We start from the raw sequence: 342,500 nt of genomic DNA, 5'->3' as shown, positions 1-342,500 counted from the left end.
GTCCCGCCGTACTCAGGATCCACTCGGGAGGGAACGGAGTTTCGACTACAGGGTTGTTACCTTCTCTGACGGGCCTTTCCAGACCTCTTCGTCTACCCCGTTCCTTTGTCACTCCTTAATCGAGTGTCCTACAACCCCAAGAGGCACGCCTCTTGGTTTGGGCTGTTCCCGTTTCGCTCGCCGCTACTCAGGGAATCGCTGTTGCTTTCTCTTCCTCCGGGTACTTAGATGTTTCAGTTCCCCGGGTTGCCCTCCATACCCTATGGATTCAGGTATGGATACTGCCCCATTACGGGCAGTGGGTTCCCCCATTCGGACATCTCCGGATCGACGCTTACTTACAGCTCCCCGAAGCATTTCGGTGTTTGTCCCGTCCTTCATCGGCTCCTAGTGCCAAGGCATCCACCGTGCGCCCTTTCTAACTTAACCGTTTCTTCCTAACATGAGCGATCTATTCGTGAATGTCTTTCCGTTATCCAGTTTTCAAAGAACAATCAAGAAGGATATGATCCTTCAAAACTAAACAAAACGGAAAAGCGCACCCTATTTCAATGTATATATCCTTAGAAAGGAGGTGATCCAGCCGCACCTTCCGATACGGCTACCTTGTTACGACTTCACCCCAATCATTTGTCCCACCTTCGGCGGCTGGCTCCCGTAAGGGTTACCCCACCGACTTCGGGTGTTACAAACTCTCGTGGTGTGACGGGCGGTGTGTACAAGACCCGGGAACGTATTCACCGCGGCATGCTGATCCGCGATTACTAGCGATTCCGGCTTCATGCAGGCGAGTTGCAGCCTGCAATCCGAACTGAGAGTGGTTTTTTGGGATTCGCTCCACCTCGCGGTTTCGCTGCCCTTTGTACCACCCATTGTAGCACGTGTGTAGCCCAGGTCATAAGGGGCATGATGATTTGACGTCATCCCCACCTTCCTCCGACTTTTAGCCGGCAGTCACCTTAGAGTGCCCAACTGAATGCTGGCAACTAAGGTCAAGGGTTGCGCTCGTTGCGGGACTTAACCCAACATCTCACGACACGAGCTGACGACAACCATGCACCACCTGTCACCCTGTCCCCGAAAGGGGAACGCCCTATCTCTAGGGTTGTCAGGGGATGTCAAGACCTGGTAAGGTTCTTCGCGTTGCTTCGAATTAAACCACATGCTCCACCGCTTGTGCGGGTCCCCGTCAATTCCTTTGAGTTTCAGCCTTGCGGCCGTACTCCCCAGGCGGAGTGCTTAATGCGTTTGCTGCAGCACTAAAGGGTGGATACCCTCTAACACTTAGCACTCATCGTTTACGGCGTGGACTACCAGGGTATCTAATCCTGTTCGCTCCCCACGCTTTCGCGCCTCAGCGTCAGTTACAGGCCAGAGAGCCGCCTTCGCCACTGGTGTTCCTCCACATCTCTACGCATTTCACCGCTACACGTGGAATTCCGCTCCCCTCTCCTGCACTCAAGTTCCCCAGTTTCCAATGGCCGCTCGCGGTTGAGCCGCGAGATTTCACATCAGACTTAAGGAACCGCCTGCGCGCGCTTTACGCCCAATAATTCCGGACAACGCTTGCCACCTACGTATTACCGCGGCTGCTGGCACGTAGTTAGCCGTGGCTTCCTCGTCAGGTACCGTCAAGGTACCGCCCTGTTCGAACGGTACTTGTTCTTCCCTGACAACAGAGCTTTACGATCCGAAGACCTTCTTCGCTCACGCGGCGTTGCTCCGTCAGACTTTCGTCCATTGCGGAAGATTCCCTACTGCTGCCTCCCGTAGGAGTCTGGGCCGTGTCTCAGTCCCAGTGTGGCCGGTCACCCTCTCAGGTCGGCTACGCATCGTCGCCTTGGTGAGCCGTTACCTCACCAACTAGCTAATGCGCCGCGGGCCCATCCTGCAGTGACAGCTAAAAGCCGCCTTTCAACCGAAAACCATGCGGTTTTCGGTGTTATCCGGTATTAGCTCCGGTTTCCCGAAGTTATCCCAGTCTGCAGGGCAGGTTGCCCACGTGTTACTCACCCGTCCGCCGCTAACCTAAAGGAGCAAGCTCCCTTCGGTCCGCTCGACTTGCATGTATTAGGCACGCCGCCAGCGTTCGTCCTGAGCCAGGATCAAACTCTCCAAAAAAAGTTTGTCACCAAATGCTCTTGTCAGAATCAACAGGCACGCTTTTCGTTTTGTTCAGTTTTCAAGGATCATTTTGGAGCGGGTGATGGGAATCGAACCCACGACATCAGCTTGGAAGGCTGAGGTTTTACCACTAAACTACACCCGCGCGAAAATATTTGTTTTTCTATTTAAATGATAAACACGCATTTTCCATGCCTCTTCCTCTTCCTCTTCCAGCATTGTTCGAGGATGTAAATGCGTCGAGGCAACTCGCAGATTATTCATTGAAGTGTCGCTCGTGGCTGAGGTTTTACCACTAAACTACACCCGCATATCTTAATTTATTCATGCAATTTTGCTTTTAAGCCTATATTGATCAAAATCGGGAAGACAGGATTCGAACCTGCGACCCCATGGTCCCAAACCATGTGCTCTACCAAGCTGAGCTACTTCCCGTATATGGCGCGCCCGAGAGGAGTCGAACCCCTAACCTTTTGATCCGTAGTCAAACGCTCTATCCAATTGAGCTACGGGCGCATTCCACAGGTTTTTTATTGTAACTCACTTAAAATATGATGTCAATACTTTTTTTGGTGCGGTAGAGAGGACTCGAACCTCCACGGGGTCGCCCCCACTAGGCCCTCAACCTAGCGCGTCTGCCATTCCGCCACTACCGCGAATATGCGGGTGGAGGGACTTGAACCCCCACGCCGTAAGGCGCTAGATCCTAAGTCTAGTGCGTCTGCCAATTCCGCCACACCCGCATTAAATGGTGAGCCATGGAGGATTCGAACCTCCGACCCTCTGATTAAAAGTCAGATGCTCTACCGACTGAGCTAATGGCTCATAAAAAGTAATTTCTTCTAATCTGTTTTAAAGTCGGTCAGATGTCCCTTCCTCTTCCAGCTTTCTCAAGGTGCTGGATGCGTCGGGACAACTCGCTGCTTATTCAACGAAGCCTTGCTCGTTGCTCTACCGACTGAGCTAATGGCTCTTATTATTTTTATAATAAGTGGCTGGGCTAGCTGGATTCGAACCAGCGCATCACGGAGTCAAAGTCCGTTGCCTTACCGCTTGGCTATAGCCCATCAAAAAGTCACAAAATTTATTGTAACATTTTTTGAACGCTATGTAAAGACTTTTTGGTTTGGATTTTTTAAAGTTAGAAATAGGAAGTTTTTCAACTTCCTATTTCAGCGAATATGAATGACCCGTACGGGATTCGAACCCGTGTTACCGCCGTGAAAGGGCGGTGTCTTAACCACTTGACCAACGGGCCATTTTTCAATGGCGGAGAAGGAGGGATTTGAACCCTCGCGCCGCTTACACGACCTACTCCCTTAGCAGGGGAGCCCCTTCAGCCACTTGGGTACTTCTCCAAATTGGCTCCGCAGGCAGGATTCGAACCTGCGACCGTTCGGTTAACAGCCGAATGCTCTACCACTGAGCTACTGCGGAATGAAGAAAAAAATTGACGACTGTAACCATTGTAATGAGCATTTATAATTTTGTCAACAGTTCGTTATATATTGTTTTTCACTGCCATCCAATTAGCGACGGCTTTTATACTTTATCATATCTTTCTCCTTTTCGTCAACCATTATTTTTATAAAATTGAATTTTTCCTCCGCACTTTCCGCATAAATATCGTTCTGGGTTCATTTTTCTACGGCGAATAAAAGTGCTCATACATGATAGGCATTTATAAATATAAATAATATTATTTTTATTTTTTTCTCTTAATGGTGTGCAAAATCTAGGTGCACCTACTTTTTTTAAAAGCATTTTAAAGTCAGAGTCCCGATGCCGAAAACCTTTTCCTTCGATATGAAGATGGTAGTGGCAAAGTTCATGCTTAATAATCCCTATTAATTCGTCCATTCCGTATTGTTCATAATATTTTTTATTCACTTCAATATCATGGCTGTTTAATAAATATCTTCCGCCTGTTGTTCGAAGACGGTGATTAAAATACGCTTTGTGAACAAATTTTTTCCCAAAAAAGGATAGTGAAATTTGCTCCACAAGTTTTTGAAGCTGGTCATCATTCAATGTACTGCACCTACTTTAAAAACATGTTGAACAGGACAACAACTTAACGCATACAATAAATATTACTACATCTAATCGGACTCACATATTTTATTTTAGCATATGCTTTTTTTCTTGACCATAAAATGGCAAGCCAAAAAGAACAATACATCCAAGGAGGTATTAACCAATGCCGAATTGGCTTATAAATCAAATGAAGAAAGCATATTATGAAAAAAACGTTTATCAAATCAAGTTATTAAATCAATGCTGGTATTTCTATAGAAAAAAGCATTGCTCATAATTCAACAGCTCTCAAAGAACAGACTAACTTTTTTTCAAAATTTTTGGTTGATAGATCGTTGTTTGCTTCCATCAGCATGCAATATAAGGTTGATAAAAAATCAGCTGTCGACTTTGCCGACAGCCGTGATTTCTGTTGTTATTTATTTAACCATTGTTAAAGCGACTCTTCCTTTATCAACATCAACTTTTTCCACCCAGACTGTCACGATGTCCCCAACCGAAACAACGTCCAAAGGATGCTTTACATATTGTTTGCTTAATTTTGAAATGTGCACAAGTCCATCCTGTTTAACGCCGATATCAACAAATACACCAAAGTCTACTACGTTTCGAACCGTTCCTTGCAGCTCCATTCCTTCTTTCAAGTCTTCAAGCTGCAGCACATCTTTTTTCAAAAGAGGTTTTGGAACTTCATCACGAGGATCGCGCTCCGGTCTCATTAAAGCATCGCATATATCCTTCAATGTATATTCGCCAATATGCAAGGCTTTTGAAGTTTCTTGAATATTCAGCGATCTGATTTTATCTTTCAACAGTTCTGTACCGATATCATCGACTGTCAATGAAAGGCTTGACAGCAGTTTTCTAGCGTCTTCATAGCTTTCAGGATGAATGCTCGTCCTGTCAAGCGGATCGTCGCCGTCCAATATTCTTAAAAAGCCGATACATTGCTCATACGTTTTCTCCCCAAGCCGTGGGATGGATTTTAAATCGTTGCGATTCACAAATTTTCCAATTTCTTCTCTTCGTTTCACAATATTATGAGCCACTGTTTTTGATAATCCAGATACGTATTGCAACAGAGACGGCGAAGCAGTATTTACGTTGACACCGACTTGGTTGACAACTGTTTCCACAACAAACGTTAAAGAGTCATGCAATTTCTTTTGGGATACATCATGCTGGTATTGACCAACACCGATTGATTTAGGATCAATTTTCACCAATTCAGCAAGCGGATCTTGAAGCCTTCTAGCAATGGATACTGCGCTGCGTTCTTCGACTTCAAGATCTGGGAACTCTTCCCGGGCTAAATCAGAAGCTGAATAAACACTTGCTCCCGCCTCGTTAACAATTAAATAATAAATATCTTCTTTTAATTCTTTTATTACATCTGCAACAAATTGTTCTGTTTCTCTTGAAGCTGTTCCATTGCCGATAGCGATTACTTCAATTTGGAAGCGTTGAATAATATCGATCAGCTTTTGTTTTGATTTTTCTATTTCATTTTTTGGCGGATGAGGATAAATCACATCAATATAAAGAACTTTTCCAGTTTCATCGACTGCCGCAAGCTTGCATCCTGTACGGTAAGCCGGGTCGATTCCTAAAACGATCGTTCCTTTTAATGGAGGTTGAAGGAGCAGTTTTCTTAAATTTTCGGAAAAAACACGAATGGCCTGATCTTCAGCTTTTTCAGTCAATTCTTTTCTAATCTCCCGCTCAATCGAAGGCTGTATAAGCCGTCTATACGCATCCTCCAACGTTTCAATTAAAATATCAGCAGCAATTGTCCTTTGATCCGAAACAACTTTTTTCTTCAAATAGGCTACTATTTGTTCTGTCGGCGGCTCGATTGCCACCCTTAAAATCCCTTCCTTCTCCCCTCTGTTTAACGCCAAAACACGATGGGGAACGATTTTTTTGATCGGTTCTTCATATTGGTAATACATTTCGAATACTTTTTTCTCATCTTTTTCTTCGTCTTTACACGTTGAGACGACCATACCTTCTTTCAACGTTTGCTCCCTTATCCATTGCCGATAATTCGGATCGTCTGAAATCCATTCTGCAATAATATCTTTTGCACCAGAGAGAGCATCTTCAACCGTATGGATTTCTTTCTCTTCATTGATGTATTTTTCGGCTTCTTCTTCAATCGATCCCGCTAGCGGCAAGGAATATATCCATTTGGCTAAAGGCTCAAGCCCTCTTTCTTTTGCAATCGTTGCTTTCGTTCTTCTTTTTTGCCGGTATGGCCGATACAAGTCTTCAACTTGCTGCAATTTTTCAGCCGCTAGTATTTCATTTCGCAAAGATTCTGTTAGTTTTCCTTGTTCCTCAATTAACCGAATAATTTCTTCTTTTCTTTTTTCAAGGTTTTGTATGTATTGCCAGCGTTCACTAATGTTTCGTATTTCCACTTCATTTAAAGCGCCTGTTTGTTCTTTTCTGTACCGCGCAATAAAAGGAACGGTGTTGCCGTCTTCAAGCAATGCAATGACATTTTGAATTTGTTTGGTGGATATTGATAATTCGCTGCTTAACATTTGAAAAATTTTCTCATTATTTAACATTCTTTAGCCTCCACTACTATTTCCATCTACATAAACATTTTATCAAAAATTTTTTCAACATAAAAAGACAACCGTTATCCATCCGATTGTCCCAACAATTAAAAAAGCTGCCCGATTATATAAGTTAAATCATCTGTCCGATCGGAAAGAAATTTATTGAAGCCTTTCGCAATCTCGTGAATAGAAGAATGATCTTTTAACGCCGTTTTAATGTTTGAAGCATAAAGGCCATCAGTGTGAATAATAAATTTTGACCCTTTTTCATATGAAAAAGTGCGGATGCGATATTTCTTCATTTTACCAGGTAAATATCCAGCGGTTGGAATTGGATAAATGTATTCCCCAGAAGGCAAATATAAGATGAAACGAACGTTTCCTACCGAGCCGTATGTAATAGTTTTGTCTGCGAAATCCACTTTTAATATTCCGACTGTCGCGCCTCTTTTACCTTTTAATTTCTTATGGCACTGTTTAAAAATCTCATGTACAGTTTCCTGCTGGTATTGCTTCACCGTTTGGCATATGATTTCAGATGATTCACGCGCAGCTTGTCCACTTCCCAACCCATCTGCGACAACACAAACAAATCTATGCTCGTCCGTACAGGTGAAAAAACTGTCTCCACAATAAGCACTGCCTACTTTTCCAACCTGACATGTCAAAAATTGAATATGTTCAGTTTCTTGATATTGAATCATTGCCCTATCTCCATTGGATCAGCGTGAACAGCTTTTTTTAATTTTTTTAATGCTTGGCGCAATAGTCTGGAAACATGCATTTGGGAGATACCTAAAATTTCACCTATTTCTTTTTGACTGCGGTTATGATAAAAAGAATGTAGAATAATTTCTTTTTCTCTCTCAGTTAAAACGTGCATAATGTTTTCAATAGTCAGTTTTTGAAGAATGCGTTCAAAGCCCTCGTCTTTTTGTCCGACAAGATCTAAAATGGTGACCGCGGTTCCATCCGGTCCAGCTTCTATTGAGTGATCAACAGAAAGCGTATGATAGTTTTTGACCATTTCCATAGCTTCCAAAACTTCTTCCTCAGCTGCTCCTAAATATTCTGCTATTTCCTTGACCTTCGGAGAGCGCTCCAGCTGACTCGTCAACTGCTCCACCGCTGCATTTATTTTTGGTCCAAGTTCTTTCATTCTGCGGGGCACATGGACGCTCCACGTTTTATCCCGAAGATAGCGTTTGATTTCTCCAATAATCGTTGGAACAACAAACGCATCAAATGATTTCCCAACTGTTGGGTCGAAGCGATCAATCGCTCCCAATAAACCGATCATCCCGACCTGTACCAAATCCTCCTGATACATTTTCGAACTTGAGTACTTTTTTGCCAGTGCAACAACAATTGGCTGATAAAGTTCAATAATTTGTTCTTGTGCTTTTTCATCTTTATTTTCCTGAACTTGACGAATGAGTTCATGGATTTCGTTATTGCTTCGTTTTTGACCATGAGGTTTGTTCATTTCTCATTCGCTCCTCATTTAAAAGCTTGGACATCTTGACAGTTACTCCTGAGTTCATATCGATTGTCACTTCATCCATGAGCGTTTTAATTAGAAACAAACCTAAACCGCCCTCGCTCAATTTTTCAATCGGCATGGAAGGAGAATAAGGCCCGGTGTTTTCTTTCATTTTTGATAAATCGAAATTTTTTCCATCGTCTGAAACAGTGATCTCTAATCGATTTTCAAACAAGCTGAAGCCGATTCTCACTTCACCGTTTTCATTATGACCGTAGGCATGCTGCACCGCATTTGTACACGCTTCACTGACGGCAATCTTTAAATCTTCAATGTCATCATATGTGTACCCCATTCTATTGGCGATACCGGATAGAGTCAATCTGACAATCCCTATATACTCAGTTTTCGCAGGTATTTTCATTTCAATGTAATCAATACATTTATCCATTAATCCTCACCTTTTCTTGAAATCTCGATGATGCTGTCCAAACCGGTAATATGAAATAAGCGCTCCAGCCGCGGCGACAAATTTGTCAATTTCAGCTTTCCGCCTTGTTTTCTGACCGTTTTCAACAATCCGACAAAAACTCCTAATCCGGTTGAGTCCATATATTCAACATCTTTTAGGTTGACTTCAATAAAAGGTTCGCTTTCCTCAGAAATGGGCGCAAGTTTATTTTTTAGCGCTGGCGCAGTATAGGCATCAATCTCTCCTTTTAGATGCACATACGAAACCTTTTTTTCCCTTTTAATATCAATTTCAAGATTCATTCTGATCCCCCTCATAAAAGACAAAATCATCCATTCACTTATACCCTTTTTCGAAGCCGTTTAAACATTTTTTTTCATAATGATTAAGGTGAAATCATCCCGCAATTGAAAACCTTGCATTTTCTCAAAATCTTTATAAATATTTTCTACTATTTGCTGAGCAGGCAAATGTAAATGAGCTCGGATGGCGCTCGTCACTGCAGCTCTATCAATAAATCCTTCCTTCGTTCTTGTTTCAGTTACTCCATCTGACAAAAGAATAATCATATCGTTTTGGAAAAGATTTAATTCATATTGCTCATATTTCACTTGCCGGTCAACACCTAAAACAAGCCCTTTTGATTGAAGGTCATAAAAGTGATCCTCGCTGGCGCAATAATAAAAGCCCGGTTCATGTCCTGCAGATGCATATGTAATCTTATTCGTCCGAAAATCGTACTTACCAAAAAACATGGTAATAAACATATTGACATCGATGTTTTGTTCAACAACTCTATTTAAATTTTCTAATATGTAACTCGGATTTTGCCTTGATTCCAGGAGGCTGTCCATCGCATATTTAATCATTGATATACACAATGCTGCAGGTATGCCTTTGCCTATGACATCCGCAATCGCAACGCTCATTGTGTTTTCATGTTCTGCAAACTGGTAATAATCTCCGTTCATAATTTTGGCGGGAACGCTGATGACCCCTATGTCCAATTCTTCGACTTTTGGAATATTTGTTTGCAGCAGTGCCTGCTGTACGTTTGCTGCAATTTCAATTTCGGATTTCAGCTCAAGCTGCCTGCCCCTCAAAAATTGATGTTCTTGATAAGCCAGACCATAACCAACCATTACCTCCAATAAAAAGTCAAAGGAATCTAAAATCTTTTTTGGTATGTCTGGAAATAATTCTTTTAAAACTTTTAAATGGATGTTGATGATTTCCTCAGGCGGTATTTTATGTTCAATTGCTTTCCAACTGAAGCGCTGCCCTTCATATAAAGCTTGTTCGGTCAGTTCTTGAATGTAATTTGCTAACATCTCTTTATATTTCATTTGAATATCATCATCAAACGCCATAAAATCCTCCTAACGAAGCCATTTCACCACTTGTACAACGGTCCCTTCGCCTGTCTTTGAATCGATATAAAATTCGTCCATTAATCGCTTAACACCGGGCAATCCAGCCCCAAGTCCTCCTGACGTCGTAAATCCATCCTCCATTGCCTTGCGAATATCAGGAATTCCCGGCCCATGATCAGAGGCAGTAATTTTAATTCCTTTTTTTTCTTTTTCTTCAATTTTATCGATGTAAATTTTCCCACCATTTGCATAATGATAAATGTTCCTTGCTAATTCTGATATTGCGGTGGTAATCCGGGCTTGGTCCACTGCGCCGAATCCAAGTTCTTTCGCAGCATGACGACCCAATTGGCGGGCAGCCACAATATCCCATTCGTTCATAATCATTACACAGGATTGGCCATCCATTCTAATCCTCCAGCTCCTTAAGCAATTCCAGCCCTTTTTCCAAGTCAAGCGCAGTATGAATATCTTCCAGTTCAATGCCTAATTCGATCAGCGTAATAGCCACAGCAGGCTGAATACCTGTCAACACGACCGTCGCCCCCATTAACTTAGACATGTTGACACAGTCCCCTAAAATCTTGGCGATAAATGAATCAATGACATCAACCGAAGTTAAATCAATGACAACACCTGTTGCTCCTGTTTCATGAATTTTCTTTAATAAATCTTCCTGAAATTGCATCGCTGTTTTGTCGTCCAGCTCCCACTGTATTGAAATTAATAGATTATTATACAGTTTTAAAATAGGTATTTTTGACGTTTTCATCATCTGCGTTCACCCATTGAAACAATTTTTCGATTGGTCATTTCAAGCGCAGCTTCGATGCCTTTTTGAAGGGTATTTTTCGTCGTAATTTGACTTAAATCAATGCCTAGATTCACTATCGTTTGCGCAATTTCAGGGCGAATGCCGACAAGCAAGCTTTTTGCTCCTACAAGACGAACTGCTTCTGCAGCTTGTATAATGTGATGGGCTACCATCGTATCCACAACAGGCACACCGGTTATATCAATCAGCACCACTTCAGAACGATATTTAACGACCCCTTTTAATAAATTTTCCACAATTCTTTTGGCACGGTCCGTATCAATCGTTCCAATCAATGGCATAACAGTGATGCTATCAAAAACCGGAATCAACGGCGCAGACAATTCTTGCAGAGCCATTTTTTGGAGATTAATGGTTCTTTCATATGAAGAGGTATATTGCAGAAATACTTCCCGATTAACCGATGAGGTAACTTTCTCTATCTCCGATAATAATTCAAGCGGATCACCCGGTATTTGTTTCTCAAGCAATTTAGCAAATAATATTTTTTCAAAAGTATGTAAGCATTGAGCAATTTTGTCCATTGGCCAGTCAAGCTGGACAATCCGTTTTGAAAATTCATGAATTTTTCTGGAAAATTCATCTTCTTTGTTTTTGCTCCATTCGATGAGAATATTCACATATTCTGCAGCAATTGCTTGATCAATTTGATCAGACTCAGCGGAAATTGATTGGGCATCAGCCTTGTTGAAGCGATCAATCCAATCCTTCATAATCTCGTCTCGATGCATTCGGATAAATTCAACTATTTCAGAAATTTTCAGTGACATGTTGCATGTCTCCTTTCAAAAACTTTGCCTTTTCAACTTTTATAGAAAAATAAAAAAATTATAGATATGTTCCCATTTTTATCATTTTTCTTCCACAATATCTGCTAATGCTGTCGCATGCATTGCTTACAGCTATTTTATAAAGGGAATGCGGCAAATCTTCCTTTCGCTTCTCGATTATGGAAGATGCTGTTTTTAAATGCTTCGTCGTTTAAAAAAGCGAATGCAGCTTGTCAGCACGTCTGTTCATTTTTGCGCAAAAATCAAAAATACCACAGTTTCGCAACTGTGGACATTTTTTCAATCTTATTTATTTTAAACATTCTACCTGCAGGCAATCCTTTTGAAAAGATAGTTGAAATATACGTAAAAAATATTAGAAATCGATCAGCCCTAAACTGATTTGTAAGGCATCGTCCACTTTATCCATCATTTCATCATCAAGATGGGTAATTTTATCCGTTAACCGTTGTTTATCAATCGTTCTAATCTGCTCAAGCAAAATGACCGAATCCCGTTCAAATCCATATTTTTTCGCATCAATTTCAACATGAGTCGGCAATTTTGCTTTTTGAATTTGTGCTGTAATAGCGGCTACGATCACCGTTGGACTAAAACGATTCCCTATATCATTTTGGATAATTAAAACTGGACGAACGCCGCCTTGCTCTGAACCAACTACAGGGGATAAATCAGCAAAATAAACGTCGCCGCGTTTAACAATCAAAAGATTACCCCCCGCTAACTAAGCGTTCAACGGTGTGTTCAGCCTCATACTCTGCCAGAAAAGCCTCCGATGCAATATTTAGATTGATCTTCGCCATTTCCATATAACCGCGTCTCATTGACTCGCGAATTTGGCGTTTTTTACGCTCTCTCAAATACATTTTCATTGCTTGATAAATAAATTCACTTCTGTTTCCGTTTTCCTGTTTCACGATTCCATCTAATTCAGAAACAAGTGCTTGTGGCAATCGAACAATAATTTCCGTTGTTGAGCTGGATTCAGACACCAAAATACACCTCCACCGTTCCTACAAAGCCGAAATCATTTTATTCCAATATTAATATTAACATTTATATTCGTTGAAGCAAAGCCATTTTTTAAATAATTTCTTCAATATTATCGGCATTGAGATGAATATTTTATTCAAGTTTCTTCATTTTTCAGTAAGCAGAGGATTTCTTACGTTTGTTTTGCCTCCATTTCTTATATAGATCCGAGGAACCCGCCAATTGATCATGCATGGAATTTCATAATTAATCGTTTCCAGCCGTTTGGCCACTTCATCAACTGAAATCATGTCATTGCCTTGTGAACCGATAAGTGTCACTTTTGTCCCGACAGGTTTTTTTTCCGGAAGCTTAATCATCAGTTGATCCATGCAAATGCGCCCGATAATAGGAACGCGCCTTCCATCGACAAGAACTTCCGAACCAGTCAATTTTCGAATCCATCCATCAGCATAACCGATTGGAACCGTACCAATCCATTCCTCCTCTTTCGCTGCGTATGTTGCTCCGTAACTTACTTTTTCCCCTTTTTTTATTTTTTTAATATGAACAATCTTTGAGTGTAAAGAAAAGGCTTCATATAACGGAAAAGGCAGCGTGCTCTTGATAAATTCCGATGGCGCCAAACCATACATGGAAATGCCAAAGCGAACCGCATTAAAAGTTTTTGTTGGAAAGCGAAGAGTCGCAGCACTGTTTGCACAATGAATAATCAAACCGTCTGTATCCACGATTTGCAATAATTCCAGGAAACGTTCATATTGCTGTTCAAAATATGCTGTATCGTGTTCGTCTGCTGTGGCAAAATGAGTGAATATACCTTCTAATCGAAATAACTGCTGTCCCTTTATGAGCGAAATGGCTTGTTCGAGTTCTTTTTTATCTCTTATTCCGATCCGTCCCATACCTGTGTCTAATTTCAAGTGGATGTTGACTGATGTTTTCCCTAAATATTTTCCAGAACTTTCCAGCCATTCAGCTGAATAGGCAGTCACACTTATCCCATTTTCTCCTGCAACTGTAACATCTTCTGGTCTTACCGCTCCTAAAACGAGGATAGGGGCCTTTATTCCTGCTTGTCTCAATTTCAATGCTTCATCTAGAAAAGCGACTGCTAATTTAGCAGCACCTGCTGACAATGCTGCTTGGGCAACTTCCACATCTCCATGACCATAAGCATTAGCTTTCACAACAGCAATAATTTCAGTTTCATTCGGCAAATGTTCCTTTAATCCATGAATGTTCGCTTCAATATGATCTAAATTAATTTCTGCCCATGTATCTCGGAAATAGTTCTGCATCTTAATTTCATCTCCAACGATATCGTTTTGTTTATTTTATATCACTGTTTCTTTTTAAACAATAGTACATAAAAAAGGCGGCAGAAGATCGTTTCTTTTGCCGCTCAATTTTACTACTTCCCTGATTGGCTTTGTACAGAACGAGCAACTGCAATCATTTCTTCTTGTGTCAGTTCGTTTGAAGCGAGCATATAATCCACACCATTATATGTCCATGTTAAAGAATTGTCGGTCAGCGCTCCAACTGCAAACCCTAAGTCGACCAGCTCTCCGCTGACAAATTCTGAAGAGGTAACTGGTGAAACTTCCGCAAGCTCCTCAATAAGAGTAAATGATTTTTCGCCTCCGTAAGTTAATACTACTCGTTTTCCGCTATCTGTATTCAGCTCTTTTTCTTGGACGAGATCGACACCTTCCGGCAAGTCTTCCTTAAGCGGATAAAGAACAGCAAATTGTTTGTTCGCTGATTGAGCCAAAACAGGAATATCCACTTGGGCATTGGACATCGTTTTTTCTATTTCAAAGGCATTTTTATCAAATTTTGGATTCGATTCAAAATTGGAAAATTCAACAGAAACGAGCGCATTCCGATCAACATCCATCACTTTCACATATGAAGGTGTCAAATTTTTCTTATGAAATGCAATTTTTTGGTATGGGAGCATTTGATTGTTTTGATAATTGGTTTTTGTTTCAAATACATAGTTCTTTTCCCCGACTTCGAATTTCGCTTCTTTATCCTTCAATATATCTTGGACAAGCGATTCAAACAGGTAAGCTTGACTCGAATTTTGCGGCCAATTGCTTTGGAAACGGAAGCTTTTGTTCAAAGCAGGAGTCAGAACAAATACCCCATCATCATTTCTTAAAATAATCTGGCTTTGATCCCTGTCATCATTTTTTAATAGCACTCGATAATAATGGGGCTTTTTGTGCCAAATTTCCACTTCATACACATGCGGCTCTTCCGCTGTTTTGATCGTCATTTTGGCGTTCACCTTATAGCCTTTTAATTCTTCAATTTTTTTGTTCAATGCACTTGAAACGTCTTCTTTTGATTTTACGCCACATGCAGATATTAATCCCACAAAAAGCAAACAGACAATCACGAGCTTTACGCCTCTCGTCAAATTTTTCAACCCCTTTGCCTCAATTAGCGTCACTAGGAAGTTTTGAAGAGTCAGTGAACAATTTCTGACTTGTCTCCCCTACCGCATTACAACTATATGAGGCAAGGTCAGCAAATATGCAGACTAGCTTGACAGGCTTTCAATGATTACTTGTGCAGCAGCAAATTTTTTTGAATGAGTGATTGTCACAAACACCCGGTCTGGTGTAATATTTTGCACAATGATCGGTTTCCCTTTTTCATCATGTAAAATTTCAATATCTAAAAAGCCCACTGTCTTTCCGATTCCTGTCCCTAATGCTTTGCTAAATGCTTCTTTAGCGGCAAATCTGCCTGCCAAAAACTCCAATTGTCTTGAATCCCGCAATTTATTAAAGATTTCCTTTTCGCGAAACGATAAGATTCTGTCAATAATGTTGGATCTCCGCTCCATAATCTCTTTCATCCTGTCCATTTCAACGATATCAAGTCCAATCCCAACGATCACACCATCACATCCCTTTAATTTTCTACTGTACTATTTATAAATTGAAAATCATACAATGATTATAGAATACTTGTCCTGTTGAAAAGGAGAATTCACATGTTTCGCAGAACAGAAAGCCTTCACACTTTTATTCGCCTTTATCCTGCTGTCACGATCATAAGCTGCATACATGTTGTGTTATGGATTATGATGAAACTTTCTTTCCCAATATTTACGCTTCTATTTTCTTTTTTAACCGGATACAATGCAGGGGTTCATTCAGGGGAATGGTGGCGGCTCATTACACCAATTTTTTTGCATACTAGCTTTTCCCATCTTTTGTTTAATACAATCACACTTATTATTTTTGCCCCGCCGCTGGAACGAATGGTAAAGTCAATTTATTTTCTGGTCATTTACAGTGCATCAGGCATTATAGCCAACATTGCAACCTATTTGATCATGCCAATGGATTATTCTCATGCAGGAGCTTCAGGGGCGATTTTTGGCATTTTGGGCACGTACATGTTCATCTGTTTTTTCCGAAAGGAATATATGGATCAAAAAAACTCTCAAATGATCTTAACGGTTACAGCCATAGCTCTCGTACTGTCTTTTATTGATGCCCATATCAATGTAGTTGCACATGTAACAGGACTTCTGGCTGGATTTTTGCTAGGTAAAGTGTTTGTCCGCAAAAAACCAAGCTTCATTCATTATACGTATTATCATCAACCGGTTCGACAGGAAGGAATGAAATTATTTTTCAAAAAATGGTCGATATGGATTTTTGTTTTCGTTTTTATACTTGCGGCTATTTTATATGTGTTGTAAAAATTTAAATCACTCCCATCCACATGAGAGATGGGAGCTTCTAAACTTGTCCTTCACTTCTTCTTGAAAACCATTTATAAATTTCCATTCCGTCCTTTTCCTCGAGGTTTTTAACAGCAAAAAAGCTTCCAGTAGACTTGGAAATAATACTGCACTGAACAGAAGTCAGATCTTTTTGTCTCTGAAAATAGGATTGTTTCAATTCCAATGATTGAATCCGCTTTTTTTCGAAAAAGACGGTTGTCTTATTCAACACGCGGAAAGACAGCGTCAATTCTTTTCCATTTAAATACCAACCTGTATCTTTATATTGAAAATATCCGAGCACCAGTGCAAAAGGAATGAGAATAAGTGATAAGTAGCCCCATGGTTTAAAAAACAAGCATAAAGGGACGGCTATGAGAAGTGATAAAATCAGCATACGGAGCAAAAATCTGGACAGCGCACGCCGCGGAACCGGGTGCAGTGTCTCGTTTATCGTCAAATGAAAAAAGCTTTCAACCTTTTCTTTAACTTGTTTCTTCCGAATTAACGGAAACAAAATGGTCTCGACATCCTTGTCACTTCCGCCTCCCGCCGATTCAATATGTACAGTTGCATATCCAAAAGGCTGGCGCAGCCAATTTTCTGTTACTTTAATTGCTTGAATACGATCTATTGGTATAGAAATCTGTTTTTTTTCAAAAATGCCACTTGAAATAATAATCTGTCCGGCTTCTTCTCGAACTGTAAAATCTCCGTACTGGAGTAAAACCCCGATAAAGCTTATAATCCACGCAATGATCAAACCTATCAAACATAAGATGACAATCATCGTCACACTTGCATGGACAATCCATTCCAGCTTGTCAAATATTTTTTCGTACGGAATAATTTCATCAAATTGGCTTAAAAAGGCTACGATTGACAGAGCAACCCCTAAGCCGCTTGAAGTTGCTGCAGTAATAAGCAGTTCGTTAAAGCTTATTTTGTAAAGAACCTTTCCTTCTTCCAGTTTGTCTTGCTCTGCTTCTCCTTGTGCTATTTGTCTTTTTTGCTCCTTGATGATTGTCCGAATCTGTTCTGCCTCTTCTTTCCGTATGGCGCTAAGTTCAACCTCTGCTTCGCCCATGCCGCCCGCTGTTTCGATTTCAAGCTTCACTACACCGAAGAGGCGCTGGATGAAACCTGCGGTTACATTGATGGATTGAATTCTTTCAATCGGTATATATCGATTTTTTTTAAAAAAAACGCCCTGCTCAACACGAAATTCATTTTCTTCAATGCGATAAGTAAATTTCAACCAATTTAACACACTGGAAATGATCGTGAGTACAAGTGCTAGAATCGTTCCGATCAATAAAAACGACCGGATGTTTCCTATGTTTGTGACAAACAAGAAAATATTCGTTACTATAATTTCTTTAATCGCCTTCGCAATTTTCACTAAAACAGCTACGGGATGCAATCTTTTCTGATCATACATCATCCTTCGCCTCCCGTGCCAATTTCGAGATATAATCGCGAAGCTGATCCGCTTCTTCCATTTCCAGGGCAGGAATCTCGTGAACCGTTGCTGCAGTGGAAATAGTTACAGTCGCCAAGTTATATTTTCTTAAAATCGGCCCTTGTGAGGTATCTACATGCTGAACTCTCACCATTGGAACAAGCACACGGGTAACTGTAAACAATCCATGCTGCAAATCCAGTTCATTCTCATGAACTTCATATCGCCATATTTTCAACCGAATATTTGGAAAAATGAAAATGGAACAAATAGAAGACACCAACCAAATAATTGCCAATATAGGAATAATCCATTTCGGCCAGTTGAAAAAAAATATCAATAAAGATATGCCTATGATCACCAGCAACTCAACGATGCTCCAAATAGCCGCAGTGATCTTCCATACAGTAACAGCTTTAGGACTAATGCGATTTTGTGGTTCGCGCCGCAAGTTTTTCCCTCCCTTGTCTCCTTCTGTAAAAAATTACGTTTCATTTAGGCAAAAAGTTTCAAATATATAAAAAGGAGGCAGCTCCAAGTTTTGGAATGCCTCTTTTTCCATGTCTGATTATTCTTTTTCATTCCAATTATTTTGGGCTAGCCGATCCTTTTGTCGATCTTGCTGAATGAAAGGAGCGTTTCCGTCCAACCCGTTTGTTTTTTAAATCAAGCTTTCGTTTATTTCTGCTTTTTTCTTTCTTCATAGGGAGAGGAGGTTCCTCCGTCAATTTTACAGGTGTCGTATCCGGTTCCTTCGTTAACATTTTAATAGCTGCTGCAAGCAATGGGACGGAATCATATTTTTCCAATAGCTCCGCAGCAAAATTTTTATACTGATCTAAATTTTCAGTTTCCACTACAGAGCAAATTTTTTCGACCGTCATTTTTTGTTTTCCTACTAGTGCTTCATCTAAAGTAGGAGGACGCATTCGATCCATTTTTCTTTTTGTTGTATGCTCAATGGTTTCCAAAATACCGCGTTCCCTTGCGGTTATAAACGTCATCGCTTTTCCTGACTTCCCAGCCCGTCCTGTCCTTCCAATTCTATGCACATAGCTTTCAGGGTCTTGAGGTACATCAAAATTATATATATGGGTGATACCAGATATATCAAGCCCTCTGGCTGCTACGTCTGTTGCAACAAGTACATCAATGGCCCCATTTTTAAATTTGTTCAAAACAGATAAGCGTTTCGCTTGGCTTAAATCGCCATGAATTCCTTCTGCTGAATAGCCGCGGACATTTAATGCTTCAGAAAGTTCGTCCACTCGGCGCTTTGTCCTGCCAAACACAATCGCAAGCTCCGGTGATTGCAGATCAAGAAGTCTTGTCAAAACGTCAAATTTTTGTTTTTCAGGCACTTCTAAATAATATTGCTGCACATTTGGAACCGTTACTTCTTTCGCTTTTACACGGACATGAGTCGGATTTTTCATAAAGCGTTCTGCAATTGATTTAATTGGACCAGGCATTGTCGCCGAAAATAGAAGGGTTTGACGCTCCCTAGGAATATTTGAAAGAATGTGCTCAATATCATCAATAAACCCCATGTTGAGCATTTCATCCGCTTCATCTAAAACGACAGTGTGCACAGAATCAAGCCGCAGCGTATTGCGCCGTATGTGATCCAATAACCTTCCAGGTGTTCCAACAATGATGTGGGGAGGCTTCTTCAAAGCCCGAATCTGCCTGGAAATGTCCTGGCCTCCGTAAATCGGCAATACTCTTGTCCGTTTATCATAGCCGATTTTATATAACTCTTCTGATACTTGTATAGCAAGTTCCCGTGTTGGGGCTATCACAATCGCTTGAACAGCTGAATCATGAACATTAATTTTTTCTACTAAAGGGATGCCAAAAGCTGCTGTTTTTCCTGTCCCTGTTTGCGCTTGTCCAATGATGTCTTTATTGTTCAAGCCTAAAGGGATCGCCTGCATTTGAATGGGAGTCGCTTCTTCAAAGCCCATTCTTTTTATTGATTTTAACAGCTCCGGACTCAACCCGAACTGGTGAAACAAATTTGTCAATTTTTCCAAACTCCTTTAAGACTTTTATTAAGCGCTGCTGGATAAAAAGGCTCTTGTGCGTATTTTCTAGAAACTGTAAGCTTATCATAGTCGTGAGAATCAGTGTAAACTCCGATTTTTTGCTGGAAAGTACGCATAGGGATTTTTATCCATTCACCGCAGGTGTTATCATACCATTTCCATCAATCTATTTCAACTTACCGCACTATAGGTGAACTACTCGTAATTGAAATGACGAGCTTCCTGTTCTACGCAACGAACTGTTGTCCGTTAAACGTATACACAGTCGGCGTGTCCAACACCACTACTGATTGAGATAAAGCCTTAATCTCTTTCAGATACTTTTTGCTGATATTGATAGCACCATTCACATCCGCATTGATGGTTGTATGACAGTCGTTACATACATATAACCCTCGATGAATCCGATTACTCGGCTTTGCGTTTTCTTCACAAGGGAACATTTGGCATACTGAACATGCTTGAGAGGTGTATTCTTCGGTTAATAAACGAACATCTATTCCTTGCTCCTGCGCTTTATACCGTATCATTTGAATGATTTTCGCATACGGAAAACCATGCAATTTTTGATTCGTTTTCTTGTTGAATTTCGCTTGTTCTCGTATACCTGTAATGTCACCAATCACAATCGTTTCGACTCCTTGTTGCAGAGCAATATCAATCACTTTTCTTGTCATACAATGCAACATGTGATGCACTTGTTTTCTTTTCTTTTGATAAAGTTGTAACACACGTCTGGAAGGTTTCGGGTATTGTATTCCTTTAGCACATTGTTGAGCGAAACCAATCGCTTGAAAATGGGCGATTTGTTTATGAAAGTAGCGTTCAACGGATAGCCATTGCCTTCCTGAAATGATGTGTGCTTTTCCTTGATAATCATAACAAGTCATCGCATTGGCAATCCCTAAGTCAATCGATAAAAATTTCGTGCTATTCTTTTGTTTCAATGGTACATCTTTGTATTCTTGAATCAGATAAATCGTATATTCTTTTCGACTGATGGGTTTCACTTCAATCAGTTTTATCTTTTCGATTTCGATATGTTTCGGAATCGGGATATAAAGATAACTTTCTTCCAATCCATACGTTTCTTTTAAAAAGGCTTTTTGAGCCTTTGGAATGGGTAAACGAATTTTGGTATTGTTCTCCACCAATTTGAAACTGTTATTTAGAAAACGGACATTAAAGTTTTGATGTTTGAATCGTGGTGGTTGTGGATTATCTATTCCATTGCTTTCCTTTAGTTTGAAAAAAGACACCCACGCTTCTTGCAAGACTTTTAAGACCTCTTGTGCTGATTGAGCAGGTAATTGTTTATACCAAAAATGTGTTTTTAATCGTTTTTTCTGTTCATACCAATTCGGGAACGGTACACCTTGTTCTTTCGACCAATTCCGTTTTTCATAGTTCCCCACATTCCATAACTTACGACTGGCATAACACAAGTGATATAAGATGATTTGATTGGTTCGATTCGCTTTATAGGTGAAATACGATACCTTTTTCATTTAGTCACCACCTTTCTTTTGGTTAGCAATATAGCGTTTTATGACATCCTCACTAATAGAGCCAACGGTTTCAATATAATAACTAGAGTTCCATAATACTCCTTTCCATAATTTTTGTTTGATTTCAGGAAATTGCAGAAAAATTTTTCTCCCTGAAATCCCTTTTAACATTTTGACAATATAAGAAGGTGCTATTTTTGGATGAGCTGATACAAATACATGAATATGATCTTGTTCACCCACCTCTACCATCTGCAACAGAAAACCTTTTTCTTCTGCAATCTCTTTAAAAATTTTCTTGAGATATAACTCAACCTCTTGTGTCAAAACCTTCTTTCGATATTTCACAGACCATACAATATGATAATTAACATTATAAACACAAGTTCTTGCGTGAATTAAATTTGTTTTCTTCATACATATAGTATATCAAAAATATACAAAAAAACCAATTATTTCAATCTTTAATAAACCACATATAGTCTTTATAAAATATAAAAAAGCGATTCATCTCCCCTTTAAAAAGGGGAGGATTCTCGCTTGTCTATCCTAAGAAGAATAAGGTTCAATCTTACACGACTAAGTATACAAACGGAAATATAGCCATTATAGATAACAAAATTAAGCTACCTAAACTTGGTCTTGTTAAGTTTGCCAAAAGTCGAGAAGTAGAAGGTCGTATTCTTAGTGCGACTGTTAGACGAAATCCAAGTGGCAAATACTTTGTGTCCATTTTGGTTGAAACAGAAGTACAAGAGTTGCCGAAAACAGGTTCAGCCGTTGGCATAGATGTTGGCTTAAAGGACTTCGCTATTCTTTCTGATGGAACAAAATATACAAACCCTAAATGGTTTCGTAAGCTAGAAAAGAAATTAGCAAAAGCACAACGTATTCTTTCAAGACGTAAGAAAGGTAGTTCTAATTGGAATAAGCAACGAATTAAAGTTGCTCGCATCCATGAAAAGATTGCCAATACTCGTAAGGATTATTTAGACAAAATTTCAACCGAGATTGTCAAAAACCACGACATTATCGGGATAGAAAATTTGTCTGTTAGTAATATGCTTAAAAATGGTAATCTTGCAAAGGCAATCAGTGAAATATCATGGTCACAGTTCAGAACCATGTTAGAGTACAAAGCAAAGTGGTACGGAAAGCAAGTTGTAACGGTGGCGAAAAATTTTCCATCTAGTCAGCTTTGTTCGTGTTGTGGCTACCAAAACAAAGACGTTAAAAATCTTGCGTTGCGTGAATGGGAGTGCCCTAATTGTTATACCCATCATGACCGAGATATTAACGCAAGTATCAATATCAAAAATGAAGCCATAAGGCTTCTAACCGTAGGAACTACGGGGATAGCTTAGTAAATTAAGGTTCGTTAGAACCTTCTACCTAAGAATCCACTGCGGCTTTAGCCTAGTGGTAGTTCAATCTTTCATTAATGCATGAACAACATCTTCCAGCTTCATTCCTCTGGACGCTTTCACTAACACAAGATCTTTTGAGCCTAGAGCTTTCTTTAATTCATGAATGAGTTCATCTTTGTCAAAAAACACATGAATTTTTCTTTCATCTATAACTTTCTTTGCACCAACGGCAATTTCTTTTCCGAGTTTTCCAAATGTAAAGAGGTGATCAATTTCTTGATCAGACAGCATCATTCCTACTTCTTGATGAAGTTCAACTTCTCTTTCGCCAAGCTCCAGCATATCCCCTAAGACAAGAATTTTTTGCGAATATCCTTTTAGACCATGGACTAGATCAATGGCTGCTTTCATCGCTGTAGGATTCGCGTTATATGCATCATTTATGATGGACATACCGTTCTTCGTTTGAATCAATTCAAGTCTCATGTTTGTTATTTTCAAATCGCGAAGCCCTTTTTCAATACGATTCAGTCCGATCTTTAGGAGTTCTCCAACAGCGATCGCTGCCAATGCGTTTAAAACATTGTGACGGCCTAAAACAGGGATAAAAAAAGGCTGTTCAGCTATATTGGCGCGAAACCGTGTTCCTTCACCCAACAGCTCCATTGATGTCGGAAAAAGATTATTGTTTTTATTTTCTCCAAACGTTACGGTTTGACATGAATAGTCTTTTTTTAACAAAGGCTCATCACCATGATAAATGAGCGTTCCATTCTCTTTTAAACCCTTTATAATTTCAAGCTTTGCTTCCGCAATCCCTTCACGAGAGCCTAAATCTTGTAAATGAGCATCGCCGATATTGGTAATGACGGCTATATCAGGACGTGCAATTGATGATAATAATTCAATTTCTCCCTTAGCGTTCATGCCCATTTCTAATACGGCCACTTCTGTATCTTCAGGCATATCTAATATTGTTAAAGGCAGACCGATATGGTTGTTGAAATTCCCTTTCGTTTTATGCACGCGATACCGAGTGCCCACAACCGATGCGATCATATCTTTTGTCGTTGTTTTGCCATTAGAGCCTGTAATCCCTACTACTTTTGGGTTTACTGCCAACAAATAGTGAGAAGCAATCTGCTGCAATGCTGACAAGGTGTCGTCGACAATGATCAATGGTTTGTCTTGCGGCGGATTCGGGACTGATCTAGACCATAAGGAGGCATGAGCACCATTTTCGAACGCTTTCTCGACAAAGTCATGTCCATTAAACTTTTCGCCAATAATGGGTACAAATAAGTTTCCTTTACGGACATTCCGCGAATCAGTCGTTACTCCTTCGATGGTAATCTTCTCAAATTCCTCTTTTAATTCTGCGTTGTTTGCCATCTGCTTAATTGCTGATAATTGCCGTTTTATCATGCTTTTTTGTTCTCCTTTCAAAAGGCGGCTTTACACAGCCGCCCTAAGAACGATCTTTAAATAGTATACTTGATTCTCTGTTTTAGTTCATATCGCTCGATTCCAAGCTGAACCAATTTTTCAATCAACGCTGGATAATCGATGCCGCTGTGCTTCCATAAAAGAGGGAACATGCTAAACGGCGTAAATCCAGGCATTGTGTTCACTTCATTGATCAACGGTGTTCCGTCTTTTCTCAAGAAAAAGTCTGCCCGAACAAGTCCAGAACCATCGATAGCTTTAAATGCTTTCAGCGCCATTTTCTTGATTTGTTCATATTGCTCTTCCGTTATGTCAGCTGGAATAATGAGTTCCGTATCTCCGTCTTCATATTTCGCTTTATAATCGTAAAACTCTTTTTTCGGAGCAATTTCCCCAACAACAGAGCAGATCGGTTCATCATTTCCAATTACTCCGATTTCAACTTCCCTTCCATCAATACTTTCTTCAATAATCAGCTTCCGATCATACAGAAACGCTTCTTCAATAGATTGAATGAGCGATTGCCGATCTTTTGCCTTGCTGATACCTACGCTTGAACCGAGATTGGCTGGCTTTACAAAGCAAGGATATCCGAGCTGCTCCTCGACTTTTTGAAAAACCTCCTCTTTATCTTTTTCCCAGTCTTTGTTCGTAAACCAAACGTACTTTGCCTGAGCAAGTCCTGCTTGGGCAAATAAATTTTTCATAATGATTTTATCCATTCCTGCTGCTGAAGCCAAAACTCCATTCCCAACATAAGGTATATTCAGCAATTCCAGCATTCCTTGTATCGTTCCATCTTCACCATTCGGTCCATGCAATAGCGGAAATACGACATGGACTGGATCAGCGCTTCCTGGAGCGTTAAATAGTTCTTGACTGAAAGGTACCGGCAAATGTTCACCTTTTTCTCCAGCTTCGGAATTTCCCGCTAGAAACTTCAAGTCTTCTACACTTTCAACTGGACCGTTCAATTGCTTTCCTTTTACCCATTGCCCTTGCTCCGTAATATAAATTGGATATATGTCAAATTTATTTTTATCGAGAGCGTTTATTACTGCCCGAGCTGTTTGTAATGATACTTGATGCTCGGCAGATTTGCCCCCATATACAAGCGCCAGTTTGATTGCCATTTATTTTTTCCTCCCGTTTTGAAAAAAATCATCTGTTCTATTTTATCATTATATAGGTTGTTTTTGTTATCATTGCCGAACAATTTATTTGCGGGAGAAAAAAATTCACTTCTTCTTTACCATGAATTAAAATAAATACGAAGGAAGGAGGGGTTATCCAATGAAGCCAATAGAGACAGCAGAACAGTTTGAACAAGTGATTCAGAGCAATCAAGAAACCATCATCAAGTTTTTTGCCGATTGGTGCCCTGATTGCAAAAGAATGGACATGTTTATCGGCGACATTTTAGAAGAATACGGTCAATATGAATGGTATGAGATCAATAAAGATCAATTCCCCGACCTAGCTGAAAAATATCAAGTAATGGGAATTCCAAGCATTTTAATTTTTAAAAACAACGAAAAAATCGCTCATCTGCACAGCGCATACGCAAAAACACCTGAGGAAGTGAAAGAATTTTTAGGCTCGCATCTTAAATAAAGAAAAAGCCGCTGGGGGTGTCTAATAAGTCGTTTTTACGGCTTATAGACGCCCCCATGAATGTTTTAGAAACGTTGATATCGGTGTTTATGATTTTTTGTTTTCAATGGCGATTTGATTTTCTAAGACAGCCCTTTCATAAAAAGCACGAATCTAAAAAAACTGGACTTCGGATGTTTTTTCATCCAGTCCAGCCTCAATTCTTTTCCTATCAAAATATTTCTATTCCTTTTTTAAATCCTCTAAAACCGTCAATAAATCTCTTAATTGGCTGATTTCATAGTCTGGAGTGACTTCTCCGCTAAGCTCCAACTGCTTTCGATTAATCCAAACAGACCGGATATTTGTCCGTGATGCCCCAAGTATGTCAGTGCTCAGTTTGTCTCCAACCATTACCACTTCATTGCTTTGAACACCCATTAAGTTTAGTGCGTGTTCAAAAATTGACGGATCAGGCTTACCTTTGCCGAACTCACCTGAAATGACAATATGCTCAAAATACGATGAGAGAGCAGAAACACTAGCAATCTTTTCTTTTTGCAGGCTTGGATCCCCGTTTGTTAAAAGAAGCAAACGATAGTTTTGTTTCAGCTGTTCTAATACTTCAAATGTATCTTCATATACGAGCGGTCTTTTGCGCCGTTCTGCATGAAAAAGCTCAGCCAGCTTTTCCCCGAATTCAGCATCATCTATACCGACCGCCTTCAAACCGTTCGTCCAAGCATCTTTTCTGTAAACAGGCGCCAATTGATTAAGCTTCCCAAACTGTTCGTGCACGATTTCGCTAAAATTCGCCCAAAGGCCTTCAAACGGATTGATGCCAATCATTTTTGTAAATGGATATGTTTCATAAGATTCATACAATTTTCTCGCTTCTTGACGAACCGCTTCCTCAAGCTGTTTTGAATCAACCCCGTATTGTTCTTCGGCTGTGGTACAAACATATTGGAATGTGTCGCTGACGCTTTTTTCATCCCAAAGAAGTGTATCATCTAAGTCAAAAAAAACAGCTTTAATCAATCATCTATCTCCTCTCCATATTCTGTTCCATTCTTACCTAAAAACAATTTTTTGACACTGCCAATATTTCTGATTCGAAAGCAAATAAAGATGGATGGCACCTTAATAAATTTTATTTGAAATCAATATAAAATTGAATTATACCTCTTTCGTCCAGCCGAACTTGTCTTCCGCTTTTCCGTATTGAATGTTCGTGATCGTTTCATAAAGCTTTTTAGAAAACTCGCCTGTTTCAGAATTATTCAATAGCATTTTATGCTCATTCCATTTCAGCTCTCCGACCGGCGAAATTACCGCTGCTGTTCCTGTTCCGAAAACTTCTTCCAATTCCCCGTTTTTGTAGGCATTGAAGATATCTTCTATTGAAATGCGTTCTTCATGCACCGGTACTCCCCAATCTTTCACTAGCTGGATAACGGAGTCTCTTGTTATACCGCTCAAAATGCTTCCGTTTAATTTTGGCGTGTACACTTCACCGTTGATTTTGAAGAAAATGTTCATGCTTCCAACTTCTTCAACATATTTATTTTCTTTTCCATCGAGCCAGAGCACCTGATCGTATCCTAATTCCTCCGCTTTTTTTTGGGCGTATAAGCTAGCTGCATAGTTTCCGGAAGTTTTAACATGACCAACTCCTCCCGGTACAGCGCGAACATATTCATCTTCAACATAAATTTTTACAGGAACGAGCTGACGGCCTGAATAGTAAGCTCCAACTGGCGACAGGATAATCATAAACTTGTATTCGCTTGCTGGTCTAACTCCTAAATATGGTTCCGTTGCAATGATGAACGGTCTGATATATAAAGAAGTGCCTTCTTTATTTGGAATCCAATCTCTTTCCACTTCAACAAGCCGCACAATGGCTTCCAATACTAGATCAGGGTCAATGGGCGGAATACACATTCGTTCGCAAGAGCGGTTCAATCGCTCTATATTTTTATCCGGTCTGAATAACAATGTGCGGCCGTCATTCGTTTTATAAGCTTTCAGCCCTTCAAAAATTGCTTGCCCGTAATGAAATACCATTGCTGACGGCGAGAGCACCAACGGTTCAAACGGCACTATACGAGGGGAATGCCACCCTTGCACCTTATTATAATCCAATATAAACATATGGTCTGTAAAATGTTTTCCAAATCCTAACGATTCAAGATCAGGCTTTTCTTTTAACCGGTCCGATTTAATAAATTCAATAACTTGATTCATGTTCATCCATCCTTTCTCATTATTTTAATTTTATTGTGCGCTGCTGACTAGACCTATTGGGTTGCCAATTTTTATTGAATGCTTGATTGGCTAAATCGGGCTTTTCTTTTAGCGGGCAGCATGGCGAAATAGCCAATTAAAAAAACATGCCCCAGCAATCACCAACGCATAAAACATCGGTTGATTGCTGGGGCGAGATGCTTCGCGGTACCACCCAGCTTCTCTGTATTCCTCACAGAATACAGACTCAGCAAGTCACACATAGATGACTTTCTTCGTAACGGAAGATCCGTTGTTTTATACTTTGGCAAAAAGCCATTTCTAAAACAAGGCTCCAAGGCGATCTTCAAAGAGAGATAACGGCTGGCCTTTCAGCCTATGGGTCAGCTCTCTAATACGTCATCGCTCTCTTCTACTGCTCCTTTTCCTCACCTTTTTCATATGAAATTATCAAAATAAAAACTCGCCTCAATCCAAAAAGAAATATTGGATTGTTGAGGCGAGTTATTCGCGGTACCACTCAACTTTTCTGTATTCCTCGCGAAATACAGACTCAGCAAGTCACGTACATGACTTTTCTTGATAACGGAAGAACCGTTGCTTTATACTTTAGCTTGCGCTATTTCTAAAACAAAGCTCCAAGGTGACCTTCAAAGAGTGGTGAACGACTGACCTTTCAGCCTGCGGGTCAGCTCTCTATGCGCCACCGGCCTCTTTTACTGCTCCTTTTCTTTGCTTTTCTTATCTGAAAATAATTTATTTAGTAAATAATTTTGAAAATGATTATATAACCTCTTTCGTTTTAAGTCAATAAGAATTTAGTTTTTAACAAAAATTTGTTTCCGACACGTCTCGATTTCACCCAATTCATCACTTTTTCTCTATATCTGAATAAACTGACATAAGAAAAATGAAAGGTGGGATATTTGCATGTATGCTAATACACATTATGTAAACTACTATTATCCAGTTTACGACCACAGCTTCATTAGACAAAATAGAAACAACAGCTCCATTGACAATATACTGAAGGCTATCTTAAACGGAATTTCTTCTGAAGCAAGTGCTATTGATTTTTACACAAGATTGGCAAAGGCGGCGGAAACTTCTGAACAGAGACAGGCAATTGAACATGCGCTAGAAGACGAAAAAATACATTTACGAACATTCACGCAGCTTTATCAAACATTAACAGGAAAAAAACCGGTTTATCAAACAAAAATAACTCGATTCCGAAATTTCCAAGAAGGTCTGCGGATCGCTTATGAACAAGAATTGGAAGCATATGAGACATACCGCGATAATTATTTATCTACACAAGATCCAATGATTCGAGATGCTTTCTTTAGAGCCATGACTGATGAAATTGAACATGCGTTAAGATTTAGCCACGTACTAAACAAGAAGTAGTCGAAATCAATTTTTGCTTCCAGTCATATGAGCGGTCTCATTTGGGTCAAATGCTAAAGGGACTTTTGTAATTTTACTTGTTGTTTCATCAAGTGCGACAAGATCACTTTTGTTCACATCATGAACATTTGTTTTCCCTAAACCTTTGACAGCGACCTGTATTTCTTCCGAAAATGACGTTAAAAAATTAGATAAATAATATGCTGCCTCCTCTTTATTAAATTGATCCGCCATTCTTCCCCTATAAAAGGCCAATACCGTCGGTGGCTCAAATGGTATTGTTTTTACGACCTGTGTATGCGTCATTGCCCATAAAGCAGCAGTTCCTATATAAACAGCGTCTGCTCCAAGCGCCAAAGCCTTCAATGCATCCCCGGGTGTATTGATTCCGCCGCCAATCAATAAGCTCACTTTTCCTTTCATTTCTCTTTTTGTTATATAGTGGACAGCCCTAGTCAATGCATAAATCGTCGGCAATCCGAAATCATCTTGTATGATCGGCGCCGATCCTTTTGTACCTGCCTGACCGCCATCAATCGAAATAAAATCCACACCTGCCAAAAGTCCGTATTCAATATCTTCTTCAAGCCTGTTGCTTGCACAAATTTTGATTCCGATCGGGACTCCTCCAGTGAGTTGTTTTAATTCTTTTACAACCTTTCTTAAATCGTTCGGACTGTTCCATTCATTGAATCTTCTTGGAATAACTGCGGTCTCATCCGGTTTTAAACCTAATATATCACGGGCTTTTCCTTGCAAAAATTCAGGTGAAATTCTTGCCGGGACAGCAGCTGAAGCTCCTTGCCCAATATGGATTTCCACAGCATCTGCCTGTTTTAATACATCTGCATTTTTCCCCCAATTCGCAGTGTGGTATTGAACGATCAAATGCTTTGCCCGTTCACGTTCCTCTTGCAAAAATCCCCCTTCACCAATGTTACAGGCTGTTCCGACAACGGCCGTTCCCCAGGCTTGGGCAATTCGAACTTGTTCGCTTACGCCAAGACCGTATGCCATCCCGCCAAGCAAAACAGGCATATCAATTGTGAGAGGTTTTTTGGCCAAGGGACCAATAACCGTTTTCATTTCCACTTTTGCGTCCTCTTTTGCAGGAAAAATTGCAAGTTGAGCGGGTGAAAAGACGAGCCCGTCAAAATTAAGAAATTTTCGCGGGCTACCAAACGGGCGGTCAATAATTTTCCCTTCTGCAGCCCTCAAGCTGTTCTCAACGACAATCCTTGGACTTATCCGCGTAAAGGCACTGACCATTTCCCATACATTTTCCATATAGGGATCACCCATGAGAATTTTTGTAAACGATGAAGTAGCTCTTTTAATAAGAGGGCGAATAGTTAATAACACGATCACATATGTCAGCAAGGGACTTAATAATAATGCGCCTATTACCAAAAATTCATTCATCCTTCATCGATCCTTTTGAATAAGGTTGTAGATGCTTTCTTTTTTGCCATTTGCCGCGAATGGCTATGATCACCAGCAATATACAAGGAATAATAATTAAAATCGGCAGCTCAATGAACAATGGAAGCTTTTCCTTTAAAAGTTCTTTTTTCTCGATCTCATTTTCCGCACTTACAATTGCAATGACAAAAATCATAATCGCTGCAGGCAGTATAAAAGGCTGGTGCTTTTGTTTTTTAAACAGCTCCGCCATTCCTACAACTCCTGCATAAAAAAAAATATTTAATTTTATGAAAAGGCCGATAAATAAAGTTAAAATGACAATCGGATCCATTCTCTGAAAAAAGTCGCCGACATTGATTTTTTGGGCTGTATCAAGCAAAGGAAGATCGGCTAATTCCGTTCCGTACACCCCAAGCACTGCAATAGTTAATGCAAAAGTCCATGAGACGGCCAAACCGCTGAATAAAACCGATAACGTTCCAATTCGCACACCGTTCTGAGGTTTGTTTAAGTATGGAAGTATCATGAAAAAGACAACCATTTCGCTATAAGAAATGATAGACGGAAACACCGCTTTGATTAAAGGAAATAAGCCATCTTCTAAAATTGGCAAAAGATGTATCGGATCAACAATTCCGGAGGCAAACACTAAAAAATTTCCCATTATCCCTAGAGTGATCATGATAAAGAAAAGCAGCTGGGCAACTCTTGCGAACACTTCAATTCCTAAAAAGCATGAATAAGAAATAAGTAAAACTCCAATCAATAAAACCACTTCAATAGGCGTTTCAGGCAAAAGATATTTAATCATGTTATCCCCAGTATCCCGCAATATAAAGCCGGCGATTAAGATAAAATAAAAATTATATATGATTGAAAGCACTGTACCAACAATTTTCCCTGTGTTTTCCAAAAATATTCCTGTCAAGGTGAGGTTTGGAAAACGATTATAAATTGGCCCGTAAATCAATAAAATAAGGAGAATGTTAATTCCGGAAACAACTAACACGGCGATCCAATTATTTTGCTTTACTTCCAATCCTAGCCCTGTGACAATCAGACTTCCAAATTGAAACAAAAATATAAATGAAAACATCTGTAACCCATCGATTTTTGCTTTTTCCATATGAAATTCCTTCCATTTCCCTGCTCTCAATCCTCCAGCTTGTTAAGCGGAGGATTGTTGATCGTGCCTGTTCTTCGTATTTTGACATCAACAGTAGTTTTTATTGGAAGTTCAGTGAACGTTTCCTTCCAATGTTTTTTTATTTTTTTCCAATTTTTATAATCGTCCCGATACAACGCTTTTCCAAAACCGAAAGCATCGACTCGGTAATCTTGCTGAACATTCGAAAGAACTTTTTCAACTTCTTGTTTTATTTCTTCTTCCGTCTTTTTTTCTATCTTTCTTATCGTTTTTGTATTTGTTATTGTGAGATGCTTGCATTGTACATCCGCTACATTTCCTTGAGCCTCTATATGAACTTCACCAACGGGATTGCCTTTATGCATTTTTGTTTTTAGCTGGCTTTTTGCAGAAAAAATGTCAATGCTTATCTTTCCGTCATTCTTGCATGAAATTTCTTCGATCGTCCGATGCACTTTGCCGATAATATAATGAAGTCCTCTGCTCTGTTGTTCATCCAGCCAGCCTATTAATCGGTCTTGGTGAAACAAAGCGATTCCTTTAAATTTTAATTTTGCTTCAGGGTCAATTTGTTCATAATTGGCTTTCGTTTCACCGACTTGCTGATTGCCTTCTACTGATATTCCTGTCAGTTTCACTTCGATCCCTTCGCTGCTTAAATCCGATAACAATTGATCAAGAGTTACAGATATTGTCGGCGCCCATTGCTTATCTGATAATTCAAGAGAATTAAAAAGCTGGTTCGCCGGGATATCTTCTAACGCTGTTAAAACTTTTAAAATATCCCCTGCCTTGGCATCCTTTGCAACAGTTATATAAAAATCTGTTCTCATTTCATGATCGCGTGACAAAAGATCAAGCACCTCCCCAATTCCCTCTTTTGCTAATTCCTCACCGATTACTAAAATCCGCAAATGAGACGAGTAAATTCTCCTTGGAACAGCAGTGGTCATTCGCCGTATAGCTTCAATGATGGTGTGACCTTTCTCTTGATAAGTCATAACAGGAGTTTTATCCCCTTTACTCATCAGCATGGCAATTTGACTAGGGTTTACTATTTGCGAGGTCACCACATACTGGTCTCCTTCTTTATCGATCCCTAAACCCACTTGAATGGCAATCGTGTTTAATTCTCTTCGGTTCCAGCAGCCGGATAACAACAACAAAACAACAGCAAATAAAAGCATCTTTTTGAATTTCATTTTTGCTTAACTCCAGCATTTTTATTTCTTGTTAATATTTGCATTTTTCGTTTTTTTATTCTTAATGCAAGAAAAATTTGCACAAAAAAAAAAGACGCCAATGCGTCCATGTTCATGATCGATTTTTAATGAGCTGTCGTTATTTCAATTTGATTTCCGGAAGGATCGATCGTGTATATTTTTCCATCTTTTTCAGTTATACGTGCATTTATTTCTTTTAATCTCTTGATCACCTGATCTTTTTCTTCCTTATTCGGCAAAATGATTGTGAACCATTTAAGCCCGACACTATTCTCAGGAGGCTTTGGAGCCCCTATACCGTTCCAAGTATTTAACGCAATATGGTGATGGTATTTGCCGCTAGAAATAAATAATGCATGAGATCCATATTTTGATGTCATTTGAAAACCGAGGCCTTTACAATAAAATTGTTCTGCTTCATCTAAATAGGCAACATGCAAATGAACATGACCAATAATGGTTGCTTCAGGCATCCCTTGCCAGCCCTCTGGATCTCTTTCAGAAAATAAATCGTTTATATCTAACGGAATCGTGTCCATCACAACTTGATTTTGATTCCATTCCCAATTCGCCGACTTTCGATCAGCATAAATTTCAATGCCGTTTCCATCCGGGTCTGCCAAATAGACCGCTTCACTGACCAAATGATCGGAAGCACCCTGCAGCGGATAGTTCATTTGAATGAGATGATAAAGGGCATTAGCTAAATCTTTCCTTTCCGGCAATAAAATGGCAAAATGATATAACCCTGTCGTCCGGACTTGTTTTCTTATGACATTATCCGGTTGTTCGACAATCAATAGCGGCTTCTTTCCATCAGCAGAAAAAACGACTTTATTTTCCTTTTGCTCTAATATTTTAAACCCCAATAAATTGTGGTAAAACGCAATAGATCTCTTAAGATCCTCCACTTTGATCGATACTCCCCCGATATATTTATTGGGCGAACGATGAAATTCAAGCTCCATGTATTATCCAATCCCTTCTACAAGATTCTTTAGCTTTTGACAGGCAGTTTAATCTCAAATTTCGTTCCTTTGCCTTTTTTACTTGTCACGTTGATTTCTCCTTGATGCAGGAGCACTAACTGCTTCACAATTGAGAGTCCTAACCCGAATTCCCCGTATTTATTGTTTGTTCTTGACAGATCTGCTTTGTAAAATCTCTGCCAAATGTTTTCAATTTCTTTTTCGTCCATTCCGATCCCGGTATCTTCGATTTCAATGATTGTTTCCTTATATCCAGGTTTCCCACGCAAAAATATTTTTCCGTTTTGTGTAAACTGAATGCTATTTTTAACAATATTGATCAAAATTTGAATGAGGCGATCATAATCAGCATAAATGATTTCATTTTCATCCGCTTCAATGATCATAATGTTATTTTTCTCCTCAGCTTGTGAAAGAAGCTGTTCCTTCACAATTTCAAACACATCAATTAACTGTATAGGTTCTATATTTAGCTTTACTTGATTCGACCGAATTTTTTCATAGTCCAAATTTTCATTAACTAGCCGAATCAGCCTTTTTGCCTCTTGGCTTACTAATTGAATGCCTCTTTCTTTTTCTTCTTCAGGAATCATATCGCTTTTTAATCCTTCAATGACACCGCTGATCGTTGTAAGAGGAGTTTTCAACTCATGAGAAACATCTGCAATAAACTGTCTCCTTCTTTTTTCAAGCCTGTTTATTTCCTCCTGAGAAGCTTTAAGCTTTTTTACCATTTCATTAAAGTCGCTTGCCAGTTCACCAATTTCATCGATTTTGGAGGCATTCACCTGGACGTCATAGTTTCCAGATGACACCATTGACGTTGCTTCACGAATCCTCTGAATTCTCCGAACATGCAGCTTCGATAAAAGACCGCTTAGCAAAAATGAAACCGTCAACGAAATTAAAATTGTATAAAATAAAAACTGATTAATGTCGCTGATGGTCTCTCTTGAACCGCTTATCGGCGAAACTAGGAGAACTCCTCCCATCAGCTCCCCGTTCACGATGAATGGCAAAGAAACGAAGGATACCGCCTGATCAAACCGTTTTAAATCTTGCTTGACCACGACAATTTTGCCATCCTCCAAACTCTCCCATTCTTTTTCTGACATTGTGAACCGCGGGAAAAAGCCAGCTTCCGGATAAAAAATTTCGCCTTGTTGATTAAACACACTGAACATAATATTTCGTGTCCTCAGCACCTGCCGGTATTGATCCAAAATCCGGTTTCCGCCCCAATTATCGCGGCTATAATCATGTAAAATGTTTTGGCCGTAGGCAATCAATTCTTCTACTTTATTTTGATAAACATAGTTTTCAACATATTTTGCAAAGGAAAAGCTCAAAATCAAGAATGCAATGACTAAAACTCCTATATGGCTAATAAGCAGCTGATACATATATTTAAGTTTCATCGTGCTTCACCGATTCGTCGAATTTATATCCCACCCCCCAAACCGTGTGAAGGAAGTTTTGCGCTTCAGGCCCGAGCTTCTTTCTCAGCCTTTTCATGTGGACATCAACTGTTCTTTCATCCCCGTAAAATTGATACCCCCATATACTTTCCAGCAACTGCTCTCTCGTAAATACTTGGCGCGGATGTGTGAGAAAATGATAAAGGAGGTCAAACTCTTTTGGAGTTAGGTTATTAATCGATTGTCCTTTAAAATACGCTTCTCTTGCATCTTTGTCCACTTTAAAGTGTTTGGTTGTCACAATGTTTTTTTGACGAGGTTCTTGCTTGTTATATCTTCTCGCCACTGCCTTTATTCTCGCCATTAGTGCAATCGGGCTAAACGGTTTCGTGACATAATCATCGGCTCCCATTTCAAGTCCGATCACTTGATCGGATTCACTGTCTTTAGCGGTCAGCATGATGATCGGAACGGAGTGTTCTTCTTCTCTTAATTTTCTGCAAAGCGTGACTCCATCCATTCCGGGAAGCATCCAATCGATGATGAGCAAGTCCCAATTGCCACTCTTAGCGGATTGGTAGCCTTCAAGTCCATCATGGACAAATTCCCCTTCAATCCCTTCCTTTATAAAAAACATATTTAGCATCGAACAGACGCTTTCATTATCTTCGATCACTAAAATTTTCATTTCTCTTCCTCCCGCTAAAACAACTCTTATTTTCAAGATAAACGAGTAAAGAAAGGGAAGCAACTACTTCAACTTCTCTTTTAAAAAATTAAACTTTCGAACATAGATTTTTCATAAATTGTTCATATGTTTCCAATATGCTTATCGTTGACAATCACGAAGGAGGTAAGATTAGATGAATTTTTTTAAAAGGTCGTTGTTAAGCGTATGGGCTAGAAAAGGAAAGAGCCTTTTACAACTGTTTATTTTCACCATCATTTGCTTACTTGTCCTTTCCGGTCTGGCGATCGAAAGTGCAGCAAAGAAAGCCAGTGATTTAGCGAAGGAAAAGCTGGGAGGAGAAGTGACCTTGCAGATGGATATGGAAAAAATGCGGAATCAGCAGCAATCGGAAGGTGAACGGACGAGGTTTCAGCTTGAACCCATTCCGGTAAAATCGGCAGAAGAATTATCTACATACTCAGAAGTAAAAGGTTATAACTTATATTCGTCGACAAACGGAATTGCTGAAGACTTTGATCCAATTGAAAATGAAGACACAAGTGATTCGGATGAGGAAACAGAAAACAGAGGTCCCTTTGGGGAAAATGGAAATCCAATGTTTCAATCTGATGTCAGTCTGCAAGGCGTCGTTTTTACTGATGCTGTCGAAGAATTTATGAACGGAGATTCTACATTGGTAGAAGGTGAACATATTACCGATCAATCATTAGGAAAAAATGTTGTGGTCATCGAAAAAACATTGGCGGATGAAAACGACTTAACTGTCGGTGATACGATTACGGTAAAAGGTGCCAATGAAGAGGAAAAAACGATTGAATTAAAAATCATTGGCATTTATGAGACAACCACAAACGAACAAGATCAAGGAATGAATTTTTCTTTTATGAACCCTTACAACAAATTGTACGTTCCATATACTGTCGCGAACACACTGAAAGGTGAAGACTATGAAAATACCATTGACCGCGCTGTTTATTACATGAAAGATCCCGCGAAAATAGACTCGTTTATTCAAAAAGCGAAGAAAAATTCGAGCATAGACTTCGATACATTCAAGCTTGATGCAAATGATCAGCTATACAATCAAATGGTCGGACCAATCAACAATGTCGCGTCATTTTCAAAAAATGTCGTTTACTTAGTGACGATTTCAGGGGCTGTCATTCTTGGACTGATTGTCATGCTGTCAATCCGCGAACGGAAATACGAGATGGGTGTTCTTCTTTCTCTTGGGGAGAAAAGATGGAAGCTCATCGGTCAATTTGTCGCAGAAATATTGATTGTAGCCGTTCTCGCCATCGGAATTTCAAGCGCATGCGGAAATGTGGTGGCCGGCAAGATCAGCGATCAATTATTAGCGCAAGAGCTGGCCCAGCAAGAGCAGATGAATACACCTCCATCCTTTCGACCAGGTATGGGAGGCAGTGTAGGAATGAGAGGGCAAGCAGCTAACGTGGAAACAATTGATGACTTAGAAATCGCAATAACACCGAAAGATTTGGGCATGCTGTCGTCTATCGGAATGTTAATTGCCGTTTTATCATCATTTATTCCATCGCTGTCCGTTTTGCGGCTGCATCCGAAGGTGATTTTAACTAAACAAGACTAAGAAAAGAAGGGGATCAAATGAGTGCATTGTTGAAATTTCAAGATGTTAGCTATTGGTATAGCAGAGATCAAAAAAAAGTAGAAATCTTAAAAAAGATCAATATTGATTTTGAAAAAGGTACATTTTACACAATTACTGGTCCAAGCGGTGCGGGAAAATCCACATTTTTAGCTCTTGCCGGTGCTCTTGATTCTCCAAAAGAAGGGGCTATTTTATACGAGGGCAAGGATTTAAAAAAAATCGGCTATTCCAAATTTCGCAATCAATACGTCTCAATCGTCTTTCAATCATACAACCTGCTTCCTTATATGACAGCATTGCAAAACGTCGTTGCGGCAATGGAAATAACGAAATCCTCTAAAAAGCCATATAAACAATTTGCACTAAAAACATTAGAACAAATGGGGATTTCGCAGGACCAAGCAAAGCAAAAAGTACTGACACTAAGCGGAGGACAACAGCAAAGAGTTTCCATTGCCCGCGCTCTTTGCTGCGAATCGCAATTAATTGTCGCGGATGAACCAACAGGAAACTTGGATGAGCAAACATCTAAAGAAATCGTCCGCATTTTTCAAGATTTAGCACATCAAGAGGGAAAATGCGTCATCATGGTGACGCACGATTTAACAATTGCATCCATCGCCGATGTGAACATTCATTTATCAAATGGAACCTTCCAAATACAATAAAAAGCTTGGGGTTGTCCAAAAAGTCAATTCCCCATTGAAAACAAACAATCATAAACACCGATATATCAACGTTTCTAAAACATTAAAAGGGGCAGTCAATAAGCCGAAAAAACGACTTTGAACTGCCCCGGCTTTTTATTTAGTTTCTTTTTACACATACTTATTTCGTCCGGCATTCAATCCAGCAATGATCATCAAAACACAGACAGCAATAAACAATAAAATGGGCACCACCCACGAATGAGTTTTGTCATACAAAACGCCAATTAAAATGGGCCCAAAAGCAGCAAGCAAATAACCAATTGATTGCGCCATTCCCGATAAAGCGGAAGCTTGCTCGGAGCTTCTTGTTCTTAAACCAAATAGCGCTAATACGAGCCCAATGCTTGCCCCTTGTCCAATACCGATTAAAATAATCCAAAAGACAATCAGTAAAAGAGGCCCGCCATACAATAATCCAACGAGACCTGCTAAATAAATAGCTCCTAAAACCGCTACAATTCGCCTTTGATCTGCATATTTGTCCGACAGTGCCGGAGCGACAAATGTTGCCGGCAAGCCAGCAATTTGCACAAGAAACAGCATCCAACCAGCTGTTGAAGCACTTAATCCGTCCGCCTGCAAAATTTCAGGAAGCCATGCAACCATACTATAAAATAAGAACGATTGAAGACCCATAAAAAATGTGACTTGCCATGCCAGCGGCGACCGGAGCAAAAAACCATTTGAAATATGTTCAATTGGCGGTTTCGCGGATCTCTGTTTTCCACTAATTAATGGAAACCATAAACATATCGCCACAATTGCTAAAATTGCCCAAAATAATAAGGCATTTTTCCATCCAAATTTTAATCCTTCCGACAACGGAATTGCTAAACCGGAAGCGATCCCTGCAAGCATACCCATAGCTGTTGAATAAACGCTTGTCATCAGTCCGATTTTATCCGGGAACCGTTCTTTTACAATACCCGGAAGAAGCACATTTCCAATGGCAATGCCTACTCCAATCAATACAGTTCCTAAAAGCAGACCGATCATCGCTCCGAATGTTCGAATAATCATTCCTGCAAGAAGCACGACTAACCCAGCAAAAATCGCCGTTTCATTTCCATATCGGCTTGCAAATTTCGGAGCTAATGGCGAAAGAACCGCAAAAACGATTAACGGGATAGTCGTTAGTAAACCCGCAACCCCGTTGGAGATTCCGAGATCTTCACGAATATAACCGATGAGCGGTCCGACCGAAGTAATAGCAGGACGCAAATTAAAAGCAGCAAAGATGATTCCAACTATCAAGAGCATTTTTTTAATAGAAATTTCTTTTTCTGCCCTTACCGTATAGCGTTCCATACTCACCCCTCCTTTACCCCCTTGAACATCTTAAAAGTCAATTATTAATATACTAATCCCCATCGATGGGAAAATCAACCACATACCATGTATCGATCATTTGAGAAAACAGACAGCTTCTGGAATAATGTTAATAAACGATGTTTGAAAGGAGAGTCCGTTTATGGAAATTGTTGTAGTTGGCGCCAATGGAAAAATCGGAAAAATTCTTGTTCAGTTATTAAAAGAAAGCAACGAGCACACAGTGAAAGCAATGATTCGCAACGAAAACCAAAAAGAATATTTTGACTCGATCGGAGTCAAGACGGTTTTAGCTGATTTGGAAGGCACAGTCGATCAGATCGCCGAGGCGATCAAAGGTGCGGAAGGGATCGTCTTTACCGCTGGTTCAGGCGGACATACAGGTGCAGATAAAACTCTTTTAGTCGATCTAGACGGTGCCGTAAAAACAATTGAAGCAGCAGAAAAGGCAGGCGTTCAACGGTTTATAATGGTCAGCGCTCTGCAAGCCCATAATAGACAAAATTGGAACGAAAAGATTAAACATTATTATGTTGCCAAGCATTATGCCGACCGTTTCCTTGTCCAAAGCCGTTTAAACTATACAATTGTCCGGCCGGGGGCGCTATTGGATGAGAAAGGAACCGGAGAAATAAAAATTGCCGAAAATCTTGAAAGAGCCGCCATTCCAAGAGAAGATGTGGCTTCGGTTATTTTTGCATCAATAACGGAGAAAAACACTTTTCGCCGCTCATTTGATCTTGTCTCAGGAAACACCCCGATTCGCGAAGCATTAAAAAATTTTTAATATACGAAGAAAGGTTGGCGAATAATGCAGGTTAGCATTTTAGACCAAGCACCGATTTTGAACAACTCAACAGCAAAAGAGGCGTTGGAGCAATCCATTCAACTGGCCGTATTGGCGGAAAAACTAGGCTATACCCGCTACTGGATTGCGGAGCATCACAATCTTTCTGGACTTGCCTGCTCCGCTCCAGAAATTATGCTCCCAGTTATAGGGGCAAAAACAAAATCGATTCGCATCGGGTCAGGCGCAACGCTTCTCCCCCACTATAAGCCGTATAAAGTTGCGGAAATGTTTAATATGCTGGCAACATTATTTCCTAACCGCATTGATCTTGGGATCGGGCGCGCCCCCGGAGGAGACGCTCAATCAAGCATTGCGTTATCCGGCAATTATCTCGAAAATGTAAAAAACATGCCGAAAACCGTTCAAGAGCTGCTTCATTTTTTATATAATGACTATCCAAAAAATGAATTATTTTCGAGCATCTCAGCCTCTCCTTTGCCAAATATTCCTCCTGAACCTTGGATCCTTGGCACAAGCATAAAGAGCGCCTTTTTAGCAGCTGAAAACGGCATTTCCTATGCATTTGGCCAATTTATGAGCAATGAAGACGGGCGGCAAATTATTCAAACATATAAAAATCAGTTCCAGAAAAAAAGAAAACAGCAGCCAAAGACAATTGTCACAGTCTCGGCAATATGCGCTGAAACTAACGAAAAAGCGGAGCAAATTGCCTTCAGCAGCTTTTTATGGAATCTTCAGCATCATAAAGGAAAAACACTTGATTTTCCATTAAAAGAAGAAGCAAAGCAGCAATTGCTGAATTCAGATGAATTTCAACAGTTTCAAAAGAATATGATCATTGGCGATCCAACATTTGTCGTTCACCGTTTATATGAATTAAAAAATTGGTATGAAGCAGATGAAATGATGATCATAACAATAACTGGAAGCTATGAAGAACGCACAAAATCGTATCAATTGATAGCAGAGGAAATAAATAGAAAGAAATCTTATCGTTAATATCATCAATATGACCATGGATAAAATCGGTTTAACCTATATGGGAACCGATTTTTTCTTTTTCCAATCCCCCATTTCATATTGTATCCTCCTCTTTTTTTAAAAATTCCCTAACTTACAACTGTTTCAAATATTATATATATATATAATTTTATGCATTTAACAGTTGACGTTTTAATTATATTAAAATATTATTTAAAGAGCGGTAGGACGGTTATTTTTTATTTTCGGACAATTCAAAACATCTTAAAAATTATATAAAAATAATGGAGGTTTATTTTTATGATAACAAAAGAGCAGATTGTCCAAAGCCTTCCGCAAAAAGGTTTTTTTGGACATCCAAAAGGATTATTTACGCTGTTTTTTACGGAGTTTTGGGAACGTTTTTCCTATTACGGAATGAGAGCAATACTTCTTTATTATATGTATTATGAAGTTTCTAAAGGCGGTTTGGGAATAGATGAAGCTACCGCTGCATCGATTATGGCGATCTACGGTTCTCTCGTGTATATGTCGGGAACGATTGGAGGATGGATTGCAGACCGCCTGTTAGGGACAAGCAAAACTGTTTTTTACGGCGGAATTTTAATCATGCTCGGCCATATCGTCTTATCCTTCCCTGGAAATATTGAAGCTTTATTCATTTCCATGACGCTGATTGTTCTTGGTACTGGACTTTTAAAGCCGAATGTATCAAGGTCGGCGATCTTTATGCAGATAACGATGCCCGCCGCGATTCAGGGTTTAGTATTTTTTATATGGGTATTAATTTAGGTGGATTTTTAGCTCCCATTATTGTTGGAACTTTAGGACAAGGATATAATTTCCATCTTGGCTTTGCTCTTGCTGCTATTGGTATGTTTTTTGGGCTTTTGACATTTGTCCTAACAAAAAAGAAAAACCTTGGTCTCGCCGGAACACAGGTGCCTAACCCATTACAACCGGAAGAACGAAAAAAAGTATTCACTATTTTCGGCATCGGCGCTTTAGTAATTATCGCCTTTTTAGCTGTCACCATCCCTGCAGGACTTTTGACTATAAATAGCTTTACTATGATTGTCAGCATCCTCGGAATTGTAATACCTGCATGTTATTTTATATTTATGTACCGGAGTCCTAAAACAACAGAAGTGGAGCGTTCGCGTGTAATTGCTTACATTCCGCTCTTTATTGCCGCAGTAGTTTTTTGGGCTATTCAAGAACAAGGGGCTATTATTTTAGCCACTTATGCAGATAAGCGCACCCAATTATCCTATGCAGGACTTGAACTGCAATCATCATGGTTTCAATCATTGAACCCTTTATTTATCATCTTTTTGGCGCCGGTTTTTGCATGGTTTTGGGTGAAGCTTGGAAAGCGTCAGCCATCAACACCGAGCAAGTTTGCATTCGGACTTATTTTTGGCGGTCTATCATTTCTAGTTATGATCATTCCTGCTTATGTAAACGGTACTGAGTCATTAGTTAGCCCTTTATGGCTCGTACTAAGCTTCTTCCTTGTTGTAATCGGAGAGCTGTGCTTGTCCCCAGTAGGACTTTCAGCAACTACAAAGCTTGCTCCAGCGGCTTTTTCAGCGCAAACAATGAGCCTATGGTTTTTAACTAGTGCAGCCGCTCAAGCCATTAATGCCCAGCTTGTAAAATACTACACAGTTGAAACAGAAATTGTTTATTTTGGCATTATTGGCATGATTTCAATTATTCTTGGCCTTATTTTATTCTTCATGGCACCTATGATTAAACGTTTGATGAAAGATGTTCTATAATAAAGTCTTGCTGCATGATAAAAACCTGCCTGTTCAAACATAAACAGGCAGGTTTTTTGCCATATATGAAGTTTGTTTTTGCCAAAATCACTCAGCAAAAAATTTTGAATTTCTCTCCGCTTACTTTGATACTTTATCCAAAAGCTTCAATGATTCTCTATTAAATGCTTCTAAGTCAGCAGGTGTGCGGCTTGTAACCAATTGGTTTTGGCACACGACAACTTCTTCGTCATGATAGTTGGCGCCTGCATACTCCATATCTACGCGAATTGATTTATAGCCAGTTGCATCCCGACCTTCCAATGCTTTTGCCGAAATTAGCAGCTGAGGTCCATGACAAATAGCAAATACCGGTTTTTTCGCATCCATCATAGCTTTTACAAAAGAAACAAAACGGTCATCCGCACGCAAAATGTCCGGCGAGAAACCTCCCGGCAAAAGAAGTGCATCAAAATCGTCCGGTTTTACATCATCAATCGAATAGTCAATTTTAACTTCCGCTTCACCTTTTTTTCCTTTAACTTTTTTGCCAGCTTCTTTTTCAATTGTGACCACTTCATGACCTGCTGATTGAAATGCTTCTGCAGGACTTGTGAACTCACTGTCTTCGAACAAGTCTGTAATAAGAGTAGCTACTTTTGCCATGTGATCAACTCCTTTATTTTAGATTATCATAAAAAATTTTGTGGAAACATTTATTTGCTTCATATATTATTATCAATTACCTATATTACTAATCAAACGTTTGTTTAACAATAAATATGATTGCCAAAATCAGCAGTCTCGCAATGCGGCTGCCTTCATCGGCGTTTAGAGGCGGAATTTTTCAGATAAATCGAATCAACCGAGACAAAATGGACCAAGCAAGCTATTAAGCCTGTTTCATTTGTCTTCAATATAGAAATACTGTCAGCTTCAAGTCCTTGTATTTTGATGCTGAGTTCAGTATTCCAACCTCTTTCAGCTAATAAACCGAATGCGCCGGGCAGCGAAGCTTTGACATTACAGTTGAATTAGAAAATGAAAACGTTCGTTTATAAATTTATTTGAGAAGAGCGGGCTTTTAAATAAGAATTTCGGGGAGGGACGACAACTATCTTTTCTTTCTGGAAGAAAACATTTGATCGTTTGCACAATTAGGGAGTTGCAAGCTCTTAAAACGAAGGGAAACAGTTGTCTAAACCGAAAAAACTAACGGTTCTCAGTCCTCATCTTTTTTAAACATACATTTTTAATATGCGGTCTACTGCTCCACCATATGATTCCCCAAACAAATTCAGATGGACAAGCAAATAATAAAGCTGGTACAAAGGCTTGATTTCCTCATATCTTTCGGAAAGAGGGTAATATTCTTCATATGAGCGGTAAAAATCTTGGGAAAAGCCGCCAAATAATTCGGTAAAGGCAATTTCAAAATGGCGATCTCCATACATTACGGACGGATCAATTAAAAATGGTTCCCCATTCGGTCCAACTATCCAATTCCCTCCCCATAAATCGCCGTGTAAAAGAGAAGCCTCCACGTTTGCTGGAATCCATTCATGCAAGCGATTAAGGAGAGTTTCCAATCTTTTTCCACGTTCACCACGTATATAATTTTTCTTGATTCCTATTTCCATTTGTCCGCTTAAACGGTAGTCCCGATAGTATTCAAGCCAAGATGACATAAGGCGGTTTCTTTGAGGCAGCGTTCCAATATATGTATTTTTCGAATATCCGTGATATACAAAATGGCTTTTGTGTAAAGCTGCCAGCTTTTGGCCTAACAGCTTTTCTGTATTATCATCTTTTTTACCGTTCACCCATTCCATGATCAAAAATCCCTCGTTGGAATTCTCGGAGTAAGCAAACACCTTCGGTACGCGCACGGTGTTAGTATCCCTAATCAGTTGAAGCCCTTCCGCTTCCAGACGGAAAAAATCTTCGGGAGCTTCTAAATTGTACTTTAAAAAATACGTTTGGTTTTCTGTCTGTACAAAATAGCTTTCGTTAATATCACCTCCGCTTACTTTCCGAATGTTTTCGATTACTCCAAAATCTCCAGCAGTCCTTAATGCTTCCGCTATAATTTTTTTCATCCTGCCTCCTCTTTTTCTTTTTTTACTTATCTTTTCATAAATCATATATCTTTTGCAACGAAATCAACAAAGCAGCCTTTATTAATTGAAAAGTTATTTTTCTTTAGATTTCATTGTTCCAACAATAAAATATTCAAGAGCTTTTACATCTTCTATTAATTTTCTCCGTAATTGTTGATATGTTTCAAAAGATTGGTAGTCTAAATGATGATTTTCTTCAAACATTGTGCACAAATCGTTAAAGTTTTTGTAGATTCGGTCAAAATTTTTTTCCATCAGCACCAAAACATTTTTCATTCTCCTTTTCCTACTCCTTTTCCAAAAACCCCTTAAAAGAGACGGCGCAAAAATTCTCCTTATTTTATTTCGGAAAAAATAATTATATTTTCGACTCTTTCATAAATAATAGTTACTTCTCATACATTTTTAGTTGGAATCACTCATATCGTGTAAGGCGTCATTCCGACATTCATGATAAAATGGTAAAAAGGAAATCAGATACATTGGAGTGAATATTGATGACAAAACAAGAAATTGAACAAAGAATCGCCGAATTAAAATCTGACTATATCCGCATTCAAGGGGACATCGAAAAGCTTGAATCAGTCGGAGGAAATATAGAAAAAGCGGAACAGCAGCTTACGGAAATTGAAAACGAGTTGGCCAATCTTAGAACGGCGCTGAACAAGCAGCGTTAACACCAAGATCAAATTCCGCTGTCCGTTTCCTTTCATAATCATTTTCATTGATCCATTGGATGGGAAAAAAGAAGGTTCTGTGTGGTTTTATCCCCTCCAGGTGGAAAGTAAAAAAAGTGTTCTTAGGAGTCTGCCGGAGAGGGGATTTTTTATGGTGAAAAATCAAACATGTAACTCATATTCAGAAGATCTGAAGCGTGAATCGTTCGTTTGAAATGAAAGGAGGCTCCCTTATCGGCAACTTCATGAACATTTTGGAATTAAGCGGCATACGCAAAATTTAAGAAATGTCAAAATGTAGAGGCTTTTTGATGCGTTTTTACGATCGGCGGGAAGTATGAAAACACATGCAATTTAAAAGTTTAGAAGAAGAAAGCACAAGTCGATTTGCTTAAAAAGCGCCGTCCAAATCTATACGGGAAGAAGTGGCCCTAAAAGCCGATCGGTTTCATATTATTGATAAAGCATTTATGTTTGTTGCGATCATTTTTTAGGATTTCGTAAATGCTTTCATTTTTTCTAAGAAATCCATATACTTTCATCTCCAGATCCTTTTTTATTTCTAATTTACACGGCTAAGAGTATGACAGACAATGTGAACGACACAACGCTGTACGTCGCCTTTCGGATAAAGCGCTCCTCCAGTCCTGGCAATCATCGAATACGCTTAAAGCACTTCTTGACACCTCTTGTGTAAAGGTTTTACAGAATTTTGTCCACCTACGAAAAAATCCAAAATTTTGCGATATCCTTTTTCGTTTACTCCTAACACTACATAAATGACTTTTTTCAACCGTCGTAGTCCAAATATAAAACAGCATAACGCTTGGATAGTGGACGGTTGCTCCATTTTTGATGTCCTCTCTTTCTGGTCATACAACTGATCGTCAGGAGAATAGGGACTTTCCATCCACATGCTAATTTCCCGTGTCTTGATGATCGCTTCCTAAAGCGAGCCCGTATAATGTTTATAAAAGGGAAATTCGCGTTTGAAATTCCGAGTTTCGTTCTTAGCACCAAAAGGGCATCAGTCTAATCGATCTCCGGGTAAAGAAAACGCATGGAAGTTGTTTCGGCAGTTTGCATCGGAATAATTGAGTAAATTTTAAAAGAGAAGCCCGATCTTGAGTCTCGCCTTCATGAACCTAAGCAGTAATCGAAGTGTGATGTACACGATAAATACCATCCAACGAGCGATCAAGGAGATTCGGAAACGTCTAAAGCCGATGAACAGTTTAAGCAGTTAAGAATCCGCTGAAAAAGCATTATATTTGACCTTTCAAACTTTTAGCAGAACGAAAAGTTACGAAGATTTGCAGAAGCGCAGGAAGCCCTCCAGCGAAAATTCGAAGAACATAACAATTAATCATATATGGCAGATTAATTGTGTTTACTGCTTATTGATGCCTCTTTTTTATGGGTTAAAACGTTAATATTTTTGGAATTTGACTTTCTAGACAGTCTCCTGCAAAGGAAATCGGTTCCCTATCAATTCCAAACTCATTCAGAAATATTGTATCTGCCCCGCATTACATAAAATTTTTTAACAGTATACCCATTTATACCATTCTCTACTTTTGTAAAAAAATATGACAAGGTTTTTTATTTGGTTTTTGTAATTTTTTGTAGATTTTCGTAGATTTAATTTAATATTAATTTAAAATTTGTTAAATATTTTAAAAATTATTTACATATAGAAAGGAGGGGGTTGATTAATGATCATTTTCCGTGAAGTAAATAAACATTACGGAAAATTCCATGTTCTGCAAAATATCAATCTGCATATTAAACAAGGGGAAGTTGTCGTCATTATAGGTCCTTCAGGATCCGGGAAAAGTACACTCGTTCGTTGTATTAACAGGCTTGAAACAATTTCTAGTGGAGAATTAATAGTAGATAATGTAAAAGTTCATGACAAAAAAACAGATATAAATAAATTACGCCGCAACATCGGGATGGTATTTCAACATTTTCATCTTTATCCTCACAAAACCGTCCTACAAAACATTACGCTGGCTCCTATAAAAGTGTTAGGAGTTGCAAAAGAAGAGGCTGAAAGAACTGCAATGTACTATTTAGAAAAAGTAGGAATACCTGATAAGGCAAATTCCTATCCATCCTCTCTATCCGGAGGACAACAACAGCGTGTTGCAATTGCCCGTGGTCTTGCAATGAAACCAAAAATCATGTTGTTTGATGAACCAACTTCTGCACTGGATCCAGAAACAATCGGAGAAGTGTTAGACGTCATGAAAAAGCTGGCGAAAGAAGGGATGACCATGGTGGTTGTAACACACGAAATGGGTTTTGCCCGAGAAGTTGCAGACCGAATTGTGTTTATTGATCAAGGGAAAATATTAGAGGTTTCAACACCTGAAGAATTTTTCTCCAATCCAAAAGAAGAAAGAGCAAAAAATTTCCTAAACAGAATATTAAATCATTAAATATGAAGGGGGATGTTATATATGAGCTTTCGATCATTCTGTAAGAAAATACTTTCCATTTCTTTAATTTCTATTTTATGTATATCTATTTTGTCAGCCTGCGGCGGAAAAACTACTACTAATACTACTGCAGAACAAGAAAAAACAGAAAATTCTTCCGACAATCAAAATACGTTAGAAAAAATAAAAGAAAGGGACAAATTGATTGTCGGCGTAAAATATGATTTAAATCTTTTCGGACTTAAGGATCCTAAAACCGGAAAGGTGGAAGGGTTTGATATCGATATTGCTAAAGGTTTAGCTAAAAAAATATTAGGAGATGAAAATAAAATCGAACTGAAAGAAGTAACTTCTAAAACCCGAATTCCTCTTTTAAACAATGGCGATATCGACTGTATCATTGCCACAATGACTATATCGGAAGAGCGCAAAAAAGAAGTAGATTTTTCAGATGTTTATTTTATGGCCGGACAATCTTTACTTGTGAAGAAAGACAGCAAAATCAACGGTATTTCTGACGTCAAAAAAGGTGTAACCGTTTTAACGGCAAAAGGATCTACTTCCGCTCAAAATATTCGTGAAAAAACACCAGAAGCAACTGTATTAGAATTTGAAAATTATGCTGAAGCCTTTACTGCTTTAAAAGCTGGTCAAGGAGATGCTTTGACAACAGATAATGCTTTATTACTAGGAATGGCAAAGCAAGATCCTAATTTCCGAGTCGTTGATGAAACATTTACAGAAGAACCTTATGGAATTGCTGTCCGCAAAGGTGATACAGAATTTGTAAATACAATTAATGAATATTTAAAAGAAATTAAAGAAAACGGTGAATATGACAAAATTTATGAGAAATGGATCGGAGACGTACCAAAAAATGAAAAATAATTTGATAAACAGATGAGCGGTTTTTCACCCTCATCTGTTTCTTCCTGAAAGGAGTGATTATATTTGTTGAATTTTTCCATACTCATTGATCATTGGGATATGTATATAGAAGGCTTTTTTAATACAATAAAAGCTAGTGTATTTGCTATGATTGCAAGCTTAGTTGTAGGAACAATTATCGCTATTTTCCGTATAGCTCCCTTTCGACCACTCAATTGGCTTGGCACGATGTATGTGGAATTTATCCGAAACATCCCGTTGATGTTAATAGTATTTGTATTCTTTTTCGCTCCTTCCGCTTTGGGGTTACGCATTAATTCTTTTTTGGCAGGAACACTAGGTCTTACAACTTATACAGCCGCATTTATCGCCGAGTCGATACGTGCAGGTATTCAAGCAGTACCGAAAGGTCAAATGGAAGCTGCCCGTTCTTCCGGTTTAACATACGTACAAACGATGTGGTATATTATTTTGCCACAAGCAATTAAAATTGTTATCCCTCCATTAGGAAATCAATTTCTAAATCTTGTAAAAAACTCGTCTGTACTCGGTGTAATTGCTGGCTTAGATCTCATGTATTTCGGTGATTTAATATCTTCTGAAACATTGGTAACATTTGATGTATATATTTTTGTTGCTATGTTTTACTTGCTGTTAACTATTCCTTTAAGCTTAAGTGTCAGTTTTCTTGAACGCAGACTAGCAAAAAATAGATAAAGAGGATAGCCCTCTACCATGTAAATATATTGAATAAATTCAATTTGTATCCACTAACATGAGGTTAAGAATCTATAGGTGTTAAAGAATTGGGAGAAATTATAGAGGGAGGGGAAAACAAAATGGATTTTATTGGTGCTTATTCACCCAGTCATATCATATTTCTCTTGAAAGGATTTTCTGTCACCCTACTTGTTGCTTTTATATCCATTACCCTTAGTTTTATATTCGGCATCATGATCGGTGTATTGCGTTACACAAAAGTTCCGGTCATTAGTCACCTACTGGCCGTTTGGGTGGAAACGATTCGAAACTTACCGTTATTATTAATTATTTTCTTTACGTTTTTTGCTCTTCCAGAAATAGGGTTAAAATTAGATAAAATGGCCGCTGCCATTTTAGCATTAGTAGTTTTTGAATCTACTATGTTGTCAGAAATTGTTCGAAGTGGATTAAATTCCATTGAAAAAGGTCAAATAGAAGCTGCTCGTTCTTCTGGATTAAATTATTTGCAAACTTTATGGTATATTATACTGCCGCAAGCTTTACGCCGGATGGTTCCGCCAATTGTCAGTCAATTCATTTCACTACTAAAGGATACTTCTTTTGCTGTCGTGATCTCTTTACCAGAATTAATGAATCATGCACAAATCATTAATGGCAAAAATATCAACTATGTCATTCCGATCTTTATTTTAGTTGCTCTCATGTATTTTACTGTAAATTATTTATTATCATTAGTTTCAAGACGGTTGGAAAACAAATATATCTAAATAGACGTTTCGTAGGTTTCTGGCCATAATGGTATTATAATTGTCTATGAGGGAGAATGCGATGAATAACCGCCTTTGGACACTTGTTGTCCTTGTTTTCACTACTGCACTTCTGGGAGAAATGAAAATCAATCCTTTTGATAATTTTTTTCGATTTTCATTAGGAAGTGCAATTTTCTTCTTTGGATTACTATCTTTTCGATCTGCTCCTATCCTTGTAACTGGATTTAGTACTGGCATTTTTGTTTTGCTGTTTCGGATGATGATCGATCTTATATTAGGGCGAGTCTTTTGGATCGACAGTTTCTTTATCCATTTACCAGCTGCCTTTTACTATTTTAATTTTACTTTACTCGTTTATGTTACAAAAATTCAAAAATATTTAAAAACTCCCATTCGTGTAGGAATCATTGGAGCATGCATTGATTTTTCATCTAATATGGTGGAATTATCTTTTCGCATACTAATACAAGAACAATTTACCCTCACGTTAGAAACTATTTGGATGCTACTATTATTTGGGATTTTAAGAAGTTTTTGCGCAGTAGGGCTTTACAATATTTTAAATCTTTCTCAATTAAAAGCCATAAGCGAAGCGCGACAACATGAACTCGAACGTCTCGTTATGATCAATACAAGCCTTTATGAAGAAACATTTTTTTTGCGGAAATCAATGAGCCATCTAGAAGATATTACTAGAAAAAGCTATCAACTATATATGCGTTTAATGGAATTAGAAAATAAAGAGGCAAGTACAGCCCTTTATATTGCTGAACATGTTCATGAAGTGAAAAAAGATTCACAAAAGATTTTGGCAGGATTATCTAAACTAATGAGTCAAGAGCAACTAAACCTTCATATTTCCATTACAGATATTTGCGATTTAGTTATTAAAACAAATCAAAAATATGCAGAAGCTTTAGAAAAGTCAATTCAATTCCAAAAAAAATGTGATATTGACTCATGTACTAACCATGTATATGCTCTTCTATCTGTATTAAACAACCTTGTTTCAAACGCAGTCGAAGCAATACATCATTCAGGTTGGGTTGAACTGCGTGTAGTGGAAGATAATCACAGCATAAAATTTTTCGTAACCGACTCCGGTATTGGTATATCCGAGGAAGATCAAGACTGGATTTTTGAACCCGGATTTACAACAAAATTTGACAAAAACGGGAATCCATCAACAGGAATCGGTTTGACACACGCCCAAAAAATTGTACAAAATTTAAATGGTTCAATACAATTATCAAATGAAAAAGGACAACCTACTCAATTTATAGTAACGATACCAAAAGATCAGCTGTTTAAAACGCTTACATAGGTATTCCATAATAAAGAAAGGGGGGGAATGTGATGTACCTTCGCTTCTTCCTAATTGAAGACGATCCTGTTATTAGAAGAATGTTGGAAAAAATAATAACAGACAGCGGGCTTGGAAAAGTTATCGGACAAGCAGATGATGGGATTAACGTTTCAATCGATCAACTCAAAAATGTGGATGTTATTCTAATTGATCTATTGATGCCTCGACTAGACGGCATTCAAACAATGAAAAAATTGAGAAGCGAAGGATTCACCGGTCCCTTTATTATGATTTCTCAAGTTGAAAATAAAGAAATGGTCGGTGAAGCATACTTGCAAGGTGTCGACACATACATTCAAAAACCTATTAACAAATACGAAGTTGTTTCCGTTTTAAAACGAGTTGCCAACCATCTTGCCTTATCTTCTTCACTTATATCTATTCGCAATTTATTAGAAGTAATGGATGATAAAGATAAAGATCAGCAAACATTTTTAAAAGCTTCTACATATTCTGCAAAGCATTCGATTGAGGAAAAAGCTTGCCATCTCCTTCTGACTTTAGGCATTGCTGGCGAGACGGGAACTTCTGACATATTAGCAGTGATAAAATGGCTAGAGGCTCGAGAACAGAATGGAAAAAATATACACGACCTTCCTCAATTAAAAGACTTATACAAACAAATTTTGCTGCAATCTGGAAATCATTTTGATGAAGAATCTCTACAAAAGGAATTGCGTGCCATGGAACAGCGTATTCGCCGAATAGTTTTACAAACATTCACCAATTTAGCTTCAATTGGATTAACTGATTATACAAATCCTAATTTCGAACATTACGCCCCTCGTTTATTTGATTTTGAAGAAATCCGCCAACGAATGGAGGAACTAAAAAATGGAGAAAAGACAACAAAATGCCGATTGAGCATAAAAAAATTTATAACTGCACTTTATTTGGAGACAAAAGAAGAAATGAATTTTCACTAGTTTCTTACATATATAGTAAAAATTATTTTTCATCAGCATCTCTTGTCCACCTCCACCGATGAATTGGAATCTATTCCCGGCAATCTGTTGACACATGTTATATCTTAATCCTTTCTTTTATAAGGGAAATGATCCGCCGAATATAAAGTTGTAAGAAAGCAATGATCATCATACTATGTCTACTACACAATAAAAAACTGAGCCACCGCACGAATGATATGATACCCTTTATAGTTGACCGAAAAAAGAAAGCTCATGGAAGGGATTTTTATGCGGAAAGCCTTCGATAACATATAATACAACAATCGGTTAAGTCCAAATTTTTTTTGTAAATTTCCCTCTTTGATAGAAACATGGATCTGATGGCTTGACGTGGCAGGTAAATCCGGCAAGTCTTCCTGTCGGTCGTCTTCCCGGACAAATGATCATGTTGTCAAGGAACGTTGCGGCAGGGATCTTGCCCAGAATTCCACGTTCTCCTTGATACAGCGAATGAGTCATCGCCAGAGTTTTCGAATTCACCATTCGAGTTTCTTGCTCTTTCGTTTTCAACAACCACCTTTAGCTCCTGTCACTTTTCTGCCCTGCTACGACTCTTTATTCAATGCCTAACAGATTGGGTTTACGCATTTCAACTGGCTCTTTTTTTGACGGCAAAAAATTGATCGATCTTATTAGATCGATCTAAAAACATGTTTTCCATACCAATCATTTTACTTTTCTAATTTTTCCTGAGCAGTTGGTTTTGGACTCAATTTCGAACAAGGTCCTGCCTGAAGCATGTAGCTTCCTCCATCATGACCGAGCATGTTTCTTACATCTTTTGCAACGTCAATTATGCGATCTAAATGAATTCCAGTCTCAATCCCCATCTCTTCTAGTGAATGAACTAAATCCTCTGTTGCAATGTTACCCGTTGCTCCTGGTGCATATGGGCATCCGCCGAGACCTGCGACAGAACTGTCAAAATGGATGACACCTTGCTGCAAAGCGGCAACCACATTCGCCAACGCCATTCCGCGCGTATTATGGAAGTGCATGGAGAAAGTCATGTGAGGAAATTCCTTTTTTAATACGCCAAGATATTGATAGACTTGTTTTGGATTGGCCATTCCTGTCGTGTCAGCAAGCGAAACTTCAGTTATCCCCATTTTCTTATATCGATCTACAATTGTTACTATTTTTTCTAAAGGCACTTTTCCTTCGTACGGACATCCAAATGCAACGGAAATTGATCCTCCTACTTCAACATTATGTTTTTGCGCCAAATCGACAATAGGTTCAAATCCTCTTTGCGCTTCTTCCACAAGGCAGTTTGCATTTGATAAACTATGCGAATCTGTTGCCGAGAGCATAAGCTTCAATTTCTTTATTCCAGCCGCAATTGCTCTTTGGGCCCCTTTTACATTTGGCACTAAAGCCCGAAATTTAATATGCGTTAAATCTTCTATCCCTTTCACAACTTCCTCGGCGTCTTTCAACTGCGGAATTGCTTTCGGATGAACGAACGATGTCACTTCTATCGATTGAACTCCTGTGTTCGCAAGCGCACGGATAATTTTTATTTTTTGTTCAGTCGGAATCCATTGATCCTCTGATTGAAACCCGTCGCGCGGCGCAACTTCGCAAATGATGACCCTTGCAGGAAATATGGCATCACTCATTTAAATGACTCCTTTCTCTTTTAACTCGGCAAGCTCCTGTTTTGATAACCCTAATTTTCCGCCTAATATTTCTTCATTATGCTCTCCAAGCTCAGGAGCGCGGTAACGAATGGTTCCAGGAGTTTTTGAAAAATTAGGAACGACGCCCGGCACTTTTACTTTTCCAAGTCGAGGATGCTCAACTTCTACTATGTTTTTCCTAGCTTGATAATGTTCATTTTCAAAAATATCTTTAATACTTAAAATCGGACTGACAGGCACACCGTACAAATCCAATTTTTCCTGCAGCTCCTTCAGCGTAAACTGGCGTATCCAGTCAGAGACAATCTTTTGTACTTCATCGTCATGTTTTAAACGTTGTGAATTTGTATAATAACGTTCATCCTCAAGCATATCTGTTCGTTCCATTGCTTCTGCAAGCCGATTAAAAGTTGAATCAGTACTGCAAACAAGAACAACATATTTTCCATCCTTCGTTTCATATGTTCCTGCTGGACTTGAATGTCCGGCCAACCCGGGTGTTCTTTCTCTTACTATACCGTTTTGGTCATATTCAGCTACTAAAAATTCGAGCATTCGGAAAATCGATTCATATAATCCCATTTCGACTACTTGCCCTTCTGGATCATCAGTTTTATCACGGTAATATAATGCACTGACCGCAGCAAATGCAGTATATACACCAGTGATATAATCAAGCAATGAATAAGATGGGCTGACAGGCGGTCTGTCCGGATACCCTTGGATATAAGTATGGCCGCTGAAAGCGGTGCACGGAGTTCCGAACCCGGCTTTTTCGCGATACGGTCCTGTTTGACCGTAGCCCGAGATTCGAACCATAATCAATTTAGGATTTGCTTTTTTCAATTCTTCATACCCTAGCCCCCACTTTTCAAGAGTACCGGGGCGAAAGTTTTCAATTAAAATATCCGTATTTTTTATAAGTTTTTTTAAAATTTCTTTTCCTTCTTCTTTCCGTATATCTAAAGTAACTGATTTTTTGTTGCGGGCAAGCCCTGGCCATCTGAGCGGCTCATTCCCCTTCCAAGGGCCTACAGTCCGCAAAGTATCACCTTTATTGGGCAATTCAATTTTCGTCACTTCGGCGCCAAGGTCAGCTAACAGCGTTGCCCCAAAAGGAGCAGCGATCATAGTCGATATATCCAAAATATTTACTCCTGTTAACGGACCATATTTTCCTTTTTCCATCGTATCCCCCTCCAAAACATTAATTTTTCTCTGGCAGCATGCCTAATACATTGCTTCGCAAATTGCTTAAATGGACTTTCATCGCTTCCGATGCTTTTGCTTTATCTTTCTGTTTCACGGCTTCCAAAATCGCTTCATGTTCAAAAAAAGATTCAGAATAACGCGCTTGCGACTGCAACGTTTGCTTTCGCACTTGGCGGTATAAATTCAAATTCGTATCCATAAATGAGATGAACACAAAATTATGTGTCGCTTGGGCGAGAGATAAATGAAAGTTGCTGTCTGCATCTATTTCCTCTTCCGGATTTTTCAACTTTTCTTCCATTAATTTCAATGCCTTTTCCATCTTTTCTATATCTTCTTTCGTTGCCCTTTCGCATGCTATTTCAGCAATTTTTGGCTCCAATGCTTCCCGGGCCTCCAAAAATTGAATCACTGTTGTTTTTTCGAGTACATCAATAGGGTTGATCTGATATTTCAGAATCAAGCTTTGATCGACTTTTTGAACGAACCGTCCGCCGCCTGGTTTTGAAATAATGATTCCTTCCGATTCTAAAACTCTGCATGCTTCCCGCAAAGAAGTCCTGCTGCACCCGAGAATTTTCGCCAATTCACGCTCCGGAGGCAGGCGGTCATTTGGTTTTAGTTTTCCTTCTTCTATCAGCTGCTTAATTTGATCAACAATTTTTTCGTAAACTCTCGTATTGGTGAGCTCATTAAATATATTGGATTTCATAAACATGTTCCTTTCATTTTTTGGACTGTTGGGCAGTCCAATTTTATTAAAATTATAATATTCTGTCATTAAATCGTCAAGCCGCTGCACCATCGAACATGTAAAACACCGGAAGATATGAAGAGAAAAGCGTTCAATGCAAGATGTAAGATGATTTTTCTTATCCAGGGCATTTCATTTCTCATGTGGAAACCTTTCATTACACTTCTAAAGCAAGTGTGTGTTAACATTCCATCTATTCCTAAATTTCTTGAAATATATTATGATTAATTAATAGCAATCAATCATTGATTCACTTTTCCGAAGGAGGAACGCAATGTATAAGCAATATTTGCCTTTTGCGATAAAGTTAGCTAAAGAGGCCGGTGAATTGATTCGGCCGTATGCAGGAAAAGCTGGGCAGCAAACATTAAAGTCAGCAAAAGATTTTGTGACTGAAATGGATTTGAAAGCTGAAAAGCTGATCATTGATCGCATTCAGGAGACATATCCTGATCACCGCATATTCAGTGAGGAAGCCGGCAGCATTGGGGGAAAGGATGAATTTGAATGGGTGATTGACCCTATTGACGGGACCATCAACTACAGTTTCGGCGTTCCGCTTTACGGAGTTTCCATCGCCCTAACCTATCAAAATGATCCAGTCGTCTCTGCTATATCATTGCCTGCTTTTGGGGAAACGTATTGGGCAGCAAAGGGAGAAGGAGCCTATTTAAATGGAAATGCTATAAACATTCGAAATGCCAGCCTGGCGGAAGCTTTTATTTCCATTGGCGATTTTGCAAAGGACGCCAATAAACAAACGAATAAAGAGCGCATTTCATTGCTTGAAAACATTGTAAACGACGTTTACCGAGTCAGAATGATCGGAACAGCTGCTGTCACTTTAGCCTACATTGCTTGTGGCAAACTTGATATCGCAGTCTACTATAAGCCTAATTTTTATGATATTGCTGCTGGACAGCTGCTTGTGTGCGAAGCGGGCGGAGCTATACAAACGATCGGAAATTATACTGTCATTGCTGATCAAAAAATAATAGACGAGATAGCACCTTTACTGCCTGTTCAGCACACAACGGCATAAAAGCAGTCCGCAAGTCTAGACTGCTTTTATGCTTTTCTGCTGCCATATAATACAACGACATTTCCGTTTTCATGATGCTGGGCCCGTTCGTGAAATAACGTTTTGCTAACAAAAACCGGAACGATGATTCAAAAGATAAATCATTTAGCGATTGATTGTCCAGCCTGCTGGCTTAAAAGACGAAAAGCTTTTAAAAATCTATTAATGAACTTGCCCCTTTGCAATGCTTTTCATTTGGAGGCCAGACAGAAAGGTCGAACGGAAAATCGGAGCCAGGCACTACTCGATCTTCTCCCACTATTCGCACTAAATAGTCAATGCTTGCTTGCTCCCACAAAACATTGTCATACCAAAAACGCTTTAAGTATTCTTTCGGAGAGGATGTTAAATTTTTTGAAACCGCTTCCCATTCTTCGTATCCTTTTTCTATTCTGCCGATTTGGTAAGGCAAAAATCCTCCGCCATGGGCAAATAATATTTTCACATTTGGAAATCGATCAATCAATCCGCTTAATAAAAGATCTGTAGCACAAATCGTTGTTTCCCACGGAACACCGATTAAATTTGGCATCATTCTTCTTTTCAAGCGAGGATCTTCGCTCAATAACGGATGAATGAAAACAATCGCTTTCAACCGATCGGCTTCTTCAAAAAATGGGATAAAAAATTCATCTGACAGCATATGATTAGCTGCCCCAGGACCGATAATGGCTCCTTTTAACCCTTTTCCCATCGCATCTGTCAAGATTTGTGCAGCTTTATCCGGGTTATTTAACGGAACCGTTGCCAGCGCAGACAATTTTTCCGGGAACGATTGCACAAGCCGCGCTAATGAATCATTATACACGCCGGATAGTTCAGCAGTGATTTCTTCCGGAAACTCGTACATAAAAAGCTGCGGTATCGGTGAAATGACGGAATGATGAACTCCCGCTTTCAATTGTTCGTTTAAAAAAAGGGTTAAATCTAAAAAAGATTTTTTTAATTCAAATCCCCATTTTTGATTAACAATCAAAAACTCTTCCTTATCCTTTTCTTTTTTCACCCATTCAGCATGAATAGTTTCTTTATGTTCTTTTACCCATTCCATCACGCCTTCAGGGATGAAATGTGTATGAAAATCATACATCTCTCCACTCTCCCACCAAATTAAGAAAAATTCAAATACCCCATTCTTTCAGAAATTTCCTTGCTGGCTGCGATCACTTGTTTCGCCATCGCTTTAAGCTTGTAAGAATTGATTCGTTGTTTTGGACCGACTACAGAAAGTGCTGCAATAACCTTTCCGGTATAATCATAAATCGGGGCGGCAATGGAATTAACTCCCTCGGACAATTCTTCAATGCTAACGGCATACCCATTCTCCCTTACTTTTTTTAAATGATCTCTCAGCTTCTCAGGATCCGTAATCGTATTTTTAGCAAAACGCTTTAACCCTTTAGATATAATTTTTTCGACCGTTTCATTTTCCGAAAATGCAATTAAAACTTTTCCAGAGCTCGTGCAATAAGGCGGATTGCGTCTCCCGATATGGGTTAAAAATCTTACGGGGTGATTGCACTCTACTTTTTGCAAATAAACAACTTCTAAATTGTCCAATACAGAAATATGGGCAGTTTCACCGGTTGCTTCGACCAGTTTATTTAGTACAGGCTGCGATTCTCTGTAAATATCCATATTGCTGAATAGCACGCCGCTTAAAGATAAAATGGATAATCCCAATCTGTATTTCTTCGTTTCTGAATCTTTATAAACAAATCCTTCACTTGCCAACGTCTTCATTGTCCTGCTGACTGTGCTTTTATTTAATCCTAGAGAATTGGATAAATCGCTTATTTTTTTTTCTGGCTCTTCCATTGTAAAGCTTTTCAATATTTTCAGCGCATTTTTGATGGAAGAAAGCTGATTTTTCTCGTCTTTTCCATTCAATGTACACCCTCCCCCTCTACATCAATTTTCTTTATACGAGAATATATCAAATATATGAACAACTGAAAAGTAAAAAATTAAATATTTCGATATTTTTAAAAATTTTTATATTTGTTGCATATATAGCAATTTAGAAGTTGAAAGTGCAACATAGGGAAACTACCATTAAAGTCACAGTTGAAATTTATGATGATATTCGGGAGGGTGAATCATGCCAATCAACTCAAACGGAACGATTAACTGCTTGCATTTTATTAACGGACAATTTGTTGAATCCGATAACAAAAGGACCTTTGACAATATTAATCCTGCAACTGAGGAAGTAATCGGAACAGTCGCTGAAGGAGGAAAAAAAGAAGTCGACTATGCCGTTTCCGCTGCCAAAAGGGCTTTGAACGGCCCTTGGAAAAACATAACATTAACGGAGCGTTCAAAAATTTTGCGGCGCATTGGCGATTTAATCCAAGAAAGACAGGATGAGCTGGCACGATTGGAATCATTGGATACAGGAAAACCGCTATCTCTTGCAAAAAAAATTGACATTCCCCGTGCTGCCTATAACTTCCACTTCTTCGCTGACTACATCATTTCGATTACGAATGAAGCTTATCAGCAAGATGATCAGGCCATTCATTATGCACACAGGCGCCCAGTCGGAGTAGTGGGAATTATCAAGCCTTGGAATTTACCTCTTTTATTATTGACTTGGAAGCTGGCTCCATGTTTAGGAATGGGCAACACAGCTGTTATTAAACCTGCAGAGTGGACTCCTTTAACCGCTACTGCATTAATGGAAATTTGCAAAGAGGCCGGTGTTCCGGACGGAGTTGTCAACCTTGTTCATGGCTTCGGTCCAAACTCCGCTGGGGCAGCAATTGCCGAACATCCTGACATTGACGCCATTTCCTTTATCGGTGAACCGGGTACAGGAGCAGCCATTATGAAAGCAGCATCTAATTCCTTGAAAAAACTTTCATATGAATTGGGCGGCAAGAATCCAAACATTATTTTTGCCGATTCAGATTTAGATGAAGTCATTGAAACTACCATCAAATCAAGCTTTATTAACCAAGGCGAAGTTTGTCTTTGCGGTTCAAGAATTTATGTAGAGCGCCCAGCTTATGAAGAGTTTTTAGAAAAATTTGTAAAGAAAACAAAAGAATTAAAGATTGGCGATCCATTTGAAAATGGCACAGATGTCGGCGCACTCGTAAGCAAGGAACATTACGAACGCGTCAACAGCTACATCGACATAGCCAAGCAAGATGGGGCAGAAATTTTAACAGGCGGAAAGCGTCCAGACGGATTAGATAAGGGTTATTATCTCGAACCTACAATCATAACTGGTTTGGATCGAAATTCCCGCTGCGTACGGGAAGAAATATTCGGCCCAGTTGTAACTGTCTCTCCGTTTGACATGGAGGAGGAAGTTATAGCCCAAGCCAATGATACACATTACGGATTAAGCGCAACTATTTGGACAAATAATTTACGGCGTGCACACAGGGTGGCACATCAAATTGAAGCAGGCATCATTTGGGTCAACACCTGGTTCCTGCGTGATTTACGAACGCCGTTTGGAGGAATGAAGCACAGCGGAATTGGCAGAACGGGCGGCATGCACAGCTTAGATTTTTATACAGAGCTTTCAAACATAACGATAAAGCTATAATTTAAGGTGCCGTTGAAACATAAGGAGTATGTTAAAATAGCCTGCTTACCAAATCATTCTGTCTGAATGAGAAAGGAAGGAAAAAATGTTAACAACGAAAATTGCCAACTTTGCCAATCAACTGCAGGAAGCTGAAGCTTTAAACAGGGCGACAGATCCTCTTACTTCCGTTGATCCGAATCTGACTGCCGAAGAAGCTTATCTTATACAACTGGAAAATATAAAAAGAAAGGTCGATCAAGGTCAAAAAATTGTCGGAAAAAAAATCGGTTTAACATCTTTAGCAATGCAAAAGCTGCTTGGAGTCGATGAACCGGACTATGGACATTTATTAGATTACATGGTCGTTGAAAACGGCGGAAGCATTTCCATGAAAAAAGTTTTGCAGCCGCGAGTAGAAGCTGAAATTGCCTTCATTTTAAAAAAGGAGCTTAAAGGTCCAAACGTAACCGCTTTAGACGTGATCTTAGCAACTGACTATATTGTTCCGGCATTAGAAATTGTCGACAGCCGCATTAAAGATTGGAAAATCAAGCTGGCTGACACCATTGCCGACAACGCTTCATCCGGATATTTCTTATTGGGAGGAAAACCGGAAAAAATAGAAAATGTTGATCTCGAATTAATTGGAATGAGCTTGACAAAAAACGGGGAACTAGTCAATACCGGTGTCGGCGCAGCAGCATTAGGCAATCCGGCAAACTGTGTCGCATGGCTCGCCAACAGGCTGGCTGATTTTGATATTTCATTACGTCCCGGAGAAATCATTTTATCAGGCGCTCTATCCAGAGCCGCTGATGCACAAGCTGGAGACGTCTTTACGGCGCGGTTCGCTCATCTCGGGCATGTAACGGTATCATTTACAGAATAATAGATTGAAAGGAGAATTTTATGAATAAAGTAAAGGTTGGAATTTTAGGGTCCGGCAACATCGGAACAGATTTAATGTACAAAATCCGTCGATCAGATGTGTTGGAGCTTACAACGGTCATCGGAATTGACCCCTCATCGGACGGATTAAAAAAAGCAAAAGATTTCGGATATTACACGATTGATACCGGCATTAAAGGTTTTTTAGAAAATCCCGATCTAGCGGATATTCTATTTGATGCCACCTCCGCAAAAGCTCATATACGCCATGCAAAATTGCTGAAGCAAGCAGGGAAAAAAGTTCTTGACTTAACACCTGCTGCCGTCGGTCCGTCTGTCATACCTCCTGTAAATATTGATAAACATTTGGATGCCGACAACATTAATTTAATTACATGCGGAGGCCAAGCGACGATTCCGATCGTTCATGCCATCAACAAAGTTCAGCCTGTCAAATATGCAGAAATTGTGGCAACGATTTCAAGCAAAAGCGCCGGTCCCGGAACTAGAGCAAATATTGACGAGTTTACCGAAACGACAGCGCGCGGAATCGAGGAAATCGGCGGCGCTAAAAAAGGGAAGGCTATCATTATTTTAAACCCTGCTGAACCGCCGATTATGATGAGAGATACGATATATTGCCTTGTAGAAAATGATTTTGTCGATCAAAAAAAGATTACTCAATCCGTCAAAGATATGGTGGAAGTAGTCCAATCTTATGTACCGGGCTATCGCTTAAGACAAGAACCTCTCTTTGACGGAAATAAAATAACAGTTTTTATCGAAGTGGAAGGCGCTGGAGACTATTTGCCGACTTATTCAGGCAATTTGGATATCATGACAGCCGCAGCAGTGAAAGTGGCGGAGGAATGGGCGAAAAATATTACTTCTAAAGTGAATGTTTAAGGAAGGAGTGAATATCGTGGGAGAACGTAACATACTGATTACTGAAGTCGCTTTAAGAGACGGCAGCCACGCGATTCGACATCAATATACTGTGGATCAAGTCGTAGCCGTCGCAAAAGGGTTGGATGATGCCAATGTACCTTATATTGAAGTTTCGCACGGAGACGGTTTAGGTGGCTCATCTCTGCAATACGGACTTTCTTTAACAAATGAAATGGAATTGATCGAAGCCGCTGTATCTACTGTCACGAATGCCAAAATTGCTGTTTTGCTTTTGCCGGGAATCGGGACAATGAAAGAATTAAAACAAGCTGCACAGCTGGGGGTAAAAATGGCGAGAATCGCCACTCATGTAACAGAAGCGGATATTTCAGCACAGCATATTGCTTTCGCAAAAGAATTAGGATTGGAAACTGTCGGTTTTTTGATGATGGCCCATATGGTTCCAACAGAAAAACTGGTTGAGCAAGCAAAGCTTATGGAGAGCTATGGAGCTGATGTTGTATACGTTGTCGATTCAGCTGGCGCTTTTCTACCGCATGAAGTAAAAGAAAGGATTCAAGCTTTAAAAAACAGCTTGTCAATTGAAATCGGATTCCATGGCCATAACAATCTTTCCCTAGCAATGGCCAATACATTAGCAGCCATTGAAGAAGGAGCGACGCGGATTGACGGAAGCATCCGCTGCTTAGGCGCCGGTGCAGGCAACACTCAAACGGAAGTATTAATCGCGGTGCTCAACCGTTTAGGAATCAACACCGGAATCGATTTATACAAAATTATGGACGTAGCCGAAAACATAGTAGCCCCCATTTTGGAAAAGCCGCAAGAAATTACAAAAGATGGACTAATACTCGGATATGCTGGAGTATATTCAAGCTTCCTGTTGCATGCACAAGCTGCCAGCAAAAAATTCGGAATTGATTCGCGCGACATATTAGTTGAGCTTGGCAAAAGAAAGGTTGTTGGCGGTCAAGAGGATATGATTATTGATGTAGCTGCTGAAATTTCAAAACAAAAACAAACGGCACATACTTAAGGAGGATGCAGCAAATGGCTGGCGCAGATATAAAAAAAATTGCTGACTACTTAGTAACAGCGGAAAAGGAAAAACGTGAAGCAAAAAAGGTAACGGCCTCATTAAAACCGGATTTGTCCGTCGAAGAAGCCTACGCCATTCAACAAGAGATTGTCAATATGAAAATAAATGAAGGTCACCGTATCATCGGTCCAAAAATGGGTTTGACAAGTTTTGCTAAGATGAAGCAAATGAAGGTCAATGAGCCTATTTACGGCTATGTATTCGATTATATGGTGATCAATAACGGCGGAGCATTGCCTTTTCATGACTTAATCCACCCAAAAGTGGAGGCGGAAATCGCTTTTGTATTAAAAGAAGATATTGAAGGACCTGGTGTCAATGGTTCACAGGTGCTTGCGAAAACAGAATACGTGATGCCGGCTCTTGAGATCATCGACAGCCGATATGAAAATTTTGATTTTACGCTTCCTGATGTAATCGCTGACAATGCGTCAACATCCCGGGTTGTATTCGGAACGTCTTTGAAAAAGCCGGAAGGATTAGAACTTGATTTAGTTGGATCGACTCTTTCCATAAACGGCGAAATAAAAGAGTTAGGAGCCGGAGCCGCTGTGCTTGGCCATCCTGCCCATTCCGTCGCTCTGCTTGCCAATATGTTATCACGAAAAGGACAAAAGCTGCGTGCAGGTGATGTCATTCTAACAGGAGGAATCACGAGCGCCGTCTTGATAAACAAAGGCGACTATGTCACAGGAAAATTTGACGGATTGGGCGAAGTAAGCTTCCATGTTGTTTAAATAGCGAAAGAAAAAATTTCTTACCTGATAGGAGGGATGACATGCCTTTTGTTACTATTCAAATCATGGAGGGCAGGCCGCCAGAGAAAATAAAGGAGTTAATTCAAAATGTAACAAATACTGTATCGGAAACGCTCGATTCACCAAAAGAAAACATCCGCGTTTTAGTGACAGAGGTGCCAAAAACCCATTGGGGAATTGCGGGCAAACCCGCATCTGAAGTAAGAAAATAATTTTAAAGGAGGAGAAGTAGCGATGACGATTGAGCTGGCTATGTTAGCGCCTCATGTGCCAAGCATGTGCCATTTTGACCAAGTCCCCGACTTTCAAAAGAATATGGCCATTGAAATGCAAAAGATGTCAAAGACAATTTATGATTTAAAACCGGATGCCATCGTTCTTGTTTCCTGCCATTGGCCGTCGACTTTTTTCCATTATGTTGATTGCACTCCTGTCCATAAGGGCATTTTAACCGCTTTTGAATGTCCTGATTTAATTCGTGATGTTCCCTATGAATATCCCGGAGATAAACAGCTTGGTGATGAACTAGTAAAAATCGGTCAAGATGCTGGACTGCAAGTTGTAGGAATAGACGACCCTTACTATGTTTGGGATTACGGAACGGTTGTGCCTCTTAGATACCTTGTGCCGAATGAAGACATACCTGTTGTGAATTTGTCCGTGACGATGGCTGCCACTTTAGATGAAACGTATAAATGGGGACAGCTGATTGCAAAAGTATTAAAAGAAAGCGAAAAGAAAATTGTATTTGTTTCAAGCGGCGCACTTTCCCACAATTTAGTCCGCGGCAGACACAATAAACCGACCGCTTCAGAACATGCACTAGATAAACAATTCATTAGTTATATAGTAAACAAAGAATATGATGCAGCCTATCAAATGCTTCCTCAATACGCCCGTCTGGCAAAGGTAGAATCAGGAGGAAGACATCTCGCCATGCTATTAAGCATGCTTGAAGACGATGACCAACCGAAATATTGGGCAGACGGCCAATCTTCCGGCAGCTGGAACGCACTGATCACATTTGAGAAAGTAAGTCAGCCGGCAGCCCCAAAAGTTAAGAACTAAAAATTATCAATTGTTTCATATCAGTAGCGTTGCATAAAAAATAAAAACATTTTATGCAGAATTTTCTGAATAAAATATTTTATGATAAACGAAAAACAAGGCAGTAACCAACTAAAGGTGATCACTATCCATTTGGTAATAAATGTATTTGTTTTATTGTTACATGGCTACTGCGCTTCGCCGACTTTTTTCAACTCATTCCCGTTGAATTCGTTCCACCCACACGGTACTTGGTTTCCAAAGAAAAACGCGAAGCCAACGATAAATCTGGGTGAGAGAATGTTTCGATTTCATTTCAAGTTGAATAAGAATGAGTAAACAGTAAGAAATCAGAGCTAAGTAAACCTGATTTTCTACAGCTTCTGGACTCGTTCCATAAAGATGTTTGAGTGTTAAACGTTGCTTAATCCACTTAAAAAATAGTTCAATGGCCCATCGAGAACGATAGATATCACCAAGTTCTTCTGGATCTAGGTCGAATCGGTTCGTAATGATTCGAATTCGATTCCCGTCCGAATCGAATGTTTCGATTAATCGAAAGACATTTTCCGTTCGTTTTTGTGGTGTCCCAATGACCACCATCGAATCAGATAAAATAGAGGAATTGGATGGGACAGAGAACGATTCAAGAAATCGAACATAGGCATTCTTTTTCAGACGGGAGGCGAAAAAGAGGCCTTTATCACAGTAATAATCGAACTTTTCGTAGTCTACATAACCACGATCAAACACGTACATGGCATCTGTTTCGTCGATCAGTTGTTCCATTTGTGTTCGATCATTGTTCCCTGCTGGGGTCATGACCATTTTTTCCGGATAAACCGTATCTTCATTGACAAACACCAGTCGTAAATGAACCTTAATTCCCGACTTCGTTTTGCGAAACGTAGCCCATTGATATTTTTTCAGATTCAGTGAAATGGTCGTAGAATCCACGATTTTTAAGCCACTCACCTGACTGGAGGAATTCGTGGACATCTGGCGGATTTGATTCACTAAATCCAGAAAGATTTCTGCGAGTCATTCGGGTTTTACTTGGCGATGTTTTCGAGAAAGTTGTGAAGCACTAATAGATGTCAATCCTAATTCTCGCTGAAAATCATCCAGTAACGCATCATCGGCGATGGCGCGCAGTCCTTCTCGTTGTTGAAGTTGAGCATGCAAAAACAAAAGTAAATACGCTTTTGTGGTTAATTTTTTCGTATATTTATCTTGTTTCATCTCTTCAATTCTTTGTGTAAATTTAACAGAATTGAGAGGAGTGACCCATTTACCAAATGAAGAAAATAGTGTATCCTTGTCCATAGGCTTCATCCTTTATATTGGATTTGGACAGGGACCACCTGTACCATCCATTATAAAGGATTTTTTTATGGACTTTTTTCAATTCGGAATTTTCGAATTAAATTAATGCAACGCTAGTGGTTTCATATATAAGAAAAACGATATCGTTTTATAAAAAATGATCAAATAATATGTTTATTGATGCAAAAATATTTAAAACTTTCTGATTTGTAAGCGTTTACTGTTTATAGGGGGGGAAGATGTTGAAACACACTGCAAAAAAATATTCGTTCTTTTTCATTTTTGTTCTTTTGGCCATGCTAATATTTTCCGGATGTTCATCCAATTCCGCCGGTGGGTCTGACGAATCTAAAGGACCCGGCGAGTCTGGAGGGAAATCAATTGAATTCAAGATGGGGCATATGAACTCACCTGACCACGTACAGGATAAAGATTCTATGAGACCTTTCAGTGAGGAAGTTGCAAAATTAACCAATAATCGAGTGAAATTCAAAATTTATCCAGGCGGAGCATTAGGCGGACCTAAAGAAACATACGATAATATTGTCACAGGTATTATGGACGCAGGATGGGGCTTACAAGGGTATAATGCAGGTAAATTCCCTGTCCATTCAGTATTGCAATTGCCGTTCCTTCCAGACGGAAAAAGTGGTGCAGAATTAAGTGTTGTTGCGCAAAAGTTATATGATGAGTTTCCAGAAATTCAAAAAGAATATTCTGATGTAAAGCTGTTATGGGTACATGCTGCTGATCCATATGCGATCATCACAAAAGGAAAAGCGGTCCGCAGTTTTGAAGACGTAAAAGGTTTGAAGCTGAGAACGCCTTCTGTAGAAGCTGGCGAAATGATCAAATCTTGGGGAGCTACACCTGTCTCACTGCCTGCACCTGAAATTTACGATGCAATGCAAAAAGGAGTTATTGATGGCGGTGTACTTCCTGTTGCAGCAATTAAAGATTTCAACTTATTTGATGTAGTTGATTACGTCACTATTGGAAATTTCAATACGAGCATTTATTACGTTGCCATGAACAAGAACAGCTGGAATAAAATTTCGCCGGAAGACCAAAAACTCATTGAGAAAGAGCTGCTTGGTATTCCAATGGCTGAAAAATCAGGTAAAGCCTTCGATAACCAAAGAGCTCTTGCAGAAAAAGAAGCAAAAGAGAAAGGTACCGAATTTATTACTCTGCCAGACAGCGAATTGGAAAAGTTTAAAAAAGCATCTGAAGTTGTCACAAAAAAATGGCTTTCAGATGTAAAAGATAAAGGAATTGACAGTCAAAAGATTTATGATCGGGCTGTAGAACTAATTAAAGGAAATTAATTTTACTTGAAATACCTGTGTACGAATAGAATGACAGACTTTCAATTGAGCAAAACACGTGCACAGGTATTATATTTATCCAATTAATTATTATGGGGGAAAAATGAATGAACGCAGAAGAAAAAGGCAATCTTGTCACAGTCGACTCTGAAATTTCACATGAACAACCTATGTCTGTAAAAAGCGACTGGGTTGAAAAGTTAGATCGACTGATTTACAAGTTGAATAATATCTTACACTCCATTTCCAGCATTTTGTTGTTTTTTCTCATGATTTTAACAACAGTCGATGTAATTGGAAGATATTTTTTCAACAAACCGATTACCGGAACTTATGAAATTACTGGCTTGTCTCTGGCAATCATTATTTTCTTCAGCTTAGGTATGACGCAATTGAAAAAAGAACATATCGAAATCGACTTTCTGACAAACAAAATGCCAGCAACACTACAACATGTGCTTTATGCCATTAGCTCGTTGATTTTATTTATTCTTATTGCTTTAACAACTTGGCAATTATTTCAATACGGGAACAGAATTTTATTAGGTAATGAAACAAGCGGCGATCTCGGATTACCTTTATACATTTTTGTATTTACTACTGCTATCGGATCATTTTGTTTTATGCTGACATTTTTGCTTGACCTTTTGAAATCTCTCATCAAGGTGGTGAAATCATGAGCCCAGAAATGACAGGATTAATTGGAATTATCGTGTTAATAATACTGATCTTATTGCGCGTGTCAGTAGGTTTATCGTTATTTCTCGTCGGGTTTATAGGAATATGTATATTGTCAGGTTGGGAGGTTGGACTCTCTCAGCTTGGGACATCAGCTTTTGGTCAAGTAAATAATTATAGTTTAAGTGTCATTCCGCTGTTTATTTTAATGGGAATGTTCATGTCTAATACAGGACTTGGAAAAGACCTTTTTAATGCCGTCGATAAATGGCTTGGGCATTTTCGCGGCGGATTAGCTATAGCAACCATCGGTGCCAGTTCCATTTTTGCAGCAATATCAGGATCGAGCAATGCAACAACCGCTACATTAGCGAAAATTGCCATTCCAGAAATGAAACGTTATCAGTATAAAACAACCTTCTCGACCGCAGCGGTTGCAGCTGGCGGAACATTAGGGATTCTTATTCCACCAAGCGTTATATTAATATTGTACGGCGCCCTTACATCTGAACCAATCGGCCCATTACTAATTGGAGGGCTTGTACCTGGGATCCTCTTGACATTGTTGTTTATGCTCATGATTAACATTCAAGTGAGACTAAATCCTTCTATCGCACCAAGAAAAGAACAGAAAGCAAACCTAAGCGAAAAACTCCGCTCTTTAAAAAGCATTTGGCCATTTTTATTAGTTTTCATATTGAGTATTGGCGGAATATATTTTGGCGTGTTTACCCCTAGCGAAGCTGGTGGAATCGGCGCTATGGGAGCCTTCGCAATCACTTTGCTTTCAAAAAAACTAAGCTGGGCCGCTTTAAAATCATCATTAGACGAAACCCTTCGATTAACAGCTATGCTTTTCTTAATATTAATTGGCGCATCGTTGTTTGGAAAATTTCTAGCACTCAGCCAAATTCCAATGACTTTAACATCTTTAGTAGGTTCGTTAGATGTATCACCTTATTTAATCATGTCCTTAATCTTAATTGTCTATTTCTTCTTAGGTATGTTTTTAGAAGGAATAGCCATTATGGTATTAACTTTACCTATCGTTTATCCAATTGTAACCCAATTGGGCTTTGATGGGCTCTGGTTTGGCATTATTATGGTAATGGTCTTAAATATTGGCGTTTTGACACCTCCTTTAGGATTAAGCGTTTACATCATTAGTGGAATTGTGAAAGATGTACCAATCGAAAAAATTTTTAAAGGAGTTACACCCGCTATCATTACTATGATCATTTTCACTATTATACTTGTAATATTTCCTGAAATCGCAACGTTTTTGCCTAGTTTCATCAAATAAAAAGATCCTTAATTCTCCTAAAATCGCATCATACTAAAATTTTGTGAGGCTGTCCAGAAAGTCAAATCCCTATTGAAAACAAAAAATCATAAACATCGATATATCAACGTTTCTAAAATATAAAAACATACTAAGATTAGTAGGGGCTGTCCGAAAAGTCGATTGAATCGACCTTGGGCTCAGCCCTTTTTTCTGTTTTTAGGGTACAAAAAAATCGTCCTTTTTTATAGAATGAAATTGACCAAAAAACATTCTACAGAAAGGACGATTTCTTATGAATAATCAAATGACTATTCAAGAAAATTATAACACGCAATTAGAAATGACTCTAGAGGGTATTCAAAAAATAGAGGTTCAAAAGAATAAGAAACGCAAAAAACTAGTTTTCCAACCTTATTGCAATCGTCAAGTCATGAGCATTTTAGATATCGAAATGTATATTCCTGAAAATCATGTCGCCCGTTTAGTGGATGAAATGGTGGAATCGATTCCGGATGAAGTGTTGTATACTCATTATGTTGGTGGGGGTCGTGCACCCTATCACCCTAAAATGTTATTGAAAGTGATTTTATATGCGTACACTCAAAATGTTTATTCAAGTCGGAAAATAGCGCAAATGGTGAAAGAAAATCTTCCGATGATGTGGTTGGCGGGATTGCAAACCCCTGACCATCGCACAATAAATGATTTTCGTAGTGTTCGTATGTCAAACATGATGGATTCTGTATTTGAACAATTTGTCCTTCAACTAGTAGAACAAGGACTTATCGACCTCGACCATATTTTTGTGGATGGTACGAAAATAGAAGCGAATGCCAACAAATATACGTTTGTATGGCGAAAATCCGTAGAAAAATATGATCAGAAACTACGAGCCAAAATTCAATCGTTTCTACAAGAAGCGCACCAAATCGCCTTGGAGGAATTAAAAGAAGAACAATTAGAAGAAGAATTAGAAAAATCATCGGCACAACTTTCTGAGAGAATAGAAGCTTTGGAAAAAGATTATAAACAGGAAGAAGACAAAGAAAGAAAAAAAGAACTTCGCTCTAAAAAATCCCAACTCACCAAACAACTGAAAACGATTCAAACGGATTATCTTCCACGATTACGAAAATACAAAGTACAAAAACAGATTCTAGGTGAACGAAATAGCTACTCGAAAACCGACCATGAGGCCACTTTTATGCGAATGAAAGAGGACCATATGAAAAACGGCCAACTCAAGGCGGGTTATAATGTTCAACTCGCCACACAACATCAATTTATCGTGGGATTTGAAATTTATCAAAATCCAGGAGATACTCGCTGTTTCCAACCATTTATGGAAAAGTTATTGGAATCGATGCCGAAGGAAAAGAAACTCAAGTATGTCATTGCCGATGCAGGATATGCGAGTGAAGAAAACTATTTATATGCGATTGGCGAAGAAAAAGAACCTCGTTTTGAATTATTAGCCCCATACCAAACCTATTTGAAGGAACAAAGTAAAAAGTTTAAAAAGGATTTATCAAAAGTACAAAACTGGAAATACATCGAAGAAGACGATTGCTTTATCTGTCCGAACAATCGGAAAGTCGTATTCAAGTATTATCAAAAAAGAAAAAATGCATCTGGATACATACAAGATTTGAAAGTGTACGAGTGTGAAGATTGTACGGATTGCCCGTTGAAGAATGGGTGTACGAAAGCCAAAGGAAATCGTCGAGTATATTGGAACACGATTTATGAAGAAATGAAAGCGAAAGCCAAAGCAGCTCTTGGTGACGAACAAAAGGCAGCTCTTTATGCGAAGCGTAAAGTGGATGTCGAAAGTGTGTTCGGTAACATCAAGGGCAATTTGCGTTTCACTCGATTTCTGTTACGGGGGCTTCATAAAGTCCGAACAGAATTCGGGATTGTGGCAATGGCCCACAACATACTGAAATGGGCCGCAAATTCCCAAACCAATTTCAAAAATAAGGAAACAGAGCGAATGGAAAAACTCATTGTTTTCTCCATTCGCTCTGTTTTTATGGACTTTTTAGACAAGCCCTACTATTTTTTTATAGTAGAAGTGGAGAATAGGTCGTGACAGCCCCAGAACCTTGAGTTCGTAGTGAAAAACTGGCCTACTTCACTGCCCTTATAAGAATCGGTTTCAGTATGTTGGATCCTTGAGATCGTGTATAAGAAAAGGGAATCGATAAGGTGAAGTGAAGACTTCTACATAAAAATCAGGAGGAATGTATATGAAAAGCGTCATTGCTTTTGATGTCAGTATGGGAAAAAGTTATATGGTGATTTATAACGCTGCACGTTCTTGTATTTTTGAGGGGGAAATTTTGCATAATCGCCCCCATTTTGAACTGCTAAATAAACGAATCATCGATTTAGTACAAAAAGATGGACAAGTTCTGGTATTGTCGGAACCAGCATGTGGGATCGGATTGATGCAGCTATGGTTAAATATATGGGCTTGCAAAAAGGTGAAGCATTTAAAAAATTTGCAGAAGGCATTGCGTTAGGCTGTACACAAGAGCCTGAAGACGTAGCAAATTTCGTTTCTTATTTGGCTTCTTCGGATTCTGATTATATGACAGGTCAATCTGTTATAATTGATGGCGGTATTGTATTTAATTAAGATTAATAGTCTCTTTTATTAACCAACAGCGGCAATCGTACTTTTTGTACTAACATGCAAGAAGGATGATGGGAGCAAAAAATTTTGGACTCAACAGTAACATTTTGATTCTCGTTATCCGGTTTCAGTCAGTTTAACCGACCTTGTTTTAAATGACCTTATTTTTTTGTCAAGATAAGTGTAATCGATCCAGGTGGACAAGGACATCATGATGTGTACGTTTGAGGGGGTATCTTACCCTTTGCCGACCTTAAATAATCGCTCTACGAGGCGTACAGCCGCCTCTTACTTTTTTATAGTTGATTGATGATGACAGACGGCATGGCGTCACGCAGCTGTATGAAAAAAAGAAGGAGGATACGCGCTTCCTTCTTTTTGTTTTTTTCCTTACCTAACCTGTCCGGCCCCATCCAGACCCCGCACAACGTAGCCGCGCCTATCCCCGCCAGACCCCATCCGCCAATGCCATCTGCCAAAATACTAAACGAACTTGCTAACCAGTCATCTTTTTGATTCAACGTATAATAGACATCTTCCATCAGTGGCTCGAATCGGTTATAAATGATTCAATGCTTTAATAATAGTCTGGGTGTGGATTTTAAGGGATTTATTTCCCCTCACTAAGCTGAACCATCGTAATGTTCATATTCATACCTTGACCAGAGCCAAATTAAAAAATATACGTTCGTTCAATCACTTCCTGAATGGAGAGACGAAACATTTTCTGCTAAAGTGGCCAACACCCTCCCTGGTGCGACCACCTCACCCGGTTTTACATGAAGTGTTTCAATCCATCCACTGCAATCGGCCGTAATCTCAACGACATCGCTCTCTGTTTTTATTAAACAGACACTTTCCCCTTCATAGATATAGGAGAACTTACTACTCTGTACACTTACAATGATTCCATGACATGGGCTTATCATCTCATAACGTACTCTCACCCGTTACACCCCTTTTATTGTTTGGTTACGGACATTATGCTTGCTATTCACAACCGCATAGAGTTAAGGCTCACACAAAATGTGGAGTAGCTCAATGTGCTCATTCCACTCGGCCAAGAGCGCCAGTTCCGGATTCCGGTAAGTTCGCTGCCAATTGGATAAGTGCAATTGCCATGCCTTTTTAACCGGTTCCTTCGCAAAATTTTCGGAATCCTAATAATAGAACAAAGACATCTCAACAAGTTCTGCGAAATCGAGCGCAGATCGACTTTGTCTTTACTATTTATAATTTTTAATTTAAACTATTAATAAATAAAAGAATTTTACATAAGTGAAAGAGCTCCTGTCATTAGCGCTAAACCTGTGATAACTAATGATGTCAAAATAGCCCATTTGTAAGTAAATCGCTGAAATTCTCCAATATCTGTACCAACCATGCCTACTAATAAAATGGTTGAAGCCACAAGTGGGCTCATTAAATGTACAGGTTGTCCTAATATAGAAGCTCGAGCAATTTCTACAGGATCAATTCCATAAGAAGTAGCCGCCTTAGCAAGGATAGGAAGGACCCCGAAATAATACGCATCGTTCGATAATACAAACGTAAATGGCATACTCGTAATAGCTACAATTGTAGGGAAAAATGGACCTAAAGATTCCGGAATAATTGCAACTAAAGTTTTAGCAATTGCATCAACCATTTTGGTACCAGATAAAATTCCAGAGAAGACGCCAGCTGCAAAAACCAATACAACTACTGTTAAAGCATTTCCTGCATGTGCTAATATACGTTCCTTTTGCTCTTCTAGGTTGGGATAGTTAATTGTCAAGGCTATTACGAAACCAACCAGAAATAAAACCGGCGATGGCAACAATTCCATTACGAGAATGATCATAATGGATACAACTAAGAAGAAATTTACCCACAATAGTTTTGGACGCTTTATATCCATTTGTTCTTGTGCCGAAGTTAATTCCGCATTTACTAACGAATATTGTATATCTACAACTCCTATCCTTTTACGTTCTTTTTTTCCTAAAATAAAAGCTGTGAAAATTACCCATAAAGCACCCCCAACCATTGTTGGAAGAAGGGGGACAAAGAATTCTGTTCCATCAAGTCCCAAAACAGCAATTGCCCGTGTAGCTGGTCCTCCCCAAGGGGTCATGCCACTCATAATACTTAATGACAGCATAGAAACGGTTGCTAATACTAGTGGATTCATACCAATTCTTTTATAAAGAGGCAGCATAGCTGAAACAGTGATCATATAAGTAGTAGTTCCGTCGCCATCCAGAGCTACAATCAACGAGAGGATTGATGTTCCTATAGCGATTTTTACAGGGTCTCCTTTAACAATTTTCAATATTCTCTTAATAAGTGGATCAAATAAACCTGCATCTATCAAAATACCAAAAAATAAAATTGCAAATAGCAATAAAGCAGCTGAAGATGCCACCAGCTTAATTCCTTCTAACATCATTGATCCAACATCTTTACCAAAACCACCGATTACTGCAAATATAATTGGTATAAGTGTCAATGCTGCGATTGGTGACATACGTTTTGACATAATTAAAAACGTGAAGACTAAAATCATTGTAATACCTAAAATAAGTAACATAACAATTGGCCCCCTTCTTTTAGTAACGCTTTCAAAATGCGATAAAAAGTTTTTGGGTATTTAATTCTTAAAAGAAGTTGCATTCAAAAACACAGTGAATTTATACCTTAGTTAAGAAACACACACATTTTCGTGTGCGTTTCTTAACTTTTTTGTAAAACAGATACTGGAATATAAGCGTAACCTTCCATCAACCTTCTTGCTGTCCTTCCGATAGCAGCTCTGGAGACAATCCAATTGTCTCCCTCCCTCTCAACTGTTGTTTCAACATATAAAACTCCTGAAGGGTGTCCGATCCTAATACCAGATCCCACTGAAGAAACGAGCTGATTTGGGATGGTCCCTGGAATTTTTGATGCAGCAGAAAGAGCAATTGCTCCACTAACAGCATAAGCTCTATGCAATGATCCCATTGAAATATAACGCGCAACAATATCGATTTCTTCTTTTTTTATAAACTTATGGTCATTTGTCATATACTCACTTGGCGCAGATACCATGGCAATCTTCGGGAGTGCATGAGTAGTTTGATTAATGTTCTCTCTATCTTCTTCCTTGATGAGCCCAATCATGATACCAGATTCTATTCGAATTTCTTCTAATACATGTAAAAGCTCTCTATTTGCATTAATCTCATTATTAAGTTCAATACCTTGAAGCCCAAAATCTTGCGCCTTCACCATAACCACTACGTTGACACAATCAACAATACTTACTTCAAATTTACGTCCATCCATTAACCGTACAGTGTCTATTGGGTTACTTGTCGGTAATGTTTTTCCTGTAAAAGTTCCCCAGGAATCTAAAAAGTTTATCATAATTCTAGATGACGAACCTGGAACTCCATCAATTACAAAATCACCATTATATTGTATTTGTCCGTTTTTAACCGGTATTTCCGCAACAATTATTTTTTTCGTATTTGTATTGTATATATTGACGTATGTTACAGGATCCTTTAAAGGAACATAACCTTCTTCTGCTGCATAAAGGGCGACAGCTGTCACGAAATTACCGCAAGTAACGTTATAATCGATGAACTTTTTTTCAAGGCTAACCTGGCCAAATGTATAATCAATATGGGCCTTAGGATGTGATGGAGGACCTACAATTGCAAGTTTGCTGGATAAAGATGTCCCGCCTCCGAGTCCATCAATCTGATTGGGGTCAGGACTACCATAAATTCTTAAAATTACTTCATCTCGCAAAATTTGATTTGAAGGGAGATCCACCCTTCTTAATATCAATCCTTTGCTAGTTCCACCTCTCATAATAACAGTTGGAATTTTATAGTTCTGACCATAATCATACATTTGAACTTCCTCCATTTTGTTTCTGATACCGCCTGATAAATAAAAGTTAGCACGTTTTTTGCGATAAGAAAAATACATTTATTTAATTTAAATCAATAAAAAAAATTGATTCCTAAGGATCATTGCCTATAAAATAGTATGCAAGAATCGTTTGTGGGGGTAGGTGTATATGGAAGAAAAAGATTGGGTTTTATTACAAACTCTTTATGATCAACAAAATATAACGAAAACAGCTGAAATCTTATATGTATCGCAGCCATCATTAAGTTATCGGATACAACAATTAGAGAAGGAGTTTGGAATTACAATTTTACACAGAGGAAGAAGAGGTGTAGAATTTACCTCACAAGGCGAGTATCTGGTAAAATACGCAAAAGATATGTTGCGTCAATTGCAACAAACAAAAGAGTTTTTATTAAGCATGGAAAATAAAATCTCAGGTACTCTAAAGATAGGTACTGCTAGCAGTATGGCGCGTTATAAACTTCCTAATATTCTAAAAAATTTCCATGCTAAATATCCCGATGTAGAATTCAAAGTAACTTCAAGTAGGAGTTCGGAATTAGTAAATTCCGTATATAAGCGGGATGTACATGTTGGCTTTATTAGAGGAGATTATAAATGGCCGGAAGAAAAACATTTAATCATGACGGAAAATATTTGGATCGTATCAAAAAGAGAAATTTCGCTGGATGAACTGCCAAATTTGCCAAGAATCATTTACAAAACAGATTTGTCTTTAGAAAATGTGTTTGATAATTGGTGGAAGGAGAATTTCTCCGAACCGCCGACTATTACAATGGAAGTAGATAACATGGAAACTTGTAAAGAGATGGTATTAAGTGGACTTGGATATGCGATCATTCCTTCCATTGTATTAAGTAACAATGAAGACTTGTATCGTATTCAATTGAGAACTAGACGTGGAGAACCGATAATGAGAAATTCATGGATAATCTATCGCAAAGAATCCTTAAAAATACCTTTAATTAAAGCTTTTATTAATTTTACTAAAAATATGGAACTAATGTGAGGAACATTTGTTATTAAATGAATGGGGGGTCTTCGCTACATCCACCCCTAATAGGTGAAAAAAATGTAGGAAAAGGAGGGGCCTAACGGTGAAAAAAAGTGACGTAGAACTCGATGGTTTTAGAGCGTATCTTCTTGAAAAAGGAAAACGGGAAAAACGGTTGAGGATTAGTACGTCTTATAACCAATTTTCACAAGTGGCTACAATCTGAAGGCAATAATCTGGACAATTTGACCCGAATTCAGTTGATCGTAGTAATAAACTCGTCCAATGACACAACATAATTGATAATTATGTATGTATTGAATCGAAAGATAAGAAGCAAATTCCATTATCTCAAAGATGATCTGATGTCAGAACAAGATACTGGATCCGTATCATGACTGTCCTTCAGATTTTTTATCTTATCTGTCACATTTTCCGGTACGCATATGCTGGTATGTCAACACTAAACTAGACAATTTTTTTGAGGTGTTTCTCTTTGTACTCCACCGGGCTTAAATACCCAAGTGTTCCATGTATTCTAATATGATTAAACCAATGAACATAATCATCTAATTCCAGTTTCAATTGGTCTAAATTTTCGAAATATCTACCCTTAACAAATTCTGTTTTGATAATTTTAAAGGTTGCTTCAGCTACTGTGTTGTCATAGGGGCAGCCCTTCATGCTTAACGACCGATTAATCTGAAAAGTATCTAGAGCTTCATCAATTGTCTTGTTCTTGAATTCATTGCCTCTGTCTGTGTGGAATCATTGAATTTGCCGTAAATCTGCTTTCACGGTCGATAAAGCTTGGTAGACTAGCTGGGCATTTTTGTTTGGGCCTGCACTATGACCAATAATTTCTCGATTATAAAGATCGACAAATAAACAGATGTAATGCCAGCTTTTTTCTACTCTAACGTATGTTAAGTCACTAACCACAACTGTTCATTCTTTTTGTTGATCAAATTCTCGTTTTAACACATTTTCAACTTTTGATTCATTGCATTTATCTACATGAGGTTTAAACTGGGCAACCGTATAATTTGATACTAGCCCGTTTTCTTTCATGATTCTGCCAATTCTTCGTCTTGAGGCAATCATACCAAGCTTCTCTAATTCATGTTTGATTTTACGTGTACCATAGTTTTTTCGGCTTTTCTGGAAAATTTCCAGAATGGCGGCTGTCAGTTTATCTTCTGCATTACTTTTTTCTTTTGCTTCGTAATAATAGGTGCTTCTTGGAAGTTGTAGGACATCGCACATTGCTGATATCGAGTATTTGTGTCTGTTATTCTTGATCACATTTACTTTTGTCCTAGTATCAGCGCGGCTTGCTTTAAAATATCATTCTCCATCAATAAACGCTTGTTTTCTTTTCGAAGCTGGATCAATTCATTTTCTTCTGGAGAACGATTGTCCTTTTCCTTAAATGAACCGGATGTTTGGCTTTGTTTGATCCATTTGTCCAAGGCTGAAGGCGTTAAATCATATTCACGAATAATATCTTTTCTTGGTTTCCCATTTTCATAAAGCTTGACCATTTGAGCCTTGAATTCTACAGTGAATGTTCGTCTGTTTCTCATTTTTAAACTCTCCTTAACTGTGGTAGTGTTGAAGTAGACCACCAAAACAGTGGGTTTGCGACGAAACTTGACATGGAGCCTCTGCGGGCATGCTTTCCCAGCCAGGAAGTCAGATGATGTGTTCATCTGTCTCGCCGACAAGGCTAGCATCCCCGCCACTCCACGTAAAGTTTCTAGTACGGATCCTTTATGTTTAATAAGCAGTATACCCAAATTTGGTGTTTAGTCTACTTGACCTTAATTTTATTGTCCAGTTAAGTGTAGCCGATTCAAAGCTTTGTCAAGGAATCGAAGAGTACATCCTATTTTATAATCATGATCGACCCAAAAACGCTTAAACGGCCTCAGCCCTATGGAATTTAGGGCCGAAGCCGCTTAGATGATTTTTGTTATTTCCACTGTCTACTTGACAGGGACAGTTCAAAGCCGATAGCCTGTTTCGATCATCCGCAATTCAAAAACATCGTTGCTTTTATGATCACATAAAAAAATGCAAAAAACTTTTCTGAAAAAAGAGTCTGCCGCTGCTCAGATCTCTTCCCGAACTGAAAAAGTTAAACAGTAATGATAGTTGCCGAAAATAACATATTTAAAATAAAAGAACTACATTTCATTCTTTATCTCAGATAAAATACGGTACGAATGCACGCGAGCCGAATGGTCGTATATATATGAAACAACCATTATTTCGTCTACCTGAGTGTCATCCAAAAATTTTTGAAGCTTCTCTTTTATTGTTTGCTTAGATCCAACAAACGAAAAATAAAGCTGATGGCGTACCGCTTCTTTTTCAAATTCATTCCATTCTCCATCCATGCTTTCAACAGGAGGCTGCAACAATCTAGAAGTTCCTCGGATCACGCCCAAAAACATTTGATACAAGCTGGTTGCAAGATACTTCGCCTCTTCATCGGTATCTGCTGCCACGACATTCACACACGCCAACGCATACGGCTCCTTCAAATGTTCTGACGGCTGGAACTGGTCACGATATATTTTCAGTGCTTCATATAAGTGATTCGGTGCAAAATGGCTTGCAAACCCAAAAGGAAGTCCAAGCTTTGCTGCAAGCTGAGCGCTATACGTACTTGATCCAAGCAGCCAAACAGGAACATTTAATCCCTCACCAGGAACTGCGCGTACATATCCTTTCCGCTTCTCTTTCGGAGCAAAATAATTGATGAGTTCTTGGACGTCGTTTGGAAATTCTGATACTGACCCATGTAAATTTCTTCGCAATGCCATGGATGTCACCTGATCTGTTCCAGGAGCACGTCCTATCCCTAAATCAATTCGACCTGGATACAACGACTCTAATGTCCCGAATTGTTCAGCAATCACAAGAGGAGCATGGTTCGGAAGCATGACGCCTCCAGATCCTACACGAATCGTTTTCGTACCTCCTGCAATATAGCCTATTAATACAGAAGTAGCTGAGCTTGCGATGCCCTCCATATTATGGTGCTCTGCAAGCCAATAACGTTTATATCCAAATCGTTCAACATTTTGCGCAAGGTCTAAACTGTTTTTGAATGTGTCAGCCGGCGTTTTCCCTAATAAAACAGGAGCCAAATCCAAAACTGAGAATTCAATCTCTTCCAATCTTTTTTTCTGAGAATTCGTCATTTTTTCAACTCCTTTTAAACTCTCCTTATAAGGATTGTAAAAAACTGTTCAATGGTATTACAAGGAATTTGCCTGCCGCACAACTTCTCACAGTGAAAAATGCTTTTTGATTTTTTATGGTTCATTGACGTCTAACGTGAAAATCTGTCTTTTCCCATAAACGTTGAAAAAACACTTTTAAGTCTCGCGCTTTCAGTTTTCAATGCTTCTTCTGTTTTAAAGTTGAGATGTTGTTTGTTATACGCTTCCCTGACAGGCAAAACTCTCGTCTACTTCCCTTGTAAATGATCAGCCACTTAAAATTGCGAATGTCCTCTTTTTTTCACAAAATAAAACCTCACACCTACTATAAAAAAGAAGTGTGAGGCTTATTCATATAGTTCATCGAAATGGTTATATCTAGAGTTTTTAAAGTTTGGCAAAATAAGTCTTTAAAACATTGTAAAAAACAACAGATTTTCTGAGCAATTGGTCATTTATTCATTAATTCATAATTATTCTAACAGCGTTACAGACAATTGACCTACCGACTCATCTATTCATCATTATCCTAAATAGGCAGTAAAGTTCTTACAGATTTCAGACTCCAAATAAAAATGCATTGCTGGTTTGGTTTATTTTCTTTCATTCTCATTCCAAAGATTCAACGGCAATTCTAATAAAATTTTTGCCACTTGGTCGCGGGCGATATTATTAGATGGAGCCATTGGGATTCCTGCCCGGGCATCGCGGTAAAGCCGTTCAAAAGGTCCTTCAATATAGCCATAACCGCCCGCTACATCCATCGCAATTCGTGCAGCAAAATCTGCTGTTTCGGATGCTTTCACTTTAAATTCTATGACTTCGGATGCCAATGAGCTTATAGGTTGCCCTTCTGCCAGCAATTCATCATAATGTCTTGCTAAATCTATCTGCCATGCTTTTAAACCTGCAATTCTTATTTTCACTTCTGCCAATTTTTCACGAATGACTTGATGGTCAGCCAAACTATTATTAAATCCTTTGTTAACTGCGTTCTTAACATGTTTAACAGCCAGTTCTAGTGCACCTTGGGCAACACCGAGCCAAACAGATGCAATACCCAGTATATAAATAGGGTTTGCGCCTTCATCCATGATTTCTCTTCCTAACCCTTCGTATCCCACTAGATCGCGGCCGCTTACTTTTATATTGTTAAACGTAATTGGACCACTGTGGCTTCCTCTTACACCTAATGCATTCCATGGCTTTGCAACTATACCGTCATTATGGCCGTCAACGATAAAGAAGCTAATGTTACTAGGGTCGTCAGAATCAGGTGTTCTCGTTTGCAAAATATAAAAATCTGCTTGGCCTCCGCTTGTCGTAAAGGATTTTTCAGCATTAATGATATAATCGCTGCCATCGCGCTCAGCCTGGCTTAAGCTAAACCATACATGACCTCTTGTAGCTTTTTCACTAACAGCAAAGGTTCCGATCGCACCATCTCTGATAGGGAGCAGCCACCGTTTCTTTTGATCATCGTTTCCATATAAAACAATTACTTGTGCTGCTCCAACATGCATGGCATATACTAAAGCTGTTGACGCATCAACTTTCCCGATTTCTTCAGCCACGATGGAAAATCCTAAATATCCTAAATCTAATCCTCCCCATTTTTCAGAAAATGTTACTGAATTCCATCCTTCTTTCGCAAGGGCTAACAAACTTTCACGCGGGAACTCCCCACTCTTGTCAATTCGTTCAGCGCTTGGTTTAATGACTTCTTCAATAATTGGCTTAACTTTCTCCCTAATTTCCTCAATAAATGCTCTTGAATACTTTTTGTTAATTGTTTCATAGTTACTCATTTTTAAACGCTCCTTTTTATATATAAAATTTTTAAAACATCCTTAAAAGTAAACCTCTCTTATTGGAAGATCTGTACTGTTCACGACGTAGTCGCCAATAGCTCTAGCTTTGTAAACTGTTGGATTATGCGAAGCAAGAGTGCGAATATTACGCCAGTGACGGTCAAGATGTTTTGATTGTCTCGTTGCGGATGCCCCTCCAACCTCAAAAAGAAGCGTCGAGGCCTGTAAGGCAAGTTGATCTATAATAACCTTGGCCTGTGCAGCTCGCAGGGAAGCTTCATGGCTCAGAGAATAATCGATCACTCCATTAACTGCTGTTTTCAGAGCAGCATCAATTGCATCTGCGGCAGCTAGGACAATAGTTTCTGCGGTAAACGCGCTGCTTGAGAGCTGTCCAATGACATGCTGAAGTTGCGGATCTTGTCGAGGTGTATCCGCAGCAGCAAAACTGAATGTCCGTGATCTTCCATGAACTAAAGCTTTAGCGTCTGTCACCACATTCCGCAAGATGCCTGCTATCACTCCATGCAAATAGAGCTGCAGAAAAGAGTTGAAAGGCGTTTTGGAGCCATCAATATATGTTATTTCATCTTGATTGACATACACATTGTGAAGACGTGTAGTACCGCTTCCTGTCCATTTTTGTCCGATGCCGTCCCAGTCATCTTCAATGATGACACCTTCACGATTTGTCGGAATTATTACCGATGCAGACCTTCCTTCATGAGTTGATGCCGTAACAACTACCCAGTCTGCATACAGTGTGCCGGTACTAAAGTATTTTTTGCCATTCAATAGGAAGCCTTCACCATCCGGTGATAAAGTTGTTTCAAAAACCAAATTTCCAGCATTATTGGATGAAATTTCAGCAGAAGCATTGCCGATGATTTCTCCATTGGCTACTCTTTGCAGCCACTTTTCACGGAGTTTTTCATCCGTAAGCAGCAAAAATTTCTCCACTTGGGAAAAGTGTGAACGAAGGCTGTGTGCGACATCTGGATCAGCTTCCGCTAAACGTATTAAAATTTGAAAAAGATCACGAATATTTGCACCGCTGCCGCCAAGTTCAACAGGTAATCGCAATGCACCCAATCGAGATTTTCGGATTAAATCAAAGGCATAATATGGATGATCTTTACTCCCAGTACTTCTGCGTTTTTCAGCATCTTCTGCAATTGCAGCAATTAAGTATTCTAATTCTGGTGAATCAACTTTTACTGGGCTGGTAAAAGTTAGAGAATTTGATTCATCTTTATTTTTGAAGTTAATCCTTTGATTTAATGGTTTTTGGCTTGACATTCATCAAACACTCCTGTTTTGTTTTTTAAATTTACCAACCACATCTTTTTCGCGTATTACCGCAAAAAATAATGTGAAAGTTCAAACGTTCAACTGTTTCATCAATCCGTTTGTTTTACACCGCAGCTTACACCACGATTGTTTTGATTCAGGAAATGGATGTCCATTTACCAAGCTCTGATGTTCATCATTAGAATACTTAAGTCCACCATCCCGTAAGAAAAGATTGCTCCAACAGCTTTTCACAAATTGCCATTAAAGGAAAAGACAGCATAACCATTCTCTGATTTCAAATTTGTCAAAGTGTGAAATCGATTCTTATGCTAGATTTTTAAAACACTAGCACCGTTTCCTCTGGATTACTTTCTATATTTGCTAAATAAATCCTCATCTGGACTATGATCCGTTGGTAATGGAGGCTCATCTGACAATGCGGATATCTGTTCTCTTTCACTGGCAGTTAAAGGGATTTCTGCCCCAGCAATCGATAGGGCCAGTTGTTCCGGATTACGCGCTCCTATAATTGGAGCAGTTACAGCAGGATGATGTAATACCCATGAAACTGCTAAAGAAGCAGGATGATATCCAAATTGTTTCGCCAGCTCCGTAAATTGATGTGCAACAGTAAAATAATACTGATGACTATATCTTTTCTCATAATTCTTTTGTTCTACTAATCTTCCTTGCTCCGGCTTGTTTGTACTGTTATATTTTCCGGTTAATAAGCCTCCGCCGAGCGGACTGTAAGTTATGGCACCTAATTGCTCTGATTGAGCTAACGGAAAAATTTCTACCTCCGCTTGCCGTTTTACGAGATTATACATCGGTTGAATTAACTCAAATCGTGCTAGCTGTTTTCTTTCAGATATTCCTAGAGCTTTTGCAATTTGCCAGGCAGCCCAGTTACTTACAGCGGGGAATAAAATCTTCCCTTGTTTTTGTAAATCATCTAAAGCTCTAACGACTTCTTCAATATCTGTATACTCGTCAAACAGATGAACAAAATAAAATTCAATCCGATCAGTGCCCAATCTTTTTAAACTTTGTTCAACTGATAAAAAAAGATTTCTTCTCGATAAACCGCCGCTATTTAAATCTTTGCCTGTAGGCAAGCCTGCTTTAGAGGTTAAAACAATCTCATCTCGATGACCGGCAATACACTTTCCAAGAATTTCTTCAGCACGTCCATCATTATAAACATTCGCTGTATCAAAAAAGTTTATCCCGGCTTCTCGACATTGCTTATACATCATAATGGAAGTTTCTTCATCTGCAATGCCGCCGAATGACATTGTTCCAAAGCATAAATTTGAAACATGAATGCCTGTCCTTCCAACTGTACGAAATTCCATTATTACCTCCAACATTATGAGCTGAAGGAGAAGCAAACTTTAAAATTGTTAAAAATTCCGATATTTTGCACCTGTATGATCATCTGGCAGCAGCTTTTTCCCTGTACCAAACAGCTTCTCCCTCAGTGTTCCTTTCTCGTATTCTTTTTTATAGATTCCACGTTTTTGCAGCTCCGGAACAACGAAATGAATGAACTCTTCAATGCTTCCAGGCGTTATAAGATGTGCAAGATTATACCCGTCGATTCCAGTTTGTTCGATCTGGAATTGAATGCTGTCAGCTATTTCAACGGGATTGCCGACTAATACATTACTCCTTCCGATCGTTTCAAACTTGTTTAACACTTCTCGAACAGTTAATTTTCTTGGCGCATCTTTCGTTAATGAAGCAGCTCGAGACTGACCATGTTCCGTATGCTTATATTCAAAAAAAGCGTCTTTATCTTCATATTTAGATAAATCATAGCCTGTTGAACCGCTATATTGAGCTTTTGCCGCTTCAGCACTCCACAATCGATTGTATTCCTCATATTTTAATTCAGCTTCTTCTGTCGTTTCTGCCACAATGACATTTAAAAACGTAAATGCTTTAATATTATCAGGATTCCGTCCGTATTTTTCAGCCCGTTCTTTAATATCTTGAATATAAAATCTTAATTTTTCGGGCGTCGACCCGCCAACAAACACACACTCTGCATGCTTGGCGGCGAAATCTCTGCCGCGTTCAGAAGAACCTGCCTGAAAAATAACAGGTGTCCGCTGTGCAGAAGGATATGTTAAATGCGGGCCTTTTACGCTGAAATATCGCCCATTATGGTTTATTTCATGAACCTTTTCGGGATCAAATAAAATTTCATTTTCCGCATCGCCAACAAACGCATGCTCCTCCCAGCTGCCTTCCCAAAGCTTATAGGAAACCTCCATAAATTCATCGGCAATATCATAACGCTCGTCATGTTTAACAATTTCTTTATGGCCGTAGTTTTGCGCAGCATTTGGCAAATATGAGGTGACAACATTCCAGCCAATTCTGCCGTTTGTAAAGTGATCTAATGTGGAAAAACGACGTGCATTTGAAAACGGATGTTCATACGTTGTGCTGACCGTTACTACAAATGACAAATGCTCTGTAACAGCTGCCACCGCTGGTACAATAAAGGCCGGATCATTTAGCGGAACTTGAACGCCGTCTCGAATCGCAGCATCTTTACTATTTTGATAGACATCATACACTCCTGCTACATCTGCAAAGAAAATGGTGTCAAACTTCCCTTTTTCCAACAATTTCCCTAACTCAATCCAATAATGTAGATCATTATAATAAAGATGACGTTTATTTTGAGGATGCTTCCATAATCCGTGAGAATTATGCATAGCTCCTGCCATATCAAAAAGATTTAATATTATCTGCTTTGCCATATTTCTCACTCCAGCATCTTTTCAAAAGTACAAATTCCGATTCTATCAGTCGATTGTCATCAAATTCAAATGCAGCCTTGCTCGCAAATAAACAATTCCTTTCTTATGTTATTCTTTTCCTTGTTTTATATTTTCAACTAAGCGTTCTAATTCTTTTTGCAGTTCTGGTACTGGCACCTTTGTGACAATGCTTGCACCCTTCGTATCTTCTTCTACTGCTTTAGCTACTTCTTCTGTCTGATAAATTTCCGCAATGGTCTTATATGCCTCATTGTCTTTATTCTTTTCTAAAGTGGCAAAAACGTTAACATACGGCAGTGTATCTTTGCTGTTTGGATCATCATGAAAAATGGCATCTGCTAAAGTGTAACCGGCTTGACCAGCTATTCCGCCATTGATAATAGATGCGGCTACATCAGGCAGCACTCTAGGAGTCTGTTGGGCAACGACTTCTACTATTTCAATATTTTTTGGATTTTTAACGATATCTTTTACTGTTGGATAAAGACCGACATCTTCCCTTAACTCAATTAATCCAGCTTGCTGCAGAACCTTTAGCCCTCTGCCTAAATTAGCCGGATCATTTGGAACCGCAATTTTTGAACCATTTGGGATCTCGGATACATCTTTATATTTTTCCGAATACAATCCTAAAGGAGCAACAACAGTTGAGCCAATCGGCACAATATTCACATTATTTTCCGCGATAAATTGACTTAAAAATGCAAGATGCTGGAAGGCGTTCACATCTACCTCGCCATTGACAAGTGCAGTATTTGGCAGCACATAATCGGAAAATTCGACATATTCTACCTTAATATTTTTTTCTAACGCTTTTTTCTTAATGATGTCCCAATACTGTCCATCTGATCCGGTAATCCCCACCTTAACAGTAACGACTTTTTCTTTTTTATCACCAGATGCTGAATTGCTGTTGCAGCCTGCCAAGAGGCCAATCACCAAAATTGTTACTAGTAAATGGAATAGTTTGATTTTCATAAAATAATAATCCCCCTAATATATGATTGATCTATCTGCGTAAAAAGAAACGTGAAAGCATGTTGCCAATAAATTGAGCAATTTGAACAAGAATAATTAATATGACAACCGTAACAATCATGACGGATGTATCAAACCGCTGATAACCATATGTCATCGCAAGATCCCCAAGGCCCCCTCCGCCGACCGTTCCAGCCATGGCGGAAAAATCAATAAGTCCTACGGTGATAAATGTAATTCCTAAAATTAAAGGCCCTAATGCTTCGGGGATTAGTACCCCAAATATTATTTGAATGGGTGATGCCCCCATCGCCTTTGCAGCCTCGATAATACCTGGATCAATTGAGACTAAATTATTTTCTACCACCCTGGCAATGGCAAAAGCTGCAGCAATGGTCATCGGAAAAATAGCCGCTGTCGTTCCAATTGTAGTTCCCACAACGAATCGCGTAAGCGGACTGATGGCAACTAAAAATATGATGAACGGTATAGGTCGAATAATATTGATTAATAAATTCAAAAATGAAAAGATGAATCTATTTTCTAAAATATTGCCTTTACGGGTGACAAATAGCAGTAGTCCCATGATAATTCCTAAAATACTAGCAAAAATCAATGTGAAAATGACCATTGTAATCGTTTCACCTGTTGCTTGAAGTATTCTAGGCCAAAACGTCGTCCAATCAACTTTCACCGTTTGTGACCTCCCTTACTTCAACTATCTCTGTCAACTCTTTTAATACTTCTTCAATTTGAGAATCAGCTCCAATGAATTCCACGATTAAATTGCCAAACAATTGATTTTGAAGTTCATTGATGCTTCCGTAAATGATATTAAAGTGAATATTATGTTTAGCTGTTAATGTCGATAATATAGGTTGACTCGCAGTGTCTCCTGAAAATACAATTCGATAAAGCTTTCTTTCATGATCCTTCCTTAACTTTTCAAGCAAGCTCGAAGATAATTTTTCATTTACAACCGAACTGATAAAATTTTTCGTCGTTTTTTCTTGAGGATTTGAAAATATATTAAAAACCTCACCCTCTTCAATGATTCTCCCGTTTTCCATAACCGCTACGCGATTGCAAATTTTTCGAATCACGTTCATTTCATGTGTTATTAATAAAATCGTAATATTGAATTCTTCATTCACTTTTTTCAATAGATTTAATATTTCATTAGTGGTTTCTGGATCTAAAGCCGAGGTAGCCTCATCACATAACAGAATGTCTGGTGAAGTTGCAAGCGCTCGTGCAATCCCTACTCTTTGTTTTTGACCTCCAGACAACTGTTCTGGAAATTTGTCAGCTTTGTCTTCAAGACCAACAAATTGTAATAGCTCTGTAACTCGTTGGTGGATTTCCTCCTTCGATTTTTTCTCCAATTTTAAAGGGTAAGCAATATTGCCATATACCGTGCGAGAATTAAATAGATTAAATGTTTGAAAAATCATTCCAATTTTTCTTCTTAATTGCCGCAGATCTTTCGAAGATATGGAATTCAAATCATAATTATCGACTATAATATTTCCTTTTGTCGGACGTTCGAGTAAATTCACTAACCTAAGCAGTGTACTTTTTCCGGCTCCGCTAAAGCCGATGATTCCAAAAATGTCGCCTTTTTTAATGTGAAGCGAAACATCTTTTACAGCTTCTACTTTTTTCCCACCAGACTCGTATATTTTACTAACTCTCTCTAGCCTAATCATCAATTTCCTCCACCAACCGAAAATTTATCTAGATCTATATACAATATCCCCTTTGTTCAAAACGTTTAATGCGGGAACTACTCGAGTGTTTGGGGATGGTGCTTCTCCCATCTTAACTCTTTATGTTTAATTTAATTTGTTTAACTTGGAAAAATGGCGATGAACCATAATACTTTGACACATTTGTGCAATGCAAAAAATTTTTTTCCTTGTCATATTGTGAAAAAGAAAGGCCTTAATTTCATTTTTCATGAAATTAAGGCCTCTGGTGTTCCAGTCAGCAAATATTATGAACTTTTCTGCTCAGCAGCAGAAAATGCTCCCACAGTCTCCAGCATCCTCCTATTTAAATTGCACTTCTTTCAAGCTATTTCGATATTCTTCAATCACGGATTTCGAAACTTGACTCACGACCATGTCATTTAAAGGAGGATTATATAAACCACACTGAACATCCCTAAAATATCTTTCTAATGGCAAATCTTTCGATAACGAATGACCGCCTGCGATTCTCATAGCCAGCTCTACTATTTTGATCGCATTATTACATACTGTATATTTTGTAATAGAGACTTCATTGCTTAACTTATCTCGAACATGTAAATTTCGGTCCCATTTTTCAGCTAAACCGTATAACAGGTATCTTGATACAGCGATTAAAATTTCGATTTCTCCAATTTTATCCTGAACATGCGGCGCCTCTAGAATAACATCTCCTAGACTTGGTGAAAATTTCTCAGCCGCGTACTTTAATATAAAATCTCTGGCAGCAATCGCAATCCCTAAATAAATGGCTGGCAACTGCAGCGTGTAGGCACTGCTGTTGCCCTTAAAGCGGTTGTTCTTCCCCTTGTCAATGTAAGACAATAACGCCTCTTCCGGCACAAACACATCATGCAGTTCGATATCATGGCTGCCTGTTGCTCTCATTCCCAAAACATTCCATGTATCTATCAATTGTACCGAATCATTTTTTTTAATAAAAAATTCGGCCGTTTTATCTTCTTCTTCGACATATGCCAAAATCGTAAAATGCGACACAATTGGCGCCAATGTTGCAAATGCCTTTCTTCCTGAAATGATATATCCGTCTTTCGTTTTTCTCGCAATTGTTGATGGGGTTCCGCCTCTTACAATATTGCCTGATGTCCGCTCCGTGACAAAAACATTTAATAATGAACCTTCCTCAACGGCCTCTCTGCATATTTTCGCAAAAATTTCTTCTTTCCAAGACCGGAAATCCCTAAGGCTAAAGAATGCCATTAAATGCCATCCTATCGCCAGTGCCGTAGAACCACAGGCTTTCGCTAATCGTTCTTGTACAAGCAAAATTTCATATAATGAAAGTTCTTCACCGCCATATTCTTTAGGGATTGTTAGCTTATGATACCCCTCTTTTTTCAGGATTTCGATATGCTCAAACGGAAATTCTCCTGTTTCATCATATTTATCAGCTGTCTGTCGAATTTTCTCTGCAATGCGCTCCGCATATTCTACGAGCCTTGCATCTCGTTCATTTCGAATCGTCTGATTGCTTGCGTTAAAATCCATTGTGCATCCTCCAATAAAATCCTTAGAAGTAAACCTCTCTTATCGGAAGCTTCGTACCATTCACAACATAATCGCCAATAGCTCTTGCTTTGTAGGCTATCGGATTATGGGAAGCAAGTGTGCGAATATTGCGCCAGTGGCGGTCAAAATGCTTGGATTGTCTCGTAGCTGAAGCGCCGCCAACCTCAAAGAGAAGTGTAGCTGCTTGTAATGCAAGGTGATCGATAATAACTTTCGCCTGAGCAGCTCGCAGGGAAGCCTCATGACTTAAATCAAAGTCTATTTCTCCATTAACCGCCTCATTCACTGCTATGTCTAATGCATCTGCGGCAGCCAGCACAAGTGCTTCTGCGGCAAACGCGCTGCTTGAAAGCTGCCCAATAATTTGCTGAAGCAGCGGATCAGCCGCTGGCGTATCTGCCGATGCAAAAGTAAAGGTTCTGGATCTTCCATGAACTAAAGCTTTAGCGTCTGTCACCACATTCCGCAAAATACCCGCTATCACTCCTTGCAGATAGAGCTGTAAAAATGAATTGAAAGGCGTCTTCGTCTCATCAATAAATGTTACTTCTTCTCGATTGACATATACATTGTTTAAGCGTGTTGTACCGCTTCCTGTTAATTTTTGTCCGATACCATCCCAGTCATCTTCAATGATGACGCCATCACGATTTGTCGGAATAAACGCGGAAACAGGTTTTCCTTCAGGGGTTGATGCCATAACGATTACCCAGTCGGAATATATGGTACCGGTGCTAAAATATTTCGTACCGTTTAATCGGTACCCTTCGCCATCTTGAGTCAAAGTTGTTTCAAAAATCAAATGACCAACATTTTTTGATGAAATTTCCGTAAAGGCATTCCCAATAATATCTCCTTTTGCCACGATTCCCAACAATTGCTCACGTCGTTCTTTATCCGGATTTCGAAGTATTTCTTCTACTTGCCAATAATGGGCACGAAGGCTGTGCGCCACATCCGGATCGGCTTCAGCTAAACGGATTAGGACATAGAAAAGATCACGAATACTAGCTCCTCCACCGCCTAGTTCAACAGGCAGACGTAAAGCACCCAATCGAGATTGCCGAATTAAATCGAAGGCGTGATAAGGCAGTTCTTCACTGCCGGCATTTCTTCGTTCCTCAGCGTCTTTAGCAATTACATCAATCAATTGATCTAATTCAGGCGAATCAACTTTTACCGGACCGTTAAAAGTCAAAGAGCTTGCTTCATTTAATTGATTTTGAATTGACATCTTTTATGCACTCCTTTAATCGTATTTTAAATTTCACTATTCACATCTTTTTAGTAATATTTATTTGTAAAAAAAAGAGCCAAACAGCAATTACTAGCACCTCAGATCAATTTACAGGGCTTTTCGCTGCAAATGCACCTCGGTATTTTGCAGCAGGATGACGCTCATTGAGACGATCTGTCCCAAACAATTTGCGCCGCAATGTTCCTGGCTTTCCATATCCATTGCGCGCTAAACCTCGCTTTCGAAGCACAGGCATGACTTGATCAATAAATTCTTCATAGGAACCGGGAATCGTCGCATTGATGACATTGATGCCGTCAACACCTGCATCCCTCCAAAGCTCAAGCTGGTCTGCAATCATTTCAGGAGTGCCGACAATACGGTTTGTTTTGCTCCTGAGCCTAGCAAGATCTCTAACTGTAGGAGTCCTTCCCGGCGTGCTTTGCTTTAGCCATTCATATGTGCTTCTGATCCCTTCAGTTTTGATATCTTCCAATGGAGTATCTAAAGTAGCATTCCCTAAATCAATTCCCATCCCCCCAGCGGAATGAGCGATCATCATATCGAAATCAATCTTATTTTCAAGTTCATATTCTTTTTGCCGAGCTTCTTCCTCCGTCTTTCCGATCACAAAGTACAATCCCTGATAAAAGTGGATATCCTCACTCTTTCTGCCATTTTCAACCGCCAACCTTCGTGTTTCATCGATCAGCTTGCGGGCATTTTCAGGATCAGGTGCTCCAATGAAGATCGCTTCAGCATTGCGAGCCGAAAAATCTCTGCCAGTAGGGGACGAACCAGCTTGAAAAAGCAACGGTGTGCGCTGCGGTGATGGAGCCACTAAGTGCGGTCCTTCCACCTTGTAGCACTTGCCGACATGATGAATTTTATGGACTTTCGCCGGATCCGCATGAATTCCGCTTTCACGGTCCTGCAAAAGCGCTCCTTCATCCCATGAACCTTCCCAAAGCTTATATAAAACATCAACATATTCATCCAGCCACTCATATCGTTCATCATGCGGAACTAAGCCGTCATAGCCAAAGTTGCGAAAGGCATTTGCTGAGTAGCTGGTAACCATGTTCCAGGCAATTCGTCCTTTGGTGATGTGATCTAATGTTGATACACGGCGTGCAAAGTTAAAGGGAGGTTCTTGAACCGGAGCCGCCGTAAAAGCTAAGCCCAAATGTTTTGTATTTACTGCAAGTGCTGAAAGCAGTACCATTGGGTCATTACTAGGTACTTGCAAGCCATTTTCAATATGGAAATCCCATCCTCCTCGAAAGTCATTGTACAGCCCGACGACGTCGGCGAAAAAGATGACGTCAAAACCTCCCTCATCCAGCCGTTTCGCTAAAGAAACCCAAAGATTTACGTCATTAAAGTTAAGCTGATGACCTTCTTGATCACGCCACATCCCGTGAAGAATGTGAGAAGGTGTATTCATAACAAAAGCAGAAAATGATAATGGCTTTGTCATATTCCCCATATCTCCATTTATCCTAAAAATTTGTTTAACCAAAAAAAGAATTCATTTCATAAACGACTTAAAGGACTTATGAATCCGCAGCAAAATTGGCAACAAGTCAAATAAAGAGCAAAAGTAATACTGACTAACGACTAACCTACATTTTCCTTTTTTCAAGGCTGATCATACGAAGTTCAAAGCTTCTTTTGATACAAAAAAGTAAGGTTAATCCTGCAGTTGATAGCTTAAATTTCTATATTTAGCTCCAATATGGTCTTCCGGTAAACGGGACTGGCCTTTGCCAAACAATTTTTCCCGCAAAGTTCCTTCTTCATATTCTTTTTTCACGACTCCACGTTGTTGAAGCTCCGGAATGACAAGATCAACAAAATCTTTAAAAGTTCCCGGCGTTATTGCATAGGCGAGATTAAATCCATCGATATCCGTATCTTCAATCCATTCCTCAAACGTATCAGCTATTTGCTTTGGTGTTCCGACTACTACAGGACCCATTCCGCCTATTCCAGCAAAATTCGCCAGCTCGCGGACAGTCCATTTTTTATTTGGACTTGCTTTCGTTAATGATTCGAGCACTGATTTGATGGCGTTAGTATCAATGTATTCAATTTCTTGATCAGGATCATATTTTGAAAAATCAACACCTGACCAGCCGCCTAATAAAGAAAGGGCCCCTTCATAGCTGATATATTGCGATAATTCTTCATATTTCGCCCACGCTTCCTCCTCCGTCCGCCCAACAATCGGTGTGAACAAAGCGAATACTTTTATGCTTTGCGGATCCCTGCCAAATTCAGCAGCCTGGGCTCTTAAATTTTTAACATATGAAGCGATAGGCTCTTTTCCTGGCATCGAAACAAATGTGCACTCAGCATGTTTTGCTGCAAATTGACGCCCTCTCGCTGAAGCGCCTGCTTGATATAAAACAGGTGTTCTTTGCGGCGACGGCTCGCACAAATGAATGCCTGGCACATTAAAATATTTGCCGTGATGATTTATTTCATGAACTTTCGCTGGGTCTGTGAAAATTTTTCTATCTCTATCTTTTATAACAGCATCGTCTTCCCAGCTGCCTTCCCATAATTTATAGCAAACTTCCAAATATTCTTCCGCAATATTATATCGTTCTGAATGGAGGAACCGATCACCAATATCGATGTTTTTCGTTCCGCTTTCCAAATAGGAAGTAACAATATTCCAGCCTACTCGGCCCTTTGTTAAATGGTCTAAAGTCGACATTCTGCGTGCAAATGTATATGGATGCTCAAATGTTGTAGAGCATGTGATCCCAAAGCCTAAATGCTCCGTTGCATGCGCCATTGCAGAAACAAGTAAAATAGGGTCATTGACTGGAACTTGGGTTGCTTCACGTACTGCTGTTGTTTTATCATTTCCATACACATCATAAATGCCGATTACATCTGCAATAAATAATCCATCGAACCGCCCTTTTTCCAGTAATTGCGCCAGCTCAACCCAATATTCAATATCTTTATATCGGTATGACTGATCTTCAGGATGCACCCATAATCCCGGAGATTGATGCGCCACACAATTCATATCAAAAGCGTTTAAATAAATTCGCTTTTTCTTCATATGATTTCCTCCCGACTAACCGTAAATTTGACATTGTCGTTTAGTTATCATTCCATGGACCGATAATGTCTGTGATTCTATATATCAAAACTGAAATGGAGTGGGATCATTTTTGAAAGGTACGTGTCTCTTTCTCAAATACTTGTTGTTACATCTTTTTCTTCGTTTTATTTAAAGGTTTATAACGAAAAAAAACAGAGACTATCTTTGCAAGTACGAAACTTGCGATGATATGTCTCTGGTCGTCCAGTCAACATGATACATTTGATCGTATGAAATTTTTGCTAAAGTAATATATTTCCCTATACAAAGGTAAGAATTTTTTGGTTGGAATCAACGGCAGCTTAAGCAATTTATTGGCGACAGTTCTGGCACCATTATTTTTCATCTCCGTGAGCAGGATGAAACATCCTTTCTGTTCGGTGCAAACAATATATAAATCACTATTTTAATTGTTCAACTTTTAACCGGCTTAATAGATCATTCAATGATGTTTGTAATCTCGATTCTATTTCCGCATCAATAAAAGTAACCTGATCTTCGTGATAGCCAATTTGAGAATCTACGAAATACACTCCTTTTAAAATCTCCTGGCTGCCTAACACAGAAGCAATCGGCTTAATAGCATATTCCAATGTTAAAAGATGAGCTGCTGTTCCGCCGGTAACCACCGGGAGAACAACTTTATCAACGAATCCTTTTTCAGGAATGAAATCTAACAGGGCTTTTAACACCCCTGGATAGCTTGCTTTATATACAGGACTTACAATAATAACTGCCTGTGCTTGTTCAATCTGTGCTAAAACCTCTTGAATTTTTGGGCTGTTGAAGTTGGCAAATAAAAGATCTTCTGCCGGCAGGTCACGAACTGAAATGGTAGACGCATTCAGCCCTTCAGCCTTGATCCTTTTTTCTAAATAAGCAGAGATAGCTAAGCTTCTTGATGGTTTAGATGGACTTCCGGAAATAATCACGATATTTGACATAATGTCATCACCTTTCTTCAATTAAATTCGATCGTTTATACATTAAGAATACGGTGTAATCTCAGGCAATTTACCGTTAAGAGCCCATTCTCCGATATCACGGATTTTATATTCAATGGGATCATGCAACGTGTGAGTCCTTACATTTCGCCAAAAGCGGTCAAACCGATATTTTCCTAAAGTTGCCCTTGCCCCCATTACTTCAAACATACGGCTGGTAACCTCTAAAGCTGCTTTTGCTGTTGCAACCTTTGCAGTCGCAATGATAATTCCACACTCTCCACGTTCCTGTTCTGTTAATGCCCTTTCTTTATCCCATGCTTCTTGCAGAGCATTTGAAGCGTCTTGGGCCAATGCAGCTGCAGCTTTTAACTGCACATATAAATCTCCATACTGGCGAATCGTATATGGATCGCTCGTCGCCTGATCTACTTTAGAGGTCAGCCAAGGACGAGTGATATTTTTCGTATAGTTTTTCGCTTCTTCAAATGCTCCCTCCGCAATTCCAAGAAGAACATGAACTAAAATGGTTTGAGCAGTATGCGTCCTTATAGTAGGGAAAAAGCTTTCAGGTTCTTGTTCATAGAAATTTAATATCTCTTCTTCCTTCAGCAGTACATCTTGAAAAACAACAGTGCCGCTGTCCGTTTGCCGTTGGCCGAAGCTATCCCAATCATCATTAATGATTATTCCTGTCCGATTAGTAGGAATAACAGCAATAACAGGGCGATCTTGATTTGGACTTTTAGCTGATATAAGCAGCCGCTCTGAATCTTTAGCACCCGAGCAAAAGCTTTTTTTCCCAATTAGCTTTAACTGATCCCCTTCTCGCTTTACGAGCAAGCTTTCATCAAGAGGATTATAGGTATTTCCCCAAAACAAATTATTTTCAGCCGTTTCCTTATAATACTTCTCTTTCTGCTGAGGGGAACCGAATAGATGTACGGATGTCAAGCATAAGAAATGATAGCCGAATAAGTGAGCCAATGACCCGTCTACTTTTGCCAGCTCACGTGTAATTTGCAGCACAGCTTTCCAATCCTTCCCCAGTCCGCCTAAAGACTTCGGGATGATAAGTGAAAGTAATCCGCTTTTTCTAAGCAGGTCACGTTCTGCTTTTGCTGTTCCTCCTCGTTCATCCCTTTCAATTGCAGTTTTAGCAAACTCCTTTGCTAACTGCAAAGCTGTGTCAAGGTAATGACCTGTTCCTTCTGCAACACTCATCATTAGTTACCCCTTTGTCTTCTTTATCTAAATAATGTTTGTGATTAATAGTTTACTGACATAATCGTTCTATTGTTCCATTATTTCATTCATAAATTGATGAAGCTTCTTTGAAAGACCTCCGTTTCCAAAACGGATATATTTGCGTTTTTTAAAATCTGCATATTCTCTTTTGACAAATTCCAGAAAAGCTAAAATATAAATTCGACGATGAATAATAGAAACGACTCCATTTGTATAAAACCAATTGTCAATCGTATTGAAAACACCTTTATTTATCCGATAATTCTTTTGGCACCAAAGGAAAAATTGTAAATCCGGCAAATTCAAATATTCATTTTCTAACAAAGATTTTTGTTTTTCCGCTTTATAATCCAATATGTTCACATAACTATTTGCCACCGCTAATCCACCTTTCCATGTTTGTAAAAAAAGGAAAGAGACTCTCATTTCAAGAAATATGATCTTGAATTGAGAGCCTCTAGTTGTCCAGTCAGCATTCATCAAACTATTTTGTTTATAACTAAATTAATACATATTATTCCTATATGTCAAGTATTATTTAAAGAAAGAGACTCCTCATTTCTTGATGTTGAATGCCCAACATCATTCGTATTCATTTGTTAGTTGTTCCGAAAGCTTACTCATTTCGAGTCTTATGCTTCTTTATATTAGTTGGCTAGGATTCCCTCCAATTTTGCTTCTTTTTCTCTTACGAGCGGAATGACTTTTTCACCAAAGGCTTTTAAGTCTTCATCGTAATGTAAAAATCCTGTCAAAACAATATCGACTCCTATTTTTTTCAGCTCAATGATGCGATCTGCCACTTGTTCTGCCGTTCCAATCAAACCTGTTTTGAAACCGTCATTATATTGCACAAGATCTTCGAAGGTGGATTCCGCCCACATTCCTTCACCTTCAGGAGAGGCTTTCCCTGCGAATTTCACTTGACTTTCAAAGCCTTCCACAGCTTCTTTATCTGCATGTAAAACAATATCTTTTAAAACTTGTTTTGCTTCTTCTTCTGTATCACGAACAATCACGAAGCCATTAACACCGAATTGGATGTTTCTTCCGTTCGATTCAGCCAATGATTTCACATGATCAATTTGCTTTTTCAGATTTTCCAGCGAGTTTCCATTCATGAAATAAACATCTGAAACTCGTCCAGCCATTTCTCTTGCTGCTTTCGAGTTTCCGCCTTGGAAAATTTTCGGGATATTAATAGGTTTAGGCTTTAATGGCGCTTCATTTATACGATAAAAATCTCCTTTAAAAGTAGTGGTTTCCTTTGTCCACAAATCTCGTAGAACCTGTATAAATTCTTCAGACCGTCGATAACGTTCATCATGGTCTAACCACGGTTCCCCATAACCGATAAATTCATTTTTAAACCATCCGCTGACAATATTAATTGAAGCACGACCATTACTGATATGATCAATCGTTGAAATAATTTTTGCTATGACACCTGGATGCCAAAGACCGGGCAGCACAGCTGTAATAATGTTTAATTTTTTGGTACTAGCGGCAAGTGCAGAAGCAAGCGCAGCGGCTTCTAATTGTTTTTCAGCTCCGTAGCTGGCGAAAAATCTTGTTTGCAGCAGGACGTAATCAAAACCATTTTCTTCAGCTATTTGTGCATAACGTTTGTTATCCTCAAATGACCAGCCTGTTTTCTGTGGCAGATTAGAGATCACAAGCCCTCCACTAACGTTTGGCGCCCAATAAGCAAATTGTAAACCCATTGATTTTCCCTCCTTAAATTTTAATAAAAAAGGCTCATATCAGATCCCTAATATTAGGAACTGATATGAGCCTCTGGCGGTCCAGTGGGCAACCGGGTAAAAGTAAAAGATTTAAGTATGATATTAATTCCATTATTCCTATTTGTCAAGTATGTTTTTAAAAATTTCGACTTTTCTTGCTAGTTTTATTAGATCAGTCCTTAGAATTAGACATGAGGGAAAGGCAGAATGGAAAATGGGTCATGGAGCGAAAGGGAATATGATTATATATAATGGAGAAGGGAAATAAATAATTCTTTGTTGGAAAGCGTGGAGGATCGGTCAAAAAAAAGCCGAAGGAGCTTTCTCCGACAATTTTATTATGTAAAAATAACAAAAAACAGTATTGACGGATATTCAAGATTAAATGTCTAATCACAAGCCTTTTTCCATCATGATCAAGTCCTGAGGACAAAAACAGTTTCGACAAAGCATAAAACATAGAAAAGATGAAACCAATAATTGGTCTCATCCTTTTCTTTATAACGACATTGGTGTATCTGTCGGGTTCGCATAGCCTTCTTTGTATTTTTCATCTATATATTGGCGAATTTCTTTTACCGTTTTTCCATCTTGCTTCATTTTGATTGCTTCTGCTGCAATTTCTAAGCAGACGTTGCAGCGTGTTCCATGGTCATCCCATACAACAGAACCATTTTGATTTACTTGCTTAACAAAACAATTTAGACTGCTCCGATGTCCGGCATGATCGCCGCAGCCACAATAACAAGGAATCCATTGCAGCAGCTCCATTGATTTTCCGGCTGCTTGATAGATGATTTGAATGTTTTCGCTATATTCATTTAAAAAGGTCGGCAGTTCATCCCTTGAAGCAGTTGTTTCCCACAAGTCGCCATTCGGCGCGTGCTCCATGGTTGATTGTTCTTTATTTGAACTGCAAGCAGAAATGATTATTGTAATAAATAGTAATACCAATAATTGTTTGGCTTTCACAACGTCACACTTCCTTTTATAAAGTGTAATGAAATCCTTCTTTTCTGTTCATCAACTAATCACAAATTGCATTCAGCTGCCGAACATAGAACCATCTGGCGGCCGATGTTACCCTTACAATATATATTCCTATTTCCCTTCCTTAAAGGTTTTCTCTCAATTAATAAAGTCTAAAGAACGGCATACATCTTCAAAGCTTCTGATATCATTCCATTATATTGTAAAGGGGGTACTTCTAGCAGCTGCTAAATATCCTTTATTTTTAAATCCGAACTTGCGAAGGGTGAATAGACTTTAACCTCTACAAGAAAAATACCATAATCACTAAATAATAAAAAGAATCTTCCTTTAGTTTTAAAAAATTGTCAATGGTCAAGTTTGATCAAAAAAAGGAACCTTCCTTAAGAAAGTTCCTTTTTTATAGCTTACAAAAATTCAAACTATTCTTTCTATTATTATAATAGAACATTTTACGCTCTAACAGTTGATTTGGCCTGAACCCTTCCGACAATACCTGTAATAATAATGACAATGATCGCTGGAATAAACCAGCCGAGTCCTTGTTTATAAAATGGTAATATCTGTTCATAAAACGAAACAATTGGTACCATCCATCCGAAATAATCAATTCCAAGTGAATCACATAATGATTTCAAACCGTCAAAAATACTGATTAAAAATGTAACTCCAGTCGCTGAAACATATACAATGCGTGCGTGATGGAAAAGCGGCGACAAGAACGTTAACAAAATCAAAACAATCGCTAGAGGATAGATGAACATTAAGACAGGGATAGAAAATGAAATAATGTTTGTTAATCCAAAGTTTGCTATTACAAAAGTAAGTAAGCTAAAGAAGACAACCCACGTTTTATAGCCGATTTTCGGAATCAATTTATGAAAATATTCAGCATTCGCCGTTATTAAACCAATGGCAGTCGTTAAACATGCAAGAATGATAATAATAGCCAGCATAATTAAACCGAATGTGCCAAAATAATGTGAAGCCGCATTGCTGAGAACGGGTCCACCTGTTTTAAAAATTCCGAAAGCTTCTACACTTGTTGCTCCTAAATAAGCAATTCCAATATAAATCAGTGCAAGCAGTGAAATGGCAACAGTTCCTGATTTTGCTGTAGCTTTCAGAATATCTTTTTTTGATGTTACACCTAATTTGCGTATGGCATTGATCACAATAATGCCAAATACAAGTGATGCAAGGGCGTCCATTGTACTATAGCCATCTATAAAACCTTGGGAAAACGCATGAATTTTATACACGCCTTGCGCTGAACCAATATCCCCAATAGGATTCACAACTACCATAAATAAAAGTATGGCAAGAAGAATCACAATTCCAGGTGCTAAAAGTTTTCCAACATTATCGACAATCTTAGACGGGTATAAAGAAAACCAAAAAGTCACAGCAAAAAATAGCAGTGTATAAATAAACAATCCAACTTGATGAAATTCCTCAGCAACAAACGGCGTAATACCGACTTCATACGCAACAGTTCCAGTCCGTGGTGCTGCAAAAAAAGGACCAATTGTTAAATAGAGCAATGATGTAAGAAAGACGGCATAAGTCGGATGAACTCTACTAGAAAGCTCTTGCAAATCACTGCTTCCGGAAAAACTCATCGCTATAATCCCGAGAAACGGCAATCCAACTCCAGTAATGATAAATCCAGTCACAGCAAACCAAAGATTTTCCCCGGCATTTTGTCCAAGCTGAGCCGGAAATATTAGATTCCCTGCCCCAAAAAATAGAGCAAACAACATAACTCCAATGACAGCAAGCGAAGAAAATGATAGCTTTTGATCCATAATTTTTCGATCCCACCATGATGTAATTTTTTTAAATCGATTTATGAAAACAATTCACACGATTCATACAATAAATTATATTATACTATTTTTTTACAAAAATTTCAACGAATTCATACTTATATTATGAACATTCATTTGGATAAATATGCTAGAAGCAGACGGAAATGAACGCCTGCTTCAAATAATCGTAAGTCATCATCGCTTATTCTTTAAAATCTTGCTTCAACCTTTTGCCGAACAAAACTATTTTCTTATTTTTTGTCTCAAATAATAAAATTTGCAGGTCTTTTTAACCGAAACATTTTTCTTATAAAAAGTTTAGCCTCCATAATAAAAACCGGTTTCTTTCAATGTTAGCGGATCGCCTTCCCGGTGCACGCCGGCATTGATCACTTCACCGACGTAAATATAGTGGTCACCTTTTTCTATTTTTTCCACCACTTTACACTCAAAAAAGCTCAACGCATCTTTAAAAATCGGACATCCTGTTTCTTCGGTATAGAATTCGTATCCCGCCAACTTGTTTCCTTCCGGTTCAATGGATCGGAAAAAAGCAGTAACCATTTCCTTCTGCCCCGTCTCCAAAATATTGACGCTAAATACCCCGCTTTTGGCAATTTGTTGTTGTGAACGTGTACCCGCTTTTACAGCAACTGCAACTAAAGGCGGTTCAAAAGAGGTTTGAGTCAACCAATTTCCAGCAAATCCATTGGCACCGTTTTCATCTTTCGTACCAACAATGTACAAGCCATATGTAATTCCACGTAAAGCCGTTTTTTTCGCCTTTGCATCCATTTTGAACATCACCTTCCTTTGAAATCAATTTTTGGTTTGTTTTGGTATTCCTTTACCTTCATTTTAGGCAAACGATCATAATATGTCCAGTTTTTGCTTGTCGTTTACCTAGAATATCGGCCAATTGTTCCATACTGCTTCCAATTCTCTCATAATGACCTCAACTTAAAACGTCATATCATACAATAGAATGAAAATCAGCCTATTAATCGAGTAGGAGGGGGTGACTAACCCCCGACCTCTCACACCACCGTACGTACCGTTCGGTATACGGCGGTTCAATTAAGTTTGACGTAGTGCTTGATATCTTTCGAATAGACTTCTTAACCCTCGACGCTTCCAATAGGAGTTGTCGAGGGTTTTGTGTAGAATGGGACTGCAGGCAATCCGCCAATATTTCTTGCGTGTATTGCCCCATTCGAATGCTTTATGGCTTGGAACCCCTAATCCTCTGAGTTTCCGAATTCTTGTTTTCGGGGTTTTCCATTCTTTCCACAAACACATTCGAAGCCTTCGTCTAATCCATTCATCAAATTCTTTGAACTTACTTGGTGTTTCTGCCAAGGCAAAATATCCGCACCATCCCATTAAATACTTGTTCAGTTTCTCAATCCTTTTCTCCATTGGATACGGTTTCGACCTTGATGTAATTTCACGGATCTTGTTCTTCAAACGTTTCACACTTTCGTTCGCAATTCGTACCTTTGGAGTCTTATTGAGTGTGAAGCTGAAACCGAGAAACTTCCGTTTCCAAGGACGGTCTACCGCCGATTTCTCTTTATTTACCTTGAGCTTTAACTCCTTCTCGATAAAGTTCGTAATGGAATTCATGACACGAATTCCTGCTTTCTTTGTTTTCACATAGATGTTACAGTCATCCGCATACCGAACAAACTTATGTCCACGTTTCTCAAGCTCCTTATCCAATTCATGAAGCATGACGTTTGATAAAAGTGGACTAAGCGGGCCGCCTTGAGGCGTTCCCATGTCCGTTTCCATTACCACTCCATTGATCATCACGCCTGATTGAAGATACCGGCGAATTACCTTCAGTAGAATTTGATCTTTGATCGTTTTCGCCAAGATCCCCATCAGTTTGTCGTGATTCACCTTGTCAAAGAATTTCTCTAGGTCTATATCGACTACCCAACGATATCCTTCTTTGATATAACCCTTTGCTTCCCTAACCGCATCATGTCCCCTTCTGCCTGGGCGAAAACCATAGCTATGGTTCGAGAAGGTCGGATCAAAAATTTTCGTCAACACTTGGGCAATCGCTTGTTGGATGAAACGATCCGTCACGGTAGGGATCCCTAGAAGCCTTACTCCACCGTTCGGTTTCGGGATTTCGACTCGACGGACGGGTAAGGGCTTGTAGGTTCCTTCTCTCAACGACTGTCGAATGGAGTCCCAATTTTCGTAGAGGTGTTTTCGTAGGTCTTTTACGGACATGCCATCTACTCCGTGACTTCCTTTATTCTGTTCGACTCGTTTCAGTGCCGCCAGGAGATTTTCCCGTGACAAAATCATTTCCATCAACATTGATATCCTCTCCACGTGAACGAATTCTTCTATTTGTGCCATCTTCTGCTCCACCCTCTTGAAGTCCCCCGTGGGATTCACCACTTCCTCCTTCAAGTAAGTCCTATCGGATTGTCTGCTTCCACACAGAAGATGAACGCCTAGCGATTCGTTCTCCTTAATTGTTCAGTCCTTCCTCTTCCATCTCGAGCTTGAAAGAGTACTATGACTTCTGCTGACTTCTGACTGTTCAGCTATCTATCACTAGATAGGTTACCAAGGTTACTTGGCGTGCCAGCCAGACCTCCCCGGGTAAGAGTGTAATCTTTCCTTCCATCCATCTGCTTCATTTACTCTGTATCACCTTCGGCAGAAAGGGCTTTGTTTTGTTGTGCAAACTCACCCAGTGATACCTAGCCTCATATGAAGTTCGTGTTCCGAGAGACCCAAAGTTTGCCGCTCGCTTCCTTCAGATTCCGCGTCGCCACGGACACCCTTGCGTTAAGCTAACTGCTACTTCTGCCTTCGCAGCTCGGGACTTTCACCCTATAGATTACACCCATGCCGGGCGCACACATATGAAACGCTGGTATGCGGCGGGCATACCAGCGCTGAAGGTGATCTGATGCTTTTAAGGCTTAGCGGTACTCATTGTGTAAGTCTATATTTATATTGTATGAAAATTAAAGCAGCTAATATTTAGATCGTTCAAAATGTTCAATGTCACTCCATCACCAAAAATATCTCCATTGATCAACAATTCTTCCCATTGCCGAATCAGCCAATATACCGATAAAAATCGCAAACAGGAGGGAAAATATAGCAACATAGATAAAAAATGAGTATAAAGGATCTATTCCTTTTGAATATTTCGTTAGCAGTACACTTATCAAATAATATGGAATTAAAACGATCGCAAGCAAAAGTGAAATGCTCAGCACAATGTTTCCATAAACATGGGATTTTAACAAAACTAGCAATAACGCGATAAGCGAAACAATGATCGCGGTGGTAAGATGTGCTCCATATATAGCTGTTACCTCTTTAAAAGATGCACTTGATCCAAACAATTTATTAACAATGAACATACACAATAACACGAGCGCAACAATAAGAAAAACAAATATAAAAACATTAAAAAATACCGAAACATACGAAGGTCCATCATAAAACTCATTTATCAGTCCTTGAGTACCATGAATTGCCGATTTAAATAGATTGCGGACAAAAACGCTAACCGTTAGTGTGACAATGAACACAAATAAAATAATGCTGATAAAGCCATTCACCCATTCATTTTTTTCTTTGCCAAAAATGGATGACGGATGTTTCAAAAAATGAACGAAATAGCTTCCATACACTTTCGACTGCTTTTTAACCTTTTCTACATGTTCATTCATTTGCGTGGAAGCTGCTTGGCCATAAGACGGTTGGGGATTTCTGTTAATTGAAACCTGATCCCCGCCGCCTCCCGCTGTTTCTTGTAGATTTGGATCATTATTCAATTTTGCTCCGCATTTCCCACAAAAATTTCCTTTTTCTTGTTCATTTCCACATTGATGACAAATCATTTTCCTCTATTGTTCCTCCTCTATTTATTGGTATAACATGGGCAGCCGCCTACAATCGGCTTGCCCAAACATTGAATGAAGGTCTTCTACGAATTTAATTGAATCACTGTTCCTTTGTATTCATCCAATTTTCGATCAGTGTTTTATGCTCCTTGCTTCCAACTGTTTCTTTCGCATATTGCGGATCAACGATCGGATTTTGAATAGTGGATAATTTATGCATTAGCACTCTTGTCACCGCTTCGTTGATGCGTTTTTCTTGAATTTTTCCGTCTTTCACTGCTTTCACTAAGCCATTATAAACCTCCACTTGATGCTCATATTCATGGCAAACGAGCAGCAAATCCGCTCCGGCATTAATCGCTTCGATTGCCATATCTTCATATGAATAATATTTATTTACTGCGCCCATTTCAAGATCATCCGTGACAACAATTCCTTTATACCCCAGCTTTTCCCGAAGCAGCTTTTGAATCATAACAGAAGATAAACTTGCTGGTTTGCTAGGATCATAACTTGGATATTTAATGTGAGTCATCATAATGAAGAATTGATTGTGATCTGTATTTTCAATGAGCTTTTTAAATGGATAAATATCGGAATTCTCCAAATCCAATTTGTCCGCTTTTACAGAAGAAGTGTCAATATGCGGATCAACACTGCTTCTTCCGTTGCCGGGAAAATGCTTGAGCGTTGCTGTAATCTTCGCTTCATGCAATCCTTGAACCACTTTTGCACCATACGTATAGACCGCTTCCGGATTTGTACCAAAAGATCGGCTGTCAGTCTCTGACAAATCCAAAACGGGTGCAAAATTTAGATGAAATCCCATGGCAGCCAATTCCCTTCCGTTCAGAAGAGCAATATCGTACACCGCTTTTTCATTTGCAGCTTGCCCTAGCTTCTGTTGGGATGGGATAGGAGACACTTTTTCTCTCATCCGCAAAATGTCTCCCCCTTCTTGGTCCACTCCGATCATAAGCGGCACTCCAAACCGCTTTTTCAGCGCAAGCCTTTGCAAAGAATTATTTAATTGCGCAACTTGTTCCGGAGTCTCCATGTTGCGGTCAAACAAAATGACAGAACCGATATGTTTGTTTACGATTAAATCGGTTATTTCCTCGTCTTTTTCCGTGCTTTTAAAGCCCACCATCAAAAGCTGGCCGACCTTCTCGCCCAAAGACATATCATCCACTATTCTAGCTGCTTTTTCTTCGACCGTTTCTTCTTTCTTATCGTTTTTTTCTTCTTGCAAAGCTGCAACATTACCCGCTTCTTTTACTTCCGGTTCTTCATGCTGGTCTTGAATCTTTGTTTTTTGATTTTCCTGAAAGAGCGGCAATTTCGGGATTGATATAATGGCAAAAATACTCAAAATAAATATGGCGAAAATGAGAAGCAAAGATTTCCATTTCATTCCGTTCTAGTATTTAGCTTTTTAATTTCAGGCGTTGCTAATTTCCAGCCGTCTGATTCCTTCACTAAATACCATTTCCCTCCCCATTCTTGTACTAATGTGGAGCCGTCGTCCTGTTTGTCATAAGAAGTTAATTGAAAACTCACTGTCGCTTGATCATTTTCTATACTTTCCACACTTACATTCGTAACTTCATTTTTAAAATTGTTTTTTAGCCCTTTAGACCATTTTTCATAGCTAATTTTACTGCGACGGCTTGAGGAAAACAGTGCATATGCCGATTCGTAATCACCGCTTGAAATACTAGTATAATGGCTCATAATCACATTTTCGATCTCCGATTGTTCATCATGATAGTCTTTTAATGAATCTCCAATATCTTCGAAATCTTCCATTGGAATTTCTTGTTCAAATAATAGATCAATCGTTTCCCCGGCTTCTTTAATTGTCTTTTTATTGCTTTTCAACGTACCATCAGCAGTTTTGATTTCGGCATGAAGCGTCATCGAACCGTCTGTTGCAACTGGCCCAAACTCTTCTACATCCGAAATTTTTAAACCTGTGCTCTTTCCATTGACGAATAAAGTGGCATCTTCAATATTTGAATATAAATATACATAATCTCCAGTTAAATCAAAATTTATGTACACTTTATTTTCTTCTGCATCACTTGGCGAAACTTCTTCCACTTGCTTTACGTCTGCGTATTCTCCTTTGTATACTGCTTGTACTTTATGATTGATTGGCAAAAACGGCCCGTAAGTCCGTTCTTCGTCTTTTTTTATAGGTTCATATTTTTTCCCATCTATGTAAATATGGCTATCATGATTTGCCGTTACGACAATATATAAATTTTTAGGTATGAGTGCATAATAATCAAAAAATAACCATTTTTCCCCTAATTTATTGATCGAAATATCTGCATCAGTATGCTCAGGAAATGCCCCTTTTTCATAAATAACGGCTTCTTCATGCAAGCTATTTTTCAGTTCAGAAAATTCCGATGGGTTCATTTGATAATAGTCAATTAATTGTTTGGCCACTTTTTCATCTATTTTTATATCCGATTGCTTCGAGTTTAGTAAATGAGCCACTTTTTTTGCATCATGATTGTTGACAGCTAGAATAAAATTTTCCACAAGTTTTGTCGGTTTATAGATCGATTTTACAATAAAAAATGAACTTGCAATTACTAAAATTAATAGAACTCCAATACTTGCAAAAATCTTAGATTTTTTCGTTGCCAGCACCGGTCTTCTTGATCTTGATCCCTCCCCTGCCGTCATTACATTTTGTGATTCTACGACTTTCGCGCCGCAATTCGTACAAAATGTTTGATTTTCTTCTAATTGGTGTCCGCATTGTTGACAATAGTTCAATCATATCACCTGCTTTCTTCATAAATTTCAAGGAAATTATACCATTTCATAAGGCTTTTGATAGATTTTCTGAATAATTAGACATTAAAACAAACAGCACTCTTCTTTAGAGGTTTTTCAAACATTTTTTAAGCTTCTATCAATCGGAGTGGAGACTTTGAACAAAAGGTGTTATATTTGCCCCTTTTTTCATTAAGTATAGGAAAACCCCCGACTGAGTTGAAATTCATACATTTTACTTATATAAGAAATTTTGTTATAATATTTATTAGCAACCAGTAGGTTTGAGTGCTAACAATATACGCCACTTTCATTTTTCATTCATCCATCTGTTGTGAACTTCATAATCATAGACTAATGGAGGGATGACAAATGAAAACATTACTGTTAGCTGGTGGTTTAGGAACACGTTTACGCCCATTAACTGAAAATTTGCCGAAACCGATGGCACCCATTGCTAACCGGCCATGGCTCGAACACCTCATCACTTATCTTCGCGATCAAGGAATCAACCAATTCGTAATAGCCTCACATCACTGTTCAGATGTCATAAAAAATTACTTCGGAGACGGCAAACGTTTCGGTGTAGACATTGAGTACTCTGATGAAACACATCAAATGGGAACAGCAGGAGCTATCAAAAATGCTGAAAGATTTTTGAAGGAAAGATTTCTTGTTGTAAATGCCGACATTGTTCACTTGCCAAACTTGATTCCTCTTCTTGAATTTCATGAACAAAGCGGCGGGATCGCCACAATTGCACTGACGGAAGTAGATGACCCTTCTTCTTACGGTGTCGTTCAACTGGACGATTCCAGCCGGATTTTGCGTTTTGTTGAAAAGCCTCGTCGTGAAGAAGCACCATCAAATTTGATCAATGCTGGTTTGTACATTCTTGAACCAGAAGTAATGCGCTACATTCCAGCAGGACGTGAAGTTTCTATCGAACGTGAAACATTTCCCACCCTTATTCAAAAAAGCAAAAGTGTATACGGAAAAATAAGCAGCGGTTACTGGTTTGATATGGGAACACCAGAACGTTACCGGAAAATTCATTGGGACGTTCTTGAAAATCGGAACCCGTTGCCTACTCGCGGAAATCAAGTTCAACCGGGCGTTTGGTTAGGAAAAGACACCAAAATCGGATCTGGCGTCCGCTTTATCCCTCCTGTTTTAATCGGGGATAATGTCGAGGTAGGCGATCAGTCAGTAATTGGTCCGTTTGCAGTGATTGGAGATCATTGCCACATTGGCTCCAAAGTGCATTTTTCAAACTCTATTCTTTGGGATCAATCAAGCATAAGCGATAATATTCGTGTCAACAACAGTATTATGGCTTACAAGACATTCTTAAATGAAAGTAAAGTGTACGACAACTTGATCTTGAACCAATATGAGAGGGTGATGCAAGCATGAGTCGAATTGCATATGTCAGCACATATCCTCCGCGCCGCTGCGGTATTGCTACCTTCACTGAACATGTATTTACAAACGTAAGCGCTGCTGGCAAACGCGGTAATCGTGATCCAATCATTGTACTTTATAATGAAAATGATGACAGAAATGTATATGAAAATAATCCGAGATTTTGGCCTTTGCCAATGCAAGATCGTTCAGCTTATGTGAAGATGGCCAAAAGGGTCAATCGAAGCGATATTTCTGTTGTAGTTTTGCAGCATGAATTCGGTATTTTCGGCGGTGAAGCGGGAGAGTACATAGTCGACTTTGTACGCGCATTAAATAAACCGCTCGTCACGACGTTTCACACGATTTTCTCTGATCCTAAGCCGCCATATCGGCAAGTCCAGCAGGAAATTGCCGATTTAAGCGACGCTATAGTCGTCATGAATCGCAAGGCTGTCTCTTATTTAGTCCGAGCGTATAATTTGCCCGAAAATAAAATTATCTACATTCCACATGGATCGCCTAAACCTCGAGATAACGAGCGGGTTCAGCTTCGCCGCCAGCTGGGATTTGAAGGCAGAAAAGTATTGCTTACATTTGGATTACTGAATCGCGGCAAAGGAATCGAGTCTCTAATTTCAGCCCTCCCAGAAGTTGTCCGTGAAGTACCGGAAACTTTATATATTATCGCGGGACAAACGCATCCTGAAGTGAAAAAGCGGGAAGGAGAATCATACCGTGAAGAGCTGCAAAACATGATTCGTCAGCTCGGATTAGAAGAGAATGTCCGAATGATTGACCGTTACTTTAATGAAGAGGAGCTCGTCTCCTACTTAACAGCGTGTGACCTATATGTAACTCCTTATCCGGGCTTGCAGCAAATCACAAGCGGAACGCTGGCTTATGCCGTTGGAATAGGGCGTCCGATCCTCTCCACGCCATACGAGCATGCGCAAGATTTATTAAAAGGCTGTGAAGAACTGCTTCTTCCGTATGGCGACATCAAAGCATGGGAACAGCGATTAAAAGAGCTATTAATGGATGACAATGCATTGCACCAATGGGAAAATCGAATTCGGCAGATTGGAAAGGCAACCCATTGGCCAACTGTCGGGATGCAATATTTGAAGCTGTTTGCCAAAATCGGCGAAATGGACTTGGATGAGAAGGGTGTGAAAGAGCCGAACGAAAGCGTGGTGAAACACGTTGCACCAACCAAATATTAATTTTGATCATTTGGAACGTTTAACTGACGATACAGGGTTGATCGAGCATTGCCTCGGCCGGATTCCGCGCCGTAAAGAAGGATATTCAACAGACGACAATGCGCGCGCCCTTTGGCTATGTATTGAATGGATAGAGCTTCTTCAAGATGAACCGTCTGAATTGAAGAGACTCTACGGAATGCTTGATCGGTATTTAGCCTTTTTGCTTTGGGCTCAAAGGGATGATGGATGGTTTCATAATAACTTTTATTATGACCGAACACCTGAATCGGAAACTCGTTCTGAAGATTGTCTTGGTCGATCAGTTTGGGCAGTGACAATGGCCTATTTAAAACTTAATGACAATGCCCGCCGCTATGTGGCAGCAGAAATTTTGCGCAATGCCCTTTCTGCATGCCGCAAGCTTCGTTTTGCCCGCAGCCAAGCATGGGTGCTGGCCAGTTGCAGCAAACTGCTCATGGAAAAGAAAAACAGCATTTCCTCTCTTGGAATAGCAGAAGATGAACTTAAACAATTGGCAGAGACATGCGAACATAGTTTATTAACAGCATACAAAGAGCACCGAACGGAAGATTGGCATTGGTTCGAAAAACAAATGACATATGCCAATGGAATTTTGCCTTGGGGATTATTTTTATCCTATCGATACAACCGTCGCAATGAAACATTGCGAATTGCCAAAGAGAGTCTTGATTTTCTCATCGAAAAGATGGGCGGATTCAACAGCTCCTCCATTCGTCCAATCGGCAACCGGGGTTGGTGCAGCCGCCACAATCGCGCCGACTGGGATCAGCAGCCCATCGATGTTATGAAACTAGCTTTAGCTGCAAACGAAGCTTATCATATTTTGGATGATTCTGCTTACTTACAAGTTGTACTGCGCTGCCGAGACTGGTTTTATGGCGGGAATGACCATCACATTCCTTTAGTCGATCCTAGCGATGGCAGCTGCTGCGACGGTTTGAACTCCGATGGTCCTAACCAAAATCGGGGCGCGGAATCAACACTTTCCTATTTAATGACTGAAGCTTTAGCACATCCGCTAAAATTGGAAGTATTCGAAAAGATTTAATAAAAAATCTTTTTTTCAGTTGTTCAAAAAAGTGCATCCGCCTTTTCCTCTATTCTTCGGACGATATGGCGATTGCATTGGGGAGATCATCATCTCCCTAATTTTTTTGCTGTTTTCTTTTCCTCCAAGTTATTTCCTCGAGCTGGATCTGAAAACGTAAATGAATTTTTTGTTATTCCACAACCTTTTGCAATTTTTTTAAAATGTTCATCCAGCCATGATTCATCCGTTCACGAACAACAGAGCTTTTTTCATTTACTTTAGGCAGCACATCGTCAGGATGCTTCCATCCGCTGTGAATAAGAGTAAATTCAGTTTTATCCCCTAAATCCTTCAAAATAAATGAAACAACCCAGCCTTCTGTATCCCATGTGAAAGAGAGGCGGTAAGGCGGTTCAAGTTCTACCACTTTACATGGAGACGGCCCGAAAGGAGATTGCAGATGGAATTCATGTCCCAGCTTTGGCTGAAAATCATTTGGCATGAACCATGACGCAATCCCCTCTGGCGTAGCCGCCGCCTCCCAAACTTTTTCAATTAAGGCTTCTAATACAATTGATTGATGAATGTTTTGTAATGGATTTTGATGATTTTTTTCCATAGTCTTGCTCCTTTTTACATCATTTAGTTTCAAATTATATGAAACCACAAGGTATTATGTCAAATGCACTGACTCATGAAATAGAAATTCTTAGATATACATGAAAAAAACCGTTCCGAACTAGAACGGTTCTGTACCTTTGTAAACGCTGTCATTTTTTACATCAGTTTCAAAGGATCATAAAAACAAATCTTTATTAATGGGCAAATTATTTTTCTCGCAATAAGTTAAGTAATGATCGATAAACCAAAATACATCTACCATTTCAATGATACGGTCTTGATCATCGAGAAATTCAAGCGGTCCGTTTAAATGAAACACAGTTTCCATCCCTTCGTCGGAAACGAGTGTATGTGTCCTGCCCGGACTTTCGCGAATAAAATCTCCCGGTTTTGCGATCCAGTCGTATTCTTTGTAATACCAGCTTCCTTTAATCACATAACCAGTGACAGGACCGCGGTGGCGATGCCTGCCAAGCGTGCCGCCAGATCCAACCCGAAGAACATTGACGGAAGTATTGCTGCGAATATCAAAAGACAAATGGCGTATCCAGACGTTTTCTACAAACGGGACCCATGGCGAAGTTTCTAAAGAAGAATGGATATAACCTTCAGAAAGCGCAAATTGGTCTCGCCTCACATCAATTCTTTTTTCCACCTGTACATAATGATCCACAATATCCCCCCGCACCTTTTTATTTTTCTTTTAAAACAAGGTGAAAAAATTCACTAAATGTATATGATTTCTTCATCCAAATATGACAAATTCTTTTTAGTCTAGAAGAAGGAAAGGTACTGCTAAAATTTACAATAATTAACATATTTGGTTATAATCTAATATGAATAAAAATTATTCATCTTTATCATTTCGTTTAGTTCATTTTCTCCCCTGCTTTATGGGCATATGCAAAAATAAAGATCAAAACAGAGGTGAAAGCAAATGAGAATAAGCTTAAAAGCAAAAATGTTGTGCGGATTTCTTTTGCTGAACAGTCTGCAGCAGGAATTGAACAAACATCTGCCGCATACGAACAGACGAACAGCTCGATGGAGGATATTTCAGTAAATTCCATGAAGTTGGCAAATCTGTCAGAAGAGCTCAACGGGTTCGTTCAACAGTTTAAGCTATCTAACTAATTTCTAATACCAATTATTTCAAGCTGGTCGAATACGTTTCATGCGAATGGCATGCCAAAATACAAAAAAAGGACAGCCTTTGATTAAAGAGACTGTCCAAAAATCCGTAAACGCCCAAGCGATCGTGCTTTATTTTCCTTGTACGACGGCTTCACTTGAACTTCGGCGCCAGCAAATGATCCATTCCCGCACTGTTTAAAAAAGTTACGGGTTGGGATCAATTTTCCCAACGAGAATAGATTTTTACAAGCCTATTCATCTTGTCACTTCGGTCTAAAAAAGGTGATAAATAACAACAGTTCTTAGCGTTAACTAGACGACTTGGATTTGGCCAGTTTCGTATTTTTCAATGACTTGTTTTGCCAAAAGACAGTAATAAAAAGTGTAAACACTAATAAAATACATCCTAAAATGAAAGGATACAAAATTTGAATATCATATAATATTCCCGCCAACATCGGCCCCAATATATTTCCTATACTCATATAGGCGTTGTTTAACCCCATGGCAAAGCCTTGTTCATTTCCAGCCATCTTTGAAATAAGAGTGTTCAAAACAGGACGCAAGATGGATGTTGCAAGAAAAATCAAGAGGGTGATGACAAAAAACAGAGAATAGCTGTCGGCAAACAATGAAAGGAAAAATCCAATTGCAACTACGCCTAAAAAGAAATTTAAAACGGCTCCTTCCCCAAAGCGGCCGACAAGCTTATCGACCACAAACAACTGCACAATCACACTTATCAGTCCAGTTAATGTAACCATCCAAGCAATTTCTTGCGGTGTTGCCCCAAACTGATCATCCATATATAACCCGATGACAGATTCATAAGCCATTAAACCAAAGCTCATAACAAGAGTAATAATCAACAGCATAAAATAAGGCTTATGAGCGGACGAAACCAATTTTTTTAACATCGGCTCATCATTGATTTGCGTTTTTTGTTCCGGGGTATGTTGTTGTTCAACACTTTCTTTTAAAACTGTTAATGAAAAAATAACAGCAGCTAAAGAGACGATCGTTGCAACAAGAAAAGGCATTTTCAACCCAAAATCAGCAAAGAAACCGCCAACCCCTGGTCCTATTACAATCCCAAGCGACATGGCTGCTGATATGAAACTGTTGCCTTTAGCCCGCTGCTCAATTGTCGTAATATCGGCAATATAAGCAAAAATAGCGGGTACCAGAAGCGCGGAGCCTATCCCTCCGACTACACGCGAAGCGTACAGCCACCAAATGGAATCAAATGCGTAAAAGATAAACATAGAAACAGTTAAACCGATTAATCCTAAAACAATCATTTTTTTCCGGCCATACTGATCTGTCCATTTCCCTGCAATTGGAGAAAACACAAGCTGGGCTCCTGCAAATATTGCGACCATTAAACCAGCTGCCGTACCGCCTTGACCAATGGACTCCAAATAAGCAGGCAATATGGGGATAATAATGCCGAAGCTTCCAATAGTTATAAACATGTTAATCATTAAAATAATCATTTTTCTCCACTGAGACATTGACATAGTGAGTACCTACGCTTTCTTCCGGTCTATTTCAAGCACATAGAAAACCTGCTATTCTGTTTTCTGGACAGCAGGTTTATTCTACAGGCATACTGCGGTGATTTGTATTTAGCATTTTCAAACACATACTAATCCTATCCAGAAAATATATTCGCTTCCTTAAAAATGCAGCTTAAAGATAGAATTAGTTAGTCATATCCAAACCATCATCCTTCCGCTTTTTTACAGATTTATAATATCTTATAACATCAAACAAATCAAATAAAAATTTAAATTCAATGCAGGCAACATAATGCTGAAAAGGGAAAAAACAGAAATCCCGACCGAGAGCCTGAGGAAAAAATCCGAGCGTTGAAAAAGAAACTCGGCATAGACGGTACGAATGAAAGCAAAATGATGTGCCATCAACATAAAAACTAACGTATATTATAATCAATACAGGCATTTAAACTTAGCAGACGCACTATCCGGCATGCTTTAAGATCCGCTGTCTTTCATTCTACTTGAAGTAAAATGTATTCGCTTAGAATTTGAAGATCCAGCGAAAACTCAAAAGGGCAAAATACATGTGGTTTTGCATGATACCAACTTTTTCCCCGTTTTGTTCGGGGGCTGTCTATGATAATTCATTTGATGAAATAAAATCCTCTGAAATTGATTCATTTGAAACGAATTTTTAGCACATAAAAAAACCCCCTCAAAGTTGTGAGAGAGTTTAACCCCTTAAACAAACGTTTGATTAAAACCCTGCATGACTTAAAGTCCCAGCAAACTTACCTCCATAAACAGCGCTCTCATCAAATTTTGTATTTGGTCAATATTATCGTTTCATGGGCATGTTTGGACAATTTTATTATCGACATTTAAAATGAATATCCTACATGTTTTCATCTTCATCAAACGTTTAGATGCCCCACGATGAACACCTCCTAATTTAGAGCTGCCTTAATCTAAAAATGCCTTCCGCAATTTCTTCTTTTGTTAAATTTCCATATCCTAAAATAATTTTGTTTTGATGGATTCCTTTTTGAATAGCATGAACTTCTACAGGATAAATTTTCACTTTATGCTTCTTCATTATTTCATTTACTACTTGATTAAAAACACGATATTTTGAAATTCTGCGACTAAATGCAAACCGGTGGAATCGCCAAAAATTTTAACTGTGTCGCCAAATTGTTCAGTCAAACATTTTTTTACATAGTCACGCCGCGCTTTATATATTTTTTTCATTTTCCTGATGTGGCGCTCTAAATGCCTTTCATCAATGAAACGGGCAAGCGTCAGCTGCTCCAATGACGGGGTATGGAGATCTGTAAACCATTTTAAGTCCTGACAGCGTTTAATTAATGCCGGCGGAAGTATTAAATATCCCAGCCTTAAAGCAGGCGATAATATTTTGCTGAAGGTTCCGATGTATATCACTCTGTTTGGGTCAAGTCCTTGAAGGGAATGAATCGGCGCCCCTTGATGACGAAATTCGCTGTCATAATCATCCTCAACAATATAGCAATCAACTTTTCTAGCAAATTGAATTAACTGGATTCGCCGCTGTATTGGCAGTGTTCCTCCAAGTGGAAATTGGTGGGACGGTGTAACAAATATAAAGCTCGGTTTTCTATCCGAAGGAAGCAAATCCATTTTCATCCCCTGTTCGTCAACAGGAACAGGACAAATGACTGCACCGGATAAAGAAAAAATGGTTTGAATTTCTTTTGTAATAGGATCTTCAACAATTACTTCATCTCCCGGTGAAAGAAGCAATTTTGCTAGAAGAGAAAAGGCTTGTGTTGCTCCAGAAGTTATCACTAGTTGATCTGGGTGACATTCCACTCCTCTCGTTCTCTTTAAATATTGAGACAAAACATAACGAAGCTCGATTCTGCCTTCGGGATTATCATAACCCAAAATAGAATGGGCAGTTTCTGCACAAACTTGTTTAGCCATTTGCCCCCATTTTTGTCTTGGAAACATATTTAAAGCTGGGATGCCTGAACGAAAATCTATGATATCGTTAATTTCTTCTTTTATTTGCTGCCTTTCTAAAAACGATTGACTATCCGTTTTTTCCTGCTGATGCAAGTATGCTCCTTCAGCTACAAATGTTCCGGAACCTGGCCGTGTTTCGATATATCCTTCTGCCAGCAATTGCTCATAAGCTTCTAAAATGACATTTCTTGAAACCCCTAAATTGGAAGCTAATTCACGAGTAGGCGGAAGACACTCTCCAGCCGCAAGCTCGCCGTTCAATATTTTTGTTCGAATTTGCTCGTAAACTTGCCGTATTAAAGGGACGTCCAGCGTCCGATCAATCGATAGCCAAAGCATGCTTGCCCTCCTATTGCAAATTGGTACTATAAAAATTTATAAAAATTGACTATTATTCTACCATTTTAACATGATCGTTTTAAAAGGATATGATTGGAAAATAAGTATATACTGGGAAAAAGATTGGGTGGCTAGCCTTACGGACATCCTGTATCAAAAGGCTAATAAGCATGAAACTTGTATCAATAATAAACAGCTCTTGCACCAATACAAGCTGTTATGAAATCTTTATATTAAATTTTCAAAAAATTATAACAAAATGACAATTTATTTCTTACTTCGACATTATCGCTATGCTAAATTTTAAACAGTTATATTTTATTCCAATAATGACCATTTTTAATTGGAAGGAGATGGGATTATGGAGAAGCAAAAAAAACAGTGGGAGCCAACAGCTATCAAGGAACTGAAAAAGCCAGCAGGCACCTCGATTGTGAAAGCGGCTGGATGTATGAGCTGCTGGGCCTCAAAAAGTATCTCGATGACTAGAGTCTGCTGGCTCCCACATCCGGCAATGCGCCTGCTATAACCATTATATTCAAAAGGATTGCAATGGAGCAGTTTTTTAACTGCTCCCTAAAGTAAAGGAGTAGTGGCAGTGAAGCGCACCCATCCAATGTCATATATATACAGATTTGAGAAACAAAGTTAGAAAACGTGTCGAAAAAAAATTTTTTGACACCCCTTAAAATGGCTACAACCATTGATATATCAACATTTATAGAGGGAGGATTTTATGTCAAAATTGTTAGAAACGGCAACTAACACTTCACCAGAATTTGCGATCCACTTCCAACCTCATGGGGCCATTTTGCTTGACAGAAAAAGCATGTTCTATTTTAGACTTAGCGGCAGGGGAACAGAATTAGCCTTAATGCTTGCCAAAAATAACAGTGTTCAAAAAACGGCAAGAATTTGGGAGATTCTTTCAAAAGAAAAGGTAAGTGAGGAAGAATTAAATAACGAGCTAGATTCACATCCATTTACATCAGCGTGGAAAAAAGGCCTGCTAAATCACCCTTTGATGATCACCGGATCTACAGAGTACTATTTGCCAATCAGCTGCACCCTTCAATTAACAAATATGTGCAATTTGAAGTGTCCTTTCTGTTATGCAAGCTCAGGAAAACCGTATCCAGATGAACTATCATCTTCCCAATGGATAAAAGTGTTGCAAAAACTCGCATCTCACGGTGTAGCTGACATCACCATTACAGGCGGAGAAGCAAAGCTAACAAAAAATTTCTTGAAAATCATTGCCACAGCCAGTTCTTTATTTACGAACGTCAACCTTTTTAGCAATGGCCTAAATTGGCGCGACGATGAGATTGAACTGATCAGCCACTTGGGAAATGTCAGTGTCCAAATAAGTATAGATGGAAACAGCAGCACCCATGACAAGTTAAGAGGGAGAGAAGGAGGATTTTCCGAAAGCTTGAAAAATGCCGAACGTTTTGCTCAATCATCGGTTCCCGTCCTCATTGCTATGACTGTTAACCAACTCAACTACAAAGAAGTTTATGAAGTAATCGAAAAATCGGTGGAAGTTGGCGCAGTTGTATTTCGTGCGGGTCAAACTATTCCCGTAGGCAGAGCATCTGAATATCAAGACATGACAAGCGAAATGAAGGAGAAAGTAAAGCAGCAGTTGGCAGACGCCAAAAAAAGATGGAGTGATCAAATCATTATTATGGATTGGGAAGACCACCATCAAAATGATAGTCTTACAGATTTCTGCACGCCGGGATTTTTGTCATGGTATATTCGTGCGGATGGACAAGTTACACCTTGTCAAATTGAAGATACATCCCTTGGAAACGTCTTAAAAAACAGCATGCAGGAGATCGGTTCACCGGAAAGGCTAATGCAAGCGAAGCGACTTGCTAAACAATGTAGATGTATAGGAAAGATAGAATTACCTGAAGCCGATTTGCCTTTTACCATTCAAAAAGAAGCTGAGGTTAAACCATGATGACGACCATCATCCATTTATTATGGATCATCCTTCCTATTGCAGGAACCTTTCTGTTTTACAAATTCAAACCAAAAACGTACGAATCGCTATTATTACATAAAAAAGAAGCTCGGGAATTGGCAGTGCAATTCATTAAACGGTATTCCGGCATTGATGTATCAGATTGGGATTTTTATGCGATGTATTGGTACGACCGAAATACCGTCAATATGCTGCATCACCTAGGATTGTTAAACAAAGTTCGCCATATTTTATATCATTGGGGTTTAGTCGAATCATGGAGAATTAGATTCGTTCGAGAAAACCGATCAGTCATCATTGGCATCAATTCAAATGGAGAAATTACGTTTTACACCGCGAACCTGTCAAAGAAAGAAATGGCGAAACATAAAGGCGCTTTTTCCTCTCCGGAACAATTAAAAAAAGAGCTTGCCGTCTCAGATAATGGATTATGGGCTGCATCTCAATTCACAGGTGCAGGCAGAAAAGAAGAAGACTTGGAAAATATTGAAACGTACTGGTATATTGCCGAATCTCAACCAGTAAGAATGAAAATAACGGTTGAAATCCATAACGGGCAAATATTCTATATCGGTTCAGAACAAGAGATATTGACAGAAGACATCGAAACAGCGGTTAAGAAAGAGCAAATGGAATCTACCTTAAATATGACGGGAGTATTAGCGTCATGCCTGGCCGTTATTGCAGCGATCATCATCCTTATCAACCTTCGCCAAAATGCCGGCATCACTGCAAGCATCTTGCTGGGGGCGGTTCTATTCTTTTGTAACATCATAACAATAAAAGAAGACATTCAACTGAGCATCGTCAATACTTATGATTCCCGCCTCAGCATAAAAACGGTTTATGCTCTTGGAATCTTATCGGCAATTTTAGCAGGATTGGCCACAGGTTTCGTCGTATATATATGTTCATTGGCAGGGCACTCTTTGAGTAATGTTCTCCAAATAGCTTTTTTTGATAATGCTGTATGGCAGTTTTTCGTCGGCTTAAGTGTCGGCATCGGCTGCTTAGGTTTTTTTTCAGCAATTTTTTCATGGCTGGAAGAGAAAAATTGGCTGCGAATTTCTCCCGAGTTGTCCAATCGTACCATTTACTTGTCAGGCTTTACATTTAAACAAGGATTAAGCATCGGCCTGCAAAGCTCCATTGCAGAGGAAACAGTCTACCGTTTGTTGATCATTCCGACGATATGGTGGTTGAGCGGCAATTGGGCTTTGGCGATCATCATTTCCTCCATTCTATGGGCCATTATGCACCAAGGAACAGGATTTCATCCCAGATGGATCAGATGGATCCAATTAGTAATCTTTGGCATTATACTGGGATTCTTTTTCATCCAGTTCGGTTTTCTGTCCTCCTTAACCATTCATTTTATTTATAATTTTATTCTTGTCATGAAGCCGCTTTGGGATTACACTTTCCAGAAAAAATTGAAGGCCAGTGAAACCTTCAAACAACCCTCAGTATAACAATGGAGGAGAGGCATGAAGATCATCCAAGTAACCAATTTGAAGAAAAAATATCGTAACGGCGATGGTGTAGAAGATATAACTTTTTCCGTTCATTCAGGAGAAATCGTAGCCTTATTAGGGCCAAACGGGGCAGGTAAAACAACAACCATTAGGTGTCTCGCTGGATTATACACCCCTGATGATGGGACGATCAAAATTGCGGGGCATACCCCTGGTACGGTTGAAGCGCAGCAATCCGCTTCGCTAATTCCGGATCACCCATATTTGTACCCTACCTTAACCGTAGCGGAACATTTGCAATTTCGCGCCAGAGCCTTCAAAGTTGAAAAAAAAGACCTTCAAAAAAAAGTTTATGAAGCTTTAAAAGAGGTAAATATTGAATCGTTGGCGGATCGATTAAGCGGGCAATTGTCAAGGGGACAAAAGCAAAGGGTTATTTTGGCTGGCGCCATTATACAAAACGCTTCTATATATATATTGGATGAACCAACAATCGGTTTGGATATTTCTTCCAAACAATGGCTTGCCAACTGGCTTGTCCGTAAATCAAAACATCATAGCGCCATTCTCATATCCACCCACAGCCTCGAATTTGTATTGGAAACGGCTAACAGAGTTTTATTAATTCGAGAAGGCCGTATTGTAAAAGAAATGGCCGTACCAAAAAACAACGAAGAATATCCAGCCTGGAAGCAAGAAGTCATACGCAGTTTAGGGGATTGGTCAAATGATTAATATTTGGTCATTTTTGTTCCTTCAAGCGAAAAGAGAAATCGATAGCCAAAAACACGGGATAAAATTCTTTCTGTTCATTTTTGTTTTATTTATATGGTTTTTTCTGTTTCAACTTGAATGGGGGGCTAATTCCAGAAGTTGGGACATTGCCTATACAGGATGGATTTGCTCAGGAATTTTTATTGTCATGACCATTTTTGGGCTGCTTTCCAACCGCATACCTGGGCTCATGCAAGACGTCATATGGCTTTATACCGCCCCTTATTCTTTCACTAAAATCGCTTATTCCATATTATTATGGCGATTGTCTTGGAAAGGGTTGCTCTGTCTTCTCTCAGGAATCACAGCTGATGCCGTTTATTTTTTGGCAGGAAATCCATTTGGCCGGTTAACAGCACAATCAATCCGATTACTTTGTCTCATTGTTTTATTAGAATCATGGATAATGGCTATGTCCTGTGCCAGAACTGTAAAAGGAACAAAAATTGCTTTCTCCTTTGTTGCCTTCATTCTCACCGTTATATATGGTATTGCTCTCTATGGTTCTTTTTTTCAAGCCAATGAATTGATTTGGCAGAAGTATATTAGCTACCATATCGGCTTTATCGGCTATTTATTTACAAACAGCTTTTTGCTGCAAGGGTTTCTTGCCTTTCTAATCATGATCGCCCTTTCGTTCATGATTATTCGAATAACAACGAAAAAATCGGAATGCAAAGAAAAATTGGTAAAAGAAGCTGATTTTTGGGCGGAGTTTCAAGATCATCAAACCGATTTTTTTAAAAACAGCCTGAAAGAGATGCACACATGGTGGGGGCTGAAAGGATTAAACGGTATTTTTTCTTTCCTTTGGCTCGAAATATTGCTTGCCAAGAAATACATTTTTTTTCATGCTACTCATTTGTTTGTTCTTCTCATCTTAGTTCCCGTTTTCATTGCAAAAAACATTTATTGGTTTTATATTTTGGTCGTTTTTACAATCGGAGCTTTTTTCAGCAGTTCCTACTATTCAGGATTAATTAGACATGCAAAGTCTGGAGATCTTTTTTTGCTGCCGGGAAAACTATGGAAAAAAGCATTGCTGCTGGAAGGATCGAATACCGCTTGGATCTTTCTATTTTATCTTTATTGCGTGGGTATGTGGCATTTCCATTTCAACACTGCTTTTACAGATTTCCTTTCATTTAGTTTGTACGGGCTTGGAGGATACATGCTCATGCTTTCCATCCGCTGGGCGGCATTTGTTAGAACATATAAAAAAGACCCCTCTCTCAGCCTGATTTCATACTATAAAAATTTTGCTTTCATTTGTATGGGGAGCACCCTTTGTTACATCCTTTTGTTTTTTCTTTTCAAAAACCTTCTTTTCTATTGGCTGCCTCTTTTCATGATCGTGTTAAGCACGATTTTATTCTTATCTTTCTATCAATATGAACGTTGAATCAGAAGGGATTTAATACTTTTTCTTAAGGAGATGAATTTTCATGAGTTCAAATGAAATAATCTCTCAAGCCTTAACGAAACTAAAAAGCAGCGATGAAGCAACGGTATTTCAAGGAGTGAAAGAGCTAAAAAAAACGGGAAAAGCCGCTGTCCCAATACTCATAAAAGCCTTAAAAGATGAGAAATCCCTCCGAATGATTTCATCCGTTGTGCTGGGGGAATTTGGTGCAGATGCAAAGGAAGCAGTTCCCGAACTCGCTTCGCTTTTAAAAGATGACGACGAAGATATAAGAATGTCAGCTGCTTTATCCTTAATGAGAATCGGACATCACAGTCTGAACGCCCTCGTTGAAGTTGCACGAAATACAGAAGGAAAACCGCGTTTTTGGGCATCATGGGCAATCTCCTTGATCGATCCGTCTAAAATTGAACCTCTTATGTTGAAGTGTCTAAAAGAAGAACTGGATAAGCCGTCCGGAATGGTCAGTCCTTTTGCCGCGGAGGAAGCAATTGGTAAAATTATCGCTATGCAACTAAAGGATCAATGAGGAGGAACAGCACATGGATTTAATACAAACAATGACAAAAGACTTGCCGTGGCTGAACGTTCCAAAAAACGGCCATGATTTCCCATCATCCAATCGGCTTTTGTTTTATTTTTGGTCAATTAGCTGCCCGTATTGCAGTGAATTAACGGATCAGTTATTAGAAGAAACAGTTAATCTTGAAACCTTTCATGTCATTGCCGTTCATGTACCTTATACAGCTGAAGAGAAAGCGTTGGAGCTTGTGAAAACACGAGTAGAGGAAAAAAAGATTACAATTCCTGTAGTTTTAGATCAAAACTATGCAATCGCACAATCTTTTGGTATTCAAGGAATCCCTGCTTTTTGCCTAGTCAATCAACAAATGAAGAAAGAATTATTAACAATGGGAGAGGAAGGTTTTCACAAAATGATGAAAAAAATTAAACAGCTAAAGTAAAGTCTTACCGCTTTTTTCTTGACTTTTTCACTGTAAAAAGAATCGGTTTACCTTTTTCAAATATTTCTCTATTAAAATTTATGTTCAACATTCCGTTAACATTTTTCTTGGAGCAATAAATTGAGAGAAAAATTTTTGTGGTTCCTTTTGAAGTTCATTTATTTGCCTTTTGGAATAGTGACACCAATTCTTTCTTTATTCTAAAAACTCTTTTATTGTACATGATCCGATAAAACGGCAGCTAATCTATTAAGACCATCAAAAGGAACCTTTCCATATTCTGTTTCATTTTGCGCCCCCAAGTTTAAATGAAATTTTTTGAGGCTGTTGGAAATGCTATTCCCCAACTCGATGTACTTTTTAATGATAATACATTCCAATTGCTGGTGAACATAAATTGGAGCGTCGCTCATTCCTGATGTAACATAGGCACTATGAGTTATTGTGTTATGATCAATTTTTCTTATGGAGCCGGTACTCTGTACATATCTAGGAGAAAACAGCTTGTTTAAATTGTTCTTTTAATACATCGTTTCCGCTTTCTCTTGGATCAAAACGCTTTATAGAAAAAGAGTTCAAAACTAGATTCCGTCCTTCCTGTAAATTTGCAAGCTTTTTCTCCGCTATTAGCTGAATTAAAATATTTCCTACAGCCGTTGCTTCAGAGGGACCGGCAAAAACCGTTTTTCCGCTTACAGCAGCGGTCATTTCGTTTATGAAATCATTTTGCGAGCCGCCTCCGACAATATATAATGAATCGATTGTTCTGCCCGATATACTTTCAATTTCATCAATTGACAAGGAATATAGTATAGCCAGATTTGTAAATACACATCTCGCAATTTCTCCTGTTGATTGCGGCACAGGCTGAAGCGTTTCCCTGCAATATTTCTGAATTTCTTCTACCATATTGTCCGGATTAAAAAATCGCTGATCGTTAAAATTGATAAATTGTTTGCACGGAGGCGCCTTTCTTGCCTCATCAACCATTTGGGCAAAATTGTAATCTTTCGTTAAATATCTTCTCACTTCTTGAATAATCCACATGCCCATAATATTTTTTAAAAAACGGTATGTCCCAAACACTCCCCACTCATTTGTATAATTGTAAAATAATGATTTTTCTGTAATGATTGGCGCATCCGATTCAATCCCAATCAAAGACCAAGTTCCGCTGCTTAAATACGCCCAATTTTTTTCAGCAGCAGGTACTCCTGCAACTGCGGAAGCTGTATCATGAGAACCGACTATAATCACTTTTGTTTCGGGCAGATCGTAATCAGGAAAATATTCGTTTCTGACATATCCGAGCATGTCCCCGGGGTAAGAAAACGGCGGAAACTGCTCACGCTCAATTGACAGCAGCTGAAGCAAATCTTGATCAAAATCTTTTTCTTTCACGTTTAAAAGCTGAGTACAAGATGCGCTTGTCACTTCCGTCACTGCACATCCAGTCAGTTTGTATCCTAAGTAATCAGGAACTGTCATAATCATTTTCGTTTTTTCAAGATTTTCTTTTTTTTCTTCATATAACTGGTATAAGGTGTTGAAGGATAAAAACTGAATGCCTGTTTTTTCATATATATCTTTTTTGGAAATATGCTTCGTAATCTTCTCAATCGTCCGTTCTGTTCTTTTATCTCTGTATGCTATGACCTCTTGCACCCTTTTTCCTTCTTGATCGACCAGCACATAATCTGTAGCCCAAGTATCGATTCCAAGTGTACACCTTTTCACTCCCAATGTTTTGGCATATGCCAATCCCTTTACAATTTCCGTCAGCAAATGATCAATATCCCAATAATACGTTCCATTTCGTTCCGTAAAACCATTGGCAAATCGGTGTATTTCTTCAATTGTCAATTTCCCATTTTTTATATCCCCTATGACAAGCCGTCCGCTTGATGCACCGATGTCAACTGCGATATGTGTCATTTTATCCCTCCTAAAATTCACACAATCTATGAAGCTGCTAAATGTTTCGCTTAAAAATTAGGATAGCATTCCATAACTAGACATTTTCTTGCTGCTCATGCAGCAGGTCAAAATCTGAGTAAACATTTGCAAACAACTTTTCTTCCATTCTTCAAAAAATTCATTGGCAGTAACCATTAAAAAAGTTTTCCCTTTCCACAAAGCAAGAAAAATCTCTTTACGTTTCCTGCCAATAAAAATATTGATATTTTAGCCTTCACTTTTTCTGTGAAAATCAATTAACCATGGCTGAAGCGGTATACCCCACAATCAAATTGGATACCCTATTAACGACCAAAAAAAGGCAATAGGAAAGCAGAGCTACCTTATTTTTAGGTATCTCGTATATTTCTGAACCTTTTTGGTTATACTAATTTATTTACTGCTCTCGAAACGGTTCTTTTCGAGAAATGATGCAGTAAATGATGGTAAGCATTCGGTGCGCGATCGCAACGAGTGCTTTTTTCTTTCCCCTGCGTGCCGCCAATGACCAATATTTCGCTGCCAAACGTTGATTCCTACATCGAGACAAAGCCCAAGCCGCCTCACATAACGCCGATTTGATATGCGGATTCCCCTTCGTCGTTCGGGTACTTTTTCGTTTTCCAGCACTTTCATGATTTCCCGGCGCGACTCCCGCCCATGAAGCGAGGTGTTGAGACGTTGGAAATTGTCCCATATCGACTCCGATTTCAGCGATAATCACGGCAGCGGTTTCCTTCTTGATCCCCGGTATGGTCACAAGAAGCTCCATCTCTTGTTTGTATACTTGTAAGAGTTGGTCGATTCGTTCTTCGATGTCTCGAAGTAAACTTTCCAACGATTCGATGTGCTTCCACGATTGGCGAATCATGAACAGTTGATGGTTGGTCAATGTACCAAAGAGAGAATCCTGAATTTGTTGTTTTTTCCTCTTCATACTCCTGTGAATGCAAGCATCGACTTCGGTTTCTTCGATGTATCCCTGTTTCATTAAACGTTCCAGTAGCTTTCGCCCAGATACACCAAATACATCCGAAATCACGGAACTTAACTTGATATTGGAACATTCCAACACTTTTTGAATGCGGTTTTTCTCCGCGGTTAACTGCCCGATCCATTTTTTGCGCAAGCGAGTTAAATCCCGTAATTCTCGAATGTTCTCAGGAGGTACGAAACTCTTCTCGATCAATCCGTAACGCAACAATTTGGCGATCCATTCTGCATCGGAAACATCGGTTTTTCTCCCCGGTACATTTTTGATTCGCTGAGCGTTGGCAAGTGTAATGTCAAAGTAATCTTCCAAAATATTGAACACAGGTTTCCAGTAAACGCCCGTACTCTCCATCGCAATATGAGTGACACCACGATCTTCTAACCATTTCAGAAGACGAAACAAGTCTTTCGTGAAAGTAGGAAATGTTTCAACTTCCTTTTGAACGTGTTCTTCCTCTCCAAGAAGAGCACAAACGACAATTGTTTCGGCATGGATATCTAATCCTGCACAACGATGATAAAGAACATCCATGATTCTTACTCCTTCCATCGATAAATTCGCAAACAGGGAGTCCATTTGCACGTTAGGCATTTTTCTGTTCGTAGTCACCTTTTCACACGAAAAGGGCTGACAATGGGTGGAACACCAAATGGACTCAAACAGTTTTTATTACAGGGTCGAACCACCATTAAAGAGAACGTCTTTCAAAACTGTTTGCGTTCATATCCATTATGGGAAGGAATGATGGATTTTCATGCATGGGTGGGGAGTAAAATTACTCATGGATGTTTTTATTTCATCGCATATTAAGTTAAAAAATTAAAGGGGCTGTCCAGAAAGTCAGATCCCCATTGAAAACAAAAAATCATAAACACCGATATATCAACGTTTCTAAAACATTAATGGGGGCGTCAATAAGCCGTAAAAACGAATTATTAGACACCCCCATCACCTATTTTGTTAAATTTCTCCTTTTTAGCAGGTGAAACGCTTATAAGAAGTGAATTCATTGTATGAGAAAAAATGGCGGATAGCATATAAGGAGAGATATAATGAAATTTTTTACAAAAGAATGGTATGACGAAATGCAGAAGGCGCACCTGCTTACAATTCCCGAGTCTGATGAAGAATGGGTGGATTTTATCAAAAGCTTTGAAGAAGACGGCGAGGATGTTTACGACTATTTGCGGCAAAATCTTGAATCTATTAAAGACGAATTATTGCAAACATTGCCGGAAACATTTCATCCCTATATTCTGGACGGCACCATTAATCAGCCGACACTGCCAAAGGAAGTGCGGGACGAACTCATCATTTGGTTTAAGGCTAAAATAGAGGAATGCGAAAAAGTGTTAGATGAAGCGAATAATCATTTTGAACATATTCGCGAAAATCTGCCGGAAGAGCTGATCAGCATTTTGGAAGATGGATTACATGACGCAGAATTACAATATATCCATCGCGATCACGATGCACTCAGATTAACGTTAAATGGGGAAGGCAGTTTCAGCAAGGGGGATGCCATCGTTATTGAGATTACTGGAATCAAAGAGGAACAATCCGAAATACCTTTAACACCAGGTATGTTTTGGCTTTATGAAGAAGGGGATCTTAATAACAAAAGCTTCATCTTAAGTGTTTTATTTGACAATCCGATGACGGAATGGAAGGTAGCTGCAAAACAATTTTCCATTACCCATTTTTATAAAACACAAATTTTTCACCACGATCAGGAATTTGAGAAGGAAAATCATAGCCGCCATAAAGCAAAAAAAGAGAGACATAGTCTTCCTTACAAACTGCCGGATCAGTATGCGTCTTTCGTGACCGCTTTACACGAAGGAGAAGCGGAGAAAATGTATTTTTTAACGGAAAAGGAAGCTATAGAAATCGACCGCTTTTTATCTCTTGAGGAATTGAAATTAGAAGGCAGCGTCATCCCGATTGCAGTTTGTACCAATGGAAATATTGTACTTCACCTTGAAACTCAGAAAATATTGTATCTTGGTGCAAATACAGAGGAGCTAGCTGAAAACTTTGGAAAATTTTTAGAAGGACTTTATTCAAAACAGTTCGTGGATGAAATGCCCCTATTATCAGAGCCGTTACCGACGGAAGAATTGGAAAGCGCACTGTTCAGTGAAGACTTAGAGCTGATCATACGTGCATGGAACACCATTGTTCAAGAACCAGAAAAACATATACCATTAATAGAAAAAACTCTCCCATATTCTTTACAGCATGAAAATGAAGAGATACAACTAATCGGTGAAGTGTATATGGACCATATTCTTTCCTTCAACATTTTGTCTGAGCAATTCATCAATAAACTGAGAAAAAGCACTTAGGAACGAATGCTAAGGCAAGGCTCTTTCTAAATGATCCTGTTCCATACCCCATCGAATGAATTTGGACAACAAACTTATGGTCCCGGGGGTCATGACCTTTTCACCGCTTCTACTAATCGAGTAGGAGGGGGTGACTAACCCCCGACCTCTCACACCACCGTACGTACCGTTACTTCTGCCTTCACGGCTTGGGGCTTTCACCCTAGAGATTACACCCATGCCGGGCGCACAAATAGCAGCACAGACTTAGCCGTAGTCTGTGCTGCTAATCTTAATATGTTTTATTTAAAACGGATTTGGGGTGTGCTAAAAGTACGTTTTATTTGTTGATCAGTTACTATTTATTTTAAGTAGCAAGTGTCAAGTAATCTACTAATAGACAGCGTCCCGGATTATTTCAAACTGCGGTTCAAGAAAGCTTTCGTTCGTTCAAACTTCGGGTTTGTAAAAATCTCAGTCGGAAGTCCGGATTCGATGATTTCCCCGTTGTCCATGAAAATGACTCGGTTTGCAACCTCCTTGGCGAACCCCATCTCATGTGTCACCACAATCATCGTCATGTGCTCTTCAGCCAGCTGCTTCATTACTTGCAGTACTTCGCCGGTTAACTCCGGGTCCAAGGCGGAAGTAGGTTCATCAAACAGCAGGATTTCAGGGTTCATCATAAGCGCACGAGCAATGGCGACTCTTTGTTTTTGACCGCCCGAAAGTTTTGCAGGATAAGCTGATGCCCGATCGGAGAGCCCGATTTTCTTCAGAAGTTCTGTGCTGCGTCGTTCAATTTCCGCATTTAACTCCTTCTTTACTAGCCTAGGAGCAAGTTCCAAATTTTCTTTAACCGTGAGGTGAGGAAAGAGATTGAAATGTTGGAAAACCATTCCCATCTTAGAGGTGATCCGCTTAATCTCCTGCGGTTTTGAGTAAATCCCGTCCTTCACCAAATAATCCCCGGATATACAAATGCTGCCTCCGTCAATTTCCTCAAGATGGACCAGGCTACGGAGCATTGTACTTTTACCAGAGCCAGATGGTCCGATCACAGCAATTACGTCGTTCTTGTTAACATCAAATGTTATTTGTTTTAATACATCCAACTTGCCATATGATTTTTTGAGGTTGGATACTTCAATGAGAACCACACTCACTACTCCTTTTTAATCAAATTTGAACCGTCGTTCGAGCCACTTAAAGAGAACAGTTAATAAGAGCGTCATGATCAGATAAATAATGCCTGCGATGAAGAAAGGCACGATTGTAAAATCACGGTTCACAGCAGTCTGTGCATAGTGTAATAATTCTGGTACAGCAACAGCATAGAGCAGTGCGGTATCCTTAACTAGTGTAACCGATTCGTTAGCGACGGCAGGAAGTGCGATGCGGAACATTTGTGGAAGTATGATTCTCGTCATCGTCTGCCATTTATTCAAGCCTAGGACTTGTGATGCCTCATACTGACCTTTATCAATAGCCAGCAAACCGCCGCGGAAAATCTCGGCAAAATATGCAGCATAGTTCAATATAAAACCCAAACAAGCTGCGACAAAGCGGTCTAATACCAAATAATCTCCGATCACAGGGATCATCGGCAGTCCAAAACATATAAAAAGCAGCTGAAGCAGCAATGGGGTGCCCCGCATCACATATATATAAATCTGTGTAAGCCACGATAAAGGCTTAAACCTGCTTCTTACAGCAAGTGTTAGTATGAAGCCGAGCGGAATTGACAACACAATGACGATCAAAAACAAGAGAACCGTCATCTGTGCGCCTAGCAGCATCGGCTTAATGATTGAGTTGAAATAATCTACGGACATGAAAGAATTCCTCCAACAGCAAAACAGGGTTTCTCAAGGAAATCCAAGTTTGGTCTATTTTACTTTAATACCTTATTTTCGCCAAACCACTTTTGCGAGATTTCGGCGGCAGTGCCGTCCTCATTCAGCTCATCGAGAGCTTTTTGCAGTTTATTCAGCAGTTCCTCATTACCCTTTTTAACACCAATTCCATATTCTTCTTGTGCAAGGGATTCATCGAGCAGTTTATAAGTATCTTTTTCTTTCGACATGTAATATTTAATGACAACTTCATCAATCACTACTGCATCAACACGTTTTAGCTTTAGATCCTTCAATGCCAGAACATTGTCGGCATACTCCGTAACCGTCTTGATTTTCGATTTAATCGGATTTTTATCCAACGCATCGGCTGCAGAAGACAGAGATTGAAGACCAACCACTTTGCCTTCTAGATCATCAAGTTTAGAAATGTTTGAATCAGCAAGTGTGACCACAACTTGTGCATTTTTCATATAAGGCTTTGTAAAAAGAACCTTCTTTTTGCGCTCCTCCGTAATGGTATACCCGTTCCAAATGAGATCGATCCGTCCGCTGCTTAATTCAGATTCTTTTGTTTTCCAATCGATCGGCTGAAATTTTACCTTTGTTCCCATTTTTTCGGCAGCTGCCTTGGCGTAGTCAATGTCAAACCCTACAATTTCATTATTCTCATCCCGGAACCCCATAGGTGCAAATTTATCATCTATTCCAATTACTAGCGTTTTGTCTTTTTCCTCCGATTTGGAGCATCCTATCAGGAGCGAGAATAACGCTGCCATAGTTAGAATAAACATTGCTAATCGTTTCATACTGTAGATAACCACCTTTAATTTATTTTCATTTTGTTTTTAACCTATTGCATGTCCAAAAAATTTAAATGTCCCCCGCTACTAATCACAATTAAATCATCCGTAAATGCATCTGCAATAGTTCGGACAACATTTGCATCAAATAAGCTCAAAAAAGCATAACGATAATTGCTATAAAAACGCATCTATGAAGATATCTGCGAGTGTACTTTAATTCGATAATATATTAGAGTAATAAATTAACATAAAATAAAAATAACACAACATAAAAATGAATGTCAATGGATATTTTTAGTTCATTAGCATACTAAAGTATTTGAGAATCATAGTTTTCTATACGTATAATTGTATTGTTCAATGTTTGATTTGCTTTTTAAATCTCCACCATAAAAACAGGGCTCGAATGACTTGATCGATTACAATGGATAGCCATACTCCTGCTATTCCTAAATTTAATTGGATGCCCAATACATATACACCTACAATACGAATGACCCACATGCCGACCGCTGTACTGTACATGGGGCTTTTTGTATCTCCTGCTCCTTGTAAAGCTCCAGTCAACACCAATCCCATAGCTAATGCTGGTTGGGCAAAAGCATCAATTCTTAATGCCGTAGTAACCATCTCAATAGCCTGTTTATCTGTTGTAAACCAAGTAGCAAGCCAAGGAGAAAGGAAAAACAACAGAACACCTATTATAGACATAAATAACATGGCGATATAAGTCGTCAGCATCCCATATGTATAAGCCTCTTTTTCAAGCTTTGCCCCAATATGCTGCCCTACAAGTGTTGATGCTGCCGCAGCTAAGCCATATCCTAGCATATAGGAAAATGTTTCGATATTCCCGGCAATTGTATGAGCTGCATACGTTTCCGTTCCAATTCGAACAATTAATCCAAAGTAAAGCACTTGCCCTAAACGCATAATTAAGCGTTCAATTGCTGCAGGAGCAGACAGCCTCAAAATAGGCAATGTGAATTTCTTTATATCCAAAGAAGATTTCTGAAATAAAGAAAATGATATAGACGATTTTTGAATGTAATAATAAAGAGCGATGGCTCCCAGCACTCTTACAATGACTGTCGCCCAGGCTGCTCCTGCTAAGCCCAACCCGTGAAATCCCAATAAACCAAAAATGAAAAAGTAGTCCAAAACGATATGGATGATATTAATCCACCAGCTTACTTTCATCGGTGTTTTTGTATCGCCAGCAGCTCGTAAATATTTCCAAAGATAAACATTAAAGAAATAAAAACAGACGGGACAGCTACAATCCGAAAATAAACAGAGGCGTCTACTAAAACGCTTGGTTCTGCTCCCATAATACGAAGTAAAGGTTCTGTGAAAAATAAGGTGATAAAACCAAAAAATAAACCTATAAAAAAAGAAAGAATGGTTGACTGCTTAGCAACGGCTTTTGCTTGGCCAATATTACCAGCACCGACATGACGTGCGATCAAAGAAGAAGCTCCTACTCCAACTGCCAAGAAAATGGCGATATATACGGCTAGAACAGCATTTGCCACGCCTACTGCTGTGACTTCGTTTAATCCTAATTTTGATACAAAAAGTGTGTCTACAAATCCTACCACTGTTTGCAAAATATTTTCGATCATGGCAGGAACAGCTAATGCTAGGATGATCTTAATTTTTTGTTTTGTTGATCGCTCCTGACTGATACCCTCTGGAATCATCAAAAAAGTTAATCCCCTTATCGAATGAAATTCTCTAATGCTTTTTTTAAATCGTTTAATACTTGTTCCTCATTTCCTTGATGAACAGCATTTACTAGACAATTCTCCATATGATCAACAAAAATTACTTTTGCTGCGTTATCTAACGCTTTCCTTACAGCCGCAATTTGCAGAAGAATTTCAGGACAGTCTCTTCCTTCTATCGCCATTTCTTTAATGGAACGAACATGTCCCTCAATTCGCGCTAATCGATTAATGACCTGCTTGCGATATTTATGTTCATGATTTTGATGATGGTGGTTTTGACACATATTTCATTCCTCCTTATTATGATAGTATCCCCCCAGGGGGGATATGTCACTTTAAATTTTTTTCACCTTTTCAAAATATAAATATGTTGTTCAATCATAGTTAACATAATAGTCACAAAAACCCCTTTAGGCTCCAAGGGGTTTCTTATTGATGTAAACTTCGTTGATATTTACGTGCAACCAAGCACATCTTATATCTGCATAGAAAAAGCTGGATTTTAATATAGGGCGATATTGTGAGAGCAACTTTGTAAAGTATACAAGTCCTATGATCACTCTTCACAAAACATACTAAGATTAGTATGTTTTTTTGTCATAGAAAAACTCCCCTAGTGAAGGGGAGCAAATATTTTAAGACAGCCTTTACTTTTTCTTAAAAGATTATTATATCCATTCTTTTTGTTAGGATTATTGTTTTGCGCCAAATGATGACTTATTATGAGCGGGCCATGTTGCCCGTTTTTTATTTGTTGCAATGATGTAAACGGCGGCAACTGCGATCAAGACTGCAATCAAGGAACCGAGATTAAATATTCCCTTTTCGGAGTACCATACAATCGAGTATCCAATCGAACCGGCCATTAAAGCATAATACGTAAATGGGAGCAATGTTTTTCTAATAACTGCTCCTTCTTTTCCTACCAACCCGACTACTGCCGAAGCAGCGACGACATTGTGTACACAAATCATATTCCCAGCCGCACCACCTACCGCCTGCAGGGCAACAATCCAAGTGGGATCAACGCCAATTTGTGAACCTACATCGTATTGAAATAAAGAAAACATCATATTACTGACCGTGTTGCTGCCAGCTATAAAAGCGCCCAGTCCACCAATAAATGTGGAGAAAAAGGGCCAATAATTGCCCGCCAGCGCTGCTACTCCGTTCGCCAATTCAATTGGCATTTGATCATAACCTGCAGCACCGCCGCCTGAATTTAAAAACACTTGAACCATTGGAACGGTAAAAATTAGCGCGGTTGAAGCTGAGATCATCGTTTTCCCTGAATGCATCCAAGCACGTTTGTATGCGCTTCCATTCATACCGTGAATAAAAAAGGTAATCAGTGACACAACAATAAAAATTGTTCCTGGTGAATAAAGCGGTTGAAAGCTAGCCGTAATATTTGTTCCAAACATATTCCGAATCTCAATCGTCCACGCTTGCAGCCATCCGCCGATCGGAAGCGATTTCAACCTGGTCGCCACTAAAAACAGGCCAACTAAAATATACGGAGTCCAAGCGCGAATCATGCTCATCTTGCCGTTCTTGTGTGCGATATCTTTAATCTCAATTTTTCCTATCCAATCCGGATCCCATTTAGACTTTTCTTCAAAATCCCATACTTCTTCTTGAGATGGAATTAAAAAACCTTTTTTCGCAGCGGCAATAACGATTGCTAATCCGACCAAGCCGCCAACCATGGAAGGAAATTCAGGGCCAAGGACATTGGCAACGATGAGATATGGTATCGTCATTGTAAAAGCCGCAAACAAGGCAAATTTCCAAACTTTAATTCCTTCAGAAAACGACTTGTTTTTTCCAAAAAATTTGGTCATTAGGGCTACAACAAATAATGGAACAAGAGTTCCTGTTATCATATGAAGAATAGCAACTTTCGCTCCAATCAAAGTGACCAACGACAGCAAGTTATCAGTAATCGTTGCATCAGCGGATAATCCTGATTGTACGCCGACAAGAATCGGTGTGCCGACAGCACCGAATGAAACGGGTGTGCTTTGAATGACCATGCCCGCCACAACGGCTGCCATCGCTGGGAATCCCAATCCTACTAATAATGGAACAGCAACTGCAGCTGGCGTACCAAAGCCTGCGGATCCTTCAATAAACGAACCAAATAACCATGCGACAATAATTACTTGAATGCGCCGGTCTGGAGAAATATCGGTGAACCCTTGCCGGATTGTTTTAATTCCCCCACTTTCTTGCAAAGTATTTAAAAGCAAAATGGCGCCAAAAATGATGTACAATAGTGTAGCAGCTACAACCAAACCATTTATGGAGGCAGCTATTACATTGGCTGCTGATACTTTCCAAACAAAGAGCGCAAGTATGACGGCCACAACATATGAAATCGGCATCGCTTTGCTAGCTGACCATCGAAACCCAACCAAGAAAATTCCGACGATTAAAATTGGAAGAAGCGATAAAAAAGCCAACAATCCAGTACTCACAAGAGATTTTCCCCTCTCTTATTCAAAATGTAATTCACCCACATGAATGGAAAATCATTGTACACTCATTATATCTTTTATTTTTATAATTATCAATATTTTCTGAATTTTTTTATCATTAACTAATTCCTTTGTTATGTAATAATCAAACCCTTGCCCTATTTGAAAAGTTGGAGCGAAATCCAATTCAAATAAGGCGAAGGTATTACTCAAGCATATTCAACAAAACCAAGCCGAGCAGAAATTTGCTTTCCTATTTCAATCATCCGCGGCTTAAGTTGTTTGAGCCTCTCATCTGTCATTCGAATGGTTGGTCCTGATACGCTCACGGCAGCAATGACCTTCCCCAAATGATCAAAAATTGGGGCAGCAATACAACGAATCCCATATTCGTTTTCTTCTAAATCTAGTGCATATCCTTGTTGTTTTACTCGAATGAGCTCTTTCAAAAATGCATCCTTATTCGTAATCGTATTTTTCGTATGCATCGGCAACCCTTTTCTGTCAAGGATGTCTAAAACGACACTTGACGGCAAATTGGCGAGAATGGCCTTCCCTACAGAGGTGCAATGCATTGGGGCACGCTTTCCGACTTTTGAATGCATGCGCAGCGTTTCATTTCCTTCCAATTTTTCAATATAAACGACTTCTCCTTGGTCATAAACAACCAGATGGATGACTTCGTTCGTCTCATTTTCTAATTTTTGCAGGAAAGGTTTTGCTTCTTTGCGAAGATCAATCGATTCTAATAGTTTCGAACTGATTTCCAAAAATTTATACCCCAGTTTATATCGTCCTGTTTCGGAATCTTGTTCAATATAGCCGTACCGGGCAAGTGTAGATAAGATTCGATACACGGAGCTTTTGTTGATATCTATCTGATTGGCAATCTCTGTGACGCCTAAACCTTCTTTTTTTAAGCTGACAAGTTGAATAATGTCCAACGCCCTGCTTACAGACTTGACCATATTGTCTCTTTCCACAGCCGTTCACCTTCTAAAATCTTGGCGGAATTTGCTAGAGTGCAAATTCCGCCATATAAATTTTCTTGATTCCCTTATATTATGACAGGAAGAACAAAAACTGCCAAGTTCTTTCTGTTCCATTATTCACTTTATCATTTGAATACTAAGATTGTTTCCTTCATAACGTGTTAACACGTTTTTTTGCAGCAACAACGGTATTTTTTAATGTGCCGATTCCTTTCATTTCACATTCAATTACATCTCCTGCTTAAACAAAATCGGCTCCAACCGGACTTCCTGTTAAAAGGACATCACCGGGTTTAAGTGTCATGACAGATGATAAATAGGAAATCATTTTCCGAATGGAAATAATCATCAATTCCGTTGAACTATCTTGTTTTTTAACACCGTTCAACTTTGCTTCAACATGAATGCGAAATGTATCAAGTTCTGTTTCAATGACAGGGCCAAGGGGGGTAAATGTGTCAAACGATTTACCGATTGTCCAATGGCCATCTTCATGGAAAAACTGCGGCGCCGTCACGTCGTTGCCCACCGTGTACCCAAATACATAATTCAATGCTTCTGATTCCGGCACCATTTTCGTTTGTTTACCGATGACAATTGCCAGCTTAGATTCAAACTTTACCCTATCTATTCCCTCTGGAATAACAATCTGTTCTTCAGGACAAATAACGGATTTTTATGAACTTCCAGCGCCTTTTCCCGAAGGTTTTTCATACATTCAACTCCTTCATAATAAAACTTTTCATTCATAACCAAAGCCGCGCAACTAAAGATTTTGATCGGTTTTTGTGCATGGAAGATGTAGCTTTTAAATAGAAGGGGGTGTCTGATAAGTCGTTTTTACGGCTTTTTGACGCCCCCATTAATGTTTTAGAAACATTGATATATCGGTGTTGTTTTCAATGGCGATTTGACTTTCTGGACAGCACCTTCATGATGAGAAGTTATTGTTTTACAGCATATTTTGCTTTTGCTTCAAGACGGCGGCGATGCAAAATCGGTTCTGTGTAGCCGTTAGGTTGATCATAACCTTTAAATACGAGGTCACACGCAGCTTGAAATGCGACGGAACGGTCATAATCTTTTGACATCGGGCGGTAGCCAGGTTCATTTTCATTTTGCTTGTCGACTATTTTCGCCATCCGCTTAAGTGTTTCAAGAACTTGTTCTTTCGTAACAATGCCGTGATGCAGCCAGTTTGCGATATGCTGGCTTGAAATCCGCAACGTTGCCCGGTCTTCCATCAAAGCAATATTATTAATATCCGGAACTTTTGAACAGCCGATTCCTAACTCCACCCAACGAACAACATATCCTAAAATTCCTTGTGCATTATTATCTAACTCTTCTTGTATTTCTTCAGGGGTCCAATTCGGGTTTTCTGCAACCGGAATTTGTAAAATTTCATCACGGAGATCTTCAATCGTTTCAGCCAATTTGTTTTGGACATCTGTTACATTTACTTGGTGATAATGGAGAGCATGCAATGTAGCCGCTGTTGGTGATGGCACCCACGCAGTATTGCCGCCTGCTTTTAGATGGCCAATCTTTTGCCTGAGCATTTCCGCCATCATGTCCGGCATTGCCCACATGCCTTTTCCAATTTGCGCACGGCCTTGGAAGCCGCTTTGTAAACCGATATAGACGTTTGAGCGTTCATAGGCTTGCAGCCATTGAGATGTTTTCATATCATTTTTCCGAATCATCGGACCTGCTTCCATTGATGTATGGATTTCATCGCCAGTTCGGTCCAAAAACCCTGTGTTAATAAATACAACACGATCTTTTACTTCCCGAATACAAGCTTTCAAATTCAAAGTTGTGCGCCGTTCCTCATCCATCACACCAATTTTCAGCGTATTCCGTTTTAATCCCAGCAAATCTTCGACACAGTTAAATAGCAAGTTGGCAAACGCCACTTCCTCAGACCCGTGCATTTTAGGTTTTACAATGTAGATCGAACCTTTCCTGGAGTTTTCAAATTTGCCATTTCCTAAAAGGGAATGTTTAGCAATCAAACTTGTTACAACCGTATCCAATATTCCTTCTTGGATCTCTTCTCCCTCTCCAATGAGCACTGCACTATTTGTCATCAAATGCCCAACGTTACGAATGAGCATAAGTGAACGACCTGGGAGAGTGAACTTTTCTCCTGTTTTGGATGTGTATGTTCTGTCAGCATTAAGCGTACGTGTAATCGTTTTATCATTTTTTGTAAAAGTAGCTGTCAAATCTCCTTTTACGAGGCCAAGCCAATTGCGATAAACAAGCACTTTGTCTTCCGCATCCACTGCCGCCACAGAATCTTCGCAATCCATAATCGTTGTAACAGCCGCTTCCAATAGAATATCTTTAATTCCCGCATCGTCATGTTTTCCAATTGGATGGCTTCGATCGATCTGGATTTCAATATGAAGACCGTTGTTCTTCAATAAAATGGCAGATGGTTTATCCGACTCTCCTCTGTAGCCTACGAACTTTTCTCTTTCTTTAAGAGCGGTTGTCTTGCCATTCATTAAAGTGACAAGCAAATTCCCGTCTTCAACTGCGTATTGAACAGCGTCGCGGTGGAAATGTTCTTGCAACGGCACTACTTCATCAAGGAAGTTTTTCGAAAAGGCAATGACTTTTTCCCCGCGAATCGGATTATACTCTCCTTTTCGTTCAGCCCCATCTTCTTCGCTGATGACATCCGTTCCATAAAGAGCGTCATAAAGGCTTCCCCATCGGGCATTGGCGGCGTTAAGAGCGTACCGTGCGTTATTAATCGGCACTACTAACTGCGGCCCGGCTTGTAGAGCAATTTCGTCATCGACATTTTCTGTTGTAATCTTAAAGTCTTCCACTTCTTGTTCTAAATAGCCGATTTCCTGCAAAAATGATTTATAGGCTTCAAAGTTGAATTTGTTGCGATGTTCTTTGTGCCATTCGTTGATTTTTTGCTGGATTTCATCACGACGCTTAAGCAAATTTTTATTAATAGGTGTCAGTTCATAAACAAGGTTCTCAAACTGAAGCCAGAATTCATCTTTTTCCACACCGCTTCCCGGCAATGCTTCATTGTTGATAAAATCATACAAATTTTCAGCTACTTTCAAATTGCCGACTTTTACATAGTTTGTTTTCATGGGCACAATTCCTCCTTTAAATGTTATAATTTTTGTTTGTTATTACGAAACACTGTTTCGTAATTGTTTAAAAAAGGATAACATGATGATGGAATCATTTCAATAATTTTCTTAAAATTCTTTTTTATGATGCTGTAACAGATTTCCCCTCTTTTTTCACTTCCAAACAACGTCCCGGAGTTGGGAAGAGCTTCCCGGCATTTAATAAATTTTTCGGATTAAATACTTCCCGAATATCCGTTTGCGCCGCTATTTCTTCGTCGCTAAAAATGAAGCGCATCTCTTCTCTTTTCTCGATCCCTACTCCATGTTCACCTGTAATCGATCCGCCGGCATCTGCACATGCTTGCAAACAGGCGCTGCCAGCTTTTAAAGCCTTTTCTGTTTCGCCCGGTTTTCTGGCATCAAAAAGTACAAGCGGGTGCAGATTGCCATCGCCAGCATGAAAGATATTTGCGATGCGCAGACCATACTCTCGACTGATTTCGTGAATTCTGTTTAACACTTCGGGTAATTTGCTGCGGGGAATCACACCATCCTGAACTAAATAATCAGGAGAGATCGCCCCCATTGCGCCAAATCCAGTTTTGCGGTTTGCCCACCATCTAGCTCTTTCCTCTTCACTTTGTGCCACTTTTACTTCTCGAACATGATTTCTCTTGCAAACTTCTAAAATTTGATGGATTTGCTCGTCTATACCTGCGGATATTCCATCCACTTCAATGAGCAAAAGCGCTTCAATGTCTTTTGGATGGCCGACAGGAAACGCTGCCGCTTCAACCGCTTCTATTGCTATTTGATCCATCATTTCAAGGGCTGCTGGTACAATTCCGGCAGAAATAATGTCCGATACGGCTTGACTGCCATCCGCAACGCTGTCAAAATAAGCGAGCACCGTTTGCTTTGCTTCCGGGTTTTTTAAAATACGAACCGTTATTTTCGTCACAATTCCTAAAGTTCCTTCTGATCCTGTTAAAAGTCCTAATAAATCATAGCCCGGTGCATCAGGTATTCCATCCTTGCCTATTTCAATGACTTCGCCATTTGGCAATACCACTTCAAGCCCTAAAATGTGATTTGTCGTCACACCATATTTTAGACAGTGTGCACCGCCCGCATTTTCACCGACATTTCCGCCGATGGTGCAGCAATATTGGCTTGATGGATCAGGCGCATAATAATATCCTTTGTCCGAAATGGAGTTCGTCAGTTTTAAGTTGACAAATCCAGGTTCCACTACTGCACGCCTGTTTTCAAAATCAACACTTATAAGGCGTTTCATTTTTACAAGACTAATGATTACTTCCCCATTCAACGGGATCGCCCCGCCGCTGAGACCAGTTCCAGCGCCGCGGGCGAGGAACGGCAAATCATGTTCGTGGCAATATTTCACAATTTTTGCGACTTCTTCTGTATTATTCGGGAAAACGACTGCCCTCGGCAAACGACGATGAATGGTAAAGCCATCGCAATCATAAGCTAATAAATCTTCTTTTTTATACAAGATGGAACGGTTTCCTTCAACAATGTTTGCAAGGTTTTTTATATGTTTGTCATTTGTTCTTATCCCTTTTAGAGACATTCCTCTCCCTCCTTTAGCCGATCTTCTTTTTGATACGCCCAATCCAGCAGCTGTACGGTATGAACAATTTTTTGATTTCTTCCGTTTTTTTGAACACCCATCGCCATCTGCAGCATACAGCCGGGGTTTCCCATTACAATCATTTCTGCTTCTTTAGGGACATTCTTCATTTTGCTATCAAGCACTTCTTTAGCCATCTCCGGATTTGTTATATTGTAAATGCCAGCACTGCCGCAGCATCGGTCAGCATTCGCCATTTCAACCATTTCGACCCCAGGTATATCAAGAAGAAGGCTGCGAGGTTCGTCACGAATGCCCTGCCCATGAGCTAAATGGCATGCATCATGATAGACAACACGAGCCTTGATTTCGGCGATGGGCCTTTTATAACCAGTGTCATAAAGATACTTTGAAATGTCTTCCACCTTTTTTGAAAATGTTTCAGCTTTTTGGCGCCAAACGGGGTCTTCACGGAACAGCTCCGGATATTCTTTTAACATACATCCGCAACCGGCAGAATTTACAATTACTTTTTCAGCATGTTGGAATGCTTCAATATTTTGTTTCGCTAATTTTCTCCCCATTTCCCGGTCGCCTGCATGAACATGAAGAGCCCCGCAGCAAGTTTGATTTTGCGGAATCATAACGTCATTTCCATTTCGAGTTAACACGTTAATTGTTGCTTCATTAATTTCGCTGAACATGACATCCATTACGCAGCCAGTTAAAAACGCAACCGTACTCTTCGTTTCTCCTTTTGCTTTAATGACTTTTTCATGTTTGTACTTTTTCCGCACAGGCTTTTTCACTTCCGGCATGATCGCTTCCATTTCGGCTAAATGCTGCGGCATGATATTGATCAGCCCTGTTTTACGGACAAACGTTTGCATGCCGCTTTTTTGATACAATTTCAACACATTTCCTAACGTGTACAAGCGATTGTGGTGCGGAAACAAACTATGCAAAAACAGATGGCTGACCGCCTTTTTCCAGCCTTTTAACGGCATGGCTTGGCGAATTTGACCGCGCGCTTCTTCTATCAATCCCCCTACATCGACGTCCGCAGGACAAGCGGTAGTACAAGCGCGGCAATCAAGACAAGCAAAGACAGGATCCATAAAATGTTCGTTCACTTCAAGCTTTCCTTCTGCGACTGATTTAATCAAATGGACGCGTCCGCGGGGAGAATGCTGTTCCTGACCCGTGATCTCATAAGTGGGGCACGATTCTAAACACATACCGCAATGGACACAATCCGCCCATTTGTTTTCATCAGGCGGATCACTCCAAAGGTAATTGCTGAAGCTGTTGGTTTGACAGGCTGGTTCTTTGATAAGATCACTTTCATTTAATCCCATATTTAAATCCCTCCCACAAATCGCTTCGGATTGAGAATGTTGTTCGGATCAATCTTTGTTTTGATTCCTTTGAAAAGAAAGAAATATGGCGGATTTTCCCCCCAAACCTCTATTTTCTGGCGTAAAATAAACGGCAAATGTTTAATGACTGCATACCCATTGAGCTCTTTGACAAAATTCCTTAAATGCTGAATTGCTGAAATGACGTTTTCGCTGCCGCCTCTTAAAATGATTTGACACAATCCGTGGCCTAATCCACCGTGGGCTTCGATAAGCAAATTGTGCGTATCCTGTAATAAATGGCTTTCCCTAATAACTTTTAGGACATCTAAATTGACAACTCCGATTTTCAATACTGCTTCAGTCTCCCCTGTCTGATTAGACACCCTGCCATTCGGGCTGATTGTATAAAAAGATTGCCAAAACTTGCGCGCTTTCTCTTGAGCAAGAATGGTCATTTTCGTTTTAGGAGGCTGAATGCTTTTTAGAAAAGATTCTTGGTAATGAACCGAACTTTCATTATCTTCAAAACTAATGGCCAATGTATAAAATTTTTCACCCGTTAGCTTTTCAGCCAAAGACGGACTTATCAGTTCCAGTGAGACAGGTTCCATCTGCGAATCTAAAAACGCCGCGGCAAATGATCGCATTTCAGCAAAATCTCCTTCTGTAAATGATAAAAGAACATTGCTTTCATATTTTGGCAAAGGACGGAGTTTTAAAGTGATTTCCGTCAAAACCCCCAAAGTGCCCATGGAACCGACAAAAAGTTTGTTCATATCATATCCGGCGACATTTTTCACGACCTTTCCGCCTGTTCGGATGACCTTGCCATTTGGATAAACAACTCGAAGCCCGATGACTGCATCTCTGGCGGATCCATATGCCAAACGTTTGGGACCGCTTTCATTCGCAGCGATAATACCTCCGATGGTCGCATAATCCGGCCAAGCAGGATCTAGAGATATTTTTTGGTTATGTTCTTCTAAGTACTGTTGCAATTCTTGAAATGGTGTACCTGCTTTCACTGTTAATGTCATATCTCCCACTGTATGCTCGACGATTCCTTTTAGATTTGCTAAGGAAAGCAAAATATCAGCCGAATCAATTAGACCGCCAAACCCCCGCTTTGTTCCTCCGCCCACAATGGAAACGGTTTTCCCATTTTTGTTTGCATATTGCAAGATGTGTGAAATTTCGTTTTCAGTTTTTGGATAGACTGCGACTTTTCCGCCATTTCCAAGTGGATGACCTTCATTTTCCTTTACTTCCATTTGACTTTCGGGGAAAACATCTTTTAATTCTGTGTACAACTCTCCTTGGAGCAAATCAAGCACCTCCTATGTTTTGTAATAAGAAACACCGTTTCTATAAATGCGCAAAAGAGCAAGCGTTTTAAATCATTTTCTTTCAATCGACTGCAACACTTCTCTTATTACACATATTTGATATGTTATATGTTTACAATTATTAAAACACTCTTATGAAGATTTTTCAACGAATTTTTTGAATTTACAAAAAAATAAGAAAAATGAAATTCTATTAAACTTACCGTACGTCAAGATGATCTGATGTATAGCCCCCTATCTTTTTTCTCCCTGCCAATATCCTATCAACGAAAAAAAGAGACTGAATTGAAAAAGAATTTTTTATGGTCCTTTCCAAACAGCCTCTTTTGAACAAAAATTATTTTGTATCTGGAAGAAATATGGTACAAGCGGCAGCGGAAAATCTTATTATTCAGAATAGTCCAAAATGATAGCCCTCGGAAAAGAAATCCAGTTCTTGGGTAGAATAGCGCTTAAAACAACACTTAAACACGCATGCCTGGAAGTTCAAACGTTAGCTGTTTCAAAAGTACAATATATGTCATCGAACAAAGCAGCAAATTAATTGGATATTTAACAGCTGTTTATGGTTTCCACCCGTTTATACTAATGAAGAAAGGAACTAGAATACTACACAAGAAAATCCCAATCCCTACACCACTATAAAACAAACCGTTAAATATTTGCATATTATGCTTTTTCAATACTTGAAGCACTATACTAGAAACTAAGACAAAGACTACACCGCTGCTAAGGCCTGAAAAAAACCTGAACAGGTACCAAAATATATTATTTACTGACCATTCCCATGAGCAGAGTCGTAAAAATGTTCAAAGCTAAAAATATCTTTAAATAAATTGATTCATATCTTCTCAAATTAAAAAAGCTAACAAATAAAGTTCCAGCCAAATTTCCAGCCATCGATTTAGTTATATTCAAGTAGGGGAGGATAGGGGTATAAGCAAATCTTCTGATCCCCATTACAATAATCAATGCAATAATACCGCCGCATAAAGTAAGCCGCGGTTTCATAGTCATCCTTTTATTAATGGGAAGTTACTTATAATTTCTTCTATTTGATTGATGATTGTTTCGATCAGTTCGGCGGCATGCAAATTTTTGCTTAGTCGAGGATTTTGCCCGCACCAAAGCGACATCCACTCTTTATTTTTCTGTTTTGCAGCTTCTGACCGGATATCTTGGGTGAGCATATTTTGAATCGGATAAGCTGGCAAAGCATCTTCATGCTCTTTCATTTTGATGATAAATTCATTTTTTAATCCCCTTGCTGGCTTGCCGCTGAATGCTGAAGTGATTACTGCCTGTTCTTCGGTACCGTTTAATATTGCTTCTTTATGGAGTTCATTTGCTCCGCTTTCTATACAGGTAAGAAAGGCTGTTCCCATTTGAACCGCTTGCGCTCCCAATACAAGAGAAGCTAAAACTCCTCTGCCATCCATGATACCGCCAGCTGCAATAATAGGAATTGAAACATGATCCGCTACTTGCGGAATAAGGGCCATTGTTCCGATCATTGAATCATCAAAGGATCCTGCAAAACTGCCCCTATGCCCCCCAGCGTCACTGCCTTGAACGACAATCATATCCATCCCAGCCTCTTCATTCAATATGGCTTCTTTTACTGTTGTGGCTGTTCCAATTGTGACAATACCATTATTCTTTAATTGATGAATAATTTCTCTCTGAGGAATGCCAAATGTGAAGCTGCAAACGGGTACTTCATATTTTAAAACGATTTGAATTTGTTCATCAAAAACAGAAGTGTTGATTTGCGGAACATCATTCTTTTTTTCGATCCCTAACATTTGGCGGATAGGTTCCAGCAGTTGATTCGCTCTTTCAATTTCTTCTTGAATGACTGCCGGATGTTCAGGAACAAACAGATTGACACCAAATGGTTTTGAAGTCAATTCCTTTATTTTTTGAATATCCGACTCCAATTTTTCCGGCGTCATATAACCCGCCCCTATCATCCCTAGACCACCTGCATTGGATACAGCAGCAACAAGCTCGGGAGTCGTGATCCCTCCCGCCATTCCCGCTTGTATAATCGGAATTTTAATTGATAGTTTGTCTGTTATTTTTGTATGATTCCACATGCCATGTTCCTCCTTGCCTTATATACGTCAAATCTATAGGTTAACAATACAATAATCATAGCTGTTGGCATTCAATTAATAATGCCATTCATACGATTTGGTCAGCAGCAGAAAAAACGATCACCCAAAACTTAGTGAAACATCAGTTGTCCGGCTTTTTTATTTCTCTTGTTCCCATCCTTCCATCCTAAAATTCACATTATTGGACTGAAATCATGTTGTTCATTCAAGCTGCTTCTACATTCATCTGAAATTGACTTGTATAAAGATGAAAATTTATTTTTTTAATATTTCGCAAATTGTCTTCTATAAATAGTTTATGACCCCATTTTGATGGTGTAAAATAGAAAAAAATGATAATTGTTGTTATGAATCAATTTGAGTGATGGGGGAGAAATAATGTTTGAGCTACAAGATTTAAGAATCATTGCAACAATAGCAAAAAATAAGGGGATTACGAAGGCTGCAAAAGAGCTTGGATATGTACAGCCCAATGTTACGGCTAGACTAAATAAATTAGAAAGCTGTTTAGGTTTTCCATTATTTATAAGAACCAAAAAAGAGGTTATTCTCACACCGAACGGCAAAGTCTTTCTTAACTATGCTAATTTGATTTTAAATTTGTGTCGCGAAGCTGAAAAAGCAATGAATAAACTGGCAATCCCCGATGGAGAATTAAACATAGGCTCCATGGAAACAACCTCCTATGTACGTCTTCCCCACATATTAAAACAATATTCAGCTAATTATCCTAATGTAAAAATTAAATTGCAAACCGGTACCACAAAAGAATTAATAGATAAGGTCTTACATCATGATATAGAGGGTGCATTTGTTGCTGGACCTGTTAATCATCCGGATCTTATCGAAAACGTTATTTTTAAAGAAAGACTGGTACTTATCACCAATACTCCTGACAATCCTCTTAAAAACAAGGAATGCACTTTAGTTGTATTTAAAGAAGGGTGTTACTATCGAGAAGTGTTTACCAGAATCATGAACGACTATCATATAACGATTCAAAATGTCATAGAGGTAGACGCCGCACAAGCTATTTTAAATTGTGTTCGTGCAGGAGTTGGAATTTCTTTGATTCCCGAGTCTATGTCAAAATTAACAAAAAGTCTATACACATATCCCATTGATAAGGACTACGTAAACGTAGATACTGTGTTTATCACTCGTAAGTCACTTGCCAAAACATTAGCTTTTAACAAATTTGTTGAACTTTTAACTCTATAAAAATGAAGCAACAAGTTTTTTCAAGAAAATCATGAATGATTGAATTCATAAAATAGCTTTCTTTTCTTTTGATAAGTGACTCCTTTCCTCTTTCGATTTCAAATTTTTCGGTATTTTTTCTTTTTGTCAGATCCAATAACTTTTTTCGTGCTAATTGTTATTTGAAAAACTGTCGAGGACCGTGTTTCAGAATCAATGGGGTTTCTGTTTTTCTTCACAGCGGTAAAAAGGCCACATCATGCGGGAGAGGGAACATCTCTTAAATATCTATAGCTTATCAGCCTATTCAAGTAAGCAAAAAATTTTAGATGGATGAAATTCACAAACCTTGCAAAACCTTTTAGAGATTGTATTAACATCTTTTAATTCGAATTTTTAATTAATTGGATCAGCTGTTCATATTTTACGTGTGTGATCAACACAACTTTAATTTTGCCTCTCCTTTTGCACCAATTTTTACCTAAATCAATATTTGTGAAATGCAGTTTCAATTTTCTAATCTTGAAAGGGAACTGCCACGAATTTCCTGTCTTCCAAATATAAACACCACTCTGAACAAAATTTATGGTAATATATTGAATATTGCAGCATGTTTATTTTATAGCTACTGCACTATTTATCGCATAAGAGGCAGGATACTGCTACTCTAATCGAGTAAACGAAAGTCAAGAAGCAATAAATAGACAATAAAAGGTTTTGTTTCACTTTTCTCATAGTCACAGCAAAATCGTGATGCTCATCAACCAATAGCGAAACATTTTAAAAATATGGCTTGTACTCTATATAACACCTTGTCCATGAATCTTTGGCATTTTTCTCGATGGATGGCAAGCGGTTGAAGTCTAGACTTGCCGCTATTTTTGTATTATCAAAAATTGAGGTGCTTGTCTCGTTTTTTTGTGCACATTTTCACAAATAAATTCAGTTTGACTTGTTACATTAATTTTTGAAGCAAGGTTTCACTTATATTTTTTACACTTTTTCAACTGTGCCTTGCTTGTAATACTTGAACTTTGTTATTTTTTCTGTTCTTAAACAAACCGTGCCTTCATTACATCTGTCAATTTCCCAGCCGGTTGTAATAGAAATTGGCTGATTTCTCGGAGTATTTATTCGCGATTTTGCCTTACATGTTTGTAACCAGTAGTGCAGGAAAACTTGAATTAAATAGTTTATCTATAGGTTTATTTGATTCATAATAACGGAAGTAAGGAAAATGATTTGAACATTTTTCCTTTGTATCATTCAACAAATTGAACGTCTAAATTTGTCGTTTTATACAAAAAGAAATTGAAATATAGTATGATAAAATTTATTCAAATCTAAATGTAAGCGTCACAATTTGATTATCAAGAGGAGTTGCGGGGAATAATAACTTAAATTTTTCGATCATGAAATCTGACATATGATGACCTTCGCAACAGATCATTGAAAGGGATTTCATTTATAAACTTAAGGAGGAACGATCATGGAAAATCAGCTGCAAAGAGGTTTAAAAGAAAGACATATTACACTGATTGCATTAGGTTCTGCAATCGGAGTCGGGCTATTTTTAGGATCTTCAAGCTCAATCAAGCTGGCAGGTCCCGGTATAATGTTATCCTACCTTTTCTGCGGAATCATTTTATTTTTCATTTTAAGAGCGTTAGGAGAAATGGCTGTCCATCATCCCGTTGCCGGTTCATTCAGCCAATACGCCAATGATTATCTTGGTAATCTGGCAGGATATATTACAGGGTGGAATTATTGGTTTGTATGGGTCATTACTTGTATGACCGAGCTGACAGCCGTTGGAATCTATATGGAATTTTGGTTTCCGGAGGTTCCGCGATGGATTTGGATTCTGGCAGCATTAATCATCATGATGAGCTTTAACTTTCTTCAAGTCAGTGCTTACGGTGAGTTGGAATTCTGGTTTGCCCTAATCAAAATTATTGCGATTATCTTTATGATTATTATTGGCTTAGCCATGATTTTGTTCGGATTCGGCAATAACGGAGTTCCTACAGGAATCAGCAATTTGTGGGAGCACGGCGGCTTTCTTCCTAACGGTCTTGAAGGTGTCTTAATGTCATTTCAAATGGTTATGTTTGCCTTTCTAGGAATCGAAATGATCGGCGTAACAGCCGGTGAAGCAAAAGATCCGGAAAAAACGCTGCCTAGAGCCATTAATTCTACTTTACTTCGTATATTAATTTTTTATGTGGGTGCGTTGTTTGTCATTTTGTCCATTTATCCGTGGAATGAAATCGGGACAAGTGGAAGCCCCTTCGTTTTAACCTTTGACAAAATCGGTATCCCGGCCGCAGCAGGCATTATCAACTTTGTCGTTTTAACCGCTGCCCTTTCCTCCTGTAATACAGGAATTTTCAGTTCGGGACGTATGTTATACAACCTTTCCCATAATGGACAAGCTCCGAAGGCATTTGGCACATTAAACAAAAAAGGCGTTCCTTTTAGAGGGGTTATGGTTACATCAGCCGTTTTATTATTCGGAGTTCTGCTCAACTATTTAGTACCGGCTAAAGTATTTACTTGGATTGCATCTATCTCAACATTTGGCGCTTTATTGACTTGGTTTATTATTTTATTAGCACAATGGCGATTCCGAAAATCGATTACACCTGAACAACAAAAAAATATCAAATTTAAAACCCCGCTATACCCGTTATCCACTTTCATTGCAGGGGCGTTTCTCATATTTGTCGCAATTCTGCTCGGCTACTATCCAGACACAAGAATCGCCTTAATAGTCGGTCCGCTTTGGGTTGCCATTTTAGTCATTGCATATTACGCTGCCAACTTGAATAAAAGACAAAACGAAGCTGAAGTGAAAGAGACTTGATCGTTTTGGACAGCGGTTCGCTATCGAATATAGTATTTTCAAATGCTTATAAGTTGTTCGCTATCGCCAACCCCTTATCAATAGTTAAACATATTAAGATTAGTAGGGGCTATCTAAAAAGACCATTTTAAGGTAAAATACACCAAAATTAAAGCTCTAAGAATGCTGTAGCAACAACATTCTTGGAGCCTACTTTTAGATTTTGGGACGTAAATACCACTTTTCGGTCCGCTCTTTTTCGAAAATGATACACTATTTATAACAAAATAAAATGATTAAAGATAGAATCGAATTTTTTCAACAGAGAGGCTGTCCAGAAAGATTCACAATTTGGCTGCAACTTTTTCTTTCCAAGAACTCGCTGTCGTTTGAAGGACTTGATTGAGCTCCTCAATGTTTCTTCTACCTTCTGTTCTCATCCATTCTCTTCCTTTTTTTTCTCCTTCATTTGCAAATACTTTTACACCACTTTTCCAAGTTGCCCGTCCGCATAACACACCGTTAAATGTAGAGCCAGCTTCTTTAGCAAATTTTAACGTTTCCTGAAACAACTTCGCAGAAACGCCTGCGCTTAAGAAAATAAAAGGTAATGGGGTTACTTCGCTTTGTTCTTTGAAGAAACGCAGCGCTTCTTCACGTGAATACACAGTTTCTCCTTCGGAAAATCCTTCTACGAAATTCATATTTACCGGAACTTCTACTTTAAGGACATCCACATGATATTGTGATTTTGAAAATTCCTTCATTGCTTCAATGACTTTGTAAGGTTTCACCTTGGCATACTCTATTCCTTTTTCATCTTGGATAGCAGCATCATAAGTTACGATTTCAAGAAAAAAAGGAATATCTTCCGCCATGCATTCAGAACCAATCCGTTCAATGTAGACATGTTTGTACTCATTAATTTCCGCATCTTCATCTACGTCATAATAAAGCAAAAATTTTACGGCATCGGCTCCCTGTTCCTTTAAGCGTTTGACGGACCACTTATCAAGTAAATCTGGCAGGCGACCAGGTTGAGAGGCATCATATCCAGTTTTTTCATAGGCAAGAATTAAACCTGCATGTTCATTCCTTTTTCGGGATGCTGGCAACCCGTATTCAGGATCGAGTAATATCGATGTAGAGAAAGGGGTTAACTCCGCAGAAACGATTTCTTTAAACTTAATTATATCTTCATCGCCAGCTGATGTGTTTCCATGTGAAGCAATCATTTTTTTCAAAGAACCCCGTTGATCTATGGCTAATGCGCCAATAATATGATTTCCATTGGATAAACGTTCGAGTGCCTCAATTTTAGAGCGACTTAATGTAAGCATGAGTACCTCCTGTTTAATTCTCATTCATGTTATAGAGAAGTTTTATATGTTTTGAATCCTTTTCTATCATTTTTTGGAAAGGCTGTTCTTTATCTTCTAATTTGAATTCTCCGGTGATTAATGGCTGTACATTTATTTCTTTTTCAGCCATATATCTTATCCCACTTTCCCACTCATAACCAGGAAACGGGCTGCTGTAAGACATCCATGAACCTGTTATTTCTAATTCACCGCGGAGAATTTTCTCAAACACTTTTGGCGGAAAGAGGATGTCTTTGGTACATGTGCCAATATAGACGACTTTCCCTCTTTTTTTAACAAATTCAACAGCTTGAACTTGAGTCAACGCACTACCTGCTGTTTCATAAACGATTTCAGGCAGGTCATGAGTAGAAAAATAATCTTTTAAAGTTTGTTCCTTCGGATTAATCACTACATCTGCCCCGATTTGCTTTGCTATGCTGATCTTATGCGGATTTAAATCCACTACAATAATCTCTCCTGCACCTTTGGCACGGAGCGTAAGCAATGTAAGCAATCCGATTGTACCGGCCCCTAAAATTAAAACTTTGGCTCCTGAATGAAGATTGACTCGATCTACTCCATGGATAGCAACTGTCAATGGCTCAACCAGCGCAGCCTCTTTTAATGAAAGATGGTTTGGGATTTTTATACAATTCCTAGCCGGCACCTCAACATATTCTGCCATTGCACCGCTCTGTCTTGAGCCAATAAAACTGTAATGGGTACACATCGCAGGCTCCCCTTTTTGACAAAATTCACATTTTCCGCAAGGTACAAGAGGAGCAACCGCTACGCGGTCTCCACGACTTACAGATGTTACGTTTTCACCCACTTCCTCCACAATACCGGAAAATTCATGCCCCAATATTTGTGGAAATGAATGAACTGCGCCATTAAAATATCTCGGAAGATCTGATCCGCAAATACCGCAATAAGCCACTTTAATAACGACGTTTCCTAATCCAGCACGTGGTTTCTCCATTTCTTCCAGACTAAAAGTTTTGACATCTACTACACTTAGCGCTTTCAATTTGACCACTCCTAAAAGTATCTTGGGTGCTTATTTAATTACTATTCTCATCTGAATAGATGGTTTTCTTCTTATATTTCATAAATGTGTACCCGAAACAGAACGCATAAATGAGAAAGATGATAAAGAATCCTATTCCCATTTCCAGGCTAAACCCTTTGGCTAGCAAATAGGTAATGGGACTTCCTGATTGGTCTAGAGATGAAACACGTTCTCCGACATCCACCAAATTTACACTTTGCCCTAAAGCGGTTTGCAACGATATCATTTGGTTTGCAATCCAAATCGTAATAAACATAATAATGGAGCCGGAAATAAGTGTTCTAAAGAGGTTTCCTTTGTGAATTGCTACCGCCATCGCCACAAAGAAACCGATCGTTGCGAGATCACCGAAAGGTAACACTTGGTTTCCGGGAACAATAGCAGCAATTAAAACCGTCAACGGAACAAATAGCAAACTAGCTGATATGACTTGGGAATCTCCCAGCAGCAAAGCAGGATCCAAGCCGATTTTGTAGTTGCCGCCGCTAAATTTTTTGTCAAGCATTTGTTTGGCAGCATCTGAGATAGGTAATAAGCCTTGCATAATTAATTTTACAACCATTGGCATAAGCACCATGACACTGGCCATTTGTACAGCTAATTGCAGCGCTTGGCCGACAGGATACTTTGCTAATAATCCAATAACAAATCCAAGTATGGCACCAATGATGGTTGGTTCACCAAAAACACCTAATTTTTGTTCTATTTTTTCACCGTCAATTTTAATTTTGTTTATTCCCGGTATCTTCTCGATTAAATCATCAATTGGCGATGCAATAACTCCCATATATGCTGACGTTCCGTGCGGTATTGCAATTCCTTCCAAGCCGAAATAATTATCTGTGACTTGACCAAACATATCCCCCAATTTATAGGCAATAATAGCATGGACAATAATACCAATAATGCCGAAAGTGAAATTGTCGGTTGCCACATATACAATCGCCCCTGTAAAAGCCATATGCCAAATATTCCAAATATCTACGTTAACAACTTTTGTCATCCGTAAAAGAAGCATCACGATGTTAACAGCTATGGCAATCGGGATCGCAATTAATCCCATAGCAGAAGCCCATGCCATAGGCGATGTTCCCGGCCATCCTAAATCAACAACTGACAGCCCCAAATTGAAATTGTCTGCCATTGCTTGAGCTGCAGGTCCCAAGTTTTTATTAAGCAAATCAACGACTAGCCCAATTCCGACAAATCCGATTCCAATTGTTAAACCAGAGCGTAATGATTTACCGACACCTTGCTTTAACAGCAAACCAATTATAAAAATAATGATCGGCAGCATGACGCTAGCACCTAAATCAACAATATATTGGATAACAGCCATGTCAAATCCCCCATTTGGCAAGCATTTATTTAAGAATATCTAAAATTTGCTGTTCTGTTTTTTGAACGTTTACTCCTGAAATAAACGCCACTCCATGAACAACTGGGACGCCGAAATCTTTCGTTACTCTTGCAGTAGTAACGATTAAATCGGCTCCATCTTTTTTAGATTCAAGCTCATTCATTCTGCATTGTATAATTTCTGCATCTATATTTTCCTTTTTTAATAATTCTCTAATTTTTTCGGCAGCCACAGTAGAAGTTGCTACAGCTCCACCGCAAGCAACAATTATTTTCTTTTTCATATAAATTACCTCCATCCATTTATTTATAAAAATTTTTTAATGATCGTTTCCATCTCATCGGAATTTTTGCTATTAAACAACCCTTTGATAAATTCTTCTTTTTTGATCGAATCGATAAGCTGCCGCAAGGTTTCCAAATGTTTTTTTCCGTCTTTAATAGCCATCAAAATGACGATGTGGATGTCAATGATATTCTCATCGCTTCCCCCCATTTCAGCAAATGTTACCGGATTTTTTAAAGTTGCAAAAACTAATCGATCTTCATTAACTAGAGTTCCATCTGTATGAGGTATGGCTACTCCAGGGTTCACTGGTAAACCAGTGGGATATTCTTTTTCTCTCTTTAAGAGTGCTTCAATAAAACCATCCTTTACAATTTTATCCTCCATAAGAGCCTGTCCTATCGTTTCAAATAGTTCTTTTTGGTTGCTAACATCTAAATCTTTTATAATATACTTGGAATCAATCATCGTTTTCCTCACCCCCGGATGCTCCTTTTGCAATCACTACCTCAACATTATGCTTTAATATTTCCGATTTAATTTCTTCATCAATATCTTTATCAGTGATAATAATATCTACATCGGAAAATGTAGCAGTCTGGTTAAAAGCGGTTGTTCCGAATTTACTATGGTCTGCAAGAATAATTTTATTTTGGCAGTGTGACATCATTTCTTTGGAAATTTCAGTTTCTCCAATATGGTGATTCGTAATACCGCTAAAGCTGTCAATACCTCCGCAGCCAAAAAAACCAATATCAACATATATGTTTTTTATATTGTTTGAGGCAAATGGTCCATAAAGGGAATCTTCATTTTTTCTTACCATCCCCCCCAAAATCACTAAATTAACTGAATCACTCCGCAACAATAAATTAACGATTGGAATTGTATTCGTGACAACGGTGATATTTTTTAATTTTAATAATTCCTCCGCCAAGAGGTACGTTGTTGTACCATAATCGAGATAGATAATATCGCCGTCTTCAACATGTTTAGCTGCCTCTTTTGCAATGGCTCTCTTGGCTTCTAAATTTTTTGTTTTCCTTCTTTCATAATCTGATTCTTGATTAGGCAAATCCAAAACAGCTCCGCCATGAATTTTTTTGATTAATCCTTCTTTTTCCAATTCGTATAGATCTTTTCGAATTGTTTCCCTAGTTACTTTCAACATTTTGCTTAAGCTCAAAATCTTTACTGCTTTCTTTTCTTTAAGAATTTCAATTATTTTTTCTTTTCTTTCTGCTGCATTTAGCAATTTATCACCTGCTTTCCTGTAACCGTTTTCTATATTATAAGCCAATTTAGTCATAATCGCAATACTTTTCTTTGCATTTTTTTGCTTTTTTGATTAAAAAACCAATATTTTATTTGCATTTAGCCTTAATATATTGCTATTTTTCTTTGCAATTGCTAATATACTGATATAAGGAGAGTGTATTCCATGATCCATTTAATTTGTCCCAATCCGGCTATAGACCGAACACTATTAGTCAAAAACTTTTCTCCTTCCACCCCAAACAGACCATTTGAGGTGAAGGAATTCCCTGGTGGAAAGAGCTTCAATGTGGCATATGCTATAAAACAGGAAAATCCAATGGCCGAGGTTTGCATTCATACGATAATCGGCGGACATAATGGTAAATATCTATCTGATTTAGCCAAAAAACGCAAAGTAAATCTTGTCATTACAGAAGTTATGCAAAATACAAGAGTCTGTAATATTGTTGTAGATACGGAGAAAAAAGTAATCTATCCCATTTATGAAAAAGGTTTAAGCTTAACAAATGACATTTTGAAGACATTTAGCCAAAATATTGCAGCAAACGTTAAGGATAATGACATTATTGTATTTTCCGGTTCATTGATGAAAGGTATGCCTGACAATTATATTGCAGAGATTTCAAAAAAGTTAAAAAAGAGAAATGTCAAAATTTTTGTTGATACAAGCGGAAAACCTTTAGTAGAAGCATATAAAGAAAAACCATATATGATAAAAATCAATGACGAAGAAATTATGGATCTATTTCCGAAAAAAAAACTCAACACTATCCAAGACTACCATCAATTATTATCAGGTCAAACTAACATACCGTTTTTTATTATTACTTTAGGAAAAAAAGGTGTTATTGCCAAAATGGAAAATGAATTTTTTTATTTAAAAACAAAAGAAATAGAAGCGAAAAATCCAGTTGCATCTGGTGACTTTTTTTTAGGTGTCTTGACTAATTGCATTGATCAAAATATTCCGTATGAGGAATCACTGAAATTAGCAATTTCTTATTCAGCAGCCAATTGTTTAAACTGGTATCCAGAAGTAAGAAAAGAGGATGTTAAAGCAATTTATTCAACAGTGAAGGTGGAAAAATTGCCAAAAAACCCTTTGTCTTAATAAAGAGATAAATTTATTACTGCAAAGTTCTCTATCACGTAGCGAACAGATGAAAGATGTAAGATGGCTGGCAATCCAGACAAACAGAATCATGTTGAATATAAAACAGCAATTTTTCAGGAGACTGTCCAAAAAGTTAGGATTAACTGACTTTTTGAGCCCCGAGTGTAAATTAGCACATTATTTCAGAATCCCTTTTTCCAATTATTTCGGACGGATTCGGAAATAATGCGAATTATTCCAGATTTTGCAGATTATATCCGAACGTTTGCATATTATTTTGGATGATCAACTAGAATGAGGATAGAGTGGGATGGAACACAGCAGAGGCCGATCGGCCCCTGCTGTGTTAGTACCCTATTTCTTCGGCTGCCATACGCACGATATCTTCGTCAATCATATCTTTTTTCCATTGAGCGCCGTATAACAGGCAAGTAGTGGCGAGGTTGTTGATTGATCTGCGGCGATGGCCTGAACCCACCATAGGGCTCGTATGTATATGTCAACAAATGGCGAAACAGATTTAGAGATTAAGAGTCTTGAAGATTTACCAAAATTCAAACAACTAATGGAGCATTTGAAGATGAAAATAAATAAAAGTCAATTAGCAAGAGATCTGGGTGTAGATCGGAGAACCATAGATAAGTATTTAAAAGGGTTCGTTCCTAAACGGACACGAAAGAAGACTTCGAAAATTGATGAGTATTATGAAACGATCGCAGCCCTCCTTTCGGAGGATTCCAAGCAGTAATTTTATTATCGCCGTGTACTATGGCAGTACTTAAAAGATAATCATGGATTGGATTGCACAGCATCCACTTTCCGGGCATATATGCGGAAAAGCCAGAGTTTAAAGCTCTTTGAGGAGGACAAACGATTTCCTTCTCCAAAAGGTACTGCACGATTTGAAACACCGATAGGAAAACAAGCACAATTAGATTGGAAAGAGAGTATTCCTTTTGAAACAAAGGATGGTCAATTGGTTGAAATCAATGTAGTCGTATTAATTCTTTCCCATTTGTTTATTGCAAAATAAAAATACAGAGTTCTGCAACAAAAAAATGCAGAACTTGATTGCATAAAAAAAGGTTTGCCAGTTCCCAATATCCCCTCTACATGTTTAGGTTGTGTACAGACTTAAACAGGTGGAGGGAAAGAAAGGATGCTAGCAATGCCTGCAGTTAATTATATCAAACATTTAAGAGAAAACGAAGACTTGTCCATAAATGAAATTGCAAGAAAAACAGGACATAATTGGAGAACCGTGAAAAAATATGCGGATGGTGATTTATCTGAACAAGAAGTTGTGAAGAAAAAACGTGGAATAATGTATGAAAAAGGGTATGGAGAAATAGTGGATTGTTGGTTAGAGGAGGACATGAAACTAAATCGAAAAGATCGGAGAACAAATCTAGCGATTTTTGAGCAATTGAAAGAGGAATATGGGTTCGAAGGTTCGTATCGAACTGTCTAGAGTACCCTCCGGGTGAGGCACAGGGTGATTTTGGGAACATGACCACTGTGAAAGACGGGGCTTATAAAGACGTGAAAACGTTGATTTTAAGCTTTTCATACAGCAATGCAGCGTTTGCTTATCCTCTTCCTTTGAAAATACAGAGTGTTTTTTAGAAGGACTAAAACAACTGTTTCACCAAGCAGGAGGAATTCCAACGTATTTGAGAATGGATAATCTAGCTGCCGCCATTGTGACGGTAGGAAAAGGAGACCAATGGGAGTATACGGATGCCTTTCTACGGTTCCAAGCGCATTATGGGTTTAAAGTTCAACCGTGTAATCCGGCCAGTGAACATGAAAAAGGAAACGTAGAAAGAAAAGTCAGTTATGTACGGAATCACTTTTTTGTCACGGCTCCTATCATGGAGGACTTCAAACAACTAGCTGAGTGGCTGAAAAAGAAGATGATCGAAGATCGGAAACGCCTGCATTATGAAAAAGGTGTCAGCATCGAAGAATTATGGCAAGACGATCAAAAGAAGCTAAAAGTGTTGCCATTAAAAGATCTTCCAATCTTTTCAATCGATACAGTCAAAGTAAATAAATACGGTGAGATTAAGGTCGATGGGGAAAAGTTTGTGATTCATAAAGTCCGGATCAAGCAGTCCTTAGTGATGAAGAAAGAATGGGACCGATTTATCTGTTTTACCAACGATGGGGAAATAATTTTCCAAGAATTCCGTCCGTATATGACGCCCATATTATCGCCTTCACAGGAGAAAGTTATCGTTTAAGAAACGCCCTTTCTTCTGTGAAGAAATCAGATTCCAAATAATAGAAAATGAGCTTGCAAGCCTCTGTAAATTTTACTGCAATTATCTGTATTTTTTGCTTGCAAAAACAACTCAGCAAGCTGATTGACACTTTCATATGTTTGTTGTAGTACCCTTTTCATCCATTTCCGTTCAGAAAGAAACCCACCTAAGGCTTCACGGCTTCTCATCGCTTCTTCTCTTTTCTCTTTATCAGGCGGTATATACCATACTCCATTGCCTGAAGGAGCCGTCGCCCCGCTTGTGCCGCAATAACCTTTATCCACCAAGATAACCGTTGCCCCGTTCTTTTTGGCTGATAATGCAGCCCAAGCACCGGCAGGCCCACCGCCTATAACAAGAACATCTGCTTTAAAACTTACATCATATATTTGATTGATTAATTTTTCAGAATGATTGAATGCCATTTTATCCATCCCCTTTTCATCATTTAAAATCGTTTTTTACTTTTTTAAACTGAAATTCCCATAAAAAAATGAAAAGAGACTTCCATAAAATGAAGGAAGTCTCCAGTCGTCTGGTCAACTCATACTAAATCCCGTAATTTTCACTAATTGATCCACTTTGGAGCTGCTGTTTTCTGTAAAGCCAAACCTTTCCTTGCTGATGAGCTGCCCGCTTTCATACTGTCTTATTTCAAATTAAACATATTTATTTACTTTGGTTTTAACCAAAAAGAGCCGCTGTCCTCTATGTGACAGATGAAAATCTTTCTGCATCATCCTATAAGAGACATGATGGTTATCACCAATTAAAATCAAGCATCTTCACAATCCTCTTGTTGTCACCTCAAATTGTTTAATGAACCTGTTATTTCGCAACAGCCGATTTGATATCTCCTCCGAATGGGCTAAGGAATGTCTTCTGATGAGAAGTATCCTTTTTATCAATTGGAAGTTTCGGGAATAATAATTCCGCTGTTCTATAGGCTTCTTCTAAATGCGGATAGCCTGAAAGAATAAAGGTCTCAATGCCTAAATCAGCGTATTCTTTCATACGGGCAGCAACCGTATCAGGATCTCCTACTAGCGCCGTACCTGCACCGGTCCGTACCAATCCAACACCGGCCCAAAGATTTGGACTCACTTCTAATCTTGTACGATCACCTTCATGCAAACTCGTCATTAAGCGCTGGCCTTCCGAATCCATCCGCTTAAATACTTTCAACGCCTGCGCAATAGTTTCCTCATCCACATGTTCAATGAGCTTATTGGCAGCTTCCCATGCTTCCTCTTCTGTTGGACGGACAATGACGTGCAGCCGGATGCCGAATTTCACTGTTCTTCCTTGGGCAGCAGCGTACGCCCGCATTTTATTGATTTTTTTCTCCACTTGTGCCGGTGGTTCTCCCCATGTTAAATAGACATCGATATGCTTTGCCGCCACCTTCATCGCAGCAGGTGAAGATCCTCCAAAATATAGCGGCGGATATGGTTTTTGAACTGTCGGGTATGGCAATTGCCCACCTCGAATTCGTAAATAGTCTCCTTCTAAATCAACTTCTTCTTCTGTAAATAATTGACGCCAAATGGTTAAAAATTCATCTGTTAACTCATATCGTTCATCGTGATCTAAAAACACACCTTCTCCTGCAAGCTCGACCGGATCTCCGCCAGCCACCACATTAATTAATAACCGACCGTCAGAAAATCGATCCAATGTCGCCGACATGCGTGCTGCAAAGCTCGGTGACATTAATCCTGGCCGCACCGCTACAAGATACTTTAAATTTTTTGTTACGGGTGCAAGCGTTGAAGCGACAATAAAGCCTTCTTCACATGTTTTTCCTGTCGGAATTAACACGCCGCTATAGCCTAAATCATCGACAGCCTGTGCAATTTGTCTGCAATAGTTATAGGTTGCAGGACGTGAACCTTCTTGATGATTTAATTGACGAAAGTCGCCATTTGTGGGAATAAACCAAAAGATTTCCATTTATAATTCCTCCTTGAATATGGACGATTAAATATGTCTTGAGGTGCTTAAAATAAAAAAGGAGACTCCCTTAAAAATGAAAGGAAGTCTCCAGTGGTCTGGTGGACAAATGATTGTCATCACTTCATCAGCTTGCGATTGGACTTTATCATGTATCCATGCAAGATATGCTCAGATTTCCAATCAGTGATTATTTTGCTTCTTGTGCTGGTATGCTCTAAGGTTAAAGAATCGCCCAATTGATAAACAAATAAATCCAGATAGCTTTGCAAATTCGCTGTTCGACATGAATGAGATATTCCATTTCAAAGGGAACGGAACGTCTGAATGTATTTCCGAAAATTATGCAACCGAAACATAGTATTCCTAGTTGATTACTAGATATTATATAGCTTGGATTTTTGTTTTGTCAATAACCAATACGTGTTTTTTTAATGTTGCACAAGCAAAACGCAACAAGCCGAATAATCAATACGTGTTTTTTAAGGGAGAAAATGCACTTCTCCAAAAATACTTGGCGAATCGTATTAAAGTTTGTTTTGCCGGAAGCAATGTATGAGACTCAAAGAGTTAAACACTTATGACTCTTTCTCAACTTGATCCTTTCATCGCTTCAGGAGATTCTCCTGTGTTTCTATTGCTCTTCCTTGAGCTAATGGGAAATAGAGCTACTGCCGTATCACCGATTTTTTAGATTCAAGTGTTAATGATGTTTTATCGAATGAAACTGAAATTCCTTTATGATTCACCGTTTCATTACCACGAGGAAAGCGTATTTTTCAAATCAAAATATCGTTCCGTGATAGAAGGAAGGACTAAAATGGAAGATGCAGTTTTTTCAATTTCGATCCAATTCGAACCTGTTACACTAATGTCATTATTTATTTGCACCTACCAAAACGGATAGTTCGCTTGTAATGTTATGAGAAATTTATAGAGAAAAGTACAACCGAAACCAAACAACAAAATTCCGGCAATAATCGAAACAGTCATTATTGCTTTTTTATTCATTGCTTTTCGTGTAACCGAAATGATAGTAAGAAGTATAATGTCATGTACCAATATTCCTGATAAGATTCCTAATGCAGTAATAAAAAAATCAGCTGTATTCGCTTGAGAAAATGAATCTGTCAGCACTACACCAAAAATTGATATCCAAAAAATTAAATTACTTGGCGAGATTGCAACAAGTATACCATTTCGATATGTTTTTCCAATCGATTTATAAGTTGGTTCGCCAATCATTGTCATATCGTGATTTGCATTTTTTATCGAATCATAGGCTAAATAAAATAAAAAAACAGCGCCTAGCAGCCATAATGGAATTTGTATTAAAGGGGCCGATAATAGGGGAGCCAACCCTAAATAAATGGCAATAATTAAAAGAAAATCAACTGTCATCCCGCCTAACCCCACCGCCCAACCATGTAAAAAACCATGTTTAATCCCTTGTTTAGTCATTTCAATTGTGATGGTTCCTATCGGTAAAGCAATCGTTAACCCCATTAAAAAGTATTTCAAATATATTTCCATTTATATAGCCTCCTAACTTATTTTGAAAATAATTTTTTGTTTATAAGGAACAGTTTTTAAAAAATAAATATGTCAGGCAGGACAAATGGAAAAGTTAACCTTTTTATTGTAATGATACTGACTCGGTAACGTCAATAATTTTGTATAATGCAAGATAAATAAAGTACCTCTGATGGAAATTTAGAATAGAGGGCTGTTTTCTTCACACAATGCGGCTAAATTTTAAGTCTCCTGTACGGTCTTTTTGCAATAATGGTTCATTGCAACATTTACCAAACATTTGCTGAAAGACTTCCTTTGCTTCGGTACTTCTCTCTACTTTTGCTCTGCCCATTTCTCATGAAAGTTTATATCATCAAATATACAACTTTTCCCCACGATTTCTAAACTGCTCAAATGCCCTGTTTTTTGCAAGCAAAAAATACAGAGAATTGCAGTAAAAAATACAGAGGCTTGCAAGCTCATTTTCTATTATTTGGAAGCTGATTTTTTTACAGAAGAAAGGGCGTTTCTTAAACGATAACTTTCTCCTGTGAATGCAATAATATGGGCGTGATGGACAAGACGATCGACCAAGGCTGCTGTTAAGCGATTATCCCCAAATACTCGATTCCATTGTCCAAACTCTAACTCAAGTTTGACACCATTTCACTACATGTGGATAACAAAAGGTGATTATACCAATAGTTATCCACTTTTTTTATCGAAAATATAATCATTATGTAGTGTTATGTGGATAACTTTTGTATATCCAATAATATGTAATATATGTTATACTATTAGTGCTATGTATATTCGAATTAATAAGCAAAAAAATAAAAATGGTTCTGTTCGTCAATATCTACAAATATGTCGTACATTTCGTGTAGACAATAAAGTTCGGCAACAAACGCTTTGTAATCTAGGGAGGTTAGAACATTTATTAGAGAATGGCTCTGTCGATAACATAATCGAGGGATTAGCCAAATTTTCAGAGCGTTACTTTGACCGAATTCACGGGCAAGGCTCTTCCTCTTCTGTCTCCGTGCTTTGGACAAAAGAGTTTGGGCCGGTTTATCTGTTCCGAAAGGTATGGGAAAAGTTAGGGCTTGGTCGGCTATTACGTAAAATCATGGATGATTCCGAGGCTGCTTCTCGGTATGACGAAGCCATTTTTGCCATGGTGTTAAACCGTCTCATGGATCCCAATAGTAAGCATGATATCTTCAAACAATGGATCGACACGATTTATGCAGAAGGTCTTTCAGACATTCAACTCCATCACTACTATCGTGCATTAGACTTCTTAAGTGAACAAAAAGAAAAAATTGAGGAACAACTTTATGGACATTTAACCGATTTAACCTCATTAGAAGTAGATATCGTGTTTTACGACACGACAAGCACCTATTTCGAAGGAGAGGAAGCAGACGAACTGCTGGCTCACTATGGTTACTCCAAAGATCATCGTGGAGATCGAAAACAAGTCGTGATTGGCTTATTAATGACCAAAACAGGGATTCCGATTGGGCATCAAGTCTTCCCTGGAAACATGCATGATACGAAGACATTTGGCATGGTGGTTGGAGATCTGAAGAAGCGCTATCCTATTCAGAAAGTTATTCTAGTGGGAGACCGCGGAATGGTTAGTGAAGCCAACTTAGATCAAATTCGTGAACTGGGCATGGAATATATTGTGGGTGTCAAATTACGAAAGTCGAAGAAAGCCCAAGAGCTATTATCCATCCGTGGGCCATATAAGAAGGTTCTCCCGAATCTAAAAGTGAAGTCAAAGAAAATCGATGGCGAAACGTATGTACTCTGTTACAATCCGGACGCTGAAGAACGTGATCGAGCGAGTCGTCAAGTCGTGTTAGAAAACCTTCAATCGAAGCTTGATGAACTCGGTCCATCTGGACTCGTCAAAAACCGTGCGTATTCCAAGTTTTTAACGATAGAAAAAGCATCGGCCAAAATTGATGAAGAGAAGGTATCCAATGACGAAAAGTTTGACGGAAAGTACGCCATTCGGACCAACTCGTCATTAACGGATGAAGAGGCAGCACTTGCCTATAAAGAGTTGTGGAGAGTGGAACAAGCCTTTCGTAACCTGAAGTCGAATCTAGAACTTCGCCCGATGTACCATCGAGTGGAATCTCGTATTCGAGGCCATATCATGGTTTGTTTCCTTGCGCTTGTCATGGAATCCTTTTTGGCCTATAAGCTAAAAGAAATAGGATGCCAAACAAGTGTAAAGGATATTTTGCATGATGTAAGCCAGGTGAAGGCCTCGAAAATACGCGTGAATGGTGAAGAGCAAATCGTTCGTACAGAATTACAAGGTCAAGCAAATCTAGCATTTGAAGCACTTGTCACACAAGCGCCTCCTAGAGTATTAGAAAAAAACACGTGCCACTAACAAGTGTAGTGGTACGTGTTGTGGGTAAAGTCCAAAACACCAGTATTTTCGGGCTTTTCTTTAGTGTACTCTGTCAAACTTGAGCCATGGAAAAGAAGCTGAGATCAGAGAAACTGCTTTATGCGTACTTCACAGAATCAAAGCACTTGGGCGACCATGAAACACTTGCAGATATCGCAGAAGCAGTAGGAATAAAACGACAAGAAGTAGTAAAAGTTCTTGAGGATAAAAACGCTTATGCAAATGATGTACGCATTGAGGAAGCAATCTCGCAGCAATATGGCATTCGTGGGGGTACCGTATTTTGTCATCAACCAAAAATATGCGATCTCAGGTGCCCAGGCAACTGAAACATTTGTAAACGCACTTAATGTAGTATGGCAAGAGGAATTCTCTGCACCAAAATTCCAGGATCTCTCAGCAGAAGGAGTGGAAGATGCGAGCTGTATGGATGGCAACTGTGAGAACCAAATAGGCAGTCGAAAATCTGACAAGAAGATTCTTACAGGAATTGGAGCTATGCATATAATAAAAAAAGGACAACTTCACCAACAGGTGAAGTCTATCCAAAATCAATTAGAATTTACACATAAACTATTCGTAAATAGCTTCATGATAGAGAAGAAAGTGATTCAACCAGCTTCTATATTCCCGAAAATTTCTTTTTGCATTAGAACCGTAATTCCTGGTTGCTACCTTGGTCTACCACGAGTACACTGATAAAATTGCCTCTGGCGATTCACGCTTTAATTTTTCGTGTTATTATTCCATGCTGAGATGATTCCGAGGCTGCAGCTTCAATTGGTTCTAGATCTGTAAGCAGGAAAGTATAGCTCAAAATCCCAACCATTAAAATAGCTGCTGCTAACAGAAATGCGTACATAAAAGAGCCTGTGGCCTGAACGATAAATCCCGTGGCAATTGGCGCAACAATTGCCATTGAATTGTTTCCAAAGGTCAGAAGTCCTGTCAAAGTTCCTACACTTCCCTTAGGAGCAATAAAAGTAGGGATGCTATAGGCAACCGCCGACGTAACTACAAGACCACCAAGCGCCATTGAAATCCAAAATACAGCAATATTTGGGCTGTGGGTAAACGCAGCACCAATGATTGATAAACCGAAAAGCATTCCTGTTACTAAAAATATTTTGGTCACACGCGTTCTATTGTAGCCTTTATTGATGAGACGATCCACGAGCCAGCCACCAATGACAAGTTCTACTATTGTACCAACAATCCATGGAATCGCCGAGTACCAGCCGGATTTCAATATTGACATGTTCATCTCAGTTGCAAGGTATCCTGGAAGCCAGGTTAAGAATAAAAACCATGAATATCCATAGGCTGCAAATCCAATAATGACTGCCCAAACTTTTCGTTTTGTTAATAGGTAACGTAAATTTTTCATTACATTACCTGAAGTTTCTTCTGAACTTTGTGAACCACCTTCGGTAATATATTTATATTCTTCTTTTGTCAAACGTTTGTCTTCATGAGGTTCACGGTACCAGACCCAAAACACAATGGCATAGACCAAACTGAGAATGGCAGTTGCCAAAAAGCCGCCACGCCATCCCCATTCGGTAATGATCAAGGCTATCAGAGGAGCACCAATTGCATTGGAAAGTTTAGACTGCGAATCATAGGTAGCTATAGCCCTCCCTCGTTCATTTCGAGGAATCCAGTGACTGACTGCCTTGGCCGCAGATGGGAAATATGGAGCCTCTCCAACCCCCAATAAGACTCTGGATAATATAATTAATCCCCACCCATTAGCAACTGCAGTTAAAAGGCAAGCTACTGTCCATATAATTGTAGCTATTCGATTTACCCATTTAACTCCTATTTTGTCCAATAAAGGTCCCACAGGAAGTTGAAGAATGGCGTACGACCATGCAAAGGCAGATAAAAAAATTCCCATCTGACCTGCCGTCAAATTAAATTCCTTTTGCAATAACGGCATTGCAACTGACATGTTGATTCGATCAAAATAATTCACGACCACACCAATAGCAATTAAGATTACGATTGACCAACGATGTCTTTTCATACTTTTCCTCCATTCACCAAAATTATTTATCCAAATCATTCATAGGTATGCGCTTTCAATTATTGCAAAGCATTCGTATGTAATACGCTTCCGTTTAAAAAAAATAATCTAAAGTATAGTTTTAAGCTAAGAATATTTCCTAGTGCAGTTGCTGCCTTACCGAAGCCTCTGTCAAAGCTGACACGAAAACTTCACAGGCAATATGGTTGGTTAATCCAGTTGCTGTTATTAGCAAAGTGATAATTGGATTTGGATTTTGCGAAAAACTTAATTAGTAAATAAATCTTTAATATCGCCTTTATAAAATTAGTACGACCGGCTATAACGATCTAGTAGAACGATCTAATAAAATTCCAAAATCCGCATTTTTACGACTATCTATTATGTTTTGAAGAAGTATTCAACATAATATGTTTATTTTTAAACTCAAGTTCACAGAAAATAATGCAGAAAAGCTATCTCATTTTTTTACTTCAATTCTTAATGATTTTGATTTAAAAGCTACGAATCGCTCAGACGAAGATCTTATAAAGTGATTAATCTGTTTCTTTTGGGTATCGTTCAAAACTTTTACTTGGAACTAATGTAAACAACAAGCTTTTTCTTTTTCTATCTAATTTTCGGTAGAAAAATTTTCCATAATTTATCACCTTCCTTTGTTATCCAGTAACTTGATTCCATTTGCAAGAATACGGTTACATTATTCGGAACTTGAATTCAGTATACTTAATTAACTCACCTTTCGCAATAATATTTTTTTAATTTTTTCAAAATTCAATATTTGACAACGTTTAGCGCCCTAGTAAGCTGGTCGTACCCACCATCCATTATCAGGAAATCAATTTTAGAGTTTGTACAACTCTTTACTTGTTCAATTAATTGTGGTGCGACATCCCCATCGTTGATATGAGCAGGGGTTACTTCAATCGCCATTGGTAATTCACTTTTGGTGTCAACGGAAAGATGCATCTTATAGCCAAACCAAGTAATTTTATTACCGAAGGAATCAAACTTTGCCCCCCAATTGGCGTTGCCTGTTTGTTCACTTCGCTTCTTAGGCTGCTTCTTTTCGTAAGCATCAATGGCGGCACTGTCGATAGCCTGATGTTTTCCATCAATTACTCCTTCCTCTTGAGCTAACTGGACGAGATCTTGAAAGATTCTTTTCACGAGTCCAGTTTTGGTTAGTGAAGAAAATACTCGGCTAAGAGTAGAGATGGATGGTGCAGGCCTGCTAATATCTAAACCACATTGGTAACGAAAACGCAGGTCATTTTTCAATCGATTGTGAAGAGAAGTAAAAGTATCAATACCTTCTAATGGGGCAGCGATAAGAGCCCTTAATATCCCTTCTTTGGAATGTCCTTCAGCCCCTTGGGGTGAAGAACTTTTCAATTGTTTAGCATAAGGACGCAAATCTAGAGCACTAAAAAAGATCGGTAATTTCTCTTTTGACTCTAAAATTTGCAATTCTTCAAAGGAAAATAGACTTTCTTGTAGAATATACAAAGTGACTTCCTCCTTGTGGATTTTTGTGGTTTGGTCACTTCAAAATTCTACAAATAAGGGGTGAAGTCCTTTTTTATGCTTTAGAAAACCTTATGGCTCTTGGGTTGAAAAATGTGCAAAATGCCCGAATAAATAAACAGCAGAATTTTTTGATGAATATTACCAAATTATTTTAACAACGTCTACGATGTAAAGTTCCGAAAAAATTTTTAGAATATTTTAATAAATGGTATTGCGAATCTAAAAGGATTGTTATAAGATAATGATAACGTTTCCAATAGATGGGCCTTGGTTCTGGTATATGGAAACAATTTAGAATGATGATTTTGTAAGGAATAGGGGTGAAAACAAAAGAATAGCTTCTTCTCGCAGGGAATTCAAAAAGATCTTTTGTAGTTCCCGTTCAAGTCAATAGCGAGAAGATGAAAAAGTAGTTGGAAATCTTTATTCCGTAGCCATGTAGATATTTTTAACACCGATACCTGTAAAAAAGGACACATGATTTATTACATTAGATCGATCTAATATTTAATTCATTCTATATAAGATTGATCAAATTAGCTATCTTAAGCTCATTTAGAAAAAAGCTCAATTGGCTATTCTTGTAAGGGAGGTGGACTTCAGCTGCTACCGCCCTCATAATATACGTATTATTCTTACTATAACCAATCCACGGTTAAACTAAGAGGTTGGTAATATTACTTTAACATTTTAATTAGATCGATTTATTAGATTGATCTAACACGATAATTATTTCTATTTCTTCCTAAGTAGCTTAAATGCTTCAAAAAATGGAAGTATTTGTTTTGCGACTTCTATATATGAAGTGAATGGGAAAATGTCCTCCTAATATTCTCCATATTTACTATAGAAGCAACGAACCAGCTCAACATGAAATGGAAGCATTTGATCTTCCCTCATATTTCCCTCATATATAGATGTCATAGCTACATAAAAAGAGAAATCAATAAGTATTAGAACTTATCTTAACATGTATTCTAACAAGGCTATCTCAGGAATGTCCCCACATGTAAATATTTAATGGTTACTAATAATATTCAAAAAAGTTGGTGAAAAAATGATTAAAACGACTGTAAAAAGAGCACAGCCTTATGTTAATGGAAAATGGATTTCTTCGGAACGTGAAACCGTTTCTATCAAAAGCCCTTACTCTGGAGAAGTAATTGGTGAACAAATCCTAGCAACGCAAGATGATGTTGAAAGGGCTTTGGCATCTGCTTATAAAGCTAAAAAACACATTGCCAATATACCTTCTTATGAACGAGCTAAGATTTTAAAACGAGCAGCCATGTTACTAGAACAAGAGAAAAAAAGATTCGCTCAGCTTATTTCTCTTGAGCTAGGAAAACCGTTAAAAAACACGCTTGATGAAGTATCACGTTCCATCGAAACATTAGAGTTGTCAGGTGAAGAAGCGAAACGATTAATAGGAGAAACATTACCTGGTGATGCCTCTGAGAGAGGAACAAAAGCAATCGCTTCTACCTTCCGTGTACCAGTTGGTGTTGTAGCGGCCATTACGCCGTTTAATGCCCCACTGAACCTTGTTTGTCATAAAGTTGGCCCTGCCTTTGCAGCAGGTAATAGTGTGGTTTTAAAGCCAGCCCCTCAAACAACTTTAGTTGCCACTGAACTTTTAAAGCTGTTGTTGGAGGCAGGACTTCCTGAAAACGCTGTTAATATGGTTCTTGGCGGAGTGGAAGTTGGGCAGCAAATTGTAAAAGATGACCGCATCAATGTCATTTCATTTACCGGCGGAATAGTTGCCAGCAGAAATATATGCGAATTAGCCGGCATGAAAAAAGTACTTCTTGAGTTAGGTGGAAATGCCTCTACTATCGTCCATGAGGATGCTGATTTAAAGCGTGCCGCTAATATGTGTGCTAGAACAGGATTCAGTAATTCAGGACAAAGCTGCATTTCCGTACAAAGAATCTATGTGCATCAATCAGTTGTTCCGGAATTTATTGAGCTTTTAAAGGAAGAAGTATTAAAGCTTAAAATTGGAGATCCTTTATTGCCTGATACGGATGTTGGGTGTTTAGTAGATACAAATGCAGCGAAACGGGTGATGGAATGGATTGATGAGGCAGTCCATTTAGGGGCGACCATAATATGCGGCGGTAAAAGACATGGAGCAACCGTAGAACCAACTGTTCTATTAAATCCTCCTAAACATAGCAAAGTTGTTTGTCAGGAAGTGTTTGGACCCGTTGTAAGTATTATTCCTTATGAAACAATTGAAGAAGCAATTGCAGAGACAAATGACTCTTCCTTTGGACTTCAGGCAGGACTTTTTACGAATCAAATGGATTTAGCTTACAAAGTAGCTCACTCACTTGAAGTCGGCGGTGTGGTTATTAATGGAACTTCGAATTTCAGACTGGATCACTGGCCATACGGCGGCGTGAAGAATAGTGGAATTGGACGCGAAGGTCCTCGCTATGCTATTGAGGAAATGACGGAAACGAAAATGATCGTACTTCACCTTCCCGTTAATGAGTAAAGGAAGAGTGAACATCAAAATAATAGCATATAAGAAGATGGTAAATAATGGGTAAAAACGACTCGTTTGCGCCCTATTATCTGAAAGAAATTAGAGAGTAGTTGAACAGACTGGTGGTGAAGAAGATGCTGGGATTATATTTGAATAAACCAGGTGATTTAGAAATGAAAGTGCTTCCATCTTCATCTTTTTTGAAAGAGGATGAAGTGAAAGTGAAATTGATTTATGGCGGAATCTGTGGATCGGATATTGGGGCTTATAAAGGGAAACTTCCATATGTTTCTTATCCGATCCGGCCAGGCCATGAGTTGTTAGGAACGATTATAGAGGCAGGTAAAGACACGAATTATACGGTTGGAACGAAAGTAGTGATTGCGCCCAACTCATTTTGCGGGGAATGTGATTTGTGCGTGAAAGGTAAAACAAATATTTGCCGACACAAGCAATCGCTAGGTGTGAATACGGATGGAGGATTTTCAGAGGAGTTTGTGATTTCGTCAAAATACGTATTGCCTATACCTGACGGGCTGTCTGATGAGAGAGCCGTGTTGATCGAACCGTTTGCAGTGATTGTTCATGCATTTAAAAAGGTTGCGATCACAACAGGAACTTCTGTAGCCGTTATTGGCTGCGGTACTGAGGGAATGCTGGCTATTGCATTGGCCACTTATTTAGGAGCGCAGGTAACAGCCATCGATATTAGCCAGGAGAAACTAGATAAGGTAAAGAGTTTCGGGGACATCAGAACCGCACATCCTGGGGACATTCGAGATGAAACCTTCGAGGTTGTCATCGAAGCGGCAGGGGTCAAGCAATCAGTGGAACAGGCGATGGAAATAGCGAGTCCTGGCGGATCTGTGTTGTTAATCGGGCTAACACCCGAAGCGAATTTCCCTGTTGTGAGAGTGGTTAGAAATGAATTGACGTTATATGGATCGATCATTTATCACTTCCCAGCGGATTTCTCGCAGACGCTGGAATATTTAAAGCAGGATGATTTTTATGTAGAACCGATCATTTCGGAGATCATCTCTTTCAAAGAGTATAAACGGGCTTATGAAATGGCGGCTTCAGGAAAGTATGGAAAAATTATTTTGAGCTTTAAGGAGGAACATAGGCAATGAAAGATCTTATTTCCCATCAATTAGTCAAATATCTAGAAGATAGAGGAATTGAACACATTTTTGGTCTTTGTGGACATACAAATATTGCGGTGTTAACTGCTTTAGAAAATAGTTCTATTAAGTTTATTAATGTCAGACATGAACAAATCGCTGCTCATATGGCTGACGGATATGCCAGAGCAAAAAAGCAAACGGCAGTGGTATTGAGCCATTTGGGTCCGGGTTTAACAAATGCGGCAACCGGAGTGGCGAATGCAGCTTTAGACTCCATTCCGATGGTCGTCATTGCAGGGGACGTTCCAAGCCATTACTACGGAAAGCATCCACATCAAGAAGTGAATCTTCATGCGGATGCATCCCAATATGAAATCTACCGTCCGTTTGTGAAACGCGCTTGGCGTGTAGAACGTCCTGATCTATTCCCGGAAATTTTGGAAAAGGCATTCCAATTAGCAGAAAGTGGGAGACCTGGACCCGTTTTAGTATCCGTGCCGATGGACATTTTTTCAAAAGAAGTTGATGTGGAACGCTTTGAAAAGTTGAAGAATCATACAAAAAAATTGCACAAACCTTCCATTGATAACGAGACAGCTGTACAAATCATTGAAAGATTAGTCGGTGCTAAAAATCCTTTGATTTATGTAGGTGGAGGGATCATTCTAGCGAATGCATCCCAAGAATTAAAAGAATTGGTCGACCATCTGAGTATCCCTGTTGCTTATAGTTTAATGGGTAAGGGTGCCATTTCCGATGATCATCCGTTTACTTTAGGGATGACGGGCTTTTGGGGTACCGAATTCATTAATAACATGTGCCGAAATGCCGACTTGATTTTAGCTTTGGGTACACGCTTTGCTGAAGCTGATTGTAGTTCATGGGAAAACGAATATACGTTTAATATCCCAACTACAAAGCTGATTCACATCGATATCGATCCAAATGAAATAGGAAGAAACTATCCAGCGGAAATTGGAGTCGTTGCCGATTTAAAACAAGCCCTCACCGTGATCAACCGTGTTGCAAAAGACATCGTACCAAACGGAAGGCAAAATGAAGCATTAAAACAACAAATTGCGGCTAATAAAGAAGAGTTTAATAGAAAGAATCAAGAGCATATTCAAAATAACTCCTATCCGATGACACCGCAGCGGATTTTACAAGAGGTTCGCGAGGTATTGCCGAAAGATGCTTATATTACTACCGATGTAGGATGGAACAAGAATGGAGTAGGACAGCAGTTTCCTGTTTATGAAGCAGGAACCGTTCTTACACCAGGCGGATTTGCCACGATGGGGTTCGGTGCTCCGGCTGCCCTTGGGGCGAAAATTGCGCAACCAGATAAAGTGGTTATTTCATTAGTAGGTGATGGCGGTTTCGGTCAAAACCCAGCTTTCCTGGCCACAGCATTTGAAGAGAACATTCCGGTTGTTTGGGTTATCATGAATAACTACGCTTTTGGTACGATTGCCGGCTTGCAAAAAGCCCACTTTGGAACGACTCTAGGTACTTTGTTCCAAAAGGATGGCAAACCTTATTCGCCAGATTATGCCGCGATAGCAAGAGCATATGGGATTGAAGGGGTAAAAATTCAATCTGCTGATGAATTTAAGCCTGTATTAAAGCAAGCTATTGAATCAAATAAACCGTTTGTTATTGATGTTGAAATGCAGAATATTCCGACTCCAACCGCGGGACATTGGAATATCATGGATATTTATTCTCCGAATAAGAAGGTTCACCACGTAGCTGTTGAACTCTAAAGATCAACGCACGATTGGAGGAATAAATGAAGATGACAAGACAATTTTCCCTAGCCCACCTTACAGTGCTAGGCTGTTCACCGCCTGAGATGACTTATATCGCTGCGCGAGCCGGCTATGATTTCGTCAGCTTCAGACCCATCTACATGGGTCTGCCTGGCGAACCCAACTACGAGTTGGCTAAAAACAAGGAGATGCTACGGCAAACCAAAGCCGCACTTTCCGAAACGGGCGTCAAGCTTCTTGACATCGAATTGGCGAGGATCTACGATGGGGTCGATCCGAAAAGCTATCTGCCTGCCATGGAAGTCGCTGCTGAACTCGGTGGACGCCATGTTCTTAGTAGCATCTGGACTAACGATCGTAATTATTATATCGAGCGTTTTATCGAACTTTGCGAGTTAGCCAAACCTTTCGGACTGACAGTAGAACTGGAATTCGTTCCAATTGCTAGTGTCTCTAACCTTGCGGGAACACTTGACGTTCTTCGCACAGCAAAGCAGGAGAATGCCGGTCTTATGATAGATATACATCATTTCCACCGCTCAGGTGATAAGGCTGAGGATTTGGATGAGGTACCACGCGAATGGTTCCGTTATCTCCATCTTTGTGATGCACCTGCGGAAATTCCTACCTCGAAAGAAGAGATGACCAAAATCCTTCGTGAGGCACGTTTGTATGTAGGAGAGGGTGGTATTGATATTGCGAGCATCGTAAATCGGATTCCTGAGATTCCTTATTCGATTGAGCTGCCACACGCCAAACGCGCTAAGGAATTGGGTTTTGAGGAACATGCGCGGCGTTGCTTGCAAACGGCAAAAGACTATCTCGATGCTCATCCTCGTACGTAGCATATCTCTCAGCAAATGAAGGAAGAAAAATTACCCTTTGTCTGACATGATAACAGGTAAATGACACCATGAGTTCGCGTCTAAATATAAAGGCTGTTTCTATAGAGCCCACTTCGTAGCCAAAATCAACAATTAAATTAGGTCAAATTTGCGGATTTGGGGTCGAAAGCTATCTCCTTGGCCTGAGAGTAGCCGTAGCTCGATAGGATAGCATGATCATGTTGGGAATTGAAGGAAGCCGACTACTTGGTCATTCCAGAAGGAGAATATCATCAGCATGTAAACTTTGGTGATGAGCCGTTTTAGTTATTATGGTGGTACACTCCTAAAGGACAGTTGCCGAAAGATTAATGAATACGCTACTATGTTAGGAGAGTGGATAGATCTTCAGCTATCTGACTATCTTAAGCTTAGTGGTATTCAAATACACTTAACCGCAAGAAAATTGGACAGTTGATGTTTTTGTTACTAGTTATGTAATTGAAACTTATCGAAGGGTTTGTGGTATCCCTTTCATCAATTTGGCAATCTCTTTATCGAATCGTTTCACTTCAGCGATAGATGAACTGTCCTTTTTCATGAAATGGTCATGATGGGACTTCAAGCTTACGTCTAACCAACAAGCATTTGTGACTCCTCCTAGATGTCTTCCTCGTTATCAGCATCCAAGGAAAAGAAGCCCATTATGAGCTCTACACTCACTTCTTTCACATCAGCGCAACCAGTTAGACCTTCAATAATGAACCGTGAGTAGCAGGATTTTTAAGAATTACACCGAAGTTTCTGAAAAGAGGATAAGCTAGATCCCGATACGATCTTGTCGGTTCCTATTGTCCCAAAAGCAGGCCTGAATATCTATAAAAAATGACGGAGCTTGCGATGGAGCCTCCTTCATCCCCCGCCATTTACGATATTAATATTTTATAAGGTAATTTAAATAAGCAGTAGGGAACATCCCCTTTCGAAAGTAAATAACAATTACATCTTATCTTTCCTATGGCTTCCCCATCAAATGGGTAAAACAAAAAATTATTCGATGGGAAGCCAAAAGGCTGCCTAGTTAAAAAAACTATAGGGACCAAGAGAGATTTCAGAGGATCCGGATCAACTGGAAATTCTTCTAGAAAGAGCTCTTACTACTAATATACGAGGAGGTTCTATATGTATCCTGGTAATAGTGAAATATTCAGTGCTTTAGGTTATGATGCCTTAGATTTAATTTTTGGGATTAACTCAAAACTTTTATCGGAAGTAGAAAAGAGAGATTTAATACACTTAGCAGTGCTAGAAGACAAGAACGAAGAAATAAAAAACAGAATTCAAGATATTTTAGAAAGGGATATTGATGACACTGCGAAGAAAAATATGTTGCTAGAGTTGTTGTTAAAAGAGAAGAGGTAACTAAATCAGTGAGGAGGTAGTGGCGAGATAACATCTAGAAGGCGTACAAACAATGAAATTTCTTAAGATGACTGGTACCTTGGAAGTTACCCAATTAGGGGAAGAAATTTATCCATCTTGAATTTTAGGAGGACTTATGAATGTTTGATGAAAAAAAACTTCCATATATATGCACACCGTTAACAGGTAAAAGCACCGATGAAATTCTTGCTGAACTAACAAACATTGTACCTAAAAAGCCTGATTTGATTGAGTGGCGTGTTGATTTTTATGATGAGCTTATCAAGTTTGATAAGGTATTGTTTACTGCCCAGAAAATCTCTAATAATAGCAATGGTATTCCGATTCTTTTCACCATTCGATCCCATAAAGAAGGCGGCCAACAAATTTCTTTAACTGAAGACGAGAAGGTTGAGTTGCTTAGTGAGATATGTAAGAGTGATGCTATCGATATCATTGACTATGAAGTGTCGAATGAGCCTGAACATATTAGACATTTAAGAGAGGTTTCGAAGGATTATCGGAAAAAACTCATATTATCTTATCACAATTTTGAGTTCACACCTGAAAAGTCAGAAATATTTAAGCGCTTACTGATGGCGGAATTTTACGGTGCAGATATTGCAAAAACGGCGGTTATGCCTAAAAATAATAAAGATGTTTTAACTTTATTAGAAGTGACAAGAGAAGCAAAAGAAGTATTGAACATCCCAATTATCACAATGTCTATGGGGGAATTGGGTTCAGTAAGTAGAATGTTAGGTTGGGTTTATGGATCTGCAGTAACCTTTGCTGTCGGGGAAAAAAGTTCAGCCCCTGGTCAAGTCCCAATTGAAAATCTAAAAAAAGTGATTGAAGTAATAAAAGAATCTATGGGATATTAGTCAGATAAAGAACTCATATCAAAAGGGAATTATAAGTTTGGAGTAAACTAAAAATGAAATACATATCCGTTCCCTTCGGATGTTATCGTTTTTTTCAATTCATTTCTTATGGTTGTAGAAAGGTGGCAATTATTTGATTGCTAAAGCTAAACTGTAATGCACCCCTTTGTCAAGACACAAATTGATAATATTTAAGTTATCCATTCTCTCCTTTCGCTATGAATGTGGTGCGTGTGCAAAAAAGGCTTGACATGGAGCCTCTACGGGCACGATTTTTTGCGCTGGAGCGATGGACAGATAACATCGCATGGCTAAAACAGCCTATCATGCCCGTCTCTCCATATAAAGCCTCTCATCACGTTCGATGGTTAGGATGCTTGAGCCATCTTAGGTTGCTTGTACACTGTTGCTGGCGTCAAATAGTCCAAGGATTGGTGAGGTCGGTCTGTATTATAGAACGTAACATAGCGTCGAATGCCTTTTCGCAACTCTTTAGGATTCTCGAATTCATTGAGATAGATACATTCATACTTTAAAGCTCTAAAGAATCGTTCCGTACGACTATTGTCTGTTGCTCGTCCTTTGCCATCCATTGATACCTGGATGCCATACTCTTTCAACAGCCCGAGATAGTCAGCGTTTGTAAAATGGCTGCCCTGGTCACTATTGATGATGGCCGGCTTACCATGACGCAATGCCCGCTTCAGACAGTCGATGACAAATCCTTTCTCCAGCGTACTAGATAACTCGTAATCGATCACTTTGCGGCTGAACCAGTCGATGATGGTAAACAGGTACATAAAGCCCCGTCCCATACGAAGGTAGGTGATATCCACTCCCCATACATGGTTCGGACGGGTGATCTCCAATCCACGGAGCAGGTAAGGCCAGCAGTACTTGGCATGTAGCCTCTTACTAAGGTTGGGTTTAGGGTAAATAGCTTGTATACCCATAAGGCGCATGAGACGGCGTACGCGTTTATGATTCACATCAAATCCTTTCTCACGAAGTTTCGCAGTCATGCACATGATATTTATCAATGACGATACAGGCCTCTGGGAATATAGATTTAACAGCTTTATGGAAGGGATCCCACATATCCATAACAACGGTATGAACACATTTATTAGACAGAATCTTCTTGGCAAGTAAGATCTGAGTTGAACGATAACTCCGTTGATGTTCCATACCAAGCACACTCCCGGATTGGGTATCCATAAGAACTGTTTCATATCGGTGACCCTTTCGGACAGCGATCTCATCAAGGCTAAGGATTAATTCATTGTTTTCTAAAACACTTTCAAGAGTTTCTAAATGCTCCTTCTCTTTTTCTTTAGCAACGGAATAAAATATTCTTTCAACGGTTGTATAAGGTATTTTTTCCTTTCGACTCACTTCTTGGATAGTAGAGCCAATGCACATTTCGTACAGATATTCTCTGTACCGATTGGTCTGATGCTTATTAGGACTGATAGATTCAAATGTTTGTGAAAATACCTCATTACAGTTGTGACAACGGTATCTATACACTCTGACAAATAAGAAAAGGGGCTTACCTAATACGGACAAGTCACGAACCTTTCTTGTCCGCCAGTCATGGACATGACTAGAAAAAAAACCGCAGTAAGAACAGCGTTCTTCTGTAGTATTTTTCTCGACATGTAACAAATTGCAATCTTCAAGAAACACTTGTTTAACAACTTCAAATTCTGGCAAATCTAGTGATACGGAAAACACTTTAGAACCTCCTGTTATGTTAAGTCACGCTAACATTATTGCCAGGAATTCGTGAGTGTTTTCCTTATTTTTTGGGTTAAATCACAAAATGTGGTGATGAATCATAATTTTCAGCTCGATATCTGGATACAACTTATACCATTTGTCGCGTATTTTCTGTTCTTCTTCTTCGGCAAAAACAATTGTAATGGCTGTAATATCGTCTGAAATACTTTTTGCATATTGTACAGATTGATCAACGACTTTACTAATGCCTGAAATCGGGATGATCACCTTTGGAGTCACAATTTCTTTTGTTTCAGTCCGATCACTTTTATCCAATTTTAATTGCTGAGCTAATGTTTCATAATGAGCATGAATTTTGTTAAACAAGACAACGATCAATGGAATGGCTACAATCACTAACCATGCACCGTGTGTAAATTTCGCTATAACGGTAATGATCGTTACTAATCCTGTAGCAATTGTTCCAGTGATAATGATCGACAATGTGGCCATATTGCTTTTCGATTTTTCTTTCCATATTTTTTTAATCATACCGTATTGACCGATCGTAAAGGAAAGAAATACTCCGACTGCATACAGCGGGATCAGAGAATGTGTTTTACCATGGAATACGATAATTAAAATGATCGCTAAAATACTTAAGAGAATAATTCCATTGGAAAACACCAAACGATCTCCGCGCGCTGCTAAACTTCTCGGCAAATAACGGTCAGTAGCTATAATCGAAACAAGCTGCGGAAATCCGGCAAAACTTGTATTCGCAGCTAATACTAAAATTAACATGGTGATCATCTGAAAAATATAAAATAATATGCTATTGCCAAAGACGTGACTTCCAATTTGAGAAATGACAGTCTTATGTTCGGCTGGGGTCACTCCGAAGCCGGCACTTAAAATTGTAATACCTAGAAACATGAAGCCTAACAGTAAAGACATCCATCCCATTGTAATTGCAGCATTTCTGGAACTGTTAGGTCTAAACGATGGCACACCGTTGCTAATGGCTTCCACTCCTGTCATTGCTGAACAACCGGATGAAAAAGACCTTAATAAAATAAACACTCCGTATCCACTAGCGAAGAAATGTTCAGGTGTAGCGTGATTTGCATAATTAAAACCATGCCATCCTTCATTATATAATTTCCATCCTCCTGCAATAATGAGAACTAGTACTGAAATAATAAATAAATAGGTTGGATAGGCAAATACAGTGGCTGATTCGGTAATTCCTCGCAAATTTAAAATCATGAGCAATAATACAAGAGCGACGGCTATTTCCACTTTCCAAGTAAGCAATGCTGGAAAAGCAGAAGTAAGAGCCGCAACGGCTGAGCTAATACTAACCGCAACCGTAAGAACATAATCAATCATTAATGCTGCGCCTGCTACTAGGCTTGTGGTGGTATTGATGTGGTCTCTTGCCACTACATAAGCTCCGCCTCCTGATGGGAAGGCATAAATGATTTGTCTATAGGATAAAGTCACAATGACTAAAAGCCCTACAATCGCCAAAGCTATGGGTAAGGAATAAAAAAACACGCTGGTTCCTAATATCATCAATACTAATAATATTTCTTCTGTTGCATACGCTACGGAAGACAATGCATCCGAAGAAAATACTGCCAATGCTTTCCATTTTGGTAATTTTTCATGTTTCAATCGTTTCGTTTCCATTGGCGAACCGATGAATAACCGTTTCAAATAAGCCATTTTCAAGATTCCTTCTTTCTTAAAAGTATTAGGCTTTTTCCTCTCTTATAGCTTGATGAACTGTATGGACTTTTATGTGCATCTTCATAAACATAAAAAACCACTGAGGATGTACTCAGTGGCCAAAAAGACATCATTCAACTTACATCCCTCCCAAAACGCTTACGAGGTTAGCTGTCGGATTAGGACTATGAGAGTAGCCCCTCCTTTTTCAAGGATTCACCCCAAGTAACAAAACGTTACAAAATGGTTCCCCCGCTCCTCAAAAGGATTCAGCGATTTAATCATATTCAATTTTACAGAAATTATCTTACTCAGTTTATGAAAAGTTGTAAAGAGATAAATAATCGTTGCCATGTAAATGGGTAAGGCGTTAAAACTTTTATATCGCCCTGATTTTTAAACAATTATTATATATTTTTTAAACAGTTTTATTATTCGTGTACAAAATTGTCTAGTTTTGTAAAAAATTTTGATTAAATTTATACGGATAATCTTGGTAAACGAAAAAAGCGTGCAGTTTTAGAATTTATAAAACGACAATTTCAAGATCATAAGCTATATGGCAGCAGGAGACGAGAATATAGGGATGAAGGATTTTTTGTTGAATTTAATATTATATAATCAAAACCGTCTATGAATTGAATAAGGACAGGTATATTTAGAAGGCGGGAGTGAAATGTCTGAAATTACATTCTTAGCGTCATCTAAACCATTTGAAATTCCTGATGAAATTCAAGCATACAATAATCGTACTGTATTTGAACGAATAGAAGATTGGATGAGTCTAAGTGTTAGAGAAGTAGATACTTATGGATGGGATCACTAGCATTGCAGTAATTAAATCTGATGATTCAAAATACTAAGAATGTTCAATTTTTTATTGATTTCGAAACAAAAAAATCCTTTACAATGGAAGTACAGGTGGTTCCTGTCCAAATCCAATCGTAAAGGATAAGCGTTATGGACAAGAATACACTAATTTCATCATTTGGTAAATGGGTTTCACCCATAAATATTCAAAAACTTAGCGAACAAGTCAAAGAATTGAAACAGGACTATTACACAAAAAAGCTGACAACAGAAGCCTATATTAAACTTTTATTGGTAGCCCAGCTGCTCGAATTTAAGAGCTTAGAGGAAATGAGTGATGCACTTGTAGACGAAGATCTTCAAAAAGCACTCGGATTTGAATCGATAAGTGCCTCTCAGCTATCCCGAAAAAACAATCAGATCCACCCACTAATTCTTGCAAATTTGTTCTTGGATCTTGTTTGGAAAATTCAACGGTACCATTATAAAAACGGAAAGAATATGCCACTGAAAATCATTGATTCAAGTACACTCCCGTTGAACTTGACCAATTATAAATGGGCAAAATTCCGGAAAACAAAAGCTGGTGTAAAGCTACACTTACGGCTCGTTTTCATGGATAAAGACACCGTCTATCCTGAAAAAGCAGTGATTACGACAGCAAAAGAACATGACCGAAATCAACTCGAAGTCCTAGTGGATGATCAAGAAGCCATGTATGTGTTTGACCGCGGTTATGTGGACTATGAACGTTTTGACCGGATGACAGATGATGGCTATTTCTTCGTTTCAAGACTGAAGAAAAACGCAGTCATTCGTGAAGTCTATACATTTTCACTTCCTGATGATTGTCACGTTCTATCCGATAAAATGGTCTACATTGGTACCACACAAAATCGTACTGAAAATGTCTTTCGTCTACTAGAAGTTATGGACACAAAAGGGAACTTACTTCGTTTCATCACCAACCGATTTGATTTAAAACCAGAAGAGATAAGTGATATTTACCGATCTCGCTGGGCTATTGAACTCTTTTTCAAATGGCTCAAGCAACACGTAGAAATTAAGCACTTTTATGGAATGAGTGAAACAGCTATTCAAAATCAAATTTTCTTAGCCCTGATCACGTATTGCTTACATGTTCTCATTCAATTGGAGATGAAAAGTAAGAAATCCCTACTTCGAATTACTCGTTGGTTAAAGAGAGCTCTGTGGAAACCAGCTTATGTTTGGTTGCGAAAATTTGATGGGCGAGCCAGTCCATAATCTCCCTTTTGTCGTTGTCGCTCTGGTTTAACTGTATATATTTACCAAATGGGCAATGCCACCTTTCTTTAGGTTTTGTCTTTTTGGCACAAATTCACAAAAAATAATTAACAGAAAATTCTAACTATATTTATGCAATGCTAATGGGATGGGATGAATTTATAAAAAACCTTTTTAATCTTCCATACATTTACGAAATCTCTGGTGCGGGTAATCAATTATTTTTGTTATATCTTGAAAAATATATGGAAGTAGGAGATGTTTTAGAGCTTTTACATATTCCAAATCAACACGATTTCAAAATTTATCAGCAAAGATTAATGGGAAATCCCGAACCAATTGTAATTAATGTTGGTAGTTTAACGTATCAAGATATTTATGGCACCTATCAGTTAAATCCCAAAAAATGGGTAGAAGAATTAAGTTATAAAAATTATTTAACTGAATAGAATATGGAGTTACAACTATTGTTAAGTATTAATGGACTTATTGAGTTAAGTATCCAGTGAGATGGGTTTATCATGTTTTTTCGATAAACCTATTTTTTTACTTAGTGAGCTTTATAAGTTATTGATATTTTTTGGTATTTATCTGGTTCCATGTAATCAAATGCATAATGTATGAATAATTTATTCGGTTCTTCCCACTCTAATTTAAATGCTTTATTTGTGAATGGTTTAAATCCATCGTCCGTATTTATGTCAGCCAAATGTATCATGAATAGTTTAGAATCTGATAATTGGTAGAGTTCCCCATGGCCAGTTTCAATGATTAAGAATTTCTCCTTTTTATCTGGTGATGTAAAAGTAATATATTCTGCATCACTAGACATTATCCAGTTAAGTAAAGGGATAATCAATAAAAACAAACCAATTGCTGCGACAATACCTTTAAGTGCTTTATCTTTTTGCTTATAATTAATTAAATAAACGCCAGAAAAGACCGTTGTAAATATGAAGAGAAGATTGAGAAATTGATGACTAATTCCAACTGACGGGGTGCCCAACTGTATGTAAATCCCGTTCATAGATAGTAAAGTTAAAATGAACAAAAATATTAGACTACAAACTAAAATAATTTTTATGGATGTCTTCATTCTTTTCATCACCTCAATCATTCCTAATTTTGCAGTTTATTCCAGCTTTATTTATTGAGTGAATTTCAAAATTCCAAGTCCTTGTGGCCCAAGGGTTTCAAAATATAAAAAAGGAAGTACCTCCCCAAGTCTTGTATAATGGTAATTGACGAGAAAACCAAAAAAGACTGGAGGCTTACTCCCTGTGACCATTATACGACAAATGAGTTTGTTTGGCATCCAGCAATTATATGAGATGGAACCTACCCATCGATACGATGCCATTATTTCAGCTATAAATCTTGATAAAATCTGCTATTCAGTAACCAAGAAGTCCCATCTTGGACCTGAAGAATTAAACTAGGCAGCCATGGTGATTTCAGTTTTTGTGCGGTATGTTGAACGAATCCCAACCGTTAAAGATCTTGTGAAACGGTTGAATGAAGACATTGCTTTTAAGTTAAATTGCGGTTTTCTCGTATCAGATAACACGCCTTCTGAGGCCTCTTATTCCCGGCTTATTACCAAACTGAAAGAGTCGAACATTTTGGAAGAAGTACAGGAACAAGTGATCACCCAGGCGGTAGCCGAAGGGTTTATCACGGATGACACAGTTGCCATCGATGCCACTCATTTTGAGGCTCGTGACCAGGCGCCTCCAAAGGAAGAAAAGCCTAAAACCGAACCGAAAAAACGCGTAATATCCACCCCATACTTCTGTAACTCTCGATGAATCAACACTCTCACCATGTCAGAGCGCCACAACCGACTTGTGTTTAACACCACGACATACTTAATTTGGAGAGAAGAAAGGTGGGGCTAACATCTCTTGTAAGCCCACCCTGTCCACTTCCAACGCTTCTTCATTAATTTTTGCCCCGCTGATTCCTTCATCTCTAAAAATGTATTTCAAGTTCCATCCATTTGCTTTACAATACGTTTTAATTTCATCTTCTTGATACTTTAAACTATATCCATCTTTCGCTTGTCCTTGCGTCGAGACTCGTATATACCCGACAACATTTAACGTTACATCCCCCCCGTTACGAAAATTACAATTTATGTAACGCTTGTTAACAATGACGAGTATTATACGACCGTCTCTAGTGAAAATACAATACAAAAGTAATTTGCCAGCTTTTTATTGTCACAATCAGTTAAAAGTTTATACCCTCTTTCTTGCCACGAGAAAGCTTTCTCTCGTGTTTTAAAGCATACTCGAAGGGTATTAGTGTTGTTAATAGTTTCACCATGCATCACAGCCAAACTCATAGTAGGCGGAACCATTATGAAGTCAGAATTAAAATGTTGGAAAAAACGATATATAAATTTTCTCGTAATTGCACTTTATTATTTGATACATCTGTTAGTTTTAAAATAAAAACCTTGAAAGGCATAAAGCCAATCAAGTGAAACCTAATGTTTCTTTCGTTTACCGAAAGTAGCTTTCGATCGACCAGCGTTTCGCATAGTATTCAAGAATAGCCTGACCGCTCAGTTCCGTGTCTGTACTCAAAAAACAACGCAAATGTTCGCTCGTCATCGGTTGATTGGTTTTCCAACAAAACAATACCACTGCATTTGGAATGTCGTTCAATGCTCCTTCGTAGCGATACACTCGATACGTTTCCCCTCCCACGGTCACGAGGTGGGTATCGGAAACATCGATGTAACGGGCAAATTCTTTGGCGGATTGACGAATTCCTTGTGGATACAAGATGCGGTTGGTTTTCAGTGCTCGCGATGACATACCATCCTTTCGTTAGGCACGTTTCAATGAGCGATTTCGATGTATACCAAGAATCAAACAGAACATAGACACGATGGTTCCACCCATGGAGCGATTGGATCATTTGGCGTGCGAGAGCGATTTGACTAATTCCTGATGTCTTATCGTGTTTTTTGCAAAATAAAAGTGCAGAGAATTGCAAAATCCTTATGCAGTGATATGAATGGGGCTTTACATGGAAGAGGAGCCATGATAACCTTTTTTGGTTTTGCCAAAACTTGCTCCTCTTGCAATTTCATTTCTTGTCGGAGCTTGCATGATAACCTTTTTTGGTTTTGCCAAAACTGTTGAAGCTGGCGCTTGGCTAAAGAATCATGGCTACAGAGAATCCATGTCAAGCCCTTGATGGATAGATCACATACATATATGTATATTTATTCAAAATTTTGATAAAGATATACTGCAACACTCTGTATTTTTTTCTTGCAGAAAACAAACTAAACTTTTTGAGCTAGTAATAACTTTACAAAAATTTTATAAATCACCGTAAAAAAGATTAAATGAATTGTTTACTTTTTCCTGACTTTTTAAAGATTTTTACTATATTTTTCTCTTTTCTAAACAAAATAAGATTGAATTGTAAGTTAATAGAAAAGAAAGGAGAAAAGGAGAATGGATGAAAGAGTTTTAGAGGTTCAAAGATGACTGAATAAAACCTATGGCGGTAGAGCTGGTTTTAATGAAGTGACTGAAGACGGAATTACTGGGTGGAAAACGGTCTATCGCTTAATCCGGGCACTACAATTGGAAATGACAATTGTTTCTTCCAACGGCAATAAAGGAAACTGTTCTCCAATATCAACATAAAAATCAGAATATTCAGTTAAATAAAAGTGGTTTCGTTCTAAATCTGATAAAAACTCGTGCTGCCTATTCGTTTTAATTCCCTTTAAATGAGCAGAGCGATCTAGTAAAGGTCGTCTTGAATGTTTAACCAATGCCAATATCAAAACCTATACTTGAGCAACGATCTACTTAAATCAGCTTTAAATGTTCTTCTTTTGGACATAAAAACACCCCTTTAGACAATCATAATCTAAAGGGGTAAAACTGTGCAATTTTTTATGACTTTATTCAAAGCCACATATCCACTGCCCAATTGCTTTATTCGACTGTTACGCTTTTGGCTAGGTTGCGTGGTTTGTCGACGTCGCAGCCGCGGTGAAGGGCAGCGTAGTATGCAATGAGCTGCATTGGAATGACGGCAACAAGCGGAGTTAGATCTTCATGAACTTTTGGCAAGATGAAACGGTCATCATCTTCTTCAAGTCCTTTCATGGAAATAACGCATGGATATGCACCGCGGGCAACAACTTCTTTTACATTTCCGCGAATGCTTAAGTTTACATGCTCTTGGGTTGATAAAGCAATGACCGGTGTTCCGTTCTCAATTAACGCAATGGTTCCATGCTTTAACTCGCCGCCGGCAAATCCTTCCGCTTGAATGTAGGAAATTTCTTTTAATTTGAGCGCGCCTTCTAAGCAGACGTAATAGTCAACGGCACGGCCGATAAAGAAGCAGTTTCGAGCTGTCAAAAGATAGTCTCGGGCAATTTGTTCCATTTCATCCTTTTGGCCGCATAGTGTTTCCATTGCATTCGAAATAATGGCAAGTTCTTGCAATAGGTTAAAATCAAGCTTGATTCCTTTTGTTTCAGCTGCAACAGCTGCTAAAATGGCAAGAACCGCAATTTGTGCTGTATATGCTTTTGTAGACGCAACCGCAATTTCAGGTCCGGCATGAAGCAGCAGCGTATAGTCCGCCTCACGGGAAAGAGTTGAACCCGGAACATTCGTTATAGTTAATGCTTTATGTCCAAGCTCCTTCACTTGAACAAGCACCGCACGGCTGTCTGCCGTTTCTCCGCTTTGTGAAATGAAAATAAACAGCGGATTATTTGATAAAAGCGGCATATTGTATGAAAATTCACTGGCAACGTGCACTTCTGTCGGTACTTTTGCCCATTTTTCGATTAATTGCTTTCCTACAAGCCCTGCGTGATAGCTCGTTCCGCACGCTATAATATAAATGCGGTCCGCTTCATGAACAGCTTGAACAATTTCTTGATCAATTTTTAATTGATCGTGTTCGTCTTGATATTTTTGAATAATTTTACGTATAACAAGCGGTTGTTCATCAATTTCTTTCAACATGTAGTGAGGGTATGTTCCTTTTTCAATGTCGCTTGCATCAAGTTCAGCAGTATATGGAGCGCGTTCTATTACGTCCCCGTTTAAATTTTTGATTGTCACTTGATCACGAGTGACAATAACGATTTCTTTATCCATTAATTCGACAAATTGATTTGTTACTTGCAGCATTGCCATGGCGTCTGAAGCAACAACATTAAAGTCTCCGCCAAGTCCCACAAGAAGAGGGCTTTTGTTTTTCGCAACATAGATCACGTCTCGGTTATTTTCATCTAATAGAGCGATCGCATAAGATCCCTTCAACAAGGATAATGTTTGGCGAAATGCTTCTTCGACACTTAAACCTTTGTTGACAAATTGTTCAATTGTTTGAACAATAACTTCCGTATCCGTTTCACTTTTTAATTCAACATTTTGTAAATACTCACGCTTTACTTGCAAATAGTTTTCAATGACACCGTTATGCACAAGTGTAAAGCGTTTGGATGCACTTTGGTGAGGATGCGCATTTTCTTTGCTAGGCGCTCCATGAGTAGCCCACCGTGTGTGGCCAATTCCGATGGAAGCTGAAACACTTCTGTCCACACCTTCACGAAGCTCCGCAATGCGTCCTTTTTCTTTAAATACATATGTTCCTTCTCCGTTTAATACTGCAATACCTGCAGAGTCGTAGCCTCTGTATTCTAATTTTTCCAAACCGCGCAATAAAATTTCCTTGCAGTCTTGTTGTCCGATATATCCTACAATTCCGCACATAGTCTTAGTTTCCTCCCCATTTAAAGGGGACAAAAGAAGCCTGAACAACTGGGGACAGATCTCTTTCCAGCCATCAAAGCTTCTCTGTCCCCTCACACATGTTTTGTAAAATGTATCCCGTTATGTCACAGTCTTTTTGTGCAAAGAGTCGCCTCTTTGTTTTAAGACGTGACTTTACGGCTGTACGGGAAGGCAACCGGGAGGCATCCGCCGAAACTTCGATAAACCTCCTCCTCGTCAACTAAGCAGATGTCCGCTCCTGCTTAGTCCAGGCGCTTTACAATAAAAAATTTTCTAACTGCCCACCTTTCTATTCTAGAATGTGCTAAAACAATTTATATATTACAATATGGAAAAGCAGTTCGTCAATTCATTTCTGTCTTTCCATATTGTATTATATGATTTCAAGCGTTTCCTCGATACAATGAATATTCAATAAAGAAAGGGAGCTTGCCTCCCCACAACCTCCTGAAAGCAACCGGCATCCGCCAGCTACTTTCAGATAAAAATCGAAAAATAAATCGAGTAGGAGGGAGCGATTAACTCCCGTCCTCTCACACCACCGTACGTACGGTTCCGTATACGGCGGTTCAATTAAGATAATTGACGCAAGTCTTTATAACTTCCGTGAATAGCTGTTCTCTTTATGCCAGTGGTCACTCCACCCTCCAAGAGATCTCCCACGGGATTCACCGCTTCCTCCCTCAAGTGAGGTACTACGTTTTCTGTGTTCATCATGACTCACTGAATGCCAAGGGCTATTCTCTCTTAATTGTTCGGTCCTTCTTAGTTGTTCTAGACCAACTAATACTATGACCTCTGCTGACTTCTGACGGTTCAGCTATCTATCACTAGATAGGTTACCAAGGTTACTTGGCGTGCCAGCCAGACCTCCCCGGGTAAGAGTGTAATCTTTCCTTCCATCCATCTGCTTCATTTACTCTGTATCACCTTCGGCAGAAAGGGCTTTGTTTTGTCTTGCAAACTCACCCAGTGATACCTAGCCTCATATGAAGTTCGTGTTCCTCAGACCGGAAGTTTGCCGCTCGCTTCCTTCAGATTCCGCGTCACCACGGACACCCTTGCGTTAAGCTAACTGCTACTTCTGCCTTCGCAGCTCGGGACTTTCACCCTATAGATTACACCCATGCCGGGCGCACAAGCAAGTGGAGAAAAACGCATTGTTTTTCTCCACTTATTTATTTTAGAGACTTACCGGACAGCCCCGTCTCTTCATCATTCAACGCCCATTTCCGCTTTGATGACTTCCACAATTTTTTTCACGTACCGCTGGCATTCATCTTCCGTCGGCGCTTCGGCCATTACACGAACGAGCGGTTCTGTTCCGGAAGGACGTACGAGAATTCTTCCATTTCCGTTCATTTCTTTTTCTACTTCTTCTATAACAGCTTTTACTTTTTCATTTTCCATGACAGCCTGCTTGTCCTGCACCTTTACATTGATCAAAAGCTGCGGGAATTTTTTCATTTCACTCGCAAGTTCAGAGAGCTTTTTGCCTTTTGTCTTCATTATGTTGACAAGCTGAATCGCTGTTAAAAGACCGTCACCCGTCGTATTGTAGTCAAGAAAAATAATATGTCCGGATTGCTCTCCACCTAAATTGTAGTTGTTCTTCTTCATCGCTTCGACAACATAGCGATCGCCGACAGCGGTTTGAACGCTTTTTAGTCCATTTGCCTCCAAAGCTTTATAAAAGCCTAGGTTGCTCATAACTGTCGATACAACAGTGTCCCCGTTCAGCATTCCCTGCTCTTTTAAATATTTGGCGCAAATAAACATAATTTGATCCCCATCAACAATTTTTCCGTTCTCATCAATGGCAATCAAACGGTCCCCATCACCGTCAAACGCTAAACCTATATCTGCTTCTTTTTCTTTCACAAATTCCGCTAACGTTTCTGGATGAGTAGACCCAACCCCATCGTTAATATTCAGGCCATTTGGAGATGCACCGATTGTCGAAACATCTGCATCCAAGTCGGCAAAAAGATGTGTAGCTAGTGATGATGTGGCTCCGTGCGCACAGTCCAAAGCGATATGTAAACCAGTGAACTCTTCGTCAACCGTCTGTTTTAAATATTGCAAGTATTTTTGTACGCCTTCAAAATAATCGCTCACTTGCCCCAGATCAGAGCCGGTCGGTCTAGGAAGGTTATCTTCTTCTTGATCGAGCAGCGCTTCAATTTCTTCTTCTTGTTCATCGGAAAGCTTAAAACCATCAGGGCCAAAAAATTTTATTCCGTTATCTTGAACAGGATTATGCGAAGCGGAGATCATGATGCCTGCTTCGGCCCCTAATGCCTTTGTCAAATAAGCAACACCTGGTGTGCTAATGACTCCAAGCCTCATTACCTCGGCACCAATGGAAAGAAGCCCGGCAACTAAAGCACCCTCAAGCATATGACCTGAAATGCGGGTATCCCGGCCAATCAACACTTTTGGTCTATTTTTATCTTTTGTTAACACGTACCCGCCAAAGCGTCCTATTTTAAACGCTAATTCAGGAGTGAGTTCACTGTTGGCAACTCCTCTTACTCCGTCTGTACCGAAATATTTTCCCATGAATCATCGCTCCTTTTAAAAAATATCACTTAATTTGAAGCTTCTTCAGCAGACTTTTTCTGTTCAGATGGTTCAACTGAATCGTTATTTTCTTCTATTTGATTTCTTCTTTCATTATCTGCTTCTTCCAACGAGTTTTCTTTATTGGATAAGCGAATCTTCACTTTTTCACTCGATAAAACTGTCGAGAGGTTGTAACGGTTTTTGGCCTCCACATTTACTACATGTTCTCCTTCATCTAACCCTGCAACATTCACATACAATTCGATGTCAGATTCTTTTACGTTTTTCAAAACACTGTCTTTTCCTCGCAAAACAACATCCAGCTTTCCTGTATCCGGATCAATAAATTCAATTTCCTGATCGTTTCCTAAACCGATGACTTTGATCGGCACCTGTTTAAACGTCTTTTCTGCTCGTTTTTCAATATCTATTTTAATTTGAACTTTATTCGGGACAACGTTTGTCACTCCATCCGGAGCCGGAACATCAGCTTCAACTGTCGCATTTTCTTTGATTTTGCTTAAGTCGACCGATACATCATCAATAGACTCTATTTGCTCTAGCACATCCTTTGGACCATAAATTGTCACTTGGCTAGGGATCGATTGAATCGATGATATGCTCAGTCCATCAGAAAGCTTTCCTGTTGTTTTGATTTTTAAGGGTACAGATTTCGATTTCGTTGGGCTTTCTACCGGCACTGTGACGGTAACCGCTGACGGTTCGATTGTAACAGGCAGGATGTTCCCATTTGCATCGTATACTGTCACTTTTGACTTCTGTACAACTGTTCCATCAGCACCTTCCAAACTTACTGTTGCTTTCACAACAGCTACAGCATCAATATGCTCTTTTGCGCCTGTAATTTTTACACTGTCCGGTTTAACAATCGGACGCTCCGCAATGTAGCCTTCCTTCATTTTGTTTTTATTAATGACATCCACTTCAACCGGAAAATTTTCAGATACCTTTTCATGAATACCTACTGTAATGACAGCCGGATCAATGTCAACCTCCAATTGGTCAGACAAGTTTTTATGTTTCAAACGGACGCTGTGGGTGCCAACGGATAAATCCGTTAAATCTGCAAAAATTTCAAAGTCCTTGACTTGTTTTGTCGTAGTGACAATACTTTTGGGCCCTTCAATCGTAACGGTGACGGTTTGGGGAATACCGGTGACAACAAATGCACGGTCATCATAGTATACGTTTACGGGCACATCTGTAATTGTAGCTGTTTCGGTTGTGGATGGCGACTGAAATATATTGTATTTTTCTTCATTATTCGAAGCAGGCGATTCTATATTCACTGAAGCATATAGCATGAGCGCTAGCAACAATGCAATGATGCGCATAAACCAGTTGCTATTCATTAATTTATCCATTCTTTTTCACCCTCCATTGCCAGCGGCTAGAGGAAGCAGCTTTCGTACGGTTAAACTCAGCCAAGAGCATCTCCTTTAACGTTTCTGGAGTTAAATGTCTATGCAGCTCACCATCCTTGGCAATCGATATACCGCCTGTTTCTTCAGAAACAATGATAGTTATACTATCGGTTACTTCACTAATTCCCACTGCAGCGCGATGGCGTGTGCCCAGCTCCTTCGATATAAACGGGCTTTCGGAAAGCGGCAAATAACAGGCAGCAGCGGACACTTGATCTTTTTGTATAATAACTGCACCATCATGTAAAGGGGTATTGGGGATAAAAATATTAATTAATAGTTCAGCAGAAATATGGGCATTTAGCGGTATACCGGTCTCAACATAATCCTCCATTCCTATTTTTCGTTCAATCGAAATGAGAGCACCGATTCTCCTTTTCGCCATATACTCAACAGCTTTTGCTATTGCTTCGGTCATGTTTGTTTGCCCATCATCTTCCTGGCTAGCTGCCCTTGCAAATAGACGCCCCCTTCCTAATTGCTCAAGGGCTCTGCGAAACTCCGGCTGGAAAATAATGATGATAGCCAAAAAACCCCAAATCAACACTTGGTCCATTAACCATTGCAAAGTATTCAAGCCTAAATATTGGCTTAACACTCTAACGATAATGATTACGATAATTCCTTTTAAAAGCTGAACAGCTTTCGTTCCACGAATCACCATAATCAATTTATAGATAACGAACCAAACGAGGAGAATATCAATGACATCTATGAGGTAATGCAAAAGAGAAAAATCCCCTAAGGTCATATTGTTTTCCTCCAATAGTTCATCAAATCGCGATTGATCTATTCTAATCAAACTTCTAGGTTTGAAAATCTCTCTAATCAAAATTCCACTTTATTATATCATAACTTTTCCTAAATGCACTTAAACATAAAAATAGACCATCCTACTAAAGATGGCCTATTGTTTAAAAACCTCTGACAGAGTCGATTTTACTTCATACCACAGCCACTCAAACAATTCGTTTATTTCCTCAACCTCTCCGGTAACTTGACCAGCAGAAGCCAAATATTGGTCTCCGTTAATCACCGTTACATTTCCTTCAACTTTTCCTTCTATTTTAATATCACCGTTTTTAACAGTAATATCACCTTTCACCGTTTCTCCTTCAGGCACAATAACAGTACGGTTGTCAACAACCAAATTATCATACTTTGTTACGCTGAATTGGCTTTCTTCATAAGAAGCAAATAAACTTCCAGTCATTAGAATAACAAATAGTGCAGCGGCTGAAAAGAAAGGATGATTTCGGAACCAGCGTCTAGTTGAGACCGTACGCTTTTCTTTCGGCAATTTTTCTAACACCTTTTGCGTAAAATCTGTCGGTGCTTCAACATGTGAGATACTCTTGACAAACGCTACAGCTTTTTCCAATTCTTGATAATGTGCCTTGCAATCCTCACAAGATTGCAAGTGTTTTTTTAACTCACGGCCTTCATCCTCATGCAAATCCCCGTCCAAATACTTATGGATCATCTCCACTACATGCTTAGGACATTTCATCTTACTCACCCCAATCACAAATGCCTTAATTGTTTGCGTAAAGCCTCCCGTCCCCGGTGTATTCTTGTTTTAACTGTTCCGACTGGAAGTTCCAATATCTCTGCGATTTCTTGCAAGGATAGCTCCTCAATATATCTCAATACGATGACTGATCGATATTTATCCGGCAGTTTTAAAATTTCTTTTTGAATCGTTTCTTGCAGTTCAATTGCTTCAACTTCTTTTTCAGGCATTGCAATATCAGATGATACTTGGGAGTACATTGTTAAGCCTTCAGTCCCCGCAACTTCTGCATCTAAATAATAGTCGGGCTTCTTTTTCCGAATACGATCAATCGATAAATTGGTTGCAATCCGATAAATCCATGTAGAAAATTTTTTGTTCATATCAAATGAATGGATGTTCATATACACTCTTATAAATGCTTCCTGTGCTATGTCCTCAGCTTCATGGACGTTTCCCAGCATTCGATAACAAAGTTGAAAAATTTTATCTTTATATAATTCAACAACTTCTGCAAATGCATTTTGGTCGCCTTTTTTAATTTGTTTGATCTTTTTATTTATAAATTCTTCCATTTTTCTACCTCCGCAGTTGCGGGTACATCATGATACGAATTCGTTCCCCAAAGGTTTCATTTTTTTATAAATCTATTCTAGCAAATTTTAGGAATTTATGTTTTCATCTGCAAGAAAAATTTTTTCCTTTTGTAGCAAAAACCTTTCTTATTCCCATTTCTGGGCTTTTTATAAAGAAACGTCCAACTTGTCATAATGAAATATGACATTACAAATTTTTTCAGAGGGGTTGCACCTCACGCCGCGTTAGGTATTATGATCACAATAGGTTTATAAAGATAAGTATTTTGGGGGCGATGTTAAAGTGAAGGAAGAGTCTTACTTTACGATTGGCGAATTTTCTAAAAAGACGGGAACAACAATCCGAACATTGCATTATTATGATCAAATTGGACTGCTCAAACCGAAAAAAAATCCTCGTTCTGGACACCGATTATACTCTGCTCATGATGTATTGACACTTCAAAAAATAGTCAGTCTTAAATTTTTAGGATACAGTTTAGAACAAATCAAAGAGTTAATTAATGAAACCAACTTCGATTTAAACTTAAAGGAAACTTTACAGTTCCAAAAAGAAGCGCTTGAAGAACGAAAGGAACATATTGAAGAAGTGCTCAAAGCCATTAAACGAATTCTCACGATTTTAGAAGAAGAAAAAGAAGTGGATAGCAATGTTTTAATGAGTCTTATTCAGAGCATACAAACAGAAAAAGAACAGCGCAAATGGTTAGAACATTATACATCAAAAGAAGTAGCTGAAAAGCTTTTTGATCAGCCTGAAGAGGTAATGATCTCCCTTGACAAAGAATACATCCAATTATCCCAAGAAACAAAAAGATTGGCAGGAAGACCTGTCGATGATCCTGAGGTAGAAGCGTTAGTCGAAAAATATATGAAAACAATATTAGAATTTATCGGAGAAGAAACAATTAGTGCTATCGGGAATTTAGATGAAGCTGAAATTAAAACTATTGAAAATAAATTGGCATCTCCATTTACACAGGAGGAAGAGGAGTGGCTTCAGCAAGTGATGGAACATTATGCGATGAAAGCTGGGTTTCTCCAAGATGAAAATATTGACCGACTTTAGGCAAATGAAAAAACTTCACCTCCCCTTTTCCAATTGGGGAGGTCATTTTTTATCTTTGAATTACAGGATGATGGATATTCATTCAGCTCCCATTTTCCCGAAACCTTCCCCAAATTTTATCGAGTGAAGTGTTCCGCCGGAAGCCCAATTATCTCTTTCATATTCATCGAAAACTACTGTAACCCATTCTTCTTTCACGTTTAGTATTTGCGCTGCTGCTTTTGTTATTGCCTCAGTAAACTGCTGTTTCTGTTCTGCGGTTCTTCCTTTAGCCAGCTTTACGTTGATAAAAGGCATCGAATCACAACCCCTTTAAGCCGTTTGAATTTATAAATGGCGTCGAAATTTATTCGTCCTCATCCGGATCTGTGCTATTTCAAAAAATGAAACAAGACAGAAGTTTGTCGATATACTTCGTCACAACACCCGTAAAAACCTTTGCTGGGCAGTCCATTATGCAAAATGTTTTACACAAATCATCCTCTACAGCAACAATCTTCTGGAAAAGAGACTAATTTTTAAAATCTACCAAAAAATCATTTAGGTCATGGTTCCATTTCGGAACAACCGCATTCCCAATACTAAAAGGAAAAATACAATTCGACTTCAATGGTATATTCAAATTTAAAAGGCTGTTATGGGACTAAAAAGGCGAATGCTCCTGCATATAGTCTATTACATTATTTTGAGATTCAAAAGCGAGGATTAGATATAATCGAAGGGATTAGTAACATTTCAAATAAAAAAATCCTGACAATTTCTTGTCAGGAATTAAGTTCATCTTATTTTATAAAGTTTTCCCCGTTGAATTTAAAAAGCGGAAGACGGGACTCGAACCCGCGACCCCCACCTTGGCAAGGTGGTGTTCTACCACTGAACTACTTCCGCACAAATGGTGAGCCATGGAGGATTCGAACCTCCGACCCTCTGATTAAAAGTCAGATGCTCTACCGACTGAGCTAATGGCTCATAAAAAAATTTTTTTCTTCTAATCCATTTTAAAATTTGTCAGATGTCCCTTCCTCTTCCTGATCTTTCGAGGATGCTGGATGCGTCGGGACAACTCGCTGCTTATTCGACGAGACTTCGCCCTTTGTGAAATATAGTTAAATCTTACTTTCTATCTAACATTTTTACAAAAAAAAGAACAGACATGAACTGTCTTTTTATAATAAATGGCTGGGCTAGCTGGATTCGAACCAGCGCATCACGGAGTCAAAGTCCGTTGCCTTACCGCTTGGCTATAGCCCAATATCACCATTCATCTCTTGACTAATTATAGTGTACCAATAAAAAAATCACTTTATACAACATTTTGTTGTTTAATGTGATTTCAATGTTTCATAACATTCTTCGGCATGGTGGAGGGGGACGGATTCGAACCGCCGAACCCTAAGGGAGCGGATTTACAGTCCGCCGCGTTTAGCCACTTCGCTACCCCTCCGATTATTAAAAATGCCGGCGAGAGGAATCGAACCCCCAACCTACTGATTACAAGTCAGTTGCTCTACCAATTGAGCTACACCGGCGCAATAAATACTTTAAATCACACTCAGTTTTTACCTTTGTTTAAATTATTATACCAGTCTCATTAAGCCTGCTTAAGAAAAGCTTGTTTAGTACATGGTGGAGGATGACGGGATCGAACCGCCGACCCCTTGCTTGTAAGGCAAGTGCTCTCCCAGCTGAGCTAATCCTCCATGGTGACCCGTACGGGATTCGAACCCGTGTTACCGCCGTGAAAGGGCGGTGTCTTAACCACTTGACCAACGGGCCAATAACATCATTAGCAAAAAGACAAATTAAATTATATATAACAATTTGCTTTTTGTCAATTATAAAATCATTTTTCCTTCACAAGTTTTTTATTAAGCAATCGACGAGTATTAGTATAGAGAAAAAATGGTTTATTGTCAATATGAAGATTGAGCCAAGCATTTGCAGGAGGGATTCCATAATAAACGCATACAAATGATAAAGATAACCCCAAAGTAATTCCTAGTCCTACTTAATCTCTTCAATGCTTGATGGATAAGGGTTTTCACTTTATTTTTTAGGTACATGGTACGGGTCACGTGTGGCTTCGTTTATTGTTCTCGTGATCTTTTCGATGTATTGTTTGAATGGGCTTCTTGAGATTTTTTCCATCTTTCTACTTGTCCAATAAGCGTTTTGATGACTAACTTTTTCTAATGCTGCCACCAAGGCCGTCATCATCGCACCGGTACCTTGATCCACCCAGTTCCGCCCATTTTCAAATGTTTCGCAAACACACTCATCGTTCTTTCTGTACTCTCCATTGGACGCATTCCGGTCATGTCTATTCCTTTTTCTCTCAGCTATTTCTGGATTTGCTATAAAAAACCTCCTTATATCTATTCTTGAGGAGATTATCTCATAATCTTACAGAGTCTAGAAGATTGGCTAAATTTGACGCTTACTTTTAAGGGAAAACGTTCCAAAAAAGGTTAAAATTATAAAAATCAGAAACAATTCTGAGAGATCTGACGTTTTAATAAGTAGAAAGTCCTTCACTAGAAGTTATGTCCGATATTTCGAATTATCCATGTTTTTTAAGGCAACGAGCGTGAAGAGATGTGTAAAAAGAACAGACAAAAGGAGGTGTAAAAAGGTGCGTTATGAAAAAAATACGTGTACTGTTGATTGACAAAGACAAAGATGAGTTGTTAAAAATTTGCTCTAGCGTTAAAAATGAGACCGACATAGAAATAGTAGGAGTCACGTGCGAGCTGAAATGTTTAAGTGATTTTATTAACCGTATACATGTGAATATTGTACTAATGAATATCAGATTAGTAAAAGATACAGAAAAAATCAAAGTAATAAAATCTGTTACTGAAAAAACAAAAGCACAGCTGATTATTTTAAATGATCAGATTGACAATCGATTGATTTTTGAAGCTTTTATTGCCGGGGCAATCTGTTACATAGACAAATCCTATAATCATATTCCAAATGTAATACGCTTAGCGTATCAAAAATGGTCACTTAAAAGTGCTTATGTTGAATCTGTTATCCGTAAGGAGTTTTGTCGCTTAAGACAACTAGAGATCCACTATATGAAGGAGAGATTAACACAAACAGAACAAAAAATATTAAAGCTGATTGCTGAAGGCTATAAGCAAAAACAAATAGCAGAAATATTAATGGTAGAAATTAATACAATAAAAAAGCACATTACTAATATTTTGAAAAAGACGGGGGAAAAAAGAAGCAAAGAAGCAGCCCGAAAGGCCCGGGAATGGGGGTTAATTTAAAAGGTGGCAAGAAAATTTGGGACTTTTTTCAAATGTGGATTCTACTCTATCATAAGTTTAGGTGATCACCGTTCTGTATTGTTAGAAAATGTGAACTGTAAAAACAGGTAGCTAGCACCTTACTCGAAGGATTCTCGCGGGAATTCAGGAATTTTAATGCGGAAAAACGAGGAGGGTTTTATGTGAAAAAAAAATGGTTAAAAATTGCTTTAACTTCTATTCTAGCTGTAGGAGCATTAGTGCCTGTTGCATCAGCTGCTAACTACAAATTTCATTTTGATGTGACAACAAACTTTTTAACTGGACGTGCTTATACTAACTATGCATGGAAATTTACAGATAAAGAGAATCCAGTTGTTAAGATTACTAGTATAGATTCGAATTGGACAGCAGGAGTAAGAATGGAAAATTCGGAAGGTGCGAAAAGAAGTAGTAATCTTTATACTAAAAAGGCTGGTAATTACACATTAACAAATAATGGAGCTAAGGCCAGTTATAAGTACCGTTTGAAAATCTGGAAAGAAAAAGGAGGTAAATTTGACCGCTTTACGATGAAAGGGAAATGGAACCCAGATACGTATTAACTTAACTCTTTCAATTTCGATTCCGTAGCATATCGCATTTCTGCAATGTAGAAATGCGATATGCTTTTAAAGTAGTTTTGATAGTTATCAATCAGAAAGCGAGTGAAAGATGATGCTCTTACTGGAATTAAAAAGGGGTTTATTGAATAAGCGCATGTTAGTTTCCTGTATGTTTGCTCTTGTAATAATATTTTTGACAGCTTATGACAGGTATTTGTATGATGTTTTATTTTTTGACCCCGAAGCTCCTGATATACGAGGTAATCATCAAGCGATTCAAGATATTTTAGGTGAAATACACAACAAATATAATATTTGGGAGAGCAGTTTTTCATACATAGGTATATTTTTTCCTTTAATTGTTGTGTTTCCATATGCCGCTTCCTATTTAGAAGAAAAGAATCAGAAGTTTCATTACTTTATACAAACAAGGAAATCTTTTGACCATTATGTTAGGAACAAATTCTTGGCCGCCACTTTAACTGGGGGGCTTGCTATCTTCATCCCAGAGTTTATCTTTTACGCTATAATTTCTATTTTTTTTAATAATGATGCCGATTCCCCCTATCGACAACTGCAGGAAGAAGGCATATTCTACACATTGTTCAACACACAGCCTGAATTGTATATTTGGATCAAATTTTTAACGCATTTTTTGCTTGGGGCGTGTTTCGCCTGTATCGCTTTATGCCTTTCCACCTTCGTCAAGAAGAAAGCAATTGTATACGTTGGGCCATTTCTGATTTTCGGTATTTGGGAGATCACCGCAGGAGCCATTCTGGATCAATATCAGTTTTCTCCATCCACCTGGTATGATTTATGGCCTGAAGTTTCGCCATTCTATGTATACGGTTCAATGATCACGATTTTGATTACAGGTTATGTAATTTTTATTTGGAGAACGAGACGGGTGAGAATTGATGACTAATGCCAATCCCCTGAGCACTAAGACCATTCTTTTAAACTGTATGAAACACAAAGTGAAGCACGTAGTTCTGACTCGAAAAGCTGTTTTGTTTGTATTGCTCGTATGTTTAGCAACTTTTCTGGCCAATAGCAAATTAGCGCATATTGACAACCGTTTCCTCAATATGTGGGATTTAATCTTCGATATGCTGTATCATCCTTACTACCAATTGTTCTTGTTTTTGCTGTTCTTCCTGTTTGTGTTAAGTGATATTTGCGATGATCGGCCGATAACTCTCTATGTTCTGCTGCGTTTAAATAAAAAATCGACTTGGTTACTTTCCAAAATATTCCTAATACTTTTAATAAGTACACTGTACACGCTCGTATATCTTTGTATTATTACTCTAATTTCTCTTTTATTATACGGTTATAGCATCCATTGGAGTCCAGGATCCTCCAATCTTTACCACGGGGAGCTTATTGGGCATATACAACCAGTTACTGGTTTTATTCTGTTAGCTATACGATATGTCTTAAGTATTTGGTTTCTCAGCATCCTATATTTGTTTGTTTATGCGTCAGCAGATGGTTATCGTCAAAGCAGTATCGGTGACGGTGATGCTTCTTGTTATTAACCATTTATTTGCTTATAGGTTTTTTGTATCGTATGTTCCGTTTTTGTATATCCATAACGGTTATCTCGTGACGCTTAGGCTGAATGAAAACGGATTCCAATCGGCAATGGTGTTGAATGCAGCAGCCGTTTCTCCTATAGTTTTAATGCTTCTCGTCTTGTGGATGAGAAAATCAAAGCTGGAATTTGGGGGATCTTGAATATGATCAGAGAATGGAAAGCCCTTGTTCAGTTTAATATGCGCTACTTTACTTATCATCAGTGGCTTCTGGCGATCGCAGTGTTCGTCATCTCTAATTTGGTCACACTTCTATATTATGGAGATCTTGTCTCATCCACTATAGATGCATTCATCTTCCACTTTGCCGTGTTCGAGGGGGCGGATATTTTAACGATCATTCATACATTGCTCCCTTTTTTCGTATTAGCGTATATTGTTGACTTATACATGGAAAACAATTTTCATGAGAATTTACTGTATACTTTGCTGCGGATATCTAACAGGAACGCGTGGGCATTGTCCCATTTGACCGTCTTATTTGCCATTCATGTTGTGTACCTATTTTTTTATTACAGTCTGTCCTGGTTCATTTTGCATTCTATTTATAAGTCAGGTGATATTACAGTCCAGTATTGGGCAGGTAAATTATCGTCAAAAGATGTATATTCACAATGGTTATTTCTATTCCTTTCATGGATTATCCAGCTAATCGGCTCTTTTAGCATTAGTTTGTGGCAAGTATATATCAACCTCCTTACCCAAAAAAGCGGTTACGGGTACTTCTCTGCTGCTTTAATGTACATCATTCCTTTCATTTTGGGGAATGTGAATCTATGGATTGGAAGCCATGGCAGACTTGTAAACTATGACGTGTTGGCTCCAGGTAGCGGGAGTCATTCAATCGCTGGTTTTGTCATTTTTCATGTTTTATGGATTCTTCTGTTCATTTATTTGTCGTATCGCGTTATGACGCGACGTTAGATTGCTGAATTTTCAAGGAAAGGTGATAAACTATGGCAGTTGTATTGCAGGTAAGGAACTTGAGCAAAACATTTAAAAAGGAGAAAGTATTCAGTAATATAAATCTTGATATTGAAGAAGCAAAGATTTACGGGTTTGTCGGGCATAATGGGAGTGGTAAATCAGTTTTCTTTAAGATACTTTGCGGCATTTTACTCCCAGACCAAGGAGAAATTAAAATTTTTGGAAATATTTTAGGGAAGGATATTGACTTTCCCACTGAAGTTGGTGCTGTTATCGAGACACCAGGATTCTTGTCCGATTACTCCGGATTTAAAAATTTAAAATACTTAGCTTCTATACGCAATAAGATTAGTGATAAGGAGATTATAGAAGCAATCCAAAGTGTCGGTCTAGATCCGAACAGCAAGAAAAGTGTGAAAAAATATTCTTTAGGTATGAAACAAAGATTGGGTATCGCACAAGCAATTATGGAGAAGCCGAAAATACTCATACTAGATGAACCAATGAACGGTCTGGATAAAACAGGAGTCAAACAGATAAGAGAATTGCTGTTGTCATTGAAAAAACAGGGGACAACCATCTTATTGGCGAGTCATATCAGTGAGGATATTCACATACTATGTGATAAAGTGTACGAATTTGATAATAAAACACTTGTGGAAGTAAATAAACTCTAGATTTCACTTAATCAGCCATTCCGAAAAAGGGTTGAATGCATACATTCTACTTGAAGCACTTGAAAAGACAGTTCAATGGCTAAACGGCAGATGTCACCGAATTCTTTGGAACTCAAGTCAAAACGATTGGCATTTCCTAAAATTCGTTCGTTAAACTTGCTAATTTCACGTGTACTCATGTCATTTTGATACATCTTGATGATCGCTTCCTCGAGCCAGCCGGTATGGCGTTGGTAAGGGAGGGGGAACAAATGCGTTTGAAATTCTCCGTTCCGGTAATCCGACCGTATTGTGCATCTGGATTTCGTTGATAGTAGCCGTTTCTCATATTCGATGTTCCAGCTTGTTCAATCTCGAGGAAATGTTTCATTTCTTCCCACATAATCAGCTCTAATTTTTCATTCACAAACTGACGAATGGTACTTTCCTGTTGATTAGCCCAGTCACCATTCGGTATTCTTTTAGACATAGGTAGGGTTCTCTGGAATATTTGGCCAAATCAGAAAATACCCTACCTTATGCTTTACACAAAATTTTATACATCATCCTTTTGGCCGACATAAATTTTATCGAGGTCTTTTATATTTTTTTAAAAATAATATAAAAGATCTTATTGCCGTCAAAATGTTGTTGAAGAATAATATAAAAACAAAAAAAGGCTCCCTCGCACATCGAGAAAACCTTGTTATTTCAACGTTTTTCATCAAAGCTTCCAACCGGGCTCGAACCGGTGACCTCTTCCTTACCATGGAAGTGCTCTACCAACTGAGCTATGGAAGCATGGCTCCGCAGGCAGGATTCGAACCTGCGACCGTTCGGTTAACAGCCGAATGCTCTACCACTGAGCTACTGCGGAATATTTTAATAAACCATATTTTGGTTCACATACAGCTCAATCAGTATATCAAAATGACTTCAAAAGAATGTACTCTTGTATGGTTCTCTACAATAAGCCCAGCTTTCAAAAAGAATTTAAAGGCAGCCTGGCAGCGTCCTACTCTCACAAGGGACAAACCCTCACTACCATCGGCGCTGAAGAGCTTAACTTCCGTGTTCGGGATGGGAACGGGTGTGACCTCTTCGCCATTGCCACCAAGCAGCCTTTTCTGTTTTCCTTCCTGTTGTCAAATGACATCGGAATGTCATTCTTTCAAAACTAGATAACGTTTCTTTCACGAATAGATGCTCCTACTTGGTTAAGTCCTCGATCGATTAGTATCCGTCAGCTCCACGTGTCACCACGCTTCCACCTCGGACCTATCTACCTCGTCATCTTCAAGGGATCTTACTCGCTTCGAGCGATGGGAAATCTCATCTTGAGGGGGGCTTCACGCTTAGATGCTTTCAGCGCTTATCCCTTCCGCACATAGCTACCCAGCGGTGCCCCTGGCGGGACAACTGGTACACCAGCGGTGCGTCCATCCCGGTCCTCTCGTACTAAGGACAGCTCCTCTCAAATTTCCTGCGCCCGCGACGGATAGGGACCGAACTGTCTCACGACGTTCTGAACCCAGCTCGCGTACCGCTTTAATGGGCGAACAGCCCAACCCTTGGGACCGACTACAGCCCCAGGATGCGATGAGCCGACATCGAGGTGCCAAACCTCCCCGTCGATGTGGACTCTTGGGGGAGATCAGCCTGTTATCCCCGGGGTAGCTTTTATCCGTTGAGCGATGGCCCTTCCATGCGGAACCACCGGATCACTAAGCCCGACTTTCGTCCCTGCTCGACTTGTAGGTCTCGCAGTCAAGCTCCCTTCTGCCTTTGCACTCTCCGAATGATTTCCAACCATTCTGAGGGAACCTTTGGGCGCCTCCGTTACCTTTTAGGAGGCGACCGCCCCAGTCAAACTGCCCACCTGACACTGTCTCCCGCCCCGATCAGGGGCGCGGGTTAGAATGTCAGTACAGCCAGGGTAGTATCCCACCGTCGCCTCAGCGCAAGCTGGCGCTCACGCGTCTCTGGCTCCTACCTATCCTGTACAAGCTGTACCCACATTCAATATCAGGCTGCAGTAAAGCTCCACGGGGTCTTTCCGTCCTGTCGCGGGTAACCTGCATCTTCACAGGTACTATAATTTCACCGAGTCTCTCGTTGAGACAGTGCCCAGATCGTTACGCCTTTCGTGCGGGTCGGAACTTACCCGACAAGGAATTTCGCTACCTTAGGACCGTTATAGTTACGGCCGCCGTTTACTGGGGCTTCGGTTCGCACCTTCGCTTTTCGCTAAGCGCTCCCCTTAACCTTCCAGCACCGGGCAGGCGTCAGCCCCTATACTTCACCTTACGGTTTCGCAGAGACCTGTGTTTTTGCTAAACAGTCGCCTGGGCCTTTTCACTGCGGCTCATCATGGCTTATCACCTTGATGAGCACCCCTTCTCCCGAAGTTACGGGGTCATTTTGCCGAGTTCCTTAACGAGAGTTCTCTCGCTCACCTTAGGATTCTCTCCTCGCCTACCTGTGTCGGTTTGCGGTACGGGCACCTCTCACCTCGCTAGAGGCTTTTCTTGGCAGTGTGGAATCGGGAACTTCGGTACTTCCTTTCCCTCGCCATCACAGCTCAAGCACACGGCAAGCGGATTTGCCTGCTTGCCAGCCCTAACTGCTTGGACGCGCACATCCAGCCGCGCGCTTACCCTATCCTCCTGCGTCCCCCCATTGCTCAAACGGTGAGGAGGTGGTACAGGAATATCAACCTGTTGTCCATCACCTACGCCTTTCGGCCTCGGCTTAGGTCCCGACTAACCCTGAGCGGACGAGCCTTCCTCAGGAAACCTTAGGCTTTCGGCGGAGGGGATTCTCACCCCTCTTTCGCTACTCATACCGGCATTCTCACTTCTAAGCGCTCCACCGGTCCTTCCGGTCCGGCTTCGATGCCCTTAGAACGCTCTCCTACCGCTGACACCAACGGTGTCAACCCGCAGCTTCGGTGATACGTTTAGCCCCGGTACATTTTCGGCGCAGAGCCACTCGACCAGTGAGCTATTACGCACTCTTTAAATGGTGGCTGCTTCTAAGCCAACATCCTGGTTGTCTAAGCAGCTCCACATCCTTTTCCACTTAACGTATACTTTGGGACCTTAGCTGGCGGTCTGGGCTGTTTCCCTTTTGACCACGGATCTTATCACTCGCAGTCTGACTCCCAAGGATAAGTCATTGGCATTCGGAGTTTGACTGAATTCGGTAACCCGATGGGGGCCCCTCGTCCAATCAGTGCTCTACCTCCAAGACTCTTCCCTTGAGGCTAGCCCTAAAGCTATTTCGGAGAGAACCAGCTATCTCCAAGTTCGATTGGCATTTCACCCCTACCCACACCTCATCCCCGCACTTTTCAACGTGCGTGGGTTCGGGCCTCCAGCAAGTGTTACCTTGCCTTCACCCTGGACATGGGTAGATCACCTGGTTTCGGGTCTGCGACCTCGTACTATTTCGCCCTCTTCAGACTCGCTTTCGCTGCGGCTCCGCCTTTCGGCTTAACCTTGCACGAAATCGCAACTCGCCGGTTCATTCTACAAAAGGCACGCCATCACCCGTTAACGGGCTCTGACTACTTGTAGGCACACGGTTTCAGGTTCTCTTTCACTCCCCTCCCGGGGTGCTTTTCACCTTTCCCTCACGGTACTGGTTCACTATCGGTCACTAGGGAGTATTTAGCCTTGGGAGATGGTCCTCCCTGCTTCCGACGGGATTTCACGTGTCCCGCCGTACTCAGGATCCACTCGGGAGGGAACGGAGTTTCGACTACAGGGTTGTTACCTTCTCTGACGGGCCTTTCCAGACCTCTTCGTCTACCCCGTTCCTTTGTCACTCCTTAATCGAGTGTCCTACAACCCCAAGAGGCACGCCTCTTGGTTTGGGCTGTTCCCGTTTCGCTCGCCGCTACTCAGGGAATCGCTGTTGCTTTCTCTTCCTCCGGGTACTTAGATGTTTCAGTTCCCCGGGTTGCCCTCCATACCCTATGGATTCAGGTATGGATACTGCCCCATTACGGACAGTGGGTTCCCCCATTCGGACATCTCCGGATCGACGCTTACTTACAGCTCCCCGAAGCATTTCGGTGTTTGTCCCGTCCTTCATCGGCTCCTAGTGCCAAGGCATCCACCGTGCGCCCTTTCTAACTTAACCGTTTCTTCCTAACATGAGCGATCTATTCGTGAATGTCTTTCCGTTATCCAGTTTTCAAAGAACAATGCTTTTTCTTTCAATGAGCTCCCTTGCTGCTTGAGTTGCTTCGAGCCGAACATCCGATCCTTCGAATGGGCTCTCGCATAGGAGCAATGCTTCCAATATTCATCAAACTTATGGTGGAGCCTAGCGGGATCGAACCGCTGACCTCCTGCGTGCAAAGCAGGCGCTCTCCCAGCTGAGCTAAGGCCCCAGGATGGTCTTATTTATGGTGGGCCTGAGTGGACTTGAACCACCGACCTCACGCTTATCAGGCGTGCGCTCTAACCGGCTGAGCTACAGGCCCATCCTGTATTTTTTTATTCAGCTTCTATTCGCTGGGAAATCGACTTTGCGAATTCACCAGCAAACGGGGAAGGATGTGATCCTTCAAAACTAAACAAAACGGAAAAGCGTACCTTTTTCAATGTATATATCCTTAGAAAGGAGGTGATCCAGCCGCACCTTCCGATACGGCTACCTTGTTACGACTTCACCCCAATCATTTGTCCCACCTTCGGCGGCTGGCTCCCGTAAGGGTTACCCCACCGACTTCGGGTGTTACAAACTCTCGTGGTGTGACGGGCGGTGTGTACAAGACCCGGGAACGTATTCACCGCGGCATGCTGATCCGCGATTACTAGCGATTCCGGCTTCATGCAGGCGAGTTGCAGCCTGCAATCCGAACTGAGAGTGGTTTTTTGGGATTCGCTCCACCTCGCGGTTTCGCTGCCCTTTGTACCACCCATTGTAGCACGTGTGTAGCCCAGGTCATAAGGGGCATGATGATTTGACGTCATCCCCACCTTCCTCCGACTTTTAGCCGGCAGTCACCTTAGAGTGCCCAACTGAATGCTGGCAACTAAGGTCAAGGGTTGCGCTCGTTGCGGGACTTAACCCAACATCTCACGACACGAGCTGACGACAACCATGCACCACCTGTCACCCTGTCCCCGAAAGGGGAACGCCCTATCTCTAGGGTTGTCAGGGGATGTCAAGACCTGGTAAGGTTCTTCGCGTTGCTTCGAATTAAACCACATGCTCCACCGCTTGTGCGGGTCCCCGTCAATTCCTTTGAGTTTCAGCCTTGCGGCCGTACTCCCCAGGCGGAGTGCTTAATGCGTTTGCTGCAGCACTAAAGGGTGGATACCCTCTAACACTTAGCACTCATCGTTTACGGCGTGGACTACCAGGGTATCTAATCCTGTTCGCTCCCCACGCTTTCGCGCCTCAGCGTCAGTTACAGGCCAGAGAGCCGCCTTCGCCACTGGTGTTCCTCCACATCTCTACGCATTTCACCGCTACACGTGGAATTCCGCTCCCCTCTCCTGCACTCAAGTTCCCCAGTTTCCAATGGCCGCTCGCGGTTGAGCCGCGAGATTTCACATCAGACTTAAGGAACCGCCTGCGCGCGCTTTACGCCCAATAATTCCGGACAACGCTTGCCACCTACGTATTACCGCGGCTGCTGGCACGTAGTTAGCCGTGGCTTCCTCGTCAGGTACCGTCAAGGTACCGCCCTGTTCGAACGGTACTTGTTCTTCCCTGACAACAGAGCTTTACGATCCGAAGACCTTCTTCGCTCACGCGGCGTTGCTCCGTCAGACTTTCGTCCATTGCGGAAGATTCCCTACTGCTGCCTCCCGTAGGAGTCTGGGCCGTGTCTCAGTCCCAGTGTGGCCGGTCACCCTCTCAGGTCGGCTACGCATCGTCGCCTTGGTGAGCCGTTACCTCACCAACTAGCTAATGCGCCGCGGGCCCATCCTGCAGTGACAGCTAAAAGCCGCCTTTCAACCGAAAACCATGCGGTTTTCGGTGTTATCCGGTATTAGCTCCGGTTTCCCGAAGTTATCCCAGTCTGCAGGGCAGGTTGCCCACGTGTTACTCACCCGTCCGCCGCTAACCTAAAGGAGCAAGCTCCCTTCGGTCCGCTCGACTTGCATGTATTAGGCACGCCGCCAGCGTTCGTCCTGAGCCAGGATCAAACTCTCCAAAAAAAGTTTGTCACCAAATGCTCTTGTCAGAATCAACAGGCACGCTTTTCGTTTTGTTCAGTTTTCAAGGATCATATAACTACTTCGACGAAATAACATTATAACAAAACAATTATGTCCAGTCAATGCTTTTTATTTTTTCACAATGACTTTCATAATATATCATGGCGTCAAAATGTTTGTCAATACATTTTTTAAAACACTTAACAAACAGCGACGATTAATAATATATCAACTTTAAACTATTTCGTCAACACCTTTTTAAAATTATTTTTAATTCTCCATCCTTATTCATAATTAAAAGTTCAATTCATACAATTTTACAAGATAAGGACAAGGAGGAGCATCAATGAACCGTTTTTACATCATCCATATTAAAAAAATCAAACAATTACTTTTTTTAATCATAATCGCTTTTTTTACTGCTGTCTTTATGTACTTTCAAACAATACCAAATATCCCGGTTTTCACTACAAAGAACGGGCCGAAAGCAATTTATAAAGGAGACGGAAGCGGTAAGAAAATTGCCTTGACATTTGATATTAGCTGGGGAGATGAAAAAGCAATTCCAATTTTAAATACTTTGAAAAAATATGGACTAACCAATGCAACATTTTTTGTATCCGCCTCATGGGCCGAACGCCATCCTGAAGTAGTCAAAAGAATTATCGATGACGGTCATCAGCTCGGCAGCAAAGGATATGCTTATAAAAACTATACTGAGTTGGACACTAACGAAATTAAGCGTGATTTATCTTTAGCCCAGCATACATTTCAAAAGCTTGGTATCAAGGATATAAAATTGCTGCGGCCCCCAACCTGCCAATTCGATCAAAACGTTTTAAATATTGCTGAACAATATGGATTAACTGTCGTCCATTACAGTGTAAATTCAAATGACTGGCAAAACCCGGGAGTCAACAAGATTATCCAAAATGTTACGAAACACTTAAAACCAGGTGATATTATCCTGCTTCACGCATCAGATTCAGTTAAACAAACTAACCAAGCGTTGCCGGCGATTATTCAACATTTGAAACAAAACGGCCTTAAAAATGTAACCGTACAAGAATTAATTGAAAACAGCAATGCAAGAACGAAAGAACTATCATTCAAATGAAAAGAACTTTGGAAGTAAATTCAAACCAATCGTTTTCAATATTTTGGAAATCAATAAGCATTTTAAAGAGCTATAAGGAAAACTCCTTCAGCTCTTTTTTGCTTTTGGCGAGTCATTTGTCATTTTCGGCAAAATCAACAATTGGTAAGCATTGCAAATTAAAATTGGAAACAGCATTAAATACAGCCAATCTCTATCATTGACACGAAGGGCCGGCATCCACTCAATCACTGAAACAACAACCATAAAAAACAATGCAGGGACAAACGCATCTTTATTCGTCTGTTTTTGCTTAAAATAAGCAATTACAGCAGAAAACAACAAAATGACAACAGCTACTAAAATATACGGGACAATGGAATCTCCAGTTTGCGCAAAAAATTGATATCGAAAATAAACTAAATCAAACAACACAAAAATGATTAACAAGATTTGAACAGAGTTCCATAACGAAACTGAGCGAAAAATGCCTAGGCCAAACCTGTGCACAGTCAAATAAGCGAAAAAGCCCATTTGGCTGATGATGCTGAAAATAAAACCTACTCCGATCAACCAAAACAATACTGCAACAATTTCAACAATATTAAAAGACAAAAACAACTTTTCATACTCGCTCCATCTTAAGATAAAACCAACAATACTTGTCGCAACTCCACCTACAATGAGAGTAGAAAGGAAAAATCGTACCCAATTTCGGCTTTTCACTGCCAACCCCTCCATATTTCGTAAAATATCATATGATTTTATCAATCCAACTTGTATATTACCATATGGCAAAACTTTTTTCGCATAAAAAACAGTTGGTTTCTCAACATAATGGTAGAAGTTATTATTGAAAGGAGCTAAATGAAATATGAGAGGTAGAAATTGTTCGCTCCTCATCATGATGCTTATATGGATGATCGTTGCAGGATGTGCGGATCGGCAGCAAAGTGAACCAATGAATTATGATGAAACAAAAAAAATGGTTGTAGACATATTAAAATCTGACGAAGGAAAAAAAGCCGTTCAAGAAATTATGAAAGATGAAGAAGTTCAACGAAACCTCATTTTAGATCAAAAAACCGTCAATAATACGATTGAAAAAGCGTTAACATCAGAAAAAGGGAAGGAATTTTGGAAAAATACATTTGAAGATACAAAATTTGCGGAAGGATTTGCGAAAACATTGCAAACAGAACATGAAAAAGTGATCAAACGTTTAATGAAAGATCCGGAATATCAAGGAATGCTTATGGATGTGCTGAAAAATCCTCAAATGGAAGAAGAACTATTGAAGGTTTTAAAAAGCAAAGAATACCGCCAATATTTACAGCAGCAAATTACAGATGTTCTATCAAGTCCGCTCTTTCAACCGAAAATTGAGGAGGCGCTATTGAAGGCTGCTCAGCAAGCTCAAAGTAAACAACAAGGCGGGGGCAGCTCCGGAAACGAAGGCGGGGGCGGAGGCCAATAGACCTCCTCTCCCTTCCTTTACTTTTCTGTTATCTCAATCACTTTTCTTGCTATATCTAAATAAATTTTCCCTATTGGATGGTTTTCATTATAAACAGACGGAGCAAAGTCCTCTTCATCCCAGTCCGGCTGCTCAAGCGGAATTTGCCCTAATAGAGGGACCTGCAAATCCTCTGCAAGCTTCTGACCTCCGCCTTTCCCAAATACATACTCTTTTTGGCCTGTTAATTTACTTTCAAAATAGGACATATTTTCAATAACTCCTAAAATTTCGTGCTCCGTTTTAATGGCCATTGCACCAGCCCTTGCAGCAACAAATGCAGCTGTTGGATGAGGCGTAGTTACAATGATTTCTTTACTAGTTGGAAGCAATGTATGCACATCTAATGCAACATCACCTGTACCAGGAGGCAAATCAAGGAGTAAGTAGTCCAACGATCCCCATTCAACTTCTTGGAAAAAGTTATTCAGCATTTTTCCGAGCATCGGACCTCTCCAAACAACAGGCGCATTATCTTCAACAAAAAAAGCCATTGATATGACTTGCACACCAAACCGCTCAACTGGAATAATTTTATCCCCGCGAACGATCGGCCGGTTCATGATCCCCATCATATCAGGAACGCTAAAGCCGTAAATATCTGCATCAATAAGACCAACTTTTTTTCCTAGACGAGCAAGGGACACAGCCAAGTTGACAGATACGGTTGATTTGCCGACACCGCCTTTTCCGCTTGCTATTGCAATAAAGGTTGTTTTTTCATTCGATAAAATGGAAGAGCTTGTACTATCAGAATAATACTTTTGGACAATTTCCTTTGGAAGCTCCGAAAAACGCAGCCCAACAGTCTCGGCACCCGCTTGTTTAAGCTTTGCAACAATTTGCTGCTGGAGTGTTAACTGCTCGCTTGTTCCCGTTTTGGCAATTGCTATTTTTAAACTAATATGTTTTTTTTCGGGCTTAATTTTTATTTCTTCAATCGCATTCAATTCTTTTAAAGATTTATGTAAAAATGGATCTTCCAACTGTTCGACAATGGACCTTACATCTTCTTCCCGCATCGTATCCACAACCACCTTTTTTCCATAAGACTTTTAATAGTATATAGTATAACACATTTCCAACAGTCCATTGAAAATAGATGCCTGAGAAGAATCCATTTATTCCGGTATTTGCTGTTCATTGGAAAAATAACGCAAAACCCCGTTGTAAATGGCGGCTGCCACTTTTTTCTGATATTCTTCAGAAGCAAGAAGCTCTTCCTCAGAAGGATTGGATAAAAACCCCACCTCCACAAGCGCACCCGGTTTTTTTGCATGCTTTAGTAAATAGACACCGCTTATTGGCTTTGCTTTTCGATCTGTATTTCTTAAATTTTTCCTTAATTCATCTTGGATAAATTTCGCAATAGCTTCATTCTCCTGATATTTTCCGTCATAAAATGTTTGCGCTCCCCTCCATTTTGGAGATGGAATAGCATTTAAATGGATGCTTAAAAACAAATCGGCGTCTGATTCATCAATTAGGCGAACGCGCTTTCGAATATCTTCTGATTTTCTCCGGCTATATCCGTGTGTATCGTCCGAAGCCAAATCTTCATCTTTTTCTCTTGTCAATAACACTAACGCTCCCTGCTCTTGTAAATAATCTCGAGCAATATTGGCAATTTTTAAAGTTATATCTTTTTCCAGCAGTTTTTTTCCTACTGCTCCTCCATCGGGACCTCCGTGACCGGGGTCTAAGTAAATGATTTTTCCTGATAACGGAAGATTCCATGATTTCCATGAATTGAAAAGGGAGAATTGATATTGAATGATAAATACGAGAATTAGAAACCCAGCAATAAACAGTGCCCATTTCAGCTTTTTTTTCACTCCGCATCCCTCCTGCTCGTCCCTTCAATTCAATATATGGAAAAGCATAAGGATTTATGATTACTGCAATTTTAATTTATATCTCTTTTTTCCAGCCGATTCCCACCAGAAAATTGGCGCATTCAAAATTTAACTAATCTGCTCAAACTCGTCATTCTCCCCAACAGATAATATAGCTGTAGAAGCCGTCAACTTTCTGCCATACAGCTGTTTGTGCTTTAATGATAAATCGCCTTATCACTGTTCGGTCCTAGATATGAAGTTTAAATTAGGGGCAATTGGGGATAATGGAATGCTTCACTTGAAAATAAAATTGTATGTCTGATTCAGTTTTTTTACAGCGCTTTTTTTCAAAAAGAAACATTTTAAGAGTATAAAAAAAAGCTCCCGCAAATATGGGAGCTAAGATGAATGTTGCGTTTCAGTTATAACGAGACCGATCAGGCTGGCACGGTCAATTTTATTATTTGTATTTGACGGTAACTTTCGTGCTTTTTCCTACATTTCCAGCCTTATCTTTTGCATACACTAGGAGAACTGTTCCGGCTTTTTGTTTTTTGATTGAAACGGAGAAATTTCCGTTTTTATTCGCTTTGCCCGAACCGATTACTTTCTTTCCTGCTTTGACATACACCGTTGAATACGCCTCTGCTTTTCCTGTCACCGAGGAAGATTTTCTTGTCACTTTGTTCACTTTAGGAGCACCCGGCGGTATTTTATCGAGTACCGTCACTTTTCGCGCCGGACTCACATTCCCCGCTTTATCCGTCGCTGTTACGTAAAGAATTGTTCCGGCTTTTTGAGCCGTTTTTAACGAAATTGCGAATTTCCCATTTTTATCTGTCGTGCCGGTGCTCAATACTTTGCTGCCGGCCTTTATTGTTATTTTTGATCCTGCCTCCGCTGTCCCTCTGACCGTTTTATCTTTATTGCTGACCGAATTTACACTCGGAGTACGCGGCGGTGTTTTATCAATTACCGTCACTTTTCGCGCCGGGCTCACATTCCCCGCTTTATCCGTCGCTGTTACGTAAAGAACTGTTCCAGCTTTTTGAGCTGTTTTTAACAAAATCGTGAATTTCCCATTTTTATCTGCCGTGCCGGTGCTCAATACTTTGCTGCCGGCCTTTATTGTTATTTTTGATCCTGCCTCCGCTGTCCCTCTGACCGTTTTATCTTTATCGCTGACCAGGTTTACGCTTGGAATGCTAGGAGGCGTTTTATCGAGCACCGTTATTTGAACCGACTTGCTTTTATTTCCTTCCTGACTCTTGGCATATACGCTTAAGACAGTTCCAGCTTTTTGTTTACTGATGGAAATGCGGAAGGATCCATTACGATCAGCCGCTGCAGTCTTCAATATCTTTGAACCAAGCTGGACATAAACAGTCGTTCTTGGATTAGACAGGCCATTTATAAATGTATCCTGATCACTTACCGGGTTTACTATCGGTTTTGGAGGAGTGTAAGGATTTTTTTCATCTAAAAAAGTATAAGTGATGTCATTTCCTTTAGATGCAGGAACAGTTTCATTACCAACAGCCCGTTTTACTATGGCTCCGCCGCCCCGCAAGCTGGCATATTCTCCCGAAAATATTTTTGGAATTAATAAATTAAAGCCTTCTTCTCCTTTAAAGCCATATTTTCCCGTATCTTTCTTCAGTAAAAGGGCACTGCGGAAGTTCGTCATCAATTCTCCAAATGTAAGGGAAGAGTTGATATATTTTTTCGCTACATTTTCTACTGCTTTATAATCATTATGAGTATCTGTTAAAATCTCTTTGAAAATCTTGTTTCCTTGATTCGCTTGAATTCTGACATATTGTCCAAAAAGATAGGACAAGGAATAGTTAGACAAAGTATCGCCATAATAATTCCAATACAATAATGAATGACCATTTGTAATGGAGGTAGAAATATTGTAGTAATAAATGTAATTCGTTAAAGGTTTTCCAGTATACATGTGTTCAGCTGCCATTGACAATGCTTCATCTAGCCATGTATCCATTTGGGAGCCGTTTTCTATAAATACATTTTGGTTAAAATTCACCATATGTTGAAATTCATGTACCAATGTTTCGTATGCAGCACTTACATCCTTTTCCGTCCCTGTTCCCATTAAAGGATACGTATCAATATAAAAAATCTCTGATTTGTTGGAGTATGGAATATCATGCAAATCTCCTCCATAAAAGTAACCAGCAATATACCCCCCGAATCCTGCAAAACCATCTTGTATATCATAACAAAGAATGTGAATTTTCCCGTTTCCGTCCACATCGGATTCGCTGGCAAAATTTTGTGTGATGAGCGGATAAATTTTTTGATCAAATTCTTGCCCTAATTTTTGCGCATCAGCTTCTGTAATTTGATTATCATAAACCCATACGTTCGCTTTTGTACCTGAATACAGCAGCTTGGCGCTAATTTGTTTATCTTCATTGGTCGTAAAATCATGCACCCAAAATGTCTTAGTATCGCCAACTTTATTGAGAAACTTTTTGGAGAGAGATTTTTGTTGAAGTTTCTTGTCTTCATGTTTTTCTATATCAAAAGGTCTATTTACATCCAGTTTATAAGCATCCAATCCTATTTTTTTGTTTATCGTATATTGATCATTATTGATTTTGAACTTTCCAGTGGATTGAGGTTTATATACGTCGACGGACTCGTTGCTGATTAATATGTATTTATTTCCTCCAGATGCTGTGTCTGAACTTCTTTCCTGTGCAAAACCGCTAGCTGGCACCAATAATAAAAAAATAAGAACAAGGCATAGCGACTTTTTCAACCAACCCATTTCTCCACCTCTTTATTTATAAAAAATTGATAGAAATATTATAATGGATGATTTTGTATAAGGCACTAAAATTTTTTGAACAGTCACAAAAGTTTTAAGCCTATTCGCTTAAATGAAAAGTGCTAATAAAACTTTGTGGTGAAGAGAAAAGAAACGTGTCGAAGCTCAGCAAAAAAAGCCAAATAAAAAATAAAAGCTGATTTCCTCACCTGAGCTACATAATTGGAGGTTTGCTCGGCAAATGATAAAAACTTTTTCTATCTGCGAAAATCTGGAATCGTTGAAAAGACATTCATATCGAGATGAACATTTTGAAAACCGCAATTTTTGTTTTTAAAAGTTTTTATAACATAGCCACAGTGCACGGATGCTGTCCTTACGAGTAATATTTCACATAGGAAATAAAAAACCATTTTGCTTCATTCTTCCTTGCAAAAAATAAGCAGCACTGCCAATAAATCCTGAACTTTTCCTTTTTGAAATAAAAAAGCCAATCAAAAGACGAATTCAGTAATGGCCCCCGTCAAATCATTTTTTCACAAGCCGTTTTTAGGCATAAAAAAAGCCCGTTCCAACGAAGTTGAAATGAGCCATGCATGAACTGCTTTTAAAGCTTTAGTTTGTATCTCTTTTTACCAGCTAAAAACCCTTCTTCCCACCAATAATGAATAAAGTGCTGGCATGTCAAATAGATGGATTCCATAACAAAATCATCATTTGATTCCCTTGCCAAATAAAGAATATTGTCAAATAAATTGTTAATAAGCTCTTGTTCTTCCTGTATACAACGTGTATTGGCCTGCTCCATCGATTCTCCGTAATATCCGAACCGGCTGTAGGCCGCTCCCAACAAAAAAGATTCAATGGCCGAGTGGACACACTCTTCTTCCATTGCAGTTTTATGGAAGCGTTTTTGAAAAAAAGGATTAAACCATTCATCAATCATATTTTTCAACTTGCGAATTGCGAGATCTTTTAACATTTTTCGCTCAGTGAGAAGCTTTTTTTCCTGCCGTCTTTCATTAAAGTCTGTAATTACATTCATCAAAATCTCCTCCTTGTTTTTATTTTTTTCAGTTCACGCTGTTCCATTCAACCACTCCTTTCCAATTGCAAATAAAAAACCACAACGATTTGTTGTGGTTTAAGGTTCGAATCATTAACGTTTTGAAAATTGCGGTGCACGGCGTGCTCCTTTAAGACCGTATTTCTTACGCTCTTTTACGCGAGCATCTCGAGTTAATAAGCCTGCACGCTTTAACGTTCCGCGATATTCTGGATCAGCTTGTAAAAGTGCACGAGCAATTCCGTGGCGAATAGCGCCTGCTTGACCAGTGAAACCGCCGCCTCTAACATTTACTAGTACATCATAATTGCCAACTGTCTCTGTTAAAACAAGCGGTTGTTTAATATCTTCAATCAAAGCTTTTGTTGGAATGTAATCTTCAATGTTCCGTTTATTAATTACGATACGGCCTTCACCAGGAACTAACCGAACACGGGCAACAGAGCTTTTGCGACGACCGGTACCGTAGTATTGAACCTGTGCCAAAATGATAACCTCCTTATTAAATTATCCGCGAAGTTCATAAACTTCTGGTTTCTGTGCTTGATGAGGATGTTCGCTTCCTCTGTAAACATGCAATTTTTTAAACATTTGGCGTCCAAGGGAACCTTTTGGAAGCATTCCGCGAATAGCAAGTTCCAGCATTTTTTCAGGATAGTTGTTTCGCATTTCTAATGCAGTTCTTGATTTTAAACCACCAGGATGCTGGCTGTGGCGATAATAAATTTTGTCTGTTAATTTTTTTCCAGTTAATTCGATTTTTTCAGCATTAATAATAATTACGTGGTCACCTGTATCTACATGCGGTGTAAACGTTGGTTTGTGTTTTCCGCGTAAGATAGATGCAACTTCGCTTGCTAGACGTCCTAAAGTTTTGCCAGCTGCATCAACAACATACCATTTGCGCTCAACTTCATGCGGCTTTGCCATAAACGTTGTACGCATTGTTTTCCCTCCTTAATCGTTCATGTCGAAAAGTCTATTTCAAAAACACGATTATTTTCCGGGGCTAATCGTGGGGCTTGAAATACATACCATATGTTATCTTATCTTTTTAAGATATGAATGTCAAGAAAATGTTACACCTGGATTAGTTGTCATAATAAACTTTCCAAAGATATAGACCGCATCCAGAAACTGTTTTCCCGGCTCTTGATCTATCTTTGGCTGCGATAATTTGTTTTATTTCTTCCGGCTTGCGCTTCCCTTCTCCTACTTCAATCAATGTTCCGACTAAAATGCGAACCATATTGTAAAGGAAGCCGCTTCCGACAAAACGGAACGTAATTTCATCTCCTTCTTCCCATATATCCGCTTCATAAATAGTTCTCACTTTATTTTCCGTTTCTGTTTTAGAAGAGCAAAAGCTTGTAAAATCATGTGTTCCAATAATGAAACGGGAGGCAGTTCGAATCATTTCAATATTTAACGGATTTGGAAAATGGTATGCATAATGACGCCGGAACACATCTCGATGAAAACTGCGATACAAACGGTAGCGGTATTCTTTCTTCTTTGCAGAAAATCTAGCATGAAAATCTTGATCGGCAAGCTCTGCATTTTGAATGGAAATATCTTGAGGAAGCATCGTATTCAAAGCAATCGGCCATTTTTCCATCGGAATTTTGAGGCTTGTATCAAAATGAAATACTTGTCCAACAGCATGCACGCCGACGTCTGTTCTGCCGGAAGCAGTAATTTTTATCCGCTCCCCTTTGTGGATTTTCATTAATGCTTCCTCAATCTCTCCTTGTACTGTCCGGAGGCCGGGCTGGCGCTGATAACCGCTAAATCCTGATCCATCATACGAAACTGTGCATTTAATCCTCATTTTTAAAACTCCTAGGCACGCAATAGTAATAAAATAATTGATAACAGCAGGATAGAGGCCATCATAATGGAATCAATCGCTCCCCATTTCAGCTGCCTGATTTTCGTACGTCCTTCACTTCCGCGATACCCCCTGGCTTCCATAGCGGTAGCAAGCTCTTCCGCCCGCTTAAAAGCGCTGATGAAAAGTGGTACAAGCAAAGGAACGATTGCTTTTATTCGCTCTTTTACAGGCCCTGACGTAAAATCTACCCCTCTTGCCATTTGCGCCTTTAAAATTTTTTCTGTTTCCTCCAGCAGAGTCGGTATAAAGCGAAGAGAAATAGACATCATTAATGCTAGTTCATGGACAGGAAGTTTAAATTTTTTAAAAGGCTTTAACAGACTTTCCATTCCATCCGTTATTTCGATAGGCGTTGTTGTTAAGGTCAATGTCGTTGTCATAAAAATTAAGAAAATGAACCGAAGAGAGATAAAAAACCCTTGCCGCAAGCCTTCTTCATAAATGGAAAAAAAGCCGAAGCGAAACAGCATGTCCCCTTCTTTTGTTACTAAAATGTGCAGCAAAAATGTAAACCCAACGATCCATATAACAGGTTTTAAACCGTTCCATAAGAAAGAGAACGGAAGCTTCGTCAGCAAAATAATGATGAACGTAAATAATCCTAATAAAAAGTAAGTGATTCCGTTATTGGCAAAAAAGACGATAAAAACATATAAAAAAATCGTTAGCAGTTTTGCACGGGGATCCATTCGATGAATGACTGTGCTGCCAGGAACATATTTTCCGATGATGATATTATCGATCATATACGACACCTTCTTTTAAAAGGGCTTCAATGAAATCGGCCGTTTCCTCTAAAGTCAATGGCTTGTCTTCAACCGTTAAAGAAAATTTTTCTTCAAGCTTCATGACAAATTTAATTGATTCCGGCAAATCGAGCCCAAGCTGCTCCAGTTCCCCAGTCAACCGGAATATTTCCTTTGGCGCCCCTTTCATCTTTAATTCCCCTTGGTGCAAAACGGCAATTTCATCAGCGTACTTGGCTGCGTCTTCCATGCTATGCGTTACTAATATCGTTGTTAATTTTTTTTCTTTATGGAGACGATAAAAAAGCTCCATGATCTCATTTCGGCCTTTTGGATCCAATCCAGCAGTCGGTTCATCTAAAACGAGCACCTCCGGCTCCATCGCTAAAACACCTGCAATCGCCACTCTTCGCATTTGCCCCCCGCTTAACTCAAACGGGGATTGATGAAGGATTTCTTCTCCTAGACCGACAAGCGGCAGCACTTCTTTTACCTTTTTTTTCGCTTCTTCAAACGATGCGCCAAAATTCATTGGACCGAATGCTATATCTTTTTCGACGGTTTCTTCGAATAATTGATGCTCTGGGAATTGAAAGACAATTCCGACCTTTTTTCGGATAGATTTCAAGTTTTTCTGTTTTTCTCCTGCCTTAATCAGCCGGTCTCCAAGTTGAATAGAGCCTTTCGTTGGCAAAAGCAGGCCGTTTAAATGCTGCAAAATCGTTGATTTTCCCGACCCGGTATGCCCAATCACGGCCAAATATGTTCCTTCATGGATATCCATATTGATATCACACAAAGCGAGCCGTTCAAAAGGAGTGTTCATTTGGTAACGATGTTCTAATTGTCGGATTTTAATGTCCATAATTCGTCCACCAAGCTTTCTACATTAAGGTGTCGCGTCGCTAAAGGCACTCCTTTTTCAAGAAGCCGTTTGCTCAGCTTGTAAGAAAACGGAAGATCTAAACCGATGCTTACCAGCTCCTCTTCCAAGCGAAACACTTCTTTCGGAGTTCCCTCCACAAATTTTTTGCCTCCATTCATTACAATCATCCGATCTGCTTTGGCCGCCTCTTCCAAATCATGGGTGATGGAAATGACCGTCACAAGCCCTTTTTCTTTCAATGACCAAATGGTTTCAATTACTTCCCGGCGTCCAATTGGATCAAGCATTGAAGTCGCTTCATCTAAAACAATAATGCTTGGTTGAACAGCCAAAACGCCTGCAATCGCGACCCGCTGCTTTTGTCCGCCAGAAAGATGATGAGGTTCCCGTTCTAAAAATTCATTCATTTTTACAATTTTCGTCGCCCATTCGATTCGTTTTACCATCTCTTCTCTCGGTATACCTATGTTTTCCATACCAAAAGCGACATCGTCCCGTACAGTGGCGCCGACAAATTGATTATCTGGATTTTGAAACACCATTCCAATCCGTTTTCGAATATCCCAAATGGTTTTTTCTGATAATGTGATTCCTGATACAGTAACGGTTCCTTCGTCAGGCAGCAGCAGACCGTTTAGCATCCGGGCCAATGTTGATTTCCCTGATCCATTGTGTCCGACGATGGCCAGCCATTCCCCTTCATACACATCAAAGGAAACATCCGTTAGTGCAGGCTTTTCACTTTCTTTATTATAGCGGTATGTTACATGTTGAACTTGAATGATCGACCGTTCCACAGATGCCCTCCTCCCGCCTCAAGTACAGATGAAGTAAACGCGAATATCATGTCTATAAATATGAGATGCAGAGGCTGCCAAAAGAAAATCAATCCGCTTTGTAAAGTACTTGAAGATAAATAAAAAAGGGCATAGATGCAGTCATTACAACTGTCCCGCCCTTGAAGTTCATTTATATCTAAATTACACGAATTCAATGATAACCATTGGTGCTCCGTCACCACGGCGAGGACCCATTTTCAAAATTCGTGTGTAGCCGCCTTGACGATCTTGGTAACGTGGTGCCACTTCATCAAATAATTTTTGCAATGCATAGAAAGGTTTTTCTTTTTCCTTTCCGTCTTGGCCTGAAACTGTCACAGTTTTCGCAACCTCATTGCGAATAAACTGTGCTGCTTGGCGACGAGCATGCAAATCACCACGTTTACCTAAAGTAACCAGCTTCTCTACAACAGCACGAAGCTCCTTTGCACGGGCTTCAGTCGTTTCAATTCGTTCGTTAATAATTAAGTCCGTTGCTAAGTCACGGAGCATTGCTTTACGCTGCGCACTAGTACGTCCTAATTTTCTATAAGACATGTGATGTTCCCTCCTTTGTTGGAAGTTGATCTATATAGACTTTGAAAAATCAGTTAATCGTCTTTTCGTAAACTCAAACCAAGGTCTTCTAATTTTTGTTTTACTTCTTCTAGCGATTTGCGTCCTAAATTACGCACTTTCATCATGTCCTCTTCTGTTTTGTTCGCAAGTTCTTGAACTGTGTTAATACCTGCACGTTTCAAACAGTTATAAGAACGAACAGAGAGGTCAAGTTCCTCAATCGTCATTTCAAGCACTTTTTCTTTTTGGTCCTCTTCTTTTTCAACCATGATTTCAACATTTTGCGCTTCATCTGTTAAGCTAACGAAAATGTTTAAGTGCTCCATCAAAATTTTAGAGCCAAGTGCGATAGCTTCCTTTGGACCGATGCTTCCATCTGTCCAAACATCAATTGTCAGCTTATCATAATCTGTCACTTGACCAACCCGTGTATTTTCCACTTGATAAGAAACTCTAGAAACGGGTGTGTAAATCGAATCGATTGGGATGACACCTATTGGTTGATCTTCCCGTTTATTTTCCTCAGCCGGGCTGTATCCTCTCCCGCGCTTCGCCGTCATTCTCAGCCGCAAATGAGCATCTTTCGCAAGAGTTGCAATATGAAGATCAGGATTTAATATTTCAACATCGCTATCGTGAGTTATATCTGCTGCCGTAATGGGCCCTTCACCTTGTACGTCAATTTCTAGCGTCTTCTCTTCTTCTGAATAAATTTTCAGAGCAAGCTTTTTTAAATTTAAAATAATCGTTGTAACATCTTCGACGACACCATCAATTGTAGAAAATTCATGGAGGACGCCGTCAATTTGAACAGATGTTACAGCGGCACCAGGGAGTGAGGATAATAGGATACGACGTAAGGAGTTACCCAAAGTTGTACCATATCCACGCTCAAGTGGCTCGACAACGAATTTACCATATTTCGCGTCATCACTGATTTCAACCGTTTCGATTTTTGGTTTTTCAATTTCAATCATTCTAAATAAAACCCTCCTTCAAAACGTCGAAACCCCGGCTAGACAAAGAAGAGAAAACGCGTCTAACCGAAATTCCCCAATCATAAAGTCCCGAATGTGCACAAACAACATCTTATAAATGCTAGAATCTATAACTGTATCATAACCCATTATTGACAGGGTTACAAAATATATACAGATAAATTACACACGACGACGTTTTGGCGGACGGCATCCATTATGTGGAACAGGTGTGACGTCTTTAATAGATGTCACTTCAAGACCTGCTGCTTGAAGAGCACGAATCGCAGCTTCGCGGCCTGCGCCAGGTCCTTTTACAGAAACCTCTAATGATTTCATTCCGTGCTCCATAGAAGCTTTAGCAGCTGCTTCAGCTGCCATCTGTGCAGCAAACGGAGTTGACTTACGAGAACCTTTAAATCCTAATGCACCGGCACTTGACCAAGCAATTGCATTGCCGTGCACATCAGTAATAGTGACAATCGTGTTGTTAAAGGTTGATCGAATATGTGCGATGCCTGTCTCAATATTCTTTTTTACGCGGCGTTTGCGAGTATTTGTTTTACGAGCCATTTACAGTTAACCTCCTTTACTTATTTTTTCTTGTTAGCAACCGTACGGCGCGGTCCTTTACGAGTACGTGCGTTGTTTTTCGTATTTTGGCCTCGAACAGGCAAACCACGGCGATGGCGGATACCACGGTAGCAGCCAATTTCAATGAGACGCTTAATGTTTAGAGAAACTTCCCGTCGAAGATCTCCTTCCACTTTATAAGTGTCGACAATGTCACGAATTCTTCCTAATTCTTCTTCTGTTAAATCACGAACACGAGTATCTTCGGAAACTCCAGCTTCAGCTAAAATTTTTTGAGCTGTTGAACGACCGATTCCGTAAATATAAGTTAAAGAAATGACAATGCGTTTATCGCGTGGAATATCTACACCAGCAATACGCGCCATAATATGAGCACCTCCTTCAAAAATTAACCTTGTTTTTGTTTATGTTTTGGATTTTCGCAAATAACCATAACTTTTCCTTTTCTGCGAATGACTTTACATTTTTCGCATATAGGTTTCACTGATGGTCTTACTTTCATGTTTATCCAACCTCCTTAATAATCCGGAGTGCAAATTATTTATATCGATACGTAATTCTTCCGCGGGTTAAATCATATGGTGATAATTCAACCGTTACTTTATCACCCGGCAAAATACGAATAAAATGCATTCTAATTTTTCCAGAAACATGAGCCAGCACGGTATGACCATTTTCCAACTCTACTTTAAACATCGCGTTAGGCAACGTCTCAACAACGGTACCCTCTACTTCAATGACATCGTCTTTCGCCATTCAATTGTCTCCCTTCCTCAAATCAGTAACTTGTTCATTGACAAATCGGCTTATTGCATATCGAAGTTTGCCATTTGTCACACGGCCAGTTTCCAATATACTGTTCTGAACTTCCGGAGATACGCAATCAAAAAATTCAAGATGATGGATGTTTTTTTTCTTTGGAGAATGAAACTTTCGCTTTTCTCCATCGGCAATCAATACGAATCGATCATCGAGAATTTTCACGACAATCGCATATTTGCCAGCTTCTCTCCCTTTCGTAATCAAGACAAACTGACCTATTTGCGGACTCGACTCAGGATCACTCACGCACATCACCTTCACTTAGGGTGTTGTTAAAATTTCATAACCTGTATCAGTAATGGCAATTGTATGTTCAAAATGAGCACACATTTTGCCATCTACAGTCACGACAGTCCAATTATCAGCTAACGTTCTGACATAACGGCTTCCCGCATTGACCATAGGCTCAATCGCTAAAACCATACCGGGCTTCAGCCTTGGCCCTTTGTTCGGTGGACCATAATGCGGAATTTGAGGATCCTCATGCAAGTCTTGCCCTACGCCATGACCTACGTATTCACGAACAATGGAAAAACCGTGAGATTCGACGTAAACTTGAATGGCATGAGAAATGTTCGAAAGTCTTCCCCCTGGTTTTGCTTCTTCTAATCCTTTATATAAAGATTCTTTTGTAACATCAAGCAATTTCTGTGTTTCTTCGGAAATTGTACCGACAGGATAAGTCCATGCAGAGTCCCCGTGATAGCCGTTGTATTTCGCACCAATGTCAATACTAATAATATCTCCATCACGCAATACACGGTCTCCAGGTATTCCGTGAACAAGCTCTTCATTCACGGAAGTGCAAATACTGCCGCGAAAACCATTATACCCTTTAAATGAGGGGATTGCATCATGTTCACGTATAAACTTTTCAGCAATTCTGTCCAGTTCTTTTGTTGTAATACCAGGCTGAATATATTTCTGGAGTTCTTGGTGAGTTAAAGCAACAATCCGTCCAGCCTCGCGCATAATTTCAATTTCGCGCTTTGTTTTGCAAATAATCATTCACCCAAGCCTCCAAGCAAGTTGCAAATATCTTCAAATACTTTGTTAATCTCTTGCTGACCGTCAATATTTTTCAAATAGCCTTTAGATTTATAGAAATCAAGCAGCGGTTTCGACTGCTTCAAATTCACTTCCAAACGGTTTCCAACGGTTTCAGCGTTATCATCAGCTCGTTGATATAAATTTCCTCCGCACTTATCACAAATTCCTTCTTCTTTTGGCGGATTGAATACAAGATGGTACGTTGCACCGCAATTTTTGCAAATTCTTCGTCCTGTTAGCCGTTCCATTAAAATTTCTTGGTCAACATGAATGTTGATAACATAATCAATTTCTTTATTAAGCTCTTTTAAAATTTGCTCCAAAGCCTCCGCTTGAGCAACGGTGCGCGGAAAACCATCCAATAAAAAGCCTTTATCAGTATCATTCTTGCCTAATCTTTCCCGAACAATACCAATCGTAACTTCATCCGGCACTAATTCGCCTTTATCCATATAAGACTTCGCTTGTAACCCTAACTCGGTTCCATCTTTTATAGCTGCTCTGAACATATCTCCTGTTGAAATATGCGGGATGTTGTATTTTTCAACAATTTTTTCAGCCTGTGTTCCTTTTCCTGCCCCAGGCAGCCCCATTAATACTAAATTCATGGACTCTCCCCCTCAAACGCTTTTCGAGGGAATGGGACATTCATCGCCCCAAAACCTCTTATTTCATAAAACCTTTGTAATGACGTTTGACAAGCTGGCTCTCAAGCTGCTTCATAGTTTCCAAAGCGACACCGACAACGATCAAGAGACTTGTTCCACCTATTTGTGCTGAAGAAGGCAAGTCAGCAAATTTTATAAAAAAGACAGGAAGTATTGAGACAACTGCTAGAAAAATAGAACCGACAAATGTTAAACGGTATAAAATTTTCGTTACGTACTCTTGTGTACTTTTTCCTGGTCTTATACCCGGTATATAGCCGCCTTGCTTCTGCAAATTTTCAGCCATTTGCTCCGGGTTCACTTGAACAAATGTATAGAAATAAGCGAAAGCGATAATTAATGCAACGTAGATGATCATCCCGATAGGTTGCGTGTAATCAAATGTTTTTTGAATCCATCTTGTTACATCATTTGGTCCAAAGAACGATGCAATCGTAGTGGGGGTAACAATAAACGATACTGCAAAAATGACTGGAATGACTCCAGCAGAGTTAACCTTCAATGGGAGATGCGTTGAATGTCCCCCAACCGGACTTCTACCTGCAAGCCGCTTTGCATACTGAATCGGAATTTTTCGGAATGCTTGTTGAACGAAAATAACAGCTACAACAACTAATAAAACGGCAAGAACAAGCAAAACGACAGTTACAATTCTTAAAAATAGCTGATCGCCAACATCCGCAAATTGTTGAGCATAAATTTGGTTTACTGCCGTTGGAATGCCGGCAGCAATCCCAGCAAAGATAATAATAGAAATACCGTTCCCAACGCCTTTTGCGGTAATTTGCTCACCAAGCCACATTAAAAAGGCTGTTCCCGCAGTTAAAACAAGTGCGATCAACAAATAGTATCCAATGCCAGGGTTTATGATTAACAGACCGCCGGCCATATTATTAAAGCCATATGACATTGCCAGCGCTTGAATAAATCCTAAAATAATTGTTAAATAACGCGTGAATTGGGCAAGCTTTCTGCGGCCTACTTCACCCTGCTTCGACCACTCTGTAAATTTCGGTACAACGTCCATTTGCAGAAGCTGAACAATGATTGAAGCAGTAATGTAAGGCATAATCCCCATTGCTAAAATGGAGAAGTTTTGCAATGCCCCGCCTCCAAAAATGTTCAAAACGCCAAATACGTTCAATTGGTCTTGTGCTTTTAGTACGTCTGCGTTCACACCCGGGACAGGGATAAAAGTGCCGATCCGGAAAATTACCAGCATAAGAAGGGTGAACAAGATTCGATTGCGAATGTCACCCACGCGCATAAAATTGGAGATTGCCTTGAACATTAAATCACCTCAGCAGAACCGCCGGCGGCTTCAATTGCCTCTTTTGCTGAAGCAGAAAATTTGTGTGCTTTAACCGTTAATTTTTTCTCTAATTTACCGTCTCCAAGCACTTTAATACCTGCTTTCAGTTTGCTTACAACACCTGTTTCCAAAAGAAGCTCTGGAGTAATTTCCGTACCGTCTTCAAAACGATTCAATTTGTCCAAGTTCACAACTTGATATTCTTTGCGGTTAATGTTTGTAAACCCACGTTTTGGCAAACGACGGAATAGAGGAGTTTGACCGCCTTCAAATCCAGGCCGAACTCCACCGCCAGATCGGGCATTTTGTCCTTTTTGACCACGTCCAGCAGTTTTTCCATTACCTGAACCAATACCGCGACCAACACGATTCCGCTCTTTACGAGAACCTTCTGCCGGTTTTAATTCATGAAGCTTCATAACCTTGGCACCTCCTTATTTGATTATTGTTCTTCCACTTTCACGAGATGTGACACTTTATTGATCATTCCGCGAATTGCCGGATTGTCATTATGAACAACTGTTTGATGCAATTTCCGCAAGCCTAATGTTTTAACGGTTATTCTTTGGTCTTCAGGACGACCAATTACACTCTTTTTGAGGGTAATCGCCAATTTTTTTGCCATTGTCTTTCCCTCCTTATCCTAACAGTTCTTCAACCGTTTTTCCACGAAGTTTAGCAACATCTTCTACACGCTTCAGCTGCTTTAACCCGTCAACTGTTGCCCGAACCATATTAATCGGTGTATTGGAGCCTAAAGATTTAGATAAGATATCGTGAACACCTGCTAATTCAAGTACTGCACGGACAGGTCCTCCAGCGATAACCCCCGTACCTTCAACAGCAGGTTTCAAGAGAATCTTTCCTGCACCGAATTTACCGATTACTTCGTGTGGAATGGACGTACCTACAATTGGTACTTCAATTAAGTTTTTCTTTGCATCTTCAATTGCTTTGCGGATAGCATCAGGAACTTCTTGCGCTTTACCAGTTCCGAAACCTACATGACCGTTTTTGTCTCCGACAACAACAAGAGCAGCAAAACGGAAACGACGGCCACCTTTTACTACTTTTGCAACACGGTTTACGGTAACAACACGTTCTTCAAGTTCAAGTTTGCTTGGATCAATACGACGCATCACTTTTCCCTCCTTTGTCAATTAAAATTCAAGGCCAACTTCGCGAGCTGCATCAGCTAAAGCCTTCACACGTCCATGATATAAATATCCACCACGGTCAAACACAACAGATTTAATACCTTTTTCAAGCGCACGTTTTGCAACAAGTTCGCCGACCTTTTGAGCAGCTTCTACATTCCCAGTTGATTCCAAGTTAAGCTCTTTATCCAAAGTAGAAGCACTCACAAGCGTTTGGTGATTTGTATCATCAATCACTTGAGCATAAATGTGCTTGTTGGAGCGGTATACATTTAAACGCGGGCGAGCGGCTGTACCGGAAACCTTTGAACGCACGCGTGCATGTCTAGTTTTGCGAACCGCATTTTTACTAGGTTTTGTAATCATCTACGTCACTCCTTTCTTTCTTTATGCGGCATTACTTAGCAGTCTTACCTTCTTTGCGGCGCACATATTCTCCTTCATAGCGGATGCCTTTTCCTTTATATGGTTCAGGCGGACGAACCGCACGAATATTTGCAGCGACTGCGCCAACACGCTCTTTATCTGTACCTTTAACGACGATTTTTGTTTGAGAAGGAACGTCGATTTCAATGCCTTGTTCAGGTTCATATTCGACTGGATGAGAGTATCCGACATTCAATACTAGTTTCTTTCCTGATTTTGATGCACGGTATCCGACCCCGATCAGTTCTAAACTTTTTTCAAAGCCTTTGGAAACACCTTCAACCATATTGGCAAGAAGGCTGCGAGTCGTCCCGTGAAGAGCACGGTGCTCTTTATTGTCAGATGGACGAGTAACAGTTAATACTTGATCTTCAACTTTTATATCCATATCTGGATGAAATGTACGGGTTAATTCTCCTTTTGGTCCTTTTACTGTTACTGTATTTCCATTAATCGTAACAGTGACACCTGAAGGAATTTCAAGCGGTTTTTTCCCTACACGTGACATGAATGACACCTCCATTTCGTGTTAAAAAATTACCAAACGTATGCGAGCACTTCTCCGCCTGTTTGCTTCGCGCGCGCTTCTTTATCAGTTAAAACGCCTTGAGAAGTCGAAACGATTGCTATTCCTAATCCATTCAACACACGTGGCACTTCATTAGCTTTTGCATAAACGCGCAAGCCTGGTTTGCTGATTCGTTTAAGGCCAGTTATAACACGTTCGTTGTTAGGCCCGTACTTTAAGAAAATGCGCAAAATACCTTGTTTATTATCTTCAATATATTCATAATCGCGAATAAACCCTTCACGCTTTAAAATTTCAGCAATTTCCCGTTTAATTTTGGAAGCAGGAACTTCCAGTTTTTCATGACGAACCATGTTCGCATTGCGAATGCGAGTAAGCATATCTGCAATAGGATCTGTCATCACCATTATAAATAACCTCCTTCCCATTTATCGATACTACCAACTAGCTTTTTTCACGCCAGGGATCTGACCTTTGTAAGCAAGTTCACGGAAACAAATACGGCAAAGCTTAAATTTGCGGATGACTGCATGCGGACGGCCGCAGCGTTCACAGCGTGTGTATTCACGCACTTTAAATTTTTGCTTGCGTTTTTGTTTCGCAATCATTGACTTTTTAGCCACATTTTCGCCTCCAATCTAAATTAGCGATTATTTTGGAACGGCATGCCGAACAGAGTTAATAGCTCGCGAGCCTCTTCATCGGTTTTTGCTGTTGTAACGATTACGATATCCATACCTCTTACTTTATTTACTTTATCGTAATCAATTTCTGGGAAAATAAGTTGTTCTCTAATACCAAGCGTATAATTGCCGCGGCCATCAAATGATTTTTTAGATACACCACGGAAGTCGCGCACACGTGGTAAAGAAACGGAAATCAATTTGTCAAAGAAATCGTACATACGCTCTCCACGAAGCGTAACTTTGCAGCCGATCGGCATTCCTTCACGAAGCCGGAAGCCGGCAATGGATTTTTTCGCACGAGTCACTACAGGTTTTTGACCAGAAATGAGAGTTAATTCTTCAACAGCACTGTCCAGCGCTTTCGCATTTTGGACTGCATCACCGACGCCCATATTGATGACAATTTTTTCGATTTTAGGAACTTGCATAACAGATTTATAGTTAAACTTGTTCATTAGTGCAGGTATGATTTCTTTTACGTATTTTTCTTTAAGGCGGTTCATAAATAGACCTCCCTTCCAAATTATTTATCTAAAATTTCACCTGATTTTTTTGCTACACGCACCTTTTTGCCGTCCACAATTTTATAACCGACACGAGTCGGTTCACCTGTTTTTGGATCTAATGGCATTACATTTGATACATGAATAGGCGCTTCTTTACTGATAATTCCGCCTTGTGGATTATCTTGAGAAGGCTTCGCATGTTTTTTCACGATGTTCACGCCTTCCACAAGCACGCGGTTCTTTTTCGGATATGCTGCAAGGATCACGCCTTGTTTTCCTTTATCTTTTCCGGCGATCACCATTACTTTGTCACCCTTCTTAACATGCATCGATTACACACCTCCTTGGTAAGCCAAACTCATAATTAAAGTACTTCTGGAGCAAGAGAAACGATTTTCATAAAGTTTTTATCGCGAAGTTCACGCGCAACCGGTCCAAAAATACGAGTACCTCTTGGGCTTTTGTCTTCGCGGATGATGACGCATGCGTTTTCGTCAAAACGAATGTACGAACCGTCAGGACGGCGCACACCACGTTTTGTACGCACAACAACAGCTTTTACTACATCACCTTTTTTAACAACGCCTCCTGGTGTTGCTTGTTTAACCGTACCGACAATAATATCACCGATATTTGCTGTTTTACGACCAGATCCGCCAAGAACTTTAATTGTTAACAATTCACGTGCACCAGAGTTATCAGCAACTTTTAAACGAGATTCTTGTTGAATCATGTTCGTGACCTCCCTTCGGAATTTTTTTCATCCGAACCAAATTAAATAATAACTGCTTCTTCTACAATTTCAACTAAACGGAAACGTTTTGTTGCAGATAGCGGGCGAGTTTCCATAATGCGAACGATATCGCCGACTTTCGCTTTGTTTTGCTCATCATGAGCTTTGAACTTTTTAGAATATTTCACGCGTTTTCCATAAAGCGGGTGTTTTTTATAAGTTTCAACAAGAACAGTGATGGTCTTATCCATTTTATCCGACACGACGCGTCCAGTATAAACTTTGCGCTTGTTGCGTTCACTCATTTGGCAAACCTCCTCTCACGATTATTTGTTTGCAGCAATTTCTCTTTCGCGAATAATAGTTTTCATTCTAGCAATCGTTTTGCGTACTTCACGGATGCGGGCAGTATTTTCAAGCTGACCAGTCGCAAGTTGGAAGCGCAAGTTAAACAATTCTTCTTTTAAAGATTTCACTTTTTGTTCAATTTCGGCAGTGGTTAGATCACGAATTTCTTTAGCTTTCATTTGATTCACCACCAATTTCTTCACGTTTTACAAATTTTGTTTTGATCGGTAATTTATGAGATGCAAGACGCAGTGCTTCACGTGCAACTTCTTCAGAAACACCCGCAACCTCGAACAATACTTTACCCGGCTTCACTACGGCAACCCAGCCTTCAGGTGCCCCTTTACCGGAACCCATCCGTACTTCTAAAGGCTTAGCCGTGTATGGTTTAGACGGGAAAATTTTAATCCAAACTTTTCCGCCACGTCTCATATAACGCGTCATCGCGATACGTGCTGCTTCAATTTGTCTGTTGGTGATCCAAGCAGGCTCAAGAGCTTGAATGCCATATTCACCGAAATGAACTTCAGTGCCGCCTTTTGCACGTCCGCGCATTTTCCCGCGATGTTCTCTACGATATTTTACGCGTTTAGGCATTAACATAATTATTTGCCTCCTTCCTCATTGTTCTTTTTAGCTGGAAGAACTTCTCCACGATAAATCCAAACTTTTACGCCCAATTTTCCGTACGTTGTATCCGCTTCTGCAGTTCCGTAATCGATGTCTGCACGAAGAGTATGAAGCGGTACCGTTCCTTCACTGTAATGTTCAGAACGTGCGATATCTGCACCACCAAGACGGCCGGATACCATTGTTTTAATACCTAATGCACCTGCGCGCATTGCACGTTGGATCGCTTGTTTTTGAACACGACGGAACGAAGCGCGGTTTTCTAGCTGACGTGCAATATTTTCCGCAACAAGTTTTGCATCTAAATCAGCTTTTTTAATTTCTAAAATATTAATGTGCACACGTTTGCCAGTTAGTTGGTTCAAAGCCTTTCTTAAAGCTTCGACCTCTGTACCACCTTTACCGATAACCATTCCTGGCTTAGCTGTGTGGATAGTGATATTTAAACGGTTTGCCGCACGTTCAATTTCAATGCGGGAAACGGATGCATCGCTTAAACGTTTATTAATGTATTCACGAATTTTGAGGTCTTCATGTAACAGGTCTGCATAATCTTTTTCTGCATACCATTTCGATTCCCAATCACGAATGATGCCAATTCGAAGACCGACTGGATTTACCTTTTGACCCACTAATTATCCCTCCTTTTTTTCCGAAACAATGATCGTAATATGGCTTGTGCGTTTGTTGATTTGGCTCGCTCTACCTTGTGCACGTGGTCTAAAGCGTTTCAAAGTTGGTCCTTCATCAACATAAGCCTTTTCAATATATAAATTGTTTCCGTCCATGTCATAGTTATGCTCTGCATTTGCAACAGCCGATTTTAACACTTTTTCAATAATTGGTGAAGCAGCTTTAGGTGTATGGCGAAGAATGGCAATTGCCTCACCAACTTGCTTTCCTCGGATTAAGTCAATAACTAAACGAGCTTTACGAGGAGCAATTCGTACTGTTCTCGCAACAGCTTTAGCCTGCATCCTAAAATCCTCCTCTCATATTAGCGTTTTGTCTTCTTGTCATCGCCGGCATGGCCTCTGTAAGTACGAGTTGGAGCAAACTCTCCAAGCTTATGTCCTACCATGTCTTCAGTAATGTATACCGGAACATGTTTTCTTCCATCATAGACCGCAATGGTATGACCGATGAAAGATGGGAAAATAGTTGAACGGCGAGACCAAGTTTTGATGACTTGTTTGCTTCCAGTTTCATTTAATTTTTCGATTTTTTTCATTAAATGATCATCGCAGAATGGTCCTTTTTTTAAGCTACGACCCATAATGTTACCTCCCTTCGTGATTGCGCTACGGTTCTGATGAACCGTAGAACAACCCCGTTATTTTTTACGACGGCGAACGATAAATTTATCGGATTTGTTTTTCTTTTTGCGAGTTTTAAACCCAAGAGTCGGTTTACCCCAAGGCGTCATAGGAGATTTACGACCAATAGGTGCTTTTCCTTCTCCCCCACCGTGCGGGTGATCGCTAGGGTTCATAACAGATCCGCGAACTGTTGGACGTTTGCCTAACCAGCGGGAACGTCCTGCTTTACCAATATTAATTAATTCATGCTGCTCATTCCCTACTTGGCCGACAGTGGCACGGCAAGTTGCCAAAATCATGCGGACCTCACCAGAAGCTAAACGAACTAATACATATTTTCCTTCTTTACCAAGCACTTGAGCTGAAGTACCTGCAGAACGAACCAATTGTCCGCCTTTTCCTGGTTTTAATTCGATGTTATGAATGACAGTACCTACTGGGATATTTTGAAGAGGAAGTGCGTTTCCAACTTTAATATCAGCTGTAGGTCCTGACATTACTTCCATTCCTACTTTTAAGTTTTTAGGAGCCAGAATATAGCGTTTTTCTCCGTCAACATAGTTAATTAATGCAATGTTTGCGGAGCGGTTTGGATCGTACTCAATAGTAGCAACGCGTCCTGGTATTCCATCTTTATCGCGCTTAAAATCAATAATACGATATTGACGTTTATGGCCTCCGCCTTGATGACGAACAGTTAGCTTACCTTGGTTGTTGCGTCCTGCTTTTTTATGAAGCGGAGCAAGCAACGACTTTTCCGGCTTGTCAGTAGTGATTTCAGCAAAATCAGATACTGTCATGCCGCGGCGACCGTTAGAGGTTGGTTTATATTTTTTAATCGCCATCTCAGTTTCCCTCCTTCACTTTCAAAATTATGCTTCGAACAATTCGATTTCTTTGCTGTCTGCCGTTAATTTCACGATTGCTTTTTTACGGCGATTTGTCAAACCGCTGAACCGGCCAACACGTTTAAGTTTTCCTTTGTAATTCATAATGTTGACTTTTTCAACTTTGACATCGAAAATTTTTTCAATAGCGTCCTTCACTTCTGTTTTGTTTGCTTTCACATCTACTTCAAATGTATATTTTTTGTCAGCTACTAGATCCATTGAACGTTCAGTGATGATGGGGCGCTTAATAATATCTCGAGGATCCTTCATTATCCAAGCACCTCCTCTACTTTTTCCACCGCTGCTTTTGTAATAACAAGTTTATCATGGTTCAACACATCCAACACGTTGATTCCATTAGCCGTAACAACTGTTACACCTGGAATATTGCGTGCAGACAGGATTACATTTTCGTTTTCGTCTCCTGTTACAATCAGCGCTTTTCTGTCAACGGAAAGCCCTTTGAGAATTCCAGCCATTTCTTTCGTTTTTGGAGCTTCCAACACTAAATCTTCTAATACAACAATATTGTTCTCTTGAACTTTAGAAGATAAAGCTGATTTGATTGCTAAGCGGCGGACTTTTTTCGGTAATTTGTATGCATATGTGCGAGGTGTTGGTCCAAATACTGTCCCACCTCCGCGCCATTGAGGTGAACGGATGGATCCCTGACGTGCGCGTCCTGTACCTTTTTGACGCCATGGCTTACGGCCACCGCCACTAACTTCAGAACGGTTTTTTACTTTATGAGTGCCTTGTCTTTGAGAAGCTCTTTGCATAATGACAGCTTCAAATAATACGTGTTTATTCGGCTCAATACCAAAAACAGAATCATTTAATTCGATTTCGCCAACTGCTGATCCGTTTTGGTTATATAACGTAACTTTCGGCATTTTTCCGTTTCCTCCTTTCCTGTTGAAATTACTTCGCTTTTACTGCAGATTTAATAATAACTAATGATTTTTTCGGTCCCGGAACATTCCCTTTGATTAAAAGAAGATTGCGTTCAGCATCTACTTTTACAACTTCAAGATTTTGAACGGTTACGCGTTCACCGCCCATTCTTCCAGGAAGTTCTTTTGATTTAAAAACACGGTTTGGTGCAATGGCTCCCATTGAACCAGGACGACGGTGGTACCGTGAACCGTGAGACATTGGGCCACGTGATTGTCCGTGACGTTTAATCGCACCTTGAAATCCTTTCCCTTTAGAAATACCTGTCACATCAACAAGTTCCCCAGCAGAAAAAATGTCTACTTTAACCTCTTGACCAATTTCATACTCGTCTACATTAGCACCTCTAACTTCACGAATGAAGCGCTTAGGAGCAGTATTTGCTTTTGCAGCGTGACCTTTTTCCGGCTTGTTTGCAAGCTTTTCACGCTTGTCTTCAAAACCTAGTTGAATCGCATCGTAGCCGTCTGTTTCAACAGTCTTCTTTTGAAGAACGACGTTTGGGGATGCTTCAACTACAGTAACAGGAATTAATTCACCGTTTTCTGCAAATACTTGCGTCATTCCAATTTTTCTTCCTAAGATTCCTTTGGTCATGAGTCACACCTCCTAAATTTCAAATGTTTTAATCTATCGTTACAGTTTAATTTCAATGTCTACACCAGAAGGCAAATCTAAACGCATTAACGCATCAACCGTTTGCGGTGTAGGGTTGACAATATCGATTAAACGTTTATGTGTACGCATTTCAAATTGTTCACGAGAATCTTTATATTTGTGCACTGCTCGAAGAATTGTATAAACTGTTTTTTCAGTCGGTAGCGGAATTGGACCAGAAACATTTGCTCCCGAACGTTTTGCAGTTTCCACAATTTTTTCGGCAGATTGATCAAGGATTCTGTGATCATACGCTTTTAATCGAATTCGAATTTTTTGTTTTGCCATTATTTTCCCTCCTTTTCGCCTACTTTCCATAGACAATTCTCCACGAGAATTTCCTGTACGCCCGCCATGGCAAAGCGGCCGGGTGTATCAGCAACCTCCCGCTTCATCGCAGTCAAAGACCAACGGTATACATTATATAAAAAACAGGTGTCTAATGCAAGAAAAATTCAGGATTTCCTATAAAATTTAGTGTTGTTTCTTTAAAAGTTAATGCTTTGCAGACTTCATATTTATAATAAAAAAAGCGAGCCTATTCGACTCGCTTTTTTCAATTAGTCAAGGATAGCTGAAACAGATCCTGCACCTACAGTACGACCGCCTTCGCGGATAGAGAATTTCGTACCGTCTTCAATCGCAACTGGAGAAATGAGTTCAACAGTCATTTCAACGTTATCTCCAGGCATTACCATTTCTACGCCTTCTGGAAGAGTGATAATTCCAGTTACGTCTGTAGTACGGAAATAGAATTGTGGACGGTAGTTAGAGAAGAATGGAGTATGACGTCCACCTTCTTCTTTAGAAAGAACGTAAACTTGTGCTTTGAATTTTTTGTGCGGTGTGATAGAACCAGGTTTTGCTAAAACTTGACCGCGTTCTACTTCGTCACGTGCGATACCGCGAAGTAAAGCACCGATGTTGTCTCCAGCTTCAGCTTGATCAAGAAGCTTACGGAACATTTCAACACCAGTAACAGTTGTTTTCTTAGATTCTTCAGCTAAACCAACGATTTCTACTTCGTCACCAACTTTTACAACGCCGCGTTCTACACGACCAGTTGCAACTGTACCGCGACCAGTGATAGAGAATACGTCTTCAACAGGCATCATGAAAGGTTTTTCTGTATCGCGTTCTGGAGTTGGGATGTATTCGTCAACTGCGTTCATTAATTCAATGATTTTTTCTTCCCATTCAGCATCTCCTTCAAGTGCTTTAAGCGCAGAACCTTTGATAACAGGTACATCGTCGCCAGGGAAGTCATATTCAGAAAGAAGGTCACGAACTTCCATTTCAACTAGTTCTAATAATTCTTCGTCGTCTACCATGTCGCATTTGTTTAAGAATACAACGATGTAAGGCACACCTACTTGGCGAGATAAAAGAATGTGCTCACGAGTTTGCGGCATAGGACCGTCAGCAGCAGAAACAACTAGGATAGCGCCGTCCATTTGAGCAGCACCAGTGATCATGTTTTTAACATAGTCTGCGTGTCCAGGGCAGTCAACGTGTGCATAGTGGCGGTTGTCAGTTTCGTATTCTACGTGTGCAGTTGAAATCGTGATTCCGCGTTCACGCTCTTCTGGAGCACCGTCAATTTGATCATATGCACGAGCTTCAGCTTTACCTTGTTTTGCAAGAACAGTAGTAATAGCTGCAGTCAAAGTAGTTTTACCATGGTCAACGTGGCCGATTGTACCAATGTTAACATGTGGTTTAGAGCGTTCATATTTCGCTTTAGCCATAAGTAATTTTTCCTCCTTAAAAAAATATGTTTCATTTTAAATAAATATATAGAATACTTGGAGGCGGCGCAAGTGCATCCGCATCCAAGGGCTACATAAGTATTTATACTTGAACAATGGTTGAAAATCAATTATTCGCCTTTATTTTTTTTGATAATTTCTTCTGCAATGTTTTTAGGCACCTCTTCGTAATGATCGAAGTGCATCGTAAATGTACCGCGTCCTTGTGTATTGGAACGAAGTGCGGTTGCATAACCAAACATTTCAGCAAGTGGAACCATTGCTTTTACAACTTGTGCATTTCCACGTGCTTCCATTCCTTCCACACGTCCACGGCGTGAAGTGATATCACCCATGATGTCTCCCATGTACTCTTCAGGTACAATTACTTCAACTTTCATAATTGGCTCAAGGAGTACCGGGTTACATTTTTGAGCAGCATTTTTAAGGGCAAGTGAAGCGGCAATTTTAAACGCCATCTCACTTGAGTCAACATCGTGGTAAGACCCATCAAAAAGTTTAGCTTTAATGTCAATTAACGGATAGCCTGCAAGCACACCGTTTTGCATAGCATCTTCCAAACCAGCCTGAACCGCTGGGATGTACTCGCGTGGAACGACACCACCGACAATTGCGTTTTCGAATTCAAATCCTTTTCCTTCTTCATTTGGACTGAATTCGATCCAAACGTGACCGTATTGTCCGCGTCCGCCTGATTGACGTACGAATTTACCTTCAACTTGTGCGGATGAGCGGAATGTTTCGCGATACGCAACTTGTGGCGCACCTACATTACATTCAACTTTAAATTCACGTTTCATACGGTCAACGATAATGTCAAGGTGAAGTTCGCCCATACCGGCAATAATTGTTTGGCCAGTTTCCGGATCCGTATGCGATTTGAATGTTGGGTCTTCTTCAGATAGTTTTTGCAATGCTGTTGACATTTTGTCTTGGTCTGCTTTTGATTTAGGTTCAATCGCAACTCTGATAACAGGCTCTGGAAACTCCATCGATTCTAAAATAACCGGATGATTTTCATCACATAGAGTATCTCCAGTTGTTGTATCTTTTAAACCAACTGCAGCAGCAATATCACCTGCATATACCATTGGAATTTCTTCGCGGTGATTCGCGTGCATTTGTAGAATACGTCCAATCCGTTCACGTTTACCTTTTGTGGAATTGGATACGTATGAACCGGAACTTAATGTTCCTGAATATACGCGGAAGAAAGTTAATTTTCCTACATATGGGTCTGTCATTACTTTAAACGCCAATGCAGCAAATGGTTCATCGTCGCTTGATTTGCGAACTGTTTCTTCCTCTGTATCAGGGATGACGCCTTTTATCGGTGGCACATCGATTGGCGATGGCAAGTAATCAATTACCGCATCCAGCATTAGCTGCACGCCTTTGTTTTTAAAAGCTGAGCCGCATAAAACAGGATAAAACTCAACGTTACAAGTACCTTTACGGATAGCTGCTTTCAACTCGTCAACGGAAATTTCCTCTCCTTCAAGGTACTTCATCATCAATTCTTCATCAAGCTCTGCAACTGCTTCAATCAATCGAGTGTGCAGCTCTTCTGCTTGTTCTTTATACTCGTCTGGAATTTCACGAGCTTCCGAACGCGTACCTAGATCATCCAGATAGTAATATGCTTTCATTTCCACAAGGTCAATGATACCTTCAAATTGATCTTCTGCTCCAATCGGGAGCTGAATAGGGTGTGCGTTAGCCTCTAAGCGATCGTGAAGTGTTTTGACAGAGTATAAAAAGTCTGCGCCGATTTTATCCATTTTGTTAACAAATACAATGCGCGGCACTCCGTATGTTGTTGCTTGGCGCCAAACTGTTTCCGTTTGCGGCTCAACACCAGACTGAGCATCAAGAACTGCAACTGCTCCGTCTAGGACTCTCAAAGAACGTTCAACTTCAACCGTGAAGTCTACGTGCCCTGGCGTATCAATAATATTGATCCGATGTCCCTTCCATTGAGCTGTTGTAGCGGCAGATGTAATGGTAATACCGCGTTCTTGTTCTTGCTCCATCCAGTCCATTTGGGAAGCTCCTTCGTGAGTCTCCCCGATTTTGTGAATGCGGCCTGTATAGAACAAAATTCTCTCAGTTGTTGTCGTCTTACCAGCATCAATGTGCGCCATAATACCGATATTGCGAGTTTTTTCTAAGGAGAACTCTCTTGGCATCGGGTAATTTCTCCTTCCTTCATGGGTATTGATAAATATTATGTTTATTACCAGCGGTAATGTGCAAATGCTCTATTCGCTTCAGCCATTTTATGTGTATCTTCACGCTTTTTCACTGCCGCACCTGTGTTGTTTGCTGCGTCAATGATTTCAGCCGCAAGACGTTCTTCCATCGTTCTTTCACCACGAAGACGGGCATAGTTTACTAACCAGCGAAGACCCAAAGTTGTGCGGCGTTCAGGACGAACCTCTACAGGTACTTGGTAGTTTGCGCCCCCTACTCGGCGTGCACGAACTTCTAATACTGGCATAATATTTTTCAATGCTTGTTCAAACACTTCCATTGGATCTTTGCCAGTTCGTTCTCTCACGATATCAAATGCATTGTAAAGAATTTTTTGCGCTTTGCTTTTTTTACCGTCAATCATGATTTTATTAATCAGACGAGTTACTAATTTTGAATTGTAAATTGGATCTGGTAGTACGTCACGTTTTGGTACAGGTCCTTTACGTGGCATCACTAAATTCCTCCCTTCATTCTGTATTTATTATATTATCTTTTAGTTTTTAGGACGTTTCGTTCCATATTTGGAACGGCCTTGCTTACGGTTTTCAACTCCAGCTGTGTCAAGAGCTCCGCGTACGATATGATAGCGGACACCAGGCAAGTCTTTTACACGTCCGCCGCGGATTAGCACAACGCTGTGCTCTTGCAGGTTATGTCCGATCCCCGGAATATAAGCTGTTACTTCAATTCCGTTTGACAAGCGGACACGTGCATATTTACGAAGAGCTGAGTTTGGTTTTTTAGGTGTCATTGTTCCAACACGTGTACATACTCCTCGTTTTTGCGGCGAAGATAAATTTGTTTGTTCTTTTTTGAAGCTGTTGTATCCTTTGTTTAACGCAGGAGATTTTGATTTTACTACTTTGCGCGTGCGGCCTTTTCGCACTAATTGGTTAATTGTAGGCATATACATTTCCTCCCTTCAAACGTTTTTTCAAACCCACACATCCAGGCGGTTCATAATTTGGTAAAAACAATTGTTTTTGCAGAAATCTACAAAAACAATGTTTATTTTATAATTGCAACAGCTGCCGCTCCAACTTCTATTCCGCAAGCTTTTCCGAGCTTCTTCATAGAATCGACCTTAATTAAAGGAACTTCTTTCTCTTCAGCCAGCTGAACCACTTTGTTTGTCACTTTCGGGTCAGCATCCACTGCAATGATAACTTCCTTTACAGTGTCATTTTTCAGAGCTTTCACTGTTTGCTTTGTACCAATAATAATCTTTTCAGCCTGTGCTACTTTTTCATAAGACATATTTCATATCCTCCAAAGTGACAGGTGATATTTACACACCTTGATAATATTAACATTGGAAAAGATGGATGTCAACTGTGCATTTTACGGCATCCATCTTTTCCCCGACAATTATTCAACCGAAATCGTTTCGTCAACGGATTTTTTATTCATGACCGGTTTTATTTTTCTATAGAGCTGCATTCCTGTTCCAGCCGGAACAAGCTTACCGATAATAACATTTTCCTTCAAGCCTAACAGTTCATCCCGTTTTCCTTTAATGGCCGCATCCGTTAATACGCGTGTTGTCTCTTGGAATGATGCGGCAGACAAGAAGGACTCCGTTTCAAGCGATGCCTTTGTAATACCGAGCAATACCGGACGTCCTGTTGCAGGGCGTTTTCCTTCCAAAAGCACCTTTTTATTTGCTTCTGTAAATTGATGAACGTCAAGGAGTGTTCCCGGCAGAACATCCGTATCGCCGGAATCGATGACACGGACTTTCCGCAGCATTTGCCGCACCATTACTTCAATATGCTTATCGCCGATTTCCACACCTTGCATTCTGTACACTTTTTGCACTTCACGAAGCAAATATTCTTGAACGGCTAAAATGTCTTTTACTTTCAACAATTCTTTTGGATCTATTGAACCTTCCGTAATTTCTTGGCCGCGCTCTACACGGTCCCCCACAGCTACTTTTAAGCGGGCGTTAAATGGCGCCGTGTATGTGCGTGTTTCCACTTCACCGCGGACGACAATTTCTTGCTGCTTATCTCTCACTTCATTAATTTCAGCAACTACCCCGTCAATTTCTGAAATAACCGCTTGCCCTTTTGGATTACGGGCTTCAAACAATTCTTGAACACGCGGCAAACCTTGGGTAATGTCGTCGCCGGCAACCCCACCGGTGTGGAAAGTACGCATCGTCAGCTGTGTACCCGGCTCTCCGATCGATTGAGCTGCGATAATTCCTACCGCTTCGCCTACTTCGACATCAGTGCCGGTAGCCAAGTTCCGTCCATAACATTTTTTACATACACCATGTCTTGTATTACATGTGAATGCAGAGCGAATCCAAACTTCTTCTATCCCTGCATTGATAATTTGAGCTGCTATGTCTTCGGTAATCATTTCATTTTCCCTGACAAGCACTTCGCCCGTTTCAGGATGAATAACCGATCTTCTTGCATATCGTCCGATAATCCGTTCCTCGAGTTTTTCGATAACTTCTGAACCGTCTTTCAGCGCTCTCGCTAAAATTCCTCTGTCTGTTCCGCAGTCTTCCTCACGAATAATCACATCTTGCGCAACATCTACAAGGCGGCGTGTTAAATAACCGGAGTCAGCAGTTTTTAATGCTGTATCTGCCAGACCTTTTCTGGCACCATGGGTCGAGATGAAGTATTCTAACACTGTCAAACCTTCTCTAAAACTCGATTTAATCGGAAGCTCAATAATTCGTCCAGCAGGGTTAGCCATCAGTCCGCGCATTCCCGCAAGCTGTGTGAAGTTAGATGCATTTCCGCGAGCTCCTGAATCGCTCATCATGAAAATCGGATTCCGCTTATCTAATGAATTCATCAGCTTGCTTTGAATGGTGTCTTTAGCAGCACTCCAAATAGAGATAACACGATCGTACCGCTCATCTTCAGTGATTAATCCGCGTCTGAATTGCTTCAAGACATTGTCAACTTTAGCTTGCGCCTCTTTTAAAATTGCTTCTTTTTCCGCCAACACAACAATATCAGAAACACCGATTGTAATTCCGGCTTTAGTCGAATATTTAAAGCCTAAATCTTTTAAGCGGTCAAGCATTTTCGATGTTTCAGTAATATGGAATCTCTTAAAGACTTCGGCAATAATTTTTCCTAAAATTCCTTTTTTAAATGGCGGAATGATTTCTTGGTTTTTAATGTGCTCCCGCACATCTACCTGTGCCGGATCAACAAAATATTTATCAGGCGTGCATTCTTGAATGTTCTTAGTTGACGGCTCATTAATATACGGGAACGAATTCGGCAGTATTTCGTTGAATATTAATTTTCCTACCGTTGTGATCAGAAGCTTTTTATTTTGTTCTTCTGTAAATGTTTCGTTCTTTAAGGAACCGGCATGTACTGCAATTCGTGTATGCAAATGTACATGGCCGTTTTGATAGGCAATGAGCGCCTCATCAGGATCTTTGAAAATTTTCCCTTCTCCGATCGCTCCTTCACGTTCCATTGTTAAGTAATAGTTCCCCAACACCATATCTTGTGAAGGCGTAACAACCGGTTTTCCGTCTTTCGGATTTAAAATGTTTTGAGCCGCAAGCATTAACAGCCTTGCTTCTGCTTGTGCTTCTGCCGATAACGGAACGTGAACAGCCATTTGGTCACCGTCGAAGTCAGCATTATAGGCTGTACATACCAACGGATGTAGACGAATGGCACGCCCTTCGACTAACGTCGGTTCGAACGCTTGGATTCCTAATCTGTGCAAAGTCGGTGCCCGGTTAAGCAGAACCGGATGTTCTTTAATGACTTCCTCCAACACATCCCAAACTTCAGGATGGACGCGTTCAATTTTCCGTTTGGCGCTTTTAATGTTATGTGCCAGCCCTTTTTCAACAAGCTCCTTCATGACAAAAGGCTTAAAGAGCTCAAGCGCCATTTCCTTTGGCAAACCGCATTGATACATTTTCAGATTTGGGCCGACAACGATAACGGAACGTCCAGAGTAGTCAACCCGTTTTCCTAACAGGTTTTGACGGAAGCGTCCTTGCTTTCCTTTCAGCATATGAGAGAGTGACTTCAGTGGACGATTTCCCGGTCCAGTAACTGGACGACCACGGCGTCCATTGTCAATAAGAGCGTCAACAGCCTCTTGAAGCATCCGTTTCTCATTTTGCACGATGATACTTGGCGCTCCAAGATCCAACAGTCTTTTTAAACGATTGTTTCGGTTAATAACACGGCGATACAAATCGTTCAAATCGGAAGTTGCAAAGCGTCCGCCATCCAATTGAACCATCGGCCGCAATTCAGGCGGAATGACAGGAAGTACATCCAACACCATCCATGAAGGGTCATTCCCGGAATTTCTGAATGCTTCCATCACTTCAAGGCGTTTAATCGCTCTTGTGCGCCGCTGGCCTTGAGAAGATTTAAGCTCTTCTTTTAACGCTTCTACTTCTTTATCAAGATTGATATCTTGCAATAATTTTTTAATTGCTTCCGCACCCATTGATGCTTGGAAGGCATTTCCGTATTTCTCGCGGTATGTGCGATACTCTTTTTCAGATAAAAGCTGTTTCTTTTCAAGTGGTGTGTCCCCAGGATCTGTCACGACGTAAGAGGCAAAATAAATAACTTCTTCCAATGCTCGAGGTGACATGTCAAGAACTAGTCCCATACGGCTTGGAATCCCTTTGAAATACCAAATATGAGAGACAGGGGCAGCAAGTTCGATATGCCCCATTCTCTCCCGACGCACTTTTGCTCGCGTAACCTCAACACCGCATCGATCGCATACTACGCCTTTATAGCGAACCCGTTTATATTTTCCGCAGTGGCATTCCCAATCTTTTGTCGGACCGAATATACGTTCACAAAACAAACCGTCTTTTTCAGGCTTTAAAGTACGATAGTTGATCGTTTCTGGTTTTTTCACTTCACCATATGACCATGAACGAATTTTATCAGGTGAAGCAAGACCGATGTGCATATACTCAAAATTATTTACATCCAGCAAGGGGCCTACCTCCCTTTTTATCTTCCGTAGCAAAAAATTCCTTTACTCTTTGGCAACTGCATCTTTTTCTTCTTTATCAACAATTTCCTCTTCGATTGTATCAGTCGTTAAAGAGAGGCCATCTGACTGGGTGGAATTTACCTCATCTTCCAATTCTCTCATTTCGATTTCTTGTTCATCGCTTGAGAGAATTTTAACATCCAGTCCTAAGCTTTGAAGCTCCTTAATTAATACTTTGAAAGATTCAGGAACTCCAGGTTCAGGCACATTTTCGCCTTTTACGATTGCCTCGTATGTTTTTACACGACCGACAACATCGTCTGATTTTACAGTAAGGATTTCTTGCAATGTATATGCTGCTCCATAGGCTTCTAAAGCCCAAACCTCCATTTCTCCGAACCGCTGTCCACCGAACTGTGCTTTACCGCCGAGCGGTTGCTGTGTAACAAGCGAGTATGGACCTGTGGAACGAGCATGCAGTTTATCGTCAACCATGTGCGCCAGTTTGATCATATACATGATTCCGACAGACACGCGATTATCGAAAGGTTCCCCAGTGCGGCCGTCGTAAAGGACCGTTTTCGCATCACGGGCCATCCCAGCTTCTTCAATTGTTGACCATACATCTTCTTCTGTCGCACCATCGAATACCGGAGTTGCAACATGAATGCCCAGCTTCTTAGCCGCCATTCCTAGGTGCAATTCCAATACTTGCCCGATGTTCATCCGGGAAGGTACTCCTAATGGATTTAACATGATGTCAACTGGTGTTCCATCCGGCAAAAACGGCATGTCCTCCTCAGGAAGAATTCGGGAAATAACCCCTTTGTTTCCATGGCGGCCTGCCATTTTATCCCCTTCAGAGATTTTACGCTTCTGTACAATGTATACACGCACCAGCTGGTTGACACCTGGAGGCAGTTCATCTCCGTCTTCACGGTTAAACACTTTTACATCAAGAACAATACCTCCGCCCCCATGCGGAACACGAAGTGATGTATCACGAACCTCACGTGCTTTTTCTCCAAAAATAGCGTGCAATAATCGTTCTTCAGCAGTCAGTTCTGTAACTCCTTTTGGCGTTACTTTCCCAACAAGCAAGTCGCCGTCTTTAACTTCTGCTCCAATGCGGACAATGCCTCGTTCATCCAAGTTGCGAAGAGCGTCTTCTCCGACATTTGGAATATCACGAGTGATTTCTTCCGGACCCAATTTTGTATCACGGGACTCAGACTCATATTCTTCAATATGGATGGAAGTATAAACGTCTTCTTTTACAAGACGCTCGCTCATGATGATGGCATCTTCATAGTTATATCCATCCCATGTCATAAAGGCGACAAGTACATTTCGGCCTAAAGCAAGCTCTCCCTTTTCCATGGAAGGACCGTCAGCTAAAATTTCGCCTTTCTCGACTTCGTCTCCAACAGATACAATTGGGCGCTGATTGTAGCACATTCCTTGGTTGGAACGGACGAATTTCAACAATTTGTACTCGTCGAGATCACCTTTAACCTTTTGGCCGTCCACTTCTTCATAACGGCGAACTAAAATTCTGTTGGCTTCAACTCGTTCGACAACGCCTGCGTGCTTGCAGATGACAGCTGCTCCAGAGTCTCTAGCCGATACATACTCCATTCCGGTACCAACAATAGGCGCTTCTGGTTGAAGCAAAGGAACAGCTTGGCGCTGCATGTTCGCACCCATTAATGCACGGTTGGAGTCATCGTTTTCCAAGAACGGGATACAAGCTGTTGCTGCTGATACAACTTGCTTAGGCGAAACGTCCATGTAGTCGACACGGTCTTTTTTCACCACTATGTTTTCCCCGCGGAAACGGGCAACAATATTATCTTCTAAAAACGTTCCATCCTCTGCTACTGGCACGTTAGCCTGAGCAACAACATAGTTATCTTCTTCGTCAGCTGTCAAATAGTCAATTCGGTCTGTTACCTTCCCTGTTTCAGGGTCAACTCTTCTATACGGCGTTTCAATAAAACCGAAACGGTTTACTTTTGCATATGTTGATAATGAGTTAATCAATCCGATATTTGGACCTTCAGGCGTTTCAATTGGACACATGCGTCCATAATGGGAATAATGGACGTCGCGAACTTCAAAGCCTGCTCGTTCACGTGTGAGTCCGCCAGGTCCCAATGCAGATAAACGGCGCTTATGCGTCAGTTCTGCAAGAGGATTGGTTTGATCCATGAATTGGGACAATTGGGAGCTGCCAAAAAATTCTTTAATGGCCGCAATTACTGGACGGATGTTGATTAATTGCTGCGGAGTAATCGTATTGGCATCCTGAATGGACATTCTTTCCCTCACAACACGCTCCATCCGTGAAAGTCCGATTCGGAACTGGTTTTGCAAAAGCTCCCCTACCGAACGAAGACGGCGGTTTCCTAGATGGTCAATATCATCTGTATTTCCTACTCCATATAGCAAATTAAAGAAGTAGCTGATGGACGCAATAATGTCTGCTGGCGTAATGTTTTTTACACTTTCATCAATGTTTGCGTTGCCAACAACGTTGAGAATTTTTTCTCCATCCGGATCGTTTGGAGCATAAATTTTAATAGATTGGTACGTGATGTCTTCATCAACTACTCCACCATCAGGAGTGAATTTTTTAAACCCTATTCCTTTTTCAAGGTAAGGCAAAATTTTATCCAGCGTTCTTCTATCAATAATAGTTCCTTTTTCAGCAATGATTTCTCCAGTTTCAGGGTCGACTAGAGTTTCTGCTAATCGTTGATTAAAGAGTCGGTTTTTGATATGAAGTTTCTTGTTAATTTTATATCTGCCGACACTTGCTAAATCATATCTTTTTGGATCAAAGAAACGGGAGATCAATAAGCTTTTTGCATTTTCAACTGTTGGCGGTTCACCAGGACGCAGGCGTTCGTAAATTTCAAGAAGCGCCTTTTCTGGGCTTTCGGTATTGTCTTTATCCAACGTATTTCTTAAATATTCATTTTCTCCGAACACATCGATGATTTCTTGATCAGAGCCAAACCCAAGGGCACGTAAAAGAACCGTAACTGGTAATTTGCGAGTGCGATCAATGCGGACATATATAACATCTTTTGCATCTGTTTCGTACTCTAACCAAGCGCCACGGTTTGGAATGACGGTAGCTGTAAAGCCCTTCTTACCGTTTTTATCAATTTTGTCGCTGTAGTAAACACTAGGTGAACGGACTAATTGGGAAACAATTACTCGTTCTGCACCATTGATCACAAATGTGCCGGTTTCCGTCATAAGCGGAAAATCGCCCATAAATACATCTTGATCTTTCACTTCGCCTGTTTCTTTATTAATTAGGCGCACTTTTACCCGCAGCGGGGCAGAATAAGTAACATCGCGTTCTTTTGCTTCTTCAACGGAGTATTTCGGTTCACCTAAGCTGTAGTCAATAAACTCAAGCGAGAGGTTACCAGTGAAATCTTCGATAGGAGATATGTCTTGAAACATTTCACGAAGACCCTCATCAAGAAACCACTGATACGAAGAGGTTTGGATTTCAATAAGATTAGGTAATTCCAACACTTCTTTAATACGCGCATAACTTCTGCGTTGGCGGTGTCGTCCGTACTGAACTAGTTGACTTGTCAACTGAGTCACCCCTCAAATCAGCATAATAATATCTTGTAAATAGCATTCCATGTTTTATATAATAAAATAAATACTATTACAAGTAAAAAGAAAAAGGATTTTCTTTATGAAAAAAGAAAACCACTGCGCAGAAATAGTTGATTTTATTATTTTTTCCTTAATGGATTGGTTCTATACATCCAAGAAAAAATTTAGCTACAAATGGAAATTAATATATTGGCATTTTATAATGTTAACATATCCTGGATTGCAGGTCAATCTTTTTTTGCTTTAAAAATATAATAACCTTTTTTTCTCTCTGCCACTTCTACCGAACGAAACAGAGTCTCCAGCTTTTGTTTAGCGGAAGGAGCCCCCTGCTTTTTTTGGATAACGATCCAAAGCTCTCCATGGTCTTTTAAATGATCAAAGCTTTTTTCAAATATATGATGGACGACTTGTTTTCCAGCCCGAATGGGAGGGTTTGCTAAAATAGCAGCATACCATTTCCCTTCCAGCTTTTCAAACAAATTGCTTTGAAACACACGGACATTTTGAATGTTGTTTATTCGAGCATTCAGTTCTGCAAGTTCGACTGCCCTTTCATTTATATCGATCATATCAATCATTCTATCGGGTTTCGATTTTGCAATTGACAATCCGATCGGTCCGTATCCGCAGCCTACATCCAAAATATCTCCTGGAATTTCGGGAGCAGCGAAAGTTTCAATTAATAGCTGCGTTCCAAAATCAACCTCCCGTTTTGAAAAAACTCCGCGGTCGGTCATGAACGCAAATGGATGATTTCTCAACGTGCACTCAATTTTTCTCCTATTGCTTTCCACTTCCGGTTTTTCTGAAAAATAATGTTCGCTCATTTTCTGCACCCCTTTTTTAGGAGTATTTTCTACAGGCAGAAATTCATACATAAAAGAAAAGCCCGCCAATGAATCAGCGAGCTTTTCTATTTATTTAACAGCTTTTACTTAACTTCAACTTCTGCTCCAACTTCTTCAAGTTTTGCTTTAAGTTCTTCAGCTTCTTCTTTAGATACGCCTTCTTTTAATGGTTTTGGAGTGTTGTCAACTAATTCTTTTGCTTCTTTTAAGCCAAGGCCAGTGATTTCACGAACAACTTTGATAACTTTAATTTTTTGTGCACCTGCATTAGCAAGAATAACATCGAATTCAGTTTTTTCTGCAGCAGCTTCACCGCCGCCAGCGCCACCAACCACAGCAACAGGAGCAGCAGCAGTTACGCCAAATTCTTCTTCGATTGCTTTTACTAAGTCGTTAAGTTCAAGAACAGTCATTTCTTTTATCGCTTCAATAATTTGTTCTTTTGTCATTTGTTTTTCCTCCTTATGTTTTAAATTGCTAATAGTTTCATACGAAAATTTGCTTTAAGCGCCTTGCTCTTCTTTTTGATCTGCAACTGCTTTTGTTGCAAGTGCAAAGTTGCGAATAGGAGCTTGCAGTACAGAAAGCAACATAGAAAGCAAGCCTTCGCGAGATGGAAGGTCAGCAATCGCTTTAATTTCATCAACTGTTGCAACATTGCCTTCGATGACGCCAGCTTTAATCTCAAGCGCTTCATGCTCTTTTGCAAAATCATTCAAAATTTTAGCAGGCGCCACGACATCTTCAGTGCTAAATGCGATAGCGTTTGGACCAGTCAGCACTTCTTCTAATCCAGAAATTTCTGCTTGTTCAACAGCACGGCGAGTTAACGTATTTTTGTAAACCTTGAACTCTATATTTGCTTCACGAAGTCTTTTGCGCAATTCCGTTACTTCCGCTACATTAAGACCGCGGTAATCTACGATAACAGTAGAGACGCTTTCACGGAATTTGGCTGCAATTTCTTCAACGATCTGTTTCTTCTTTTCAATTGCGCTGCTCATTTGTTTACACCTCCTGCAAATTGAAAATGAACACTTATACCGCCGGTGAAATGAAATACCTCCATGCCCGCAGACATGGAGGTATCGTACAAATAAGCAAACGTTCCGCTTAATCTATATCATACACCTCGGTAGGATATTAAGCCTTTCGGCACCTACTGTCTACGGTATAAATGAATTCTATTTAATTACACAACATTTTTATTTTACTAAAATACACCCTGCTTGTCAAACCGGTTTATTATTTCACGACAAAGCTGGAAGGATCTACTTTAATTCCAGGGCCCATTGTAGACGTTACAGAAACGTTTTTCATGTAAGTGCCTTTTGCCGCTGCCGGTTTTGCTTTTAATAGCGCATCGTAGATTGTTGTAAAGTTTTCAACTAATTTTTCACTGTCAAAAGAAGTTTTTCCGATTGGAACATGAACGTTCCCAGCTTTATCTACACGGTATTCAACTTTACCAGCTTTAATTTCTTTGACAGCTTTTTCAACTTCAAATGTTACCGTTCCTGTTTTAGGGTTCGGCATTAAACCTTTAGGACCTAAAATACGTCCAAGTTTACCGACTTCACCCATCATATCAGGGGTAGCCACAACAACATCGAAGTCAAACCAGCCTTGTTGAATTTTATTGATGTAGTCGCTGTCGCCGACATAATCCGCACCAGCAGCTTCCGCTTCTTTTGCTTTTTCCCCTTTAGCGAACACTAATACACGTTGTGTTTTACCTGTACCGTTCGGCAGCACAACAGCCCCGCGGATTTGCTGATCGTTTTTACGAGGATCAACGCCAAGGCGGAATGCAACTTCAACTGTCGCATCAAAGTTTGCGATATTCGTTTTCTTTACTAATTCAATTGCTTCTTTTACGTCATAAGCTTTTGAACGATCAACAAGCTTTGCAGCTTCTAAATATTTTTTACCTCTTTTTGCCATATCATTTTCCTCCTTATGTGGTTTTAGCGGAATAACCTCCCACGAATAAAGGTTGCGAACTTGAATAAACAAACTCGCAACCTACTACACCAATGCATATTGATTAGTCTTCGATCACAATGCCCATGCTTCGGGCTGTGCCTTCAACCATACGCATTGCTGCTTCAACGCTAGCTGCATTTAAGTCAGGCATTTTCGTTTCGGCAATTTCGCGAACTTTATCGCGTTTAATTGTTGCCACTTTATTACGATTCGGTTCACCAGAACCCGATTCAATTCCAGCTGCTTTTTTCAAAAGAACGGCAGCAGGCGGAGTTTTCGTAATAAATGTAAATGAACGGTCTTCAAATACCGTAATTTCAACAGGAATAATTAAGCCAGCTTGATCAGCCGTGCGAGCGTTGAACTCTTTACAGAATCCCATGATATTAACCCCAGCTTGACCGAGAGCAGGTCCTACTGGCGGCGCAGGATTAGCTTTACCTGCAGGAATCTGCAATTTCACGATTTTAATCACTTTTTTAGCCACGAGACACACCTCCTTAAGTCCGTGATGTGGTAATAGGGTAAAACCCTCCCACTCATGCAACATCCTTCTTTATATGAATGAGAGAAAGATTAATGCATCATTCAGTCTCTTTCAGAGACATATCGACTTAAGAAATATTACCATTTTTAATTAATGATTTCAAGTTTGTTTTTCTACATTTTACAATTTGGAAACTTGGGAAAAATCTAGTTCAACTGGTGTTTCACGCCCAAACATATTGACGAGAACTTTGACTTTTTTTCTATCTGTATCGATTTCTTCGATAACGCCCGTGAAATTAGCAAACGGGCCGTCATTTACTTTTACCGTTTCTTTTAATTCAAAATCAACTTCCACACGAGCCTCTTCTATTCCCATGCGTTTGAAAATTGCCTGTACTTCTTCCGGCAAAAGCGGAGTTGGTTTAGATCCAGACCCTGCAGAGCCGACGAATCCGGTAACTCCGGGAGTGTTGCGAACCACATACCATGAATCATCCGTCATGATGAGCTCTACTAAAACATACCCAGGGAAAACCTTTTTTTTCGTCACTTTTTTCTTTCCGCTTTTCATATCCATTTCTTCTTCTTCAGGGACGATCACACGAAAAATTTTGTCCTGCATGCCCATTGACTCTACGCGTTTTTCTAAATTCGCTTTTACTTTATTTTCATAGCCGGAATATGTATGCACAACATACCAGTTCTTTTCCATATCAGAGGACCTTGTCCTTCCCTCCCCATTTCATTTTTAGGCAATGAAAAAACCCGTTTACCGGGTTTACTGACGGACTTATGAATAATATCTATTATATCATGGATAAAAGGCTTTTATTCAAGAATAAGCCTTAATAACTCAGAAATTCCTAAGTCGACAATAGCAAAAAATATAGCAAAAAAGGCTACCGTTGTAATGACCGTAATCGTATAGCGAACCAATTCCTTTCTTTTCGGCCAGCTGACCTTTTTCATTTCTTTTACGACATCTCGAAAAAATCCAGTCAAGCGCTGCATTTGTTTACCTCCAGAAATCCAAGAATCGTGCAATTTACTTTGTTTCCCGATGAGTGGTATGAGCTTGGCACGTTTTACAAAACTTTTTGATTTCCAACCGTTCTTCGATCGCCTTTTTCATCGTTGAATAATTTCGGCTGCCGCATTGAGAACAAGCTAGAACTATTTTTTTTCTCATATTACACCTACCGATACTTACTCTATTAAACAGTAACATAATGGCAATTTTTATGTCAATGAGTTATGAAGTAAATTCCCTCAGCTCCAAGTATCTTTCTAGCTTTCTTTTCACCCGCTGCAAGGCATTGTCAATAGATTTTACATGCCTGTTTAATTCTTCTGAAATTTCTAAATAGGAACGACCTTCCAAATAAAGGGACAACACTTTCCGTTCAAGATCAGATAATATTTCCCCCATTTTCAATTCTATATCATCAAACTTTTCCTGGTTAATGATGAGTTCTTCTGGATCCATTACTTTTGCTCCAGATATTACATCCATCAGTGTGCGATCTGACTCTTCATCATAAATGGGTTTATCCAATGAAACATACGAGTTTAGAGGAATATGTTTTTGACGGGTAGCAGTTTTAATGGCAGTAATCATTTGGCGGGTAATGCACAACTCGGCAAATGCCTTAAAGGAGGTAAGCTTGTCCTCTTTAAAGTCACGAATCGCTTTATATAATCCAATCATCCCCTCTTGAATTATATCCTCACGATCCGCCCCGATGAGAAAGTAGGATCTTGCCTTGGCCCGCACAAAGTTCCGGTATTTTGTGATCAAGAAATCCAATGCAGCGCTGTCGCCTTTGTGGACGAGCTCTACAATTTGTTCATCTTCAAGCTTCTGCAATTTTTTTATTTTTTCCCCCTTGTTGTCTTGAACACTCATGCAAATCACCCCGACCGCGCATACAATTATTAGAAATATTATACTGTAAGATTTCCATAAACGTCAACTTATGTCAAAATTACGATAAATCTCCTCTTCTCCATTTTTCGAACCTTTCGGCAACTTCATAAGAAAGGCGAATCTTCGAAGCGGGGCGCTCGCCCTGAATTTGCTGAATTTTTTTTCGAATGCTTTCTTCAATAGACACCACTTCGTTATATAGCTCGCGCGCCGATTTTCTCAAAGCTCCCTGGGAAAAAATCGTCCATTGTTCTATATAGTCGGATGTTGCTACATAAATTTTCGTCTTAATATTTTTTAATGTTTTGGCCAGCTTTTCAATCCGTTCATCAGCGGTTTCATTTTCTCTCGTGAAAATGATTTCCACACGATTATCCAAATATTTTTTTTCAATTCCTTTCACTAAATGAGCATCAAAAACGACAATCACCTTCATCCCCGTGTATGCTTGATATTCGGCCATCTTGTTGATCAGGATCTTCCTTGCATCCTCCAAATTGTTTTCATCTTTTAATTTTTGCAGATCAGGCCAAGCACCAATAATGTTGTATCCATCGACTAATAAAATATCCATTGGCTACTCTCCTGATGGCCGCCGTTTACGAAAAACTTCATACATTAATAGACTGGCAGCAACGGAGGCGTTCAAAGAAGTAACATGACCAACCATCGGGATTTTCACAAGGAAGTCGCACTTTTCTTTTACTAAGCGGCTGATTCCTTTCCCTTCACTGCCGATTACTAATGCAACGGGCAGTTTCCCGTCAATTGTCCGATAATCGTCTTCCCCTTTTGCATCAGTGCCGTAAATCCATATACCTCTGTTTTTCAGCTCGTCAATCGTGCGTGCCAAGTTTGTCACACGGACTACGGGAACATATTCAATTGCTCCCGTTGACGTTTTTGCCACTACATTGGTTAAACCGACCGCCCGGTTCTTTGGAATAATAATGCCGTGTACTCCAACAGCATCAGCTGTTCTCATAATCGAGCCGAGATTTGCCGGATTTTCAATTTCATCTAGAATCAGAAAAAAGGGCGCTTCCCCGCGTTCGTCAGACAATTTGAACAAATCTTCAAAATCCGTATACTTATATGCAGCAACTTGCGCAATGACTCCTTGGTGGCTGCCCGAAACGATCTGATCGAGCTTTTTCTTTGGAACGAATTGAACTGCTACCCCTTTATTTTTCGCCAGCATTATAATTTGCTGCGCTTGTTTAGTATATGAATTTTCCGCAATAAACACTTTGTTAATATCCCTGTTCGATTTCAATGCTTCGATAACCGAATTCTTCCCGTATATATATTCATCCGCCACGTTCAACTCCCCCTTTCTCGTATGTTGCAGCGATTGCAGCATCTATGACGTCGTTTAGCCGATCTTGATCACCTGTTAAAAAAAGATAGCCGATTAAAGATTCGAAAGCCGTGCTGTATCGGTATGTTTGTACATCGGTATTTTTCGGCACCGTGTTTGATTTGGCATTTCGCCCTCTTTTCATTATTTCCAGCTCTTCTTCATTGAAAAAGCCGTTGTCAGTTAATGTTTTTAAAATCGCTGCCTGCGCTTTGGCCGAAACAAACGACTTCGCCAATTTATGAAGCTGGCCCGGTTTGACAGTTCCTTTTGATAACAGATGATGCCTGACAAATACTTCATATACAGCATCGCCCATATATGCTAAAACAAGACCGTTAAGCTGCCGTGCTTCTTTTATTTTTTCAAGCTCAATCATATTTATCCTCTTTTCCACCTTGTTCCTTGAGGCGTATCTTCCAATATAATGTTCATTTCCTTGAGCTGATCTCGAATTTTGTCGGCTAAAGCAAAATTTCTTTCTTTTCTAGCTTGATTTCGCTCGTTTATCAGCCTTTCAATGTCTTCGTCCAGCAGCTCTTGAACATCAAATGTCAAACCTAATACATCGCCAAATTCATTAAATAGCTGCAAAAATGCCTTAATTACTTTTTCGGAGGTGTTTTTTCTTTCCAAATAATAGTTTGCATGTTTCACTAAATCGAAAATGACAGATATAGCATTCGCCGTATTGAAATCGTCGTCCATTTCATGAATAAATTCCTTCTTTAGCCGGCTGATTTCTTCCAGCCATTTTTCATCATCATCAGTGAGATTCGCACTACTTTCCAGCCGATGCTTTAAATTGATATATGAGGTGCGGATTCTTTCCAATCCGTTTTTTGTACTATCCAAAAGTTCTTTCGAATAATTGATAGGATGTCGGTAGTGTACAGACAGCATAAAAAATCGAAATACTTGTGGGTCATACTGCTTTAAAACGTCTTGAACAAGAATAAAATTTCCGAGTGATTTAGACATCTTCTCATTGTTGATATTAATATAACCGTTATGCATCCAATATTTCGCAAAAGGTTTGCCGGTAAGCGCTTCGGATTGTGCGATCTCATTTTCATGATGCGGAAAAGTTAAATCTTGGCCGCCTGCATGAATATCAATTGTATCCCCTAAATATTTTCTTGCCATTGCGGAGCATTCAATATGCCAGCCAGGACGTCCTTTTCCCCAAGGGCTATCCCATGAAAATTCCCCTTCTTTTGCTGCTTTCCAAAGTGCAAAATCAAGCGGATCTCTCTTTTTTTCGCCAATTTGTATTCTGGCACCGGCATGAAGCTCATCTATTGATTGATGCGAAAGCTTTCCGTATTCCTTAAAATACCGTGTTTTATAATACACATCTCCGTCGACTTCATAGGCATAATTTTTGTCAATGAGAGCTTGGATGAATTCAATGATTGTCTCCATATTTTCCGTTACACGAGGATGAACATCCGCTCTTTTGCATCCCAGTGCATCAATATCAGAAAAATAGGCCTTAATAAATCGTTCTGCAATTTCCGGAACCGTTTCGCCCAAATCATTTGCAGCTTTAATCAATTTATCATCCACATCGGTAAAATTCGACACATATTTCACATCGTACCCTCTGTACTCCAAATATCGACGAACTGTATCATATACAATGGCTGGTCTAGCATTTCCGATGTGAATATAGTTGTAAACGGTAGGACCGCAAACATACATCTTTACCTTGTTGTCCTCTAAAGGAATAAATTCTTCCTTTTTCCTGGATAATGTATTATAAATTTTGATACTCATTGAACGCCCTCCTTTTTTTTCAGATTATCTAATTCTGCCTTTAATTTTCCTATTTCTTTTTCAAGCTCTTTTAATTTATCTGAAATAGGATCCGGCAAATCTCTATGATTTAAATCTTTTCTCACCTTTTTCCCGTTTTGCACAACAACTCTCCCCGGAATGCCTACAACAGTCGAATTATCCGGAACATCGCGCAAAACGACGGAACCTGCGCCAATTTTCGAGTTTTCTCCAATCGTAATAGATCCTAATACCTTCGCGCCAGCTGCAATGAGAACATTATTTTTGATGGTAGGATGCCGTTTCCCCTTTTCTTTACCTGTTCCGCCTAATGTAACTCCTTGATATACAGTAACATTATCGCCAATTTCACAAGTCTCGCCAATAACGACACCCATGCCATGATCGATGAAAAAACGACGACCGATTTTGGCACCAGGGTGGATTTCAATTCCCGTGAAAAAGCGGCTTATTTGCGAAATGACCCTGGCGATAAAGTATAATTTCCGTTTGTAAAACGCATGCGCCAACCGATGAGCCCATATGGCGTGAAGGCCTGAATAAGTTAAGATCACTTCTAAATAAGATCTCGCAGCAGGGTCTTGGTCAAAAACGACTTCCACATCTTCTTTTAATATTTTCCACATATTTTTCTCCCTCCCATAAAAAGTAATCATAATACCCTACTGAAAAAGAAATGCGCCTCTGTAGATACAGAGACGCAAATAAGCGCGGTTCCACTCTGTTTAGGGAAAAGTATAGCTTTTCTTTTCCCTCAACTTTAACTCTTATAACGGTGAGTCTCCGCTTTTGTCTACTCCCGCTGGTTTCGACAAAAGACTCGAAGGGGCATTTCAGAAAGCGCGTGCTTAAACCTCTTTCAGCCAAAGGAGGTTCTCTCTGAAAAGCCGTTTGCTTTCTTACTTCTCCTTCTCAACGTTTTTCCGTCATCTGTTCATCAATACTATATTACAATTTTTTTAAAAAGTTAATCTAGTGCTTTTTCCAGCCTTGTGATAATCTTTTCTTTTCCTAAGAGCTCAAGGGCAAGCGGCAGCTCAGGACCGTGTGTCTGCCCGGTCGTCGCAACGCGAATCGGCATGAACAATTTTTTCCCCTTTTGACCTGTCGCCTTTTGAACTGACTTAATCGCTTTTTTGATTTCATCTGCTTTGAAATCTTGAATTGCTTTCACTTCTTCCAAAAATGCGCTTAACACGGAAGGAACTTGTTCTTCTTGAAGCACAAGCTTTCCTTCTTCATCGATCTCTATCTCTTCCTTAAAAAACATTTCGCTTAATTCGACAATTTCTGCACCGTAGCTCATTTGCTCTTGATACAGGGAAATGAGACGTTGCACCCAATCTCTTTCATCTTCTGACATATTTTCACTGATGCGCCCGGCTTTTACAAGGTGGGGCAGCGAAAGGTCGACTACTTTTTCGAGATCAAGCTTTTTCATGTACTGATTGTTCATCCATTTTAATTTCAGTGTATCGAAAACAGCAGGTGATTTTGATAATCGGTTTGGATCAAAAATTTTAATAAACTCTTCTTTGCTGAAAATCTCTTCTTCCCCAACAGGAGACCATCCTAACAAACCGATAAAATTAAAGAGCGCTTCAGGCAAATACCCTAATTCAGCATATTGTTCAATAAATTGAATGATGCTCTCATCACGCTTGCTTAATTTTTTTCTGTTTTCATTGACGATTAACGTCATATGACCAAAAACAGGCGGCTCCCATCCAAAAGCTTCATAAATCATCATTTGCTTCGGTGTATTGGAGATATGGTCTTCTCCGCGCAACACATGACTGATTTCCATTAAATGATCGTCGACGGCGACGGCAAAATTATAAGTCGGTGTTCCGTCTTTTTTCACGATGACAAAATCCCCAAAATCATCGGACTCAAAAGAAATATCTCCTTTTACGATATCGTTCCATTTATATATTTTTCCTTTTGGAACCCGGAAACGAATGCTTGGTTTCCGTCCTTCTTTTTCGAGTGCCTCTTGCTGTTCTTTAGAAAGGTGCGCGCATTTCCCTGAATATCTTGGCATTTCACCGCGATCGATTTGCGCTTGACGCTCGTTTTCAAGCTCCTCTTCCGTACAATAACATTTATACGCCAAGTCTCTTTCCAAGAGCTCTTCATAATATTTTTTATAAATGCTTGTCCGCTCCGATTGTCGATAAGGACCGTAATCTCCGCCCTTGTCTATGCTTTCGTCCCAATCAATTCCAAGCCATTTTAAATAAAAAAGCTGGCTTTGTTCTCCTCCTTCGATATTCCGCTTTTGATCGGTATCTTCAATTCGGATAATAAATTTCCCATTTTGGCTTCTAGCGAACAAATAATTAAATAATGCAGTGCGTGCGTTTCCAATATGTAAATGCCCCGTCGGACTCGGTGCATAGCGAACCCGTATTCCGTTGTCAGCCATATTTTGTCCCTCCAATAATCAAACCGTAATTCTTTAAAATATTGTACCACCAAACCATTGATGTTCAAAGATTACTTTTTCTTTTGCAATAAAACGATTGACTGTGCAGCGATTCCTTCCCCGCGTCCTGTAAACCCAAGCTCCTCCGTCGTCGTTGCTTTAACATTCACTTGGTCAAGTTCAGCCTCCAAGAGCTCCGCAATTCTAGTACGCATTTGATGGATGTAAGGCGCCATTTTTGGTTTTTGAGCAATAATTGTACAATCCGCATTGCCTAATATATAGCCTTTCTCCTTTACCAAGTTCCATACCTCTTGAAGCAATTTCGCCGAGTCAATATCTTTATATGCAGGATCCGTATCAGGAAAATGCTTGCCGATATCTCCTTCTCCAATCGCTCCCAAGCAGGCATCTGTCAATGCATGAAGAAGAACATCAGCATCAGAATGTCCAAGCAATCCTTTTTCATAAGGAATGTTGACTCCACCGATCACAAGCGGTTTTCCTTCCACAAGCTGATGAACATCAAAACCTTGTCCAATCCGAATCATTCCCTTTCCCCTCTTTCACTCTCTAAAATCGCACGGGCAAAAATCAAATCTTCAGGGGTTGTAAGCTTTATATTTGAATAATCCCCATGTACAATACAAACTTTTTCGCCAATTCTTTCTACAAGACTTGCATCGTCTGTTCCTACAAATTGATCCCTATTGGCCGCTTCATGAGCTTTTAATACGATGGAAAGACGAAAAGCTTGTGGCGTTTGAACTGCCCACAAGCTAGAACGTTCAACAGTATCAATGACTTCCATATTACGAACTCTTTTCACAGTATCCTTTACAGGAACGGCTACAACCGCTGCGCCCTCTAAATGAGCCTTTTCAACAAGCTGATGAATGGTTTCCCTGCGAATGAAAGGCCTTGCACCGTCGTGAATTAATATTATACCATCTTCTTCAACAGCTTTTAACCCGTTGTAAACACTATATTGGCGTTCCTGTCCTCCGGGAACTAGTTTTTGCACTTTTTTTATTTTATATTTTTTCAGTAAAGAAAGAAATTCTTCACGCTCTTTCTCGTTTATGACTAGAACAATTTCGGTGCATTGAGGATCTTTTTCAAACACCATTAAAGTATGAACAATCACAGGTAAAGAATTAAGTTTGATAAACTGTTTATTTTTTCCTGCCCTCATTCTTTTCCCTTGCCCTGCAGCTGGTATGACAACCCGATATTCCATCTTCTTTCTCCCTTATTACAATGCTTTTTCCAGCAGCTTTGGCTTTGCAAAAATCATTCGTCCGGCAGATGTTTGAAGAACGCTTGTAACGAGAATATCAATATTTTTCCCGATATAGTCCCTTCCGTCCTCGACAACAATCATCGTGCCATCATCAAGATAAGCAACACCTTGGTTATGCTCTTTTCCATCCTTAATTACTTGGACATTTAACTCTTCCCCTGGTAGTACAATCGGTTTTACCGCATTGGCTAAATCGTTGATGTTCAAAACAGAGACGTTTTGGAGCTCACATACTTTATTTAAATTGAAATCGTTTGTGACCACAACGCCTTGAATGATTTTTGCCAGTTTTACAAGCTTGCTGTCGACTTCTTGTATATCTTCGAAGTCGCCTTCCCATATTTCCACTTTAATGTCCAGCTCTTTTTGGATTTTATTTAAAATATCCAGACCTCTTCTTCCTCGATTTCTTTTTAGCACATCTGAAGAATCCGCTATATGCTGAAGTTCCTCCAACACAAATTGAGGAATAATAATGGTCCCTTCTAAAAAACCTGTTTGACAAATATCTGCAATCCTGCCATCTATAATAACACTTGTATCTAATATTTTTAAGCTTTTCTTTTCAACATTTTCCTCTTCTTCTTGAGAGGCTTTCTTCTTGCTGATTCTTGCTGTAATCGAAAACAAGTTCAACAGTTCGTCGCGCTTTTTATATCCGATTTGAAAACCTAAATATCCTAAAATTATGGTTAAAAAGATCGGAACAATGTTATTGATAATTGGGTATGGAAGTTCAGATAATGAAATTCCAATCAAATAAGCAATAATCAGACCAAAAATTAATCCTAAACTGCCAAATAATACATCCGTAACCGGAGCTTTCACTAATTTCTCTTCTATAAATTTTATCCAATTCACCACATAATCCACTAGCCAGAAGGAGGTTATATAAAATAAAATTGCACCTAATATCGCCAATGTATATGGTGTCATCAGAAATGGAACATCATCAAGATTTAAGAGAAATAATAATTCCGGTATAAACAAAACACCTAACGTTCCGCCAACAAAAAAGAAAAATATTTGAACAATTCGTTTTAACATACCTCCACCTCCTTTATTTCATTATATACACTTTCAAACCTTTCAAACATCTAAAAACATGGATTGTAAAAATATTGATAAATTACTGTAAAGGATGTGTTAGAGCTCCCTTGCAATGTTATACTGATCTTGGAGGCGCCTTAATCCTTCCTTAATTTTCCTCGCCCTAACTTCACCTATTCCTTCCACTTCATCAAGCTTTTCTACGGTAGCATTTGCAATTTGTTTCAAATTTTCAAAGGTTGTCACTAAATTTTCAATAATAACGGAAGGAAGCTTTGGTATTTTATGCAAAAACCGGTAACCTCGAGGAACAACAGGTTCATTCATATTGGTAAAATGAGAATATCCGAGCAGCTTCAATAAAACCGCATCATCTAATAATGCTGAGCTGGACAATTCTTGCAGCTGCTTTAATACAGGAATAGGATCATTCAGCCGCTCCATGCTGTAATCTTTGATAAGCATAGCCGCTTCTTTTTCAATATCTGCTAAAAGCTCGGTCATCTGAAGCTGAATCAGCTGCCCTTCTGTACCGAGTTCGTAAATATAATTAATAATTTCACTCTTAATTCGCAGCACCATTTCGATTCTATGTAAAACTTGGATCACTTCATCGATCGTGACTAAATCTTCAAACTCTAAAGATCCTAAATTATTAATGGATTGGTCAGTGGCAGATTTATACTTTTCCAACGTCCGCAAAGCTTGATTGGCCTTCGTCAAAATGACGCCGATATCCCTCAACGCATAGCGGGAATTGCCAAAATATAATGTGACGACATTTCTTCTTTCAGAAATAGCAATTACGAGATTTCCTGTTTGCTTTGCTACTCGTTCAGCTGTTCTATGCCTCATGCCTGTTTCTCTTACCTCTATGCTCGTATCCGGAACGAGCTGTGCGTTTGCGTATAAAATTTTTTGCCCTGAGTCGCTTAAAATAATGGCTCCATCCATTTTAGCTAGTTCATATAAATAGGCGGGGGAAAAAGGGCAATTGATATAAAATCCCCCGTCTACAATTTGTTTGATTTTTTCGTTATATCCCACAACAATTAGCCCCCCGGTCTTTGCGCGCAGCACGTTTTCAATTCCTTCCCGGATTGGTGTGCCTGGGGCTACAAATTGCAAGATTTCCTTAAGCGATTTTTCTTGTTTCATAGCTTATCCCCCTATTGCAAGTTCGAGCGCTTCTGAAATGTTTTGCACACCGACAATTTCTATATCTTCCGGCCATTTCCAACCGCCCAGATTGGCTTTCGGTAAAAAAATCCGCTTAAATCCCAGTTTGGCAGCTTCTTGTACACGCTGTTCAATTCGTGAAACCCTTCTAATTTCTCCTGTTAAACCAACCTCACCTACAAAAACATCATAAATGTTCGTCGGAACATCTTTAAAGCTTGAAGCTATACTGATGCAAATTGCCAAGTCAATTGAAGGCTCGTCTAATTTCACCCCGCCGGCAACTTTTAAGTAGGCATCTTGGTTTTGGAGCAATAAACCAACACGTTTTTCCAATACCGCCATCAACAAAGAAACACGATTATGATCAATCCCATTTGCCATCCTTCTTGGGTTTCCAAAGCTTGTCGGGGTGATTAAAGCTTGTATTTCGACTAGAACAGGTCTTGTCCCTTCCATGGAAGCGACTACTGTTGAACCAGATGCCCCTTTTGCACGCTCTTCTAAAAACACTTCTGACGGGTTGAGCACTTCTTTCAGACCTGCTTCCTTCATTTCAAAAATTCCTATTTCGTTAGTGGATCCGAACCTGTTTTTAACTGCCCGTAAAATTCGGTACGTATGGTGTCGATCACCTTCAAAATACAATACAGTATCAACCATATGTTCTAAAATGCGCGGCCCTGCAATTGTGCCGTCTTTTGTTACATGACCGACAATAAAAATCGGAATTCCTTTTGTCTTTGCCAATCTCATTAATTCAGCCGTACATTCTCGAACCTGAGATACGCTTCCAGGAGCAGAAGCAATTTCACTGTTATAAATCGTTTGAATGGAATCAATGATGACAAAAGCCGGTTCAGTTTCCATTATGGATTGAATGATGATTTCTAAGTCCGTTTCAGAAAGCACGAAAAGTCTTTCGCCTTTTACCCCGAGTCGGTCGGAGCGAAGTTTTGTCTGTTTTAAAGATTCTTCTCCCGAAATGTATAAAACATCGTTCCCTCTCTCTGCCAGCTGTGAGGAGACTTGCAATAAGAGAGTGGATTTTCCAATTCCAGGATCCCCTCCAATTAAAACGAGAGACCCTTTTACAATTCCGCCTCCCAATACGCGGTTAAACTCATGAAGTCCTGTAAGCATTCTAGGTTCTTGCGCAGCTTGGATTTGATGAATTGGAGAAGGTTTGCTGACAGTGGATGATTCGGAATGACTAAAAGCAATGCGGTGTTTTCCCTTTGGCTTGATAACTTCTTCAACCATTGAATTCCATGCGCCGCACCCTGGACATTTTCCCATCCATTTCGGCGATTCATATCCGCACGATTGACAAATATATTTTGATTTGATCTTTGACATTCGGTTATTCCCCACTTTGTTCAATCGATAAACGACAATAGAATGAAAGAGAGGGGCATACGTGAAGCAGTATGCCCATTGGATTATTGAACCTTTTCTGCAGTTTTTACGACAAATTCATTATTTTGCACGTCCAATACAACTTTTTGACCTTGCGAGATCGTACCTTTCAATAATTCCTCTGATAAGCGATCTTCGACATATTTTTGAATCGCTCTCCGCAACGGACGCGCTCCATATTCTAAGTCAAAGCCCTCTTCAGCCAGCTTTTCTTTTGCACGATCCGTTAATTCGAGTTCTATATCCTGTTCTTTTAATCGTTTTGTCAGCTGATCCGCCATCAGCGAAACAATTTCTTTCAAATGTTTTTTCTCTAAAGAGTGGAACACAATAATTTCGTCAATCCGGTTCAAAAATTCAGGACGAAATGCTTTTTTCAGTTCATCCATCACTTTGTTTTTCATATCTTTATAATTTTCATTTTCGTCTTGAACATTAAAGCCGACATATTTATTCCGTTTTAATTCGCTTGCCCCTACATTTGAAGTCATAATTAAAATCGTATTTCGAAAATCAACGGTGCGCCCTTTTGAGTCTGTGAGTCTTCCGTCTTCAAGCACCTGCAGCAAAATGTTAAACACATCTGGATGAGCTTTTTCAATTTCATCCAATAATACGACTGAGTATGGCTTGCGGCGCACTTTTTCCGTCAATTGTCCTCCCTCTTCATAGCCTACATATCCAGGAGGCGAACCAACGAGCCTTGACGTAGAATGCTTCTCCATATATTCTGACATATCGATTCGAATCATAGCATCTTCGTCACCAAACATTGCTTCAGCTAATGCACGGGCTAATTCCGTTTTCCCTACACCTGTCGGTCCTAAGAAGATAAATGAACCGATCGGACGCTTCGGATCTTTTAAGCCTGCACGTGCCCGTCTGACAGCTTTTGCGACTGCAGTGACAGCTTCTTCTTGACCAATAACGCGCGAGTGTAAAATTTCTTCGAGATTCAAAAGCCGCTCTGATTCTGTTTGGGCAAGTTTAACAACCGGAATTCCCGTCCAGCTTGAAACAACCATTGCAATATCCTCTACGGTCACTTCAGAATTTTCTTGACCTTGTTTTTCCTTCCATGATTTTTTCGTTTCCTCTAATTCCTCTCTGAGCCGCTGCTCTGTATCTCTTAATGAAGCTGCTTTTTCAAATTCTTGGCTTTGGACTGCAGCTTCTTTTTCTTTTCGCACTTCTTCTAATTTTTGCTCCAATTCCTTTAAATTCGGAGGTGTTGCAAATGAACGAAGACGGACTTTGGAGCCTGCTTCATCAATCAAGTCAATTGCTTTATCAGGCAGGAACCGATCGGAAATATACCGATCTGAAAGTTTAACAGCAGCTTCAATCGCCTCATCGGAAATGGATACCCGGTGGTGTGCTTCATATCGGTCTCTTAATCCTCTTAAAATTTGAATGCTCTCTTCAATGGACGGTTCGTCGACTTGGATTGGCTGGAAGCGCCGTTCAAGTGCAGCATCCTTTTCAATATATTTACGGTATTCATCCAAAGTTGTTGCCCCAATACATTGCAATTCTCCCCGAGCCAAAGCAGGTTTTAAAATGTTGGAAGCATCAATTGCACCTTCCGCCCCGCCTGCGCCGATCAGTGTATGAAGCTCGTCAATAAATAAAATGATGTTTCCTGCTTGGCGAATTTCATCCATTACCTTTTTAAGGCGGTCCTCAAATTCCCCTCTATATTTTGTGCCAGCTACAACTGTTCCCATATCAAGGGTCATAACGCGCTTATCTCTCAAAATTTCAGGAACCTCATTATTCACAATTTGCTGAGCAAGTCCCTCTGCTATGGCAGTTTTCCCAACACCAGGTTCACCTATTAAAACAGGATTATTTTTTGTTCTTCGGCTCAAAACCTCGATGACACGCTGAATTTCTTTGCTTCGGCCGATGACTGGATCAAGTCCGCCCTCCCGTGCAACAGCCGTTAAGTCCCGCGCAAGACTATCAAGCGTCGGAGTATTTGCGTTTGTCATCGAACTTCCTTGGTGGCTTGAGGATACTTCATTGCTGCCTAACAACTGTAAAACTTGCTGACGCGCTTTGTTCAAGCTTACTCCGAGATTGTTTAAAACACGCGCAGCAACTCCCTCGCCTTCTCGAATTAATCCCAATAGGATATGTTCTGTTCCGACATAAGAATGTCCTAATTTTCTTGCTTCATCCATTGACAGTTCAATGACTTTCTTTGCTCTCGGTGTGTAATGGATCGTTTGTGAAATTTCTTGCCCCCGTCCTATCAGGCTTTCCACTTCATTTTGGATTTTTTCTGGACTTAATCCTAAAGCGTGAAGCGCTTTAGCGGCAATTCCTTCTCCTTCGCGCACGAGCCCAAGCAATATGTGCTCTGTGCCGATATTGTTATGTCCGAGTCGTACAGCTTCTTCCTGAGCTAAAGCAAGCACTTTTTGCGCCCGTTCCGTAAATCTCCCAAACATCATTGTTCATCATCCTCCCTTTGCTTCCTTTCTAATTGAAGCCTTTCACGAATTAATGTTGCCCTGCGAATATCCCGTTCATTCGGCCGTAGAACTCCTCCTGAATATTGTTGCAGAAATCCGGGCTGAATTAAAATCATAAGCTCATTTAAAACACTGCGTGGAACATTTTGAATAATTCCTAGGTCAATTCCTAAGCGCACATCTGATAAACATTGAATTGCTTCTTTCGATGGAATAATCCTGCTGTATTTGAGAGTGCCGTAGGAACGATATACACGGTCTTCTAGATGATGCGGATTCGTTTTATATAAAGCATCTCTTGCAGCCCGTTCTTGAGCAATTAATTGCCCGACAACACCTATTAAATCATCGACAATATCATCTTCTGATTTGCCTAGCGTAATTTGGTTCGAAATTTGGAATATATTACCTATCGCTTCACTTCCTTCTCCGTACCGACCTCTCACAACCAATCCTAATTGATTGATAGCAGGTATAATTTGGTTAATCTGCTGTGTTAAGACAAGTCCTGGAAGGTGCATCATCACGGAAGCCCGCAAGCCGGTACCGACATTTGTTGGACAGCTAGTTAAGTAGCCCCTATGTTCATCAAATGCATAATCTACTTTTTCCTCAATCCAATCGTCAAGATTCATTGCCATTTTCAACGCTTCTTTTAGCTGAAGGCCCGGGAACAAACATTGAATTCTAATATGATCCTCCTCGTTTATCATAATGCTCACTTCTTCGTTTTCAGATAAAAGGCACCCTCCAAGTGCTGATTCTTCCATTAAATAAGGACTAATCAAATGCTTCTCTACAAGTACGCGTTTTTGAATAGGCTGAAGTTCATTCATTTTCAGCAGCACGAATGTCCCTAAACCGTCAAACACTCTTTGTGAAAATGATTCTTCAAATGTATTTAAAACAGCCAAGGCTTCTTCATTCGACATAATGGTAGGGAAGCTGATATTTTCTATATTTCGCGCCAATCTGACTCGGCTGCTCAGCACAATATCGGAATCAGGTCCTTCTTGATTCATCCAAGGGCTCATGGCTGAACGAATAAATTTTTGAAAGGACATGTCATACTCCCCTTTCGTTCCGTCCATTTATCTTCGCTTCAATGGACCGAATTTCATCCCGAACTTGAGCTGCTCTTTCGAATTCCTCTTTCGCAATTAATTCTTGCAGTTCCTGTTTAAGCATTTTCAGGCGCTTTTTCAAATGAATACTTCCACCGGTCCGTTTCGGTACTTTACCGCCGTGAGTTGTATTCCCGCCATGAACACGTTTTAAAATCGGAGTAATTTGGTGATAAAATGTTTTGTAACAATGGGAGCACCCGAATTTACCAATTTTCGTAAATTGATCAAACGTCATATTACATTTCTCACATTGAATGACCTGATTTTTCTTGAAAACATTTTGCCCTTGGCTGCTAATGGCGCTGTCCATATTTAATAATCCGGACAATAAGTTGTTTATAGAAAAGCCTGGATTCATATTGAATATGAATACATCACTTTTTTCCTGTGCACATTTTTCACATATATGCACTTCAGTCTTTTCGCCGTTGATAATTTTTGTAAAGTGGAAAGTAGCGGGCCTTTCATGACATTCTTGACAAATCATCGTCCATCACATCCTCACTTATATTTTAACGAGGTGAGCATCGCCTTCATCATCCTTGCCCTCAATTCGTCTCGATCAGGCAAATCAATATATAAAACAGACCGATCAATTACGCTCAACATAATTTTCGCTTCTCTTTCTGAAATAACCTCTTCATCAGCCAATCTCAAAATAATATCCTCCGCCGACGATTGTGACAGCCTTTTACCAATGGCATTTAAAATTTGATTGATCAGCTGGATACGGTCATTGATTCGAATTTTCATAATTCGGATATAACCGCCTCCACCCCTTTTGCTTTCGACAATGTAACCCCGTTCAATTGTAAAACGAGTGTTGATCACGTAATTGATTTGCGATGGAACACATTGAAATTTATCCGCAATTTCACTTCTTTTAATTTCAACAATTTCTTTTCCGCTAGAATCTAATACATGCTTTAAATATTGCTCGATAATATCAGATATATTCCGCACCTCGAAAAACACCTCCTTCAACTTTTTGATTGGAATTGCAAAACGCTCAAGAAATGTGCAATATCCTTGAGGGATAGGAGGCAAGATGTTTACGTAATGCTTATTTCCTAAACGATAACAACTAGTCACTTGACTTTGACTATATTTGACCTTAATTATAATATAAATTTTTTTTTGTGTCATTTCAACAAAAAAGCTCACTAATAATATTGCCATTTACAATATGGAAAAAACCCGCTCTTTAAAAAACTTTTTTAACTTCTTGAAATTTCAATAATTCGTTTATGATTTCAGGCATTTCATCTTTTGGAAGGCCAATTTCAAGTAAATATGAACGCTTCGCATGTTTAGTTTCTTTTGGCTTTGACAATGTAAAATGAATTTTATAAACAGAAATATTTAATTGTTCAAGTTTCCGAGTAAATTCCACCAAATCATCTTCTGGAAGACTAACTTGTATCCATTTTTTGCTTGACTTCTCAGCAAAAAAAGCCTCCACCTTATTGAGAAAGATCAAACTCAACAATACAATCAAGGTAGAAAAAATCGCCAACGGATACATTCCTGCCCCAACAACAAGGCCAAGTCCTGCAACAACCCAAATCGAGGCTGCCGTCGTTAATCCTCTTACCGTAACCCCTCTCACTAATATCGTTCCAGCACCTAAAAAACCAATGCCGCTAATGACATAAGAAGGAATTCTTGCTGGGTCAAAACGAATATTTTCATAACGATCCATATATTCTTCAAAGCCATAAAGAGACAGCAGCATCATCATGCAGGAGCCGACACCAACTAACAAATGCGTGCGAAAGCCTGCTGGATGCCGTTTAAATTCTCGTTCAAGGCCAATAAATCCACTTAAAATGACTGCTAAAACAATGCGAATCAACATAATTTGCCATTCCTCAGGCATTATCATTCCTCCTTACCATCCAAATGACTTTTTCTGTTTTGGCCATATATGAATTTTGAAATGATACAGTATTATACTTTCCCATTATATGCGATGAACAGTGCTCAATATTCAATTGTTCTTGAGTATGAGACTAAGAATGATATGAAACAAAAAAGCACTTTTAGAGCTGGCTTTAAAATCAAACGAAGCTTTCACTGCTCATATGCTTCAAGAATGGAACAGTTTATGCTTCTGAAGTAGCGATCAATTAATTATACTCCGATTGAAGGTTTTAAAGAAAGCGAGCTTGATTGCAATAGATGCGGAGGATCTTCAGAAGAAGCGAGCTCTTAGTTGTTCGTAAATTTGTCGTTTTTGTTCGTTCTGTTTTAAGCTGTTTTGTCTGTTTGTTGTAAATTTCCATTTACAAGAGGATAAAAGAGGCTTGAGCTTCTCAAACCGCATTGCAGCGAATAATCGTTTCGTCCATACTTTTTTACATGAGCATTTTGTACATTTTTCAACCCAAGAGCCATAAGGTTTTCTAAAGCATAAAAAAGGACTTCACCCCTTATTTGTAGAATTTTGAAGTGACCAAACCACAAAAATCCACAAGGAGGAAGTCACTTTGTATATTCTACAAGAAAGTCTATTTTCCTTTGAAGAATTGCAAATTTTAGAGTCAAAAGAGAAATTACCGATCTTTTTTAGTGCTCTAGATTTGCGTCCTTATGCTAAACAATTGAAAAGTTCTTCACCCCAAGGGGCTGAAGGACATTCCAAAGAAGGGATATTAAGGGCTCTTATCGCTGCCCCATTAGAAGGTATTGATACTTTTACTTCTCTTCACAATCGATTGAAAAATGACCTGCGTTTTCGTTACCAATGTGGTTTAGATATTAGCAGGCCTGCACCATCCATCTCTACTCTTAGCCGAGTATTTTCTTCACTAACCAAAACTGGACTCGTGAAAAGAATCTTTCAAGATCTCGTCCAGTTAGCTCAAGAGGAAGGAGTAATTGATGGAAAACATCAGGCTATCGACAGTGCCGCCATTGATGCTTACGAAAAGAAGCAGCCTAAGAAGCGAAGTGAACAAACAGGCAACGCCAATTGGGGGGCAAAGTTTGATTCCTTCGGTAATAAAATTACTTGGTTTGGCTATAAGATGCATCTTTCCGTTGACACCAAAAGTGAATTACCAATGGCGATTGAAGTAACCCCTGCTCATATCAACGATGGGGATGTCGCACCACAATTAATTGAACAAGTAAAGAGTTGTACAAACTCTAACCTGAATCCGTGACAAAACATCTTTACAATGGTCGCAAACCGTTGATACGATAAGGGAAAACGACGTTGACGATTCTTCATCAAGTAGGTGATGTGATGAAAGATTTCCCGATTCGGTTTGTATTGACAGATGAAGCGATTACCCCAAGTGCTGGGCTTGCTCTCGTTGGCTACTTACTCCATCGAACGAAACTGGATAAACGGGTAAACGCACTTCGGCTTCCAACGGTTCGTCGAGAAGTGCACATTTCCCATAGCGATGTCATTCGCTCGATGATTGGCTTGCTTGCCACAGGAAAAACGGATTTCGATCATATCGAAGCGTATCGTCAGGACGATATCTTTTCGGCATCGATGGGGATTCAGCACGTGCCTTCCTCTCCAACCTTGCGACAACGACTCGATCAGCTCGCTTGTCTTCCGATGACCGAAACGATTCTTTGGGAGGAGTCCATACGTCTGTTGATTCAACGACATGCCACTTTGTCCCCTTGTTGGACCAAAGGAAAGACGACATGGCTTCCCCTTGATATAGATGGTTCCCCATTTGACAACTCCGATACGAAAAAAGAAGGAGTCAGTCGAACGTATAAAGGATTTGACGGTTTTACACCGTTGTTTGCGTATGCAGGGAAGGAAGGGTATCTCGTTCATGCCGAGTTGCGTCCAGGGAAACAACATGTGCAAGACAACATGCCCTCGTTTTTAGTCACCGCTATCCGTCGAGCTCGTCAACTGACTTCATCTCGTCTGCTTGTTCGCATGGATGCAGGAAACGATGCAGAAGCGAATGTGCACGTATGCCTAAAGGAAGACGTGGACTTTGTCATCAAGCGAAACTTACGCCGAGAATCGACAGCGCTTTGGTTCCAGATCGCTTCGCAAAAGGGCAAACGTGTCGATGATGGACAAAGCGAAGGAGTACAAACCTATGAGCTATGCCTTCCACAGAAGGCAGCGATCGATGGAAACACGTATACGTACGTTCAAGTCACCCAAGTGACGGAACGGACGATGGAACGCAATGGACAGCTGATGCTCGTTCCTGATTATGAAGTGGAAAGCTATTGGGTGCGGCTCAAAGGATACGAGCATGTTCGAATGAGCGATGTGCTCGCGTTGTATCATGACCATGCGACATGCGAACAGTTTCATAGCGAACTGAAGAGCGACTTAGATTTAGAGCGGCTTCCATCTGGGAAGATGAAAACGAATGCGCTCGTGTTGGTCATGGGAGCCTTCGTTTACAATCTTCTTCGTCTGATTGGACAAGATCTATTAAGCGATCCGAGACATCCGTTGCACCACAAAGTGAAACGCCGCCGCATCAAGACGATTATTCAGACGGTGATCACGATGGCAGGGCGACTCGTCCGTCGATCACGACAGATCTGGATGAAACTGACGCGAAGGAGTGGCTATAGCGAGCCCCTACTGAACGTCTATCAGAAATGGAGAGAGGCAAGATAACGAACGAATGTTCGAGCGCTGATGTCCAACGTCACTCCCTGTGCTTTTTTGTCTATTTTTTTGGTTCGTATACCTAAAAAAGAGATTTGTTCCATTTTCGGAAATAGAGATGACATAGGTCATAAGCATAAAAAGGGTTTTATGGATTATCAATCCATCAAAATTACAACAAAATCAAAGTCGATTTCAATTCATCACGGATTCAGGTCATCAGAAACAAATAAGGAATCGCAAAATGGTAAAAACAGCCCTAAATACTAATGTACGAGGAGTTTGGCAATGGTTTTCGTTTACCTTTTTTTCTTTGTTATCGGAATCATTTTCGGGTCTTTTTTTAATGTTGTCGGTCTTCGCATCCCGAAAAAACGCTCAATCGTTCAGCCGAGGTCGCACTGCCCGCATTGTGGCCATTTCTTATCCTGGTATGAATTAATACCCATCTTTTCATACTTGCTTCAAAAAGGAAAATGCCGCAGCTGCCGTGTTCCGATTTCGGCTATTTACCCAGTGATGGAGCTGATCACAGGTTTACTATTTGTTTTTAGTTTTTACAAAATTGGATTTAGCAAGGAGCTTTTAGTAGCACTACCCTTTGTTTCACTTCTTATCATTATTACGGTGAGTGATTTATCTTACAAATTGATTCCGAATCGAATTTTAATCTTTTTCTTCGTTCTATTTATTTTCCTGCGGATCTGGATTCCGCTTCATCCTTGGTATGATTCGATAATTGGAATGACTGTCGGTTTTATCCTTCTTTATATCATTGCCATTGTAAGCAATGGCGGAATGGGAGGCGGAGATATTAAACTATTTGCTGTTTTAGGATATGCTTTAGGTCTTAAAGGAGTGTTATTAGCTTTTTTCCTGTCTACCTTGATTGGTGCATTATTCGGTCTATTTGGCATCATCGCGAAACAATTAAGCCGTAAATCGGCGATACCATTCGGACCTTTCATAAGCATTGGAGCCGTGCTTTCATATTTTTATGAAACGGAAATTTTCCATTGGTATATTCAGTTAATCATATAATGGACAAAAGAGAACAGGTCTGACTTTTCTTTTCTTTTGATATGAAGCCAAAGTATTTTTAACAGAGCCTAGCGAGCTAAACGGCCTTTTTCAAAATCTTTACAATGGTGATAATGTCATCCATAACAACGATAAATGTTAATTAATCGGTTACACGCTCTCTTTTCTTGTTGAATATATAAACACTCAAAGCTTGCAGAAGGAATATATACGCTAAATATATGGCAATGGAAAATAATATGTTATATCCCTTATCAATTCCCGAAGACGGCAAATGGAAATAAGAAGAAATATCTAAATGATTGAATATAACGTAATCAAAAACAGCAAATTTACGCAGAAATGCAAAAACCGCAATTTTGGCAATCTCCACAACAAAAAGTATGGTAAAAATAAACATATACTTTTTGAATAGAACAGCCAAAAACATAGATCATGTTACATAAAAAATTGCGGTATAGGACTTCGCAATAAGTAATAACAATGCATGATAAAAAATATCATGATGAAATCCATAAAGTATGATAACGATTATGCTAGTCGATAATACAATGATTCCGTTGCAAATAAATACGAACAAATAAGAAGCGTATATTTTATGTAAAATCATTTTACGGGTGCTTTTATTTTTTTCAAAAACTCCATCTTTCATGATTGAAGCAGCAGAGCAAAAAATATAATATAGCAAGGCAATTAGGGCAATGATATCGACAGAGAAGCTTTGGAAAATCAATGACTCCGATTCTTCCGATAAAGCATCCTGTACAGACTTCATATTCTCATTGCTAAGTATGAAATATTGCAGTCCGCATCCTATCATGATTGCAGCAAGTATAACATAAATTGGTTTGTGATGAGAAAAATACATTTTTATTTCATTACCCATTTTCCTATCCTCTCATATATTCAAGAATGAAGAAAATTTTATCCAAGTTCCTCTGAATCGTTTTTTATAGTGAATTGAAATTAATGAATAAAACTAGAGCATTTATTACGATTAAAAACATACACAATAATAGCGCCTTTTTGGAATCGATGATATTTTTTTGATTCATCACCACTTTTTGTGATTTTGGCAAAAAAGAAGAAAACACTTACGAAAACCTGGCAATAATGTTAGCTACCAGACAAACATAAGGAGGTTTCGTAAGTGCTTTCTATATCACTAGAATTGCCAGAGTTTGAAGTGATTAAACAACTTTCTTTCTCCAATCAATATTTTGTTCATGTTCAAAAAAAGTGTCATGAGGAACGTTGTCCTTATTGTGGATTTATGACTTCTTATGTCCATGACAGGAGGACAAGAAAGGTTCGTGATCTTCCTATTCTCAATCATTCTGTGTGTTTATTTGTGCTGGTCAAACGATATCAATGCCAAAATTGTCAATCGGTATTCTCGGAGCCTTATGAGTCGATTCAACCTAATAAACACCAAACGAATAGGTATCGTGAATACTTGTTTGAATTATGTCAGGATACAACTATACAAGATGTAAGTCGAAAACAAAAGATTCCGTATTCGACCTTAGAGAGAATTTACTACTCGGTCGCTCAAGAAAAAGCTGCCCTTCATCAAAAACAAATTCATGAAGCTTTAGATAAGGATGAACTGGTTTTAAGTTTAGATGAGGTGTCTGTACGAAAAGGTCATCGATACGAAACCGTTTTGACAGAGGCGAAATTAGGCTGTGTCATCGGAATGCATAAAGACCGAGATTGTGATTCCACCATTCAACTATTCCATCAGAATGTCCTTTCCTCCCAAACGGTTCAAACCATCGTTTTGGACATGTGGGAGCCTTATCATAAAGCGATTCAATCCGTCTTTCCTTTAGCGACGATCGTCATTGATAAATACCATGTTGTTCAAAAAGTCACACAAGCCTTAGACAAAGTTAGAAAAGGATTTGCAAAACTAAAAAAAGCAAGGTTCCTCCTGTTGAAAGGATATGAATCACTACAGGATCATCAGAAAGCACGCTTGGAAGAAATCTTAGAAGAGTACCCAGAACTTGCTTGTGCTTACTATTTAAAGGAACTATTTCGAGATTTCTATAAGTTGACCGATTACGATGATGCCCATGATCTTTTAGACCTATAGTTCATGTACATGCCGGGCGCACATAAAAAAAAACCTTAGGAATCTCCCTAAGGTTCAGCGGATTATTGGAATTGGTTGTATAAATAAATATTTGGATGGAGCCTAGCGGGATCGAACCGCTGACCTCCTGCGTGCAAAGCAGGCGCTCTCCCAGCTGAGCTAAGGCCCCTTTAAATTCCTGGTCGGGAAGACAGGATTCGAACCTGCGACCCCATGGTCCCAAACCATGTGCTCTACCAAGCTGAGCTACTTCCCGTATATGGCGCGCCCGAGAGGAGTCGAACCCCTAACCTTTTGATCCGTAGTCAAACGCTCTATCCAATTGAGCTACGGGCGCCAATATGGTGCCGAGGACCGGACTTGAACCGGTACGGTAGTCACCTACCGCAGGATTTTAAGTCCTGTGCGTCTGCCAATTCCGCCACCCCGGCAGAGAAAAGCGGAAGACGGGATTCGAACCCGCGACCCCCACCTTGGCAAGGTGGTGTTCTACCACTGAACTACTTCCGCATATGATGCGGGTGGAGGGACTTGAACCCCCACGCCATAAAGGCGCTAGATCCTGATTCTAGTGCGTCTGCCAATTCCGCCACACCCGCGTCAAAATGGTGAGCCATGGAGGATTCGAACCTCCGACCCTCTGATTAAAAGTCAGATGCTCTACCGACTGAGCTAATGGCTCATAAAAAATTTTTTTCTCCTAATCCATTTTTCATTTGTCAGATGTCCCTTCCTCTGCCAGTCTTTTCGAGGATGCTGGATGCGTCGGGACAACTCGTCGCCTATTCGATGAAGCCTTGCTCGTTGCTCTACCGACTGAGCTAATGGCTCATAAAAAATTTTTTTCTTCTAATCCATTTTTCATTTGTCAGATGTCCCTTCCTCTGCCAGTCTTTTCGAGGATGTTGGATGCGTCGGGACAACTCGTCGCTTATTCGATGAAGCCTTGCTCGTTGCTCTACCGACTGAGCTAATGGCTCATAAAAAAACTTATTCTTCTAATTCATTTTAAATTTGTCAGATGTCCCTTCCTCTGCCAGTCTTTTCGAGGATACTGGATGCGTCGGGACAACTCGTCGCTTATTCGATGAAGCCTTGCTCGTTGCTCTACCGACTGAGCTAATGGCTCATGATCAAAAATATTTTTTCAGCTGTCTCTTCTGTCTTAACTATTTGGAGGACGATCAATGACATCAGGGCAAAACAACCTGTCACAAATTTGATGAAGCATTGCTTGTATAACAACTGATTGAAAGACATATTCATAATAAAACAACTAAAATGATGCCGGCGAGAGGAATCGAACCCCCAACCTACTGATTACAAGTCAGTTGCTCTGCCAATTGAGCTACACCGGCATAATAACAACTTCAATACTCAGTTTTTGCCTTTGCTTAAATTGTTATTCCAATGAAAGTAAGCTTGCTTAAGAAGAATCTCAATGTAGTACGCTGAAGTATAATCAAAGAAGACAGAACATGCTCTCCAATTGAGCTGCACGAGCATGCAAGATGGTGGAGGATGACGGGATCGAACCGCCGACCCCTTGCTTGTAAGGCAAGTGCTCTCCCAGCTGAGCTAATCCTCCTAAAAACAATTAAATAAAGGCAGCCTGGCAGCGTCCTACTCTCACAAGGGACAAACCCTCACTACCATCGGCGCTGAAGAGCTTAACTTCCGTGTTCGGGATGGGAACGGGTGTGACCTCTTCGCCATTGCCACCAAGCAGCCTTTTCTGTTTTCCTTCCTGTTGTCAAATGACATCGGAATGTCATTCTTTCAAAACTAGATAACGGTTCCTTCACGAATAGATGCTCTTACTTGGTTAAGTCCTCGATCGATTAGTATCCGTCAGCTCCACGTGTCACCACGCTTCCACCTCGGACCTATCTACCTCGTCATCTTCAAGGGATCTTACTCGCTTTTAGCGATGGGAAATCTCATCTTGAGGGGGGCTTCACGCTTAGATGCTTTCAGCGCTTATCCCTTCCGCACATAGCTACCCAGCGATGCCCCTGGCGGGACAACTGGTACACCAGCGGTGCGTCCATCCCGGTCCTCTCGTACTAAGGACAGCTCCTCTCAAATTTCCTGCGCCCGCGACGGATAGGGACCGAACTGTCTCACGACGTTCTGAACCCAGCTCGCGTACCGCTTTAATGGGCGAACAGCCCAACCCTTGGGACCGACTACAGCCCCAGGATGCGATGAGCCGACATCGAGGTGCCAAACCTCCCCGTCGATGTGGACTCTTGGGGGAGATCAGCCTGTTATCCCCGGGGTAGCTTTTATCCGTTGAGCGATGGCCCTTCCATGCGGAACCACCGGATCACTAAGCCCGACTTTCGTCCCTGCTCGACTTGTAGGTCTCGCAGTCAAGCTCCCTTCTGCCTTTGCACTCTCCGAATGATTTCCAACCATTCTGAGGGAACCTTTGGGCGCCTCCGTTACCTTTTAGGAGGCGACCGCCCCAGTCAAACTGCCCACCTGACACTGTCTCCCGCCCCGATCAGGGGCGCGGGTTAGAATGTCAGTACAGCCAGGGTAGTATCCCACCGTCGCCTCAGCGCAAGCTGGCGCTCACGCGTCTCTGGCTCCTACCTATCCTGTACAAGCTGTACCCACATTCAATATCAGGCTGCAGTAAAGCTCCACGGGGTCTTTCCGTCCTGTCGCGGGTAACCTGCATCTTCACAGGTACTATAATTTCACCGAGTCTCTCGTTGAGACAGTGCCCAGATCGTTACGCCTTTCGTGCGGGTCGGAACTTACCCGACAAGGAATTTCGCTACCTTAGGACCGTTATAGTTACGGCCGCCGTTTACTGGGGCTTCGGTTCGCACCTTCAGCTACAGCTTAAGCGCTCCCCTTAACCTTCCAGCACCGGGCAGGCGTCAGCCCCTATACTTCACCTTACGGTTTCGCAGAGACCTGTGTTTTTGCTAAACAGTCGCCTGGGCCTTTTCACTGCGGCTCATCATGGCTTATCACCTTGATGAGCACCCCTTCTCCCGAAGTTACGGGGTCATTTTGCCGAGTTCCTTAACGAGAGTTCTCTCGCTCACCTTAGGATTCTCTCCTCGCCTACCTGTGTCGGTTTGCGGTACGGGCACCTCTCACCTCGCTAGAGGCTTTTCTTGGCAGTGTGGAATCGGGAACTTCGGTACTTCCTTTCCCTCGCCATCACAGCTCAGCCTTCCGGCAAGCGGATTTGCCTGCTTGCCAGCCTAACTGCTTGGACGCGCACATCCAGCCGCGCGCTTGCCCTATCCTCCTGCGTCCCCCCATTGCTCAAACGGTGAGGAGGTGGTACAGGAATATCAACCTGTTGTCCATCACCTACGCCTTTCGGCCTCGGCTTAGGTCCCGACTAACCCTGAGCGGACGAGCCTTCCTCAGGAAACCTTAGGCTTTCGGCGGAGGGGATTCTCACCCCTCTTTCGCTACTCATACCGGCATTCTCACTTCTAAGCGCTCCACCGGTCCTTCCGGTCCGGCTTCGATGCCCTTAGAACGCTCTCCTACCGCTGACACCAACGGTGTCAACCCGCAGCTTCGGTGATACGTTTAGCCCCGGTACATTTTCGGCGCAGAGCCACTCGACCAGTGAGCTATTACGCACTCTTTAAATGGTGGCTGCTTCTAAGCCAACATCCTGGTTGTCTAAGCAGCTCCACATCCTTTTCCACTTAACGTATACTTTGGGACCTTAGCTGGCGGTCTGGGCTGTTTCCCTTTTGACCACGGATCTTATCACTCGCAGTCTGACTCCCAAGGATAAGTCATTGGCATTCGGAGTTTGACTGAATTCGGTAACCCGATGGGGGCCCCTCGTCCAATCAGTGCTCTACCTCCAAGACTCTTCCCTTGAGGCTAGCCCTAAAGCTATTTCGGAGAGAACCAGCTATCTCCAAGTTCGATTGGCATTTCACCCCTACCCACACCTCATCCCCGCACTTTTCAACGTGCGTGGGTTCGGGCCTCCAGCAAGTGTTACCTTGCCTTCACCCTGGACATGGGTAGATCACCTGGTTTCGGGTCTGCGACCTCGTACTATTTCGCCCTCTTCAGACTCGCTTTCGCTGCGGCTCCGCCTTTCGGCTTAACCTTGCACGAAATCGCAACTCGCCGGTTCATTCTACAAAAGGCACGCCATCACCCGTTAACGGGCTCTGACTACTTGTAGGCACACGGTTTCAGGTTCTCTTTCACTCCCCTCCCGGGGTGCTTTTCACCTTTCCCTCACGGTACTGGTTCACTATCGGTCACTAGGGAGTATTTAGCCTTGGGAGATGGTCCTCCCTGCTTCCGACGGGATTTCACGTGTCCCGCCGTACTCAGGATCCACTCGGGAGGGAACGGAGTTTCGACTACAGGGTTGTTACCTTCTCTGACGGGCCTTTCCAGACCTCTTCGTCTACCCCGTTCCTTTGTCACTCCTTAATCGAGTGTCCTACAACCCCAAGAGGCACGCCTCTTGGTTTGGGCTGTTCCCGTTTCGCTCGCCGCTACTCAGGGAATCGCTGTTGCTTTCTCTTCCTCCGGGTACTTAGATGTTTCAGTTCCCCGGGTTGCCCTCCATACCCTATGGATTCAGGTATGGATACTGCCCCATTACGGGCAGTGGGTTCCCCCATTCGGACATCTCCGGATCGACGCTTACTTACAGCTCCCCGAAGCATTTCGGTGTTTGTCCCGTCCTTCATCGGCTCCTAGTGCCAAGGCATCCACCGTGCGCCCTTTCTAACTTAACCGTTTCTTCCTAACATGAGCGATCTATTCGTGAATGTCTTTCCGTTATCCAGTTTTCAAAGAACAATCAAGAAGGATATGATCCTTCAAAACTAAACAAAACGGAAAAGCGCACCCTATTTCAATGTATATATCCTTAGAAAGGAGGTGATCCAGCCGCACCTTCCGATACGGCTACCTTGTTACGACTTCACCCCAATCATTTGTCCCACCTTCGGCGGCTGGCTCCCGTAAGGGTTACCCCACCGACTTCGGGTGTTACAAACTCTCGTGGTGTGACGGGCGGTGTGTACAAGACCCGGGAACGTATTCACCGCGGCATGCTGATCCGCGATTACTAGCGATTCCGGCTTCATGCAGGCGAGTTGCAGCCTGCAATCCGAACTGAGAGTGGTTTTTTGGGATTCGCTCCACCTCGCGGTTTCGCTGCCCTTTGTACCACCCATTGTAGCACGTGTGTAGCCCAGGTCATAAGGGGCATGATGATTTGACGTCATCCCCACCTTCCTCCGACTTTTAGCCGGCAGTCACCTTAGAGTGCCCAACTGAATGCTGGCAACTAAGGTCAAGGGTTGCGCTCGTTGCGGGACTTAACCCAACATCTCACGACACGAGCTGACGACAACCATGCACCACCTGTCACCCTGTCCCCGAAAGGGGAACGCCCTATCTCTAGGGTTGTCAGGGGATGTCAAGACCTGGTAAGGTTCTTCGCGTTGCTTCGAATTAAACCACATGCTCCACCGCTTGTGCGGGTCCCCGTCAATTCCTTTGAGTTTCAGCCTTGCGGCCGTACTCCCCAGGCGGAGTGCTTAATGCGTTTGCTGCAGCACTAAAGGGTGGATACCCTCTAACACTTAGCACTCATCGTTTACGGCGTGGACTACCAGGGTATCTAATCCTGTTCGCTCCCCACGCTTTCGCGCCTCAGCGTCAGTTACAGGCCAGAGAGCCGCCTTCGCCACTGGTGTTCCTCCACATCTCTACGCATTTCACCGCTACACGTGGAATTCCGCTCCCCTCTCCTGCACTCAAGTTCCCCAGTTTCCAATGGCCGCTCGCGGTTGAGCCGCGAGATTTCACATCAGACTTAAGGAACCGCCTGCGCGCGCTTTACGCCCAATAATTCCGGACAACGCTTGCCACCTACGTATTACCGCGGCTGCTGGCACGTAGTTAGCCGTGGCTTCCTCGTCAGGTACCGTCAAGGTACCGCCCTGTTCGAACGGTACTTGTTCTTCCCTGACAACAGAGCTTTACGATCCGAAGACCTTCTTCGCTCACGCGGCGTTGCTCCGTCAGACTTTCGTCCATTGCGGAAGATTCCCTACTGCTGCCTCCCGTAGGAGTCTGGGCCGTGTCTCAGTCCCAGTGTGGCCGGTCACCCTCTCAGGTCGGCTACGCATCGTCGCCTTGGTGAGCCGTTACCTCACCAACTAGCTAATGCGCCGCGGGCCCATCCTGCAGTGACAGCTAAAAGCCGCCTTTCAACCGAAAACCATGCGGTTTTCGGTGTTATCCGGTATTAGCTCCGGTTTCCCGAAGTTATCCCAGTCTGCAGGGCAGGTTGCCCACGTGTTACTCACCCGTCCGCCGCTAACCTAAAGGAGCAAGCTCCCTTCGGTCCGCTCGACTTGCATGTATTAGGCACGCCGCCAGCGTTCGTCCTGAGCCAGGATCAAACTCTCCAAAAAAAGTTTGTCACCAAATGCTCTTGTCAGAATCAACAGGCACGCTTTTCGTTTTGTTCAGTTTTCAAAGATCATGTTGAAAAAAAGACGACTTTTTTATAATATCCTTAAATTTTTACTTTGTCAACAGATTTTTTTATCATTGTATCATTGGTCATCAATAAGGACGGGTATTAATATAACACCATTTTCATAACAAATCAATAGTTTTGCATAAAAAAATTTGTTTTATATAAAAAAATTATTCAATTTCCAGCAGGAAGACAAAAGGGAGACAGCCGTCTCCCTTTTGCAAATCATCATTTGTTTCTCATCTGCGGGAATAAAAGAACATCGCGAATAGACGGAGAATTGGTTAAAAGCATGACTAATCTGTCAATGCCAATGCCAAGCCCACCTGTTGGAGGCATGCCATATTCAAGAGCTTCAATGAAATCTTCGTCCATCATATGCGCCTCGTCATTTCCCTGCTCTCTTTCTTTTAATTGAGCTTCAAAGCGTTCACGTTGATCAATAGGATCGTTTAATTCCGTAAAGGCATTTGCATGCTCGCGGCCGACAATAAACAATTCAAAGCGATCTGTGAATCTTGGATCCGCTTCATTCTTTTTGGCGAGCGGAGAAATTTCAACAGGGTGACCGTAAATAAATGTCGGCTGAATTAGTTTATCCTCGACTTTTTGCTCGAAGAACTCATTGACAATATGGCCGTATTGCATATTTTCGTTAATTTCTACTCCGTGTTCTTCAGCTAATGCCCGCGCTTCTTCGGCAGATGTGACATTCCAAAAATCAACATTTGTATATTCTTTAATCGCATCTACCATGTGAAGTCTCTTCCATTTTGGTTTCAAGTCCACTTTATATTCATCGTATTGGATTGTCGTTGTACCTAATACTTCTTGTGCAATATGAGCAATCATGTTTTCTGTCAATTCCATAATATCATGGAAATCTGCATATGCCTCGTACAGTTCAAGCATGGTGAATTCAGGATTATGTCTTGTTGAAACGCCTTCGTTGCGGAAAACGCGGCCGATTTCATAAACTTTTTCTAAACCGCCGACAATCAGCCTTTTCAAATGAAGCTCAATAGCAATTCTCATGTACAAAGGCATATCCAAAGCATTATGATGAGTGATAAACGGGCGTGCTGCCGCTCCTCCAGCAATGGAGTGCATCATTGGTGTTTCTACTTCCAAATACCCGTGACTGTCTAAATAACGGCGCATGGATTGGATGATTTTGCTTCTTGTTATAAATGTGTTTTTGCTGTCAGGGTTCATAATAAGATCTAAATAGCGCTGGCGGTAGCGCTGTTCAATATCTTTAAGGCCATGGTATTTATCAGGAAGAGGGCGCAAAGCTTTCGTGAGCAGCACAAATTCCGTTGCTTTTACCGAGAGCTCGCCTACTTTTGTTTTAAAAACCGTTCCCTTCACGCCAATAAGATCACCTAAGTCAGCCATATCAAAAATTTCATACTGATCCTCGCCGACGCTGTCCTTCCGAACATAAATTTGAATTTGGCCCGACAAATCTTGGATATGGGCGAAACCTGCTTTCCCTTTTCCACGTTTTGTCATAATTCTGCCAGCTATAGAAACAAAAATATTTTTTTCCTCAAGTTCTTCCTTTGTAAACTCGCCGTACTGCTCTTTTAGTTCAATCGCCTGATGCGAGCGTTCAAATTTTTTTCCGAAAGGGTCGATTCCTTTATCTTTTAATGCATGAAGCTTTTCCCTGCGAACCTGCAATTGATCATTCAACTCTTCTTGGTTATGCAAACCTTCTTTGCTCATACGTATCCACTCCAATAATCTTAAAATTTAACATAGAAAACTGCCAGATTACTGGCAGCCGTCAAAGTATAAGAGAAAGCAGATTGTCTTTATGCGGATTGACGCTCTTTCTCTTCCACTTCACTTGCAAAACGTTCAAGAAGGGAGACCAGTTCTTCTTTTGTTTCACAGTTATTAATAGCATTTCTCACTTTTGCATTGCCTCGAATACCTTTTAAATACCAAGCGGCATGTTTACGCATCTCTCTAACAGCGATGTGCTCACCTTTTAAATTGATTAAACGTTCTAAATGCAGTTTGCATACATCAATCTTTTCTCGAACTGTCGGCTCTTCAATTAATTCTCCCGTTTCTAAATATTTAACAGTGCGATAGATCATCCATGGGTTGCCTAATGCAGCACGGCCGATCATAACCCCGTCTGCACCCGTCTCGTCCAGCATTCTCTTTGCATCTTGAGGGGTTTTGACATCCCCGTTGCCAATCACCGGAATATTCACAGCCTGCTTAACTTCTCTAATAATGTCCCAGTTGGCTTCTCCCTCATACATTTGAACACGGGTTCGTCCATGCAATGCAACAGCCTTGCCCCCTGCCCGCTCAACGGCTTGGGCATTTTCCACCGCATAAATATGTTCTTCATCCCAACCCATGCGCATTTTGACAGTTACCGGTTTTTTCACTGCATCCACAACAGCGGCAACCATGTCATAAATTTTATTGGGATCAAGAAGCCATTTTGCTCCGGCATCACATTTCGTAATTTTCGGTACAGGACAGCCCATGTTAATATCGATGATATCTGCTGTTGTATTGTTATCGACAAATTTTGCCGCTTCCACTAATGTTTCTTTTTCACCGCCAAAAATTTGCAAGCTTAATGGTTTTTCCCGTTCATCAATATAGAGCATGTCCATTGTTTTCGCATTTTTATATAAAATGGCTTTATCGCTGACCATTTCAGCACAAACTAAACCCGCTCCAAATTCTTTGACCGTCAGCCGAAAAGCCGAATTGCATACGCCGGCCATCGGAGCAAGCACAACACGGTTTTTCAATTGAATATCTCCTATTTTAAACAATTTCACCTGCCTCCTTTATTTTTCAGTATCCTCAGGCATCAGCTCGTTCACGCTTACATTCAGCTTAGCAGCAATAATCTCTACTAATTCCTTGCTGGGAAGTCTGTTGCCCCTTTCAACTTCACCAAGAACCGATACAGAAACGCCTAAGTCTTTTGCAAGGCTTTCTTGTGTATAGCCTTTTAGCTTTCTAAAAGCGCGAATCCTTCTTCCCCATTTTTCTGCTTCCATATTCGCACTCCTTTTTTATCTTTTAATTGATCTATTAAAACCAGTAAAGAACGATGCTGATTAGGCCATTGTACATCTCGATCAATTTCAAACAAAGGAATCAATACGAAAGATCGTTCAAACATTCTCGGATGAGGTATGGTAAGCTGTTCTGTTTCAATATTTTCGTTATTATATAATAAAATGTCAAGGTCTATCGTTCTAGGCCCCCATTTAACTTCCCTTGATCTTCCTAAATCATATTCGATTTTTTGCGTAAATGCCAGCAGCTCATACGGCGTGAAATTCGTCGCGATTTTAATGACCATGTTCAAAAACAATTCTTGGTCAATATAACCAACCGGATCGGTTTCATAAATAGAAGACATTTTGATAACCTCAACATCTGGATGCCTGTTCAATTGATTGATGCTTTCTTCCAAATAATATTCCCGATCGCCGATATTCGATCCTAAAGAAATATATGCATAGTTTTTCATGTTCTTCCCCTTTTGATTTCTACTGCTACAGACTTGTAATGACCCGGGATTGGCGGATCCGGCTTTACCACTTTTACTGTGCAATACAAAACAGTCGAAAACTCTTTTAACAGTTCAGATGCTAAATTTTCTGCAACGGCTTCAATAAGCTTATAGGGCTTGCCTTCCACAATTTCCTTGCAAACCGTGTACACTTTCGCATAATTCACTGTATCATCTAGTTCATCCGTTTTTCCTGCTTGCTTTAGATCCATCTCTAAAATAACATCAACTCGAAATCGCTGTCCAAGTTTATTCTCTTCAGGATAAACGCCATGATAGCCCCAAAACTCCATTCCCGTTACATAGATCTTATCAATCGTGATCGCGCCCCTTTCCGAGCATCGCATCCATCATTTTCACCATCCGCGCAATCGGTTTAACGTCATGTACCCGAACGAATTGACAGCCCTTTTGCACTCCTAAGCATACGGTAGCCGCTGTGCCTTCCATACGCTCCTCTACCGGTAGATCGAGAACTCGTCCGATAAATCTTTTTCTCGACGTACCCAGCAAAACAGGGAAACCAAGGTTTGTAAATTCCTCCAGATGACGCATGACGTAGAGATTATCTTCAAAAGTTTTGGCAAAACCGATTCCTGGATCAAGGATGATTTGTTCGTCCCGAACGCCTGCTTTTTTGGCGATCTCGACACTTTCCATTAAATCGGAAATCATGTCTTTAATCAGATCGTTATACTCTTCTTTTTCTCGATTGTGCATTAGAATGATTGGGACGTTATATTCTGCTGCCACGCGAGCGATGTCCGGCTCCTTTTTCGCCCCCCAAACATCATTGATGATGGTTGCTCCAGCTTCCACCGCTTTTTTTGCCACATTCGCTTTGTACGTATCAATGGAAATAGGAACATGAATTTCTTTTGATAATTTTTCAATGACTGGAAGAACTCTGGCCAGCTCCTCCTCTTCTGAAACGGGTTCATGGCCCGGACGGGTTGATTCACCCCCGACATCAATGATATCGGCGCCATTTTCCACCATTTCTTTTGCATGCTTTAAAGCTTTCTCGATATCATTAAATTTTCCGCCGTCCGAAAAAGAATCAGGCGTAACGTTTAATATTCCCATTACTTGGGTTTTATCTTCGTAGTGTAATTGATACGGTCCGCACTGTAATATTTTTTCTTTCTCTATTACACCCATTGTTCATCACCCACTTCGAATTCAGATCTTGTCAAAATATGCTGCCGCACCTTCTTATAAATGGTGATTAATCGATTGGTCAAAATTCCCTGTTCACCTGCAAATGCAGTCTGACCAATATGTGTAATTGGGACAATCTCCTGCAAGGAATTTGTGATAAAAGCTTCTTGTGCAGATAACAGATGATCCAATGGATACAATCCTTCTTCATAAGGAATGCGATGTTTTTCAAGGATGGTTAACACGAACTGTCTAGTAATTCCGTTTAATATTCCTGTGCTGACAGCCGGTGTATAGACGGTGTTGTTTTTTACCCAAAAAATGTTGGAAACAATCCCTTCTGCGACATATCCTGAATGTGTTAAAAATATACCTTCCGTTTTCGGATTATCTCCAATTTCTCTCTTTGCCAGCACATTATTTAAAAAATGGTGCGATTTTATGCGAAATGATCCTTCCGGCGTGTTTCGCCGAACCGAAAGAATGACCCCCTGTTTTGTCAATCTTTCCGGCAAATTTAACTCTTTTATAAAAAAGATTAACACCGGATTTTTATAAGGAGCCGCCGACAACCCCAGCTCCTCTGCACCCGCTGAAACATTTATCCGGATATATGCATTATTTAAATGATTTAATTCAAGCAGTCTTTTAATAATTTGTTCTGCTTCCGAGTAAGAAAGAGAAAAATCTATGCCAAGCTCGCGAACCGCTGCATTTAAGCGATCGATATGATCATACAGTAAAAATGGATGACCGTTATAAGTCCTTAATGTTTCAAAAGCGCCGATTCCGTATAAAAATCCATGATCGAACGGAGAAATATGCAGCTCATCCTGCTTTTTATATTCACCATTTACATATAAGTACACTTTTATACACTCTTTTCTTCCGTACGATAATAGGAAAGGAAATGCTTTAACATCAGTTTTCCATGTTCAGTCATAATTGATTCCGGATGAAACTGCACGCCTTCAACCTGCAAAGATTTATGGCGGATTCCCATAATCTCTCCGTCATTCGTCCATGCTGAAATTTCAAAGCAATCCGGAAGCGTTTCTTTTTTGACAATTAAAGAGTGGTACCTTGTAGCGGTGAACGGGTTGTCTAAGCCGTCGAAAATAGTTTTTCCGTCATGATAAATTTGCGATGTTTTCCCGTGCATTAATTTGTCTGCGCGAACAACATCCCCACCGAACACTTGAGCTATTGATTGATGACCTAAGCATACGCCAAAAATCGGAATTTTCCCTGCGAAATACTTAATTGCCTCCATGCTGATCCCCGCCTCATTCGGCGTACACGGACCGGGAGAAATCATCAAATAGGCTGGATTGAGCTGTTCAATTTCCTCAATCGTAATTTCATCATTTCGTCTGACAACAAGCTCTTCGCCGAGCTCACCAAGGTATTGGACTAAATTGTACGTAAAAGAATCATAGTTATCAATCATTAAAATCATCTCTTCTCACCTCTAACTAACTTATTCTCATCTTCGCTCAAATCTTTTGCTTTCCATAACGCTTTTGCTTTTTTCAAACACTCTTTATATTCATATTCTGCAACAGAATCAATGACGATTCCAGCACCTGCTTGCACATAACCCCAACCGTTTTTAGCCAGTAGCGTCCGTATTACAATATTAAATTCTAAATCTCCATTAAAGCCGAGCCAGCCGATCGAACCAGTATATAACCCTCTTCTAGTCGGCTCCAGCTCTTCAATTATTTCCATTGTTCGAACCTTCGGCGCTCCCGTGATTGTGCCGCCCGGAAATACAGCACGCATAATGTCGTAAAATCCTTTTCCTTCTTGCAGCTCGCCGCGAACATTTGACACGATATGAATGACATGTGAATATTTCTCAATAGCCATCAGTTCGTTAACTTCAACACTGCCATATTTACATACCCGCCCTAGATCATTTCGTTCTAAATCTACAAGCATGATATGTTCTGCACGTTCTTTTTCATTGGTGATTAATTCCTCAGAAAGCTGGCGGTCTTCTTCATCGCTTCTTCCTCTTGATCTCGTTCCAGCAATCGGACGGGTATTCAGTACATTTCCCCTCTTTTTTATGAGCAGCTCTGGAGATCCACTGGCAATTTGAAACTCAGGAGTATGAATATAGGCCATATATGGGGATGGGTTAATTTTCCGTAATGCTTTATAAATTTCAAACGGATGCGTCGAAAGCGGTTTTGCTTGTCTGACGGATAAGTTGACTTGAAATACATCACCGCTTGCAATATAATCCTTTACTCTTTCAACAGCTTTTTTAAACGGCTGTTCCATAAACATTATCGGCTCATAGCTGAGATCAGCTGAATTCGTATAGCTAAAAATCGTTTCCTCACTTTGCTTACACCATAAAGCTTTCATTTCTTCCAGCCGCTTTTGTGCAGCATCTTTTTCCCCATGTTTATGATACGTTATCAGCCAAAGTGTTTTTTCAGTATGATCAAAAACGGCGATATCTTGAAAAACGATAAAATAAATGTCGGGCACGTGTAAATCGTCCACAGCTATATTGGGTAATTTTTCGAAATAACGAACTGCATCATAGCTAATAAAGCCGATAGCGCCTCCTTGAAAGTCGGGAAGGGAAGGATCGCTTTCACATTTAAACTGTTTCATCCATCCTTCAAAGAGCAAGAGCGGATTTCCTTCCTTTACTTCTTTTTTGTTCCCGCTATAGATCGTAATTGCCCCGTTTTTTCCTTGTATGACGGCAAAAGGGTTTAAACCAGCTATGCTGTAGCGGCCGCCTCTTCCGCTTTCGAGAAGAGCGTAATGTTGTTGTTGTTTTGCCAGCGTTTCAAAGCGATTGAAAAATCGTTCTTTTTCAAAAGGTATTTGGACTGCCAGCAGTTTTCTCACAGATTCCATCGTTCACTCTCCTTCACCCATAAACTTATTTTACAACAAGAAGGAGAGCTTGGCATCAACAGTATTATTTTTCCCCTTCACATAAAATCCAAAAGGCTGCCGACAAATTTCGTCGACAGCCTTTAAACTATTATTCATTCTATTATTCTTCGTCAAACTTATATAATGGAGTACTTAAATATCTTTCTCCATTACTTGGGATGACTGCTAGTACCTTTTTGCCTTTTCCTAGCTCTTTCGCCACTTTCAATGCAGAGAAAATGGCAGCACCTGAAGAAATTCCGCCTAATACTCCTTCTTCTCTCGCAGCTTTTCTAGCGGTTTCAAAAGCTTGCTCAGTTGTAACAGTAATGACTTCATCATAAATCTCTGTATTTAAAATATCCGGAACAAATCCTGCTCCAATACCTTGAATTTTATGCGGACCTGGTTTTCCGCCCGATAATACAGGTGAATCAGCCGGCTCAACAGCATAAATTTTTATGTTCGGATATTTTTCTCTTAATACTTGACCTGCACCAGTAATCGTACCTCCAGTACCGATTCCGGCGACAAATGCATCCAATTGATCGCCCATTTGCTCAACGATTTCCGGGCCAGTTGTTAAACGGTGAATTTCTACATTTGCACGGTTTTTAAATTGCTGCGGCATGAAATAGCCGTGTTTTTCCGCAAGCTCTTCTGCTTTTTTAATAGCCCCTTTCATGCCTTCTGGACCAGGAGTTAAAACAAGCTCTGCTCCATATGCACGCAATAAATTGCGGCGCTCTAAACTCATTGTTTCTGGCATAACTAAAATAGCATGTAAACCTTTTGCAGCTGCCACCATTGCTAAACCGATCCCTGTGTTTCCGCTTGTCGGTTCGATAATTGTGTCTCCTGGTTTTAATTTGCCTTCTTTTTCTGCCGCTTCAATCATTGCTAATGCAATACGGTCCTTTACACTTGATCCAGGGTTAAAAAATTCAAGCTTTAAATAAACGTCTGCACTGTCCTCTTCTACAATTTTTCCTAATTTTACAACAGGAGTCTTTCCAATTAGATCTAATATAGAGTTTGCAACAACTGCCATCTTATACACCTCTATTTCCGAGTAATTATATTGGTTTTATTGAAAATAATATACCAATAAATTTATGAATTGTCAATCTTTTTCTTCATTTTTCATAAAACCATGTTACGCCGATGTCATCCCACAGCTGCTTTGCTGATACATTTCCTTCCATCTGTTCCAAAGCGATTTGCCTGCGAATCTGATCCTTTACTTCGTCAAACTCCAGCTGTTCTCCTTTTATTTTCTCATGCAAAAATATAATCGCATATCCTCTTTCCAGCGGTATTGGGTCCGACCACTCATTGACCTTCATTGTTTTAGCTTGTTCAATATATTCCGGCGGTACATCGCTGGAACCTTCGGAAACATAACCGAGGTCTCCGCCTTCCTTCGCTGTCAACTGATCCTTGGACCGTTCAGCTGCAATCCCTTCAAAGCTTGATCCGCCTTTTAATTCATTTATAATTTGTTGGACTTCTTTTTTTGAATCAACCACGATATGGGAAAGATGATACGTGTCATTCATAATATATTGATGTTTATTTTCTTCATAAAATTTCTTCAATTCATTCTCACTAATGTTGACATCTTTCGTTAAAAGCTCTTCTAATAAAATACTATAGCGAATTTGTTTTCTCAGTTCTTTGTCGTTAAACACGCTATCGCCGTATGATTGAGACGATATTTTATACATTTGTATTTCACGTTCAACTGTTTTTTCATCTACATCAATATGATTCTTTTTTGCAAGCTCGTCCACAACTTGAATATTGATCATTTCCTCAAGTGTTGTTTTCCCAAATCGTTTTTCCAGTTCATTTAACCATTCCTGCCTCGTAATGCGGCTATTGCCGATTTTGGCAACAATTTCATCATTTTTCTCTTTTTGCGCTTCTCTTGTATAAGCACTTACCAAAAAGGCAATCGTCACGCAGTTCGTTAATACAAGACTGAAAATTATGACCAAAAGCGCTTTTTTACTCATTCCTCCAGCTCCCTGCCATAATCTATTTTCTAGATGCCGCTTCTTTTAATTCCTGCAACTCTTCTTTTGAAAACACATATACCTCATTACAGAAATGGCATTGAGCTTCAGCTTTTTCATCCTCATCGATGATTTGTTGAATTTCCTCTTCTCCCAGGCTAATAATGGCATTTGCAAACCTATCTTTAGAACAGCTGCAGTGGAAGCTGACAGGCATTCGATCGATCACTTTCATATTCCCTTCGCCCAGGACACCTTCCAATATTTCCTCAGGAGTCAGCCCTTTTTGAATTTGCTTAGAGATCGGCTCTATTGTTTGTAACCGCGTCTCAATTTCCGTAATGATTGATTCTTCAGTTCCCGGCATGAGCTGAATAATAAATCCGCCAGCAGCCAGAACAGAGTTATCAGGGTTGACTAAAACTCCCACTCCTACTGAAGACGGGACTTGCTCTGACGTCACTAAATAATAGGCAAAATCTTCTCCCAGCTCGCCGGAAATAATAGGGACTTTACCGGAAAAATGCTCCCTTAATCCTAAATCCTTAACAATCGACAATGTACCGTTTTTCCCGACTGCGCGGGCTACATCCAGTTTGCCATGTTTATTTAATTCAAAATGGGTCTTAGGATTGGATACATAACCTCTCACTTGACCTTTTGAATTACTGTCAATAACAATGGCTCCTATTGGACCGCCGCCTTCTATTTTTATCGTCAGCTTCTCATCACCTTTTAGCATCGAACTCATCATCACGCCTGCTGTCATTGCTCTTCCAAGAGCAGCGGTAGCAGTCGGCCATGTTTGGTGGCGGCGTTGAGCTTCACTCACTGTATCAGTCGTCTTCACTGCATATGCACGCACTCCTCCGCCATAGGCCAAAGATTTGACTAAATAATCGTTCATTTGTTTCCTACTCCCTTCCGAGATTTCGTTCGTAAATTAACCGCAAGCCTGTTAATGTTAACAATGGATCAACGATTTCGATCATGTCAGATTCATTGGCGATTAACCCAGCTAGACCGCCTGTTGCAATAACTTTCGGTTCTTTTTTAGCTTGCGCTTTCATCCTTCTGACAATTCCTTCTACTTGGCCAACATAGCCGAATAAAATTCCTGATTGCATGGCGGCTACTGTATTTTTCCCAATAATATGATCGGGTTTGGCGATTTCGATTCTAGGAAGCTTCGCGGCTTTTGAGTATAAAGCTTCGGTGGAAATGTTAATCCCTGGTGCAATGGCACCGCCTTCATATTGTCCTTTTTCATTAATGTAGCAATAAGTTGTTGCTGTGCCGAAATCAACAATAATAAGCGGACAGCCATATAAATGAACACCGGCAACTGCATTGACGATCCTGTCCGCCCCAACTTCACGCGGATTATCATACTTTATATTAAGGCCTGTTTTAATTCCTGGGCCGACAATAAGCGGATCTACATGAAAATATTTCTCGCACATTTTTTCCATGGCATACATAATCGGTGGAACGACAGAAGAAATAATGATTCCCGTTATGTCCGAAAATTTTAATCCTACGTATTCAAACAATGATTTAAACATCATTCCGTATTCATCTTCGGTTTTATGTCGATTGGTTTCAATTCGCCAATGGTAAAGCAATTGTTCTTTTTCGTATACTCCAATCACGGTGTTTGTATTCCCAACATCTAAAGCTAAAATCATGTCCATCACCTTTTCCCTTCGTTCAAACATTCCCTCATCATCATATCACATATTGATCGCAGTAGGCTGCTATCGGGCACGAAGGCAATAGAAAACCGCCAACTTTGTATAGTTGACGGCTTTATTACTTATTCTTCTTTAAGCTCCGGTTTGATAGAGGGAGCCTCATCTTTCTTTGTCTGAATATTGACTTTTACAGCTTCATCTTTTTGGTTGTTCTCTTCTTTTTTCACATTTTCTGAAGCTGCTTTTTGTTCAGACTTATCAGGCAATGAACCGTGTTCCACCAGATGTTTAATTTGTTCTGCATCAAGTGTTTCCACTTCTAATAACGTTTTTGCAATTAGTTCAAGTTTATCGCGATTTTCTGTCAAAATTCGTTTTGCTTTTTCATAACATTCTTTAATGATGCGCTGAATTTCTAAGTCAATTTCATAAGCAATCGCATCACTATAATTTTGCTCACTTTGGATGTCACGCCCTAAAAAGACCTGGCCTTGAGAGCTTCCAAATTGCAATGGACCCAATTTTTCTGACATTCCAAATTCTGTAACCATTCTGCGCGCAATATTTGTCGCACGCTGGAAGTCGTTGTGGGCACCGGTGCTAACTTCACCGAAAACAATTTCTTCCGCAACCCGACCGCCAAGCAATCCTGTTATTTTGTCAAGGAGCTCAGGTTTTGTCATGAAATAGCGGTCTTCTTTTGGCAGCATGACAGCATATCCTCCAGCTTGACCCCGAGGAACAATCGTTACTTTATGCACCATTTCCGCCTCATCTAAAACGAGACCGATAACGGTATGTCCGCCTTCATGATAGGCAACAATACGGCGCTCCTTTTCCGAAATAACCCTGCTTTTTTTCGCAGGTCCTGCAATTACACGATCGGTTGCCTCATCTATATCCGCCATATCGATTTTCTTTTTATTTTGGCGAGCAGCAACGAGAGCAGCCTCATTCAATAGGTTTTCCAAGTCAGCTCCAGAAAAGCCCGGCGTTCTCATCGCAATGTTCCGCAAATTCACCGATTCGTCCAACGGTTTATTGCGTGCATGTACTTTGAGCACTGCTTCGCGCCCCTTCACATCCGGACGATCAACCGTAATTTGACGGTCAAATCGACCAGGGCGGAGAAGGGCTGGGTCTAAAATATCCGGACGGTTTGTCGCCGCAATAATAATGATTCCTTCGTTGGAGCTAAATCCATCCATCTCAACGAGAAGCTGATTTAACGTTTGTTCACGTTCATCGTGACCGCCGCCTAATCCCGCTCCTCTTTGGCGTCCAACAGCATCAATTTCATCAATAAAAATGATACATGGGGCATTTTTCTTAGCCGTCTCAAACAAATCTCGAACACGAGAAGCACCTACACCGACAAACATCTCAACAAAATCAGATCCGCTTATGGAGAAAAACGGCACACCTGCTTCTCCAGCCACCGCGCGGGCCAGCAATGTTTTACCAGTTCCCGGAGGGCCTACTAAAAGGACTCCTTTCGGTATGCGCGCTCCAAGTTCAGAAAACTTGCGGGGATCCTTTAAAAATTCAACAACTTCCACTAGTTCAGCCTTTTCCTCATCGGCTCCTGCAACATCTTTAAATTTTACTTTTTTCTTGTCGTCGTTATACAGCTTTGCCTTGCTCTTCCCGAAGTTCATAACTCGGCTTCCGCCGCCTTGAGCCTGATTGAGCACAAAGAAGAACAAAATAAAGATTATAATAAATGGGATGAGGGATGTGAAAAATTGCACCCATCCGTTTGTATCATCTGCTGGGGACCATTTAACTTCCGTTTGATTTTTTGAAGCAGCCGTATTGATGAGGTTTAATGCGTCATCGCCTGATAAATAGGTGATAAAGTATTGATTTTCTTCATATCCCTTCAGCTGTCCTCTGACTTCATATACTCCTCTTACTGGTTTTAACGTTATATTTTCAACATCTCCGTTTTCCAAATTGGAGATGAAGGTACTATATGTCATTTGTTCAGTTTTTTGGTTACCGCCCTGAAAAAAATTCACAACGCCGATAACCACTAAAAAAATCAGCAAATAAAATATGGTGTTTCGGAAAATCCGATTCATTCCTTACCTCCTCCCACAATGAAACAAACTATATTCAATAGTATCATAGAAAATCATCCCAGCACAACTGATACGCTATCCTTTCAACGATCATTATTTATTTTGATAAACTTCAGGCTTTAATATCCCTATAAACGGAAGATTGCGGTATTTTTCCGCATAGTCCAGACCATAACCGACAACGAACGCATCCGGAACTTCAAAACATACATAATCTGCCTCAATATTTGCCTTTCGCCCGCTCGGTTTGTCCAAAAGGGTTACAATTTTAACGGATGCTGCTTTCCGGTACCGGAAAAGATCGACTAAATAGCTTAATGTCAATCCGCTATCGATTATATCTTCAATGATTAAAAGATCCCGGCCTTCGACGGAAGTGTCTAAATCCTTAATTATTTTCACCTCACCCGATGAAACGGTTTTGTTTCCATAACTGGAAACGTCCATAAAATCAATTTCCAAATATGTATTAATATGCTTTATTAAATCCGCCATAAACGGCATAGCGCCTTTTAAAACCCCGATAGCGAGGGGAAACTTATTTTTATATTCCTCCGTTAATATCGCCCCTAATTCTTTCACTTTTTCTTTGATTTCTTCTTCTGAAATTAAGACTTTTTCAATATCCTCGATCATTTTCTTTCCTCCTGATGAGATCACTGCTCTTTATATTGTAATACAATATAAGATTCATTGGTAATGCTAATTTCCTCTAAATTTGATTTTTTTACAAGCGGAATCCATATGATTTGGCCGTTGCCATTTTCAACGATTGGGAGAAGGTTGCGCTCTTCCCTCGGTATTTTTTTATCAATAAAAATATCTTTTACCTTTTTCGTGCCGTTCATGCCTTTAATTGTCATTTTGTCTCCTTTTTTTCTGCTCCGAATAATTAAAGGCGGAACGTACCATTTTTTTGGAAGATAGAAAACGTCATCACCTTTATACGAAGGAATCCCAAAAAAGGTTTCAGTAAAAAATATTTTCCCGTTCGGCAAATGTAATTTTCCCGGTACCGGTACCGTGTAGCAGAAAGATTCACTATTTGGCGATTGAAACGTAAAGGTGCATTCATCATAAGATTTTATGACTTTGAGCCCCATAGGCAAATGAAGCATCCCCGAAGGGTGCGCTTTCATCAAAAATTCGTTTACATTTTCAATATGAACAGCCGAGAAGGAGCCGCTTTTTATCAGATCATTCAATATTTGATAAACCGCTCTCCTTTTGATCGGATCAGGAAGCTTTTTATATTCTTGTTTATGAATAGTAACGGAAGAATTCGTTTTTCTTATCACTACTTTATTTAATTTTTCCTTCGTTAATTCCTCCAAAAATCGCTCATCATCCAAAAAGACCTCACTGAAATATTGAAAATGTTCATGCAGCCTTTTGTTCTCCTTTTTCAAAAACGGCAAAACATATTTGCGAAACCTGTTCCGTGTATACGTATCTTTTTCATTGCTTGGATCAAATCGGGGCGCCAGCTGAAATTCTTCACAATACTTTAAAATTTCATCCTTTGTTGCGGCTAAAAAGGGGCGTATGATTCTCCCTCTGCCGAAAGGCCGTATGACAGGAATTCCCGCTAGTCCCTTCCCTATTGTTCCGCGAACAAGATTCATTAAAATCGTTTCAATTTGGTCATCTCCATGATGAGCTAGAGCCAAAGCATCCGCCTGAAGCTGATCCATCAACTCTAAGAAAAATTGGTAGCGGCATTCTCTAGCAGCCTGCTGGGCATTCAACCGGTGTTTCTCAGCATAACGGGCCGCATTGATTTGCTTAGCGTAACAAGGTATGTTTAATTCCCGGCAAAAATTGATGACAAATTCCATCTCTTTTTGTGATTCTATGCCTCGGAACATATGATCAACATGTGCTGCTATAACAGTGATGCCATATTGATCTTTAAATGTATTTAAAAAATGTAGAAGTGCCAGTGAATCCGGGCCGCCGGACACACCTACTATGACCGTACTATTTTTTTGGAGCAATTGATGTTTTTCAATAAACGCACATACATTTTGAATCAAAGACCGTCACATCCAATATTTCTCTAGTTATCTTTATCCTATCATTATTTGCCTGCCTTCTGCAAAGACAAAGCCTTTTGCATTTTACTGTTATTTTCCTAAAAGGGAAGCAGTTCAGATCGGACATTTTTTGAAATAGTCGGGGCACTCGCGGAAGCATGAGAAGGGGGAAAAGCACTGCCGCTTTAAACAAGCAGCAGCCATTTACAGAAGTGTCGCAAAAATATATAAAGAATATAGAAATGCCAGGCAAACCATGATCACCAATGTTTCGATCAGCCCTTTGCTTTTCTTTTTCTTTCTTTTTCGATTGTTAGCTGTCCTTTTCGGTTTAGATTGTGCTTGTACATTTCTCTTTCTTTGCAAATTAGCGTTTGAAACATGATGCAAAAGATCCTGCTTCATTTCCAAAGCGGATGAATAGGAGCCAAATAAAGCTTTCGTCAACACTTGTTTTCTTTCGTTTAAAAAAGGATGGGAGTTAATGATTTGCATCAATTGCTCCTTACTGTTTCCTTTTTTTGAAAAGCGTTTTTGAAAAACAGCATTGATAATAATCATACCGACTGCAAAAAGATCATATTTCGGTTCAGCTTTTCTCGTCCCCAATTCCCAGTATCCCCTGTCAAAAAACTCTGTAAATTCTTTAATGGATCTTCCGTTTATCGTTGTGCCACCTACATCAATACAGCGAATTTTGGGAGGAGGTCCTGTAACAATTAGATTGTCAGGCTTTAAATCACCAAAAACCCAGCCTGACTGATGAAGCTCCTCCAAATTGGACAAAAGCTGCAAGATTAGCACGTCAATCCAAATCGCACCATTATTTTTAATAAACTGGATAAAATGTTCACCTTTAACATACTCCATAACATAAAACGGAAGCATCTTTCCGCTAGCTGTGTTAAACCAATCGTCCACATCGATCAAAGAAGGCCCAAGGCACGAACCTTGGACCTTGGCCAGTCTCTTTAACACGTTTACTTCTGAAGTGATTCCCATGCTATTTTCACTTATTTTTAATGCTGCATACCCTTTACTGGATTCAATAAGGTAAACCGACCCTGTTGCTCCGCACCCCAGCATTTTTAATATCCGATACGTGTTTCCATGCCATTTTCCTTTAATAATGGTACCGGGAAGAACTTTACATGCTTTGTTCATCGAGGTATTCATCATCGAGCATTCCCCTCAATGAGCGTTTTTGTTTAAAATGTTGTATAGCTCCTTTTATCGCCGGACCAGTTGGTGTCAATCCTTCTGTCGTTAATTTCGGAAAAATGGTTGATAAAGAATCCAGTTTCGGAGTCCAATCCAATAAAATTTCTGTTTCTGATCTTTTCCCAGGAAATATAAACAGCGAATATTGATTATTGCCTATTCTTGAATTTAGGCTAATGGATAAATCAAAAAGCGCTTCTTTTACCGTTGGAAGCTTTGGCCCCATGCTTGCACTCGTATCTACGAGAATTAAAATTTCTAAATTGACCGTTTCACCAAGCTCTTCCACAACCTCCATAACTTCACCACGCTGTTCAGGCGGCAGCTCTTCAATAGAAGTTGATTTTCCTAAAATATGCTTTAATTCACGATTAACAACTCCCTGCAATGTTTGTGTCATCGCTTTTCTAGTGACCATCTGTACTGTTTGTGAAAGCTGATGGGCATAAACTACCTGGCTCACTCCTCCCCCTGCCTCAGCAATTCCTTCTATTTCCTGCATTGCATCTTGATCTATCACATTCTCTTCTAAAATCCCAATTACGTTGACAGTAATCCCATGCTCCTTAGCTAAAGCCGCCATAGCAATTGGATCTTCACCATGATTTGAGCATCCGTCAGTTAACAACAAAATTTGTTTTAATGTCCCTTTTCTCATTTTTCCTCCTCCTGGTCAATGATTTATTACCATCCTCACCAGAAGGAAAACGTTTTATACTAAGCATGGCAGAAAATCAGCTTATCTTTTTCGATTTATAAAAATTTGAAACAGGGATCGCCGCCCATTTCGGTGTATTATGATTAATTCGAGCCACCACAACCGTCATATCGTCATCGATTGCCCCCGATCTGGAGCGGATCACCTCCTCCATAATTAAATCGGCTATTTCTTGTGGATCATCAGTCTCTATTTCTTTTATTTTTCTTTTCATCCATAAATCATAATTTTCTACATGCCTTGGTCCCTCAAATATTCCGTCACTCATCATAATTAATAAATCTCCTGCTTTTAGCTGTTCGTCTACAATGTCCACCTCAAAATCATCGATAATGCCGATCGGCAAATTACTAGACTCGATTTTGATAATTTTATTTCCTCGTTTAATAAAACTCGGAGTAGATCCGATTTTCATAAATTTGCAATTGGCGCTTTGTAAATCAATGATAGACAAATCTAATGTTGCATAAATTTCATCTGTCGTTCTCAGCGACAATATAGAGTTGATGGTTTTGATAGCAATTTTTTCATCAATGCCTGATTGAAGAATTTTTTCCAACAATTTAATCGTTTCATTGCTTTCAAAATGAGCCCTTTCCCCGTTCCCCATTCCATCGCTAATGGCTATGGCAAATTTTCCGACGCCCAATTCAATCATGGAATGGCTGTCGCCTGAAACAAGACCTCCTCCTTTTGCAGCATGAGCAACACCCGTTTCCACTTTGTATGCTTTTGCAGAACCGAACACAACGTGGCAAAATCCATTTGGATAACCTGCACATTCTTCATTTTTCACGATGATCATTTCGTTTAATATATCGGAAAGCATCGGAGCAATAATTTTTTCACATTCTCCATGGCCGCCGCAATACGGAATGCTCATTTCTATATCGACGTTCCCTTTTTCAAGGCTGTATATATCAATATGGCCAATTTCTAAACCGAAGTTTTGAAGAGCATAGAAAATTTGCTCTTCCTGCAGAAAATGATGTTCCCGTTCCTTTTTCATTTCCCGAGAAAAGTCGGACATTACTTGAGCAACTCCTAGCAGCTGTTCAGCTACCAATCTTCTGCTTTCTTGCACTTGCTTTTTTAATTTCCGATTCGCTTCTAAAAAGTGCATTTCCTGCTCAATCGTCCCGACCACTAGATTAGCCTTCGAACAATGCCTGTGAAGCTTTTTCTGCAATCTGCGATTATTTGCATACGTCTTTTCTTTCGTTTCATTCATCACTTGCTTCATTAATTGATATGTCTGGTCAAAATTGTTGACCCAGCATTTCTCCTTCTTAAAACAAGTTTGGCATGTCTGTCCGGTGATCTTGCTTAAAAATAAATCCGTTTCTCTTTCTATATCCTCTCCATCCTCCGGGTAAAAAGTCGAAAAGCTCTCAGATAATGCCCGAAAAACGTTAGAAAATTGATCAACCCGCCGAGCAGTTATATCACGTATATTTCGAACATACTTTTGCTGCTCCAAAACATGCTCGTTTGTTCCAGGAATATGCTTTGCCAACTGTTCTGTAAAGCTTTTCGGGGTCAGTAAAAACAGCAAAACCGCGGCGCCCGATTCCCATAAGGTTGTCCAAACATCAGCCGATCCTTCTCCATATAGCGTGATTAAAAGTGAGCCAATGATCAGGCCAACTGACGCTCCTGCTTTTTGTCCTTCCTTTAGCAGACCTCCCAATAAACCTGAAAATGCAAGTAGGCTCATATGATACAAATTGGAAACATTCGCCAGGCTAAGCACCAAACCTGTTACAGCACCAACTGTACATCCGATGCCTGCACCTCCGGTAAAAGCGAGCAATAGGACAATATATCGTGAAAGAACGTGTTCTGCCTGTATATTTTGGTAACTGATTCCAACTAAGCCCGTCATGACGGACGCAAGCAAAATCATCAAGCAGATAATCTCTTCGACTCGTAAAGTTTGTTTATATTTCCGCACTGAAAGAAGCGGGATGCTCTGCAAAAAAATCAACGTCAGGATGATCGACAGACCTGCCTCAACCCCTGTCATTAAAAGATCGTACGTGCTGATAAATCCTGCAGTTAACTTTGAATATAAAAGGCGGCTGGCAGCAAGTCCCGAAAAAATCGTAAAAGGCAATATTTTTATTTCATCTGTTTTAATGAAAAAACTAGTCATTTTATGAAGCAAAAGAAATATACATATAGAAGAAAGCACTAACAAACATAATTCCAATGAGATGGTGAATGCCCCTGCAATTAGTGATAGTGCAGCAAGCAATGCCTTGTCCCTTTTTAAAAGCCATACAGCTCCAAAAAAAGGAAGGGCGAACGGAATAATTTCAGATAAAATAAAAGCTCTCCCCAGCAAAAACCCGACCAATACATAAACAAACCCTTTGTGAAACAGAAAAGAATGCAAATGCAGCCCCGCTCTTTTCCAAGATCTCCATAGAAGTGATTGTGTTCTTTCCAATTGGACATTGGCAAAAGGTATCAGAAATCTTCTCTCAACTTTTTCCATTATAGCGACACTCCTCCTACTACCGTAATTGATAGTCATTATACAAGCTTTTCATAAAGGAATTTGTCAAAAGGAGGAAATTGTTTATAAGAATATTTCGACGATTTCTGTTATAGACGACAAATCTTTTAAAAGGAACAGAGCAGCCCATTGAGACATTGAGTCGCGTCATTTCAAAGAGATGATTGTAACAGCGTGTTGGTCCGTTTTAAAAGCGAAAGCCGAAAAACATGAGTCGGAACTTGTTGAAATCGGTGAAAAATTAAATTTATCTATCCTATATAAATACAAAATTTTAAACTTTTCCATAAAAAAAGACTCTTTCTTTTAAAGAAAGAGCCTCTTCTCATGACCCGTACGGGATTCGAACCCGTGTTACCGCCGTGAAAGGGCGGTGTCTTAACCACTTGACCAACGGGCCAATATTCAATTGGTAGCGGCGGAGGGAATCGAACCCCCGACCTCACGGGTATGAACCGTACGCTCTAGCCAGCTGAGCTACGCCGCCAAATCAACTGCATCTTTATGTTCATGTAAAATACGCACATGTTCTATAATACATATGAACATGAGAGCCGTCAACAATAAAATAAAAAAATAATTTTCGGACAATTTAAATACACCACCTGAATCTTCAGGTGGCGGTCTGCGATCATCTATAACATTAACAGCAGCAAGTTACCCCCTTCTTGCTCCTCTCCCTCCTCGTCTTGATTCAGTGTGACGCCGAAGTGAAGCAAGACGGTCCTCGCTCTCTTTTAAAAAGCGGCTCATTTTTTGCTCAAAACTTTCTTTGGAACGATGATCATGTTTTTTTGGACGATCTTTTGCCTTTTTGATGGACAATCCGATTTTTCCGTCTTCTTCTACATTAATAACCTTGACTTCAACCTCATCGCCGACTTTTAAATGATCATGAATGTCTTTCACGTAATTGTCAGCAACTTCACTAATATGAACAAGTCCTGTTGAGCCTCCTGGCAGCTCCACAAATGCTCCAAAATTCGTAATGCCAGTTACTTTACCTTGTAACTTGCTGCCAACTTCAATTGACATAAAAAAAATGCTCCTCCTTAAATCATAAAAAAATTAAAAATAATTTATTTAATTATACAAAAATAAAAAAACGGGGTCAATATTACTGTTCATTCCCCGGAATATTAAAAATGACTTCTCCTTCATCAGATAAAAAATAATCTTTTCTTGCAAGCTTTGTGATATATTCTTCATCCTTCAGCTTGATGATTTCTGCCTTCAAATCTTTTTCCTCATCTTTTAAATTCTCCAGTTTTGTTTCAAGCTGTTTTTTTTCTTCAAGCTTCTTATTGATAGCAATTGATTGAGAAACGAGCGTTGACGCCATAATCGCAATACAAGTAACAGCCATTATACCAAATGCAGCTAACCGTCGAATTAGCCCTCGTTTTCTTCTTTGTCTCATCTCAGCTTTAACTTCTTGTCCAGGTTCATTTGTTTGCTGCAGCATAGCTACATTCAACTCTCGTTTCTCTCTCATTCCTGCAATCCCTCCTAAATTTAGCGGAACCGACGATACAGCTTACGTAACATATTCTTTATATTTATGAATATTCCTTCTATGATTTGTTTCGAATGCAGCATCTTTTGCTTTATTGGTTGAGGAGCTTTTCCCCAAAGTATGTTCAATCCCCATAGTAATGGCGCTAATAATATTTTACATAACTTGAATAAGAGTTGTGAAGACCATTTGATAACCTTCCATAAAAATAGTAAAAGAGACATAGAACATGCTATCGCCATATGAACTATCCATTTAATAGGATTGATAAGAAGCAGTAAAACGATTTTTACAAAAAATTGGTATATAGAAACAGCGATTTTTATCATAATCCGCAAACATGCCATGTATCCGTTCCGTAGGAGGCTTTGATAGGCGGCAAAACCGCATAAAAGTGCTAAAAATACATAAAATCTTAATTCCCCTTGATTTACATACAATAGAACATAAAAAGTTAAAAGTCCTTGAACCGCCCAAAATACTAAATCGTTTAAAAAAACAACCCACCTTTTTCGATCCCATCTTTTTAAAAAAAAATTGTAAGTATCAAGTGCGGCGCCTAGAAAACTGCCCATGCCGATCATCGCAATCATGGTGTAAAATTGAGTGGTAAGGGTCATTTAAACAACTTGCTAAAAATGCCTTTAGCCTTCTCCGAGCTGAAATCATCTAAATAAGAAACTTCATAAATTTTTCCTTTTATGGATACGACGCCTTTATCGACATCCAAGTTTTTCATTTGTAAATGTTCTCCCCGAACCGCGAGCGGACCCATTACCGTCTCAAGCAAAAATTCCTCATTATCAAAGCTTTCCACCTGCTTCACGCCAGAAATATCTAACAGCTTCCGGTCCTTCATGACTACATTATGCTCCTGCACGGTTTCTTTATGTGAATGGTTACCGCCATAATACTGGCTCATTATCATCCCCCCGCACTCTAATTAATGGATGCTTTCCTTTTACATTTTTATGTAAGATGTGCAGGGTTTAGAACAAGCCTTGTTGTTTCCTTGTACAATACAGGGAGCGTTTTATAAATCTGTCCTTTGTTCTTCCTTCAAAATGGTATAAAGATTTTTTGCCTCTTCCTTCTTTACTGTTTCATTTATAGATTCGATTTTTATTGTCACTACCTTATGTCCAAATTGAATGGACAGCTCGTCGCCAACCTTCACATTGGAGCTCGCTTTTGCTGGATGCCCGTTGATTGTCACTCTTCCTTGATCTGCCACTTCCTTGGCAAGCGTGCGTCTTTTCACCAGCCTCGATACTTTTAAAAATTTATCTAATCTCATGTCCGATCCCTCTCTTTCATTTTAGCCTCTTCCCAATATTGATCCATTTCTGCCAAAGACATACTTTTTAAATTTTTCCCAGCATCACGGGCCTTTTGTTCTATAAACCGAAATCTCCGCGAAAACTTTTCGTTTGTCATGACTAATGCTTCTTCAGGCTCAATTTCGTAAAATCTTCCAACATTAATAAGAGCAAACAGAATATCGCCGAACTCTTCTTTTGCTTTTTCCGTTCCGCCATCTCCATTATCGATTTCCTTTTTAAACTCCTGCAGTTCTTCTGACACCTTCTCCCAAGCATCCAGTACATCCGGCCAATCGAAACCGATTTTCGCCGCCTTTCTTTGATATTGATAAGCTTTTGACAGAGCTGGGAGCGCCTTTGAAACAGAATCTAACAGTGATTCGCTCTCATTCCTGTTTTCAGATTTTTTTGCTTCCTCCCAGCTCTTTACAGCTTCTTCTGCATTTTGTGCCTCGACATTGCCAAAAACATGGGGATGGCGGCGGATCATTTTATCTGTTAACATGCGAATCACATCATCAATGGTAAAAAATCCTTCGTCATCTCCAATTTGGGCATGAAGCACCACCTGAAGCAAAACGTCTCCGAGCTCTTCAATCATATGATCAATATCATTTTCATCAATAGCTTCAATCAGCTCGTAGCATTCTTCAATTAAGTACCGCTTTAATGATTGATGGGTTTGCTTTCGATCCCACGGACAGCCGTTTGGCCCGCGAAGTGTTCGAATGACGTTTCGCAACGCTGAAAAGCGATGATACAGCAATTGTTCATCCTTGACCGGCGGGATGTATAACGATGTTAAATTGCTCAGTTCTACACATCTATCCATTTCATATAATCGAACTTTTTTAATGTCCTCGTATTTGCTCCCTGCAGCCGTTACGAGGTAAACTTCATAATCGAACGGCAAGTCTTCCATTAACGTCAATTTCACATCCGATGCAATCATCTTGTCATAAACTTGGCAAATAATCAAATGCTGCCGAAAGGAAAGCTCTTCCCGCTTCATATCCTGCGCATCAATGAATTGCAAGCCTTCGACAGGATCGATGCGCAGAGCTTGAAACATTGCATCCAAAAACGATTGTCCGCCCTGTATCGACACATTTACTTTTCCTTGCTCCATTTCCTTCAGCAAAAGCTGAACGGTTTTTTCTGCAACAAGCGGATGTCCAGGTACCGCATATACGATATGCTGATATTTTTCTGCTTCCTCCAATAGTTTTTTTGCAATTTCCGCATAAACATCTTCAAATTGATCAAACATTTCATAAACGGAATCGAAAGACTGAAACGAGCCAATTTCGTCTTTAATTTCACTTAAAACAGGATGATCCTCTGTTCTTACAAATAGCGGCAGACTGGAGGTCAAAATTTTAAAAACCCCTAGCGGCAGCTGATCGACATCCCCCGCACCCAGGCCAACAATCGTAATTTGCTTATCCATTTTCCTTCCTCTCTTTCCATGCACTGATCAAACAAACCAGTTTATTTTTAAAAGGCAAGCTCTCTATTTCCTTCCCTGTAAAAATGGCTGATTGGATGATGAAAAACATATACACAGCCGCTCCGAAAACGACAGCTGTCAATGATTGAATGGAAGCGCTCATACGCGTTTCGTCTGATATAAAAAAATCAAATAGAAAAAAGTAAAGCTTGATCGATAAAAACATGACAACAGCAGAGCCAATCATTTTCCATACAGCCTTGAAAGAAGCTAACTTATATTTTTTCCGATTTAAAACCGCTAGATTCAACAAGCACACGACTCCATATCCGCAAACAGTCGCCAATGCCGCCCCGTATGTATGGAAAAACGGAATGAAGCATTCATTGAGTAAGATTTTCACGGCTACTCCGGCTAAAACAGATAAAGCCGGCCAGACGGTTTCATTGACTCCTTGCAAAATGCCGGCAGACGTTATCGCAACCGAGCTAAATAAAATCGAAATGCTGAACACCGATAATACGCCCGCCCCTTTTGTATCGGCAAACAGCATGAAATCAACTTGCTCGATGATGGAAATTAAACCTGCCGTAGCCCCGATGGCGACAATCAAACAAATTTTAAAAGATAAGGCGACATGCTGCTGAATATATTGAAATGCTTTATGCCGAAACGATGAAATAAGCGGAACAAGAGACAATGCAAGAGATGTAGCTGCAACCGTTCCTACCTGCAATAGCGGTTGTCCCCGATCATATATGCCTTTTGCTATTTTCGCTGCTTCAGGATCTGCACCGCTGTTGACCATCAGTTTATACAGCTGAAATGAATCTGCCAATTGCATAAAAATCATCAGCATGCTCGTCAAACAAAAGGTCACAGTATAAATCAGCAATTTGGTTAAGATCTTTTTCACAGATACAGCCGCTTCTTTCGATGATCGGGAAAGCGGTAACGGCACTCTTTTTTTCCAATATACAAGCAAAAGCATAAACGCCCCGATATACCCAATGAGGGAGCTAAAAATGGCGCCGGCAGCTGTTTCATAAAGATCGAATCCTTTATAAACGAAATAGCAAGTGATCGATAAAAAAGCACCGACCCGTATAGCTTGTTCAACGATTTGCGACAAAGATACCGGCAGCATTTCATGGCAGCTTTGAAAAACGCCTCTTAGCATTGAAATAAATGGAAAAAACAGAAACGAACATGCAGCCGCTTTTAATAAAAGCGCCAGTTTCGGATCACCCATCCAACGGGCAAGCTTGTCAGCTCCTAAAAACAAGCTCGTGAACGAAAACAGACTGATCAAAGCAAAAAAAGAAAAACAGACGACCAATATTTTCCGGATATTTTTAAAATTGCTGCCATCGCTATACTCATTCAGCAGCTTTGACAGAATAACCGGAAATCCCGTTGTCGATAAAACCATGACAATTGCTAAAAACGGATATATTTGCTGATAAATATAAAAACCGATATCCCCTACAATATTTTGATAAGGAACTCGGTAGATAGCACTTAATCCTTTCGTAATGATTCCAGCAGCCGTCAATAAAACCGCACCTTGCAAAAATTTGTTCGTTCTTGCTTGAGGCACATTTTGAATCACACGTTTACTCCTTCCAAAATTCATGCTTCATCTTTTTCCAGCATATTATAACATAATCTCGTCCACATTCGGCCGAAAGAGAATCTTTAGAGCGCTCGGCTAAACTTCACGGCTTTTAAGTTCAAATTCCGGCATAAGTTCCGTAATTGAACTACCACTAGGCTAAAGCCGTAGTGGATTCTTAGGTAGAAGGTTCTAATGAACCTTAATTTACTAAGCTATCCCCGTAGTCCCTACGGTTAGAAGCCTTATGGCTTCATTTTTGATATTGATACTTGCGTTAATATCTCGGTCATGATGGGTATGACAATTAGGACACTCCCATTCACGCAACGCAAGATTTTTAACGTCTTTGTTTTGGTAGCCACAACACGAACAAAGCTGACTAGATGGAAAATTTTTCGCCACCGTTACAACTTGCTTTCCGTACCATTTCGCTTTGTACTCTAACATCGTTCTAAATTGTGACCATGATACTTCACTAATCGCTTTGGCTAATTTATGGTTTTTCAACATATTAGATACCTGCAAATCTTCAATACCAATTGCATCGTGGTTTTTGATGATTTCGGTAGAGATTTTATGCAAGTAATCATTTCTAGTGTTTGTGATTTTTTCATGAATACGAGCCACTTTAATACGCTGCTTATTCCAATTTGAACCACCTTTCTTACGTCTTGAAAGAATACGTTGTGCTTTCGCTAGCTTATCTTCTAATTTACGAAACCATTTGGGATTGGTATATGTTATTCCGTCTGAAAGAATAGCAAAGTCCTTTAAACCAACATCTATGCCAACTGCCGAGTCAGTTTTAGGCAACTCTTGTACTTCTGTTTCAGTAAGGATTGAAACAAAATATTTACCAGTTGGATTACGTCTAACAGTCGCACTAAGAATACGACCTTCTACTTCTCGACTTTTGGCAAACTTAACAAGACCAAGTTTAGGTAGCTTAATTTTGTTATCTATAATGGCAATGTTTCCGTTTGTATATTTAGTCGTGTAAGATTGAACCTTATTCTTTTTGGACTTGAAGCGAGGTGCATCGTTTTGCTTCTTAAAGAAGCGAGAATAAGCATCAGCAAGGTTTTTGAGTGAAGATTGAATTGCAATACTGTCGACTTCTTTTAACCACACTAATTCCTTTTTTATTTGTGTTAATTGAGAAGAACAAGCGTTATAAGTCAATCCTTTACCTGTTTCTTTGTAAGCATCATTCCATTTTGCTAAAAAATGATTAAATACAAATCGACAGCAACCAAATGTTTTATTAATTAATATTTCTTGTTCTTTGTTTGGATAGATTCTAAATTTATATGCCTTATTTACCATCATTGATTTTCACCTCCTTTTAATATATACTATAAGTATATATGTAGTATTAGTATATGTCAATAGTATATACTTAAAAGGAGTGAAACCAATGGAACGTATAGCAAAGTTGATTAAATTTCCTGTCGATTTAGTAGTGCGGATTGAAGAATACAGGGAAAAACGCAATATCCCAACCTTTGCAGGTGCTGTTTATGAGCTAATACGCAAAGGCTTGGATAAGGAATGAAATATGTTTCCGAAATTAGGGCTTACATCCCCTAGCCTAAAGGCATAGGGGTTTTACGCCCATCATATAAAAAAATCCTAACACATACCCCATTTTTAACCTTCGTGGTTATCGCAAACCTAGAGACACCTTTCCTGAAAGGTTTATTTTCTGCTCCTTGCCACGCTCAATAAAATTTAACAGCGATGAAATGCCTGCTATCCTGTTGACTATTGTGAAGGGAATTGGCTGTCCGCCCTTCGAAGTGATGAGCTTTCTTGGCAAATTCATCGGCAGGATTTTAGAAAAATTCCCCAAAATAAGAAGGTGAATTAGAGGAACAAAAGGTTTTAGTCTGTTCCTAAAGAGGAAAAACAAAACTTCAACAAACCGTGTCGAAATATCATATAGATGAACTTTGAAAATGATGGAAATAAATCCATCCAACACAATCATGTTTTACGTTGTAGCTTTCCATCCGAAAGATGTTTTAAACAGGTAGCGCCGTCGTTCGTTAAATACGTGAAGAGTGGAAATAATCGAGTAGGAGGGAGCGATTAACTCCCGTCCTCTCACACCACCGTACGTACGGTTCCGTATACGGCGGTTCAATTAAGATAATTGACGCAAGTCTTTATAACTTCCGTGAATAGCTGTTCTCTTTATGCCAGTGGTCACTCCACCCTCCAAGAGATCTCCCACGGGATTCACCGCTTCCTCCCTCAAGTGAGGTACTACGTTTTCTGTGTTCATCATGACTCACTGAATGCCAAGGGCTATTCTCTCTTAATTGTTCGGTCCTTCTTAGTTGTTCTAGACCAACTAATACTATGACCTCTGCTGACTTCTGACTGTTCAGCTATCTATCACTAGATAGGTTACCAAGGTTACTTGGCGTGCCAGCCAGACCTCCCCGGGTAAGAGTGTAATCTTTCCTTCCATCCATCTGCTTCATTTACTCTGTATCACCTTCGGCAGAAAGGGCTTTGTTTTGTCTTGCAAACTCACCCAGTGATACCTAGCCTCATATGAAGTTCGTGTTCCGAGAGACCCAAAGTTTGCCGCTCGCTTCCTTCAGATTCCGCGTCACCACGGACACCCTTGCGTTAAGCTAACTGCTACTTCTGCCTTCGCAGCTCGGGACTTTCACCCTATAGATTACACCCATGCCGGGCGCACAAGAAGAGACCACAGAAACTGTTGTGAATTCTGTGGTCTCTTTTATTAACGTGGTGTTGGAGACAGTCTGCTTGTGGAAGAAGTAAAAAAGTAATTATTCCCTTTATTGTTCCATTTGTCTTGCCAAAAAACTAGCGGCTGTCTCAACTGCCTTACTTTCTACTTCTGTTAAAGGCTGCTCTTTCGAAAATATGACAACAGCCCCGATAGGATCACCGTTTGCAATGATCGGTCCAATGCAATAAGATTTTACTTGTTCTGTTACACCATCAGCGATTTCAATTTCTTCTTCTTCTGAAATGAAAACCGATTGCCGTTCATCCATCACCCGTTCCAGCAGCTCGCTTATATTTTTATTCAAATACTCTTTTTTCGAAACTCCGGAAACAGCAATAATAGCATCACGATCACATATGAGAACGGGGCTGTTTAAGCTATCGAATAACGCTTCAGCATATTCTTTCGCAAAATCACTCAATTCACTGATTGGGGAGTATTTTTTCAGTATTACTTCACCATCTCGGTCAACGAAAATTTCTAATGGGTCGCCTTCACGGATACGCAATGTTCTTCGAATTTCTTTAGGAATGACTACACGGCCTAAATCATCAATCCGTCGAACGATACCAGTTGCTTTCATCTTATGCTGCCTCACTTTCATCTAAAGATTAGTAAAGTAGCGATTGCCCTTTTTCCATTTTTGGAACAATCACCATCGTTGAAATTAGTATCCTTCACTAACCACGTAATATACATGATGAAAGCGAATTTTTTCCAAACACTGCTTAAAAACCCATTGCCAGCATTTCCATTTTAACCCTGTTTCAATATTAGCCGGCAGAAACTTCTTCTTTCTTTGCGTCTTTTAAGCCTGCCAACAGCTTCATTAAAATAGACAGCCATTTTTCAGTTTCTAAATTATGAATTTGCAATGTTAATTTCAGCCTTTTCCCTTCCATGCCAAACCCGACTATGCGACCGAATTCATCCGTTAGCTCGAACAATTTTTGTCCGTCAAAGGAGCTGCTTGCTTCCTCTGAAATAAGAATCGTGATAAGATCTTTCGTTTGTTTAATGACTTCGACTTTTTCTTGCCGTGCATATAACTTTAGCTTCGCTACTTTAAACAAAAAGTCTACTTCCTTTGGATACTCGCCAAATCTGTCCAATAATTCTTCATGCAGTTCCTGTAAATCATCAAACGTTTCGATGCCTCTAAACCTTTTGTACATGTCAATCTTTTGTTTTCCATCATCAATGTAAGACTGCGGAATGTAGGCATCTAATTCAAGCTCAATTTCAACTTCCCTTTTTGTCTCTTTTGGCCGTTCACCTTTCCGTTGTTCGATCGCTTCCTTCAGCATTTGGGAATATAAATCAAAACCTACCGAATCAATGAAGCCATGCTGTTGAGGACCTAACAAATTACCGGCTCCCCGAATGGCCAAATCACGCATCGCAATTTTAAAACCTGAACCTAATTCAGTAAATTCTTTAATGGCCTGCAATCGTTTTTCAGCAACTTCTGATAAAACTTTGTCCTTCCGGTAAGTAAAATATGCGTAAGCGACACGATTGGAACGACCGACACGCCCGCGCAATTGATAGAGCTGAGAAAGCCCCATTTTATCGGCGTCATAAACAATCAATGTATTTACATTCGGAATGTCCACACCTGTTTCAATAATAGTTGTGCTGACAAGCACGTCATATTGGCCATCCAAAAAGTTTAATATTACCGATTCAAGCTCATTTTCAGACATTTTTCCATGTGCAAAGGTTACTCTTGCATCTGGAACAAGCATAGAGATTTCATTGGCTTTCCGGTCGATATCCTCAACCCGGTTATATAAAACGTATACTTGACCTCCTCGCGCTAATTCACGTTCGATCGCTTCTTTCACAAGCATTGGGTTATATTCCGCTACATATGTTTGAACAGGAAAGCGATTTTCTGGAGGAGTTTCAATAATTGATAGATCACGCACGCCGATCATGGACATGTGGAGTGTTCTTGGAATCGGAGTTGCCGTTAAAGTTAACACATCAATGTTTGCTTTCATTTGTTTTATTTTTTCTTTATGTGTAACTCCAAATCGCTGCTCCTCATCAATAATCAACAAGCCTAAATCTTTAAATTGAACATCTTTGGAAAGCAAACGATGTGTTCCAATGACTAAATCGATCGTTCCATTTTTCAAGCCTTTAATCGTTTCATTCTGCTCTTTTCTCGTCCGGAAGCGGCTTAATACACCAATGTTAATTGGGTAATCTTGAAAACGATCCCTGATCGTTTCGTAATGCTGCTGCGCTAAAATGGTTGTCGGAACAAGAAAGGCAACTTGTTTTTGATCCATAATCGCTTTGAAGGCAGCCCGAATCGCCACCTCGGTTTTCCCATATCCGACATCTCCGCAAAGAAGTCGATCCATCGGCCGCTCCCGTTCCATATCCTTTTTCACCTCTTGAATGGAACGAAGCTGATCTTCTGTTTCTTTATAAGGGAATGTTGCTTCAAACTCCCTTTGCATTTCCGAATCAGGGCTGAACGCATAGCCTTTGCTTGCTTCCCGCTCAGCATACAGTTTAATTAAATCGTCAGCAATATCTTGAACAGACGATTCCACTTTTTTCTTGACTCTTTTCCATTCGTTTCCGCCTAATTTGTAAATTTTCGGCTCTTTTCCTTCTGTGCCCACATATTTTTGAACTTGATCAATTTGTTCAACTGGAACATACAGTTTGTCATTTCCTTGGTAACGAATGTGCAGATAGTCTTTGTGTATACCGTTAATTTCTAAAGTTTCAATTCCAAGATATTTTCCAATCCCATGATTAACATGTACGACATAATCTCCCACTTCAAGCTCAGAATAGCTTTTAATTCTTTCTGCATTTGAAAGCTTCTGCCTTTGCTGTCTTCGTTTAACCCTCTTTTTGAAAAGTTCTTCTTCCGTTATGACCGCAAGTCGTCCTAAAGGAAGTTCAAAGCCTGTCTGTAAATCTCCTTTTAAAATGTGCAGCCCCTTTGACAGAATGTGGTTTGAATCAGAAATGACCGCTTCAATCTCATAGTCTCTAAGCACCCGTTCAAGTCTTTTGGTCCGTTCATCATTTGCACCGAGAAAAACTACGGTGTAATTTGCCTTGATCCAGCGATCAACTTCTGATTTCAACAAGTGCATTTGTCCATGGAAATTTTGCATCTGCTTGCAAGACACGTTCATCAAATTTTGCGGGTTTGTATAGGGGACGTGCCGCAAAAACAGTGATAAATAAACAATTGGATAAGATGTGTCACGTATAAGCTGGTAGTATTTATGGGACACTTTCGCATCATGGACAATTTTCCCTTGTTCCAGTAAAGAAGTAAACCATTCTCCTTCTTCATTCTCAAGATGATCAACCATTTCATGCACACGGCTTACTTCATCAATGACAATAACTGTATCCGCAGGGAAATAATCTAGCAAACTAGCAGGTTTGTCATAAAAGAATGAAAAATATTTAAAGAACTCCTGATCCTTCTGCCTATTTTGCAATTTTTCCAGATCATAGCGGATATTTTCTATAAATAAATTTTTGTGCTCATCTTTTTTCAATTTCTTTAAGCTGTTTGATAAAGCCGTTTCTAACTGCTTCATTCCTTTTTCATAATGGCTGTCCGTTAAAATGATTTCCTCTGCCGGTCCGATTGTCACTTCTTGAATCATTTCAATCGATCTTTGGTCTTCAAGACTGAACGTTCGGATTGAATCTACTTCCGTATCAAATAGTTCGATGCGAATAGGATGTTCCTCCGTTAAAGGATAAATATCAATAATTCCACCGCGCACGCTGAATTCCCCAGGAGCAGACACCATGGAAACACGTTCATATCCCATTGAGTGAAGATGCGGAAGGTTCTCGTTTAATTCAAATGTTCCTCCAACAGAAATAGAAAGCTGATGGCTTTTCCATAACTCTTTCAGTGGGAGCATTCGTCTTAATGCAGCAACAGGGGCTACAACGATGCTTTTTTCACCTTTACATAAACGATTCAACACTTCCATCCTTTGTGCTTTTAGCTCTGGACTTGCGACTGCGATCTCAGATGCGATCAATTCATTTACAGGATACAAATAGACGGAATCGCCTAGTAAATTATTTAAATCTTCATAAATGATCTGAGCTTGATAAAGGTTATGAGTCACAACCAGCATCGGTTGTTTGATATCTTTGTAAAAAGCGGAAATAAATACAGACCTTGCTGAGCCAGAAAGTCCGGCTACCATTTGTTCTTTCAAACCTTCTTTTATACCGTCTACAACTGCTTGAAAGTCGTTTTGCGCATAAAAAAATTGATACAGGCTTTCCAATCTCCAGCCTCCTCTCGACAAATATAAAAATGCTTTGGAAATTTTGAAATCAAGTTTCCAAAGCTTTTACTGTATAAAATTTTCATATTGATGAAAATCGGGATTTCGCTCTAGCGCCTCCTGACAATCTTCACAAATACTTTTGACATGAATATCACCGTTTGGAAGATACTCGATCATTTCTTTCCGCTCTTCATTCGTTAAATGATGAAATCCTAAATCGACGCTAAAAACAGATTTTTCAATGCTACCAATTTTGACGCCGCAATGGCGGCAATAATAATGAAGCGGCATCCTCCAACCTCCTGCACTTGTGGAATGAAAGGTTTTATGATTATTATGAACGGCAGGAGCCATTTTTATACGTTTGTTAATTGTATTCGTTCATGACTTCTAAGAATGGCGTGTGTATCCATTTTTCACATGCACTAGCCGATCGATCAACGGAATGTTGAATATGGTGCATTTCTTCTTCTGTAAATTTTCCTAATACATAGTCGACGATATCCATCGCGTGTTTCGGACGGCCAATCCCAATTCGAATCCGTTTAAAATCTTCCGAACCTAAATGCTGAATGATAGATTTCATTCCGTTGTGACCACCAGCACTCCCTTTCATTCTAAGGCGAATCTTGCCTACAGGCAAATCTAAATCGTCATATATTACAACCAACTGTTCAGTTGGGACATTGTAATAATTCAGTAAAGGACGAATGCATTCACCCGATAAATTCATAAATGTAAGCGGTTTTATCAATAATATCTTTTCATTTGAAAAATGACCGATACCGTATATCCCGTTAAATTTGCTTTCATTTAAAGATATGTTTAAACGCTTTGATAATTCATCAATTACCATAAACCCAACGTTATGTCTAGTTTGTTCATATTTTTTTCCAGGATTGCCAAGCCCTGCTATTACTTTCATGAAATGTCCCCCAATTTTTTATGATAGTGAGATGACAATTAATAGCATAAAAGACGTAACCAAAATAGGTTACGCCTAATTTATTCTTCTACAGCTCCGTCTTCCTTCTCTTCACTTTTTTGCTCATCAGCCGTATCCAAGTCTTCATTTTCCGGCGGCAGGATGGTTGCCACAACCGTTTCAGGCTCATCTAAAATTTTAAACTGTCCATCTGTTTGAATATCTTGTACATGGATTGTATCATCTATTTCTAAGTTTGTTACATCGACTTCAATCGTCGAAGGAATATGAGCAGGTTTCGCTCTCACTTCCACCTCATGTGTTGTCTGCTGCAGCACACCGCCCTCTCTTACTCCTTTTGCTTCTCCAATTAAGACAATTGGTACTTCGATATCTACTTCATCATCCATATCGACAACATAAAAATCCGCATGTATAATCGTGTTTTTCATTGGGTCATGCTGCAGTTCGTACAGGAGGGCTTGATGGTTTTCGCCGTCAAGCTGAATGTTCAACATCGCATTGCGCCCTTGTTCGCGCAAAATTTTTAACAATTCCGATTCGCTCACTAAAATCGCTTTGTTCTCTTGTTTTTTTCCGTAAATTACGGCAGGAATTTGTCCTTGCTTTCTAGCTTTTCTTCTTGACGAATTGGTAAATGATTTTCTTTCTTTTGCATGTATGACTGCTGTCATGGTAATCCCCTTTCTTTCAGACTTTTTTTCTAATAACTCAATTCGAAAAAAGCCTTCTTACTACTATTGGTTTCCCATCATCACAAAGTCTAAACATGCTAATGAAAGAAATAATCAACTCACAACTCGCAAAGAAGATCCCTATAATATTATAATCTGCTAAAATCGTTTAAAAGTCAAAGACAAAATATTAGTCAAAAAGCACGCTGACCGATTGTTTTTCATGAACACGGATGATCGCTTCACTTAGCAATGGAGCGACAGAAAGCTGAATCAGCTTTTCAATTTTTTTCTCTTCCGGCAAAGCGATTGAATTCGTTACGACTAACTCTTTAATCTTCGAGTTTTGAATTCGTTCTATCGCAGGTCCAGACAACACCGGGTGTGTACAGCAGGCATAAACTTCCCTTGCTCCATGCTCTACTAGAGCATTTGCCGCAAGCGTAATCGTTCCTGCTGTATCGATGATATCATCAATTAAAATGGCTGTTTTGCCTTCGACATTCCCAACAATGTTCATAACTTCAACCATATTTGGCTTAGGACGGCGCTTATCGATTATGGCAATTGGCGCCTTCAGCCGATCTGCCATTTTTCGTGTTCTCGTCACACCGCCATGATCAGGAGAAACAATGACAATATCATCAAAGCGTTTTTCCAAGAAATAATCTGCTAAAATCGGCACTCCCATTAAGTGATCGATAGGAATGTCAAAGAAACCTTGGATTTGCGGCGCATGCAAATCAAGAGTAATCATCCTTGTCGCGCCTGCAGTTTCCAATAAATTCGCAACAAGCTTAGCAGTAATAGGTTCTCTTGCACGTGCTTTCCGATCCTGCCGCGCATAACCATAGTATGGCATAACAATATTAATGGTTTTGGCAGATGCACGTTTAAGCGCATCAATCATAATGAGCAATTCCATTAAATGCTCATTGACTGGATCACTTGTCGATTGGATCACGTATACATCGCAGCCGCGAATGCTTTCTTCAATATTAATTTGAATCTCCCCGTCACTAAATCTCGTAACCGAACTTTTTCCCAAATCGACTCCTACTATATCCGCGATCTCCCTGGCAAGGGCTGCGTTTGAGTTTAAAGAAAAGATTTTTAAATTTTCGTCTTTATAACGATTTTTTGTCATTGTAAAGGGACCCTCCAAATTACGATTTTTTACCATTCATTTTTTCGATGACGTATCTCTCTTTATTCACTTGACGAGCCCTTGCGATCGATAATGCGCTGCCAGGGACGTCATCTGTAATAGTTGATCCGGCTGCTACATATGCTCCTTCGCCAATCGTAACCGGCGCAATAAGGTTTGAATTACATCCAATAAAGGCTCCGTCTTCGATTTTCGTTAAATATTTATTTTTCCCGTCATAGTTAACTGTTATCGAACCGCAGCCAAGATTCACCCCATTCCCAACTTCTGCATCTCCAATATAGCTTAAATGGGATGCTTTCGATTCTTTTCCAATTTTAGATTTTTTGACTTCGACAAAATTCCCAATTTTTACTCCATCGTCAATAACGGAGGCTGGGCGAATGTGTGCGAACGGACCGATGTTAACCTGATTTCCGATCTGACTGTCATGAACAACAGAATGACGGATGTTCGTATTATGGCCAATTTGGCAATCTTTAATTTCGGAGTTGGGACCGATTTCACATTCCTCTCCGATGACCGTTTTACCGATAATGACTGTACCCGGATAAATGACAGTATCTTGTCCGATCTCTGCATCTGCTGATATATATGTATTATCAGGATCGACAATTGTAACTCCGTTTTTCATATGCTTTTGATTGATTCGCCTTTTCATAATAAGCTCCGCTTGCGAAAGCGCTATGCGGTCGTTTACCCCTAACGTTTCTTCAAAAGAATCTGTTTGAAACGCTGAAATGATTTCGCCTTTTTCCTTCAAAATCTCAATTACATCCGGCAAATAATATTCGCCTTGCGCATTGTCATTATTGACATGCTTTAAAGCTTCAAATAAGGAAGCGTTATCAAAGCAATAAGTTCCCGTATTAATTTCTGTCACAAGACGTTCACTTTCTGTAGCATCTTTATGCTCAACTATTTTTTCAACCAGCCCTTCTTCATTGCGGATCACTCGTCCATATCCAGTCGGATCATCCGCTTCTGCTGTCAGAATGGTGGCTTTTGCTTTCGTTTCCAGATGATGCTTTAACAATTTTTCAAACGTCTCGCTGGTGATCAGCGGCGTATCGCCACAAACAACAATTGTCGTTCCTTCTTTCCCCTCAAGATATTGAGCCGCCTGCAAAACAGCGTGAGCAGTTCCAAGCTGCTGCTCCTGCAAAACATACAATGTCTGTTCGCCGAGCTCTGATTTTACTTTTTCCGCACCATGACCGACGACGGTAATGATTTCGTCAACTTGAAGCTTGGAAACATTGTCTATCACATGCTGTACCATAGGTTTACCGCAAACAGGATGCAGCACTTTATAGAGCTTTGATTTCATTCTTGTTCCTTGCCCGGCTGCTAAGATGACTGCAAAACATTTCTCCATTTATAGGCCTCCAATACCCTTTTTATCCATAAAAATCTTATCTTAAATAATGTTCTATTTCAAGAAATCTTGTGTGATTCCGTAAATTTCCGTTTCACTCTATTTTTCTCGAAAAAGGTACAGAAATAGGATAGGAATTTTATTAAAAATCTACGAGGAAGCCCTAAATTTTATGCTTCTTCCCTCTTCTCTAAAGGCCGGTTTTGATACTTTGACGAAAAAACAAGAAGGAAAAGAACACCTGATTGGAGGCCTTAACACAAAAAAAATTAATTTCAGCAGAACAATATTGCCTAAAGTTTTTTTGATTTATTCGATTGCTTCCTTTCGATGAACCAGATTTTCTGACAGTGGCTGAACGTAGAAGGTTATACTTGGATGCATTGTTGTTCAACGAAGTTGATTTACGATTTACAGCTCTGCATTTCTTCGTTTTTTCAAATGCCGATGTATGAACATTAATTTTTGAAACAAATACCATTTCCTATACAACCATCAGACTTGATGATCAATAGCTGCATAACAATTGAGTATGTAAGAAAAACAAAGGAGGCCATCTATTCTTTTGCAAACGTTTACTAAATCGTATTAGTGAACAGATCCTTTAAAAAAGAAAGGGTCTTAAGCTGAATGCTTTAAGCCCCTTCTTTTACATCATATTTTTATGAAGCCCCTGCTTCTTCATATTCAAAATCTTCCGTCTCACCTAAACGGTGATATTCAGCTAGAACAGCGTCTTGAATTTTACCGCGAGTATTTGAATTAATAGGATGTGCAATGTCTCGAAACTCTCCATCCGGTGTACGTTTACTAGGCATTGCTACAAAAAGGCCGTTATTTCCGTCAATTACACGTATATCGTGGACGACAAATTCATTATCCAATGTTATGGACGCAATCGCTCTCATCCGACCTTCTGTATTGACGCGGCGCAATCTTACATCTGTCACTTCCATCCTGTTCACCACCTTTTTCTTCGCAAAAACTTTAGTAACCATAATTCAACAATTCAACGGATTTTTAAATTTTCCTTCTTTTCACACAAAAAATTTTTGGGAAAAATAAAAAAATAAAAAAGGATCCGATTCGCAAAACGGATCCTGAACAATCAACCTTTTATTTAACTAAAGCAATCACTTCAATTTCAACGAGGACATCTTTCGGAAGTCTTGCAACTTCCACACATGACCGAGCAGGCTTATGCGTTTGAAAATATTCCCCATATACTTCATTAAAAGCAGCGAAATCGTTCATATCTTTTAAAAATGCGGTTACTTTGACGACAGTTTCCAACGAAGCGCCTGCTTCTTCCAATACACCCTTTAAATTCGCGAAAACTTGGTGAGTCTGTTCTTTAATATCTCCTTGTACCAAGTTTCCTTCAGGGGTTAAAGGAATTTGTCCAGAGCTATAAAACATGTTATTCACAATAATTCCTTGAGAGTATGGTCCGATTGCAGCCGGAGCCTTTTTTGTTGAAACGACTTTCATTTTGAAACACTCCCTTACGATTCATTATTTTTATGCTAGAGGAAATCGAAATAATTTCCTTTACTAACTTGTATGGATCGTTCCTTTTCATTCATATCGGAAAGTTTTAAAATGGAAATATATTCATTTACAAGCCGTTCATCCACGCTTTCTGATTCCACAAGAACCCCAATTCCTGAAACATTTGCGCCAAATTCAGACAGCATGCTGATCATGCCGTTGATCGTTCCTCCGGCCTTCATAAAGTCGTCAACAATTAACACATTCGATCCTTCTTTTAAGCTCCTCTTTGCAAGCGTCATAGTTTGGATTCTTTTCGAAGAGCCTGAAACATAATTAATGCTTACCATCGGCCCTTCTGTCACTTTATTGTCACGGCGAACGATGACAAAGGGAACATCCAAATAGCTGGCAACTGCATAAGCAATTGGGATTCCTTTCGTAGCTACAGTCATGACGACATCAATTGTACGATTCGCAAAAACCGAAGCAAATAAACGCCCGATTTGATTCATCATTTTTGGATTTCCCAGTAAATCTGTTAAATATAAATAACCTCCAGGCAAAAGCCGGCTGGGGTCTGAGACTTTCTCGCACAGTCTTTGAATAATTCCATTTGCTTCGTCCCTCGTCACCTTCGGAATAAATTTGACACCGCCAGCTGCGCCTGGGGTTGTGATTAAAGTTCCGATCCCTTGTTGCTCAAAGGTTTGCTTTATGATCACTAAATCCTCGCTAATGGAGGATTTAGCTGATTCGTACCGTTCAGAGAAAAAAGTTAATGGGATGAGCGCATGTGGATGATGAAGCAAATAGTGTGTCATATCGACAAGTCTCCCACTGCGTCTAAATTTCATAGACGAACCTCCAAATTCCGAATGTTTTTAAAGTAAATATAACTTAATATTCGCATTTAATCAAGGGCTATCCGATCCCCAAGCATTCTGACTGCATACACTTGATCGCAAAATCCCCTCAAGCCGTTATAAACACGATGAAGCCTCGACTCGTGTTGAACAAGTCCATATACTGTCGGTCCGCTTCCGCTCATTAAAACAGCATCAGCTCCAAAACGTTTCATTTGTTCTTTAATCAAAGCAACTTCCGGATACATCTTCATTGTGACCGACTCAAGGACATTTCCAAGCTTCGCACAGATTTCTTGATAATTTTGATCCTTTATCGCTTTGACCATTCCACTAACATCAGGATGCTCAATGTCATTTATCTTTAAATGTCGGTAAATTTCAGCAGTGGACACACCGATATCAGGCTTCGCCAACACGACCCAGCAATGCGGAGGAGGATCAATCAGCTCAATTTTTTCGCCTCTTCCGGTCGCCACAGCTGTGCCTCCGTAAACACAAAAAGAAACATCTGAACCAATTTCTGCTCCAAGTTTCGCAAGATCATCAAGGGAAAGATCCAAATTCCATAGTTTATTTAATCCCCTTAACGTTGCTGCTGCATCACTGCTCCCTCCTGCAAGGCCCGCAGCAACAGGGATGCACTTTGAAATCGTGATTGCCACACCCTTTTGAATCCCGAAACGGTCCTTTAAAAGCTGTGCCGCTTGGTAAGCTAAATTCCGATCATCATCTGGCACAAATCGATTATGCGATATGATACGTATTTTATTTTCATCAAGAAGCTTCAGCTCGATTCGATCAGCTAGATCTATGGTCGTCATGACCATATTCACTTCATGGTATCCGTCAGATCTTTTATGTAAAACATCTAAAGATAAATTAATTTTTGCCGGAGCTTTTTCCAATACTCGCAAATACATTCACCTACTTTTTCGTTCTGACAAAATGTATTCACATTGTACCATAAATAGGGATATAATAGCATAATTCGACAAAATCCGTCCATTGAAAACACAAAAAAATGCCGGCCCAAACTATGAGCCGGCCACCCGAATGTCTGCTTTTAAAAAGTTTTGCCGTTTTGCTTAGCCAATTGCTCTTCTGCAATCTCGATCGCCCGTTTTACCATGTTTCCGGCATCACGAGCCCGAATGGCTCCCCATCCTTCATTTTTGACCGTTTCATAAAAGCCCAATTCCTTAGCCAATTCATACTTAAAGCTTTCTGACATAATGCCTCGGCGTCTAGCCATTCTTTGACTCCCCCTTAAATAAAAACAGACATTCCCGCGGATTTTATCCGCTTACTGTTAGTTTCAAGCGAAAAGCTTGATTTATGCTTTTAAAAAAATGCCAGAGAAAAAAATAAAAGCAGCAAACAAATTTCGTTTACTGCCCGCCCATTGCAACATTGTTGTTTTCATCTATAAAAGTAATTTGGACTGTTTCCGTTAACACATCTGCATAGCTGTATGAAACGCGTTCAAAAGCATTTTCTTCCTGGTCAAGTTCAATCACAAAAACCGATGGATACGTCTCGGCTAAAACGCCTGAACGTTCAATTGTTTTTCTACGTCCGCCATTCGCTTTTAATGTTAATCGACGACCTAGATTAGAATCGAGAGCTTGTTTAATATCGGATAACGTTTTTGCCATTGGAACCACCTCACAAAGTTCATTATACACAGAATTGACTAATAAGTCAAATAAATTTTTTATTATAACAGCCTTTAAACATCTGTGTCAACGTTTTCTTTTCAACAAATTTCTCTAATACTTGTCATAGTTTTCCCGTTTTTGCAAAAATTATATGGATTTATCCAAAAAAAAAAGCAGTCCAAACGTTTATTCGTTTTGACCTGCTTCCTCAATATATCGGTTAAATGGTAAACCTGACCGCATGACGCCCTTTGTTTCAATGCCTCCTAATCCTTTTTCCCGCGACAAGGTGTTTCGAAGTACATCCCAAACATTAATTCGTTCAACAAAAGGAGTAAAGCTGATTTTAGAAACAATATACACAGGATCTAAAGCATGAATGTTCACTCTTGACGGTGAACTTGCAAAATTGGCCCCAGCTCTTATTAATGACTCAAAATGAGATTGGCATGCACCGGCAAAAATAATCAGCTGATCAAGCCCGGGAATTTTTTTCCGTGCCTTCCTGACCGTTTTAATAAAATCCTTCGAGTGTCGGTAAGCATTCAAATCCAATATTGTCCCTTTATGCTTCGAATAAGAATCATGTCCAGTAATGACTAGTATATCCGGCCGATATTTTTCTAAAAGCTCATCAATATGATCAGCCATTTCGTTTTCTTTTAAATGTATGCCGTGAACAGGAACACCAATTTTTTCGTATAAATTTAAGCATTTTTCCAAATAATTGGGGTCGCCATCTACATGTAATACTCTGCCTGGAATATGAAAACATTCATTTTGATATTCAAATTCGGACGAAGCGTAAAATTCTTGTTTTTCACGAGATAGATCATAATCTTGTTTCAGGAGGTAAAGCGTATTTTCTATTTTTTCCCTTTCTTGTTTTTCACGTATTTTTTGTTCTTCTTTATTCATGATGACTAAGTCGTCATACGGGGCATCAGCAATTAAACGGACGTCCTGTCCTGAAATAAGGGCAATCAGACGGCCAGTATGATCCTTTTTTATTTCTAAAATCCGAAAAAGCAAATCGCACTGATAAGACTTTCTGGCCACTATCATCCCCGGCTTTATTAGCATAATGTTCACTCCGAACGGGAATAGTTTTCTTTTCTTCTTTAACGTATGTCTTGCTTTTCAAAATGGTGATTTACCCTATTTAAATATTTCGTAAAGTTTGTCGCTCAATAAAGCAAATTCTTCAATGGTCAATGATTCCCCCCTGCGCTTTCCATCGATTCCTGCTGATGTCAAACATTCTTCAATTATGTTTTTATTCGCCTTCCCATTGGGTAAGTTGTTGAGTAAATTGTTCAATAACGTTTTTCTTCTTTGAGCAAAACTTGCTTTTACTACTTGAAAGAAAAATGCTTCATTTTTGACATGAATAAGCGGTTCTGGACGCAAATCGAGGCGAATGACAGACGAATCCACGTTTGGCTGAGGGATGAATACTGTCTTCGGCACCGACATAACCGTTTTCGCTTCAGTGTAATATTGGACGGCAATGGATAATGAGCCGTAATCTTTTGTTGACGGTTTGGCTGTCATTCGTTCTGCCACCTCTTTTTGAAGCATGACGACGATCGCTTTTAGTGGCAAACGGTTTTCCAAAAGCTTCATAATGATCGGCGTGGTGATATAGTATGGCAAATTGGCGACTACCATGACTTCACGGCAATTGTTCAATTTTTTTTCAATGATTTCGTGGAGATTTGTCTTTAATACATCTTGATAAATGATTTCGATATTTGAATATGGAGCTAAATTTTCTTCAAGAATCGGAAGCAGTCTGCCATCGACTTCAAAGGCAACAACTTTCTTAGCATTTTTTGCTAATTGTTCTGTTAATGCGCCGATCCCTGGGCCTATTTCGATGACTCCTGTTTCTTCTGTTACACCTGCACGCTCAATCATTCGATGCAATATGTTCGGTTCCACAATAAAGTTTTGCCCTAGGCTTTTTTTAAAAGAAAAGCTGTATTTTTCAAGAATTTGTTTCGTTCGGCTTAACGTTGCTATTTCTTTTTCCATATGCCTCTTCCTCCTTTAAGATCGCCTCAATTGCCTCCAAAAACGCTTCTTTCGTAATATGAAACATTGCCAAGCGTTTCATTAGCTGTTTTCCGTTAGCATAGCCGATTTTTAGCCGCTCTCCAAGCTTTTCCCTCCGCTTTTTTGCCGTTGGACCGCCAATTAAACCATAAAAAATCAAATCTAACATGGAAATGCTGCTTTTCCATTCGTTCATTTCCTCTCTCACCGAACGCAGCGCTTTCCGAATAGATTCTGCGCTGGCATGTTCAACGCCAATTCCTCTCCCGTTTTTTGCTCTGGCTTCATTGCGTGGCAAAAAGGCATGTTTGCATCCAGGAACATGTTCAGCTATTGTTTTGCGAATTTTTTCTCCCGGAGCGTCAGGATCCGTAAAAATAATAACTCCCCGCGTGTTTTGGGCAAGGCGTATTTGTTCAATAATCGATTGATTAATGGCAGAGCCGTTCGTTTCAATCGTATCGGCGTCCACTGCTCTTTTTATTGCCAGCGTATCATCTTTACCTTCAACGATAATAATTTCTTTTATTTTTTTTTTCATTTTTTCCTCCAAAACTTGAAACCTTTTTGTAATATTTGTCGTCAAATTGTATAAAAGGCTACTGATTTTCAATTATAACGTAAAAAAACAGAGGGTCGAAACCCTCTGTCAAAACAGCACTCGATAAAGTTAACGTAAAACCCTTATTTTGACCTTTTTTCGACCCCATTGATATGCTTGAGACTTATTTGGGAAAAATACGTCAATTTTATTTCCGGAAATTGCTGAACCAGTATCGGCGGCAACTGCATATCCGTATCCTTCAACATACACCTTTGATCCGAGCGGAATGACAGACGGATCAACTGCGATTACCTTTGCATTTGGATTTGAGCGCAAATTGTACCCCGTTGCTGTTGTGCCTGAACAGCCATTGCAGGATGCTGTATATGCAGTAGCCGTCACATAAAATTCTTTAGACTTGCTGCCAGTTCCTCTTGAAGCTAGTGCAGGCTGCGAAGAAGCTTTTGTCCCGACAACAACAATTTTATCTTTGCTTTCCTTCGTTGTTACAGTTTTTATAAGCTTACGGGAAATTTCTTTTCCATTTTCCAAAATGACTTCAAACTGTTTTTGGCGTGTTCCTTTTTCGCCTTCTTGAATCACTTTTTTCGTTCCTTCAGCTAAATTTTTATCTGTACGTTGAACGATTTTAAATACAATTGGTTCTTCCACTACATCGGTGACTTTTTCTACTCTGGTAATTTCTACATTTGTGTTTTTATTTAACACTGTTGTTAGCCCAGGCTTTACTTTATCCATTGGGTTCAATTTTACGTTATGTTCCTTTAAAAAGTCAGCGACAGTAGTCGAAGTAGACCAAATCTGTTGGTTTTTCCCACCAATATTTAAAGTGATAAGATGCGCTTTATTCACCTTTAGTTCCATGTTTTTTTCAATTTTTGCATCTAATGCTGGTAGAACTTCATCTTTTTCGGTAATGGAAATTTTTTGCTGCCTTAAAACATCTTCTACCGTATCAGCAGTTGTGAAAATCTTCCTTCGCTCATTGTCTACAATCAGCTGGACAGGTTTGGCATATTTTATCACTATATTCATGTTGTCTTGAATGTCCCGATGTTTCGCATGAGAAATATAATCATTAGCTTGTAATTTTATATCTAATTCTTTCAAAAGATCACTGACTTGGTCTGCATGGGTCCTTACTTCCTCTGTTTTCCCATCAATAGTGACTCTAACAGTATCTTTTGTTCCTTCATATCCCCCATACGTTGCTCCTGTGCCAATTAAACATACACCGACTGCAGAAAGGACATACTTTTTTCTCTTGGAAAGGTTGGATACCATATTTTTCATGTTTTCAATCACGAAAACGCCTCCTTCTCCTCCGTGAGATTATATAGAGTATTTTTAAACCTGTCAACCCTCCTGCACTTTTCTCGTTTTTTGTAACTATTATCTTGAAGTTTGAACAAAAAGTGAAGAAAGACTTCTCGACACGTTTATCCTATGAGGAAAAGAAGACGTGTAGAACTTTTTTGAATCATTCTTTTTTCAGACAAGCTTGAACAAGCTTCGACAGAAATCTTTATCATGAAATGCCGAATAATTTTTTTCCATTTCTGGTTGTAATTTTTGCTATTTCTTCAAAGGTGAGTCCTTTCAGCTCTGCAATTTTTTCTGCGATATATTTGACATAGCTTGGTTCATTCCGTTTGCCACGGAATGGATGAGGGGTTAAATAAGGACAATCGGTTTCAATTAATAATCGGTCCAATGGAATTTCCGCAGCTACTTCTTTTGGTTTTTTTGCATTTTTAAATGTAACAGGACCGCCGAACGAAATATAGAAATTCATGTCCATACATTGCTTGGCAACCTCTAAGCTTCCGGAAAAGCAATGCATGACTCCGCCTACTTCCTTCGCATTTTCCTCTTTTAATATTTGAACAATGTCTGCAGTTGCTTCTCTGTTATGAATAATGATCGGCAGCTGTACTTCCTTTGCTAATGCAATTTGCTTGCGAAACACTTCTTTTTGCACATCCTTAGGTGATTTATCCCAATGATAATCCAGGCCCATTTCACCTAGTGCGACAACTTTCGGATGGCTGGAAAGCTCTCTTAACCAATCTAAATCGTGATCCGTCATATCAATGGCATCAACCGGATGCCAGCCGACAGCTGCATATATAAAGTCATACCTTTCAGAAAGCTCTATAGCCTTTGGAATTGTTTCGCGGTCAAAGCCGACAACAACGATAGTTTCCACTTTTTCTTGAAGTGCCCGGTCAATTACTTCGTTTAAATCCTCCTCAAATTGCACCGCATTTAAATGTGCATGAGTATCAAACAGCATATTTTGACATCCTTTCCAATCATTTTTTCCCTTTTTCGATAAAAGGGAAAGAGGTGTTCCACGTGAAACACCCCAAAAAAACATTCTTCGACAAATTTATTTGATTTTCGTTCCATTCGGTAAATCTGAATCGACGGTAGCAAGCGACAAGGTTCCGTTTTCTTCCCCTGCCAAAATCATTCCTTGCGACAATTCTCCACGCAATTTTACCGGTTTTAAATTTATTGCACAAATAACTTTTTTGCCGATTAATTGTTCAGGCTGATAATATTTAGCAATTCCAGAAACAACTTGGCGTTTTTCAGATCCTAAATCCAACTGAAGTTTTAACAGCTTGTCTGCTTTTTCTACTCTCTCCGCTTGAATAACCTCCGCCACGCGTAAATCCACTTTCATAAAATCATCAATTGTAATTTCATTCTCATCATCTGCTGTTTCTTTTTTAGCCTCAGGTGCCGATCCTTTCATCTGCTCTTTTATATAGTTCACTTCCTGTTCGATATCTAAACGCGGAAACAGCGGCTCTCTTTTTTGCACCCGAACCTCTTCCAGCTGTCCAAACTTATGAATGGATTCCCAATTTTTCAAATGATCGTCCTCTACACCTATTTGCGCAAAAATTTTATCCGGTGTTTTTGTTAAAAATGGTTTTAATAAAACGGCTATATGTCGAAGCGACTCAGCCAAATGATACATGACGGATGCAAGCTGATTTCTTTTTGACTCGTCTTTTGCCAGTACCCAAGGCTCCGTCTCATCAATGTATTTATTTGTCCGGCCAATAAATTGCCATAGGGCTGTCAGCGCAACGGAAAACTCCATTTTATCCATGGCTTCTTCGTACTTTTTAACTGTTTCGGTTCTGAATGAGCGAAGAGCCTCATCGTAAGGGGTTTCATCCGCTTGTTCTTTTTTTACAATGCCGTCAAAATATTTATCGATCATGGCCACCGTTCGGTTTAGTAAGTTTCCTAAGTCATTAGCTAAATCATAGTTAATGCGCTCCACAAAGCCTTCAGGAGTAAATACTCCGTCCGCTCCAAACGGAACTTCACGCAGCAAATAATAGCGCAAAGCATCAAGCCCATAACGGTCAATCAATGTAACTGGATCCACAACATTTCCTTTTGATTTAGACATTTTTCCGTCCTTCATTAACAGCCATCCATGTCCAAACACTTTTTTAGGAAGAGGCAGATCAAGCGCCATGAGCATAATCGGCCAGTATATCGTGTGAAAGCGGACAATCTCTTTCCCTACTAAATGAACATCTGCAGGCCAATATTTTTTAAATTTTTCTTCATTCTCGGTTCCGTAGCCGAGCGCCGTAATATAGTTTGTCAATGCGTCAATCCAAACATAAATAACATGTTTTGGATTACCAGGAACTTTAATGCCCCAGTCAAAAGTCGTCCGGGATACCGCCAAATCTTCCAGCCCAGGCTTTATAAAGTTATTGATCATTTCGTTTTTTCTTGATTCCGGCTGAATAAACTCTGGATTTTCTTCATAAAATTGCAGAAGCCTGTCGACATATTTGCTCATTTTAAAGAAATAAGACTCTTCTTTTACCTTCTCAACAGGGCGGCCGCAATCAGGGCAATTTCCGTCCACTAGCTGTCTTTCTGTAAAAAACGATTCACAAGGCGTACAGTACCATCCTTCATACTCATCTAAATAAATATCTCCCTGCTTTACTAGACGGTCGAAAATTTTTTCTACTACCTTCTTATGTCGCTCTTCAGTCGTTCTTATAAAATCATCATAGGAAATATCTAATTTTTTCCATAATTCTTTAATCCCTGAAACAATATCATCAACATACTTTTTAGGAGATACTCCTTTTTCCTCCGCTTTTCGCTGGATTTTTTGCCCATGCTCGTCAGTTCCCGTTAAATACATGACATCATAACCGCGAAGGCGTTTATATCTCGACATGGCATCGCCGGCTACCGTTGTATACGCATGACCGATATGTAATTTATCGCTCGGATAGTAAATGGGCGTCGTTAAATAAAATGTTTTTTTTCTGTTTTCCACAATATTAATCCTCCTTTGCCACTACATTACAGAAAAGCTCTCGTCAGTTGGACGAGAGCGACAAAACCAAGCATTGATTACATATTCTATGATACCATCATAGCCTGTTTTATCAAGAAAATATACATAATCTTTCATCATCTTATAAGATTTACACAGTTATTTAAATTGAACAGTATTTCGAATCAAAAGGATTGACGTTTATTGGAAAAACTGTTATTCTATTAATTGACAATCGCAAATGTCGAATAATGGCGAAAAAGGGAGTATATAGGCGATAAATCTTTATTTTACAAATGGGAGGAGACAAATTTTATGAAATCTACTGGAATTGTTCGTAAAGTTGATGAGTTGGGACGCGTAGTTATTCCGATTGAATTGCGCAGAACATTAGGAATTGCTGAAAAAGATGCTTTAGAAATTTATGTGGATGACGACCGCATCATTTTGAAAAAATATAAACCTAGCATGACTTGTCAAGTAACTGGAGAAGTTTCTGATGATAACTTCCAGCTTGCAGGCGGAAAAATTGTTCTTAGCCGCGAAGGTGCAGAGCAAATTTTAAAAGAAATCCAAACCATTTTGGAATCTTCTAAATAAAAAGTTAAAAGTCCCTACTATTCAGGGACTTTTATTTCAAATGATACTCCTGATACACTTCCCGTTTTGGCAAATTTCGATCCAATGCGGCCAATTTGATCGCTTCTTTTGATGGATAGCCTTTTTCTATATAATGTTCAACATGTTCTTTAATCGTCCATTTACTCCACCATGTTTCTTTGTTATCATCGGGAGTATTTTCTTGACTGCCTTCAATGATTAAACAAAACTCCCCTTTGATTTCATGATTTTCCGCCCAATCTAATAGTTCATCAACTGTCCCCCTCACAAACTCCTCATACATTTTTGTTAACTCTCGAGCAACAGCTATTTTCCTATTGCCAAAAAATTCATGAATATCCTTTAACGTTTCAACGAGTCGATGAGGAGATTCATAAAGGATAATGGTTTCTTTCTTATTTTTTAATTGCTCCAATTGTTTTTTCTTTTCTTTTTTCTTGTGATGTAAAAATCCAAAAAAATAAAAAGGCTGAGGCGCAATTCCTGAAGCGATCAATGCCGTTAATGCAGCATTAGCCCCCGGAAGCGGTATAACCGGATAATGATGGTCTAAAACTAGCTGAACAAGCTCACTTCCTGGATCAGAAATGGTTGGCATGCCGGCATCGCTGACAAGTGCAACTTTTTTCCCCTCTTCAATCATTTTCATGATCTGTCTTCCACTCGAATTTTTATTATGTTCATGATAGCTGATGATGTTTGTATCAATATGATAATAATGACATAATTTTTTCGTTTGTCTCGTGTCCTCCGCTGCAATAACGTCACACTCTTTTAACACACGGATTGAACGGAACGTCATATCTTCTAAATTTCCGATCGGCGTCGGCACTAAATATAGTGCGCCCTTCTCTACATCTTCCGCATAGCTTTTTTGCTGCCACATCCCTATTCACCACCATAATGTATACATTCCGCTTTAGTCACATTTTATTTACCCGTACAATATTTTTTGAACTTCATCCGTATAATTGTTTTGATCATCGTAAACGATCAATGGGGGTAGAATTTTTAAATCAGGATTCCCATCTTTTATTCCTTCTACTAATAAAGTATTTGCTTCCTTTCCAAGCTTTGGATATACAAAGCGAATTCTTTTCGGTTCCACTCGATATTTTTTCATGAGTTCGATCATTTCTAAAAATCGTCCTGGACGATGGACAAAGGCAACTTTTCCCCCCGGCCTTACCAATTGGCTGCTTACACGTATAGCATCTTCAAGAGTGCATAATATTTCATGCCTTGCAATCGCAAAATATTCGTTTTTATTTAACTCTTCTTGTCCCGGCGTTTTGAAATAAGGGGGATTGCATGTTACAACATCGAACTTCCCATACCCAAGCTGTTTCGGCATGTCCAAAATGTCGCCGTGAATGATCTTTATTTGATGTTCAAGGTGATTATATTGGACAGATCTGACAGCCATATCAAACAGCCGCTTTTGTATTTCCACTCCTGTGATCGTTCCTTTTGTTCTTGTGTTTAATAAAAGTGGAATCACCCCGTTTCCTGTACAAAGGTCAATCAAATTCCCTTTTTGGATCGGGACATACACAAATTTTGCGAGAAGAACTGCATCGAGAGAAAATGCAAAAACTGAAGGACTTTGAATGATGCGCAAATCTTCCGCTAACAAATAATCCAGCCTTTCATCATCGTGCAAATATACCATGTAAATTTCCCTTTCTTGAGATTACTTACTCGTCCTAGTCATAAGAAAAGCCTCCTGAAAAGGAAGCTGCACTTACTTTTTATTTAAAAATGAGAGGCAGAACAGGCAATCTCCATCTTTCCTTACACTGCCATAATGCAGATTACAAATATGAAATCCTTCCTGATAAAGTCTTGCCAGGTTATCATACCCTTCGCCAATATCTATATGTCCAAGCTTTTTTTCCTTCTTCTTAGCGCTTTTCAATTCTTCTTGTTTCAAATTCATTTGATCAAAAGAAGACATTCGTTTGCGCAAGTGGTCGTTTTCCAATTTTAAATGTTGGTTTTCTTCAATTAATTCTCCTATATGCTGCTTTAATTCTCCTAATTGGCGGTACAAATAACCAATTTGTTCCTCCAGCAATGTCACAGCATCAAAAATTTCTTTTTTGTTCACTGGTTTTCCACCTCTAATCTGTGAACTCCATAGAAACAGCATCGTCTTGTATTAATTCTTCCCATGTGTATTCAACGACGCGATCGCGATTGATCAGTTCGACTTGCAGCACACGTTCTAAAATATTTAGTCCGACAACCTTTCCTGTTCCATTCGGAGTTTCTATAGTATCTCCAATATCCGGAAGTTGCTCTTTTGCTGTTTCATATTCATCATTCTCATATTTTAAACAGCACATTAATCTTCCGCATAACCCCGAAATCTTTGTAGGATTCAAAGACAAATTTTGATCTTTCGCCATCTTAATCGAAACAGGCTCAAAATCCCCTAAAAATGTGGAGCAGCATAGCATTCTTCCACAGGGGCCGATTCCGCCAAGCATTTTCGCTTCGTCTCGCACCCCGATTTGTCGAAGTTCAATTCTCGTTTTAAAAATAGAGGCCAAATCTTTTACAAGCTCGCGAAAATCAATACGCCCGTCAGCAGTAAAGTAAAAAATGACTTTGTTGCGGTCAAATGTATACTCTACATCGACAAGCTTCATCTCTAAACCGTGTTCTTCTACTTTTTTTAAACAAATATCCATCGCTTCTTTTGCTGCCCTGTTGTTTTCTTGGACAATCATCCGATCCTTTTCATCAGCTTTCCGAATGACTTTCTTTAATGGAAGCACAATATCATGCTCTTCCACTTGTTTTTTGCTGACTACTACTTTTCCATATTCAATCCCTCTGATTGTTTCAACAATGACATAATCATCAAGCTGTATATCAAAACCATTTGGATCAAAATAATAAATTTTTCCCGCCTTTTTAAAGCGAACTCCTACAACATCATACAAGCTTATCCCTCCTGCAATGTTAAAACCAAATCTTCCATAAGAAGCTGCGGATTAACATTGAAATTTAACCGTTTTTTTGCATTCAAAATGGAGACGATTTGGTGTAAAACAGTTCGTTGGCCAAGCTTTAGCCCTTGCTGTTTTAACATTGGCAATATATCTAAATAAACAACGTCATCTTCATTTCCGATTTGAATTGATAATAAATCTTTATATAAAAATAGGAGAAAATCCAGTCCCATTTCCATTTGCTCTTTATCTGCAAAAAAAGGCACCCAATGATTATGAATAAAAAGCAATGCATGGTCGGGACGGGAGTCCAATACTTCATATAATTTTATCACTTTGGTTCTTGCTTCCGCAAACCAATCGTCACGGCTAAGTGAAAATGCTTCTTCAATATTATTGGTAACTTGACTGACGAGGGCAGCTATATGACTTGGAGTTCCTTTTTTCTCAAGTTCCTGCTGAATCATTTTTGGGGGAATGGGTTGGAAGGTTAATATTTGGCATCTAGAAAGAATTGTCGGCAACACTCGATGAACTTGATTTGTTATTAATATTGCCATTGTTCCTTCCGTCGGTTCCTCCAAAAATTTCAATAAACTGTTGGCCGCATTGACAGTCATCTGGTCGCATCCAGATATGATATAAAGCTTCCGGTTCGATTCAACGCCCGTTTTTGCAAATTCCTTCTGCAATGCTTCTATTTGTTCTTTTTTGATTGATAAGCCATCAGGCTCTATAAAGTGAAGATCAGGATGATTTCCGCTCTCAACTCTCTTGCAGTTTGAACATTGTCCGCACGGTTTATAATTTTTCTCCAAATGCTCGCAAAAATAACTTTTTGCAGTTAAAAAAGCAGCATCCTTTTTTCCTGTGCCCTTTTTCCCTTGAAATAAATAGGCGTGGGCCAATCTATTTTTCTTAAAAGAATTTTGTATTATTTTCAATACTTTTGGCTGAAGTTTTTCGAGTTCTTCCCATGTTTTCATTTATTGTACCACTCACTTACGTATATAAATTCACGATCAGCCCTTTTATTTCCCCTATTTTCCCTAAAATGTTTACGGCATCTTTTTCTTTATTTAAAATTTCTTCGGTCAATTCCACCAGCTTTTGGTCAATTTGGGAAACGATTTTTAAATTCCGTCTGTTCCCATAAAAATCCCAGCTCTTTGATTCTTTGACACCCATTCCGAATTCAATCGTTTCACGAATAAGCCGCTTTACTAATCTTTTAAACTTAGACAAATCATGCATATTTCTCGATTTACTTAGACGTTCTCCGGCTTCCTCCAGTTCATTTAAAAGCTGTTTCCATTGTTCTTCATGGAGCTTGGATTCATGCTTTTCAACCATTTGAGAAAATATTTTAGATCTGTTTTGTGTTCCGTTCTGTTCAATTGTTTGTTTAGGCAGTATTGTTCTTAAATCTTCATTAACTTTCATTTGCTCTCACCTTTAAAATTGATGAAATTGTTCAACTGGAAGGACAAAAACAGTTGCACCGCCAACCTCAATTTCAAGCGGATAGGGAACGTAAGAGTCGGTATTCCCGCCTATCGGTGAAACTGGAGCAACAAGCTGTTGGCGAGATTGGCAGTTCGTTTTAATGATATCGAGCGCTTTTTGCACACGAATGTCTTCTGTTCCAATAATAAAAGTAGTGTTGCCGGACTTTAAAAATCCCCCGGTGCTTGCAAGCTTTGTCACACGAAAGTTATGTTCCGTCAGGGCTTTTAATAAGCGGTTGCTATCTTGATCCTGGACAACAGCCATAATCAATTTCATACGGAAAAGCCTCCTTATTAATAAAAACGGAAAAGCAGGACATCTTGCCAGGACATTTTGCAGCGAATATCAATTTTTCTTCATTATATCAAGCTTGAGAACGATATGACTACAATGTTTCCTTCCAAAATAAGTCCAATGCACTCTCCGCTTCAAAAAAAACTTTTTCTAAAGGCTGATCTGCATTGATCACTTTTATTCTATTCGGAAACATTTCAATGATTTTCTTGTATCCTTCATAAACCTTTTGATGGAAATCCAATTTTTCCAAGTCAAGTCGATTGATTTCTCGATTTTGATTGCTAGTTATTCTTGCTAATCCTTTTTCCGGCAAAATATCAAAAAACAGCGTAAGATTGGGCATCATGCCGGTTATTGCAAATTGATTTATTTCAAGCACCTCTTGAATCCCGAGACCTCTTGCATACCCTTGATAGGCTAAAGAACTGTCAACGAATCGATCGCAAAGTACAATTTTTCCTTTATGAAGAGCGGGAATTACTTTTTCGACTAAATGCTGTCTTCTCGCGGCAGCATAAAGAAGCGCCTCGGTCCTTGCATCCATCTCTGTATGTTCTTTATGAAGAATAATTTCCCGAATTTTCTCGCTGATGACAATACCGCCTGGCTCGCGCGTCACGACAACGTCTTTTCCTTCTTTTTCTAACTTTTTTTCAAGCTTTTTAATAATTGTCGTTTTCCCCGCTCCTTCAGGTCCTTCAAACGTAATAAAAATTCCTTTCATTAAGATCACCTTTTCCTGAAAATAGAAATAAGGCCTTCTGCTAATTTCTTTCCTCCTTGAAAATTAGCACGCAGCTCCATTAACCTTTTCAACGCTTCAATTTGATTTTTTGTAATTTTTTCTCCTCTCATCAAAAGCGGTATTCCCGGCGGATAAGGAATAATCATTTCAGCAGAGATCTCTCCTATCGCTTCTTCTAATGATACAAATGTTTTTGTACTGTTTTCCATTGCCTCGTAAGAAATAGATAGCTGGCTGATTTCGTCTATTTGTACTTCCTTCTGAAGACCCCATTCCATCTTGCTTGTTTGGGTATTTTTTAATATGTCATTGACTTTCGAAAAGTGTCCAGTATCTTGAAACTCTTTAGCAAACGGAAGCACAAACAAAACATTTAGAGGATCGGCAAGCTCAGGATAAATACGTGCTTTTTCAAAAAGCTCCATTAAATCATAACCTGACATGGCATTTTGTGAACGAATTGTCAGCTTTAAAGGATCAACAGCCACAAAAGGATCCTTCGAAGACACTATATCGATATAGTCAAGCTGTTGAAAGATCTCCACATATTTATTTAAAGTTTGATTCAATTCCTCTTCCTTCGTTAACATATCCTCGACATACGCTCTTGCTAAATCAAGTGAGGCCATAATCAAATAAGACGGACTGCTTGTTTGCAGCATATGTATATAATGGCTAATTTTTTCCTCATTCACCAATTTGCTGTTTACATGCAAAAATGCTCCCATTGTCATAGCAGGCAATGTTTTATGGGCAGATTGTACGACAACATCTGCACCAACCGAAACAGCTGATTTCGGAAACGAAGAACTTGCGATCAAATGAGCCCCATGAGCTTCATCGACTAATACCGGAACACGGCGGGAATGAGCAAATTGAATAAGTTCATTTAATTTTGTATATGTTAAACCGTAATAGGTAGGGCTTGTCAAAATGATCGCTTTTACTTGAGGATATTTTTGAAAAGCTTTCTTTACCGTTTCAACTGGTACATAAGAAGGCACTTGAAAACCTTCATCGAACTTGGGAGATAAAAAAACAGGCTTTGCACCGGCCAGCTCTAATCCATGCATCACTGATTTATGACTATTTCGTTGAACGAATACGACATCCCCCTTTTGGCAATTAGCAAGAATCATTGCCAAGTTTCCGACCGTTGAACCATTCACTAAAAAATATGTTGACGATACTCCATATAATTCTGCTGCAAGCTGCTGCGCCTCTTTAATGATCCCTTCTGGCGCATATAAATCATCTAAATTAGCAATCTCAGTCAAATCCAGCTGAAGCGTTTGGCGAAAATGCGGAAACTGATTTGGATCATAAAGAATCCCGTTTTTATGACCAGGTACATGAAACGAAAGAGGATTTAACTGACAATGTTGAATTAAAGCATTATACAACGGAGTACGAATTTTTCCCATCTGCTTTCATCGCCCTTTTCTATTTGCTGCATAATTTCATTATAACAAAAAGAAAAACTTGACCATCTGTTTATAGCCAAGTTAAGAATAAATTTTGGAAGCTGCCGCTTTTTTTAATTGTTCAACAAAATATTGATATTTCCGGTCACTCGTATCAGTCTGCACCATGTCCTTTTCACAATCTGTGCAAATAAAACTTGAATATAAATGAATGCCTTTCTCTTTTTGCTTATCACAGATCACACACGTTTCCCCAATTATTTCACTCTGTTGACTGTAAGTCATTCCTTCTCCACCTCCACCTTCATTATGTCCAAAATAAATATAATCTATGCAATTTTTGGAATTTTTTATTTATTTTCATATAAAAAAAGAGCAGCATCGATCGCCGCTCTTTTTCTTTTTGCCTGGCAGCGTCCTACTCTCGCAAGGGACAAACCCTCACTACCATCGGCGCTGAAGAGCTTAACTTCCGTGTTCGGGATGGGAACGGGTGTGACCTCTTCGCCATTGCCACCAAGCAAATTATTGTATTCATTATTCCATTCAGTTCGATGGACAACTATTATTATAACTTTTTGATCACAGTTGTCAACACTTTTTTGAATATCATTCTTTCAAAACTAGATAACGGTTCCTTCACGAATAGATGCTCCTACTTGGTTAAGTCCTCGATCGATTAGTATCCGTCAGCTCCACGTGTCACCACGCTTCCACCTCGGACCTATCTACCTCGTCATCTTCAAGGGATCTTACTCGCGTTTAGCGATGGGAAATCTCATCTTGAGGGGGGCTTCACGCTTAGATGCTTTCAGCGCTTATCCCTTCCGCACATAGCTACCCAGCGGTGCCCCTGGCGGGACAACTGGTACACCAGCGGTGCGTCCATCCCGGTCCTCTCGTACTAAGGACAGCTCCTCTCAAATTTCCTGCGCCCGCGACGGATAGGGACCGAACTGTCTCACGACGTTCTGAACCCAGCTCGCGTACCGCTTTAATGGGCGAACAGCCCAACCCTTGGGACCGACTACAGCCCCAGGATGCGATGAGCCGACATCGAGGTGCCAAACCTCCCCGTCGATGTGGACTCTTGGGGGAGATCAGCCTGTTATCCCCGGGGTAGCTTTTATCCGTTGAGCGATGGCCCTTCCATGCGGAACCACCGGATCACTAAGCCCGACTTTCGTCCCTGCTCGACTTGTAGGTCTCGCAGTCAAGCTCCCTTCTGCCTTTGCACTCTCCGAATGATTTCCAACCATTCTGAGGGAACCTTTGGGCGCCTCCGTTACCTTTTAGGAGGCGACCGCCCCAGTCAAACTGCCCACCTGACACTGTCTCCCGCCCCGATCAGGGGCGCGGGTTAGAATGTCAGTACAGCCAGGGTAGTATCCCACCGTCGCCTCAGCGCAAGCTGGCGCTCACGCGTCTCTGGCTCCTACCTATCCTGTACAAGCTGTACCCACATTCAATATCAGGCTGCAGTAAAGCTCCACGGGGTCTTTCCGTCCTGTCGCGGGTAACCTGCATCTTCACAGGTACTATAATTTCACCGAGTCTCTCGTTGAGACAGTGCCCAGATCGTTACGCCTTTCGTGCGGGTCGGAACTTACCCGACAAGGAATTTCGCTACCTTAGGACCGTTATAGTTACGGCCGCCGTTTACTGGGGCTTCGGTTCGCACCTTCAGCTACAGCTTAAGCGCTCCCCTTAACCTTCCAGCACCGGGCAGGCGTCAGCCCCTATACTTCACCTTACGGTTTCGCAGAGACCTGTGTTTTTGCTAAACAGTCGCCTGGGCCTTTTCACTGCGGCTCATCATGGCTTATCACCTTGATGAGCACCCCTTCTCCCGAAGTTACGGGGTCATTTTGCCGAGTTCCTTAACGAGAGTTCTCTCGCTCACCTTAGGATTCTCTCCTCGCCTACCTGTGTCGGTTTGCGGTACGGGCACCTCTCACCTCGCTAGAGGCTTTTCTTGGCAGTGTGGAATCGGGAACTTCGGTACTTCCTTTCCCTCGCCATCACAGCTCAGCCTTCCGGCAAGCGGATTTGCCTGCTTGCCAGCCTAACTGCTTGGACGCGCACATCCAGCCGCGCGCTTGCCCTATCCTCCTGCG

General features: G+C 39.8%; 303 protein-coding genes, 32 tRNA genes, 10 rRNA genes, 27 pseudogenes, 1 riboswitch and 4 other annotated features (2 of these 377 only partly in view). Of the genes and pseudogenes, 79 read left to right on the top strand and 293 right to left on the bottom strand.

All coding sequences use genetic code 11. From position 1 onward, the window contains the following. The 13 genes from NSQ71_RS02000 to NSQ71_RS01940 all read right to left on the bottom strand — a co-directional run. Positions 1-429: ribosomal RNA gene (locus tag NSQ71_RS02000) — 23S ribosomal RNA — on the bottom strand (it extends 2,504 nt beyond the left edge of the window). A 138-nt stretch (positions 430-567) separates the two neighbouring features. After that, a 16S ribosomal RNA gene (locus NSQ71_RS01995) occupies positions 568-2,121 on the bottom strand. Together the 16S and 23S rRNA genes with 10 tRNA genes alongside form the textbook arrangement of a ribosomal RNA operon. Positions 2,122-2,195: 74 nt before the next feature. After that, positions 2,196-2,269: transfer RNA gene (locus NSQ71_RS01990), tRNA-Gly, on the bottom strand. Positions 2,270-2,485: 216 nt separating this feature from the next. After that, a tRNA-Pro gene (locus NSQ71_RS01985) sits at positions 2,486-2,559 on the bottom strand. Positions 2,560-2,563: 4 nt separating this feature from the next. Then, positions 2,564-2,640: transfer RNA gene (locus NSQ71_RS01980), tRNA-Arg, on the bottom strand. A gap of 54 nt (positions 2,641-2,694) precedes the next feature. Further along, positions 2,695-2,780, bottom strand: a tRNA-Leu gene (locus NSQ71_RS01975). Positions 2,781-2,785: 5 nt separating this feature from the next. Beyond that, positions 2,786-2,867: transfer RNA gene (locus NSQ71_RS01970), tRNA-Leu, on the bottom strand. Between the two features lie 6 nt (positions 2,868-2,873). Next, positions 2,874-2,949 (bottom strand) — tRNA-Lys (locus NSQ71_RS01965). A gap of 167 nt (positions 2,950-3,116) precedes the next feature. Further along, positions 3,117-3,191 (bottom strand) — tRNA-Gln (locus NSQ71_RS01960). 119 nt (positions 3,192-3,310) lie between these two features. Continuing rightward, positions 3,311-3,382 (bottom strand) — tRNA-Glu (locus NSQ71_RS01955). Positions 3,383-3,391: 9 nt separating this feature from the next. Further along, positions 3,392-3,482, bottom strand: a tRNA-Ser gene (locus NSQ71_RS01950). Positions 3,483-3,486: 4 nt separating this feature from the next. Continuing rightward, positions 3,487-3,561 (bottom strand) — tRNA-Asn (locus NSQ71_RS01945). 135 nt (positions 3,562-3,696) lie between these two features. Beyond that, positions 3,697-4,155, bottom strand: a complete 459-nt coding sequence (locus NSQ71_RS01940; protein WP_063388239.1) for a SprT family protein — start codon at positions 4,153-4,155, stop codon at positions 3,697-3,699. Between the two features lie 169 nt (positions 4,156-4,324). Here NSQ71_RS01940 and cmpA point away from each other — a divergent pair, with 169 nt between their 5' ends. Then, on the top strand, positions 4,325-4,438 hold the full coding sequence (gene cmpA / locus NSQ71_RS01935; protein WP_094245000.1) for a cortex morphogenetic protein CmpA: 114 nt from the start codon (positions 4,325-4,327) through the stop codon (positions 4,436-4,438). Between the two features lie 142 nt (positions 4,439-4,580). Here the strand turns inward: cmpA and NSQ71_RS01930 are convergent, their stop codons facing one another. The 14 genes from NSQ71_RS01930 to acpS all read right to left on the bottom strand — a co-directional run bounded on the left by NSQ71_RS01930 (position 4,581) and on the right by acpS (position 15,595). After that, positions 4,581-6,737: a Tex family protein gene (locus NSQ71_RS01930; protein WP_340732591.1), complete on the bottom strand. Its 2,157-nt coding sequence runs from the start codon at positions 6,735-6,737 to the stop codon at positions 4,581-4,583. Positions 6,738-6,835: 98 nt separating this feature from the next. Beyond that, positions 6,836-7,435 carry a PP2C family serine/threonine-protein phosphatase gene (locus NSQ71_RS01925; RefSeq protein ID WP_340732589.1) on the bottom strand — a complete coding sequence of 200 codons (600 nt, stop codon included), beginning with the start codon at positions 7,433-7,435 and terminating at the stop codon, positions 6,836-6,838. Continuing rightward, positions 7,432-8,217 (bottom strand): RNA polymerase sigma factor SigB, encoded by a 786-nt coding sequence (gene sigB / locus NSQ71_RS01920; RefSeq protein ID WP_063388236.1) that lies wholly within the window; start codon positions 8,215-8,217, stop codon positions 7,432-7,434. Before sigB ends, NSQ71_RS01925 begins: the two co-directional genes overlap by 4 nt. Continuing rightward, positions 8,183-8,665 (bottom strand): anti-sigma B factor RsbW, encoded by a 483-nt coding sequence (gene rsbW / locus NSQ71_RS01915; protein WP_063388235.1) that lies wholly within the window; start codon positions 8,663-8,665, stop codon positions 8,183-8,185. The genes sigB and rsbW overlap by 35 nt, the downstream gene beginning before the upstream one ends. Next, the gene (locus NSQ71_RS01910; protein WP_063388234.1) at positions 8,665-8,988 is read right to left on the bottom strand and encodes an anti-sigma factor antagonist; all 324 of its coding nucleotides are present in this window, start codon (positions 8,986-8,988) and stop codon (positions 8,665-8,667) included. The genes rsbW and NSQ71_RS01910 overlap by 1 nt, the downstream gene beginning before the upstream one ends. Before the next feature lie 60 nt (positions 8,989-9,048). Further along, positions 9,049-10,056, bottom strand: a complete 1,008-nt coding sequence (locus NSQ71_RS01905; protein WP_066247065.1) for a PP2C family protein-serine/threonine phosphatase — start codon at positions 10,054-10,056, stop codon at positions 9,049-9,051. Between the two features lie 9 nt (positions 10,057-10,065). Next, positions 10,066-10,467, bottom strand: coding sequence for an anti-sigma regulatory factor (locus tag NSQ71_RS01900; RefSeq protein WP_063388232.1), 402 nt, complete (start codon positions 10,465-10,467; stop codon positions 10,066-10,068). Between the two features lies 1 nt (position 10,468). Next, positions 10,469-10,831: an STAS domain-containing protein gene (locus NSQ71_RS01895; RefSeq protein ID WP_063388242.1), complete on the bottom strand. Its 363-nt coding sequence runs from the start codon at positions 10,829-10,831 to the stop codon at positions 10,469-10,471. Further along, positions 10,831-11,658, bottom strand: a complete 828-nt coding sequence (locus NSQ71_RS01890; RefSeq protein ID WP_445684702.1) for an STAS domain-containing protein — start codon at positions 11,656-11,658, stop codon at positions 10,831-10,833. Before NSQ71_RS01890 ends, NSQ71_RS01895 begins: the two co-directional genes overlap by 1 nt. A gap of 382 nt (positions 11,659-12,040) precedes the next feature. Beyond that, a complete protein-coding gene (gene ndoA, locus NSQ71_RS01885; RefSeq protein WP_063388230.1) occupies positions 12,041-12,391 on the bottom strand; it encodes a type II toxin-antitoxin system endoribonuclease NdoA in 351 nt (116 codons plus the stop codon). Between the two features lie 4 nt (positions 12,392-12,395). After that, complete coding sequence (locus tag NSQ71_RS01880; protein WP_063388229.1) at positions 12,396-12,677, bottom strand: CopG family ribbon-helix-helix protein; 282 nt, start codon at positions 12,675-12,677, stop codon at positions 12,396-12,398. Positions 12,678-12,824: 147 nt separating this feature from the next. Continuing rightward, complete coding sequence (gene alr, locus NSQ71_RS01875) at positions 12,825-13,979, bottom strand: alanine racemase (RefSeq protein ID WP_063388228.1); 1,155 nt, start codon at positions 13,977-13,979, stop codon at positions 12,825-12,827. 113 nt (positions 13,980-14,092) lie between these two features. Continuing rightward, on the bottom strand, positions 14,093-15,109 hold the full coding sequence (locus tag NSQ71_RS01870; RefSeq protein WP_094244993.1) for a LolA family protein: 1,017 nt from the start codon (positions 15,107-15,109) through the stop codon (positions 14,093-14,095). Between the two features lie 123 nt (positions 15,110-15,232). After that, a complete protein-coding gene (gene acpS, locus NSQ71_RS01865; protein WP_340732577.1) occupies positions 15,233-15,595 on the bottom strand; it encodes a holo-ACP synthase in 363 nt (120 codons plus the stop codon). A 96-nt stretch (positions 15,596-15,691) separates the two neighbouring features. On the opposite strand from acpS, the pseudogene NSQ71_RS01860 reads away from it, so the two are divergent. Further along, positions 15,692-16,276, top strand: a pseudogene (locus tag NSQ71_RS01860) (rhomboid family intramembrane serine protease); the annotation flags it as partial. 172 nt (positions 16,277-16,448) lie between these two features. On the opposite strand, the gene NSQ71_RS01855 reads toward NSQ71_RS01860, so the two are convergent. The 5 genes from NSQ71_RS01855 to tnpA form a co-directional block, all read right to left on the bottom strand. After that, positions 16,449-17,876, bottom strand: a complete 1,428-nt coding sequence (locus tag NSQ71_RS01855; protein WP_340732574.1) for a PH domain-containing protein — start codon at positions 17,874-17,876, stop codon at positions 16,449-16,451. After that, positions 17,866-18,345, bottom strand: a complete 480-nt coding sequence (locus tag NSQ71_RS01850; RefSeq protein ID WP_063388223.1) for a PH domain-containing protein — start codon at positions 18,343-18,345, stop codon at positions 17,866-17,868. The genes NSQ71_RS01855 and NSQ71_RS01850 overlap by 11 nt, the downstream gene beginning before the upstream one ends. Before the next feature lie 136 nt (positions 18,346-18,481). Further along, positions 18,482-19,861 carry a DEAD/DEAH box helicase gene (locus tag NSQ71_RS01845; protein WP_063388241.1) on the bottom strand — a complete coding sequence of 460 codons (1,380 nt, stop codon included), beginning with the start codon at positions 19,859-19,861 and terminating at the stop codon, positions 18,482-18,484. Between the two features lie 308 nt (positions 19,862-20,169). Then, entirely contained in the window at positions 20,170-21,450 is a 1,281-nt protein-coding gene (locus NSQ71_RS01840; RefSeq protein WP_094246128.1) for an RNA-guided endonuclease InsQ/TnpB family protein, read from the bottom strand. Continuing rightward, positions 21,451-21,867, bottom strand: a complete 417-nt coding sequence (gene tnpA, locus NSQ71_RS01835) for an IS200/IS605 family transposase (RefSeq protein WP_094246129.1) — start codon at positions 21,865-21,867, stop codon at positions 21,451-21,453. A 134-nt stretch (positions 21,868-22,001) separates the two neighbouring features. Between tnpA and tnpB (NSQ71_RS01830) the strand changes: the two are divergent. Beyond that, positions 22,002-22,814, top strand: a pseudogene (tnpB, locus tag NSQ71_RS01830) (IS200/IS605 family element RNA-guided endonuclease TnpB); the annotation flags it as partial. Positions 22,815-22,877: 63 nt separating this feature from the next. Here tnpB (NSQ71_RS01830) and NSQ71_RS01825 read toward each other — a convergent pair. Continuing rightward, complete coding sequence (locus NSQ71_RS01825) at positions 22,878-24,242, bottom strand: UDP-N-acetylmuramoyl-tripeptide--D-alanyl-D-alanine ligase (RefSeq protein ID WP_340732567.1); 1,365 nt, start codon at positions 24,240-24,242, stop codon at positions 22,878-22,880. A gap of 56 nt (positions 24,243-24,298) precedes the next feature. After that, a complete protein-coding gene (locus tag NSQ71_RS01820; protein WP_144596849.1) occupies positions 24,299-25,396 on the bottom strand; it encodes a D-alanine--D-alanine ligase in 1,098 nt (365 codons plus the stop codon). 160 nt (positions 25,397-25,556) lie between these two features. Between NSQ71_RS01820 and NSQ71_RS01815 the strand changes: the two genes are divergently transcribed. Continuing rightward, complete coding sequence (locus NSQ71_RS01815) at positions 25,557-25,877, top strand: thioredoxin family protein (protein WP_063388220.1); 321 nt, start codon at positions 25,557-25,559, stop codon at positions 25,875-25,877. 222 nt (positions 25,878-26,099) lie between these two features. Here the strand turns inward: NSQ71_RS01815 and NSQ71_RS01810 are convergent, their stop codons facing one another. Both NSQ71_RS01810 and NSQ71_RS01805 read right to left on the bottom strand, forming a co-directional pair. Beyond that, a complete protein-coding gene (locus tag NSQ71_RS01810; protein WP_066247187.1) occupies positions 26,100-26,894 on the bottom strand; it encodes an HAD family hydrolase in 795 nt (264 codons plus the stop codon). A gap of 141 nt (positions 26,895-27,035) precedes the next feature. Further along, a complete protein-coding gene (locus tag NSQ71_RS01805; protein ID WP_063388219.1) occupies positions 27,036-28,106 on the bottom strand; it encodes a branched-chain amino acid aminotransferase in 1,071 nt (356 codons plus the stop codon). 185 nt (positions 28,107-28,291) lie between these two features. Beyond that, positions 28,292-28,544 (bottom strand) — a binding site (T-box leader). A gap of 54 nt (positions 28,545-28,598) precedes the next feature. Beyond that, positions 28,599-28,848 (bottom strand) — a binding site (T-box leader). 188 nt (positions 28,849-29,036) lie between these two features. Between NSQ71_RS01805 and NSQ71_RS01800 the strand changes: the two genes are divergently transcribed. Next, positions 29,037-29,516 (top strand): ferritin family protein, encoded by a 480-nt coding sequence (locus NSQ71_RS01800; RefSeq protein WP_066247086.1) that lies wholly within the window; start codon positions 29,037-29,039, stop codon positions 29,514-29,516. A 6-nt stretch (positions 29,517-29,522) separates the two neighbouring features. On the opposite strand, the gene NSQ71_RS01795 is transcribed toward NSQ71_RS01800, so the two are convergent. The 6 genes from NSQ71_RS01795 to NSQ71_RS01770 form a co-directional block, all read right to left on the bottom strand. Then, the gene (locus NSQ71_RS01795; RefSeq protein ID WP_340732564.1) at positions 29,523-30,938 is read right to left on the bottom strand and encodes an FMN-binding glutamate synthase family protein; all 1,416 of its coding nucleotides are present in this window, start codon (positions 30,936-30,938) and stop codon (positions 29,523-29,525) included. Next, entirely contained in the window at positions 30,931-32,067 is a 1,137-nt protein-coding gene (locus tag NSQ71_RS01790) for a GerAB/ArcD/ProY family transporter (RefSeq protein ID WP_340732562.1), read from the bottom strand. The genes NSQ71_RS01795 and NSQ71_RS01790 overlap by 8 nt, the downstream gene beginning before the upstream one ends. A 26-nt stretch (positions 32,068-32,093) precedes the next feature. Further along, positions 32,094-33,290 carry a Ger(x)C family spore germination protein gene (locus tag NSQ71_RS01785; protein ID WP_130158686.1) on the bottom strand — a complete coding sequence of 399 codons (1,197 nt, stop codon included), beginning with the start codon at positions 33,288-33,290 and terminating at the stop codon, positions 32,094-32,096. A 125-nt stretch (positions 33,291-33,415) separates the two neighbouring features. Next, entirely contained in the window at positions 33,416-34,279 is an 864-nt protein-coding gene (locus tag NSQ71_RS01780) for a VOC family protein (protein ID WP_339210880.1), read from the bottom strand. Positions 34,280-34,308: 29 nt separating this feature from the next. Then, positions 34,309-35,718 (bottom strand): sensor histidine kinase, encoded by a 1,410-nt coding sequence (locus NSQ71_RS01775; RefSeq protein ID WP_339194025.1) that lies wholly within the window; start codon positions 35,716-35,718, stop codon positions 34,309-34,311. Continuing rightward, positions 35,708-36,406, bottom strand: coding sequence for a response regulator transcription factor (locus tag NSQ71_RS01770; RefSeq protein ID WP_063388212.1), 699 nt, complete (start codon positions 36,404-36,406; stop codon positions 35,708-35,710). Before NSQ71_RS01770 ends, NSQ71_RS01775 begins: the two co-directional genes overlap by 11 nt. 175 nt (positions 36,407-36,581) lie before the next feature. Here NSQ71_RS01770 and NSQ71_RS01765 point away from each other — a divergent pair, with 175 nt between their 5' ends. Both NSQ71_RS01765 and NSQ71_RS01760 read left to right on the top strand, forming a co-directional pair. Continuing rightward, a complete protein-coding gene (locus NSQ71_RS01765; RefSeq protein ID WP_327873193.1) occupies positions 36,582-38,018 on the top strand; it encodes an ABC transporter permease in 1,437 nt (478 codons plus the stop codon). A 17-nt stretch (positions 38,019-38,035) separates the two neighbouring features. Next, positions 38,036-38,707 carry an ABC transporter ATP-binding protein gene (locus tag NSQ71_RS01760; RefSeq protein WP_144596857.1) on the top strand — a complete coding sequence of 224 codons (672 nt, stop codon included), beginning with the start codon at positions 38,036-38,038 and terminating at the stop codon, positions 38,705-38,707. Positions 38,708-38,857: 150 nt separating this feature from the next. Here NSQ71_RS01760 and NSQ71_RS01755 read toward each other — a convergent pair whose 3' ends face one another. After that, on the bottom strand, positions 38,858-40,057 hold the full coding sequence (locus tag NSQ71_RS01755) for a CynX/NimT family MFS transporter (RefSeq protein WP_094244975.1): 1,200 nt from the start codon (positions 40,055-40,057) through the stop codon (positions 38,858-38,860). 163 nt (positions 40,058-40,220) lie between these two features. Here NSQ71_RS01755 and NSQ71_RS01750 point away from each other — a divergent pair, with 163 nt between their 5' ends. The 3 genes and pseudogenes from NSQ71_RS01750 to NSQ71_RS01740 all read left to right on the top strand — a co-directional run bounded on the left by NSQ71_RS01750 (position 40,221) and on the right by NSQ71_RS01740 (position 43,654). Continuing rightward, positions 40,221-40,865 carry an SDR family oxidoreductase gene (locus NSQ71_RS01750; protein ID WP_340732557.1) on the top strand — a complete coding sequence of 215 codons (645 nt, stop codon included), beginning with the start codon at positions 40,221-40,223 and terminating at the stop codon, positions 40,863-40,865. 24 nt (positions 40,866-40,889) lie between these two features. Beyond that, positions 40,890-41,888 carry an LLM class flavin-dependent oxidoreductase gene (locus NSQ71_RS01745; protein ID WP_144596861.1) on the top strand — a complete coding sequence of 333 codons (999 nt, stop codon included), beginning with the start codon at positions 40,890-40,892 and terminating at the stop codon, positions 41,886-41,888. Positions 41,889-42,170: 282 nt separating this feature from the next. Beyond that, positions 42,171-43,654, top strand: a pseudogene (locus NSQ71_RS01740) (peptide MFS transporter). 120 nt (positions 43,655-43,774) lie between these two features. On the opposite strand, the gene NSQ71_RS01735 reads toward NSQ71_RS01740, so the two are convergent. The 3 genes from NSQ71_RS01735 to NSQ71_RS01725 form a co-directional block, all read right to left on the bottom strand. Further along, on the bottom strand, positions 43,775-44,299 hold the full coding sequence (locus tag NSQ71_RS01735; RefSeq protein WP_066247109.1) for a type 1 glutamine amidotransferase domain-containing protein: 525 nt from the start codon (positions 44,297-44,299) through the stop codon (positions 43,775-43,777). Positions 44,300-44,871: 572 nt separating this feature from the next. Continuing rightward, positions 44,872-45,732, bottom strand: a complete 861-nt coding sequence (locus NSQ71_RS01730) for a fructosamine kinase family protein (protein WP_144596863.1) — start codon at positions 45,730-45,732, stop codon at positions 44,872-44,874. Positions 45,733-45,825: 93 nt separating this feature from the next. Next, the gene (locus NSQ71_RS01725; RefSeq protein WP_063388739.1) at positions 45,826-46,029 is read right to left on the bottom strand and encodes a hypothetical protein; all 204 of its coding nucleotides are present in this window, start codon (positions 46,027-46,029) and stop codon (positions 45,826-45,828) included. 221 nt (positions 46,030-46,250) lie between these two features. Here NSQ71_RS01725 and NSQ71_RS01720 point away from each other — a divergent pair, with 221 nt between their 5' ends. Further along, complete coding sequence (locus NSQ71_RS01720) at positions 46,251-46,430, top strand: SE1832 family protein (protein ID WP_063388738.1); 180 nt, start codon at positions 46,251-46,253, stop codon at positions 46,428-46,430. Between the two features lie 568 nt (positions 46,431-46,998). On the opposite strand, the pseudogene NSQ71_RS18450 reads toward NSQ71_RS01720, so the two are convergent. After that, positions 46,999-47,440 (bottom strand): annotated as a pseudogene (locus NSQ71_RS18450) (transposase); the annotation flags it as partial. Between the two features lie 120 nt (positions 47,441-47,560). Here NSQ71_RS18450 and NSQ71_RS18445 point away from each other — a divergent pair. From NSQ71_RS18445 to NSQ71_RS01690, 7 genes and pseudogenes are all read left to right on the top strand, one after another. Then, positions 47,561-47,796: pseudogene (locus tag NSQ71_RS18445) on the top strand (IS256 family transposase); the annotation flags it as partial. A gap of 349 nt (positions 47,797-48,145) precedes the next feature. After that, positions 48,146-48,874 (top strand): amino acid ABC transporter ATP-binding protein, encoded by a 729-nt coding sequence (locus NSQ71_RS01715; protein WP_327873198.1) that lies wholly within the window; start codon positions 48,146-48,148, stop codon positions 48,872-48,874. Between the two features lie 21 nt (positions 48,875-48,895). Next, positions 48,896-49,762 carry a glutamate ABC transporter substrate-binding protein gene (locus NSQ71_RS01710; RefSeq protein ID WP_339194013.1) on the top strand — a complete coding sequence of 289 codons (867 nt, stop codon included), beginning with the start codon at positions 48,896-48,898 and terminating at the stop codon, positions 49,760-49,762. A 63-nt stretch (positions 49,763-49,825) separates the two neighbouring features. Further along, positions 49,826-50,479: an amino acid ABC transporter permease gene (locus NSQ71_RS01705; protein WP_340732552.1), complete on the top strand. Its 654-nt coding sequence runs from the start codon at positions 49,826-49,828 to the stop codon at positions 50,477-50,479. Between the two features lie 122 nt (positions 50,480-50,601). Beyond that, the gene (locus tag NSQ71_RS01700; protein ID WP_117017463.1) at positions 50,602-51,252 is read left to right on the top strand and encodes an amino acid ABC transporter permease; all 651 of its coding nucleotides are present in this window, start codon (positions 50,602-50,604) and stop codon (positions 51,250-51,252) included. Between the two features lie 61 nt (positions 51,253-51,313). Then, positions 51,314-52,579 (top strand): ATP-binding protein, encoded by a 1,266-nt coding sequence (locus tag NSQ71_RS01695; protein WP_340732550.1) that lies wholly within the window; start codon positions 51,314-51,316, stop codon positions 52,577-52,579. 32 nt (positions 52,580-52,611) lie between these two features. Continuing rightward, positions 52,612-53,547 carry a response regulator gene (locus NSQ71_RS01690; protein ID WP_327873200.1) on the top strand — a complete coding sequence of 312 codons (936 nt, stop codon included), beginning with the start codon at positions 52,612-52,614 and terminating at the stop codon, positions 53,545-53,547. 309 nt (positions 53,548-53,856) lie between these two features. Here NSQ71_RS01690 and NSQ71_RS01685 read toward each other — a convergent pair whose 3' ends face one another. From NSQ71_RS01685 to NSQ71_RS01670, 4 genes are all read right to left on the bottom strand, one after another. Then, positions 53,857-54,102 (bottom strand): hypothetical protein, encoded by a 246-nt coding sequence (locus NSQ71_RS01685; protein ID WP_340732545.1) that lies wholly within the window; start codon positions 54,100-54,102, stop codon positions 53,857-53,859. 158 nt (positions 54,103-54,260) lie between these two features. After that, positions 54,261-55,211, bottom strand: coding sequence for a hydroxymethylglutaryl-CoA lyase (locus NSQ71_RS01680; RefSeq protein ID WP_063388375.1), 951 nt, complete (start codon positions 55,209-55,211; stop codon positions 54,261-54,263). Beyond that, a complete protein-coding gene (locus NSQ71_RS01675; RefSeq protein ID WP_066247132.1) occupies positions 55,212-56,420 on the bottom strand; it encodes a CaiB/BaiF CoA transferase family protein in 1,209 nt (402 codons plus the stop codon). Between the two features lie 19 nt (positions 56,421-56,439). Beyond that, the gene (locus NSQ71_RS01670; RefSeq protein WP_063388391.1) at positions 56,440-57,156 is read right to left on the bottom strand and encodes a FadR/GntR family transcriptional regulator; all 717 of its coding nucleotides are present in this window, start codon (positions 57,154-57,156) and stop codon (positions 56,440-56,442) included. A gap of 316 nt (positions 57,157-57,472) precedes the next feature. On the opposite strand from NSQ71_RS01670, the gene NSQ71_RS01665 reads away from it, so the two are divergent. Then, positions 57,473-58,240, top strand: a complete 768-nt coding sequence (locus NSQ71_RS01665; protein ID WP_066247136.1) for an inositol monophosphatase family protein — start codon at positions 57,473-57,475, stop codon at positions 58,238-58,240. A 190-nt stretch (positions 58,241-58,430) separates the two neighbouring features. On the opposite strand, the gene NSQ71_RS01660 is transcribed toward NSQ71_RS01665, so the two are convergent. Further along, on the bottom strand, positions 58,431-59,369 hold the full coding sequence (locus NSQ71_RS01660; protein ID WP_117017460.1) for an amidohydrolase family protein: 939 nt from the start codon (positions 59,367-59,369) through the stop codon (positions 58,431-58,433). A 20-nt stretch (positions 59,370-59,389) separates the two neighbouring features. Beyond that, positions 59,390-60,169 (bottom strand): IclR family transcriptional regulator, encoded by a 780-nt coding sequence (locus tag NSQ71_RS01655; protein WP_311066782.1) that lies wholly within the window; start codon positions 60,167-60,169, stop codon positions 59,390-59,392. 211 nt (positions 60,170-60,380) lie between these two features. Here NSQ71_RS01655 and NSQ71_RS01650 point away from each other — a divergent pair, with 211 nt between their 5' ends. The 7 genes from NSQ71_RS01650 to NSQ71_RS01620 all read left to right on the top strand — a co-directional run bounded on the left by NSQ71_RS01650 (position 60,381) and on the right by NSQ71_RS01620 (position 66,545). Then, positions 60,381-61,841, top strand: coding sequence for an aldehyde dehydrogenase (locus NSQ71_RS01650; RefSeq protein WP_063388380.1), 1,461 nt, complete (start codon positions 60,381-60,383; stop codon positions 61,839-61,841). Positions 61,842-61,926: 85 nt separating this feature from the next. Further along, the gene (locus NSQ71_RS01645; RefSeq protein WP_063388381.1) at positions 61,927-62,712 is read left to right on the top strand and encodes a 2-keto-4-pentenoate hydratase; all 786 of its coding nucleotides are present in this window, start codon (positions 61,927-61,929) and stop codon (positions 62,710-62,712) included. Between the two features lie 20 nt (positions 62,713-62,732). Continuing rightward, the gene (locus NSQ71_RS01640) at positions 62,733-63,617 is read left to right on the top strand and encodes an acetaldehyde dehydrogenase (acetylating) (protein WP_063388382.1); all 885 of its coding nucleotides are present in this window, start codon (positions 62,733-62,735) and stop codon (positions 63,615-63,617) included. Then, positions 63,610-64,656 (top strand): 4-hydroxy-2-oxovalerate aldolase, encoded by a 1,047-nt coding sequence (dmpG, locus tag NSQ71_RS01635; protein ID WP_063388383.1) that lies wholly within the window; start codon positions 63,610-63,612, stop codon positions 64,654-64,656. Before NSQ71_RS01640 ends, dmpG begins: the two co-directional genes overlap by 8 nt. A gap of 14 nt (positions 64,657-64,670) precedes the next feature. Further along, entirely contained in the window at positions 64,671-65,456 is a 786-nt protein-coding gene (locus NSQ71_RS01630) for a 2-keto-4-pentenoate hydratase (RefSeq protein WP_340732533.1), read from the top strand. Next, positions 65,426-65,689: a 4-oxalocrotonate tautomerase gene (locus NSQ71_RS01625; protein WP_340734391.1), complete on the top strand. Its 264-nt coding sequence runs from the start codon at positions 65,426-65,428 to the stop codon at positions 65,687-65,689. The genes NSQ71_RS01630 and NSQ71_RS01625 overlap by 31 nt, the downstream gene beginning before the upstream one ends. A 22-nt stretch (positions 65,690-65,711) precedes the next feature. Next, entirely contained in the window at positions 65,712-66,545 is an 834-nt protein-coding gene (locus NSQ71_RS01620; RefSeq protein WP_339210848.1) for a DODA-type extradiol aromatic ring-opening family dioxygenase, read from the top strand. A gap of 195 nt (positions 66,546-66,740) precedes the next feature. Here the strand turns inward: NSQ71_RS01620 and NSQ71_RS01615 are convergent. Further along, positions 66,741-67,850: pseudogene (locus NSQ71_RS01615) on the bottom strand (IS4 family transposase). A 239-nt stretch (positions 67,851-68,089) separates the two neighbouring features. Here NSQ71_RS01615 and NSQ71_RS01605 point away from each other — a divergent pair. From NSQ71_RS01605 to NSQ71_RS01580, 6 genes and pseudogenes are all read left to right on the top strand, one after another. Continuing rightward, positions 68,090-69,178: a TRAP transporter substrate-binding protein gene (locus NSQ71_RS01605; RefSeq protein WP_339193998.1), complete on the top strand. Its 1,089-nt coding sequence runs from the start codon at positions 68,090-68,092 to the stop codon at positions 69,176-69,178. Between the two features lie 107 nt (positions 69,179-69,285). Then, positions 69,286-69,858 carry a TRAP transporter small permease gene (locus tag NSQ71_RS01600; RefSeq protein WP_339193996.1) on the top strand — a complete coding sequence of 191 codons (573 nt, stop codon included), beginning with the start codon at positions 69,286-69,288 and terminating at the stop codon, positions 69,856-69,858. Further along, on the top strand, positions 69,855-71,159 hold the full coding sequence (locus NSQ71_RS01595) for a TRAP transporter large permease (RefSeq protein ID WP_339193994.1): 1,305 nt from the start codon (positions 69,855-69,857) through the stop codon (positions 71,157-71,159). Before NSQ71_RS01600 ends, NSQ71_RS01595 begins: the two co-directional genes overlap by 4 nt. A gap of 274 nt (positions 71,160-71,433) precedes the next feature. Beyond that, positions 71,434-73,233, top strand: coding sequence for an IS1182 family transposase (locus NSQ71_RS01590; protein WP_340732528.1), 1,800 nt, complete (start codon positions 71,434-71,436; stop codon positions 73,231-73,233). Positions 73,234-73,390: 157 nt separating this feature from the next. After that, positions 73,391-73,666 (top strand): transposase, encoded by a 276-nt coding sequence (locus NSQ71_RS01585; RefSeq protein WP_339193992.1) that lies wholly within the window; start codon positions 73,391-73,393, stop codon positions 73,664-73,666. Next, positions 73,558-73,782: pseudogene (locus NSQ71_RS01580) on the top strand (SDR family oxidoreductase); the annotation flags it as partial. The gene NSQ71_RS01585 and the pseudogene NSQ71_RS01580, both read left to right, overlap by 109 nt. 293 nt (positions 73,783-74,075) lie before the next feature. Here NSQ71_RS01580 and NSQ71_RS01575 read toward each other — a convergent pair. From NSQ71_RS01575 to NSQ71_RS01560, 4 genes are all read right to left on the bottom strand, one after another. After that, complete coding sequence (locus NSQ71_RS01575) at positions 74,076-74,321, bottom strand: hypothetical protein (protein ID WP_339193990.1); 246 nt, start codon at positions 74,319-74,321, stop codon at positions 74,076-74,078. Positions 74,322-74,471: 150 nt separating this feature from the next. Continuing rightward, complete coding sequence (locus tag NSQ71_RS01570) at positions 74,472-74,726, bottom strand: biotin/lipoyl-containing protein (RefSeq protein ID WP_339193988.1); 255 nt, start codon at positions 74,724-74,726, stop codon at positions 74,472-74,474. 323 nt (positions 74,727-75,049) lie between these two features. Next, complete coding sequence (locus tag NSQ71_RS01565) at positions 75,050-76,351, bottom strand: CitMHS family transporter (RefSeq protein WP_340732526.1); 1,302 nt, start codon at positions 76,349-76,351, stop codon at positions 75,050-75,052. 143 nt (positions 76,352-76,494) lie between these two features. Further along, entirely contained in the window at positions 76,495-77,664 is a 1,170-nt protein-coding gene (locus NSQ71_RS01560; protein ID WP_339193984.1) for a 2-methylaconitate cis-trans isomerase PrpF family protein, read from the bottom strand. A gap of 169 nt (positions 77,665-77,833) precedes the next feature. Here NSQ71_RS01560 and NSQ71_RS01555 point away from each other — a divergent pair, with 169 nt between their 5' ends. Both NSQ71_RS01555 and NSQ71_RS01550 read left to right on the top strand, forming a co-directional pair. After that, on the top strand, positions 77,834-78,697 hold the full coding sequence (locus NSQ71_RS01555) for a LysR family transcriptional regulator (RefSeq protein ID WP_339193983.1): 864 nt from the start codon (positions 77,834-77,836) through the stop codon (positions 78,695-78,697). Between the two features lie 88 nt (positions 78,698-78,785). Then, a complete protein-coding gene (locus NSQ71_RS01550; protein WP_339193981.1) occupies positions 78,786-78,908 on the top strand; it encodes a hypothetical protein in 123 nt (40 codons plus the stop codon). Between the two features lie 242 nt (positions 78,909-79,150). Here the strand turns inward: NSQ71_RS01550 and NSQ71_RS01545 are convergent. The 24 genes and pseudogenes from NSQ71_RS01545 to NSQ71_RS01430 form a co-directional block, all read right to left on the bottom strand. Beyond that, positions 79,151-80,268 (bottom strand): annotated as a pseudogene (locus NSQ71_RS01545) (IS3 family transposase). Positions 80,269-80,871: 603 nt separating this feature from the next. Next, a complete protein-coding gene (locus NSQ71_RS01540; RefSeq protein WP_063388387.1) occupies positions 80,872-81,894 on the bottom strand; it encodes an LLM class flavin-dependent oxidoreductase in 1,023 nt (340 codons plus the stop codon). Positions 81,895-82,508: 614 nt separating this feature from the next. Continuing rightward, complete coding sequence (locus tag NSQ71_RS01535) at positions 82,509-83,723, bottom strand: acyl-CoA dehydrogenase family protein (protein ID WP_063388388.1); 1,215 nt, start codon at positions 83,721-83,723, stop codon at positions 82,509-82,511. 42 nt (positions 83,724-83,765) lie between these two features. After that, positions 83,766-85,025, bottom strand: a complete 1,260-nt coding sequence (locus tag NSQ71_RS01530) for an acyl-CoA dehydrogenase family protein (protein WP_340732518.1) — start codon at positions 85,023-85,025, stop codon at positions 83,766-83,768. 359 nt (positions 85,026-85,384) lie between these two features. Further along, positions 85,385-86,377 (bottom strand): aldo/keto reductase, encoded by a 993-nt coding sequence (locus NSQ71_RS01525; protein WP_063386547.1) that lies wholly within the window; start codon positions 86,375-86,377, stop codon positions 85,385-85,387. A 48-nt stretch (positions 86,378-86,425) separates the two neighbouring features. Next, entirely contained in the window at positions 86,426-87,796 is a 1,371-nt protein-coding gene (locus NSQ71_RS01520; RefSeq protein WP_340732516.1) for an LLM class flavin-dependent oxidoreductase, read from the bottom strand. Positions 87,797-87,904: 108 nt separating this feature from the next. Then, positions 87,905-88,795, bottom strand: a complete 891-nt coding sequence (locus NSQ71_RS01515) for a MetQ/NlpA family ABC transporter substrate-binding protein (protein ID WP_340732514.1) — start codon at positions 88,793-88,795, stop codon at positions 87,905-87,907. Between the two features lie 31 nt (positions 88,796-88,826). Continuing rightward, a complete protein-coding gene (locus NSQ71_RS01510) occupies positions 88,827-89,489 on the bottom strand; it encodes a methionine ABC transporter permease (protein ID WP_066247161.1) in 663 nt (220 codons plus the stop codon). Then, the gene (locus NSQ71_RS01505; RefSeq protein ID WP_130157495.1) at positions 89,479-90,504 is read right to left on the bottom strand and encodes a methionine ABC transporter ATP-binding protein; all 1,026 of its coding nucleotides are present in this window, start codon (positions 90,502-90,504) and stop codon (positions 89,479-89,481) included. The genes NSQ71_RS01510 and NSQ71_RS01505 overlap by 11 nt, the downstream gene beginning before the upstream one ends. 342 nt (positions 90,505-90,846) lie before the next feature. Then, complete coding sequence (locus tag NSQ71_RS01500) at positions 90,847-92,055, bottom strand: acyl-CoA dehydrogenase family protein (RefSeq protein ID WP_340732510.1); 1,209 nt, start codon at positions 92,053-92,055, stop codon at positions 90,847-90,849. Between the two features lie 22 nt (positions 92,056-92,077). Next, entirely contained in the window at positions 92,078-93,310 is a 1,233-nt protein-coding gene (locus tag NSQ71_RS01495; RefSeq protein WP_144596894.1) for an acyl-CoA dehydrogenase family protein, read from the bottom strand. A gap of 106 nt (positions 93,311-93,416) precedes the next feature. Further along, on the bottom strand, positions 93,417-94,793 hold the full coding sequence (locus NSQ71_RS01490; protein ID WP_340732507.1) for an LLM class flavin-dependent oxidoreductase: 1,377 nt from the start codon (positions 94,791-94,793) through the stop codon (positions 93,417-93,419). A gap of 213 nt (positions 94,794-95,006) precedes the next feature. Further along, a complete protein-coding gene (locus NSQ71_RS01485) occupies positions 95,007-96,395 on the bottom strand; it encodes an LLM class flavin-dependent oxidoreductase (RefSeq protein ID WP_066247175.1) in 1,389 nt (462 codons plus the stop codon). A 443-nt stretch (positions 96,396-96,838) separates the two neighbouring features. Further along, positions 96,839-97,381, bottom strand: a complete 543-nt coding sequence (ssuE, locus tag NSQ71_RS01480) for an NADPH-dependent FMN reductase (RefSeq protein WP_063386539.1) — start codon at positions 97,379-97,381, stop codon at positions 96,839-96,841. Positions 97,382-97,423: 42 nt separating this feature from the next. Continuing rightward, the gene (locus NSQ71_RS01475) at positions 97,424-98,605 is read right to left on the bottom strand and encodes an acyl-CoA dehydrogenase family protein (RefSeq protein WP_327847772.1); all 1,182 of its coding nucleotides are present in this window, start codon (positions 98,603-98,605) and stop codon (positions 97,424-97,426) included. 69 nt (positions 98,606-98,674) lie between these two features. Then, positions 98,675-99,007, bottom strand: coding sequence for a hypothetical protein (locus NSQ71_RS01470; protein WP_340732498.1), 333 nt, complete (start codon positions 99,005-99,007; stop codon positions 98,675-98,677). 269 nt (positions 99,008-99,276) lie between these two features. Further along, positions 99,277-100,353, bottom strand: a complete 1,077-nt coding sequence (gene sfnG, locus NSQ71_RS01465) for a dimethylsulfone monooxygenase SfnG (RefSeq protein ID WP_063386537.1) — start codon at positions 100,351-100,353, stop codon at positions 99,277-99,279. A 519-nt stretch (positions 100,354-100,872) separates the two neighbouring features. Next, positions 100,873-101,346, bottom strand: coding sequence for a PCYCGC motif-containing (lipo)protein (locus NSQ71_RS01460; RefSeq protein WP_340732496.1), 474 nt, complete (start codon positions 101,344-101,346; stop codon positions 100,873-100,875). Positions 101,347-101,816: 470 nt separating this feature from the next. Continuing rightward, positions 101,817-103,172 (bottom strand): branched-chain amino acid transport system II carrier protein, encoded by a 1,356-nt coding sequence (gene brnQ / locus NSQ71_RS01455; protein ID WP_339193968.1) that lies wholly within the window; start codon positions 103,170-103,172, stop codon positions 101,817-101,819. 321 nt (positions 103,173-103,493) lie between these two features. Next, positions 103,494-103,970: a flavin reductase family protein gene (locus NSQ71_RS01450; protein WP_327863033.1), complete on the bottom strand. Its 477-nt coding sequence runs from the start codon at positions 103,968-103,970 to the stop codon at positions 103,494-103,496. Between the two features lie 282 nt (positions 103,971-104,252). Then, positions 104,253-105,512, bottom strand: a complete 1,260-nt coding sequence (gene ltrA, locus NSQ71_RS01445) for a group II intron reverse transcriptase/maturase (RefSeq protein ID WP_340734389.1) — start codon at positions 105,510-105,512, stop codon at positions 104,253-104,255. Between the two features lie 710 nt (positions 105,513-106,222). Further along, positions 106,223-107,062 carry a DUF6574 domain-containing protein gene (locus NSQ71_RS01440; RefSeq protein ID WP_340732493.1) on the bottom strand — a complete coding sequence of 280 codons (840 nt, stop codon included), beginning with the start codon at positions 107,060-107,062 and terminating at the stop codon, positions 106,223-106,225. 103 nt (positions 107,063-107,165) lie between these two features. Continuing rightward, on the bottom strand, positions 107,166-108,479 hold the full coding sequence (gene nagZ, locus NSQ71_RS01435) for a beta-N-acetylhexosaminidase (protein ID WP_117017021.1): 1,314 nt from the start codon (positions 108,477-108,479) through the stop codon (positions 107,166-107,168). Further along, positions 108,476-109,858, bottom strand: a complete 1,383-nt coding sequence (locus tag NSQ71_RS01430) for a zinc ribbon domain-containing protein (RefSeq protein ID WP_340732491.1) — start codon at positions 109,856-109,858, stop codon at positions 108,476-108,478. Before NSQ71_RS01430 ends, nagZ begins: the two co-directional genes overlap by 4 nt. A gap of 372 nt (positions 109,859-110,230) precedes the next feature. Here NSQ71_RS01430 and NSQ71_RS01425 point away from each other — a divergent pair, with 372 nt between their 5' ends. Genes NSQ71_RS01425 through NSQ71_RS01415 form a run of 3 tightly spaced genes read left to right on the top strand, consistent with a single transcriptional unit; the run spans position 110,231 to position 113,560 of the window. Next, positions 110,231-111,274, top strand: coding sequence for an NDP-sugar synthase (locus NSQ71_RS01425; protein ID WP_339198381.1), 1,044 nt, complete (start codon positions 110,231-110,233; stop codon positions 111,272-111,274). Then, positions 111,271-112,488 (top strand): glycosyltransferase family 4 protein, encoded by a 1,218-nt coding sequence (locus tag NSQ71_RS01420; RefSeq protein WP_063386530.1) that lies wholly within the window; start codon positions 111,271-111,273, stop codon positions 112,486-112,488. The genes NSQ71_RS01425 and NSQ71_RS01420 overlap by 4 nt, the downstream gene beginning before the upstream one ends. Then, positions 112,469-113,560 carry a glycosyl transferase gene (locus NSQ71_RS01415; RefSeq protein WP_094244956.1) on the top strand — a complete coding sequence of 364 codons (1,092 nt, stop codon included), beginning with the start codon at positions 112,469-112,471 and terminating at the stop codon, positions 113,558-113,560. Before NSQ71_RS01420 ends, NSQ71_RS01415 begins: the two co-directional genes overlap by 20 nt. A gap of 172 nt (positions 113,561-113,732) precedes the next feature. On the opposite strand, the gene NSQ71_RS01410 is transcribed toward NSQ71_RS01415, so the two are convergent. Continuing rightward, positions 113,733-114,161 carry an SRPBCC family protein gene (locus NSQ71_RS01410; protein WP_340732487.1) on the bottom strand — a complete coding sequence of 143 codons (429 nt, stop codon included), beginning with the start codon at positions 114,159-114,161 and terminating at the stop codon, positions 113,733-113,735. A 177-nt stretch (positions 114,162-114,338) separates the two neighbouring features. Beyond that, positions 114,339-114,836 (bottom strand): 2,4'-dihydroxyacetophenone dioxygenase family protein, encoded by a 498-nt coding sequence (locus tag NSQ71_RS01405; protein ID WP_340732486.1) that lies wholly within the window; start codon positions 114,834-114,836, stop codon positions 114,339-114,341. 254 nt (positions 114,837-115,090) lie between these two features. Here NSQ71_RS01405 and NSQ71_RS01400 point away from each other — a divergent pair, with 254 nt between their 5' ends. Next, positions 115,091-115,297, top strand: a complete 207-nt coding sequence (locus tag NSQ71_RS01400) for a hypothetical protein (protein WP_340732484.1) — start codon at positions 115,091-115,093, stop codon at positions 115,295-115,297. Between the two features lie 308 nt (positions 115,298-115,605). On the opposite strand, the gene NSQ71_RS01395 is transcribed toward NSQ71_RS01400, so the two are convergent. After that, entirely contained in the window at positions 115,606-116,817 is a 1,212-nt protein-coding gene (locus NSQ71_RS01395; protein ID WP_066250471.1) for an MFS transporter, read from the bottom strand. A 934-nt stretch (positions 116,818-117,751) separates the two neighbouring features. Next, positions 117,752-119,145 (bottom strand): annotated as a pseudogene (pdxR, locus tag NSQ71_RS01390) (MocR-like pyridoxine biosynthesis transcription factor PdxR). Positions 119,146-119,506: 361 nt separating this feature from the next. Here pdxR and skfA point away from each other — a divergent pair. From skfA to NSQ71_RS01355, 7 genes are all read left to right on the top strand, one after another. Then, the gene (skfA, locus tag NSQ71_RS01385) at positions 119,507-119,674 is read left to right on the top strand and encodes a sporulation killing factor (RefSeq protein ID WP_063386524.1); all 168 of its coding nucleotides are present in this window, start codon (positions 119,507-119,509) and stop codon (positions 119,672-119,674) included. Positions 119,675-119,881: 207 nt separating this feature from the next. Next, the gene (gene skfB, locus NSQ71_RS01380; protein WP_117017014.1) at positions 119,882-121,117 is read left to right on the top strand and encodes a sporulation killing factor system radical SAM maturase; all 1,236 of its coding nucleotides are present in this window, start codon (positions 119,882-119,884) and stop codon (positions 121,115-121,117) included. Further along, positions 121,114-122,613, top strand: a complete 1,500-nt coding sequence (locus NSQ71_RS01375; RefSeq protein ID WP_339193954.1) for a CPBP family intramembrane glutamic endopeptidase — start codon at positions 121,114-121,116, stop codon at positions 122,611-122,613. The genes skfB and NSQ71_RS01375 overlap by 4 nt, the downstream gene beginning before the upstream one ends. A 15-nt stretch (positions 122,614-122,628) precedes the next feature. Next, complete coding sequence (locus NSQ71_RS01370; protein WP_066250460.1) at positions 122,629-123,351, top strand: ABC transporter ATP-binding protein; 723 nt, start codon at positions 122,629-122,631, stop codon at positions 123,349-123,351. Next, positions 123,344-124,792 (top strand): sporulation killing factor system integral membrane protein, encoded by a 1,449-nt coding sequence (gene skfF, locus NSQ71_RS01365; protein ID WP_066250457.1) that lies wholly within the window; start codon positions 123,344-123,346, stop codon positions 124,790-124,792. Before NSQ71_RS01370 ends, skfF begins: the two co-directional genes overlap by 8 nt. Positions 124,793-124,835: 43 nt before the next feature. Beyond that, entirely contained in the window at positions 124,836-125,342 is a 507-nt protein-coding gene (locus tag NSQ71_RS01360) for a HEAT repeat domain-containing protein (RefSeq protein WP_063386519.1), read from the top strand. A 13-nt stretch (positions 125,343-125,355) separates the two neighbouring features. Continuing rightward, positions 125,356-125,778: a TlpA disulfide reductase family protein gene (locus NSQ71_RS01355; protein ID WP_094244947.1), complete on the top strand. Its 423-nt coding sequence runs from the start codon at positions 125,356-125,358 to the stop codon at positions 125,776-125,778. Between the two features lie 489 nt (positions 125,779-126,267). Here the strand turns inward: NSQ71_RS01355 and rhaB are convergent, their stop codons facing one another. Both rhaB and NSQ71_RS01345 read right to left on the bottom strand, forming a co-directional pair. Then, positions 126,268-127,713: a rhamnulokinase gene (gene rhaB, locus NSQ71_RS01350; RefSeq protein ID WP_340732475.1), complete on the bottom strand. Its 1,446-nt coding sequence runs from the start codon at positions 127,711-127,713 to the stop codon at positions 126,268-126,270. 418 nt (positions 127,714-128,131) lie between these two features. Continuing rightward, positions 128,132-129,259 carry an IS110 family transposase gene (locus NSQ71_RS01345; RefSeq protein WP_340734388.1) on the bottom strand — a complete coding sequence of 376 codons (1,128 nt, stop codon included), beginning with the start codon at positions 129,257-129,259 and terminating at the stop codon, positions 128,132-128,134. 521 nt (positions 129,260-129,780) lie between these two features. Between NSQ71_RS01345 and NSQ71_RS01340 the strand changes: the two genes are divergently transcribed. Next, positions 129,781-131,076: a DUF4085 family protein gene (locus tag NSQ71_RS01340; RefSeq protein WP_339193935.1), complete on the top strand. Its 1,296-nt coding sequence runs from the start codon at positions 129,781-129,783 to the stop codon at positions 131,074-131,076. A gap of 392 nt (positions 131,077-131,468) precedes the next feature. Here the strand turns inward: NSQ71_RS01340 and NSQ71_RS01335 are convergent, their stop codons facing one another. From NSQ71_RS01335 to NSQ71_RS01270, 15 genes and pseudogenes are all read right to left on the bottom strand, one after another. Continuing rightward, entirely contained in the window at positions 131,469-132,215 is a 747-nt protein-coding gene (locus NSQ71_RS01335; RefSeq protein ID WP_066250409.1) for an amino acid ABC transporter ATP-binding protein, read from the bottom strand. 15 nt (positions 132,216-132,230) lie between these two features. Beyond that, positions 132,231-132,890 carry an amino acid ABC transporter permease gene (locus NSQ71_RS01330; protein WP_063386499.1) on the bottom strand — a complete coding sequence of 220 codons (660 nt, stop codon included), beginning with the start codon at positions 132,888-132,890 and terminating at the stop codon, positions 132,231-132,233. 59 nt (positions 132,891-132,949) lie between these two features. Then, the gene (locus tag NSQ71_RS01325; RefSeq protein WP_063386498.1) at positions 132,950-133,720 is read right to left on the bottom strand and encodes an amino acid ABC transporter substrate-binding protein; all 771 of its coding nucleotides are present in this window, start codon (positions 133,718-133,720) and stop codon (positions 132,950-132,952) included. 354 nt (positions 133,721-134,074) lie between these two features. Next, positions 134,075-135,076, bottom strand: coding sequence for an MATE family efflux transporter (locus tag NSQ71_RS01320; protein WP_340734387.1), 1,002 nt, complete (start codon positions 135,074-135,076; stop codon positions 134,075-134,077). After that, positions 135,004-135,342: pseudogene (locus tag NSQ71_RS01315) on the bottom strand (MATE family efflux transporter); the annotation flags it as partial. The gene NSQ71_RS01320 and the pseudogene NSQ71_RS01315, both read right to left, overlap by 73 nt. Before the next feature lie 95 nt (positions 135,343-135,437). Further along, entirely contained in the window at positions 135,438-135,731 is a 294-nt protein-coding gene (locus tag NSQ71_RS01310) for a metal-sensing transcriptional repressor (protein WP_063386497.1), read from the bottom strand. A 408-nt stretch (positions 135,732-136,139) separates the two neighbouring features. After that, positions 136,140-137,927, bottom strand: a complete 1,788-nt coding sequence (locus tag NSQ71_RS01305) for an L-lactate permease (RefSeq protein WP_340732466.1) — start codon at positions 137,925-137,927, stop codon at positions 136,140-136,142. Between the two features lie 209 nt (positions 137,928-138,136). Continuing rightward, on the bottom strand, positions 138,137-138,910 hold the full coding sequence (locus tag NSQ71_RS01300; protein WP_094244933.1) for an IclR family transcriptional regulator: 774 nt from the start codon (positions 138,908-138,910) through the stop codon (positions 138,137-138,139). A gap of 160 nt (positions 138,911-139,070) precedes the next feature. Next, a pseudogene (locus tag NSQ71_RS01295) lies at positions 139,071-139,592 on the bottom strand (fumarylacetoacetate hydrolase family protein); the annotation flags it as partial. Positions 139,593-139,863: 271 nt separating this feature from the next. Further along, positions 139,864-142,047, bottom strand: a complete 2,184-nt coding sequence (locus NSQ71_RS01290) for a malate synthase G (protein WP_340732463.1) — start codon at positions 142,045-142,047, stop codon at positions 139,864-139,866. A 124-nt stretch (positions 142,048-142,171) separates the two neighbouring features. Further along, on the bottom strand, positions 142,172-143,629 hold the full coding sequence (locus NSQ71_RS01285) for an FAD-binding oxidoreductase (protein ID WP_094244931.1): 1,458 nt from the start codon (positions 143,627-143,629) through the stop codon (positions 142,172-142,174). Then, positions 143,620-144,987 carry a (Fe-S)-binding protein gene (locus tag NSQ71_RS01280; protein ID WP_066250396.1) on the bottom strand — a complete coding sequence of 456 codons (1,368 nt, stop codon included), beginning with the start codon at positions 144,985-144,987 and terminating at the stop codon, positions 143,620-143,622. The genes NSQ71_RS01285 and NSQ71_RS01280 overlap by 10 nt, the downstream gene beginning before the upstream one ends. Before the next feature lie 2 nt (positions 144,988-144,989). Continuing rightward, complete coding sequence (locus tag NSQ71_RS01275; protein WP_130157041.1) at positions 144,990-146,261, bottom strand: FAD-binding oxidoreductase; 1,272 nt, start codon at positions 146,259-146,261, stop codon at positions 144,990-144,992. 638 nt (positions 146,262-146,899) lie between these two features. After that, a pseudogene (locus NSQ71_RS18440) lies at positions 146,900-147,124 on the bottom strand (YbfB/YjiJ family MFS transporter); the annotation flags it as partial. 225 nt (positions 147,125-147,349) lie between these two features. Then, entirely contained in the window at positions 147,350-148,435 is a 1,086-nt protein-coding gene (locus NSQ71_RS01270; RefSeq protein WP_063386490.1) for an NAD(P)H-dependent flavin oxidoreductase, read from the bottom strand. Positions 148,436-148,834: 399 nt separating this feature from the next. Between NSQ71_RS01270 and NSQ71_RS01265 the strand changes: the two genes are divergently transcribed. Then, positions 148,835-149,677, top strand: coding sequence for a LysR family transcriptional regulator (locus NSQ71_RS01265; protein WP_340732459.1), 843 nt, complete (start codon positions 148,835-148,837; stop codon positions 149,675-149,677). A 1,468-nt stretch (positions 149,678-151,145) separates the two neighbouring features. Beyond that, complete coding sequence (locus NSQ71_RS01260) at positions 151,146-152,522, top strand: amino acid permease (RefSeq protein WP_327856024.1); 1,377 nt, start codon at positions 151,146-151,148, stop codon at positions 152,520-152,522. 323 nt (positions 152,523-152,845) lie between these two features. On the opposite strand, the gene lacD is transcribed toward NSQ71_RS01260, so the two are convergent. Genes lacD through NSQ71_RS01230 form a run of 6 tightly spaced genes read right to left on the bottom strand, consistent with a single transcriptional unit; the run spans position 152,846 to position 157,891 of the window. Next, positions 152,846-153,841: a tagatose-bisphosphate aldolase gene (gene lacD / locus NSQ71_RS01255; protein WP_066250387.1), complete on the bottom strand. Its 996-nt coding sequence runs from the start codon at positions 153,839-153,841 to the stop codon at positions 152,846-152,848. Positions 153,842-153,854: 13 nt separating this feature from the next. After that, entirely contained in the window at positions 153,855-154,895 is a 1,041-nt protein-coding gene (locus tag NSQ71_RS01250; protein WP_066250383.1) for a galactitol-1-phosphate 5-dehydrogenase, read from the bottom strand. Between the two features lie 34 nt (positions 154,896-154,929). Further along, positions 154,930-156,276, bottom strand: coding sequence for a PTS galactitol transporter subunit IIC (locus NSQ71_RS01245; protein WP_340732452.1), 1,347 nt, complete (start codon positions 156,274-156,276; stop codon positions 154,930-154,932). Between the two features lie 25 nt (positions 156,277-156,301). Then, positions 156,302-156,580, bottom strand: coding sequence for a PTS galactitol transporter subunit IIB (gene gatB, locus NSQ71_RS01240; RefSeq protein ID WP_066250377.1), 279 nt, complete (start codon positions 156,578-156,580; stop codon positions 156,302-156,304). A 23-nt stretch (positions 156,581-156,603) separates the two neighbouring features. Further along, entirely contained in the window at positions 156,604-157,062 is a 459-nt protein-coding gene (locus NSQ71_RS01235) for a PTS sugar transporter subunit IIA (protein ID WP_199757324.1), read from the bottom strand. Beyond that, on the bottom strand, positions 157,043-157,891 hold the full coding sequence (locus NSQ71_RS01230) for a DeoR/GlpR family DNA-binding transcription regulator (RefSeq protein ID WP_339198356.1): 849 nt from the start codon (positions 157,889-157,891) through the stop codon (positions 157,043-157,045). Before NSQ71_RS01230 ends, NSQ71_RS01235 begins: the two co-directional genes overlap by 20 nt. A 132-nt stretch (positions 157,892-158,023) precedes the next feature. Here NSQ71_RS01230 and NSQ71_RS01225 point away from each other — a divergent pair, with 132 nt between their 5' ends. Next, complete coding sequence (locus NSQ71_RS01225; protein WP_340732442.1) at positions 158,024-158,971, top strand: 1-phosphofructokinase family hexose kinase; 948 nt, start codon at positions 158,024-158,026, stop codon at positions 158,969-158,971. Positions 158,972-159,320: 349 nt separating this feature from the next. Here NSQ71_RS01225 and NSQ71_RS01220 read toward each other — a convergent pair. Next, positions 159,321-159,431, bottom strand: a pseudogene (locus NSQ71_RS01220) (AAA family ATPase); the annotation flags it as partial. Positions 159,432-159,464: 33 nt separating this feature from the next. On the opposite strand from NSQ71_RS01220, the pseudogene NSQ71_RS01215 reads away from it, so the two are divergent. From NSQ71_RS01215 to NSQ71_RS18435, 3 pseudogenes are all read left to right on the top strand, one after another. Beyond that, positions 159,465-159,989 (top strand): annotated as a pseudogene (locus NSQ71_RS01215) (IS21 family transposase); the annotation flags it as partial. A gap of 144 nt (positions 159,990-160,133) precedes the next feature. After that, positions 160,134-161,178, top strand: a pseudogene (locus tag NSQ71_RS01210) (IS21/IS408/IS1162 family transposase); the annotation flags it as partial. Then, positions 161,172-161,261 (top strand): annotated as a pseudogene (locus NSQ71_RS18435) (ATP-binding protein); the annotation flags it as partial. The pseudogenes NSQ71_RS01210 and NSQ71_RS18435, both read left to right, overlap by 7 nt. Here NSQ71_RS18435 and NSQ71_RS01205 read toward each other — a convergent pair. From NSQ71_RS01205 to NSQ71_RS01190, 4 genes and pseudogenes are all read right to left on the bottom strand, one after another. Continuing rightward, positions 161,247-161,666 carry an FAD-dependent oxidoreductase gene (locus tag NSQ71_RS01205; protein ID WP_082829569.1) on the bottom strand — a complete coding sequence of 140 codons (420 nt, stop codon included), beginning with the start codon at positions 161,664-161,666 and terminating at the stop codon, positions 161,247-161,249. The pseudogene NSQ71_RS18435 and the gene NSQ71_RS01205 overlap by 15 nt on opposite strands. Before the next feature lie 403 nt (positions 161,667-162,069). Next, the gene (gene ssuD, locus NSQ71_RS01200; protein WP_063386476.1) at positions 162,070-163,194 is read right to left on the bottom strand and encodes an FMNH2-dependent alkanesulfonate monooxygenase; all 1,125 of its coding nucleotides are present in this window, start codon (positions 163,192-163,194) and stop codon (positions 162,070-162,072) included. 891 nt (positions 163,195-164,085) lie between these two features. Beyond that, complete coding sequence (locus tag NSQ71_RS01195) at positions 164,086-164,727, bottom strand: LysE family transporter (protein WP_063386475.1); 642 nt, start codon at positions 164,725-164,727, stop codon at positions 164,086-164,088. Positions 164,728-165,198: 471 nt separating this feature from the next. After that, a pseudogene (locus tag NSQ71_RS01190) lies at positions 165,199-165,369 on the bottom strand (ATP-binding protein); the annotation flags it as partial. Between the two features lie 145 nt (positions 165,370-165,514). On the opposite strand from NSQ71_RS01190, the gene NSQ71_RS01185 reads away from it, so the two are divergent. Together NSQ71_RS01185 and NSQ71_RS01180 are read left to right on the top strand one after the other, a co-directional pair. Next, positions 165,515-167,125 (top strand): IS1634 family transposase, encoded by a 1,611-nt coding sequence (locus tag NSQ71_RS01185; protein ID WP_340732437.1) that lies wholly within the window; start codon positions 165,515-165,517, stop codon positions 167,123-167,125. 89 nt (positions 167,126-167,214) lie between these two features. Then, positions 167,215-167,587 (top strand): annotated as a pseudogene (locus tag NSQ71_RS01180) (DsbA family protein); the annotation flags it as partial. 277 nt (positions 167,588-167,864) lie between these two features. On the opposite strand, the gene NSQ71_RS01175 reads toward NSQ71_RS01180, so the two are convergent. Together NSQ71_RS01175 and NSQ71_RS01170 are read right to left on the bottom strand one after the other, a co-directional pair. Then, positions 167,865-169,175, bottom strand: coding sequence for an MFS transporter (locus NSQ71_RS01175; RefSeq protein ID WP_340732435.1), 1,311 nt, complete (start codon positions 169,173-169,175; stop codon positions 167,865-167,867). 804 nt (positions 169,176-169,979) lie between these two features. After that, positions 169,980-170,684: pseudogene (locus NSQ71_RS01170) on the bottom strand (transposase); the annotation flags it as partial. Positions 170,685-171,762: 1,078 nt separating this feature from the next. On the opposite strand from NSQ71_RS01170, the gene NSQ71_RS01165 reads away from it, so the two are divergent. The 6 genes from NSQ71_RS01165 (at position 171,763) to aroD (ending at position 179,231) form a co-directional block, all read left to right on the top strand. Continuing rightward, positions 171,763-173,211 (top strand): aldehyde dehydrogenase family protein, encoded by a 1,449-nt coding sequence (locus NSQ71_RS01165; RefSeq protein ID WP_340732432.1) that lies wholly within the window; start codon positions 171,763-171,765, stop codon positions 173,209-173,211. Positions 173,212-173,336: 125 nt separating this feature from the next. Further along, complete coding sequence (locus tag NSQ71_RS01160; protein WP_340732431.1) at positions 173,337-174,335, top strand: zinc-dependent alcohol dehydrogenase; 999 nt, start codon at positions 173,337-173,339, stop codon at positions 174,333-174,335. Next, positions 174,332-176,095, top strand: a complete 1,764-nt coding sequence (locus tag NSQ71_RS01155) for a thiamine pyrophosphate-binding protein (RefSeq protein ID WP_340732428.1) — start codon at positions 174,332-174,334, stop codon at positions 176,093-176,095. Before NSQ71_RS01160 ends, NSQ71_RS01155 begins: the two co-directional genes overlap by 4 nt. 32 nt (positions 176,096-176,127) lie before the next feature. Then, positions 176,128-176,946: a sugar phosphate isomerase/epimerase family protein gene (locus NSQ71_RS01150; RefSeq protein WP_340734386.1), complete on the top strand. Its 819-nt coding sequence runs from the start codon at positions 176,128-176,130 to the stop codon at positions 176,944-176,946. A 1,161-nt stretch (positions 176,947-178,107) separates the two neighbouring features. Further along, positions 178,108-178,347, top strand: a complete 240-nt coding sequence (locus NSQ71_RS01145) for a hypothetical protein (RefSeq protein WP_340732426.1) — start codon at positions 178,108-178,110, stop codon at positions 178,345-178,347. Between the two features lie 140 nt (positions 178,348-178,487). After that, entirely contained in the window at positions 178,488-179,231 is a 744-nt protein-coding gene (gene aroD, locus NSQ71_RS01140; protein ID WP_340732424.1) for a type I 3-dehydroquinate dehydratase, read from the top strand. Positions 179,232-179,599: 368 nt separating this feature from the next. Here aroD and NSQ71_RS01135 read toward each other — a convergent pair whose 3' ends face one another. The 3 genes from NSQ71_RS01135 to NSQ71_RS01125 form a co-directional block, all read right to left on the bottom strand. Then, positions 179,600-180,220: an IS3 family transposase gene (locus NSQ71_RS01135; protein WP_340732422.1), complete on the bottom strand. Its 621-nt coding sequence runs from the start codon at positions 180,218-180,220 to the stop codon at positions 179,600-179,602. A 13-nt stretch (positions 180,221-180,233) separates the two neighbouring features. Continuing rightward, positions 180,234-180,968, bottom strand: a complete 735-nt coding sequence (locus tag NSQ71_RS01130) for a transposase (protein ID WP_340732420.1) — start codon at positions 180,966-180,968, stop codon at positions 180,234-180,236. 81 nt (positions 180,969-181,049) lie between these two features. Continuing rightward, positions 181,050-182,684 carry an APC family permease gene (locus tag NSQ71_RS01125; protein ID WP_340732418.1) on the bottom strand — a complete coding sequence of 545 codons (1,635 nt, stop codon included), beginning with the start codon at positions 182,682-182,684 and terminating at the stop codon, positions 181,050-181,052. A gap of 144 nt (positions 182,685-182,828) precedes the next feature. After that, a riboswitch (cyclic di-AMP (ydaO/yuaA leader) is annotated at positions 182,829-182,972 on the bottom strand. Positions 182,973-183,363: 391 nt separating this feature from the next. Here NSQ71_RS01125 and NSQ71_RS01120 point away from each other — a divergent pair. The 3 genes from NSQ71_RS01120 (at position 183,364) to NSQ71_RS01110 (ending at position 185,212) form a co-directional block, all read left to right on the top strand. After that, positions 183,364-183,513: a hypothetical protein gene (locus tag NSQ71_RS01120; RefSeq protein WP_340732417.1), complete on the top strand. Its 150-nt coding sequence runs from the start codon at positions 183,364-183,366 to the stop codon at positions 183,511-183,513. Between the two features lie 134 nt (positions 183,514-183,647). Next, entirely contained in the window at positions 183,648-184,763 is a 1,116-nt protein-coding gene (locus NSQ71_RS01115; protein ID WP_339196354.1) for an IS4 family transposase, read from the top strand. A 143-nt stretch (positions 184,764-184,906) separates the two neighbouring features. After that, on the top strand, positions 184,907-185,212 hold the full coding sequence (locus NSQ71_RS01110) for a hypothetical protein (RefSeq protein WP_340732412.1): 306 nt from the start codon (positions 184,907-184,909) through the stop codon (positions 185,210-185,212). Between the two features lie 101 nt (positions 185,213-185,313). On the opposite strand, the gene NSQ71_RS01105 is transcribed toward NSQ71_RS01110, so the two are convergent. Continuing rightward, positions 185,314-185,859, bottom strand: coding sequence for a hypothetical protein (locus NSQ71_RS01105; RefSeq protein WP_340732410.1), 546 nt, complete (start codon positions 185,857-185,859; stop codon positions 185,314-185,316). Positions 185,860-186,043: 184 nt separating this feature from the next. On the opposite strand from NSQ71_RS01105, the pseudogene NSQ71_RS01100 reads away from it, so the two are divergent. Next, positions 186,044-186,535, top strand: a pseudogene (locus tag NSQ71_RS01100) (transposase); the annotation flags it as partial. Positions 186,536-186,537: 2 nt separating this feature from the next. Here the strand turns inward: NSQ71_RS01100 and NSQ71_RS01095 are convergent. The 9 genes and pseudogenes from NSQ71_RS01095 to sigW form a co-directional block, all read right to left on the bottom strand. Further along, positions 186,538-186,919 (bottom strand): annotated as a pseudogene (locus tag NSQ71_RS01095) (recombinase family protein); the annotation flags it as partial. Positions 186,920-187,273: 354 nt separating this feature from the next. Next, positions 187,274-187,736: pseudogene (locus tag NSQ71_RS01090) on the bottom strand (transposase); the annotation flags it as partial. A 634-nt stretch (positions 187,737-188,370) separates the two neighbouring features. After that, a pseudogene (locus NSQ71_RS01085) lies at positions 188,371-188,573 on the bottom strand (heteromeric transposase endonuclease subunit TnsA); the annotation flags it as partial. 158 nt (positions 188,574-188,731) lie between these two features. After that, positions 188,732-190,534 carry a glutamine--fructose-6-phosphate transaminase (isomerizing) gene (glmS, locus tag NSQ71_RS01080; protein ID WP_066251722.1) on the bottom strand — a complete coding sequence of 601 codons (1,803 nt, stop codon included), beginning with the start codon at positions 190,532-190,534 and terminating at the stop codon, positions 188,732-188,734. Between the two features lie 1,236 nt (positions 190,535-191,770). Continuing rightward, positions 191,771-193,117, bottom strand: coding sequence for a phosphoglucosamine mutase (gene glmM / locus NSQ71_RS01075; RefSeq protein WP_063388716.1), 1,347 nt, complete (start codon positions 193,115-193,117; stop codon positions 191,771-191,773). Positions 193,118-193,146: 29 nt separating this feature from the next. After that, positions 193,147-194,505 (bottom strand): CdaR family protein, encoded by a 1,359-nt coding sequence (locus NSQ71_RS01070; protein ID WP_340732404.1) that lies wholly within the window; start codon positions 194,503-194,505, stop codon positions 193,147-193,149. Continuing rightward, the gene (cdaA, locus tag NSQ71_RS01065; protein ID WP_063388714.1) at positions 194,498-195,316 is read right to left on the bottom strand and encodes a diadenylate cyclase CdaA; all 819 of its coding nucleotides are present in this window, start codon (positions 195,314-195,316) and stop codon (positions 194,498-194,500) included. The genes NSQ71_RS01070 and cdaA overlap by 8 nt, the downstream gene beginning before the upstream one ends. Positions 195,317-195,472: 156 nt before the next feature. Next, positions 195,473-196,075, bottom strand: a complete 603-nt coding sequence (locus NSQ71_RS01060; protein ID WP_327848511.1) for an anti-sigma factor family protein — start codon at positions 196,073-196,075, stop codon at positions 195,473-195,475. Positions 196,076-196,089: 14 nt separating this feature from the next. Next, positions 196,090-196,653 carry an RNA polymerase sigma factor SigW gene (gene sigW, locus NSQ71_RS01055; RefSeq protein ID WP_144598450.1) on the bottom strand — a complete coding sequence of 188 codons (564 nt, stop codon included), beginning with the start codon at positions 196,651-196,653 and terminating at the stop codon, positions 196,090-196,092. Between the two features lie 304 nt (positions 196,654-196,957). On the opposite strand from sigW, the gene NSQ71_RS01050 reads away from it, so the two are divergent. Continuing rightward, positions 196,958-197,743: a MerR family transcriptional regulator gene (locus NSQ71_RS01050; RefSeq protein ID WP_340732396.1), complete on the top strand. Its 786-nt coding sequence runs from the start codon at positions 196,958-196,960 to the stop codon at positions 197,741-197,743. A gap of 78 nt (positions 197,744-197,821) precedes the next feature. On the opposite strand, the gene NSQ71_RS01045 is transcribed toward NSQ71_RS01050, so the two are convergent. From NSQ71_RS01045 to NSQ71_RS01005, 9 genes are all read right to left on the bottom strand, one after another. After that, the gene (locus NSQ71_RS01045; protein WP_066251730.1) at positions 197,822-198,040 is read right to left on the bottom strand and encodes a tautomerase family protein; all 219 of its coding nucleotides are present in this window, start codon (positions 198,038-198,040) and stop codon (positions 197,822-197,824) included. Between the two features lie 519 nt (positions 198,041-198,559). Beyond that, positions 198,560-198,631: transfer RNA gene (locus tag NSQ71_RS01040), tRNA-Gly, on the bottom strand. Positions 198,632-198,636: 5 nt separating this feature from the next. After that, positions 198,637-198,712 (bottom strand) — tRNA-Lys (locus NSQ71_RS01035). Positions 198,713-198,919: 207 nt separating this feature from the next. Beyond that, positions 198,920-198,994, bottom strand: a tRNA-Gln gene (locus NSQ71_RS01030). 108 nt (positions 198,995-199,102) lie between these two features. Then, a tRNA-Tyr gene (locus NSQ71_RS01025) sits at positions 199,103-199,187 on the bottom strand. Positions 199,188-199,199: 12 nt separating this feature from the next. Then, positions 199,200-199,272: transfer RNA gene (locus tag NSQ71_RS01020), tRNA-Thr, on the bottom strand. A gap of 95 nt (positions 199,273-199,367) precedes the next feature. Further along, positions 199,368-199,443, bottom strand: a tRNA-Val gene (locus tag NSQ71_RS01015). A 1-nt stretch (position 199,444) separates the two neighbouring features. Beyond that, positions 199,445-199,519, bottom strand: a tRNA-Glu gene (locus NSQ71_RS01010). Positions 199,520-199,789: 270 nt separating this feature from the next. After that, positions 199,790-199,981 (bottom strand): hypothetical protein, encoded by a 192-nt coding sequence (locus NSQ71_RS01005; protein ID WP_066251733.1) that lies wholly within the window; start codon positions 199,979-199,981, stop codon positions 199,790-199,792. 401 nt (positions 199,982-200,382) lie between these two features. On the opposite strand from NSQ71_RS01005, the gene NSQ71_RS01000 reads away from it, so the two are divergent. From NSQ71_RS01000 to NSQ71_RS00975, 6 genes are all read left to right on the top strand, one after another. Then, positions 200,383-201,021, top strand: a complete 639-nt coding sequence (locus NSQ71_RS01000; RefSeq protein WP_340732392.1) for a response regulator transcription factor — start codon at positions 200,383-200,385, stop codon at positions 201,019-201,021. A gap of 182 nt (positions 201,022-201,203) precedes the next feature. After that, positions 201,204-201,605, top strand: a complete 402-nt coding sequence (locus tag NSQ71_RS00995; RefSeq protein WP_066251736.1) for a hypothetical protein — start codon at positions 201,204-201,206, stop codon at positions 201,603-201,605. 142 nt (positions 201,606-201,747) lie between these two features. Continuing rightward, entirely contained in the window at positions 201,748-202,533 is a 786-nt protein-coding gene (locus NSQ71_RS00990; RefSeq protein WP_340732387.1) for a hypothetical protein, read from the top strand. 566 nt (positions 202,534-203,099) lie between these two features. Further along, positions 203,100-203,348 carry a hypothetical protein gene (locus NSQ71_RS00985; protein ID WP_340732385.1) on the top strand — a complete coding sequence of 83 codons (249 nt, stop codon included), beginning with the start codon at positions 203,100-203,102 and terminating at the stop codon, positions 203,346-203,348. A 2-nt stretch (positions 203,349-203,350) separates the two neighbouring features. Further along, a complete protein-coding gene (locus tag NSQ71_RS00980) occupies positions 203,351-204,130 on the top strand; it encodes a hypothetical protein (RefSeq protein WP_340732383.1) in 780 nt (259 codons plus the stop codon). A gap of 32 nt (positions 204,131-204,162) precedes the next feature. Then, positions 204,163-204,810, top strand: coding sequence for an ATP-binding cassette domain-containing protein (locus tag NSQ71_RS00975; RefSeq protein ID WP_144598457.1), 648 nt, complete (start codon positions 204,163-204,165; stop codon positions 204,808-204,810). 128 nt (positions 204,811-204,938) lie between these two features. On the opposite strand, the pseudogene NSQ71_RS00970 reads toward NSQ71_RS00975, so the two are convergent. The 8 genes and pseudogenes from NSQ71_RS00970 to NSQ71_RS00935 form a co-directional block, all read right to left on the bottom strand. Further along, positions 204,939-205,279, bottom strand: a pseudogene (locus NSQ71_RS00970) (transposase); the annotation flags it as partial. Between the two features lie 238 nt (positions 205,280-205,517). Continuing rightward, a tRNA-Thr gene (locus NSQ71_RS00965) sits at positions 205,518-205,590 on the bottom strand. Between the two features lies 1 nt (position 205,591). Further along, positions 205,592-205,666: transfer RNA gene (locus NSQ71_RS00960), tRNA-Asn, on the bottom strand. 125 nt (positions 205,667-205,791) lie between these two features. Next, positions 205,792-205,907: ribosomal RNA gene (gene rrf, locus NSQ71_RS00955) — 5S ribosomal RNA — on the bottom strand. A 95-nt stretch (positions 205,908-206,002) separates the two neighbouring features. Further along, positions 206,003-208,935 (bottom strand): 23S ribosomal RNA (locus tag NSQ71_RS00950). Positions 208,936-209,112: 177 nt separating this feature from the next. Further along, positions 209,113-209,188 (bottom strand) — tRNA-Ala (locus NSQ71_RS00945). A gap of 16 nt (positions 209,189-209,204) precedes the next feature. After that, a tRNA-Ile gene (locus NSQ71_RS00940) sits at positions 209,205-209,281 on the bottom strand. 136 nt (positions 209,282-209,417) lie between these two features. Further along, positions 209,418-210,971, bottom strand: a 16S ribosomal RNA gene (locus NSQ71_RS00935). Between the two features lie 346 nt (positions 210,972-211,317). Here NSQ71_RS00935 and pdaB point away from each other — a divergent pair. Continuing rightward, positions 211,318-212,088, top strand: a complete 771-nt coding sequence (gene pdaB, locus NSQ71_RS00930) for a polysaccharide deacetylase family sporulation protein PdaB (protein WP_066247916.1) — start codon at positions 211,318-211,320, stop codon at positions 212,086-212,088. Positions 212,089-212,175: 87 nt separating this feature from the next. Here the strand turns inward: pdaB and NSQ71_RS00925 are convergent, their stop codons facing one another. Then, positions 212,176-212,793, bottom strand: coding sequence for a KinB-signaling pathway activation protein (locus tag NSQ71_RS00925; RefSeq protein ID WP_063387198.1), 618 nt, complete (start codon positions 212,791-212,793; stop codon positions 212,176-212,178). A 148-nt stretch (positions 212,794-212,941) separates the two neighbouring features. On the opposite strand from NSQ71_RS00925, the gene gerD reads away from it, so the two are divergent. Then, complete coding sequence (gene gerD, locus NSQ71_RS00920) at positions 212,942-213,544, top strand: spore germination lipoprotein GerD (RefSeq protein WP_094244893.1); 603 nt, start codon at positions 212,942-212,944, stop codon at positions 213,542-213,544. 17 nt (positions 213,545-213,561) lie between these two features. On the opposite strand, the gene NSQ71_RS00915 is transcribed toward gerD, so the two are convergent. From NSQ71_RS00915 to NSQ71_RS00555, 73 genes and pseudogenes are all read right to left on the bottom strand, one after another. Then, on the bottom strand, positions 213,562-214,605 hold the full coding sequence (locus NSQ71_RS00915) for an Mrp/NBP35 family ATP-binding protein (protein WP_340732376.1): 1,044 nt from the start codon (positions 214,603-214,605) through the stop codon (positions 213,562-213,564). A 99-nt stretch (positions 214,606-214,704) separates the two neighbouring features. Then, positions 214,705-215,418: an N-acetylmuramoyl-L-alanine amidase CwlD gene (cwlD, locus tag NSQ71_RS00910; protein ID WP_063387195.1), complete on the bottom strand. Its 714-nt coding sequence runs from the start codon at positions 215,416-215,418 to the stop codon at positions 214,705-214,707. A gap of 463 nt (positions 215,419-215,881) precedes the next feature. Next, positions 215,882-218,218 carry an Ig-like domain-containing protein gene (locus NSQ71_RS00905; protein ID WP_340732373.1) on the bottom strand — a complete coding sequence of 779 codons (2,337 nt, stop codon included), beginning with the start codon at positions 218,216-218,218 and terminating at the stop codon, positions 215,882-215,884. 607 nt (positions 218,219-218,825) lie between these two features. Then, positions 218,826-219,263: a DUF2521 family protein gene (locus NSQ71_RS00900; RefSeq protein WP_340732372.1), complete on the bottom strand. Its 438-nt coding sequence runs from the start codon at positions 219,261-219,263 to the stop codon at positions 218,826-218,828. A gap of 114 nt (positions 219,264-219,377) precedes the next feature. After that, positions 219,378-219,770, bottom strand: a complete 393-nt coding sequence (rpsI, locus tag NSQ71_RS00895; protein WP_063387191.1) for a 30S ribosomal protein S9 — start codon at positions 219,768-219,770, stop codon at positions 219,378-219,380. Positions 219,771-219,791: 21 nt separating this feature from the next. Continuing rightward, complete coding sequence (gene rplM, locus NSQ71_RS00890) at positions 219,792-220,229, bottom strand: 50S ribosomal protein L13 (protein ID WP_063387190.1); 438 nt, start codon at positions 220,227-220,229, stop codon at positions 219,792-219,794. Between the two features lie 145 nt (positions 220,230-220,374). Then, positions 220,375-221,115, bottom strand: coding sequence for a tRNA pseudouridine(38-40) synthase TruA (truA, locus tag NSQ71_RS00885; RefSeq protein ID WP_340732367.1), 741 nt, complete (start codon positions 221,113-221,115; stop codon positions 220,375-220,377). Between the two features lie 11 nt (positions 221,116-221,126). Further along, positions 221,127-221,924: an energy-coupling factor transporter transmembrane component T family protein gene (locus NSQ71_RS00880; RefSeq protein ID WP_063387188.1), complete on the bottom strand. Its 798-nt coding sequence runs from the start codon at positions 221,922-221,924 to the stop codon at positions 221,127-221,129. Next, positions 221,914-222,789, bottom strand: coding sequence for an energy-coupling factor ABC transporter ATP-binding protein (locus NSQ71_RS00875; RefSeq protein ID WP_340732365.1), 876 nt, complete (start codon positions 222,787-222,789; stop codon positions 221,914-221,916). Before NSQ71_RS00875 ends, NSQ71_RS00880 begins: the two co-directional genes overlap by 11 nt. Then, a complete protein-coding gene (locus NSQ71_RS00870) occupies positions 222,765-223,607 on the bottom strand; it encodes an energy-coupling factor ABC transporter ATP-binding protein (RefSeq protein WP_094244885.1) in 843 nt (280 codons plus the stop codon). Before NSQ71_RS00870 ends, NSQ71_RS00875 begins: the two co-directional genes overlap by 25 nt. Positions 223,608-223,790: 183 nt before the next feature. After that, on the bottom strand, positions 223,791-224,186 hold the full coding sequence (gene rplQ / locus NSQ71_RS00865; RefSeq protein WP_063387185.1) for a 50S ribosomal protein L17: 396 nt from the start codon (positions 224,184-224,186) through the stop codon (positions 223,791-223,793). A gap of 53 nt (positions 224,187-224,239) precedes the next feature. Further along, positions 224,240-225,184, bottom strand: coding sequence for a DNA-directed RNA polymerase subunit alpha (locus NSQ71_RS00860; protein WP_063387184.1), 945 nt, complete (start codon positions 225,182-225,184; stop codon positions 224,240-224,242). Between the two features lie 183 nt (positions 225,185-225,367). Next, positions 225,368-225,757: a 30S ribosomal protein S11 gene (gene rpsK / locus NSQ71_RS00855; protein ID WP_063387183.1), complete on the bottom strand. Its 390-nt coding sequence runs from the start codon at positions 225,755-225,757 to the stop codon at positions 225,368-225,370. 20 nt (positions 225,758-225,777) lie between these two features. Then, entirely contained in the window at positions 225,778-226,143 is a 366-nt protein-coding gene (gene rpsM / locus NSQ71_RS00850) for a 30S ribosomal protein S13 (protein ID WP_063387182.1), read from the bottom strand. Positions 226,144-226,166: 23 nt separating this feature from the next. Then, on the bottom strand, positions 226,167-226,280 hold the full coding sequence (gene rpmJ, locus NSQ71_RS00845; protein ID WP_003156543.1) for a 50S ribosomal protein L36: 114 nt from the start codon (positions 226,278-226,280) through the stop codon (positions 226,167-226,169). Positions 226,281-226,315: 35 nt separating this feature from the next. Further along, a complete protein-coding gene (gene infA / locus NSQ71_RS00840; RefSeq protein ID WP_003178377.1) occupies positions 226,316-226,534 on the bottom strand; it encodes a translation initiation factor IF-1 in 219 nt (72 codons plus the stop codon). Beyond that, positions 226,512-226,852, bottom strand: a pseudogene (locus tag NSQ71_RS00835) (KOW motif-containing protein). The gene infA and the pseudogene NSQ71_RS00835 overlap by 23 nt, the downstream one beginning before the upstream one ends. 9 nt (positions 226,853-226,861) lie before the next feature. Next, positions 226,862-227,608: a type I methionyl aminopeptidase gene (gene map / locus NSQ71_RS00830; RefSeq protein WP_063387180.1), complete on the bottom strand. Its 747-nt coding sequence runs from the start codon at positions 227,606-227,608 to the stop codon at positions 226,862-226,864. Further along, positions 227,605-228,258, bottom strand: a complete 654-nt coding sequence (locus NSQ71_RS00825; protein ID WP_117017137.1) for an adenylate kinase — start codon at positions 228,256-228,258, stop codon at positions 227,605-227,607. The genes map and NSQ71_RS00825 overlap by 4 nt, the downstream gene beginning before the upstream one ends. Before the next feature lie 58 nt (positions 228,259-228,316). Beyond that, positions 228,317-229,609: a preprotein translocase subunit SecY gene (gene secY, locus NSQ71_RS00820; RefSeq protein ID WP_340732355.1), complete on the bottom strand. Its 1,293-nt coding sequence runs from the start codon at positions 229,607-229,609 to the stop codon at positions 228,317-228,319. Then, entirely contained in the window at positions 229,609-230,049 is a 441-nt protein-coding gene (gene rplO / locus NSQ71_RS00815; RefSeq protein WP_063387177.1) for a 50S ribosomal protein L15, read from the bottom strand. Before rplO ends, secY begins: the two co-directional genes overlap by 1 nt. 23 nt (positions 230,050-230,072) lie before the next feature. Then, positions 230,073-230,255, bottom strand: coding sequence for a 50S ribosomal protein L30 (gene rpmD, locus NSQ71_RS00810; RefSeq protein ID WP_063387176.1), 183 nt, complete (start codon positions 230,253-230,255; stop codon positions 230,073-230,075). A gap of 13 nt (positions 230,256-230,268) precedes the next feature. Further along, positions 230,269-230,769 (bottom strand): 30S ribosomal protein S5, encoded by a 501-nt coding sequence (gene rpsE / locus NSQ71_RS00805; RefSeq protein ID WP_063387175.1) that lies wholly within the window; start codon positions 230,767-230,769, stop codon positions 230,269-230,271. Between the two features lie 21 nt (positions 230,770-230,790). Then, positions 230,791-231,153, bottom strand: a complete 363-nt coding sequence (rplR, locus tag NSQ71_RS00800; protein ID WP_063387174.1) for a 50S ribosomal protein L18 — start codon at positions 231,151-231,153, stop codon at positions 230,791-230,793. Positions 231,154-231,184: 31 nt separating this feature from the next. Beyond that, positions 231,185-231,721: a 50S ribosomal protein L6 gene (gene rplF / locus NSQ71_RS00795; protein WP_063387173.1), complete on the bottom strand. Its 537-nt coding sequence runs from the start codon at positions 231,719-231,721 to the stop codon at positions 231,185-231,187. Positions 231,722-231,750: 29 nt separating this feature from the next. Then, entirely contained in the window at positions 231,751-232,149 is a 399-nt protein-coding gene (gene rpsH / locus NSQ71_RS00790) for a 30S ribosomal protein S8 (RefSeq protein WP_063387172.1), read from the bottom strand. A gap of 30 nt (positions 232,150-232,179) precedes the next feature. Then, positions 232,180-232,365, bottom strand: a complete 186-nt coding sequence (locus NSQ71_RS00785) for a type Z 30S ribosomal protein S14 (RefSeq protein ID WP_063387171.1) — start codon at positions 232,363-232,365, stop codon at positions 232,180-232,182. A gap of 20 nt (positions 232,366-232,385) precedes the next feature. After that, positions 232,386-232,931 carry a 50S ribosomal protein L5 gene (rplE, locus tag NSQ71_RS00780; RefSeq protein WP_063387170.1) on the bottom strand — a complete coding sequence of 182 codons (546 nt, stop codon included), beginning with the start codon at positions 232,929-232,931 and terminating at the stop codon, positions 232,386-232,388. Between the two features lie 20 nt (positions 232,932-232,951). After that, positions 232,952-233,263 carry a 50S ribosomal protein L24 gene (gene rplX / locus NSQ71_RS00775; protein ID WP_063387169.1) on the bottom strand — a complete coding sequence of 104 codons (312 nt, stop codon included), beginning with the start codon at positions 233,261-233,263 and terminating at the stop codon, positions 232,952-232,954. Between the two features lie 35 nt (positions 233,264-233,298). Continuing rightward, complete coding sequence (gene rplN / locus NSQ71_RS00770) at positions 233,299-233,667, bottom strand: 50S ribosomal protein L14 (RefSeq protein WP_063387168.1); 369 nt, start codon at positions 233,665-233,667, stop codon at positions 233,299-233,301. 41 nt (positions 233,668-233,708) lie between these two features. Beyond that, on the bottom strand, positions 233,709-233,972 hold the full coding sequence (gene rpsQ / locus NSQ71_RS00765) for a 30S ribosomal protein S17 (protein WP_063387167.1): 264 nt from the start codon (positions 233,970-233,972) through the stop codon (positions 233,709-233,711). Positions 233,973-233,993: 21 nt separating this feature from the next. Further along, positions 233,994-234,194, bottom strand: coding sequence for a 50S ribosomal protein L29 (rpmC, locus tag NSQ71_RS00760; protein ID WP_063387166.1), 201 nt, complete (start codon positions 234,192-234,194; stop codon positions 233,994-233,996). After that, positions 234,184-234,618 (bottom strand): 50S ribosomal protein L16, encoded by a 435-nt coding sequence (gene rplP, locus NSQ71_RS00755; RefSeq protein ID WP_063387165.1) that lies wholly within the window; start codon positions 234,616-234,618, stop codon positions 234,184-234,186. Before rplP ends, rpmC begins: the two co-directional genes overlap by 11 nt. 2 nt (positions 234,619-234,620) lie before the next feature. After that, entirely contained in the window at positions 234,621-235,277 is a 657-nt protein-coding gene (gene rpsC, locus NSQ71_RS00750; protein WP_063387164.1) for a 30S ribosomal protein S3, read from the bottom strand. A gap of 3 nt (positions 235,278-235,280) precedes the next feature. After that, positions 235,281-235,622 carry a 50S ribosomal protein L22 gene (gene rplV / locus NSQ71_RS00745; protein ID WP_063387163.1) on the bottom strand — a complete coding sequence of 114 codons (342 nt, stop codon included), beginning with the start codon at positions 235,620-235,622 and terminating at the stop codon, positions 235,281-235,283. Between the two features lie 20 nt (positions 235,623-235,642). Further along, the gene (gene rpsS, locus NSQ71_RS00740) at positions 235,643-235,921 is read right to left on the bottom strand and encodes a 30S ribosomal protein S19 (protein WP_063387162.1); all 279 of its coding nucleotides are present in this window, start codon (positions 235,919-235,921) and stop codon (positions 235,643-235,645) included. Positions 235,922-235,978: 57 nt separating this feature from the next. Then, positions 235,979-236,809 (bottom strand): 50S ribosomal protein L2, encoded by an 831-nt coding sequence (gene rplB / locus NSQ71_RS00735; RefSeq protein ID WP_063387161.1) that lies wholly within the window; start codon positions 236,807-236,809, stop codon positions 235,979-235,981. A gap of 27 nt (positions 236,810-236,836) precedes the next feature. Further along, a complete protein-coding gene (gene rplW, locus NSQ71_RS00730; RefSeq protein WP_063387160.1) occupies positions 236,837-237,124 on the bottom strand; it encodes a 50S ribosomal protein L23 in 288 nt (95 codons plus the stop codon). Then, positions 237,124-237,747 carry a 50S ribosomal protein L4 gene (gene rplD / locus NSQ71_RS00725; protein ID WP_144597965.1) on the bottom strand — a complete coding sequence of 208 codons (624 nt, stop codon included), beginning with the start codon at positions 237,745-237,747 and terminating at the stop codon, positions 237,124-237,126. The genes rplW and rplD overlap by 1 nt, the downstream gene beginning before the upstream one ends. Positions 237,748-237,775: 28 nt before the next feature. Beyond that, complete coding sequence (gene rplC / locus NSQ71_RS00720; protein WP_063387158.1) at positions 237,776-238,405, bottom strand: 50S ribosomal protein L3; 630 nt, start codon at positions 238,403-238,405, stop codon at positions 237,776-237,778. A gap of 39 nt (positions 238,406-238,444) precedes the next feature. After that, on the bottom strand, positions 238,445-238,753 hold the full coding sequence (gene rpsJ / locus NSQ71_RS00715) for a 30S ribosomal protein S10 (RefSeq protein ID WP_063387157.1): 309 nt from the start codon (positions 238,751-238,753) through the stop codon (positions 238,445-238,447). 272 nt (positions 238,754-239,025) lie between these two features. Further along, complete coding sequence (tuf, locus tag NSQ71_RS00710) at positions 239,026-240,213, bottom strand: elongation factor Tu (protein WP_063387156.1); 1,188 nt, start codon at positions 240,211-240,213, stop codon at positions 239,026-239,028. Between the two features lie 131 nt (positions 240,214-240,344). Further along, positions 240,345-242,423: an elongation factor G gene (gene fusA, locus NSQ71_RS00705; protein WP_063387155.1), complete on the bottom strand. Its 2,079-nt coding sequence runs from the start codon at positions 242,421-242,423 to the stop codon at positions 240,345-240,347. Positions 242,424-242,470: 47 nt separating this feature from the next. Continuing rightward, on the bottom strand, positions 242,471-242,941 hold the full coding sequence (gene rpsG, locus NSQ71_RS00700; protein ID WP_063387154.1) for a 30S ribosomal protein S7: 471 nt from the start codon (positions 242,939-242,941) through the stop codon (positions 242,471-242,473). A 42-nt stretch (positions 242,942-242,983) separates the two neighbouring features. After that, positions 242,984-243,397 (bottom strand): 30S ribosomal protein S12, encoded by a 414-nt coding sequence (rpsL, locus tag NSQ71_RS00695; protein WP_063387153.1) that lies wholly within the window; start codon positions 243,395-243,397, stop codon positions 242,984-242,986. A gap of 101 nt (positions 243,398-243,498) precedes the next feature. Continuing rightward, positions 243,499-243,747, bottom strand: a complete 249-nt coding sequence (locus tag NSQ71_RS00690) for a 50S ribosomal protein L7ae-like protein (RefSeq protein WP_063387152.1) — start codon at positions 243,745-243,747, stop codon at positions 243,499-243,501. A 111-nt stretch (positions 243,748-243,858) separates the two neighbouring features. Continuing rightward, entirely contained in the window at positions 243,859-247,461 is a 3,603-nt protein-coding gene (gene rpoC, locus NSQ71_RS00685; RefSeq protein ID WP_063387151.1) for a DNA-directed RNA polymerase subunit beta', read from the bottom strand. 42 nt (positions 247,462-247,503) lie between these two features. Continuing rightward, positions 247,504-251,082, bottom strand: coding sequence for a DNA-directed RNA polymerase subunit beta (rpoB, locus tag NSQ71_RS00680; protein ID WP_063387150.1), 3,579 nt, complete (start codon positions 251,080-251,082; stop codon positions 247,504-247,506). A gap of 254 nt (positions 251,083-251,336) precedes the next feature. Beyond that, a complete protein-coding gene (locus tag NSQ71_RS00675; protein ID WP_340732326.1) occupies positions 251,337-251,939 on the bottom strand; it encodes a class I SAM-dependent methyltransferase in 603 nt (200 codons plus the stop codon). Between the two features lie 104 nt (positions 251,940-252,043). Next, on the bottom strand, positions 252,044-252,409 hold the full coding sequence (gene rplL / locus NSQ71_RS00670; RefSeq protein ID WP_063387148.1) for a 50S ribosomal protein L7/L12: 366 nt from the start codon (positions 252,407-252,409) through the stop codon (positions 252,044-252,046). A 54-nt stretch (positions 252,410-252,463) separates the two neighbouring features. Next, the gene (rplJ, locus tag NSQ71_RS00665; protein WP_063387147.1) at positions 252,464-252,964 is read right to left on the bottom strand and encodes a 50S ribosomal protein L10; all 501 of its coding nucleotides are present in this window, start codon (positions 252,962-252,964) and stop codon (positions 252,464-252,466) included. Positions 252,965-253,007: 43 nt separating this feature from the next. Next, positions 253,008-253,150: a sequence feature (ribosomal protein L10 leader region), on the bottom strand. Between the two features lie 55 nt (positions 253,151-253,205). After that, positions 253,206-253,904, bottom strand: coding sequence for a 50S ribosomal protein L1 (gene rplA / locus NSQ71_RS00660; protein ID WP_063387146.1), 699 nt, complete (start codon positions 253,902-253,904; stop codon positions 253,206-253,208). A gap of 103 nt (positions 253,905-254,007) precedes the next feature. Then, the gene (gene rplK / locus NSQ71_RS00655; protein ID WP_063387145.1) at positions 254,008-254,433 is read right to left on the bottom strand and encodes a 50S ribosomal protein L11; all 426 of its coding nucleotides are present in this window, start codon (positions 254,431-254,433) and stop codon (positions 254,008-254,010) included. Between the two features lie 180 nt (positions 254,434-254,613). Then, positions 254,614-255,147 carry a transcription termination/antitermination protein NusG gene (gene nusG, locus NSQ71_RS00650; RefSeq protein WP_063387144.1) on the bottom strand — a complete coding sequence of 178 codons (534 nt, stop codon included), beginning with the start codon at positions 255,145-255,147 and terminating at the stop codon, positions 254,614-254,616. Positions 255,148-255,263: 116 nt separating this feature from the next. Then, positions 255,264-255,446, bottom strand: coding sequence for a preprotein translocase subunit SecE (gene secE, locus NSQ71_RS00645; protein WP_063387143.1), 183 nt, complete (start codon positions 255,444-255,446; stop codon positions 255,264-255,266). A gap of 34 nt (positions 255,447-255,480) precedes the next feature. Continuing rightward, positions 255,481-255,624 (bottom strand): 50S ribosomal protein L33, encoded by a 144-nt coding sequence (rpmG, locus tag NSQ71_RS00640; protein WP_082830258.1) that lies wholly within the window; start codon positions 255,622-255,624, stop codon positions 255,481-255,483. Between the two features lie 63 nt (positions 255,625-255,687). Further along, complete coding sequence (gene sigH / locus NSQ71_RS00635) at positions 255,688-256,341, bottom strand: RNA polymerase sporulation sigma factor SigH (RefSeq protein ID WP_063387142.1); 654 nt, start codon at positions 256,339-256,341, stop codon at positions 255,688-255,690. A gap of 79 nt (positions 256,342-256,420) precedes the next feature. Continuing rightward, the gene (locus tag NSQ71_RS00630; protein ID WP_063387141.1) at positions 256,421-256,936 is read right to left on the bottom strand and encodes an NYN domain-containing protein; all 516 of its coding nucleotides are present in this window, start codon (positions 256,934-256,936) and stop codon (positions 256,421-256,423) included. Positions 256,937-256,939: 3 nt separating this feature from the next. Next, positions 256,940-257,725: a 23S rRNA (guanosine(2251)-2'-O)-methyltransferase RlmB gene (gene rlmB, locus NSQ71_RS00625; protein WP_340732318.1), complete on the bottom strand. Its 786-nt coding sequence runs from the start codon at positions 257,723-257,725 to the stop codon at positions 256,940-256,942. Beyond that, the gene (locus NSQ71_RS00620; RefSeq protein WP_117017141.1) at positions 257,673-258,101 is read right to left on the bottom strand and encodes a Mini-ribonuclease 3; all 429 of its coding nucleotides are present in this window, start codon (positions 258,099-258,101) and stop codon (positions 257,673-257,675) included. Before NSQ71_RS00620 ends, rlmB begins: the two co-directional genes overlap by 53 nt. Positions 258,102-258,103: 2 nt before the next feature. Further along, complete coding sequence (cysS, locus tag NSQ71_RS00615; protein WP_340732315.1) at positions 258,104-259,501, bottom strand: cysteine--tRNA ligase; 1,398 nt, start codon at positions 259,499-259,501, stop codon at positions 258,104-258,106. After that, positions 259,498-260,178 carry a serine O-acetyltransferase gene (gene cysE / locus NSQ71_RS00610; protein ID WP_082829424.1) on the bottom strand — a complete coding sequence of 227 codons (681 nt, stop codon included), beginning with the start codon at positions 260,176-260,178 and terminating at the stop codon, positions 259,498-259,500. Before cysE ends, cysS begins: the two co-directional genes overlap by 4 nt. A gap of 35 nt (positions 260,179-260,213) precedes the next feature. Next, positions 260,214-260,447, bottom strand: a binding site (T-box leader). A 42-nt stretch (positions 260,448-260,489) separates the two neighbouring features. Continuing rightward, entirely contained in the window at positions 260,490-261,950 is a 1,461-nt protein-coding gene (gene gltX / locus NSQ71_RS00605) for a glutamate--tRNA ligase (RefSeq protein WP_063387136.1), read from the bottom strand. A gap of 71 nt (positions 261,951-262,021) precedes the next feature. Continuing rightward, positions 262,022-262,501 (bottom strand): 2-C-methyl-D-erythritol 2,4-cyclodiphosphate synthase, encoded by a 480-nt coding sequence (ispF, locus tag NSQ71_RS00600; RefSeq protein WP_063387135.1) that lies wholly within the window; start codon positions 262,499-262,501, stop codon positions 262,022-262,024. Next, on the bottom strand, positions 262,498-263,190 hold the full coding sequence (gene ispD / locus NSQ71_RS00595; protein WP_063387134.1) for a 2-C-methyl-D-erythritol 4-phosphate cytidylyltransferase: 693 nt from the start codon (positions 263,188-263,190) through the stop codon (positions 262,498-262,500). Before ispD ends, ispF begins: the two co-directional genes overlap by 4 nt. Positions 263,191-263,205: 15 nt before the next feature. After that, positions 263,206-264,300: a PIN/TRAM domain-containing protein gene (locus NSQ71_RS00590; RefSeq protein ID WP_063387133.1), complete on the bottom strand. Its 1,095-nt coding sequence runs from the start codon at positions 264,298-264,300 to the stop codon at positions 263,206-263,208. A 99-nt stretch (positions 264,301-264,399) separates the two neighbouring features. Next, a complete protein-coding gene (disA, locus tag NSQ71_RS00585; protein WP_340732307.1) occupies positions 264,400-265,461 on the bottom strand; it encodes a DNA integrity scanning diadenylate cyclase DisA in 1,062 nt (353 codons plus the stop codon). 3 nt (positions 265,462-265,464) lie between these two features. Next, a complete protein-coding gene (gene radA / locus NSQ71_RS00580) occupies positions 265,465-266,841 on the bottom strand; it encodes a DNA repair protein RadA (protein WP_066247898.1) in 1,377 nt (458 codons plus the stop codon). 83 nt (positions 266,842-266,924) lie between these two features. Continuing rightward, complete coding sequence (gene clpC / locus NSQ71_RS00575; protein WP_063387130.1) at positions 266,925-269,360, bottom strand: ATP-dependent protease ATP-binding subunit ClpC; 2,436 nt, start codon at positions 269,358-269,360, stop codon at positions 266,925-266,927. Continuing rightward, positions 269,357-270,445, bottom strand: coding sequence for a protein arginine kinase (locus NSQ71_RS00570; RefSeq protein ID WP_063387129.1), 1,089 nt, complete (start codon positions 270,443-270,445; stop codon positions 269,357-269,359). Before NSQ71_RS00570 ends, clpC begins: the two co-directional genes overlap by 4 nt. Position 270,446: 1 nt before the next feature. Then, positions 270,447-270,995, bottom strand: coding sequence for a UvrB/UvrC motif-containing protein (locus NSQ71_RS00565; RefSeq protein ID WP_063387128.1), 549 nt, complete (start codon positions 270,993-270,995; stop codon positions 270,447-270,449). Positions 270,996-271,009: 14 nt separating this feature from the next. Next, complete coding sequence (locus NSQ71_RS00560) at positions 271,010-271,471, bottom strand: CtsR family transcriptional regulator (protein WP_063387474.1); 462 nt, start codon at positions 271,469-271,471, stop codon at positions 271,010-271,012. Positions 271,472-271,712: 241 nt separating this feature from the next. Continuing rightward, on the bottom strand, positions 271,713-272,387 hold the full coding sequence (locus tag NSQ71_RS00555) for an MgtC/SapB family protein (RefSeq protein WP_232515631.1): 675 nt from the start codon (positions 272,385-272,387) through the stop codon (positions 271,713-271,715). Positions 272,388-272,997: 610 nt separating this feature from the next. On the opposite strand from NSQ71_RS00555, the pseudogene NSQ71_RS00550 reads away from it, so the two are divergent. The 3 genes and pseudogenes from NSQ71_RS00550 to NSQ71_RS00540 form a co-directional block, all read left to right on the top strand. Then, a pseudogene (locus tag NSQ71_RS00550) lies at positions 272,998-273,654 on the top strand (transposase); the annotation flags it as partial. A gap of 104 nt (positions 273,655-273,758) precedes the next feature. Further along, positions 273,759-275,132: an IS1380-like element ISGsp2 family transposase gene (locus NSQ71_RS00545; protein ID WP_327847978.1), complete on the top strand. Its 1,374-nt coding sequence runs from the start codon at positions 273,759-273,761 to the stop codon at positions 275,130-275,132. A gap of 279 nt (positions 275,133-275,411) precedes the next feature. Next, positions 275,412-276,164, top strand: a complete 753-nt coding sequence (locus NSQ71_RS00540) for a prepilin peptidase (protein ID WP_340732297.1) — start codon at positions 275,412-275,414, stop codon at positions 276,162-276,164. 433 nt (positions 276,165-276,597) lie between these two features. Here the strand turns inward: NSQ71_RS00540 and NSQ71_RS00535 are convergent, their stop codons facing one another. Beyond that, complete coding sequence (locus tag NSQ71_RS00535) at positions 276,598-277,050, bottom strand: hypothetical protein (protein WP_340732294.1); 453 nt, start codon at positions 277,048-277,050, stop codon at positions 276,598-276,600. 264 nt (positions 277,051-277,314) lie between these two features. On the opposite strand from NSQ71_RS00535, the pseudogene NSQ71_RS00530 reads away from it, so the two are divergent. Beyond that, a pseudogene (locus NSQ71_RS00530) lies at positions 277,315-278,259 on the top strand (ISL3 family transposase); the annotation flags it as partial. A gap of 102 nt (positions 278,260-278,361) precedes the next feature. Here the strand turns inward: NSQ71_RS00530 and NSQ71_RS00525 are convergent. The 41 genes from NSQ71_RS00525 to tnpB (NSQ71_RS00330) form a co-directional block, all read right to left on the bottom strand. Then, a tRNA-Ala gene (locus NSQ71_RS00525) sits at positions 278,362-278,434 on the bottom strand. A 10-nt stretch (positions 278,435-278,444) separates the two neighbouring features. Beyond that, positions 278,445-278,521 (bottom strand) — tRNA-Pro (locus tag NSQ71_RS00520). 4 nt (positions 278,522-278,525) lie between these two features. After that, positions 278,526-278,602 (bottom strand) — tRNA-Arg (locus NSQ71_RS00515). A gap of 5 nt (positions 278,603-278,607) precedes the next feature. Next, positions 278,608-278,696 (bottom strand) — tRNA-Leu (locus NSQ71_RS00510). 7 nt (positions 278,697-278,703) lie between these two features. Further along, a tRNA-Gly gene (locus tag NSQ71_RS00505) sits at positions 278,704-278,775 on the bottom strand. A gap of 6 nt (positions 278,776-278,781) precedes the next feature. Beyond that, positions 278,782-278,864: transfer RNA gene (locus tag NSQ71_RS00500), tRNA-Leu, on the bottom strand. 7 nt (positions 278,865-278,871) lie between these two features. Further along, positions 278,872-278,947, bottom strand: a tRNA-Lys gene (locus NSQ71_RS00495). A 603-nt stretch (positions 278,948-279,550) separates the two neighbouring features. Further along, positions 279,551-279,623: transfer RNA gene (locus NSQ71_RS00490), tRNA-Thr, on the bottom strand. 154 nt (positions 279,624-279,777) lie between these two features. Continuing rightward, positions 279,778-279,853, bottom strand: a tRNA-Val gene (locus NSQ71_RS00485). 22 nt (positions 279,854-279,875) lie between these two features. Continuing rightward, positions 279,876-279,991: ribosomal RNA gene (rrf, locus tag NSQ71_RS00480) — 5S ribosomal RNA — on the bottom strand. Between the two features lie 95 nt (positions 279,992-280,086). Next, positions 280,087-283,019, bottom strand: a 23S ribosomal RNA gene (locus NSQ71_RS00475). A 138-nt stretch (positions 283,020-283,157) separates the two neighbouring features. Further along, positions 283,158-284,711, bottom strand: a 16S ribosomal RNA gene (locus NSQ71_RS00470). A gap of 296 nt (positions 284,712-285,007) precedes the next feature. After that, positions 285,008-286,510 carry a lysine--tRNA ligase gene (gene lysS / locus NSQ71_RS00465; RefSeq protein WP_327848301.1) on the bottom strand — a complete coding sequence of 501 codons (1,503 nt, stop codon included), beginning with the start codon at positions 286,508-286,510 and terminating at the stop codon, positions 285,008-285,010. A gap of 89 nt (positions 286,511-286,599) precedes the next feature. Beyond that, positions 286,600-287,592 (bottom strand): tRNA dihydrouridine synthase DusB, encoded by a 993-nt coding sequence (gene dusB, locus NSQ71_RS00460; protein WP_063387552.1) that lies wholly within the window; start codon positions 287,590-287,592, stop codon positions 286,600-286,602. Positions 287,593-287,607: 15 nt separating this feature from the next. Further along, a complete protein-coding gene (locus NSQ71_RS00455; protein WP_063387553.1) occupies positions 287,608-287,823 on the bottom strand; it encodes a helix-turn-helix domain-containing protein in 216 nt (71 codons plus the stop codon). Beyond that, positions 287,775-288,302, bottom strand: coding sequence for a 2-amino-4-hydroxy-6-hydroxymethyldihydropteridine diphosphokinase (folK, locus tag NSQ71_RS00450; protein WP_063387554.1), 528 nt, complete (start codon positions 288,300-288,302; stop codon positions 287,775-287,777). Before folK ends, NSQ71_RS00455 begins: the two co-directional genes overlap by 49 nt. Next, positions 288,299-288,661 carry a dihydroneopterin aldolase gene (folB, locus tag NSQ71_RS00445; protein WP_339199935.1) on the bottom strand — a complete coding sequence of 121 codons (363 nt, stop codon included), beginning with the start codon at positions 288,659-288,661 and terminating at the stop codon, positions 288,299-288,301. Before folB ends, folK begins: the two co-directional genes overlap by 4 nt. Continuing rightward, positions 288,657-289,505 carry a dihydropteroate synthase gene (gene folP, locus NSQ71_RS00440; RefSeq protein WP_340732284.1) on the bottom strand — a complete coding sequence of 283 codons (849 nt, stop codon included), beginning with the start codon at positions 289,503-289,505 and terminating at the stop codon, positions 288,657-288,659. The genes folB and folP overlap by 5 nt, the downstream gene beginning before the upstream one ends. Next, a complete protein-coding gene (gene pabC, locus NSQ71_RS00435) occupies positions 289,496-290,374 on the bottom strand; it encodes an aminodeoxychorismate lyase (protein WP_339193771.1) in 879 nt (292 codons plus the stop codon). Before pabC ends, folP begins: the two co-directional genes overlap by 10 nt. A gap of 2 nt (positions 290,375-290,376) precedes the next feature. Next, positions 290,377-290,964, bottom strand: coding sequence for an aminodeoxychorismate/anthranilate synthase component II (gene pabA / locus NSQ71_RS00430; protein ID WP_339198231.1), 588 nt, complete (start codon positions 290,962-290,964; stop codon positions 290,377-290,379). After that, on the bottom strand, positions 290,961-292,391 hold the full coding sequence (gene pabB / locus NSQ71_RS00425; protein ID WP_117017233.1) for an aminodeoxychorismate synthase component I: 1,431 nt from the start codon (positions 292,389-292,391) through the stop codon (positions 290,961-290,963). Before pabB ends, pabA begins: the two co-directional genes overlap by 4 nt. Before the next feature lie 142 nt (positions 292,392-292,533). Further along, on the bottom strand, positions 292,534-293,463 hold the full coding sequence (cysK, locus tag NSQ71_RS00420; RefSeq protein ID WP_066247248.1) for a cysteine synthase A: 930 nt from the start codon (positions 293,461-293,463) through the stop codon (positions 292,534-292,536). Positions 293,464-293,548: 85 nt separating this feature from the next. After that, positions 293,549-294,430 carry a peptidyl-prolyl cis-trans isomerase gene (locus tag NSQ71_RS00415; protein WP_340732278.1) on the bottom strand — a complete coding sequence of 294 codons (882 nt, stop codon included), beginning with the start codon at positions 294,428-294,430 and terminating at the stop codon, positions 293,549-293,551. A 22-nt stretch (positions 294,431-294,452) separates the two neighbouring features. After that, entirely contained in the window at positions 294,453-295,337 is an 885-nt protein-coding gene (hslO, locus tag NSQ71_RS00410; protein WP_063387561.1) for an Hsp33 family molecular chaperone HslO, read from the bottom strand. 7 nt (positions 295,338-295,344) lie between these two features. Continuing rightward, positions 295,345-296,118, bottom strand: coding sequence for a type III pantothenate kinase (locus NSQ71_RS00405; protein ID WP_063387562.1), 774 nt, complete (start codon positions 296,116-296,118; stop codon positions 295,345-295,347). A 128-nt stretch (positions 296,119-296,246) separates the two neighbouring features. Continuing rightward, positions 296,247-298,208, bottom strand: a complete 1,962-nt coding sequence (gene ftsH / locus NSQ71_RS00400; protein WP_066247240.1) for an ATP-dependent zinc metalloprotease FtsH — start codon at positions 298,206-298,208, stop codon at positions 296,247-296,249. A gap of 93 nt (positions 298,209-298,301) precedes the next feature. Further along, entirely contained in the window at positions 298,302-298,844 is a 543-nt protein-coding gene (gene hpt / locus NSQ71_RS00395) for a hypoxanthine phosphoribosyltransferase (RefSeq protein ID WP_066247237.1), read from the bottom strand. 20 nt (positions 298,845-298,864) lie between these two features. Next, a complete protein-coding gene (gene tilS / locus NSQ71_RS00390) occupies positions 298,865-300,241 on the bottom strand; it encodes a tRNA lysidine(34) synthetase TilS (RefSeq protein ID WP_133309093.1) in 1,377 nt (458 codons plus the stop codon). Between the two features lie 207 nt (positions 300,242-300,448). Beyond that, positions 300,449-301,423, bottom strand: a complete 975-nt coding sequence (locus NSQ71_RS00385) for a protein kinase domain-containing protein (RefSeq protein ID WP_063387566.1) — start codon at positions 301,421-301,423, stop codon at positions 300,449-300,451. Then, the gene (locus NSQ71_RS00380) at positions 301,392-302,123 is read right to left on the bottom strand and encodes a vWA domain-containing protein (RefSeq protein WP_066247229.1); all 732 of its coding nucleotides are present in this window, start codon (positions 302,121-302,123) and stop codon (positions 301,392-301,394) included. The genes NSQ71_RS00385 and NSQ71_RS00380 overlap by 32 nt, the downstream gene beginning before the upstream one ends. Before the next feature lie 76 nt (positions 302,124-302,199). Beyond that, positions 302,200-304,683: a stage II sporulation protein E gene (gene spoIIE / locus NSQ71_RS00375; protein ID WP_094244844.1), complete on the bottom strand. Its 2,484-nt coding sequence runs from the start codon at positions 304,681-304,683 to the stop codon at positions 302,200-302,202. Positions 304,684-305,032: 349 nt separating this feature from the next. Further along, positions 305,033-305,104 (bottom strand) — tRNA-Glu (locus NSQ71_RS00370). A 10-nt stretch (positions 305,105-305,114) separates the two neighbouring features. Beyond that, positions 305,115-305,191: transfer RNA gene (locus NSQ71_RS00365), tRNA-Met, on the bottom strand. 170 nt (positions 305,192-305,361) lie between these two features. Continuing rightward, positions 305,362-305,739: a S1 domain-containing RNA-binding protein gene (locus tag NSQ71_RS00360; protein ID WP_063387569.1), complete on the bottom strand. Its 378-nt coding sequence runs from the start codon at positions 305,737-305,739 to the stop codon at positions 305,362-305,364. Positions 305,740-305,821: 82 nt separating this feature from the next. Further along, positions 305,822-306,199 (bottom strand): FtsB family cell division protein, encoded by a 378-nt coding sequence (locus NSQ71_RS00355; protein ID WP_242009344.1) that lies wholly within the window; start codon positions 306,197-306,199, stop codon positions 305,822-305,824. 20 nt (positions 306,200-306,219) lie between these two features. Continuing rightward, complete coding sequence (yabQ, locus tag NSQ71_RS18430; protein WP_117017229.1) at positions 306,220-306,840, bottom strand: spore cortex biosynthesis protein YabQ; 621 nt, start codon at positions 306,838-306,840, stop codon at positions 306,220-306,222. Beyond that, positions 306,837-307,142, bottom strand: a complete 306-nt coding sequence (gene yabP, locus NSQ71_RS00350) for a sporulation protein YabP (protein ID WP_063387572.1) — start codon at positions 307,140-307,142, stop codon at positions 306,837-306,839. The genes yabQ and yabP overlap by 4 nt, the downstream gene beginning before the upstream one ends. A gap of 111 nt (positions 307,143-307,253) precedes the next feature. Beyond that, positions 307,254-307,517 carry an RNA-binding S4 domain-containing protein gene (locus tag NSQ71_RS00345; protein WP_063387573.1) on the bottom strand — a complete coding sequence of 88 codons (264 nt, stop codon included), beginning with the start codon at positions 307,515-307,517 and terminating at the stop codon, positions 307,254-307,256. Beyond that, complete coding sequence (gene mazG / locus NSQ71_RS00340) at positions 307,514-308,992, bottom strand: nucleoside triphosphate pyrophosphohydrolase (protein ID WP_094244841.1); 1,479 nt, start codon at positions 308,990-308,992, stop codon at positions 307,514-307,516. The genes NSQ71_RS00345 and mazG overlap by 4 nt, the downstream gene beginning before the upstream one ends. Next, positions 308,985-310,604: a putative polysaccharide biosynthesis protein gene (locus NSQ71_RS00335; RefSeq protein ID WP_340732263.1), complete on the bottom strand. Its 1,620-nt coding sequence runs from the start codon at positions 310,602-310,604 to the stop codon at positions 308,985-308,987. The genes mazG and NSQ71_RS00335 overlap by 8 nt, the downstream gene beginning before the upstream one ends. Before the next feature lie 213 nt (positions 310,605-310,817). Further along, the gene (tnpB, locus tag NSQ71_RS00330; protein ID WP_327864142.1) at positions 310,818-311,939 is read right to left on the bottom strand and encodes an IS200/IS605 family element RNA-guided endonuclease TnpB; all 1,122 of its coding nucleotides are present in this window, start codon (positions 311,937-311,939) and stop codon (positions 310,818-310,820) included. An 88-nt stretch (positions 311,940-312,027) separates the two neighbouring features. On the opposite strand from tnpB (NSQ71_RS00330), the gene NSQ71_RS00325 reads away from it, so the two are divergent. Continuing rightward, on the top strand, positions 312,028-312,165 hold the full coding sequence (locus tag NSQ71_RS00325) for a hypothetical protein (RefSeq protein ID WP_198318550.1): 138 nt from the start codon (positions 312,028-312,030) through the stop codon (positions 312,163-312,165). A 1,261-nt stretch (positions 312,166-313,426) separates the two neighbouring features. Here NSQ71_RS00325 and spoVT read toward each other — a convergent pair. The 19 genes from spoVT to metG form a co-directional block, all read right to left on the bottom strand. Beyond that, positions 313,427-313,963: a stage V sporulation protein T gene (spoVT, locus tag NSQ71_RS00320; protein WP_063387575.1), complete on the bottom strand. Its 537-nt coding sequence runs from the start codon at positions 313,961-313,963 to the stop codon at positions 313,427-313,429. 190 nt (positions 313,964-314,153) lie between these two features. After that, positions 314,154-317,681 carry a transcription-repair coupling factor gene (gene mfd / locus NSQ71_RS00315; RefSeq protein ID WP_340732258.1) on the bottom strand — a complete coding sequence of 1,176 codons (3,528 nt, stop codon included), beginning with the start codon at positions 317,679-317,681 and terminating at the stop codon, positions 314,154-314,156. Between the two features lie 66 nt (positions 317,682-317,747). Then, positions 317,748-317,975 (bottom strand): anti-sigma-F factor Fin family protein, encoded by a 228-nt coding sequence (locus NSQ71_RS00310; RefSeq protein ID WP_063387577.1) that lies wholly within the window; start codon positions 317,973-317,975, stop codon positions 317,748-317,750. A 76-nt stretch (positions 317,976-318,051) separates the two neighbouring features. Next, on the bottom strand, positions 318,052-318,609 hold the full coding sequence (pth, locus tag NSQ71_RS00305) for an aminoacyl-tRNA hydrolase (protein ID WP_063387578.1): 558 nt from the start codon (positions 318,607-318,609) through the stop codon (positions 318,052-318,054). A gap of 80 nt (positions 318,610-318,689) precedes the next feature. Continuing rightward, the gene (locus tag NSQ71_RS00300; protein WP_339193745.1) at positions 318,690-319,304 is read right to left on the bottom strand and encodes a 50S ribosomal protein L25/general stress protein Ctc; all 615 of its coding nucleotides are present in this window, start codon (positions 319,302-319,304) and stop codon (positions 318,690-318,692) included. A gap of 190 nt (positions 319,305-319,494) precedes the next feature. Continuing rightward, entirely contained in the window at positions 319,495-320,451 is a 957-nt protein-coding gene (locus NSQ71_RS00295) for a ribose-phosphate diphosphokinase (RefSeq protein WP_063387580.1), read from the bottom strand. A 19-nt stretch (positions 320,452-320,470) separates the two neighbouring features. Then, the gene (gene glmU, locus NSQ71_RS00290; RefSeq protein WP_066247215.1) at positions 320,471-321,850 is read right to left on the bottom strand and encodes a bifunctional UDP-N-acetylglucosamine diphosphorylase/glucosamine-1-phosphate N-acetyltransferase GlmU; all 1,380 of its coding nucleotides are present in this window, start codon (positions 321,848-321,850) and stop codon (positions 320,471-320,473) included. A 662-nt stretch (positions 321,851-322,512) separates the two neighbouring features. After that, complete coding sequence (gene spoVG, locus NSQ71_RS00285) at positions 322,513-322,806, bottom strand: septation regulator SpoVG (protein WP_063387582.1); 294 nt, start codon at positions 322,804-322,806, stop codon at positions 322,513-322,515. 160 nt (positions 322,807-322,966) lie between these two features. Then, positions 322,967-323,341: a 2-iminobutanoate/2-iminopropanoate deaminase gene (gene ridA, locus NSQ71_RS00280; protein WP_063387583.1), complete on the bottom strand. Its 375-nt coding sequence runs from the start codon at positions 323,339-323,341 to the stop codon at positions 322,967-322,969. A 35-nt stretch (positions 323,342-323,376) separates the two neighbouring features. Further along, positions 323,377-324,198 (bottom strand): pur operon repressor, encoded by an 822-nt coding sequence (gene purR / locus NSQ71_RS00275; protein ID WP_063387584.1) that lies wholly within the window; start codon positions 324,196-324,198, stop codon positions 323,377-323,379. 56 nt (positions 324,199-324,254) lie between these two features. Continuing rightward, entirely contained in the window at positions 324,255-325,124 is an 870-nt protein-coding gene (gene ispE, locus NSQ71_RS00270) for a 4-(cytidine 5'-diphospho)-2-C-methyl-D-erythritol kinase (protein ID WP_063387585.1), read from the bottom strand. Between the two features lie 149 nt (positions 325,125-325,273). Next, positions 325,274-325,462, bottom strand: coding sequence for a small, acid-soluble spore protein, alpha/beta type (locus tag NSQ71_RS00265; RefSeq protein WP_063387586.1), 189 nt, complete (start codon positions 325,460-325,462; stop codon positions 325,274-325,276). 136 nt (positions 325,463-325,598) lie between these two features. After that, a complete protein-coding gene (gene veg / locus NSQ71_RS00260) occupies positions 325,599-325,865 on the bottom strand; it encodes a biofilm formation stimulator Veg (protein WP_063387587.1) in 267 nt (88 codons plus the stop codon). Between the two features lie 189 nt (positions 325,866-326,054). After that, entirely contained in the window at positions 326,055-326,951 is an 897-nt protein-coding gene (gene yabG / locus NSQ71_RS00255) for a sporulation peptidase YabG (RefSeq protein ID WP_063387588.1), read from the bottom strand. Positions 326,952-327,026: 75 nt separating this feature from the next. Continuing rightward, complete coding sequence (gene rsmA, locus NSQ71_RS00250; protein ID WP_094244834.1) at positions 327,027-327,905, bottom strand: 16S rRNA (adenine(1518)-N(6)/adenine(1519)-N(6))-dimethyltransferase RsmA; 879 nt, start codon at positions 327,903-327,905, stop codon at positions 327,027-327,029. Next, a complete protein-coding gene (rnmV, locus tag NSQ71_RS00245; protein WP_340732250.1) occupies positions 327,859-328,467 on the bottom strand; it encodes a ribonuclease M5 in 609 nt (202 codons plus the stop codon). Before rnmV ends, rsmA begins: the two co-directional genes overlap by 47 nt. Positions 328,468-328,596: 129 nt before the next feature. After that, positions 328,597-329,784, bottom strand: a complete 1,188-nt coding sequence (locus NSQ71_RS00240) for a G5 and 3D domain-containing protein (RefSeq protein WP_066247264.1) — start codon at positions 329,782-329,784, stop codon at positions 328,597-328,599. Positions 329,785-330,019: 235 nt separating this feature from the next. Further along, on the bottom strand, positions 330,020-330,787 hold the full coding sequence (locus NSQ71_RS00235) for a TatD family hydrolase (RefSeq protein WP_063387590.1): 768 nt from the start codon (positions 330,785-330,787) through the stop codon (positions 330,020-330,022). A 96-nt stretch (positions 330,788-330,883) separates the two neighbouring features. Beyond that, positions 330,884-332,827 (bottom strand): methionine--tRNA ligase, encoded by a 1,944-nt coding sequence (gene metG / locus NSQ71_RS00230; RefSeq protein WP_339198203.1) that lies wholly within the window; start codon positions 332,825-332,827, stop codon positions 330,884-330,886. Positions 332,828-333,142: 315 nt separating this feature from the next. Here metG and NSQ71_RS00225 point away from each other — a divergent pair, with 315 nt between their 5' ends. Next, on the top strand, positions 333,143-333,427 hold the full coding sequence (locus NSQ71_RS00225; RefSeq protein ID WP_063387592.1) for an AbrB/MazE/SpoVT family DNA-binding domain-containing protein: 285 nt from the start codon (positions 333,143-333,145) through the stop codon (positions 333,425-333,427). A 31-nt stretch (positions 333,428-333,458) separates the two neighbouring features. Here the strand turns inward: NSQ71_RS00225 and rsmI are convergent, their stop codons facing one another. The 12 genes from rsmI to NSQ71_RS00165 form a co-directional block, all read right to left on the bottom strand. Further along, entirely contained in the window at positions 333,459-334,334 is an 876-nt protein-coding gene (rsmI, locus tag NSQ71_RS00220) for a 16S rRNA (cytidine(1402)-2'-O)-methyltransferase (RefSeq protein ID WP_066247202.1), read from the bottom strand. A 48-nt stretch (positions 334,335-334,382) separates the two neighbouring features. Continuing rightward, positions 334,383-335,120, bottom strand: coding sequence for a tRNA1(Val) (adenine(37)-N6)-methyltransferase (locus NSQ71_RS00215; RefSeq protein ID WP_340732242.1), 738 nt, complete (start codon positions 335,118-335,120; stop codon positions 334,383-334,385). Positions 335,121-335,192: 72 nt separating this feature from the next. Beyond that, complete coding sequence (gene yabA, locus NSQ71_RS00210) at positions 335,193-335,558, bottom strand: DNA replication initiation control protein YabA (RefSeq protein ID WP_063387595.1); 366 nt, start codon at positions 335,556-335,558, stop codon at positions 335,193-335,195. Positions 335,559-335,571: 13 nt separating this feature from the next. Further along, positions 335,572-336,399, bottom strand: a complete 828-nt coding sequence (locus NSQ71_RS00205; protein WP_063387596.1) for a PSP1 domain-containing protein — start codon at positions 336,397-336,399, stop codon at positions 335,572-335,574. Positions 336,400-336,401: 2 nt separating this feature from the next. After that, positions 336,402-337,394, bottom strand: a complete 993-nt coding sequence (holB, locus tag NSQ71_RS00200; RefSeq protein ID WP_063387597.1) for a DNA polymerase III subunit delta' — start codon at positions 337,392-337,394, stop codon at positions 336,402-336,404. 16 nt (positions 337,395-337,410) lie between these two features. Beyond that, complete coding sequence (locus NSQ71_RS00195) at positions 337,411-337,851, bottom strand: YaaR family protein (protein ID WP_063387598.1); 441 nt, start codon at positions 337,849-337,851, stop codon at positions 337,411-337,413. A gap of 12 nt (positions 337,852-337,863) precedes the next feature. Further along, positions 337,864-338,193, bottom strand: coding sequence for a cyclic-di-AMP receptor (locus NSQ71_RS00190; protein ID WP_063387599.1), 330 nt, complete (start codon positions 338,191-338,193; stop codon positions 337,864-337,866). Positions 338,194-338,302: 109 nt separating this feature from the next. Further along, complete coding sequence (tmk, locus tag NSQ71_RS00185) at positions 338,303-338,938, bottom strand: dTMP kinase (protein WP_063387600.1); 636 nt, start codon at positions 338,936-338,938, stop codon at positions 338,303-338,305. A 5-nt stretch (positions 338,939-338,943) separates the two neighbouring features. Beyond that, on the bottom strand, positions 338,944-340,383 hold the full coding sequence (locus NSQ71_RS00180) for an aminotransferase class I/II-fold pyridoxal phosphate-dependent enzyme (protein WP_339210742.1): 1,440 nt from the start codon (positions 340,381-340,383) through the stop codon (positions 338,944-338,946). Between the two features lie 81 nt (positions 340,384-340,464). Beyond that, positions 340,465-340,668: a sigma factor G inhibitor Gin gene (locus NSQ71_RS00175; RefSeq protein ID WP_063387602.1), complete on the bottom strand. Its 204-nt coding sequence runs from the start codon at positions 340,666-340,668 to the stop codon at positions 340,465-340,467. 120 nt (positions 340,669-340,788) lie between these two features. Beyond that, a 5S ribosomal RNA gene (gene rrf, locus NSQ71_RS00170) occupies positions 340,789-340,904 on the bottom strand. Between the two features lie 138 nt (positions 340,905-341,042). Further along, positions 341,043-342,500 (bottom strand): 23S ribosomal RNA (locus NSQ71_RS00165) (it continues 1,475 nt past the right edge of the window).

It is taken from the genome of Aeribacillus sp. FSL M8-0235, from assembly GCF_038000355.1.
Lineage (GTDB): Bacteria > Bacillota > Bacilli > Bacillales > Aeribacillaceae > Aeribacillus > Aeribacillus composti.
This window is presented reverse-complemented; position numbering and strand designations above follow the sequence as displayed.

Bases quoted from the DNA above. Each gene is read 5' to 3' on its own strand.
- rpmJ (WP_003156543.1), bottom strand. From the start codon at position 226,280: ATGAAAGTAAGACCATCAGTGAAACCTATATGCGAAAAATGTAAAGTC.
- NSQ71_RS00455 (WP_063387553.1), bottom strand. From the start codon at position 287,823: ATGGAAGCAGAAAAATGGGGAAGAAGGATTCGCGCTTTTAGAAAGCTA.
- ssuE (WP_063386539.1), bottom strand. From the start codon at position 97,381: ATGTCAAATATCGTGATTATTTCCGGAAGTCCATCTAAACCATCAAGA.
- NSQ71_RS01795 (WP_340732564.1), bottom strand. From the start codon at position 30,938: ATGAATGAATTTTTGGTAATAGGCGCATTATTATTAAGTCCCTTGCTG.
- rplM (WP_063387190.1), bottom strand. From the start codon at position 220,229: ATGCGTACAACGTTTATGGCAAAGCCGCATGAAGTTGAGCGCAAATGG.
- tmk (WP_063387600.1), bottom strand. From the start codon at position 338,938: ATGAAAGGAATTTTTATTACGTTTGAAGGACCTGAAGGAGCGGGGAAA.
- rsmA (WP_094244834.1), bottom strand. From the start codon at position 327,905: ATGGAAAAAGAAATAGCAACGTTAAGCCGAACGAAACAAATTCTTGAA.
- cysK (WP_066247248.1), bottom strand. From the start codon at position 293,463: ATGGCAGTTGTTGCAAACTCTATATTAGATCTAATTGGAAAGACTCCT.
- NSQ71_RS01825 (WP_340732567.1), bottom strand. From the start codon at position 24,242: ATGATAAAACGGCAATTATCAGCAATTAAGCAGATGGCAAACAACGCA.
- NSQ71_RS01195 (WP_063386475.1), bottom strand. From the start codon at position 164,727: ATGGAAATATATTTGAAATACTTTTTAATGGGGTTAACGATTGCTTTA.
- NSQ71_RS01785 (WP_130158686.1), bottom strand. From the start codon at position 33,290: ATGAAATTCAAAAAGATGCTTTTATTTGCTGTTGTTTTGTTGTTGTTA.
- skfB (WP_117017014.1), top strand. From the start codon at position 119,882: ATGTCAAAATTGTTAGAAACGGCAACTAACACTTCACCAGAATTTGCG.
- NSQ71_RS00875 (WP_340732365.1), bottom strand. From the start codon at position 222,789: ATGGACATTAAAATCCGACAATTAGAACATCGTTACCAAATGAACACT.
- cmpA (WP_094245000.1), top strand. From the start codon at position 4,325: ATGCCGAATTGGCTTATAAATCAAATGAAGAAAGCATATTATGAAAAA.
- yabG (WP_063387588.1), bottom strand. From the start codon at position 326,951: ATGCTAATAAAGCCGGGGATGATAGTGGCCAGAAAGTCTTATCAGTGC.
- rsmI (WP_066247202.1), bottom strand. From the start codon at position 334,334: ATGTGGCAGCAAAAAAGCTATGCGGAAGATGTAGAGAAGGGCGCACTA.
- lacD (WP_066250387.1), bottom strand. From the start codon at position 153,841: ATGCTTACATTAAGTCGCTCTAAAATTGAGGCACTCGAACGTTTATCC.
- NSQ71_RS01560 (WP_339193984.1), bottom strand. From the start codon at position 77,664: ATGTATGATTATGGTCAGAACTATAAAATTCCAACTGTTATTATGAGA.
- rpsS (WP_063387162.1), bottom strand. From the start codon at position 235,921: ATGGGTCGTAGCTTAAAAAAAGGACCATTCTGCGATGATCATTTAATG.
- NSQ71_RS01495 (WP_144596894.1), bottom strand. From the start codon at position 93,310: ATGTCAATTCAAAATCAATTAAATGAAGCAAGCTCTTTGACTTTTAAC.
- tnpA (WP_094246129.1), bottom strand. From the start codon at position 21,867: ATGAAGAAAACAAATTTAATTCACGCAAGAACTTGTGTTTATAATGTT.
- NSQ71_RS01370 (WP_066250460.1), top strand. From the start codon at position 122,629: ATGAAGATCATCCAAGTAACCAATTTGAAGAAAAAATATCGTAACGGC.
- NSQ71_RS01910 (WP_063388234.1), bottom strand. From the start codon at position 8,988: ATGAATCTTGAAATTGATATTAAAAGGGAAAAAAAGGTTTCGTATGTG.
- NSQ71_RS01650 (WP_063388380.1), top strand. From the start codon at position 60,381: ATGCCAATCAACTCAAACGGAACGATTAACTGCTTGCATTTTATTAAC.
- NSQ71_RS01530 (WP_340732518.1), bottom strand. From the start codon at position 85,025: ATGTCAAGCCAAAAACCATTAAATCAAAGGATTAACTTCAAAAATAAA.
- NSQ71_RS01535 (WP_063388388.1), bottom strand. From the start codon at position 83,723: ATGAGTAACTATGAAACAATTAACAAAAAGTATTCAAGAGCATTTATT.
- NSQ71_RS01640 (WP_063388382.1), top strand. From the start codon at position 62,733: ATGAATAAAGTAAAGGTTGGAATTTTAGGGTCCGGCAACATCGGAACA.
- NSQ71_RS01375 (WP_339193954.1), top strand. From the start codon at position 121,114: ATGATGACGACCATCATCCATTTATTATGGATCATCCTTCCTATTGCA.
- glmU (WP_066247215.1), bottom strand. From the start codon at position 321,850: ATGGAGAAATGTTTTGCAGTCATCTTAGCAGCCGGGCAAGGAACAAGA.
- NSQ71_RS00295 (WP_063387580.1), bottom strand. From the start codon at position 320,451: ATGACAAAAAATCGTTATAAAGACGAAAATTTAAAAATCTTTTCTTTA.
- NSQ71_RS01505 (WP_130157495.1), bottom strand. From the start codon at position 90,504: ATGATTAGGCTAGAGAGAGTTAGTAAAATATACGAGTCTGGTGGGAAA.
- rnmV (WP_340732250.1), bottom strand. From the start codon at position 328,467: ATGAAAAAAAAAATAAAAGAAATTATTATCGTTGAAGGTAAAGATGAT.
- NSQ71_RS00565 (WP_063387128.1), bottom strand. From the start codon at position 270,995: ATGATTTGTCAAGAATGTCATGAAAGGCCCGCTACTTTCCACTTTACA.
- NSQ71_RS01925 (WP_340732589.1), bottom strand. From the start codon at position 7,435: ATGATTCAATATCAAGAAACTGAACATATTCAATTTTTGACATGTCAG.
- skfF (WP_066250457.1), top strand. From the start codon at position 123,344: ATGATTAATATTTGGTCATTTTTGTTCCTTCAAGCGAAAAGAGAAATC.
- NSQ71_RS01395 (WP_066250471.1), bottom strand. From the start codon at position 116,817: ATGTCAATGTCTCAGTGGAGAAAAATGATTATTTTAATGATTAACATG.
- rplW (WP_063387160.1), bottom strand. From the start codon at position 237,124: ATGAAGGATCCTCGAGATATTATTAAGCGCCCCATCATCACTGAACGT.
- NSQ71_RS01070 (WP_340732404.1), bottom strand. From the start codon at position 194,505: ATGGATAAATTAATGAATAGCAACTGGTTTATGCGCATCATTGCATTG.
- ispD (WP_063387134.1), bottom strand. From the start codon at position 263,190: ATGGAATATCGGGTTGTCATACCAGCTGCAGGGCAAGGGAAAAGAATG.
- rsbW (WP_063388235.1), bottom strand. From the start codon at position 8,665: ATGGATAAATGTATTGATTACATTGAAATGAAAATACCTGCGAAAACT.
- NSQ71_RS01105 (WP_340732410.1), bottom strand. From the start codon at position 185,859: ATGAAGACATCCATAAAAATTATTTTAGTTTGTAGTCTAATATTTTTG.
- NSQ71_RS01265 (WP_340732459.1), top strand. From the start codon at position 148,835: ATGTTTGAGCTACAAGATTTAAGAATCATTGCAACAATAGCAAAAAAT.
- NSQ71_RS00590 (WP_063387133.1), bottom strand. From the start codon at position 264,300: ATGTTAAAACGAATTGTTCAAATATTTTTCTTTTTTGTTGGCGGAACG.
- NSQ71_RS00325 (WP_198318550.1), top strand. From the start codon at position 312,028: ATGGAACGTATAGCAAAGTTGATTAAATTTCCTGTCGATTTAGTAGTG.
- NSQ71_RS01515 (WP_340732514.1), bottom strand. From the start codon at position 88,795: ATGAAAATCAAACTATTCCATTTACTAGTAACAATTTTGGTGATTGGC.
- rplA (WP_063387146.1), bottom strand. From the start codon at position 253,904: ATGGCAAAAAGAGGTAAAAAATATTTAGAAGCTGCAAAGCTTGTTGAT.
- NSQ71_RS00310 (WP_063387577.1), bottom strand. From the start codon at position 317,975: ATGCCGCTTCATTATTATTGCCGCCATTGCGGCGTCAAAATTGGTAGC.
- NSQ71_RS01360 (WP_063386519.1), top strand. From the start codon at position 124,836: ATGAGTTCAAATGAAATAATCTCTCAAGCCTTAACGAAACTAAAAAGC.
- NSQ71_RS01275 (WP_130157041.1), bottom strand. From the start codon at position 146,261: ATGGAAGTAAAGGAAAATGAAGGTCATCCACTTGGAAATGGCGGAAAA.
- NSQ71_RS00225 (WP_063387592.1), top strand. From the start codon at position 333,143: ATGAAATCTACTGGAATTGTTCGTAAAGTTGATGAGTTGGGACGCGTA.
- NSQ71_RS01695 (WP_340732550.1), top strand. From the start codon at position 51,314: ATGAATAACCGCCTTTGGACACTTGTTGTCCTTGTTTTCACTACTGCA.
- rplQ (WP_063387185.1), bottom strand. From the start codon at position 224,186: ATGTCTTATAGAAAATTAGGACGTACTAGTGCGCAGCGTAAAGCAATG.
- rlmB (WP_340732318.1), bottom strand. From the start codon at position 257,725: ATGCTGCAATCGCTGCAACATACGAGAAAGGGGGAGTTGAACGTGGCG.
- rplF (WP_063387173.1), bottom strand. From the start codon at position 231,721: ATGTCACGTGTAGGGAAAAAACCGCTTGAAATTCCTTCAGGTGTCACT.
- rpsJ (WP_063387157.1), bottom strand. From the start codon at position 238,753: ATGGCAAAACAAAAAATTCGAATTCGATTAAAAGCGTATGATCACAGA.
- NSQ71_RS01675 (WP_066247132.1), bottom strand. From the start codon at position 56,420: ATGGAAAAAGGAAAATATGGTCCGTTAACAGGAGTAAATATTTTGGAT.
- NSQ71_RS00570 (WP_063387129.1), bottom strand. From the start codon at position 270,445: ATGTCCTTTCAAAAATTTATTCGTTCAGCCATGAGCCCTTGGATGAAT.
- NSQ71_RS01340 (WP_339193935.1), top strand. From the start codon at position 129,781: ATGAAATTTTTTACAAAAGAATGGTATGACGAAATGCAGAAGGCGCAC.
- NSQ71_RS01905 (WP_066247065.1), bottom strand. From the start codon at position 10,056: ATGGCGTTTGATGATGATATTCAAATGAAATATAAAGAGATGTTAGCA.
- NSQ71_RS01540 (WP_063388387.1), bottom strand. From the start codon at position 81,894: ATGACGAATTCTCAGAAAAAAAGATTGGAAGAGATTGAATTCTCAGTT.
- NSQ71_RS00545 (WP_327847978.1), top strand. From the start codon at position 273,759: ATGAAAGATTTCCCGATTCGGTTTGTATTGACAGATGAAGCGATTACC.
- NSQ71_RS01820 (WP_144596849.1), bottom strand. From the start codon at position 25,396: ATGGCAATCAAACTGGCGCTTGTATATGGGGGCAAATCTGCCGAGCAT.
- radA (WP_066247898.1), bottom strand. From the start codon at position 266,841: ATGTCAAAGATCAAATCAAAATATATTTGTCAATCGTGCGGATATGAA.
- rplN (WP_063387168.1), bottom strand. From the start codon at position 233,667: ATGATTCAACAAGAATCTCGTTTAAAAGTTGCTGATAACTCTGGTGCA.
- cdaA (WP_063388714.1), bottom strand. From the start codon at position 195,316: ATGACCTTAGGGGATTTTTCTCTTTTGCATTACCTCATAGATGTCATT.
- NSQ71_RS01620 (WP_339210848.1), top strand. From the start codon at position 65,712: ATGACGATTGAGCTGGCTATGTTAGCGCCTCATGTGCCAAGCATGTGC.
- sfnG (WP_063386537.1), bottom strand. From the start codon at position 100,353: ATGGGTTTACAATTTGCTTATTGGGCGCCAAACGTTAGTGGAGGGCTT.
- NSQ71_RS01420 (WP_063386530.1), top strand. From the start codon at position 111,271: ATGAGTCGAATTGCATATGTCAGCACATATCCTCCGCGCCGCTGCGGT.
- NSQ71_RS00975 (WP_144598457.1), top strand. From the start codon at position 204,163: ATGGCAGTTGTATTGCAGGTAAGGAACTTGAGCAAAACATTTAAAAAG.
- NSQ71_RS01525 (WP_063386547.1), bottom strand. From the start codon at position 86,377: ATGGAATTTCGTACAGTTGGAAGGACAGGCATTCATGTTTCAAATTTA.
- NSQ71_RS01780 (WP_339210880.1), bottom strand. From the start codon at position 34,279: ATGGAGCTTGAATTTCATCGTTCGCCCAATAAATATATCGGGGGAGTA.
- NSQ71_RS01590 (WP_340732528.1), top strand. From the start codon at position 71,434: ATGAATAATCAAATGACTATTCAAGAAAATTATAACACGCAATTAGAA.
- gerD (WP_094244893.1), top strand. From the start codon at position 212,942: ATGAGAGGTAGAAATTGTTCGCTCCTCATCATGATGCTTATATGGATG.
- NSQ71_RS01410 (WP_340732487.1), bottom strand. From the start codon at position 114,161: ATGGAAAAAAATCATCAAAATCCATTACAAAACATTCATCAATCAATT.
- rplE (WP_063387170.1), bottom strand. From the start codon at position 232,931: ATGAACCGCCTTAAAGAAAAATACGTAAAAGAAATCATACCTGCACTA.
- holB (WP_063387597.1), bottom strand. From the start codon at position 337,394: ATGAAAACATGGGAAGAACTCGAAAAACTTCAGCCAAAAGTATTGAAA.
- NSQ71_RS01660 (WP_117017460.1), bottom strand. From the start codon at position 59,369: ATGTATGATTTTCATACACATTTCATCCCTGAAGGCGTGATGGAATGG.
- NSQ71_RS01485 (WP_066247175.1), bottom strand. From the start codon at position 96,395: ATGAAGAAAAAGCGAATTTATTTAAACGCTTTTGATATGAATTGTGTG.
- NSQ71_RS01855 (WP_340732574.1), bottom strand. From the start codon at position 17,876: ATGATGTATGATCAGAAAAGATTGCATCCCGTAGCTGTTTTAGTGAAA.
- NSQ71_RS00900 (WP_340732372.1), bottom strand. From the start codon at position 219,263: ATGAATGTAATTACAGACTTTAATGAAAGACGGCAGGAAAAAAAGCTT.
- NSQ71_RS01665 (WP_066247136.1), top strand. From the start codon at position 57,473: ATGTATAAGCAATATTTGCCTTTTGCGATAAAGTTAGCTAAAGAGGCC.
- NSQ71_RS01680 (WP_063388375.1), bottom strand. From the start codon at position 55,211: ATGAGTGATGCCATATTTCCTGCAAGGGTCATCATTTGCGAAGTTGCG.
- NSQ71_RS01120 (WP_340732417.1), top strand. From the start codon at position 183,364: ATGTCTGAAATTACATTCTTAGCGTCATCTAAACCATTTGAAATTCCT.
- NSQ71_RS01165 (WP_340732432.1), top strand. From the start codon at position 171,763: ATGATTAAAACGACTGTAAAAAGAGCACAGCCTTATGTTAATGGAAAA.
- NSQ71_RS01760 (WP_144596857.1), top strand. From the start codon at position 38,036: ATGAGTGCATTGTTGAAATTTCAAGATGTTAGCTATTGGTATAGCAGA.
- NSQ71_RS00980 (WP_340732383.1), top strand. From the start codon at position 203,351: ATGATCAGAGAATGGAAAGCCCTTGTTCAGTTTAATATGCGCTACTTT.
- hpt (WP_066247237.1), bottom strand. From the start codon at position 298,844: ATGATCGAGGATATTGAAAAAGTCTTAATTTCAGAAGAAGAAATCAAA.
- NSQ71_RS01575 (WP_339193990.1), bottom strand. From the start codon at position 74,321: ATGGAAGATGTCTATTATACGTTGAATCAAAAAGATGACTGGTTAGCA.
- NSQ71_RS01045 (WP_066251730.1), bottom strand. From the start codon at position 198,040: ATGCCTTTTATCAACGTAAAGCTGGCTAAAGGAAGAACCGCAGAACAG.
- NSQ71_RS01155 (WP_340732428.1), top strand. From the start codon at position 174,332: ATGAAAGATCTTATTTCCCATCAATTAGTCAAATATCTAGAAGATAGA.
- NSQ71_RS01585 (WP_339193992.1), top strand. From the start codon at position 73,391: ATGAAAAGCGTCATTGCTTTTGATGTCAGTATGGGAAAAAGTTATATG.
- ssuD (WP_063386476.1), bottom strand. From the start codon at position 163,194: ATGGAAATCTTTTGGTTTATTCCCACAAATGGCGACTTTCGTCAATTA.
- NSQ71_RS01930 (WP_340732591.1), bottom strand. From the start codon at position 6,737: ATGTTAAATAATGAGAAAATTTTTCAAATGTTAAGCAGCGAATTATCA.
- spoVG (WP_063387582.1), bottom strand. From the start codon at position 322,806: ATGGAAGTGACAGATGTAAGATTGCGCCGCGTCAATACAGAAGGTCGG.
- NSQ71_RS00905 (WP_340732373.1), bottom strand. From the start codon at position 218,218: ATGGGTTGGTTGAAAAAGTCGCTATGCCTTGTTCTTATTTTTTTATTA.
- rplP (WP_063387165.1), bottom strand. From the start codon at position 234,618: ATGTTAATGCCTAAACGCGTAAAATATCGTAGAGAACATCGCGGGAAA.
- ltrA (WP_340734389.1), bottom strand. From the start codon at position 105,512: ATGTTGATGGAAATGATTTTGTCACGGGAAAATCTCCTGGCGGCACTG.
- NSQ71_RS00405 (WP_063387562.1), bottom strand. From the start codon at position 296,118: ATGATTTTAGCTTTAGATGTTGGGAATACAAACACCGTGATTGGAGTA.
- NSQ71_RS01605 (WP_339193998.1), top strand. From the start codon at position 68,090: ATGTTGAAACACACTGCAAAAAAATATTCGTTCTTTTTCATTTTTGTT.
- NSQ71_RS01425 (WP_339198381.1), top strand. From the start codon at position 110,231: ATGAAAACATTACTGTTAGCTGGTGGTTTAGGAACACGTTTACGCCCA.
- NSQ71_RS01805 (WP_063388219.1), bottom strand. From the start codon at position 28,106: ATGAATCAAGTTATTGAATTTATTAAATCGGACCGGTTAAAAGAAAAG.
- NSQ71_RS01520 (WP_340732516.1), bottom strand. From the start codon at position 87,796: ATGGCAAAGCAGATAATATTAAATCTTTTTGATATGGCAGGAGCTATG.
- rplX (WP_063387169.1), bottom strand. From the start codon at position 233,263: ATGCATGTTAAGAAGGGTGACAAAGTAATGGTGATCGCCGGAAAAGAT.
- NSQ71_RS00825 (WP_117017137.1), bottom strand. From the start codon at position 228,258: ATGAATTTAGTATTAATGGGGCTGCCTGGGGCAGGAAAAGGAACACAG.
- NSQ71_RS01145 (WP_340732426.1), top strand. From the start codon at position 178,108: ATGTATCCTGGTAATAGTGAAATATTCAGTGCTTTAGGTTATGATGCC.
- NSQ71_RS00355 (WP_242009344.1), bottom strand. From the start codon at position 306,199: ATGAGAGAGAAACGAGAGTTGAATGTAGCTATGCTGCAGCAAACAAAT.
- NSQ71_RS01725 (WP_063388739.1), bottom strand. From the start codon at position 46,029: ATGAAAAATGTTTTGGTGCTGATGGAAAAAAATTTTGACCGAATCTAC.
- disA (WP_340732307.1), bottom strand. From the start codon at position 265,461: ATGAAACAAGAAAAATCGCTTAAGGAAATCTTGCAATTTGTAGCCCCA.
- NSQ71_RS00180 (WP_339210742.1), bottom strand. From the start codon at position 340,383: ATGGGAAAAATTCGTACTCCGTTGTATAATGCTTTAATTCAACATTGT.
- yabQ (WP_117017229.1), bottom strand. From the start codon at position 306,840: ATGACCCTTACCACTCAATTTTACACCATGATTGCGATGATCGGCATG.
- pabB (WP_117017233.1), bottom strand. From the start codon at position 292,391: ATGGAATCTGTGAGAAAACTGCTGGCAGTCCAAATACCTTTTGAAAAA.
- NSQ71_RS00985 (WP_340732385.1), top strand. From the start codon at position 203,100: ATGGTTATCGTCAAAGCAGTATCGGTGACGGTGATGCTTCTTGTTATT.
- NSQ71_RS00415 (WP_340732278.1), bottom strand. From the start codon at position 294,430: ATGAGTAAAAAAGCGCTTTTGGTCATAATTTTCAGTCTTGTATTAACG.
- rpsH (WP_063387172.1), bottom strand. From the start codon at position 232,149: ATGGTGATGACAGATCCTATTGCAGATATGCTTACTCGCATTCGCAAT.
- NSQ71_RS00880 (WP_063387188.1), bottom strand. From the start codon at position 221,924: ATGATCGATAATATCATCATCGGAAAATATGTTCCTGGCAGCACAGTC.
- NSQ71_RS00215 (WP_340732242.1), bottom strand. From the start codon at position 335,120: ATGGTATATTTGCACGATGATGAAAGGCTGGATTATTTGTTAGCGGAA.
- rpsE (WP_063387175.1), bottom strand. From the start codon at position 230,769: ATGCGTCGTATTGATCCAAGCAAACTTGAACTTGAAGAACGTGTTGTT.
- rplR (WP_063387174.1), bottom strand. From the start codon at position 231,153: ATGATTACAAAACCTAGTAAAAATGCGGTTCGCAAAACTAGACATGCA.
- NSQ71_RS01555 (WP_339193983.1), top strand. From the start codon at position 77,834: ATGGAAGAAAAAGATTGGGTTTTATTACAAACTCTTTATGATCAACAA.
- NSQ71_RS01700 (WP_117017463.1), top strand. From the start codon at position 50,602: ATGGATTTTATTGGTGCTTATTCACCCAGTCATATCATATTTCTCTTG.
- NSQ71_RS00190 (WP_063387599.1), bottom strand. From the start codon at position 338,193: ATGAAATTGATTATGGCTGTTGTCCAGGATCAAGATAGCAACCGCTTA.
- hslO (WP_063387561.1), bottom strand. From the start codon at position 295,337: ATGAACGATTATTTAGTCAAATCTTTGGCCTATGGCGGAGGAGTGCGT.
- NSQ71_RS01330 (WP_063386499.1), bottom strand. From the start codon at position 132,890: ATGTCCGTAGATTATTTCAACTCAATCATTAAGCCGATGCTGCTAGGC.
- NSQ71_RS00535 (WP_340732294.1), bottom strand. From the start codon at position 277,050: ATGGGTAATGAAATAAAAATGTATTTTTCTCATCACAAACCAATTTAT.
- purR (WP_063387584.1), bottom strand. From the start codon at position 324,198: ATGAAATTTAGACGCAGTGGGAGACTTGTCGATATGACACACTATTTG.
- secY (WP_340732355.1), bottom strand. From the start codon at position 229,609: ATGTTCAAGGCAATCTCCAATTTTATGCGCGTGGGTGACATTCGCAAT.
- NSQ71_RS01895 (WP_063388242.1), bottom strand. From the start codon at position 10,831: ATGAAAACGTCAAAAATACCTATTTTAAAACTGTATAATAATCTATTA.
- ispF (WP_063387135.1), bottom strand. From the start codon at position 262,501: ATGATTCGGATTGGACAAGGTTTTGATGTTCATCAGCTTGTGGAAGGA.
- rpsM (WP_063387182.1), bottom strand. From the start codon at position 226,143: ATGGCGCGTATTGCTGGTGTAGATATTCCACGCGATAAACGCATTGTC.
- rpmD (WP_063387176.1), bottom strand. From the start codon at position 230,255: ATGGCAAAAAAATTGGCGATTACCCTCAAAAAGAGTGTAATTGGTCGT.
- NSQ71_RS01185 (WP_340732437.1), top strand. From the start codon at position 165,515: ATGTATATTCGAATTAATAAGCAAAAAAATAAAAATGGTTCTGTTCGT.
- pabA (WP_339198231.1), bottom strand. From the start codon at position 290,964: ATGATTTTAATGATTGATAACTATGATTCTTTTACGTACAATTTAGTC.
- NSQ71_RS00385 (WP_063387566.1), bottom strand. From the start codon at position 301,423: ATGATGAATACCTCGATGAACAAAGCATGTAAAGTTCTTCCCGGTACC.
- nagZ (WP_117017021.1), bottom strand. From the start codon at position 108,479: ATGAAATGGAAATCTTTGCTTCTCATTTTCGCCATATTTATTTTGAGT.
- NSQ71_RS01060 (WP_327848511.1), bottom strand. From the start codon at position 196,075: ATGAAATGTCCTAAGCATGTAGTGGAGATGATCCATAAGTATTTGGAC.
- NSQ71_RS01150 (WP_340734386.1), top strand. From the start codon at position 176,128: ATGACAAGACAATTTTCCCTAGCCCACCTTACAGTGCTAGGCTGTTCA.
- truA (WP_340732367.1), bottom strand. From the start codon at position 221,115: ATGAGGATTAAATGCACAGTTTCGTATGATGGATCAGGATTTAGCGGT.
- NSQ71_RS01765 (WP_327873193.1), top strand. From the start codon at position 36,582: ATGAATTTTTTTAAAAGGTCGTTGTTAAGCGTATGGGCTAGAAAAGGA.
- NSQ71_RS01345 (WP_340734388.1), bottom strand. From the start codon at position 129,259: ATGGATGTTCTTTATCATCGTTGTGCAGGATTAGATATCCATGCCGAA.
- NSQ71_RS01230 (WP_339198356.1), bottom strand. From the start codon at position 157,891: ATGACTAAATTGGCTTATAATATAGAAAACGGTTACAGGAAAGCAGGT.
- NSQ71_RS00235 (WP_063387590.1), bottom strand. From the start codon at position 330,787: ATGCTGTTTGATACTCATGCACATTTAAATGCGGTGCAATTTGAGGAG.
- sigB (WP_063388236.1), bottom strand. From the start codon at position 8,217: ATGAACAAACCTCATGGTCAAAAACGAAGCAATAACGAAATCCATGAA.
- NSQ71_RS01745 (WP_144596861.1), top strand. From the start codon at position 40,890: ATGCAGGTTAGCATTTTAGACCAAGCACCGATTTTGAACAACTCAACA.
- NSQ71_RS01840 (WP_094246128.1), bottom strand. From the start codon at position 21,450: ATGAAAAAGGTATCGTATTTCACCTATAAAGCGAATCGAACCAATCAA.
- glmS (WP_066251722.1), bottom strand. From the start codon at position 190,534: ATGTGCGGAATTGTAGGATATATCGGACAACAAGACTGCAAGGAAATT.
- rplO (WP_063387177.1), bottom strand. From the start codon at position 230,049: ATGAAGCTTCATGAATTAAAACCGGCAGAAGGTTCTCGTAAAGAGCGG.
- NSQ71_RS01900 (WP_063388232.1), bottom strand. From the start codon at position 10,467: ATGGATGGCCAATCCTGTGTAATGATTATGAACGAATGGGATATTGTG.
- secE (WP_063387143.1), bottom strand. From the start codon at position 255,446: ATGCAGCGCTTGACTGGATTTTTTCGAGATGTCGTAAAAGAAATGAAA.
- NSQ71_RS01260 (WP_327856024.1), top strand. From the start codon at position 151,146: ATGGAAAATCAGCTGCAAAGAGGTTTAAAAGAAAGACATATTACACTG.
- rplB (WP_063387161.1), bottom strand. From the start codon at position 236,809: ATGGCGATTAAAAAATATAAACCAACCTCTAACGGTCGCCGCGGCATG.
- NSQ71_RS00175 (WP_063387602.1), bottom strand. From the start codon at position 340,668: ATGACTTACAGTCAACAGAGTGAAATAATTGGGGAAACGTGTGTGATC.
- NSQ71_RS01245 (WP_340732452.1), bottom strand. From the start codon at position 156,276: ATGGCTGTTATCCAATATATTGTTGATTTAGGTGCTAGCGTCATGCTG.
- rplL (WP_063387148.1), bottom strand. From the start codon at position 252,409: ATGACAAAAGAACAAATTATTGAAGCGATAAAAGAAATGACTGTTCTT.
- spoVT (WP_063387575.1), bottom strand. From the start codon at position 313,963: ATGAAAGCAACTGGTATCGTTCGACGGATTGATGATTTAGGCCGTGTA.
- mazG (WP_094244841.1), bottom strand. From the start codon at position 308,992: ATGGATAAGCAAATTACGATTGTTGGCCTGGGTGCGGGGGATGTCGAT.
- NSQ71_RS01325 (WP_063386498.1), bottom strand. From the start codon at position 133,720: ATGAAACGATTAGCAATGTTTATTCTAACTATGGCAGCGTTATTCTCG.
- NSQ71_RS01690 (WP_327873200.1), top strand. From the start codon at position 52,612: ATGTACCTTCGCTTCTTCCTAATTGAAGACGATCCTGTTATTAGAAGA.
- NSQ71_RS01770 (WP_063388212.1), bottom strand. From the start codon at position 36,406: ATGAAAATTTTAGTGATCGAAGATAATGAAAGCGTCTGTTCGATGCTA.
- NSQ71_RS01115 (WP_339196354.1), top strand. From the start codon at position 183,648: ATGGACAAGAATACACTAATTTCATCATTTGGTAAATGGGTTTCACCC.
- rplJ (WP_063387147.1), bottom strand. From the start codon at position 252,964: ATGAGCAGCGCAATTGAAAAGAAGAAACAGATCGTTGAAGAAATTGCA.
- NSQ71_RS01450 (WP_327863033.1), bottom strand. From the start codon at position 103,970: ATGGATGCAAAGGCGAAAAAAACGGCTTTACGTGGAATTACATATGGC.
- NSQ71_RS00360 (WP_063387569.1), bottom strand. From the start codon at position 305,739: ATGTCAATTGAAGTTGGCAGCAAGTTACAAGGTAAAGTAACTGGCATT.
- NSQ71_RS01845 (WP_063388241.1), bottom strand. From the start codon at position 19,861: ATGGGCTTTGAAGAAGCGACTCCCATTCAAATGCAGGCGATCCCTTTA.
- NSQ71_RS00860 (WP_063387184.1), bottom strand. From the start codon at position 225,184: ATGATTGAAATTGAAAAACCAAAAATCGAAACGGTTGAAATCAGTGAT.
- dmpG (WP_063388383.1), top strand. From the start codon at position 63,610: ATGTTTAAGGAAGGAGTGAATATCGTGGGAGAACGTAACATACTGATT.
- NSQ71_RS01800 (WP_066247086.1), top strand. From the start codon at position 29,037: ATGTATGCTAATACACATTATGTAAACTACTATTATCCAGTTTACGAC.
- pdaB (WP_066247916.1), top strand. From the start codon at position 211,318: ATGAACCGTTTTTACATCATCCATATTAAAAAAATCAAACAATTACTT.
- NSQ71_RS01175 (WP_340732435.1), bottom strand. From the start codon at position 169,175: ATGAAAAGACATCGTTGGTCAATCGTAATCTTAATTGCTATTGGTGTG.
- NSQ71_RS00915 (WP_340732376.1), bottom strand. From the start codon at position 214,605: ATGCGGGAAGAAGATGTAAGGTCCATTGTCGAACAGTTGGAAGATCCA.
- NSQ71_RS01735 (WP_066247109.1), bottom strand. From the start codon at position 44,299: ATGGCAAAAGTAGCTACTCTTATTACAGACTTGTTCGAAGACAGTGAG.
- NSQ71_RS01600 (WP_339193996.1), top strand. From the start codon at position 69,286: ATGAACGCAGAAGAAAAAGGCAATCTTGTCACAGTCGACTCTGAAATT.
- rpmG (WP_082830258.1), bottom strand. From the start codon at position 255,624: ATGAGAAAAAAAATAGTTCTAGCTTGTTCTCAATGCGGCAGCCGAAAT.
- sigH (WP_063387142.1), bottom strand. From the start codon at position 256,341: ATGAGTGTTCAAGACAACAAGGGGGAAAAAATAAAAAAATTGCAGAAG.
- NSQ71_RS00690 (WP_063387152.1), bottom strand. From the start codon at position 243,747: ATGTCTTATGAAAAAGTAGCACAGGCTGAAAAGATTATTATTGGTACA.
- rplV (WP_063387163.1), bottom strand. From the start codon at position 235,622: ATGCAGGCTAAAGCTGTTGCGAGAACAGTACGAATTGCTCCTCGTAAA.
- brnQ (WP_339193968.1), bottom strand. From the start codon at position 103,172: ATGGATCAAAAGCTATCATTTTCTTCGCTTGCTGTCATTGGAGTTATG.
- NSQ71_RS01715 (WP_327873198.1), top strand. From the start codon at position 48,146: ATGATCATTTTCCGTGAAGTAAATAAACATTACGGAAAATTCCATGTT.
- map (WP_063387180.1), bottom strand. From the start codon at position 227,608: ATGATTATTTGCAAAACAAAGCGCGAAATTGAAATTATGCGCGAGGCT.
- NSQ71_RS01310 (WP_063386497.1), bottom strand. From the start codon at position 135,731: ATGTGTCAAAACCACCATCATCAAAATCATGAACATAAATATCGCAAG.
- folP (WP_340732284.1), bottom strand. From the start codon at position 289,505: ATGGGTGTAATAGAGAAAGAAAAAATATTACAGTGCGGACCGTATCAA.
- sigW (WP_144598450.1), bottom strand. From the start codon at position 196,653: ATGGAAGAATTTATAAATAAAAAGATCAAACAAATTAAAAAAGGCGAC.
- aroD (WP_340732424.1), top strand. From the start codon at position 178,488: ATGTTTGATGAAAAAAAACTTCCATATATATGCACACCGTTAACAGGT.
- NSQ71_RS01355 (WP_094244947.1), top strand. From the start codon at position 125,356: ATGGATTTAATACAAACAATGACAAAAGACTTGCCGTGGCTGAACGTT.
- folK (WP_063387554.1), bottom strand. From the start codon at position 288,302: ATGAAAAACTATGCATATATTTCTTTAGGATCGAATATCGGCGATCGG.
- ftsH (WP_066247240.1), bottom strand. From the start codon at position 298,208: ATGAATCGGATTTTCCGAAACACCATATTTTATTTGCTGATTTTTTTA.
- NSQ71_RS00265 (WP_063387586.1), bottom strand. From the start codon at position 325,462: ATGGCTAGACGCCGAGGCATTATGTCAGAAAGCTTTAAGTATGAATTG.
- NSQ71_RS00675 (WP_340732326.1), bottom strand. From the start codon at position 251,939: ATGAGCGAACATTATTTTTCAGAAAAACCGGAAGTGGAAAGCAATAGG.
- skfA (WP_063386524.1), top strand. From the start codon at position 119,507: ATGGAGAAGCAAAAAAAACAGTGGGAGCCAACAGCTATCAAGGAACTG.
- glmM (WP_063388716.1), bottom strand. From the start codon at position 193,117: ATGGGAAAATATTTCGGTACAGACGGAGTAAGAGGAGTTGCCAACAGT.
- rplC (WP_063387158.1), bottom strand. From the start codon at position 238,405: ATGACCAAAGGAATCTTAGGAAGAAAAATTGGAATGACGCAAGTATTT.
- NSQ71_RS01490 (WP_340732507.1), bottom strand. From the start codon at position 94,793: ATGACAAAGCCATTATCATTTTCTGCTTTTGTTATGAATACACCTTCT.
- NSQ71_RS01110 (WP_340732412.1), top strand. From the start codon at position 184,907: ATGGGATGGGATGAATTTATAAAAAACCTTTTTAATCTTCCATACATT.
- NSQ71_RS01280 (WP_066250396.1), bottom strand. From the start codon at position 144,987: ATGGGATTAAATGAAAGTGATCTTATCAAAGAACCAGCCTGTCAAACC.
- clpC (WP_063387130.1), bottom strand. From the start codon at position 269,360: ATGATGTTTGGGAGATTTACGGAACGGGCGCAAAAAGTGCTTGCTTTA.
- NSQ71_RS01710 (WP_339194013.1), top strand. From the start codon at position 48,896: ATGAGCTTTCGATCATTCTGTAAGAAAATACTTTCCATTTCTTTAATT.
- pth (WP_063387578.1), bottom strand. From the start codon at position 318,609: ATGAAAGTAATAGCAGGGCTTGGCAATCCTGGAAAAAAATATGAACAA.
- alr (WP_063388228.1), bottom strand. From the start codon at position 13,979: ATGCAGAACTATTTCCGAGATACATGGGCAGAAATTAATTTAGATCAT.
- rpsG (WP_063387154.1), bottom strand. From the start codon at position 242,941: ATGCCACGTAAAGGACCTGTACCAAAACGTGACGTACTACCAGATCCA.
- gltX (WP_063387136.1), bottom strand. From the start codon at position 261,950: ATGGCTGACAACGGAATACGGGTTCGCTATGCACCGAGTCCGACGGGG.
- NSQ71_RS01750 (WP_340732557.1), top strand. From the start codon at position 40,221: ATGGAAATTGTTGTAGTTGGCGCCAATGGAAAAATCGGAAAAATTCTT.
- NSQ71_RS01205 (WP_082829569.1), bottom strand. From the start codon at position 161,666: ATGGCATTCAATCATTCTGAAAAATTAATCAATCAAATATATGATGTA.
- fusA (WP_063387155.1), bottom strand. From the start codon at position 242,423: ATGCCAAGAGAGTTCTCCTTAGAAAAAACTCGCAATATCGGTATTATG.
- rhaB (WP_340732475.1), bottom strand. From the start codon at position 127,713: ATGACACATATCGCAGTTGACATCGGTGCATCAAGCGGACGGCTTGTC.
- NSQ71_RS00380 (WP_066247229.1), bottom strand. From the start codon at position 302,123: ATGAGAAAAGGGACATTAAAACAAATTTTGTTGTTAACTGACGGATGC.
- tnpB (WP_327864142.1), bottom strand. From the start codon at position 311,939: ATGATGGTAAATAAGGCATATAAATTTAGAATCTATCCAAACAAAGAA.
- NSQ71_RS01500 (WP_340732510.1), bottom strand. From the start codon at position 92,055: ATGGATTTTAACGCAAGCAATCAGACGATTCGAAATGAACGAGATGCA.
- rpsK (WP_063387183.1), bottom strand. From the start codon at position 225,757: ATGGCTCGTAAAACAAATACTCGCAAACGCCGCGTAAAAAAGAATATT.
- NSQ71_RS00300 (WP_339193745.1), bottom strand. From the start codon at position 319,304: ATGACAGCAGTCATACATGCAAAAGAAAGAAAATCATTTACCAATTCG.
- NSQ71_RS01730 (WP_144596863.1), bottom strand. From the start codon at position 45,732: ATGAAAAAAATTATAGCGGAAGCATTAAGGACTGCTGGAGATTTTGGA.
- NSQ71_RS01670 (WP_063388391.1), bottom strand. From the start codon at position 57,156: ATGAAATCCAATATATTTAATGAGCTCACCAATACGAGAGTTTACGAA.
- spoIIE (WP_094244844.1), bottom strand. From the start codon at position 304,683: ATGGAAAAAGTTGAGAGAAGATTTCTGATACCTTTTGCCAATGTCCAA.
- NSQ71_RS01755 (WP_094244975.1), bottom strand. From the start codon at position 40,057: ATGGAACGCTATACGGTAAGGGCAGAAAAAGAAATTTCTATTAAAAAA.
- NSQ71_RS01160 (WP_340732431.1), top strand. From the start codon at position 173,337: ATGCTGGGATTATATTTGAATAAACCAGGTGATTTAGAAATGAAAGTG.
- gatB (WP_066250377.1), bottom strand. From the start codon at position 156,580: ATGAAAAAGAAAATAATTGTTGCTTGCGGTGGAGCTGTAGCAACTTCT.
- NSQ71_RS00240 (WP_066247264.1), bottom strand. From the start codon at position 329,784: ATGAAAAATATGGTATCCAACCTTTCCAAGAGAAAAAAGTATGTCCTT.
- NSQ71_RS01125 (WP_340732418.1), bottom strand. From the start codon at position 182,684: ATGGCTTATTTGAAACGGTTATTCATCGGTTCGCCAATGGAAACGAAA.
- NSQ71_RS00555 (WP_232515631.1), bottom strand. From the start codon at position 272,387: ATGCCTGAGGAATGGCAAATTATGTTGATTCGCATTGTTTTAGCAGTC.
- NSQ71_RS01290 (WP_340732463.1), bottom strand. From the start codon at position 142,047: ATGAAAACAAACTATGTAAAAGTCGGCAATTTGAAAGTAGCTGAAAAT.
- NSQ71_RS00540 (WP_340732297.1), top strand. From the start codon at position 275,412: ATGGTTTTCGTTTACCTTTTTTTCTTTGTTATCGGAATCATTTTCGGG.
- NSQ71_RS00630 (WP_063387141.1), bottom strand. From the start codon at position 256,936: ATGGATATTTTATTAGTCGATGGATACAACATTATTGGTGCTTGGCCT.
- NSQ71_RS01000 (WP_340732392.1), top strand. From the start codon at position 200,383: ATGAAAAAAATACGTGTACTGTTGATTGACAAAGACAAAGATGAGTTG.
- NSQ71_RS01565 (WP_340732526.1), bottom strand. From the start codon at position 76,351: ATGTTACTTATTTTAGGTATTACAATGATTTTAGTCTTCACGTTTTTA.
- veg (WP_063387587.1), bottom strand. From the start codon at position 325,865: ATGGCAAAAACGTTATCCGATATTAAACAAGCTCTCGATTCTAATCTA.
- nusG (WP_063387144.1), bottom strand. From the start codon at position 255,147: ATGGAAAAGAACTGGTATGTTGTGCATACATATTCCGGCTATGAAAAT.
- NSQ71_RS01815 (WP_063388220.1), top strand. From the start codon at position 25,557: ATGAAGCCAATAGAGACAGCAGAACAGTTTGAACAAGTGATTCAGAGC.
- tuf (WP_063387156.1), bottom strand. From the start codon at position 240,213: ATGGCTAAAGCGAAATATGAACGCTCTAAACCACATGTTAACATTGGT.
- NSQ71_RS01475 (WP_327847772.1), bottom strand. From the start codon at position 98,605: ATGAGTGTTGCAGAAGGAACAGGTCATTACCTTGACACAGCTTTGCAG.
- infA (WP_003178377.1), bottom strand. From the start codon at position 226,534: ATGGCGAAAGACGATGTCATTGAAGTAGAGGGTACCGTTGTTGAGACG.
- NSQ71_RS01595 (WP_339193994.1), top strand. From the start codon at position 69,855: ATGAGCCCAGAAATGACAGGATTAATTGGAATTATCGTGTTAATAATA.
- yabP (WP_063387572.1), bottom strand. From the start codon at position 307,142: ATGAGCCAGTATTATGGCGGTAACCATTCACATAAAGAAACCGTGCAG.
- cysE (WP_082829424.1), bottom strand. From the start codon at position 260,178: ATGATTACTTTTTATGGGAGGGAGAAAAATATGTGGAAAATATTAAAA.
- lysS (WP_327848301.1), bottom strand. From the start codon at position 286,510: ATGAGCAAAGAAGGTTTGCATAACCAAGAAGAGTTGAATGATCAATTG.
- rpmC (WP_063387166.1), bottom strand. From the start codon at position 234,194: ATGAAAGCTAAAGAAATTCGTGATCTAACCACTGCCGAAATTGAACAA.
- NSQ71_RS01440 (WP_340732493.1), bottom strand. From the start codon at position 107,062: ATGATTTGTCATCAATGTGGAAATGAACAAGAAAAAGGAAATTTTTGT.
- NSQ71_RS01775 (WP_339194025.1), bottom strand. From the start codon at position 35,718: ATGAAACTTAAATATATGTATCAGCTGCTTATTAGCCATATAGGAGTT.
- ridA (WP_063387583.1), bottom strand. From the start codon at position 323,341: ATGAAAGTCGTTTCAACAAAAAAGGCTCCGGCTGCAATCGGACCATAC.
- NSQ71_RS00620 (WP_117017141.1), bottom strand. From the start codon at position 258,101: ATGATTGAGCTTGAAAAAATAAAAGAAGCACGGCAGCTTAACGGTCTT.
- rpsQ (WP_063387167.1), bottom strand. From the start codon at position 233,972: ATGAGTGAACGCAACAAGCGCAAAGTTTATACTGGACGCGTCGTGTCG.
- NSQ71_RS01645 (WP_063388381.1), top strand. From the start codon at position 61,927: ATGTTAACAACGAAAATTGCCAACTTTGCCAATCAACTGCAGGAAGCT.
- NSQ71_RS01270 (WP_063386490.1), bottom strand. From the start codon at position 148,435: ATGTGGAATCATACAAAAATAACAGACAAACTATCAATTAAAATTCCG.
- NSQ71_RS01720 (WP_063388738.1), top strand. From the start codon at position 46,251: ATGACAAAACAAGAAATTGAACAAAGAATCGCCGAATTAAAATCTGAC.
- NSQ71_RS00195 (WP_063387598.1), bottom strand. From the start codon at position 337,851: ATGAAAGTTAATGAAGATTTAAGAACAATACTGCCTAAACAAACAATT.
- cysS (WP_340732315.1), bottom strand. From the start codon at position 259,501: ATGAGTATCAAAATTTATAATACATTATCCAGGAAAAAGGAAGAATTT.
- NSQ71_RS01790 (WP_340732562.1), bottom strand. From the start codon at position 32,067: ATGGAAAAAGCAAAAATCGATGGGTTACAGATGTTTTCATTTATATTT.
- rplD (WP_144597965.1), bottom strand. From the start codon at position 237,747: ATGCCGAAAGTTACGTTATATAACCAAAACGGATCAGCAGTTGGCGAA.
- NSQ71_RS00345 (WP_063387573.1), bottom strand. From the start codon at position 307,517: ATGAGATTAGATAAATTTTTAAAAGTATCGAGGCTGGTGAAAAGACGC.
- rpsL (WP_063387153.1), bottom strand. From the start codon at position 243,397: ATGCCTACAATTAACCAATTAGTGCGAAAAGGCCGCACGCGCAAAGTA.
- NSQ71_RS01225 (WP_340732442.1), top strand. From the start codon at position 158,024: ATGATCCATTTAATTTGTCCCAATCCGGCTATAGACCGAACACTATTA.
- NSQ71_RS01285 (WP_094244931.1), bottom strand. From the start codon at position 143,629: ATGTCTCTAAAAGGGATAAGAACAAATGACAAACATATAAAAAACCTT.
- NSQ71_RS01630 (WP_340732533.1), top strand. From the start codon at position 64,671: ATGGCTGGCGCAGATATAAAAAAAATTGCTGACTACTTAGTAACAGCG.